Annotated in this window: 303 protein-coding genes, 7 tRNA genes and 6 pseudogenes (1 of these 316 only partly in view); 151 read left to right on the top strand and 165 right to left on the bottom strand. The window is 61.3% G+C overall.

The genetic code is table 11. The annotated features are described in order from the left end of the window. The 5 genes from FB481_RS12660 to FB481_RS12640 form a co-directional block, all read right to left on the bottom strand. On the bottom strand, positions 1-701 hold a 701-nt coding region (locus FB481_RS12660; protein ID WP_147176607.1), incomplete at its 3' end, for a TRAP transporter large permease. Then, positions 698-1,330 carry a TRAP transporter small permease gene (locus FB481_RS12655; protein ID WP_093507701.1) on the bottom strand — a complete coding sequence of 211 codons (633 nt, stop codon included), beginning with the start codon at positions 1,328-1,330 and terminating at the stop codon, positions 698-700. The genes FB481_RS12660 and FB481_RS12655, both read right to left, overlap by 4 nt. Before the next feature lie 236 nt (positions 1,331-1,566). Next, entirely contained in the window at positions 1,567-1,944 is a 378-nt protein-coding gene (locus FB481_RS12650; RefSeq protein ID WP_147176606.1) for a VOC family protein, read from the bottom strand. A 13-nt stretch (positions 1,945-1,957) separates the two neighbouring features. Further along, positions 1,958-2,962: a DctP family TRAP transporter solute-binding subunit gene (locus tag FB481_RS12645; RefSeq protein ID WP_147176605.1), complete on the bottom strand. Its 1,005-nt coding sequence runs from the start codon at positions 2,960-2,962 to the stop codon at positions 1,958-1,960. An 89-nt stretch (positions 2,963-3,051) separates the two neighbouring features. Next, complete coding sequence (locus FB481_RS12640) at positions 3,052-3,981, bottom strand: LysR family transcriptional regulator (RefSeq protein ID WP_147176604.1); 930 nt, start codon at positions 3,979-3,981, stop codon at positions 3,052-3,054. A 179-nt stretch (positions 3,982-4,160) separates the two neighbouring features. Between FB481_RS12640 and FB481_RS12635 the strand changes: the two genes are divergently transcribed. Both FB481_RS12635 and FB481_RS12630 read left to right on the top strand, forming a co-directional pair. Further along, the gene (locus tag FB481_RS12635) at positions 4,161-5,366 is read left to right on the top strand and encodes a CaiB/BaiF CoA-transferase family protein (RefSeq protein WP_256662746.1); all 1,206 of its coding nucleotides are present in this window, start codon (positions 4,161-4,163) and stop codon (positions 5,364-5,366) included. 80 nt (positions 5,367-5,446) lie between these two features. After that, on the top strand, positions 5,447-6,382 hold the full coding sequence (locus FB481_RS12630; RefSeq protein ID WP_147176603.1) for a hydroxymethylglutaryl-CoA lyase: 936 nt from the start codon (positions 5,447-5,449) through the stop codon (positions 6,380-6,382). Between the two features lie 46 nt (positions 6,383-6,428). Here the strand turns inward: FB481_RS12630 and cysC are convergent, their stop codons facing one another. From cysC to FB481_RS12610, 4 genes are all read right to left on the bottom strand, one after another. Continuing rightward, positions 6,429-7,028 (bottom strand): adenylyl-sulfate kinase, encoded by a 600-nt coding sequence (gene cysC / locus FB481_RS12625; protein WP_147176602.1) that lies wholly within the window; start codon positions 7,026-7,028, stop codon positions 6,429-6,431. Then, positions 7,012-8,511 (bottom strand): TolC family protein, encoded by a 1,500-nt coding sequence (locus FB481_RS12620; RefSeq protein ID WP_178109880.1) that lies wholly within the window; start codon positions 8,509-8,511, stop codon positions 7,012-7,014. The genes cysC and FB481_RS12620 overlap by 17 nt, the downstream gene beginning before the upstream one ends. 87 nt (positions 8,512-8,598) lie before the next feature. Continuing rightward, positions 8,599-14,865: an Ig-like domain-containing protein gene (locus tag FB481_RS12615; protein WP_147176624.1), complete on the bottom strand. Its 6,267-nt coding sequence runs from the start codon at positions 14,863-14,865 to the stop codon at positions 8,599-8,601. Positions 14,866-15,009: 144 nt separating this feature from the next. Further along, on the bottom strand, positions 15,010-15,846 hold the full coding sequence (locus FB481_RS12610; RefSeq protein WP_147176600.1) for a sulfotransferase: 837 nt from the start codon (positions 15,844-15,846) through the stop codon (positions 15,010-15,012). A gap of 411 nt (positions 15,847-16,257) precedes the next feature. On the opposite strand from FB481_RS12610, the gene FB481_RS12605 reads away from it, so the two are divergent. After that, the gene (locus tag FB481_RS12605) at positions 16,258-16,854 is read left to right on the top strand and encodes a phage tail protein (protein ID WP_147176599.1); all 597 of its coding nucleotides are present in this window, start codon (positions 16,258-16,260) and stop codon (positions 16,852-16,854) included. A gap of 48 nt (positions 16,855-16,902) precedes the next feature. Beyond that, complete coding sequence (locus FB481_RS12600) at positions 16,903-17,214, top strand: hypothetical protein (protein WP_147176598.1); 312 nt, start codon at positions 16,903-16,905, stop codon at positions 17,212-17,214. Here FB481_RS12600 and FB481_RS12595 read toward each other — a convergent pair whose 3' ends face one another. From FB481_RS12595 to FB481_RS12525, 15 genes are all read right to left on the bottom strand, one after another. After that, positions 17,215-17,712, bottom strand: coding sequence for a GNAT family N-acetyltransferase (locus FB481_RS12595; protein WP_147176623.1), 498 nt, complete (start codon positions 17,710-17,712; stop codon positions 17,215-17,217). A gap of 34 nt (positions 17,713-17,746) precedes the next feature. After that, on the bottom strand, positions 17,747-19,843 hold the full coding sequence (locus FB481_RS12590) for an HlyD family efflux transporter periplasmic adaptor subunit (RefSeq protein ID WP_147176597.1): 2,097 nt from the start codon (positions 19,841-19,843) through the stop codon (positions 17,747-17,749). Further along, positions 19,844-21,166 carry an efflux RND transporter periplasmic adaptor subunit gene (locus tag FB481_RS12585; RefSeq protein WP_147176596.1) on the bottom strand — a complete coding sequence of 441 codons (1,323 nt, stop codon included), beginning with the start codon at positions 21,164-21,166 and terminating at the stop codon, positions 19,844-19,846. Next, positions 21,163-21,945 carry an efflux RND transporter periplasmic adaptor subunit gene (locus FB481_RS12580; RefSeq protein ID WP_147176595.1) on the bottom strand — a complete coding sequence of 261 codons (783 nt, stop codon included), beginning with the start codon at positions 21,943-21,945 and terminating at the stop codon, positions 21,163-21,165. The genes FB481_RS12585 and FB481_RS12580 overlap by 4 nt, the downstream gene beginning before the upstream one ends. Before the next feature lie 179 nt (positions 21,946-22,124). Next, on the bottom strand, positions 22,125-23,654 hold the full coding sequence (locus FB481_RS12575; RefSeq protein ID WP_013791743.1) for a DHA2 family efflux MFS transporter permease subunit: 1,530 nt from the start codon (positions 23,652-23,654) through the stop codon (positions 22,125-22,127). Position 23,655: 1 nt separating this feature from the next. Next, positions 23,656-24,843 carry an efflux RND transporter periplasmic adaptor subunit gene (locus FB481_RS12570; RefSeq protein ID WP_147176594.1) on the bottom strand — a complete coding sequence of 396 codons (1,188 nt, stop codon included), beginning with the start codon at positions 24,841-24,843 and terminating at the stop codon, positions 23,656-23,658. Positions 24,844-24,852: 9 nt separating this feature from the next. Next, positions 24,853-26,298, bottom strand: a complete 1,446-nt coding sequence (locus FB481_RS12565) for an efflux transporter outer membrane subunit (RefSeq protein WP_178109875.1) — start codon at positions 26,296-26,298, stop codon at positions 24,853-24,855. Beyond that, entirely contained in the window at positions 26,298-26,765 is a 468-nt protein-coding gene (locus FB481_RS12560; protein WP_093501298.1) for a MarR family winged helix-turn-helix transcriptional regulator, read from the bottom strand. Before FB481_RS12560 ends, FB481_RS12565 begins: the two co-directional genes overlap by 1 nt. Before the next feature lie 287 nt (positions 26,766-27,052). After that, complete coding sequence (locus FB481_RS12555; protein WP_147176593.1) at positions 27,053-27,721, bottom strand: nitroreductase; 669 nt, start codon at positions 27,719-27,721, stop codon at positions 27,053-27,055. A gap of 89 nt (positions 27,722-27,810) precedes the next feature. Next, positions 27,811-28,812: a TRAP transporter substrate-binding protein gene (locus tag FB481_RS12550; RefSeq protein WP_147176592.1), complete on the bottom strand. Its 1,002-nt coding sequence runs from the start codon at positions 28,810-28,812 to the stop codon at positions 27,811-27,813. A 132-nt stretch (positions 28,813-28,944) separates the two neighbouring features. Further along, a complete protein-coding gene (locus tag FB481_RS12545) occupies positions 28,945-29,769 on the bottom strand; it encodes a CoA ester lyase (RefSeq protein WP_147176591.1) in 825 nt (274 codons plus the stop codon). Between the two features lie 221 nt (positions 29,770-29,990). Continuing rightward, the gene (locus FB481_RS12540; RefSeq protein WP_147176590.1) at positions 29,991-31,193 is read right to left on the bottom strand and encodes a CaiB/BaiF CoA-transferase family protein; all 1,203 of its coding nucleotides are present in this window, start codon (positions 31,191-31,193) and stop codon (positions 29,991-29,993) included. A gap of 14 nt (positions 31,194-31,207) precedes the next feature. Further along, positions 31,208-32,560 (bottom strand): MmgE/PrpD family protein, encoded by a 1,353-nt coding sequence (locus tag FB481_RS12535; protein WP_147176589.1) that lies wholly within the window; start codon positions 32,558-32,560, stop codon positions 31,208-31,210. A gap of 154 nt (positions 32,561-32,714) precedes the next feature. Beyond that, positions 32,715-33,878 (bottom strand): acyl-CoA dehydrogenase family protein, encoded by a 1,164-nt coding sequence (locus FB481_RS12530; protein ID WP_147176588.1) that lies wholly within the window; start codon positions 33,876-33,878, stop codon positions 32,715-32,717. Positions 33,879-33,952: 74 nt separating this feature from the next. Then, positions 33,953-34,780: a MaoC family dehydratase N-terminal domain-containing protein gene (locus FB481_RS12525; protein ID WP_147176587.1), complete on the bottom strand. Its 828-nt coding sequence runs from the start codon at positions 34,778-34,780 to the stop codon at positions 33,953-33,955. A 128-nt stretch (positions 34,781-34,908) separates the two neighbouring features. Here FB481_RS12525 and FB481_RS12520 point away from each other — a divergent pair, with 128 nt between their 5' ends. The 4 genes from FB481_RS12520 (at position 34,909) to FB481_RS12505 (ending at position 37,936) form a co-directional block, all read left to right on the top strand. Then, a complete protein-coding gene (locus FB481_RS12520) occupies positions 34,909-35,805 on the top strand; it encodes a LysR substrate-binding domain-containing protein (protein WP_147176586.1) in 897 nt (298 codons plus the stop codon). Between the two features lie 432 nt (positions 35,806-36,237). Next, positions 36,238-36,906 (top strand): CsgG/HfaB family protein, encoded by a 669-nt coding sequence (locus tag FB481_RS12515; protein ID WP_147176585.1) that lies wholly within the window; start codon positions 36,238-36,240, stop codon positions 36,904-36,906. A 14-nt stretch (positions 36,907-36,920) separates the two neighbouring features. Then, positions 36,921-37,268 carry a DUF4810 domain-containing protein gene (locus tag FB481_RS12510; protein ID WP_093501319.1) on the top strand — a complete coding sequence of 116 codons (348 nt, stop codon included), beginning with the start codon at positions 36,921-36,923 and terminating at the stop codon, positions 37,266-37,268. Between the two features lie 5 nt (positions 37,269-37,273). Further along, on the top strand, positions 37,274-37,936 hold the full coding sequence (locus FB481_RS12505) for a DUF799 domain-containing protein (RefSeq protein WP_093502488.1): 663 nt from the start codon (positions 37,274-37,276) through the stop codon (positions 37,934-37,936). Between the two features lie 39 nt (positions 37,937-37,975). Here the strand turns inward: FB481_RS12505 and FB481_RS12500 are convergent, their stop codons facing one another. Continuing rightward, a complete protein-coding gene (locus FB481_RS12500) occupies positions 37,976-39,529 on the bottom strand; it encodes a sigma-54-dependent transcriptional regulator (RefSeq protein WP_093501321.1) in 1,554 nt (517 codons plus the stop codon). Positions 39,530-39,722: 193 nt separating this feature from the next. Here FB481_RS12500 and phhA point away from each other — a divergent pair, with 193 nt between their 5' ends. The 5 genes from phhA to cobF all read left to right on the top strand — a co-directional run bounded on the left by phhA (position 39,723) and on the right by cobF (position 45,755). Next, positions 39,723-40,529 carry a phenylalanine 4-monooxygenase gene (phhA, locus tag FB481_RS12495; RefSeq protein ID WP_256662745.1) on the top strand — a complete coding sequence of 269 codons (807 nt, stop codon included), beginning with the start codon at positions 39,723-39,725 and terminating at the stop codon, positions 40,527-40,529. Positions 40,530-40,636: 107 nt separating this feature from the next. Next, a complete protein-coding gene (locus FB481_RS12490) occupies positions 40,637-40,993 on the top strand; it encodes a 4a-hydroxytetrahydrobiopterin dehydratase (protein ID WP_147176584.1) in 357 nt (118 codons plus the stop codon). Positions 40,994-41,184: 191 nt separating this feature from the next. Continuing rightward, positions 41,185-42,474 carry an MFS transporter gene (locus tag FB481_RS12485; protein ID WP_147176583.1) on the top strand — a complete coding sequence of 430 codons (1,290 nt, stop codon included), beginning with the start codon at positions 41,185-41,187 and terminating at the stop codon, positions 42,472-42,474. A gap of 88 nt (positions 42,475-42,562) precedes the next feature. Next, positions 42,563-44,830, top strand: coding sequence for a glucosylglycerol-phosphate synthase (gene ggpS / locus FB481_RS12480; protein ID WP_093501327.1), 2,268 nt, complete (start codon positions 42,563-42,565; stop codon positions 44,828-44,830). Positions 44,831-44,990: 160 nt separating this feature from the next. Continuing rightward, on the top strand, positions 44,991-45,755 hold the full coding sequence (gene cobF, locus FB481_RS12475) for a precorrin-6A synthase (deacetylating) (RefSeq protein ID WP_093501329.1): 765 nt from the start codon (positions 44,991-44,993) through the stop codon (positions 45,753-45,755). 229 nt (positions 45,756-45,984) lie between these two features. Here cobF and prmB read toward each other — a convergent pair whose 3' ends face one another. Together prmB and FB481_RS23195 are read right to left on the bottom strand one after the other, a co-directional pair. Beyond that, positions 45,985-46,890 carry a 50S ribosomal protein L3 N(5)-glutamine methyltransferase gene (gene prmB, locus FB481_RS12470; protein WP_147176621.1) on the bottom strand — a complete coding sequence of 302 codons (906 nt, stop codon included), beginning with the start codon at positions 46,888-46,890 and terminating at the stop codon, positions 45,985-45,987. A 108-nt stretch (positions 46,891-46,998) separates the two neighbouring features. Continuing rightward, positions 46,999-47,139, bottom strand: coding sequence for a hypothetical protein (locus tag FB481_RS23195; protein WP_178109874.1), 141 nt, complete (start codon positions 47,137-47,139; stop codon positions 46,999-47,001). On the opposite strand from FB481_RS23195, the gene FB481_RS12465 reads away from it, so the two are divergent. The 3 genes from FB481_RS12465 to FB481_RS12455 all read left to right on the top strand — a co-directional run bounded on the left by FB481_RS12465 (position 47,138) and on the right by FB481_RS12455 (position 48,740). Beyond that, positions 47,138-47,737, top strand: a complete 600-nt coding sequence (locus tag FB481_RS12465; RefSeq protein WP_073265086.1) for a cysteine hydrolase family protein — start codon at positions 47,138-47,140, stop codon at positions 47,735-47,737. The genes FB481_RS23195 and FB481_RS12465 overlap by 2 nt on opposite strands. A 78-nt stretch (positions 47,738-47,815) precedes the next feature. Then, positions 47,816-48,136, top strand: a complete 321-nt coding sequence (locus FB481_RS12460) for a hypothetical protein (RefSeq protein WP_027910554.1) — start codon at positions 47,816-47,818, stop codon at positions 48,134-48,136. Positions 48,137-48,182: 46 nt separating this feature from the next. Next, complete coding sequence (locus tag FB481_RS12455; RefSeq protein ID WP_147176582.1) at positions 48,183-48,740, top strand: Smr/MutS family protein; 558 nt, start codon at positions 48,183-48,185, stop codon at positions 48,738-48,740. Between the two features lie 89 nt (positions 48,741-48,829). Here the strand turns inward: FB481_RS12455 and efp are convergent, their stop codons facing one another. The 10 genes from efp to FB481_RS12405 form a co-directional block, all read right to left on the bottom strand. Further along, positions 48,830-49,402 (bottom strand): elongation factor P, encoded by a 573-nt coding sequence (gene efp, locus FB481_RS12450; RefSeq protein ID WP_013791768.1) that lies wholly within the window; start codon positions 49,400-49,402, stop codon positions 48,830-48,832. A 46-nt stretch (positions 49,403-49,448) separates the two neighbouring features. Beyond that, on the bottom strand, positions 49,449-50,573 hold the full coding sequence (gene earP, locus FB481_RS12445; protein WP_147176581.1) for an elongation factor P maturation arginine rhamnosyltransferase EarP: 1,125 nt from the start codon (positions 50,571-50,573) through the stop codon (positions 49,449-49,451). Between the two features lie 13 nt (positions 50,574-50,586). Continuing rightward, complete coding sequence (locus tag FB481_RS12440) at positions 50,587-51,933, bottom strand: MFS transporter (protein ID WP_147176580.1); 1,347 nt, start codon at positions 51,931-51,933, stop codon at positions 50,587-50,589. A 399-nt stretch (positions 51,934-52,332) separates the two neighbouring features. Further along, entirely contained in the window at positions 52,333-53,028 is a 696-nt protein-coding gene (locus tag FB481_RS12435) for a histidine phosphatase family protein (protein WP_147176579.1), read from the bottom strand. A 411-nt stretch (positions 53,029-53,439) separates the two neighbouring features. Continuing rightward, positions 53,440-54,513, bottom strand: coding sequence for a phosphoadenosine phosphosulfate reductase family protein (locus FB481_RS12430; protein WP_147176578.1), 1,074 nt, complete (start codon positions 54,511-54,513; stop codon positions 53,440-53,442). Next, on the bottom strand, positions 54,503-55,177 hold the full coding sequence (locus FB481_RS12425; RefSeq protein ID WP_147176577.1) for a hypothetical protein: 675 nt from the start codon (positions 55,175-55,177) through the stop codon (positions 54,503-54,505). The genes FB481_RS12430 and FB481_RS12425 overlap by 11 nt, the downstream gene beginning before the upstream one ends. 33 nt (positions 55,178-55,210) lie before the next feature. Further along, the gene (locus tag FB481_RS12420; RefSeq protein ID WP_147176576.1) at positions 55,211-55,960 is read right to left on the bottom strand and encodes a hypothetical protein; all 750 of its coding nucleotides are present in this window, start codon (positions 55,958-55,960) and stop codon (positions 55,211-55,213) included. Between the two features lie 43 nt (positions 55,961-56,003). Next, positions 56,004-58,157: a DEAD/DEAH box helicase gene (locus FB481_RS12415; protein ID WP_147176575.1), complete on the bottom strand. Its 2,154-nt coding sequence runs from the start codon at positions 58,155-58,157 to the stop codon at positions 56,004-56,006. Continuing rightward, complete coding sequence (locus FB481_RS12410; RefSeq protein WP_147176574.1) at positions 58,154-58,996, bottom strand: DUF1837 domain-containing protein; 843 nt, start codon at positions 58,994-58,996, stop codon at positions 58,154-58,156. Before FB481_RS12410 ends, FB481_RS12415 begins: the two co-directional genes overlap by 4 nt. A gap of 51 nt (positions 58,997-59,047) precedes the next feature. Next, positions 59,048-59,473 carry an Arc family DNA-binding protein gene (locus FB481_RS12405; RefSeq protein ID WP_147176573.1) on the bottom strand — a complete coding sequence of 142 codons (426 nt, stop codon included), beginning with the start codon at positions 59,471-59,473 and terminating at the stop codon, positions 59,048-59,050. A gap of 95 nt (positions 59,474-59,568) precedes the next feature. Here FB481_RS12405 and FB481_RS12400 point away from each other — a divergent pair, with 95 nt between their 5' ends. From FB481_RS12400 to FB481_RS12315, 15 genes are all read left to right on the top strand, one after another. After that, the gene (locus FB481_RS12400; RefSeq protein WP_147176572.1) at positions 59,569-59,784 is read left to right on the top strand and encodes a helix-turn-helix domain-containing protein; all 216 of its coding nucleotides are present in this window, start codon (positions 59,569-59,571) and stop codon (positions 59,782-59,784) included. After that, a complete protein-coding gene (locus FB481_RS12395; RefSeq protein WP_147176571.1) occupies positions 59,781-60,005 on the top strand; it encodes a hypothetical protein in 225 nt (74 codons plus the stop codon). The genes FB481_RS12400 and FB481_RS12395 overlap by 4 nt, the downstream gene beginning before the upstream one ends. A gap of 3 nt (positions 60,006-60,008) precedes the next feature. After that, the gene (locus FB481_RS12390; RefSeq protein ID WP_147176570.1) at positions 60,009-60,326 is read left to right on the top strand and encodes a DUF5447 family protein; all 318 of its coding nucleotides are present in this window, start codon (positions 60,009-60,011) and stop codon (positions 60,324-60,326) included. Between the two features lie 3 nt (positions 60,327-60,329). Further along, a complete protein-coding gene (locus FB481_RS12385; protein WP_147176569.1) occupies positions 60,330-60,524 on the top strand; it encodes a hypothetical protein in 195 nt (64 codons plus the stop codon). Continuing rightward, the gene (locus FB481_RS12380; protein ID WP_147176568.1) at positions 60,524-60,721 is read left to right on the top strand and encodes a hypothetical protein; all 198 of its coding nucleotides are present in this window, start codon (positions 60,524-60,526) and stop codon (positions 60,719-60,721) included. The genes FB481_RS12385 and FB481_RS12380 overlap by 1 nt, the downstream gene beginning before the upstream one ends. Before the next feature lie 511 nt (positions 60,722-61,232). Further along, the gene (locus FB481_RS12370; RefSeq protein WP_147176566.1) at positions 61,233-61,586 is read left to right on the top strand and encodes a hypothetical protein; all 354 of its coding nucleotides are present in this window, start codon (positions 61,233-61,235) and stop codon (positions 61,584-61,586) included. Positions 61,587-61,789: 203 nt separating this feature from the next. Beyond that, the gene (locus FB481_RS12360) at positions 61,790-61,993 is read left to right on the top strand and encodes a hypothetical protein (RefSeq protein WP_147176564.1); all 204 of its coding nucleotides are present in this window, start codon (positions 61,790-61,792) and stop codon (positions 61,991-61,993) included. Between the two features lie 11 nt (positions 61,994-62,004). Beyond that, complete coding sequence (locus FB481_RS12355) at positions 62,005-62,211, top strand: major capsid protein (RefSeq protein ID WP_147176563.1); 207 nt, start codon at positions 62,005-62,007, stop codon at positions 62,209-62,211. A 136-nt stretch (positions 62,212-62,347) separates the two neighbouring features. After that, positions 62,348-63,688 (top strand): virulence factor TspB C-terminal domain-related protein, encoded by a 1,341-nt coding sequence (locus tag FB481_RS23190; RefSeq protein WP_178109873.1) that lies wholly within the window; start codon positions 62,348-62,350, stop codon positions 63,686-63,688. 1 nt (position 63,689) lies between these two features. Beyond that, positions 63,690-64,007 carry a DUF2523 domain-containing protein gene (locus tag FB481_RS12340; RefSeq protein ID WP_147176561.1) on the top strand — a complete coding sequence of 106 codons (318 nt, stop codon included), beginning with the start codon at positions 63,690-63,692 and terminating at the stop codon, positions 64,005-64,007. Beyond that, positions 64,008-65,183, top strand: coding sequence for a zonular occludens toxin domain-containing protein (locus FB481_RS12335; protein ID WP_147176560.1), 1,176 nt, complete (start codon positions 64,008-64,010; stop codon positions 65,181-65,183). A 154-nt stretch (positions 65,184-65,337) separates the two neighbouring features. Further along, positions 65,338-66,615 carry a hypothetical protein gene (locus FB481_RS12330; RefSeq protein WP_147176620.1) on the top strand — a complete coding sequence of 426 codons (1,278 nt, stop codon included), beginning with the start codon at positions 65,338-65,340 and terminating at the stop codon, positions 66,613-66,615. Then, entirely contained in the window at positions 66,615-67,613 is a 999-nt protein-coding gene (locus FB481_RS12325) for a tyrosine-type recombinase/integrase (RefSeq protein WP_147176559.1), read from the top strand. The genes FB481_RS12330 and FB481_RS12325 overlap by 1 nt, the downstream gene beginning before the upstream one ends. A 47-nt stretch (positions 67,614-67,660) precedes the next feature. Further along, the gene (locus tag FB481_RS12320; RefSeq protein ID WP_147176558.1) at positions 67,661-67,903 is read left to right on the top strand and encodes a type II toxin-antitoxin system Phd/YefM family antitoxin; all 243 of its coding nucleotides are present in this window, start codon (positions 67,661-67,663) and stop codon (positions 67,901-67,903) included. After that, positions 67,900-68,163, top strand: a complete 264-nt coding sequence (locus FB481_RS12315) for a Txe/YoeB family addiction module toxin (protein WP_147176557.1) — start codon at positions 67,900-67,902, stop codon at positions 68,161-68,163. The genes FB481_RS12320 and FB481_RS12315 overlap by 4 nt, the downstream gene beginning before the upstream one ends. Positions 68,164-68,255: 92 nt before the next feature. Here FB481_RS12315 and FB481_RS12310 read toward each other — a convergent pair. Further along, positions 68,256-68,345, bottom strand: a tRNA-Ser gene (locus FB481_RS12310). 338 nt (positions 68,346-68,683) lie between these two features. Between FB481_RS12310 and FB481_RS12305 the strand changes: the two genes are divergently transcribed. Together FB481_RS12305 and FB481_RS12300 are read left to right on the top strand one after the other, a co-directional pair. Further along, the gene (locus FB481_RS12305; protein WP_147176556.1) at positions 68,684-69,373 is read left to right on the top strand and encodes a crotonase/enoyl-CoA hydratase family protein; all 690 of its coding nucleotides are present in this window, start codon (positions 68,684-68,686) and stop codon (positions 69,371-69,373) included. 89 nt (positions 69,374-69,462) lie between these two features. Continuing rightward, a complete protein-coding gene (locus FB481_RS12300; protein ID WP_147176555.1) occupies positions 69,463-70,434 on the top strand; it encodes a magnesium and cobalt transport protein CorA in 972 nt (323 codons plus the stop codon). 31 nt (positions 70,435-70,465) lie between these two features. Here the strand turns inward: FB481_RS12300 and FB481_RS12295 are convergent, their stop codons facing one another. The 3 genes from FB481_RS12295 to FB481_RS12285 form a co-directional block, all read right to left on the bottom strand. Further along, complete coding sequence (locus FB481_RS12295; protein ID WP_147176554.1) at positions 70,466-71,251, bottom strand: ABC transporter permease; 786 nt, start codon at positions 71,249-71,251, stop codon at positions 70,466-70,468. Further along, positions 71,251-72,183 (bottom strand): ABC transporter ATP-binding protein, encoded by a 933-nt coding sequence (locus FB481_RS12290; protein ID WP_147176553.1) that lies wholly within the window; start codon positions 72,181-72,183, stop codon positions 71,251-71,253. Before FB481_RS12290 ends, FB481_RS12295 begins: the two co-directional genes overlap by 1 nt. A 230-nt stretch (positions 72,184-72,413) precedes the next feature. Then, the gene (locus FB481_RS12285; RefSeq protein WP_147176552.1) at positions 72,414-73,034 is read right to left on the bottom strand and encodes a glutathione S-transferase family protein; all 621 of its coding nucleotides are present in this window, start codon (positions 73,032-73,034) and stop codon (positions 72,414-72,416) included. A gap of 332 nt (positions 73,035-73,366) precedes the next feature. Here FB481_RS12285 and FB481_RS12280 point away from each other — a divergent pair, with 332 nt between their 5' ends. Together FB481_RS12280 and FB481_RS12275 are read left to right on the top strand one after the other, a co-directional pair. Continuing rightward, positions 73,367-75,814: an acyl-CoA dehydrogenase gene (locus tag FB481_RS12280; RefSeq protein WP_147176551.1), complete on the top strand. Its 2,448-nt coding sequence runs from the start codon at positions 73,367-73,369 to the stop codon at positions 75,812-75,814. Between the two features lie 76 nt (positions 75,815-75,890). Beyond that, positions 75,891-76,301 carry a PA2817 family protein gene (locus FB481_RS12275; protein ID WP_147176550.1) on the top strand — a complete coding sequence of 137 codons (411 nt, stop codon included), beginning with the start codon at positions 75,891-75,893 and terminating at the stop codon, positions 76,299-76,301. A 100-nt stretch (positions 76,302-76,401) separates the two neighbouring features. Here FB481_RS12275 and FB481_RS12270 read toward each other — a convergent pair. The 4 genes from FB481_RS12270 to FB481_RS12255 form a co-directional block, all read right to left on the bottom strand. After that, positions 76,402-76,477: transfer RNA gene (locus FB481_RS12270), tRNA-Gly, on the bottom strand. A gap of 13 nt (positions 76,478-76,490) precedes the next feature. After that, positions 76,491-76,566 (bottom strand) — tRNA-Glu (locus tag FB481_RS12265). Positions 76,567-76,613: 47 nt separating this feature from the next. Continuing rightward, positions 76,614-76,689, bottom strand: a tRNA-Gly gene (locus tag FB481_RS12260). Positions 76,690-76,718: 29 nt separating this feature from the next. Further along, positions 76,719-76,794, bottom strand: a tRNA-Glu gene (locus FB481_RS12255). Positions 76,795-77,110: 316 nt separating this feature from the next. Here FB481_RS12255 and FB481_RS12250 point away from each other — a divergent pair. Beyond that, complete coding sequence (locus FB481_RS12250; protein ID WP_147176549.1) at positions 77,111-77,878, top strand: hypothetical protein; 768 nt, start codon at positions 77,111-77,113, stop codon at positions 77,876-77,878. A 32-nt stretch (positions 77,879-77,910) separates the two neighbouring features. Here FB481_RS12250 and FB481_RS12245 read toward each other — a convergent pair whose 3' ends face one another. Both FB481_RS12245 and FB481_RS12240 read right to left on the bottom strand, forming a co-directional pair. Next, positions 77,911-78,393 (bottom strand): GAF domain-containing protein, encoded by a 483-nt coding sequence (locus tag FB481_RS12245; RefSeq protein WP_147176548.1) that lies wholly within the window; start codon positions 78,391-78,393, stop codon positions 77,911-77,913. After that, positions 78,390-79,280 carry an ATP-binding protein gene (locus tag FB481_RS12240; RefSeq protein ID WP_147176547.1) on the bottom strand — a complete coding sequence of 297 codons (891 nt, stop codon included), beginning with the start codon at positions 79,278-79,280 and terminating at the stop codon, positions 78,390-78,392. Before FB481_RS12240 ends, FB481_RS12245 begins: the two co-directional genes overlap by 4 nt. Before the next feature lie 101 nt (positions 79,281-79,381). Between FB481_RS12240 and FB481_RS12235 the strand changes: the two genes are divergently transcribed. Next, positions 79,382-81,691: a response regulator gene (locus FB481_RS12235; protein ID WP_147176546.1), complete on the top strand. Its 2,310-nt coding sequence runs from the start codon at positions 79,382-79,384 to the stop codon at positions 81,689-81,691. A gap of 15 nt (positions 81,692-81,706) precedes the next feature. Here the strand turns inward: FB481_RS12235 and FB481_RS12230 are convergent, their stop codons facing one another. The 3 genes from FB481_RS12230 to msrB all read right to left on the bottom strand — a co-directional run bounded on the left by FB481_RS12230 (position 81,707) and on the right by msrB (position 83,157). After that, on the bottom strand, positions 81,707-82,159 hold the full coding sequence (locus FB481_RS12230) for a MarR family winged helix-turn-helix transcriptional regulator (RefSeq protein ID WP_093501361.1): 453 nt from the start codon (positions 82,157-82,159) through the stop codon (positions 81,707-81,709). Continuing rightward, positions 82,152-82,640 (bottom strand): glutathione peroxidase, encoded by a 489-nt coding sequence (locus FB481_RS12225; protein WP_147176545.1) that lies wholly within the window; start codon positions 82,638-82,640, stop codon positions 82,152-82,154. The genes FB481_RS12230 and FB481_RS12225 overlap by 8 nt, the downstream gene beginning before the upstream one ends. A gap of 118 nt (positions 82,641-82,758) precedes the next feature. Next, positions 82,759-83,157 carry a peptide-methionine (R)-S-oxide reductase MsrB gene (gene msrB, locus FB481_RS12220; RefSeq protein ID WP_093501365.1) on the bottom strand — a complete coding sequence of 133 codons (399 nt, stop codon included), beginning with the start codon at positions 83,155-83,157 and terminating at the stop codon, positions 82,759-82,761. A 147-nt stretch (positions 83,158-83,304) separates the two neighbouring features. Here msrB and FB481_RS12215 point away from each other — a divergent pair, with 147 nt between their 5' ends. The 3 genes from FB481_RS12215 (at position 83,305) to htpX (ending at position 86,111) form a co-directional block, all read left to right on the top strand. Further along, entirely contained in the window at positions 83,305-84,516 is a 1,212-nt protein-coding gene (locus FB481_RS12215) for a pyridoxal phosphate-dependent aminotransferase (protein ID WP_093501367.1), read from the top strand. A gap of 61 nt (positions 84,517-84,577) precedes the next feature. After that, positions 84,578-85,021: a hypothetical protein gene (locus tag FB481_RS12210; protein WP_147176544.1), complete on the top strand. Its 444-nt coding sequence runs from the start codon at positions 84,578-84,580 to the stop codon at positions 85,019-85,021. Positions 85,022-85,238: 217 nt separating this feature from the next. Beyond that, positions 85,239-86,111 (top strand): protease HtpX, encoded by an 873-nt coding sequence (htpX, locus tag FB481_RS12205; protein ID WP_013791788.1) that lies wholly within the window; start codon positions 85,239-85,241, stop codon positions 86,109-86,111. Between the two features lie 57 nt (positions 86,112-86,168). On the opposite strand, the gene FB481_RS12200 is transcribed toward htpX, so the two are convergent. After that, positions 86,169-86,819, bottom strand: a complete 651-nt coding sequence (locus FB481_RS12200) for a thiopurine S-methyltransferase (protein ID WP_147176543.1) — start codon at positions 86,817-86,819, stop codon at positions 86,169-86,171. Positions 86,820-86,924: 105 nt separating this feature from the next. Between FB481_RS12200 and FB481_RS12195 the strand changes: the two genes are divergently transcribed. Then, the gene (locus tag FB481_RS12195; RefSeq protein ID WP_147176542.1) at positions 86,925-87,692 is read left to right on the top strand and encodes a class III extradiol ring-cleavage dioxygenase; all 768 of its coding nucleotides are present in this window, start codon (positions 86,925-86,927) and stop codon (positions 87,690-87,692) included. Here FB481_RS12195 and pabB read toward each other — a convergent pair. The 4 genes from pabB to FB481_RS12175 all read right to left on the bottom strand — a co-directional run bounded on the left by pabB (position 87,677) and on the right by FB481_RS12175 (position 92,696). Continuing rightward, positions 87,677-89,041 (bottom strand): aminodeoxychorismate synthase component I, encoded by a 1,365-nt coding sequence (pabB, locus tag FB481_RS12190; protein WP_147176541.1) that lies wholly within the window; start codon positions 89,039-89,041, stop codon positions 87,677-87,679. The genes FB481_RS12195 and pabB overlap by 16 nt on opposite strands. A 138-nt stretch (positions 89,042-89,179) precedes the next feature. Beyond that, the gene (locus tag FB481_RS12185; RefSeq protein ID WP_178109872.1) at positions 89,180-90,886 is read right to left on the bottom strand and encodes a DEAD/DEAH box helicase; all 1,707 of its coding nucleotides are present in this window, start codon (positions 90,884-90,886) and stop codon (positions 89,180-89,182) included. 295 nt (positions 90,887-91,181) lie between these two features. Continuing rightward, positions 91,182-91,580 (bottom strand): ester cyclase, encoded by a 399-nt coding sequence (locus FB481_RS12180; protein WP_093501381.1) that lies wholly within the window; start codon positions 91,578-91,580, stop codon positions 91,182-91,184. Positions 91,581-91,922: 342 nt separating this feature from the next. Beyond that, on the bottom strand, positions 91,923-92,696 hold the full coding sequence (locus FB481_RS12175) for a spermidine synthase (RefSeq protein ID WP_372239565.1): 774 nt from the start codon (positions 92,694-92,696) through the stop codon (positions 91,923-91,925). A gap of 172 nt (positions 92,697-92,868) precedes the next feature. Here FB481_RS12175 and FB481_RS12170 point away from each other — a divergent pair, with 172 nt between their 5' ends. From FB481_RS12170 to FB481_RS12160, 3 genes are all read left to right on the top strand, one after another. Next, a complete protein-coding gene (locus FB481_RS12170) occupies positions 92,869-94,215 on the top strand; it encodes a class II 3-deoxy-7-phosphoheptulonate synthase (RefSeq protein ID WP_147176539.1) in 1,347 nt (448 codons plus the stop codon). Positions 94,216-94,318: 103 nt separating this feature from the next. Beyond that, entirely contained in the window at positions 94,319-94,486 is a 168-nt protein-coding gene (locus FB481_RS12165; RefSeq protein ID WP_093501385.1) for a DUF2897 family protein, read from the top strand. A 59-nt stretch (positions 94,487-94,545) separates the two neighbouring features. Further along, the gene (locus FB481_RS12160; RefSeq protein ID WP_147176538.1) at positions 94,546-95,301 is read left to right on the top strand and encodes a CPBP family intramembrane glutamic endopeptidase; all 756 of its coding nucleotides are present in this window, start codon (positions 94,546-94,548) and stop codon (positions 95,299-95,301) included. 14 nt (positions 95,302-95,315) lie between these two features. On the opposite strand, the gene FB481_RS12155 is transcribed toward FB481_RS12160, so the two are convergent. The 8 genes from FB481_RS12155 to FB481_RS12120 all read right to left on the bottom strand — a co-directional run bounded on the left by FB481_RS12155 (position 95,316) and on the right by FB481_RS12120 (position 102,413). After that, complete coding sequence (locus FB481_RS12155) at positions 95,316-95,843, bottom strand: hypothetical protein (protein WP_147176537.1); 528 nt, start codon at positions 95,841-95,843, stop codon at positions 95,316-95,318. A 110-nt stretch (positions 95,844-95,953) separates the two neighbouring features. Next, positions 95,954-96,502, bottom strand: coding sequence for a hypothetical protein (locus FB481_RS12150; RefSeq protein ID WP_147176536.1), 549 nt, complete (start codon positions 96,500-96,502; stop codon positions 95,954-95,956). Then, a complete protein-coding gene (locus tag FB481_RS12145) occupies positions 96,499-97,086 on the bottom strand; it encodes an RNA polymerase sigma factor (protein WP_093501396.1) in 588 nt (195 codons plus the stop codon). The genes FB481_RS12150 and FB481_RS12145 overlap by 4 nt, the downstream gene beginning before the upstream one ends. 2 nt (positions 97,087-97,088) lie before the next feature. Beyond that, a complete protein-coding gene (locus FB481_RS12140; RefSeq protein ID WP_147176535.1) occupies positions 97,089-98,747 on the bottom strand; it encodes a VWA domain-containing protein in 1,659 nt (552 codons plus the stop codon). Between the two features lie 83 nt (positions 98,748-98,830). Next, positions 98,831-100,261: a PLP-dependent aminotransferase family protein gene (locus FB481_RS12135; RefSeq protein WP_093501400.1), complete on the bottom strand. Its 1,431-nt coding sequence runs from the start codon at positions 100,259-100,261 to the stop codon at positions 98,831-98,833. A 152-nt stretch (positions 100,262-100,413) separates the two neighbouring features. Then, positions 100,414-101,223: an OmpA family protein gene (locus FB481_RS12130; RefSeq protein WP_147176534.1), complete on the bottom strand. Its 810-nt coding sequence runs from the start codon at positions 101,221-101,223 to the stop codon at positions 100,414-100,416. Then, positions 101,220-101,573 carry a DUF4398 domain-containing protein gene (locus FB481_RS12125; protein WP_093501404.1) on the bottom strand — a complete coding sequence of 118 codons (354 nt, stop codon included), beginning with the start codon at positions 101,571-101,573 and terminating at the stop codon, positions 101,220-101,222. The genes FB481_RS12130 and FB481_RS12125 overlap by 4 nt, the downstream gene beginning before the upstream one ends. Before the next feature lie 9 nt (positions 101,574-101,582). Then, positions 101,583-102,413 (bottom strand): ABC transporter substrate-binding protein, encoded by an 831-nt coding sequence (locus FB481_RS12120; RefSeq protein WP_147176533.1) that lies wholly within the window; start codon positions 102,411-102,413, stop codon positions 101,583-101,585. A gap of 97 nt (positions 102,414-102,510) precedes the next feature. Between FB481_RS12120 and FB481_RS12115 the strand changes: the two genes are divergently transcribed. Then, on the top strand, positions 102,511-103,476 hold the full coding sequence (locus FB481_RS12115) for an alpha/beta fold hydrolase (RefSeq protein ID WP_147176532.1): 966 nt from the start codon (positions 102,511-102,513) through the stop codon (positions 103,474-103,476). Positions 103,477-103,539: 63 nt separating this feature from the next. Here the strand turns inward: FB481_RS12115 and FB481_RS12110 are convergent, their stop codons facing one another. Next, positions 103,540-104,469, bottom strand: a complete 930-nt coding sequence (locus tag FB481_RS12110) for an electron transfer flavoprotein subunit alpha/FixB family protein (protein WP_147176531.1) — start codon at positions 104,467-104,469, stop codon at positions 103,540-103,542. Continuing rightward, positions 104,469-105,218: an electron transfer flavoprotein subunit beta/FixA family protein gene (locus FB481_RS12105; RefSeq protein WP_147176530.1), complete on the bottom strand. Its 750-nt coding sequence runs from the start codon at positions 105,216-105,218 to the stop codon at positions 104,469-104,471. Before FB481_RS12105 ends, FB481_RS12110 begins: the two co-directional genes overlap by 1 nt. Before the next feature lie 320 nt (positions 105,219-105,538). On the opposite strand from FB481_RS12105, the gene FB481_RS12100 reads away from it, so the two are divergent. Then, complete coding sequence (locus FB481_RS12100; RefSeq protein WP_147176529.1) at positions 105,539-107,203, top strand: electron transfer flavoprotein-ubiquinone oxidoreductase; 1,665 nt, start codon at positions 105,539-105,541, stop codon at positions 107,201-107,203. Between the two features lie 39 nt (positions 107,204-107,242). Here the strand turns inward: FB481_RS12100 and FB481_RS12095 are convergent, their stop codons facing one another. From FB481_RS12095 to FB481_RS12085, 3 genes are all read right to left on the bottom strand, one after another. Continuing rightward, a complete protein-coding gene (locus tag FB481_RS12095) occupies positions 107,243-107,809 on the bottom strand; it encodes a DUF1285 domain-containing protein (protein WP_075959502.1) in 567 nt (188 codons plus the stop codon). A gap of 12 nt (positions 107,810-107,821) precedes the next feature. After that, a complete protein-coding gene (locus FB481_RS12090) occupies positions 107,822-108,427 on the bottom strand; it encodes a DUF4823 domain-containing protein (RefSeq protein WP_093501416.1) in 606 nt (201 codons plus the stop codon). A 101-nt stretch (positions 108,428-108,528) separates the two neighbouring features. Continuing rightward, positions 108,529-109,167, bottom strand: a complete 639-nt coding sequence (locus FB481_RS12085) for a TetR/AcrR family transcriptional regulator (RefSeq protein WP_075959504.1) — start codon at positions 109,165-109,167, stop codon at positions 108,529-108,531. A 73-nt stretch (positions 109,168-109,240) separates the two neighbouring features. On the opposite strand from FB481_RS12085, the gene FB481_RS12080 reads away from it, so the two are divergent. Continuing rightward, a complete protein-coding gene (locus tag FB481_RS12080; RefSeq protein WP_147176528.1) occupies positions 109,241-110,374 on the top strand; it encodes an aminotransferase class V-fold PLP-dependent enzyme in 1,134 nt (377 codons plus the stop codon). A 233-nt stretch (positions 110,375-110,607) separates the two neighbouring features. Here the strand turns inward: FB481_RS12080 and FB481_RS12075 are convergent, their stop codons facing one another. The 13 genes from FB481_RS12075 to FB481_RS12015 all read right to left on the bottom strand — a co-directional run bounded on the left by FB481_RS12075 (position 110,608) and on the right by FB481_RS12015 (position 120,803). Beyond that, entirely contained in the window at positions 110,608-111,399 is a 792-nt protein-coding gene (locus tag FB481_RS12075; protein WP_147176527.1) for a TatD family hydrolase, read from the bottom strand. Positions 111,400-111,484: 85 nt separating this feature from the next. Further along, positions 111,485-111,841, bottom strand: coding sequence for a PilZ domain-containing protein (locus FB481_RS12070; protein ID WP_013791815.1), 357 nt, complete (start codon positions 111,839-111,841; stop codon positions 111,485-111,487). A 34-nt stretch (positions 111,842-111,875) separates the two neighbouring features. Beyond that, positions 111,876-112,862, bottom strand: a complete 987-nt coding sequence (locus tag FB481_RS12065) for a DNA polymerase III subunit delta' (RefSeq protein ID WP_093501423.1) — start codon at positions 112,860-112,862, stop codon at positions 111,876-111,878. Beyond that, entirely contained in the window at positions 112,855-113,487 is a 633-nt protein-coding gene (gene tmk / locus FB481_RS12060) for a dTMP kinase (protein ID WP_147176526.1), read from the bottom strand. The genes FB481_RS12065 and tmk overlap by 8 nt, the downstream gene beginning before the upstream one ends. Beyond that, the gene (gene mltG / locus FB481_RS12055; protein ID WP_147176525.1) at positions 113,484-114,548 is read right to left on the bottom strand and encodes an endolytic transglycosylase MltG; all 1,065 of its coding nucleotides are present in this window, start codon (positions 114,546-114,548) and stop codon (positions 113,484-113,486) included. Before mltG ends, tmk begins: the two co-directional genes overlap by 4 nt. Positions 114,549-114,551: 3 nt before the next feature. Continuing rightward, complete coding sequence (pabC, locus tag FB481_RS12050; RefSeq protein WP_147176524.1) at positions 114,552-115,364, bottom strand: aminodeoxychorismate lyase; 813 nt, start codon at positions 115,362-115,364, stop codon at positions 114,552-114,554. Next, positions 115,364-116,608: a beta-ketoacyl-ACP synthase II gene (gene fabF, locus FB481_RS12045; protein ID WP_147176523.1), complete on the bottom strand. Its 1,245-nt coding sequence runs from the start codon at positions 116,606-116,608 to the stop codon at positions 115,364-115,366. The genes pabC and fabF overlap by 1 nt, the downstream gene beginning before the upstream one ends. A 215-nt stretch (positions 116,609-116,823) precedes the next feature. Further along, on the bottom strand, positions 116,824-117,060 hold the full coding sequence (acpP, locus tag FB481_RS12040) for an acyl carrier protein (protein WP_003245177.1): 237 nt from the start codon (positions 117,058-117,060) through the stop codon (positions 116,824-116,826). 191 nt (positions 117,061-117,251) lie between these two features. Next, complete coding sequence (gene fabG / locus FB481_RS12035; protein WP_147176522.1) at positions 117,252-117,995, bottom strand: 3-oxoacyl-ACP reductase FabG; 744 nt, start codon at positions 117,993-117,995, stop codon at positions 117,252-117,254. Between the two features lie 15 nt (positions 117,996-118,010). Then, complete coding sequence (gene fabD, locus FB481_RS12030; RefSeq protein WP_147176521.1) at positions 118,011-118,961, bottom strand: ACP S-malonyltransferase; 951 nt, start codon at positions 118,959-118,961, stop codon at positions 118,011-118,013. Positions 118,962-119,060: 99 nt separating this feature from the next. Beyond that, positions 119,061-120,077, bottom strand: coding sequence for a phosphate acyltransferase PlsX (plsX, locus tag FB481_RS12025; RefSeq protein WP_147176520.1), 1,017 nt, complete (start codon positions 120,075-120,077; stop codon positions 119,061-119,063). Positions 120,078-120,080: 3 nt separating this feature from the next. Then, the gene (gene rpmF, locus FB481_RS12020) at positions 120,081-120,263 is read right to left on the bottom strand and encodes a 50S ribosomal protein L32 (protein ID WP_013791824.1); all 183 of its coding nucleotides are present in this window, start codon (positions 120,261-120,263) and stop codon (positions 120,081-120,083) included. Positions 120,264-120,275: 12 nt separating this feature from the next. Further along, positions 120,276-120,803 carry a YceD family protein gene (locus tag FB481_RS12015; protein WP_013791825.1) on the bottom strand — a complete coding sequence of 176 codons (528 nt, stop codon included), beginning with the start codon at positions 120,801-120,803 and terminating at the stop codon, positions 120,276-120,278. Positions 120,804-120,914: 111 nt separating this feature from the next. Between FB481_RS12015 and FB481_RS12010 the strand changes: the two genes are divergently transcribed. After that, positions 120,915-121,493 carry a nucleoside triphosphate pyrophosphatase gene (locus FB481_RS12010; protein ID WP_093501441.1) on the top strand — a complete coding sequence of 193 codons (579 nt, stop codon included), beginning with the start codon at positions 120,915-120,917 and terminating at the stop codon, positions 121,491-121,493. Between the two features lie 145 nt (positions 121,494-121,638). Here FB481_RS12010 and recD read toward each other — a convergent pair whose 3' ends face one another. The 4 genes from recD to FB481_RS11990 all read right to left on the bottom strand — a co-directional run bounded on the left by recD (position 121,639) and on the right by FB481_RS11990 (position 131,326). Beyond that, the gene (gene recD, locus FB481_RS12005) at positions 121,639-123,678 is read right to left on the bottom strand and encodes an exodeoxyribonuclease V subunit alpha (RefSeq protein ID WP_147176519.1); all 2,040 of its coding nucleotides are present in this window, start codon (positions 123,676-123,678) and stop codon (positions 121,639-121,641) included. Further along, positions 123,675-127,310, bottom strand: coding sequence for an exodeoxyribonuclease V subunit beta (recB, locus tag FB481_RS12000; protein WP_147176518.1), 3,636 nt, complete (start codon positions 127,308-127,310; stop codon positions 123,675-123,677). Before recB ends, recD begins: the two co-directional genes overlap by 4 nt. Next, entirely contained in the window at positions 127,307-130,759 is a 3,453-nt protein-coding gene (gene recC / locus FB481_RS11995) for an exodeoxyribonuclease V subunit gamma (protein WP_147176517.1), read from the bottom strand. Before recC ends, recB begins: the two co-directional genes overlap by 4 nt. A gap of 93 nt (positions 130,760-130,852) precedes the next feature. Continuing rightward, positions 130,853-131,326 carry a helix-turn-helix domain-containing protein gene (locus FB481_RS11990; RefSeq protein ID WP_147176516.1) on the bottom strand — a complete coding sequence of 158 codons (474 nt, stop codon included), beginning with the start codon at positions 131,324-131,326 and terminating at the stop codon, positions 130,853-130,855. A 230-nt stretch (positions 131,327-131,556) separates the two neighbouring features. Between FB481_RS11990 and FB481_RS11985 the strand changes: the two genes are divergently transcribed. After that, the gene (locus tag FB481_RS11985) at positions 131,557-132,762 is read left to right on the top strand and encodes an MFS transporter (protein ID WP_147176515.1); all 1,206 of its coding nucleotides are present in this window, start codon (positions 131,557-131,559) and stop codon (positions 132,760-132,762) included. Positions 132,763-132,774: 12 nt separating this feature from the next. Here FB481_RS11985 and FB481_RS11980 read toward each other — a convergent pair whose 3' ends face one another. From FB481_RS11980 to FB481_RS23590, 5 genes and pseudogenes are all read right to left on the bottom strand, one after another. Continuing rightward, complete coding sequence (locus FB481_RS11980; protein ID WP_093501453.1) at positions 132,775-133,551, bottom strand: hypothetical protein; 777 nt, start codon at positions 133,549-133,551, stop codon at positions 132,775-132,777. 325 nt (positions 133,552-133,876) lie between these two features. Next, complete coding sequence (locus FB481_RS11975; RefSeq protein ID WP_093501455.1) at positions 133,877-134,434, bottom strand: ankyrin repeat domain-containing protein; 558 nt, start codon at positions 134,432-134,434, stop codon at positions 133,877-133,879. An 80-nt stretch (positions 134,435-134,514) separates the two neighbouring features. Next, a complete protein-coding gene (locus FB481_RS11970; protein ID WP_372239569.1) occupies positions 134,515-136,014 on the bottom strand; it encodes a catalase in 1,500 nt (499 codons plus the stop codon). 224 nt (positions 136,015-136,238) lie between these two features. After that, complete coding sequence (locus FB481_RS23595; protein ID WP_372239568.1) at positions 136,239-136,943, bottom strand: methyl-accepting chemotaxis protein; 705 nt, start codon at positions 136,941-136,943, stop codon at positions 136,239-136,241. A gap of 198 nt (positions 136,944-137,141) precedes the next feature. Next, positions 137,142-138,026: pseudogene (locus FB481_RS23590) on the bottom strand (methyl-accepting chemotaxis protein); the annotation flags it as partial. Positions 138,027-138,524: 498 nt separating this feature from the next. Between FB481_RS23590 and FB481_RS11960 the strand changes: the two are divergent. After that, on the top strand, positions 138,525-139,217 hold the full coding sequence (locus FB481_RS11960) for a DUF421 domain-containing protein (protein ID WP_147176512.1): 693 nt from the start codon (positions 138,525-138,527) through the stop codon (positions 139,215-139,217). Between the two features lie 264 nt (positions 139,218-139,481). On the opposite strand, the gene FB481_RS11955 is transcribed toward FB481_RS11960, so the two are convergent. Then, a complete protein-coding gene (locus tag FB481_RS11955) occupies positions 139,482-140,429 on the bottom strand; it encodes an AraC family transcriptional regulator (protein ID WP_147176511.1) in 948 nt (315 codons plus the stop codon). Between the two features lie 114 nt (positions 140,430-140,543). Here FB481_RS11955 and FB481_RS11950 point away from each other — a divergent pair, with 114 nt between their 5' ends. Further along, a complete protein-coding gene (locus tag FB481_RS11950) occupies positions 140,544-141,455 on the top strand; it encodes an alpha/beta fold hydrolase (protein ID WP_147176510.1) in 912 nt (303 codons plus the stop codon). 73 nt (positions 141,456-141,528) lie between these two features. On the opposite strand, the gene FB481_RS11945 is transcribed toward FB481_RS11950, so the two are convergent. The 4 genes and pseudogenes from FB481_RS11945 to FB481_RS11930 all read right to left on the bottom strand — a co-directional run bounded on the left by FB481_RS11945 (position 141,529) and on the right by FB481_RS11930 (position 144,700). After that, on the bottom strand, positions 141,529-141,858 hold the full coding sequence (locus tag FB481_RS11945) for a hypothetical protein (protein ID WP_147176509.1): 330 nt from the start codon (positions 141,856-141,858) through the stop codon (positions 141,529-141,531). A gap of 198 nt (positions 141,859-142,056) precedes the next feature. Next, positions 142,057-143,411 (bottom strand): annotated as a pseudogene (locus FB481_RS11940) (APC family permease). Between the two features lie 234 nt (positions 143,412-143,645). Further along, the gene (locus tag FB481_RS11935) at positions 143,646-143,888 is read right to left on the bottom strand and encodes a hypothetical protein (protein WP_147176508.1); all 243 of its coding nucleotides are present in this window, start codon (positions 143,886-143,888) and stop codon (positions 143,646-143,648) included. Positions 143,889-144,499: 611 nt separating this feature from the next. Continuing rightward, positions 144,500-144,700, bottom strand: coding sequence for a hypothetical protein (locus FB481_RS11930; protein WP_218571904.1), 201 nt, complete (start codon positions 144,698-144,700; stop codon positions 144,500-144,502). A 20-nt stretch (positions 144,701-144,720) separates the two neighbouring features. Between FB481_RS11930 and FB481_RS11925 the strand changes: the two are divergent. The 4 genes and pseudogenes from FB481_RS11925 to FB481_RS11910 all read left to right on the top strand — a co-directional run. Next, a pseudogene (locus tag FB481_RS11925) lies at positions 144,721-144,915 on the top strand (UTRA domain-containing protein); the annotation flags it as partial. Between the two features lie 328 nt (positions 144,916-145,243). Next, positions 145,244-146,104 (top strand): RNA ligase family protein, encoded by an 861-nt coding sequence (locus FB481_RS11920; protein WP_147176507.1) that lies wholly within the window; start codon positions 145,244-145,246, stop codon positions 146,102-146,104. A gap of 14 nt (positions 146,105-146,118) precedes the next feature. Then, complete coding sequence (locus tag FB481_RS11915) at positions 146,119-147,249, top strand: AAA family ATPase (RefSeq protein ID WP_147176506.1); 1,131 nt, start codon at positions 146,119-146,121, stop codon at positions 147,247-147,249. 137 nt (positions 147,250-147,386) lie between these two features. Then, complete coding sequence (locus FB481_RS11910) at positions 147,387-147,941, top strand: hypothetical protein (protein ID WP_147176505.1); 555 nt, start codon at positions 147,387-147,389, stop codon at positions 147,939-147,941. 333 nt (positions 147,942-148,274) lie between these two features. Here FB481_RS11910 and FB481_RS11905 read toward each other — a convergent pair whose 3' ends face one another. Next, complete coding sequence (locus FB481_RS11905) at positions 148,275-150,194, bottom strand: ATP-binding protein (RefSeq protein WP_147176504.1); 1,920 nt, start codon at positions 150,192-150,194, stop codon at positions 148,275-148,277. 319 nt (positions 150,195-150,513) lie between these two features. Here FB481_RS11905 and FB481_RS11900 point away from each other — a divergent pair, with 319 nt between their 5' ends. Next, positions 150,514-152,232, top strand: coding sequence for a sensor domain-containing phosphodiesterase (locus FB481_RS11900; protein WP_256662744.1), 1,719 nt, complete (start codon positions 150,514-150,516; stop codon positions 152,230-152,232). Positions 152,233-152,572: 340 nt separating this feature from the next. Further along, entirely contained in the window at positions 152,573-153,889 is a 1,317-nt protein-coding gene (locus FB481_RS23430; protein ID WP_147176502.1) for a PAS domain-containing methyl-accepting chemotaxis protein, read from the top strand. Between the two features lie 569 nt (positions 153,890-154,458). On the opposite strand, the gene FB481_RS11890 is transcribed toward FB481_RS23430, so the two are convergent. Continuing rightward, on the bottom strand, positions 154,459-155,331 hold the full coding sequence (locus tag FB481_RS11890; RefSeq protein WP_147176501.1) for a WYL domain-containing protein: 873 nt from the start codon (positions 155,329-155,331) through the stop codon (positions 154,459-154,461). A 115-nt stretch (positions 155,332-155,446) separates the two neighbouring features. On the opposite strand from FB481_RS11890, the gene FB481_RS11885 reads away from it, so the two are divergent. The 15 genes from FB481_RS11885 (at position 155,447) to FB481_RS11815 (ending at position 177,559) form a co-directional block, all read left to right on the top strand. After that, positions 155,447-155,725 carry a hypothetical protein gene (locus FB481_RS11885; protein ID WP_147176500.1) on the top strand — a complete coding sequence of 93 codons (279 nt, stop codon included), beginning with the start codon at positions 155,447-155,449 and terminating at the stop codon, positions 155,723-155,725. 646 nt (positions 155,726-156,371) lie between these two features. Further along, positions 156,372-157,097, top strand: coding sequence for a VWA domain-containing protein (locus FB481_RS11880; RefSeq protein ID WP_256662743.1), 726 nt, complete (start codon positions 156,372-156,374; stop codon positions 157,095-157,097). Beyond that, positions 157,097-157,366, top strand: a complete 270-nt coding sequence (locus FB481_RS11875; protein ID WP_147176499.1) for a WXG100 family type VII secretion target — start codon at positions 157,097-157,099, stop codon at positions 157,364-157,366. The genes FB481_RS11880 and FB481_RS11875 overlap by 1 nt, the downstream gene beginning before the upstream one ends. A gap of 16 nt (positions 157,367-157,382) precedes the next feature. Beyond that, a complete protein-coding gene (locus FB481_RS11870) occupies positions 157,383-158,693 on the top strand; it encodes a hypothetical protein (RefSeq protein WP_147176498.1) in 1,311 nt (436 codons plus the stop codon). After that, the gene (locus tag FB481_RS11865) at positions 158,690-159,025 is read left to right on the top strand and encodes a hypothetical protein (protein ID WP_147176497.1); all 336 of its coding nucleotides are present in this window, start codon (positions 158,690-158,692) and stop codon (positions 159,023-159,025) included. Before FB481_RS11870 ends, FB481_RS11865 begins: the two co-directional genes overlap by 4 nt. Further along, entirely contained in the window at positions 159,018-159,248 is a 231-nt protein-coding gene (locus FB481_RS11860) for a hypothetical protein (protein ID WP_147176496.1), read from the top strand. Before FB481_RS11865 ends, FB481_RS11860 begins: the two co-directional genes overlap by 8 nt. Then, positions 159,245-162,010 (top strand): FtsK/SpoIIIE domain-containing protein, encoded by a 2,766-nt coding sequence (locus FB481_RS11855; RefSeq protein ID WP_147176495.1) that lies wholly within the window; start codon positions 159,245-159,247, stop codon positions 162,008-162,010. Before FB481_RS11860 ends, FB481_RS11855 begins: the two co-directional genes overlap by 4 nt. Continuing rightward, positions 162,007-163,791, top strand: a complete 1,785-nt coding sequence (locus FB481_RS11850; protein ID WP_147176494.1) for a Card1-like endonuclease domain-containing protein — start codon at positions 162,007-162,009, stop codon at positions 163,789-163,791. Before FB481_RS11855 ends, FB481_RS11850 begins: the two co-directional genes overlap by 4 nt. A gap of 119 nt (positions 163,792-163,910) precedes the next feature. Then, complete coding sequence (locus tag FB481_RS11845) at positions 163,911-164,255, top strand: hypothetical protein (protein WP_256662742.1); 345 nt, start codon at positions 163,911-163,913, stop codon at positions 164,253-164,255. Then, positions 164,252-164,968, top strand: a complete 717-nt coding sequence (locus FB481_RS11840) for a PP2C family serine/threonine-protein phosphatase (protein WP_147176492.1) — start codon at positions 164,252-164,254, stop codon at positions 164,966-164,968. The genes FB481_RS11845 and FB481_RS11840 overlap by 4 nt, the downstream gene beginning before the upstream one ends. Then, entirely contained in the window at positions 164,955-166,289 is a 1,335-nt protein-coding gene (locus FB481_RS11835; protein ID WP_147176491.1) for a serine/threonine protein kinase, read from the top strand. The genes FB481_RS11840 and FB481_RS11835 overlap by 14 nt, the downstream gene beginning before the upstream one ends. Further along, positions 166,286-169,729 (top strand): DEAD/DEAH box helicase, encoded by a 3,444-nt coding sequence (locus FB481_RS11830; RefSeq protein WP_147176490.1) that lies wholly within the window; start codon positions 166,286-166,288, stop codon positions 169,727-169,729. Before FB481_RS11835 ends, FB481_RS11830 begins: the two co-directional genes overlap by 4 nt. Then, a complete protein-coding gene (locus tag FB481_RS11825; RefSeq protein ID WP_178109871.1) occupies positions 169,723-171,663 on the top strand; it encodes a hypothetical protein in 1,941 nt (646 codons plus the stop codon). The genes FB481_RS11830 and FB481_RS11825 overlap by 7 nt, the downstream gene beginning before the upstream one ends. Positions 171,664-171,666: 3 nt before the next feature. Beyond that, positions 171,667-174,222, top strand: a complete 2,556-nt coding sequence (locus tag FB481_RS11820) for a chromosome partitioning protein ParA (protein WP_147176488.1) — start codon at positions 171,667-171,669, stop codon at positions 174,220-174,222. Continuing rightward, entirely contained in the window at positions 174,212-177,559 is a 3,348-nt protein-coding gene (locus FB481_RS11815; RefSeq protein WP_256662741.1) for a DNA-binding protein, read from the top strand. Before FB481_RS11820 ends, FB481_RS11815 begins: the two co-directional genes overlap by 11 nt. 349 nt (positions 177,560-177,908) lie before the next feature. On the opposite strand, the gene FB481_RS11810 is transcribed toward FB481_RS11815, so the two are convergent. Both FB481_RS11810 and dbpB (FB481_RS11805) read right to left on the bottom strand, forming a co-directional pair. Then, positions 177,909-178,346, bottom strand: coding sequence for a hypothetical protein (locus tag FB481_RS11810; protein WP_147176487.1), 438 nt, complete (start codon positions 178,344-178,346; stop codon positions 177,909-177,911). Between the two features lie 35 nt (positions 178,347-178,381). Further along, a complete protein-coding gene (dbpB, locus tag FB481_RS11805; RefSeq protein ID WP_147176486.1) occupies positions 178,382-179,428 on the bottom strand; it encodes a DGQHR domain-containing protein DpdB in 1,047 nt (348 codons plus the stop codon). Between the two features lie 168 nt (positions 179,429-179,596). Between dbpB (FB481_RS11805) and FB481_RS11800 the strand changes: the two genes are divergently transcribed. Genes FB481_RS11800 through FB481_RS11770 form a run of 7 tightly spaced genes read left to right on the top strand, consistent with a single transcriptional unit; the run spans position 179,597 to position 185,820 of the window. Further along, complete coding sequence (locus tag FB481_RS11800) at positions 179,597-180,535, top strand: hypothetical protein (RefSeq protein ID WP_147176485.1); 939 nt, start codon at positions 179,597-179,599, stop codon at positions 180,533-180,535. Next, positions 180,532-181,659 (top strand): DGQHR domain-containing protein DpdB, encoded by a 1,128-nt coding sequence (gene dbpB / locus FB481_RS11795; protein ID WP_147176484.1) that lies wholly within the window; start codon positions 180,532-180,534, stop codon positions 181,657-181,659. Before FB481_RS11800 ends, dbpB (FB481_RS11795) begins: the two co-directional genes overlap by 4 nt. Then, positions 181,656-182,966: a tRNA-guanine transglycosylase DpdA gene (gene dpdA, locus FB481_RS11790; protein ID WP_147176483.1), complete on the top strand. Its 1,311-nt coding sequence runs from the start codon at positions 181,656-181,658 to the stop codon at positions 182,964-182,966. The genes dbpB (FB481_RS11795) and dpdA overlap by 4 nt, the downstream gene beginning before the upstream one ends. Then, positions 182,941-184,023 (top strand): DGQHR domain-containing protein DpdB, encoded by a 1,083-nt coding sequence (gene dbpB / locus FB481_RS11785; RefSeq protein WP_256662740.1) that lies wholly within the window; start codon positions 182,941-182,943, stop codon positions 184,021-184,023. Before dpdA ends, dbpB (FB481_RS11785) begins: the two co-directional genes overlap by 26 nt. A gap of 11 nt (positions 184,024-184,034) precedes the next feature. After that, a complete protein-coding gene (gene queC, locus FB481_RS11780) occupies positions 184,035-184,739 on the top strand; it encodes a 7-cyano-7-deazaguanine synthase QueC (RefSeq protein WP_147176482.1) in 705 nt (234 codons plus the stop codon). Then, positions 184,736-185,368: a 7-carboxy-7-deazaguanine synthase gene (gene queE, locus FB481_RS11775; RefSeq protein ID WP_147176481.1), complete on the top strand. Its 633-nt coding sequence runs from the start codon at positions 184,736-184,738 to the stop codon at positions 185,366-185,368. Before queC ends, queE begins: the two co-directional genes overlap by 4 nt. Beyond that, positions 185,368-185,820 (top strand): 6-carboxytetrahydropterin synthase, encoded by a 453-nt coding sequence (locus FB481_RS11770; RefSeq protein ID WP_147176480.1) that lies wholly within the window; start codon positions 185,368-185,370, stop codon positions 185,818-185,820. Before queE ends, FB481_RS11770 begins: the two co-directional genes overlap by 1 nt. Here the strand turns inward: FB481_RS11770 and dpdD are convergent. Genes dpdD through dpdE form a run of 8 tightly spaced genes read right to left on the bottom strand, consistent with a single transcriptional unit; the run spans position 185,798 to position 203,834 of the window. Continuing rightward, positions 185,798-188,041 carry a protein DpdD gene (dpdD, locus tag FB481_RS11765; protein WP_147176479.1) on the bottom strand — a complete coding sequence of 748 codons (2,244 nt, stop codon included), beginning with the start codon at positions 188,039-188,041 and terminating at the stop codon, positions 185,798-185,800. The genes FB481_RS11770 and dpdD overlap by 23 nt on opposite strands. Next, positions 188,025-188,555 (bottom strand): phospholipase D-like domain-containing protein DpdK, encoded by a 531-nt coding sequence (gene dpdK, locus FB481_RS11760; protein ID WP_147176478.1) that lies wholly within the window; start codon positions 188,553-188,555, stop codon positions 188,025-188,027. Before dpdK ends, dpdD begins: the two co-directional genes overlap by 17 nt. Beyond that, positions 188,552-193,318 (bottom strand): protein DpdJ, encoded by a 4,767-nt coding sequence (dpdJ, locus tag FB481_RS11755; protein ID WP_147176477.1) that lies wholly within the window; start codon positions 193,316-193,318, stop codon positions 188,552-188,554. The genes dpdK and dpdJ overlap by 4 nt, the downstream gene beginning before the upstream one ends. Continuing rightward, complete coding sequence (locus FB481_RS11750; RefSeq protein WP_147176476.1) at positions 193,309-194,046, bottom strand: hypothetical protein; 738 nt, start codon at positions 194,044-194,046, stop codon at positions 193,309-193,311. Before FB481_RS11750 ends, dpdJ begins: the two co-directional genes overlap by 10 nt. Continuing rightward, positions 194,046-197,138 (bottom strand): protein DpdH, encoded by a 3,093-nt coding sequence (gene dpdH, locus FB481_RS11745; protein ID WP_147176475.1) that lies wholly within the window; start codon positions 197,136-197,138, stop codon positions 194,046-194,048. The genes FB481_RS11750 and dpdH overlap by 1 nt, the downstream gene beginning before the upstream one ends. Then, entirely contained in the window at positions 197,135-198,031 is an 897-nt protein-coding gene (gene dpdG, locus FB481_RS11740; protein WP_147176474.1) for a protein DpdG, read from the bottom strand. Before dpdG ends, dpdH begins: the two co-directional genes overlap by 4 nt. Further along, positions 198,028-200,598: a protein DpdF gene (dpdF, locus tag FB481_RS11735; protein WP_178109870.1), complete on the bottom strand. Its 2,571-nt coding sequence runs from the start codon at positions 200,596-200,598 to the stop codon at positions 198,028-198,030. The genes dpdG and dpdF overlap by 4 nt, the downstream gene beginning before the upstream one ends. 8 nt (positions 200,599-200,606) lie before the next feature. Further along, positions 200,607-203,834: a protein DpdE gene (gene dpdE, locus FB481_RS11730; protein ID WP_306109836.1), complete on the bottom strand. Its 3,228-nt coding sequence runs from the start codon at positions 203,832-203,834 to the stop codon at positions 200,607-200,609. A 609-nt stretch (positions 203,835-204,443) separates the two neighbouring features. Here dpdE and FB481_RS11725 point away from each other — a divergent pair. The 5 genes and pseudogenes from FB481_RS11725 (at position 204,444) to radC (ending at position 206,636) form a co-directional block, all read left to right on the top strand. After that, entirely contained in the window at positions 204,444-204,713 is a 270-nt protein-coding gene (locus tag FB481_RS11725; RefSeq protein ID WP_147176471.1) for a hypothetical protein, read from the top strand. Further along, on the top strand, positions 204,710-205,039 hold the full coding sequence (locus FB481_RS11720) for a LasR-specific antiactivator QslA (RefSeq protein WP_147176470.1): 330 nt from the start codon (positions 204,710-204,712) through the stop codon (positions 205,037-205,039). Before FB481_RS11725 ends, FB481_RS11720 begins: the two co-directional genes overlap by 4 nt. 258 nt (positions 205,040-205,297) lie before the next feature. Beyond that, positions 205,298-205,495: pseudogene (locus FB481_RS23585) on the top strand (DUF4124 domain-containing protein); the annotation flags it as partial. Positions 205,496-205,640: 145 nt separating this feature from the next. Beyond that, positions 205,641-205,862, top strand: a complete 222-nt coding sequence (locus tag FB481_RS11710; protein WP_256662739.1) for a hypothetical protein — start codon at positions 205,641-205,643, stop codon at positions 205,860-205,862. Positions 205,863-206,129: 267 nt separating this feature from the next. Beyond that, on the top strand, positions 206,130-206,636 hold the full coding sequence (gene radC, locus FB481_RS11705) for a DNA repair protein RadC (protein WP_147176467.1): 507 nt from the start codon (positions 206,130-206,132) through the stop codon (positions 206,634-206,636). A 36-nt stretch (positions 206,637-206,672) separates the two neighbouring features. On the opposite strand, the gene FB481_RS11700 is transcribed toward radC, so the two are convergent. Next, positions 206,673-207,485 (bottom strand): NYN domain-containing protein, encoded by an 813-nt coding sequence (locus tag FB481_RS11700; RefSeq protein ID WP_147176466.1) that lies wholly within the window; start codon positions 207,483-207,485, stop codon positions 206,673-206,675. Between the two features lie 225 nt (positions 207,486-207,710). Between FB481_RS11700 and FB481_RS11695 the strand changes: the two genes are divergently transcribed. From FB481_RS11695 to FB481_RS11660, 8 genes are all read left to right on the top strand, one after another. Next, entirely contained in the window at positions 207,711-208,982 is a 1,272-nt protein-coding gene (locus FB481_RS11695) for a PD-(D/E)XK nuclease family protein (RefSeq protein WP_147176465.1), read from the top strand. A gap of 259 nt (positions 208,983-209,241) precedes the next feature. Further along, positions 209,242-209,754, top strand: coding sequence for an antirestriction protein ArdA (locus tag FB481_RS11690; RefSeq protein WP_147176464.1), 513 nt, complete (start codon positions 209,242-209,244; stop codon positions 209,752-209,754). Positions 209,755-210,259: 505 nt separating this feature from the next. Then, on the top strand, positions 210,260-210,631 hold the full coding sequence (locus FB481_RS11685; RefSeq protein ID WP_147176463.1) for an AlpA family transcriptional regulator: 372 nt from the start codon (positions 210,260-210,262) through the stop codon (positions 210,629-210,631). An 11-nt stretch (positions 210,632-210,642) separates the two neighbouring features. Further along, entirely contained in the window at positions 210,643-211,470 is an 828-nt protein-coding gene (locus FB481_RS11680) for a replication initiator protein A (RefSeq protein WP_147176615.1), read from the top strand. A 244-nt stretch (positions 211,471-211,714) separates the two neighbouring features. Further along, a complete protein-coding gene (parA, locus tag FB481_RS11675; protein ID WP_147176462.1) occupies positions 211,715-212,353 on the top strand; it encodes a ParA family partition ATPase in 639 nt (212 codons plus the stop codon). Then, on the top strand, positions 212,350-212,592 hold the full coding sequence (locus FB481_RS11670; RefSeq protein ID WP_147176461.1) for a hypothetical protein: 243 nt from the start codon (positions 212,350-212,352) through the stop codon (positions 212,590-212,592). The genes parA and FB481_RS11670 overlap by 4 nt, the downstream gene beginning before the upstream one ends. After that, the gene (locus FB481_RS11665; RefSeq protein ID WP_147176460.1) at positions 212,589-213,116 is read left to right on the top strand and encodes a S26 family signal peptidase; all 528 of its coding nucleotides are present in this window, start codon (positions 212,589-212,591) and stop codon (positions 213,114-213,116) included. Before FB481_RS11670 ends, FB481_RS11665 begins: the two co-directional genes overlap by 4 nt. 349 nt (positions 213,117-213,465) lie before the next feature. Further along, positions 213,466-215,415, top strand: coding sequence for a relaxase/mobilization nuclease and DUF3363 domain-containing protein (locus FB481_RS11660; protein ID WP_147176459.1), 1,950 nt, complete (start codon positions 213,466-213,468; stop codon positions 215,413-215,415). A 17-nt stretch (positions 215,416-215,432) separates the two neighbouring features. On the opposite strand, the gene FB481_RS11655 is transcribed toward FB481_RS11660, so the two are convergent. Then, positions 215,433-216,287 carry a helix-turn-helix transcriptional regulator gene (locus tag FB481_RS11655; RefSeq protein ID WP_147176458.1) on the bottom strand — a complete coding sequence of 285 codons (855 nt, stop codon included), beginning with the start codon at positions 216,285-216,287 and terminating at the stop codon, positions 215,433-215,435. A gap of 156 nt (positions 216,288-216,443) precedes the next feature. On the opposite strand from FB481_RS11655, the gene hemA reads away from it, so the two are divergent. From hemA to FB481_RS11615, 8 genes are all read left to right on the top strand, one after another. After that, a complete protein-coding gene (hemA, locus tag FB481_RS11650) occupies positions 216,444-217,676 on the top strand; it encodes a 5-aminolevulinate synthase (RefSeq protein ID WP_147176457.1) in 1,233 nt (410 codons plus the stop codon). Between the two features lies 1 nt (position 217,677). Next, positions 217,678-218,181 carry a GNAT family N-acetyltransferase gene (locus FB481_RS11645; RefSeq protein WP_147176456.1) on the top strand — a complete coding sequence of 168 codons (504 nt, stop codon included), beginning with the start codon at positions 217,678-217,680 and terminating at the stop codon, positions 218,179-218,181. Then, the gene (locus FB481_RS11640) at positions 218,178-219,248 is read left to right on the top strand and encodes a Gfo/Idh/MocA family oxidoreductase (protein ID WP_147176455.1); all 1,071 of its coding nucleotides are present in this window, start codon (positions 218,178-218,180) and stop codon (positions 219,246-219,248) included. The genes FB481_RS11645 and FB481_RS11640 overlap by 4 nt, the downstream gene beginning before the upstream one ends. A 22-nt stretch (positions 219,249-219,270) precedes the next feature. Beyond that, complete coding sequence (gene asnB, locus FB481_RS11635; RefSeq protein WP_147176614.1) at positions 219,271-221,124, top strand: asparagine synthase (glutamine-hydrolyzing); 1,854 nt, start codon at positions 219,271-219,273, stop codon at positions 221,122-221,124. Between the two features lie 84 nt (positions 221,125-221,208). Next, positions 221,209-222,372, top strand: a complete 1,164-nt coding sequence (locus FB481_RS11630; protein WP_075932543.1) for an MFS transporter — start codon at positions 221,209-221,211, stop codon at positions 222,370-222,372. Between the two features lie 43 nt (positions 222,373-222,415). After that, positions 222,416-223,342, top strand: coding sequence for a LysR family transcriptional regulator (locus FB481_RS11625; protein ID WP_147176454.1), 927 nt, complete (start codon positions 222,416-222,418; stop codon positions 223,340-223,342). A gap of 160 nt (positions 223,343-223,502) precedes the next feature. After that, the gene (locus tag FB481_RS11620) at positions 223,503-223,847 is read left to right on the top strand and encodes a toxin (protein ID WP_147176453.1); all 345 of its coding nucleotides are present in this window, start codon (positions 223,503-223,505) and stop codon (positions 223,845-223,847) included. Continuing rightward, the gene (locus FB481_RS11615; protein WP_147176452.1) at positions 223,844-224,152 is read left to right on the top strand and encodes a DNA-binding transcriptional regulator; all 309 of its coding nucleotides are present in this window, start codon (positions 223,844-223,846) and stop codon (positions 224,150-224,152) included. Before FB481_RS11620 ends, FB481_RS11615 begins: the two co-directional genes overlap by 4 nt. A 566-nt stretch (positions 224,153-224,718) precedes the next feature. On the opposite strand, the gene FB481_RS11610 is transcribed toward FB481_RS11615, so the two are convergent. Together FB481_RS11610 and FB481_RS11605 are read right to left on the bottom strand one after the other, a co-directional pair. Then, entirely contained in the window at positions 224,719-225,129 is a 411-nt protein-coding gene (locus tag FB481_RS11610; RefSeq protein WP_147176451.1) for a VOC family protein, read from the bottom strand. 79 nt (positions 225,130-225,208) lie between these two features. Continuing rightward, complete coding sequence (locus tag FB481_RS11605) at positions 225,209-225,949, bottom strand: SDR family NAD(P)-dependent oxidoreductase (RefSeq protein WP_147176450.1); 741 nt, start codon at positions 225,947-225,949, stop codon at positions 225,209-225,211. Between the two features lie 159 nt (positions 225,950-226,108). On the opposite strand from FB481_RS11605, the gene FB481_RS11600 reads away from it, so the two are divergent. Next, positions 226,109-226,711, top strand: a complete 603-nt coding sequence (locus tag FB481_RS11600) for a TetR/AcrR family transcriptional regulator (RefSeq protein WP_147176449.1) — start codon at positions 226,109-226,111, stop codon at positions 226,709-226,711. A gap of 31 nt (positions 226,712-226,742) precedes the next feature. Here FB481_RS11600 and FB481_RS11595 read toward each other — a convergent pair whose 3' ends face one another. The 3 genes from FB481_RS11595 to FB481_RS11585 are packed head-to-tail and all read right to left on the bottom strand — an operon-like array spanning position 226,743 to position 228,880. Continuing rightward, positions 226,743-227,720: a trans-acting enoyl reductase family protein gene (locus FB481_RS11595; RefSeq protein ID WP_147176448.1), complete on the bottom strand. Its 978-nt coding sequence runs from the start codon at positions 227,718-227,720 to the stop codon at positions 226,743-226,745. Next, entirely contained in the window at positions 227,717-228,118 is a 402-nt protein-coding gene (locus FB481_RS11590; RefSeq protein WP_147176447.1) for a VOC family protein, read from the bottom strand. Before FB481_RS11590 ends, FB481_RS11595 begins: the two co-directional genes overlap by 4 nt. A gap of 18 nt (positions 228,119-228,136) precedes the next feature. Then, positions 228,137-228,880 carry an SDR family NAD(P)-dependent oxidoreductase gene (locus tag FB481_RS11585; RefSeq protein ID WP_147176446.1) on the bottom strand — a complete coding sequence of 248 codons (744 nt, stop codon included), beginning with the start codon at positions 228,878-228,880 and terminating at the stop codon, positions 228,137-228,139. A 138-nt stretch (positions 228,881-229,018) separates the two neighbouring features. Here FB481_RS11585 and FB481_RS11580 point away from each other — a divergent pair, with 138 nt between their 5' ends. The 16 genes from FB481_RS11580 (at position 229,019) to FB481_RS11505 (ending at position 242,672) form a co-directional block, all read left to right on the top strand. Further along, the gene (locus FB481_RS11580; RefSeq protein ID WP_147176445.1) at positions 229,019-229,906 is read left to right on the top strand and encodes an AraC family transcriptional regulator; all 888 of its coding nucleotides are present in this window, start codon (positions 229,019-229,021) and stop codon (positions 229,904-229,906) included. Between the two features lie 331 nt (positions 229,907-230,237). Continuing rightward, the gene (locus FB481_RS11575) at positions 230,238-232,229 is read left to right on the top strand and encodes a conjugal transfer protein TraG (protein ID WP_147176444.1); all 1,992 of its coding nucleotides are present in this window, start codon (positions 230,238-230,240) and stop codon (positions 232,227-232,229) included. Continuing rightward, positions 232,226-232,660 carry a CopG family transcriptional regulator gene (locus FB481_RS11570; RefSeq protein ID WP_147176443.1) on the top strand — a complete coding sequence of 145 codons (435 nt, stop codon included), beginning with the start codon at positions 232,226-232,228 and terminating at the stop codon, positions 232,658-232,660. Before FB481_RS11575 ends, FB481_RS11570 begins: the two co-directional genes overlap by 4 nt. Before the next feature lie 59 nt (positions 232,661-232,719). Beyond that, entirely contained in the window at positions 232,720-233,688 is a 969-nt protein-coding gene (gene trbB / locus FB481_RS11565; protein WP_178109879.1) for a P-type conjugative transfer ATPase TrbB, read from the top strand. After that, positions 233,660-234,001, top strand: a complete 342-nt coding sequence (locus FB481_RS11560; RefSeq protein WP_147176442.1) for a TrbC/VirB2 family protein — start codon at positions 233,660-233,662, stop codon at positions 233,999-234,001. The genes trbB and FB481_RS11560 overlap by 29 nt, the downstream gene beginning before the upstream one ends. Continuing rightward, positions 233,998-234,270 carry a VirB3 family type IV secretion system protein gene (locus FB481_RS11555; RefSeq protein ID WP_075932556.1) on the top strand — a complete coding sequence of 91 codons (273 nt, stop codon included), beginning with the start codon at positions 233,998-234,000 and terminating at the stop codon, positions 234,268-234,270. Before FB481_RS11560 ends, FB481_RS11555 begins: the two co-directional genes overlap by 4 nt. Before the next feature lie 10 nt (positions 234,271-234,280). Further along, positions 234,281-236,710 carry a conjugal transfer protein TrbE gene (gene trbE / locus FB481_RS11550; protein WP_147176441.1) on the top strand — a complete coding sequence of 810 codons (2,430 nt, stop codon included), beginning with the start codon at positions 234,281-234,283 and terminating at the stop codon, positions 236,708-236,710. Further along, positions 236,707-237,441 carry a P-type conjugative transfer protein TrbJ gene (gene trbJ, locus FB481_RS11545; protein ID WP_147176440.1) on the top strand — a complete coding sequence of 245 codons (735 nt, stop codon included), beginning with the start codon at positions 236,707-236,709 and terminating at the stop codon, positions 237,439-237,441. The genes trbE and trbJ overlap by 4 nt, the downstream gene beginning before the upstream one ends. Positions 237,442-237,453: 12 nt before the next feature. Then, a complete protein-coding gene (locus tag FB481_RS11540) occupies positions 237,454-237,639 on the top strand; it encodes a hypothetical protein (protein ID WP_147176439.1) in 186 nt (61 codons plus the stop codon). Then, the gene (trbL, locus tag FB481_RS11535) at positions 237,636-238,796 is read left to right on the top strand and encodes a P-type conjugative transfer protein TrbL (protein WP_147176438.1); all 1,161 of its coding nucleotides are present in this window, start codon (positions 237,636-237,638) and stop codon (positions 238,794-238,796) included. The genes FB481_RS11540 and trbL overlap by 4 nt, the downstream gene beginning before the upstream one ends. Positions 238,797-238,808: 12 nt before the next feature. Next, positions 238,809-239,516, top strand: coding sequence for a conjugal transfer protein TrbF (trbF, locus tag FB481_RS11530; RefSeq protein ID WP_147176437.1), 708 nt, complete (start codon positions 238,809-238,811; stop codon positions 239,514-239,516). Continuing rightward, positions 239,513-240,499 (top strand): P-type conjugative transfer protein TrbG, encoded by a 987-nt coding sequence (gene trbG / locus FB481_RS11525; protein ID WP_147176436.1) that lies wholly within the window; start codon positions 239,513-239,515, stop codon positions 240,497-240,499. The genes trbF and trbG overlap by 4 nt, the downstream gene beginning before the upstream one ends. Before the next feature lie 2 nt (positions 240,500-240,501). Next, positions 240,502-241,764 (top strand): TrbI/VirB10 family protein, encoded by a 1,263-nt coding sequence (locus tag FB481_RS11520; RefSeq protein WP_147176435.1) that lies wholly within the window; start codon positions 240,502-240,504, stop codon positions 241,762-241,764. After that, positions 241,761-241,994: a DUF2274 domain-containing protein gene (locus FB481_RS11515; RefSeq protein ID WP_147176434.1), complete on the top strand. Its 234-nt coding sequence runs from the start codon at positions 241,761-241,763 to the stop codon at positions 241,992-241,994. The genes FB481_RS11520 and FB481_RS11515 overlap by 4 nt, the downstream gene beginning before the upstream one ends. Before the next feature lie 94 nt (positions 241,995-242,088). Then, the gene (locus tag FB481_RS11510; protein ID WP_019339397.1) at positions 242,089-242,367 is read left to right on the top strand and encodes a type II toxin-antitoxin system RelE/ParE family toxin; all 279 of its coding nucleotides are present in this window, start codon (positions 242,089-242,091) and stop codon (positions 242,365-242,367) included. A gap of 17 nt (positions 242,368-242,384) precedes the next feature. Beyond that, positions 242,385-242,672, top strand: a complete 288-nt coding sequence (locus tag FB481_RS11505; protein ID WP_003108490.1) for a HigA family addiction module antitoxin — start codon at positions 242,385-242,387, stop codon at positions 242,670-242,672. 84 nt (positions 242,673-242,756) lie between these two features. Here FB481_RS11505 and FB481_RS11500 read toward each other — a convergent pair. Beyond that, positions 242,757-243,022: pseudogene (locus tag FB481_RS11500) on the bottom strand (hypothetical protein). Between FB481_RS11500 and FB481_RS11495 the strand changes: the two are divergent. After that, positions 242,997-243,182, top strand: coding sequence for a hypothetical protein (locus FB481_RS11495; protein WP_256662738.1), 186 nt, complete (start codon positions 242,997-242,999; stop codon positions 243,180-243,182). The pseudogene FB481_RS11500 and the gene FB481_RS11495 sit on opposite strands and share 26 nt — an antisense overlap. A 173-nt stretch (positions 243,183-243,355) precedes the next feature. Here the strand turns inward: FB481_RS11495 and FB481_RS11490 are convergent, their stop codons facing one another. Together FB481_RS11490 and FB481_RS23185 are read right to left on the bottom strand one after the other, a co-directional pair. Beyond that, the gene (locus tag FB481_RS11490; RefSeq protein WP_256662737.1) at positions 243,356-244,189 is read right to left on the bottom strand and encodes a hypothetical protein; all 834 of its coding nucleotides are present in this window, start codon (positions 244,187-244,189) and stop codon (positions 243,356-243,358) included. 664 nt (positions 244,190-244,853) lie between these two features. Beyond that, a complete protein-coding gene (locus FB481_RS23185) occupies positions 244,854-245,090 on the bottom strand; it encodes a hypothetical protein (protein ID WP_178109868.1) in 237 nt (78 codons plus the stop codon). Positions 245,091-245,125: 35 nt separating this feature from the next. On the opposite strand from FB481_RS23185, the gene FB481_RS11480 reads away from it, so the two are divergent. Continuing rightward, positions 245,126-246,325 carry a tyrosine-type recombinase/integrase gene (locus tag FB481_RS11480; protein ID WP_074879897.1) on the top strand — a complete coding sequence of 400 codons (1,200 nt, stop codon included), beginning with the start codon at positions 245,126-245,128 and terminating at the stop codon, positions 246,323-246,325. A gap of 73 nt (positions 246,326-246,398) precedes the next feature. Here the strand turns inward: FB481_RS11480 and FB481_RS11475 are convergent. From FB481_RS11475 to FB481_RS11415, 13 genes are all read right to left on the bottom strand, one after another. Further along, a tRNA-Pro gene (locus FB481_RS11475) sits at positions 246,399-246,475 on the bottom strand. Between the two features lie 88 nt (positions 246,476-246,563). Then, positions 246,564-246,920 carry a MerR family transcriptional regulator gene (locus FB481_RS11470; RefSeq protein WP_013791840.1) on the bottom strand — a complete coding sequence of 119 codons (357 nt, stop codon included), beginning with the start codon at positions 246,918-246,920 and terminating at the stop codon, positions 246,564-246,566. Next, positions 246,901-247,203, bottom strand: a complete 303-nt coding sequence (gene ihfA, locus FB481_RS11465) for an integration host factor subunit alpha (protein WP_013791841.1) — start codon at positions 247,201-247,203, stop codon at positions 246,901-246,903. The genes FB481_RS11470 and ihfA overlap by 20 nt, the downstream gene beginning before the upstream one ends. Before the next feature lie 3 nt (positions 247,204-247,206). After that, the gene (gene pheT / locus FB481_RS11460; RefSeq protein ID WP_147176430.1) at positions 247,207-249,582 is read right to left on the bottom strand and encodes a phenylalanine--tRNA ligase subunit beta; all 2,376 of its coding nucleotides are present in this window, start codon (positions 249,580-249,582) and stop codon (positions 247,207-247,209) included. Positions 249,583-249,627: 45 nt separating this feature from the next. Continuing rightward, positions 249,628-250,644 carry a phenylalanine--tRNA ligase subunit alpha gene (pheS, locus tag FB481_RS11455; protein WP_147176429.1) on the bottom strand — a complete coding sequence of 339 codons (1,017 nt, stop codon included), beginning with the start codon at positions 250,642-250,644 and terminating at the stop codon, positions 249,628-249,630. 129 nt (positions 250,645-250,773) lie between these two features. Further along, positions 250,774-251,130 (bottom strand): 50S ribosomal protein L20, encoded by a 357-nt coding sequence (gene rplT, locus FB481_RS11450; RefSeq protein ID WP_013791844.1) that lies wholly within the window; start codon positions 251,128-251,130, stop codon positions 250,774-250,776. Positions 251,131-251,157: 27 nt separating this feature from the next. Beyond that, positions 251,158-251,352, bottom strand: a complete 195-nt coding sequence (gene rpmI / locus FB481_RS11445; protein WP_013791845.1) for a 50S ribosomal protein L35 — start codon at positions 251,350-251,352, stop codon at positions 251,158-251,160. 59 nt (positions 251,353-251,411) lie between these two features. After that, a complete protein-coding gene (gene infC / locus FB481_RS11440; protein WP_170833973.1) occupies positions 251,412-251,963 on the bottom strand; it encodes a translation initiation factor IF-3 in 552 nt (183 codons plus the stop codon). Next, positions 251,963-253,885, bottom strand: coding sequence for a threonine--tRNA ligase (gene thrS / locus FB481_RS11435; protein ID WP_147176428.1), 1,923 nt, complete (start codon positions 253,883-253,885; stop codon positions 251,963-251,965). Before thrS ends, infC begins: the two co-directional genes overlap by 1 nt. Before the next feature lie 289 nt (positions 253,886-254,174). Then, a tRNA-Val gene (locus FB481_RS11430) sits at positions 254,175-254,251 on the bottom strand. A gap of 414 nt (positions 254,252-254,665) precedes the next feature. Then, positions 254,666-255,625 (bottom strand): PA2778 family cysteine peptidase, encoded by a 960-nt coding sequence (locus FB481_RS11425; RefSeq protein WP_256662736.1) that lies wholly within the window; start codon positions 255,623-255,625, stop codon positions 254,666-254,668. Then, positions 255,610-256,011, bottom strand: coding sequence for a PA2779 family protein (locus tag FB481_RS11420; RefSeq protein ID WP_093501503.1), 402 nt, complete (start codon positions 256,009-256,011; stop codon positions 255,610-255,612). The genes FB481_RS11425 and FB481_RS11420 overlap by 16 nt, the downstream gene beginning before the upstream one ends. Positions 256,012-256,161: 150 nt before the next feature. Next, the gene (locus tag FB481_RS11415) at positions 256,162-257,055 is read right to left on the bottom strand and encodes a LysR family transcriptional regulator (RefSeq protein ID WP_041706011.1); all 894 of its coding nucleotides are present in this window, start codon (positions 257,053-257,055) and stop codon (positions 256,162-256,164) included. Positions 257,056-257,206: 151 nt separating this feature from the next. On the opposite strand from FB481_RS11415, the gene dkgB reads away from it, so the two are divergent. Then, the gene (dkgB, locus tag FB481_RS11410; RefSeq protein ID WP_147176427.1) at positions 257,207-258,010 is read left to right on the top strand and encodes a 2,5-didehydrogluconate reductase DkgB; all 804 of its coding nucleotides are present in this window, start codon (positions 257,207-257,209) and stop codon (positions 258,008-258,010) included. Positions 258,011-258,398: 388 nt separating this feature from the next. Here dkgB and arfB read toward each other — a convergent pair whose 3' ends face one another. Beyond that, on the bottom strand, positions 258,399-258,812 hold the full coding sequence (gene arfB, locus FB481_RS11405; RefSeq protein WP_147176426.1) for an alternative ribosome rescue aminoacyl-tRNA hydrolase ArfB: 414 nt from the start codon (positions 258,810-258,812) through the stop codon (positions 258,399-258,401). 146 nt (positions 258,813-258,958) lie between these two features. Between arfB and FB481_RS11400 the strand changes: the two genes are divergently transcribed. Further along, complete coding sequence (locus FB481_RS11400; RefSeq protein ID WP_147176425.1) at positions 258,959-260,086, top strand: metal-dependent hydrolase; 1,128 nt, start codon at positions 258,959-258,961, stop codon at positions 260,084-260,086. A 143-nt stretch (positions 260,087-260,229) separates the two neighbouring features. Here FB481_RS11400 and FB481_RS23580 read toward each other — a convergent pair whose 3' ends face one another. The 7 genes and pseudogenes from FB481_RS23580 to hppD all read right to left on the bottom strand — a co-directional run bounded on the left by FB481_RS23580 (position 260,230) and on the right by hppD (position 268,040). Next, the gene (locus tag FB481_RS23580) at positions 260,230-260,943 is read right to left on the bottom strand and encodes a methyl-accepting chemotaxis protein (RefSeq protein ID WP_372239567.1); all 714 of its coding nucleotides are present in this window, start codon (positions 260,941-260,943) and stop codon (positions 260,230-260,232) included. A 141-nt stretch (positions 260,944-261,084) separates the two neighbouring features. Then, a pseudogene (locus FB481_RS23575) lies at positions 261,085-261,273 on the bottom strand (HAMP domain-containing protein); the annotation flags it as partial. A 1,180-nt stretch (positions 261,274-262,453) separates the two neighbouring features. After that, the gene (locus tag FB481_RS11390; protein ID WP_147176423.1) at positions 262,454-263,842 is read right to left on the bottom strand and encodes an amino acid permease; all 1,389 of its coding nucleotides are present in this window, start codon (positions 263,840-263,842) and stop codon (positions 262,454-262,456) included. Positions 263,843-263,925: 83 nt separating this feature from the next. Further along, positions 263,926-264,576 carry a maleylacetoacetate isomerase gene (maiA, locus tag FB481_RS11385; RefSeq protein ID WP_147176422.1) on the bottom strand — a complete coding sequence of 217 codons (651 nt, stop codon included), beginning with the start codon at positions 264,574-264,576 and terminating at the stop codon, positions 263,926-263,928. A gap of 251 nt (positions 264,577-264,827) precedes the next feature. Then, complete coding sequence (locus tag FB481_RS11380) at positions 264,828-265,814, bottom strand: fumarylacetoacetate hydrolase family protein (protein WP_147176421.1); 987 nt, start codon at positions 265,812-265,814, stop codon at positions 264,828-264,830. After that, positions 265,814-266,953, bottom strand: coding sequence for a homogentisate 1,2-dioxygenase (locus FB481_RS11375; RefSeq protein ID WP_147176420.1), 1,140 nt, complete (start codon positions 266,951-266,953; stop codon positions 265,814-265,816). The genes FB481_RS11380 and FB481_RS11375 overlap by 1 nt, the downstream gene beginning before the upstream one ends. 4 nt (positions 266,954-266,957) lie before the next feature. Beyond that, positions 266,958-268,040, bottom strand: coding sequence for a 4-hydroxyphenylpyruvate dioxygenase (gene hppD, locus FB481_RS11370; protein ID WP_147176419.1), 1,083 nt, complete (start codon positions 268,038-268,040; stop codon positions 266,958-266,960). Positions 268,041-268,335: 295 nt separating this feature from the next. Between hppD and FB481_RS11365 the strand changes: the two genes are divergently transcribed. After that, complete coding sequence (locus FB481_RS11365) at positions 268,336-268,941, top strand: hypothetical protein (protein WP_147176418.1); 606 nt, start codon at positions 268,336-268,338, stop codon at positions 268,939-268,941. A gap of 116 nt (positions 268,942-269,057) precedes the next feature. On the opposite strand, the gene FB481_RS11360 is transcribed toward FB481_RS11365, so the two are convergent. Genes FB481_RS11360 through FB481_RS11350 form a run of 3 tightly spaced genes read right to left on the bottom strand, consistent with a single transcriptional unit; the run spans position 269,058 to position 272,406 of the window. Beyond that, positions 269,058-270,836, bottom strand: coding sequence for an ABC transporter ATP-binding protein (locus tag FB481_RS11360; protein ID WP_147176417.1), 1,779 nt, complete (start codon positions 270,834-270,836; stop codon positions 269,058-269,060). Next, on the bottom strand, positions 270,829-271,461 hold the full coding sequence (locus FB481_RS11355; RefSeq protein ID WP_093501527.1) for a DsbA family protein: 633 nt from the start codon (positions 271,459-271,461) through the stop codon (positions 270,829-270,831). Before FB481_RS11355 ends, FB481_RS11360 begins: the two co-directional genes overlap by 8 nt. Before the next feature lie 3 nt (positions 271,462-271,464). Beyond that, positions 271,465-272,406: a rhodanese-related sulfurtransferase gene (locus FB481_RS11350; protein WP_013791863.1), complete on the bottom strand. Its 942-nt coding sequence runs from the start codon at positions 272,404-272,406 to the stop codon at positions 271,465-271,467. Between the two features lie 244 nt (positions 272,407-272,650). On the opposite strand from FB481_RS11350, the gene FB481_RS11345 reads away from it, so the two are divergent. Then, entirely contained in the window at positions 272,651-273,664 is a 1,014-nt protein-coding gene (locus FB481_RS11345; RefSeq protein ID WP_147176416.1) for an NAD(P)-dependent alcohol dehydrogenase, read from the top strand. Between the two features lie 100 nt (positions 273,665-273,764). Here FB481_RS11345 and FB481_RS11340 read toward each other — a convergent pair whose 3' ends face one another. Next, on the bottom strand, positions 273,765-274,070 hold the full coding sequence (locus FB481_RS11340) for a BolA family transcriptional regulator (protein WP_147176415.1): 306 nt from the start codon (positions 274,068-274,070) through the stop codon (positions 273,765-273,767). Positions 274,071-274,124: 54 nt separating this feature from the next. Further along, positions 274,125-274,625, bottom strand: a complete 501-nt coding sequence (locus FB481_RS11335; protein WP_093501535.1) for a DUF2059 domain-containing protein — start codon at positions 274,623-274,625, stop codon at positions 274,125-274,127. A gap of 248 nt (positions 274,626-274,873) precedes the next feature. Here FB481_RS11335 and FB481_RS11330 point away from each other — a divergent pair, with 248 nt between their 5' ends. Genes FB481_RS11330 through FB481_RS11320 form a run of 3 tightly spaced genes read left to right on the top strand, consistent with a single transcriptional unit; the run spans position 274,874 to position 277,952 of the window. Next, positions 274,874-275,884, top strand: a complete 1,011-nt coding sequence (locus FB481_RS11330; protein ID WP_147176414.1) for a DUF2804 domain-containing protein — start codon at positions 274,874-274,876, stop codon at positions 275,882-275,884. Between the two features lie 60 nt (positions 275,885-275,944). Then, entirely contained in the window at positions 275,945-277,339 is a 1,395-nt protein-coding gene (locus tag FB481_RS11325) for a class II fumarate hydratase (protein ID WP_147176413.1), read from the top strand. Continuing rightward, complete coding sequence (locus FB481_RS11320; RefSeq protein WP_147176412.1) at positions 277,332-277,952, top strand: NAD(P)H-dependent oxidoreductase; 621 nt, start codon at positions 277,332-277,334, stop codon at positions 277,950-277,952. Before FB481_RS11325 ends, FB481_RS11320 begins: the two co-directional genes overlap by 8 nt. A 327-nt stretch (positions 277,953-278,279) precedes the next feature. Here FB481_RS11320 and FB481_RS11315 read toward each other — a convergent pair whose 3' ends face one another. Genes FB481_RS11315 through pcaH form a run of 4 tightly spaced genes read right to left on the bottom strand, consistent with a single transcriptional unit; the run spans position 278,280 to position 281,678 of the window. Beyond that, positions 278,280-279,221 carry an AEC family transporter gene (locus tag FB481_RS11315; protein WP_147176411.1) on the bottom strand — a complete coding sequence of 314 codons (942 nt, stop codon included), beginning with the start codon at positions 279,219-279,221 and terminating at the stop codon, positions 278,280-278,282. A gap of 4 nt (positions 279,222-279,225) precedes the next feature. Further along, complete coding sequence (gene zapE, locus FB481_RS11310; protein ID WP_147176410.1) at positions 279,226-280,356, bottom strand: cell division protein ZapE; 1,131 nt, start codon at positions 280,354-280,356, stop codon at positions 279,226-279,228. Then, entirely contained in the window at positions 280,346-280,954 is a 609-nt protein-coding gene (gene pcaG, locus FB481_RS11305) for a protocatechuate 3,4-dioxygenase subunit alpha (RefSeq protein WP_147176409.1), read from the bottom strand. Before pcaG ends, zapE begins: the two co-directional genes overlap by 11 nt. 10 nt (positions 280,955-280,964) lie before the next feature. After that, entirely contained in the window at positions 280,965-281,678 is a 714-nt protein-coding gene (gene pcaH, locus FB481_RS11300) for a protocatechuate 3,4-dioxygenase subunit beta (RefSeq protein WP_093501547.1), read from the bottom strand. Between the two features lie 343 nt (positions 281,679-282,021). Here pcaH and FB481_RS11295 point away from each other — a divergent pair, with 343 nt between their 5' ends. Then, positions 282,022-283,347, top strand: a complete 1,326-nt coding sequence (locus FB481_RS11295; protein ID WP_147176408.1) for an alginate export family protein — start codon at positions 282,022-282,024, stop codon at positions 283,345-283,347. A gap of 100 nt (positions 283,348-283,447) precedes the next feature. On the opposite strand, the gene FB481_RS11290 is transcribed toward FB481_RS11295, so the two are convergent. From FB481_RS11290 to gstA, 3 genes are all read right to left on the bottom strand, one after another. Further along, positions 283,448-284,458, bottom strand: coding sequence for a hypothetical protein (locus tag FB481_RS11290; RefSeq protein WP_147176407.1), 1,011 nt, complete (start codon positions 284,456-284,458; stop codon positions 283,448-283,450). Between the two features lie 58 nt (positions 284,459-284,516). Further along, a complete protein-coding gene (locus FB481_RS11285) occupies positions 284,517-285,158 on the bottom strand; it encodes a DUF2625 domain-containing protein (RefSeq protein WP_147176406.1) in 642 nt (213 codons plus the stop codon). 89 nt (positions 285,159-285,247) lie between these two features. Beyond that, a complete protein-coding gene (gene gstA / locus FB481_RS11280; protein ID WP_093501555.1) occupies positions 285,248-285,865 on the bottom strand; it encodes a glutathione transferase GstA in 618 nt (205 codons plus the stop codon). Positions 285,866-285,973: 108 nt separating this feature from the next. Here gstA and FB481_RS11275 point away from each other — a divergent pair, with 108 nt between their 5' ends. Next, positions 285,974-286,345 carry a helix-turn-helix domain-containing protein gene (locus FB481_RS11275; RefSeq protein WP_147176405.1) on the top strand — a complete coding sequence of 124 codons (372 nt, stop codon included), beginning with the start codon at positions 285,974-285,976 and terminating at the stop codon, positions 286,343-286,345. A 60-nt stretch (positions 286,346-286,405) separates the two neighbouring features. On the opposite strand, the gene FB481_RS11270 is transcribed toward FB481_RS11275, so the two are convergent. Then, positions 286,406-287,203, bottom strand: coding sequence for an SDR family NAD(P)-dependent oxidoreductase (locus FB481_RS11270; RefSeq protein ID WP_147176404.1), 798 nt, complete (start codon positions 287,201-287,203; stop codon positions 286,406-286,408). After that, positions 287,203-287,979, bottom strand: a complete 777-nt coding sequence (locus FB481_RS11265) for an alpha/beta fold hydrolase (RefSeq protein ID WP_147176403.1) — start codon at positions 287,977-287,979, stop codon at positions 287,203-287,205. Before FB481_RS11265 ends, FB481_RS11270 begins: the two co-directional genes overlap by 1 nt. A 240-nt stretch (positions 287,980-288,219) precedes the next feature. Between FB481_RS11265 and FB481_RS11260 the strand changes: the two genes are divergently transcribed. After that, a complete protein-coding gene (locus FB481_RS11260; RefSeq protein WP_147176402.1) occupies positions 288,220-289,236 on the top strand; it encodes an NAD(P)-dependent alcohol dehydrogenase in 1,017 nt (338 codons plus the stop codon). 20 nt (positions 289,237-289,256) lie between these two features. Here the strand turns inward: FB481_RS11260 and pcaQ are convergent, their stop codons facing one another. After that, complete coding sequence (gene pcaQ / locus FB481_RS11255) at positions 289,257-290,201, bottom strand: pca operon transcription factor PcaQ (RefSeq protein ID WP_147176401.1); 945 nt, start codon at positions 290,199-290,201, stop codon at positions 289,257-289,259. A 703-nt stretch (positions 290,202-290,904) separates the two neighbouring features. Between pcaQ and glgA the strand changes: the two genes are divergently transcribed. The 15 genes from glgA (at position 290,905) to FB481_RS11180 (ending at position 309,101) form a co-directional block, all read left to right on the top strand. Further along, a complete protein-coding gene (glgA, locus tag FB481_RS11250; RefSeq protein ID WP_147176400.1) occupies positions 290,905-292,443 on the top strand; it encodes a glycogen synthase GlgA in 1,539 nt (512 codons plus the stop codon). Then, a complete protein-coding gene (gene treZ, locus FB481_RS11245; RefSeq protein WP_147176399.1) occupies positions 292,443-294,179 on the top strand; it encodes a malto-oligosyltrehalose trehalohydrolase in 1,737 nt (578 codons plus the stop codon). Before glgA ends, treZ begins: the two co-directional genes overlap by 1 nt. Then, positions 294,176-296,254, top strand: coding sequence for a 4-alpha-glucanotransferase (gene malQ / locus FB481_RS11240; RefSeq protein WP_147176398.1), 2,079 nt, complete (start codon positions 294,176-294,178; stop codon positions 296,252-296,254). The genes treZ and malQ overlap by 4 nt, the downstream gene beginning before the upstream one ends. Next, complete coding sequence (locus tag FB481_RS11235) at positions 296,247-299,042, top strand: malto-oligosyltrehalose synthase (RefSeq protein WP_147176397.1); 2,796 nt, start codon at positions 296,247-296,249, stop codon at positions 299,040-299,042. The genes malQ and FB481_RS11235 overlap by 8 nt, the downstream gene beginning before the upstream one ends. A gap of 5 nt (positions 299,043-299,047) precedes the next feature. Beyond that, on the top strand, positions 299,048-299,380 hold the full coding sequence (locus tag FB481_RS11230) for a DUF2934 domain-containing protein (RefSeq protein ID WP_093501576.1): 333 nt from the start codon (positions 299,048-299,050) through the stop codon (positions 299,378-299,380). Between the two features lie 18 nt (positions 299,381-299,398). Continuing rightward, a complete protein-coding gene (gene glgX / locus FB481_RS11225; RefSeq protein ID WP_147176396.1) occupies positions 299,399-301,531 on the top strand; it encodes a glycogen debranching protein GlgX in 2,133 nt (710 codons plus the stop codon). After that, positions 301,528-302,562, top strand: coding sequence for an acyl-CoA dehydrogenase family protein (locus FB481_RS11220; RefSeq protein WP_256662735.1), 1,035 nt, complete (start codon positions 301,528-301,530; stop codon positions 302,560-302,562). The genes glgX and FB481_RS11220 overlap by 4 nt, the downstream gene beginning before the upstream one ends. Next, entirely contained in the window at positions 302,559-303,317 is a 759-nt protein-coding gene (locus FB481_RS11215) for a PIG-L deacetylase family protein (RefSeq protein ID WP_147176395.1), read from the top strand. Before FB481_RS11220 ends, FB481_RS11215 begins: the two co-directional genes overlap by 4 nt. Beyond that, complete coding sequence (locus FB481_RS11210) at positions 303,314-303,937, top strand: class I SAM-dependent methyltransferase (protein ID WP_147176394.1); 624 nt, start codon at positions 303,314-303,316, stop codon at positions 303,935-303,937. Before FB481_RS11215 ends, FB481_RS11210 begins: the two co-directional genes overlap by 4 nt. Further along, positions 303,934-304,578, top strand: coding sequence for a glycosyltransferase family 2 protein (locus FB481_RS11205; protein WP_147176393.1), 645 nt, complete (start codon positions 303,934-303,936; stop codon positions 304,576-304,578). Before FB481_RS11210 ends, FB481_RS11205 begins: the two co-directional genes overlap by 4 nt. Before the next feature lie 130 nt (positions 304,579-304,708). Then, on the top strand, positions 304,709-305,122 hold the full coding sequence (locus tag FB481_RS11200) for a CBS domain-containing protein (RefSeq protein WP_147176392.1): 414 nt from the start codon (positions 304,709-304,711) through the stop codon (positions 305,120-305,122). 76 nt (positions 305,123-305,198) lie between these two features. Beyond that, a complete protein-coding gene (locus FB481_RS11195) occupies positions 305,199-306,110 on the top strand; it encodes a DUF72 domain-containing protein (protein ID WP_147176391.1) in 912 nt (303 codons plus the stop codon). Then, positions 306,107-306,886 carry an endonuclease/exonuclease/phosphatase family protein gene (locus tag FB481_RS11190; RefSeq protein WP_147176390.1) on the top strand — a complete coding sequence of 260 codons (780 nt, stop codon included), beginning with the start codon at positions 306,107-306,109 and terminating at the stop codon, positions 306,884-306,886. The genes FB481_RS11195 and FB481_RS11190 overlap by 4 nt, the downstream gene beginning before the upstream one ends. Continuing rightward, the gene (gene clsB, locus FB481_RS11185; protein ID WP_013791893.1) at positions 306,883-308,115 is read left to right on the top strand and encodes a cardiolipin synthase ClsB; all 1,233 of its coding nucleotides are present in this window, start codon (positions 306,883-306,885) and stop codon (positions 308,113-308,115) included. Before FB481_RS11190 ends, clsB begins: the two co-directional genes overlap by 4 nt. After that, positions 308,112-309,101, top strand: a complete 990-nt coding sequence (locus FB481_RS11180) for a lysylphosphatidylglycerol synthase domain-containing protein (protein WP_147176389.1) — start codon at positions 308,112-308,114, stop codon at positions 309,099-309,101. The genes clsB and FB481_RS11180 overlap by 4 nt, the downstream gene beginning before the upstream one ends. Before the next feature lie 15 nt (positions 309,102-309,116). Here FB481_RS11180 and FB481_RS11175 read toward each other — a convergent pair whose 3' ends face one another. Then, positions 309,117-310,589 (bottom strand): PLP-dependent aminotransferase family protein, encoded by a 1,473-nt coding sequence (locus FB481_RS11175; protein WP_147176388.1) that lies wholly within the window; start codon positions 310,587-310,589, stop codon positions 309,117-309,119. Between the two features lie 90 nt (positions 310,590-310,679). Between FB481_RS11175 and FB481_RS11170 the strand changes: the two genes are divergently transcribed. The 3 genes from FB481_RS11170 to FB481_RS11160 are packed head-to-tail and all read left to right on the top strand — an operon-like array spanning position 310,680 to position 312,470. After that, the gene (locus tag FB481_RS11170) at positions 310,680-311,306 is read left to right on the top strand and encodes an FMN-binding negative transcriptional regulator (protein WP_147176387.1); all 627 of its coding nucleotides are present in this window, start codon (positions 310,680-310,682) and stop codon (positions 311,304-311,306) included. A 29-nt stretch (positions 311,307-311,335) separates the two neighbouring features. Then, a complete protein-coding gene (locus tag FB481_RS11165; RefSeq protein WP_147176386.1) occupies positions 311,336-311,773 on the top strand; it encodes an N-acetyltransferase in 438 nt (145 codons plus the stop codon). A gap of 13 nt (positions 311,774-311,786) precedes the next feature. Further along, positions 311,787-312,470 (top strand): GNAT family N-acetyltransferase, encoded by a 684-nt coding sequence (locus FB481_RS11160; RefSeq protein WP_147176385.1) that lies wholly within the window; start codon positions 311,787-311,789, stop codon positions 312,468-312,470. Between the two features lie 182 nt (positions 312,471-312,652). On the opposite strand, the gene FB481_RS11155 is transcribed toward FB481_RS11160, so the two are convergent. The 3 genes from FB481_RS11155 to FB481_RS11145 form a co-directional block, all read right to left on the bottom strand. Next, positions 312,653-313,258 carry a LysE family translocator gene (locus FB481_RS11155; protein WP_147176384.1) on the bottom strand — a complete coding sequence of 202 codons (606 nt, stop codon included), beginning with the start codon at positions 313,256-313,258 and terminating at the stop codon, positions 312,653-312,655. A 46-nt stretch (positions 313,259-313,304) separates the two neighbouring features. Next, positions 313,305-314,144: an AraC family transcriptional regulator gene (locus tag FB481_RS11150; RefSeq protein WP_147176383.1), complete on the bottom strand. Its 840-nt coding sequence runs from the start codon at positions 314,142-314,144 to the stop codon at positions 313,305-313,307. 80 nt (positions 314,145-314,224) lie between these two features. Next, on the bottom strand, positions 314,225-315,313 hold the full coding sequence (locus FB481_RS11145) for a DUF1615 domain-containing protein (protein WP_147176382.1): 1,089 nt from the start codon (positions 315,311-315,313) through the stop codon (positions 314,225-314,227). Between the two features lie 225 nt (positions 315,314-315,538). Here FB481_RS11145 and FB481_RS11140 point away from each other — a divergent pair, with 225 nt between their 5' ends. After that, the gene (locus FB481_RS11140) at positions 315,539-315,823 is read left to right on the top strand and encodes a hypothetical protein (protein WP_093502500.1); all 285 of its coding nucleotides are present in this window, start codon (positions 315,539-315,541) and stop codon (positions 315,821-315,823) included. A gap of 78 nt (positions 315,824-315,901) precedes the next feature. Here FB481_RS11140 and glgB read toward each other — a convergent pair whose 3' ends face one another. From glgB to FB481_RS11105, 7 genes are all read right to left on the bottom strand, one after another. Next, entirely contained in the window at positions 315,902-318,106 is a 2,205-nt protein-coding gene (gene glgB, locus FB481_RS11135; RefSeq protein WP_147176381.1) for a 1,4-alpha-glucan branching protein GlgB, read from the bottom strand. Next, the gene (locus FB481_RS11130; protein ID WP_147176380.1) at positions 318,103-319,737 is read right to left on the bottom strand and encodes a putative maltokinase; all 1,635 of its coding nucleotides are present in this window, start codon (positions 319,735-319,737) and stop codon (positions 318,103-318,105) included. Before FB481_RS11130 ends, glgB begins: the two co-directional genes overlap by 4 nt. A 133-nt stretch (positions 319,738-319,870) precedes the next feature. Continuing rightward, complete coding sequence (locus FB481_RS11125) at positions 319,871-321,895, bottom strand: alpha-1,4-glucan--maltose-1-phosphate maltosyltransferase (RefSeq protein WP_256662734.1); 2,025 nt, start codon at positions 321,893-321,895, stop codon at positions 319,871-319,873. Positions 321,896-322,320: 425 nt separating this feature from the next. Beyond that, positions 322,321-324,879 (bottom strand): DNA ligase D, encoded by a 2,559-nt coding sequence (gene ligD, locus FB481_RS11120; RefSeq protein WP_147176379.1) that lies wholly within the window; start codon positions 324,877-324,879, stop codon positions 322,321-322,323. Between the two features lie 11 nt (positions 324,880-324,890). Beyond that, the gene (locus FB481_RS11115) at positions 324,891-325,715 is read right to left on the bottom strand and encodes a Ku protein (protein WP_147176378.1); all 825 of its coding nucleotides are present in this window, start codon (positions 325,713-325,715) and stop codon (positions 324,891-324,893) included. A 119-nt stretch (positions 325,716-325,834) separates the two neighbouring features. Beyond that, on the bottom strand, positions 325,835-326,077 hold the full coding sequence (locus tag FB481_RS11110; RefSeq protein WP_013791909.1) for a hypothetical protein: 243 nt from the start codon (positions 326,075-326,077) through the stop codon (positions 325,835-325,837). Between the two features lie 61 nt (positions 326,078-326,138). Next, positions 326,139-326,630 (bottom strand): MgtC/SapB family protein, encoded by a 492-nt coding sequence (locus tag FB481_RS11105; RefSeq protein ID WP_147176377.1) that lies wholly within the window; start codon positions 326,628-326,630, stop codon positions 326,139-326,141. Between the two features lie 211 nt (positions 326,631-326,841). Here FB481_RS11105 and FB481_RS11100 point away from each other — a divergent pair, with 211 nt between their 5' ends. The 3 genes from FB481_RS11100 to FB481_RS11090 are packed head-to-tail and all read left to right on the top strand — an operon-like array spanning position 326,842 to position 327,892. Continuing rightward, positions 326,842-327,060 (top strand): hypothetical protein, encoded by a 219-nt coding sequence (locus tag FB481_RS11100; protein ID WP_093501623.1) that lies wholly within the window; start codon positions 326,842-326,844, stop codon positions 327,058-327,060. Between the two features lie 8 nt (positions 327,061-327,068). Further along, positions 327,069-327,647, top strand: a complete 579-nt coding sequence (locus FB481_RS11095) for an NAD(P)H-binding protein (protein WP_093501625.1) — start codon at positions 327,069-327,071, stop codon at positions 327,645-327,647. After that, a complete protein-coding gene (locus FB481_RS11090; protein WP_147176376.1) occupies positions 327,644-327,892 on the top strand; it encodes a hypothetical protein in 249 nt (82 codons plus the stop codon). The genes FB481_RS11095 and FB481_RS11090 overlap by 4 nt, the downstream gene beginning before the upstream one ends. Before the next feature lie 200 nt (positions 327,893-328,092). Here FB481_RS11090 and katE read toward each other — a convergent pair whose 3' ends face one another. Continuing rightward, a protein-coding gene (gene katE, locus FB481_RS11085) for a catalase HPII (RefSeq protein WP_147176375.1) crosses the window boundary here: on the bottom strand, positions 328,093-330,029 show its 3' portion. The gene runs 202 nt beyond the window's last position; only the last 1,937 of its 2,139 coding nucleotides appear in the window; its start codon lies beyond the right edge, outside the window; its stop codon occupies positions 328,093-328,095.

The following is a 330,029-nucleotide window of genomic DNA, read 5'->3' as shown; positions in this document are numbered from 1 at the left end:
ATGCCCGAGTAGATGCCGCCGAGGATGATCACGATCAGCGCCAGGCCCCAGCCGGCCTTGCGCCCAGCCGTGAGGATCTCGGCCATCGAGGCGCGTGGCAGCGACGGCATGTTCTTGACCCGGGCGATGATGTAGATGGTGACCATCAGGAACACGCCCAGCAGCAGGCCTGGCACCACACCGGCCATGAACAGCTTGCCCACCGAGGTTTCGGTCGCGGTGGCGTAGACCACCATGACGATCGACGGCGGAATCAGGATGCCCAGGGTACCGGCGTTACAGACGATGCCGGCGGCGAACTCCTTCTTGTAGCCCGAGCGCACCATGCCGGCGATGACGATGGAGCCGACCGCCGCTACCGTGGCCGGCGACGAGCCGCTCAGCGCGGCGAACAGCATGCACGCCAGGATCGCGGCGATGGCCAGGCCGCCCTTGATGTGGCCGACGCAGGCGTTGGCGAAATCGATCAACCGACGGGCCACGCCGCCGCTGGTCATGAATGCGCCGGACAAGAGGAAGAACGGGATGGCCAGCAGCGTGTAGTGCTCGCTGGTCTCGAACAGCTTGATCGCCAGCGAACGCACCGAGTCGTTGCTAAAGAACAGGATGGTCATGGCCCCGGACAAGCCCAGGGAAATCGCCACCGGAATGCCGATGAACATCAGCGCGAACAGGGCGATGAACAGAAATGCGATGGTCATCGTTTAGCCTCCGTTTCTTCGGCGAGTTTGATGGCGTCTTCCACTTCGCCGTGACCACCAAAACCAATCTGCTTGTCCTGGATCACCCGTACCAGCACCTGGGCGAAACGCAGGAACATCAGGGTGAAGCCAATGGGCACGATCATCACGATGTGCCACTGCTGCACGCCAAAGCGGTCCAGATCCTCGGCGCCGGTGCCGAGCGTGAACAGCAGCGCGACCCACTGCTCGCTGGAGTAGGCCATCAGCGCGCAGTAACCGAGGCAGATGAGCAGCGCGACGATGGCCACGGCCTTCTGCAGGGCCGGCTGGAACATGCGCACCAGCAGGTCGACGCCGATGTGCGCACCGATGCGCACGCCCCAGGCCAGGCCGACGAAGATCAGCCAGCCGAACATGGCCTTGGTCAGGGCCACGCTCCAGGTCATTTCCTGGGCGACGAAGAGGATGCCGTCGCCAATGGCGAACAGGGCATCGCTGCCAAACGGCAGCACATCGCCCAGGGCGTAGAAAACACCGTAAAGGTTGTTGAATACCACGTACGAGAAAGTGACCAGGGTCATCGCCCCGAGCAGGAACGCCACAGCGGCTTCCTCGAGGTGATTCCATAGGCGCTGCAATGCATTCATCAGCGGTCTCCCAGGGAGGGTTGTTGTAATTGTTTTGGCCAGCCGACTCTAACCTCCGGCCTGGCGAGGCGAATATTCACGATTGGTAAACGCGGCCTTCGGCGTGGGCGAATAGCCTACCGAGGTAAAGAGCCATGCGATGAAAACCAGCGGTTAGAGGTGGTGCTAGCGAGCACTCCCACAATGGATAACTGAGCATCCGCTCTTGCCATGCCGCTGCCCGACAAGCCCCGTTATCAAACCAATTCGGAAATCTCGATCAGGTTCAGATCAGGATCGCGCAGGTACACCGAACGAATCGGCCCCGTGGCACCAGTGCGCCTCACTGGCCCCTCGATGATTGGCCAGCCAACCTGCTGTAGATGCGCGATCACCTGATCCAGCGGCTGGCTGGCGATAAAGCACAGATCCAGCGCCCCCGGCACCGGCAAGTGAGCCTTGGGCTCGAACTCCTGGCTACGCACGTGCAGGTTGATCTTCTGATTACCGAAGCAGAACGCCTTACGGCCTTTGCCGAAAGTCTCCAGGCGCATCCCCAGCACCTCGACATAGAAATGCGTGGTCGCGTCGGCGTCGGTAGCGGTCAGTACCAGATGATCCAGATGGTCGAGCATGGCGGCCTCCGTTCTAGTTGATGGCAGCATTGGCGGCCTGGGCCGCTTCGATCAGGTCGCTGCCGATCTTGTCTTCGTATTGCTTCCAGACCGGTTGCATCACCTCGCGCCATTGCTTGCGCTCTTCGTCCGTCAGCACGATCAGCTCGTGCTTGCCGCCGGCGAGGATCTGCTCCTTGTCCTTTTCGTTGAGCGCCAGGGCCTGGCGGTTAACCTCGGCGGTGACCTCGTCGATGATGGTCTTGAGTTCGCCGCGTACACCGTCGGGCAGGCCGTTCCAGAACTTGGCGTTGGTGATCAGCATGTAATTGCCGACCGCGTGGTTGGACTCGATCATGTACTGCTGCACCTCGAAGTGGCGCTGGCTGTAGATGTTCGACCAGGGATTGTCGGAGGCATTGATCACCCCGGTCTGCAGGCCCTGGTAGATCTCGGCGAAGGCCATCTTGCGTGGCACCGCGCGCAGTGCGCTGATCTGCGCGGCCTGCAGGTCGGAAGGTTGCACGCGGAACTTCAGGCCACGCGCATCACTCGGCAGGTGCAAGGGCTTGTTGGCGGTGAACTGGCGCATACCGTTGAGCCAGTAGGCCAGGCCGAGAATGCCGTTGTTCTCCAGGCTGTGCAGCAGCTCCTGGCCCTTTGGCGATTGCTCGAAACGCTGGGAAGCAGCGGCATTGTCGAACAGGAACATCAGGTCGAAGATCTGCACCCGCGGCTGGTACTTCTCCAGCTTCACCGGGGCCGGCGCCAGCAGTTGCACGTCGCCGAGCAGCAGCGCCTCCATCTCCTTGCCGTCACCGAACAGCGAAGAATTGGGGTAGACCTCCACCCGCGCCTTGCCGGTCAGGCGCTCCTTGACCAGCTTCTGCAGCATGCGCGCGCCCTGCCCCTTGGGCGTCTGGTCGGAGGCGACATGGGCGAACTTGATGACAATTTCCTCGGCCTGAACGGCGGCGCCGAAGGCCATGGCGGTGGAAAGCAGCACGCAGGACAGGCTGCGGCAGAACAAGCGGGACATGAGGCGATCTCCTGTTGTTATTGGTACGGGGGGCAGTGCCCACCGGATGCCTTTGTTCGCCACGAACTCTACTTGAGCCCCAAGGCCGACTAAATTCTTGATTGGCCAAGCCTGCCTTCGCCATTGCCGAAGGCAGAACCATTGGCCAGGTGATCGACCATCTGCCGGGCGATCAGCGACAGGCTGTCGTACTGGCGCACGCAGATGTTCAGCTCGCGCACCGCCCAGGCATCCTCGATTGCCACGGCGCGCACCGCCATGCTCGGCAGATAGGTACGCACCGCCTGCTCGGGCAGCACACCGATGCCCAGCCCGGTATGGATCATCCGGCAGATGGCCTCGAAGCTGCGCACCTGGATGCGCACCCGCAGATGCACGCCCGCCTGCTGCGCGGCCTCGCTGAGCAGGCTATGCAGCGAGGCTTCCTTCTGCAGGCCGATGAAGTCGTAGCCGACGGTTTCCGACAGCGTGACTCGCTCGCGGGCCGCCAGCGGATGCTCACTCGGCACCACCAGCACCAGGCGGTCATGACGGTAGGGAAACACCTGCACGCCAGCGGCCTGTACGTGGCCGGCGAAGATGCCGATATCGGTCAGCCCTTCGCGCACCGCGTGGATGATCTCGCTGCTGACGCGCTCTTCCAGGTCGATGCGAATCTGCGGGTGCTCGGCGCTGAAGGCTGCCAGGCCCTCGGGCAGAAAGGCGATCACCGCCGAGGTGTTGGCGTGGATGCGCACGTGGCCATTGATGCCCTCGCTGAACTCGCTGAGGTCGGCCTGCATGTGCTGGATGTTGTCCAGCAGGTTGCGCGCATGGTGCAGCAGCGCATCGCCGGCCGGCGTCAGCGCCACGCCCTTGGGCTGGCGATACAGCAAGGGGGTGCGCAGATGCGCTTCCAGGTCGCTGATGCGCTTGCTCACTGCCGCCAGCGCAAGGTGCTCACGCTCGGCGGCGCGGGTCAGGCTGCGCTCATCGGCGATGGCGACGAATAACTTGAGGGTGGTGAAATCCACGCGCATGGCGGGCTCCGCTTCGTGGCTGGCGAAAGAGGCTGGCCCGCGCCAAGGGCTGCGAACCGATGGTGGCACCATATGCCTTCGCGTTGCACGAAGCCAGACTTGACGATTGACTGATTGCGGCGAGCCGCGTGGTGGGCGATGCTCGGCGCCATCGAACCCAAGTCATCGGGAAGCCGCACATGCCTGCCAACACAACCGTTGCACCCATGGCCCTGGCCGGCCTCAAGGTCATCGAAATGGGCCAGCTCATCGCCGGCCCGTTCGCCAGCAAGCTGCTCGGCGAATTCGGCGCCGACGTGATCAAGATCGAGCCGCCTGGCGTCGGCGACCCACTGCGCAAGTGGCGCAAGATCAAGGACGGCACCTCGTTGTGGTGGCATGTGCAGTCGCGCAACAAGCGCTCGCTGACCCTCGACCTGAAGCAGGCCGAAGCCCAGGACATCGTCCGCCAGCTGGTGGCCGAGGCCGACATTCTGGTGGAGAATTTTCGCCCCGGCACGCTGGAAGGCTGGGGCCTGGGTTATGACGCGTTGAAGGCGATCAACCCGCGACTGATCATGCTGCGCATCTCCGGCTACGGACAAACCGGGCCCTACCGCGACCTGCCCGGTTTCGGGGTGATCGGCGAAGCCATGGGCGGCCTGCGCCATCTCTCCGGCTATGCCGGGCAAGCGCCGGTGCGCGTCGGGGTGAGCATCGGCGATTCGCTGTCCTCGCTGTATGGCGTGATCGGCGTGTTGCTGGCCCTGCAGGAGCGGGGCCGCAGCGGCGAAGGCCAGGAAATCGACGTGGCGCTGTACGAGTCGGTGTTCGCCATGATGGAAAGCCTGGTGCCCGAATACGACGCCTTCGGCTATATCCGTGAGCCAGCCGGCAGCGCCCTGCCCGGCATCACGCCGTCCAACTCCTACCCGTGCAACGATGGCAGCTACGTGCTGATCGCCGGCAATGGCGACAGTATCTACAAACGCCTGATGACCCTGATCGGCCGTGACGATCTGGGCAGCGACCCGCGCCTGGCGCAGAACGACGGGCGCAGCCAGCATGCCGAGCTGATCGACACCGCCATTGGCGAATGGACGGCCGGGCGTGGCCGCGAAGAGGTGATCGAAGCGCTCAAGGGCGCCCGCGTGCCGGCCGGCTACCCCTACACCGCCGCCGATATCGTGCAGGACCCCCACTACCTGGCACGCCAGATGATCGAGACGGTGCAGACGCCCGTCGGCCCGCTCAAGGTGCCAGGCGTACTACCCAAACTCAGCCGCACGCCGGGGCGCATTGGCGTTGGCGGCCCGCAGCTCGGCGAGCACAACGACGACATCCTCGCCGGGCTTGGCCTGAGCGAAGAACAGGTAAAGGGGCTGCGCGAGCGCGGCATCATCTAACAGCAGCTGCACGCTTCAAGCGGCAAGCAAGCTACTTGCAGCTTGAAGCTTGTGGCTTGCAGCGTCCCCGAGGACCTCCCATGACCAAACGCCTCTACATCCAGGACGTCGCCACCCGCGACGGCTTCCAGATCGAAGCGGCCTTCGTGCCGACCGACGCCAAGATCGCCCTGATCGACAAGCTGTCGCAAACCGGCCTGGCGAAGATCGAAGTCACCTCCTTCACCTCGCCCAAGGCCATCCCCAATCTGCGCGATGCCGAAGAAGTGATGCGCGGCATCCAGCGCATCGACGGCGTGGAATACACCGTGCTGGTGCCCAACGTTCGTGGCTGCGAGCGGGCGCTGTCTTGCGACGTGGACGAGATCAACCTGGTGATGTCGGCCAGCGACACCCATGGCCTGGCCAACCTGCGCATGACGCCGGAGCAGTCGCTCGCCCAGTTTCGCGAAATCATCGAGGTCACCCGCGGCAGCGGCGTGTTCATCAATGCGTCGCTGTCGACCACCTTCGGCTGCCCGTTCGAAGGCGAAGTGCCCGAGGCGCGCGTGCATGAGCTGACCGAGCGCCTGCTGAAAATCGGCGTGCAGGGCGTGACCCTGTGCGACACCACCGGCATGGCCGACCCGGCCCAGGTCGAACGCCTCTGCCGCAAGGCGCTGCAGCGCTGGCCCGAAGCGGTATTTACCGCGCATTTCCACAACACCCGCGGCATGGGCCTGGCCAATGCCCTGGCAGCCCTGAACGCCGGCATCGACCGCTTCGACGCCTCCCTCGGCGGCCTCGGCGGCTGCCCCTATGCGCCCGGCGCCAGCGGCAATATCTGCACCGAGGATCTGGTGCACATGTTCCAGCGCATGGGCCTGGAGACCGGCGTGAATCTGGATACGCTGCTGGCCGCGGCAGCCACCCTGCCCGAGCTGATCGGCCACGACGTGCCCGGTGCCATCCTCAAGGCCGGCAAGTCGGATCGACGCTATCCGAAACCGAAGTGGATGAGCGCGACCGAATCTTAACGGCTGCCGCCAGCTTCGCGCCCTAACTGGGAGGATAAACCCGTGATCAAACGATTATTTCGCAAGTGCGAAACCAGGTGAGCAATTGCACAGTGCAGTCGTTGACCGAGGCTCGGCCCGTATCAACGACTAATGCTGGATCGCGAGGTACTTCATAAGCCGCTGATACTCCGGTGAAACCAGGCAGTTGGCCGCAACGAGCACGAGCATAATGCCCCTTCGGATCACGCTGTTCGCAAATGTCCAGTGGTGCACTGCACCAGACCTCGTGATAGTCGCGTCCCAAACGCTGCGCGAACAGCGCTCTCTGATCGGCAAGGGGTGCAATCAGAGCCATGATCACTATCTGACCGCTGTCAATCAGCAACGCGGCAAGCTCGCTGGTGCGGCGAACATTCTCCCTTCGCTCGGTTTCGCTAAAACCAAGGTCCGCGTTCAAAGTGCTGCGCAGAGCATCACCGTCAAGAACGGTGCTCTGCATACCAAGCTTGAATAGCTCGGCATGCAGAGCCTGGGCCAGTGTCGACTTACCTGCTGCTGGCAACCCGGTCAGCAAAATAGCAGTTGCACGGTGACCATTAGCGGCTTCGCGCTGACCACGACTAACGCTGATCTGAGGCGCTTGAAGATTATTGAGCGTCAACACCGCTTACCACTGCGCGCCCGATATTACCCTGCTCCCACTGCAGTTCCCGGGCCTTCAGCTCCCCGGCAATGGCTCCGACCTGAGTCGATGATACTTCGGATGGCAATGGATCCAGGCCGGCACTGGCGAATACCTGCCCATAGGCATTACGTAAATCGGCATACGCCAAATCCCGGCGCAGGCTGGCTTGCAGATTATTGAGTTCGCCTTGAATCAGTTCCAACTCACCGATGCCGGCGGAGCTGAAACGATTACGCAATTGGCCCACGATTTCGCCATCGATATCCGACAACTGCTGGCTGGTCTTGAACTGACGCAGCGACTCGCGATAGTTGGCATTGGCAACATAAAGCTGCGCCAGCACAGCGATGGACATGGCCTGACGACGTGCGGCCGCTACCTCCTCGCCGGCCTTCGCCACATTGATCGAGGCTGGTGCAGAAATCACGTTGAACAGGTTCCAGGTGACCTTTACGCCCATGTCGGCCCATTTGTCGTTGACCAAAAAGGAGTTGCTGTCGTAATGACCGCCAGCAGAGAACTCCAGTCCCGGTAGCAAACGCAGCATTGCCTTGCGAGTTTCGGCAGAACTGATGCGGGTCAGATAATCCTGCTCGCGCAATTCAGGGCGAGTGGCCAGCGCTTCTTGTTCCAGCGTGGCCATGTCGACCCTCAACTCCGGGATCGAGTAATCGTCCGAAGTCGCCAGGGTCAGCTCACTGCCCAAAGGCAGGTTGATGAGGGTTGCCAGCTCGGTTTTCGCCAGCGATAACGCTTTGCGCTGTTCCTCAAGTTGGCGTGTAGCCTGAATCAATGAGCGCTGATAACCCAGTGCCTGAATCGGGTCGCCAACGCGCTGCGCGCTCATTGCCTGGCTGTTGCCCTGAGCCTGTTCGACGCGAGCCATCAAGCTGTCGATCTGGCTGAGCAAACGTTCGGCAGCCACTGCACGCCAATAGGCTGAGCGTACGTCCTGAACGATGGTGTTTACTACCTTTCTACGGCGCTCTTCAACGATCAGGCGCTGGTCGCCCTGTTGCTTGGCGCTGATATAACTGACGCCGAAATCGAGCACGTTCCAGACCATGGTGAGGTCGGCCACACGGCGACTACGATCCTGGGAAGTCGAAGGTTCCAGAGACTGGGTACCGGTCTCGACACTTTCACTGCTGGAAGCACTGACATTGCTTCGCCCGGCGTAGCCTGCAGACAAGGCCATTCGCGGCAGCATATCGAAACTGGCAAGGTCAAGTTGCCGCTTGGCAAGGGCCTCTTCCATGATTTTAAGACGCGCTTCGAGATTGTATTTGACCGCGCGCGCCATCGCTTCATGCAAAGTCAATGGCCCATTGAGAGGCTCTTGATCCTTGTACATCTGCTGCAAATCGCTTTGCGCCCGCTGCTCACTGAGGCCACGGTCAATGGGGTCACTGGTGACGGCACAACCACTCACCACCAGCGCCAGCAGGCTTACGCTGAACAGCTTTTGACTCTTTTTCATCCTTGTGACCGCCCTGGCTACTCATCTTATTTAAGCGCCAGCTTTACCAGCGCAGGATCCAAACTCTATTCAAGCCTGCACAGCACTAATACCGGCTGTCCCCAAAGCCCATGCTAGTTCATGCAGTTGTTTCTGCTCGCCTTCATTGAGCAATTGAAGTTGCTGCTCCAGAGTCAGCGCACCAAAGCTGCCGCGAATGCCTTGTGACGAATCGCCCAAACTACGACTGCTGCCACCGTCGAACGTACCTTGCGTCGAGGCGTCCGTAGAGGACTCGCGAGTGAAGAGCGTCGCCAATGTGCTATTGCCGAACACACCGCCTTCCCCATGACCCAAGCCCAGGAAACCGCCGCTGGACGCTGCATTACTGCCAAGGGCATCAGAGGCGAAGACCTGCGCGATGAAGCTCGGAGCCAGCGCGCCGTTGCTGATGAAGATATTGCCTACCGGTGGCAGGCTGCCGCCCGTTGTGCGTTGCTCGAACAGCGGCGCGAAACTCAGTGGCGAACCCAGGTTTCCGGTCGGCGGGCCAAACAGCGAAGGCTGCAATGGCAGGTTCGGCTGACTGGTCAGCGGCACAGAATCGGTAATACGGAACTGTGGATCGCCACCTTGGGAAAGGGTTGTGATCGAGTAGTTGCCAGAATTGGTGATACCCATGCCGGCATTGCCTGCCAGGTCCGTCACACCGCTGCTGTCCAGGGTGATGAAGTTGCTGGGATCTACTGTATTCGCTGCTGGGGTCAGGGTGGCAGTCCAGGTCTGACCGCCATCGCTGCTGGCCAGGTTGGACAGGGTACCGTTGGCTACGCTGAGGTCCGAAAGATCGAAGTTGGTGACACGCTCGCTGAAGGTGAAGGTCACCTGAGTGGTCTGACCCGTGGTCAGGTTCGGGTTGGCAATTACGATACTCGCAAGACTCGGAGCCTGACCGTCAATGACATAGTTGGCCGAGTTGATGACACCGGAGCCGGCATTGCCCGCCAGATCCGTGACATTACTGGTGTCCATGACGATGAAGTTGCTCGCATCACTGATATTCGCCGTTGGCGTAAGGGTTGCAGTCCAAGTAATGCCACCGTCGCTGCTGACCAGGTTCGACAGCGTACCGTTGGCTACGCTGAGGTCAGACAGGTCGAAGTTGGTGACCGCTTCACTGAAGGTGATGGTCACTGGCGAGGTCTGACCGATGCCCAGCGTGCTGTTAGCAACCACGATGCTCGCGGTAGGACGCGCTGTATCGATGGCGTAGTTGTTGGAGACGGTCGTGCCACTGCCGATGTTGCCGGAGGCATTGGCAATGCCGGTGTTATCCAGCGTGATCAGGTTGGTGGCGTCGCTCACGTTTGCGGTCGGCGTCAGGGTTGCGGTCCAGGTGATACCGCCATCGCTGCTGCTGACTGCACTCAAGGTGCCGTTGGCTACGGTCAGGTCGGCGTTGGTGAAGCCGGTCACCGCTTCGCTGAAGGTAATGGTCACCAGCGAGTTTTCACCGACTCGCAGCGCGTTGTCAGCCACCACGATGGCTGCAGTCGGACGCACCGTGTCGATGGTGTAGTTGTTGGAGTTGGTCGTACCGGTGCCCGTATTGCCAGCCAGATCTGTCACACCGGTGTTGTCCAGCGTGATCAGGTTGGTGGTATCGGCAATGTTGTTGGCCGGCATGAAAGTCGCTGTCCAGGTGATACCGCCGTCGCTGCTGCTGACAGTGCTCAAAGAACCATTGGCCACGCTCAAGTCACTATTGGTGAAACCACTCACCGCTTCACTGAAGGTGATAGTCACCAGTGAAGTTTCGCCAGCGGTCAGGGTACTGTCCGACACAACGATACTCGCAGTCGGGCGTGCAGAGTCGATGGCATAGTTGCCCGATGTCGTAACGCCAGTGCCCGCGTTACCTGCCTGGTCGGTCACACCCGCATTGTTCAGGGCGATGGCATTAGTGGCGCTGGTGATGTTGGCAGTCGGTGTCAGAGTAGCGGTCCAGGAGATACCGCCATCGTTACTGCTGACGGCGCTCAGGGTGCCGCTGGCAACGGTCAGGTCGGCATTTGTGAAACCGGTCACCGCCTCGCTGAAGGTAATAGTCACCAGCGAGGTTTCACCGATGGCCAGAGCGTTGTCGGCCACTACTATGGTCGCGGTCGGACGTTCTGTATCGATGGCGTAGTTGTTGGAGACGGTCGTACCGCTGCCCGAGTTGCCTGAGCCGTTGAAGAACCCGGTGTTATCCAGCGTGATCACGTTGCTGGCGTCGGTCAGGTCAGTGTTCGGCGTCAGGGTTGCCGTCCAGGTAATACCGCCATCGCTGCTGCTGACCGCGCTCAAGGTGCCATTGGCAACCGTCAGATCGGCATTGGTGAAGCCTGTTACCGCCTCACTGAACGTAATGGTGACCAGCGAAGTTTCACCGATTCTCAACGCAGTGTCCGATACCACAACGGTGGCAGTCGGTTGCCGGGTATCGATGGTGAAGTTTGGCGAGTTGGTCGAACCGCTCCCGGAGTTGCCAGCCAGATCCGCTACGCCAGAATTATCGAGCGTGATCAGGTTGGTGGTGTCGAAGACGTTGATATCGGGCGTATAGGTCGCCGTCCAGGTAATACCGCCATCACTGCTGCTGACTGTGCTCAAGGTGCCATTGGGGACCGTCAGGTCGGCATTGGTGAACCCGGTTACGGCCTCGCTGAACGTGATGGTGACCAATGAGGTTTCACCGACCGAAAGCACAGCATCTGCCATGGTAATGGCCGCAGTCGGGCGCAAAGTGTCGATCGCGTAGTTATTGGAGTCGGTGGTACCCGTGCCCGCGTTGCCTGCAGCATCGGACACACCGGTATTGGCAAGCGTGAGGACGTTAGTGCTATCGGTGATATTCGCCGCAGGCGTGAATAGCGCTGTCCAGGTCACACCGCCATCGCTGCTGCTGAGCGCATTGAGTGTACCGTTGCTCACGGTAATGTCCGCGAGGGTGAAACCGGTCACGGCTTCGCTGAAGGTAATGGTTACCAGCGAGGTTTCACCGATGGTCAGGGCGTTGTCGGCTACGACTATGGTCGCGGTCGGACGCTCGGTATCGATGGCGTAGTTGTTGGAAACAGTCGTGCCGCTGCCCGAGTTGCCTGAGCCGTTGAAGAACCCGGTGTTATCCAGCGTGATCAGGTTAGTGGCGTCAGTCAGGTTGGCCGTCGGGGTCAGGGTTGCGGTCCAGGTCACACCGCCATCGCTGCTGCTGACTGCGCTCAGGGTGCCATTGGCAACGTTGAGGTCGGCATTGGTGAAACCGGTGACCGCCTCGCTGAACGTGATGGTCACCAGCGAGGTTTCACCGATTCTCAATGCAGTGTCCGACACCACAATGGTAGCTGTCGGCTGGAGGGTATCGATGGTGAAGTTGAGTGAGTTGGTTATACCGGCCCCGGCGTTACCGGCCAGATCTGTCACCATGCTGTTATTCAGCGTGATTATGTTGGTGCTGTCGGAGACGTTGATATTGGGCGTATAGGTCGCCGTCCAGGTAACACCGCCGTCGCTGCTGCTGACAGCACTCAACGTGCCATTGGGGACCGTCAGGTCGGCATTGCTGAATCCGGTCACGGCCTCAGAGAACGTGATGGTGACCACTGAGGTTTCACCGACTGAGAGAGCAGTGTCCGACATGACAATAGAAGATGTCGGCCGCAAGGTGTCGATCGCATAGTTATTGGAGTTGGAGGTACCAGCCCCGAGATTGCCTGACGCATCGGTTACACCTGTGTTGTCCACACTGATGACGTTGGTGGCATCAGTAATGTTGGTAGTCGGCGTAAACGTGGCCGTCCAGACGATATTGTTGCTGGTGGTCGGAGTACTCAAGGTACCGTTCTGCACGGTAATGTCGGCAATGCCGAAACCGCTCACCGCTTCGTTGAACGTAAAGGTGACCTGCGCAGTTTCACCGATACTCAAGGACGTATCGGAGACCACGACAGTGGAAACCGGTCGGACAGTATCAATTGAATAGTTGTTCGATGAGGTCGTGCCACTACCCGAGTTGCCCGACAGATCCTGCACGCCGGTCATGCTGAGGTTTATCGCGTTGGTCGCACTGTTCGTACCGGAGTTCGGCGTCAGCGTCGCGGTCCAGGTCACACCACCGTCACTGCTGCTTACTGCGGTCAGGGTACCGTTGGCAACCGACAGATCAGCGTTGCTGAACCCGGTTACCGCTTCGCTGAACGTGATGGTGACCAGCGAGGTTTCGCCAAAGATCAGCGAATTGTCAGACACCACGATAGACGCTGTCGGAGCGACGGTATCACTGACCACATAGTTGTTGGACGTCCCGGTGCCCGTACCTATATTGCCCGCAGAGTCCTGGACGGTAGAACCGGCCAGGGTAATGGCGTTGCTCGCGTCCCCGACATTGCTGGCCGCCGTCAGCGTGGCAGTCCAGGTGATGTTGTTGGTGGTCGTGAGGTTAGTCAGCGTGCCGTTTGGAACGACAATCTCGGAAATATCCAGGCCGAACACCGGCTCACTGAAGGTGAACGTCACAGCAGATGTGCCACCCGAACCCATGGACGGGTTGGCAATCACGATGCTGGAGATGGTGGGTGCAGTAACGTCGGCGTTATAGGTGACGTTCAGCGTGCCACTGTCGTTGAAGATATTGTTGACGGCCGTTGGCGAAGTGCCGTTCGAGCCACCGCTGGTTGCCTGGCCGCCCGCACCGCTGGCGCCTATGTTACCCGTCATCGCCGCATTGTTGGCCGCGGTGATGTTGAGCGTGCCTCTGTTCCAGATGGCACCGACACCCCGGCCTCCGTTGCCGCCGATGGTGCCACCCCCGCCACCACCACCGCCTGCGGCGATGTTGCTGCTGATGGCCGAAGTACCGATGATCGTCAGGGTGCCGCTGGCGGCGTTGTAGATACCACCTGCCGCCGATCCGCCTCTACCGCCGTTTGCGTCAAAACCCGAGCCGCCGCCACCACCGCCGATGGTCCGCCCGCCGGAAGATGCCGTGCCACCGGCACCACCATTGGTGTAGCCATAAGGCGCGCCCAAGCCGCCAGCACCGCCACCACTTGCGTTACCACCACGCCCACCGAAATAGATGGTGCTGAAGGCCGCGCCATTACCGCCCGTATTGGCCGAAGGGGATGACGGACTATAGGAGCCGGCACCACCACCCGCAGCACCATTCTGGCCACCGATACCACCGCCACCACCACCACCGCCACCGACGTTCGGCGACAGCACACCACCGCCACCACCACCGCCTGCTGCCGTGTTTCCAGTGACGCTGACGTTACGCAGCGTGAGGTTACCGGCGTTGTTGATACCTGCGCCCAGCGCATCGTTTGCCGAGATAGTTGCGCCACTACTGGCACCTGCGGTGCTGGCCAGGCCTCGCGTGATGATCAGGCCGTCAAAGGTGGCCGTCGTGCCGGAAGTGACCCGGATCACGCTCGTTTTGTTCTGACCGTCCAGCGTGACGTCAGCCACGCCGTCGTTGTTCAGGTCGCCATCGAGGGTGATGTTCCGGTTGACCACCAGTTGGGAGTCGAGCGCGATTGTCATACTGCTGGAGAACGTCACGATATCGCCGTTCTGAGCAGCGGCAAGGGCTGCACGCAAGGTGCCTGCGCCGGTGTTGCTGTTGGAGGTGACGGTGAAAGTCGCTAGGCCCCACTCGTAAGAATTCATCGCCTGCTGGGACAGGGCACTGACACTTTCGATGCTGCCGGTCGCGATCTCCAGCGTCCAGTCACCGCCTACGCCTGTGCGGTTGGTCGATGCAGCGATGTCGCGCCCGGTGAGGCTTGCCAGTGAGTCGACGAAACTCAGGCCCAACTCGCCCTCGGCGGTATTACAGGCATAGATCAGGATATCGCCGCCTGCGACCATGTCATTGCCGATTTCGGCCAGCAAGGCGCTGCGCTGAGCGATGTTGTCAGCGGAAAGATAGCTGTTGCCCAACCACAGATCGCCCGAGTTACCGTGAGCGATGATCTGCACCGAACTCACACCCTGGTGGGAGTCCAGATAGTCGGCGATCTGTTGCAGGCCGTCCTTGGTGGCATCGAGCATGACCACCTGAGCCCCGGGCGCAACACCCGCGAGCAGGCTGTCGGCATCCTTGACCCGGGAATCGACGAAGACCACGGTATTGCCTGCCGCGGCAGCTGGCGTAGTGGTGATATCAGCCGTAGCAGCCGATTGCGCATGGCTGTCGCTGCTGCTGTCTTTGGCGCCAGCCTGATCGGTGGGTTTGGCAGCCTCGCTCGTCGCCTGGCTGTCGGACTGCGCAGCATCAGCAACCGTAGCGGCCACAGCGCCATCGAACAGCATCCGCGGTTCGAGGAACATTATCATCGGGGAAGCGGAAGATTTCACACCCGAAGGTGCCCGCTGTACAGTCGGCGACTTTTTCTTGCTCCACCACATGCTGCTCACCCGAGATCGAACGTTGTACACGGATAGGGGGGACTGCGATCAGCTGACCGCAGCGTCTGACTTCATACGAATGACGTTGGCGGCACTCGCCGAACCGTCGTTCCAGAACGACAACTTTGAGTACTGCTCGAACAGATCAGGCGGCAGGATCGTATGCCTGCTCTCGAAGGCAACCCTGGGTTTTACCTTGTGCAGACCGGAGACACCCAAAGCATCGTCGAACTGCGGCGCGTCATAGGACAGGTTGTTGAAATCGTGTGCAAACCAAGGCTCGCCAATGAATTCATACACCAGACGCATGACCCGCTCCGGTGCCTGGGAAAGCAGGTCGTAATCGATCAGCAGCAGCGAATCGGCATGCTCGCCGTAATAGGCCTCTTTCAGCGATGCCCAGGCAAAGCCCACTAGGCGATTGCGTTGCGCAAGGGTCTCGACCCGGCTGTAGACGGTGTTGCGCTCGGCATCATCGACAAACAGCTTGGTGTTCTCGAAGGGGTTATTGCGATACACACGCTCGATGCTGTCCATGATCCACGCCACATTGCGCACGCAGGCAATCACCTTGGATTCGGGGAACAGATCCATCAAAGCAGGTAGGCGCGAAGACCAGCCGCGGCTCGTATCGAAGACGATGGATTTGTCGGTCTTGTCGGCGTAATAGCTATCGAAGATCCCGCGCAGCAGGCGGCGGCGAGCATCGGTATCGATGACGGAGGCGAATTCGCTACCAGCACTACACTGGCCCAGCACACTGGAAAACAGCGATGCAACAGGGCTACTCATACCGGCATGAAAACGTGGGTTCTGCAAAAGAATAGCCGACAGCAGAGTGGAACCCGAGCGTGGCAGACCCGATATGAAATGGAAATCGTGCATCCTTTTTCCCCTGTCTGTTCCTGTCCCTGTGGAAACCGACTTCAGCCTAACGTAACAAAATGTAGACGCATAGTATTACTTCGACATTAGTTCCCTAAAATTTAGCCCCATCGTAATCAAACAAGCTCAATTCCATATAAAAGCCTTTATTTTCAGGGCTTTGCTGTTTTTTGAGTGAAAGCCATCAGACGAACGGTCGACAAAAAACGCTGAAAACTCTATTTGTAATTTTTCTGCAGGGGGCTGAAAAAGAACCATCGGAGTCGGCACATCACATCAAAATATTTCAATCACGACCTTCATGTGCAAAGCATGCAGCTCATGAAACAGCGTCTACGCTGTCGTATGTCACTGCTGGCCAACGCCTGAGTGACTCACGCATACCCCACGGCATACGAAGGACGGAAAAATATGGAAGTTTTCATGGGCTCGATCATGACGTTCGGCTTCCCGTTTGCACCCAATGGCTGGGCGCAATGTAACGGCCAGACGCTAAACATTAGCCAATACAACGCCTTGTACGCGTTGCTAGGCGTCATTTATGGCGGCAATGCATCACAGAACTTCATGCTGCCCAACCTTCAAGGCCGGGTGCCAATCAACCAGGGAACCGGCCTCAACCTGACCAACCGAGTGATCGGCACCGCGTCGGGCGTTGAAAAGGTCACGGTCGCCATCGCCAACATGCCGGCTCACGTACACCAGATGAGCGCCCTGACAGCGACAACCACCATCAATCTGGGCGCCAAGCCGAGCACCGCCGGCTCCATCGTGCCAACAACCACCAACTGCTATGTCGGAGGCACAACAGCCGGCCCGACTTCCGCCAACATGTTTGCACCAGACCTGGGAACCGACGCGCCTATCGTGCAGAAAGGTGTTTCGACCGCCATCACCGGTACCATGCAGCCAGTCGGTGGCAGCCAGCCTCTCGACAGCATGAACCCTTTTCTGGTCGTGAACTTCAGCATTGCCCTGCAGGGTCTTTTCCCTACAAGAAATGACTGATTCATCTTGAGCCCAGCAATGGGCTCTTCCCCTCCCCGGAGTCACTCCATGCTGCAAAACATTACCGTCGAACATTTTCGTTCGCTGCTGGGCAGCACATGCTCGCTTCAACTGGACGATGGCAGTCAGCTACCGATCGCCATCTCATCCATCGATGAAAAACCATTGGCGCGCCTGTCCAACAACCGGCGCTTACCCTTCAGCATCAGCCTCAATTCACTAGAGCCCAGCACCTTCGTCGATGGCCTGTGCGCCCTCGAACTGCCGGAACTGGGCAGACTGGAAGAGATCTTTGTTTCCCGCGTACCGCCCATGGGGCGCGATGCAAACCTGGCGTATTACTGCATCAGCTTCAACTGATCAGCCTACCTTGGCCTGGCCCGGATACCAGACCAGGCGCTCAGCCGCCACATCCCGTTCCTCGACCTGAAACCCCAGCGCCAGATAATGCTGGCGCGCGTGGAGGTTATTGGCCCAGACCACCGTCGCCACCGGGCAACAGACCTTTTCGGCGGCCTGCTGTACACCTTTCAGCACCGTGCGTCCGTAACCCTTGCCACGCGCTGCCGGTATGAACGCCAGATACAACACGCGGATTTCGTTGCGGCCGAAGTCCACCACCAGCGCGCCGATCAGGGTGCCAAGCTTTTCGATCACGTAATGCATTGCATTGGGAAACTCACCGCCCATGCCGACTTCCTGCACGCGAAACTGCTGGGCGATCACCTCCTCCACCAGATCACGCTCGCCATCGATCAGTTGCAAATCGGGCCTGGCCGAATGATAGAGCGACTGGATGAAAAGGCTGTCCGTATCACGTGAAGGCCTGACTTCAAGCCCGTCTGCACTGTTCAACATCAGTCTCGTCCTCTTTCCCTGGAAACCACTTTTTTCAGAAACCGCTTTCACGAATCCCCAGGGCCGCCAACCGGCGCCAGGTTGCCCCTAGCAACGATTCACTTCGACCCTGCAACACCGCAACCCCGCGCAATGGCTGGGTTGGCGCTTCAATATCATCCACCACCTTCAGGCGCACCCCGTATTGCGCCTGCACCGGCTCTGCACGCTGGTTTTCGTCACGGTGCACGGCAATCGGCCCATGGTGATCGGATGCCAGGGCTTCCTGATCCAGATAAGACACGCCGTTGGCATCCACATCCAGCAACTCGACCTGCAACGAAGGACGCATCGGGTCGTCAGCGATAAAACGTCCCTTGTCACCCGGCGTGATACGCCACAAAGCATCTTCGGCCAGATACCCGCGAATGCGCGTGCCACCTTCGACGATACGGGCCAGAGGTGTCTGGGTCGAAACCCAGCGGCCCGGAGCCAGTTGCGGCATGAGGTCGCGAACCTGACCGGCCTGGGGTGCACGTACCAGCAAACGCTCGCGCTGGGCTCCCAGACCTCGATATTCCGCCACGGCACTGGCCAGACGCTGCTCGATGATGCCGACATCGGCGACCGTCTCGCTGCGCCCAGCCTGACGCCGTATCTGCAATTGCAGGATTTCGATTTCCCGACGCACGATGGCCTGGCGCGACTCCACGTCCGGCGACTCCAGTTCCACCAGCACTGCGCCCTGCTCCACCGTCTGGCCGTCCTGCACGTTCACCTGCCTGACCCGTGCGGCGACAGGAGCATGCAGGGCAGTCACCCTGCCCGCCTCCAGCATGACCGGCAGTTCGACACTGCTTTGCCAAGGCACCACCAGCAGCAACACCAGCGCCAGAAGCCCGGCAGCACTGAGCAGCACACGCGGCATATGGGCCTGCTCGCGATTCCCCCACCAGTGACGCGCTTCCTTGAAGATCGGCAGAAAAATGAACCAGCCCAGCTCCACCAACATCAGGAAGATCCCCAGCAGCTTGAAGAACAGGTGATAGACCGCCAGCGCGATCCCGAAAAACAGCACCGCACGCCACAGCCAGGACAGATAACCCCACCACAGCAGACGCCGCTGCATGGCGGGCGTCCATGGCTCGGGCGCTGGCAGGCCGTAACCGAACAGCGCTTCGCGCAAGCGCCAGCGGCACAGGGCGAAGGCCCGCCCTTGAAGGTTATCCACTTGCCACAGGTCACTGATCAGGAAGTAACCATCGAAGCGCATGAACGGGTTGAGATTGACCAACACAGTGGTTATCCATGTTGCACTGGCCAGCATGAAAGCGGCCGTGCGTGCAGGCCCGTCGGGCAGCAATGACCAGGCCAGCAGCGCGATGCAGGCCAGCAGCATTTCCGCCAGCACACCGCCTGCGCCGATCAACAGGCGGGCGCGTCGGTCATTCACTCGCCAGGCATCGCTGACATCGGTATAGAACAACGGTAGCAGCACCATGAATGCGACACCCATGCTCTGCACGCGACACCCGGCCCGCTTGGCCATGAAGGCATGGCCAAACTCGTGACAGAGCTTGGCAAAAAACAGTGCCACGCCGAACGCCAGCGCACCGCCAAGGCTGAACAGGTGCGGAAAGGTGCCGATGAAACGCTGCCAATCCCGCGCCACCAGAAACACCCCGAGCATCAGCGTGGCAGGCAGGCCATAGCGCAGGATGCTGGGACCAAAACGCTTCATCCAGGGCCAGGCGCGGTTGAGGAATGCATCCGGACGCCACAGGGGAATACGGAAAAACAGGTATTGATGCAGCAACATCTTCCACAAGCCCTGACGCGAAGCCTGGGCCTTGTAGGCGTAGCTGGCGCGCTGATCCGGATCAGTCGAGGCGATAAGGTCATGGCTGCGCAGAAAGATCAGCAGTTCTTGCACTTGGTCATCGCCCAGCGGCAGACCGGGCTCACGATTGGCCGCCTGCAGCACCTGCTCAGGATCACCCAGCGACCAGTGCCGCAACAGCCGGATAGCCTGAGCACCAAGCTTGAAGTAACGGCCTTGTATGGGATCGGCCAGGGTCCAGCGCGGCGACCCGTCGAGTGCAGGGGCCGCAGAAGTAAGTTGCAGATCCGCCCGCAGGCTGGGCAGCGCCATTTACAGGCCTACGCTTTGACGCAGACCAGCCAGGGGCCTGCGCAACAGATACAACGCCAGAGGCGCACGTTCGCCAAAGACCTTGGCGGTGCCACGCAAACCGATACGCGGAGGCGGTGAATCCAGGAAAGTAGCGTCCAGACGATAAGCCAGCTGACCGCCAGGAGTCGGCTGTGCTTCATAGGCCGCACGCTCCAGACGTGCGGAATGACGATGCAAGGGGTCGCTGTCCAGAAACAGAGCAATTTCTGCATCCGGCTCAAGAGCAATGGCATCACCTACCGCCAGTTCGATACGCAGCTCGGCCTGGGACGGATCAGCGATTTCCAGCAGACGTTCGCCGGTCTGGACCGGTTTGCCTGTCCAGCGCTGGGCATCGGCGAAAACCGCAATTCCGTCACGCTCGGCATGGACTTCACTGCGCTTGAGCAGCTCACGAGCGTAATCGCGCTCTGCCCGCTTCTGCTCGACACGCGCGGCCAGCAAATCGACTTTGGAACTTGACTCGGCATCGGCAAAGGCCCGCTGCGAATTGGCTTTCAGCTCGGCCTCGGCAACCCCCAGGGTACGCTCTGCAACATCGGCCTGGGCCTTGAGCGTCGTGTTCTCGAAACGCACCAGCAGGTCGCCGGTCTTGACAGGCTGGTTAGGCTTTACCAGAAATTCGGCAATCACACCGTCCAGCGGCGCAGCCACCACACGACCGGCCAACGGCACGACTTCGGCGGGTGCCAGAACCGACTGGCGAACCGGGATCAACAAGCTCAGCAACGCAATAGCGACCAGCAGGGCCTGACGCTTGCGGCTCCAGCGCAGACGCCAGGGCTTGCGTGGCTGCAACGCTAGCCACGCATGGCTGTAGGTATCACCCAGTTGCGAAAGCAGAACCTGCTCGGGCGCAACCCAGGGTTTGTCGCGGGCCAGCCACAGGCCGCCGAACACGTCCCCCTTGTGATCCAGCAACGGTAGCCAGAACACATGGATTGCCGACAGGTTTTGCCAGTCTTCGCGCACAGAAGCGCTGAGCGAGTCCATGGCCACAACACTGGCCGGTTTGGCCTTCTGCTGCTTGAACAACTGCGCCACTGCATGCTCGACGAACGCGACGAAGGGCGCATTGGGATCGATCACACTGACACCGGTCACCGCTCGCACCTTGCCGGCAATCACCAGCGCGGCATGACGAAAACCAAACAGCGGCTGACCATCATTCACCAGGCTGTAAGCCAGTTGATCGGTCGAGCGGGCAGCGCGGGTCAGACGTTCGAGGTCAAGAAACTGGGCAAAGACCCGTTCCACCACGCCCGGTACGGAAGCGTTCACTTAAGCTCCGGGAAGTGTGCGGTCCCGCTCATACCGGCCAGTAGCTCATCACTTTTCGGTAAGCTGGCAACCAGTAGCAACGTCTGACTGCCCTCGTCGATGCGCGCGCCGAGGCGTTTGACTGTTGCCGTCAGCGATTTCGAGGTTTCATCGGGAACGAACGTAAATGTCTGTCCCGGCTTGAGCTTGCCCATCCAGCGCGATGGGACGAGTAGATGAATCTCCAGCGTACGGTTATCGACAATCTCCAATAATGGCGCACCCGCTGCCACGCTTTCATAACGCTGCACCTTGCGAGCTACCACCTGCCCATCATAGGGCGCGATTACGCTACAGCGCTTGGTCTGAACCTGATAAACCTGAGCCTGGGCCTGGGCTTCTGCAAGGCGCGCCTCGGCCCGAGCAACCTCGAATCGACCGACCGAATTGAGCGATGCCAACTGCCGATTGTGCGCCAACTCCTCATTGGCTCCACGGCTGGCCGCCTGAGCAGCGTTGAGTTGTGCCTGGTAGGCCGAACAATCGAAACGAGCCAGGCTGTCGCCCTTCTTGAAAGGTTCTCCTTCAGTGAAAGGCAACTCAATGATGCGTCCTGCCAACTCACTGGCAAGCACAGCCTGGTCACGCGCACGCAACACCCCTCGCGCCTGAACGACAGATGCACTTTCGTCCTCTAGCGAGTGGTTTTCCAGCAGTGGATCTGTATCGGTTGGGGACTGCGCATGTGCGCCTAAAACAGCCACACAGCATCCGAAGACAAGTGCTCGAGAAGACCACATAGAAAGATGACTCCCTGTCGAATACGGCGGAGTCTACGGCAGCCGGTGGCGCCGTCAAGCGCCGCTGATCCCGGCGCAGATGGAGCTTGGATAGGACATTAGGCCCGCATGCCGTTGATACTTGCGCACCAAGGGCTGCCCAGTGAAGCGGCGCTCGACACTAAGTAGATCAGTGCCCCTCAATGCCCACCACCCGACTCTGCCGCGCCCTTGGCCGAGAACGGTGGTTTGGCCAGGTAGATGATCAGGATCAGGCCGAAGAACAGCCAGCCCATTAGGGTGAAGTAGTCCACCGTGGAGAGCATGTAGGCCTGGCTTTCCACCACCCGGTCGATCTGCATGTAGGCCGATTGCGAGGCGCCGCCGAGCTGTTCCAGGTACTGGTGGGTGGCCGGGTCATAAGCCGTGACGTGCTCGGTCAGCTGGGCGTGATGGTAGATCTCCCGGCGGTGCCAGATCCAGGTGGTCAGCGACGAGGCGAAGCTGCCGCCCAGCACGCGCAGAAAGGTGGCCAGGCCCGAGCCGTCGGCGATGTCCTTGGGTGGCAGGCTGGAGAGCAGGATGCTGGTGGTCGGCATGAAGAACAGCGCGATCCCCAGGCCCATGAACACCTGCACCTCGGCGATGTGCCGATAATCCACCTCGGTGTTGAACGAGGCGCGCATGAAGCACGAGGCGCCGATCACCAAGAACGAGCCGCCGGCCAGCAGGCGCAGGTCGAACTTGTGGGCGTACTTGCCCACCAGTGGCGACAGGAACAGCGGCAGGATGCCGATCGGTGCCGCTGCCAGCCCGGCCCAGATCGGCGTGTAGCCCAGCTGGGTCTGCAGCCATTGGGGCAGCAGCAGGTTGATGCCGAAGAAGCCCGAGTAGCCGAGCACCAGGGCCAGGGTACCGAAGGTGAAGTTGCGGTACATGAACAGGCGCAGGTTGATGATCGGGTGCTTGTCGGTCAGCTCCCAGATCACCAGCGCGATCAGCGACACCACCGAAATCGCGGTGCCGATCTGGATGAAGGTCGACTCGAACCAGTCCAGGTCGTTGCCCTTGTCGAGCACCACCTGCAGCACGCCGACGCCGAGCACCAGCAGCATCAGCCCGACGTAGTCGATGGGCTGGTGCTCGGTGGTTTCCGGGCGGTTGCGCATCTGCGTCCAGACCACCAGGGTGGCGAGGATGCCGATCGGTACGTTGATGAAGAAGATCCACGGCCAGCTGTAGCTGTCGGTGATCCAGCCACCGGCGATCGGCCCGATGATCGGCGCCACCACCGTGACCATCGCCAGCAACGCCAGGGCCATGCCCCGTTTGGCGCTGGGAAAGATCGCCAGCAGCAACGTCTGCGCCATCGGGTACAGCGGCCCGGCGACCAGCCCCTGCAGGGCACGGAACACCACCAGCTCGGGCATCGAGCGGGCGATGCCGCACAGGAACGAGGTGATCACGAACAGCACCACCGCGGCGAGGAACAGTTTCACCTCGCCGAAGCGCCGCGCCAGCCAGCCGGTCAGTGGCAAGGCGATGGCGTTGCACACGGCGAACGAGGTGATCACCCAGGTGCCCTGCTCCGAGCTGACGCCCAGGTTGCCGGAAATGGTCGGCAGGGCGACGTTGGCGATGGTGGTGTCGAGCACCTGCATGAAGGTCGCCAGGGAGATGCCGATGGTGGCCAGCAACATGCTGGCCGGACGGAAATTGGCGTCGCTCATGTCAGCCCTGCTTCGCCGGAGCGGCGTTCTGCGGACCGTTGTCGTGGATGATGCGCTCGATCAGCGCGTCGGCTTGGCCCATTGGAGCGTCGTAAACGGCGGTGCTGAAGCGCGCCTCCTTGGGCATCTGGTTGGTCAGCTGGGCGCCGCTCTGGTCATGCAGGTCGACGGTCACCGTGGTGGACAGGCCGATGCGCAGCGGATGCTTCTCCAGCGCCTCGTCGTCCAGGCGGATGCGCACCGGCAGGCGCTGCACGATCTTGATCCAGTTGCCGCTGGCGTTCTGCGCCGGCAGCAGCGAGAAGGCGCTGCCGGTACCGACGCCAAGGCTTTCCACGTGGCCCTGGTAGGTCACGTCATCGCCGTACAGGTCGGCCTCGACGGTCACCGGCTGGCCGATGCGCATCTCGCGCAGCTGGGTTTCCTTGAAGTTGGCGTCGATCCACACCTCATGCAGGGGTACCACGGCCATCAGCGCGGTACCGGGCTGGATGCGTGCCCCCAGCTGCACGGAACGGCGCGCTACGTAGCCGCTGACCGGCGCCACCAGGGTGCTGCGGGCGTTGTTGAGGAACGCCTGACGCAGCTGCGCGGCGGCGCTCTTCACGTCCGGGTGTGAGGCGATCACGGTGTCGTCGACCAGTGCCTGGTTGGTGTCGAGTTGCTGCTGGGCCGAGGTCAGGGCGCTCTGTGCGCTGTTGAGAGTGTCCTGGGCATGGGCCAGCTCTTCACGGGAGATCGCGCCCTTGCCAGCCAGCGTCACGCGGCGCTGGTAGTCGGCCTTGGCACGCTGCACGTCGATCTTGCGAGAGGCCACCTGGGCCTTGTAGCTGTCGACGTTGCTGTACAACCCGCGCACCTGGCGCACGGTACGCGCCAGGTTGGCCTCGGCGCTCTGCTGGGCCACTTCAGTATCGGCCGGGTCGAGCCAGACCAGGGGCTGGCCGGCTTCGACATAGTCGCCGTCATCCACGGCGATACGGGTGACAGTGCCGGTGATCTGCGGGGTGATCTGCACCTGGTTGCCACCGACGTAGGCGTCGTCGGTTTCTTCATAGAAGCGCCCGTACAGCTCGTGGTAGGCGAAGATGGCCGCGCTGACCAGAACAACGATAAGGCCCAGGCCCAGCAACAGGCGTTTGCGCTTGCCCGAATTCGGGTTGGCGGAGGTGGCTTGAGAGTCGGTCATGGCGAGTACTCAGCGTGCGGAAGTGGATGATTGAGCAGGCGCTTCGAAGCCGCCGCCCAGGGCCTGCATCAGCAGCACCGAGGCGTCGATACGCTCGGCACGCAGGCTGGCCAGTTGTCGTTCGTTCTGCAGCAGCTGTTGCTCGACGCTCAGCGCGTCGAGGTAATTGCCGATGCCATCGGCGTAGCGCTGCATGGCGATGTCGTAAGAGCTGCGGGCGATGTCACGGGCCCGTTGCTGCTGGGCGATCTGCTGCTCCAGAGAGCGAATGCGGTTGATGCCGTCAGCGATATCGCCCAGCGCACCGACCAGGGTCTGGTTGTACTGGGCCACGGCTACGTCGTAGTCGGCGTTACGCCCGGCAAGCGCGGCGCGGCGGGCGCCACCGTCGAAGATTGGCAGGCTAAGCGCCGGGCCAATATTGAAGAAACGGCTAGCGCCACCGAAAACGGCATCCCCTAGCAGTGACTTGCTGCCGGCCGCCACACTCAGGTTGAGGTTGGGATAGAAGTCGGCTTTGCTGGCGGCGATGTCCTTGGTGGCCGCTTCGACGCGCCAGCGCGCGGCGACCAGATCTGGGCGACGGCCGAGCAGTTCGGCGGGCACGTTGGCCGGCAGGCTCATGGCATCCGGGGCAATCAGCTGCGGACGCGGTAGCGTGTCCCCACAATCCGGGCCCTGGCCAAGCATCACTGCCAGACGAATGCGCGCGCTGTCGACCGTTTGATTGGCGGCGGTCAGGCTGGCTTCGGCGGCGGCTTCCAGGCTCTGAGTCTGCTGCAGTTGGTATTCGCTATCCAGGCCCGCATCGACCCGACTGCGCGCCAGATCGAGCATGTCGCGGCTGCGTTTGAGGTCCTGCTCGGCCAGATCACGGGTGGCGTAGGCCAGACCGAGGTCGTTGTAGGCGCGGGTCACTTCGGCGGCCAAGGTCAGGCGCGCGCCCTGCTGGTCCACCTCGCCGGCACGGGCACGGCCCAGGGCCGCTTCCCAGGCGGCACGATCACCGCCCCACAAGTCGAAGTGATAGCCACCTTCCAGCGACAGGCTACGCAAGGTGCTATAGCGCCGCCCCTGCCCGCTGGGGTCGTCGACCCGTGCCAGGCGCGAGCGGGTGACGCCGGCATTGGCATCCAAGGTCGGCTGGCGTTGCGCATCGGCGGCCAGCACGGCGGCATTGGCCTGGCGCGCACGGGCATCGGCGACCTGCAGGTCCGGGTTGCTGCGCAGGGCTTCATCGATCAGCGCGTTGAGCTGCGGATCGCCCAGGCGGTTCCACCAGTCGCTTGCCGGCCAGGCCGCCGTCGACAGGTTGCCCGTGAAGGTATGTCCTTGCAGACTGGCGGCGTCGAGGGTGTGGCCTTCGGTGTGCAGGCCGTCCTGAGAGGCACAGGCAGCCAGCAACAGGGCGCTGAAAAGCAGGGATAAAGGCGTACGCAACGGCATGGTGTTCATCATTCTCCTGGCAGCTCTGGCAAAGCGTCGGCGGCCATCAGCATCTTTTTCATCAGGCGTTGGAATTCGTCGAGTTCGGCGCGGGTCAGGCAGCCGGTCAGCTCGTTGGTGGCGTCGGCGGCGATCTGCGGCACTCGCACGCCCAGGGCTTCGCCGACTTCAGTCAACGTGAGGCGAACTTGGCGGCGGTCTTCATGGCTGCGCTCGCGGGTGAGCAGACCTTTCTGCTCCAGGCGGTCGAGCATGCGGGTCATCGCCCCGCTGTCGAGGCTGAGCAGCCTCACCAGATCGGCGGGCGTGCTGACCCGACTTTGGCTGATCAACAGCACCACCTTGAATTGCGCGGCGGTTACGCCGTGATCCACCAGGTGGCGTTCCAGCAGGCGATCCTTGAGCTGATTGGTCAGCGCAATCAGGTGGCCGGGTGAGTGCTGCAGCGAAAAATGTTCGCGGTCGAAATGCGGCATCGGCAATTACCTGCCCAGGCAGTGAATGCCATGCAGGTTACTGCCCAGGCAGCGATCAGCCCAATTACATTTTGTAATACTCGACATCAACGACAGACATACTTTGAAATAATCAGCGATAGGAGACTGACTCTCGGGTGTGGGGCGGGTTCAGGGGATTTATGTAGCCGAGGGTTGAGCGCGAGATCGTTCCCGGGTTTCGCAGGCTCAACCAGACTATGGTCGGTAACCTGGCGTCGAGCGAAGCGACACCCGGGGTTACTTCAGTTCTGGTCGCTCTTCCCTGCTCACTCCAGAAAAGTGCAGAACGCTTCCAGCGGCAGCCGTTCGCTGACCAGTCGATTGACCGGCGCTTCGGTGTCGGCATAGCCCACGGCAATGGCGCAGTGCAGCATGCGTTCGGCCGGGAGCTGCAGAAACTCTTCGACGCTGCGGTGATAACGCGCCCAGCAGGCCTGCGGGCAGCTGTCCAGGCCGTGCTCCTTGAGCAGCAGCATCAGGCTCTGCTGGTACATGCCCAGATCGGCCCACTGCCCTGGCCCCATGCAACGGTCGACCGAGAAGAACAACGCACAGGGCGCTTCGAAAAAACGGAAGTTGCGGGCGAACCAGGCCAGGCGTGCGGGTTTGTCTTCGCAGCCGATGCCCAACAGCCCATACATCTGCTCGCCCACCTCAAATCGCGAGGTGCGATAAGGCTCCTGCAGGGGCTGCGGGTAAACCTGATAATCCGCCGGATCGGGCTCCGGATCGCTCGTCAGCCGCTCGGCGATATGTGCGACGAAACGCTTCAGCGCATCGCCCTGCAGCATATGAATGCGCCAGGGCTGCAGGTTGCCACTGGAGGGAGCCCGCGCCGCCAGCTCCAGCAGCTCGCGCAGCAAGGCCGGCGGCACTGGCCGGTCGAGAAAGGCGCGAACACTACGACGCTCACGCAAAGCCTGGCTGACCTTCATTGGCGCTCCTCGCTCTCAATCGATGCCCATCAAAACAAAGGCCGCCTCCCGAGGGAAGCGGCCCGTGTTTCGACCGATTCAGCCTTTCATCACTGCGCCTGATTGGACGCCTCGGCCGCCTTGATCAGGTCGGCGCCGATCTCGCCCTCGAACTTCTTCCAGACCGGGCGCATGGCTTCGCGCCACTTCTCGCGCTGCTCGGGGGTCAGCTCGATGATCTCGCTGGTGCCGGCCTTGACGATGGCCGCGCGGGCTTCCTTGTTCAGATCATCGGCCTGGCGGTTCACCTCGGCGGTAACCTCGACCATGATCTTGTCCAGCTCGCTGCGCACGTCTTCCGGCAGGCCGTTCCAGAACTTGGTGTTGGTGATCACCATGTAGTCGATCAGGCCGTGGTTGGATTCGGTGAAGAACGGCTGCACCTCATGGACCTTCTGGCTGAAGTAGTTGGACCAGGTGTTCTCGGTACCATTGACCACACCGGTCTGCAGGCCCTGATAGACCTCGGCGAAGCTCATCTTGCGCGGCGCGGCGCGCAGCACCTTGAACTGCTCGTCAAGCACCGCCGAGGCCTGCACCCGGAACTTCAGGCCGCGGGCATCCTTGGGCTCGTGCATCGCCCTGTTCGAGGAAAGCTGCTTGAGGCCGTTGTGCCAGTAGGCCAGGCCGGTGATGCCCTTGCCTTCCATGCTGGTCAGCAGCGCCTTGCCCTGCTCACTGGCCTGGAAGCGGTCGACCGCCTCCATGTTGTCGAACAGGAACGGCAGGTCATAGATCTGGATCGGCTTGGCGTAATGCTCGAACTTGGCCAACGATGGTGCCAGTAACTGCACGTCACCGAGCAGCAGCGCCTCCATCTCCTTGCCATCGCCGAACAGCGACGAGTTCGGGTAGACCTCGACCTTGACGCGTCCCGGCAGGCGCTCTTCGGCCAGCTTCTTGAACATCAGCGCGCCCTGCCCCTTGGGCGTGTGTTCGGCGACCACGTGGGCGAACTTGATGCTGATGGGCGCCGAGTCGGCGGCGTGCGCCCCCCCGGCTATGGAGACGGCGACAGCGCAGACCAGCGCCTTGAGAGAAAGCTTGAGCATGGGTGTACCTCATCTTGTTTTTGTAAGTAGGTAGTGAACGTGCCTGTTGCCTGTTTACAACGCGCCGCGGTCGGCGCGGAATTCGTGATTGTGCAAAGCCGCGTTCGGCAGTGCCGAACGCGGCCCGAGGGATCAACCCGCGCCGCCGGCCCGCGCGACGATGCGCCGGGCGCGCCCGAGCACTGGCGCGTCGACCATCTGACCGTCGACCACGAACACCCCGTCGCCACCCTCTCCGGCCTGCAGCACCCGGCGCGCCCAATCCAGCTCTTCGGCCGAGGGCGCCAGGGCCTGGTGCACCACAGCGACCTGGCTGGGGTGGATGCACAGCAGGCCGCCGAAGCCCATGTCGCGGGCGTCCCGGCTGGCGCGGTCGAGGCCGGCCTGATCCTGAATCGCCGGAAACACGCTATCGAGCGGCGCCGCCAGATTGGCCAGGCGGCTGTGCAGCAAGATCGCGTAGCGGGCCTGGTCGAGCACGCGCTCGGCCGCCGCCGTGCCGCTGTTCAGGCCAAGATCCAGGCCCAGATCCAGGCCGCCGAAGGACAAGCGTTCGACGCCCGATGCCGCGGCGATGGCCGGCAGTTCGTGCAGGCCGCGGGCGCTTTCGATAATCGGCCAGACCGGCTTGCCGACCGCGGCGACGCGCGCCACTTGCGCGGCACTTTCCACCTTGGGCAGCAACACGCCGATCACCCCGCCATGGCGTTGGCACAGCGCGATATCGGCGGCGTGGCCGGGGTGTTCGGGGGAATTGATGCGCACCAGCAGGCGCGCTTCCGGGTTGCCGGTCAGAAAGCGCTCGAGGTTGTCCCGCGCTTCGACCTTGAGGCTTTCCTGCACCGCATCTTCGAGGTCGACGATGACCACGTCGGCGCCAGCGCCCAGGGCTTTGGGGATGCGCTCGGGTCGTGAAGCCGGAACGAACAGCGCGGTACGAATGATTTGTGTGGTCATGGAAGCGGACCCCTGACGTGAATGTGAATGAACAAAGGGGAATGCTGGGCTATGGATGGCGGTAGAAACGCGGAACGAACATCGCTGTTTTACCCGTGGGACCGGGCGTGGACGCCTAGTCCATGCCCGTGTTTTTTCCGCGGGCATGGCCCGCTCCCACAGATAATCAACAGCCGATCCTACGGGAACGAACTGCCGCTCCCGCCGCACAACGACCAACCTCAAACCACCCCACTCACCTTCAATCCTGCTATCTGCGCCTCGCCATAACCCAGCTCGGCGAGTAGGGCATCGGTGTGCTCGCCGAGCGCGGGCACGGGGTCCATGCGGGGGGTGAAGGCGCTGTTGCTGCCCGGCGGCAGCAGCGCGGGCAAGCTGCCGGCGGGGCTGTCGATCTGGCGCCAGCGGTCGCGGGCCTTGAGCTGCGGATGAGCCCAGACGCCGGCCATGTCATTGACGTGGGCGTTGGCGATCTGCGCCTGTTCCAGCCGTTCGATGACTTTCTCGGCACTCAGCGCCGCGAAGGTCTCGACGATGATGCCGCGCAGCACCTCACGATTGGCCGAGCGTTTGAAATTGGCCGAGAAACGCTCGTCGCCTGCCAGTTCGGGCTGCAGCAATACCCGCTCGCAGAACGCCTGCCATTCGCGCTCGTTCTGCAGGCCGAGCATGACCGTGCCGCCATCACCAGCAGGGAACGGACCGTAGGGATAGATGGTCGAGTGGGCGGCCCCGGCACGCGGCGGCGGCGTGGCACCGTCGTATGCGTAATACAGGGGATAACCCATCCACTCGACTAGGCTCTCGAGCATGCTCACGTCAATGCGGCTGCCCACGCCGGTCTTGCCGCGCAGCAGCAGGGCCGAAAGAATGTTGCTGTAGGCATACATGCCCGCGGCGATATCGGCGATGGAGCAACCGGCCTTGGCCAACTGGTCGTCACCCGCGCCGCCGGTCACCGACAGGAAGCCGCCCTCGCTCTGGATCAGCAGGTCATAGGCCTTTTTCTTCTCGTAGCTGCCGCCCTCGCCGTAGCCGGAGATGTCACAGACGATCAACTTCGGAAACCGCGCGTGCAGCTTGTCGAACGACAGCCCCATGCGTGCCGCGGCGCCCGGCGCGAGGTTCTGCACCAGCACATCGGCCTTGGCCAGCAGGCTGTCGAGCACGTCGCTGGCATCGTCCTGCTTGAGGTCCAGGGTCAGGCTTTCCTTGGAGCGGTTGGTCCATACGAAGTGGGAGGCCAGGCCGTTGACGCGTTCGTCGTAGCCGCGGGCGAAGTCGCCGCTGCCCGGCCGCTCGACCTTGATCACCCGAGCGCCCATGTCGGCGAGTTGGCGGGTGCAGAACGGCGCGGCGATGGCATGTTCCAGGCTGACCACGGTGATGCCGTCCAGTGGCCGGGGTTGTTGTGCGTTGTTCATATGCGCGTCCTCGGTCAGGCCAGGTTGCTCAGGTCGTCGGTCTCGCGCAGGCGCCAGACCCTGGCGATCAGCTCGCCCGCCTCATCGCTGCCACGTTTGCCGGCAAAGGCCAGCAGGCGGCGGAACTTGTCTTCCAGCTCGGTGCGGCTGAGGGTGTTGCCCGGATCGCCCTTGGGCTCGTCGATGGCGCCATGCAGGGTGCGACCATCGGTGGTGACCACCTCGACGCGCCCCAGCCAGCGCGCCGGATAGGCGCCGTCCACTTCGGGGTCGAGACGCATGCTGACCTTGTCGCGAAACGCGGCGACGTCCGCATCGCTCAGCGCCAAGTTGGCGAACTCGGTGAGCTGCGCCTTGCCATGCACGGCGATCAGGCCGAGCACGGTGCCCATGGAGAACTTGGCCTGGTGCACGGTCTGCGGCACCACCACACGCCCGAGCACGTCGATGGCGCCCTGATGCACATGGGTGATGACCTTGGCGATATCGCCATGGCGCAGGCCTTCGCGCTGCATGAGATCGAGCAGCGCATCGGCGGCCGGATGGGTATGCCGGCAGGAGGCGTGGAACTTGAATGAGGTCTCGACCAGCGCCCAGCGGCTGCCGAGGCGATCCGACAGCTTGCCAGGCTTGGCATCACTGGACATGCCGGCGGCCATGCCCTGCTCGCCCTCGAGAATGTTCTGCGCACCGGTCAGGCCCTGGGCGGTGAAGTACGCGGCCAGCAGGCCATCGGCGGCGGCCTTGGCGGTGTGCAGTTGCTTGGAGTCGGCGGCGTCGCGCAGGAACTCCCACAGCCCGGCGGCCTGGGTGGCGGCATTGCCGAGCAGATGCACGAACTGCTTCTGGTCGAAGTTCAGCAACTTGCCCACGGCCACGGCGGCGGCCAGGGTGCCGACCGTCGCCGTGGTGTGGAAGATGCGGTAATGCGAGCGGCCAAGGAATTCGCCGATGCGGATGCCCGCCTCGTAGCCGGCCACCGAGGCCAGCAGCAGCTCGCGGCCGGATTTGCCGAGATCCTGCGCTGCCGCCAGGGCCGCCGGAAAGACCACGGTGGCCGGGTGCAGCACCGAGCTGTTGTGCAGGTCGTCCTGCTCCACCAGGTGCGACGACGCACCGTTGACCAGGGCGGCGAAGTACGCCGAGGTGCCGCGCCCGTTGACCAGAATGCGCGCCGGGCCATCGGCCGGGCCCATCTTATGCGCATAGGCTTCGAACAGCGGAATCGGCCGCGCGCCTTCGCTGGCCAGGGCCGAGCCAAGCCAGTCGAGGAACAGGTCTTCGGTGCGATCCAGTACGTAGTCAGGTAGATCGCCGTAACGCAGCTCGGCGAGGAATTTGGCGAGCTGTTGAGTATTAGTGCTCATAAGCCGCTCCCAGGAGTCTGCTTATGAGCTCGCGAGCTAGAGCCAGGCAAGGCGTAAGCGGGCGAGGAAGCGGAGTTTACGAGTTGTAAATGAGCATTCCGAGCCCGGTTACAACGCGGCATGGCCGACGCGCAGCAGTTCATAAGTAGGCTCCTCAAAAGCTGCGCGGCAGTTTGAGCAGATGCTCGGCCACGTAGGACATGATCAGGTTGGTGGAGATCGGCGCCACCTGGTACAGGCGGGTCTCGCGGAACTTGCGCTCGACGTCGTATTCGTTGGCGAAGCCGAAGCCGCCGTGGGTCTGCAGGCAGGCGTTGGCCGCCGCCCAGGAGGCTTCCGCCGCCAGGTACTTGGCCATGTTGGCGCTGGCCCCGGCGTTCTCGCCGCGGTCGTATTGCTCGCAGGCGCGCCAGCGCATCAGGTCGGCGGCCTCCACTTCGATGTGGGCCTTGGCGATGGGAAATTGCACGCCCTGGTTCTGACCGATCGGGCGGCCGAACACCACGCGATCACGGGCATAGGCACTGGCCTTCTCGATGAACCAGCGACCATCGCCGATGCATTCGGCAGCGATCAGCGTACGCTCGGCGTTGAGGCCATCGAGGATGTAGCGAAAGCCCTTGCCCTCTTCGCCGATCAGGCTGCTGGCGGGAATTTCCAGGTTGTCGAAGAACAGCTCGTTGGTTTCGTGGTTGACCATGTTGGCGATCGGCTGCACGGTCAGGCCGCGGCCGATGGCCTCGCGCAGGTCGACCAGGAAGATCGACATGCCCTCGGATTTCTTCTTCACCTCGGCCAGCGGCGTGGTGCGCGCCAGCAGGATCATCAGGTCGGAGTGCTGGATGCGCGAGATCCACACCTTCTGGCCGTTGATCACGTACTTGTCGCCCTGGCGCACGGCGGTGGTCTTGATCTTGGTGGTGTCGGTGCCGGTAGTGGGCTCGGTCACGCCCATGGACTGCAGGCGCAGCTCGCCGCTGGCCAGCTTGGGCAGGTAGTAGCTTTTCTGCGCGTCGCTGCCGTTACGCAGCAGGGTGAACATGTTGTACATCTGCCCGTGGATGGTGCCGGAGTTGCCGCCGCAGCGGTTCACTTCCTCGAGGATTACCGACGCCTCGGCCAGGCCCAGGCCGGAGCCGCCGTATTCTTCCGGGATCATCGCCGACAGCCAGCCGGCTTCGGTCATGGCGCTGACGAAGGCCTCGGGAAAGCCCTTCTCCTCGTCGATCTTGCGCCAGTATTCGGCCGGGAATTCGGCGCACAGGCCACGTACGCCTTCACGGATGAAATTCAGCTCTTCGCTCTGTTCCGGGGTCATCTCGATTCCTCGATTCTTTTGTTTTCGCGGCCGATAGCGGTGGATCGGTGAAGCGTGATCCACCCTCGGCTCAATCATTCGAATTGCACTTCGGCCTGCTGGGCCATGCCCGCGGCATTACCCGCCCACAACTGCGCCCTGCCCGGCTCATCGATTCGCCCGGCCACCTCGAAGGGTTCGGGCGCAACCAGCGGGCGCAGGCCGCGGTAGGCGAAACGGCGCAGCCGCGCCTGGGGCTGGGCGCGGCAGAACGCGCGCAGGTTGAGGGTGGCGATCAGCGGGCCATGCACCACCAGGCCGGCGTAACCTTCGGTTTCGGTGACATAGGGCCAGTCGTAATGGATGCGATGGCCGTTGAAGGTCACCGCGCTGTAGCGAAACAGCAGCGTCGGGCTCGGCACCACGCCCTCTCGCCAGTCACCGGCTGGCAGCGCTTCGCCAGCGCCGCCCTTGGGTGGGCTCGGCTCGCGGTAGACGATGTCCTGCTCCTCGCGGATCGCCAGTTCGCCGTCCTGCAGGTAGTCGTGCTGCACGGTGACGAACAGCAGCGCGCCGGTGCGCCCGTGCTTTTCCTCGATGTGCTTGATGGTCGAGACCCGGGTGGCCTCGCCGCCGACCCGCAGGGGCGCGATGAACTCGACGCGCCCACCGGCCCACATGCGATTGCGGTTGTCAGCCGGTGGCAGGAAGCCGCCGCGTGCCGGGTGCCCGTCGCCGCCCAGGCCGCCCTCGGCGATGGGCTCCTGGAAGAATGCCCAATGCCAGAGCGGCGGCAGCGCCTCGCCATGGGCGGGGGTGTTCTCGCCCAAGGTCGCGGCGATGCGCTTGACCAGGTTGCGGCTCAGTTGATCGTGGGCTTCTTCGGTGCGGCCGATCCAGGCGGCGAAGGCAGAGTCACTCATGGTCAATCCCGGCTTGTTCTTGGAGTGCAGGCAGCATGCAATCCGATGAACGTTCCGAGAATCCGCATTTATTTAAGCCGGCGTTCGGCTATGCTGAACGCCATTTTCCAACTTGCCTCAGAGCCGCCATGCACTTCGACCTGCCGGATTTGCGCCTCTTCATCCATATCGCCGAATCGCCAAGCCTGACCCAGGGCGCACGCCGTGCTTCCCTGTCGCCAGCGGCGGCCAGCGCGCGCATCAAGGCGCTGGAAGGCCAGCTGGATACTCGCCTGCTGTACCGCGACAGCCGCGGCGTGGAGCTGACGCCAGCCGGCCAGCGCCTGCTGCAGCACGCGCGACTGATCATGCGCCAGGTCGATTACCTGAAAAGCGAGTTCACCGAATACGGCAGTGATTCGGCCGGGCATATCCGCATCTTCGCAAACACCACAGCGGTGACCGAATTCCTGCCCGAAGTGCTGGCTGGCTTCCTTGCCGAGCGCCCCGGCGTGACGGTGGACCTGCAGGAGCGCCTGAGCCGCGATATCGTGCGTGGCGTGCTCGATGGTGGCGCCGACCTGGGCATCATCGCCGGCCCGGTGGAAGCGGCCGGCCTGCAGGTGCTGCACTTCAGCACCGACCGCCTGGTGCTGGTGGTGCCGGACGGCCACCCGCTGGCCGGCCGCGAACGCGTCAGCCTGCGCGATACCCTGCAGTACCAACACATCGGCCTGCACGACGGCAGCACCCTGCTGACCTTTTTGCGCGAGCATGTCGAGACCCTGGGCGGCACCCTGTCGCTGCGCATCCAGATGTCCAGCTTCGAAGCCATCTGCCGCATGGTCGAAGCCAACGTCGGCATCGGCATCATCCCCGAGTCCGCCGCTAGCCGACATCGTCGCACCATGAAACTGCACACCATCGAACTCGACGAGCCCTGGGCCGTGCGCGAACGCAGCATGCTGGTACGCGACCTCGAAGCTCTGCCGGGCAGCGTGCGGGCGTTGATCGCCACCTTGCTGCCGGAAAACGCGGCCAGTTGATCGCGCTAAGCGTTCACGATCTTTATGCCGGGCTTTAACTATTTGACTGCAACGCGGCGATAATGGCCGGTGAGCAGAGCTTTTGTGGGAGAGGCTTTAGTCTCGATTTGCCTGTCCTAGGCGTAAAAGAGCTCGCGGCTAAAGCCACTCCCACAAGGTCACTGGATGTCCAGTTGCCCATACCCTTGCCAAGAAAGATCGTGAACAGGCGCTAAGAAGCACCACGAAGCGAAGCGCATCACACCGGCGAACCGCATTGCTGGCAAAACGCCTTGGCGATCATTAGAATCCTCGCCGCAGGAAGCACCCCGCACCCGTCCAGGGTCAGCGTCTGCCCGCGCTAAGCCACCCCATGCGTCATACCTCGTGAAAGTGCCCGGCTGATTCCTGCCCGCTCAGGCTCGCCCTGCCCACTTTGCAAACGAGATTCGTATGAAAAAGATCATTACCGCTGGCCTCGCAGGCATGCTCGTACTGCTCGCCGGCTGCGCCACCGAAAGCTCGCGCACGCTGGAAGTCGCCAAGGTCAACACCGCCAGCAGCCAGTACAACGGCCCGCGCAGCCCGATCGCCGTCGGCAAGTTCGACAACCGCTCCAGCTACCTGCGCGGCATTTTCAGCGACAGCGTCGACCGCCTTGGCGGGCAGGCCAAGACCATCCTGATCACCCACCTGCAGCAGTCCAACCGCTTCAACGTGCTCGATCGCGACAACCTCAGCGAGCTGCAGCAGGAGTCGGGCTTCTCCAAGCAGGCTCAGCAGATCAAGGGCGCCAACTTCGTGGTCACCGGTGACGTGACCGAGTTCGGCCGCAAGGAAGTCGGCGACCACCAGCTGTTCGGCATCCTCGGCCGCGGTAAACAGCAGATCGCCTACGCCAAGGTGAACCTCAACATCGTCGATGTCGCCACCTCCGAAGTGGTGTACTCCAGCCAGGGCGCCGGCGAATACGCACTGTCGAACCGCGAGATCATCGGCTTCGGCGGCACCGCCAGCTACGACTCCACGCTCAACGGCAAGGTCCTCGACCTGGCGATTCGCGAGGCCGTCAACAAACTGGTCAGCGGCGTCGACAGCGGCGCCTGGCGCCCGGTCAAGTGAGCGAGGAGCGAACGATGAAATCCGCACTTCTGCTTACCACCGTACTGGCCACCGCCCTGCTGGGCGGCTGCGCGCAACAACCCAAATCGCTCTACTACTGGGAGGGCTACCAACAGCAGGTCTACCAGCGCTTCGAGAACACCACCGGCACCGAGGAGCAGATCGCCGCACTGGAAGCCAGCGCCCAGAAGGCGCGCGCCGCCGACCGCACCCTGCCGCCGGGCTTTCACGCCCACCTCGGCATGCTGTACGCGGAGATCGGCAAGCCCGATCAGGTGCGCCAGCAATTCGAAACCGAGAAAGCCCTGTTCCCCGAGTCCGCGCAGTACATGGACTTTCTGATGCGCAATATGGCCAAGTGACCGACATGCCTCTACTGACCTCTCTCAGAACACTTGCGGCCCTGGCCGCCATCGCCCTGCTGGCCGGTTGCGCCACCCAGCAGCCCTACGACTACAGCGCCTTCAAGGAAAGCAGCCCGGCGTCGATCCTGGTGCTGCCGCCGGTCAACAAATCGCCGGACATCAAGGCCACCTACAGCCTGTATTCGCTGATCACCGCACCCCTGAGCGAAGCCGGCTATTACGTGCTGCCGGTGGCGGTGGTCAACGAGACCTTCAAGCAGAACGGCATGGCCAACGCCGAGGAAATCCGCGAAGTCCCGCCGCAGAAGCTCTACGAGATCTTCGGTGCCGACACCGTGCTGTACATCGACGTGACCGAGTACGGCAGCAGCTACAAGGTGATCAGCAGCGAGGTGGCGGTGGCCGCCAGCGCCACTCTGGTCGACCTGCGAACCGGCAAGGAACTGTGGAAAGGCGTGGCCCGGGCCAGCACGGCAGAGCAACAGCAGAACAGCGGCGGCGGCCTGGCGGGGATCCTGATCACCGCCCTGGTCAATCAGGTGATGAACAGCCTGAACGATCGCGGCCATGAGATCGCCGGCATCACCAGCTCGCGCCTGCTGAGCAGCAATGCGGTCAACGGCATTCTGCCCGGCCCCCGTGCGCGGCCCGTCAGCGCTCGCTGAAGCCCGCCACAAGAGCCCGGCCCCCGGGCTCGTTTCTTTCTACTCCTTGCCCACCCTATGTTCGCGCAGCTTGTTGGCGATGGTGGTGTGGGACACGCCCAGACGCTTGCCGAGCAGGCGGCTGCTCGGGAATTCGCCGTGCAGGCGTTCCAGCACGGCTTTCTCGAAACGCCCGACGATGGCGTCCAGCCCGCCTTCCAGCGAGAAGTCGCCCAGCGGCTGCGCCGCGCCGTAGCCCGGCAGGCGAACGTGCTCGGGCTTCACCACCGCGCCGTCGCACAGCGACACCGCCTGGAACAGCACGTTCTCCAGCTGCCTGACATTGCCCGGCCAATGGTAACGACCGAGCTTGTCCAGCGCGGCGGGCGCCAGGCCCGGTAGCGGGCAGCCGATCTGTCGGCTGGCACGGTCGAGAAAATGCTCGGCCAGGGGCTGCAGGCCATCCAGGCATTCACGCAGCGGCGGGATGTGCAGGCTCAATACATTGAGACGGTGGTAAAGGTCTTCGCGGAATTCGCCGCGAGCGCACAGCTCGGAAAGGTCGACCTGGGTGGCGCAGGTCACCCGCACATCCAGGTACACCTCCTCGTCACTGCCGACCCGCCGAAAGCAGCCATCCTGCAAAAAGCGCAGCAGCTTGGCCTGCAGGCGCGGACTCATCTCGCCGACGCCATCGAGAAACAGCGTGCCGCCTGCGGTCAGCTCCAGCAGACCCAGCTTGCCTTCGGCGCGGGCGCCCTCGAAGGCGCCAGGGCCGTAGCCGAACAGCTCGGTCTCGGCCATCGACTCCGGCAAGCCCGCGCAATTCAGGGCCATAAATGGCGACTGGCCGCGGGGGCTGGCCAGGTGGCAGGCCCGGGCCAGCAGCTCCTTGCCGGTGCCGGTTTCACCTTCGATCAGCAGCGGTGCGTCCAGCGGCGCCATGCGTCGCGCCTCGCGCACCACGGCGGCCATCACCCTGGAGCTCTGGAAGATGCTGTCGAAGCCGCGCAGCTCCTGCTTGCGCACCTGATAGATTCGCTCGCCAACGCGGTCGGCACGGTGCAGGGTCAACACCGCGCCGGCCATGGCTTCGCTGTCGTCGTGTTCGCTCTGCAACGGCGCGATGTCGGCGAGAAACACATCGCCGCAGACTTTCACCCGCAGCCCGTTGATGCGCGAGCGATTGGCACGCACCAGCTCCGGCAAATCGAAATCCTCGACGTAGCGCGACAGCGCGATGCCCGGCACTTCGTCCACCCGCACGCCGAGCAGCGCTGCCGCGGCCCGGTTGGCGGCGACGATGCTGCCGCCCATGTCGATGGACAGCACCGGAAATTCCAGGGCGCCGAGCAGAGCATTGAGTTCCAGGTGCCTGCGCTCGCTGGGCATCAGCCCCACGCGCTTGACGCCGAACACGCCGGTGATGGCCTCGAACTTGGCGCGCAGGGCCTGGAATTGCAGGTTGATCAGGTTGGGGCAATGCAGGTAGATGGCGTTGCCCTGCTCGCCACCGACCTCACCACGGGCGACGTTGATGCCGTAGTCGACCAGCAGTTCGAGGATGTCGCGCAGGATGCCCACACGGTTCTGGCAATGGATCTTGATACGCATGACGGCCGCTCTTGTTATTTTCGTCAAGGTTTCTTGCCAGTCTAGAGGAAGCCACCGAGCCAGGAACAGGCTTTCCCGCGTGACGTAATGCTTTCTTTACGAAAACCGCCATCCGCCCTCACTCGTCGGTCGCGCGCAGCCGCGCAAGGCGCGCGTGCATGGGGCATGCTCAGGCCAGCCACGATCAGAACGGATGTGCAGGGAGATCGCCAAGATGAAAGCCAGCCAGTACGTTGCCAGGCAGCCTGACGCGAACGGCTTCATTGACTACAGCGAGGTCGAGCACCGCACCTGGCAGACGCTCATCGAGCGCCAACTCAAGGTGATCAAGCCCAGCGCCTGCCAGGATTACCTGGACGGCATCGACAAGCTCGCCCTGCCCCATGACCGGATTCCTCAATTGCCGGACATCAACCGCGTGCTGCAGGCCGCCACCGGCTGGCAGGTCGCCCAGGTGCCGGCGCTGATTCCCTTTCAGCGCTTCTTCGAGCTGCTCGCCAACAAGCAGTTTCCGGTGGCCACCTTCATCCGCACCGAGGCTGATCTGGACTACCTGCAGGAGCCGGACATCTTTCACGAGATCTTCGGCCACTGCCCGCTGCTGACCAACTCCTGGTTCGCCGAGTTCACCCATACCTATGGCCGCCTGGGGCTGGCCGCCAGCCCGCAGGAACGGGTATTCCTGGCACGCCTGTACTGGATGACCATCGAGTTCGGCCTGGTCGATACCCCGGCCGGCCGACGCATCTACGGCGGCGGCATTCTCTCCTCGCCCAGAGAAGCGGTGTATTGTCTATCCGACGAGCCCGAGCATCAGCCGTTCGACCCCGTGGAGGCGATGCGCACCCCCTATCGTATCGACATCCTGCAACCGCTGTACTTCGTGCTGCCGGACCTGCAACGGCTGTTCGCCCTGGCGCAACAGGACATCATGAGCCTGGTGCACCAGGCCATGGCATTGGGCCTGCACGCACCGAAATTTCCGCCCAAGGCGGCCTGATAACCTGCTCACGATCTGCTGCGCGTCGGCACTTCTGCGCCAGCCAAGCCCGGGCGAGGCGCCGCCGCCAGAAGCTCATCTACCACCTGTGAATTCGAGGAAACCCCATGACCGCACTGTCCAAAGCCACCTGCGAAGCCTGCAGCGCCGATGCGCCCAAAGTCAGCGAGGCCGAACTGGCACAGCTGATCAAGGAAATCCCGGACTGGAACATCGAGGTTCGCGACGGCGTGATGCAGCTCGAACGCGCCTACGCCTTTCGCACCTTCAAGCATGCGCTGGCCTTCACCAACGCAGTGGGCGAGATCGCCGAGCGCGAGAACCATCACCCGTCGCTGCTCACCGAATGGGGCAAGGTCACCGTCACCTGGTGGAGCCATTCGATCAAGGGCCTGCACCGCAACGATTTCGTCATGGCAGCACGCACCGACGAACTGGCAAAAGTGGCCGATGGGCGCAAGTGAGGTGCCCCGCAAACGGGAAAAATTCGCTCGCGTACGCACCGGGCTGGTGCCTTTCACTGCTCCGAAAAATCGGAAGACCGTTCGTCGGTAAAAATAAACCTTAAATATCATATAGATAGAAAACAACCTCAGAGATCACTGGCGCGCTTCCTGCTTGCCATCACCGGCATAGTTCCCTAGGGTTGTTCGCCATGTGGTCCTTGATTGCCCCTATCAGCTCGTTGCTGGGTGGGGTCGCGTTACTCCTCCTCGGCAACGGCCTGCTCAACACCCTACTGACTCTGCGTGGCGTCGCCGAAGGCTACTCCACCGGGATGCTCGGCCTGATCATGTCCGGGTACTTCGTCGGTTTCCTGCTCGGCACCTGGCTGGCGATTCCGCTGGTGCGTCGCGTTGGGCATATCCGTGCCTTCTCGTTCTGCGCCGCCCTGGCCGCCATCACCGCCCTGCTCCACGTGCTGATCGTCGACCCCTGGGTCTGGCTCGGCTTGCGGGTGCTCTACGGCCTGGCGTTGGTCAGCCTGTACATGGTCATTGAGAGCTGGCTCAACGCCCAGGTTCCCAACGACAAGCGCGGGCAGATGTTCGCCGTGTACATGGCGGTCAACCTCGGCGCCCTGGCGGCCGCCCAGCAATTGCTGAACCTGGCCGATCCGGCTGACTTCCTGCTGTTCGCCCTGGCGGCGATGCTGATCAGCGCGGCCCTGATGCCCATCACCCTGACCCGCCAGGCGCAACCCAACGTGCCCGATACCCTGCACACCAACCTGCGCGCCATCGTCGGCATCGCGCCGCTGTCGATCGCCGCGGCCGGCCTTTCCGGCCTGGCACTGGGTGCGTTCTGGGGGATGGCGCCGGTGTATGCCAGCCTCAACGGCTTCGACGCCGCCGGGGTCGGCCTGATGATGAGCGCGACCATTCTCGGTGGCGCGCTGCTGCAATGGCCGATCGGGCGCTTCTCCGATACCCACGACCGGCGCTGGGTGCTGTTCTGGGTGGTCAGCGCAGCGGTCATCGTCGCGTTGGTGATGAGCCTGCTGCCCGCTGGCCGCCCGTTGCTGGGATTGATGTTCCTGTTCGGCGGGCTGTCGTTCGCCATCTACCCCATCGCCGTGGCGCAGTTGATCGACCAATTGCACAGCGACGAAATCCTTTCCGGCTCCAGCAGCCTGCTGATGGTCAACGGCATCGGCTCGGTATGTGGCCCGCTGCTCGCCGGCCTGCTCATGCAATACAGCGGCGCGGCGGCATTGCCGCTTTACTTCGCCACCACCCTGGGCTTGCTGGCGGCCTACACCTTCTATCGCCTACGTCATGTCAGCGACCTGGTCGCCGGTGAACAGGCGCACTTCGTGCCGATGCTGCGCACCAGCCACACCGTGCTGGAGCTGATGCCCGCTGCCCCGCCGTCTGCGGATGACATCGATTCGGACAACGATCACACCGGTGACGAGCGGGAGCCCGTCACCACTTCGTCGTAGGCACACGCACGCCTACATAACAGAGGCGCCACCAAGGTGCCCGTTTTGCTCGCCGGTCGATGCCGGCGTTTTGACAGGGAGACAGCCCATGCTACTTGCTACCGATCTCGATGGAACCTTTCTCGCCGGTGATCCCGAGGATCGCCTGAGCCTCTACCAGACCATCGCCGCCCACCCGGAAATCCAGCTGGCCTACGTCACCGGGCGCAGCCTCGAAGCGGTCCTGCCGCTGCTCGCCGACCCCACCCTGCCGCAACCGGACTTCATCATCGCCGACGTCGGCGCCACCTTCGTGCATGGCGACAGCCTGCAACCGATCCAGCAGCTACAGGGCCAGGTCGACGCCCGCTGGCCCGGCGAAAGCCAGGTCGCCCAGGCACTGGAGGGCTTCGGCCTGGAACGCCAGGACGTGCCTCAGGCGCGCCGCTGCTCGTACTTCTGCACGCCCGAACAGGCCGCCGATCCAGCCCTGGCCCAGGTCGCAGAAACCCTAGGTTGCGATCTGCTGTATTCCGCGGATCGCTACCTCGACTTTCTGCCCAAGGGCGTCAACAAGGGCACCAGCCTCAAGGCGCTGGTCGAGTGGCTGGGGCTCGATGACGGCGAGGTGCTGGCCTGCGGCGACACCCTGAATGACCTGAACATGCTCGACGGCACCTACAAGGGCGTTTGCGTGGGCGAATCCGAGCCCAACCTGATCAAGGCCACCGAGCATCAGTCGTGGATCCTGCAGGCGGACCGTCCGGGCTGCGGCGGCATTCTGCAGGCCTTCGTGCATTTCGGCTTTCTTGGCGAGCACGGCATCGCCGCGGAAAAACGCACCGCCACCAAGCCGGGTCGCGCCGAGCTGGTGATGGTCTATCACCGTCTGCCCTACGAGGAGCACCGCGGCGCGGACGGCAAGGTGCAGCGCCGTCGCCCCACGTCCCCCAACGGCATCATCCCGACCCTGATGAGTTTCTTCGGCGACTCTCGCCCGGGTTCATGGGTCGCCTGGGCCGTCGACGAAGGCGGCGACGAGCCGTTCGAAACCCACACCACCGTGGATGCCGAGCGCTACCCGAAGCTCACCGCTGCCCGGGTGGCGCTGAGCAAGCAGGAGGTCGACATCTTCTACAAGCGCTTCTCCAAGGAAGCCTTCTGGCCGACGCTGCACACCTTCTGGGAGCGGGCACGCTTCGACGAGGACGACTGGCAGGTATTTCTCAAGGTCAACCGCGCCTTCGCCGAGCGTACCGCCAAGGAAGCCGCGGAAGGCGCCGTGGTGTGGCTGCACGACTACAACCTGTGGATGGTGCCCGGCTACCTGCGCGAGCTTCGCCCGGACCTGCGCATCGCCTTCTTTCACCACACCTACTTCCCTTCGGCCGACGTGTTCAACGTGCTGCCGTGGCGCCGGCAGATCATCGGCAGCCTGCTGCAGTGCGACTACATCGGTTTTCATATCCCGCGCCAGGTGGAGAACTTCGTCGACGTGGCTCGTGGCGTCACGCCGCTGCAGACCGTCAGCCGGCAGAACTGCGCGCCGCGCTTCGTCACCTATGGTTGCGCCGTTGGTTTGGAGCGCATGACCACCGCGGTGGACACCGGCAGCCGGGTGGTCAAGCTCGGCGCCCATCCGGTCGGCCTGGATATCGAACGGGTGCGCAACGCCCTGGCCCAGGACAAGACCCGCGAGCAGATGGCCAACCTGCGCGAGGAGCTGAGCGGCATCAAGCTGATCCTGTCGGTCGAGCGCCTGGATTACACCAAGGGCATTCTGGAGAAGCTGCAGGCCTACGAGCGCCTGCTGGCCGACAATCCGGAGCTGCACAAGAAGATCACCCTGGTCAGCATCTGCGTACCGGCAGCGCGCGAGATGACCATCTACGACGAACTGCAATCGCAGATCGAACAGGCGGTTGGGCGCATCAACGGCCGCTTCGCACGGGTCGGCTGGACGCCCGTGCAGTTCTTCTTCCGCAGTTTCCCGTTCGACGAGGTGGTGGCCTGGTACGCCATGGCCGACGTGATGTGGATCACCCCGCTGCGCGACGGCCTCAACCTGGTGGCCAAGGAATTCATCGCCACTCAGGGGCTGACCGACGGCCAGGGCGTGCTGGCGCTATCGGAATTCGCCGGTGCCGCCGCCGAACTCAAGGGCGCCCTGCTGACCAACCCTCACGACACCGCCGACCTGGCGCAAACCTGCTACCTGGCGCTGAACATGCCCAAGGCCGAAGCCCGGGCTCGGCTGCGCGAGCTGTTCGATATCGTCAGCTACAACGACATCCGCCGTTGGGGCGATGAGTTCCTGGCTGGTGTCGCCGAGCCGGAGGAAGAGGCGGAAAATGTCCTGCGCCTGGCGGCTGGCTAACCATCAGTAGTCTGGCGTTGAGCGAAGCGATATCCAGGTCAGGGATGTGCAGCCTGCCGAGACACCGCCCCTGCGCATCGCTTCGCTCAGCAGCAGGCTACGGTCTGTCGTGATGACGAACTGATATGCTGCGCGCCATCGCAAGAACGAGACGTGCAGCATGAACGACATCCTGATCATCGGTATCGGCGCCGGTGACCCTGACTATCTGACCACCCAGGCGATCAAGGCCCTCAACCGCGCCGACGTGTTCTTCATCCTCGATAAGGGCGAGGCCAAGGACAAGCTGATCGCCCTGCGCCGCCTGATCCTCGATCGCTATATCGCGCCGGGCCGCCAGTACCGCGTTCTGGAGGCCACCAACCCGGAGCGCGAGCGAGACGTGTCAAACTATGACGCCAGCATCGACAGCCTCAACCGCGACAAGCAGGTGGTGTTCGAGCAGTTGCTCGGCCAGCTGCAAGAGGGCGAAACCGGCGCCTTTCTGGTCTGGGGCGATCCGTCGCTGTACGACAGCACCATCCGCATTCTCGATGGCGTGATCGCTGGCGGCCGGCCCCTCGCCTACGAAGTGATCCCCGGCATTACCAGCGTGCAGGCCCTCACCGCACGCCACCGCATTCCCCTCAACCAAATCGGCCGCGCCGTGCAGATCACCACTGGGCGTCGACTGCGCGAGGGCTGGCCCCAAGGCGTGGACAGCGTGGTGGTGATGCTCGACGCCCAGGACAGCTATCGCCAGGTAATCGACGAAGACCTGCACATCTACTGGGGCGCCTACGTCGGCACGCCGGACGAGATCCTGATCGCCGGCAAGCTGGTGGAAGTGGCCGAGCAGATCGCCACGACCCGCGCAGCAGCACGCGAAGCCAACGGCTGGATCATGGACAGTTATTTGCTGCGCCGCGGCGGGCGTGAGGCCTGATAGCAGACTTGTGGGTAGCGCCCGCCCGCAGCCTGTCGCCTGGCTGTTTGATCGCGGCAATGGCATAAGTGGACGCTGAGCAGGGCTTTGTGGGAGAGGCTTTAGCCTCGATTTTGCCAGCTAGGTGTTAAGAGCTTGGGGCTAAAGCCCCTCCCACGAAATCGCAAAGGCCAGTATTCAGCGTCCGGCCAGGCGACTTTTTTCAAGCTGGCCGATCGAGAGCATCGCCTCAACAGCGTTCGCGAAACAGCGCCTGGTGCTCGCGGCACTGCTCGGCCGAGAGCATGAACACGCCGTGGCCGCCGCGGGCGAAGTCCAGCCAGGCGAAATCCACTTCCGGGTAAAGTGCTTCGACGTGCACCTGGCTGTTGCCCACCTCGACGATCAGCAAGCCTTTTTCGGTCAGGTGATCGGCAGCCTCGGCGAGCATCCGCCGCACCAGGTCCAGGCCATCGTCGCCGCAGGCCAGGCCCATTTCCGGCTCGTGCTGATATTCGGCCGGCATGTCGGCGAAATCCTCGGCATCGACATACGGCGGGTTGGAGACGATCAGGTCGAAGCGCTGCCCAGGCAGCCCGGCGAAGCCATCGCCTTGCACGGTATAGACGCGCTCCTCGAGACCATGACGCTCGATATTGCGATTGGCCACTTCCAGCGCCTCGAAGGACAGATCACCAAGCACCACTTCGGCTTCGAGGAATTCGTAGGCGCAAGCGATACCGATGCACCCGGAGCCGGTGCACAGATCGAGAATCCGCGCGGGTTCGCCGGCCAGCCAGGGGCTGAAGCGCTGCTCGATCAGCTCACCAATCGGTGAACGCGGCACCAGCACGCGCTCGTCGACGATGAACGGCAAACCGCAGAACCACGCTTCGCCCAGCAGATAGGCGGTGGGCACGCGATCTTCGATGCGGCGCTTGAGCAGGGTCTGCAAATGCAGATGCTCGTCGTCCTCGAGGCGGCAGTCCAGGTAACCGTCGGCGATTTCCCAGGGTAGGTGCAGCGCGCCGAGCACCAGCTGACGGGCTTCGTCCCACGCATTGTCGGTGCCGTGCCCGAAGAACAGCTCTTCGGCCTGAAAACGGCTCACCGCCCAGCGGATGTAGTCGCGCAGGGTGCGCAGGCGGGTTTTCAGGGCTGGGTGGGCATCGGTCACGACAGGGCTCCGGGCAAAAGCCGTTAGTCTAGCAGGCCAGCCCCAGCATTCCAGCGCCCTGCAAAGGATTGGCAGCCCGCTGGGCGTTCAAAAGTGCCGGCTTGCTGAAACGATTCTGCTGCCAGCGCTGCGCTGCCAGGCAGCAATACAGCCAACAGAGAGGTTCACAGCGGCGTCATAGAGGCGGACAATATGCACCGTTAACCGCGCCAGCAAGGAGTCGTACATGTCGTCCCACCCGCAAACGTTCTATCAGCTCACCGGCCGTGGCCACGCCCCCGCCAACCTGAGCAATGCGACCCTGCTGGTCATCGATGCTCAGGAGGAATATCGCAGCGGCGTGGTGCAACTGCCCGGCCTCGATGCCGCGCTGGTCGAGATCGCCAAGCTGCTCGACGCCGTACGTGCTCAGGGCGGCGCAATCGTGCACATCAAGCACCTGGGCATACCCGGTGGTCTGCTCGACCCGCGCGGCCCTCGGGGTGATCACCTGCCGGAAGTGGCGCCGCTGCCAGGCGAGATCGTCGTCGAAAAGCGCATGCCGAACGCCTTTTCCGGCACCGAACTGCACGAGAAGCTGCAGTCCCTCGGCCACCTGGACCTGATCGTCTGCGGTTTCATGACTCACTCGAGCATCAGCACCACCATCCGCGCCACCAAGGATTACGGTTATCGCTGCACCGTGGTCGACGCCGCCTGTGCGACCCGCGACTTGCCCACGCCAGATGGCAAGGTGATCAGCGCCGCCGAGATGCACCGTGTGGAGATGATCGCCCTGGCCGACAACTTTGCCGCCTGGGTGCCGGACGCCAACGCTTTACTCTGAGCATTCAGGTGCTTTATCGGTTGGAACCCGCTACTACACTGCCAGTCATAGCGAGAAGATCCCTCAAGGAATCAGCGCATGAAGCAAACAGACGGTTTCAGTGCCAGCCTCCGCCCGCGACGCTCGTTCAGCTGGCGACTGCGTTTTGCCGCTGCGCTGACGGCGCTGTTTGCGGTATTGGGCATTCTGCTGCTGATGGCGGGCGCGTCGACCCTGCTGGGTCGCCCGCCGGCTCTGGGCAACCTCAATGACTCGACCACCGACGCCAGCGTACTGCTGGTGCTCGGAGTGGTGCTTCTCTGGGGTGGCGTACTGGGCTGGCGCAAAGCCCGACGCCGCATGCGCCAGCGCAGGGCTGACCTGGCCATGTCACCCCACCTGATGAAGAAACGCGACTGACCCACCCTGCGCCGCTTGGTAAACTGGGCGCCCCTGCGGAGGCCCCATGCAAGACGACGACCTTTCCCTGTTCAAAGCCCAGCTGCAAGACGTGAAGCCGATCAAGCACGACCGTGCAGACACCGGCAAACCGAAGAGCGACCGCGCGCGACTGGCCACCTTGCGCCAGGCTGCCACCCAGCGTACCGACACCATCAAGGTCGACGGCCTGTCCGATCAGTTCGTCATCGACGTCGGCGCCGAAGACGCGCTGTTCTGGGCCGGAAACGGCGTACAGGACGGCCAGATGCGCAAGCTCAAGCTGGGCCAGATTCCCTTCGACGGCAGCCTCGACCTGCACGGCATGAGCGTGGAAAAGGCCCGCGACACACTCTGGGAGTTTCTCGCCGAAGCCACCAAGCTGGAAATCCGCTGTGTGCGGGTGACCCACGGCAAGGCAGTACGCACCGATGGCCGCAAGCCGATGATCAAAAGCCACGTGAACACCTGGCTGCGCCAGCATCCGCAGGTACTGGGCTTTGCCTCCTGTGTGGCCAAGCACGGGGGCACGGGGGCCGTCTATGTGATGCTCAAACGCACCATGATGGATGGCCGTGACGAGTAATCGCTTGATCCCCTCCCCTACAAAGCGCTGATCGCAGCGCATAAAAAACCCGGCGCCAGGCCGGGTTTTCTGTACAGCGCAGCGCTGAATCAGGCCGGCGCTTTGGCGCGGGACTTGTACTCGCCGGTGCGGGTATCGATTTCGATCCAGTCGCCGATTTCGCAGAAGTCGGCAACCTTCACTTCGGTACCGTTGTTCAACTTGGCAGGCTTCATCACCTTGCCGGAGGTGTCGCCACGGGCGGAGCCTTCGGTGTAGGCCAGCTGACGCACGATAGTGGTCGGCAGGTCGACGGAGATAACCTTGCCTTCGAAGAACACGGCTTCGCAGACGTCGTTCATGCCTTCTTCGATGAACGGCAGAACGCTTTCCAGGTCCTCGGCGCGCAGCTCGTAGGAGTTGTACTCCGGATCCATGAACACGTAGTCGTCGCCGCTGATGTAGGACAGGTTCACTTCCTTGCGCTCAAGGATCACCGGCTCCATCTTGTCATCGGCTTTGTAGACAGTTTCGGTCTTGGAGCCGTTGATCAGGTTCTTCAGCTTCATCTTGACGATAGCGCTGTTACGACCGGACTTGGTGAACTCGGCCTTCTGGATCAGCCATGGCTGGCCGTCGATCAGGGCCACGCTGTTAGGCTTCATTTCTTGTGCGGTTTTCATACGAATATCCGGATCTGAATGGATTTACAAAATTCGAGGCCGCGTATCATAGCCAATTTCGATAAAACTGCACCAGCGCCGCGGCAAGATCTGCATATACCGCCTGGCGCCTGGCCCAGACTTGGGCATGGGCGGCCAACTCATCGGCGCGCTCCAGCCAGGCAGCCCAGGCCGGCGCCATGCCTTCGCCCGCATTCCACGCCCGCCATACGAGGCGCAGGGCGGCCTCGGCCTCGCTCGAAAGCCCCTGGCAATACAGTGCCATGAAGGCCTCGAGCTTTTCCCAGTGCGCCTCTTCCTGCTGTGGGTAGATATGCCAGACCAGCGGTCGGCCCGCCCATTGCGCACGCACGAAAGAATCCTCGCCGCGCACTAGGTTGAGGTCGCAGCACCAGAGCAGCGCGTCATACTGATCCTGCTGCATGAAGGGCAGCAGCTGCATGCTCAAGGCGCCACGCTGCATGACCTCGCCAAACATGAGCGGCGAACCGGCCCAGCGCTGCAAATCGCCGAGGATGCGTCCTTCCGGAACCAGCAGATGGGTCGGTGTGTCAGCGCCAGCCAGGGCATCCAGCCAACCGGCCAGGGCACTATTCTCATAGGCGAACAGGGAAACCAGGCGCGCGTCGGTGAGCGGGCTGATACCCAATGACGCGAGAAAATCAGTGCGGGCTCTGGCGTCACTCTGCAGCCGGTCGCGAGCGGCGAGCAGCCCGCTTTCGCGCAGCACCCCACCCGTGCCGGCGCTGAAGCCTGGAAAGAAGAAGAACTTCTGCAGCCCATTACCCTGCATCGACGGCAGGCCGTGGCAACCTTCGACCCAGCTCTCGGCGCTCAGGTACTCCAGGTTCAACCAGAGTACGGGCGCCTTGCGCGCCGCCATCGCCGCCACATACTCGGCGGGCAGCTCGCAGGCGAAGGCTTCGATCACCACATCCGCCGGCTCCACCGCCTGCCAGGCCTGCGCCCAATGGCACACCTCGACGCTGCTCAATAGCTGACAATCGGAATCGGCATCGGCCTGCGGGCAGATACGCGCCAGCGCCGCCAGATCATCGACCCAGAGGCGCACCGCAGCGCCCTGCTCGGCCACCAGCTGCCGGGCCAGGCGCCAGGTCACGCCGATATCGCCGTAGTTGTCGACGACACGGCAGAAAATATCCCACCTCATAACGCCCTTCCCTTCAGGCCTGCAGCCCGCCCTCACACTGCCGCGTGTTCATGCTGGCATCGACCAGCGGCTCGGCCACTTCGACGCCGGGCACCACATCGGAAAGATCTTCCTGGCGCTCGTGCTCCAGCGCGCCCTGAACCAGATCCTCGGTCACCCGCAGCTCTGCCCCCACCATCGAGGCGGGCGTCGCCGGCTCGAATGGTGCCACAGGCTGAGGCGCCGGGCGCAGCTTGCGGCGCCAGAAGAACAACAGCACCAGGCAGCCATTGAGCAGACTGAAGGCCAGGAACAAGCCGGCGTCGCCATCATGCTCCATCAGCGGCGAGATCATCAGCGGGCTGATCGCCGAGCCCAGAGAGTTGATCAGCAGCAGCCCCTGCACCATACGCACCAGCGCGCCAGCAGGCGCCCGGTCAGCGGCGTGGCTGACTGCCACCGGGTAAACGGCGAACACGCCACCACCGAGCAGGAACAGCAGCACCATGAGCAGCAGCGGCGAAGACGGCAGAATCATGATCGCTAGGGAAATCAGCAGGCAGAACAGGCTCAGTACGATCAGCACACTCTGCCGATCATGCTGATCGGACCAACGCCCCACCGGGTACTGCAGCAGCATGGCGCCGAGAATCACGCTGGCCATAATCTGCCCGACCTCGCTGACGCTCATGCCGACGCGCTGCAGGTACAGCGGCAGCAGCGAATAGACCGCAGCGATGGCGATACCGGACCCGAAGCAGCCAATCACCCCGGTCGGCGTCATACGGATCAACTGCTGCGGCAGCAGCGGCTCGACCTTCTCCACCAAGGGCGTAACCCGCGGAATGATGCCCATGGGCAGCACCGACAACGACGCCAGCAGCCCGGCCACCATGAACGGCGCGGTGTCGCCCCAGGCATCGATGGCGCCGAGCTGCAACTGGCCGAGCATGCCGGAGCCGTAGAGCGCCATCATGTACAACGCCAGCAGGCGACCACGCACCTTCTGGTCACCCGCCAGAAGCATCCAGCTTTCGACGACGAGAAACACACCGAGAATCGACCAGCCGGCGATCAGCCGGAAGACGAACCAGGCCCAGGGGTCGAAGAACAGCCCCTGCAGCAGTACGCTCACCGCCGTCAGCGAGGCGAAACTGCTGTAGGCGCGGATATGGCCGATGCGCAGGATCAGCCGGTCATTGAACAGCGCTCCCAGGGTCAGGCCGATGAAATAGGAAGCCGACACGATACCGATCACCGTCGCCGACACGCCTGCCGCATCCAAGCGCAGTGTGGTCAGCGACGAAATGAAGCCGTTGCCGATACTGATGATGAACAAACCGAGCAAGGGCCCCAGCGCCATGCCAAGCAATTGCGACATAAAAACCTCGAAGCGATGCCGCCCCTTGAGCGCATCGGAAAAAAGAATGCTGTGACCGTTACAGGCTGCGCACACCACGCCGCTCGACGACAAGCGATGGTTGGCCGAGTGGGGAAATGTTTCAGGGAAAGACGCCGCACGTAAACACGGACGCCAACACCCAAAAACCTCGAAAGCCGGGGCGGCTCTGGTTTTTGATTTTGTAAGGCGAGGGAGCTGAAACGGTGAAACCTGAGGGGCGCAGGCCGCCCATCAAAGGCCGCGGACGATACACGAGCAGAGGGGCTCGAACAATCGGCTCAGCCACGCAGTCGTGATCGATTGCCCATTAACCGCAACAGCAAAATACGACGAGGCCGTCGCCTGCCATGCAAGCGACGGCCTCACTGCTCTGAGGGCTTAGCCTCGCTGGCGCTGAGCCTGATCATTCAATGCACTCTTCCAGTCATCGGCGTCGAGAAAACCGATTACCTGCAGCGAGTCGGAATCCTCGGATTTGCTGAAGAAAAGTGCAGTCCCGTATTCCGGCATGTCGCTGTCATAGCCCAGAGAGTTCTCAAACGCGGAGATGCAGCTGCTGTGGGTGACCAGAACCATATTCTTGCCCGGCACCTTGTGCTGCAGCGCATTGTCGAGCATCGATTCTCGACATTTATAAAGCCAGTCCTCGTCGACACCGAGGTCATTGAAGACGAGTTCCTCGGTCTGAGCTGTACGGGTAAGCGGACTGTTGTAAACGTCGGTTCTGGTCAGGCCCAGCTGCCCGAAGCCATCAGCCAGCCAGCCACCAACAGGGAGTGATCGGGAGGTAATGCCCTCTGTTCCTTCCAGGCAGGGATAATCTTCCTTGTCGCAACGCTCCAGATGGCGCAGCAGAACGATGATATCGCCCTCCTGCCACTGGGCCAGGAGACTGGGCAGCTCCCCACTGCGTTCTTCGGAAAGGTCTTCGATCTCGGGCGGCTGTAGCACGAACACGCCGAGGGAGGTCACGACGGACGCAGCCATACAGGCGGCCAATGCACCGCGGCGTTGACGAGCGCTCAACTTGCCATACAAGCGCCGAACCGGGCTTAGAAACAGGGATTGCAACATCGGAACTCCAGCTGGATCGCCCTCATAAGGATTTATAGGCGCGGTCTGAACTGAGTCCCTCATCCACGAATAGTTCGCGAACGGGCTAAGTGATTGGTTACCAGAAGTTCCCAGGAGCACTTAATGGCGGATCGGCTTTAGTGCCGGCGGTACGCGGCGCAGAATGCAAAGCGCGCGTTCCCCCCTAAAAATGGTCCAAAAATCCGAACACCAGAAACACAAAACCCCCGCTTCGCTAGGAATGACGGGAGTTTGCGCTGAATCGAAAGTGGCGGTGAAGAAGGGATTCGAACCCGTTTTTGAGCGGTTTCAGTGCGTCACAGTGCGTGCCAATGTGTGATTTTGCGTTACCTCAGCGTGTCGATTCGTCGCTGTGCGGCACAGTGTTTTCGACACTTTTTCGACACCACCCTACGTAAGCCCTCCCACATCCTCTTTGTAGTTAGTACTCTCCTCGTCTAATAACCACAACTTATTTATTTCATTAACCTCTTCAGGAGAAATTAGCTTAAAACCACTTTGCGCCTCTGCGGCAAGCAGCTTGGTGTATAGCTCTTTTCTAGCGCTCAATCTGAACGGACCTAATCCGGGCATTCCATTTCTTCTTATCGTACATCTAAACTTAACATCATCTCGTATACCTACCATCCAATTCCTGAACTCAAGCAAGGGTGCTAGTTGAACGTACCCACTGGCAATAAGATTGGTAGTGGCCTTGTCTTGCCTGATAACAGTACATGTCCAGCAACCAAACCTACCCTTGCTGCATGGATTGGTGTTTGGCAGGCGAATGATCGGGCACTCGCCAGATATCGACTTGTAAAGATTCGATATGACCGACAAATCTATACACTCGATATCAGAGCCTTCAGCAAGGCCTAGCCAAACATCATCGGTGTCAAACTCAGATATAGGGCAAAAAAGCGTTGTAGCGTCGCGACCAGACTGTTTAAACAGATGCGGTCTACCTTTTGAGTTTCTACTCAGAATTCTATCTCTCTCAATGCTCTCATTATACCGAGCACCAAGCACAACTATCGATTCGCCCGTAGCAACTACTTTCCTCAAAGCATTTTGAATGGGATCTATGCGTAGCCTATCAGTACACCATCGAAATTTATTGCTAGGAGGTGGATAGCCTCTGCCCAATACTTTCACAAAGTATCTGTCTTTCAATAGTGGCCTTATAGCATCCACTGAAATATCAAGCCCTATTCTAATGCCTTCAGACTTGACTTCTCTTAACGTCTTTTTTATATAACCGTCTAAAACAGGTATTTCTACCCCTGTATCACAATAAAACACATGTATGGGCTTTTTATAAATACGGGGCAAATCCTTTAAAGCGGAAAAAATCAGCTTTATTACTAAAGACGAATCTTTGCCTCCACTAAACCCTACAATCCAGGGAATTTCGTTTTCGCAAAAATAATCACGAATTGCCTCAATAGCATTATCATATTTTCTTCTAAAGTCAGATTCCATTTTTATCAAACAACTCCACTACCTTATCCCTGTGTAGCTTTTCTATTACATTTAACTGCTCATTGCTTAGCCGTAGATGCTCACTATGAACCTTGGGAAAAACCAATACACTTGTAAACAGTGAAATAAAACCTATCAACAGCCCTGAAACAGCCATCGCAGAAAGCCTATCAGGATACCAATTTGACGCTATGACACTTAACACGAAATATAGCCAACTAAAAATCAAACCTAATAAAACTATATCAGCGCATGTTGACCAAACGATACCATTATCACGCACTAACTTACCCTTTTCCTTCAAGCTCTCATCGCCATCAATGATATTGTAAAACATAATCATCATTAATTTTCGGCGAGCTTCATCATCAACAATGTTAGAGGGGGGATTACCACCTCGCCCAATGCGATATAGCCTGACAATTATATTCTTATCAATTTTCGCATGTGAGCCGCGAATAAATAATGATCTAAAATTATAGCTACACAGAAGTGTCCCTAAAATAAAAGCAATCACGGCCCCATAGCTTTCCAAAGGAAATTCCAATGCTTCGCTATAAGGAATTACCTCGCCTATCGCCGCCTGATAAATAGGCACACTAAAAAATACAAAAACAGTCCCTGGAACAACTTTCCTCATCACCTTTAGGGTTGATAAGTCCATACTCGCCGCCTGTATATCTTCTATGCTATGGTCTCACATGGGGCTAAAACTACTAGAAGCAACGCAATATCGGTCTCGTAGCTTGTCGCTTCTGTATTCCCGGTCATTATTATACCTAGCACGCCATGCTCTGCACTCTTCATGATAATGTTGTTTGGCAGCTTTGCGGCATTCGCGGTAGTCGATTGAACCGCGCTTGTGGTTAGCACATACGGTAGTGCCGTCGATGTGGTTGTTAACGGATATCCACTCGGCCAGATAGTTGGTGCCGCCATTCCAGCTTTTGATCCATCTGGAAGTACGCTCACGCTGCACGGTGCGTTGCTGTTGTCTTGGCTGCTCAACTGATGCGATCTGTTGAATTGGTGCAGGTGCCGGCTTGTAGGTGTTTACAGGCTGCTTAGGCGTGTAGTTATTATCGTTGAACACCGTTTGTCGTTCGTGTGTTTCCTGGGCGCGTTGGCGTGACCATTCTTCAAGCTCGCGGTTGGCTTGGATGGTCTGTTGGGCTTGGCTGGATCTGATCCAGTCTTGATCATTGCCTTGTAGCGCTTCGGCTGGTGGCTGCTGAGGCTGTGCAGCCTGTTGGCTGAATATGGGCTCACCGCCAAAGCGGATAGCCTGTTTGAGCTGTGCTACGTCGATCACGATGGGTTTCGCAAATATTGTGACCAAGCCCCAAAAGATTGCAGAGCCAATACCCAGGATTGCCAGCGCCCGCCATGGGCCTTGTTTCTTGCGTGGCCTTATATAATCAGGAGCATCGTCCTTATCAACTCTCATCACTGCTCCTTGTGCTCATAATGAATCTGTCCCTTTTCCGACTCTAACCTAATTGCAACTGTACGCCGCCTCCTTTGGAGCCGGCAATCGCAGTCTTCAAAAGGTACTTATCAATAGCACCTAGATCCGGGATTTTCTTCAAGTTGAGCTTAGATATCTGCAAAATAGCATCATCTGAAGATATTGGACTATCAAGATAGCGCGCCATCTTTTCCGACAACGGCAGTGGAACTCCAATTTCGTCTAGCTGCTTCATCCAGGCAGGCCTAAACCAACTTTCTAATGCTGCCGCATAAAAACTATAATCAAGTTTAGCAGTCGGAACCAGACTTTTTACTATAGACTCAATAGCCATTACTTTTTGAGGAAACTTAAACTCGCACGCCTGAAGAAACTGGAACACTCGATCAATAGAAGAGTCTATCTCCTCCGAGCGACCTAGTTTATTTGTAAACCAATAAAGAAAACCTGAGGTTTTTTTATAATAGAACAACTGCGACCACGCCCACGAGACCTGCTTAAATGACAACCTACCAAAACCTTCATTTTTTTGTTTAGCCGCAAAAACAACCAGCTCCGCTAATACTCTTCTCTGTGAATTACTTGGCTTTCCGCTCCACATTAGGCTCTTGGGGTTTTTCAACAAAACATCTTGAATCTTTTCTCTCAGTAAGACGAGTACATTAACCCCAAGCCCACCATGGTTTTTCAGAACATCTTCTGCCAATCCCGTTTTCTCTGGCAACTCCTCCTGCCTCTGACGCCCCTCATATGAGAGCGAATCATAATCTACATTCATCAAAATATATTCTGTAGATGCCCCGGGATCTAAGAGCACAGGAACGGTAACGCTAGTTTCTATTTCCTCGGGAGGCTCATGATATAAATAAGCATTACCGACGAAATGTCGCATCATCCTACCAACTCGGCCTCTAATATTTGCAAATGAGAAAAAATCGAAATCTGTTCTATTGATTTTTTTGTCATAAACAAAAACATTAGCTGCGGAAGTATTTACCCCCTCGATAAGAGTCGAAGTGCAAAAAAGTATCGTAATCAGGCCTTTATCAAACAGACTTATAAATAGCTGCCCTAGTGATCTTGGTAGCCTGCCATGATGAATAGCAATTCCACGCCTTACTCCAGCAGCCAAAGGCCACTCAGAGTGATAATTAGCAGCCAACCAATCGCTTAAATTTCTCCTAAGAGCAGACTCAGATCCAATATCATTATTCACAGCTATATCAAGAAGGCTTTGCGCAGAGCCAGGTGAAGATGTAAATATGAGTGACGACTCAGTTCTAACCTCACGCAAATCAGCCAAGAAAACTTTTAGTTTGTCATCGCAACCTGATCTATCCACAACATTTACAGAAACCGTATTATAGCTGGTATGGAGAAAAGTAAAATTCTTAACCCACTCAACTCCGACCTCGATATGGCTTATGTTCGGACCAGCCATAAAAGATTGTCTTGCAATTTTTAACGCTTTATACAAGGCAATATTTAGGGTTTCAAATCGTCCGTCCTTCCTATCTGGATCCAACTTATAAAACTCATCAACGAACAAAAAGTCTATGGACTGTATATCCTCCCTCAATATAAAGCGTTCCTGAGTAAGAATAAAAATTGTCGGACGAGATGAATTATAAGCAATTGTCGCGGAAGTTATAAAATCATAATAATCTTGAAATGTAGCCTTTAATCGTCTACGAGTCTCGTCAATCAAAGCAATCGTGGGAAGTACAATTACAACAGTGCGCGGTCTTTTTAAGGATATATAGGCATCTACAAGTATACTTTTACCGAAGCTAGTGGGTGCACTAAGTATGAGATTCTCCCCACCTAAAAGCTTTAATAGAGCCTGCATTTGCATAGCATGCAAATGGCACTTCCTATCCAGCGTCACTGAGTGAGCCTCAATGACTGACTGAGTTATTAGATTAAAATTTTCCTTTGCTATGTACTGGTAAAAACCACACTCTTCAGCTAAATACTCGACTGCTCTGAAGCAGCCTAAGGGGACTTGCCCTTTATCTTTTGCAGACAAAAGGCGTATAGCCACTTCCAGTGCGTCAGCTGACTCACGGCCGTAGCAACTTATTATCGTACCTGCAAACGAAATAGCATCAAAAATTTCATCTGCATTTAGAGATTCACTTGGCTGTATATTTCGGAGTCTTTCCAAGACCGTCATACAAAAGACTCCAAACGCTTATCAAAGTGCGCTATAACATCCTGCTTATTGTGAATCGGGACAAATATTAGCTGAAACTTTAATGGAATATTTTTTGCACATTCAAAAAAATACTTTCTCAGTTCAATCGTTTCTTCCTCAACCCTCACTCGATATTCATCGCAAAGCCTGTCGAAAGAAGAAACGCTCTTACTTTCATAAGCTATCAGGATCGGAAAAACTGCAATTTCGAAAAGTCTGTCAAGTGATGTTTGCTTTCTAAACAGTTCGAGAACTTCATCTCTGCGAGGCACGCCCTCACCGACATGGCCCACCACCATAGCTTTTTCAGTATTCATGAATGCTGGCACAATGTGGTCTTTAATCGATGTCACTGCTTCTCGTATTGCAGCCTTAGGGTCGCCGTAAAACTTAGACTCTCCTAGCCAAAGCTCTATACCGCTTTCTTTAGCTAAAACATGAATCCCATCAAAACCTTTAACCGTATCATTTGAAGAGGTTTTTAATATCAACTTACACAGTATGGGAAATGTATTGAAATTAGTTACACAAGCCAAATGAAGCAATATTTCGCCCAATTCACCTCTTGAGCTGGATTTTTTTGTTTTGTATATATGCGCCGCAGCTCTCTCGATCATCTCAAGGAAGTTATGAGCGCCTAAAGAAAGTTGGCTTTCTTGATCTAAAGCGACAAATGGTATCCACTGAAATATGTGATCTGCTAGAGCCTTTGATCGCCAACTTCCAGCTTCATATCCGGCACACAGTGATATTAAGGCGGGAGCATCCAGAAAGCATGATCTTATTTCAAGAAGAGGGTCTGGATATTTAATTATCATTAGTTAATTCCGTTTAACCTTAAAACATCCTACAGAGTTAAGTGTTTCAGCCTAGAACTTTACCCACATCCAGCTCGCTCCATCTAACTCGACTTCATATCCCGCACTGATCAACTCTGCTGTTAACTCCTTGAAGATCCCCTCTAGCTCTCGCTCGTCTAAACCACCCTCATCAAGCCGCAAATCCTTAAGGTCAATATTGGCAGAGCTATGTCCGAGAGAAACAGCTCTGTTAATTCCCATTAATGTGCGACGTCTAACTTCTTCGGGAATACCTGCTCGCGATAAAGCAGCAAGCTCTTTCGCTTTAGCAGCAGGAATCAATTTTTCTGGAGGGGCAATAGAAAGAAAACTGGTTTCGAGTCGAGCAACCAGCTCTGCGTTTAACGAGCGTCCAGAGGCATTTGCAGCCGATTCTGCTCTAGCACGCAGTTCTAGCGGCATTCTTAATTTGAATTGGGGGTCATCTCTGCTCATGTCTGGATCATGGATCACCGTGGTCTTGACAGCAATGGTACCACCGTGATCCCATTGCAATGAACCACGGTGATCCCGAGCATGAGGGAGTAAAAATGGACATGGAAGGATTGGACATCAACAAGCTGATAGGCCCGCAACAGGACGTTGAAACCGTCGAATCGTGGGCGGATCGCAATGGGCTGACCTACGACACAGCCCGCGCCTGGGCAATGCGCGGTGTGATTCCCACCGTAAAGCTCGGCAAACGTCGCATGGTCAACAGCGCCATGCTCCGCCACTGGCTGCTTGAACAGGAGTGGACGGCATGAAAGCGCGTTACCTGCTCTCTACACAGCAGTTCAAAGACCTCTGCATCTGGCTCTTTTGGCTCTCGGCCTACGCCGCCTTCTGCGTGCTGTTCACCCATCTGCTCAAGCAGCTTGGTGCTTTGCTTCTGCATTCCACGTTTGAAGCGGCTTTCTCAATGCTCGCGGCCTTCGTTGCCTTTCTTGGCATCGGTATTCGGATCGTTACGGAGAAATGGCGGTGATGAATGCAAAAGTACCTGCACCGTCCGCACGCACCGGACTGCGACTGCTCTGTCTGCTATGTCAAAAGACTGGGGCCTATCAGCCTGTCGCCACGCTGCACCCAATGCCGCCCCGCTCGCTGTTTTCCGGTCGTTGGCCAAATGCGGCTGGTGAACGGGCACTGGCTGCACGTGAGCAATACGTATCGCTGGGTCTCGGGCTTTACCTGTCCCCAGCACTCACCAACCCCGCGCCCCCCTCGGTACTGGTACGTGGTGGAAAACATCGGCAAGCCAACACCCTACGTCCCGCGCTGGGATCTGTTCGAGCTGGAGAACTGAGCCATGCACGCTAATCGCATTCGCCGTGCTCGTGTCATCGCCCGCCTTATTGATAGCTGGTGCATTCCCGTTTTTATCGGCATCGCCCTTGGTACGGGCTTGAGCGTCTGGCAGCTAGGCGAAGTAGCTCAAATGATCGGCCAACAGTTCTCTGACGCATTAGACCTTGTTGTTCAGTCCTGCGGAGTCACAGAGTAATGCCCGGCATCGTCCTGACCGTCGCCCAAGCCGCTGAGCTGTTGCCCTTGGCCAGCCAGCAGTTGGGCCGCACCCAGCACCAGCAGGACGTCGCGAACGAGAAAGGCATCCCGGAAAACTGGGGTGTAGATGAATGGCAGGAAATCGTGCAGGCCCTACAAGGCCCTGTTGTTCAAGGGGTGGTTTATGTGGCCTGAAGCGTGCGGCTTTATTACCGGGTTACTACTTGCCCAAGTTACGTGGTTTGTTCTCAAGGTTTATTACCACTTCCGCCCGGTCAATAGCCGCGCCCCCGGCTTGTCCGAACACGCTTTACCGTTCGGTCAAACGGAGGCACGGGCGAAGCGCACTATTGAACGCAACCCGAATAAATCAGCCTCCGCTCATGAGTGTGGGGCAGCTTCTCCGCCCCGCGCTCCTGAGCCCTCGGCGGCAAGAGTGGGATGACAAGGGCAAAGCCCTTGGTGTTATAGGCAGAACTAATTACCAAAACAATCAAGAGTGTCATTGCATGCCAATTAGTGCCACTGCGAAAAGCAAGCAAGAATAATGCAATGAGACTTTCAAGCTTTATTTAGCGACAATAGTTTCACCCCGCAGACCGATTAATACCAAGCAATGAAACTTAACAGTTCATTCGCGGGACTCGCTCGGCCTGCAAAAAGGTAAACCGCGCAATAACGCGCAATTGAAAAGAGGAAACACCTAATGGCACGTTCGACTATGGAAGTTGCATTCCTGGGCACTCAGATGACTCAGGTAGAAGAAACCAAATACGCCAAGGTCTTCTACGGCGATGAGCCGGACGGCAAGACCGAACACGGCCTGTCCATCATCGGCATGGCCATCGCTGAAGACGCCGCCGACGAAGTGTTTATGGCCGGCGCTCAGTTCGAGCCCCTGCAACTGGTGCGCATCACCTTCGACGTGGCCCGCGGCGGCCAGAACAAGGGCAAGAACCTCGCCCTGCATATCGAAGCCGTCGATACCAAGCCTCGCACCGCTGCCAGCCCTGCCCCTGCGGCCAATCCCGGCAAACCCGCCGACCCGGCCAAGTCGTAATCGGAGGGCGCTGCCGTGCTGATCGTTGATCGTGTGCTGTGTGACGGCTGTGGTTGTGCCATGGGCCAGCTCTTTGGCCAGCCTGCCGCACAGCCTGACCTGCTCCCCGATCTGCGCACAGCGCCCGAATTCACTTTCTGCCCCGACTGCTCCCGCCAGCCTGCCGCCATCGGCCACGGCTCGGCAGAGCAGCAGGAGGCGCCATGAATTTCATTGTGTGCGATGGCGTATGGGAAAGCGCCGGCCAAACCCCGGTTTGCGTCGGCACGCTCTCGACCATCGCCCTCAGTGAAATCAGCCCATCCGGGCTAACTGCCGAGGATCACGCACAGATCCGGGAACACGCCCTGGTGCTGTTCGCCATCGTCTTCGGCGCTCTCGTCCTGAAAAAGGCACTCAAACTGTAGGAGAAACACCCATGCAAACCTTCAAGACCCTGCGTCGTTCCCTCGGCGCTACCGCTGCCCTCGGTCTGCTGACCGTTCAACAAGCCAACGCGGCTCTGCCGTCTGGTGTCTCCGAAGCCCTGGAAGCGGCCAAGACCGATGGCGTCGAGGTGGCCGGCATCGTCCTCGGCGTGATCATCGCCATCGCCGCCTTCAAGTTCATCCGCCGCGCCCTGTAAGGCGCACCCCAGCAATACAAAGCCCGATAGAGACCTATCGGGCTTTTTCACATGAGGCCAGCCATGGACGCCAACATGCTCACTACCGTCATCATTCTCGCCGCGTTCTGGGCGCTGCTGTTCGGGCGGGTTTGATATGCGCCTGATCAGTGGTGTGCGGCTGTTGGTGGCGCTGGTTGTTGTGGGGTGGGTGCAGGTTGGGTTTGCCGAGGATTACTACTGGGTTTTCTCTGGACAGGAAGAGCGCTACCCGTCTGCTCAATCCGCCTGTTCTTCGCCTCAATTTGGAAATGATTACCGTCCATTGTCGACTACATTTTCAAGCGATGTGGTTGCTATCTGTCGCTATTCACATTCATTAGATTCAAGCGTTGTTGTCACAAAATCAGTCCAGCGATATGGCGATTCTTGCCCTCCTGGTTCTGAGCTCGATCCTGTTACTCGCAAATGTGAGCCGCCACCACCCGATTGCAGCACTGCAAGCCCAGGCATCTTCAAAAGCCCGCCTGCAGGCGTCATCAACTCCAACGGCGCCAACTACGTGGCGACCAGTTCGCCCGGCACCGTTTGCTACAACCAATGCAGCTACCTGACCAGTGACCGCGCCTCGTCGTGCTTCCTCACACCCGGTTCCAAAACCGAGGGTTACTGCAACTACATCGGCAACGCCACCGGCGAGAACTGCAAAGAGCCTGATTACACGCTCGGTGCGCCTGGTGATCCGCTAAACCCGCCGGACACTCCCGACGTTCCTCCGTCCGATCCCAACGACCCTGGCTGCCCGCCTGGCTACGGCTGGTCAGGCACTACCTGCGTCAAGAATCCCACCGATGACGGGGGCAATGGTCCGGGTGACGGTGACGGCGATGGAGACGGCGATTCCGGCGGCGGTGGCTCCGGTGGTGGTGACGGCAACGGGGGCGATGGTGGCGACGGCGGTGATGGCGGCTCCGGAAACGGCGGTGACGGAGATGGTAACGGCACCGGTGGTGATGGCGACGGCAATGGCGGCGGAGACGGCAATGGGGACGGTGACGGCGAAGGCCAGTGCGACCCGGCCAAGGATCCGAACAAGTGCGGCCAGTCCAGCGTTGGCGGTGAGGCCTGCAATGTTGACCTCAAGTGCGAGGGCGATGCCATTCAGTGCGCGATCCTGCGCAAGAACAAAGAGCAGGTCTGCCAGTGGACGTACGACGCCAACGTCAAGAAGCAGATCGCCGATGAAATGGCCGGTGAAGCCTACCAGCTCAAAGAATCTTCCATCCCGGTCAGCGGCCTGTTCACCGAAGCGCTGAACAAAGGCCGTTGGCTGCCGCAGTCCTGCCCGCCGCCGCAGTCCGTCAGCGTCATGGGGCGCACCTACTCCATCAGCTGGGAACCGCTCTGCCGGTTCGCTACCGCCATGGGGCCGATCGTGGTCGCCCTGGCGTCGATCTTCTTTGCCGTCTTCATTGGTCGCGGACTCAAGGGGTCTTGATATGCCATTACTGCCACTGCTTGCCACCTTCCTCGGCTCGATTGTCTCGGGCCTCGTCTTCCGGGCGCTGGCCTCGCTGGGGTTTGCCTACGTCAGCTATGTGGGCATTGGCCGGCTGATCGATCAGGTCGACGGTTACGTCAAAGGCCTGTTCGGCTCGGTGCCGCCCCAGGCTGCCGCCATCCTGGGCATGGCCAAGATCGATGTGGCCATCAACATCATGTTGGCCGCGGTGATTGCCCGCCTGCTGCTGGCCGGCATGGATAAGGTGACCGGCACCATCACCGGCCTCGCCCTGCTAAACAAGGCGGGCGGCTAAATGTTCGTCCTGCGTACCGGCCTGCAGGGCAACGGCAAGACCCTGAACACCATCAAGGAAGTCGATATCAAGGCGGCCAAGGAAGGCCGCGAAGTCTTCTATCACAACATCACCGGCTTCAAGCCTGACCATGAGGCGCTGCAAGCTGTCTGGACGCAGTTCGACAACCCGCACGAATGGTACGAACTGCCACAGAACGCGATCATCGTCATCGACGAAGCCCAAGAGTTTTTCCGGGTGCGCCCTGCAGGCTCTGCCGTGCCCAGGTACGCCAGCGCCCTTGAGGTGATGCGCAAGAAGGGCCACGAGCTGCACTGCATCACCCAAAACCCCGGGCTGATCGATACCCACTTCCGCAAGCTCTGCAATTCGCACATCTACTACGTCCGGGGCCACAAGGGCCAAGTGATCAAGCGCTGGGAGTTCGAGCGCGTGAACATGGATGTAGAGAAGAAGAACGACTTCGCCGAAGGCCAATCGACCCGCATCCTGATCGACAAGAAGTACTTCGGTGTTTATGAGTCCATCGCCCCCGGCTCCGAACATCACTTCAAGTTCAAGCCGCCCCGCGCTCTGTTCGTGCTGATCGCCTGCGTCCTGGGCATCGGCTATTTCGGTTACGGCGTATACGAGCGGCGCATCGCGCAGACCAAGCCTGAACCCGAAGCCGTCGCGCAGGCTCAGGCCGTTGAAACAGGCGCCGCCGTGCCGGCTCAGCAACCTGCGCAATCAACGCGCGCGCCCGTGAGCGAAGCCGACTACCTGGCCCTGCGAACGCCCAGGCTGCCCGATGTGCCCAGCTCGGCGCCGATCTATGACGACGTTACCCGGCCCGTGACCTATCCAAAGCTCTCCTGCATGCACACCGCCGATACCGAGCTGATCGAACGTAACCACCAGCGGTTCGTCGTGGGCTTTCGTGAGGGCAAGCTTTACGGCTGCCGGTGCAATACCCAGCAGGGCACGCGAGCGGTGGTTTCCTTCGATGGCTGCATGGCCTACGTCAACGAAGGCGCGTTCGATCCGGCCAAGCCTGACCGGCTGCCCGCCAACGAGCTGTTGCCGCCGCCAGAACACCAGACCGCCTCAACCTCAACCGTCACCCCGCAAGCCCCACAAAAGGCCGCTGGCAATCCTGCCTGGCCGTCAGTGGCTGGTTATGAGGGTTCGCTATGAGTCGGGTACGCGTCCACGCCACGCGCGGCGGTGTGGTTGCGTGCGAGGAACGAGCGCGCGGATGCGCCGCCGCGCGGGCGCTGACGTCCCTGTAACACGTCAGAAAGATGCAAATACACAGTGTCAATTCGTGTCAATTTGGAGCAAACAAACAATGGCAGTTAAAGACCTTCTCAGAGTTAACCGGGAATTCAAGGAAACGCCGGATGGCCGTGTCTTTTTCGATTCCCATACCGCCGTCATCACCGATCTGACTAACGTTCGCCTGCTGCGCTGTGGCGTCGATACCGTGCGCCAGTTGTATCGCGGTCTGATCCGCCCTGAGATCATGTGCCTGTTTGAGAAACCTGGGGCCATGGTCGAGTTCGCTGGCCAGATCTGGCACTCGGGCCGTGTCAGCAAAGACTCTGGTTACCAGTACAAGCTCCAGAACGCTGACCTGGGCATCATCCTGTTGGTGAAGAACTTCAATGCCAAGATCGACGCCATCGGCGCCCACCTGAAAATCGAAGTATCGCCCCATGCCATCGACGCCCTGTCGCCTGAGCGCCTGCAAGACCGCATGGACTACTACGCCTCGGCAGTGCTGACCCATCGTGAAATCAACCAATGCGCCGTCCACCTCGCACTAGACCTGCAGGGCTGGAAACCGCCCGTAGATCTGGTCGCCCGTATGCACTGCCGTGCACGCACCCAACGCGACATTTCCGGCATCAATGAAATCAACTGGACCACCAAGTCCAGCACCTACGGTCGTGGCGAAACCTTCATGTTCGGTTCGGCCAGCGGTGTGCAACTGGCGATCTACAACAAGACCGAGCAAGCCCGGGCCACTGACAAGCTCGACTACTGGGAAAGCGTCTGGAAGCGCCGCGACAGCTTCGACCCGCAAGACCCGGACAACTATGATCCCGACGCTGACGTGTGGCGTGTAGAGCTGCGCTATCACCACTCTGTCATCCAGCAATTCGCCAGTGGCTCAATCGACCTTAAGTCCGGGGCGCTGATCGATACCAGCTCCTTTGCCGCCTTCGCGGGGCATCTCGACGGTCTGTGGCGCTATGGCCTGCGCCAATTCAAGCTGCTCTGCCGCCCTGGCTATTTTGAACCGATCTGGACGCTGATCCGTGAAGACGTGCGCGTTGATCTGCCGGTGGACTCGCTGCTCGATGACACCGAATACAAACGCTACTACAAGACCTCGCGTGGCTTCTCCGGCAAGAACGTGGAGCTGTTCCTGGGAAACTTTGTAAGCCTGCTGGCAAGGGAAAAGGTGGGCGCAAAAAAGGCGTTTAAGACCCTGCAGCAATGGGACTGCTGGCCGGTCATCCGCGATCACTACGCCGCCAAGGAAATGACCCAGGACGATCTTTATAAACACATCAAGGATCTGCTGACGGAGCGGCATGTTCGGTGGGGGCGTGCCGTCTGATGGCAATCGAAAAGCTCCCTGACGGCCGCTGGAAAGTCGATGTAGAGCCCATAAAGGGCAGGCGTTTTCGGAAGACGTTCAAGACCAAGGCAGAGGCAACTCAGTTTGAAGCGACCTGTCGTTCCAAGTGTGCAGAGTCTCCATCTTGGACGGTTAAGCCCAAGGATCGTCGCAAGCTCTCCGATCTGTGTCGCCGCTACTACGACCTGCACGGCCACACCCTTGCTGACGGCCCCGCTCTGCTTCGCACTCTTGAGAAGCTGGTCAAAGACCTTGGCAATCCCGTTGCCGTCACCTTCACCGGCAACGCCTTCTGTGAGACGCGGCGCCTGCTATTGGAAGAAGGCATTCAGGGCAAAACGCTGAATAATCGGCTGGGCTATCTGAAAGCCGTATTCAACGAGCTGCGCCGCCTTGGTGATATCGACTACCCGAACCCGTTGATCAACGTCCGCCCATTGCGTCTGCAGGAACGCCCGCTGTCGTTTCTCTCGTCTCACCAGATCAAACAAGTGCTCGATGCTCTTGATCAGCGCACCACAAGCCCTGCCCTTGGTTTGATCGCTCGTGTGTGCCTCTCGACAGGTGCCCGCTGGGGTGAAGCACAGGCTCTTACGCCCGAACGCGTACGCAACCGTATGGTGACCTTTGCGAACACCAAATCACGTCGTACACGGTCGATTCCGATCAGTAGCGATCTTGAGGCCGCCCTGCACGCTCACTTCAAGCGGTACGGCCTGTTCACCAACTGCATGCTCAGCTTCAGCCGCGTTCTCGACACGACGTCGATCAGCCTCCCGGCCGGTCAGGCTACCCACGTGCTGCGGCATACGTTCGCCAGCCACTTCGTGATGCGCGGCGGCAACATCCTCACGCTGCAGAAGATCCTGGGCCATACCTCGCTAGCGATGACCATGCGCTACGCGCATCTGTCCCCTGATCACCTGCAGGACGCTTTGCGGCTGAACCCACTGAACGACGAAGAGCCATTAACATGACGTACGACTTAGCGTACGATGCGAGCATCCCCAAGAGGCCAAGCATCATGCAAATACTCACCGCAAGCGAAGCACGCACCAATCTGTATCGCCTGATGGATCAGTCCGCGGAATCTCATCAGCCGATTATGATCTCGGGCAAGCGCACCAACTCCGTCCTGGTCTCGGCTGAAGACTGGGAAGCCATCCAGGAAACGCTATACCTGCTGTCCGTTCCGGGCATGCGCGAATCCATCAAAGAAGGCATGGAAGAGCCGGTAGACGACTGCGCTAAGGAACTGGACTGGTGACTTGGCAGCTCGCATTCACAAAACAGGCTCAGAAAGACGCCAAGAAGCTTGCTGCGGCAGGCTTGAAGGACAAGGCCAAGGCCTTACTGGATGTGGTACAGGTGAACCCCTTCCAGAACCCGCCACCTTACGAAAAGCTGGTGGGCGACCTGTCCGGTGCCTACTCGCGGCGTATCAACATTCAGCACCGGCTCGTTTATCAGGTGCTGCATGATGAGCACGTGGTCAAGGTGCTGCGGCTCTGGACCCACTACGAATAAGCGCTTTCGACACTTTTTCGACAGCTACCTGGCCGGAAATGCAAAAAGCCCCGAAAACAGTAACGTTTTCAGGGCTTTAGGTATTGCGAAAGTGGCGGTGAAGAAGGGATTCGAACCCTTGATACGGTTTCCCGTATACACACTTTCCAGGCGTGCTCCTTCAACCGCTCGGACACTTCACCGGATCTCGCCAAACGCGCTGTCTGTCGAGGCGCGCTAATGTAATCGAAGGTTCTTCCAAACGCAAAACTTTTTTCAAAAGATTCATGCGCTTAAGCCATTGAGAGATGTCGGGGCGACGTACGCGCCATCGCTATGGTGCGAGCAAGCGCGCATAGCGCTGGCAGGCGAGGCCCGAGGAAAGCCGACAGTGGTGATCAGTCTACTCCATCACCGGCATGACCACCCCGCCCTGCACCTACATCGTCCAGCCACCCTGACTCTACAGTCACCCTTCGTGCTTTACCGGATCACGGCGGATGGGTAACGTCAGCCGCACTTTCACAACAAGGAGTCGACCATGAGCGACCTGATCAGCTACCAACTCGATGACGGCATCGCCACGCTGACGCTCAACAACGGCAAGGTCAACGCGATCTCGCCGGCGCTGATAGAGGCCTTCAACGCGGCCCTGGACCGCGCGACCCAGGACAAGGCCATCGTTATCCTCACCGGCCAGCCGGGTATTCTCTCCGGCGGCTACGACCTCAAGGTGATGACCTCCGGCCCGCAAAACGCAATCGATCTGGTCGCTGCCGGCTCGACGCTGACCAGGCGCATGCTCGCCCATCCTTATCCCATCATCGCCGCCTGCCCCGGCCACGCAGTGGCCAAAGGCGCCTTCCTGCTGCTTTCCAGCGATTACCGCATCGGCGTCGAAGGAGCCTTCACTATCGGCCTCAACGAAGTGCAGATCGGCATGACAATGCACCACGTCGGCATCGAACTGGCGCGCGATCGTCTGCGCAAGTCCGCCTTCCATCGCTCGGTGATCAACGGCGAGATGTTTGACCCGCAAAGCGCCGTCGATGCCGGCTTCCTCGACAAGGTGGTACCGGCCGAGCAATTAATGGCTACCGCCCAGGCCGCGGCGGCGCAGTTCAAGAAGATCAACATGAACGCTCACCGCAAGACCAAGCTCAAGGTACGTGCCGCGCTGCTGGAAACTCTCGACAAAGCAATCGAGCTGGACAAGCAGCATTCGCTGTAACGCCAGCCGTGAAAGAGCCGCTCAGCGGCTACTGAGCACATCGAGATAAGCAGGTAAGCTGCGACCACTAATCTGGCACGGGGTACACCATGGGCGATGTGGTCGCAGCAGCGGTTTACAGCAAGGGTCGCAAAGTCAGCGACATTCACCTCGACGAAGGTCGGGAATGGGCCGCCAAGCCCGAACACTTCGTGTGGATCGGCCTGCACGACCCCGGCAACCAGGAACTCGGCAACCTGCAACAACAGTTCAATCTGCATGAGCTGGCTCTAGAAGATGCGCTGCAGCGGCACACACGCCCCAAGCTGGAAATCTTCGGCGATGCGCTGTTTCTGGTGCTCTACTCGCCCGTACATATCGCTAATGAACTGACTTTTGTGGAAACCCAGCTATTCGCCGGCAAGGGTTACGTAATCAGCGCCCGCTACGGCGACTCCGCGTCTTACACCAAGGTACGTCAGCGCTGCGAGGCGCGGCCGCTGCTGCTCGAGCACGGCGAAGACTTCGTACTCTATGCCTTGATCAGTTTCATCATCGAGAACTACCGGCCGCTGATGGACACCTATTACACCGAGTTGGAGCAACTCGAGCAAACCGTGCTCGAATGCGCCATGACCCACGGCGAGGTGGTACGTATCCAGAAGTTGCGCCGAGATCTCCTGCGCCTGCGCCGCAATATCGGCCCGCTGGCAGAGATCTGCCAGGAGCTGCAGCACCTGGACTTCCCCTTCATAGACAAGAACATGCGACCGTACTTTCGCGACGTGGCCATTCACGTCAATCGGCTGCTCGAGGACCTGACCAATCTGCGGGAGATGGCCGACCATGCCATCGAAGTCGGCCTTCTGCTCGAGTCATCCCGGCAGAGCGTGGTGCAGCGCAAGTTCGCCGCCTGGGCGGCGATACTGGCCTTTCCCACCGCGGTGGCCGGCATCTACGGCATGAACTTTCACAACATGCCGGAGCTGAACTGGCACTACGGCTACTTCGTCGTACTCGGCGTGATTGGCGCCGGCTGCGTAGGGCTGTACGCCAGCTTCCGCCATTACGGCTGGCTGTAGGGTTCGCCCACAGCCTGCTGCGACACACTGCTTACTGACGCATCCCGCGACCACTGACCAGCAGACGCACGCACAGCACATAGAGCACCGCCGTGGCGACCAGCATGAAGCCGATGGCGGTGCCGATGCGGATATCCGACACGCCGAGGATGCCGTAACGGAAGGCGTTGACCATGTGCAGCACCGGGTTGGCCATCGATACCGTCTGCCAGAACGGCGGCAGCAGGCTGATCGAATAGAACACCCCACCCAGGTAGGTCAGCGGCGTCAGCACGAAGGTCGGGATGATCGAGATATCGTCGAAGTTGCGCGCGAACACCGCGTTGACGAAACCACCGAGGGAGAAGATCGTCGCCGTCAGCAACACCACCAGTACTGTCAGCCCAAGGTGATGCACCTGCAAGTGGGTGAAGAACAGCGACAGGATGGTGACGATGACGCCCACCGCCAGGCCGCGCAGCACGCCACCGGTGACGTAACCGATCAGGATGGTATGCGGCGAGACCGGCGAGACCATCAATTCTTCGACCGAGCGCTGAAACTTGCTGCCGAAGAAGCTCGACACCACGTTGCCGTAGCTGTTTGTGATCACCGACATCATGATCAGCCCCGGCACGATGTATTCCATGTAGGTGAAGCCACCCATGTCGCCGATCTGCCGGCCGATCAAATTGCCGAAGATCACGAAGTACAGAACCATGGTGATCGCCGGCGGCAGCAGGGTCTGCGGCCAGATGCGCATGAAGCGGCGCACTTCGCGATAGACGATGGTGCGCAAGGCCACCAGATTGGCGCTGAACTCGGACTGCTCGTGCATCATACGGCCACCTTCGACAGGTTCTTCTCGACCAGGGACACGAACAGCTCCTCCAGGCGGTTGCTCTTGTTACGCAGGCTCAGCACCTCGATGCCGTGCGCCGACAACTGACGGAACAGGTCGGTGACGCCCTGGCTCTTGTCGACCTGCACTTCGAGGGTGTGATGGTCGACCAGCTTGACCGGATAACCGGCAAGGGCCGGCACGGCAGTCAGATCGTGCTTGAGATCGAGCAGGAAGGTCTCGACGTGCAGCTTGCCCAGCAGCGCCTTCATGCTGGTGTTCTCGACGATCCGCCCGTGGTCGATGATGCCGATGTTGCGGCACAGCTGCTCGGCCTCTTCCAGGTAATGGGTGGTGAGAATGATGGTAATGCCTTGCTTATTGAGGTCGGTGAGAAAGCTCCACATCGACCGGCGCAGCTCGATGTCGACACCCGCGGTCGGCTCGTCGAGGATCAGCAGACGCGGTTCATGCACCAGCGCGCGGGCGATCATCAGCCGGCGCTTCATGCCACCGGAGAGCTCTCGTGACGCCACGCCGCGCTTTTCCCACAGCCCCAGCTGGGTGAGGTATCGCTCGGCGCGCTCCTTGGCCAGGCGCGCCGTAATGCCGTAATAGCCGGCCTGGGTCACGACGATGTCGAAGACCTTTTCGAACTGGTTGAAGTTGAATTCCTGGGGCACCACGCCGATGCAGCGCTTGAGCGCGGCGGGCTGGGCGTCCAGATCGTGGCCGAATACGTTGACCGTACCGCTGGACTTGTTCACCAGGGTGGAAAGAATTCCGATGGTGGTGGATTTGCCGGCGCCGTTGGGGCCCAGCAAGGCGAAGAAGTCGCCCTCGGCGACGTCGAGGTCCAGGCCATGCAGGGCGGTGAAGCCGTTGCCGTAGGTCTTGGTCAGCTGTCGGATCGACAGAGCAGTACTCATAAAGGATATGCACCCATTAAAAAGACAGGGTTTAGAGGGGCATGCCGCGCAAACATTGCAACGCAATTGCCCACTCAGGGCGCCTCTATAAACGTAGGTGAGGCAGTCATCGCAAGGCCTAGGTGACCCCGCAAAAACAGGCGAAAAGCGGAGTTTACAGCTTGTAAATGAGCATTTTTAGCCTGTTTTCAACGCTGCGATGACAACGCAGGTAGTTTTTAGAGGTGCCCTCAGGTCAGATCGGTCATCACCGCGCGCCGATAGGCCGGCCGCTTGCACAAGCGCGCGTACCAGGCCTGAAGGTTGGGCTGCGACGGCCGCTCGATGGGCATTTCAAACCAGGCATAGATGAAACTGCCCAGCGGGATATCGCCCATGGCGAAGTGTTCGCCGGACAGATAAGGCTGCTCGTCCAAAGCCTTTTCGGGCAGCGCCAGCAGGTCGATGCAGCGTTGCCGGGCCGCTTCGATCAGCGCGTCGTTACGCTGCTCGACCGGAGTACGCAAGGTGCCCCAGAACAGATCGCGAAACTCGCCGGCGAAGCTGGAGGTCGTCCAGTCCATCCACTTGTCGCCGCATGCGCGGCTGGCAGGATCTTCAGGGTAAAGGGTGCCCGGCGCATAGGCCGCGGCCAGGTAACGCACGATGGCGTTGGATTCCCACAACACCAGATCGCCGTCTTCGATCATCGGCACGCGGCCGTTGGGATTGCGCGCCAGGTATTCGGGCTGGTCGACCACGCCGAAGGCACCACCGGCCTCGAGCCGCTCGTAGGCGACGCCGGCCTCTTCAGCGCACCACAGCGCTTTGCGTACGTTGCTGGAATTCTTGCGACCCCATATTTTCAGCATCACCCATCATCCTTATCAGAGTCCTGCCTGCCAGGAGGCTGACAACCCTACCACTGTGCCGCCAAGAAGGAAGGCGGCAGCAATAATGTTGGTTATCGACCGGGTTCATAGCGCAGGCAGTCGGCACCATTGGGCACCTGACCAACAGGTCATCCGCGCAGACAATTTGTTATCCGAACTCGCCTGCCTGGCTCGGGGTCACTATCGGAACGTGACCGGCCGCATTTGCTCGACAAGCGCCCTGTTGCGCCCCTGTCGGCAACTTCCACCCAAGCCGACTACGATTATGGCGGCGCTTGCCGTTCTGCTGTCGCCATCACGGAGGATTCTGCATGCTCGCTGTCTGGTTGCTCGTCCTGGTTCTCGGTACGGCCTATCTGGCCCACCGCCGCACGGCTCCCCTGCCCGCCCTGGCCATCGTTGCCGCCTACCTGCTGATCATGGGCGCCTATAGCCATGCCCCTGGCTGGCTGATGGTGATCTTCTGGCTGCTGTGGCTGGCCGTCGCCCTGCCACTGGCGCTTCCGGAGCTGCGCCGCAAGCATTTCACCAAGCCGCTGTTCGCCTGGTTCCAGAAGGTGCTGCCGCCGATGTCCAAAACCGAGAAGGATGCCATCGAAGCCGGCACCGTCTGGTGGGACGGCGAGCTGTTCAGCGGCCGCCCCGACTGGGACAAGCTGCTGGCCTACCCGAAAGCCCGGCTGACCGAGGAAGAACAGGCCTTTATCGACGGACCGACCGAAGAGCTGTGCGCCATGGTCAGCGAATGGCAGATCGGCCAACGCATGGATCTGCCGCCCGAAGCCTGGGATCACATTAAACAGCACGGTTTCTTCGCCCTGATCATTCCCAAGGAATACGGCGGCAAGGGATTCTCGGCCTACGCCCACTCCCAGGTGGCGATGAAGCTGGCCACCCGCAGCGGCGACCTGGCCTCCACCGTGATGGTGCCCAACTCCCTGGGCCCAGCCGAGCTGCTGCTGCATTACGGCACCGAAGAACAGCGCAATCATTACCTGCCGCGCCTGGCTCGCGGTGAAGACATTCCCTGCTTTGCCCTGACCGGTCCGCTAGCCGGCTCCGACGCCGGCGCCATGCCGGACAGCGGAGTGATCTGCAAAGGCCAGTGGAACGGCGAGGAAGTCGTCGGCCTGCGCCTGAACTGGGAAAAGCGCTATATCACCCTTGGCCCGGTGGCGACCCTGCTGGGCGTGGCCTTCAAGGCCTATGACCCGGAGCACCTGCTTGGCGACAAGGAAGAGCTCGGCATCAGCCTGGCGCTGATTCCTACCGACACCCCCGGCGTGAACATCGGTCGTCGCCACGTGCCGCTGGGCGCCGCCTTCATGAACGGCCCGAACTCCGGCAAGGATGTATTCATCCCCCTCGACTACCTGATCGGTGGGCCGGACTACCTCGGCAAGGGCTGGATGATGCTGATGAACTGCCTGTCGGTCGGCCGTTCGATTTCCCTTCCGGCTGTAGGCACCGGCGCCGCCAAGTTCACCAGCCTGGTCACCGGCCAGTACAGCCAGGTGCGCGAGCAATTCAACGTACCGCTGTCCGCCTTCGAAGGTATCCAGGAAGCCCTTGCGCGTATCGGCGGCAATGCCTGGCTGATGGACAGCGCGCGCATCCTAACCGCCAACGCAGTGGATCTGGGCGAGAAACCGTCGGTGCTTTCGGCGATCCTCAAATACCACCTGACCGAACGCGGCCGTGAATGCATCATCCACGCCATGGACGTGCACGGCGGCAAAGGCATCATCATGGGCCCGAGCAACTACCTGGGCCGTTCCTGGCAAGGTGCGCCGATATTCATCACCGTCGAGGGCGCCAACATCCTCTCGCGCAACCTGATGATCTTCGGTCAGGGCGCCATCCGCTGCCATCCCTACGTACTCAAGGAAATGGCCCTGGCCGGCCGCGAGGACCGCGACCAGGCGCTGCTGGAGTTCGACGATTTGCTGATGCAGCACATCGGCTTCGCCGTCAGCAATGCCGCCAGCACGCTGATCCTGAGCCTCAGCCTGGGCCTGCTCGGCAAGGTGCCGGGGGACCGCATCAGCCGCCCCTACTTCCGCGCTCTCAACCGCCTGAGCGCCGCGTTCGCCATGCTGGCGGACCTGAGCATGATGCTGCTGGGTGGTGAGCTGAAGCGCCGTGAGCGTCTGTCGGCCCGCCTGGGCGACGTACTCAGCCATCTGTATCTGGCCTCGGCGGCGCTCAAGCGCTATCACGACCAGGATTACCCGGAGCACGTGCGCCCGCTGCTGCACTGGGCATTGGAAGAAAGCCTGGGCAAGGCCGAAAACGCCATCGACGAGCTGCTTAGCAACTTCCCAAACCGCCTGCTCGGCAGCGCCCTGCGCGTGCTGGTGTTCCCGTTCGGCCGCCGTCACCAGGGTCCGGACGATCACCTCGATGCGCAAGTCGCCGCGATCATTGGTCAAAATGCCGGTGACCCAGCGCTCGAGGCCGTGCTCGAAGGTTGCTTCCGCCCCACCTCGACCGAGGATCCGGTTGGCGCTCTACAACACGCCTTCAATCTACTGCAGGAAGCTGCGCCACTGCAGAAGAAACTACATAAGGCCGTCAAAGCCGGGCAAGTGCGTGAAACGCCTGGGCAGAATGAGATAGAAACGGCGGTCGCCGCCGGCGTGCTCAGCGCCGAGGAAGGCCAGCAACTGCAGCGCGCCGAGCAGGCCCGCCGCGTGGTGATCGACGTCGACGACTTCAGCAAGGAGGACCTGCTGCCCAGCGAAGGCAAGGTGAGGTAATCGCAAGGCAGGGACGACAGCGGGCGCCATGGACCTTATACTCCGGCGCCCGTTTTACTTTCAGGATCACCCGGACATGGCCAATCCCCATCTCGACCATCACATCGTCCTGCTCAACCACCTGCGCACCATCCTCGTTGCCCTGGGTGAAGCCGAGCAGATCCTCGATGCCAGCCATGCCAACTTTCTCGAGCGCTATGACGAACTTCTGGCCGAGCTGCCAGTGGACTTCGAACGCAGCCAGTACCTGGGCCAGGAGCTGATCAGCCAGATCTTCCAGCGCTACCCACAGATCGCCCACCTGGTGCCGCGCGACCTGCTGTGGTTCTTCGGCGGCGACTGCCTTCACTTCATGCCGGACGAAGAGATCGAGTTGTACCAGCAGCTCGACGAACGTCGTTTCTACGCCGAAGAGAACGACGAGCCGTTCGACTGGAACCAGGAAAAGCAGCTGCTGGCCATGCCGGCACCGACAAGCCGCCACTGACGAAAAAGCCCGCCAGCAGTAGTGATGCTGGAGGGCTTTTTCTTAGCGCCGAAACGCAGATACGAAAACGCCGCTCGATTGAGCGGCGTTTTCGTTTATTTGGAGCGGGAAACGAGACTCGAACTCGCGACCCCGACCTTGGCAAGGTCGTGCTCTACCAACTGAGCTATTCCCGCATTTACAACAAATTGGCGTCCCCTAGGGGACTCGAACCCCTGTTACCGCCGTGAAAGGGCGGTGTCCTAGGCCACTAGACGAAGGGGACCTGGAACTTCTTAACGCAATTCGGCTGCCACGCCGAACCTGAAAATCTGGAGCGGGAAACGAGACTCGAACTCGCGACCCCGACCTTGGCAAGGTCGTGCTCTACCAACTGAGCTATTCCCGCAATCTTTGCTACTCCACTTCTTCTGGAAGTGGCGTCCCCTAGGGGACTCGAACCCCTGTTACCGCCGTGAAAGGGCGGTGTCCTAGGCCACTAGACGAAGGGGACATTGCCCGGAATTTCCGGCTTCCCCGTTGTGCTTTTCAGCATTACCGTGGAAGTGGCGCGCATTCTATGGAGCCTTTCAACACTCGTCAACAGCTCATATAAAAATTTTTAAAATCAACGACTTCAATCTGATTCCAGGACCATCGGCAGAGTGCTTGCCGAGCATGCCTGCTTTAATGCGACAAGCGAAACGCGCAGGCTTCGCGCAAACCGCGCAATGATGGCAGAACGCGAGTAAGATGACTGACACCGACAGGCAGCCACCGCCTCGCGGATCGCTGCGCCCTGCCCCGACAGCTTTAAAGAGGTTAAGACGATGTCCTCGCTCGTTATCACTATGGCGATAATCGGCGGTATCACGCTGTTGGTGCTGCTGGCCTACCTGAATCAATTGGCTGAGAACAACAAACGCAAGAAGGCCCGACTCAAGGCTGACCTGGCTGAGCGTTACCGGCGCATCGCCGACCTCAACGAGCAGTTCGTCGGCCAGTTCATGAGCCCTGAACTCAAATTGCTGCTGTGCCGCCTGCAGCTGCAGTTCGCCGAACGCATTCTGGAAGTCGACAAGCAGGACACGGTCTACGCGACCATGGCCGAAGAGCTGCGCAAGCTGATCGCCATGGGCCAAGACATCCCCGTTCGCAATGCGCCTTACGCCATCACCGACGATGCCAAGGCTACCCAGGTCCGCGCCCAGCTGGAGGCACTGCATGGCCAAGTTGGCAAATTAGCCCAGAACGGCCAGCTGCCGGTGGACGAAGCGAAAAAGTGGGCAAAGGATATTCGCCACATGCTGGTGCAGCTATACATTGACCTTTACGGTAACCAAGCCAAGCAGGCGTTGCAGCAGCAACAGAACGGGCATGCCCGCCTGGCTCTGGAGCGTGGTGTGCAGTTCCTGCAGAAGCAGCCAGACACTGCGCGTTATCAGGCGACCCTGGCGCAGTTCCAGAAGCAGCTGGAGCGGGTCAATGCGATGCTGGTCAGCGCCCAAGCGCCAACCGGCGACGCCGACAGCGAGCTGACCGAGGGACTCAAGTCGATGGAAGACGACGGCTGGAAGAAAAAGGCGCTGTACGACTGAGAGGCCTGCGCCTCTCAGCCCTCACTTCTCTTTTAGCAATCACTGGCGCGCAGCAGCACAGCGGCCAGCCCTTCGATACCGCGCTGATCCACCTCGCTGAAACGCCCCACTCTTGGGCTGTCCAGATCCAATACGCCGATTAGCCGGCCATCCTTGACCAAAGGCACCACCAGCTCGCTGTTGGATGCGCTGTCGCAGGCGATATGCCCGGGGAAGGCATGCACATCCTCGATGCGCTGGGTTTGCCGCGATGCCACCGCAGCGCCGCACACGCCGCGTCCGAAGGCGATCCGCACGCAGGCCACCTTGCCCTGGAACGGGCCGAGCACCAGCTCATCGTCCTTCACCAAGTAGAAGCCGGCCCAGTTCAGGCCTTCCAGCTCGTGATAAATGAAGGCGCTGAACTGCGCAGCATTGGCGATGAAGTCCCGCTCACCGGACAAAAGTGCTTCCAGCTGGGCAGTCATCAAGGCGTAACCATCCAGCCCCGAACCGGTCTGACTCAAATCGATCATTGCGAAGTCTCCAGTAACTGCAGCCCGACCCAGTGGCGGGCAAACTGATAGGCGCACCTTCCATTGCGGTTGCCGCGTCCGGTGGCCCAGCGCACGGCGAGCTTTTCCAGCTCCTCGCTCCACCGCCATTGCAGGCCGGCCTGCGCCGCCTGGACCTCGACCCAGTGACGCACCACATCCAGGTAATGCTCCTGGGTGAACGGATAGAAGGAAAGCCACAGGCCGAAGCGGTCCGACAGTGCGATCTTGTCCTCGACGGCCTCGTTCGGGTGCAGCTCGCCGTCGACCATTTTGGTGTTGGCGTTGTCGCTCTCGCGTTCCGGCACCAGGTGCCGACGGTTGGACGTGGCGTACAGCAGCACGTTCTCCGGCGAGCGCTCCAGCGAGCCATCGAGCACGCTCTTGAGTACCCGGTAATCACCCTCGCCCGCCTCGAATGACAAATCGTCGCAGAACAGGATGAAACGCTGCGGGAGCCTCATCAGTTGCTCGACCACCCGCGGCAAATCGGCCAAGTGGTCACGCTCGATCTCGATCAAACGTAGCCCGGCGCTGGCATGCTCGGCCAACAGCGCGCGAACCAGCGACGATTTGCCTGTGCCACGCGCGCCCCAAAGCAGCGCGTGGTTGGCCGGCATGCCCTGCACGAACTGGCGGGTATTACGCGCCAGTTGCTCGCGCTGGGCATCGACGCCAATCAGGTCGGACAGATTCATGTCCAGACTGACCTTGAGCGCCTGCAGATAGCCCGAGCGCCCCTCACGCTGCCAGCGCGCGGCGAGGGTATGACGCCAGTCCAGCGGTTCGCGCTCGGCCGGCAATAGCGGCTCCAGGCGCGTCAGCACGCTCTCGGCGCGCTGTAGAAAATCGGTAATGCGCGAATCCACGTAGCAGCTCCTCGGATATTCAGTCTGTGAGTCGGGCGTGCCGAAAAATAGGCCAGATCGACTATGCTTGGGCAGCGAACGGAACGAGACAGCGCCCCAATATGGAAATACCACTCAGACAGCGACTGTCATTCAAGCAGGCAGGCCTCACCGTTCTGGTCACCTTCATTCTCGGCGCGCTGCTCAGTCTGGTGCAGATCGGCGTCGATTATGCCAGTGAAGACGCTGCCATCAACCGCGAGATTCGTGCACTGATGGAGATCAGCCACGATCCCGCCGCCCGAATCGCCTACAACATCGATGCCGAACTCGCCCAGGAGCTGGTCGTCGGCCTGCGCCGCTCCCCCGCGGTAATCACCGCACGCATCGTCGACAGCAATGGCGAAGAGTTGGCCAGCGCCACGCAGCCATCCATGCAGAGCCGCTACCGGCTGTTCAGCGATTTCCTGTTCGGCGCCACACGTCACTTCCAGACCACACTTTCGGTCGGTCACGCACCGGATGAGCCGCTCGGCATGCTGCAGCTGGACATCGATACCTACGCGTTCGGCAGCAATTTTCTCAAACGCTCGATGCTGACCATGATCAATGGTTTCACCCGCAGCCTGTTGCTTTCGGCGATCCTCCTGGTGCTGTTCTACTTCATGCTGACCAAGCCATTTAACCAGGTTATCCAGTCACTGGCCGAGCGCGACCTGCGTACTCCGGATCGCACGCCACTGCCCTGCCCCCCCGGTCACGAGCGCGATGAACTTGGCGTACTGGTGAAAGTCGCCAATCGACAATTTGCCAGCATCGCCACCGAGATCGAGCAGCGGCGCAGTGCCGAAGACCGGCTTACCGACTATCTGGGCGAACTGGAAGCCATCGTCTCGGCCCGCACAGTCGAGTTGAAGGCCGCCAACAGCCGCCTCAGCCGCTCCAATGAAGAGCTGGAGCAGGCCCGCCGTGACGCCCTGGCCATGGCCCAGGCGCGCTCGATTTTCCTGGCCAACATGAGTCACGAGATCCGTACGCCACTGAACGGCTTACTGGGCATGCTCGCCCTGTCACTCGAAGGCCCGCTGAGCAGCGAACAACGCCAGCAGCTGTCCATCGCCCACGACTCGGGCAAGGTGCTGGTCGACCTGCTCAACGACATTCTCGATTTGTCCAAATTCGAGGCCGGCCAGCTGGAACTGGAGCGTATCGCCTTCGACCTCGGCGCGCTGGTGGAAGGCACTGCCAGCCTGCTCTCGCAAAATGCCCAGGCCGGCGTGGAGCTGACCTGCCTGATCGATCCCCGGCTGCCCGCACAGGTGCTCGGCGACCCGACCCGTGTCCGGCAGATCGTCAGCAACCTGCTGTCCAACGCCCTGAAATTCACCCGCGAAGGACGCGTCGACATTCGCATCGGCGCCGAGGGCGAACGTATCCGTATCGAGGTGTGCGACACCGGTATCGGCATCGCCGAAGATGCCCAGGCGCGTATCTTCCAGCCGTTCACTCAGGCCGGCGCCAACATCACCCGGCAGTTCGGTGGTACCGGGCTCGGCCTGGCGCTGACTCGCCGCCTGTGCGAGGCGATGCAGGGCAAACTGGAGCTGCAATCCACACCTGGCAGCGGCAGCCGTTTCAGCGCCATCCTGCCATTGCAGGGCCTGGAGGTACCGTCCGCGGCGCCAAAGCTGGGTGGGCGCGTACTGGCGATTTGCGGCGCCGATACCGGGCTTGCCGAGCTGCTGCCGGTGCTGATCGGCAATTGGGGCCTGAGTTACCGCCGCCTAGACAGCGCCCGGGACGTCGAAGATATCGAGGCAGACGTAATCATCAGCGACTGCCCCGGCTGCATGAAAAAGCTGCGCGGGCAAACCGCGGTGCCGATTATCCTGGTCACTGCATACGGTAGCTTTCTGGATGCCGAACAGGCTGCCGCACTGGCTCCACTGGAACAGGTCGCAAGACCCCTGACACGCCAGCATCTGCTGCAGGCACTCAGCCATGCGCTGAAAAATTCGCCGGAAGAATCGACCAGCGCTCCTGCCCCGACTGTGAGCGACCGCAAGCCGGCCCGCGTGCTGCTGGTCGAGGACAACCCGGTCAACCAGCTGGTCGCCAAGGGCATGCTGGCCAAACAGGGGCTCGAAGTGGTGCTGGCCAATAATGGCCAGCAGGCGCTGGAGCGGCTGCAGGAAAACACCTTCGAACTGGTGCTGATGGACTGCAACATGCCGATCATGGACGGCTACGAAGCCAGCCGCCGCATCCGCGAAAACCCGGCTTGGCGGCACCTGCCAGTCATCGCCCTGACCGCCAACGCGCTGTCGGACGAGCGCGAGCGCTGCCTGGCCGCGGGCATGAACGACTACCTGGCCAAGCCGTTTCGCCGTGAAGAGCTGCTCGTCCTGCTCGACCAGTGGCTGCCCGCCTGAGCGGCAGCCCATCGGCTAATCAGAAATTTGCCCGGCGATGCGCTGCAACAGCACATCCAATTGCGCGCGCAAGGGCGCCAGCTGCTCGCTGTCGACGCCCTGCTCGCAGAGCAGCTGACGCTTGAGAGCCGGCACGCGGTTGCGAAGCTCACGGCCCTGCTCGCTGAGGCATAGATGCATCTCGCGCTCGTCCGCATTGCTGCGCCGGCGGTCGATCAGCCCGGCCGCCTGCAGACGCTTGAGCAGCGGTGTCAGGGTGCCCGAGTCAAGCAGCAGGCGCTCACCGAGGGCCTTGACCGTCGGCTGTGGCGGCGCCTGCTCATCCCACTCCCAGAGCACCAGCATCACCAGGTACTGTGGGTAGGTCAGTTGCAGCGCTTCGAGCATCGGCTTGTAGGCTCGCACCACCTGTCGGGACGCGGCGTACAGCTTGAAGCACAGCTGCCGGTCGAGTTTCAACTCATCCATCGATGAGCGCTTCGATGGCCGCCTGCAGCGCATGCGGCTTGGTGGCCGTGGCGAAGCGCGTGACCTGACGGCCATCGCCACTGATCAGGAACTTGGTGAAGTTCCACTTGATGCGCTGGGTACCGAGCAAACCCGGCGCGCGGCGCTTAAGCTCCACGAACAGCGGATGGGCGCCCGAGCCATTGACCTCCACCTTGCGAAACAGCAGAAAGCTCACGCCGAAATTCAGCTCGCAGAAACTGGCGATGGCTTGCTCGTCACCCGGCTCCTGCTTGCCGAACTGGTTGCAGGGAAAGCCCAGCACCACCAGCCCCTTGTCACGGTACTGCTTCCACAGCGTTTCCAGCCCTTGATACTGCGGCGTGTAGCCACACTGGCTGGCGGTGTTGACCACCAAAATGGCCTTGGCGCCGAAATCGGCCAGGCACTTCTGCTCGCCGGCGATAGTAGTGCAGGGAATTGTCAGCAGATCCTGGCTCATTAGATGACGCTCTTTTGATGGATAGAGCGTAAAGAATAGTAAGCAATTAAATTGTATACAACTTAATTAATTAAAAATCAGGCCCGCCATCAGCGGGCCTGATAACAGCGTGTGGTACCTACGTCTCGCGTGGCACGTGCTTGAGCGACACCGAGTTGATGCAGTAGCGCTGCCCAGTAGGCCGCGGGCCATCGGGAAACACATGACCCAGGTGAGCGTCGCAATTGCTGCAGCGCACTTCGATGCGGTGCATGCCGTGGCTGAAGTCGTCCAGCTCGGTGATCACCTGGTCGTTGAGCGGCTGGAAATAACTTGGCCAGCCACAGCCGGAATCGAACTTGGCGTCCGAGTCGAACAGCGGCGTGCCGCAGCACACGCACTGGTAGATGCCCGGCACCTTGCTGTCGTGGTACTCACCGGTGAACGGCCGTTCGGTGCCGCCCAGGCGGCAGACGTTGAACTGCGCGTCGGTCAGCTCATCGCGCCAGGTTTCCAGTGGTTTTTCGAGCTTGCTCACAGGCCGTCCTCCTCAGGATAAAAAAGCCCTATCTGTATCTTTGCCCGACTCAGGCTGACACGTATGATTCGACACCTCAACCCGCCACGGCGCGCAGCCGCCTCGGCCCATTAGAGGCCGCCTTTCTTCGATTCGGGATTCTTCACCATGCAGGTCAGCAAATCCAACAAGCTCGCCAACGTCTGCTACGACATTCGCGGCCCGGTGCTCAAACACGCCAAGCGTCTGGAAGAGGAAGGCCAGCGCATCCTCAAGCTGAACATCGGCAACCCCGCGCCATTCGGTTTCGAAGCCCCCGAAGAAATCCTCCAGGACGTGATTCGCAACCTGCCCACGGCGCAAGGCTACAGCGACTCCAAGGGCCTGTTCAGCGCGCGCAAGGCGGTGATGCAGTACTGCCAGCAGAAGCAGATCGAAGGCGTTGGCATCGAGGACATCTACCTGGGCAACGGCGTGTCCGAGCTGATCGTCATGGCCATGCAGGCGCTGCTCAACAACGGTGACGAAGTGCTGATCCCGGCACCCGACTACCCGCTGTGGACCGCCGCCGTGGCGCTCTCCGGCGGCAAGCCGGTGCATTACCTGTGCGACGAGCAGGCCGGCTGGTTCCCGGATATCGCCGACATGCGCGCCAAGATCACCCCGAACACCAAGGCGCTGGTGCTGATCAACCCGAACAACCCCACGGGCGCCGTGTACTCGCGCGAAGTGCTGCTGGATATCGTCGAACTGGCCCGCCAGCACAACCTGGTGATCTTCTCCGACGAGATCTACGACAAGATTCTTTATGACGAAGCCCAGCACATCTCCACCGCCTCCCTGGCGCCGGACGTGCTGTGCCTGACCTTCAACGGCCTGTCCAAATCCTACCGCGTGGCCGGTTTCCGCTCCGGCTGGGTGATCATTTCCGGCCCCAAGCACAACGCGAAAAGCTACATCGAGGGTCTCGATATCCTGGCCAACATGCGCCTGTGCGCCAACGTGCCCAGCCAGCATGCGATTCAGACAGCCCTGGGCGGCTACCAGAGCATCAATGATCTGGTACTGCCCAACGGTCGCCTGCTGGAACAGCGCAACCGCACCTGGGAGCTGCTCAACGACATTCCCGGCGTCAGCTGCGTCAAACCCATGGGCGCGCTTTATGCCTTCCCGAAGATCGACCCCAAGGTCTGCCCGATCCACAACGACGAGAAGTTCGTCCTCGACCTGCTGCTCTCCGAGAAGCTGCTGATCGTCCAGGGCACCGCCTTCAACTGGCCGTGGCCGGATCACTTCCGCGTGGTCACCCTGCCCCGCGTCGACGATCTGGAGCAGGCCATCGGCCGCATCGGCAACTTCCTCAAGACCTACCGCCAGTAACTCCAGCCTGTGCGGATGCCAGACCGGGTATCCGCCTCCTTCGCCGCCAGAGCACGAGCCCATGGACCTGCAGATAGACGACTTCTACAAGGACGCCGCCAGCGGCTTGCTGATGCTCTACCAGGCCTTTCCGCGCAAAGCCTCGCTGTACGTGGAAGACCTGATCGGTCGCGAAGAACCGGATGAATTCGGTTTGCCGAGCAAACGCCACCAGGCCTGCCTGGGCGCGCTGCTGTGGCTGGCCGAAGAAGGCTACCTGCGCTACGAATCCACCATCGGTTATGACGCGCTGGATCAGGCGGTGCTGACCGAAAAAGGCTTTCTGCGTCTGTCGCGCGGCATTCCCCGGGCGATCAGCGAGGGGGAAGCCTTGCCGCCGGCGGTGGGTCGAGTGCAGGCGACCCTGGCCTTTCAGTTGCGCGAAGCGCTCGCCCAGCAACATGGTGAACGGATTGCGCGCCTGACCCGCCAGTTGTTCGAACAGCGCCCTGCTACCCCTTACTGACTGCACTCGGCACAGCGAAAGCAGCGGTTTTTCTTGGCCTCGATTGAAATAAACGCGAAAAAGCCCATCTAAGCTTTGCCGCCCGCGTGAGGCTGCTTGCAGCCGCTGAGCCAGGCGACACAGTTTGAAATAGTGACTCGGTTGAATCGCTACAGGGCGCGCCCTTATATAGCCGCCGTATCGAGCCTGTCTTTCCCTTGAGGAGTCGTTTCACACCATGATGCGCATTATGTTGTTCCTGGCTACCAACTTGGCGGTACTGGTTATCGCCAGCATCACCCTCAAACTGCTGGGGGTTGATCGCTTCACCGGCCAGAACCACGGCAGCCTGCTGATCTTCTGCGCCGTCTTTGGTTTTGCCGGCTCGCTGGTCTCGCTCTTCCTGTCCAAGTGGATGGCGAAGATGAGCACCGGGACCGAAATCATCACCCAGCCGCGCACCCGCCACGAACAGTGGCTGCTGCAGACCGTCGAAGAGCTGTCGCGCGATGCCGGCATCAAGATGCCGGAAGTGGGTATCTTCCCGGCTTATGAATCCAACGCCTTCGCCACCGGCTGGAACAAGAACGACGCGCTGGTTGCCGTCAGCCAAGGCCTGCTCGAGCGCTTCTCGCCTGATGAGGTGAAAGCCGTATTGGCACACGAAATCGGCCACGTGGCCAATGGCGACATGGTGACGCTTGCGCTGATCCAGGGCGTGGTGAACACCTTCGTGATGTTCTTCGCACGTATCTTCGGCAACTTCGTCGACAAGGCGATCCTGAAGAACGAAGACGGCCACGGCATTGGCTACTTCGTGGCGACCATCTTCGCCGAGTTGGTGCTGGGTATCCTGGCCAGCATCATCGTCATGTGGTTCTCGCGCAAACGCGAGTACAAGGCCGACGAAGCCGGCGCACGATTGGCCGGCAAGGGTGCGATGATCGCCGCCCTGCAGCGCCTGCGTGCCGAACAGGGCGTGCCGGTGCAGATGCCCGACAGCCTGACCGCCTTCGGCATCAACGGCGGCCTTAAGAACGGCCTGGCGGGCCTGCTGATGACTCACCCGCCGCTGGAGGAGCGTATCGAAGCCCTGCGTCGTCTGGGCTGATCGAAACGCAAAGAAAAGGCGACCTGAGGGTCGCCTTTTTCATACTCATGATTCGCCCTAGAGCAGGCGCAGGTGGTAGGCCCGCTCATCCATACGCGTGAGGCCTCGAGCCCTGAAACGATCCTCCAGGGCATCCTGGCTTTCCAGCAATTCGCTTTCCCAGATAGCGCCGTTCCAGTTGCGCACCTCGGCGTCAGTTACCGAGAACGGTGGCCCTTCCATCAGCGCCTGGTCGTAATCCAGGGTCACCAGCAGGCCGTGGCTTTCCGGCAGCAGGATCTGCCGCAGGTGACGCACGTAGCGCTCACGCATCTCGGCAGGCAGCGCAATCAGCGCCGCGCGATCGTAGAACAACGCGCAACCCGGCATATGGCGGGCTTCGAAGGCAAAGAAGTCGCCGCAGAATAGTTCTACTCGGCCGTGACGATACACCTTGAAGGCGCCTTCCTGGGTGATCACCGGCTCGACGCCCTGCTCGGCGAAGAATGCCGCGACCGCCACTTCGGCCAGTTCCACGCCCACCACGCGATGCCCCTGCGCCGCCAGCCAGGCAACATCCAGACTTTTGCCACACAAGGGCACCAGCACGGTCGCGTCGCTCGCACCGGCCACCGTCGCCCAGTGCCGTTGCAACTGGCCGTTGACTTGGCGGGCATGAAAGCCGATCTGATTGGCGTGCCAGCGTTGCAGCCAGAATGATTCCTGCATGTTTTGCTCCAAAGCCATCAAGAAAACAGATAACACCGAGCAGACTTTACCTGTTGTTAGGCCAACTTAGCTGATGGATCATGCCTGCAATATCAGGAGAACACCATGCAACCTAGCCTGTTCATTTCCCACGGTTCGCCCATGCTCGCCCTGCAACCCGGCGCCAGCGGCCCTGCCCTGGCGCGTATCGCCGCTAATCTGCAGCGGCCAGACGCGATCGTGGTGGTCTCGGCACATTGGGAAAGCGAGACGCTGCGAGTGATGAGCAACCCGCAGCCGCAAACCTGGCACGACTTCGGTGGTTTTCCGGCCGAACTCTACCAGGTGCAATACCCGGCGCCCGGCAGCCCGCAATTGGCCGAAGACATCGTACAGCGCCTGCACGCCGCCGGCCTCGCCGCCGCCACCGATGACCGCCGCCCGTTCGACCATGGCAGCTGGGTGCCGCTGTCGCTGCTCTACCTCAACGCCGATATCCCGGTGGTGCAGGTCTCACTGCCCAGCCGCCAGGGCCCGGGCCTGCAAGTACGGGTAGGCGAAGCACTGGCCGCACTGCGCAAGCAGAACGTACTACTGATCGGCTCCGGCAGCATCACCCACAACCTGGGCGAGCTCGACTGGCGCTCCACCGGCGATGAAGCCGCGCCCTGGGCACTGGAGTTTCGCGACTGGATGGTCGAGCGGCTGCAGGAGGACGACCTCACCGCGTTAATCGATTACCGCCGCCAGGCCCCACACGCACAGCGCAACCACCCGAGCGAAGAACACCTTCTACCATTGTTCTTCGCCCGCGGCGCCGGCGATACCTTCGCCATCGAGCACCAGGGGTTCACCCTGGGCGCCCTGGGCATGGACATCTACCGCTTCGACTGACAAAAGCTTTCCAAGGTGCTGAGCAGCACCTGCACCTTGGTGATGGATTCCTGATACTCGGCCTGCCAGGCCGAGTCGGCGACGATACCGCCACCGCCCCAGCAACTGATCACACCGTCTTTGGCCAGCAGGCTGCGGATGGCGATGGAGCTGTCCATCTCCCCGCGTACGTCCAGGTACAAGAGCGACCCGCAGTAGGGGCCACGGCGCGTCGGCTCCAGCTCGTCGATGATCTGCATGGCGCGGATCTTCGGCGCGCCGGTGATCGAGCCACCGGGAAAAGCGCCCAGCAGCAGGTCCAGCGCATCCTTGTCGGCCGCCAGCTCCCCGGTCACTGCACTGACCAAGTGGTGCACGTTAGGGTAACTCTCCAGGGCGAACAGCTCGGGCACGCGCACCGAGCCGATGCGGCAGCTGCGCCCCAGATCGTTGCGCAGCAGATCGACGATCATCAGGTTCTCGGCGCGGTCCTTGGCGCTGGAAAGCAGCACTTGGGCGTTGCGTGCATCTTCCTGCTCGTCACGCCCACGCGGCTGGGTGCCCTTGATCGGCCGCGTTTCTACCTGCCCGCTACTGACGCGGATAAAGCGCTCGGGCGACAGACTCAGCAAGGCGCCGCCACCGGGCAGAGTCAGGAAACCGGCAAACGGCGTCGGGCAAGCACCGCGCAACGCGCCATAGGCCTGCCAAGGATCGCCCTGATAGCGGGCCTGGAAGCGCTGCGCATAGTTGACCTGGTAGCAGTCCCCGGATGCGATATAGGCCTGAATCCGGCCGATGGCCTCGGCGTAGCGCTGCGGTTCGATATCCGCCTTGAAGGTCGCCAGCAAGGCGAACGACACCTGCCCTGCTTCGCCTGTCAAAGGTTGCTCGAACAGCGCCCGCAAGCGCGTCTGCTCGGCTGCCGGCAAGGCAGGATGGAACACCAGTTGGCTGGTCTGCGCCTGGTGATCGGTAATCAATGCCCAGGCGTAAAGGCCGAAAACGGCGTCGCCCAGCCCCAGATCGTCCCGAGCCTGCTCAGGCAACGCTTCGATACGGCGCCCAAAGTCGTAGGCCAGATAGCCCAGCAGGCCGCCGGCGAACGGCAGCTCGACGCCGGCGGGCAAATCGGCAGGCCCGAGTGCAGTGAGCTGCTCACGCAGGCGCGCGAAGAATGCGGCGCCCGATTCCTTCTGCAATGGCGTCAGCTCGGCCATCGGCCAGGCGCTGAGCAGGTCATAACGCCCACGGCTTGCCGCCGGCCTGCCGGCATCCAGCAACACCGCCCCAGGCGCCTGGCGCACCACCTGAAAATACACGGCAGGATCAGCCTGATACGGCAGGCGGTGAACGAGACAGATAGGCATTCGAGGCATCACGAAAACGAGGACGGCCGATTGTAGAGCCGCCGGCCGGATCGTCCTAGAGCTGACACGCGACGGTTCAGGTTCCAGAAACGACTCGGGGGAGCCCTTGGCTCCCCCGATTCAGTGCTGCATTGCGGATCAGTCTTCGCGGTAGCGACGCAGCTTCAGCGGCTTGCCGGCAACGCGGGTGTCCTTGAGCTTGCCGAGCAAGCGTTCCAAGCCCTCCTCCGGCAGCTCCACCAGGCTGAAGCTCTCGCGGATCTGGATACGGCCGATGGCTTCACGAGCCAGGCCGCCTTCGTTGAGAATAGCACCGAGCAGGTTCTTGGCAGCGATGCCATCACGGGCACCCAGGGCGGTGCGGCAGCGCGCACGACCTTCGGCCAGCGGCATCGGTGCACGACGTTCACGCGGCTCACCGCTGCGCTCGCCATCGCGCTCACGGCGCTCGCGGGGTGCACCACCGACGCCCGGCACCAGCGGCTGCTCGCGCTCGACGCTGGCCAGATCAAGAGCCTGGCCATTGGTGGCCTTCTTCAGCAGCGCAGCGGCCAGGGCACGCGGGCTGCAACCGATGTCGGCGGTCAGGCGGTCGAGCAGATCGCCATGACTGGCTTCGGCATCGGCCACCAGCGGGGCCAGGCTGTTGGTGAGCTTCTTGATGCGCGCATCCAGCACCTGCTGGGCATTGGGCAGCTTGACCTCGCCAACCTTCTGGCCGGTCACGCGCTCGATCACCTGCAGCATGCGGCGCTCGCGCGGGGTCACCAGCAGCAGCGCACGGCCATCGCGACCGGCACGGCCGGTACGACCGATACGGTGCACGTAGGACTCGGGGTCGTACGGCATGTCGACGTTGAACACGTGGGTGATGCGCGGCACGTCGATACCACGAGCGGCGACGTCAGTAGCCACGACGATGTCCAGACGGCCATCCTTGAGCGACTCGATGACGCGCTCACGCTGGTTCTGGGCGATGTCGCCGTTCAGCGCAGCGGCCTTGAAACCCTTGGCCTCCAGCGCCGCGGCCAGATCCAGAGTGGCCTGCTTGGTACGTACGAAGGCGATCAGCGCGTCGAATTCCTCGACTTCCAGCAGACGCAGCACGGCATTGGTCTTCTGATCGGCGTGGATCATCAAGTGCGCCTGCTCGATGCGCGAGACGGTCTGGGTCTTGGCAGCGATCTTGATGTGTTGCGGCTCGCGCAGGTGCTTCTCGGCGATGGCACGGATCGAGTGCGGCAGGGTCGCGGAGAACAATACGCTCTGGCGGCTTTCCGGCATGGCCTCGAAGATCACCTCGAGGTCATCCATGAAGCCCAGCTTGAGCATTTCGTCGGCTTCGTCGAGTACCAGATACTGGATGGTCGACAGCACTTTCTCGTCGCGACGCAGGTGATCGACCAGACGGCCCGGCGTAGCGACGATGACCTGTGCGCCCTGGCGAATGGCCTTGAGCTGCGGGCCCATCGGCGCGCCGCCGTAGACAGCGACCACGTTCAGGCCAGGCATCTGCTTGGAGTAGGTTTCGAAGGCGGTGGCAACCTGCAGGGCCAGCTCGCGAGTCGGGGCGAGAATCAGCGCCTGAGGCTCACGCTTGGCCGGGTCGATCTTCGACAGGATCGGCAGCGCGAAGGCGGCGGTCTTGCCGGTACCCGTCTGTGCCTGGCCGATCATGTCCTGACCGGAAAGAATTACCGGGATGGCTTGCGACTGAATGGGAGAAGGCTCTTCGTAGCCGACTGCGGTCAGGGCGGAGAGAATATTGGCGTGAAGGCCGAGTGCGGCGAAGCCGCCGGTTTCCTGGGTCATGGGTCTGCCTCTCGTGCATCCGCAAAGACCCATGTTCCAAAGCTGCACATGCCATGTAGGACCTTGTGGGTCACCCTGGCAGCAATGTAGGCGAGAATTTGCGAAGACTGTGGTGGTAATGAATCGTCAAGATAGCCCGCTTGGCGGACTGGCTGCCGGAAAGCTTCCGGGCGAGTTGCACTACTTGAACGGGGCCATGAATTGGCCGGCGCGTACTATACCGGAATTCATATAGACGTGTGCGCTTTTTCACACAATAAATAGGACAAAAGCAGGCGGCGGCCCCATTGCGACGCTATGCCGCAGCCGCCCGCCCCTGATCGATCAGTCAGGCTCTGCTAACCAGCTGCGCTTCGATCGCCACCTTGTCGACCACCGACCAGACCTCGGCGATTCTGTCGTCCCGGAAGGCGTAGAACACGTTCTCGCTGAAGGCCACCTTGCGGCCATGGACCGGCACATCGAGAAAGCGGCCTTTCGGGGTGCAGTGGAAATCCAGGCGGCTGGCAATCATCGAATCCTCGCAAGTCAGCAGGCGGATGTTGAACTGCAGATCGGGAATTTCCTGGAAGTCACGCTCGAGCATCTCGCGATAGCCGCTCAGCCCCAGACGCCGACCGTTGTGCACCACGTCATCGTGAACAAACTGCCCCAGGCTGGCCCAGTCCTGCCGGTTGAGGCAATCGATATAGGCGCGATACACCGAAGGTAGATCTTGATCGGTCATGACAGAGCTCCGTCGCAGTGGGCTTGAGAGTTCGCAGGCTCAGGTGATGCGCTGAGCCCTGCAAGGCTCTAAAAGGACAGCGTCGGTGGCAGTTAATTCCTGGCGAGGCTGAGGCGCCCTTGGAACCTATTCATAATCTTTCAGCCCAGGCTCCCCGATTCTGGCAGCCAAGTTTGGCAAAAGCAGACGGTAAATGCGTGATTTTGTGGGAGGGGCTTTAGCCCCGAGCTCTTTACTTACATTAATGAAAACTCGCGGCTAAAGCCGCTCCCACGCGATCGCTGGGCGGCCGCCTCTGCCTTGTAATTGCCGCTTCACGAGCATGGAGATCGTGAACAGCCCCTAGCTCGCCATGCGCACGGCATCGATCAACGGCTGCAGCGAATAGCCGAGCTGCGGCTGCAAGGCCTTAGCGCGCTGACTCACCGCCTCGCGGTCGAAATGCTGATCCAGATCAGCTGGCACCAACACCACCACATTGCCCTCCACCACCGGGCATTCCCAATAATGGCGGTGATAGAGACCGCGCAACAGTGCGGCGCCCAGCGGCTTGCCGTCATCGCCGGCCCACTGGTTGATAATCAGCCAGCCGCCGGGGTTGAGCTTGGCCCGGCAATCGTCGAGAAAGCGCCAGGCCAGGTGGCCGACACCGGGGCCGGTGTCGGTGTAGAGGTCGACGAAGATCAGATCCGCTGTTTCCGCGGTAGGCAGCAACTGCATGGCATCGCCAACGCGCACGGTCAGGCGCTCGTCGTCTTCCAGCCCCAGGTACTCCATGGCCAAACGCGGCACGTCAGAGCGCAGCTCGATGGTCTCGACATCGTCCAGCGGCAAAAAGCGCAGACAGGCCTGGGTCAGCGTGCCGGCGCCAAGGCCAAGAAACAGCGCACTTTCCGGCGCCTGGTGGCACAGCGCCCCGACGAACATGGCGCGGGTGTAGTCGTACTCCAGCCAGCTCGGATCAGCGGTGAACACGCAACTCTGTTCGATCGCCTCGCCGAATTCGAGAAAGCGGTATTCACCGACCTCGACCACACGGATCACCCCGAAGGCGTCGCGCACCTCGGCCAGCACCACTTCGTCCTTCATATCCTCCACCGGAGGCAAGCCAGGCATACGCAGATTCTCCACCATCGCGTTACCCGGCTGCCGCCGGGCTGGGCGCTGATTGTCGGCCATGGAGCACGCCGAGGTCACGTGCTAAATGCCCTGGGCACGAGCCGGGCGGCATGCTTGGTGTTGCGCAGTGATCGGTTACCATGGCCAATCGCCAACAAGAGATGTCGCCATGAGTCAGCCCTGGAGCCCCGATAGCTGGAGAAGCCGCCCCATCCAGCAACAACCTCAGTACCCGGACGCCGCGAAACTAGCCCAGGTCGAGCAGACCCTGGCGAGCTTTCCGCCCCTGGTGTTCGCCGGTGAGGCGCGCGAGCTGCGCAAGCAGTTCGCCGAGGTCACCCAGGGCCGCGCATTCCTGCTGCAGGGCGGCGACTGCGCCGAGAGCTTCGCCGAGTTCAGCGCCGCGAAGATCCGCGACACTTTCAAGGTGCTGCTGCAGATGGCCATCGTCATGACCTTCGCCGCCGGCTGCCCGGTGGTGAAGGTTGGCCGCATGGCCGGCCAGTTCGCCAAACCGCGCTCGGCCAATGACGAGACCCTCGACGGCGTCACCCTGCCTGCTTACCGCGGCGATATCGTCAACGGTATCGGCTTCGACGCGGCCAGCCGTGCGCCGGACCCGCAGCGCCTGCTGCAGGCCTACCACCAGTCCACCGCTTCGCTGAACCTGCTGCGCGCCTTCGCACAGGGCGGCTTCGCCGACCTGCATCAGGTGCATCAGTGGAACCTGGACTTCATCGCCAACTCGGCACTGGCCCAGAAGTACCACCAACTGGCCGACCGCATCGACGAAACCTTGGCCTTCATGCGTGCCTGCGGCATGGACAGCGCGGCCCAGGTGCGCGAGACCAGTTTCTTCACCGCCCACGAAGCCCTGCTGCTCAACTACGAAGAAGCCTTCGTACGCCGCGACAGCCTGACCGGCGACTTCTACGACTGCTCGGCGCACATGCTGTGGATCGGCGACCGCACCCGCCAGGTGGACGGCGCCCATGTGGAATTCCTGCGCGGCGTGGGCAACCCGATCGGCGTCAAGGTCGGCCCGAGCATGACCGACGAGGACCTGATCCGCCTGATCGACATCCTCAACCCGGATAACGACCCGGGTCGCCTCAACCTGATCGTGCGCATGGGCGCCGACAAGGTCGAGGCCGGCTTGCCACGGCTGATCCGCACCGTGCAACGCGAGGGTCGTCAGGTGCTGTGGGGCAGCGACCCGATGCACGGCAACACCATCAAGGCCTCGAGTGGCTACAAGACCCGGGATTTCGCGCAGATCCTCGCCGAGGTCAGGCAGTTCTTTGCCGTGCACCACGCCGAGGGCAGCTACGCCGGCGGCATCCATATCGAGATGACCGGCCAGGACGTGACCGAATGCATCGGCGGTGCCAAACCAATCACCGAGGCCGGCCTGTCGGATCGTTATCACACCCACTGCGATCCACGGATGAACGCCGACCAATCCTTGGAACTGGCATTTATGATCGCCGAAACCCTCAAGCAGGTGCGCCGCTGAGCGGCGCGTTAACCTGAACCAAGCGGTTCGGCCAAAGGTCTTCAGAACAGGGTTTCGAGAGAAGAAAACGGCGAAGCCCATCACCCGACAGAAGGAGTCGCACATGCCCTGGTATGCCTGGTTGATCCTGATTGTGGCGATCGGCTCCATCGTTGGTGGCCTGCTGATGCTGCGAGACAGTGCCAAGAAGTTGCCGCTCAGTGAGGAGCAGCTCAAACGCATTCACGAACGCGAAATCGAACAGAACGCCAAGGACGCACAAGATCGCTGATCACACCGCGCAAGCTGACCCTGCCGCGCTGTAAACTGCGCCTCCAGCCAGGAGGCGCAATGCCGCTAATTCCCCGCCTGTTACTACCCTGCTTCCCGCTTCTGGCGGGTGTTCTCATGGGCCATATCCAGCCCATCGGCCTGTTGCTCGCCTGCCTGTTCATCGCCCTGGTGCTGGCGCCAATGCGCCTGCCACAGTGGCTATGGAGCCTGCTGGTGATAGTCGCCAGCGTTCTGCTGGCGGCGCACCTGCTACCTGGCTTTGCACCATGGCAACTCGCCGAGCCGCAGCGCATAAGCGCCGATGCGCTGCCTTACCTGCTGAGACTGTCATGGGACAAGCTGCTGGTGGGTTGTACGCTGCTTGCCTGGTGGCTGGGCTTGCCGTCGAAACCGGCGCAACGGCCAACACTCTTGGCACCGATCTTTATCCTCACTCTGCTGGCGGTGCCGGGCCTGGCGCTGCTGTCGGGCGTGGTCGCCTGGCAGCCGAAATGGCCTGACATGCTCGGCGCCTGGCTGGCGGTCAACCTTGCCGTTGCCGTGCTGGCCGAGGAACTGCTGTTTCGTGGCATCTTGCAACCGCGCCTGATCGGCTGGCTGGGCATGTGGCCGGGACTGCTGGTGACGGCGCTGCTGTTCGGCGCCGTGCATATCCCCTTCAGCCCGACCTTTGCAGTCGTGGCCGCGGTTGCGGGTTTGGGTTATGGCTTGGCCATGCAGGTCAGTGGCAGGCTCAGCATGGCGATCGCCCTGCACGGGCAGGTCAACCTGCTGCACTTCACGCTGCTGAGCTATCCATTGCGGATCGACTGATACCCGGCACGCGGTTAGCGTCGGAACTCGAATTGCAGCTGAGCGCCCTCCACGCTGTCCCAGGTCTGGGAACCCAGCTCGCCGGTGAGCAGCTTGCCGCTGACCTGAAAGGGGTTGATCGAAGGCTTACGCTCCTCGAAAAACGCCGGAAGGATGGGTGCCACACCATCACTGGCAGCCTTGTCTTCAGCGTCCAGTGCGGCAGCAAGTTCGGGTGGCAGGCTCAGGTCCAACTTGGTCTTGGGTGCTTCATGGGCCATTTTTTGCGCTGGCTTGCTCTGCGCCTTGGCGCGCTGAGCGGTCTTTTTCGGCCCGGCAGGCGCCGGCTTCTGTGCCGCCTCGGTTTGCGGCTCGGCAGCCTGGGCTGGTGCGGCCTGTGGTGCTGGCGCGAGGCTCTGTTCGGCGGGTTTCGCAGGAGCCTTGGCGGGCTCGGCGGCTACTGCTGGCTCGGCGTTCTTGCGCGGCACATCCTTGCCCTGCTTATCGGAACCACAGGCACTCAGCAGCACGGCAAGACAAAGCGGCAGCAACAGATAACGCATCGAACTCCTCACCCCTGATTGATCACTCGGTAGCCCTTCATTCTAAAACGACTGTGCAATAACGCCAGCCAGTCTGCCGAATGGCAACACCGCCCGTCGTACAAACGCCCTCAGCGCTCGGGCAAACGCTGGAGCTCGGCCTCGATATCCAGCCCGGGATGTTCGGCCTGCAACTGCGCCTTGCGCCGCTCGGCCTCCTCACCCTCTCCAGCAGCGCGCAGCTCGGCAATTTCGCGCAGTTTCGCCAACACCTCGTCAGCTGGCGGTGCTGCCTTGGCGGCCATGCGCGCCATCAACCGTGGCGCCTCTGTCATCTCGGCCATCGGTGCCGGGCTCGGCGGTGCCTGCAGGGCCATGGGCGCCTGACGTTGCATCGCGGCGGCTGGTGCATCGTAGCGAGGCGGTGCCTGTTCCAACGTGCGCAAGCTCAGGCCAAGTCCCACGCCCAGCAGCGCCAGACACCCGAAGGCCGCCGACCAGCGCCCGCGCGTGGAGGCGCCACTCAGCGAGTGTCGTAGCCGCTGCCAGAAGCCCTGCGGCTGGCGTCGCTTGGCCGCATCGGCAGCAGCTGCCAGGATATGCGCATCCAACGCCGGCCTCGGCTCTGCGCGACTGTGCTCACTCACATGGCGTAGCAAGGCCTCGTCGTGATCGTTCATGGTGCTACCTCTTCAGCCGCGCTGAGCAAGCGGCGCATTTTCTGCAACGCATAACGCAGGCGACTTTTTACCGTTTCTGCCGGTGTGCGGGTCAACTCGGCAATCTCATGCAGTTCCAGGTCGCCATGGGCACGCAACAAGAACACTTCACGCTGTTCGGCCGGCAGGTCGGCGAGCGCTGCCTGGATGCGCGCCTGGTCCTGGCTGAGGCTGAGTTGCCGCTCGGGATCCGGCTCGTCGATGGCCTGGTCGTGCAGTTGCTCGTCGAACACCTCTTCGCGCTGCAGGCGTTTGCCCTGCTTGCGCCAGTGATCGATCAGGCGATTACGGGCGATCTGATACAACCAGGTCTTGAACAGCACCGCCGCTTCTCGCTGCACCGATTCGCTGCGAATCAGGCTCATCCAGGTTTCTTGGAACACTTCCTCGGCGACCGCCTGATCGCCGCACAAGCCCATCAGAAAGCGAAACAGCCCCAGGCGATGGCGCTCGTAGAGTTGCGTGAATGCTGCAGCGTCGCCGGCCCGGTAGCGACGCAACAGGTCGGCGTCGCCGGGCTCGGCATTGGAGGGATGGACAGTCACACTCACTCGGCTCCGGGGGTGCGGGAGTCGCCAGTTTGCAGGCTTTGCGCCAGTTCCACCAGTTGCACGAACTCGCTGCGCAGGCCGAACGGGTCTTCGCCACGACTGCCCCGCGCCAGCGCCGCGGTAGCCCCCCAATCGAAGCGACCGGTGTAACGACCACCGCTCAGTTGCTGGGCGAACGCGGCGACAGCGGCAGCGAAACGCAGATCCTCGCTGGCCTTGGCGATTGGCGTAATGGACGCGGGTGCTTCGATGGCGGTCTCCAGCAGTTGGCTGTCATTGCGCTCCGGTGCCTTGTAGCGAATACGCAACCAGGCCAGCTCACCTGAGCCCGTTGTAGACGATGGCGCCTGGCGGTAGCGCAGCGGCTCCAGCCAGCCCGGGTTACCGACCGGCACGATTTCGTAAAGCGCCGTGACACTGTGTCCGGCGCCGATATCGCCAGCATCGACCTTGTCGTTGGCGAAATCCTCACGATTCAGGGCACGGTTCTCATAACCGAGCAGGCGGTACTCGCTGACCTGGGCCGGGTTGAATTCGACCTGAATCTTCACATCCCGCGCCACCGTGGCCAGGGTCGAACTGAGCTGCTCGACCAGCACCTTGCGCGCCTCGCGCAGGTTGTCGATATAGGCATAGTTGCCGTCACCGGCGTCGGCCAGCTGCTCCATCAGTAGCTCGTTGTAGTTGCTCGTGCCGAAGCCCAGGGTAGTCAACGAGATGCCGGTCTTGCGCTTGTCGGCCGCCAGCGCCTTGAGGCTTTCGAAATCGCTGATGCCGACATTGAAGTCGCCATCGGTGGCCAGCAGGATGCGGTTGATGCCGCCCTTGATAAAGCCCTGCTGCGCCTGCTGATAAGCCAGCTGGATACCCGATTCCCCCGCCGTCGAACCACCCGCGCGCAATTGCTCGATCGCCGCGCGGATCTGCGCTTTTTGCGAACCTGCCGTCGGCTCCAGCACCACACTGGAATCGCCGGCGTAGATCACCAGCGAAACACGGTCCTGTGTACGCAACTGGTCCACCAACAGCTTCAGGGTGCTCTGCACCAGCGGCAGGCCGTCGGGGCGATCCATCGAGCCGGACACATCGACCAGAAACACCAGATTGGCGGCCGGCAGTTGGGCAGCCTGCATGTCGGAGGCCTTTATGGCGATGCGCAGCAGGCGGCTCTGGGAATTCCAGGGCGTGACCGCCAGCTCGGTGCCGACACCGAACGGCGTGCTGCCGGTGGGCAACGGATAAGCGTAGGGGAAGTAATTGACCAGTTCCTCCAAGCGCACCGCCTCGGCAGGTGGCAGGCGGCCTTCGTTGAGGAAGCGGCGCACGTTGGCGTAACTGCCGGTATCGACATCGATGCTGAAGGTCGACACCGGCGCCTCGGCAGCCGACTGCACGGGGTTGGCAGCCAAACGCTGATACTGTTCGCGGCTGGCTTCTGGTTGCGGCATGTACGCGTACTCGCGCGCTGCCGGTGCGGCCATGCGGGTCGTCATCGGCGCCGGGGCAATGGCTGGCGCAATGCGAGGCGCTTCAACGGTCTGTGCTGGCTTGGCTGCTGAGTCTTGCGAAGGATTCTGCCCGGCACTGCAAGCAACCAGCGACAGTACGATGCTGCCGGCGAGACTGTACGACACGAATTGGCAAAGGCTGCCCATGATGTTTCTCCTGGATCGAAAGAGCGCTTCTATCCAGTAGACGCAGGCCGCCGCCGATTCGGGTTAATGCGGCGCGAGCTGCCTCAGCTCGCCTCGTGGCACAGCTGGGTGGCCAGCATGCCCAGGGTCATAACGGCGCGCTCGGCCTCGCGGTTCCACGGGATGCCGCAGTTGATGCGTACACAGTGGTTGAACTGCTCGGTATTGCTGAAGATTAGCCCCGGCGCGATGCTGATGCCCTGCTGCAGCGCATTGATGTGAAGATCCTTGGTGTTGACCCGCGCCGGTAGGCTTACCCACAGAATAAATCCGCCGTTGGGCCGAGTGATCTGCGTGCCTTCGGGGAAGTACTGCTGGATGGCCAGCTGGAAGGCGCTGAGGTTCTTGCGGTACTCCTGACGGATATGTCGCAAATGGCGGTCGTAGCCGCCGTTCTCCAGGTAGGCAGCCACCGCCATCTGGGTGACGCTGCACGCAGAATGGGTGGTGAACATCTGCAGACGCTGCACTTCGTCGTGGTACTTGCCGGCGATGATCCAGCCGATGCGCACGCCGGGCGACAGGGTTTTCGAGAAACTCGAGCAGTACACCACGCGGCCTTCCAGATCGCTGGCCTTGAGCGCCTTGGTGCGGCCCTGCTCGAACATCAGCTCGCCATAGATGTCGTCCTCGACGATCTGGATGTCGAAGTCGCTGGCCAGGCGCAGCAACTGTTTCTGCCGGGCCTCGGGAATGGTGCCGCCCAGGGGATTGCTCAGCCGCGCGGTCAGCACCAGCGCCTTGATCGGCCACTGGCTGGCCGCCAGTTGCAGGGCCTCGACGCTGATCCCGGTGGTCGGGTCGCTGGGAATCTCGATGACCTTGAGGCCCAGCAGATCGGCCAGCTGCAGCAAGCCATAGTAGGTCGGCGACTCGGTGGCGATCAGGTCGCCGGGACGCGTCAGCACCCGCAGGCTCATCTGCAGGGCATCGACGCAACCGTGGGTGATCACTACCTCGGAAGGATCAACCAACACGCCGGCATCGCGCATGCGAATCGCCACCTGGCGGCGCAGCGGCTCGAAACCCGGGCTGAACATGTAGCTGAAGGCGCGCGGGCTCTGGAAACGGGTGACCTTGGCCAGTTGCTGGTGCAGTGCGCGTACCGGCAAATACTCCACGTGAGGCACTGCCGCGCCGAGCGGGAACACACCCTCGCGACGGGCCTCGCCGAGCACCTGGTTGATGATGCTGCTGCGCGTAACCAGACCGGGCCGCTCGACCCGGGCGATCTCCGGGGTTTCGGCTGTCAGCGCCGGCGTCTGGTGCACGTAGAAACCGGATTGCGGACGAGCGCGAATCAGCCCGAGGTCTTCAAGATTGGCGTAGGCCTGCAATACCGTGGCGTGGCTGACGCTGAGCTGGGCGCTCATCTTGCGCACCGAAGGTACGCGCTCGCCGGGCTGATAGACGCCGCGGCGGATGTCATCCGCCAGTTGCTGGGCAATTCGCTGGTAAAGCAACAGATTGGTCATGGCCGTGTGATCCCGCTACTGAACCATAACAGTACTCCATGAAATTGTTTCTGTACCGGTACAGCCCTGAAATATCTCGACGATACACTCATCTCAGAGGCAATAAAAAACCCCGCTCTGTTATTCAGTGGCGGGGTTTTTCGACAACTGACTCAGCGTGTGGCGCCCAGACGCCCCTGCTCGTCGGAGAACAGGATTTCTACGCGGCGGTTCTGCGCACGGCCCTTGGCCGAGGCGTTTTCGGCGACCGGGAAACTCTCACCGAAACCCTGAACTTCGATACGCTTGGCATCGACCCCCAAGTCGATCAATGCATCGGCAACGGTCTGCGCCCGCGCCCTGGAGAGTTCCAAGTTTTCCTCACGCTTGCCACTGCTGTCGCTGTAACCCTCGATACGCAAGGTGCGCCGCGGGTTGAGCTGGAGAAACTGCACCAGCTTGAGCACGGTGCGATTGGCGCTGCTCTTGAGGCGCGCCTCGCCGGCATCGAACAGCACGTCACCGAGGGTCATCACCAGGCCACGGTCGGTTTGCGCCGTGGCCAGGTTAATGATCTGCTCTTCCAACCAGGCATTCTGCTCCTGCACGCTGAGCAGCTTGGCCTCACGCAAGGCCAACTGCAGGCGCTGACGATCCAGTTCCAAACGCGCCGCGCGCTCCTGATCCAGAGCGAGCTTGGCGTGCTCGCGAGCGATCTCGCTGTAGCGTTGGCTCAGGTAGGCATAATGGGCCACGTCATCGGCGCTACCCCAGTAGTCAGCCAGGCGCTCGGCACGGCCCAGGGATTCGCCAGCGCGAATCACATCCTTGGGCGCGCTGCGCAGCACTTGTGGATCTTCCTTCACGGACTGAAAGCTGGTGCGGGCAGCCTCAAGCTCAGCCTGTTGTTTGTCTCCGAGCCCGGCACAACCGGCCAGGGTCAGGCCCATCAGCGCCAGCACGCCACCACGCAGCAGGCTCATGGCATGGCTCCCAGCTGGTCACGTAAGCGCCCGATACGGCGATTGAGTTCAGTCAGTTCGGCCTGGCTGCGCAGCGTCAGCACACGGGCCTCGGCCAGTCGCGCATCCAGCTCGGCCTGTTCGGCCTGCACACGGGCCGTGCGATAGGCGCCCGCAGCCATGGCGCCCTGGGCCTTGGCGAGCTTTTCTTCGGCCAGGCTCAGCTCGGCGACGGCGTCACCGGCAGCCACAGTACGTGCCTGCTCGACTTCCTGTTCGGTCAAACGCATCTGCTCGGTCGGCGCGGGATCGCTGGCACAACCCTGGAGCAACAGCAACGCCAAAGCGGCACTGGTATATCGATAGATCACGGGTACGTCCTACTGATTCGGAACACTGGCGGCCGGTGCGGGCTGTTGCTCCTTCCAGCGCTGCAAGTTGCGCTGCAGAAGGGTTTGCGGCATGCCGGCGGAAGTGAATTCTGTCATTTTTTTGGCCAGCTGTCCGCGCAGCCAGGCGTCGTTGCAGGCCGAGTTGTGCGACAGCGCCAGATGCAGGCCTTCGCTGGAGACCGGCGGGTCAAGCACCTGCAGATCGTCCTGCAGCCCCAGGGTCGAGGCCAGTGCCTGGCCGGGGTAGCGCTCGTAGATCACGTAATCGGTACGTTCGAGCATCAGCTTCTGGAACGCCTGGGTGAGGCTGGAAACGCCTTCCAGAGTCAGGTTGTCACGGGCATAGGCATCGAAGGCCTGGCCAAAGCTGTTATTGACCAGCGTATCGCCGGTGCGGCCTTGCAGATCGGCCCAGCTGGCATAGGGAAACTCATGGCCCTTGCGCACCCACACCACGCTTGGCGTGGAGAGAAAGGCCGGGTGCACAAAGTCCATGGTTTCCAGACGCGGTACGGTCACAAAGGCGCCAGCGAGCATGTCGACACGCCCGGCGCGTACTTCTTCCTGGGCTCGCGACCAGGGCCCGGCATAGATCACGTCAATGCCGACGCCAAGATCGGTGGCGACCGCCTTGAGCAGATCGACCGTCGCACCGATCAGCTTGTCCGGGTTCTGCGGATCACGCCACAAGTAAGGTGGATACTCTGGGTTGCCCGTGGCGACCAGTCGCTCACACTTGCCGGCGGCCTGCGCACCACCGGCCAGCAACATGGCGGCGCACGCCCAAAGCACAACCCTGCTAAAGCCTCGCTCACCCATTGGCATACTCTCGATTGCGATACGACCGGCGACCACCGGCCATAGATTCGTGACATGCTAGCTCATACGATCTCGATAATCAGCGATAAGACGCCGCATGAAGAAATTGATCCTTGCCGTATTGGTTCTCCTGACTGCCGCTGGCACCGCTCTGTACCTTTCACCAGCGGCGCAGCTGGCGGTCTATCAGGGCGTCGAGCAGTGGCGCGCCGGGCTGCACGCGCGCAGCATCAGCGTGAACGACCTCAAGGTCAGCTATTACGAAGGCGGCCCCCAGGGCGCCGAAACCGTACTGCTCGTTCACGGCTTCGGTGCCGACAAGAGCACCTGGCTGTGGTTCGCCCGGGACCTGACCGAGCGCTACCACGTCATCGCTGTGGACCTGCCCGGTTTCGGCGACAGCGACCGCCCCAACGGCAGCTATGACGTCGGCACCCAGACCGAACGCCTCGCCGCATTCGTCGACGCCCTGGGTATCCGCCGCCTGCACCTCGCCGGCCATTCCATGGGCGGGCATATCGCAGCGCTCTACGCAGCCCGCTATCCCGAACAGGTGACCAGCCTGGCGCTGATCGCCAACGCCGGGGTCACCGCGCCGCGGCGCAGCCCGTTCTTCCAGCGCCTCGAGGAACAGGGCGACAATCCGTTGCTGGTGGACAGTGAACCGCAATTCGACGAGCTGCTCGACTGGCTGTTCGTCGCCCCGCCACAGTTGCCCGAGCGCCTGCATCAGTACCTGGCGCAACGCGCCGTGGCGGACAGCGCGCACCAGCGCGAGGTCTTCGAGCACCTGCGCGACCGTTATGTGCCGCTGGAGCCGGAGCTGCCGAGAATCCAGGCTCCGACGCTGCTGCTGTGGGGCGATCAGGACCGCATCCTCGACGTGTCCAGCATCGAGGCCATGCAGCCGCTGCTCAAAGACGCCAGCGTGGTGATCATCAAGGGCTGCGGTCATGCGCCAATTCTCGAGCGCCCGCAGGAAAGCGCCGCCGACTACCTCAAGTTCATCGATCAGGCGAGCCTGCAGGCAGCCGAGGCCCGCAGGACGGCGCCAAGGCAATAGCGCGCTGCCAGCCAATAAAAAACCCGCTCGATGAGCGGGTTTTTCGTTGCGGGAAAAAGCAGGTCAGACCAGCTTTTCCAGCTCCGGTACGGCTTCGAACAGGTCAGCCACCAGGCCGTAGTCGGCGACTTGGAAGATCGGTGCCTCTTCATCCTTGTTGATCGCGACGATCACCTTGGAGTCCTTCATGCCCGCCAGGTGCTGGATGGCGCCGCTGATGCCGACCGCGATGTACAGCTGCGGCGCGACGATCTTGCCGGTCTGACCGACCTGCATGTCGTTGGGCACGAAGCCGGCGTCGACGGCTGCACGGGAAGCACCCACTGCCGCACCGAGCTTGTCGGCCAGGGTGTACAGATGCTTGAAGTTGTCGCCGTTCTGCATGCCACGACCGCCGGAAACGACGATCTTGGCGGCGGTCAGCTCCGGACGGTCGGACTTGGCGAGTTCTTCACCAACGAATGCCGACTTGCCGGCGTCGCCACCTGCCGAAACGTTCTCGATGGCAGCGGAGCCGCCTTCGGCCGCCACGGCGTCGAAGCCAGTAGCACGCACGGTGATGACTTTCAGGGCAGCCGACGACTGTACGGTCGCGATGGCGTTACCGGCATAGATCGGGCGCTTGAAGGTGTCCGGGCTTTCCACGGAAACGATCTCGGAGATCTGGTCGACGTCCAACTGCGCAGCGACACGCGGCAGGATGTTCTTGCCGTTGCTGGTAGCAGCAGCCAGCACGTGGCTGTAGCTCTTACCGAGCTCGGCAACCAGCGGCGCAACGTTTTCCGGCAGCTGATGAGCGAACGCAGCGTTGTCGGCAACCAGCACCTTGGCCACGCCAGCGATCTTGGCAGCGGCTTCGGCAACGGCGCCAACGCCCTGGCCGGCAACCAGCACATGGATGTCGCCACCGATCTTCTGGGCAGCGGCAACGGTGTTCAGCGTGGCAGGTGCCAGCACGGAATTGGTGTTTTCAGCGATTACCAGGATAGTCATCAGATCACCTTCGCTTCGGTTTTCAGTTTCTCGACCAGTTCGGCGACCGACTTGACCTTGATGCCAGCGCCACGTGCCGCAGGCGCTTCGACCTTGACGGTCTTAACGGTGGACGCGGTGGAAACGCCCAGCGCGTCAGGCGTCAGGGTTTCCAGCGGCTTCTTCTTGGCCTTCATGATGTTCGGCAGCGAGGCGTAGCGCGGCTCGTTCAGGCGCAGGTCGGTGGTGATGATGGCCGGCAGATTCAGAGCAACGGTCTGCAGACCGCCATCGATCTCACGGGTCACGTTGGCCTTGTCGCTATTGATCTCGACCTTGGAGGCGAAAGTGCCCTGGGCGTAGCCGGTCAGCGCGGCGAGCATCTGCCCGGTCTGGTTGTTGTCGCTGTCGATAGCCTGCTTGCCGAGAATGACCAGCTGCGGCTGCTCCTTATCGACTACGGCCTTGAGCAGCTTGGCGACAGCCAGGGAGTTCAGCTCGTCGGCGCACTCGACCAGGATGGCGCGATCAGCACCCAGCGCCAGAGCGGTACGCAGTTGCTCCTGGGCCTGGGTCGGGCCGATGGAAACCACCACGATCTCGCTGGCGACGCCCTTTTCTTTCAGGCGCACGGCTTCTTCAACGGCGATTTCACAGAAAGGGTTCATCGACATCTTGACGTTGGCAAGATCGACGCCACTATTGTCCGGTTTGACGCGAACCTTGACGTTGTAATCGACCACTCGTTTGACAGCTACAAGAACCTTCATGGATTCCTCGTTACTCTCCGGTGAATAGGAATGTCGCCAGAAGCGAGCATGCGGGTGATGCAGACAAGCAGGACGCGAGCGACCTTCAGCCCAGACGGCGAGCGCAAAACCGCCCGTATCTTGACCGTACGACCTAGCTCGGTCAATACGACTGGCTGCGAGCCATTCGTGTTGTAGCCGGATTCTAGCAGGCCTACAGAAAATTCAAACAAACGTTTGTATTGGCCCTGATCGGGGCTCGCTATATACTGCGCGAGCGTGCCTCGGGAAGGATGCCGGCCCGCCATGAAAATTAGAGAGCCTTGATGAGGAGATAGCCCGTGGAACGCGAATTTATGGAGTTCGACGTCGTCATCGTCGGCGCCGGCCCTGCCGGTCTGTCCGCCGCTTGTCGCCTGAAGCAGAAGGCCGCCGAGGCTGGCCAGGAAATCAGCGTCTGCGTGGTCGAGAAAGGCTCCGAAGTCGGTGCCCACATCCTCTCCGGCGCGGTATTCGAACCGCGTGCCCTGAACGAGCTGTTCCCCGATTGGAAAGAGCTGGGCGCCCCGCTCAACACCCCGGTCAAGGGTGATGACATCTATGTGCTCAAGGATGCCGAAAGCGCCACCAAGGTGCCGGGTTTCTTTGTGCCCAAGACCATGCACAACAAAGGCAACTATATCATCTCGCTGGGCAACCTGTGCCGCTGGCTGGCCCAGCAGGCCGAGAACCTCGGTGTGGAAATCTACCCAGGCTTCGCCGCTCAGGAAGCGCTGATCGACGAAAACGGCGTGGTGCGTGGCATCGTCACCGGTGACCTGGGCGTCGACCGCGAAGGCAACCCGAAAGAAGGCTACTATACCCCCGGCATGGAACTGCGCGGCAAGTACACGCTGTTCGCGGAGGGTTGCCGCGGCCACATCGGCAAGCAGCTGATCAAGAAGTACAACCTGGACAGCGAAGCCGACGCCCAGCATTACGGCATTGGCATCAAGGAAATCTGGGACATCGACCCGAGCAAGCACCAGCAGGGCCTGGTGGTTCACACCGCCGGCTGGCCGATGGACATCATGGGCACCGATAACACTGGCGGCTCCTTCCTCTATCACCTGGAGAACAACCAGGTGGTGGTCGGCTTGATCGTCGACCTGTCCTACGCCAACCCGCACCTGTCGCCGTTCGACGAGTTCCAGCGCCTCAAGCACCACCCGGTGCTCAAGCAGTACCTGGAAGGCGGCAAGCGTGTCGCCTACGGCGCTCGCGCCATCGCCAAGGGCGGCCTCAACTCGCTGCCGAAGATGGTCTTCCCGGGCGGCGCGCTGATCGGCTGCGACCTAGGCACCCTGAACTTTGCCAAGATCAAGGGCAGCCACACTGCCATGAAGTCCGGCATGCTCGCCGCCGAAGCCATCGCCGAAGCTCTGGCCAGCGGTAGTGAAGGCGGCGACGAGCTGGGCAGCTATGTAGACGGCTTCAAGGCCAGCTGGCTTTACGACGAATTGTTCCGCAGCCGCAACTTCGGCGCGGCGATCCACAAGTACGGCGCAGTGATCGGCGGCGGCATCAACTGGGTCGACCAGAACCTGTTCGGCGGCAAGCTGCCCTTCACGCTGCACGACAACAAGCCGGACTACGCCTGCCTGAAGCCTGCAGCCGACTGCAAGAAGGTCGAGTACCCAAAACCGGATGGCAAGCTCAGCTTCGACAAGCTCAGCTCGGTGTTCCTGTCCAACACCAACCACGAAGAAGAACAGCCTTGTCACCTGAAGCTCACCGACCCGAGCATCCCGATCGACAAGAACCTGCCGCTATACGATGAGCCGGCGCAGCGCTATTGCCCGGCCGGCGTATACGAAGTGGTGGCCAACGACGATGGCAGCAAGCGCTTCCAGATCAACGCGCAGAACTGCGTGCACTGCAAGACCTGCGACATCAAGGATCCGGCCCAGAACATCACCTGGGTGGCGCCGGAAGGGACTGGCGGCCCCAACTACCCCAACATGTAAGTGCGAAAAAGGCTCCTTCGGGAGCCTTTTTATTGGGTGCTACTCCAGCGGGCCGATAGGAAAGAACACTCCGCCGCTCCACACGCCCAGCCAGGGTTGGCCATCGATTTCGCGAGTCTGGGCCAGCTCCACCAGTTGATAGAACACGTTGCGGTGAATCAGTGCTTCCAGGTTGGCGCGCACGTGCACGTAGGGCGAAGGCTCCTGGGTTTGCGGGTCGAGTTCTACCCGCAGCGGATGCTCGGCACCTGCCTCGACCTCGTCGCCGACGTTGGTGACGAACTTCAGCACCTGGGTTTCGCCCTGCCCGCTCGCCTGCAGCGACACCGCCACGAAGGGCGCGTCATCGACGGTGATGCCGACTTTCTCCACCGGCGTGACCAGGAAGTAATCATCGCCATCGCGGCGAATGATGGTCGAGAACAGCCGCACCATCGCCGGCCGCCCGATCGGCGTGCCCATGTAGAACCAGGTGCCGTCCCTGGCGATGCGCATGTCGATATCGCCACAGAAATCAGGGTTCCACAGGTGCACCGGCGGCATGCCCTTGCTGCCTGCCGGCGGGATTTGCGCCAGCAAGTTGCCGGCCTTGTCGCCCTCGCTCATGAACACTCCGGGTTACTGACTGAAACCCAGGAGTGTACGCGCATAATCCTCGAGCGGCGCCCGGATCAGGTCTTCGGGTTTGGCGTCGTAGAAAGTCAGGAATCCGCCGCGGCTGCGAATGCGCGCGGTGTCCACTAGAAAACGAGTGTTGGTTTCAATCAGCATCAGTTGCAGCACGCTGCGGTCGGTGCCCAGGCGATCGAACTCCTCCTGATCCTCCCACTCCTCCATCGTACCGATGCGATCGTCTGCATAGGCGAACCGGGTGTAGAGCAGATAGTGGGCGCCGGCGGCACGAGCCTCGCCCAGCGCCTCATCCAGGCCGACCGGCGCGCGGGCGCGGCGAACCATGGGGAAGTACTCCACGAAACCGCGGAACGCCTCCTCGGCCACCACATTGGGCCGCGGATAGGCATGCTTGCCGCTGGGGGTGAATGGCCCCTGGGCGATGTAGATGAACGAATCGGGCTGCAGGCGCCAGGAAGCCGAGCGGCGGATCTTGCTGTAGTCCAGCACGCCGGCATCGCGCAGGTGGTAGGTGGCGCCATCGGCCATGTCGCTGACGTTCATGCAGCCGGTCAGGCTCAGCACGAAAGCCAGGGCGAACAGGTTACGCATATGTAATCTCCCGACACCGGCGACGGAAAACCGGCGAATGACTGCTCCAAGCAGGTTTCGCGCCAGGAGACGCGCGCGACTGCGCCAGGTCGCGCCATGACTCAGGCGGGAGGCGTTTCGCTGTCGCGCTTGCGCTTGTTGCCCATGCGCACGCCGATGTCCATCAGGAACTGGAAGAAGCCTTCCTGATCCTCGAGCACGTTGCTCCAGAACGGCGAGTGATAGAGCGCCACTGCGCCGTGCACCAGCGCCCAGGCCGCGCAGTAGTGGAAGTACGGCGGCACGTCTTCGAGCTTGCCTTCGGCGATGCGCCCCTTGATCAACTGGGTCAGCCGCTCGAAGTTCGAGGCGCGGATGGCGTGCAACTGCTCGACCAGTTCCGGCACCTGATTGCCCTTGACCACCTTCTCTTCCAGACGATCAAACAGACGGTAGCGCTGCGGGTCGCGCATGCGGAACTCGAAATAGGCCCGCGACAACGCTTCCTTGTCACGGTCGATATCGGACGAGTGCAGCAGCTCGTTCAGATCCCGCTCGTAGTCGAGCATCAGGCGCAGGTAGATTTCCGCCTTCGACTTGAAGTGCTTGTAGATGGTGCCTTTGCCGATGCCCACGGCATCGGCAATCATCTCCACGGTCACGCTGTCCTCACCCTGCTCGAGGAAGAGTTTCAGAGCGATGTCGAGGATCTCCTGCTCGCGGCGGCGAAACTCACGGATCTTGCGGGGTTCTTTCTGCATAGGGAAATGACAAGGTCGGAATTCGAGTCCGCTATTATGCCCAACTAACGCCAAATTGCACGGATCATGCGACATGAATGCCATCATTGACGAGTTTCCCCAGCCGGCCGATCTCTACTACCTGAACCACGCCGCCGTCGCCCCCTGGCCGGCACGCAGCGCACGGGCTGTGGAGCGCTTCGCCCGGGAGAATATCGCCACTGGCGCCCGCGACTACGCGCAATGGCTGGTCACCGAGCGCACCCTGCGCGAACGCCTGGCGCGCCTGCTAAATGCGGCCTCACGCGCCGATATCGCGCTGGTGAAGAACACCTCTGAAGCTCTTTCCTTTGTGGCCTTCGGCTTGGATTGGCGCGAAGGCGACCAGGTGATCATCAGCACAGAGGAGTTCCCCTCCAACCGTATCGTCTGGGAGGCGCTGCGCCCGCGTGGTGTGGAAGTGGTGCAGGTCGATCTGCAGGGTGGCGATGCCGAAGGCGCCCTGCTCGCCGCCTGCACGCCGCGCACTCGCCTGATGGCCATCAGCGCCGTGCAATACGCCAGCGGCCTGCGTCTGGACCTCGAACGCCTGGGCCTGGGCTGCGAGCAACGCAGCGTGCTCTTGTGCGTCGATGCCATCCAGCAACTTGGCGCCCTGGCCATGGACGTGCAACGCAGCCGCTGCGCCTTCGCCATGGCCGACGGCCACAAATGGATGCTCGGCCCGGAAGGCCTGGGCGTGTTCTATTGCCGCCAGGATCTGCGTGAGCGCCTGGCCCTGCACGAATACGGCTGGCACATGCTGGAAAACGCAGGCGACTATGACCGCGACGACTGGGCGCCAGCGCGCAGCGCCCGCCGCTTCGAGTGCGGCAGCCCGAACATGCTCGGTGCCATGGCCCTGGAAGCCAGCCTGTCGCTGCTCGAGGAAGTGGCCATGCCTCAGGTCGAACGTGCGCTGCATGAGCGGGTGCAATGGTTGCTCGATGGCCTGAACACGATGCCGGGCGTACGCTTGCTCAGCGCCCAGCAACGCGACCGGCGCGCCGGCATCGTCACCTTCACGGCGCACGGCTGGGACAATCGTGAGCTGCACGAACGTCTCAAGGCCGAGCAGATCATCTGCGCCCAGCGCGGCGGCGGCATCCGCCTGTCACCGCACTTCTACACAGAAGCGCGGGTGATCGAGCATAGCCTGCGGCGCGTGCGGGCAATCCTCAGCGAATAGGCACTCAGACGCGGCAGGAGTATTCCAAATCCGTTTAAAGCCGGCGTGGACGATGGCTGCGGATGACCAATACTCAATCGTACCGGTGCGGCATATTCCCCCAAGTGTCGCAGCGGCCGAAGTGCCGAGGACCGCGCACTTCGTTTGACTCCTAATGGTCTTGACCCGGATTCCGTCCCGAAGCCGGGTTTTTTTTGCCCCCCACTCCTGGTCAGCACTCTGGCACGAGAGCCTCAGGCGCCGCTGGCCACGCGTGCCAGAGGGAACAGGCGGCGGAAGTTCTCGCCAGTCTGCTGCGCCAGGGTTTCGTAGCTGACGCCGCGCAGGGCTGCCAGATACTCGGCGACATCGCGCACGTACTCCGGCAGGTTCGGCTTGCCACGGTGCGGCACGGGCGCAAGATAGGGTGAATCCGTTTCTACCAGCAGCCGGTCGGCCGGCACCTGGCGGGCGACTTCGCGCAGCGCCTCGGCATTGCGGAACGTAACGATGCCGGACAGCGAAATGTAGAAGCCGATATCCAGCGCCGCCTTGGCCATCTCCCAATCTTCGGTGAAACAGTGCAGCACGCCACCCTGGGGCAACGCCGCTTCGCCCAGCAACTTCAGGGTATCGGCGCGGGCTTCACGGGTATGCACGATGACCGGCTTGCCGGTGATCTGCGCGGCCCGCAGGTGCAGGCGAAACGCCTCCTGCTGCAGCTCGGCTGCTTCGGGCTCGTAGTGATAATCCAGGCCGGTCTCGCCGATGGCCACCACGCCAGGATGGTCCAACTCGGCGAGCAGCCAGTCCAGCGCCGGCGCACTGCCGGGCTCGAGGTCCAGCGGGTGGATGCCGACGGAGCAGTCGACATCGGCGTAGCGACCCGCCAGCTCACGCACGGCAGCAGCGTTGTCGGCGCTTACGCCGATGCACAGGAAGTGGCCGACGCCACGGGCGCGGGCAGCAGCCAGCGCGTCGTCCAGGGAACCGCCATGGGCGGCCAGGTCGAGACGGTCGAGGTGGCAGTGGGAATCGATGAGCATAAATCAGAACCTTGAGCGGCAGGCGGGATGCGCAAGTGGAGCGGCAGGCCAAGAGGCCCACCAGCGTTGCGCGAATGGGCCGCTGTTACATCGTATGGGTGGGGCGATCGGACTTGAGGGCACCAGCCAGGTAGGTCTCGATCTTGTTGCGGGCGGTGTTGTCGCCTTCGTTGAACTGCACACCTACACCAGCGGCGCGGTTGCCCTGGGCTCCTTTCGGGGTGATCCACACCACCTTGCCGGCCACCGGGATCTTCTCCGGCTCGTCCATCAGGTTGAGCAGCATGAACACTTCATCACCGAGCTTGTAGCTCTTGTTGGTGGGAATGAACAGGCCGCCATTCTTGATGAAGGGCATGTAGGCGGCATACAGCACGGACTTGTCCTTGATGGTCAGGGACAGGATGCCGTTACGGGGTCCCAGATTAGGTGGCAAGTTCATGCGTGATTCCTGAAGTCATGACGTAAGCCCGATTCTAGCCCGGTCCAGGCAGGCTTGCCCACTGCACCAGCAAGGCTTCGAGAAGCAGCACACGGTTGAGGTTGGCTTTGCCCAGCACTTTCTGGCGCTGCTGCAGCAACCATTCCTGGATGGCCAACACTTTGGCCTGGGAAGCTTTCTGCGCCAGGTACTGAACCACCTTGGCCATATCCGCGGGGCCAAGGCCCTGTTCGTCCTGGGTGAGCTGATAGCGCAGGGTAAGGTGTGCCCAGTCGCAGAACCAATCGAACAACAGCGTCAGCGGCACGTCCTTCCAGCCTTCGGCCAGTTGGCTGGCGGATACCTGCTGCTTGTGCAGCTTCTTCACGCCGTCGACCACCAGTGCGCGCTGCTCGCGCACGCCCTGCTCCTGCAGCCTGGCAGCCGCCAGCGGCGAGCCCGCCGCCAGGTACAGCAGTTCGCGGATTTCCTGCTCGCTGCAAGCGGGCAGGGTTTCGCTCAACCATTGTAGGCTCATCGCTTCGCTGGGCAGCGGGCAAGCCTGCTGCACACAACGGCTCTTGATGGTCGGCAGCAGGCGGCTCGGCTGGTGGCTGATCAGCAGCAGCACAGTATCGCCCGAGGGCTCCTCCAGGCTTTTCAGCAGCGCGTTGGCCGCGTTGAGGTTCATCGCTTCGGTGGGTTCGAGCAGCACCACCTTGCGCCCGCCGAGCTGCGCGGTCTGCACCACGAAGTTGACCAGCGCACGTACCTGGTCGACCTTGATCGGCTTGTCGGCCTCTTCCGGCTCCAGCACGTAGTTGTCCGGATGACTGCCGGCAGCCAGCAGATGGCACGACTTGCACTGCTCGCACGGCTGCAGGTCCACCGGCGACTTGCACAGCAGCAAGGCCATCAGGCGCTCGGCCAGCGCACGTTTACCAATACCGGCCGGGCCATGCAGCAGATAGGCGTGGGCATGCTGCGTGCGGCCAGCCAATTGCTGCCAGAGCTCGGTCTGCCAGGGGTACACGTCAGCCACGCTGCAGCTCCATCAGTTGCGGCAGCAACGCATCCAGGTCACGCTGAACTGCCTCCAAAGACTGCGACGCATCGAGAATGCGATAACGTGCAGGCGCCGCCTTGGCACGCTGCAGGTAGGTGGCACGCACCGCTTCGAAGAAGCTGCGGCCCTCCTGCTCGAAACGGTCCAGGCGACCACGGGCGGCGGCGCGCGACAGACCTACTTCAACCGGCAGGTCGAACACCAGGGTCAGGTCCGGGCGCAGCGCGCCCTGCACGAATTCTTCCAACTGAGCGATGCGCGCGACATCCAGGCCGCGGCCGCCGCCCTGGTAGGCATAGGTGGCATCGGTGAAGCGATCGCAAAGCACCACCGCGCCGCGTTCGAGGGCTGGAACGATGACCTGGGCCAGGTGCTGGGCACGGGCGGCGAACACCAGCAGCAGTTCGGTATCGCTGGCCATGGGCTCGTCACTGGGCGCCAGCAGCAGCTCGCGCACCCGCTCGGCCAGTGGCGTGCCGCCGGGCTCGCGGGTCAGCAGCACATCGATCCCCTGCTCGCGCAGACGCGCCGCCAGGTACTCCCGATTGGTGCTCTTGCCGGCGCCCTCGGGGCCTTCCAGGGTGATAAACAAGCCGCTCACTGGGTGTCCTTTTCGCTGGTCTGGGGAATGGGCGCCGGGCTGGACCGATAGTCCGCACGGCGCTTCAACTGGTACTCGCGCACGGCGCGGTTGTGCTCGTCGAGGGTTTCCGAGAACACATGACTGCCGTCGCCGCGCGCCACGAAATACAGAGTCTTGCCATCCACCGGATGCAAGGCTGCATGAATCGCCTCACGACCGACCAGGGCGATCGGCGTCGGCGGCATGCCGTCGATGGTGTAGGTGTTGTAAGGCGTGGGTTCGCGCAGGTGAGCACGGGTGATGCGCCCTTGATAGCGCTCGCCGAGGCCGAAGATCACCGTCGGGTCCGTCTGCAGGCGCATACCGGTAGCCAGGCGCCGTACGAACACACCTGCGATCTCGCCACGCTCTTCGGGTACGCCGGTTTCCTTCTCGATCATCGAGGCCATGATCAGCGCCTCGTAGGGATCCTTGTACGGCAGCCCGTCGGCGCGTTTCTCCCACTCTTCGTCGAGCACCACCTGCAGGCGCTTGTGGGCCTGCTTGAGCAGGTCCAGATCGCTCATGCCGCGCACATAGCGATAAGTGTCCGGGAAAAAGCGCCCTTCTGGGTTCTGATCAGGCTTGCCGAGCTTGGCCATGATCTCAGCGTCGCTGAGCTCGCTCAGGGTCAGCTGCAGCTTGTCCTGCTTCGCCAACGCGGCGCGCACCTGGCGGAAGGTCCAGCCTTCGACCAGGGTGAGGCTGTACTGCACCACCTCACCGCGGCGCCACAGGTCGAGCATGTCGCGTACCCGCAGGTCGGGGGTCAGGCGGTACTCGCCGCTGTGCAACGGCTGGCCCTGCAGGTTGAAGCGCCAGTACAGGCGCAGCCAGAAGGCGCCATCGATCACCCCGTCGGCCTCCAGACGATTGAGCACGCCACCAGGCGTGGCGCCGGCCGGTACTTCGATCAGACGCTCTTCGCTGAGGGTCAGCGGCTGCTCCAGCGCACGATGCTGCTGCCAGGCGACCAGACCAAGGGTAAGGCCGGCCAGCACCACGACGATTTCGAGCATCAACAGTAATTTGCGAATCACGAATCAGCGGTCCAGTAGATGACGGGCAAGGGCCTGCAGTTTACGGGTGAGCGGCCCGACCGACCAGTGACGCGCTTGCAGCTGCCGCACCGGCCACACGCCGTACAGGCTGTTGCAGAGAAAGACTTCATCGGCGCCCAGCAGTTCGTCCAGCTCGATGTCGCGAACCTGGCACTCGATACCCAGCGCACGGGCCTGCTCGAGCAGCTCGGCACGCATCACCCCGGCCACGCCGCAGCGCTGCAGATCGGCGGTGAGCAGCGCACCACCTGCGACCAGAAACAGGTTGCTGAACACGCCTTCGATCACCCGCCCGGAAACATCACGCATCAGTCCTTCGGCGTGCTCGGCGTCCTGCCACTCGGCACGGGCCAGCACCTGCTCCAGGCGATTGAGGTGCTTGAGGCCGGCGAGCAGCGGCTGCTCAGCCAGTCTTGTGGTACATGAATAAAGGCACACGCCCTGCTCGGCGTGCTGGGCGGGATAGGCCGGCATGGCGGCGGATTGCAGGATATGCCGCGGCGCACCGTTCGAGGGTGCGTAGCCGCGCTGGCCATCACCGCGGGTGACGATCAGCTTGGCGACGCCCTGCCCCAGCTCGGCACAGAAGGCCGTTACTTCGTTGCGCAGTCGTTCGGCATCCAACCCGATGCGCAAACGTTCGCAACCGGCAGTCACCCGCGCCAGATGCCGCTCCAGCAGCACCGGCCGGCCGCCGCGCACGGCCATGGTCTCGAACAGGCCGTCACCGTAGGCCAGGCCGCGGTCCACCAGCGGCAGCGACGCCGCTGGCTGACCGTCGACCCAGTGCGGCATCAGTCGGCGTACCGACGAAATACCAGCGAGCCGTTGGTGCCACCGAACCCGAAGGAGTTGGACAGCACCACATCCATCGGCATCTTGCGCGCCTCGTGAGGCACGAAGTCCAGGTCGCAGCCTTCGTCCGGCTGGTCCAGGTTGATGGTCGGCGGCGCGATCTGGTCGCGCAGCGCCAGCACGCTGAAGATCGCCTCGACCGCACCAGCGGCGCCCAGCAGGTGACCGGTCATGGACTTGGTCGAACTGACCGCCAGCTTGTGCGCGTGCTCGCCAAACACGGTCTTGATCGCCGCCACTTCCGCCTTGTCGCCTGCGGAGGTCGAGGTGCCGTGGGCGTTGATGTACTGCACCGCGGACGGTTCGATACCGGCATCGCGCAGGGCGTTGGCCATGCAGCGGGCGGCACCGGCGCCATCTTCGGGTGGCGAGGTCATGTGGAAGGCGTCGCCGCTCATGCCGAAGCCGATCAGCTCGGCATAGATGGTCGCCCCGCGGGCCTTGGCATGCTCGAGCTCTTCGAGCACCAGAGCGCCGGCGCCGTCGGAGAGCACGAAGCCGTCACGGTCCTTGTCCCACGGACGGCTTGCCTTGGTCGGCTCGTCGTTACGGGTGGACATCGCACGCGCTGCGCCGAAGCCGCCCAGGCCCAGGCCACAGGCGGCCATCTCGGCGCCACCGGCGATCATCACGTCCGCCTCGCCATAGGCGATGTTGCGCGCGGCCATGCCGATGCAGTGGGTACCGGTGGTGCACGCTGTGGAGATGGCATAGTTGGGGCCCTGCAGACCCAGATGGATCGACAGGAAACCGGAAATCATGTTGATGATCGAGCCAGGCACGAAGAACGGCGAAATGCGCCGCGGCCCCTGCTCATGCAACGACTTGCAGTTGTTCTCGATGTTGGTCAGGCCGCCGATGCCGGAGCCCATGGCCACACCGATACGGTCACGGTTGGCGTCCGTGACTTCCAGGCCGGAATCGCGGGCGGCCTGGAAGCAGGCGGCCAGGCCGTACTGGATGAACAGGTCGAGCTTGCGTGCCTCTTTGGGCGACAGATAGGGCTCGACATCGAAATTCTTTACCGAGCCGCCGATGCGAGTCGAAAAAGCGGAAAGATCCATGTGTTCGATCAGGCCGATACCACTGCGGCCGGCCAGAATGCCCTGCCAGCTGCTCGGCACATCGTTACCCAGCGGCGACAACATGCCCATACCGGTAACCACGACGCGTCTACGCGACACAGCAATCTCCTCTTATCAGGTTTTTCGACGCCGCGATGCACCTGGCAAACCGTTGCCCAGGCCGTCGATCATCCGGCGATTGGCTCAGGGTAGTCGGTACCCGAGCGGGAAGACGCCCAAAGGCGCTCTTGAAAACTTTTACAGCGAGCCTTCAAAGAAAAGCCGCACGCCTTTGCAGACGTGCGGCTTTTCCGATTCGGGAAGCGACGAACTGCTTACTGAGCGTGAGCAGTAACGTAGTCGATGGCTTCCTGAACAGTGGTGATCTTCTCGGCTTGTTCGTCCGGGATCTCGGTCTCGAATTCTTCTTCGAGAGCCATCACCAGCTCAACGGTGTCAAGCGAGTCGGCACCCAGGTCTTCAACGAAGGAAGCGCTGTTGGTTACTTCTTCTTCCTTCACGCCCAGTTGCTCGGCAACGATTTTCTTGACGCGTTCTTCGATGGTGCTCACGTGTTATCACTCCTATTGGACAAATCCAGCCAGCTGGTTGTGCCGGCAAGTGTATAGAAAGGGTTTTCAGCTTTTCAAGCTGAAAGCCGGTGGCGCCCACGGAAATACGCCAACGATTCGATCTGCAAACTGACTGCTTTACCACCAGGTTCGCATCGAATCGTCGACGTTCGCCGACGACGCGCCTTTATTCAGCTCATGTACATCCCGCCGTTCACAGGGATAGTAGCCCCTGTGACGTAAGCTGCACCATCGGAGGCAAGGAAAGAAACCACGTTGGCGATCTCTTGCGCCTGCCCCAGACGGCCCAGCGGAATTTGTGTCAGCAGCGCTTCACGCTGTGCTTCAGGCAGCTCACGGGTCATGTCGGTATCGATGAAACCCGGTGCCACGGCGTTGACCGTGATCGAGCGCGAGCCCACTTCACGGGCCATTGCACGGCCAAAGCCTTCCAGCCCGGCCTTGGCAGCTGCGTAGTTCACCTGCCCGGCGTTGCCCATGGCACCCACCACCGAACCGATGTTGATGATACGCCCGAAACGGGCCTTGGTCATGCCGCGCAGGACGGCTTTCGACAGACGATAGAGGCTGTTGAGGTTGGTATCGATCACGTCGTACCACTCTTCGTCCTTCATGCGCAGCATCAGGTTGTCGCGGGTGATACCGGCATTGTTGACCAGCACCAGCACCTGACCGAAGTCCTTCTGGATCTTCTCCAGGGTCGCAGCGACGGACTCGTCGTTGCTGACGTTGAGCATCAGGCCGGTGCCTTCGATGCCGTTTTCCTTGAGGGTTGCCGCAATGCGCTCGGCACCCGCCTCGGACGTGGCGGTACCGATGACCACGGCACCCTGACGACCCAATTCCAGGGCGATGGCCTGGCCAATACCACGGCTGGCACCAGTGACCAGTGCAACCTTACCTTGCAGACTCATAGCATTCTCCCTTGTTCAGGACTGTACGGCGGCCAGTGCGGCGCGCGCAGCGGCAAAGCTTTCGGGGGTGTCGAGGTTGTGCGTATTGACGCCCTTGACACAACGCTTGTTCAGGCCCGACAGCACTTTGCCCGGACCACATTCGACCAGATCGGTAACGCCCTGCTCGCCCAGACGAACGATGGACTCGACCCAACGCACCGGGCTGTACAGCTGAGCCAGCAGGTCGCGTTTGAGGGTATCCAGGTCGGCTACCACGGCAGCGCTGACGTTCTGCACCAGCGGGATCTGCGGCGCCTGCCAGGCGATGGCGCTGACCGCCTCGGCAAAACGCTCGGCGGCTGGACGCATCAGCTCGCAGTGCGACGGCACGCTGACCGGCAGCGGCAGTGCACGCTTGGCACCACGGGTCTTGCAGGCCTCGACGGCGCGAGCAACGGCAGCAGCGGAGCCGGCGATGACCACCTGCCCAGGCGCGTTGTAGTTCACCGCGCTGACCACATCGCCCTGGGCCGCTTCGGCGCAGGCAGCCTGCACGTCGGCATCTTCCAGACCAATGATCGCCGCCATGCCGCCCTGCCCGGCCGGCACGGCCTGCTGCATCAGTTGGCCACGCAGCTCGACCAGCTTGACCGCTTCGGCAAAGCCGACGGCGCCGGAGGCGACCAGCGCGCTGTATTCACCCAGGCTGTGCCCGGCGACGAATGCCGGACGCGCGCCACCTTCGGCCAGCCACAGGCGCCACAGGGCAATGGAGGCGGCGAGGATCGCGGGCTGAGTCTTGTCGGTCTGGTTGAGCTGCTCTTCCGGGCCCTGCTGGGTCAGTGCCCACAGGTCATAACCCAGGGCGCTCGAAGCTTCGCCGAAGGTATCGAGGATCAGCGCGTGCTCTGCGCCGTGTCTGGCCAACATGGTCAGCGCTTGCGAGCCCTGACCGGGAAAGACGAATGCGAGGGATGCAGACATGGAACGGTTCCCTTAGTGATCTTCTCGTCGAAAAATTTACGCTCGCCTCGGGCAAGCGTTGAAAAACTGACACCTTGGATGGCTGAGCATCCCGAGCGGTCACATATTACGGATCAAGTGCTCGATTCGACCACCCAGTCGCGCCGGTAAATTCTCCTGCACATCGGTCATGGCCCGGCGAATGGCGCTCTTTATACCATCCGGCCCGGCACTGCCGTGGCTCTTCACCACGATGCCCTGCAAGCCCAGAAAACTCGCGCCGTTATGACGCGCCGGCGCCAGCTCGCCACGTAAGCGGCGCAGCAGCGGCAAGGCCAGAAGCCCGGCGACCCGGCCCAGCAAGCTGCCGCGAAACAACGCCTCAAGCCGCGCCACAATCATGGTCACCAGCCCTTCGCTGGACTTGAGCAACGCATTGCCGACGAAACCATCGCACACCAGCACGTCAGCCTCGCCGCCATACAGGCCATCGCCTTCGACGAAGCCGACATAGTTGAGGCCGTCGACACCTTCGAGCAGCGCCGCAGCCTGCTTGACCTGCTGATTGCCCTTGGTCTCCTCACTGCCCACGTTCAGCAAGCCGACGCGCGGCGCCCTGGCGCCCTGCACCTCGGCCGCCACCGCGCCCATAATCGCGAACTGGCACAACTGCTCAGCCGTGCAGTCGACGTTGGCCCCCAGATCCAGCAACAGGCACACGCCCTTGCGATTGGGAATGGCAGCGATCATCGCCGGCCGGTCGATGCCCGGCAGGGTTTTCAACACGTGCCGCGAAAGCGCCATCAACGCACCGGTATTGCCAGCGCTCACGCAGGCATGGGCCCGCCCGTCACGCACTGCCTCAAGCGCCAAGCGCATGGAAGACTCTGGTTTGCCGCGCAGGGCCTGACTGGGGCGCTCGCCCATCTCGATGCTTTCGGCCGCATGCTCGACGCGCAGGCGCGCACGATCCACACCGGGAATACCAGCGAGCAGTTCTTCGATCAGAGGAGCTTGGCCAACAAGGACCAGGTGCAGCGAGGGGAATTCGGCCAGACAGGCGACGCTGGCTGGAACAATGCAGTGGGGACCGAAGTCCCCACCCATTGCATCAATCGCGATGATCGGAGCGGACAAGATTTACTCGTCAGCGCCCTTGTCGATCACTTTGCGACCACGGTAAACGCCTTCCGGCGATACGTGGTGGCGCAGGTGAACTTCACCGGTGCTCTTCTCAACGGACAGAGCGTTAGCCTCGAGGGCGTCGTGCGAACGACGCATGTCACGGGCGGAACGGGATTTTTTGTTCTGCTGAACAGCCATACTAGTAAACTCCTAAACGTTTGGGTCACGCTTTAACTGTGCCAATACACTGAACGGGTTGGACCGCGTCACCTCGTCCTCGCTCGGTTCGGGCTCATCGAGGCCCGCCGGCTGCTGGCAATCTTTCGGGTCATGCATTGGCACGATGGGCAAGGCGAGCAACAGCTCATCCTCGATCAAGGCCAACAGATCCAGAGGATCTTCACCCATTTCCAGTACGTCATAGCCTTGCGGCACGGACTGGGTATTCGCGCCTTCCTTCACCACAGCGTAATCACACTCGCTGAGGATCGGTAAGGTGACCTGATCCAGACACCGCTGGCAAACCATCTTGACTTCGACCTCAAGCTGGCTGTGGATGACCACAGCGTGGCGCTCGTCACGCTCGAAGCTCAGCTTCGCGCGCACGTTGCCGCCATTATCGGCGAGAGGATCGCAGAGCCTCGACAAATCAGCTAACGGCAATTCACCCTGAAGGGTGGCGCCGCGGTCAGCGAGTTTGCGTGGATCAACGTGAGGTGGAATCGGGCCATTTGACATAGGCGCCGCATTCTATGGATGCAACCGTGCGCTGTCAAAGGAAATTCCGCCTGTCCAGGCCCTTTGCCGACGACTAGAATCGGCGCTCCGTTTCGCACGAGGTCGATGCCCATGTTGCCCCTGGTTCTCGCTTCCAGCTCCCCCTATCGCCGCGAGCTGCTGAGCCGCCTGCGCCAGCCCTTCGAATGGGCCGCGCCAAGTATCGACGAGTCGCGCCGGGATGGCGAGCCCGCCGAAGAGCTGGTGCGCCGCCTGGCCCGGGAAAAGGCCGCGGCATTGGCCGGGCGATTCCCCTGTCACCTGATCATCGGCTCCGACCAGGTGGCCGTGCTCGACGGCCAGGTGCTCGGCAAGCCCCACGGCTTCGAGCGCGCCCATGCCCAGCTCAGCGCCGCCAGCGGCAAGAGCGTGACCTTTCTCACCGGCCTGGCGTTGCTGGACAGCCAGAGTGGTACCTGCCAGGTCGACTGCATTCCTTATACGGTGCATTTCCGCACCCTGGATGCCGAGCAGATCACCCGCTATCTGAATGCCGAAGAGCCTTACGACTGCGCCGGCAGCTTCAAGGCCGAAGGTCTGGGCATCAGCCTGTTTCGCCGAACCGAAGGCAGCGACGTCAACAGCCTGATCGGCCTGCCGCTGATTCGTCTGGTGGAAATGCTCGATGAGGTTGGGGTGAAGGTGCCCTGAATTGATAGCTGCTGGTTGATGGGCTGCCGCCCATCCTACGACCTGACTCATCTATTTAGTTGTGGGAGCGGGCCATGCCCGAGAATCGGGCGCATGGCGCCCTCCCACATTTGATAAATCCGCAGGATGGATCGGAGCCAACTCATCAATCAATATATGCATCCCCAACCAACCGCTCCCACAGCCCACTGCGCCTTTCGACTCGCCGCCCGATAGCCGCTTCGAAAATACCGGCACGGCTCTCGATCAGGCTGAAGCAATCCCGGGCGCGGGTGATGCCGGTGTACACCAGCTCCTTGGTCAGCACCGGGTTGAGGGTATCCGGCAGCACCAGGGCGCAATGGGCGAATTCAGAGCCCTGGGATTTGTGCACGGTCATGGCGAACACGGTTTCCACCGCGCCCAGGCGGCTGGGCAGGATCGAGCGCAGCTCGCCCGAACCATCGTTGCGTGGGAACACCACGCGCAGCGCTGAGCGCAATGGGCCACCCGCCTCCAGCGCCGGCTCGGGCAAACGCAGGGCGATGCCGATGTCGCCGTTCATCAGGCCCAGGCCATAATCGTTACGGGTGACCAGCACCGGCCGCCCTTCGTACCAGCCATGCTCCTGCTCGATCAGGCCACGCTGCAGCAACGCACGGGCGATACGCCCGTTGAGCGCCTCGACGCCCCAGGGCCCCTTGCGCACCGCACAGAGCAACTGGAAGCGATCGAAGGCCGCCAGCACCGCGGCAGTCCAGCCGCTCCAGCGCTCGTCGCCGTCGGTCAAGCCTGGGCGCTGCTCATGCAGCACGTTCAAGTAATCCGCATAGCCCACTGCCCGCCCCTCACCGCCGGGCAAGCCATCGAGCAGCAGGCGTTCGAAGGCACGATCCTGCTCGCCGGCAAGGCGCAACTGGTGCAGGTCCGCCCCGCCACCTGCCAGCACCTCACGGGCCTCCAGGGCTGCACCGCGATTCACCGCCAGGGCCAGGCGGCCGATACCCGAGCCCCCGGCAAAGCGCCGGGAATGGCGGAGCATCACGATGTGCTGCGACAACGCCTGCTCGCCCGGCTGCAGCCCTGCTCCCTCGATACGTTCGCCGGTCTGCTGCGCCAACCAGGCGCGGGTGGCCTCGCTGTAGCTGCCGGCTTCAGCGTCGCGGCACAGATCACCAAGTACCGCCCCCGCCTCCACCGAGGCCAGCTGATCCTTGTCGCCGAGCAGGATCAACCGCGCATGCATCGGCAGCGCGTCGAGCAGGTTGGCCATCATTTCCAGGTCGATCATCGAGGCTTCGTCGACCACCAGCACATCCAGCGGCAGCGGGTTGGCCGCATGGTGACGGAAATGACGGCTGTCCGGACGACTGCCCAGCAGGCGGTGCAGCGTGGTGACGGTATTGGGAATCTGCTCGCGCACCTGCTCGCTGACCGGCAGGGTCGCCACCTGGGCGCCGATGGACTCGGTCAGCCGCGCCGCCGCCTTGCCGGTAGGCGCGGCCAGGCTCAGGCGCAGCGGCGCACCGCGATCCAGCGCGGCGGCCTGCAGCAGCGCCAGAAGGCGCACCACGGTGGTGGTCTTGCCGGTACCAGGGCCGCCGGTGATCAGCGTGAAGCGCCCCCGCGCCGCCAGGGCGCAGGCCAGTTTCTGCCAGTCGGTGAGGCGCTGGCCATCGAGCTGCAATGGCTCGGGGAACAACACGGCCAGGCGCTGAGCGAGACCGGCCGGCGCATCGCCCGCCGCCTGCAGGCGCTCGCCAATATCCTCGGCGACGCTGCGCTCGTAATCCCAGTAGCGGCGCAGGTACAGGCAGGTGCCGCGCAGCACCAGCGGCGCGACCTCATCCTCGGCATCGCGCAGCAAGGCGCTGCCGGCACAGGCTGCCAGCCAGGTGCTCGCACTCAGGCCGGCCAGCACCTCGGAAGGCAGCAGGCTGACGCCCTCGGCGTCCTCGCCTTCCGGCGGCAGCGACAGCGCCGAATCCGGATCGGCCAGGGTGGTCTGCAAATCGAGGCACACATGGCCCTGGCCCAGCTGGTGGCTGGCCAGCGCCGCGGCGAGCAACAGCAACGGCGGTGCCTGGGGGTCCAGCTCGGCGAAGAAATGCGCCAGGGTTCGGTCCAGTTCGCGCAGCCAGCCGCGCTCGCTCCAGGCGGCGAGCAGCTCGAACAGCGCGTCGCGGTTTTCCAACATCGGCGTCATGCCAGCTCCTCCACCAGCTCGCCGAGAAACAGCGCGTCCAGCCTTTCGATCAGCGCCCGCTGCGGGCGCGCCAGATACTGCCCTGCGCCAGGCGCACGCAGGAACAGGTACAGCGCGCCGCCCATATGGGTGTCGTAGTCATAGTCGGTCAGGCGCAGCCGCAGGTGGCGATGCAGGGCCAGCACATAAAGTACGTACTGCAGATCGTAGCGGTGACTGGCCACGGCGGCGTTCATCGCCTCGGAGGTATAAGCCTGTTCGTCAGCGCCGAGCCAGTTGGACTTGTAGTCGACCACGTAGTAACGCCCCTCATGTTCGAACACCAGGTCGATAAAGCCTTTGAACATGCCATTGAGGGTGTCCGGGCTGAGCACGGGTCGCGCCACGGTCGGCATCTCGAAATGGCGCACCAGCGCATCCAGGCGCAGCACGTCGACCCGGCGGGCCTCGAACCAGAACTCCAGCTCAGCCTGGTATTCGCTCAACTGCGCCAGGCTCACCGCGCTTTCATTGCCGAGCGACAGGGGCTGCACCAGCAGGCCCTGCAGCCACAGCCACAGCGGCTCGATCCAGGTTTCCAGGCCACGCCGCTGGCAGCGCCGCGCCAGGTGTTCGCGCAGCACATCCGGCGCCGCGGCCATGGCCGCGAAGCCTTCGGCAGCGGCGATCTCCAGCAGGCCATGAAGGAAGGTGCCGGGGTTGGGCCCGCGGGGAAAGCGATGCAGCCCCTGGGCTGAGACGGGAATCTGCTCCAGCGCCAGAGCCGGGTTCTCGTCGTCGCCGGCGATCTGCACGGCCGAGCTGTCCGGCGATACGTCCTCGTGACGTTGCACCACACTGACTTCGCCCTCCTCCATGCGCAAGGCGCTGTAGGAGGCGATCCACCAGTGTTCAGCGGCGCGCCGTGCTGGCGTGCGCCAATGGGGCTCGAAAGCGTCGGCGTCCTGGGCACGGTACATCTGGTCGCTGGCTTCGGGTGCAGGCAACGCCACGCAGCGCGGCGGATCGGCCAGCGGGCTGAGCCAGTCGGTCAGTTGCGCGCTCTGGGCCAAGGGCTGGCCAGCGCCGAGCAGGTAGCCCAGGGCGCTCTGGTGCAGGCGCGAGGTCTTGGCGGTACCGATCTTCAGGTCGGCGATACCCAGCCAGCAGGCGTGCCGCGCCCGGGTCAGCGCCACGTAGAGCAGGCGCAGGTCTTCGCCGAGGCGCTCGCGCTCGGCCTTTTCCAGGCTTTCTTCATCGGGTTTGAGCAGCAAACGGCGGCGTTCGCCATCGTGCACCTGCACCGGCTTCTTATCGTCCAGCGGGCGGAACGAACAGATGAAGGGCAGGAACACCAGCGGGTATTCCAGGCCCTTGGATTTGTGGATGGTCACCACGCGCACCAGGGCATCGTCGCTTTCCAGGCGCAGCACCTGTTCCTCGGCCGCCTGACCGCGCCCGGCCAGGCAGTCGCCCAGATGACGGATCAGCGCCAGTTCGCCGTCCAGCTCGGCGGCGGCCAACTGAAGCAATTCGGCCAGGTGCAGTAGATTGGTCAGCACCCGCTCGCCATCGGCGCGGCTCATCAGCCGTTGCGGCAGGCCGAAATCCTGCAGCAACTGGCGCAGCATCGGCAGCACGCCCTGGCGCTGCCAGCGCTGGCGGTAACCGCGGAACTGCATGACCCGCGCTTCCCAGAAGCGCTCGTCGAGGTTCAGCTGCTCCAGCTCGGAGAGGCTCAGGCCCAGGGTCGAACTGGCCAGCGCCGCGCGCAGCGGGCGATCCTGATCGGGCTCGGCACAGGCACGCAGCCACAGCAGCAGATCGTGGGCCTCGACCGTGGCGTACACCGAATCCTTGTCGGACAGGTACACGCTGCGCACCCCGCGGGCCGCCAGCTGACCGCGAATCGCCTGGGCTTCCTTGAAATCACGCACCAGCACGGCGATATCGCTGGGGCGCAGAGCCGTCAGTTCGTCGCCCTTGAGAAAGCCGGCGCGCTGCTGCTGGCCGAGCACCAGCAGGCGGACGATTTCGCTCGCCGCGCTGGCGGCCAGAGCGTCCAGATAACGCCCCTTGGCGACCGCTTCCTCGCTGGGCAGGTGCCAGAGATTGAGCGCCGGCTGCACCTGGCCCTCCACCGTCCAGACTTCCTTGCGGCCCTGGGCACCGACCGCGATGAACGGCAGGTCGTCACGCAGCAGAAAGGCGCCCTGCCCGCCTTCACGGGCCTCGGCCCGCTCGAACAAGCCGTTGACCGCCGCGACCATGGCCTCGCTGGAGCGGAAGTTGGTGTCCAGGTTGTAGTGCCGTCCGGTCGTGCCCCGGCGAGCGCGCAGATAGGTGTGGATGTCCGCGCCGCGGAACGAGTAGATGGCCTGCTTGGGGTCGCCGATCATGAACAGGCCGCAGTCGTCGCGGTTGGCCTCGACCTGATACAGGGTGTCGAAGATGCGGTATTGCAGCGGGTCGGTGTCCTGGAACTCGTCGATCAGCGCCACCGGGAACTGCTGGCGAATCACCTCGGCCAGACGCGGGCCGCTGTCGCCCTGCAGGGCGTCGTCCAGGCGGGTGAGCATGTCGTCGAAGCCCATCTCGGCACGCTGGCGTTTCTCGCGATCGAAGCGCTGGCGAATCCACGCGGCGGCGTGGCGCAGTGCGGCCTCGCCCGGTGCCGGCAAGGCGTCGAGGTCGCGCTTGAGCGTGGCCATGGCCTCCAGCGCCGGATGCGCGGGCGGCGAGCCGACCTTCCAGGCCTCGGCCAGGCCGTCCGGGGTCAGGCGGGTGAAGCCGGTGCCGATATCCAGCACCTCGTCGTCGCCATCGGCCCAGGCGCGCAGCTTGTCGAGCCAGGGGTTGTAATAGCGCGCCTGCAACTTGCGGGCATCGACCTGTTTCTCCGCAGCGGCTTGCTCGAGCAGGCCCTGCAAGGCATCGGCCCAGGCGCTCCAGGGTTCCTTGAGTGCCTGCAGTGCGCGCTGGCGGTCACGCAGGGTGCCGTCGAGCAGATCGCCCAACGCCAGGGCTGCGCCGTCGTCCTGTTCGCCCAGCAGCGGGCGGATACGTTGCCCCAGCGTATCCGGCGCGCCCCAGTTCTCCGCTACCCAGTCCAGGGCCAGGCCCTGCAGCGGATAGCAATGCTGACGCCAGTAGTCGCGCACCACTTCGGCGAGCAGCTCACTGTGGTCGGTTTCCAGGGTCTGGCTAAACAGGCTGCCGCTGTCGAAGGCGTGCTCGCGCAACATGCGCTGGCACCAGCCGTGTATGGTCGACACCGCTGCCTCGTCCATCCACTGCGCGGCCAGTTCGAGACGCCGGGCGCATTCGGGCCATTCGGCCGAGGCGAAGTCGGCCTTGAGGGTGGCCAACAGGGCGTCCCCTTCGCCATCACCGCGAAACACCGTGGCCGCTTCCACCAGGCGCGCGCGGATGCGGTCGCGCAGCTCGCGAGTGGCGGCATCGGTGAAGGTCACCACGAGGATCTGCGGCGGCAGCAGCGGCTCGCGAAAGGCCGCGTCGCCGCCGTGACGCAGGATCAGGCGCAGATAGAGCGCCGAAATGGTGTAGGTCTTGCCGGTGCCGGCACTGGCCTCGATCAGGCGGCTGCCGTGCAGCGGAAAACTGAGCGCCAAGGGGCGTGCTGGCTGGCTCATGGCTGATCATCCTTGAGTTCGCTGATCGCCGCCTCGAATAGCGACTGATAGAGCACCGCGCCCCACTGGGCGAACTGACCGTCGACCAGCAAGGCGTCGAAATCCGGGTACTGGCGGGCCAGGCTGGCGCTCTGCTGCACTTCGCCGGTGGTGGTGTGGCCGTCGCCTTCGTAGACCTTGCGCGCAGCCTCCGCGGCCTTGTCTTCATCCTCGCTCTTGTCGAGCTGGGCGAACCAGGCCGCAACCGTTCTGATCGCCACCGGCAGCGGCGCCTGCATGCCAGCGGCGTAGGCGTCCAGCCACTGGCGCAGCAGGTGGTCGGCATCGGCCTGGCTCAGCGGCGCGAAGGCCAGGCGCACATCTTCGGCGACCAGCAGCGTGGTCAGCGGATGACCACAGGCAGCGGCCGCCACATGGCAAACCCAAGGCCTGAGCAGGCGGTGCCACTTGTAGGAACGGTCCTTACGCTTCAGCCCGCCAGGCTGCAGCTCCAGCCGTTCCAGGGCGTCGCCGGCCGCGTACAGATCGCCGAGCCAGTCCTCCAGCGCGAGGCCACCATGGGCGAAGCTCAGGCGCAGCGGCGATGGCAAGCGTTCGGGCCAGCGCGCCAGCAGTGCGGCATAGCCTTGCAACTGTGCCGGCAGTGGTTCGAGCAACTGCGCGCGCAGGCGCTCACCGAAACCGGCCACCGGCAACAGGCCACTGCGCTGAATGCGCCGCGCGGCCCGCTCGAGTGCCACATCGACAGGCTGGTTTTCCTGCAGGGCCAGCGCGGCAGCCTGCAGCAGCGCCTGCTGGATCTGGTGGCGCTGCAGGCCATCGAGGGCAAAGGGTTCGGCATCCAGCTCGGCCTGCTCGGCTTCGTCCAGGTGCACCTTGAGGCGCGCGGTGAAGAACTGCTTCACCGGGTCACGCAGGAAGCGTTGCAGGGTTTCCAGATTCAGCGCGTCGTCCACGACGTAAGCGCCCAGCGGCTGCTCGCCGGCCTGGGCCAGCGGCGCGCGGTGGGAGGCGGCCCATTCGTGCACGTAACTGAACAGCGGCCCGTCGGCGGAAAAATAGCGGCGGCTGAAGGGTTGCAGCGGGTGCTCGGTGGTCAGGGCATGTAGCAGGTCGCCGCCGCCCACCAGGCGCCAGGCGCTGGCCAGGTGATCACGCAGTTGGCCGATCAGCACCGACGGCGGTCGCTCGGTATTGTCGCGGATGCTTCGCCCGACCCAGCTGATATAAAGGCGCTCGCGTACCGCCAGCAGCGCCTCGAGCAGCAGATAGCGGTCGTCCTCGCGGCGAGAGCGGTCGCCGGGGCGGTAGTCGCCGCCCATCAGGTCGAAGTCCAGCGGCGCCTGGCTGCGCGGGTAGTCACCATCGTTCATGCCCAGCAGACAAAGATGACGGAACGGAATGGCGCGCATCGGCATCAGCGTGCAGACGTTCACCGCGCCGGCCAAAAAGCGTTGGCTGAGCCCGCCTTGATCCAACCCACCGAGCCAGGCTTCACGGACCACGGCCAGCGGCAGGGCTTCCTCCAGGCTGGCCGCGTCGCACAGCTCCAGCCAACTCTCCAAAGCATCCTGGGCCTGGTTGCGTAGTACTTCGTCGCGTTCGTCCTGGGGCAGGAAGAAGTCGTCCAGCAGTGCCCGCAGGCGCTCGCCCCAGGTCACCGGCAGCAGGGTTTCGGCGAGGCTGTCGCCATGCAGCTCCAGCGCATCCAGCAGCCGGGTCAGGGGGCCGATCAGCGCTGCATCCAGCCCACCGATCTCATCGAAAGGCTCGATGCCCGCCCGTGCGCCGGCACCGCCTACGGCATAGCCGAGCAGCATGCGGCGCAAACCGAAGCGCCAGCTGTTCTGCTCCAGCCCGGCGCCCAGGCCGAGGCCTTCGCGCTGTTCGGCATCCAGCCCCCAGCGCACACCGGCGCCTTCCAGCCAGCGGCGCAGCAGCGGCAGTTGGTCATCAGCGATGGCGAAGCGCGCGCGCACGGCGGCCACATCGAGCAGATCGAGAATCTCACTGACGCTGAAGCGGCTGTCCGGCAGGCGCAGCAAGTGCTCCAGGGCGATCACCAGCGGCTCCTTGCCGCGCAGGCCCTGGTCGGCCAGGGTGAAGGGAATGAAGCGCGGATCGTCGCTGCCGAATTGGCCGAATACCGCGCGGATATGCGCGGCATAGGTGTTGACGTCCGGCACCATGACGATGATGTCACGCGGGCGCAGCGTCGGGTCTGCGCTGAACGCCGCCAATAGCTGATCGTGCAGCACCTCCACTTCGCGCTGGGCGCTGTGGGCGACGTGAAAACGCAGCGAGTGATCCTTCTCCAGATCGACCGCAGGCCAGTGGGTGCGACTTTCATCGACCGGGCGCAGGTCGAGAATGTCGTTGTGCAGCTGGCCCAGCAGCGTGTCTTCGCTCATCGCGCTGAACAGGTCAATGCGCTCGAACTGCTCGCGGTAGCGCTGCGGTTCGTCGTACTGGTCGAGCAGGTTGATGTAGTCGCGGCCCTGCTTGCCCCAGGAGGCCAGCAGCGGCTGACCATGCTGATGCAGTTCCTCGGCCTCGAACAGCCCTAGCTGGCCGACCTGCCCCGACTGGCCGCCGGCCTTGCGTTTTTGCCGACGGTATTCGTGGCGCAGCAGGTCCTTGTCTTCGACGATATCGCCCCAGTGGTGCTGGGACGGATTGTGCACGTAGAGCATCACCTGGCTGAAACGCGCCATGGCCGCCAGCGCCTCGAGCATCTGCGCCGGCAGCGAGGAAATGCCGAACACCGTGACCCGCCGCGGCAGGCCGCGGGGCGGCGCATCCAGCTCGGCCAGCCTGGCGACGAAGCGCGGATGCACCCCGGCGCGGCTCTGGGACAGATGCTCCTCACCGACATCGGCCAGCAGCGTGCGCCACAGCAGCGGCTGCCACAGCGCGGTGTCATCGAGGCGCTTCACGCCGCCGCGGGCGTTGCGCAATTGATCGTGCCCACCGGCCCAGTCCGCCAGCCAGTCGGCGCGGTACACCTGGTACTGGTCGAACAGGTCGGCCAGGCGCTCGGCCAACTGGTGACGCTTGCGCAGGTCGGCGTCGTCGGCCAGGAAGCGGCGCAGTGGCGCGAAACAGGGCTCGTCGAGCAGGCTCGGCAACAGGCGCATCAGACGCCAGGTCAGCGGCGCCTTGTCCAGCGGCGACTGCTGGGGAATCGCCTCGCTACCCAGCACCGTGCGGTAGGCCTGCCACAGAAAGCGCGCCGGCAGGCTCACATCGGTGGCCGCTGCGATGCCGCAGCCGTCCTGCTCGGCCAGCGCCAGCTTGAGCCACTGGGCGATGCCGTTGCTCTGCACCAGCAGCACCTCGTTCTCCAGCGGGCGCAGGGGGTACCGACGCATCCATTCCACCGCCAGGGCGCGCAGCTCCTCGAGGCGGTTGCCATGGATGACGATCAGACCGGGGTTAAGCGCCGACATGCAGAATTCCTGAACGCAGAATCAGACGGCGAATGATGACAGAGCATGGCGACGAGGTGTGTCGCGAATACTCGCTCTCCTTGCCAGTCCTCCTCATTGTTTGCTTGGCGATGCGGCGGATGCGGGCAGCTTGATCACGCAGGTATCCGCGGCAGCCAGTGGCTCGCCGTCACCCCGGGTCGGCAACAGCCTGGCAACCGGCTTGCCAGAGCTGCGCTCGACCAGCGTGGAGTGGGCCTCGCCCTTCGCGAACAGCTGCTCCTCGCCCCACTGCCGCATGGCCACCAGCAGCGGAAACAGCGACTCGCCCCGCGGGGTCAGCACATAGTCCTGGTAGGCGGAACCGTCCGATGCCGGTACGGCTTCGAGAATACCGGCCTGCTCCAGCGTCCGCAGGCGATCGGCCAGAATGTTGCGCGCAATCCCCAGGCTGGCCTGGAAAGCGCCGAAGCGCCGTACGCCATCGAAGGCATCGCGGATGATCAGCAGGCACCAGCGGTCGCCCACCAGATCGACGGCGCGCGCCACCGGGCACGGTGAGTCATCGAGGCGTTTGCGTTTTGCCATGTGCATCTGTCCTTCAAACTTGCCGGCAGAAAGTTCGGCAATCGTCTGGTTGCACTTTAAAACGTCTTTGCAACGGATTGAAGCGCGCTCATGCCCTGTCGCCCATTTGCATTGAGAAACGGTACGGATGAACACCACCAGCCAGCCCACATCCAGCACCTAGTTGCAAATTAAAACCTCAAGACCTAGCCTGACATGGTTTCAAAATAAAACCAGATAGGAACTCTCGTATGTCACTGCCTACAGCCGCGCCCGCCGCTTCTACTGCGAGCCTGCCGCGCGCCCTGGTCATGCTGCTCGCCTGCGCGGCCGGTCTCAGCGTTGCCAACGTGTACTACGCGCAGCCATTGCTCGATGCACTGGCCCGCGATTTCGCAATCAGCCAGGCCGCCGTGGGAGGTGTCATCACCGCAACGCAGATCGGCTGCGCAATTGCGCTGCTGCTCCTGGTGCCGCTCGGCGACCGAGTGGAAAGACGCCGTCTGATGCTGGCGCAACTGGCCGCACTCATTGCAGCGCTTCTGTGGGTCGCGGCGGCGCCAACGCCCGCCCTGCTGCTGGTCGGCATGCTCGCAGTCGGGCTGGTCGGTACGGCCATGACCCAGGGGCTGATCGCCTACGCCGCAGCGGCCACCAGCGATAGCGAGCGCGGCCGGGTGGTCGGCACGACACAGGGTGGTGTGCTCGTCGGCCTGCTACTCGCTCGGGTCATGGCCGGCGGGGTTGCCGACCTGGCAGGCTGGCGCAGCGTTTACCTGACTTCGGCAGCAGTGATGGGCGGCCTGGCACTGGCCCTCTGGCGATACCTGCCGGCTCAGCCGCTTTCATCTGAGGCACCTCGTTACGGGCAACTGCTTCTATCGTTACTGACCCTCCTCGCCCGTCAGCGCACGCTGCAGGTACGCGGCGTGCTGGCACTGCTGATGTTCGCCGTGTTCAACGTGTTCTGGACGGCCATCGTGCTGCTCTTGAGCGCACCGCCGCACAATCTTTCGCAAACCGCCATCGGCGCACTGGGGCTGGTCGGCCTGCTCGGCGCGCTGGCGGCGGCGCGGGCCGGACACTGGGCGGACAAAGGCCTGGGCCAGCGCACCACCGGCTATGCCCTGCTCCTGTTGCTGGCCTCATGGCTGCCGCTGTGGTTCGCGCCGGCATCGTTCGGCGCGCTGCTGCTGGGCATCCTGCTGCTGGATATGGCCGGCCAGGCCATTCACGTCACCAACCAGAGCCTGATTTTCGCCACACAGCCGGCAGCTCACTCACGGCTGGTCAGCGGCTACATGCTCTTCTATGCGGTGGGCAGCGGCTTGGGTGCGATCAGCTCTACTTCGGTGTATGCCGTGTTTGGCTGGAACGGGGTCTGCGTGCTGGGTGCAACGCTGAGCCTGGCCGGCCTCTGGTTCTGGCAGAAGACGCTACGCCTGGCAGCGGCCTGACGACGCGTACAGCTAGCCGACATCCTTGCGCGTGGTGCGCTCGTTGCTGATCCGCGCGCGGCGGAAATTCCAGCCCAGAAGCAGCCGCGAGGCCAGGTTGTCGCGGCTGTGGGGTTCGCCGTAGTGCAAAAGCACCGTGGAGCGCAGCGCCTTCGGGTCGCAGGGCTCGTTGGCGTGCAGCGAGCGGTAGCCCCAGAAGAAATAGGCGTTGCCGGGCACGATCTTGATGGTGATCGGTTTCAGCCAGCCGCGCTTGACCGCGAAGGTGACCAGCTTCTGGGTCAGAGTGTTCTGCATCAGGGCCTTCTCCAGAATGTTGAAGTACAGATTGGAGCGGATGTTGCGCAGGTTGGGGAAGAAGATGAAGTCGCCGCAGCAACGGCCCTCGGTGGGCGTGACCAGCGGGATCAACGCCGTCAGCGCCGCGGCGTCGTAGTGAAAGTAGTAGGACTCGCGCTTGCCAGTCAGCCCCTGCAGGCAGCGCAGCGCCGGAAAGATATCCGGCGAGCGCGGCGGCTGGCCGATGCCGCCCTGATAGATCCGCCGGAACAGATCCTTGACCTGGGGCGAGACGCTCATCTGCTCGAAGATGCTGCCCTTCACGGCGTCCAGCCCCTGCAGCGCGAAGTACTCGTGCTCGTGGCGCGCCACTTCGTGGTAGACGTGGGCGCGTGCGACCTGCAGCTGCTCGTCAGTGAGAAATCCTTCGATAACGGCATACCCCTGTCGCTCCATGTCGTGGAGCAAGCGCGGTACCACCTGCGGGTCGGCTTTGGCGAAGTCGGGCATCGGGCGGCGTCCTCAGAGCCTGTTCAAAGTCTCGCGAGCTAGAGCAATGCAAGGCGAAAACAGGCGAGGACGCGGAGTTTACGAGCTGTAAATGAGCAGTCCGAGCCTGTTTTTAACGCTGCAGTGCCGACGCGCAGCAGACTTTGAACGGGTTCTTAGCTGATGGTGGCAGTCAGGCTAATGGCAGGCTCACGCAGAACCTTTTTTTGGAGTTACCTATAGTTGCTACAGGTTCTCGCTTTGTAGCCTTTTGAATGCCGCTCACCGGCTTTGGCGCGCACTTCTGACGAATGGGTACTGGCCAGAAGATGGCCAGGCCCGTGAGTCAGGGCTGTTTGGCCGACCACTGTGTGCGGATATCGCCCTTCTCCAGATTACTCGCAGTATTTCCGAAAGCGTCTTCAGCCTTGAGGTCGGCCCCCTTACCCGCCAGCGCATTAAGCATCTCGGTACGTTTGAACAGCGCTGCATACATGGCGGCCGTCTGTCCATTGCCGTTACGCTGGTCCGGGCTGCAATCAGCGTCGAGCAGGCGCCGGGCGATACGCACTTCGCCCTTGAAGATCGCCCCCATCAACGCCGTGTTGCCGCGCTGATCCTGAGCACAGGCATCGGCGCCTGCAGCCAGCAAACGCTCCACCGCGTCGCGATGACCGTGGTAGGCCGTCAGGATCAGCGCGGTGTAGCCGTTCTCGTCCGCGGTATTGAGGTTGTAGCCGGCAGCGATGAACTCATCGAGCATCGCCACATTGCCCTCGCGGGCCGCCTGGAAGTAGTAATCGCGCAATTGCGCCTGGACGCGCTCGGCATCCGGCACAGAAGTGTCGGCGAGCAGCGGCGCAGCAATGCCCAGCGCCAGAACGAAACAGAAATTACGCAGCATGCAATCCTCCCCAGCGGCCTTGCGCCGCGTTTGGTGGTGACGTGCGGCTCGCCTGAGCCGCACGCCATGCAGTGGCAGGCTCAGTCCTGCAGTTTGGCGGCCAGCGCCTTGACCCGCGCCAGGTCGCCACCGGCTACCTTGGTCAGGCCTTCGCCATACTGCGCATCGGCCTTGTAGAAGAACGACAGCATGATGTGCTTGCTCTCGTCTTCGGCTTCGGCCAGGGCGCCGCCCAGGCTGGCGATCAGATCGCCCTGCATCTTCTTGTCATAGGAGCGGTACAGCTCGCCGGCCTGCTTGAAGTTCTGCTCACGCTGGATCTTCTTCTGCTCGGTGGTGCCGCTCAGCGGCAGGTTGCTGTAGCGCGCATGCTCGGTGGCAGGCCGCGGGTTGATGCGGCTGGGCTCGTAGTTCACCTCGGTGGTGGTGTGGCCGATGTTCGCTGCGCCATCCTGGTTGCCGTTGTTGACCGGCACCTTGGCCTGGTTGATCGGCAGGAAGGCATGGTTGGCGCCCAGGCGGTACATCTGTGTGTCGGCATAGGAGAACAGCCGGCCCTGCAGCAGACGATCCTCGGACGGCTCGATGCCCGGCACCAGGTTGGACGGCGCCATGGCCACCTGTTCGGTTTCCTGGAACACGTTGTCCGGGTTCTTGTTCAAGACCATCTGGCCGATCTTCTTGTAGGGCACGTCCGGCCAGATCTTGGTGGCATCCAGCGGATCGAAGTCGTACTTGGCCAGGTCAGCCGGTTCGAGCACCTGGATGTACAGGTCCCACTTGGGGTAGTCGCCAGCGTTGATCGTGGTGATCAGGTCACGGCTCATGTGGTTGAAATCCTTTCCCTGGATCTGCTCGGTCTGCTGCGGATCGTTGTTCTTCACGCCCTGCAGGCTGCGCCACTGAAACTTGACGTAGCGGTACTCGTTTTTGGCGTTGACCAACTTGTAGGCGTGCACGCTGTTGCCGTTCATTTGCCGGTAGTTGGCCGGCGTGCCCTCATTGGAATAAAGCAGGGTCAGGGTGCGGGTGGCTTCAGGCACGTGACTGAAGAAGTCGAACTGGGTACGGTTACTGCCGTAATTGGTGTTCGGGTCGGGCTTGAAGGCATGCACCATGTCCGGGAACTTGATGGCATCGCGGATGAAGAAGGTCGGGAAGTTGTTGCCGACCAGGTCCCAGTTGCCTTCGCTGGTGTAGAACTTGGTGGCGAAACCGCGCGGGTCACGCAGGGTTTCCGGCGAATGGTTGCCGTGCACCACACTGGAAAAACGCACGAAAACCGGTGTGGTGGTGCCCTTGCTGAAGACCTTGGCGCGGGTCAGGTCGGAGATGTCCGCCGTGGCGGTGAACTCGCCATGGGCGCCGGTACCGCGGGCATGCACCACGCGCTCGGGGATGCGCTCGCGGTCGAAGCGCTGCAGCTTCTGGATCAGCTGCACGTCCTGCAGTAGGGTCGGGCCGGTGTCGCCTGCGGTCTGTGAATTCTGGTTATCGCCTACCGGTGCGCCATTGTCGCGAGTCAGCGGCGCAGCTTGGGCAGACAGACCAAAGAGCGAAGCGGACAAGGCCGCGGTCATCAAACCAAGGGCGGGCGCCCATGAGGTGGTGGGTTTCATCGGTGAATCCTCGTCGTTTTTATGAGTACGCGCGTCATGCGCTCGCACCAAATTACGAGAGGCCCGCCGCCTGGCTAAATTGGAAAAAACCAAAGCCTTGATAGGTAATGCTTATTACCTGATAGAGCGCAGGCGTGGTAAGCGAAGCGGCGATCAAGCCGCCGCTTCTGCTCTTTCACCAGCCCTCAGACCCGGAAGTGGCTGACCATCAGCTGCAGCTCATTGCCCAGGCGCGCGAGTTCGACGCTCGAAGCGGCCGTCTCTTCGCTGGCCTCGGCGGTCTGCTCGGAAATGTCGCGCACGTTGACCACGCTGCGGCTGATCTCCTCGGCCACCGCGCCCTGCTGCTCGGCAGCGGCGGCGATCTGCTGGTTCATCGCCTGGATGCTCGATACCTTGCTGGTGATCGCGCCTAGCGCATCGCCGGCGCGGCGGGCCAGCGCCACGCTGCTGTCGGTCAGCTCGCGGCTACCCTGCATGATGGTCGCCACCTGCTGAGTACCCTGCTGCAGGCCGGCGATCAGCCCTTCGATTTCCTCGGTGGACTTCTGGGTGCGCTGCGCCAGGCCGCGTACCTCATCCGCCACCACGGCGAACCCCCGTCCGGCCTCCCCGGCCCGCGCCGCCTCGATGGCGGCGTTGAGGGCCAGCAGGTTGGTCTGCTCGGCCACGGCCTTGATCACGTCCATCACCCCGCCGATCTTCTTGCTCTCGCTCTGCAGCTCGCCCATGGCGTCGCTGGAGCGGCTGACCTCAGTCGCTAGCCTGTCGATCTGCGCGATGGCCTCGGCCACCACGCGATCGCCTTGGGCAGCCTCGATATCAGCATCGGACGCCGCTTGCGAGGCATCGGCCGCGCTGCGCGCCACTTCCTGCACGGTGGCGGACATTTCCTGCATGGCGGTAGCCACCTGATCGGTTTCCACCTTCTGGCTGTTCACGCCGGCGCTGGTCTGTTCGGTAACGGCCGACAACTGCTCAGCGGCGCTGGCGATCTGGGTGACACCATCACGAATACCGCCGATCAGGTCGCGCAAGGTGCTGCCCATGCGGGCGATGCCCTGTTGCACTACGCCCAGTTCGTCGCGGCGGGTGACCTGCAGCGTCTGGGTCAGGTCGCCACTGGTGATGCGCTCGACCGCCTCCAGAGTCTCTTGCAACGGGCGGGTGATCTGCCGGGTGATCAGCCAGGCTGCGAGGATGCCGACCAGCAGCGCCAGCAGTGTGGCGGCGGTCATCATCCGGGTAGCGAAGGAAGTATCGCTGTCGCGCAGTTTGATCTGCATGGCCAGCAGCGCATCGCTGCCCTTGACGATCTGCAGCACCTGCTCGGTCATGGCATCGCGCAGCTGGACGCGCTCGGCGATTGCCGTGCGATAGGTATCCAGCAGGGCACGGTAACTGCCTACAGCGCTTTCCAGTTGCTGGATCAGGTCGCGGTAGTCACCGCTGAACGTCGAGGTCAAATTATCCAACCCCTGGTCGGTACCCTCGATTTGCTGGTTCAACGCCCGCTCGGTCTGCTCGTTGGTGTCGGCGGTGTAACTCAGCATGCGGTAACGCAGGGTCTGCAGGTCGTCCTTGGTGCGAGCGACGGCCTGGTAGCGCGCCAAACCCGCCGCATCGGCAGCGGCGCCGCGCAGCACCTCCTCCCGGACCTTGTCGACCAGCTCAAGTGCCAGATCGGCCAGTTGGACCATCTCGGCCCGGGACTTGTTGGCGCTGGCGTAAGCCGCATTGATATTGTCGTAGGCCTTCTGGTACTGCTCGATCAGCTCGATTTGCTCATTTATCAACCGCACGTTTTCCGGGCTGCGAAACTTGGGCTTAATGGCCTGCTGCTGCTGCGAAAGCGCGCGGATATGCTGCTGCACCTTGTCGGCTTCAACGACGTTGCCGTTGGAGAGCAGGTATTGCAAACGTGCCACCCGCAGATCGGTCAGGGTATGGGTGAGCTGATTGACATCGGTCATACGCTCGGTACGCTCCACCACCTTGCCGAGGCTGGTCCAGCCCACGAAGGCCAGGGCCATGGTCAGGAGCAGCACAAGGCCGAAGCCGAGAGCCAATTTCAGGGTCACGCTGATGTTGCCAAACCACGTATTCATCGATTGCTCCAACTGCACATTCAAGTAATCAAAACTGGGCGCTTTTCTTTTTGGCCAGCCGCACTCCCAGCGCGGTTCGGGACGACCTCCCAGTCGTCATCCTGAAATTTTGCTTGGCTCGAGACACCGCGAAACACGCAGCCCGAAACAGCAATATCAAAGTGATATCGCATTGACGTACGCCGCTTCGCTTGGTTCAGCGTTTTTTTGTATGAAGGTGGTTAAGGGCAGGCGTCAGGAGGTAGCGCAACGGGCCGAAGCCCCGGCAGAAGCTGGGTGGCCACGAATCGCCGCTGAACGTTTTTCGACCCAATCCCTCGCCCGGCGGTCTGAGCCAGAACAGGCCACCGTGTGGAGCGACCGATGAGCGCATTCGATTGGCAGCGCATGCTGCTGGGAGATTTCCCCTGGCTGTTTCTGGGCGAAGTGGCGTTTCGCGCGCTGTTCGCCTTCGTGGTGGTGTTCGTGTTTCTCAAGGTCAGCGGCCGGCGCGGCATTCGCCAGCTGTCGCTGTTCGAGCTGGTGGTCATCCTCACCCTCGGCTCGGCGGCCGGTGACGTGTCGTTCTACGACGACGTGCCGCTGCTACCGGTGGCCATGGTGTTCGTCACCCTGCTGGTGCTGTACCGCGCCACCGTGACGATGATGCGCCGCAGCGAGCGCTTTTCCGACTGGATGGAAGGCAAGCCCGTAACCATCATCAAGGACGGGCTCTACGAGCTGAACAGCCTGGATCACCTGAACATTTCGTCCGACGAATTCTTCATGGAGCTGCGCCAGCAAGGCGTCGAGCATCTGGGCCAAGTGCGCCTCGGCATTCTGGAAACCGACGGCGACATGAGCCTGTACTTCTTCGCCGCCGATGCGGTAAAGCCCGGCCTTAGCGTGTTGCCGGCCGAGCACCGCCCGGAGTACCAAGAAGTGCCGCAGAACGGCGTTTATGCCTGCATACGCTGCGGTCATATCCAGCCTATGGTCGCAGGGCAACAGGCCAGTTGCCCGCGCTGCACCCAGCGTACCTGGTCGCCGGCACTCAGCTACCAACGGCAGCACTGATCAAGGCAACAGCGCCTTGAGAAAAATCACCTGAACGGATTCGCAGCGCAGCGCCTCTACCTTTTTATCGCGCCGGGAACGAGGCGCTCCAAGAAGAAAAGGTCCGCACCATGACTACATTCCTGATCGGCTCGGCAGTGGTACTCCTGACTCTGTTCGTGATTGGCCTGTACTCCGGCGTCACCATCCTGCACGAGCTCGAATGACCCGCAACAATGCCTTGGCAGCTTCGCCTGCCGGGGCTTTTGTCGGGGTGCGACATGCCTAAACCTGCCGCTCTTGCCCTGCCCGCGCAGGCAGCCCGGCACCGCGCTTCACCGCCCCCGGCGACACGCCAACCGACCGTTTGAACGCACGGCTGAACGCCGCCAGCGAGCCATAGCCAAGCGCCTCGGCTACCCGCTCGACCGATGCCGGCTCATCACTCAGGTGCTGCATGGCCAGGCGCATCCTCAAGTCGGTCAAGTAGCGCAACGGCGCCAAACCCAGGGCGCGTAGAAACCGCTGCGCGAACACGGAACGCGACTGCCCTGCCTCGTTCGCCAGCGACGCCACCGTCCATGGTCGCTCCGGGTGCCGGTGCATCGCCAGCAGCGCTTTGCTCAAGCGCGGATCATGCAGCGCACCGAGCCACCCGCCCGCCTCGCCAACACTGCCGGTAACCCAGCCCCGCACGATCAGCGCCGCCACCACCTCGGCCAACCGCGCCAGGATGCCGCCATGGCCAACCAGCAACAGCAGGGATTCGCGCTCCATCGCCTCGAGCAGCGGGCGAATCTCCGGCGAGCAGTCGAGCAGCGTGTCAACGCGCATTACCGCCGGCATGGCCGCCACCAGCGGCTGCATGCCGCCCAACTGCAGTTGCATGCAGCAACTGAAGAGGATCACTGCCTGTGGGTCGGCGGGCTGGTCGTCAGCCGGCAGGTTCAGGTCGAATGCCTGGATGGCATCGCTGCCGACCTTCGGTGCCGCCAACATCGCATGCTGCCCGCCGCGCGGCAGCAGCACCGCATCACCGCTCTCCAGGCAATGCACGTCGCCGCCTGGGCCATGCAGCCAGACTGGTCCGCGCGCCACGAAGTGAAACTGCCCGCGCCCCAGCTCGTTGGTAAACGCGATGCCCCCGCCAGCCCGCACCCTGAGGCGACGAAACTGCACACCACACAAGCGCATGCCGCTCAGCAGCTCGCTGATCAGGTCACTCGCAGCCATGCATGCACCTCCAAAATTCAGGACGAATGATCAACAATAAAAAACGATACGTCATGGATCGTCCCAGATCAGCGCCCTAGACTCAACGCCATTCGTTCAGACTCAGGAGCCCCCATGCATCCCTCAAGCCTTTTCAGAACCCTGCGCCATCTCTGGCTCGCGTTCTTGCTCGCCGCACTTTCCAGCGCCGCCTTCGCCGCCGAAAAACACTACCGCGTAACCACGCCCGATGGCCTGCAACTGGCCGTGCAGGAAGCGGGCAACCCCGATGGCCCGGCCATCGTGTTCATCCATGGCCTGCTGGGCAGCCGGCTGAACTGGCAGCGGCAGGTGAACAGCCCGCTGCTGCAAGACTATCGGCTGATCACCTACGACATGCGCGGCCACGGCCTTTCCGACAAGCCGGCCGATAGCGATGCCTACAACGATGGCCGCCGCTACGCCGACGACCTGGCAGCCGTGCTGGCCGCATCGGGTGCCAAGCGGCCCGTGCTGGTGGGCTGGTCCCTGGGCGGGCTGGTGATATCCGATTACCTGGCCGCCCATGGCGATGCTGCGATCGGCGGTGCGGTCTATGTCAATGCCGTCATCGAATTGACCCAAGCGCTGATCACACCACACCCCGAGGTCTACGCCGGCCTGGCCTCGGATGACCTGAAAACCCACCTCGACGCCCTACGCGCCTTTGTGCGCCTGTGCTTCCACACCCAGCCAGACACAGCCAGCATGGAGGTACTGCTGACCAACGCAGCGATGGCCTCCTGGCCGATGACCCGTTCCATCCCAGGCATGCGCAGCGCGGCCGCCGAGGGATTGCCCAAAGCGCAGGTTCCGCTGCTGTTGCTCTACGGCGCCAGGGACCAGCTCGTGCAGGTGCAACCGAGCATCGCCCGCGCCCAGGCGCTCAACCCGCGTGCGCAGGCGAAACGTTATGCGCAGTCCGGGCACGCACCCTTTTTCGAAGAAGCCGAGCGCTTCAACGAGGACCTCGCGGCTTTCATGAAGACGGCCTCAGCCGGGAGATAGACGTGAAAAAGCCCGGCCATCCCTGGCCGGGCTTTCACACTGGGGCTCTGGATTCGGGCCATTGGCCCTGGGCTTACTGGCCGAACGGCGCGGGTCGGCCACTGCCCTTGTTCTGGCAATAGGCGGAAGGCTGCATCAGGCCGAAGCTGGCGACGGCGAAGGAGGCACCGCTGGCGCCGCTGGGCACGGTGCAGTTGTAGTCACCCGAACTCGTGCGCGCGACGAAGTAGGTCTGCATGGAGTCGCTGCGCACGTTGCCAACGCTGCTTACCGGCTCGCCCAGGTTGGTCTCGGCCAGCGACTTGAGCTTGTCTTCGGAGGGTTTGATATTGCTGCAACCAGCTAGGCCGATGAACAGGGCGCCAAGCAGCGCAAAGGAGGTGACCGGGGAACGCAGTTTCATGGTGTGCTTCCTTGAAATTGTAGTGATGCTCCACAACGAACGGTTGCCTCGCCGCGATTGCGCAAGGGCTTGAAAACGTTGGAGATACCATCGAACCATAACCCCGCATCACAGCCCGGTCATTAGCACAGGCGTGCTAATGGCACAGTGAAACTGACCACCACGCCGCTGTGCTTCACCCCTTCCCTGTCACCACATTCAACCGTCCATCACCTTGTAGTCCTCGGCCTTCAGCGGCTTCACCCCGCCGGCCCGGCTGATGCCGTACAGCACCACGCCGACCAGCAATAGCGCGCCGGCCCGTAGCCAGGTTTGCGCATCCTGCTGGGTCATCAGCAGCAGGCACGAAGCGACGCCGAGCACCGGCACCCAGGTCGGCACGCGGAAGTGATCCGCCGCTACCTTGTCACGGCGCAGCACCAGTACCGCCAGGTTGGTGCTGATGAACACGAACAGCAACAACAGCAGCACGGTCTGCGCCAGGGTGGCCAGCGAGCCGGTCAGCGTCAGCACGATGGCCACCAGCGTGGCCGCCACGATTGCCGCCGCCGGTGTGCGCCGCTCGGGCAGCACACCGCCCAGCAAACGCGGCAACAAGCCCTGATGGGCCATGCCATAGGCCAGGCGGCTGGCCATGATCATCGTCAGCAAGGCGCCGTTGGCCACGGCGATCAACGCGATAAAGGCGAACAGCTGCGCCGGGATGCCCAGGCCCGAGGCCTTCACCACCTCCAGCAGTGGCGCCGTGGAATGGGCCAACTGTTCCACGGGCATCACCACCGCCGCACCGATGGCCACCGCCATGTAGATCGCCCCGGCTAGCAGCAGCGCACCGAAAAGCGCCCGCGGGTAGGTCTTGCGCACGTCACGAATCTCCTCGGCGAGATTGGCCGAGGTCTCGAAACCCACGAAGGAATAGAACGCCAGCAGCGCAGCACCCAGCACTGCATAGGCCGGGTTGACCCCCGCCTTGAACTCCACCACCCGGCCGAAATTCCCCTCGCAGCCGCGCAGGAACCACGCTGCGGCGACGATCACCAGCAGCAGGCCAGAGAGCTCGATGGTGGTCATCACCAGGTTGGCCGACAGCGACTCCCTGATGCCCCGCGCATTGAGCGCGCATTGAGCAGGCCGATCACCACCAGAAAAACCAGCGCCGCCACATGGGCGGGCATGTCGACAACCGCCGCCAGGTAGTCCCCGGCGAACGCCAGAGACAGCCCCGCCGCGCTGGTAACCGCCGCCGCCAGCATGCAAAAGCCCACCAGAAACGACACCAGCGGCGACTGGTACGCCCTGGCCGCAAACACGGCGGAAGCACCAGCATGGGGGTACTTGGTAACCAGCTCGGCGTACGAACCCGCTGTAAGCAACGCAAAGCCCAGCGCCACCAGCAAAGCCACCCAGACCGCGCCGCCCACCTCTCCAACGATCACTCCTGCCAACGCATACACCCCGGCGCCCAGCACATCGCCGAGAATGAACAATGTCAGCATCGAGCCGGTGATGGCGCGCTTCAACGTGGGAGTTGGCGGCGTATTTGCGGCGGGCATTGTTCACGTCCTGTTTGTCTGTGCAGCCAAGCCAAAGCCAGATGCAGTGCGCCCTTGTAGTCCACTAACAACCGCAAGGCAGAATCACAATTAGAGGGAATCAGCGAAGGTGTGGGAGCGGGCCATGCCCGCGAAAAATCCCAGACACAACCAACCCCCATTCCAAAGAATGGCATCACGCTCGGCCACACCTATCAAGGAAAAAGCAACCAACTCAGCGCCTAGGAAAGATGACTAACGCTCATCCGTCCGCGCCGTACCATTCTCACGCTCTTTCAGCGCATCCTGATCCGAACCCGGATTGCCCGCTGGCGGCGTCCAGTCCACACGATTTTTCTTGGCCTCGGCCTCGTTGCTGCCCTGCTTGGGCTCTGACTTGGCCTTCTCCAACCCCGAGCCATGCCCTGCCCCGGTATCCACCTGCTTGTCGCTGGAAGACTCGAAAGCGGATTCCGATTCGTTATGTTCGACTGCCATGACCACACTCCCGTAACGACGCAGGACATCTGCGCATACAGGTCTGAAAGGGGTAGATAGAGGGAGTGCAACGATTGCGACGAGCGGCATCAGCTAACTTAGCACTGGGCAAATTAGAACCTGTTCGCCGAATAGTTAGCTAATACAAATACACGCGGCATTTGGCGTACTGCTTTAGTGTCCGAAGCCGCTAATATTGCGAAATATTAATCCTACGAAATTGTGGCCTGGTCACTAGTACTCGTTTTCAATTGACACTTATATCCAAACGAATAACAGCGAGGTGTAACAGGCACGCACTAAAGCCAGCAGATATGGGCTATTGCGCTTTGCACGGCACACCGACTTACCCGTGAGTGCCGCTGCTCTCGTCTGTGCAGACTGTTTTTTGGGCCAGCGGAGTGCCGGCCGCTTTTATCTTGCCCTCCACCTATTTTGCGCATTCTGGGCCGCTGGGTTGAATGGCTAATTAGAAAAAGTGGGGGCTCCACCCTCACCGGACAGTGGTGAGCCCCCCAACGAACCCGAGTTAGGCATGGCGTACTACATCTACATCCGCAATTTGGACCGCGCCAGGCGCGCTAGCAGAAACATGTGTTTCGATCCTGCTGCTAAGCTGAGCGCTGTATCAACAAGCCTCGCAGCAGCAGATCCAGAGCGCTGATTACTCGTTTCAATCGCTTGGAACTCTCTCGCTCGGCAATCCAGAACGCCGCCTCGAACAAACTGCCATATATCAGCGATGCCAACGCCCCGGCGTCCGCTTCAGCAACAACACCCTGCTCAATCAGATTTTCGATCAGGCGCTGCATGGACTCGATGTAATGCTGCTTACGAATTCATCGAGAAGACCTTGCAGCTGCAAATCAGCTACTTGCAACGCACCATCGAGGCCGTCCCCCGCGGCGCGGACGACCTCAAGCACCTCGATCTGGACGAGCAGAGTCACGTGATTGTCGTCAGCAACCAGACCCAGTCAGGGCATACGCTAGATAAGTTTTACTTTTCCGATGTCGCGCGCAGGTAGAACTCCTGGAGGCCATGGAGCCCGCACGAGTCGTGCTGCCTCGCCGTGACACCACCCTTCTCAAGCGGAAGGCGCACCACTTGCATCTCATCGACATCAACGACCAGATAAGTATTGACTTCTTATTTTTTTGGCTGTTGAATTCGCGCCCTTATTTCAACCTCCCTTCTCAAGTGGTGAACGAAGTGCCCTGCTCCAGCCAACAAGCCTGATACCGACGACGGTCCATCGTGCCTGATGGCTGCCTGCGCACTTGCGTGGCCGCTTCCCACATTTTGCCCGCCTGAACCCTTGTCGTCGGTTTTCCCAATTGCAATGGAGAAAACCCATGAACATGGATTTCCGCGCCTATGCGCAAAACCTCGAGCTACACAAATACCCACGCACGCCCCACCTGGAGAGCTCTCGCCTGCAGCCGGGCGATACCGATAGCGATCAAGTCTGTTATGCCTCGCTGAGCGGGCAGTGGCTGGTCGTCGAGGAAAAACTGGACGGCGCCAATGCCGGCATCAGTTTCTCCGCGGCCGGTGAACTCCTGCTGCAATCGCGTGGCCACTACCTGACCGGTGGCGGTCGGGAGCGTCAGTTCAACCTGTTCAAGCAGTGGGCCGTGGCCCACGAGGACTGGTTGCTGAGCCGCCTTGAAGACCGCTACGTGCTGTTCGGCGAATGGATGCACAAGAAGCATTCGGTGTTCTATGACCGCCTGCCGCACTTCTTCTGCGAGTTCGATATCTGGGATCGGGCCCATGGCCTGTTCCTGTCGACCGCCGCCCGCCGCCAGTTGCTGCGCGACGGCCCGGTGCTGTCGGTGCCGGTGCTTCATGAAGGGCTAGCACCAGCGCGGCTCAAGGATCTGCTCGAGCTGCTCGGCGATTCCCAGGCCAAGTCGCCGGCATGGCGCAGCGCCTTCGAAGCCATAGTGCAGCGCGAAGGCCTGGACATGGAACGGGCCTGGCGACAGTGCGACAAATCGACGGTGATGGAAGGCCTATACCTGAAGCTCGAAGACGAGAAACAAACCAACGGACGCCTCAAGTGGGTTCGCCAGGACTTCGTCCAGGCGATCCTCGATGCGGACCAGCATCATGCGAACCAGCCGTTCATTCCCAATCTGCTGGCCGACGGGGTAGACCTCTACGCCCCTCGCCTGTCGATGGACTGGAATGGCCAGCGGTCTGGTTACTGAAGGAGAACAACAAAATGGATATTCAACAACTGCAGGGCCTGGTTCCAGAACCGGGCCAGCGCTTCGACGCGCAGGCATGCCTGGAGGCGATTCCGGGCCTGCAACGTTTGGCCAGCACGCCCCAGGACCCGCACTACCATGCCGAGGGCGACGTATGGGTTCATACCTGCATGGTGGTCGAGGCCTTGCTCGCGCAACCGCGCTATCAGCAGGCTACCGAGGAGCAGCGCTTGGTGCTGTTCCTGGCCGCGCTATTGCACGACATCTCGAAGCCGGACACCACGGTGATCGATAGCGAAACCGGGCGCATCGGCCAGCCAGGGCACTCGCGACGCGGCGCCGTGGATGCACGCCTGCTGCTGTGGCGGACTGGCCTGCCCTTCGAGTTGCGCGAGCAGGTCTGCCGGATCATTTCGGTGCACCAATTGCCGTTCTTCGCGCTGTCGGGCAACCGCAGCGGGCAGAGCCCGGAGTTCATCCTGCACAAGCTGTCGTGGGAGCTGCCGGTATGGATGCTCTGCGCGGTCGCGGAAGCGGACATGCAGGGGCGCACCTACGTGGGCAAGCAGGCCGTGCTCGACGAGATCGAGCTGTTTCGCGAGCTGGCCGCCGAGGAAGGCTGCCTGCACGGGCCACGGGCGTTCGTCGATGACTACACCCGGATCCAGTACTTCCGCGGTGCCCGGGTGCATCCCGACTACCCGCTGCATGAGCCGGAAGGCTCGCAGGTCATCATGCTGTCCGGCATGCCGGCCAGTGGCAAGAACACCTGGGTGGCCAAACACCACCCGGATCTGCCGGTGATCTCCTTCGACGACGCCCGCGAGGCCCTGGGCCTGCGCCATGGCGAGAACGAAGGCGCCGCCGCGCACTTCGCCATCGACCGGGCCAAGTCGCTGCTGCGCGAGAAACAGCCCTTTGTCTGGAACTCCACGCACCTGTCGGCGCAGATGCGCAAGAAGACCCTCGACCTGCTGTACGCCTACCAGGCCAAGGTGCAGATCCAGTATCTGGAAATGCCAGAGAAGGAGATTTACCGACGCAACAGCCGGCGCGACACCAGCCTGCGTAACGAGGATATTCGCCGCATGCTGTTCAAGTGGGAAGTGCCCCTGCCAAGCGAGGCGCACCAGGTTCACTACTGAAACTGACGTGAGCAGAGATGAGATAAGAGCTCTCAATATCGCTCACAAATTTATAGCAATGTATCCAGCTGCTTAGGGTCGACTTCCATAGCGAGCGCTCAATGGGTGGGCGCCCAATACCAGGATCAGTTTTTCCCATGCGATACGCAGTACTTCGTCCGCTCAGTTTGCTCAACCGGATCAATCGCAAAGCGTGCATCACCCTCACCGCTATAGCCGGTTTTACGATTTTATCGGGCTGCGTAGCCAATGATGAAAGCGGGAGCGACGCTTTATCTAACGGCTCTCAGATGGTCTCAACCAGCACCAAACTTTCGCCCCTTAACGAAAGCGATATCACGGGAAATCCGGTTAAGGGAGAGCTTGTATGCACTTTCTCCGCCGGGCGCAGCACGTTCTTGTACGGTGCCGGAAACGTGGCAACCAAGGGTGACTCAGAGGGGATTCTGAAGTTCGGCGACCAGGTGATAAAGGTCCACGCCCCGGGTGGGTTCGACTCCATGCAACATGGCACCCTATTCAAGGGCGAGCGTGTGGTGGCCGAAGTGAAGCTGAAGGAGAAGGAGAAAGCCGATCAGCCTGAGAAAGCTGGAACTGACGGAGCGGCCTCCTTCCCTGCCGCAACCCTCACCTACATCCGAAATGACAGTTCGATGCGTGCCATTGAGGGCAACTGGGAGTGCGGACCTTGATTCGGTCCTGCCTTGCACCACTTCTCCTGAGACTTCAGCACTTGCCCCCCAGCGCTCTGCACCGCTGAAAAGATATGAGCAAGCGCAATAAAGCCCGCTGATGCGGGCTTTCTTTCTTGTTAATCCTGGCTGGAAGCGCGTGCCGCACGCGTGACAAAGCTACGTACGGCGCCATTCTTCCAGCTTGGTCAAAGGTTAGGCAGCAGCAAAAATGTGCCAGGCTGGCGACGTTAGGCCATTAAAAATGACCCGGTGATGATATTGACGCCCTTGAGGCCGCCCCATGAGTGAAGCATCAGGCGCTTGCAGATCAGCGGCAGTAGCTGAGCGGCCTCAGCCCTGGGTCAGAAGACGCTGAACCATGCCCTTCAGCTCCTTTGCCGCGAAGGGCTTCAGCAGTAGTTCGGTCTGTCCGCTTTTCAGCGCGATCGCCGGGACGGCATTTTCCACGAAGCCTGAAATAAACAGCACTTTGAGCGTCGGGCACCTGTCGAGCGCGGTCACAGCCAATTCGTCACCACTCATGCCACCGGGCAAGCCGATGTCCGTGATAAGTAACACTGCATCGGATTCACCCGCCAACTCCAGTAACGCTTGTGCAGCGGTTCCGACCTTTGTGACTCGATAGCCCACCTCCTCCAACGTCTCGGCGATGAGGTCACGAATGGCAATCTCATCGTCGACCACAAGCACTCTGGCGTTATCCACCGGGAAATCGTACTCATCAGTGGTAGACACGCCGGCATCGACGCTTGAGTTCTGACTGTGATGCAGTGGCAGCAGAAGACTTACCGAAGTGCCCTTTCCCACTACCGATTCGATCCAAGCATCACCCGATGATTGCTGAGCAAAGCCATACACCATTGAAAGACCGAGGCCTGTACCAGAGCCTAGGGGTTTGGTGGTAAAGAATGGATCAAACGCCCGTTCAAGCACGCTTTGTGGCATCCCCATACCTGTATCCGTTACTCGAAAAAGTGCGTATTGCCCAGCGTTCAGAGTTGCAGTGCGCTGGGAAGTATCTATACGGGTCTGTCGGATTTCGATCTGCAGCCGGCCTCCGTGAGGCATGGCATCGCGCGCGTTGATGCACAGGTTCAGTATCGCGTTTTCCAGCTGATGGGCATCACAAAAGCACAGCAAGGCGTTTTCCGGTGCGAGTATCTCCAGTTCTATCCGCGGTGTGAGGGTTCTGCTGATCAGCTCTCTCATATCCTGAGCCAGCATCGCGAGGTCCACGACTGAACTGGCCAAGGGCTGACGCCTTGCATAGGCCAGCAGTCGGTGCGTCAGCGAGGCAGCACGACCGGACGCAGTACGGGCGAGTCCGAGGTATCGAGGCAGCTCCTCTTGATTTCCCTGGGCGATACGCTGCTCCAACATATCCAGGCTGCCAGTGATCACAGTGAGCAGGTTATTGAAGTCGTGAGCCAGTCCTCCTGTTAGCTGGCCCACAGCTTCCATCTTTTGGCTTTGCTGCAACTGCGAGCTTACTTTTTCGAGCGCTTCCTGACGTTCCTTGTTCAAGGTGATGTCCCGTGCGACCGCGAAGTACAGCCCCTGTCGACGTGTAATTCTCCAATTCAGGTGGAGCGGTTTGCCATTGGTGCGGAACCCTTGGGTATCAAGCTCTGCAATCCCCCCTTTGCCAAGCGTGCGCAGCGCATCCGACAGTTGTGATGGGGAGATGAAGCTGAAAAACGCACCGTTCTTGAGCGCCTGCTCAGAATGCCCAGTTTCACTTTGCCAGGTCGGATTCATCGCCACCACGTCGCCACCCTCGGACAGCGTACAGATCAGGTCAGGGGACACATTCCAGATGCCATCGCGCTCCAGAGTACGACGCTCGACCTCCTGTTCCAGACGGTCATTGACACCGGAGAGCGTGTTCAGGGTTCTTCGGAACAAGGCGCAGACAATGGCCATACCGAACGTGACCAAGGCGAAACTCGCGCTGCTGAGCCAGGCGGTCAAGCCATCGTTGAGGCCGATTTCGCCAATGAAAAAGTAGTGGGCTGTGAGCACTGCCAGAACGCAGCCCAGAAGAGACGGGACCACACCGAAGCAGAAACCAACGAGCATCAGACCAGGAATGAAAAACAGGTACGGTAGCGCCGTGAAGGGAAGCTGAGTGCGCACGATTCCACAAAGAGCTATGACCACGACAGTGCCCACATAGCGAATCGGCGTGCTTGGTTGAATCCGCGCCAGTCGGCGTACCAGCTCAAGGCTGCGAGAGAGGAAATTAATCAAATGTGGCTCCGTTAGGGCCGGGTGGAAAGATCGAATGCTAGTGGTGAACAGCCGATACGGCGAAGATTTGTCATCGCCGGGATTTATCGGCAATCAGTGCTTCAGCTTTAAGCAATTCACAGTCAAAGCCTATAGTTTCTAACTAAGAGCGTGATGGCTAACTACAATTGTGGATGTATGGCGAGGTGATAAGCTCAAGGCACTCCATGAACACCTAAGCAAGGTGTTCCCAGCATCCCTGTACCCCGTAGTAGCCAACATGACCACGTGCAACTTATCACCTGAAGAAGAACGAGCACGCCTAGTCGACGTAGATCGCTTGACCTCGGATCTGGAGAGTGGCTCGGACCCTGTGCTCAATGGCATCGTTGCAATGGTTTCCAGCTATTTTAGTGTGCCCACTTCTTTGGTCAGCATCATCGAACGCGAGTATCAGGTTTTCAAAGCGCGTGTGGGCATGGAGCCTGAACGGACGTCGCGGGAAATGTCTTTCTGCGTGCACGACCTCGATAAAGGGGCAGTACTGGAAATATGCAATCCTGCCACCGACCCGCGTTTCTCGGACAACCCCCTCGTGACGGGCGCGCCGTTCATACGCTATTACGCGGGTACCCCACTGACCATCCAATCAGGGCGCAATCTGGGCAGGCTCTGCGTGATCGACCATGAGGCCCGCGCGCCAATGGACGAGCAAGGCCGAACTCTGCTACGTAACGCGGCCAAGGTTGTGGTGGCGCGACTGGAATCCATACATCGCTCGCACTACATCGACCCAATGACAGGTTTACCCAACCGCCAGCGGTTTGAAGCGGACATTTTGCAGGCAGCTGAGCAGGATGACCGAGTCGCTATCCTTATCGAGCCGCTATCCGCAATAGCGCTGGACCGTTTGGCAAAGTCCCTTGGGAGAGAGTTTTTCACCAATTTCATGCTGGCGGTCAAAGAACTGCTACTGGAGTTGCTGCCCACTGGAGCACGCTTGTACCGCTCCGGCACCTTGGGCTTTGTCGTACTCTTGAGCCGTCGGACACTGTCGATATCCAACCTAGTCGACAGCGTGGTGCACGCTTTCCAACGGCCTATGTACTGCGCGGACATTCCCGTTTTTTCCGACGTAGGGATCTGCGTACTGCAGCTTGAACGCGAAACCGGCGCATCCAAAGACGTCCTGCGTTTGATGTCCAGCATTACCGATACTGCGCGTCGGAGTGAGCGACGTTGGCTCGATTATGATCCTGTGATCGATTCAGGTCTGCGTCGCAGCACGGCAGTGCTCAATGACATCGAAGCGGCCCTTGCCGCCTCAGATCAGTTTCGACTGGTCTATCAGCCTCGTATCGACCTGGGCAGCAACCGATGCGTTGCCGTCGAGGCGCTGCTACGGTGGTCGCACCCTACGCTGGGTGAGATAAGCCCCGCTGAATTCATCCCGCTGGCCGAAACCACGGCCTCTATTCGTCACATCACTAGCTGGGTAGTGCGACGCGTCTGCAAGCAGTTGTCGGATTGGCATGCTCAGGGCCTGGAAATGACTGCCTCCTTGAACGTATCTGCCCTGGATTTGACCGACGGGCATCTGTTCGATCAGCTGGTCGAAGCACTGGAAGCGTTCGGGGTAGCCCCAAGGTTGATCGAGCTCGAATTCACCGAGAGTGTCCTGGTAACCGATTTTGAGACCGTGCGAGTTCAGCTGCAGCGTTTTCGTGATCTGGGCGTGGGCATTGGGATCGACGACTTTGGCAGTGGTTACAGCAACTGGGCCTACTTGCGCCAGATCCCGGCAACCAGCGTCAAGCTCGATCGCTCACTGCTGGCTGATCTCCAACCGGGTAACAGCGAATGGCACATCATCCGGGGCCTGATCAGCTTGGTGCGGGACCTTAGCCTGATCGTCGTGGCTGAAGGGGTTGAAACAGATTTGCATTACCACCTGCTGCGCGGCTGGGGCTGTCAGCAGGGTCAGGGCTATTACTTCGCCAAGCCATTGTCACCGGTCGACCTCATTGACTGGCTTAAAAAAGGTGGCGGGCTCTCATAGCACCATTGCTGAGGTACTTACTTTTTCCCTAAAAGGCTGGAAGGAATTCACGCCGCGTCAAACAACACCAACTTGAAGTTGATCAATTTTTGGGAATTGAGGTCAGAAGAAATCCCTCTTCTTCCTGACGCAGAGCTGTCAGAGCTCTAAAGTAATCGAAGCCAAAGGTACGGCGGATTGCTGCCCCGGTATAAAAGCAGCTAACAGCCATCGAGCCAAAGGCTAGGTGGGTTGCATTCAGATGATAATTTTATACGTGGATCCGCATCTTCAACGACCTCTAACGATATTTCGCAAGAAGAATTCTCCACCCACCCTTAGCCGTTGCATTGAGGTCATCATGTTCGGTTCACAGCTTCGCAATGAGTTGCAAGCCTACAAAAATCGCTTTGAAAACGTTGATCAGAAAATGGCGGCGATTCGCAGCAGTATGGCGATGATTGTGTTCACTCCGACTGGAGAGATCGTGGACGCAAATCAGGCATTTCTGAACGTAGTGGGTTATCACCTCGAGGAAGTGGTAGGTCAGCACCACCGAATTTTTTGCCCTGTAAGCTTGGTGAATAGCCCGGAATATCGCCAATTCTGGAGCCGACTCTCCAAGGGTGAAAGTTTCAGCAGCCGCTTTATGCGGCTGACCAAAGATGGCAGCGAGATCTGGCTTGAAGCGACCTATATGCCGGTGCACAACGGCGCGGGTCAGGTGGTGAGCGTTATCAAAATCGCAGCCGATATCACCAGGCAGATACAGGCAGACAACAAACAAACCAGCCTGCTTAGCGCCATTGATCGCTCAATGGCCGTAATTGAATTCAATCTGAACGGTGAGGTACTCGAAGCAAACGAAAACTTCCTGAAGACCATGGGTTACCGTTTGGACGAGATTCGTGGCAAGCACCACCGCCTGTTTTGCGAACCTGCGGAGGTTAACAGCGATGACTATCGCCGTTTTTGGCAGCGTTTGAATCAGGGCGACTACATACACGAAGTTTTCAAGCGCGTTGCCAAAAATGGCCGTGTTGTATGGCTTAGAGCGACTTACAATCCTCTTTATGATGTTGCCGGAAAACTCTATGGAGTTGTTAAGTTCGCGAGTGATATCACCGCGCAGGTAGAACGCCGAAACGCTGAGTCGGAAGCCGCGCAATTGGCCTATGAGATAGCCCGGGAAACGGATGAGAGCTCGGTAAAGGGGGCTGCCACTGTAGATGAGACGATGCAGGTAGTTCGCGGAATTTCCGAAGAGCTCGATAAGGCATCTGAGCAAATCAGCGCACTCAGTATTCAATCGGAACGCATCAACAGTATTGTTCAGGTCATCAAGGGCATCGCCGATCAGACCAATTTACTCGCACTCAATGCAGCGATTGAGGCTGCCAGAGCGGGCGAACTTGGGCGGGGCTTCGCCGTGGTGGCAGATGAAGTTCGTAACCTGGCGTCTCGAACCAGCCAAGCTACCGTGGAAATCAACGAAGTTGTTCAACTGAACCAGAACCTGACGCAGAGCGCTGTAGCGAGCATGCTAGGTAGCCAGGAGAAAGTGAAGAAAGGTGTTGCCCTAGCAGGCCAGGCCGGAGACGTCATGCTTGAAATCCGCGCAGAGGCAAAGCGGGTAGTAAGCGCCGTCGGGCAACTGCGGCAGACCGTTCAAGAATAGGCCAGAGACCACAACAGACGCCACAAGAAGGCCGAGGATCGCTGGATAGTTTTGCGCAGCTTTTGCGCCAGTGTTGCGCAAGCCCTGAAATGAAAAAATCCAAGCACCGCTAAGTGCTTGGATTCTAGGGTATTTTGGTCGGGACGGAGTGATTCGAACACTCGACCCCTTGCACCCCATGCCGGAGGTCGACCTTATAAACCATTGATTTTAATTGGATAATTTTGAGCGCTCGCTGCAGCCAATGCTCTACTCTATCCGACGGTATTCAACAATTCCCCGCAAAAGTCCCTGGCCGAGTTTCGGTATTCTGACTACGAACACGCAAATGGCCACTACAGACATATCTTTCATTCAGGACTCACCACCCATACAACTGGCAACACATCTAAAGGAGCCCGCTAAGCCATCCAAACCCGACTCAGATACCCAGAACCCAGATACTTAGGACACCGACTACAGCAACCTCTCGCAGAACCAACCTACGCTCGCGTGTAACGCCCCCTCCAATCAATGTGAGCTTACTCGAGAGCTTCCTTCCTAAAACGGTAGAACCTAACATTGGTCCGTCATTGATAAATCCACCGCTGAAGATCCTCCAGGTTCGCTACCACAATCTGCTGAGCAGCAGCCTTAGCCTGAATCTTATTCGGGTCTATCTGGTATCGCTGCAGCACGTACTGCACCAGAGCACCACGACTTGGAATTAGTAACTGCTCCCGTTGCATGCCGTAATCCTGAGCGACAATAGCCTTCTGCTCAGGCTTTAGCCGAGGATCGGGCTCTATTATCACCGTCACCTCAGTGCACCAACCTGCATCCTGTTCTCGCTCGTGCTCGGAGACGTCGAGTACATCTGGCTCTCCACGGAAGCGACTAAGGACAAAGTCTCGATAGTCCCGATTTTTCTCGCAGAAGGCTCGAGCATGCCAACGCATCCCGGTATAGATGAGGGTATGCGGCGCGATGAGGCGTGTCTCCGGCACCGGGTTGGCGAGTGAAACGTATTCACACTCCAACCGCAGTCCTTCGCGGCAGGCCTTCAGCAGGGGACGGAGCACTTCAGGCCGCACGGAGCGATCCGGCACCTTCAGCACTTCGGTATGCGCATAAGCCAGGGCAAGCCCATCGATGTGTGGTGCCCGTTCCTTGTTCTCACTCAGCAGGTGCAGGTAAGCACTGGCACTATTCTCGATAAATTTCGGCGCGAACTTGAGATTGGGGACATAGCCTTTCAAATGCCTGTCATATGTCAGGTTTTTAGGCGCATGCTCGGTGATGTACGTGTTGATGTCCTTAGATGCTTGCTGTCGGCTGATACCGAAGCTCTGCATCAGGTGCCCCGTGGTTAGCCTCCCTTCCCACCAGGCGACAGTCTCGATCAGCCGATAACGCAGTGCCAGATCCCAACGGATAGATGTGATCGACTGCTTCCGCTTCATTGTGTCCCCTTGTGCTCGAAAACTTTACCTGTACAGGTAAACATCATAGATATGTCGTTAAAAGCTACATACCCTTGCTCCGTCATTCAATGACTTTGGCAAGGAGCGTACTCAAATGGAACTGAAGGCAGCGCTGGTGATTATGCTGGTACCGGTCGCACTCATCATGTTGCTGATTTGGGGCGCATGGAAATTGGAACAGCCCGTTCAACTGCGACAGAAACTCGAAGCGCAGTTCGAGGGTGTGCTGAGTGCACATAACGCGCTGGTAATGCATAACCGCGAGTTGAGTGCCGCCTTGCGCGCCGAACGGGCTCACGCGCAGCAGTTGCAGCGCCAGATGATGCTTATCAACTCGATTGAAGATCTCAAAGGAGTGGAAGATGAATCATGAGATACCCAACAACAACACCGCTCGCAGAGATGAGGGCCGACTGGGGTACTTGCTACGGCTTGAGTGACAATGAACGTTTTTGAACCTGGAGGGGCACATGAAGAATCTTTTTGCGGTTATCGGTTTCATTGTTGTCGTCAAGAGGGGCTACGAACTGTACCGCGAGTACAGCGAATTGAAGCGAGAGCGGGAGGAGCGGACAGCAGGTTAGAAGCGCCAGTCAGGGTGGGTATTGGGACAGACCAGTAAACCGTCACGGTACTGACGCTTAGAGCTCCATTAATGCCTAGCGTCAGACCTTCATCGACGCATGAACCAGGCAGGGCCAGCCCCAACAAACGGATAGCACATCGCTACCCAGTTGAGTAACATCGGCCTTCTCGGCGTCGAGCAGCTGTTTACCAGTTGACGAATCAGAACAAGGAAGTCTCATGCAACAAGGGACAATATCCTGCCAGATCAGGATACGCGCACTCAGCCAGGCCACTGTTTCCCACACATCAGTGGTAGCGCCATACGCAAGCAGACTGAGGTACCTCCATAGAGGATCCTCTGCAACGCATATCTCTATATTTCAAACCTCCGACGCAATCATCGCGATATGCAACGCGCCCTATCCATCCTTATTGATTAAGGAGTATTGCCTTTGAACACTCCCTTTGACCCCTCAAAATTTACAACGCCCAAAGCCAAACCACTACCGGTCATTCTCTTGCTCGATGTCAGCGGTAGCATGAGCGGTGAAAAGATTCAAAACCTCAATGACGCGGTGCGCGACATGCTCAACGTGTTCCGTGGCAACGAGACCAGCGAGACTGAAATTTGGGTCTCGATCATCACGTTCGGCTCGAAGGTAACGCTGCATCAACCCCTGGCCAGTACCAACGACATTCAGTGGGAGGCACTTGCAGCCGGCGGCATGACCCCACTGGGTGTCGCGCTTGAAATGGCTAAGGCAATGATCGAAGACAAGGACGTCGTACCCTCGCGCGCTTATCGTCCGACCGTGGTGCTGGTCTCGGATGGACAACCCGACAAGGGCTGGCAAGGCGCGTTGCGCGAGTTCGTCAACGACGGCCGCTCCGCAAAATGCGACCGCATGGCCATGGCCATCGGTGCCGACGCCGACAAGGCCGTGCTCGGTGCATTCATCGAGGGCACGCAGCACCCGCTCTTCTTCGCAGAGAATGCCCGGCAACTGAAGGACTTCTTCAAGTTCGTGACCATGTCGGTAACCCTCCGCGCCAAGTCGCAGACACCCAACGTCATACCTCCGGCGAGTTCGATCGATGTCCAGCCAGCAACCATCGGCGCCCGGCAGGAAGCAACGGTATTGACCACACCCGAAGCAGACGACGGAGGCTACTGGTAATGGCACAGGCAATCGGGGATCCGGAAGAACTGGAGCGCTTCGCGCAGGCGTTGCAGCGATTCACCGACTCGCTCAACGACAATGTTGGCGCCCTGGACGGCGCCTTCCAGTCGCTCGGTGACACCTGGCAGGACGAGAAACGTTACCAGTTCGAGGAAGAGTTCAACATGCTCGTCCAGCAACTCCATCAGTTCAATGCGAACGCGACAGAACAGGTGCCCTACTTGATCGCCCTGGCGTCGCGCCTGCGCGACTACCTTCAAAGCTGAGGACCTAGCAAGGGCAATGGCACTCGTATCCATAGGGCAAGTGAAAAATCTCGAAGACCTCGTGCGCGACCTGCAGGCCGTTCATGAGAGCCTGGAGGCATCCTGCCGTGCACAGGTTGCCCTGGCAGAGCACAAGTACGAAGACGCTCAAAACGCCTCCCGGCACAGCGAGAGCTTGCTGGACGACGCCATGCAGCAGGAACTGGACGCCACCCAGGTGTCCGAGGACGCCCAGCAGGCCGTGGACACCGCATACGCCAGTCTCGACGCCGCCGAGAGTTCGCTGTCCAGTTGTATCGCCCAACCGCTCGACGAAGACGGGTCGAGTCCTGATTGCTCCTGGGAGCACGACTGCGCTGAACAGGCCAGGGCCGAGGTGGACCAGGCTTGCAACGCGCTGGAGCAGGCACGGGCCGACCTCGAACGGGCCATGAAGAACCGAATGGCCATGGAACGTCGTCTGGAAATGACCAGGCAGGCGGCCTCGATGGCTGCGCAGGCACTGGCGCAAGCGCAGCAGGAGTGCAATGCACGGCTTCTCTGCGTCGGCCAGGCCATCGATCTCGGTGTTGCACGCCTTTCAGCTGCCCAGCAAGCGCTGGAGGCCTACCTCGCGACCCATCCCGTCGCTGCGGACTTCCGTTCCTGGCTGAAGTGGGACCCGGTGAAACAGGGTGGTGTCGTCACACCGGATGTACTGCGGGATCGAATGAACCTGTCGGCGGAGCATCGGCAGATGCTCCAGGAATACCTGTACGAACGAAATCCCGAGTATCGGGCGAAGGTCGACAGGTTCCGCGAGCAATGGGTTGCCGCGAAAGGCGATGTCGAGCGCAACGGGGTCGTGCGCAAGATCCGCATAGAGCTGTGCGGCGAATTCGGTGAGCAATTGGCTCGCCACGCCCTGGCGCCACTGGGTGGTCGCATCGAGACACAAGGGCGGACGTTCGTTGGCGACAACGGCCGGTACACCAAGACCGACCTGCTGATAACTGACCTGCGCGTCCCGGTCGTACTGGGGCGTGGTCCGGGCATGGGGGCACCGGTGGGCGGTTCGCTGGCGTTGGAGGTGAAGTGCGGCAAGGCCCAGTACCTCTACGCGCAAAAGGACCACATGGTGTTCCAGGCCGAAGGACACAAGCAAGCGGATGCGCAATGCACGCTCTGCTCGCGGGACATCAAGGACCTTTCGCCCGAGAAAGAGAAAGAACTGCGCAATGCCTTGCGCGAGGCGGGCTCGCCTCTGATAGGCATGCTGCCGAGCAAGAACGAGATAGACCTGTCCTGTCTTGATTTCATCCGCCAGAGCCAGGAGGAACAGCCATGAAAGTGCGATTTGCCGTAGTGGAGCCTGCCATCCTTGAACAGGTCCGGGCAGGAGTGGAGCAGTTGCAGCGCGCGGTCGATACCGGCGACATGGATGACGTGGACGAGGCCACGGCGCAATTGCTGGAGTTGACTGCAGGCTGCCGCTCGATCGACGTGTCCGAGGAGCGGTGGCAGAGGTTCCTGAGCGAAATCAGGCGCGAGGATCCGGACTTCGAATCCCGTTACCTGCTGCCGGGCGAGCGTTGTGCTTCGTTGCTTCCAGGAATCGCCAGCGATGCGCATGTCCTGGAACTCCCCATGGACGATGAGTCGGGAGATGCCGATGTTTGACGATGTCATGGGACTGATGGCGGCCTGCGCAAACAGGTTCAACGCTGGGGTGCGGGATGGATTCGGCACCTCCATCGCCAGCGAAGTGCTCTTCCCGATCCAAGAGAACATCGCCTACCTGCGCAGTTTCAGCGAAGACTACCAGCGTCAGGTCACGGCCATCGACGGTCTCCTCGAGGAAGCGCAAGGGGTCGGCGCACTGCAAGGGGAGCGTGACGCATGAAGGGATCGCCCGAGCATCCGGACCCGATTGTCTCACGGGCCATGCAAGCCATCGCCGACTATCAGGAAGGCCTCGCCCGCATCGACCGCGAATTCGATGCGGCCGCGACCCGGAGAAAGCAAACCCTTCAGGGGCTGCGCAAAGATGTGCAAACCGCCCTGGCCGCCTCGACGGAAGAGGCCCTACGGCGGCTCGCTGATGAAGAAAGACAGACAACCGCCAGCCGCGCCCAGCGGACAACGGCTTGGCGATCAGCCTTCGTTCGGCAATGGGAGGGAATCGCCACCGACGCGCTGCGTGCGAGCGGGCGGCTTCGCCGCGAACAGCCAGCGTTGACGGATCTGGTCCCTACAACGCCATGGGCGGTCACGGAAATGCCTGCGCGCCTGTATCTCGGCTCCCGGCAACTGGGCTTCGAGGATCTCTGCTGTTCGACGCCAAACGCCATCCCCTTCCCGTTCTCCAGCGCCCTGGCGTTTTCCCAAGGCAACACGGGCCACACGCAGTGGGTATCCGGCCTGCTGCTGCGCTTGCTCTCTGCCCTGCCCCCGGCGCAGCTGGAGCTGACGTTCATCGATCCGCTGCGACTGGGACAATCGGTCGAGCCGTTCCTGCCCCTGCTCAAGGTCGAGCAACTGGTTCCGGCACAACGGGTGCTGACGCGCGCGGACGAGATCGAGTCTGCGCTCGGCCGGCTGACGGATGACATTGAGGAACTGCTCCAGCATCGCTTCAATGACGAGTCCGCCAACTGGTCTGCGTACAACGCGAAGAACCCCGACTGCCGTCTTGCGTACAAGGTGCTGATGCTGTTCGATGCGCCGGAGCAACTGTCCGAAAAAAGCCTGTGGTTCCTCCAACGATTGTGCGAGAACGGCCCGCGCTGCGGCGTCCTGCCGATCATCGCGATCGACGAGTACCGCTTGCAGGACCAGCGCTACGAGAAATTCCGCGCAACCGCAGCACAGGCGGTCGCAGCGTTTGACGCCCTGTTCGCGACCTCGTCCGGCGCGCGCAACGGCCTTTCATCGAGCTGCACGTCTGAGCAATGGCCCAGTCAAGAACAGCTTGGCCCCTACCTTTCGGCGCTCGCCGAAGAGTGCGCCCGGCAGGCGCGCTTCAGCCGGTCCATGGAGGATCTTTGGTCCGGTTTCTCCAAGAGCGCCACGACCTGCGCAGGCTTCGACATCCCGATCGGCTGGACGGCCGCCGGCGCGCCCGCTTCCTTCGTCCTCGGTGCCACGACGTCCGAACACCATGCACTGCTCGCAGGCAAGACCGGGTCAGGCAAGTCGAACCTGCTGCACGTCCTGATCCACTCCCTGTGCCAGCGCTATTCGCCGGCGGAAGTCGACCTTTACCTGCTGGATTACAAGGAATCGACGGAATTCAACATCTATGCTGACCCGCCCCTTCCCCATGCCCGGCTGGTCGCCACGGAAAGCGATCCCGAATACGGAGTCACGGTCCTTCGCCACCTGGTGGGTGAACTGCAGAGGCGCGGACACGTATTCAAGGAAAACAAGGTCTCCGACTTCGCCAAATTCCGCGCCAGCTCCGGTGAGCAGCTACCCAGGATCCTCCTGGTCATCGACGAGTTCCAGGTGCTCTTCGCCGGCACACGCCCGGTAGCGGAGGCGGCAGAACAATTCCTGTCGCAACTGTTGAAGCAGGGGCGCTCATTTGGCATTCATGTCCTGCTCGCCACGCAGACCCTCAAGGGCATAAACGCCATGTCTCTGGGCAGCATCATCACCCAGCTGGGCTGCCGCATTGCCCTGGCCTGCGGCCAGGAAGACTCGGCGATGATCCTGGGCGCGAACAACTGGGCCGCGTCGGAGCTGCAGAGCCCGCCCGAAGGCATCATCAACAATTCCAACGGAGCCAGGTCCGGCAACGTCAAGTTCCTGATACCCCTGGCAGACAGCGACATCTGCCGCGAACACATCAGCACGCTGGCGCAGCATGCCGCGCGCCAGGGCATGGCGGACAAGACCAAGATCTTCAATGGCGCCAGCCTGCCTGAGTCGCCTTGCGCCACTACCTACCAGAAGGTCTGCGCACCAGACGGCGCCCTGCTCCTCGGGCAACAGCTGACGTTCGACGCCGAGATGCTCACGGTTCCGCTCATCCAGCGCCCGGCCTTCAATGTCCTGTTCAGCGGCTACAACGATGCCATCCACGACGGCCTGCTCAACGCAACGCTGTCCAGTCTGGTCGAATCCAACCGTTTCGACGAGATCATTTACTTCAACGCTCGTGGGGTCACCGCGATCGGCGGGTTCACCTCAGCCACGCGCGCGCCGGGCAGTCCCGTACAGGTATTCGATGACATCGCGGCACTCCCGTTGCAGGCGGTCGCCGACGCCATTGGCAGTCGCCGCGTCGCCTTGATCATCGACGGTCTCGATTCGGAAAAGCTGCTGCATCCACAGACCGCCTTCAGGGCCCCAAAGCCGGGTGAGCCGCCCTCCCCCGGCGATCTGCTCAAGCGCATTGCCGAGGATGGCCCGCGCCAGGGGGTGTTCGTATTCGCCTTCGTCGAGCGCTGGCAGCGCTGCGCATCGACCTGCAAGGACCTTCTTTCGTGCTTCGAACTGCGCCTGGGGTATTGCATGAGCGAAGACGACGCCGGCTCGCTGGTCTCCGCCGGCATCGGCAAGTTCAAAGGTCTCGAAAAGCCCAACCGGGCCGTTCTGGTGAACCGAATGACCAGTGAAACGACCTGGTTCCGCCCCTACGTCGCCAAGAGTTCCCTATGAAGAAGTTTCTACTCACCTGGTATGGCATCACGGACTTTCGCGCGTCGCTGGGATTCGAAAGCACGGAAGGTCCGATTGCCGCAGCGCTGGCGGCAGAGGACTATAGCGAAATCGTCATTCTTGGCTACACGCGAAACGACCTCCAGGATCACGTGTCGACACCCACCTGCGCGGACCTGGCGACACGGCTGGCGGCGATCCATGCTGCCAACCAGCAACAGGATCGCGGCGTTACCAACGACTTCGTCTCCACTTTCGCCAATACGCCTGCCGCCCACGCGCACTTCACCCGTTGGCTGGAGGCGCAACTCCCAAGGTTCGGCAGGCAGGCGCGCATTTCGCTGAAGAGCGAAACGCTCCGCGAGCTGAACGACTCCGAAGGCATCTACGCCTGTGCCATGCGCGCCCTGGATTTCGTCGCCAAGGCCGCTGGCGAGAAACTCGTGACGCTGTACCTGAGCCCTGGCACGCCGGTCATGGCGTTCATGTGGGCACTGGCGGCCCTGGCCCATCCTCACCTGAAGAAACGCCTCATCGTCTCGCCCATTGTCGGCAAACCGCCGGAAGCCATTGCCCTGCCCGCCGAATGGCTGGAGCGCCACGGCGCCAGCCAGGCGGCGATCGGCAATGCCCACGAAGGGTTCGCCGTGACCTATCACCTGTTCGGCGAGCAACGCATGCCATCGCTGCTGGGCATCCGCCAGTTCGCCTCGGACCGGCATGTGTTCGTGAACTCCCAGGACTTCCCGGCGACCTGCATGGGCGCGTTCATCCAGGAAGCGGACTTCGACGAACTCCCGGTCGACCCGTGGGACGCCAAGGACGTGCAGGAAAGGATCATCGCCCACGCCAGGACCTTGCCGCCTGGCGCGCGTATCGGTGTGAACCTTACCGGCGGCACCAAGCTGATGTTCGCGGGCGCGCTCTCCGCAGCCCGAGCACTGGGTGCCGTGCCCTTCTACTTCGACAGCCGCAACCAGCGCGTGACCTATGTCGATAGCCTGCGTCGGGAGACCATCCGGCCCATCGACTCGATTGAAACCTTCCTGCTGCTCAATGGCGATGGCCTGAAAGTGTCGACCGTCGAGCCCCAGGACGAGTTATCGCCGGACCGACGCCGCCTGACCAAGACACTGTGGAAATACCGGAGCAAAGTCGCTGACGCCTACCCCGAATTGTGCAGGTACAACAACGAACACGAAAGAAGCCTGCAAAGAGGTGAGCCACTGATACCGTTTCGCATCGAATGCCACGGGTTCGTATTCGCCTTCACTCGGGAAGCCGAGGCATCAGTTGTCGGCAACGGCCTAAACCTGCACTTCAAGCATTGGGCGGACTTCGCCAAATACATGTCCGGTGGCTGGTTCGAAGAGTTCGTCTATCTGCAGTGTAAAACCTACGAGGAGCGCGGCGTCATCCGGGACCTGCGAATCAACCTCACCCTGCAACTTAACCAGGACGGTTCATTCCATCGCGACGTGCAACACAACGAGTTCGACGTCACCTTTACCGACGGGCATTCGCTCTACATCGTCGAGTGCAAGGCGGGCAAGGTCACGCAGGAGCAAGTGATGAAACTGCAGAACCTCGTCCGCTTTTATGGTGGGGTCGAAGGTCGCGGCATCGTCGCCTGCTGCTTCCCTCCAAGGTCGGACTCAGTGCGCAAGAAAATCAGCGACGCGAAGCTGGCACTTTGTTGCGGCGGCTCCTTCCTGGAACAGCTCGATAGCTTGATGAGCGGGATCGCCGCACGCGCCAGGCTGGCCAGGGAGGCGGTATGACGCTCTTTCTGGTGTGCGACACCTCCGGCAGTATGAGCGAGGGAGGCAAGCCATTCATCACGAGGACGGTGGTCACGACTATAGCCCAGTGGATGCTTCTGGCGGGTAGAAAGGAACAGATGAGGTTGTGTGCCTGGGGGACCGAAGCGGCCTTCAACGACTGGACCATGACCGACGACTACCCGGAACACATGCTGGTGTGCCGCGGCACCTCCAGTGCGACCGCCCTGACCCGTCTGCTGGGTGATTCACCGAGCAGAAAAATACTGCTGCTGACCGACGGTTTCTGGTCCAGCACCGATGCCCGACACCTGAAACAGTGGCGGTCGCGGCTTCCCGATGACTCGGTACGCGTCATCAAGATCGGTGCGGACGCCAATCCGCAGCTCAAGGGTCCGGACGTTTTCCTTGCCGAGGACCTGCTCGCTGCGCTGGACGAGTGGCTGGAAGCGCCCTCGGCATGACGCTGTGGAAGAGCTTCGGTGCCAGCGTTCCAGGCCCCGCGCACATGGCTGCCGGCCTCCCCAACCAGGACGCATGGGCAGCCTTCCACCGGGACGAGGGAGACGGCATCGTGGTTTCCGACGGCCTCGGTTCGAAGCCGTTTTCCAGTTTCGGCAGCAATGCAGCCTGCCAGGCTGTAGCACAGGCTTTCCGCTCCCGCACCGAAGCCGACCCGGCGCCCCTGCTACAACGCATTACGTCGAACTGGCTGTCTCTCGTCGCACCACTCGAACCCCGTGATTGCGCCGCCACGTGCCTGTTCGCCTTCCGGGCGGGAAACGGCGTGATCCACCTGGGAATGCTGGGCGATGGCCTGGTCGCCGCAATCAGGTCGGATGGTTCGGTGATGTCCCTGGCGGACGACAAGTCGCAAGGCTTTTCCAACATCACGGCAGCACTTTCCCAGCGTGTGTCCGAACGGGACTGGCAGGTCGCCTCGCTGCCGGAGCGGGATTGCCTGGCCATCCTGCTCTGCTCCGACGGCGTGGCGGACGACCTGGAGGACATTCCCGGCTTCGTGACCGGCTTGATCGATGCGCACCGTTCGCTGGCCGCGGTCACCGCCAGCCGGCATCTTCAAGCGATGCTCGAAAAATGGCCCACCCCAAAGCACAGCGACGACAAGACCATCGCCTGTCTCTGTCGCGAGGAGATTCACCATGGACAAGACTGAAGGAACACCGCCGCTGTGCGACGAATACGGTAATCACCATACGCTTGCCGATGAGCTCGCCAGGGGTGGTCAAGGCGTCGTGTTCCGCACCAAGGACGCGGACCTGGCCATCAAGCAACCGCTCAATCCCCAAGGTGAGCCGGACACCAGCAGCGACCTGCTTCAACGCTTCAAGAATATCCGCCTGCTGCCCCTGCCGCCGCGCATTCCACTGTCGTTACCGCTGGCCATCCTGCGGGATCAGCCAGGTTACGTGATGCGCCTGCTAAACGACATGACGCCCTTCAGCGTCTTCGATCTCGACGGCAAGACGAAAAAGGTCCTCGAAGAACAGCAACTCATTCTTCCTGAATGGCTGGCGAAGGTCCCTGACAGGGACTTGGCATTGCATCTCGTCCATTACGCTCGCACGGGCTCGACCCGGCGCCGCTTGTTCGCGCTGTCGGAATGCGCCGCCATCCTCGCCCGCCTGCATTGTGCGGGCATCGTCTATGGCGACATCTCCAGCAACAACGCCTTCATCGGTGCGCAATCGAACGATGTCTGGCTCATCGATGCCGACAACCTGCGATTTGAATTGGCCAGCGGAGGTATCTCGGTCTACACGCCGGCTTACGGTGCACCGGAAGTGGTGCGGGGCATCGATACCGCGCGCCCACGCTCGGATTGCTGGGCATTTGCCGTCATGGCCTTCAAGATCCTTGCACTCTGCCATCCGTTCATCGGCAAGGCAGTGCTCGAGCCCGAGGAAGGTAACGGTGGCTGGGACTCCGAGCCAGATGAAGACGGCCAGACCGCCGACCTGGATGAACAGGCGTACGCGGGGTATCTGCCCTTCATCGATGACGCGAAGGATGATTCCAACTCTGGGGTTGGCGGGCTGCCGCGTGCGCTGGTGACTACGCATGGGCTTCGCCGGCTCTTCCAGGAAACATTCGGGGCAGGGCGACTACAGCCGCATCGCCGCCCCACCATGGCGCTCTGGGCGATGGAGCTGAAAAAGGCGTTCGACCGCTCGCTGCACTGCAATGCCTGCACGATGAGCTACCTGTTTGACGAACACAACAACTGCCCTTATTGCGGTGCACCCCGTGCGCCGTTTGCCCGCGCCCAGACATCGCGGGGCGAGATCGTGATTCCCTCCACCACCCGGCATTTCGCCCTGCCGCACCGACTTTTCCATCCGTTTTCATTCGAGCATAACGAGACGCAGGCGTACGAGGTCGACCTTGACTTCGCCGCCAGGACGGCACGTCCTGTCCGAGGCACCCCAGCTTTCCCCGATAGCTTGACCTTCACCTTCGAGGCGGGCGTGCAATGAAGTTCCAGGACATACCAGCCGATATCCTTACCATCCGCGTCCGACCGGTTGGCCACGGCTCGGCAGATTGGCGCGACCAGGCCGTCTATTCGATAGAGAACGATCTCTCGCGCCCCGATGAGTTCGACTTGCGTCTAAAGGACTCAATGATCGCGGTGCAGACCGTCACATCTATCGATAACCGGCGGCTGAACGCCGAACTCGCCATTGGCCGCGCACTGCTCGCGCAACTGGCCAATCGTGCTGCCGACGGCAGCATGGAACTGCAGATCGCCTTTTTTTCCGGCCCGTGCCTGGAGATGGGTGAACTGGAAATCGGCGTGGACGACTATGCCGAACGAGCAATTGCAGACATCGAGCGCCGCAGAAACGGTCCTAAGGGTGAACAACTCTACAAGCTGCTGGAGCGCCATTTCTGCTTTCGACAAGGCGACAGCGACTTCTTTTTCCTGACCGCAGGTCCGGCCATCGACGAGATGCTCAAGCCCGACCCCGTCCAGGAAAAGGAAGCAGCAGACGCTAACAACCTGGTGCCGGATCCGGAATCGCAAGCTAGCCAGGACGCAGCGCCCAGCGCCGTACAGCCCGCTCGAAGCCAGCAACCAAACCGCAGCAACTCGTTCTGCATCAGCGGGAATGGATTGCGCTTCGTAGCGACAGAGACGCCGTTACCCCAGGGCAAATCGATTTTCCTCACCACACGCTTGACCAAAGCCCGCAAGCATCCGGACCGTGCACTACGCCTGGTCAAGGGCAAGCTTCACTTCGCAGACTGGAGCCGGACCGGACATATCCGTCTCCTTGCCAAAGCCCAGATGACAGCCCTGACGCAGGACCACGTCAGTTACTTGAGGAAATGGGATGAGTTCGGCGATCTCGAAGGTGAACTGCTGCTGAACAAGGCGCGCCTGGTGGGGGTATTGCACGTCGCCGGCAGCGTCGAGAACAGGGACGGAACCGTGGCCGTACGCGTGACCCAAGCCTCCGAGGCCGCACTCAAGGCCCTGGAAAAGGGCCAGGTCGGCGAACTCCGGTGGGTAGAGGAGCTTCCGGACTATCTGCTGGATCCTGCCCTGCGCTTCAAGGATTTCGCCAGCGGCATCGAGCACACGGCGGAACGGGAACCCGCGCCCCCCCAGGAAGAAACACAGGTCAGAAATAGGCATTACGGGGTGAGCGAGTTCGACAAGGCGTCGAACACTCTCAAGCTCAAGACTGAAAGGCTGCCGGAAAAGTCGGGCATGCTCATCCTCTCCCTAGCAGGCGAGGTTGCCCAGATCAAGCGCCGCCTGGTGGCGCGCCGGATGATTCTCGAAGGCCGGGCCGCCAATCCCCAGGTCGGCCTGCTGATAGAGGAAAAAGGCGTCATTACCCAGACACGCAGGCCGTCACCTGTCAAGCCGCTGACGGCGTTCGTCCTGAACAAGGTCTTCAAGAACACGCCCACGCCAAAACAGTTGGATGCCATCAGCTGTGCCTTGGAAACCCCAGACATCGCCCTTATCCAGGGACCTCCCGGAACCGGCAAGACTACGGTCATCGCGGCCATTCTCGAGCGTTTGAACGAAATGGCGGACAAGCGTGGCATCGCCATCAAGGGCCAGGTGCTGCTGACAGGGTTTCAGCACGACGCGGTCGAGAACATGATCGAGCGCCTGTCGCTCAACAGCCTTCCCGTTCCGAAATTCGGCAAGCGCTCCAATGCAGCCACGGATGACGCCAGCCTATTCGAGGAGCGGCTCGGTGAGTGGTGTGGGAAGCTCGCCGCCGAATTGCGTGACCGCAACCCGCAGATCGCCGAAATCGAACAGGAAACGGAGATCAGGCACATGTACCTGCAATACCTCCAGACGCCGACACGGGTACTCGGCGCCCGCCTTGCCTCCCGAATCGCAGCGCTCGGCATTGCGGTCCTGGGCGAGGAGCGGGTACGTCAGGCCGAGAGCCTGCAAAAGAAAATGGGCCTGGAAGAAAAGCTCAATGACACCAAACACCAATGGCTCGACGTTGTGCGTCGCCTTCGTTGCCGGCCGGAAAGCTTTGCTGACGACGGTCCCGAACGCGCCACCGACGCGCTGGCCGATCTCGGCGAGGTGCTGGACAGCGAGGACCTTGCGTTGCTCGACGATGCCAGCCTGTGGCGTAACGAAAATGGTCTTCCGCCGTTCCTGCAGCGGTTGGCGACACTGAAGAGGACGCTGCTCACCCGCTTCAGCGCCCCCCCGTTTTTTCGCATCGAGAAAGCCAACGACGAGATCGTCGTCCTGGCAGACGTAGCAATCGAGCAGATCAAACTCAAGGGACACTCGGGCCGGGACAGGAAGTCCGCCGCGCTGGCGGAGTTCCTGTCCCAGCTCGACAACAATCCGCGCGCCATGCTGGAGGCTGTATCCGACTACAGCTTTGCCTTCGCCGCGACGTGTCAGCAAAGTGTCAACCGCAGGATGCAATTCCAGAAAGGCATCAAGGGGGGTGACACCAACCTGAACCAGCAGCGCCTGGAATACGAGTACGTGATCGTCGACGAAGCCGCTCGCGTCTCGCCACGTGACCTAATGGTGCCGATGGCACAGGGCAGGCGCATCATCCTGGTCGGCGACCACCGCCAGCTGCCACATATTATCGATGACGAGGTCGCACGCCAGATGGAAGACGGCGAAAACGGCCCGTCGGAAACCGACTGGCTGAAGAAATCGATGTTCCACTACCTGTTCTCGGAACGCCTGAAAACCCTGGAGGAAGGCGACAACATCACTCGCCGGGTCACGCTGGACAGGCAGTACCGCATGCATGAGCTGCTGGGCGACTTCATCAGCCGCAACTTCTACGAGCGCTTCGACCCCTCCGAGAAGTTCAGCTCAGGAAGGCCAACAGTCAATTTTGCCCACGCCCTTCCCGATACCGGCGGAAAACCCGCCGCGTGGTTGAAGGTATCCGTGGAAAAAGGCAAGCACCGACGCAGTGGGACCAGCTGGATTCGCCCGATCGAGGCCACGGTGATCGCGCAACAACTGCTCGCATGGATGAATTGCGAGGCAGGCAAAGACCTGACTTTCGGGGTGATTTCCTTCTACAAGGCGCAGGCCGAGTACATCAGGCAGCAACTCGGCACGCTCGGCGACGATGACAAGCGACTGCGTATCGGTACGGTTGACTCGTTCCAGGGCATGGAGTTCGACGTGGTCTTCCTGTCGACGGTGAGGACCGTGCCGCAGTCGTGGAAACCCTCTACCGATGATCGCGAAAAACAAGCGCAATCACTGTTCGGTCACCTTTGCCTCTACAACCGTCTGAATGTCTCGATGAGCCGCCAAAAAAAACTGCTGGTGGTGGTCGGCGACCCGAGCCTGCTGGAAGGCGATCTTGCAGCCGAGTTCATTCCCGGGCTCGTTGATTTCCATAAGCTCTGCCGCGAACAAGGAGTCGTGCTGGAATGTTGAAACTTCTAGATTACGGCACCCCTGATCCCTTCGGGGCAATTATCGGCCGACGCCGCAATCTGTCCTGGCCCGTCGATGCCTACCGGATCACCCTGCCCAGACCTGACGAAGACGGCCTGAGCCTCAACCCGTTCGAGCAGGTCATCCTCAGTCTGCTCTCCCTTGGGAGGATGACCTCACATGCACTGGCCGAGGACACGTGCATTCCGCGCGACCTGGTCGAAAGCATTCTGTTGCGCCTTCGGGACAGAGGGTTGATCGACGATCTCAACAGCGTCCTCGAAGCGTCCGATAGCAACACAGCAAGTGAGACCAACAACCCGGCATTTGTGACCGCACTGCTGTTTCGCGAACGGGTCAGCGGGCAGGTCCTGCCCTTCATGCAACTGCTGGAGAACCAGCCATTGTGCAAGCAGGAACAGAAGCAGGCCGCCTACAGGATTCGATCCATCAGTACCGGATCCGCACCGCTCACCCAGCGCGATGTGATCAAGGTGGCGCGAGCAATGCAGCGTAGATCCGCAGTTTTCGGGAAGGGGCAGCAATTGCCCGCACTGCACAAGATCGTGATCATGGAGAAGCCGGAACAGTACTACCTGGACTGCCCTATCGCCATTCAGAGACGCGACGGCGAGTTCCGCATCGCAGACCCATTCGGCAACGGGTTTTCACTGATACTTGAACGGGCATTCGAACAGTTGCTAGAGCAGGACGAACGTACGGCGGACTGGCTGGGCAAGTGGAAGGTAGCGCTGCGTCAGCCACGCTCGCCATCCCCCGATCAGCGTGCAAAAGAACCCTTCGACACTCCTTCCAACCAGTTGCGCTACCCCAAGCTCCTCAGCAACTTGCGGCTGCTGCCGAACGCCGCGTTCCGCTCGATCGCCCAGCTCTATGCCGCAGTGGAGTGGTCGTTGTTCCATGCCTGTGCCAGGCGCCCCTTCGAAAATGATATTCAGCGCTTGAAACTCACCCCGCAGGCGGAGCACGCACAACTGCTTGGCCTCGCGGCCAGCGAGGTTGGACTGCTACCACCTGGAGCCGGTTTCAGGCCTGTTCGGGAGGGCAAGCTACGGGACTTTCAGGAGGGAAAGGCAGAGCTGGAAACGCTGCTCGCCCTGAGCATCCTTCGCGCGCAGGACGATGATTCTCATCCTTTGCGGCATCTGGCCGCGCGCGATCCCGCACTGATCAGCCACCTGCTCGAAATCAAGAAGGCACGCGACGAGAAGGGGCATGGGAAAGGCAGTGCCGACGCCCCGGAATCGGAGTTGCTGGCAGAACCGCTGGTGCGCGAGATCATCGAGACCATGGTGCCGGAGGTGGCCTTTTCCCGCGAGCCGACCGCCAGCAGCAACCCTGACGCCTATGCGGACGTGTTGCTGGATGCCCGTGCTGGCATCCAGGACGAGTTTGGCTTCGGCGCATTCAATCGCCTCGGGACGAACGTGAAGGAGCGGCTCGTCCATGCGGAACGGGTCTTTCTCTCTTGGCAGGAGGGAGACGATGCCCTGGCGTTCGCCCGCGACCTCTATGCGGCTGTGCAGTCCGTCCTCGAGCTGTCACTGAACCATTGGCTGCCACCGGACATGGCAGATGCGCTGCTGATCGAGGTAGCGCAAGACAAGGCCAACGCGGCCGGCCTGTGCCATCGACTGCCGTCAAGCCTGCACACCGTGAGGGCTTCGGTTGTACGCCAGACGCTGCAAGGCAGCGGCCAGTCGCTCGGGGCCTGCATGATCGCCTTCCTGCTGATGGCCGACGAGCAGACCCTAAAGTCGATCGCGGCGACCCAACCGACCTTTGTCGACGATGTAGCCGCGCTCATCGCCAGACGCGGGCACGGTAATGAACCACTGCCACTGGCAAGCACGGATGTCGCGAAGCTGCGCGAGGCATCGTACAAAATCATCAAAACATTGATCGAGGTATAGGAAATGGAGCACTCCGAGAGCAGGGAAGACGTCGCGAAGCAGGATGCCGCCGCGCACTTGCTGCGTGACGCCGAAATCGCGCTCCGCGAAGCAGCTATTGCCAAGGGCCAGCAAATCCTGGAGGAAAAAGAGCAGCAGCTGGCTTCCCAGCAAGAGGCCCTCGCCAGAAAAGCCGCCGAACTCAGCAAGCGGGTAGAACAGCTCAAGGTCGTCGAACAGCAACGCGCAGCGAGCCATGACGAAGAGCGCGTAGCTTTGAATACGGAATTGCGCCAGAAGCGCGCCGAAGGCGAGCGCCGGATATCGGAAATCCGCGAGCAGCAGCTATCGGCGCTGGAAGAGGAACTTGCCAATCTCCGGGGCAAACGCTTGTCGGAAGTGTCGGCCGCCGGCGACGCCGAGCGCGAGCGCATCCGAGAAGAGCTCAGCAGGCAGCGTGAGGCCTGGACCAGGCAACAGGACGAGGCCCGCGCGCGACTGGATGCAGAAGTGTCCGAACTGGCAAGGCAGAAGGGTGCATTGACCGCCCTGCAGGGCGAAGTGCACGGGCGAGCGATGGAGCTGGAAGCCGCCGAGCGCAACCTGGAACGCAAGGAACAGCGGCTCGAGGAGCACGCCAGGCGGCGTAGTGAAAAATTCGCGGACGAACTCGAGAGCAATCTGGAGGAAGAGCGCCGGTCGCTGGAAATGCAGAAGCAGTCCTGCATCGAGGACAACCGGCGCCTACGTGAAACCGTTGCCAAACAGGCCGACCTGCTGGGCGTTTTCGAGCTCCTGAAACGCCAGCTTGGGGACACGGACCCGTCCGAGATCCTGCGAAACCTGAACAGCCAGACCGATGAACTGAAGCGCCTGCGCGAAGAGCTCGCCAACCGGCCCACCGAGGAGATGCGCGACAGAGCCCGCGCGCTTGAAAGCGAAACCAAGGCCCACAAGGCCCGGGCGGATGAGCTTGAGCGACAGGTCGCGATCAGGGAAGCGGAGTATGAACAGGTCGGTCAGCTACGCCGGAAGAACTCCGAGCTCACTGCGGAAAACCAGTCATTGATGCAAAAGGCTTCGATCTTCGAAGGCGCGGCAAACGAAGCGCAAGTCGAGCTCGACCGGCTGCGGGCCGCCTATGAACGCCCTGCCGAGGTCGAGGCGCGGCACAAGGAAATCGAACGGCCACATTTTGCCGTGGACCGAGCCAGGCTGCCGGTGAAGGCGCAGATCGACGAGCTGACCTGGCTCAGAGGTATCGGCAATGCGTGCAGCCACTACGGCCTGAGTTTCAACCCACGAATCCTCAACGCCTTCCACACGGCCCTGAAGACCGCAGAGTGGTCGCCCCTGACCGTGCTCTCGGGCGTCTCCGGTACCGGCAAGTCCGAACTGCCGCGCCTGTACGCCCACTTCGGCGGCATTTTCTTCGAGCCGCTGTCGGTGCAGCCAAACTGGGACTCGCAGGAGTCCATGCTCGGCTTCTTCAACTCAATCGACAACAAATTCGACGCCCAACCGGTGCTGAGCTTCCTCGCACAGAGCCAGAAGCCCTGGAGCGAGGACTACCCCGGCCTGTCCGAGGCCATGTGCCTGGTCCTGCTCGACGAGATGAACCTTGCCCACCCGGAGCTGTACTTTGCCGAATTCCTAAGCAAGCTCGAACTGCGCCGTGGCAGGAAGGGCAGCGACGTGCCCTGGCTGCCGGTGAAGGTCGGCGCAGGCATGCCAGCCTACAAACTACCACTGGGCCGGAATGTGTTGTGGACTGGAACGATGAACCAGGATGAAACCACCAAGTCTCTTTCCGACAAGGTGCTGGACCGCTCCATCATCGTCAATTTCCCGCGGCCGACCGAATTGAAACGCCGCCTGAAATTGCTGCCGCTCGATGAGTGCAATCGCGGCCCGGCGCTGCACAAATCCGTCTGGCAAAGCTGGCTGGCAGAGGGCAGCAGCTTCTCGGAAGAAGAAGTAAAGCCGTACATGGCCTTCATCGAGGCGTTGAATGGAGCACTATCCGTATCTGGTCGGGCACTTGGCCATCGGGTATGGCAATCCATCGAGTACTACATGGCCAACTACCCGGAGGTCCGGGCGGCCAAGAATGACAAGTCCCCATCCCGACTTGCCGACGCGATGCATACTGCATTCGAAGACCAGTTGGTACAGAAGGTCATGCCCAAGCTGCGTGGCATCGACACTCGCGGCAAGAGCAAGACGGAGTGCCTCGACAAGATCCGCAACCAACTGGTCAATGGCATCGGTGGCCGTCCCTTCAACCTCACCGAGGACTTCGATATAGCCTGCGAGCTGGGCTACGGCCAGTTCATCTGGCAATCGGCGAACTATCTCAGCGCATCTGATTCGCCAACGGTGCTGGAAAACGACGCTCACCCCGCCATTCCGACCTCAAACACCCTGGAAGAACCGCCGTCCCTGTTCAACACAGGCTTGACGGATCCGGACGAGCGCCGCAGGGTCTGGAACCTGAAGCCCCCGGAGAAACGAAACGAATTGCGCAGGACGCTGGAGGAAAACGCCAGGAAAGGGAGAATCACCGGCCATGACCAGTGAACGCCTGTCGAGCTTTGACTCCGTACGCCGCAACGTGGCGCAAGACAGCGCCGCCATCAGCGAGGTTCTCGCGCAGTCGGACTGGTTCTGCCATGCCGTCGACTTCGACCCCAGGAGCGGGCAGGCGCTGCCGCAATCACTGTCAGTATTTCTGGCCAGGATCGCCGGATACTCACCGCCCGAGGCAGAATCCCCGTGCCGCGACCGCCTCTGGCGCATTACCGAACATTGCCGCGTGGCGGTAGATCGGCTTGTCCGCGGCCTCAACGAGGCACCTCGCCGGGAGCAAGCGTTACTGCCCGCCCATGCGGTGCGCGAACTCGATGCCACTAGTTTTATCAAGCTGAGCAATCGCCCCGGACGCAACCTGCGAGAAAAGCTCGCAGGCAACCCCTATCTGCAAGGTGTTCGGCGGTTCCAGTCCGTCGACCTGCCGGAGAACCGCCTGTTCAAGGCATGCATGGTGCGTCTCGCGCAACACTTGGAGCTGTGCGGCGAGCGCCATGATCGACAGGACGACCTGCTGTTGACGATCCTCTCCTGGCTGCGCTCCGGAGAAGCGCGGGACATCGGGAACTGGGAGAACCTGCCGCCCAACAACAGGCTTTTGTCACATCGCGATTACCGACGGGTATGGGACGCCTGGCGTTGGCTGCAGACCCTGGAGGATGACACCGCTCGCGACCTGTCCGAGGTCCACGCGCGTCGCCAGACCCGGCATCGCTGGATCACCTACAGCCGGATATGGAGCGAGGGCCGTCACTGCCTGGCGGACATGCCGGTTTTCTTCGACTTCGATACCTTCGGGATCCGCCCCTGGTTCAACAGCGTCGCGATGCAGTCGGTACCGGAAAAGATCAAGCGCGACGCCAGGATCGAAATCCATGAACCGGTTTGCGTCGATCTGGCGACCTCCCCCCCTCGCTATGCCGCAGGGAAAACGGCCAGGCACCTGCCAGGTTCTTTTGCATGGCAACAATGGCAAGGCGAAGATACCGAGGTAGCACTCGACCTGTTTACCTCAGACGCGATCTATCGGCATCCACAGGTGACGACCCTGTTCCCGTCGGATCTCTTCTTCTCCCAGGCCGCGTCCGAGCACCTGGAGCGTGCTGCACGCGCCTTCACCGGCAGGCTGCATGAGTTGTTTAGGCACGACATGCTGATCTGGCTTGTGCCCGATGTCCTCAATGATTTCGAAATTGATGTCGCCCGCCGTAATCTCAATGCTCGCTTCCGGAACGCGGTGCCCCTGCCCCGCAGTATTGCTGCCGCTATTCAACGCGTGGACTACTCGAAAGTAAGCGCTGGCTTTCCGATAATAGTGATCGACAACGTCGGCGGCACGACCTGCGTCACGAGACTGGTCGCCAGACTCGATCCGACGCTTAAGGACAAGCTCCCCGAAACGAGAGGTTTTTACTGGGAGCGGCATCCTCCGGTAATCCTTTCGGCCTCGCCTGGGCAGGAGTCGGAACCCGGCTGTGCCATCGCCTCAATCGACGACCAGGAGCAATGGCACCCACCGGCCAGCCAGGCAAGGCCAGACGCCCTCGATACTTCGCTGCTGAAACAGGATCCACGCATCGGCGGCTTCGCATTCACCATAACCGTGACGGACAGCCCGGTATCCGGAGGCCTTCATTTCCATGCGCTGCAACAGCGTGCAGGAGAGATTCCGCTTTGGCGCGACCAGATACCTGAATTGTCGATCAAGGCACTCAAGGAAGGACGTCAGCAGCGCTTCCAGCTTGTATCCCGCGGCACAACGGTCACTCCGACCCGTGGCAGACCGGTCAGGATCGAGGTTAAGGAAGACTTCACCCTCCCGGCGAAGAGGCCGTTCTACCAGTTCCCGCTCTTCCTTGGCGACAGCAACGAAGACCTCGGCTACTCGGCCCGCCTGGATTCGTACGCGTTTCCATTGGAGGAAAGTGTCGACTGTGTACTCCACCTAACCTTCGAATACGGGGCCGACGATCCCTATCAACTGACGTTCATCCCACGCAATGGCGCCTTCGCGCACGTGCGAGCTACCTGGCAGCGTACCAAGATCACCGACGCCCCGGCTCCAGAGTATCCTGCTCCGATGGCCTGGGCCGATCTGCGCCATGTGCCCAAAACTGGCAGCAGTGAAACCAACGACCTGCTCGACTGGATAACCCGCGCGATCGCGCGGTTAGACCAGGATATCAACATCCGCCCCAGAGCCAGGACAAAGGGCGTAATCAGCATGGAATGGCGCCCTGACAAGAACGGAGGCTATTTCACTTTCGCCACCACCACCACCACCACCACCACCACTCAAGAAAGAGTGTTTGTTCATCAAAAAAATCTCCTGAACGGATATGAATACACGGACTTCAGCGTCGGCGACAACATTTCATTCGAACGCGACGAACAGGACGGTAAGTACTCTTGCCGAAGAGTCGCAGGCAAACATCACGAGGAAATGGAACCACTGGAGCGGTTCGACGAAACGACCAGCAGGAACCTCATTACCCAAATCCGCAAAACCCTGTACTACCCCATCATCCAGACATGGCGCGACGGTCGCTCCATCGACGATATAGACTGCCCCTGCGTGTTTACCGAAGCAGTTCGCATCCATATTGACTATCTGGTATCGCTGCTGGAGGAGAACTACCTTCCGGCATCGGTAAAAAACGCAATTCTCGTGTTGATGTGTTGCATGCACAAAGACGTCCCACGTGCCTTCATCCAGCGCCTAGCCGGAGAACTCGAGAAGGGCAGCATTCGCAATCCGCAAGCTATTGGCTTCGCACTGGGACGCCTGGATGAACCCTGGCAGCGATCCCTTTTCTCGGGCCTCATGGGGGACATCACGGAAAGCGTCCTCCGTACCTTTGCCTGCGCGATATGGAGAGACCGGCACTTCGTTGAACAGTTCGATTCTGCGCAAATGACAATGGTTCTGACGTCCCTCAACTTGGTGTTGAGTCAAATCAGTCCATGCCCTGGGAGGAAAAGTGCTAATGACGACAGAGCTGCTGTCAACTGGATGCGCGAGACCACCGAACTGCTTGAACTCCTACTGGGTGTGCTTCGCACGCGTGAAGCCGCGGATGCGCAACTGAGGATGCTGCTCCAGCCTCATCAAAAGATAACCAGGGCCTTGGCCCGTAGCGTCGAACGAGTGAGTGAACTCGTTGCAAAATCAACTGCCACTTTGTCTTGCAGGGTGCAGATCAATATCGAAAAGCCCGACGGTGACCATACACCGGACCTACTTTTTGCCCTGCGCCTGTATCTGACCGGTGACGATGGCGCGAACGCAATCCACATCAGTCGAATTTCTGATAGTCAGGACGAGTGATCTGCGGATGCCTTAGCTCAGTGCATGTCCGGTATCCAAATGGTCTTCGATGGCCGGGCCAGAATCCCTCCTCGAGCAACGGTAGCGAACACGAAAAACGGAGGGCACTGCGATTGAGCGCGCCCAAATTTTCGGCTCAGTTGGCTAGCGGGCAGGCAGGCAGGCAGGCAGGCAGGCAGGCAGGCAGGCAGGCAGAAATAAACAACCATATCCAAGCCATAAGAAAACTGAAGAGTCATTAAAATCTAGAGCGCTCCCCACATACGCCAAACATGCGACTGCCATCTTAAAAACACAGCAAGGCTGATAGATATTATTAATTCACGAACCTACTTTGCTGATCACCGAACTAGCAAGGCAACGCCTCCCACTCAGCCACATCATGGCGAAGTGTATTAAACAGAAAGTTTACAATTTCGGCCCTGCCCTCACCTAGAGACACTGTAAACGTTGCCACGGACAAAATCATCGAGTTTGCGACTTTCAGGCTATCAATCACGCGAGCAACCTTAGAAACTCTATCAAATACCGACAGCAGTTCCTCCTGAGAAAAATCCAAAGAGTTTACAACGTGATTGCTTGAGTCGTTCATCAGAATATAAGCACGGGTGCGTAACCCGTACACCTCCATCAAAACACCATACCCACTGCCCGCAAACGCCTTGTCCGCAATGGAAATATTCTGAAGCTCTGCGTGAAAAACACCAACCAATTCTAGAAGCCGAGAAGAAAACTCTTCAACCAATAACCGATCTGACAAGGCGCGCGAGGCAAGTTGCTGTGACATAACACCACCATCGTAATTACTTGTAAAATTAGACTCTAAAAAGATTTCCTTCTGACGATCCTAGCCAGATAATCAGAAAGAGCATTTATATCACTGTGTAAATTTTGGATAGAATTCCACGACCGAACACCACTCCTAAACTTCCACTCCCCAGAGCCTTCAGTCCAAGCCGTATGTCCCACTAATTTTTGAAGACCAATTTTAAACATCGGAGCGCAGGGCGCCCCCTTCTCGCAAATTGCCTCCATCACGAATCCCATTGATATTATTCCAGCACTATGGACAAGCCTAGAAGTTCTCGGAATATGCCCATACCAGGATGCTCCAAAAACATCTTGCACCGCCTCAAAGAACTCGCTTATCGCAAGAAAGCATCTATCTTCCCCATCCGACAGTTCAATAGTCTCTCGACAGTATCCGTCCGACAGCGAATTCATAACTAGCCTTTGAACAGCGTTATCGCTAATAACGCCCCCGGGATTCGTATGCTGCTTGATCTGCCCTAGCAATGATGAGCGAGAGTCAAAATTAAGTAATTCAACCACTCGTGCCGCTCGCGCACGATCCGTCATTCGCTTTGGGAGACCGTCAACTGCAGGTAGTAACTCGTAAATAAGTGACTTAGGTAAGGGACTCGTATTATTAACAAGAATGAACTGCCTTCTTAGTTCCTCCGTTGTTTCACAAATAAGGGCTGATACCAAAAATTGGAAGTCACGCCCTTGTAGGCCTGAGAGCGCAGATAGCCTCTGCTGGCCATCAACTACATAACCAATTGGGCCCCGCGAAAGGTCAATCTCAATTTCTACGCAAGCACCGCTGCTGCTGGTTAAACGGACTCCACTGGTGAACGCCAGTACGATCGCATTTGGCATCACAGAATCGGGTCTCTGTAGATAATCACGTATCTCTTTGATGTGCCTAGACACCAGCGGACGCTGAAACCCTGTTAGATGTCCATACTCATCTCGCTTCACTCGATCTATGGATGCGATTGCCTTGATTTGATCAGCAGTCGCCGCAAACGAAAGAACTTGATGGCTCAAGCTTTGCTGGGCCCGAATGGCGGTAAAACGGAGCACAAAATATTCCTCATTTCATCAGCGCAAGATCTACCAAGACAGGCCACATCGAAGGGATGCTCAGCCTCGCAGACAGACCAAGAGAGGTTACTCGCGCAGTTATTTGGTGGTAGGATTGCACACCCAGAAATAACTGCAACCCTTCAGACCAGAGATGCAGCAGTTTCCATGAGCACTGTGATCATCACCAACTGCACAAACCGCAAGCGGCTTGGGGGGCATTCCCCGCTGGAGCTCTGCGCCTCACAAGATCTATCGTTAGCAGCGTTGGCAACTGCATGGGCACGGCAGCTCAGCAACCCAAAAGCGATTCTACCAGCGGCATCGCTCTACGCAGGCCGCAGCGTGCAGGATGCAAAATGGGTGGCGAAGAAGCTTAACGCTGAACTGATGTTTGCTTCAGCAGGACTGGGACTGATCGAGAGTGAGCATCCTTGCCCTCCATACAACCTGACTATCGCAGCAGTGCCTGGCTCGATCCGCCCTCGACTAGAAAGAATGGGACTCAGCGCATCAGATTGGTGGGAGGCTATTAATCGGATTTGGCATCGCCCGAGTCCGATTTCCGAACTGGCCCACTGCCCAAAGACCGAGCGGATACTGATTGCCTTATCGGCGAACTACATAGATCTGATCGCCAACGATCTAAAGCAGATCACCATTTCCTTCCAACACAAGATACGTTTATTTACCTCACGTCCAGGCATCGCACGATTGCCTTCGGAATTACGCCCCTTCGCTATGCCCTATGACGAACGCCTCGAGAGTTGTTCGAGCTTTGCCGGAACTCAATCTGACTTCCCACAAAGGGCTATGCGGCACTTCGTAGAACACATCAAAGCCCCGACTGATTGCGCAGACGCCGATTACCGAGCAGTTCTTACGGCAATGGATGCGCTTATCCCTGTAGGCGTAGTAAAGCGACGCAAAGCTTCAGATGAAGAAGTACAAATGCTGATGACTCAGGCATGGGAAGTACATAAAGGAAGTTCTAGTCGTTTACTGCGTTATCTGCGCGATGAGGCCTTAGTTTCCTGCGAGCAATCTCGATTCAGGGGGCTGTGGCTAGAGCTAAAAACCCGCAACATGCTACGGAGCAAAGTATGAGCGGCAAAGATCAGGAAATTGTTGTACGTGCGCTACGCACTATGCAAGGCGACAACAAAGATGTCTACGCACTTTTCATTCGTGGGTCTGACTTGGTACGCATTGCTGATATTAGCCGTATATCGAGAGACGATAGCGATACTCTTAAAGGTTTTCAGCGCCCAGAGATACGCAGTCACGTTAAAGGTATAGTTGACTACCTTAACCAGGGAAACGTACTTTTCCCGAATGCAATTATTTTAGCTCTTTCCCCCGATATAAAATTCATGGCATCTCGAGGCAGCAAACCGACAGGCGACGAAGGAATTGCGCAAGCCGGAACGCTGAGAATCCCTCTTCATACCGAAGGCCTACGCTCAGCATGGATTGTTGATGGCCAACAAAGATCACTTGCACTAGCCAAAGCGAATAACTCGGACTTACCAGTGCCAGTTGTAGGTTTTGTGTCCGACAACCTGACGACACAGCGCGAACAATTTATCCTTGTCAACAAAGCTAAACCGCTACCAACTCGATTGATTAATGAGTTGCTTCCAGAAACCGGAACAATAATATTACCTCGAGAACTAAGTGCCCGAAAGGCTCCTGCCGAGTTGTGTGGATTACTAAATAGAGACCCACGATCCCCCTTCTACCAACTAATAAAATTATCTTCCGACAAAAATACATCTCAGGCGGTAGTCGCTGATACTGCAATTATTAAGATGATTCGCAACAGCATGACTAACTCACTCGGCGCGTTGTACCCTTATAAGTCAAGCAACGAAGAAACCACAAACGTTGAAGCGATGTACCAACTACTAGTTTTGTTCTGGCGCGCAGTGAAACAATGCTTCCCTAAAGACTGGGCGGCCGACCCAAAAGATAGTCGACTCATGCACTCGGCTGGAATCGCGGCAATGGGTTACATAATGGATCGTGTCTACGCCAAGATCAGCGGCCATGAAGAAAACTATGGACTCATATTTAAAGAAATAGAAAAAATTGCGCCTCACTGCGCATGGTCATCGGGCAAATGGCCATATCTCAACGCTTCATGGAACGAAGTACAGAGCACGCCACAAGATATAAAAAATCTGCAAGACACTCTATTACGAATTTACATGAATAACTCGCGACCATGAAGTTTTTATACGCTGACACCCAAGACTATGTCGACCCCGAGTATGATTTTATTAATGATCGAAATGCACCGGGTAGGAAAAGGTACTGGGATGATCAATACGCTCATGAAATGATGACGCCCGCCCCCTATGATGGGTTACTCGTCTCCATGAGCGCGGTGCGCCCAGCGATTGGAGTCTCGAACTCTAAAGTCCGCTACTCAACGGCAGAGCAGCACCGTTTTTTAAGAGAAGGAGCACGAAAATTTTTGCGCCTAGACGAGCAGACATTTAAAAACACCATGGTAATGGGAGACTGTGGCGCATTTGCCTATGTCGACCACCCCACTCCAGCCTATACACCAGGCGATGTAGTCGATTTTTACACTGATGGTGGATTTACTCATGGATGCTCTCCAGACCACATCATTTTTAACTGTGACTCAAGTAATCCACCCGCTGAAAGCCAACCTGAAGACACTATTTATCGCTACAACATAACACTTGAAAATGCTCGCGAATTCCTACGTCTAACAAATGAAGCCGGGCGAACCTTTGAGCCACTCGGCGCGGTTCAAGGCTGGTCCCCCAAAAGCATGGCAGCATCTGCAAAGTCACTCGAAGATATGGGCTATCGCTATCTTGCCATTGGTGGACTGGTTCCTCTTAAGGTCGAGCAAATACACGAAGTCCTGAGAGAGATTAGGAAAGCCATTAAAGCGGAAACAAATATCCATCTACTCGGCTTTGCGAAAGCTGAGAAAATTCATGAATTCACAAATTACGGCATCACTAGTTTCGACTCTACCTCACCGCTAATCCGGGCATTCAAAGATGCGAAAGCTAATTACTACCTTGAGAACAGCACTAACAAACTAGATTATTATACTGCCATTAGAATCCCCCAGGCGATCGAAAACTCAAGATTAATGCAGGGAATAAAGCGCGGAACGCTTAACACTGAAGAACTTCAAAGAAGCGAAGCAATAGCTCTTAAAACATTGCGCAACTACGACAAAGGCTTGGCTGACTACGATACAACAATTAATGCACTTACAGACTACCTACGACTAACTCTTTCAGGCTCCACTATGTCGAGCGCAGAGCTAGATAAAGAGGTAGCAAAATGCATTCGACTGATTACACCCACCCTCATCGACAAGCCTTGGAAGAAGTGTAAGTGCTCTATATGTCAGTCTGCAGGGGTAGAGACAATAATCTTTAGAGCAAGCAATCGCAATAAGCGTCGCGGCTTTCATAATCTAGGTGTGTATCATCGCCATCTCCAACGAACTTTGGAAAATGCAAGAAATGATCTATCGATTTAAAGGCGTCCGAGCAAAACAAGCGCCCAATCACGACGTCTTTACATTCGCAGCGACGCCGAAGGAAATTCTTTCGTTCTCAGAAATCGAGCGGATTGGCCGAAACGAGGAAGGGCATCTACGCGGTTTCCAACGACACCAAGTGGCTTCTCATATTAAAGAGATACGTGATTACCTCGGCCGAGAGGATGCGCTTCTACCTAATGCAGTGATCCTTGCTTTTCTAGATGGAGTTACGACCCGGGATCTGGGCGATGATATCGTTGAGATCGTAATAGACAGCACAGTCCAAAAGCCAGGCTTTGTAGTAGATGGGCAGCAGCGATTGAGTGCGCTGGCCACTATGGAAAAAGGTGACTTTCAGGTCTTTGTGTCTGGACTGGTCTGCAAAGATTACAATGAACTTCGACAGCAATTTGTGTTAATTAATAATTCCCGCCCCCTACCCAAGTCATTGATATATGAACTACTCCCTTCGGTTGAAGGCCTGCCGGAGCGCTTTACAAAACGAAAATTTGCATCTCGCATCATCGACCTATTAAACTCGACGACGGGCTCTTCGCTTTATTGCGAAATAAAACAACACACTAACCCACGCGGCGTCTTAAGCGATACCGCCATGCAAAAGTTTGTAATGAACTCTGCTAGTAATGGTGCCATCCAAACATTCATGCAATACGACGACTTTGAAGGTCGCTCGATCGATCTCATAAATAATTTTTTTCATGCTGTCAGAACGGTATTCCGGCCTGAGTGGGATAACCTCTCCCCTAGACATTCGCGACTAAGGCATGGTGCAGGAATAGTTTCTCTTGGATTCGTAATGGACGAAATCTTCGCTAAACAAGAGACATCCAAAAAAGAAGACTTTATCGAAGGACTGCAGACGCTAAAAGAGCACACTGCCTGGACGAGTGGGCAATGGAAGTTCTCTGAAAGTGACATCCGCCCCTGGAATGGCGTTCAGAACACCCCAAGCGATATCGAACTACTTTCAAATTTCTTAATACAGAAAATCAGAAAAAAATACCGGCAGAAACAGAACGAAATAAAGGTTTAATGGAGGCCGATATGCACAAGAATGCACTAGTTCTTTTTTCCGGCGGTCAAGACTCCACGACCTGCCTTGCATGGGCACTAGATCGATACGATCGTGTTGAAACTATAGGCTTTGATTACGGGCAACGCCACAATGTAGAACTTGAGTGCAGGCGTCAGGTTCTTCAGCGCCTTTGCACTGACTACCCTCAGTGGGGGGAAAAATTAGGGGACGATCACTTCCTTGACCTGAAACTTCTTGGCCAGATCAGCGATACCGCGATGACATCTGAAAAGGAAATCGAGTTCAAGGAGAACGGCCTGCCCAACACCTTTGTTCCTGGACGTAATCTGCTGTTCTTCACCTTTGCTGCCGCCATTGCCTATCGAAGAGGGCTTAGCGTGCTTGTGGGCGGCATGTGTGAGACAGACTACTCAGGCTATCCTGATTGTCGAGACAACACCCTGAAATCGTTGCAGGTCTCTCTCGGCCTTGGCATGGATATGCCGTTGGTTATTGAGGCCCCTCTGATGTGGCTGGATAAAAAAGAGACCTGGGAGTTAGCCAAAAACCTTGGCGGAACCGGCTTTGTCGAACTTGTTCAAGAAGAGACCCATACCTGCTACCTAGGAGACCGTCAACACAGACACGACTGGGGATATGGCTGCAACGAATGCCCTGCTTGCGAGTTGCGCCGCACCGGGTTCGAAGCATTCAAGCGAGACAATGACACATGACCTACAGCGTCAAAGAAATCTTCTACACCCTGCAAGGTGAAGGGCTTCGGGCTGGCAGGCCAGCTGTGTTCTGTCGATTTGCAGGTTGTAATCTCTGGAGTGGTCGGGAAATTGACCGCTCTAAGGCCATTTGTCAGTTCTGTGACACCGATTTCGTAGGCACCAACGGAACCTTGGGGGGCAAGTACTTGAGCGCAGATTCCTTGGCAGAGCGAATTTCCTCACTATGGCCTGTTGCCCAGGAACATCGCTATGTTGTGCTCACAGGAGGCGAACCGTTAATGCAGGTCGATGAAACCCTGATTGCAGCATTGCATGACCAGGGATTCGAAATCGCTGTCGAGACCAATGGGACCATTCCGGCACCGTCGGGGATCGATTGGATTTGTGTCAGCCCTAAAGCTGGGGCCGACTGGTTGCAGCGTAGTGGCCACGAATTAAAACTCGTCTATCCGCAGCCTGGTCTACTCCCAGATGCCATCTCTGATAGCGACTTTCAGTACTACCTACTGCAACCTATGGATGGGCCAATGCAGAAACAAAATACCCGCTCTGCCATTGCCTATTGCCAGGCCAATACTAAATGGCGACTTTCTGTACAAACACACAAGATACTGGAGATCCGCTGATGTCTTCGCTAGCAACTGCGCCCAGAGATTGTCTGCCTGAGGTTGCTGAATGCGTGACCGTGTACGAACTGTCCCAGCGTTTTTTCTTCGAGGCGGCTCACACCTTGAATCGCAGTATCGAGACCGAGGGCAGTCTACGTATCCACGGGCATACCTACGAAGCAGAGGTCACCGTCGCTGGTCAACCGGATCCCACCTCCGGGATGCTTATAGATCTTGGCTATCTGCGCAGTGAAATTGCCAGAGTAAAAGAAATGCTAGATCACCGATTCCTTGATGAGGTTCAAGGTCTAGGATCTGCCACTATCGAGCATCTCTGTGCTTTTATTCGCTCACAGATGGAAGATTCGGTACCAGGCCTATGCGCCGTTATGATCGAGCGCCGAGCCAGCGGCGATCGCTGCGTTTTGCGCTGGACAAGGCGACGTCTCAAGACATCTGACTCTTATTAATCACACAATCTACGATGCGCGTCGTACCGGTACCCTCGACTTGAAGTAACGCCGCATCGGGCCGTAACGCAGCCTTGATGCAAAAAAAAGCCTGATGGGTAGCGACGCCTGAAACAAACACCACCCAGTCCGCATTACGAGTTCCTGCCTTCAAGCGTGAACTACAGACCTCATCGGAGTTGGTCTCAACTTTGGCCAATGGAAGCGCCTCTTCGAGTATTAGTGCTGCACGTCGAATGGCTTGGGTGTCCAAGCTGTAAAGGAAGATACGGATCCTGATGTCTGTTCGAGCTTTTTCAGCTTCATCCACTTCATCGTCGAGTCGCTTGGGAAGTTCAAGATCAAACTCTTGCGCAAGCAGTTTTAGCAGGCAGCGCTCTGCAAGAGACAGTCTGACCCAGCATTGGGTCGCAGCCTGAACTGCCCTAGTCGTCCACCGCAGGCGCGCCTCCTCGTCACGACATGGATGCATAACCAACAAATCTGTCACATCCAATGCCCATGCGGCTTCGCGTGGCGACAGCGGGCTGGACAATACAGTAGCAAGCCTTTCAATAAGCCCTGTGTACTCAGCCGACGTCAATCCGGCAATCAGACTATGTCGAAGAGCCAGCCTGATCATCTCTCGCTCACTATCTCCAAGGCGGTCTCGCACGTTCAGGGCTTCAATGAACCCCAGATAGAGTTGAGTAAGCACGCTCGAGGGTGGAGTTTGGACGATGAGCCAGTCAAACCAAATAGGAAATAGGGATTCGAACAAGGGTGACGAGTCTAGAGCAGAGTCCTCTACGCTCGACAACAACGACTGGATGAAACTGGGCTGGGCCAACAGAGTACTAGCCTCGGGCGACTGAACCAGTTCCCGCCAATAGACTATGACGTCATCAACAGCCATCGGCGTATGCGTAGCCTGCAGCTGCTCTTGAAGCGATTCGCACACTTCCTCAGCGGCCAACTTCTCTACATCGGAGAGCAACCGAGCCCGAGCAATGCGAACCTTGGCGGCAATATCGGGGGCACTCAAGGACAGCCGATCGAGCACCTCACGAGCGTGACCAGGGTCACCTACTTCCTTGGCACAACGCAATTGGGCTTGGAACACTTCGACCGAATCTGCCAGTGGTAAAAGCAAAGCAAGCGCCTGTTCATAGCGCTCCAACTCCATTTCATGGAGCGCCTGCTCAATCCCGGACTTGATCCGCGAGCTCTGCGCCATAGCCATGATGGCGTCAGAAGCGGGCCCAAAAGCATTTGGTCCGAGGTCATTGAGCAGGGTCACGCAGAGTTCGGCGGAAGGCTGCTCCAAAGACAACTCATGAAGCAAAAAGCCCTTAAGGGCTGCGGGGCGACGGCTGCGCCCGCGGCTTTTGAGCAGAGGAGCGGCCATAATCCGAACCCGCTCTGCGAAAGCTTCCACCAACTGAGTGGCGGCGCCCTGCGCTTCGACTTGGGCTAAGAACGTCTCGTAGAGCGCGTCCCAGATGTCACCGTAGGTCTCCGGCGGCAAGCGAACCTTGAGAAGGTCATCCCATTGGGGATGATTCAGAATTCGGTCCCATCGGCCAAAGGCTGAATGTAAACGTATTTCCAAGAAGGTCCGGTTTTCAGCGCTAAGACCATGCTGGTCTCGTAGCGCCGCCATCGCTGCCATCGCTGCATTTTCATTGCGAGCCACCAAGGCGCGGTCAAACAACGCTCGCAACTGGTGAAACGTGCGCAGTTCCTGCCTGGGCCTAGGCGGGCGTTGATCCAAGAGTTGCCAGTAGCGTTGCCAGCTTTTGACTACGCGCGGCTCAAACTTCGGCGTGATCGCAAAAAAGGCAATCGCGTTCAGACCGGCCTGCGCCAATACAGCTTTCGCGCTCGTTTGTGCAATAGAGAGCACCGCCCCGTCAATCTCAAAGTCACCAAAACTCGGCCCAATGAAAGCGCGCATTTCATCGTGCAACTCACGCGAACTTAGTTCATCGTGCGAACAGGCCAGCCAACAGGTTCGCTCACCGGTAACCTCAAAAAATGGCAAGAGCAGCGGTCGGTCCTTGAAGCCTTTCGCATAACGGGCAATAGCTGGAACCAATGCATCAGGTACAGTCTGACCAGCGAGGGTTTTAACAGTGGCTAGAGGACTCACATAACTGTTGAGACCTGAAAAGAACTGACTGAGTAAGGCCTGAGAGACTGCCGCAGCGGGGTCTACCGTTTGGCTAGAGGCTGATGCCATGGTTCGCAAACTCCAGGCGGATGCTAGATACCATCTGCGGGTTGAAATCAACAACGAGTGATTCAGCGTTCAGACCAATGCCGCGTTCAGTGAGGTTCATCGATCCGCCAATCCAGACTCGATCGGTGAGCAATCCCTTCGTGTGAAAATCAGGAATCTCGGACCATTGCAACGAATCTTGCAGACCGGCATCTATCAGCGCTGCATGCAAGCGCTTACCGAAAGGCTTATTGTGAAGTTCAGGTCGTACGCGGATATCTAACTGCGTATTGTTAGATGCGATAGCCACCAATACATCAATCAAGCGAATCTCACGACGGCTCCACTCCGGATTTAGCCCCTCAAAACTGCCCGTTGAGTTGTCGAAAATAACAATGTTACTAACCCATGGAGCGGCTAAATAGAGTGTCCTGCTGGGAAGCAGGATCTCCTCGGCCAAAACCATGGCTATAACATCACGAGCGGCTTGAGGCGAAGTCGTTGCCGACTTGAAAATGTGGCGTACGTTTGTCATAGAGCGTCCGGTATCGAAAACGTCCACTCGATGTGATCACCGAGGCGCTTGACCTCATAGAGATGGGCGAAGACGTTTAGATAGTCAAATTGAATTGGCTCTGTCGCCAATGCTGCGATCACCTTGGGCAACAGTGTTCCTGCATCGGCGGCCGGTACCGACACAACCGCACGCGAAGTGGCAAGTAAGCATTTTCGCAACTGCTCCTGCCAGTCCAGTGCTGTCGGATCGATCGGTTGAGAACGAGGTGTCAACCACTGCTCCACCAGAAGCCGTTCGGTATCTATAGCGAACTGCGAGAAGCGATTGGACCATGGCATGGCAACAGCGCGCAGCGCATGCCCTTGAGGCCACAATATCCCCATTAGCACCCCGAAGCGCCATGCCATACGATTGCCGAAAGGAAGGACCTGCCCCGCGCTTGCAAATGCCCGATCAAGATAATCACCTGCACTGAATAATGCGCAGAGGACCCTAACGTCAATCTCGACACCATGTAACGCCTCCAACGCATCCCAGCGTTCATGGATCTGAGCCAGCAGACAATCCAACTCGTCTGGGGTGTTCGGTCGCAACAATCGCATGCTCAGAGCCACGCTGTAGCCGTGGAATATCGATTGGCCCCGAGTTACTAGCCTGAACCGTAGAGCGGCTAAATGCTTGGCAGCATCGGCAGAACCCATGGCTTGTCGAACCTGCGTTACCGCCTCAGTAATAGCGGAGTCTGGCTTTGATCCACCAAGCCACTGGACTACCTGGCGCAACTGAGAATTTGTCCATTCAAAGTCACGCGGGCTTAAGGCAGCCTCGATATGACGGTAAAGGCTATCGGGACGAGTCGCTAACAATTCCGCAACGCTCTCAATCAGACCATTGCCACCAGGATTGACCTCCGAAATCCAGATTTCGAACCTGGGATGGGGGTGGAGGTCACCGTCATCACTACGCACGTCGATGTCCACAATCAACCCATCGGGATCAATCTGGGGGCAGGCTTGCTGTATTGCTTCCAGGCAAGCTGCACCGAGCGTGGCGCGGATCGACAGGGCAAGCCAGTCGTTCCACTCCTCATCAATGGGTTCGACTAGTACACGAGATGCGTAACGCACAGCTTTACGCACTGCATCTGCCTTTAGCGCCTCATCTAGCTTTTGACGAAGCTTGTCCGCCCCCTCCTCACTACTTTCGATCTCCGGAACCTGGAACACCGCCTGCAGGACGTTGAGTAGCGTATCCATCCTGGCGCCGTCAGCAACATAGTCCAGCGAGTCGCGCAGCGAGACTTCCTCAGCCATTGCGACTTGGAGGGCCGCAATTTGGAAAATCTGTGCGATCCATCCGCGCAGGAATGGATTCGGTACTGCAATGCAGAATTCGGGGCTCTGGCGTGCCTCCCAGTTGTAGCGAGCTGCACGAGCTGCACGCAAACGTCGCGGATCACGCCAATCGATGGCGCCACTGAGATCATGTGGCAAATCCAACTCCAATACCAACGCATCGACATCAATGTCGAAGCCCACACCGCAGGGATGGCCTGAATGCATGAACTGCCAGTCGACTGTGACGCGCTCGCTCTTACTTCCAGATCGCAGTCGAAGCTCTGCGCGCGAACTTACGGCATAGCGGCGCACAGAAGCATTGGATTGTTCAGCGTGGGTGTGAACAACCACTCTCTTGATCAACTGGCTGATGCCAATGTGCGTCGGACTGGTCAGTGGTACGCCCTGATAGGGTGTCTGAAGGACGGATTTCCATTGCAGCTGAGCGTTGGATGTGTCACTTAGCTCGGGGATTCCATTGCCCCCCCGAGCCACTGGAGACAGGCGGGCTGCCGCTGGACGAAACGCTTTGAAAGTCACTCGAGCCGAGTCGTCCTGGACAACAAAATTTCTTTGAGGCTCAAGGTCGTACCATGTGGATAGCTCCACATCCTCAGACACTTCGGTGCTACCGCAAGCGAAGATTCGAGCCAGCGCAGGTCCATCAACGCCCAACCAAAGAGCATCATCGTAACGACGCGAGACCCTACCGGGTGCGAACTCAGCTAAACCCTGTTGAACAGGCAGATAGTGCTCTTCAACGCTGCCATCGCGCGCAAGCCATTCAATGCGCATTTCCGGCAGACTTAGATCGGCAAAAAGGCTGGAGGGAATGAAGTCCGGTAATGGATGGCCCGCTTGGTAGTCTTTCCCCTGTTCACCATTTGCACGCCAGTTCGATGCCAGTCGACGAACAACTGTAGGAATCGCGCCAAGCATTAGCGGGCGTGGATGGCTCCACATGAGCAAATTCATATCGTCGGTCGTCAACGCCAATCGATCAGCTAGGCTGCGAGCAAGACGTTCGACTTTCGCTGGGCTCTCCTGAAGATCACCCAGCAGTTTGACAACACGTTGGTGTTGCAACCGCTTTGCCAACCAATTGGCTCCTGCAAACTTAACAGCAGACTCCCCATTGGGACCGAGGTTGCACGCTTGATTCCTGAGCGCCTTCCACTCCTGCACAGAAAGCGGGAATGTCACACCTTCCGCTAGGCGCTTAACTGAAACAAACGCATTCGGGTGCCACCCATGCGGTGTGGCCTCAATATTTGGTGAAGCCAAGTCGCGCCAAACCGACAGAGGTGGTTGGTCACGGCAGGTCAAATCTCCTAACTCGTCGAGCAACGCGTAAACCGCTTGCATTCGCTGGACGTAGCGATTGGCCAAAGGCAGTTGGCGAGCTGGAAGATCAGGATCGAACAGCTGATCGTAGGCTTGATAGGCCAGCCGGTCGCGACCGTAATCCGTGAGCACAACGACAGTCCACGGTCGCATGTGACGCGTTCGACCCGCTCGCCCCTTGCGCTGCAAGAACGATGCGATGTCTCTTGGCGCCTTGTGCTGAACTACAACGCCTACTGCCGGGTCATCGAAGCCTACTTCTAGAGCAGACGTGGCAACTACAACTTCTGTATGAGTACAAACCCCACTATCTAATGCAGTCGTACGCCCGATCCCGAGGCGACGAGTGAGATCGTGTCCAATGCTTTGTGGAACACTCCAGTCTTGCCCAGCGAAGTAGCGCGGGGTGCCCATGATGGGGGTAGATCCATTACGCAGCAGTGCCAACCCGCCATCAGGATGCTTGATCAAGTTCGCGTTACCACTGGGATGATATCGTCCCTCAGCATCGAGCAAGTCCTTGAAGAGCCGATTCGTTGCGTCCAACTGATCAGTAAAAGCAAATGCCCGCCAACCAAAAAACGGCATTGCTTTTCTATCAAAAGTCCCAGGCGGATCGAGTAAACGAGCACTCAGCATCAGCGTCTGGATAGTGGTAGACAGCAGGGCTGTCTGCGAAACCGGATCACCGCGCAGAGCGAGCATGTACTCGCCCCCTTCCTCCTCAATCTCTTCCTCTAGCGGTTTGACCTCCTCAACAACCGTTGGACTCAGTCCTGTTAGGTGGGAAAAAAAGGTTTGGCCCTCCGCGATGGTAGCGGACAACCCCACAAAACTAGAGCGCCGCCCGCTGGCGGCCCACCAACGACGTAACAAGTAGGCCACCTGCGCCCCATAGCTGCCAGCATACAAGTGAACTTCGTCCAGCAAGATGAGGTCAGGGGCTCGTTCGGCCTTAGGACCCACGCCAAAGACATGGCGCAAGTCGCTACTAGGTAAATGCCGGTTCAGCATTTCCACCGTTGTGAAAAGAATGTCCGGCGGGTCAGATTGAATTGTGTCGCGGGTGAATACCAGAGTACGTCCATCTACGACTGCGCTGCACTGCGAGCAGACTATGCGCTCCAGGCCCTTTTCCGCATCACTTTTGCGCAGCACCATTTCCCCGTGCTGACTGTCGTTAGGACAATTGAAGAACGGTACGCGTTTGCCCAGGGAGTGCTTGAGCCATTTGGCCTTGGCGACCTTCGTAGGTGTGTCCCCAAAAAGAACACCTACGCGCAGAGGTCGCCCTCCCAGACGTCCGATCCAGCTATCGAACTTGCGGCACTGGTCATAGACTTCGGCGAGTTGATCCTTCAGCAATTCATTACGAGGATAAAGAGATAACACCCTTACCCCACCGGCAGTCATTGGCGGCACTCGTTGGGATGCCAGCCATGACAACGCAGGCAGATAGAATGCCAGGGTCTTGCCGCTGCCAGTTCCAGCGGAGACCAAGGTGCCCTGACAACTCCCCTCCTCCAAGCCAGTCAAAATACGTTCAGCCGATTTCACCTGGAATTGCGAGAGACCACCGCTCGGATCCATATGATCTAGCCAGGTCTTGAGGGCCTCCAGCAATAGCGGCGATTTCACCAAGTTATTTAACTTGGCATAAACGCTAGCGCCATCCACGTCTCTAAGGGGGTAACGGCGGGGGCGTCTAAGGAAGCGATAGTCCGCTACCAGTGTGGCGGCTTCAGCCCACCTGTCCGTACCATGCTTGGGAAATAGTTGGCGAAGTTGGGCAATCAACCGCACCCCTTCGGCCATCCTCGTACGCCAGCGCACTTCCTGATCAGCCACAAATGGCACTTGGAACAACATTTTGCGCTCAATCAGCAAGTCCCACAGATCCTTCGCCGTGTGAATACAGCAATTCGGATTATTCTGGGCGGCCTGGGCCTTTGGCGCATCGAGGGCCCGTTGAAGAGCCTCCATTACTTCATCGCGACTGAGAGCATTGTCAATCAGGCCCCAGATCAGACAGCGCGCCTCCAGAGCTTCGAGTTCGTCAAGCGCGAACTCGGCCAATTGCAAGTCCGGGACTAACGCCATGACACATTGGTCCTCGACTTCACTACGAACCGGGAGGGCTCATCATTTGCCTGGAGCCATTGCATCACTTCAGGGGTAATCAAATCCATTGAAGCCCCTCCACTCTCCACAGCCTTGAGAAATAATCGAACTGCCTCTGGTGCCGTCCCCTTAAGTTGTTGCTGTACGTCCTGCAGTGTGCTAACTACTCTGATCAACTCATCCGGAGTCGATGTGCTGGCTGGTAAGTCGGCGCGCGCAATCGCGGAGTACTTTGGGTAATGCTCCTTGTAGGTCTGCAGAAGATCCTCATTGGCAGGGGTTTTGAGCATTTGCTCGTCTAGGTATGTAGGCGTGTCGACGCGTCCCAGACTCTCAACAAACTGGCGCCATTGGTCGCGGGCAGCGCTGCGGACCTTGTCATTAGCCGATTCGGCCGCCGCAATTAGTCGGGTCCACAGATTATCGGCTGCCAAATCCTGCAAATTACCACCTGCAAGGAGTAGCGTTTTCGCTTGCTGCGCCAACCCTTTTACAGTGCAATCAGCTTGGACAATATCCTCGCGCACGAGTAAAGAGGGTTCGACAATGCGGACCTTTTCCACCAGTGCGCGTCGTGCGTTCGCGTGTTTTGTCCACTCACGCAAGCGCTGCTGAAGCGCAGAGATTTCTTGCTTAGTCTGGTTGGCTACCTTCACCGTCTGCAGGTCAGAGAGCAATTTTTTGCATGTACCGACTAGGCTAGACATCAGCTTTCCCACTCCAAACTCTTAATCAACTCTTCTCGTTGCTCGATGGCCTGACTCAACTCAACTGATCGAGTCTGACTGTCGATCAACTTCCCGAGACGATCGAAAAAGCCATTGAGCTCGTCAACATCGCAAGCTAACTGGCTCAACCTTGGTAGCGGTACAGCACATAATGCAGCGAGCCGCACAGGAACCAGTTCGTCATCGGGAGGTATGCTCATTTTGCGCATCCGTTGGATGACGGACTCGATGCCATCTTGTGACAGTCGGTCAATGACCGCTCGAATCTCCGACTCGGAAACGCCAGACGGCCAGACCGATAATTGCAGGACCTCTTGCACCAGCAAACGCATCTCATCGCGAGAGGCGACACGTGCGTGATCGGACTCAAAAGCGGCGCTTACTATGGGCAAGAGAGATTGCACCGCGCCCTGCAAGTTATTGACCAAGGCAGGTAGTTTCTCGGTAGAAACGCGTTCAAGTACATCTAGCACCTCTACACTCAAACCACCACTGCTGCTCAACCCAGGTACCCACCGCTGGGGCAATTCGGTTTTCCAAGCCCGTTTGAGGCGGTCAATGTCGATTCCCATCAACTTGTTTCCGGCACCCTGGAAGCATCCGATCAGTTGCCTCATCCGATCCTGAATTTCTGTGCGACAAATGATTGCTTTGCTTCGGATCTCCAAAGATCGAACAATCGATGGGGTAACAGTTGAGGCCAGCCACATAGACTCGTCAGGACTGGGAGCGAACAACTCTTTGAAGCTTGGATTATCTGGCTGGCCACGAGTGCTCAGACCCAACAACAGGCTTTGAATATGTAGGGTACGCCCCATCATGCCCGCATCACGTTCAGCTTCAACGGCGAGAGCTTTTAGGACTTGACGCTCCAGACTATCCAGCAAGGCGTCAGCCGCTGCATAGTCGGTTTCTGCGTTCGCGTAGCACCAAGACTTCGCGTTTTTTTCCCAGCGGGCCAGAGCTTTAAGCCCTGCCAGAACGCCTGGAGGAATGGGCTCATCCGGGAGGGCAACCTGAATTACAAGGCCTTTGTTCGGGTTGTTCGCCGTAGTCATTGGAGGCAACCAGAACCAGCGATAGTCAATCTTTTGACCTTTTAAGCACAAATTTCCCAGATCCAATCGACTTTCCAGCGCGGTCTGTATTAGGCCACGGGTGTCCCTAGCATGCGTATTTGGTAACCGATTGGTAGGCGTCCACGCCTCCAGCGCTTCTGCATAAGCTGAGATATCCGGCGCGACTGGAGTTGGGTCAACAGCAGAAGTCAGCGACGCCAAGTCAACTGGAGCGGTGGAAGGCTCGGCGTTTATGGGCGGTTTGATCTGAATTGGCGGCGCCGCCGACGGTTGTAGTGGAGAGTTGGCAGCAGCAAATGGCCAGGGCAGAGAGAAAGCCTCGAACACTGGCTTGGGCACTGCGGTCCCTGACGCCAGACTGATCGGGCTACCGGCCCAAAAATGCAGAGCCACTTCCAGTTTCTGGGACAGCACCGGTGAGTAGCCCTTGCGCTGCAAGTCCGTACGTACCTCGGCGACCAATCGTGGAGACTTAAATCCGGGCGGAGGGAAGGCTCCGTCGAGGAACGCGGGACGCTCAGCGAGTGTTTTGCGCAAGACCTGATTGATGAAGGCTCGTGGGTTATAAGTCCAAACACTGCCTAGCTTTAGCGCTGTTTCAGCAAGGCCACGGATAGCAAACTCGTTGAAAGGAAACAAGGGATAGCCTTGCTGACTACGCCCAAATGCATCCAGTCGCTCTGCAGCATCAGTATCTAAAGGTTCTTCGAATCTCGGCACCCAGGCGTATAGGTCAGCGCCATGCCGAGCCCCCCTGGCGAACTCCTGCTGCAGGTACTCAACTCCCCAGCGCGCTGCATTGAGATAACGTCCCGTCAACTCCACTAACTTGCTGACAATCGCGCTTTCAGAAAGGCCTTCGCTCGGAACCACCCACTGCTCCGAGGCACGAGTCAACACAGTCTGGCGGCCAGCAAGAAAACCGTCGGTAACGGCTACCGCGGTGCGAATAGGCGCTCGGACCCTCCTCCCGTGTTCGTTACTCTCGATAACCATAATGTCCAACAGTGGCTGTTGGATTCCCGACAGGACAGACAAGTCCTCGATAAGGAGCACAAGTTCTTTGTTTTCCTTGAGGAGTTGTCGTCGAATATCGTCAATCACTTCCGGGATTGACTTCTGTTGCAGAGCCTCCGTGATCCGTAATACGGTGCGCAGTGCGCTATCGAGTACCTCCTGCAAAATATTGGCGGCGGTACTGCGATATCGGCCATTGGCGTTACCCAGAAACGCCAGCGCCGCCTGCACTCGATGTGGCAGTTCATGACCTACTGCCTCCTGGGGTGGCTCAAGATCCTCCGCGCAAAACTGTCGATCCGATGGATTGGTCGTACCATCCAAACTTGCTCCGACAATTCGAAGTAGCACCTTGCCTAGCCACAACTCACGCGCCTCAGGAGCTAGAATCAAATTCCGAGCATGCTCAGCAACAGCCACATGTGGCCGAAGCGCAACGTTTTCCGCTGATGAGCCCTTTGCCAGTTCAACAGTACGTTCACGATACTCCTTCAGGCCCTCTCCCAAAGCTGCTGCGAGCAGTTCAGCAGCAACAGAAGGTGTCAACGCCTCAGAAGCTCGCGCCAACTCGCGCTTTAGTACCTCGTATTCAGCGCTGACAAGCGGTTTTAGGATCAACTCCACGACCCCCCGTAGGCTCACGCCCTTAGGGATCGAGACAACCACCAGATCGTCACGACGTGGGTGACGTTCCAACTGTGCGCCCAGCCAACGCACCATATGGGACTTACCGACACCCGAGGCGCCCGTTATGGCGACCACGACCGCACTACCATCGGTTACGGGGCGCATCAACTCGTTCAATAGAGCAACTTCGTCAGCAGATTCCTCTAGCCCAGACTGGGCAGCCCGACGCAGTAACAAAGTTGGCGCGTGGACTGCCAGGAGCAATGCATCATCGACAGTTTCAGCCTCAGTAGGCAGGCACTCGGTCGCATGTGCTCTTGTCGGCCAGTAACGTTCCAGAGCGCTCATTCCTTGTCACCTCGTACCGGGCGAGTAATCCACTGGAAGGTTAGATCGCTGCGTGCCCCACCAGCACCAGTTAACGTAATCGAACTCCCGAGGTCAGCCTTTGACTGCAATAGCAACTCACCACCCTCCCAAAGATTGAGCAACGCCCGACTCAGTGCCGTGGAAACCTGACCGGGCTGACGCAATGGCAGTGTCAGGGGATCTACATACTCCAGAACCTCCCGCTGCCAGCGACCGCCATCCAATACAGGCAGCACAGTGCTCAGACGCTCCACAAACTGCGGAGCAGGCATGCTGTCACCGGGTGCGAGAACCTCAGTCAAAGCGTCACGTACCGCCACAGTCGGATCAATGGCGGCAAAGGGGTGGCGGCTGAACCCAAGAAATGGCGCCCAAAACTGAAGACCCGAGCGCCGTGTCGAATTGCGCATCAACAACCGTTCCGGGTCGAGGATCTGTTGCGACTCTTGCTTCTCGAACTGATCGAAGGATGCACGATAGATATCCTGGGCAAGCATCCATGCCAACGACCGTGTTAAATCAGCAGCCCGTGCGCCTTGACTAGCCCATAGATCCTGATTGTTCTCTTCCGCTAACGCTTGGCGGCAGGCCATCCGGCGTGTGAACGGCAGGACTTCCAACATGGAGGAATGTCGCGAAGGCAGCCTGTCTTTGACGGAAATAAGTCCCTCCTCTCGTACAAATAATCCAAGCTCCACCCATCGGTTTAGGGTGTTACGCGCCATTTGCCCTTCATCTTCAACGAGCGCAGGCGGAGCTACAGCCTCTAATAGTTCGGTTTCGAGAATCGGATTGGCCGCACGCAACACGGCCCCGTGTAGTGCAACAAGGATATTTGGCAATCCATCATTGGTAATGTTTAAAAGGCTCATGCAATCAACTTCCGCAATACCGTGTCCTCATCTGCATGGGCAATTACGGAAACCCAAGATCGTTCTGGCCGGTACGGGTCCGGCAACTGGCTGTCGATAAAGACGACAGTCATCGCACTAGGGGAATTACGCAATGCAGTAGCCACCTGAGTCGTGATCTTCGAGTCTGCCCACAAAATAAATCGGACTTCGTCGACTGCCCCATGCAGGGCGATGGAGTCAATAGGGTCGAAGCGATCAACAAAGGTATCGCTGCGCGTTATTGTCATTTGGTCGATCAGCCCTTCGACCAGGACATTGCTGGTCGACTGCGGCACTAGCAAGGAGTGGGGGCGTACTTTCTGCAGCATCAACGCAAAGCACGAGCGGCTATCAGCGCAAGTACGTATCAAATCGGGAACCGCAACGAATACCAAGTTTGGCTGATCCTGCGGTAAACTTTTAAGTGCCGGCCACTGGTCGGTGCGGTGTGAAAACTGGGCAATTCTCGCTACGAAAGGGCGCAACTGGCGCACAGGCATGCGATTGTCAGCCCAATGCTGATTACAGCCTCCGCAGTAAGCCGTTACCGGCCCCCACTGGTTGGGTAATGCCAAACCGTACAATTGAACCAGTGCATTCGATATCTCGACTTGAGACGTGGCAGTCCGCACCATTAGGCTGAATGCCTTATTCGCAGCCAGAAGCAGTCCGTCTCGAGCTGAGTTCATTTGCTCCTCGAAGACCTGGCGATTACGGTGATTCGGATGGCGAATACGCACTGCTGCATAAGTCACTTGGGAGTCGCTGTACTCTATATCCTCGCTAATACTGTCACTGCCTGGCGGCAAGGCACTTAAAGCGATAATTTCAATGAGCCCAGCGGATGCCATCAGGTTGAGCGTTCGCAGATTCCATATGCGGTTACTTTTCCCCTGTGCCGTCAATCCGGCGCGTAGCCGATTGAGGTCGACCCAAACCTCGCCGTCTGGCGTAACCGGGCGAGTTGGATCATCAAGCATAGCCTCCCATCGGTCATAGCCTAACTCATTACCAATTAGTGTTGGACCAGACATACCTTTTGCCTGCTCAACATCCTGCTGCGTGTAAAGCAACAAACTTGCGGAGGCTTTGCCATCACGTCCACTTCGCCCGACTTCCTGATAAAAACGGTCGAGTGACTCCGGCAATGTGGCGTGAATTACTGTCCGAACGTCGTTCTTGTCCACGCCAAGGCCAAATGCCGAAGTTGCTACCATGCCATCGAGTTTATTGGTATCCCAATCCGACATTAGAAGTTGACGCTGCTGCGGAGGCGTTTCTCCGGTAAAGGCGGCTATCCGGCCCAGGCCATTCTCAGTCAGTAAACGAGTCCATGCCTCAGCCTCGTCAGGTCTAGTTACATACAGGATGAAGGGGCGTGGCGACTTCATCACTGCCTCGAGAATACGATTCACCTGTTCCACCGGAGAGACCATCGCCTTCATCGCGTAGCGCGGCTCGGGCCGTAGGTAGATCCCGGAAACAACACAACTGCCATTTACTCCGGCAAACAACGCTTGCAAGCTCGTGACAGTGTGCGGAGTAAGGGTGGCTGAGGCTAGTGCAATACGTATGGCCTGCGGCGACTCAAGATTGCGCGCATGACGAAGACTGGCGATGAAGGCCGGCAGCAGCTGGAACGCGGGACGAAATCCGCTACCCCAAGTGACCACCAGGTGTGCTTCATCGATCACAACGTGCGAGATACGCCCCTCATACGCACAGTCGATCAAGATGCTGCGCAATGAGCCGGTGGCGGCCTCTGGAGAGGTGAAAAGGACTTGCTGCTCGCCACTGCGTATAGCATGAAAGATGGAAGTCCTTTGTTCCACCGACAAGCCACTATGGAAGGACAGGGGATGCTCTGTCCAATTGGGGTCACGAGTCTTAAGGAGTTCTGCCATTCGACGTCCTTGATCGATGGCTAACGCCACTGTGGGTACGATCACCAAGGTCAAATTGCCTTGACTGCCCAATAGCGGGGGAATCTGGGCCAGCAACGACTTGCCACTACCAGTCGGTAGATTGGCAATCAGCGTCGTGCCTGCAGGTAGGTGCATCAGTGCCCGAATCGCCTCACGTTGACCTGGACCGGTGTACGCAGGCTTCCCCAACAGAGACCGAAGCGGTGGGTCCGCTGGCACCCAGGTGTGAAGGCGCGCCATGATGCCATCGAACGCGTCATCAAATAAATCTTGCTGCTCATCTAGCCACTCTAATCGGGGATAGGCGGGGCGTATCTGCGCAGACGTGCCAATCACCGCCACTTCAAAGCCTTGCTCGTGCCAGACTTCGCTGGCGGGCCAAGGTGCAGCAAGGGGCACTTGCAACCAAACTCGAGTCCCGCCCTTGGATTGGGCTAGCAGCCAATGTCGCAACAGTGCGATCAGATCAATAAACGTGGCCGTTCCACTCTGATCCAACAACTCTCGCAGGCATTGCTGAACTCGGTCCAAAAGGCTGTCAGTGGCGGTCGTGGCGTCTAGGTAGGCATGACTGTCTGGCCAATGGGTCAGGGCTTCACGCAGGTCAAACTCAGAGAACATAGTGAAGGTCATTCGTTAAAGGGCGAAATAGAAGACAAGAAAACTGCACCGACCACATCCAAGTCGAGACGAGGACTAGCTATGGCTGCCTCTAGCGCCGCATACATTTCTTCAGCTTGGAGCAGTTCGTCTAGCTCTTGTTGGCGGGCCAGTCCTTGTAGGCGACTAGCCCTCGCCTCCCCTTGTGATCGGCGCAACCGACGCTCCTGAGTACAGACCTTCAGCGCGCTCTGTATATGCTCGATATACACGGGTGCGCTCCGTACCGCGGCTGTGGCGATGTCCCGCTGGCTCCGACACAATCCACCCCAGTTGCGTAACCAGGTCGACTTGATGTCCGTTGGTAGTCTGCGCCAGCGTTTAGCGTTCAGATTAAAATCACATCGAGCGCCCTTCAACGTCGGAGCATACTTACTGGTCAAGAACTCGCTGGGTTCAGCTTCAACCCTTCCATTGCCGTGCACCCAAATGCGGATGGCCAGGGGAGGTAGCAAGGTGCCTGCCTTGCGAGCGAGTGCTTGCTGCTTCAGGGGCGAAGTATCTTCACCCTCCTCGTTGAGGGCGGGGCGCACCATAAAGTCAAAACGGAAGTACAGATCGGCACCACTAGGATCGTTGACTTCGTACTGCCGATTGGCCCGCCAAACTGCAAAAGCACGCCCCCGGTCATCAGTTGCACAAAATTGCTCAAGCGAGGCCACAAGAGGATCTCCGATGCGAAGTAGCCGTAGCCCTTGCGCCAACCCCCTACGACTCGTGACGGTGTTTCGCTTGAACGCATATTGGTGACTCAGCGGAAAGCGGGCGCTTCCGCCGATGGCTCTCTGGTCGACTGTCGCTAAAAAATGCTTGAGGAAACCTGCTAGGGGTAACAGCGTTGCTTTCCCACCGCCGTGGTAGGCATACCCCACTCGAAACGGGGTATCCGTAGTTTGTTCACCTAATTCGTTCTCGCTACGCCAGCTGAATTGCAGCGAGTCAACCGCCAGCACTTTGAAAGCAGCACGCCATTTAACCCAATCACTATCTGCATCCTCCAGTGCGTCCATGCCGGGAATTTCTCGGTTAGCTAGAGCATCCAGACTATCTTGGTGATTCAATTGCCGTACTTCGCGTTGAACCCAGCCGTCTGATCCACCGAGTTGATCCGCGTGTACTTGGAGAGCGGCGGTGCCCTGCTCAGACCATTCGTATGCCAGCGGCTCGGAGGTCGACTCGATCAGATACTGTAGGCTTGCCACAGATTGGCGAAATACACCCCAGCCACTGTCTAGAACTTGAGCCCAAGCAGCTTCGTCAGGATTTTCCTCATCAAGCAATACATAGGACACGATTGGATCGCCGGTTCCGTAACGGTCCAATCTCCCCAAACGCTGTTCAATGCGATTCGGAGAGGACGGCAGATCATAATGGACGGCTACTTTGCGCCCGCCATGCAGATTAACGCCTTCTTCCGCGCGCGCATCACACACTAGTACACGCACCTGGTTAGGCGAGTTGAGGAACTGCTCCCACTCCGGAGCAGCCACCTCCGTATCTTCGTCTACCTCTACCGGTTCGTGACGCACAACGCCATGACCTATCTCGCGAGCCAAAACGTCAGTAACCAAATCGGCATCCTGTGGCCGATCGCAAAAGACGACTATCTGGGTCGCAGGTACTTCCAGGATCGTGCGGATCTCACCGCACAATGCCTTCACCCGTGCAGGGTCAGAAAGTAGGCGCTCAGCGGCATGATCAACAGCTCTCGCTTGAGCGAGTAAGTCAGGTTCATCCAGCCCAGCAAGGGTCAAGGCCCGCAGTAGCGATTGTCCTGAATGGGAGTGAACAGCCGCCCGAAGCAGCGATTGGTGGACGTGGGAAAAAGATCCATAGGCTGCCAACGCTAATCGCAAATCTTCCAACCGATCTCGCCACGTAGCAGTAGCCTCGCCGCTAAAGACGATTGTCCGCATACCTGCTCGCCGAGGCGTTGCCCATGGCACTGCTGTGCGACGGTTGCGCAGGAGCCTACGGTGCAATCGGTAGCTTTCCACCAAGTGGATCTTGAGGTCTTCCAAAGCGACTAAGAACTGAGAATTTTCCTCGTCAGGAAAGGTATCTAATACCTTTTGTAGGGCATCAACCTTCTCCACTAGCAGAGGATCGTCAGGATAGCTCTCTAGCAATCGATCAAGGTCCGGGCCAAGACCCCAGACGTTTTCAGGTAGGAGAGTCGAAACCACTTCTGCGATGACTTGGCGGGATGCAATGCGACGCTTGAACCCGTCGAGGTCATCAAGGGGGAAAACCACCGGGTCCAACAGGTGCAGAACCCGAAGGAACTCCTCCGCATTGCCTAAGACCGGAGTCGCCGACAGCAACAGCAACCTCGGCAAAGACGGGGCATGTGATCGCAGTTGTTCATACAGTTCGCGCTGTTCAGCGGTAGATTGCCTGGACAGATGGTGAGCCTCATCGACCACCAACATGCCAGCGTTAGCAATCACTTGAGACAATCGATTCAAGTCGTCATGCGCGATGACATGCAACATGTCATCCAGTTCGGCACCTAGACCGAATCGGACTGTCAACTCACGACGCCACTGGTACACCAAGGCAGGCGGGACGATCAGTACCGCCCTTGCAGCAGGATCGTCGATAAAGTACTGCCGCAAGATGATCGCTGCCTCGATCGTCTTACCCAACCCCACCTCATCTGCTAACAAATACCGCTGAATAGGATCCGAGAGGACTTGGCGCACTACATCGAATTGGTAGTCGACGAGATCGATCGAGGAACAAAGCGCGGCAGAAACACCTGCAACCGCATGATGCTGACCAGCCACAGCACGGACGAAATCTGCCCTCGCATCAGCTAGGAAAGGTGTCTCGGTGGCTTGAACAGCCAACAAAGGTAGTGGATCGTTAAGTGGCCGACTCCACCGAACCTGCAACTGTTCAGCTGGGAAATTCTCCATTTCCCCATTAGGAAACTGCACAAAAATGATCGCGCCATCATCCTCGAGCACACGACCAACCTGCCAATACAGGTCGGTTTTCTGACGATAGACACGAGTTTGTGCAGGTAAATTCGCCTGTACCAATTGAGAAAATGGCACTTCAACCAGGTCAGGCAACAGAGCGCCCGGTGCATCAAAGTACTGGACCCTGGCGACACCTTGAGTTACCCCACACAGTTTCCCAACACCCCAGTTCCTGTATTGGGGGGACGATATCCGAACAAAAGCGCCCATACGCAGGGGAGATTTTCTCTCCATCATCAAGCCGCCCCTTTAGCTAGCGCTAGCCAAGGATACTTAGCTTGAAAAATTACGGAGCGCGGAGCAGCCCCCCAAATCGCTCGCAAACGCGACAAATTAACCGTCCTCATGGGGCTATATGACTTCCTTGATGCGACGTAACCACAATATCCACTCACAATGTGTAGGTAAAGCCTTGGAGCAGGCGAATTGCCATCCCATACTTGCAAGCATCCTCACCACAGTATGTTGCCCTCCCAAAACCCACGGGCTAGACTGCGGCCGTCGTGGTAAATCCCATGGCCGGGCGTCAGAACCCGAAAAATCGAGGGCGCGGTAAGCCATAGCCGATCAGCGGGCACGCAAGTGTTTGTTGTCGCTTTTCTATGGCAGGCCGTGTGGGGCAGGCTTTTGCCTGGCCGGTTCCCTCGGTTACCGGTTTCTGACCCCCGTACGGTCTGCCACCATACTGCGTCAGAACGGATGGTGGCAGCTCCTTAATTCAACCGAGGAGCATAAGGAAAATGCGCTATCCCTTTTTTACCCAAGAGCTCCGCCCTTGGCCTATGGTCTTGCTGTCTGCCTCTGATCTGGAGGTGCGCCATGGCTGAGTTCGAATCCTGCGTTGTACCTTTCCCACTGCAGCGTAGCCCGCTGCATGAATCTGAACGTTCCCCCCTACCCTCTGAAGCTGCTGCAGAAACGCGTGCGGTCATGCTTGGTCATTTGCTTGATCAACTGGCTGAGCCCGAAGGTGTGCCACCTGATGACATGCGCGTGCGTATCGCCGCCTACTCCGCGCTGGATCTGCTCGATGAGATGGTGGTGCTCTATCGCCGTGCGCTCTCCGAAGTGCGAGGAGGTTCCGCATGAGCAAAGAAGTCGAGACATGCCTGCCCTCCTACGATGGTCAACCAGGTTTTGAAATCACCTGGTCAGCGGACTGCAAGGAGGCATTCAACCGAGGCGTGAAACTGGCTCAATTCTGGCTCGACAGTGTCTGTAGCGGATGGCTCTGGGCAGTCATGATCGCCGAGCGTGATCTGCTGCCGCGGGCCATCGACAGGCGCGCCTTCGAGGTAGGCTTCCTGGGCCGTGTGCACCAGCGGTTGTGTTCGTATCAGGCCGGTAATCAGATGTCGGTAGGTGCTGCTCAGCCGGACCGTCGACTGCCACCCGAAACGGCTTGCCGCTGCTGATCTGAGTCACCTTCCTGGCCTGCTAGCGGGCTGGGAAGGCGTTTGCATCGAAATGCCTCTCTTCTTGCTTCAGCTGAGCTGAGCGCAGGCTCACGCGCGGCTGTTGCGTACTCCGAACGGCGCCAGCACAATCACTCCGGCCAGATATCAAGACGCCGCCGAAAGCGCCGCGGCTCGATTGCCGCAGTTGGGGCAGTCACCGCCCTAGGCCCATGGATAGACTCCTCCACCATCGCGACCCCATCAAAAGGATGCTTGATGCGCTCCCCCCCCCTCAGCCTCGACGCTACCCTGCTCGCCTGCGCCCTGCTCCTCGCACCGCTGGCCCCGGCTTCCGCCGCCATCTTCAAATGCAAGGCCGCCGATGGCGCCACACAGTTCTCCGATCGCCCCTGCGGCACCACTAAGAACCAGGAAGAGATCGCCCAAGAGTCACCAACCGCGGCGGCGGCCCCTGCTAGCGAGCCGCAACCTGGCAAGGCCTCGCACCGAGGCGAGCTACGCAGACGCCGAGAAGGCCAACCCGCCTCTGCTGACCCTGGCCGACCTGCAAGGCACTTGGTCGGATCTGGACTTCGCCTCGCCCCTGCGTGGCTATTGGGTGTTCGGCCCCACCACTCTGCGCATGGACCGCAAGGGCATGGAGGCGCGCAACCGCGTCCAGGCCACTCTGCGCTTCAAGCTCAAGGGCAACCTGCTGACCCTGACCCATGAGCCGGACGCGTTTAGTAATAAGCGCTGGGATGAGAAGCTGGTGATCGAGCGCTACGAGCCAGGTCGCCTGATCGACCTCGGCTCCCTGGTGCTCTACCGCGTCAAATAACGCGCGCCCCGGTTACGCTGTTGTTGGCGGCTGCAGCCGCCGCTTCCCCTTGTTGAAGCCTGCGCGCTTCGCTTGCTGGTGGCGCCTGTGAGATCGGTGGAATGACGGTCTTGCTGTTTCCTCTGACCCTATCACGGCGTTCTCGCCGTCAAGGGCTGCATGCGCTTCGCGCATTTGCGGCGGGGCCGGCTATCGCCCCCTGACTGCCGCGCTGCGCCGTGCTGGGCCGGTTCCGGGCAATTCCGCCCGAGCAACTGGAGCATGATCATGTCTCAGCTTTCTATCGCCTTTGACTCTTCCCTGCTGATTCGCGACGAGCAAGGTCGCTATGCGCCAGCCACTGCCGAGCAGATCCTGGCAGCGGCTCGACAGGTCATCGATCAGAAGGTACAGCGTGGTGCTGCGTTTACTTCGCCGGATCTGGTCAAGGAATACCTGATCACCAAGCTGGCGGGCTTCGAACACGAGGTCTTTGCGGCTCTGTTCCTGGATGCCAAGCATCGCCTGATCCAGTACATCGAGATGTTCCGAGGCACCATCGATTGTGCTTCGGTCTACCCGCGGGAAGTGGTTAAGGAGGCACTGCGCCTGAATGCGGCAGCAGTGATCTACGCGCACAACCACCCCAGCGGCAACCCAGAGCCAAGTCAGGCCGATCGGTCGCTCACACAGCGGCTGAAAGAAGCCTTGTCGCTTGTCGAGGTTCGATCTCTGGACCACATCATAGTGGCTGGCCAGCGCACCGTATCTCTCGCTGAGCTTGGGTTGCTATGAACCAAGGGGGCTGAGCCCCCTTTTTGCTGCGCCCGTTCACGCGTGTGCAGCATGTTCAACCGGTTCATCTTCCTTGGCTGCTAGCCCCACCGTCCAGTGGCCACCGTTTTCTTGGATCAAATGCAGCAGGTCGTAGGTTCTGATCATGTCGAGCAAACCAGAGTGGCCGTAGGCGTTTGGCGAAAATGCCGGATCGGTACGTTTGAGGTACTGCCCAAGGGCGCTCAGGGTGACCTTGCCTTCGCTGGTTCCGCCTGCAAGCAGGGATACGGCATCCACCACGAACCTTGGTCGCCGCTTGACGACCGGCTTGCTGGGTTGAGGCTTAGTGGTTTCCTGCTTGCAGTTCGACTCAGCCTTGGCCGCAGGTTTCTCGGCATGCTCCGCAACAGGTTCTTGGAAATGCTCCTCGCGGCGCCACTCAAAGAACTGGTCACTGGCGTTGCGCAGCGCATCGGGAGTCTTGGGTTCACCGACGATGCAGACAGTAGCGCCACGTTCTCTGAGCTTGCGGCACAGGTAGGCGAAATCGGAATCGCTGGTTACCAGGCAGAACGTATCCGCACGGTGATCGAAGAGCGCTTCCATTGCATCAAGAGCCAAGGCGATGTCGGACGTGTTCTTACCGGCCGCATACTGGTATTGCAGGCATGGTGTGAAGGCCAGCCGAACCAGTGCCTCCTGCCATTTGTTAGCCAACGTGCCATGGTTGCCGTAGCCCCTTCTCAGGACAACGCGCCCAAACTGGGCGACCACACGCAGCGCGTGTTCCAGAATTTCAGGCGATACGTTATCGCAATCGACAAGCACCGCTACGCGCGTTTCTACAGCTGGAGTAAAAACTCCCATCCTTGCTCCTATCGAATGATCCCAGTTGATCCAATAGCACCACGTCCACTAAAGGCACAGCAATCACCCATCGCATCTGTGTCGAAATCCTGACAAGTATTGTAGTCAGCGACGACGGCCGTCATCATTTTGCCAGCACACTCTATTAACGCTACGATCGCTTACTGATACCTAGCTCGTCGCCCACACCGCGCCTCCTTCCCCTTTTGCAATGAGTATGACCGCATGGATGCAACAACCGAAGCCGTAGAAGAGTTCCTCTGTGATCCGAAGCTATCTGAACTCTGTGAAATCCTTAAAATCAGCGATGATATCTTCGACGTTATAAAACTCAGCGAAAATCAGCACTCGGATTTCCTAGCTTGGCTATTCGACCCACGTGAGGGGCATGGGCAAGGCGATCAGATTGTGCGCGACCTGCTGATCAGCGCAACCCAAGCAGCAGCAGAGAGTGGCCTGGATGGCCGGAGCACGACGTCTCGCTTTTTTGCTGAATGGCCTCCCTCCAAAATTCGGACGACTAGCTTCGGCAGCATTTTCACTGCTCGAGAGCTCGGACTTAAAGCTTCAGAGCGCGTTGACCTATTCGTAATTGACCCCAACAACAAATTCGTATTGCTGATAGAGAACAAGGCTGGCACTACGCATAGTCAGCAGCAACTGGACGGATACCGTACTAGTTGGCAGGAAGCAGTAGCTAACAGCGCCCATCTGAAAGACTACAGAAGTGTCCACATCGCTCTAGACCGAGACTTTGCAGGGGGGGACTGGTCGGAGCGCCCATCTACCGGTTATTGGTTGCACCTAGGGTATGACTGGTTAAAAGCTTCAGCCGACCGCGCGTTGATGCATGTAGAGCGCGGCAATGCAGCGGCTAAATTGGTGGTGAGCTATTGCAATCGACAAACCGATTGGGAAAGCCCTATAAGTCAGCGAGCAGTAACGTTGGCTGCAGAACTACACCAAGCCCATGGTCCTGCAGTCAGGCACATGTTGGAAAGCAATACTGGGCGACTCGAGAAATGCTGGCTTCAGGAGGGCAGCTCCACGCACATGAGTTTCATGCTGCAAAATAAAGCAGCGTTTGACCTTCTTCGCGACACTCAGGGCATGGCATCGATAAAAGAGACTTTATTGGTCAAGATTCCTGGATTTAAAAGGGAGAATGTCTACCACGCTCGGGCCTGGCTATCCGCATGCCCTCCAAACTGGGAACAATTTATGGGGGAAAATAGTTGGCCTGTTTATTTTCGGGTGAGATATGCAGACAGCACCAAGACGAAATACGATATTGCGTTAGTTTTCGATTCTGCATCAGCCAATTCTGAGACTGAAGGAAAGCAGTTACGGGAACGCCTTAAGTTGTTTGATAACCGCTTCGGCAAGCGGCAGGGCACATCGTTACGCAAGGTTGTGCTCAACAGAGGACTTGGACTTGCTGATCTTATTCGAAAACTTGAAGAGCATTCTAACCGATTGAAAACGGTTTGCGTTTAGAGCCAAGGCCACATCTGGCCTTGGCTCCATAAAAAAGCAAAACTAGGTTGCCATCGGAGGTAACAACGTCCCCAATACAAGAGCAGGGGTTCTTGCCCCCTCAAAATCAAGAAAAATAGACGGTTTCCACCCGGCCGCTGCGCTGGGTGGAGCCTCCGCGATTTTTCCTGATTTTTTCACGACCGCCTTAGTCGCCCTAGTCGGCAGGGGTTCATGCGCAGCGCAAGCGCAGAACCCTGAAGATGAAGGAGCGAAAGCCATGAGCGAAGAAATCAGGATCTACGTTGCCGACCTAGCCGCCTACAACGCGGGTCACCTGCATGGCGTCTGGATCGATGCCACCCTGGAGCTGAACGACATCCAGGAACAGGTCGACGCCATGCTCGCGGCCTCGCCGGTCGAGGGTGCGGAGGAGTACGCCATCCATGACTTAGAGGGCTTCGACGGCTACCGCCTCGGTGAGTACCAAAGCCTCGAGAGCGCCCATGAGATTGCGTGCTTTATCGAGGAATACCCCGAGTTCGGCGGCGCGCTGCTCGCGCATTTCAACGACCTGGAGCAGGCGCGCAAGGCGGCCGAGGAAGACTATTGCGGCTGCTACAGCTCGCTGGCCGACTACGCCCAGGAGTTGACCGAGGAAACCACCAGCATTCCGACCCACCTGGCGATGTATATCGATTACCGCGCCATGGCCCGTGACATGGAATACAGCGGCGACGTGTTCACTTTGGAGACCGGCTTCGAGCAGGTGCATGTGTTCTGGAATCGCTAGGCTAGCGGAAGGCACCAGGGAGACCCGGTGCCTTGTTTTTTGCGCCCCTGTCCTACCGGCCACCCGCGCGCCCCGCCCGGAAGGCTGATGCACGGGGACGCGCCCCCGGCGATCAGCCTGGAGCAACCACGTTATGCTGCCAGTTGATTGAGACCGTTACGGTCTTACGGTTTTGCCCAAATCCGTCGATCCGTAACCACGGATTTACGGATTTGTGGGGAAGCGGATTTACGTTTTTACGGATTTACAGAAATCCGCCGTTGCGGTTTTCCAGTTTTGTGGAAAGCCGCAGATCGCATATCCGTGGGGCTACGCGTGCGGAGCTTGGCGTGCTTGGGCACCATGGCCGCTGACGCGCGTAGATGGTCGTACTTGGTAAGCGTCCAGACCGTCCCGGTATCAATCCTCTCCCCTCCTGCCTGCGTATTCGCCCAGACCCAACCCGGCATGATCGAGCGCGATTGCTGCCGCACGGTGCACCTCCCACGTCAACGGAGGACACACCATGTCGCATTCAATCGATCTTTCCAGCCAGCCGCGTCGCATCGATCTCGATGCCCCGCTGCACCGCAAGGCCGGGCCAACGGCGCATGCCATGCGGCCTGTAGAGGGCGCCGACGAGGCCCAAGCACCACAGACCTGCCCTGCCCCTCGCTACCTCACCAACAACGAAGCAGCGGCCTTCCTGCGGCTGTCTCCGCGCACGCTGGAAAAGCAGCGGGTGATAGGCGGCGGACCGCGCTTTCACAAGTTTGGCCGGCGGGTGATGTACGCCCTCGCCGATCTCGAGTTCTGGGCCGGTGAGCGCAGCTTCGAGACCACCTTCGATCCCGAATACATCGACCGCCACCCGGGAGCGCAGCGTGATGATCAGTGAAACCTTCGCTTATGAATTGTCGGCATCTCGATTTGACTTCGCAGAGCGAGCAACTGGATCTGTTCCACGCCCTGCCGGGGGATATGGCGCCACGCGACGCCCAAGATCTGATGGCGCATCCGTTCTTCTCGCTGGCCAAGTCGCGGCGCACGGTGCCGATCGACTTTCGTTCGGGCGGAGTGACAGTACGTGTAGAGGGTACTCAAGCACATGGTATCGCCACGATCTGGGATGCCGACATTCTCATCTGGGCCGCCAGCCAGATTGTCGAGGCTCGGGACTCGGGCATTCCGACTTCGAGGCTCATGCGCGCAAGGCCATACCAGATACTCAGGTTCATCGGCCGTGGCACTTCCACCCGGGATTACACGCGACTCAAGGCCGCCCTCGACCGGTTGCAATCGACCAGCGTGGCCACGTCCATTCGCGAGACCACGGGCAGGCGCCTGCACCGCTTTTCCTGGATCAACGAGTGGAAGGAGCTGGCAGCGCCCGACGGACGACCGGAGGGTATCGAGTTGATCCTTGCAGACTGGTTCTACTGCGGGGTGCTGGAGCAGTCCCTGGTGCTGACCATCGACCCGGCTTACTTCCGCCTCACCGGCGGCCTGGAGCGCTGGCTGTATCGTCTCATCCGCAAACACGGCGGCAGGCAGAAAGATGGCTGGCAGTTCGACCTGCGTCACCTGTACCGCAAATCCGGAAGCATGGCGCGTTATTCGGATTTCGCCGGCGATCTGAGGGCATTGGTTTCTCGGCAGTCGATGCCCGGCTATCACCTGGAGCTCGTCCGTTTCTCGCCATCAACGGAGCTGCTCGCATTCAGGCCGGTGCCGTAGACGGCACGTGGATATTTTCTGGAAAAGCTGTGAGTTCTGTCGTGCTATCAGGCGCAACCGGGCTCGTGCTATCAGGCGCAAGACTATCGTGCTATCAGGCGCATCTTCACCTCTGCAGGCCACGCAGGACGAGGCCTAGCGCCCGCCTTAACTTAACTAACTTAAAAGCTCTAACTTGTTATTGGGGCCCCGGACATCTGTGGACAGACGCTGATCGCGAGGAGTCTGCGGGAGGCGTCTGGTCATGATCATCGCTCTGCTCAATCAGAAAGGTGGGGTGGGAAAAACCACCCTAGCCACCCACATCGCCGGAGAGCTGGCTGTACGCGGACGCAACGTCGTCCTGCTTGATGCCGATCCACAAGGCTCGGCATTGGACTGGACGCAGCGCCGCAGTCAACAGGGCTTACCGAGACTCTTCAGCGCGGTTGGCCTTGCGCGTGAAACGCTGCATCAGGAAGCACCGGAGCTCGCCCTTCATGCCGACCACGTCATCATCGATGGGCCACCCCGCATCGCCGCCCTTGCCCGTTCTGCATTGCTCGCTGCCGACCGTGTATTGATCCCTGTTCAACCGAGCCCCTACGACCTATGGGCCAGTTCGGAAATGGTCAGCCTGATCCGCGAAGCACAGGTGTTCAAACCATCAATGCGAGCGGCGTTTGCAATCAACCGGCGGGTCAGCACCACGATCATCGGCCGCGAGGCGCGCACTGCGTTGGCTGACCAGCCTGTGCCGGCTCTGCTTAGTGAAGTGCGTCAGCGAATCGTATTTGCCGAGAGCGTAGCTGCCGGTCGCCTGGCACGGGAGCTGGCTCCCGACAGCGCTGCAGCACGCGAGGTCAGCAACCTGGTCGATGAGCTCCTGAGGTGGTCTTCATGAGCAGCAAGCGCGTAGGAATTGGGGCACGCCCAATGGCCGATCCGCGAGCCGAAGCCTGGATACAGCAGCGCGTTGAAGCAGGACCCCAAGAAGGTGATCGCCATACCGCACGTATGACTCTGGACGTGACGCCAGCACTGCGCACGCGCATCAAGCTAGCCGCCATCGAGCGCGGTCTGACAATGGCTCAGATGCTGCGCGAAGTGCTTGAACGAGAGTTCCCGGAGGTCTCGTCATGACAGCTACCGCGCACCGTCGTCGACGACCATTGGCCCTGATAGCAGGCAGCTTGTTTGCACTGGCTTGGACGGCCAATTACACGCCAATCCCGCGGCTGGTTTACAACGCCTCGGACAGCCTACCCATAGGCTGGTACCACATCGAGGCCACCCGCTCATTGCGCCCGGGCGACACAGTGCTGATCAACTTGCCTCACGAGGCGAGGACGTTCGCGGCGCAACGCGGCTACCTGCCTGCGACCGTTCCGTTGCTGAAGACCGTGGCAGCAATCGCTCCCCAGCATGTATGCGTGCTGAGCGGCTTGATCGTCGTCGACAGTGAACCTGTTGCGATTCGCTTGCGTGTTGATCGGAAAGGCCTCGCTCTGCCTCAGTGGAGTGGCTGCCGACAGCTGGATGACGGCGAGCTGTTTCTACTGAGCACCGGCAATCCGGAGTCATTCGACAGTCGCTACTTCGGCCCTGTGCCTGTCGACTCGGTGATAGGTCGGGCGCGGCCATTGTGGGTGGAGGCACGCCCATGACCAGACCATCGCGCTGTCAGATCAGCTACAGAACGGCTGCATTCAGCAGCTATTGTCGCGGGCCACCTGTTGCTGTCTCCACTGCCCTCACTTGCGACACGCAACTGGCTCGCCCGTAGCGAACCCACACTCTGTTTACCCATCACTGAACGCAAAAGGCACGGAGAAAACTGAGGGCAAGATAAAAGGGGGCGGCACTTCGTTGGCCCGGAAAGCAGTCTGCACAGGGGTTGGCGGCGACACGGCGCCGGGCATAGCCAGGTGCCGAAACTGTGTTCGCCCCGCAGTTGTGCTGGCTAGGAAGCGTGCCTGATACGGCGTACCACGATCAACCAGGAGGAGTCTAAGCATGAGCAAAGGAAGTCGTCATGACGACGAACTGCGCTTTCGCCCGCAGCCTGGTAAGCCGCAACAACGCGGCCAAGCCTTCGTCAACCAGGTGCTGCGTCAGACCAACAAGGCCGGCACCGTCAAGCCGCGCAAGGCGGGACACCAGCCCGGTGCCCGTCTCGGCCGCGGACATGTCGCTGCTCGATTCAGCGCGCAGAAACTGCCGTCCAACGCCCGCCGCGTCGCCATCAAGACGCGCCTGGTAAACCTGCGCCAGGCTGGCAAGCGCTCGACGCTCAGCCACCTTCGCTACATCGAACGCGACGGCGTCAGCCGCGAGGGTGATCCGGGCCAGGCCTATGGGCCGCTGACCGACCAGGCCGACCTTAATGCGTTCGAGGAGCGCGGTCGGGACGATCGCCACCAGTTTCGCTTCATCGTCTCACCCGAGGATGCCGAGCAGCTCGATGACCTGCGCACCTATACCCGCCACCTGATGAGCCGGATGGAGGCCGACCTCGGCACCCGCCTCGACTGGGTGGCGGTCGACCACTGGAACACCGACAACCCGCACACCCACATCATCCTGCGCGGCAAGGACGACACCGGCAAGGACCTGGTGATCGCTCGTGACTACATCGCCGAAGGCATGCGAAACCGTGCCTCGGAGCTGGCCACCGAATGGCTCGGCCCGCGTACTGAATTGGAGATCCAGCAGAGTCTGCAGCGCGAGGTGCAGCAGGAGCGTTTCACCACTCTGGATCGCACCTTGTTGCGCGAACGCAAAGCTAGCGTGCTCAGCCTGAAATTGCTCGCCAACCATCCGCGCCGGCAGTTGCTGATCGGCCGCCTGCAGCAATTGCAAAAGCTTGAACTCGCACACGAAGTTCGGCCAGGACAATGGATCCTGCGTGACGACGCCGAGGCCACTCTGCGTGCCATGGGTGAACGCGGCGATATCGTGCGCACGATGCAGCGGGCCATGGGCGGCACGCAGCGAGAGCTGGCGGTATTCGAACCGGGCAAGGATGGTTCTGTTGTGGTTGGTAGGATCGCAGCCAAAGGCCTAGCCGACGAGCTCAACGACCGCGGTTATCTGGTGGTCGACGGACTCGATGGCAAAGCCCACTACCTGAGACTGCCTTCCCACACGAACCTGGCCGACTATCCCATTGGTGGCCTGGTGGAAACACGCAGCCTGAGCGAGCCGCGCGCGGTGGATCGCTCGATTGCGGCGTTGGCGGTGGAAGGCCTCTATCGCACCGATCATCACGCGGCCTTTGCAAGGTCACAGGCAGTCGAAGGACAGGATCCCGAGGCATTGGTCGAGCGCCACGTTCGGCGTCTGGAAGCCCTCCGCCGGGCCAGTATCGTCGAGCGGCTGGCCGAGGGCGTCTGGCGGGTGCCGGCAGATCTGCCCGAGCAAGGTCGACAACATGATGCTCGCCGCCTTGGCGATGTCTCCGTCGAGCTGCGCACGCCGCTGCCCCTAGAACAGCAGGTGCGTGCCGTCGGCGCGACCTGGCTTGACCAACAGTTGATCGGCGGCAACCGCGAGTTGGTCGATAAGGGCTTCGGCAAAGAGGTGCGCGAGGCGTTGCGACAACGTGCCGACTATCTGGTGGAACAGGGCCTGGCCCAACACAAGGGCCAATGCGTGTTGCTTGCACGTAACCTGCTGGCTACCTTGCGCGGGCGAGAGCTGAACGCTGCAGCACGTGAGATTTCCGCACAGACAGGCATGAATTACCGCCCGGTGGTAGAGGGCCAGCGAGTCAGCGGAATCTACCGGCGCAGCATCCAACTGGCGAGCGGCCGTTATGCTCTGCTCGCCGACGATATCGGCTTCAGTCTGGTGCCGTGGAAGCCGGTGATCGAGCAAAAACTCGGGCAGAGCGTATCGGCAGTGATTCAAGGCAACAGCGTCTCGTGGCAACTAGGCCGCCAGCGTGGGCCTTCGATTGGTTGAGCAATCGGCACCGGCCGTTAAACCGGTGCCGGTTCTTGCTGCAGCCACTGTTCGAAGGCTTGGCTCTGCGGTAAGCCTTCCTTGGCCGCGTAGTAGACCAAGCGCAGATGGCGATCCTCATCGATGGTTAACGTGGTGTGTTCGAACACCACGTGTCCCACCGCCTCGACCTCAAAGTGGCGAATTCCCTGGCAAGGCCCATGAATGTCCTGCTGCCGCCACCATTTTCTGAAATCGGGCGACGCCTTTTCCAGATCCTTCACCAGAGCAGCGATATCAGGATCCTGGGTAGCACGCACAAAGTCACGTCGGAAGCTGGAAAGGATCTGCAGCGCCTGCTCACTCCAAGGATTGAACAGCTCTCGCATAGCGGGGCTTGTGAAGAGCATCCAGAGCATGTTGCGGCGATCCGCCGGCAATGCGGAGAAGCCGAAAACCCGATCCGCTGCGGCGTTCCAAGCGAGCACATCCCAACGCAGGTTGAGCACGTAGGCGGGCCTCAACGGCAGGTCGCCCATCAACCGGTGAATCAGCGCCGGCACCGTGCACCAGGTTTTCCCCGGCTCAGGCGGCAGACGCTGGTGAGCGAGCAGGAAAAGGTGTCGTCGCTCGGTGGCATCAAGCTTGAGCGTGCGTGAAAGGTTGTCTAGGAAGTTCGCCGAGACACTGATGTCCCGACCTTGCTCAAGCCAGGTGTACCAGGACAACCCCACCCCGGCCAATGCCGCGACCTCCTCGCGGCGCAGCCCAGGCGTGCGCCGCCGATTACCGGCGGGCAGGCCCACCTCCTCCGGCGAAATACGTTCACGGCGACTACGCAGGAATTCGGCCAGATCTATTCGAGTGCGTTCAGCTGTGCGAGGCGCGCTCATCCGGTTACCTCCAGTAATAGGATAAACAGTCAAATTGTAACCCCCATAAATCCCGCTAAGAATAGCCCGGCCTGGATGGAATTACCCCTACCAGGCTCTTGCTTGATGAGGAAAGCACACAGAGACGTGTCATCAACTTGCTAAGGAGATAAACGGATGTATCAAGCACTTCTTCGAGAACAACTGGAGACATTGAAGTCCTCCAACCAGTACCGCACCTTCACTACCCTGAGCCGCATGTGTGGCCAATATCCTCTGGCCAAATTGGATGGTCGCAAAGAGAACCCGGTGGTGGTCTGGTGCAGCAATGACTACCTCGGTATGTCGCAACATCCCGCGGTGCGTCAGCGAATGCACGAGGCGTTGGATGCCTACGGTGCGGGCTCCGGCGGCTCGCGCAATATCGGTGGATCACACGAGGTATACGCAGAGCTGGAAGTCTCTCTTGCCGAATGGCACGGCAAGGAAGCGGCGTTGGTATTTCCCACTGGTTTTGGTTCCAACGATGCCACCCTTCAGTGCCTGCTGCGACGCATCCCCGATTGCGTAGTAATCAGCGATGAGATGAACCATGCCTCCATCGTGAACGGCATTCGCTCGACGCCCAACGAGCGCAAGATCTTCCGCCACAACGACATGGAAGATCTGGAGCAGATCCTAGCCAGCTATCCGCTTGGCCAACCCAAGATCGTGGTCTTCGAGTCGATCTACTCAATGGATGGCGATATCGCGCCTATCGCTGAAATTGTTGCTGTCGCCAAGCGCTATAGCGCCCTCACCTATCTGGACGAAGTGCATGCAGTGGGCATGTACGGCCCCCGCGGCGCTGGTATCGCCGCAGACCTGGGCGTCGCCGATCAGGTAGATATCATCCAGGGCACCATGGCCAAGGCCATCGGCGTTATCGGGGGCTACATCGCCTCAACTCAGGTAATCGTTGATGCGGTGCGCTCCTTTGCCACCGGTTTCATCTTCACGACCTCGCTGCCACCGGCAGTCACTGCCGGATGCCTGGCCAGCGTCGAACACCTCAAGGCGCACGACCAAGAGCGTAATAGTCTGCATCGCCAGACGGGCAAGCTGCGCGAGCGCCTTAAGCATCACGACGTACCGGTGATGCCCTGCTCACAAACCCATGTGCTACCGGTACTGGTTGGGGAAGCTAAGCGCTGCAAGGCAGCGGCAGATCGGCTGCTCCACCACCATGGTGTGTACCTGCAGCCAATCAACTATCCATCCGTGCCGGTAGGGACAGAGCGCTTCCGCGTCAACGCCACGCCGAACCACAACGATGCGCAGATCGAACATCTGGCGGTGTCGCTGCGCGAGACCTTCGACTATTTCAGCATCCCACTGGCATCCGAGGTGTTTGCTGCGGAGGTGGCCTGAGATGGAACAGTCCTTCTTCACGGTACGTCCGGCCACCCAGGCCGACCTGGTCAGTTTGGTGGAACTGCGCGCGTATCTGCTGGACGGCACCAACGCCAGCTATTCGAGCAAGACGCCGGAGGACGCGGCGCGCTGGCGGGCGGCCTACCGTACCTGGCTGAGCAGCCGCCTGAACGACAGTGACTGCGTGCGGATCCTCGCCGCCGAGCACAAGGAATCCGGTCAGGTGCTGGGCTGTGCGACCGCCATTATCGACCAGCGTGCGCCGGCACCGGGCTGCCTCAATGGCCTGTCCGGCTGGGTGCAGTCGGTGGTGGTGGAGCCACAGTGGCGCGGTCGCGGCATCGCTCGGCAGTTGATGCAACACCTGCTGCGCTGGTTCGACAACCGCGGCGTCGGCTGCGTGGTGCTGCAGAGCACCGCGGATGCCGGCATGCTGTACCAGGCCCTCGGCTTCGCCGTCAGCGACGAGCGCCTGCTGATCCGTCAGGAGGCCTCGGCATGAAGATCCTGATCATCGGTCTGGGTTACGCCGGCAACCGTTTCCGCCGCGCCTTCGAGCATATCGCCACGAGCACCGGAATGCCGCTGTCGCTGTCCTATGTCGGGCGCCGGCAGAAGACGACCGAACTGCCCTACTTCGACAGCGTCGAGCAGGCGCTACAAGTATTCGCGCCGGACATCGTGGTGGTAAGCGTCAACGACCACAACCATGCGCCTGTGCTCAAGGAGCTGGCCGGCTACCGGGGCTTCGTGCTCTGCGAAAAGCCCCTGGTCACCCCCGGTGACGACTTGAAGGAGCTGCTCGGCGCACTGGGGCAAGTCAGTGGCTTTGCCCTGAATCTGGTGGAGCGCTACTCGGACGCAACCCGGCAGTTGCGCGAGTGGGTCGAACGTCACGACTGGCAACTGGTGCGCGCCAGCTTCCACTGGGGCAAGGACCGCATCAACGACTATCGCCCCACCTGCGGCGTGACCAGCGAGGTGATCCATGCATTAGATCTGGTCGGCTGGATCTGCCCGCGCGCTGACCAGCTCCAACTCGATGGTGTGCTCGGTGTGCGCTCGGACTTCTCCATCTCCGGCGCTGAGGTACTCGACACCGTGCAACTCGCCGCCAGCCTGGGCGAGGCTCGGGTCACCGGTTACGCCAGCTTCGTCAACATCGTGCGCCAGCGCACCGTGGATTTCAGCTTCGTCGACCGCGATGCCCGGCTGGTCCATGCGCGCCTGGTATTCGATACGCCGCGCTGGGATCACGACCAACTGCGCATCTGGACGCGCGGTACCAACGGCAGGGAGGAGCTGCTCCACGAGTTCGCCACGGCCCCAGACGAGCCAGGCCTGGACACCGTGCACAAGCTGTCTCGTCTGTGCCGGCAGGTGGTGCGCGCTGTGGCTCTTAGAGAATCGCCACCCCAGCCATTCGCCGGGCTCGATACCGCTGTGGCCTTGCAGCGCCTGCTCAACGACCTGGAAACCCATGCCCAAACCCCAGCTCCGGCGCGCTACGTCCATGGCGAGACGCGCGTACTGCTGGCCGAGGACAGTGATCTGGAAAGCCTCGGGTAACTCAATCACAAGGAGAAGGACTATGTGTGGAATCGCTGGATGGCTGTCCTACAGCCGGAACCTGGAAGCGCAACGCGAAACTCTGCAGCGCATGACCGACACGATGGCACTGCGAGGCCCCGACGCAGGCGGTCTGTGGATTGATGGCCCCGTTGGCTTGGGCCATCGGCGTCTGTCGATCATCGACCTCGAGGGAGGTCGCCAACCGATGATCGCAAAACATGGTGGGCCACTCGAGCTTGCCGCCATCACCTATAGCGGGGAGGTCTACAACTTCCGCGAGCTGCACGCCGAATTGCAAGCACTCGGCCACCGCTTCGAAACCCGCAGCGACACCGAAGTGGTGTTGCGCGCTTATATCGAATGGGGTGAAGCCTTCGTGGAGCGGCTCAACGGCATGTATGCCTTCGCCATCTGGGACCTGCGCTCCCAAGAGCTTCTGCTGATTCGCGATCGCATGGGCGTAAAACCGCTGTACTACTACCCCACGACTGATGGCGTAGTTTTCGGGTCCGAACCCAAAGCGCTGTTGGCTAACACGCTGGTGCCACGCAAAGTGCGCGCCGATGGCCTGCGCGAAATTCTTGAGATGGTGAAGACGCCCGGACATGCCGTTTTTGAAGGCATGCGCGAGGTCATGCCGGGCGAGATTGTGCGTATCAACCGCCGGGGTTTGGGACGCCGCCACTACTGGAAATTGGAGGCGCGTGAGCACGAACACACGCTGGACGAGACAATCCGCCATACCCGTGACCTGCTGGAAGATATCGTCGACAGCCAGATCGTCGCTGACGTACCGTTGTGCAGCCTGCTCTCCGGCGGACTGGATTCCTCGATCATTACCGCGCTGGCCTCGAAGAAATTGCTGGCCGCTGGCAAGGAGAACATCCGCTCCTTTTCTGTCGACTTCGTCGACCACGGTAGCGGCTTCACCGGCGATGCCGTGCGCGGTACTCCAGATGCCCCTTTCGTACGAGATCTGGTGGAGAAAATTCGCTCCAGTCATCAGGAGATCGTCCTCGATAGCCGTGAGCTTGCTGATCCTGTCCTGCGGGCGCAGATCGTGCGTGCACTGGATCTGCCACCGGCCTTCTGGGGCGACATGTGGCCATCGCTCTACCGGCTGTTCCAGGAAGTGCGCAAGCACTCGACAGTAGCGCTCTCTGGTGAAAGCGCAGACGAGGTATTTGGTGGCTACCGCTGGTTCCACGACCCTGAAGCCATTCAGGCCAATACCTTCCCCTGGCTGACCTCGGTGACAGGCAAGTACTTCGACGGCAAGACCCTGTTCGACCCTGGCCTGCTAGCCCAACTCGACATGCAGACCTTCTTGCGTGACAGCTATGCCCAGGCCATTAGCGAAGCACCGGTGCTGCCCGGTGAGAGCGCCGTCGACCAGCGTATGCGGCAGATGAGCTACGTCAACCTGACACGCTTCGTCCAAACCCTGCTCGATCGCAAGGACCGAATGAGCATGGCGGTTGGCCTAGAGGTACGGGTGCCCTTCTGCGATCACCGGCTAGTTGAGTACGCCTTCAACATTCCTTGGGCGATGAAGGCCTTTGATGGCCGGGAGAAAAGCATTCTCCGCGCGGCGACCCGCGACCTGCTACCCGAATCGATCAGCGAGCGGGTCAAGAGCCCCTACCCCTCGACGCAGGATCCGGCCTACGAGCAGGCACTGCGTGATGCGCTGACCGCCATTCAGGCGGATCGCAATGCGCCGGTGACGCCTCTGCTCGACAGCGGCCGTATCCATCAAACCCTGGCTAAGCCGCTCGGCAGCGTCTCGCCCATGTACGAACGCGGGGGCATGGAACTGGCGGTCGGCCTCAACACCTGGCTGAGCGAGTACGACGTCAGTCTCGAGCTGTAGCCCAAACCGGGAGTGGCCCCGGTGCGGGTCACTCCTATTCGCTGTACCACTCAAGCGCTCCAAGGAGCACAAGCGAGTCCGAGAATGCACACATCCAACCAATCTCCTATCTACCTCATAGCGCTGGGGGCGTTCGCCCTTGGTATGGCCTCCTATGTCACCGCAGGCCTGATCCCGATGATCGAGGCCTCGTTTGCCGTGTCCGTCGCGGTGGCGGCGCAACTCGTCACCGCATTCACCCTGGCCTACGGCCTGGGTTCACCGATTTTCGTCGCCCTGACTCCAGCGCATCGCCAGCGCGCCGGCCTATTGCTGGCCCTGGGCCTGTTCGTCATCGCCAACGCCGCCAGCGCGCTGGCCGAGAGTTTTACCGCGCTGATGGCCTGGCGTGCCATCGCTGGCATCGGCGCAGGCGTCTACTTAGCAATGGGCATCGGTGCTTCTGCCGCTGTTTCGAGCCCGGAGCGCCGTGGCAAGGCCATTGCCATCATCATGGGAGGCATGGCAAGTGGCGTGGTGCTGGGCGTTCCGCTCAGCCTGCTGATCGCCGAACAGCTCGGCTGGCAGGCCGCCCTCTGGCTGGTCACCCTGCTCGGCCTGGCGGCCTTCTTCGGGCTGCTGCTGAAGCTCCCTTCCCTGCCCGCTGCCACCGCCACCACGCTGGGCCAGAAACTGGCGATCCTCAGCGACAGCCATGTGCTGGTAATCCTGCTGGTGTCGCTGCTGGCCGCCATTGCCAGCCTGGGCATGTACACCTTCATCGCTCCGCTGCTGGCTGATCCGGCCTACGGCGGGGTGCGCTCGGTCACCCCCTACTTGTGGGTCTGGGGCATCGGCGGGGTGCTGGGCAGCTTCCTGATCGGCCCGCTGGTGGATCGCATCAAGGGCCCGGTGCTGACCTTCGCCATCATGATCATCCTTGCCGTGTCGCTGTTCTTGCTGCCGCTGGCGGCTGCCCTCAGCACCTGGCTGGTAATGCTGCCCATTGCCCTGTGGGGAGCCGTCGGCTGGGCGTTGCAGGTACCACAGAACAACGAGCTGATCCTGGCGCGCCAGGCCCAGGGTGACGGCAACCTGGCCATCGCATTGAACGAGTCCGCGCTCTACCTGGGCAGCGCTATCGGTGCCGCGGCCGGCGGTTTCGTGCTGCTGTTGCAAATGCCTACCTGGACACTGGCTGCCAGCGCAGGGGGTGTGGCCGCCTTGGGTGCTCTCCTGCAAATCATCAATCTGCGTCGCCGGGCCTAACATCGACGCTTAAATTCAACATCTAACTGATGGAGGAAAGGCCGTGGAACTGCGCCACCTTCGCTGTTTCATTGCCGTTGCAGAAGAACTGCATTTCGCGCGTGCTGCCGCGCGCCTGCATATCGAACAGTCGCCCCTGTCGAGGATCATCAAGGAACTGGAGTACCGCTTGGGCGTGCAACTGTTCGAGCGCACCACGCGGCGCACGCGCCTGACCTGGGCCGGCAAGGTGCTCTTGGAAGAGGCGCGTCGGGTACTGGCTGTGGTCGATCAGGCCAAGGCCAGCGTCAAGAGCGCAGCGGCCGGCTACCGTGGACGCATTCGCGTCGCGCTGTCCGACGGTATACCTCAGGCACGCTTGGCCGCCCTGCTCGCCCAATGCCGCGAGGAAGAACCAGAGGTCGAGATCTGTCTGTCGGAGGTCACCTTCAGCGAACAGGTCAGAGGGCTGAACGATGACCTGTACGACATCGGGCTCGCTCAATCGGACGAGGCCGGCGAAGGGCTGGTGGCCGAGCCGGTCTGGTTCGATCCACTGGTTGTGGCGGTGCCTGCTCGCCACCCGCTACTTAGCTACCGGCGCGTACCGCTCGATGAGGTGGTGCGCTACCCACTGGTGCTCTGCGATCCGCAGGTCTGCCAAGGATTCTGGCAACAATTACAGCGGGTATTGGGCGCCGTAGATACGCGACTGACCATTGCCGACCGCGTTCCCACCCTGGATCTGATGATGGCGCTGGTCGCCGCGGGTTACGGTCTGGGCTTCTCCAGTCTGGCGCGCATCAACGAACTCAACAATCCGGACGTCGTGGCCCGGCCGCTAGACGGCTGCGCATCGATGCTAACCACCTACATGGTAAGGCGAGAAGGCGAGCCGGCCGAGCAACTGGCGCGATTTATTGGGCGGGTGAGCCCGGCGGAAACCCAGGTGTTGCTGCCGGATCACACTTCACGGAAGGAAATCGCCTGATCTCGCCCCAGGCACTAGATCTCCCCGTCGCGGCGAGCCCTCTCAGGAGAGCGTCTTAGCGGCAGCCCAGCCAGCCTGCCGCATTTTTTGTATCTGGCCAACAAGCCCCTTTCTTGACAAGAAGACACTCATCATTAACATACGCAAATAGCGCACATATATGAAAGCATTGTTCGTTGAACTATCACCCTTTGAGCGCAACCGAAAAGCCCACCTAGATGACGGTGAATACTCGCTATTCCAGCAGATGCTCTTGGCTAATCCAGAGGCAGGCGCAGTCATCACCAACAGCGGTGGTCTGAGGAAGGTCCGTTTCGGATCAGTCAGGCGCAGCAAGGGAAAGCGAGGTGGCGTTCGGGTGATTTATTACTACTGGCACAGCGGTCTGCAGTTCTGGCTCTTCACCCTTTATGACAAAGACGAACTCGATGACCTGAGCAGTGATCAGCGTAGGCAGTTGAAAGCGCTCCTTGAGCGCGAAGTGAAAGCGAGGCAAGCATCATGACCAAACGCGATATTTTTTCCGAGCTGATCGAAGGCTTCGACGAATTGGCCGCAGCACGTGAAGGCAAGCGTACGCTGCGTACTCACAAGGCCGAATACAAGCCAATCGAACCCGCGACGGGCGCGGAAATCGTCGCTCTGCGCGAAAAGCTGCAGATGTCCCAGGGTGTATTTGCGCAGGCCATTCACGCCAAGCCTGCGACCTTAAAGAACTGGGAGCAGAACCGCTCAAAGCCCAATGACCAGGCCACCGTCTTGATCCGTGTCCTGAGCAAGCACCCGGAACTCATACGCGAACTGGCGTAGATCACCAGAGCGCAGATGGTCCCTGTAACAACAGCAAACGGGCAGAATCACTCGCCGGGTACTCAAATAGATTGGGAAGCGATATGAGGCGAGCCGCATGCACAGCCCTTCACCACAACTCGTTCGCCTCCCGACAGCGTCTGCTGGACAATGATGAGTCTGCGCGCTGTCACCTTGATCATCCAGCCTACCCATCTCGATGATGATCTGGAGTGGAAAGCAATCAGAGTCAACCAGATTACAACGTCGCTAGCCGAATAGTTCCCAGCGCTGAGTGAACCCTACAATCAGGTAAGGAGCGACCTCCGGCCACGGACTGCCGATCACAACCGGCAGAAATCGGCGGCGGAAGCGGACACTCACGCGCGGCATATGTCGACCCGAAACGGCCGGTAGCCATATGAGCGTTCGACCCAAAATGGTCTTAGGCGCGTTATGAAATTCACTACTACGGTTTCTCAATCTGTCCCTGCCTTTCTGCTTGTCCCAAGTGAAACAAGGGGCCGGCATGTTGATCACGGGTCCGTCCTAGGAGTGACTCGATTGAAACTAGTGGAGGTTCAGCGCTAAGCCGTTCGCTGGCAAACCGCTTCCAGATTCACTCCTTCAGGGCCTAGTACATACGCCGCGTAATAATCGGCGTGGTAATGGGGCCTGATGCCGGGCGCTCCGTTGTCTTGTCCGCCAGCTGCAATGGCGGCCGCGTAGAACGCATCGACCGCCTCACGGCTCTGCGCGATCAGAGCTATGTGCGCCCCGTGACTGGGGACAGACACAGCATGCAACCATAAAAAAGGCTTTCCCTCAGAGCCGAACCCCAGTCGTAGAGGTCTGGAACCTGGCGGATCGGCCTCAATGCTCATCAGCAACTCAATCCCGAGTGGCTTGAGCGCGGGTTCGTAGAAGGCTTGAGCATCCGAAATGTCCGAAACACCGAGACCTACATGGTCGATTGCCGACCCAGCGAAATTGCTCATCAGGTATCTCCATAAAATGCCGAGTATTGGCAATTGGCAGAGCGCGTCGTTGACAGCGCGTGGTCGCTCCGTGCCCGTTTTAAATCTGAGATGCACCACCGTCGGCGAACAGCTCAGCCCCATTGACATAGCTCGATGCTTCGCTCGCTAGGAAGAGCGCGGCCTGGCCGATCTCGTGTGCCTGGCCGATCCGACCGAGGGTGCTCTTCTCGCCGAGTGCATCGATTACCTCCTGCGCGTTCTCACCAAGCACATTGCGCAGCGACGGGGTGTCCACGGGACCGGGGCTGAGCAGGTTGATACGCACGCCGGAACCTTTGATGTCCAGAATCCAGCTGCGCACCAGCGAACGGAGCGCGGCCTTGGTGGCTCCGTAGACACTCAGGCCGGGGCCGGGGTTGATCGAGGCGGTCGAGCCGATGACGACGACGCTGGTCCCCTTACCCATCAACGGCAGCGCACCTTGCACGGTGAAGGTCGTGCCTTTGACATTGGTCGTGAAGAGCCGATCGAAGCCTGCTTCGGTGATCGCCCCCAAGGGCTCGATTTCACCCGTCCCGGCATTGGCGATCAATACGTCGATACGGCCATGCACCCCGCTGATGTGACTGAACAGTCGGGTCAGGTCGGCAGGGTTCGAAATGTCCGCGCAGACGGCAGAGGCGTTCTCGCCGAGGCTCTTAACGGCTTCGTCGAGCTGAGGCTGGCGGCGCCCGGTGATGACCAGCTTGGCGCCCTGGCTGGCGAAGGCTTCAGCGATGGCGAAACCCAGGCCCGAAGAGCCACCAGTTACCAGAACAACCTTGTTTTCAAACAACATGGGAAATACCTTTAAGGGTGAATATGTAGTGAACACTACATAGGTAAATACATAGGCGCAACATATTTAGTGACCGCTATATAAATCTGACTGCCGATTCGTGATTGAAACCTCTTGTAGTGATCGCTACATTAGTCAAATCAACAGGAACGAGATCGCATGAACGAAAAAAACCGGCAGCGACGCCCCGCCTTCGACCGTGAGCACGGGATAGCCATCGCACAGGCGCTATTTCATCAGCGTGGCTTCGACGCGGTCAGCCTGACCGACCTGACCGAGGCCATGAACATCAAGCCGCCGAGCTTTTACGCCGCATATGGCAGCAAGGCCGAGCTGTTCGAACGTGCGATGCATCGCTACGCCGTTGAAAACGCGCTGCCTATGGACAAGCTGCTGAGGCCGGATCGACCACCCGCAGAAGCGCTGACCGCACTGCTGGTTGCCGCTGCTCAGCAGTACGGACGAGACCGGGCTTTACGTGGCTGCCTGATCACCGAGGGCATGCGCGCTGACGATCCGACTGCCCGCGAAATGGCCGAAAAGCTGGGCGATACCGGGATTCAGGCCGTCCGCCGTTACCTTGATCAGGTCCGTCCGGACGCCGCTCAGGTCCTGGCTGACTATGTGCTCATCACCCTGCGGGGGCTGTCAGCGGCGGCGTGCAGCGGCATGTCGCTCAAGCGACTGGTGGAAGTGGCGCAGCTTGCCGGCAAACTGATCTCCATTGAATTTGAAGCGAGCGACAGCGCTATGAATCCCTGAGCAAAGCCGCATAGTCGCTAGCCAGACGGAGTCAGCGATCAGTGATGGTTGTTCCGGCAATGCTCTCGGCAAACCCACCGCCGAAAATGCGCGCAGGCGTTGCAAAACCAGGCTTTCGCTCACCGTTCAACACGCGGCGCGCAGCTTCAATGGCGGCAAGCGGCGTGTAGGAGTATCCGTTCACCGTTTCGATCATGGATCTTGCAACGCTGCCATCCGATGCTGTCACTTCCGCCACCGCTCGAGCCCGATGGGCATCCCGCTCATCAGCACTGGGGCCATCAGGCAGTTGCGACAAGTCGCCCTCGGGAAAGGCGTCGCCCGAGATATGCACGAACATCGCGATGTTGGGGATGCCCGTCGAATGCCACCCCGTCACCAGATCACCGAAAGACAACGGCTGGCAGGTCACCGGCCCGTCGCCGAAATCAAACTGCCGCGGCTGCGCATCAGGCGTTGCCACGAGCTCACCGTTGACCCGTGCGAGCAGGCCTGCGCCAATGATTTCACTGACGCTCATCGCCGAACCGCGCGACATGGACCCAGGCACCTGTAGTGCAATGCTCAGCGCACGAGGTTTCGCGACCCGCTGAGCGACATGCATGGCCAGGCAGTCTGTAGGGACAACGTCCCAGCCGACGCCAGGTAAGAGCATCACGCCCGCCTCGGCTGCTTGAGCACCCAGCCGTTCCGCGAGCCGGTAGGCATTGATCTCGGCCGTGATGTCCAGGTAGTCAACGTCAGCCTGCATGCACGCCCGCATCAGAGCCTCGGCTGTTTGCGCGAAAGGTCCTGCGAAGTTCAACAGTACGTCTACGCCATCCAGCGCCTCTGCCGCCTGAGCAGCTGCTCCGAACACGCGGTAAGGAACATCCACTTGCGCAGCAAGATCTTCCAGCCGATCAACCGTACGTCCCGCTATTTCGAAAGTTAGACCCAGTGCTTTCGCTCGCTCAGCGGCCATGCGCCCGGTGTAACCCGTCGCGCCGTAAATCAGTAATGTCTTCATCGTGCGTGCTGCCAGTTCTTGTAGACAAATTCCACACTGTAGCCATCCGGGTCTAGCACGTTCGCGGCGTAGTAATTCGGGTCGTAATGCAGCCTGGCACCAGGCGCGCCATTATCAACGGCCCCCTGGCTCATCGCGGCGGCATAGGCAGCCTCGACCTCGGCCTTGCTGCTCGCGACAAACCCGACGTGAGCAGCCTGTCCCTCGACCACACCCTCGCGCAGCCAGAAGAACACCCGGCCATTGGCGCCGAAGCCTTTGAGATCCGGATGACCTGGCGGGCCGTTCTTGCCGTCGTAGTCCAGACGTGCAGTGATGCCAAGCGGCGACAGTGCCGCTTCGTAAAAACGGATGGAGCGCTCGATGTCGCTAACCGATAGAAAAACATGATCCAGCATGTCGCAGCCCTCGCTTGTTCAGATGTTGTAGCCGCCTGCGACTTCGATGGTCTGGGCATTGATCCACGCGCCGTCTTCGGACAACAGCATGGCAATGACGCGCGCCACATCTTCAGGCTCGCCCACCCTGCCCAGCGCGGTTTGCCCAGCCAGCATCGCCTCGAACTCGTCGTTGAGCCCGCCTCCCAACTCAGTTCGAATCGCTCCAGGTGAAACCGCATTGGCCCGTATACGCCGATCACCGAACTCCTTGGCCATATAGCGTGTGAGCACCTCCAGCCCACCTTTAAACGCCGCATAAGGCGCCACCCCGGCCGTGGCGACGCGGGTGGTGGCGCTGGTCAGGTTGATGATGCTGGCGTTTTCTTCCAGCAATGGGAGAAGTGCCTGGGTCAGGAAGAATGGACCTTTCAGGTGAACGTTGAACAAACCGTCGAACTGCGCTTCGCTGACCGTCTGCAACGGGTTGAACAGGCCATACCCCGCATTGTTGACCAAGCCAGCTAGCGTGCTGATGCCCCAGACGTCCCTCAAGGTCATCACGACCGCTTCTCGAAACGCTTCGAAACTGCCCGCGTTGCCAACATCGAGTTTGAGCGCAACGGCTTTACCGCCGGCCTGCTCGATACTGCCTACGACCTCCGCCGCTGCTTGGGGATTGTTGTTATAAGTCAGGATGACACCCGTGCCACGCTGGGCAATGTGCCGTGCCGTGCTGGCACCGATACCACGGCTTCCGCCGGTGATGACGATAACGCTCATGTGGTGCTCCGCTGTAGATGAAATGAGTCACCACAGTAGCGACGCACCGCTTCGCCGACGCAGCCGTTTCTACTTCAGACTTGCCTGTTTCTGCTTTTCCCTTGTGAAGCCCATCGGTTAACGGTCAACATTCCCATCATGAAAAATCAACTTAATGAACTGCGCGCCTTAACCGCCAAGGCCGAAAATCGCCGCACCGAGACGGGCATTCCGCGAGTCGCCATGGTTCAGGGCGAGATCCCCGAGCACATGCTCGCTGCCGTCTACGACCCGATGATCAATCTGATCCTGCAAGGCAGCAAAACGATGACGGTGGGCAACCGCACCCTTCGGTATGACCCTGCGACGTATTTCGTGATGTCCATCGACCTGCCGGCGGTAGGGGCTGTCCACGCCGCAGAAACCGGCGAGCCCTACCTAGCCGTTAGCCTGACCCTCGACCCGACAGTGCTCGCTACATTGCTGGCTGACCTTCCGAAACCTATGGGGCTGTATGAAAACGACCCCGGCTTTTCGGTTGCTGCCATCACGCCAGAATTGATGGATGCCTGGGTGCGCATGCTTCGACTCATGGGCAACCCAGATGCTATTGCCGCGCTCGCTCCAGCGTACGAGCGCGAGATACTGTTTCGCGTTCTACAAGGCCCGCATGGCTGGATGTTGCGCGAGATCGCCGCACCAGACACCGCCATGGCCCGCGTGAGCCTGGCCATTCAGCGGATTCGGCGAGACTTTGCTGAACCCATCAGAGTAGAAAGCCTGGCGCAGAAAGCGGCCATGAGCGTCTCGGCGTTTCACCGGCATTTCAAAGCCGTCACTACGCTAAGCCCACTGCAGTACCAGAAACGCGTTCGCCTGCTCCAGGCCCGAATGCTCATGGTCGCCAGCGCCAAAAGCGTCACGGCCGCCGCGTTCGAGGTGGGCTATGAAAGCGCCACGCAGTTCACGCGGGATTATGCGCGGGTCTTCGGCCTGCCCCCTGCGAGGGATGCCGCAAGAATCCTGAGCGAAACGAGAGCCGATTAGTTACGTTGGCGAGATCCGACACTGGTCAGCGTGCCGGAGACAGCAGCGGTCTGGGGCGGAATCGACCTTCCCCTTGAGCCTCGATTAAATCACTTGCGTGTGACTGCTTCTGGCCGGTTTCTGCCTGTGGCCAGGCGCAGCTTCGGATAGACATCTACCTCGTGTACACACCCTGCTGAGTTTTTCCACCGACCGCCCCAGCCTGCTGTGTCGCCCCTAACTTCTTAGTCCTCGCCAAAACGGTCTTTGACCCCTCCCCTCCCAATGCCGAACCTCTCGCCCGCGGCACATTCGCGTGCCGTGAGTTTTGCCTGGGAGGTTGGGTTCAGGGATGCATGCAACGACGGTGCTGTACGGCCATGTACTGGTGGTATTGGCCATTACCCTGTCCGGGGTATGGGGTGCCACGCAGTGGACGGCAGCCACGCTTGGCTACCAGGCACGCCTCGGCGCGCCATGGTTCGAACTAATGGGCACGCCGGTCTACCACCCCTGGCGTCTGTTCGAGTGGTGGTTCGTCTTCGATGCCTATGCGCCGGACGTCTTCAACGTCGGCGGCAGCATCGCCGCCTGCAGCAGTCTGCTGGCATTGGTGGTGGCCATCAGCATGGCTATCTGGCGGGCGCGCCAGGCACAGCGGGTCTCCACCTACGGCTCGGCGCGCTGGGCCGATGCGGATGAGGTGGGCAAGGCAGGCCTGACCCAGCCTGCGGGCGTATTCCTCGGGCAGTTCGGCGATCAGTATCTGCGCCACGAAGGCCCCGAGCATGTGCTGACCTTCGCGCCGACGCGCTCGGGCAAGGGCGTCGGCCTGGTGGTACCCACCCTGCTCTCCTGGCCGGCCTCGGCGGTCATCCACGACATCAAGGGCGAGAACTGGAGCCTTACCGCAGGATGGCGATCACGCTTCTCCCACTGCCTGCTGTTCAACCCCACCGACCTGGCCTCGGCCGCCTACAACCCGCTGCTGGAAGTGCGTCGCGGTGCCCACGAGGTGCGCGACGTGCAGAACATCGCCGATATCCTAGTCGACCCAGAAGGCGCGCTGGAGCGGCGCAACCACTGGGAGAAGACCAGCCATGCGCTGCTGGTCGGTGCCATCCTGCACGTGCTCTACGCTGGCCAGGACAAGACCCTACGCGGCGTTGCCAACTTCCTCTCCGATCCGGCCTGCACCTTCGAGCTGACCCTGCACCGGATGATGACCACGCTGCACCTGGGCGATGCGCCGCATCCGGTGGTGGCTTCTGCGGCGCGGGAGGTGCTGAATAAGAGCGACAACGAGCGCTCGGGCGTGCTCTCCACGGCCATGTCCTTCCTCGGCCTGTACCGGGACCCGACGGTGGCCGAGGTCACCTCGCGATGCGACTGGCGCATTGCCGATCTGATCTCGGCAGAGCATCCAGTGTCGTTGTACCTGGTGGTACCGCCCTCGGATATCAGCCGCACCAAGCCGCTGATCCGCCTGATCCTCAATCAGGTCGGCAGGCGCCTGACCGAATCGCTCGACGGTTCCGACGGCATCGAACGCCGGCACAAGCTGCTGCTGATGCTCGATGAGTTTCCTGCGTTGGGGCGACTGGATTTCTTCGAGACAGCCCTGGCCTTCATGGCCGGCTACGGGCTGCGCGCCTTCCTGATCTCGCAGTCCCTGAACCAGATCGACAAGGCCTATGGCCAGAACCACTCGATCCTCGACAACTGCCACGTGCGGGTCACTTTCGCGACCAACGACGAACGTACCGCCAAGCGCATCTCCGAGACCCTGGGCACTGCCACCGAACTGCGCGCGCAGCGCAATTACGCCGGCCACCGCCTGGCGCCCTGGCTCGGCCACCTGATGGTCTCGCGCCAGGAAATCGCCCGCCCGCTGCTGACCCCGGGAGAGGTGATGCAACTGCCCAGCGACGAGGCCGTGGTGATGCTCTCAGGCCTGGCGCCGATTCGTGCGAAGAAGCTGCGCTACTTCACCGACGCCAACTTCCAGAGCCGGGTGCTGCCCGCCCCGCGCTTGCAGCCGGGCCGCTATGCCGACGCACCGGCACCACGCCCAGACGACTGGAGCGACCTTACCGTGCCTGCGTCCGTTGCTATGTCGCCGGCCGACCTGAGCGATGACGAGACCGTCGAGGACGGCGGCCCACGCCGTCAGCCGGAGCTGACGGATCTCGCCCAGTTGCCGGATCACGACGAGTTGACCAGTGACCTGCTGTTGCTCGACGAGGATGACATTCCCACGCCCTTCCCCACCCAGCCGGATCCACGCCTGCAGCGCGCGGCGCGGCTGGCCGCCCTCGACCCTGACGATGGAATAGCCCTATGAGCCGAGCCCGCCTCAACCTGTTTATCCAACCCGAGCATGCCAAGCGCCTGAACGAATTGGCGATCACCAAAGGCGTTTCGAAGTCTTCGATCATCGCCGCGGCGCTCGCCTCCTGGCTCTCTCCCGATTCCGGCGAGCAGCGCGAGGTGGCCATGGCCAAACGCCTGGATCGCCTATCACGTCAGTTCGAGCGCCTGGAGCGCGACCAGCACATCCTGATCGAGACCGTGGCACTCTATGTGCGCTACTACTTCACGGTCAGCACGCCTGTACCCGAAGCTCACCAAGAAGCAGCACGCGCGCAGGGCAAGCTGCGCTTCAGCCAGTTCGTCGAACAACTGGGGCGCCACCTGCAGCGCGGACGCAGCCTGGTCAGAGACGTGCACGAAGAGGTTCAGGCAGAGGCTCAGGTCTCGGGAGAGCGTCCATGACTGTCGCCTCCTCCCCAATGCCGAGCGCTACGGCAACCTCTCTGGATCGGCGCACGCGCATGTTGCGCACGGCGATGGGCCCGCTGATAGCTGCCGCCCTGGATAACCCGGACGTGGTCGAGGTGATGCTCAACCCCGATGGCGTGCTTTGGCTGGATCGCCTGTCAGTCGGCCGCGCCCGGTTGGGCACGCTGGCAGCTGGCGACGGCGAGCGGATCATCCGCCTGGTGGCAGCGCATGTCGGCCAGGAGGTACATCGCAACAAGCCGCTGCTGAGTGCCGAACTGCCAGAGACTGGTGAGCGCTTCGAAGGTGTACTGCCGCCCGTAGTAGCCGGGCCGACCTTCGCCCTACGCAAACGCGCAGCCGGCGTCATCCCGCTGCAGCAGTACGTGGCCGACGGCATCCTCAGCGCGGCGCAAGCCGAGCACCTGCGCATGGCCGTGCGCGAGCGGCAAAACATCCTAGTGGCAGGCGGCACCAGCAGCGGGAAGACCACTCTGGCAAACGCGCTGCTGGCCGAGGTGGCCGGCAGCGGCGACCGTGTGCTGGTGCTGGAGGACACGGTCGAACTGCAGTGTCTGGCCCTCGATAACGTCGCTCTGCGCACCAAGCCCGGCGTGGTCTCCATGGCTGATCTGGTGCGCAGCACGCTGCGTCTGCGCCCCGATCGCGTGGTGGTCGGCGAGGTGCGCGGCGGCGAGGCGCTGGATCTGGTCAAGGCCTGGGGCACCGGCCATCCCGGCGGTATCGCCACCATCCATGCCGGCTCTGCGCAGGGCGCACTGCTTCGCCTGGAGCAACTGATTCTGGAAGTCGCCCTGACCGCGCCGCGGGCGCTGATCGCCGAGGCGGTCAATCTGGTGGTGTTTCTCGCCGGGCGTGGCAGCACGCGCTATGTCCAGCAGATCGCCCGCGTCACCGGCTATGACGAGCGGGGCTATCAACTCACTTCCAGCGCCCCCGTATTCATTCCTTCGCTGCCTCAGGAAAACAGCCATGACTGCCTGCCATCCTCGCGTTGCTAATCGTCGCCGCTTCGCCGGCGCCTTGATGCTCGGTGCCCTTTACCTGGGCGCCTCCCTGCCGGTGCTCGCCGCTGGCTCCGGAATGCCCTGGGAAGGGCCGCTGCAATCGATCCTTGATTCGGTACAGGGACCGGTGGCGCGCATTATCGCGGTGATCATCATCATTACCACAGGCCTGACGCTGGCCTTCGGCGATACCAGCGGCGGCTTTCGCAAGCTGATCCAGATCGTCTTTGGCCTGTCGATTGCCTTCGCCGCGTCGTCATTCTTCCTCAGCTTTTTCAGCTTTGCCGGCGGGGCGGTGATCGCATGAACGGCGAGCGCGAACTCATCCCCGGTTTCGAGGTGCCCCTGCACCGCTCGCTAGCCGAGCCGATCTTGCTCGGCGGCGCGCCGCGCAACGTGGCGATTCTCAACGGCACTCTTGCGGCAGTGGTAGGCCTGGGCCTGCAGCTGTGGCTGCCGGGCTTGGTGCTCTGGCTGGTAGGCCACTCGCTGGCGGTGTGGGGTGCCCGTCTGGACCCGCAGTTTCTGCAGGTGTTTGCCCGGCACATCAAGCAGCCGTCGCTGCTGGATGTGTGAGGAGGCCGCCATGCTGAACCTCACCGAATACCAACGTCGCCCTGCCCAGCTCTCCGACTGGCTGCCCTGGGCTGGCCTGGTCGCCCCCGGCGTGGTGTTGAACAAGGACGGTTCACTCCAACGCAGCCTGCGCTTTCGCGGGCCAGACCTGGATAGCGCCACCCAGGGCGAGCTGGTGGCAACCTCGGCGCGCCTGAACAATGCCCTGCGTCGCCTTGGCTCGGGCTGGGCGCTGTTTATCGAGGCCGAGCGCCTAGCGGCAGCCAACTACCCTGACAACGACTTTCCTGAACCCTTGTCCTGGCTGGTGGACGAGGAGCGCCGTGCCGCCTTCGAGGAGCACGGAAGCCACTTCGAGAGCAGTTATCACCTGACGCTGCTCTACCTGCCGCCGGAGGAATCGCGCTCGCGCGCCGCCGGCCTGCTCTACGAGCACCGGCCACAGCGCGGCGTCGACTGGCGCGAACGGCTGACTGCCTTTGTTGCTGAGACAGATCGTTTCTTCGATCTGATGGACGGAGTGATGCCAGAGCTCGCCTGGCTCGATGACAGCCAGACGCTGACTTACCTGCATGCCACGATTTCGACCCATCGCCAGCGTGTGGCTGTACCCGAGGTCCCCTTCCACCTCGATGCCCTGCTGGCCGATAGCTCCCTGACCACGGGCCTGGCGCCACGCCTCGGCGAACAGCACCTGCGCACGCTGTCGATACGTGGCTTCCCCACCTCGACGTGGCCAGGCGTGCTGGACGACCTCAACCGTCTGGGCTTCGCCTATCGCTGGTCGACCCGCTTTATATGCCTGGATAAGGACGAGGCCGAGAAGGAACTGGTGCGCCTACGCCGGCAGTGGTTCGCGAAACGAAAGGGCGTCCTGGCACTACTGCGCGAAGCAATCTTCCAGCAGGAAAGCCCGCTGCTCGACAGCGATGCGGCGAACAAGGCCAGCGACGCAGACGCGGCGCTGCAGGAACTTGGCGCCGACCAGATCGCCTTCGGCTATGTAACGGCCACGGTGACGATAAGCGATGCCGACGCCCAGGTCGCCGACGAGAAGCTGCGCCGGATCGAGCGTGTGATCCAGGGCCGCGGTTTCGTCACCATCGCCGAGAGTCTCAACGCGGTGGAGGCCTGGTTATCGTCGATCCCCGGAAACGCCTACGCCAATGTCCGCCAACCGCTGATCTCCACGCTCAATCTGGCACACCTGATGCCGGTCTCGGCAGTCTGGGCCGGCCCGGCAGGCAACGAACATCTGGATGGCCCGCCATTGGTGATCACCCGCACCGATGGGGCGACGCCGTTTCGCCTAGTCACCCACGTGGGCGATGTCGGACACACCCTGGTGGCCGGTCCTACCGGTATGGGTAAGTCGGTGCTGCTGGCGACCTTGGCCCTGCAGTTTCGCCGCTACCCAGGCTCGCGACTGTTTCTCTTCGACATAGGGCGCTCGCTGCGCGCAACGGTGCTGGGCCTGGGTGGCGAGCACTACGACCTCGGAGGCGACGGCGACCTGGCCTTCCAGCCTCTGGCGCGCATCGATCAGCCGGGATACCGAGCCTGGGCCGCCGAGTGGCTGGAGGCGCGCCTGCTGCAGGAAGGTGTGGCCGTCGACCCCGAGCAGAAAGCCGCGCTGTGGACGGCGCTGGACAGTCTGGCCGGCGCGCCCGAAGCGCAGCGCACACTGACCGGCTTGTCCGTGCTGCTGCAGGACAATGCCCTGCGCCAGGCTCTGCAGCCCTACGTGCTGGGCGGCGCGCATGGCGCATTGCTGGATGCCGACCAGGATCGTCTGGGCAACGCCGACGTGCAGTGTTTCGAGATGGAGGAACTGATGTACAGCAAGTCGGCGGTGGCTGCCGTGCTGAGCTACCTGTTCGCCCGTTTCGAGGAGCGCTTTGACGGCGCGCCGACACTGCTGATCCTCGACGAGGCCTGGCTGTTTCTCGACGATCCGCTATTCGCCGCGCGCATCCGCCAGTGGCTCAAGACCCTACGCAAGAAGAACGTCAGCGTCATCTTCGCCACCCAGTCGCTGGCCGACATCAAGGACTCCAGCATCGCTGCGGCGATCATCGAGAGCTGCGCCAGCCGCATCTTCCTGCCCAACCCGCAGGCGAGCGAGCCGCAGATCCGCGGCATCTACCAAGGCTTCGGACTGAACGACCGGCAGATCGAGATCATCGCCCAGGCCACGCCCAAGCGTGATTACTACTACCAGTCGCGCCTGGGCAACCGCCTGTTCGACCTCGACCTCGGGCCGGTGGCGCTGGCCTTCGCTGCCTCGGCCAGCCCGGCCGAGCAGCGCGAGATCGACCGCATTTTTCAGACGTCCGGCGCCGCCGATTTTGCCCCTGCCTGGTTGCATCACCGCGGCCTGGATTGGGCCGCCGACCTGCTCACCGCTTATCCCTCGTCACGCAAGGAGTGCCTGCCATGAGATCCCCTGTTCACCGTTTCCCCTGCGCCACGCTGCTGGTACTGGGTCTGCTGGCCGTGAAGCCGGCCAGCGCTTTCACCGTGATCGATCCGACCAACTTGGTGCAGAACACGCTGACTGCAGTACGCACCCTGGAGATGGCGAACAATCAGGTCCGCCAGTTACAGAACGAGACCCAGATGCTGCTGAACCAGGCCCGTCACCTGCAGCGCTTGGACTACAACGTGGTCAACCAGCTGCGCGCGAGCCTGGCCAATACCGAGCGGCTGCTCGCCGAAGCACGAGGACTGGCCTACGAAGTGCAACGCCTGGATCAGGAATTCAGCCGACTCTACCCGAACGAGTACACCGGCGAAGTCAGCAGCCAACGCCTGGCAGAAGAAGCGCGGGAGCGCTGGCAGCAGGGCCTTGATGGGCTGCATACGGCGCTGCGCGTGCAGGCTCAGGTAACACAGAGCCTGGCCGAGGATGAAAGCGCCTTGGCCGCGCTGGTGCAGCAGAGCCAGTCGGCGGGTGGTGCCTTGCAGGCTGCTCAGGCCACCAACCAGTTGCTGGCCCTGCAGGCCAAGCAGTCGATCCAGGCGCAGCAGTTGCAGATCACCCAGAACCGTGCCGTCGCCCTGGAGCTTGCCCGTCAGTCTGCAGCAGCCGAGGAGGCACGCGAACGGCGGCGACGCTTTATGGGCAGCGGCACGCCCTACACCCCCTACCCCGTGCAGTTCTATCGGTAGGGAGGCGCCCTCATGAGATTCCTGACACTGCTGCCGCTACTGGTACTGGTCGCCTGCGGACACGACGACAACGGGGTCATGGCTCGGCAAGAAGATGCGACTGAGCGCTTTTACTCCGGCTGCGCCCGGCCCGGCGAGTTTCTGCGGCCTACCGACTTGCCCGCGATCCCGCCAAGCTTCGACGAGGACGTGCAATGAACGACGTCAGCGTGATCGACCGATTCCTCGAGGTGTTCGGGCTGTATATCGACACCGGCTTCGGCCTGCTCGGCGGTGAGGTGGCCTTTCTCACCATGACCCTGGTGGTGATCGACATGACCCTGGCCGGACTGTTCTGGGCCATGGGCGGTGAGGACGTCAGCGCCAAGCTGATCCGCAAGACCCTCTATGTCGGTGCCTTCGCCTTCATCATCGGCAACTTCAATGCCCTGGCCAAGATCGTCTTCAACTCCTTCGCTGAGTTGGGTCTGCTGGCCTCAGGTTCCGGGTTGAGTCATGCGGAGTTTCTGCAGCCAGGGCGATTGGCCGCGATTGGCGTTGATGCCGGAGGGCCGCTGCTTGAGCAAATCAGCAGCCTCAGCGGTTTTCCCGAAGTCTTCAGCAACCTGCACAGCATCCTGGTGCTGTTCCTGGCCTGGCTGGTGGTGATCGTCAGCTTCTTTTTCCTGGCCATTCAGCTGTTCGTGACCTTGGTCGAGTTCAAGCTGACCACCCTCGCCGGCTTCGTGCTGGTGCCCTTCGCGCTGTGGAACAAGACTGCCTTTCTCGCCGAGAAGGTGCTGGGCAACGTGGTCGCGTCCGGCATCAAGGTGCTGGCGCTGGCGGTGATCGTCGGCATTGGCAGCGGGCTGTTCGCCGAGTTCCAGGCTATGCCGGACGAGCCCTCCATCGACCATGCACTGGTGGTCATGCTCGCCTCGCTGGCCTTGCTCGGCCTGGGCATCTTCGGGCCAGGTATTGCCACCGGCCTGGTCTCCGGTGCACCGCAACTGGGTGCTGGTGCAGCAGCCGGTACCGCGTTAGGCGCGGCAGGTATGGCAGCGGGTGCTGCGGCAGTCACCACAGGTGTCGGGGGCGCGGTATTGGCCGGCGCACGTATGGCACCTGGTGCAGCACGCTGGGCAATGGGCGGCGCTCGCTCTCTGGCAGGAGCTTCGCCCAGCGCTGCAGCAAGTGGTGCCCAAGCTGCCTCCGATCCTGTAACTGCCCCTACCAAACAGCCCGACTGGGCCAGGCGCCTGCAGCGCAGGCAACAACTATCACAGGCCACCAGTACGGTCGCCCACACCCTTCGTGGTGGCGATGGCGGTGGTTCATCACCTGGGCCGCAGATCCGCGACCCATCGAATTCGTAAAGGAGGACGAAGATGCGATTCAGACGTCCACGGGTGCGCTACAGCGACACTCCCCAACCTGTCACCCCTTACCAGGCCGCGGCACAGGCCTGGGACCTGCGCATGGGCAGCAGCCTGGCGCAGGCACGCAACTGGCGACTGATGGCCTTCGGTTGCCTGGGCCTGGCGCTGCTGATGGCTGGCGGACTGGTCTGGCGTTCGGCGCAGTCGACGGTGACGCCCTACGTGGTGGAAGTCGACAACCTCGGCCAGGTGCGCGCCGTCGGCGAAGCCGCCAGTCCCTACCAGCCCCAGGATGCACAAATTGCTCACCACCTGGCGCGCTTTATCGATCTGGTGCGTTCGCTCTCGATCGATCCGGTGGTGGTGCGACAGAACTGGCTGGAGGCCTATCACTACACCACCGACCGAGGCGCAGCCCCCCTCAACGACTATGCCCGCGCCAACGATCCCTTCAGCCGGGTCGGCAAGGAGTCGGTATCGGTCGAGGTCACCAGCGTGGTGCGTGCCAGCGACAGTTCGTTCCAGGTGCGCTGGATCGAACGTCGTTTCGTGAATGGTTCGGCCGCCGGCCTGGAGCGCTGGACGGCGGTGATCTCGCTGGTACTACAGCCTCCACGCACTGAGGAAAAGCTGCGCCGCAACCCGCTCGGCATCTACGTCAACGGCCTGTCCTGGAGCCGTGAGCTGGACACTACGGAAGGAGCCAAGAAACCATGAAAACCTCCCAGAACCTCTGTATCTACCCTTTGCTGCTGAGCCTGCTGGCCGGCTGCGCCAGCCAGGAATCGCCAGTGATCGCGCTGGATGAACCGGTAGAAGCGCAGCGCCTGCCGGAGCCGCCCAAATCCATCGAGGTAGTGGAAGTGCCCAAGCCCCTCGCCCTACCCGCCCAGCTCAAGCCACTGCCGGAAACTCAGCGCAGCACGCCGGCCAAGGAGCCGGCTAACGAGCGCGTACGGGTCTCGCGCGCCAATCGCGAGGCCCGGGTTGCACCGAGCCGGGAAGGCTATATCAACGCCATTCAGGTGTGGCCCTACTCCGATGGCGCGCTGTATCAGGTGTACGCCAGCCCAGGACGGGTGACCGCAATCAACCTGCAGCCCGGCGAGGAACTTGTCACCGTAGCCGCTGGCGACACCGTGCGCTGGATCGTCGGTGACACCACCAGCGGCAGCGGCGATGAGCTACGCACCAGCGTGCTGATCAAGCCGACGCGGGTCGACCTCAAGACCAACCTGATGATCACCACCACACGCCGCACCTACCTGATCGAACTGAGTTCCACCGAGCAGGCCTGGATGGCTTCGGTGTCCTGGGACTATCCGAAGGACCGCATGCTCGCCCTGCAACGCCGCGCCAGCATCGCCCAGGCCACTGCGCCGGTGGACGTTGGCCTGACGCTAGAGAAGCTGCGCTTTCGTTATGCAATCAGCGGCAGCAATCCGCCCTGGAAGCCGCTGCGTGCCTTCGACGACGGCCGAAAGGTGTATATCCAGTTCCCCGCCGGTATCGCCCAAGGCGAGCTGCCACCGCTGTTCGTAATTGGCCCCGAAGGTGATGGACAGCTGGTCAACTATCGCTTCCGCTCGCCTTACTACATCGTCGACCGCCTGTTCGGTGCGGCCGAGCTGCGTCTGGGCGCCGACAAGGGTGACGTGGTGCGGATCGAGCGCACCGATGGCGTCGCACGGAGGCGCTGAGCATGACGGCCAAGAACGACAACCAAACCGCCGCAACCTCGCTACCGCCGAAGGAAGCGCCGGAGTCGCTGGAGCTGCGCGCCAAGCCGCGCCCGGTCACCCGCCTCAACCCACGCATGCTGGCGGTAGTGGTCGGCGGCCTATCGGCTGCGGTACTCGGAGCCATGCTGTGGTCGCTGCAACCGCAGCAGCGCCGCCAAGGCGCCGAGCCGAACGAGCGGTACAACGTCGACCGCGTGGCACGATCTGAGGGGCTGGAGCAATTGCCGACAGACTACTCGCAGCTGCCGCCTCCCCCTGCACCCGAGGTGCCGCAACTGGGGCCGCCGCTGCCCGGCGATCTGGGCGGGCCAATCCTCAGGGCGGAGCAGCAGGCGCAAGGTTATGGACATGGGCCAGATGCCGTCGAAGCAGAGCGCCTGGCCCTGCTCAAGGAAGCTGAGGAAGCAGCGCAGTCCTCGGTGTTTTTCCAGACCAGCAGCGCGCGGAAATCGAACGTCGCATCTGTTAGTGGCGCTCAACTCGATTCCCCGGCTCTGGGTATGGCTTCGTCAGGCGCAGTAGCCGCCGCAGGAACACCAACGCAGCAGGAGCGGAACGAGGCGTTTCTCAGTAGATCCGTAAACGCACAAATCCGTAATTCCGGATTGCTGCAGATGCCTGAATCGCCTTACCAGGTGATGGCCGGCACCGTCATCGCGGCAGCACTGGTAACTGGCATCAAGTCGGATCTACCCGGCGACGTGATCGCCACAGTGACCGAGCCGGTCTATGACAGCGCCACCGGTGAACACGTGCTGATCCCCCAAGGTGCCCGCCTGCTCGGTCGCTACAACAGCCAGGTGAACTACGGGCAGAGCCGCGTGCAGGTGGTGTGGCAGCGGGTGATCTTGCCGGACACCTCGTCTTTCCAGCTCGACAACCTGGTCGGTACGGACGCCGCCGGCTATGCCGGTCTCGAGGATGGCGTCGACTGGCACTGGGATCGGATCGTCGCCGGCGCGGCCATGACCAGCCTGCTGGGTATCGGTGCCGAGTTGGCCGCACCGGCCAGTCGCACCGACGGCGACCGCATCATCATCGCCGGGCGCGACAGCCTGCAGGACACAGTGAATCAGGTCGGCCAGGAGGTCACCCGCCGCAACCTCGACATCCAGCCCACGCTGACCCAGCGCCCTGGGCTGCCCCTGCGCGTGATCGTCAACCGCGATCTGGTGCTGCGTCCCTATCAGCCTTTCTCCACTCAACAGAGGAACCCGCAATGAGCATGACCAAGCTGCGCCTCGGCCCACTGCCGAGAACCGAGAACCTGAAGCTGACCTTCACCTGCCCGGCCAGCCTGAAGGCCGACCTCGAGCGCTACGCGGCACTGCATTCGCATACCTATGGCGAAGAGGTCGACGCCCTGACGCTCATCCCGCACATGCTGGAAGCTTTTATGGCGAGGGATCGGGTGTTCAGGAGAACAAATACACAATCTTGCACCGGCAACTGATAAGCCTGCATCCCCCTCCCAGCTGCTGTGATTGCAACGGCAGAAAATCCACACACGGTTGAAAACCGTGACCTGATACATCACACTAATCACTATGATCGTAAGCTTCCGGCACAAAGGTCTACGCATTTTCTTTGAATCTGGCTCAACCAAAGGCATTCGGGCCGACCACGCAAAGCGCCTGGGCCGAATGCTGAGTTTTATGGATAGAGCCAATGAACCCGCCGACCTCGACATCCCCGGTTGGCGGCTACATCCCCTCAAGGGGGAACTGGAAGAGTTCTGGTCACTCACCGTCAATGGAAACTGGCGAGTGATATTTCGATTTGTGGGTAGCGACATCGAACTCGTCGACTACCTTGACTACCACTAAACATGAGGGGGTTATCCATGACCATGTTCAACCCACCGCATCCTGGTGAAACCCTGCTTGAGGACGTGCTCCCCGAACTGGGCATCAGCATTGCCGAACTTGCCCGCCGCCTTGGTTTTGCGCGGGAATCCCTGTCTCGCATCTTGCACGGCCATGCGCCGGTCAGTCCGGATTTGGCTGTTCGCCTAGAGTTGGCCGGCATCGGCAAAGCTCGTACCTGGCTTGGAGTGCAGGCCGACTACGACCTTTGGCAAGCCAGGCATCGCGAACAGCCGCACATCGAGCGCTTTGCTGCGATTGCTTAGTTCCGTAGCCTCTGAGTCTTGGCGTCCTCGAGGTAGCGGAACAGGTAGTCAGTGCCACTGGTGAGCATCCTCCCACAGGCACCTTCAGGCGCTGCAACCTCCAGCACGGCAGTCATCAGTCGAATACTTCATGGATATTTCGTCCAAAGTGGGTATGGCTGCCGGTATCACATTGAGTTCAGAGTCGAGGGCGGCCAGTACTCGCGCATAGGCAATCATCCACACCGAGAGGTCGTCCTTCTCGATGGCGTAACCTTCTGACCGGTGATACTCGCAAGGGAAGCGCGACTCGCACAGAACCTCTCCCGCAAGTCCTTGGCGAAGATGGCGGGTATTTCCGAATCGACCATTAAGCGGTTCGAGCCCAATGGTCAGATCACCCTTGATGCTCTGATCCTCATCGCTACAGCGCTTAGTGCCACACGCCAAATCGCTGAGCTGTTCAAGCATGAACAACCTGTCTCGTTTAAAGAGATCAAGCAAACAGGACGTATCCGGGGGCGCCGATAAAATCCATCAATACTTGTAGGTATTGCTCGCAGCCACACCGGTCGGCGTCACGGACGTTGAACAAGGACTAACGGGCAGGCGCATACCTCCAGGTCGACAGGTTTATACAACCCATAAAACGCTCACCATCAGTGGGCATTTTCTGAATTTCTTAACCCCAGACCGAATCAGTCTCAGCGCTCCCGGGGGCCCTTCCATTCCAGCAACGCCTTTAACGGATCCAGTTCGCCAACAAGCTCACGCGCTTGGGCGAGCTTGTCCATAGCAATGCATCGCGCAGCTTCGGGCAGATTCGATACGGAGTTCTCCGCATCACTGAAAAAGGCCTGGATCCGCTTTATGTCATCCCAATGCTTGATGGCACTCAACAAATCAGTTTTCGCCTGCTCCTTTGCCTCGTTTTGCAGTCGAATTCGCTCTCTCTCCTCACGCCGGCGGATCTGCTCCATCCCCTCCTGCTGCCGAATTCTGGCCTGCTCCTCGGCCTCCTCTACCAATCGGGCAATTACAGGCGCGGCGTCGGTGAGTTGCTGGACGATCTCATCCAGCTGACCACGTAGCGAGCCTTGCTTAGACTCCTTCCAACTCTGAGACCAATCAGTCCAAGGATATGGCGAGAACGCCCTTATACATAGACGGCCGGTCGCAAAATCCATGCGCGTCGACCAGTTCCAGGTTGGGCTTAAGCGGCGCATTTGCTGCGACGGTATCTTGGAGGTGGGGACGTACTTGCCATCGATGTAGCGGGCCTCCAGATCCTCAGTCATCTCAAACAACGTCATCCCAATGGCAACCGTCCCGACGAAGACCACTGTGGGCTTGGAGGGTGACCACAACGCCGGATACCGGGGCCTTGGCTTCTTAGATGGGTGCTCATGTTCATCAAAGGAGGCCCGGGCATAGGTTCGGTCACTCGGTGCAAACATCACGCGATGGCCGGCAGCCTCCAGCTTGAGAAACAGCTCATTCGCCAGTTTCAGGGCAGGCTCAAGCTGAGGCTTGGTCACAACGACATCCACCAGGCGCTGTCTCCCGGGTTTGAGGAACCCTTGATCGATGACGCGTCCCTGCTCAAAGACCTCATACGCCCCTACGACAACAGGATGCCGCCTTGATCGCGATATACGGAGCTGTTCGGGTTTGATTTTGCGCGGTACAGGTGCCTTCGGCACCGGTCGAGAAACAGCACCAAGAGCATCTCCCCTACGCCAAACCCGCAGGTCACCTGGACCAGCCTCAGGCAGGGGTGGCTGAGGACTGGGTATTTCATTCGCCAGCTTTACCCAGTGCCCACGCGGCGGCCGCGGAACATTCATGCGGGTGCACACGCGCGCCAAGAAGCTGGAGGAAACACGGTGGTGATCCGCGATTTTGGTCATGGGAAGCCGCCATACCTCTGCGTACATTTCCTCACGACTGACTGGGCCACCAGGACTGGAACTAGGTTGCAGGGATACGTCTTCGGAAGACACTCATCAATCCTTAAGCCTGATATCACCGCAACAGCCAACGGCAGGCCATACGCCACGATCCATCAGGTCAAGCCGAGTCAAAACGGTTGTTGTACCAAACCCTCCGCAGCCCCCTCCACCACGTTGTTCGTCCAGCGAGCAGTGGACAGCATCTGCAGCACGGATCAGGGCCGATAAGGAGGCGACATTCATGCCCGCATCATCTGAACAGATAGCTGCACGCTTGATCACCTGCCCACCCCGAATCCTGCGAGCCAGTGCGGCCCCAGCCTACCTCGGCATGTGCCGCACAGAATTCAACAGAACCGTCCGGCCTTACGTGCGGGAATTCCGCATTGGGGTGCAAGGCATCGGCTTTGATCGCCAAGAGCTGGATGCCTGGGCAGACGCCTACATCGACCGGGCCATCATTGAAAAGGAAGGTGCCAAGGGACATGATCACTCCCGCAGCGAGCGCCAAGGAGAAAAGCCATGGCGCGAAAAACCATTAGCGGCCTCTACCAAAGGAACGGGATCTGGCACATCGACAAGGTCTTCAGAGGTCAGCGAATTCAGGAAAGCACTGGATCAAGCGATAGGAAGGAGGCAGAGCAATACCTGATACACAAGTTGGAAAAGCTCCGGGAACAGAAGATCTATGGCGTCCGCACCATCAGAACCTGGCGGGAAGCCGCTACGCGTTACCTGATCGAGTACAAGGATCAGCCGTCGATAGGCCTCACGGCCATCTATCTGGAGCAGTTGGACCCGTATATTGGCGACCAGCCTCTGACTCATGTCGACGATGAGACCCTGGCTCCCTACATAAGGGATCGACTCAAGAGCAGCAGAACCAGCGATGGCAAGTTGAAACCTGGAGTTTCACACCGCACGGTGAACATTGCCCTGGAACGCGTCATACGCATCTTGAATCTATGCGCCCGAAAATGGCGTGATGAGCAGAAGCGTCCCTGGCTCGACGTAGTACCGATGATCACCAAGCTGGAAGAGAAGAAAACCAGACGCATGCCCTACCCGATGTCCTGGGAAGAGCAGTCGATTCTCTTCGCCGAACTGCCTGACCATTTGCGCCGCATGGCCCTGTACAAGGTCAACAGCGGTTCACGAGAGCAGGAAGTTGTGAAGCTTCGCTGGGATTGGGAGATACCGATTCCTGAACTCAACACCAGCGTGTTTCTCATACCGGCGGATTTTGGTGGCCGACATGAGAGCTCTGGGGTCAAGAACGGCGACGAGCGCCTCGTTGTGCTCAACAACGTAGCCAAGTCGGTCATCGAGGGACAGCGTGGGCTTGATCCGGTTTGGGTATTTCCTTACGGACAACCCGATCGAAACGGCAAGGCCACTCCAGTTCACCGGATGAACGATTCGGCATGGAAGAAAGCCCGGGTCAGAGCGGCGAAGAAGTTCCAAGAGCGTTTTCTGCGCCCTGCCCCAGCTGGATTTGCTTCGATCCGCGTTCACGATCTGAAGCACACCTTCGGTCGAAGACTTCGGGCAGCAGGGGTAACGGAGGAGGACAGGAAGGCTCTGCTGGGCCACAAGAACGGCAGCATCACCAGTCACTACTCGGCCGCCGAGCTGGGCAAACTGATCGATGAAGCCAACAGGATTTCGGCTACCGACTCGCGCGGGCCGGCCCTGACAATTTTGAGGAGGATGGCAGGATGAAAAAAGTCCCGCAAAAGTCCCTGACACAAAAAAGCCTGGTCATCACTGACCAGGCTCTAATGTAGGGATTTGTTGGTCGGGACGGAGTGATTCGAACACTCGACCCCTTGCACCCCATGCAAGTGCGCTACCGGGCTGCGCTACGCCCCGACGGGTGTTACTGGTGCCTTTGGCGTTAGCCGAAAGCGGGAGAGACTATAAACTAAGCATCTGAATTGTGGAAGGTTTTTCTACAAATTCATTTGCGCAGGACGTGGAGTACATCTTCCAGCTCGGCGATCATCTGCTTGATGAGCTGCTTGTACTGGGTGGTATCGTCCTTGGCTTCTTCTCCGGTCAGGCGCAGGCGTGCGCCACCGATGGTGAAGCCCTGGTCGTACAGCAAAGCGCGGATCTGGCGGATCATCAGCACATCCTGGCGCTGGTAATACCGACGGTTGCCGCGGCGCTTGACCGGGTTGAGCTGTGGAAACTCCTGCTCCCAATAACGAAGCACGTGCGGTTTGACCGCACAGAGTTCACTGACCTCGCCGATGGTGAAGTACCGCTTGCCGGGTATGACAGGCAGTTCGTCGTTATGACTTGGTTCCAGCATAGGCTTCAACCCTGGCTTTGAGCTTCTGGCCGGGGCGGAAGGTCACGACACGGCGGGCCGTGATCGGGATCTCCTCCCCTGTTTTTGGATTACGACCGGGGCGCTGACGCTTATCGCGCAGATCGAAGTTACCGAAGCCTGAGAGCTTCACCTGCTCATTGAGTTCCAGTGCCTGGCGGATTTCTTCGAAGAAGAGCTCCACCAGTTCCTTGGCTTCTCGCTTGTTCAGGCCCAGCTCATCGTACAGACGTTCGGCCATCTCAGCTTTCGTCAGTGCCCCCATACGCTAGTTCCTTAACGTGGCGTTGAACCTTTGTTCCAGGGAGGTGAGGATGTTTTGCGTGGTGGTGCTCACCTCATCGTCATTTAGAGTGCGCGATGGATGCTGCCAGGTCAAGCCGACCGCCAGGCTTTTTCTAAGCGGATCAATACCTTTACCCTGATAAACATCAAACAACCTGAGGTCGGTGAGCCACTCACCGGCCTGCTCGCGAATGTCGGCCAACAGGTTCTGGGCCGGCACGTCACGGTCGACCAGCAACGCCAGGTCGCGGCGCACTTCCGGGAAGCGCGACAGCTCCTTGAATGCCGGCATGCGGCCCGCGGTGATTTCGCTCAGCAGCAGCTCGAACAGGAACAGCGGCTGATCCAGGCCGAGGGTCTTGGCCAGTTCCGGGTGGATGGCACCCAGGTAGCCGACCAGGCGCCCTTCGCGCTCGATGCGGGCGGTCTGGCCCGGGTGCAGCGCACTGTGCTCGCCCGGCACGAAGGCGAAGCTGGCGGCGTCGCCTGCAGCGGCCAGCAGGGCTTCCACGTCCGCCTTGGCGTCGAAGAAGTCGACGCTGTCACGGCCATGAGCCCAGCTTTCCGGCAGGCGGCTGCCGGTGATCACACCAGCGAGCATCGGCTCCTGCTTGAGCTCGTCCAACTGACCGACGAAGCGCAGGCCGCTTTCGAACAGGCGCACGCGCGACTGCTGGCGGTTGAGGTTGTGCTCCACCGCCTTGACCAGGCCCGGCCACAGCGAGGCGCGCATGGCGGCCATGTCGGCGGAGATCGGGTTGGCCAGGGTCAGCGGCTTGACGCCCGGGCTGAACAGCTCGAACAGCTTGGGATCGATGAAGCTGTAGGTGATCGCTTCCTGATAACCACGGGCCACCAGTAGGCGGCGCAGCACCGGCAGGTCGGCGACGGCCTCAGCCTTGGTCTGCGGCGCCAGACGCGCTTGCGGGTAACGCACCGGCAAGCGGTTGTAGCCGTAAAGGCGGGCCAGCTCTTCGATCAGGTCGACTTCCAGGCTGATGTCGAAGCGGTGGCTCGGCACCTTGACCTGCCACTGCCCTGCTCCACCTTCGATGCCCAGACCCAAGGCGCCCAGCAGCTTGACGATCAGCTCGTCGTCGAGCTTGAGGCCGAGCATCTGCTCGACACGCTCGGCACGCAGGCTGATCGGCGCGACGTTCGGCAGTTGTGCCGGGTCGACCACCTCGATGATCGGGCCAGCTTCGCCGCCAACGATTTCCAGCAGCAGCGCCGTGGCGCGCTCCATGGCTTCGCGGGCCAGTTGCGAGTCCACGCCACGCTCGAAGCGGTGCGAAGAATCGGTGTGCAGGCCGTAGGAACGAGCCTTGCCGGCCACGGCGATGGTGTCGAAAAAGGCACTTTCCAGGAACAGATCACGGGTGGTGTCGCTGACGCCGCTATGCTCGCCGCCCATCACGCCGGCGATGGCCAAGGCGCGCTGGTGGTCGGCGATTACCAGGGTGTCGGCACGCAGGGTGACTTCCTGGCCGTCGAGCAGCACCAGCTTCTCGCCCTCTTCGGCCATGCGCACGCGAATGCCGCCCTGGATCACGTCCAGGTCGAAGGCGTGCATCGGCTGGCCGAGTTCGAGCATCACGTAGTTGGTGACGTCGACTGCGGCATCGATGCTGCGCACGTCGGCGCGGCGAAGGCGCTCGACCATCCAGCGCGGGGTCGGCTTGGACAGGTCGACGTTGCGCACCACGCGGCCCAGGTAACGGGGGCAGGCCTGCGGGGCCAGCACTTCGACCGGGCGCACTTCATCGTGGGCCGGGACGACCGCAGCGATTTGCGGACGGGTGACCGGTGCGTCGTACAGGGCGCCGACTTCACGGGCGAGACCCGCCAGGGACAGGCAGTCGCCGCGGTTGGGGGTCAGATCGACCTCGATGCTGACGTCGTTGAGTTCGAAGTACTCGCGGATGTCCTGGCCAACCGGCGCATCGGCCGGCAGTTCCAGCAAGCCGTCGTTGTCTTCGCTGATCTGCAGCTCGGAGGCCGAGCAGAGCATGCCGTTGGACTCGACGCCGCGCAGCTTGGCCTTCTTGATCTTGAAGTCGCCGGGCAGTTCGGCGCCGATGGTGGCGAACGGAATCTTCAGGCCGGGGCGCACGTTGGGCGCGCCGCACACCACCTGGAAGGTTTCGCTGCCGTTGCTGACCTGGCACACGCGCAGTTTGTCGGCATCGGGATGCTGCTCGGTGCTCAGCACTTCACCGACGATCACGCCGCTAAAAGCACCGGCCACGGGGCTGACGCTGTCAACTTCCAGGCCGGCCATGGACAGGCGCGCGACCAGCTCGTCACGGCTAGCCTGGGGGCTCACCCAGCTGCGCAGCCACTGTTCACTGAATTTCATGTTGTCTGTTCTCCTGATCGAATTCGATTACGAAACTGCTGGGGGCTAGCGAAATTGCGCCAGGAACCGCAGGTCGTTATCGAAGAACAGCCGTAAATCGTTGACGCCGTAGCGCAGCATGGCCAGGCGCTCGACGCCCATGCCGAAGGCAAAGCCGGAATATTTTTCCGGATCGATGCCGCTCATGCGCAGCACGTTGGGGTGCACCATGCCGCAGCCCATCACTTCCAGCCAGCCGGTCTGCTTGCACACGCGGCAGCCTTTGCCGCTGCACATCACGCACTGCATGTCGACTTCGGCCGACGGCTCGGTGAACGGGAAGAAGGAAGGACGGAAACGCACGCCCAGGGGCTTCTCGAAGAACACGCGGAGGAATTCCTCGATGGTGCCCTTGAGGTCGGCGAAGCTCACGCCTTCGTCCACGAACAGGCCTTCGACCTGGTGGAACATCGGCGAGTGGGTGATATCGGAATCGCAACGGTACACGCGGCCCGGGCAGACGATACGGATCGGCGGCTGCTGGGCTTCCATGGTGCGAACCTGTACCGGCGAGGTATGGGTGCGCAGCAGCATGTTGGCGTTGAAATAGAAGGTGTCGTGCATGGCACGCGCCGGGTGGTGGCCCGGAATGTTGAGCGCCTCGAAGTTGTGGTAGTCGTTCTCCACTTCGGGGCCTTCGGCGATGCCGTAACCAATGCGGGTAAAGAACTGCTCTACGCGCTCCAGGGTACGGGTAACCGGATGCAAGCCACCGGACGCCTGGCCGCGGCCCGGCAGGGTGACATCGATACGTTCGGCAGCGAGCTTGGCACTCAGGGCCGCCGACTCGAGAATCTCTTTACGGCTGTTGAGGGCGTTCTGGACGCGCTCCTTGGCCGAGTTGATCAGCGCGCCCGTCTTGGGGCGTTCTTCGGCAGACAGGTTGCCCAGAGTCTTCATGACCTGGGTCAGCTCGCCTTTCTTGCCCAGATAGTGAACCCGCAGTTGTTCCAGGGCGTTCACATCGTCGGTGTGACTGACAGCCTCGAGCGCTTGCGAGACCAGCACATCCAGATTTTCCATTTACAGACTCCAGATACGAAACAGGGGAAGAGCTTGAAGGCTCTTCCCCTGTCGATGACGTTTAGAGTCGACCTGCGGGTTACGCCTGTCGCCTCTAGTGCACCGGGAAACCCGGTGATTGTCGGGGACTTAAGCCAGTACGGCTTTCGCTTTCTCGACAATCGCAGCAAACGCCGCTTTTTCGTTCACTGCCAGATCAGCCAGAACCTTGCGGTCGATTTCTATCGACGCTTTTTTCAGGCCAGCGATCAGACGGCTATAGGACAGACCGTTGATGCGAGCACCAGCGTTGATACGAGCGATCCACAGAGCGCGGAACTGACGTTTCTTCTGGCGACGGTCACGGTAGGCGTATTGACCCGCCTTGATGACAGCCTGCTTGGCAACACGGAATACACGCGAACGTGCGCCGTAGTAGCCTTTAGCCAGTTTCAGGATTTTTTTGTGACGAGCACGAGCGATAACGCCACGCTTAACACGAGCCATGAGTAATTTCCTCTATCTTGACCGAGATTAACGAACGCGCAGCATGCGCTCGACTTTTGCCTTGTCCGACGGATGCATCAGTTCGCTACCGCGAAGTTGACGCTTACGCTTGGTGGACATCTTGGTCAGGATGTGGCTCTTGAAAGCATGCTTGTGCTTGAAGCCCGCAGCCGTTTTGAGAAAGCGCTTGGCAGCGCCGCTCTTGGTTTTCATCTTTGGCATGTTCGTAACTCCGCATTCAGTTGATATAGATAACCATAAGGCCTGCCGTGCCCTGGAGGTTATTTCTTGCGTTTGGGAGCGATGACCATCATTAGCTGGCGTCCTTCCATCTTAGGATGCTGTTCGACGGTACCGTGTTCGGCGAGGTCGGCTTCGACCCGCTTCAACAGTTCCATACCCAGCTCCTGGTGGGCCATCTCACGACCACGGAATCTCAGAGAGATCTTGGCCTTGTCCCCTTCCATCAGGAAACGTACCAGGTTGCGTAGTTTTACCTGGTAATCCCCTTCTTCCGTCCCTGGACGAAACTTGATTTCCTTGATCTGCTGCTGGTGCTGGTTCTTCTTGGCAATGGCAGCTTGCTTCTTCTTCTCGAAGAGGTGCTTGCCGTAGTCCATGATCCTGCACACAGGCGGCTGGGCGTCGGCAGAGATTTCTACCAGGTCCAGCTTGGCCTCTTCAGCGATCCTAAGCGCTTCATCAATAGAGACGATGCCAATTTGCTCACCGTCAGCGCCAATTAACCGAACCTCGCGTGCCGAGATATTCTCGTTGATCGGAGCCTTCGGGGCGCCTCGTTTATCTTGTCTCATATCACGCTTAATAATGATTACTCCAATTCTTGGCGACCACGCCGGGAAACCGCTTGCGCGAGCAATTCAGTGAATTGAGCGACGGGCATGGAGCCCAGATCGGCACCCTCACGAGTGCGCACAGCGACAGTTCTTGTCTCGACTTCCCGATCGCCGATCACCAGCAGATAGGGAACCTTGAGCAAAGTATGCTCGCGGATTTTAAAGCCAATCTTCTCGTTCCTCAAGTCCGACTTGGCACGAAATCCGTTTTGATTCAACGTTTTTTCGACTTCGAGGGCGAAATCGGCCTGCTTGTCGGTGATGTTCATGATCACCGCCTGGGTCGGCGCCAGCCACGCCGGGAACACGCCGGCATAGTGCTCGATCAGCATGCCGATGAAGCGCTCGAACGAACCGAGGATGGCACGATGCAGCATGACCGGGCGCACACGGCTGTTGTCTTCGGCGATGTAGCTGGCGTCGAGGCGCTCCGGCAGGTTCGGGTCGTACTGCAGGGTACCGCACTGCCAGTTACGGCCGAGGCAGTCGCGCAGGGTGAACTCGATCTTCGGGCCGTAGAACGCGCCCTCGCCTGGCTGGTATTCCCACTCCAGACCGGATTCGTTCAGCGCATCGGCCAGGGCGCCTTCGGCGCGATCCCACAATTCTTCGGAACCCACGCGCTTGACCGGGCGAGTCGACAGCTTCATGGCGATGTCGGTGAAGCCGAAGTCCTTGTAGACGTCCAGGGTCAGCTTGATGAAATCGGCCGCTTCCTTCTTCACCTGTTCTTCGGTGCAGAAAATGTGCGCATCGTCCTGCACGAAGCCACGCACGCGCATGATGCCGTGCAGCGCGCCGGACGGCTCGTTGCGGTGGCAGGCACCGAACTCGGCCAGGCGCAGCGGCAGGTCACGGTAGGACTTCAAGCCCTGGTTGAACACCTGCACGTGGCACGGGCAGTTCATCGGTTTCACCGCGTAGTCGCGGCTTTCCGACGAGGTGGTGAACATGTTCTCGGCGTAGTTGGACCAGTGGCCGGAGCGCTCCCAGAGGATGCGATCGACGACCTGCGGGGTCTTGATTTCCGAGTAACCGTTCTCGCGCTGCACCTGGCGCATGTACTGCTCGAGCACCTGGTAGACGGTCCAGCCATTGGCGTGCCAGAACACCATGCCCGGCGCTTCTTCCTGCAGGTGGAACAGGTCGAGCTGCTTGCCGATCTTGCGGTGATCACGCTTCTCGGCTTCTTCGATGCGCTGGATGTAGGCCGCCAGCTGCTTCTTGTCCGCCCAAGCGGTGCCGTAGACGCGCTGCAGCTGCTCGTTCTTGGCGTCGCCACGCCAGTAGGCGCCGGACAGCTTGGTCAGCTTGAACGCCTTGAGGAAGCGGGTGTTGGGCACATGCGGGCCGCGGCACATGTCCACGTACTCTTCGTGGTAGTACAGGCCCATGGCCTGTTCGTCCGGCATGTCGTCGACCAGGCGCAGCTTGTAGTCTTCGCCACGGGACTTGAACACGTCGATGACTTCGGCACGCGGCGTCACTTTCTTGATGACGTCGTAGTCCTTGTCGATCAGCTCTTTCATGCGCGCTTCGATGGCGGTCACGTCTTCAGGCGTGAAGGGGCGCTCGTAGGCGATGTCGTAATAGAAGCCATCGTCGATGACCGGACCGATGACCATGCGCGCAGTCGGGTAAAGCTGCTTGACCGCGTGACCGACCAGGTGGGCGCAGGAGTGGCGGATGATCTCGACACCCTCCTGATCCTTCGGCGTAATGATCTGCAGGGTCGCGTCGTTTTCGATCAGATCGCAGGCGTCGACCAGACGGCCGTCGACCTTGCCGGCAACGGTGGCCTTGGCCAGGCCGGCGCCAATGGATTGCGCCACCTCGAGTACGGATACCGGGTGATCGAACGAACGCTGACTGCCATCGGGAAGAGTAATGGTGGGCATGGCGCCTCCTCTCCTAGTGGTGACCTCTACCAAAGGCCACATGGGTTGGGATGAGCCAGTAAGCGATCCGGTGGCGTATCTGCCATACAGAGGCAGGGGCCGTGAGGCCAACCGAGAACGAACCGCAGTCACTGGAGGATGTGAAACGGTGGATGCTTTCAGAATCGCGCGGGCCTGACAAGGCAAACCGGCCATCTTCGAAAATTCCGAAGCGCCGAGCGAGCCTGCGACGACTACGCAAAAACAACGAGCAAAAAAAATGGCCGCCGAAGCGACCATTTAAAGAATTTGGTAGGCACAATTGGATTCGAACCAACGACCCCCACCATGTCAAGGTGGTGCTCTAACCAACTGAGCTATGTGCCTGCTGTGGGTGCGCATTCTACGGAGCAGCGAAAAAGAGTCAACACCTTTTTTCGCTAACTGACTAAAAAAACTGAGTTTTTTTGATTTGGTGGGTTGGATGCCCTGCCCCCGTGGAGCGAGGCTGCCAGAATTCCTGGGTATCGCTTCGCTCGACCCAGGCTACGACTCAGGGCTTAGGTGGAGGGCGGGCCATGGTTAAGCCTCGTATCTCGATGCATCTATCGATGGGCTGCGCCCATCCTACAGTCAATAACGGGGAGCGGTGATCTTCCGTGGGAGCGGGCGGGACGCCTAGCTCATGCCCGCTACCACGGGTAACCCGCTTCCGACTATATGTGGGAGTCGCCTTAAGCTATTTCGACACATACAAAAAACGGCGCTCGATAAGCGCCGTTTGTTTACCCTCATCCACCGTTACTGAACCGGACAGGCCACCGGTGCCGCGCACTGCTCACTGGCATTGCCCTGCTTGCCGATAACAGTGAAACGCTTGTCTTCCGGTTTCAGGCGTTGGGCGCACTGGCGGGCGCTGGCGGCTTCGGTTTTGCAACCGCGCTCGTCGAGCACCTGTGAGAGGTTGAACCAGCCCGGCGCGAAATCTGCCTGACGGCTGACACTCTCGCGAAACGCCGCTTCAGCGCCGCGCAGGTCGCCACCGGCGTAACGGCTGTTAGCCAGGGCGAACCAGCCTACTGCTTGCTCCGGCCAGCGCTTGGTAGCGGTTCGATAGGCAGACTGGGCGACATCCTTGCGGCCTACCTCTTCCAGATCAGCCGCGGCTTTCAACCACACGGTCGGCTCGGCAGTGGCCGGCAGATCTTCCGGGTGCATGGTCAGCACTGCCCAGCGCTGGCCGCGTGCCCAGGTTTTGTCGAAGGCTGCAAAACTGGTGACCCAGCGACTGGTGGTGCCGGAACGCAGGGTCAGGGTCTTCTCGCGCTGGTCATAACCGACCAGTACCGCGAAGTGCCACTGCGGGTACCAGTCGAAGCCAAGATTCTGCAGTACCAGCACCGGGTTGCCGGCAGCCACTTCGGTCAGCAGCGAATCGAGCTTCGGCTTGAGGGGATAGACGAGCAGATCATGGGCTCGCGCCGCGGCGACCATCTCGACCTGCAGACTGCCTTCACGACCTGGAATGTAGACCTGCTCCTGCAGATAGCCCGGCGTGGTCAGCACACCACGCTGGTTGAGCATGGTCGCCAGAGCGGCCGGCCCACACTGATAAGCAGTCTGCGGATAGAAGGGGACGCTGGTGAGTTCGACCCGCTCGGGCAGGCGCTGGGCCTCCGGTGACAGTACCGGAGACCTGGCGCATGCGCCGAGCAGGACGATCAGCAGTGAAGCGGAAAGCAGTCTTAGCGATTTATGCATTTCACGAAACTGAAGATGTCGGTGGCGCAGAGCATATCGGTGATGATGAAGATCACCAAGAACAACACGATGATGCCCACGACACCGGCACCTGCCGGTGCCTCGGACAGCTGCTGGTTGAATTGCGCGAGTTCGGCGCTGGTCAGGTTGTTGATGCGGTTCTCTACCTGATCACGCTCCACACCCATGGCGAGCAGTTTGTCCTTGACCTGCTGATCATCGAGCATCGACAGCAGCTGCTGACGGTCGACCTGCTGTTGTTGCTGGGTCAGCACTTCACCCGTGCCGATCATCGCGGCATTGGCGAGTGGAACCTGGGCGATCATCAGGGCATGGAACACTGCCAGCATGGCAGCCAGACGACGAAAGAACGGGGATTTGGTCATTTTGGTATCTCCTTATCAACCATCATCCTAGACCCATGTGGCACACAGCCAGTTCCGCCTATATCTGCAACGTCTTTGCCCTTCCTTCCAGGCCAATAATCACGGGGTCTCAAGGCGTATGGAGCGCCTTGCTTGCAAGGCCGTACTTCATCACCCCATCGTGCTCAATTCACTGCTCAGGTAATCGAGAAAACAGGTGATACGCGAGGTCAGCGCCGTGTTGCGGTAGTACACGGCGTGGATCGGTTGGCGCACCTCCAGCGTGTGCTCGGCGAGGATCTCCACCAGGCTGCCACGGCTAAGGTCCAGATGGGTCATGAAGTCCGACAGGCAGACGATGCCCACGCCCTCCAGCGCCAGCTGCCGAAGCGTCTCGCCGCTGGACGCATTGAGGCTGGGCACGATGGTGAAACTGTCGCCCTGTGCATGGCGCAGCGGCCACTGGTTGAGGCTTTCCGGCTGAGTGAAGCCGAGCAGGCTGTGCTGATGCAACGCCTCGACGCTTTCCGGCACACCGTGCTCTGCCAGGTAGGCCGGGCTGGCCAGCACGCGACGGCGACTACTGCCCAGTGGCCGCGCGTGCAGGGTCGAATCGCGCAGAGGGCCAATACGGATGGCCACGTCGGTGCGCTGCTCGATCAGATCGATGATCTGGTCGCTGCTGTGCAATTCCAGCTCGATGTTCGGGTAACGCTCGCGAAAGCCTTTGATCAGCGGCACCACCGCATGCAGCACGAATGGCGCCGCGGCGTTGACGCGCAGCCTTCCGGCTGGCGTTTGCCTACGCATGCTCATCTGCTCTTCGGCCTCCTCGACGCTGGCGATGATGCGCCGTGCCTGAAGCAGAAACGCCTGCCCTTCTTCGGTCAGTTCCAGGCGCCGGGTGGTGCGCTGCAGCAGGGTGACTTCGAGCTTTTCCTCCAGCCGACTGAGGGCGCGGCTGATGCCCGAGGCAGTCTGCCCGAGCTGCTGCGCCGCCGCGCTAATCGAGCCGGCGGCGACCACGGTGCTGAAGGCAAGTAGCTCGTCGAGGGAAGTTTTCATGTAGGCATTCGTGACCAGCAAGCAAATATGTTTGCCATGAAACGCGGTTTTTCCGCACAAGTCCATGGCCCAGACTGCACACAGAAACGCGAAACCACCCACGCGGATCGCGGTCAGCTACAGACAGTCACCCATTAGACAGGAGCGACATATGCAACAGATTCCCGCCCTCGGCCTCGGCACCTACCGCCTCAAGGAACAGCAGGTCATCGACTCGGTCCGCAACGGCCTGGAACTCGGCTACCGGCATATCGATACCGCGCAGATTTATGGCAATGAAGCCGAGGTCGGTCAGGCCATCGCTGCCGCCGGCGTGCCGCGCAGCGAGCTGTTCGTCACCACCAAGATCTGGATCGACAGCCTGAGCGCCGACAAGCTGATCCCCAGCCTGAAGGAAAGTCTACGCAAGCTGCAGATGGAGCAGGTCGACCTGACGCTAATCCACTGGCCCTCGCCGAACGATGAAATCCAGGTCGCCGAGTACATGGCCGCCCTTATGGAAGCCAAGGCAGCCGGCCTGACGGCGCAGCTGGGCGTGTCGAACTTCACCAACGCGCATCTGCAGCAGGCCATGGAAGTGGTCGGCGCCGACCAGATCGCCACCAACCAGGTGGAGATCCATCCCTTCCTGCAGAACCGCAAGGTGATCGACTTCGCCCGCGAGCACGGCATCCACCTGACGGCCTATATGCCGCTGGCCTACGGCAAGGTAATGACTGACCCGGTGATCCAGGAAATTGCCAGCAAGCATGCCGCCAACCCGGCGCAGGTCGCCCTGGCCTGGGCATTGCAACAGGGCTTCGCGGTAATCCCTTCGTCGACCAAACGCAGCAACTTGGAGAGCAACCTGGGCGCCTTGAAGCTCACCCTCAGCGAACAAGACATGGCCGCTATCGCCAAGCTGGAGCGCGGCGAACGCCTGGCTAATCCGGATTTCGCGCCGCAGTGGGATTGAGCATACGGTTCAGAGCCTGTTCTAGATCTTTATATGCCTGAAGTGGCAACTACAAGGCAGAAGCGGCCACTCAACTGATCGTTCCTCACGCTCTTCTGGGGAATGCCTCCGAGGCCGCTCTGCGTCCGCTGTTGTATGCCGTGTGCAGTCGGAGCAGGCGCAGAGCGCCGCGGCCTGAGCTACCACGCTGGAGCGTGGGAGCCATCGTAAAAGGAGCCGTTCGCGTAACGCGTAGGAGGGGCTTTAGCCCCGAGCTTTTTATCAAGGCAAACAAAGAGCTCGCGGCTAAAGCCGCTCCTACAAAAGTGTTCTTCTCACCGGCAGCTCCCCGCCCCTTAGCTGCCAAAATCTGCAGACCGGGCTGAAAGATTATGACCAGACAAGGCTCTTAGAAGTCGACCTTGCCCCTACCTGCCTTGATCGCTCCGCGCTTGGACTTGCCTTCCAGTCGGCGTTTCTTGGAGCCGAGGGTCGGTTTGGTCAGGCGCCGGGCCTTTTCGGTCTTGCCGGCAGAGCGAATCAGCTCAGCCAGGCGCTCCAGGGCATCGGCACGGTTCTGTTCCTGAGTGCGGTATTGCTGGGCCTTGATGATCACCACGCCATCGGCGGTGATACGGCTGTCACGCAGGGCCAGCAGCCGCTCCTTGTAGAACGGCGGCAGTGAGGATGCTTGGCTGTCGAAGCGCAGGTGCATCGCGCTGGACACCTTGTTGACGTTCTGCCCACCCGCGCCCTGAGCGCGAATGGCGGTGAGCTCGATTTCATCGTCAGGCAGATGAACGCTGTTGGAGATGACCAGCATGGGGCGCCTTGTTTCGGGTGGGCGTGCAGGATAGCCCAAGGTAGACGCCAGCATGGCTGAAACCTTTGCTTGAAATTTGCTTCTATGCCCTTTGCAGCGCTCAAGTAAGTTAAGCCACCCGCCTCCACCGCCTGCGAGAACACCCCATGGATTCGATCACCCAAGCCGTACTTGGCGCCAGCATTCAGGGCGCACTGCTGGGCCGCTGGCAAGGGCGCAAGGCGCTGCTATATGGCGCTGTGCTGGGCACGCTGCCCGATATGGACGTGATGATCGACTACGGCGATGCGGTAGCGGCCATGACCTACCATCGCGGCTTCAGCCATTCGCTGTTCGTGCTGACCGGCCTCGCCCTGCTGTTGACCTGGTTCTTGCGCCGATGGCGACCCAATCCGGGGTATTCATCACGCCGACTGTTCCTGGCCATCTGGCTGGTGCTGATCACCCATCCCCTTCTCGACGCCTTCACCAGCTACGGCACACAACTGCTCTGGCCATTCGCACCAACGCCGGCGGCCTGGTCGAGCATCTTCATCATTGACCCGATCTACAGCCTGCCGCTGCTGGGCGCGGTGATCTACGGGCTGATCGCCGGCCTGAAGGACAAGGCCAACTCGGTAGCCAACTGGGCGCTGGCGTTCTCAACTGTCTATCTCGCCTCGACCCTGGGCAGCAAGTACATGGCCGAGCACCGCGTGGAGCAGGAACTGGCGCACCAGGGCATCGAGGCAGAAGCCATCTTCAGCTCGCCAACGCCGTTCAACACATTGCTGTGGCGCGTAGTGACCATCGAAGGCGAGGATTATCACGAAGCGCTGGTCGGCTGGTTCGACAACGCGCCGCCAGTGCTGGAGCGCATGCCCCGCGGGGCGGCGCTGGGCCAGGCCCTGGAGGATTCGCCCGCCCATCAGCGGCTGAAGTGGTTCACCAATGACGTACTGCGTTACGACCACATCGGCGATCACCTGGTAGTCACCGACATTCGCCTGGGCATGACCGGCTTTCACCCTTTCCGCTTCGACTTCGCCCATTGGCAGAACGGCACGTGGCAGGTGCAGCCCTATATCGAGCGCTGGCCGTCGGAGCGTGGCGATATGCAGCGCCTGGCCCTGCTCTGGCAGCGCATCTGGAAGCCCGCGACGCCTGTGCCGTTGGCATTGTGGGCCGGCGAGCTGAGTCGTGTTCCGCAAGGTGGTGGTGCGGCCAATAATGTCCTGAAACCGGGCCGCAAAGCTGCAAGCTCCGCGAGTGAGACAAGCGACCCAGCGCTGTAACGGCACCGCTATTAAACACAGAAATCTACCCAGGTATCGCAAGCTCAACCCGGGCTAGGAATCAGACCATGCCAAGGCCCCGAACCGTAGCCTGGGTGGAGCGAAGCGATACCCGGGAAGCCCTCTCCTGGGCATTCGCGATCTCAGGTCCTGAACTGCCGCACCAAGCCCTGCAGCTCGACGCCCAGACGCGCCAGTTCGGCGCTGGAGGCCGCGGTCTGTTGGCTGGCACTGGCGCTCTGCTCGCCGATATCGCGCACCCGGGTGACGCTTTCGCTGATGGTTTCCGCCACGGCGCTCTGCTCTTCCGCGGCGGCGGCGATCTGCTGATTCATCTGCTCGATGGTGCTGACCGCCTGGGTGATACGGCCCAGGGCATCGCCCGCCTCGCCGGCCAAACCCACGGTACGCTGGGTCAGCGCGCGGCTGCCTTCCATCTGCGTGACCGCACCATCTGCCAGGCGCTGCAGGTTGGCGATCAGGCTCTCGATTTCCTGCGTAGAGTCATGGGTGCGGCGCGCCAGGGCGCGCACTTCATCGGCGACCACCGCAAAACCGCGGCCCTGGTCACCGGCACGGGCAGCCTCGATGGCGGCGTTGAGCGCCAGCAGGTTGGTCTGCTCGGCCACCGCCCGAATTACTTCCAGCACACCGCCGATGCGACCGCTTTCCTTGTTGAGCGCCTGCATGGCTTCGGCCGATTGCTCCACCTCATCCGCCAGCTTGCCGACCTGGCTGATCGCCTGCTGTACCACCTGATTGCCCTGCTGCGCCTCGCGGTCGGCGTCGGCCGCAGCCAACGAAGCCTGTTCGGCGTTCTGCGCCACCTCCTGCACCGTGGCGGCCATCTGGTGCATGGCGGTGGCAGTCTGTTCGGTTTCCTCTTTCTGGGTCTGCACGCCGGCACTGGTCTGGGCAGTGATGGCTGACAACTGCTCGGCAGCGGCAGCGATCTGCCCGACACCGGTGCCGATGCGGCCGACCAGGTCACGCAGGCTGCGGGTCATGCCCTGCATGGCTTCGAGCAGTTGGCCGAGTTCGTCGTTGCGGTTCTGCGGTAGATCCTGACTCAGGTCACCGCCGGCAATGCGCCGCGCGAATTCCACGGTCTGGCGCAGCGGCGCGACGATGGAACGGCTGATGGTGAAGGCGGCGAACAGGCCAATCACTACCGCCGCGATGCCCATGCTGCCGAGCAGCAGGATGGCGTTGCGGCTGTCATCGCCCATGGCCTGTTCTTCGGCACTCTTGGCCTGCTCGGCCAACGCCAGCACCTGATCGGCCTGTTTGAGCATGGCAGCGTCGCTGGCCAGGCTCTGCTCATGCACCTGCTGGAAGTTGGTGAACGCCTGCTGGTAGCTCGTCAACGCCGCCAGGGCAGCCTCGATGGCGCGCTTCTGATCGTCGCTCAGCCAGACCATTAGGCCATTGGCCGAGGATTGCAGGTCGTAGATGACAAAATTCCAGTCTTCCAGCGCGGATGGTGAGCCATCGATGATGAACTGGCTTTCGTGGCTGCGCAGCTCGAGCATGCGCTTGCTGAGATTGGAAGCGGTTTCCGCCAGGGTCAGCGGGTCGCTGCCACGCAGCTTATCGCCGGCAAGGCGCAGTTCGCGCACGGCGTCGTACATGCCCAACTCGATCATCTCGAACTGGCTACGCGCCTCTTGGGCAGCCTCGTCCATCTGCTTGCGCGCTTCGTTGGCGCGCGCCTGCTGCTGCACGCTGGCGTCGAACTGCTGAAGATAGTCGGCAGTGGCCGCGTCCATGGCCTGCAAGCGCTCGCGCTCGCTGGGCGTAGCCGTGGCCATTTGTTCGACAAGACCGGCACGGACCTTGGCGAGCTGCTCACGCATGCGTTGGGCGTCGGCCTCACTGTGGCTGATCGCGTAGTCGCGCTCCAGGCGCCGGGCGCCGAGGATCTGGGCGTCGATGCTCGACAGCGACACCGACTGGGCATGTCCCTGCATCACAGCCTTTACGGCCACGAAACCGGAAGCGGTCACGGCGACGGTCAACAGCAATACCAGGCCAAAACCGACCAGAAGTTTCTTGCCTACGGAGAGGTCGACGAACAGTCGAGTGGCAGAATGCAACATCCAAGCGGCTCCATTTGTTTTTGTATGAGTGCGGTACGCAGGCGCCTTGTGAGCGCGCGACCCTGGCTTCAGGACCCTAATCGGCCGCAAGCGGAAAATCCTGAGGGAAAAAGCAAATCACTGGCGCCATCAAGTCGCCACTATACCGGCGTACGTGGAGTCGCCGTCCGCACCTGAGACAAACAGTTACAGAACTGTCGACGCGGTCAGGAATCTGGCACAAATGCCGCCCGCAGCATTGCACTGCGGGCGGGAGAGATACTGACCGTTAATTGACCAGATGGCGCTGGCGGATCTGGAAGCAGCCCCAGATAAACAGCAGCCAGAACGGAATGGCGAATACCGACATACGAATGCCCGGGATGAACAGCATCACGCCGAGGATGAACACCACGAAGGCCAGACACAGGTAGTTGGCGAACGGGAACCAGAAGGCCTTGAAGGACGGTTCGACGCCCTTGGCCTGCATGGTCTTGCGGAACTTGATGTGGGCCAGGCTGATCATCGCCCAGTTGATCACCAGGGCAGCGACCACCAGCGACATCAGCAGCTCCAGCGCGCTCTTGGGCACCAGGTAGTTGACCACCACGCAGATCAGCGTGAACAACGCCGATACAGCGATGGCCAGCACTGGCACGCCACGCTTGTCGACCTTGAGCAGGCGTTTGGGTGCGTTGCCCTGCTCGGCCAGGCCGTAGAGCATGCGGCTGTTGCAGTACACGCCGCTGTTGTAGACCGACAGCGCCGCGGTGAGCACCACGAAGTTGAGCAGGTGCGCAGCGGTGTCGCTGCCGATCAGCGAAAAGATCTGCACGAAGGGGCTGCTGCCATAGGAGTCGCCGCCGGCGGTCAGGGTCGCGACCAGGTCATCCCAGGGGTGCAGCGAGAGCAGCACGGTCAGCGCGCCGATGTAGAAGATCAGGATGCGGTAGACCACCTGGTTAATGGCCTTGGGAATCACCGTCTTCGGCTGGTCGGCTTCGGCGGCGGTGATGCCCACCAGCTCCAGGCCACCAAAGGAGAACATGATGATGGCCATCATCATCACCAGCCCGGAAATCCCGTTGGGAAAGAAGCCGCCGTGGCTCCACAGGTTGCTGATCGACGCCTGCTCACCACCCGCGCCGCTGAACAGCAGGTAGCAGCCGAGCAGGATCATGCCCACGATCGCCGCCACCTTGATGATCGAGAACCAGAACTCGGCCTCGCCGAACACCCGCACGTTGGTCAGGTTGATGGCGTTGATCAGCACGAAGAACGCCGCTGCGGTCGCCCAGGTGGGGATCTCCGGCCACCAGTACTGCACGTACTTGCCCACCGCCGTGAGCTCGGCCATGCCCACCAGCACGTAGAGCACCCAGTAGTTCCAGCCGGACAGGAAACCAGCGAACGGGCCCCAATAGGCGTGAGCGAAGTGACTGAACGAGCCGGCAACCGGCTCCTCGACGATCATCTCGCCAAGCTGGCGCATGATCAGAAAGGCGATGAAACCGCCGATCGCGTAGCCGAGAATCATCGATGGGCCGGCCGAAGCCATGACGCCGGCAGAACCCAGAAACAGGCCGGTACCGATGGCACCGCCCAGGGCGATCAACTGAATGTGGCGGTTCTTCAGGCCGCGCTTGAGCGGGCCGGTCTGGAGCATTTCGCTTGGCATCTGTCACCTGTGGGTGATCGACCGTGACGGGATCGAACCCGCCCGGCTCGTGGCCTGGCGGAATGGCTTGGATTACTGGCGGCCTACTGCGCGTCGGGCTGAGCCTCCGGCGCGGCATGCCGGAATGCATCAAGGGCCTCACAACGGGCGGTGAGCGCGAGGATGCGTGGATACGCATCGAGGTCACAGTCGAAACGGCGCGCATTGTACACCTGTGGAATCAAACAGGCTTCCAGATAGCCGGGCCGCGTGCCGAAGAAGAATCCATCGCCGTAGATCGCCAGCCCCTGCTCCACCGCTGCCAGGCCTTCGGCCACCCAATGGCGGTACCAGGCGGTCTTCGCAGCGTCGTCCACGCACAGCTCACGGCTCAGGTACTGCAGCACCCGCAGATTGTTGAGTGGATGCACGTCACAGGCGAGATGCAGCGCCAGGGCGCGCACCTGAGCACGGGCGACGGGATCGGCCGGCAGGATCGCCGGCACCGGGAAGATTTCCTCTAGGTATTCGATGATCGCCAGGGACTGGGCGATGCGCACATCGCCGTTCTCCTCTTCCACCAGCAGCGGCACCAGGCCCTGGGGATTCAAGGCTTGATACGCCTGGCCATGCTGCTCACCGCCATCGCGAACCAGATGCACCGGTACCTGCTGGTAAGCCAGGCCCTTAAGGTTGAGCGCGATGCGCACCCGATAGGCGGCGCTGGAGCGCCAGTAGCCGTAGAGCTTCAACATTGCGGATTCCTAAACATGACTTCGTGGGAGCGGCTTGGGCAGCGATCAGGCTCGAAGGCGCCCAGAGCTCGCGGCTGAAGCCGCTCCTAAGCAGCAGCGGCTGCCTTAGCATTTCACCTGATCAATGCGCACCCTTTTCGCAGAGTCCAAGTCACGATGGGGCTTCCTTCGAAACACGACTGTGGGAGCGGCTTCAGCCGCGATCAATATCAAAGGCGCTGAAACCTCGCAGCTAAAACCGCTCCCACGGATCAATGGGCGTCGTAGCGTTCCACCTGCTGGTCGATGGCACCGAAGATGCTCGCCCCGGCGGCATCGAACATCTCGATGCGCACCCGGTCGCCGAACTTGAGAAATGGCGTCTTCGCCTCGCCGTGTTCGATCACTTCGAGCATGCGTTTTTCGGCCAGGCAGCTGGAGCCGGCGCTGCGGTCGTAGTTGGAGACGGTGCCAGAGCCGATGATGGTGCCGCTGCCCAGAGGCCGTGTACGTGCGGCGTGGGCGATCAGGGTCGGGAAGTCGAAGGTCATGTCGGTGCCGGCATCCGGCTGGCCGAACAGCGCGCCGTTGATGTGCGATACCAGCGGCCGATGCACGCGGCCATCGCGCCAGCTGTCGCCCAGCTCATCCGGGGTGACCGCCACCGGCGAGAAGCTCGACGACGGCTTGCTCTGGTAGAAGCCGAAACCCTTGCCCAGCTCGCCGGGAATCAGATTGCGCAAGGACACGTCGTTGACCAGCATCAGCAGCTGGATATGCCCGGCCGCCTGGGCTGGCGTAGCGCCCATGGGCACATCATCGGTTATCACCGCTAGCTCGGCCTCCTGGTCGATGCCCCAGGCTTCGTCGCCCATACGGATCGGCGCGTGGGGTGCGATGAAGGTGTCCGAGCCGCCCTGATACATCAGCGGGTCGTGCCAGAAGGACTCCGGCATCTCGGCGCCCCGCGCCTTGCGCACCAGCTCGACGTGATTGACATAGGCACTGCCATCGGCCCAGTGATAAGCACGCGGCAGCGGGCTGTGGCAGGCGCGCTGATCAAAATCGAAGGCTTGCGCCTCCAGCCCGTCGTTGAGGCGCTGGTACACCGCTTCGAGCTGCGGGCGTTTGCTCGCCCAGTCGTCCAGCGCGGCCTGCAGCGTCGGGGCGATCTGCGCCACGCGCACGGCGCGACTCAAGTCGCGGGAAACCACCACCAGAGCGCCGTCGCGGCCCTGGTTCAGCGATGCCAGTTTCATCAGGACTCCTTGCCTGGCGCGCGCCAGGAATTCACGTATTCGGCGACATCCACCGCGGCAGCGGCGTCGGTCACTTCCAGGCCATGGCGGGTGTCGATCATCACCGCCACTTCCTCGGCGAAGGTGGCCGGGTCGGTCTGCGCCTTTTTCAACGCCTTGGGATGTGGGCCGTGGGGGAAGCCGCACGGGTGCAGGGTGACCATGCCGGCCTCAATGTTGTCGCGGCTGAAGAAGTTACCGCGGTGGTAGAACAGCACCTCGTCGTAATCGTCGTTGTTGTGGAAGAACGGCACCTTGAGCGCGCCGGGGTCGGATTCCACCGGCCGCGGCGTAAAGGTGCAGACCACGAAGCCCTTGGCCACGAAGGTAGTGTGTACCGAGGGCGGCAAGTGGTAGCGATGGCTCATCAGCGGGCGGATGTCGCGCCAGTTGACCCGCACCACGGTGTTATCGCCGTGCCAGCCCACCGCATCGAGCGGGTTGTAAGGATAGGTCACGGTGCTGATCTGGTTACGCCGCTTGATGCGAATCTGCCAGGTGCTTTCGTCCTGCTGGGCCTTGAAGGCGTCGTCGATATGCGGGTGATCGAGCACCGCCGGGTCGAAGATCGCCTGGCCGCCGAGCAGGCCTTTTTCCGGTAGCTGATAGGCACCGTCGGTGTTCTCGACCAGCAGGAAATGACTAGGCGCAGTCGGCTCGATACGCCATGCAGTGCCGCGGGGAATCACCAGGTAGTCGCCATCACGGTATTCCAGATGGCCGAAATCGCAATGGAAGTGGCCGGCGCCATCGTGTACGAACAGCAGCTCGTCGCCATCGCTGTTGCGCACCAAGTGGCGCATGGCGCTGGCGGTCTTCCATACGCGCAGGCGAATGTCGGCGTTGTGCAGGGTCAGCGGCGCCTCGAACGGACAATCCTGCTCGCTGGGAATCCTGTTGAAGTTGAAGGCGTGGGGACGCAGTGGCCCCTGCCAGTCGATCCAGCCGGTGGGCGGATGCTTGTGGTGCAGGTGCGTCACCGGGCCGAAGAAGCCCTCGCGGCCCATTTCCCGCTCGTAGGTGTCGGCGGGAAAATCGCAATGAGCCTGGCGCGAGTGCTCGCCTTCACGCAGGGGAAAGCTGATCCATTTACGGCTCATGGCCTCACTCCTCGCTGATCACACCGCGACGCAGCTGGTCTTCTTCGATGGACTCGAACAGCGCCTTGAAATTGCCCTCGCCAAAGCCCTGGTTGCCCTTGCGCTGGATTATCTCGAAGAAGATCGGGCCGATCACCGTGTTGGTAAAGATCTGCAGCAGGATGCCGTCGTCTTGCGGCGCGCCATCGATCAGCAGGTTCAGCTCGCGCAGCACGTCAAGCGGCTCGCCGTGGCCGGCTACGCGCTGGTCGACTTTTTCGTAATAGGTGGCCGGGGTGCTCATGAACGACACGCCGTTGGCCTGCAACTGGCGCACCGTGGCGTAGATGTCGTCAGTGGCGAGGGCGATGTGCTGGATGCCCTCGCCGTGGTACTCGCGGATGAATTCCTCGATCTGCGACTTGTCGTCCGCCGATTCGTTGATCGGGATGCGGATCTTGCCGCACGGCGCGGTCATCGCCCGGGACAGCAGGCCGGTGAGCTTGCCTTCGATATCGAAGTAGCGAATCTCACGGAAGCCGGCGATGCGCTCGTAAAAGCCGGACCAGACGTCCATCTGCCCGCGTTTGACGTTGTGAGTCAGGTGGTCGATGCATTGCAAACCGACGGCGTTGTCATTGGCCGAGCGGCCTTCGATGAACTCGAAGTCGACGTCATAGATGCTGTGCTCGCCGTAGCGATCCACCAGATACAACAAGGAGCCGCCGATGCCTTCGACGCAGGGAATGTTCAACTCGCCGAAGTTGGCATGACTGCCGACCAGCGTAGCGCCCTGCTCTTTCACGTAGGCCGCGGCCTGGGCAGCATTCTTGACCCGGAACGCCATGGCACAGGCGCTTGGTCCGTGCTTTTGCGCGAAGGCATGCACGTGGCCGGTCGGGCTGCCGTTGAGCACGAAGTTCACGTCGTGCTGCTGGAACAGCCACACCTGCTTGCTGCGATGCTTGGCGGTTTCGGTGAAGCCCATGGCGGTAAACAGCTGGCGCAACTGCTCGATACCTTCAGCCGTCGGCGCGGTGAATTCGACGAATTCGAAACCGTCGGTGCCGATGGGGTTGTGCTGCTCGATTCTGGACACGGCGTTCATGGGGTTACCCTCGTTGTCGTTATGGCTTCATGACAATCGAGGCGCCGCAGGCGAACAAGGCCACGCAGCGATCCCAAGCCGGGTGCTACGCCTACCGCTGGAAAGGCTTCGCTACATGCCCAAGTAAACAGCCGGCAATTGTGGCGTCCAGACGTGTTGAACGGCTAATCACGTAAACCTTTCTTTACAGGGCGGTCGATTAACCTGCCGACAGGATGCTGGCGATGCGCAGGCAGATCGTCTAAAACGCTGCCAGAATGACAGCATCCATCAGCGCCATAACAACGAGGCCGCCATGAGCAGTGAAACGCCTAAAGAAGCTGAAAGCCCCGCCGCCCTCGATCTGGCGCCTCCCAGCGACGAGGAGCGCCTGGCCAAGCTGGAAAAGGCCAACCGCCTCAACCGCATCCTGATCTTCGCCCTGGCCATGCTGCTGTTCATCATTCTCTCCAGCCTGGCGACCTCGGCGGTGGTGAAGATGCTGGCCGACGAGCCGCCGCCCTTCGACCCGGAAGCCTTCGCCGCCCTGCAGCATCGTGCCGAGCAACTGGAGACGGAGTTGAATATGCTCAAGGAAGACCAGAAGCGCCAAGACGCCCTGCTGAAACTGGCCGCCACGCCTCCGCCTCCAGCGCCCGCTGCAGCGGCCCCGGCGGCGGCGGCGCCATCCCAGGACATCGCGGCGCTGAAGCTGATGGGCCGTACCTTGCTCGGCCAGGAGCAGAGCTACCAGCAAAGCCTGGCGGCGCTGAAGAGCGGCATGCGCGACCTGGCGGACATGGTGCCCGGCTCGCGCAGCTGGCTGGACGACTACAACCAGGAGATCGACAAGGCGGTCAACGCCAGCCAGCAGCGCGTCAAGGCGATCCAGCAATGGGGCAGCAAGCTGCCGCAGGAGTAGTTTTTTGGTAGTCCACCGATTCGCGCCGGGGGCGGCGCTCCTACGCGATTGGTTGTGATGCCAGGTTTCTTTGTAGGAGCCGCGCCCCGCAGCGAATCTTTAGGGGGCGCGGCTGATCAGTGCTGCAGATTGCCGTAGAGCTTGGCGTACAGTCCGCCCTCGGCGATCAGTTGGCGGTGGTCGCCATCTTCGGCGACGCTGCCGCCATCGAACACCAGCACCCGATCAGCCTGCTTCACCGCGCTCAGGCGGTGGGCGATGATCAGCGTGGTGCGGCCATTGAGGAACTGCGCCAGCGCTTGGTGCAGGGCGTATTCGGTGGCGGCGTCGAGGGCCGAAGTGGCCTCGTCGAGAATCACCACCCGCGGGTCGGCCAGTACCATACGGGCTATGGCCAGGCGCTGGCGCTGGCCGCCGGATAGCCGCACACCGGAGCGTCCGACCACGGTATCCAGCCCTTGCGGCAGCTGGTGCACTGTCTGCGCCAGCTGGGCGATGGTCAGCGCCTGCCAGCAGGCCTCGTCGCTACGCTCGCGGCCCATGCGCAGGTTGGCACGCACCGTGTCGTTGAAGAGCGCCGGGTGCTGCAGCACCACCGCTACATGCTCGCGAATGGTCGACAGACCAATTTCTTCCTGACTCTTGCCGCCAAAGCGAATCACCCCAGCCTGGGGCGTATAGAGGCCCAGCAGCAGCTGCACCAGGGTGCTTTTGCCACCGCCACTGGCACCGACGATGGCGACCTTCTCGCCTGGCGCGATGGACAGGTTGAGCCCGCTCAGCACCGGCTCCTCGCCATAGGCAAAGCTCAGGTCGCGAATCTCGATGCCGACGGTCTCGCGGCCGGCGAACGGGTCGGCGCCGCCCACATAGTCCGGCTCATCGCGGCGGCCGAGCAGCTCGTTGATGCGAGTCAGCGCGCCACCAGCGGCGTAGAAGGCGTACTGCAGATTGAGCAGCTGCTCGACCGGGCCGATCATGAACCACAGGTAGCTGAATACCGCGAGCATCTGGCCGATGGACAGGTCCGAGAACAGCACGGTAAGCATCGCCGCGGCGCGGAAGATGTCGATGCCGAACTGGAACAACAGACCGCTGGCGCGGTTCGAGGCGTCGGTCTTCCATTGCGAGGCCACGGCGTAATCGCGCACTTCCCTGGCGCGTCCACCGAGGCGACCGAGGAAGTAGCCCTGGCGATTGCCAGCGCGCACTTCCTGGATCGAATCGAGGGTTTCGGTCAGCGCCTGGGTGAAGCGCGAGGTGCTGTCGTTCTCCAGCTTCTTCAGGTGTTTGACGCGCTTGCCCAGCTGCACCGTGGCATAGATCACCAACGGGTTGAACAGCAGGATCAACAGCGCCAGCTTCCAGTGCATCCACACCAGAATCGCCGAAGTGCCGGCCAGGGTCAGCACGCCGACCAGAAAACGGCTGAGGGTTTCGCCGATGAATTTGTCCAGGGTGTCGAGATCGGTGACCAGGTGGGTGGTCACGGTACCGCCGCCCAGGCTTTCGTACTCAGCCAGGGAAATGCGCTTGAGCCGCTCGATCAGGCGGATGCGGATGCGATAGACGATGTCCTTGGCGAGCCGGGCGAACAGCCGCGCCTGCACCACGTTGAAGATCAGCGCGCCGCCACGCAGCAGGAAGGTCAGCCCCAGCATCAGCAGGATGTAGCCGACCGCCCCCTGCCAGGCCGCCGGCAGCAACAGATCCATGATGCGCAGTGCCCTGTTACCGTCGCCCAGCAGCACTTCGTCGACCAGCAATGGCAGCAGCAAAGGAATCGGCACACTGCACAGTGTCGCCAGGACAGCGACCAGGTTGGCAAGGATCAGCGCACGCTTGTGGCGCAGGGCCAGGCGACGGATTTCCGCCCAACTCAGGCGATCAACCATCGACGGCATGCTCCAGCCAGCGCGCGAGCAGTGGCGATAGGGCGTCGAGCGGCTGATAGCCGTTGGTGAGCAGCGCCAGACGCCCGCCCTTCTCGGCCAGCAAGGTCGGGAAGCCGGCAATGCCGAGATCCTGCACCCAGGTGAAGTCGGCGGCGGTGGCGCGGTGCTGGACCTCGCTGTCGAAGGCCTCGGCGAATTCGATCCGCGGGATGCCGACCTCCTCGGCCAGTTGCACCAGGGTCGCGGCCAGGGTCACGTCGGCGCCCTGCTGATAGAACGCCTGCTGGATGCGTTGCGCCATCGGCCAGGCGCTTTGCGGGTCGAGATCACGCACGGTGACCACCGCGCGGCACGCCGCCTCGGTGTCGTAACGCATGCCCAGGGGTATCCCGGCGTCGAAGTTGAATAGTTGGCCGGTGCTGGCGTTGACTGCCTGCCAGTAGCCCAGGTAGCGCACCCGCGCCGCCGCGTCGATAGCCACTTGATCGCGGCGCAAGCCGCCGAGCACCAGTTGCATGGGCACGCCCTGCTCCGCGGCCTGGGCGGCCAGCGCCTCGACCACCGGCGCGAAGCCCCAACACCAGGAACACATTGGGTCCATCACGTAGAGCAGGCGCGCATCCATGGCTCAGGCCTCGTTTTTCTGGCGGGGATTGTTACCCAGAGGATGGGGCTGATTACGCGCTTTCGCCAGTTCGATCTGGCGTTGACGCTCGCGGGCGCCCTCGCGGGTCTTCTCCGGCAGCGAGTCCCAGCAATGCGGGCAGCTGACGCCGGGGCTGAAGAATTCCGATGCGCGATCCTCGACCGAAACCGGCGTGCGGCAAGCGTGGCACTGGTCGTAATCGCCTTCGCTGAGGTCGTGGCGCACGGTCACCCGGTTGTCGAACACGAAGCAGTCGCCCTGCCACTTGGTCTCCTCCTGCGGCACTTCCTCCAGGTATTTGAGAATGCCGCCCTTGAGGTGATAAACCTCTTCGAAGCCCTCGGTGAGCATGTAGCTGGAGGCCTTCTCGCAGCGGATGCCGCCGGTGCAGAACATCGCCACCTTCTTGTGTTTGCTGGGGTCGAAGTGCTCGCGGATGTAGTCCGGAAATTCACGGAAGGACTTGGTCTTGGGATCGATGGCGCCCTCGAAGGTGCCGATCGACACTTCGTAGTCGTTACGCGTGTCGATCAGCAGCACCTCGGGGTCGCTGATCAGCGCGTTCCAGTCCTTCGGCTCCACGTAGGTGCCCACGCGCTGGTTGGGATCGACGCCCGGTACGCCCAGGGTGACGATCTCCTTCTTGAGCTTGACCTTGGTGCGGTAGAACGGCTGCTCGGCGCAGTAGGATTCCTTGTGGTCGACGTCGGCCAGGCGCGGGTCGAGGGCGAACCAGGCGAACAACGCGTCGATGCCTTCGCGGCTACCGGAAACCGTGCCGTTGATGCCCTCTTCGGCGAGCAGCAGCGTGCCCTTGATGCCATTGGCAACCAGGGTGTCGAGCAAGGGTTGGCGCAGCGCTTCGTAGTCCGGCAGGGACACGAACTTGTAGAGCGCCGCGACGACGATGGAATTGTCGGTCATTGCAGATTTCCTTCAGTAGTCGCCCTCGCAAAGGGCGGACTGTGGACAAAAACAATACCGCCGCATGCCGCTGGTAATGCCAGAGCACGGACAGGTGAATGTGGGCCGCGCAGTTTACTGGTGTTAGCCGCCCAGGTGTAGTGCACGCCGCCGGAACGCCCGGTGATTAGCAGGGTCGAGAAAGAGTGGCGGCCTTGCGCGCCGTCAATGATCAACTCTATTGGCAGCCAGAGGAGAAACCGACATGAAAGCCGTCGTCGTGCGAGCACCCGCAGGCCTGAACAACATCGAAGTGACCGATATCGACGACCCCGGCCAGCCCGGACCCGGCGAGATTCGCGTCGCCCTGCACGCCAGCTCGCTGAATTTCCACGACCTGCTGGTGGCCAATGGCAGCATCCCGACGGCCGATGGTCGGGTGCTGATGTCCGACGGCGCCGGCGTGGTCGAGGCCGTGGGTGAAGGCGTGAGCGAATTCAAGGTCGGCGATCACGTGGTGTCCGGGTTCTTCCCGCAGTGGCCCGACGGTGACGTGGGCGCGCCGGTCAGCAATTTTGCTGGTACCCCCGGCGATGGCATCGACGGCTTCGCTGTCCAGCATGCGGTGCGTGCTGCCAGCGCCTTTACTCATGCACCAAAAGGCTGGAGCCATGCCGAGGCAGCGACCATCACCACCGCTGGGCTGACCGCTTGGCGGGCGCTGGTGGTCGATGGAGGGCTCAAAGCCGGCGACAGCGTGCTGGTGCTGGGCAGCGGCGGCGTGTCCATCGCAGCCCTGCAGATCGCCAGGATGATGGGCGCCACGGTGATCGCCACCTCCTCGTCCGACGAGAAGCTTGAGCGCCTGCGCCAACTGGGCGCCGATCACACCATCAACTACCGGCAGACGCCGGACTGGGGCAAACGGGTAATGGAGCTGACCGATGGCCGCGGCGTGGATCAGGTGGTCGAGGTGGGCGGCCCGGGCACCCTGGCGCAATCGATCACCGCAGTACGGGTAGGCGGCCATATCGCCCTGATCGGCGTGCTGACCGGGCGCCAGGGCGACGTGCCGACTGCAGTACTGATGGCCAAGCAGGTACGCCTGCAGGGGTTGATCGTCGGCAGCCGTCGTCACCAGCAGGACTACATCCGCGCGCTGGAGCAGTCCGGTGTACGCCCGATCCTCGACCAGAGCTTCGCGCTGGAAAACCTGGCCGACGCCTTCCGCCTGCAGGAAAGCGGCAGCCATTTCGGCAAGATCGTGGTCGAGTGGTAAATGCACGTAGCCCGGGTTGAGCGAAGCGATACCCGGGACTTGCCTGACTAGGGACGTTTACAGATGAGTGCCCCTGCGCAGAAGGCGGGGCACGCAGAAATCAATGGTCGTGCTTGCTGCCACCGCGGCAGGTTGGCGAATCCGGGGCCACCCCCTGCTGCGCCCACTCTTGCGGCGTGTAGGTGTGCAGGGCCAGCGCATGCACCTGGCTCATCAGCTCGCCCAGCACACCATAGACCTTCTGATGGCGTTTGACGGCATTCAGGCCATCGAACTGCGGACTGACGATTACCGCCTTGTAATGGGTTTCCAGGCCACGGCTGTGCATATGGCTTTCGTCCAGCACCTCGAGGTGCTCGGGTTGCAGGGCGGCGAAGGCAGTACGCAGCAGGTCGATCTTGGGCATTGCGAGCTCCGGGGGGTAAGGCGATGACCGGCATAACGCCGGCCATCTCGGGTATCAGGGCTTCTTGGCGCCCAGTTCGTTGCCCATGTCACTGAGCAGCTTGTTGACCGCCGGCACGGCGCTTTCCAGCTTGGCTTGGGTGATCTGTGCGGACTGGGCGGTGAGCGCCGGCATCTGCTTGAGCACCTTCTGGCCGAGCGGCGACTGGTAGAAGGCGATCAGGTCCTTGAGCTCCTGCTCACTGAAGTTGCTGGTGTACAGCTTGACCATGTCGGGCTTGAGCTTGTCCCAGCCGACTGCTTTGTCCAGCTCAGCGTTGGCTTTGGCCTGGTAGCTTTCCAGCACGGCCTTCTTGCTCTCCGGCGCCTTGGCCTCGGCGAAACGCTGGGCGAACATCTGCTGTACTTGGGCGTAGACCGGCACCGCCAGCTTGTCGGCGTTGGCGAGCTGCAGGAAGCGCTCGGCATCGGCGGCATGGCTGCGGGCATCGGCCAGTACCTGGGTGCTACCGACGGCCATCAGAGCGGCAATGCAGAACGCGGGGATACGGGACATCGGGGTACTCCTGAACACAAGGGTGAAGTGCTTTGACCGACAGCGGTGCATTTTGTGCCCCGGCGCCTTGGCTCTCAAGCCTTTTTGAATGTCGCACGCTGCGATGTGGCTACCACCAATGGCAGTCGAGTAGCACCAAATGTCTACTGGCGCATCTTTACGTCGAGGCTCACACTGCCAGCACTTGCCCGCAGCCATAGACAGCTGCATGCTCCGCGACTCTTTGCCTGCACACATGGACGTGTCCGATGAACAGCCCCTTCATTGCACCACCGCCGATCCCCCTGTGCGATGCCCATGGGCGGCTCAATCCTGATGCAGTCGGCTGGTCGGCGCAGCCTCGGGTCGATTGCTCCCTGCCTGGCAACCTGGGCCGCCGCAAACGTTGGAATCATTGGAATATCTGCACGCCTGACTGGACACTGTCGCTGATCCAGGCTGACCTCGACTACGTCGGCTACGGCGCCGTGTATTTTCTCGACCTGAACAGCGGCCAGCACGTGACGCTCAACCAACTGAGCCTGCTGGCTCGCGGCTGCAACCTGCCGGATACGCCGCTGGGCAGCCATGCCTTCGATCACTCGCGCGTGCAGTTGCACTTCAACGAATTTCCCGGCCGCGTTCGGCTGACCGCCACCTCACCGAACATCGGCGGGCAGCCTCTGCACCTTGCTCTGGACATCCAGCGCCCCCTTCACCTGGAGTCGGTAAATCTGGTGGTACCCTTCGGCGACAAGGGCTTTCATGCCACCTGCCGTCAGGTAGGCCTGCCGGTTACAGGTAGCGTGCACCTGGGCGACAAGGCCTATGAATGCGCCAGCGGCCACAGCTTCGCCTCCATGGATTTCGGCCGTGGCGTATGGCCGTTCTACAGCCAGTGGACCCGGGCGGTGTTCGCGGCGCCCGGCGGCATCGGCGGCAACTTCGGCAGCGGCTGGGCAGAACACAGCGGCCTGACGGAAAACGCCCTGTGGTTCGGCGGCGCCCTGCTGCACCTCGAACAACCGATGCAGATCCAGAAGACGCGCAACGACCCGCTGGCGCCCTGGCAACTGGCCACCGAGGATGGCCAGGTCGACCTCACCTTCACCCCGCGCCAGGCCCATGTCGCCAAACCGCGCCTCGGCTTCGGCCTGCTGTATGCCGACACCTACGAGTGGTTCGGCCAGTACGATGGCCTGTTACGCAACGCCCTCGGCGAACGCGTACCGGTGCGCGCGGCCCAGGGCTGGATGGGTGACACACGCACGCGCTGGTAGTTGGAACGTGTGGTCATCGGTGCAGCCTAACGAGCTTGACCAGCGACGAGGAGTCCCGCCATGAGCCGTACCGAAACCGACAGCATCGGCCCCATCGAAGTACCCGAGGAGGCCTACTGGGGCGCCCAGACCCAGCGTTCACGGATCAATTTCGCCATCGGCGATGAGCGCATGCCACTGGCGGTGGTGCATTCCCTGGCGCTGATCAAGAAAGCCTCCGCACGTATCAATGACCGCATCGGCGACCTGCCACACGATATCGCCCGACTGATCGAGCAGGCCGCTGACGAGGTGATCGCCGGCCAGCACGACAATCAGTTCCCGCTGGTAGTCTGGCAAACCGGCAGCGGCACCCAGAGCAACATGAACGTCAACGAGGTGATCGCCGGGCGTGCCAACGAACTGGCCGGCAACCCGCGTGGCGGCAAGAGCCCGGTGCACCCCAACGATCACGTCAACCGGGCGCAAAGCTCCAACGACTGCTTCCCTACCGCCATGCACATCGCGGCAGCAGGGGCGGTCAAGAATGACCTACTGCCCGCCATCGGCGAACTCGCCGAAGCCCTGGCCGATCAGGCCGCACGCCACAACCGCCTGGTGAAGACCGGTCGTACTCACATGATGGACGCCACGCCGATCACCTTTGGCCAGGAGCTATCGGCGTTCGTCGCGCAACTGGAGATGGCCCAGCAGGCGATTCGCGCCACCCTGCCGGCGGTCTGTGAACTGGCCCAAGGTGGCACCGCGGTGGGCACCGGCCTGAACTCGCCACCTGGTTTCGGCGAAGCGATTGCCGCGGAGTTGGCAGCCCTGAGTGGCCTGCCGCTGAAGAGCGCGCCGAACAAGTTCGCCGCTTTGGCCGGCCACGAGCCGCTGACGGCGCTGTCCGGTGCCCTGAAAACCCTGGCCGTGGCACTGATGAAGATCGCCAACGACCTGCGCCTGCTCGGCTCCGGCCCGCGCGGTGGCCTTGCCGAGGTGCGCCTACCGGCCAACGAGCCGGGCAGCTCGATCATGCCCGGCAAGGTCAACCCGACCCAGTGCGAGGCGCTGTCGATGCTGGCCTGCCAGGTGATGGGCAACGACGTGACTATCGGCTTCGCGGCCAGCCAGGGGCACCTGCAGCTCAACGTCTACAAGCCGGTGATCATCCATAACGTGCTGCAGTCGATTCGCCTGCTGGCCGATGGCTGCCGAAACTTCCGCGAGCATTGCGTGCTCGGCATGGAGCCCGACGCCCCGCGCATGGCCGAGCACCTGGAGCGCGGCCTGATGCTGGTCACCGCACTGAACCCGCACATCGGCTACGACAAGGCCGCGGAAATCGCCAAGAAGGCCTACAGCGAAGGCACCACCCTGCGCGAGGCGGCCCTGGCGCTGGGGCACCTTACCGAGGAGCAGTTCGACGCCTGGGTGCGCCCGGAAACCATGCTGGAGGCCGGCAAACATGACTGACGGCGCCAAGAGTGGCGCCACTCCACTGGAGGGTGATGGCAAGCGGATCCTGATGATCATCGGCTCGCCGAAAAGCGACAGCCTCTGCCACTCCCTGGCCGAGGCCTACGCCCAGGGCGCGCGCACCGAAGGCCATGTGGTGCGGCAGATCCGCCTGGGCGAGCTGAGCTTCGACCCGGTGCTGCACGAGGGCTACAGCCAAAGCCAGGCCCTGGAGCCGGACCTGCTCGAAGCACAGCGCCAGATCCACTGGGCCCAACACTTGGTGTTCGTTTATCCAGTCTGGTGGGGCGGCCTGCCCGCCCAGCTCAAAGGCTTCTTCGACCGCGTGCTGCTGCCCGGCTTCGCCTTCAAGTACCGCGGCAATTCGCAGCGATGGGACAAGCTGCTCAGTGGGCGCACCGCCGATCTGCTGGTCACTCTCGACACGCCGCGCTGGTACTTTCACTGGATCTACGGCGCGCCGGCCCATCGACAGATGAAGCGCACCATACTCGGCTTCTGCGGCATCAAGACGCGGCGGCTGGAGACGTTCTCGCCAGTGCGTCCGTCCTCGGAGAATCAGCGGCAGAACTGGATACGGCGAGCGGAGTTGCTGGGTAGTCGGGTTTGATAGTTGGACTCTGCTTGCGATCTTTCTAGGCGACGTTGAAACGCTGAAGAGGCTGCTATAAGGCAGGAGCAGACACTCAAACCAACCTGTGGGAGCCCCGACCTCGGGGCGAAACGATTGCAGCCTGACTGCCTATTTCGGCGGTGCCTGAGCGATTCGCCGCGAGGTCGCGGCTCCCACAATGGATCGGATAACGGCCGCTCCCGCCACATTGCAGTCAACACGCCGAAGCCGAGCCGAAGGATCGTGAACGGGCTCCTGAAGCGATCAGGCGGCCTCGAAAGGTTTCACCTATACGACCCGCCCCATCTAGGAAATAAATCGCTCTTACGAAGATCCCGCGCCGATAAACACCAGCGCCACACTGATGGTGACGAACGACATCACCGTCGCCACCAGCAGGGTCGCGCTGCAGCGGTCCTCCAGGCCGAAGCGCTGGCCGAGGATCGGGAAGATGCTCATCATCGGTGAGCAGGCGAACAGCACGCCCACCGCCTTCATCACCGGGTCGACGTCCGGCACCAGCATGAACGCGCACAGCACCACCAGTGGGTGAAGGATCAGCTTGCCGCCGGAAATCCACGCGGCATCCACCCACACGCCGCGGGCCTTCATGCCGAACAACCCGGCACCGATCACGAACAGCGCCAGCGGCGCCGATACCCCGGCCAGCATGTCGATGGGTTTGAACAGCAGCGGCGGAATCTCGATGCCCAGCAGCGAGACGCACAGGCCGATGATGATGCCGATGATCACCGGGTTCTTCAGCAGCCGCCCGAAGGTCATGCTCAACACCTTGAGGCCGCCGCCGCCCTGCTGCTTGCCCGCCTCGGCCAGCACCAGCGCCAGGGGAATCATCAGCAGGTTCTCGACCAGCATGCCCATCGCCATGCCCAGCACCGCCGGCGAGCCGATGGCGGCCGCCACCAGCGGGTAGCCGACGAAACCGCTGTTGGAAACCGACATGCCCATGGCGTTGATGGCCGAGCCCGACAGGTTGTCGCCACGCACCCAACGCGACACGCCGAACGCCAGGGTAAAGGCCACCAGGGAGCCGAACGCATAGGCAATCAGGTAGCCGGGCACCATGGTTTGCTGGATCGGCGAGGTGCCCAGGGTCTTGATCAGCAGCGCCGGCATGGCGAAGGTGATCACGAAGGCGCCGATGCCGCGCACCTGCTCACGATTGAGCAGGCCGCCCATGGCCGCGAGGTAGCCGAGGCCGATCAGCAGGAAGATCGGTGCGGTGATCTGGAGGATTTGCAGCACGGGTTCAGGATTCCTTGTCGCAGGTGGCGCGGGCCTCTAGGCCGGTGTCTTCGGTCGTCGCGAGTTCTCGTTTGCTCAATTGACCAAGACGGCTGCGGGTTCGCACGAAATCCTGATGGGCGGAGCCGCGGCACAGGCGCTCGAGACTGAATTCGCTGCACAACAGCAGCGTGGCGCCGGCATCGTACGCGATATCAACCAAGTTGATGAACCGCTGGCAGGCATCGGTGGGCTGGGAATCCAGGGTCGGCACGCCGGTCAGGGCCAGGCGCGGATAGCGCTGCAACAGCCAGAGAAAGTCCGCCGTGGAGTGGGCGTTGCCGCAAAGCTCGGCGAACTCCAGCCAGGCACGACCGGGCGCCAGGGCGCGCACCGACAAGGGATGATGATTGACGGTCAGCAGCTGATCGCGCTGGGCCTGCTCATCCAGCGCCAACCAGTTTTCCAGATAGGCCTGGCCGCCCGCCGATTGCGGCCAGAGGTACTCGCCCCACTGCTGAGCGTTGCCCGGCAGCTCGCGGTAATCGGTGCCGGCATCCAGGCTCATCACCGTGAACCGCTTCTCGAGCATCTCGATGGCCGGCGTGAAGCGCTCGCGGTACAGCGGATTGGGGCACAGCCCGGCCGGCGGATAGTTGGAAGTCATGACCAGGCCGACGCCCTCCTCGACCAGCACGTCGAGCAAACGGCGCAGCAGCATGGCATCGCCGATGTCATGCACGTGAAATTCATCGAAGCACAGCAGGCGGATGTCCTGGGCCAGCGCGCGGATCGCAAGCACCAGCGGGTCAGGCTGACCGGCAAAGGCCTGCATGCGCTGCTGCAACTCCTGCAGAAAGGCATGGAAATGCACGCGGCGTTTGGCACGCAATGGCGCCGCCGCGAAGAAGGCGTCCATCACGAAACTCTTGCCGCGCCCCACGCCACCCCACAGGTAGACGCCGGCAGCCGGCTTGCGCAACCAGCCACGCCGCCCGGTGCACCAGCCTTGCAGCCACTGCCCCAGGGTATCGATCGCGCGCTGCTGCTCGGTATCGGCGTGGAAACCACGGGCCTCGAGGGCCGCGGTGAAACCTTGGTGGATGCGCGCGTCGATCTGCTCGGCGGGCACATCCAGGTCGCTATCAGAAATCAAAAAACACCGTTTCGCCGTCCCCCTGAATGCGGATATCAAATCGGTAGGCCGGCTTGCCGTCAACCTCGCAGCGCTTGGCGATCAGGGTTTCACGGCGCGACGGTTGTTCGATCAGGTTGAGCACCGGGTCCTTGGCGTTGGCCTCGGCTTCGTCCTCGAAATACAGGCGCGTGTGCAGGTGGATGTTGATACCGCGAGCGAACAGCGCGATGTTCACGTGCGGCGCCATCGTTACACCGGCGGCGTTGTTGACCACACCGGGCTTGACGGTCTGCACCGTCCACTCGCTGCCGGCATCGAAGGTGGTGGCGGTACGACCAAAGCCGTTGAAGGGTTTGTCCAGGTCGTACTCGACGTCGTAACGGCCCTGGTGATCGGCTTGCCAGAGCTCCAGAAAGGCGTCGCGCACCAGGTGGCCATTGCCGTCATAAACGTGGCCGATCAGGGTGATGTGCTCGCCCGGCGCACCGGGTTTGGCCATCTGGTTCCAGATTTCCTGGTCACGGGTCGGGTTGCCGGCAGCGGCCAGGGCCAGGCCGATATGTACGTAGGGGCCGGCGGTTTGCGAAGCGGTTTCGGGCAAGAGTTCGACAGGCATGGCGGGCTCCTCAGCAGTTCTCGAAGTGGGTCTTGCGCTGGCCGCGCAGCACGATGTCGAAACGGTAGGCCAGGCAGTCCATGGGGTTGGCCATACTCATGTCGAGCTTGGCGATCAGCGTCTGTACCGCGTCCGGGTTGGCGATGGACTTGACGATCGGGCACAGCGGGATCAGCGGATCCCCTTCGAAATACAGCTGGGTGATCAGTTTGGTGGAAATCGACGGACCACTGATGGAGAAGTGAATGTGCGCCGGGCGCCAGTCATTCGGGCCGTTGCGCCACGGGTATGGGCCCGGCTTGACGGTACGGAAGCTGTAATTGCCCTCGCTGTCGGTCAGCGCGCGGCCGACGCCGCCGAAGTTCGGATCCAGCGGCGCCAGGTAGCGATCGTTCTTGTGACGGTAGCGGCCGCCGGCATTGGCCTGCCACATCTCCACGAAGGTATGGGGAATCGGCTTGCCGTACTGATCCATTACCCGACCACACACCAGAATGCGCTCACCGATGGGCAGACCACCATTATTGAAATTGAGCAGCAGGTCGTTGTCGTGCTTGCCCATCTTCAGATGGGTGAAATCCGGCCCGGTGGTTTCCGAAACCGATTGCGGAATGCTCACCAGCGCTTGGCGTGGCGAACGGGCGATGGAGGTTTTGTAATCGGGGGTGAAGGCTTTGGGGTGCCAATTGCGATCACGGATGATGAAACGGCTGTCCTCGGACATGGGACGCTCCTGTTTATTGAATTTGTGGAGTCGCCGGTCATATGGGCGCCGAGGCGCCAATGCAGGCTCTGCGGGCCATGATCAGCCAGGAAGAACGAGCCGACTAATGAAAAAGAACGGCACATACATAACCTGATGGTTATCCAATAAATTATTTTGAAGCACCCGTACGTCATGCAGCCGGCTCTCCAGGTTCGAGTTCAGCGGGAGCGTTTGGAGAAAGCTGATCTAGTGTTGGCAAGGAAAGACAAATGAATGGCAAGGACGCTCAAGGGCTGTCTTGGGCAAACACCTAGTATCGACTCACCCTTCGCCCCATAAGAAAAACCCAGGGAAGCCAACCATGCCCAAGTCCTTCGTGCTGCAACGCTCCGCCCTCGCCCTCTTGATCGCCGCGGCCTCCCAGGCAGGCGCGTACGAGCTCTACGGCGACGATGACACCCATGTGAATGCCAACCTCGAAGCCGTGTTCGGCATCTTCCACAGCCAGGAGCGCTATGCCACCACGGGCGCTACACGCGCCGGTTCGGCGTCGTGGCGCGAGGGCTACCTCAAGTATGGCGTCAGCGCCGACCAGGGGCTTGGCGGCGCCGGCACGGCTTATGGCGCGTTCGGTTTCCTCTCTTCGGGCACCTGGGGCGACGGCGATGCAGCCAGCTTCACCGATGGCTCGGAGCGCACCACCAAGATCGAAGATGCCTATATGGGCTGGCGCTCGGCTGACCTGTTTCCGGTGCTGGGTGAGGACGGCGTGGATCTGTCCTTCGGCCGCCAGAACATCGTGGTCGGCGATGGCTTCCTGATCAATGGCGACGCCCTGAACCTCGGCAAGGGCGTGTCCGACGGCGAATTCAATCGCGGCGGCGGCTACTATCTTGCCGCCCGCAAGAACTTCGACCAGACCGCCGTGCTGCGCCTGGGCGGTAAGGAAGGCTGGCGCAGTGACCTGATGTGGATCAAATCCGACAACCGCGCCCAGGCGCGCTCGGAAATGTACGTCGGCACGCTGGAGCATGTTGCCGAAGCCGGCACCGTAGGCCTGACCTATATCGACGTCAAAGACGTGGACGATAAATCCGCCAACGCTACGCAACTGAACCGCGACGGCATGAAGACCTACAGCCTGCGTGCCCAGGGCAATGCCGGCGTGAAGGATTTGTTCCTGTCCGGCGAATACGCCTGGCAGGACAAACGCAAGGTGGATAACGAAGACGCCTGGTATCTGGAAGCCGGCTGGACCTTCTCCGATGTCGCCTGGTCACCGAAGGTCAACTATCGCTACAGCCGATTCTCGGAAGGCTACGACACCCTGTTCTACGGCCTCAACCGCGGCTTCGGCACTTGGTTCCAGGGCGAGGTGGCCGGCAACTACGCAGGCCCCTTCAACAGCAATACCCGCATTCACCACGTAGGCGCCAGCGTCACGCCGCTGGAGAACCTGACCGTAGGCGCACTGTGGTTCAACTACGACACCATCAAGAACGACCTCGGCAACCTCTCCGGCCGTGAGTTCGATGTGTATGCCCAGTGGGGCCTTACGGAAAATCTGGCGGTCATTCCCTTGGTCGGCCTCTACCAGCCGAAGAAAAGCGCGGATAACGGCGGCACCCAGTTGGGTAGTAATGACCGTAACGTCTACACCCAGCTGATGTTCGCCCTCTCCTTCTGATCCGAATGCCAGGCGTTATAAGGGGGCAGCCACCCTGAATGGCTGCCCCTTTTCGTTTTGGGAACGTGTAGCGATCCTGGGCAATAGCTCGCCCAGTGCATCAACCAGCAGCGACACCAAGTTCGAAACACCCTAATAGTGCACTCAGCTCTGTCTGGTCATCGGCTGCCTGCATCGCCCACACCAGTCCCAGCTCAGGGCATATCTGCTTTACCTCGAAGCCTTCGGGAACGCGGCCCCTGGCGATGCAGCGGTAATCGGCCGTATCGAAGCAGGCCACCTGATTCTGCCGATAGCGCGTTTCGCCTTCGTGCTCGAAGCTCGATACGCCGATCACCCACAGCACGCGACCATCGCGCGAAACCTCAAGCTGCCAGAATGGCAGGCCCAGATCCTGTTCGACGCAAACCTCATAGGGTGACACCGACACGGCCAGCAGGGTTGTCGGCGCCGCCCAGCTCACCCCATTGCCGTCGGCTTGGCGACCGGCGCCCAGCGACAGCCACAAGCGCCCCGACTCGTCGGCGGCCGTGACGCAGTGCGCGGGCAGGCTGGCCAGGCATTTGGGCGTTTTTACCAGGCCCTTGGTGAGCTGCCAGACACTGCCGTCGACACAGGCCAGCAGCGCGTCGCCGGCAATGCCATGCAAGCGCCCTGCTGCCGGCAACGCACGACGTTTGACCGCACCGCTCGCCAGATCGATGGCAGAAACGGAGCTGGCCGCCGCGTTCATGGCCAGCATGAAGCCATCCTGGCAGAGCAGCTGGTCACTGTATTTGGGAATACGCGAGGTCCACTTGGCCAACGGCTGCAGGCTATCCGCAGCCAGACGAAACAGCTTCTGATCGGTAGCGGCCAGCCAGTTGCCCTCGGCCTCCCGGGTCAATGCGCGAGCGGCATTGCCCAGGCGCACACTGGCCCGTTCGTGCCCGTCCTGCAGATCGAGGCTGCGCAGGCGCAGTGCGCCAAAGGCAACGCCCCAGCCATCGGCAACCAATAGTTGCCCGCCCACTGGATCGGCCCACAGGCGCTGGGCCTGTAAACCGGGGATGCGGGTCGACCAGCGCATCGGCAGCGCGATGGGTGAAGGTAGGCCGGTTACGCCAGACAAGGCACGCTCCTACAACGGGCGGTCATTGCGTTATCGATATGCATAGCGGCGCAGATTCTCAGGTCGCACTATCAGCGAGTTCGCATTTGAGGGCGAACTGCTCTTCGACGCTCACCACCTTGCGCGAGCTGCCATCCGGCGAGCCTTCGCGGGTCCAGAGAAACGGGAAGAACGACACGCACTGGTCGGCATTCATGGTGCGTACGTCGGTTTGCCAGGACGCCCAGCGCAAGCCCTCATAGAACAGCTGGGATTGCTCGCTCAGCGCCCAGCCGAGAAAGTCGCCGTAGCCGATTTCCAGCGCCTCCCAGGTCAGGCTGTCAGGGGACCAGTAATAGAGCGCGCCGACATCACTGCCCAGCCCGCCGCCATTGAGGGCGAAGAAACCGCCGGCGGCATCGTCGGCTATCAGCAGATAGCCGCGACTGGCATCGGCATTCCAGTCCTTGAGGTTGCGCGACAGCCGCGCGTGCCCGGAGCCGAGAATGCGCAGCCAGCCGTGATCGATCACGATGCCGCCGGTTTCGTAGGCCACCGTGCCCAGCAACGAACGCGTGGTGACCTGCAGATGCAGGAGCACATCGTCGTTCAGTAGCGAAGGCGGCAACAGCTCGCAAGGCCGCTCGGCCTCGCTCAGCATCGCCTGTAATTCCGGGAGACCGGGATCCTGGATGTCGATCAGGGTTTGCAGCGTCTTCATATCGTCTCGCTAGGATGTCGTGCGCAGGATGGCTGCTTCATGGACTGCACTGCCGACGGGGAGTTCGTAGCACCTGCGCCACCCGTGGTTCAAACCACTTGCTCAGACTCGGCTTCCGCCCTCATTGCCGTAACCACGCAGGGTCTCTGCGCGATGCTGCGACGGAAGCGTTCGGTGGTCGGGAAAGACGTCAGATCGATGCGCAGGTGCTCGGTCCAACCCAGTACCGTGAACAGATAGGCGTCGGCAATGGTGAAATGATCGCCATAGACGTAGCCGCTCTCGGCCAGCACCTGCTCCATGTACCCAAGGCGACGAGTCAGGCGCTGGCGCAGCAGCACTTTCGCGTCTTCGGCGATGGCGTCATTGAACAAGGGGCTCATCCCCGCATGCAGTTCGCTGCCGATGAAACTCAACTGAGCCTGCAGTTGGGTGCGTTGCAGCGTGCCGTTCGCGGGGGCCAGCCCGGCCTCGGGGCGCAGGTCGGCGAGGTACTGTAGAATCGCCGCGCCCTCGGTCAGCACCGTGCCGTCCGCCAATTCCAGCGCCGCGACGTAGCCCTTCGGGTTGATCTGATAGAAGTCGCGCCCATCGGCGGTGCGCTTGGTCTGGTTGTTGACCCTGATCAGCGAGAACGGCAGCCCCAGCTCGCGCAGCACGATATGGGGCGCCAGCGAGCAGGCATGGGGAGCGAAGTAGAGCTTCATGGAGAGCGTCCTGGTAGAGAAGGAAGGCCAGTATTCTTTAATTCGCCCCAGCGCGTAAGAGCGCACTTTTTGGTGAGTGGGGCACAAATTGGTTACCTGGAAAGCGCCGTGAAGAAGAACGTTTCGGGCTGTTCGATTGAAGAAGCCATGCGCCTGATCGGCGGGCGATGGCGGCTGCTGCTGGTGTCGTATCTGCTCGACGGCAGCAAACGCTTCAACCAGCTGCGCCGCGATATGCCGCAGATTTCGCAACGGGTACTGACCCTGGAATTGCGCGCACTGGAACAGGCCGGCCTGATCCGGCGAACCGTCTACCCGGAGATACCTCCTCGGGTGGAGTACTGCCTCAGCGCCGAAGGCGAGCGGCTGCGACCGGTGGTCGAGGTGGTGAAGACCTTTGGCTTGTGGCTGAAAGCCAGGCCAGCGCCTCAAGCCCAGATGGCGGAGGATGGTGAGAACGCGCTGTCGGTCAGTCCTTGAGATTGAAAGCGCGTTAGTTGGCTAGCGCAATGCTCACGCTCGCGAGCATTGCGACATCCTTCAGTTCTGCACGCTCTGCACCGACCCACCGTCGACGCGCAAGTTGCTGCCGTTGATGAAAGACGCACGCTCCGATACCAGCAGCGCGATGGCCGCTGCCACTTCTTCGGGCTGGCCACGACGCTGCTGAACGATTCCGGGGCGTTCTTCCTTCAGGAAGCTCTGCACCGCTTCCTCGAAGCTCACGCCCAGTTCTTCGGCCCGTTTTTCCATCATGCCGTCGGTCATGCCGGTTTCGATGAACGCGGGCGATACCGTGTTGCACAGCACGCCGTGGGCCGCTTCCTTGTAAGACAGGTTCTTGATGAAGGCGGCCAGCGCAGCCTTGGCCACGTTGTACACGGCCTCTTCCCAGTACGGCTGCACGGCGTTTTCCGAGGTGATGCACACCAGCCGGCCCCAGCCGCGCTTGCGCATGGCCGGCAAGGTTGCCCGGGCGATGCGCACAGCGGTGAAGAAGTCGGTGTCCCAGGCTTCCTGGTAGTCGGCGTCCGAGAGTTCCAGGGGGTCGCCCTTGGCGCCGGTCACGCCGGCGGTATGCACGACGATATCGATCTGGCCGAAGCGCGCCTCGCCCTGGCGGACCAGGTCATCGACCTCGGCTTGCCGGGTCATGTCCGCGGCGATCAGCAGGGGCTCACCAGGCAGGTCTTCGGCAGCCTTCTGCAACGCATCCTGTTCGCGGTCGGTCAGCACCAGCTGCACGCCCTCCTCTGCCAGCAAGCGCGCGGTCGCCAGACCGATCCCGCCCGCCGCACCACTGATCAGTGCCACACGATTTTTCAAGCCCAAGTCCATCAACCTTCTCCTTCAGTGATACGAGTCGCGATCAAATGAGCGAATGCGAGCATCTGCTCGGCCAGTGCGCGGGGTGTCTGCAGCGGCATCAAGTGCCCCGCGCCGGATAGCGTCAGTACGGCGCTGTGGGGAAAGTGCGCCAGGGTGGTACGCCCCTGCTCTTCGGCATCCGGCACCTGGCGGTCGTCGGCGCCGCAGATCAGTAGCGCCGGATATGGCAGGCTGCCGATGCGGCCTTGCCAATCCTCGCGGCTGCCGTGGTCGACCCAGGCGCGCCACGCTTCGAGGTTCACGCTCTGGGCGTCGGCAATGGCGACCTCACGCAGGTCATCCGGCAAACGGTGGAAACTGGATTCATCGACGAAGGCTTCGGCCTGCTCTCGCGAAGCATCAAAGGCGCGCTGGCGGTCGCGGTCGGCCTCGCGCATCGGCTGCGGGCCGGGTGGCGACGGAGCCACCAGCACCAGGCCATGGAGATAAGACGGCTGCCGCGATGCCAGGACCGTCGCGACCTTACCGGTCATCGAATGGCCGACCAGGATGCAGCGATAGAGCCCGAGCTCGCGAATGCTCTGGTCGACCTGATCGGCCATCTCGCTGACCGTATAACCGGTTACCGCATTGGCATCACCGAAGCCCGGCGTATCGAGCGCTACACAGCGATATTGGCGATCCAGATAGGGAATGGTCGGCCCCCAGGTCCGGTGCGAGCCGCCGAGAAAGTGCATCAGTACGAAGGTGATCGGGCCTTGGCCCTGCTGGCTATGTGGGAGCATCGCGTGCCTGCCTCATGGGTGTTCAAAGTGGAAAGCGAGGCGGCGTCGGGAGTTCAGATAATCGCTGGGGGGCTCGGGCGGATAAGGCTGGGCTGTCAGGCCGCCAGAGAGATCGAATGGCGTCGATCCCTCCTGTTTGGCCAGGCCTTGACGGCGCCGACGGGCCATCTGGCACCATGTGCCCCGATTAACGCCTGGGCCATGAAAAGCCCCACATTCTCCGACGCAAGGATCATCCGCATGAAAGCCTTCCAAATCGGTAACCAGCAAGGTCTGGACAGCCTGACCGCCGTCACTCGCCCTGACCCCGTCGCTGGCCCTGGCCAAGTGCTGGTCGCACCGCACCTGGTCGGTCTGATCAGCCGTGATGTGCAGCTGCTGCGCGGCGTTTACGGTGCCCGCCAGGCGCCCGAGCGTACCCCGACCTCCGAAGGTGTCGGCAAGGTCATCGCTGTCGGTGCAGGTGTCGAGAACGTCAAGCCGGGTGATCGCGTGGTCTGCGGACACTTCCCGAGCTGGCTGGACGGTGACTTCCGCCCCGAGGTGTTCGCCCATGACATCGGCATCTCCCATGACGGCTGGCTGGCCGAACGGGTCGTGCTGCCCGCCGCGGCGGTCATACAGGTGCCGGCTTCCCTCGCCGACAGGGATGTTGCCGGCCTTGCCTCAGCCGGCCTCACCGCCTGGAATGCGCTGGTCGAAGTCAGCAAGGTCAAGCCGGGCGAACTGGTGCTTTGTCTGGGCACCGGCGGCGTGTCTCTGGCAGCACTGAAACTCGCCAAACTGCGCGGCGCGCGGGTGGCCATCACCTCGTCCAGCGACGAGAAACTGCAAATCGTCCGCGAGCTGGGCGCCGATATCACCATCAACTACCGCCAGCATGCGGACTGGGCCGCCCAACTCATGGCCCTCACCGATAATGTCGGCGCCGACGTGATCATCGAAACCGGCGGCCAGGACACCCTAGGCCAATCCATCGCGGCCGCCGCCGCCAACGCACGCATCGTCGTGATTGGCGTAACCCCCGGCCAGCAATCGCCGATTCCGAACTACCTCTCGCTGATCCTCAAAAACGTGACCATCCGCGGTATCGCCAACGGCAGCCGCAAGATGTTCACGGAGCTGCTACGCGCCACCGAAGCCAACCGCATCGAAACGGTGATCAGCAAAACCTTCAAGTTCGAAGACACCCCGGCCGCCTATGCCTACTTCGCGGCGCAGAAGCAGGTGGGCAAGGTGCTGATCGAGTTCAACTGATCTGGATTGGGCGAGGCCAGCTACGCAAGCGAGCCTGGCAGGGAACGCTCTCGGTACTCGCCCGCCAACTCCCGCAACGTCTCGCAGCACCACTGCGCCGCCAGCGACAACGGCAGCGCGGCGTTGCTGCAGATGCCCACCGAGCCGCCGGGCTCGCGAATACCCAGGGCCAGCTCGGCCAGCTCGCCACTCTGCAGATCGAGACGCACGGCATCCAGCGGTGCGACCCATACGGCATCGCTCTGCTGCACGTAGCGGCGGCTGAGCGCCGGCGACAGGGTTTCCAGGCGCTGGCGCGGCAGGGCCACGCCGCATTGCACGAACAGGCTGTCGGCGTAGCGGCGGATGGTGGTGCCGGCCAACGGCAGCACCACCGGGTAGTTGCCCAACTGGCTGAGGCCGGCATCGCCCAGAGCCAGCAGCGGATGCTCAGTACGCACCACAAGGCTCATCGACTCGCTGTACAGGTGTTCGAAGGTCAGCCCCTGTATCTCCGGGCTGTCGGTCATGCGCCCCACCACCAGATCCAGCTCGCCGACGCGCAGTTGCGCCAGCAGATAGGCGCTCGGGCCGGTAGCGACGCTGACCACGAGTGCCGCGTGGCGCATGTGCAGGCGCCGCACCACCTCGGGAATCAGCAGGCTCTCTACCGTCGACAGCACACCGACGCGCACCTGCCCCGCGTCATGCTCGCCGCTACGCAAGCTGTTCACGCCGTCGCGTAGCGCCTGCACGCAGGGACCGGCGTAACGCATGAAGGCCAGCCCAGCCGAGGTCAGGCTGACGCCCGCCTTGCCGCGCTCGAACAATGAGGCCTCGAGGATTTCCTCCAACTCCCGAATGGTTTTCGAGATGGCCGGCTGGCTGACCGCCAGGGCGTCGGCCGCCTTGGCGAAGCTGCGCTGCCGGGCAATTTCCAGAAAGCAGGTCAGGTGACGGAATTTGATGCGGTTGTCGAGGTTCATGGCCGGCTGCACTGATTGAGGCCCGGCAACATTATCAGAACCGGATGGCACCGTTGCCGTTCATGATCTGCAACAGCGTACCTTCCCTCACCGATGCATTCAGCGCACGGCAGATCCCTCATTCGTAATGCTTTGAAAGCATCAGCACTCGTGCTGGCCAGTACTGGCACTTAAACCTTTGACATGAAATATCGAACGGCTTGTAGAACAACAAAAACAGTGAACTTAGTTAGTTGTTCGGTCGTTCAAAATAAATCCAACTTCCGCTCACTTAGTTGCGCTGCAAGTTGTAAAGGAACTGTCAAGGTTTTGTACAACTAAGCCCGTTCTGGCAAAACATGACCGCTCGTCGCCTAGCGACCGCATAAACGTCGAAAAGCCCCTCGCAGAGGGCTGGAATGACAGCGTAAAGCCTGCCATTAAACCGTCTATCGCAGGTGAAAACCCGCAACTTCACTGGTAGTGGCAGCGAAAACCTGCTGTTACGCATAAGTTCCCCGATACCCCGGCAGGCTCCTGAAAATAGTCGAAACTTCTTATTCGCGAGCTGGGTCATCAACTAGGTGGGAATTAATCACCAGCAAGCAGCTTTTCCTCCTGCCCCGACACGGCAATCAACTGGAAAGACAGGCGGCCTATTCCCGTCGGCGTGCAAGCGAACGAATTATTTACGAGTCAAGGACAGAATCGAGCGGAGGATGGTATGGGAAACGCTGTTGCGGTAACACGGTTCGATCAAGCGGTATCGGTAGAAACATCCCTCAAGCCACATAACACCATTACCAACCTGCACGCGGCCAAGAAGAAGATTCTCTTCGTCAGCCCCGAACTGGCCGACCTGATCAAGGTGGGCGGCCTGGGCGACGTTTCCGCGTCGCTGCCACGGGCGATGAACGCCGATCACGACGTGCGCGTGCTGATCCCCGGCTATCGCCAGGTAATGCAAAGCGGCCACGCGATCCGCGATGTCGGCAGCGTACCGGGCCACGCGGCCCTGCCGCCAGCCCGTATCGGCTGCATGACGCTGCCCGACGGGCTGATCGTCTATGTGCTCATTTGCCCCGAACTGTACGACCGCGATGGCACGCCCTATGGCGACGCCCAAGGGCGCGACTGGCAGGACAACCACATCCGTTTCGCCAGCCTCGGCCTCGCCGCCGCCGAGATCGCCGCCGGCACCGCCTGCCTGAGCTGGTGCCCGGAAGTGGTTCACGCCAACGACTGGCCCGCCGCCCTGGCGCCCGCCTACATGAGCTGGCGCGGCCTGCAGACGCCGACCGTGTTCACCATCCACAACCTCGCCTACCAGGGCCTGTGCAGCCTGGAATGCAGCCCGGAACTGGGCCTGCCCTCCTCGGCCTGCGGCCACCAGGGCATGGAATTCTATGGTCGCCTGTCGTTCCTCAAGGCCGGCCTGGTGTACTCGGATCACGTCACCACGGTGAGCGAGAACTACGCCCGCGAGATCACCACCCCGGAATTTGGCTGCGGCCTGGAAGGCATGCTGCAGTTCAAGGTGCAGCTCAATCAGCTCAGCGGCATCCCCAACGGCATCGACGACAGCTGGGATTCGGTCAACGACCCGCACCTGGTGCAGGGCTTTGATGCCCACGACTGGGAAGGCAAGCGCGCCAATAAACGCCACGTCGAGCAGATGTTCGGTCTGGAGCAAAATGAAGGCCCGCTGTTCGCCGTGGTTTCGCGCCTGGTACAGCAGAAAGGCATCGACATGACCCTGGAGATCGCCGACACCATCGTTGCCGAAGGCGGTCGTATCGCGATCATCGGCCGTGGCGAGGAGCACCTTGAGGAAGCCGTCCGAGAGCTGGCCCGTCGTCATCCAGGCAAGGTCGGCGCCAACGTCGGTTTCAACGAAGCGGATGCGCGCTGCATGTTCGCCGGCAGCGACTTCCTCCTGATGCCGTCGCGTTTCGAACCTTGCGGCCTCAGCCAGATGTACGCCCAGCGCTTCGGCTCGCTGCCGATCGCCCGCGCCACCGGCGGCCTGGCCGACACCATCGAAGACGGCGTCAACGGCTTCCTGTTCAAGGAGCCGAGCAGCGACAGCTACCTGACTGCCGTGCGCCGCGCTATGGCCATCCACCGCAACCCGGAACTGCTCAACGCCATGCGTGCCCATGCCATGGCCGCGCCACTGTACTGGAAGCAGTCGGTGGAGCCCTATGCCGCGCTATACCGCAAGCTGGTAGCAGCGAAAACATCGGGTGGGAAACTGGTCTGATGCCTGAAGCGAAACAGAGACACGGCGCCTGGCCGGATGAAACCGGCCACACTCACTTTGCCTTGTGGGCGCCGGACGCCAAAAGCGTCGCGGTAAAGCTGCAAGACGACACCCAACATGCGATGACGGCCAGCGACAACGGCTGGTACGCCGCCACCCTCCCGGTGGCGGCAGGCACCGACTATCACTACCTGATCGACGAGCACCTGCTGGTGCCCGACCCCGCTTCGCGCTGGCAGGCCAACGATGTGCACGGCCCCAGCCGGGTCGCCGATCCATCCCGCTATCAATGGCGCAATGCTGGCTGGCAGGGGCGCCCCTGGCAGGAAACGGTGCTTTACGAAGTTCACGTCGGCACCCTGGGCGGTTACCAGAGCGCGCAGGCGCGCTTGCAGGAACTGGCCGACCTGGGCGTTACCGCCATCGAACTGATGCCCCTGGGTGAATTCCCGGGCGGTCGCAACTGGGGTTACGACGGCGTGCTGCCCTTCGCCCCGGATTCGTCCTACGGCACCCCGGACCAGTTGCGCGCACTGATCGACCACGCCCACGAACTGGGCCTGATGGTGTTCATCGACGTGGTGTACAACCACTTTGGCCCGGACGGCAATTACCTGGGCCAATACGCCAGCGATTTCTTCCGCGAAGACGTGCACACGCCCTGGGGCCCGGCCATCGATTTTCGTCGTCGCCAGGTGCGCGACTACTTCATCGACAACGCTCTGATGTGGGTGCACGACTACCGGGTCGACGGCTTGCGCTTCGACGCCGTGCACGCCATCGGCGAGCGCGACTTCCTTATCGAAATGGCCGAACGGCTGCACGCCTCGATTCCCGCCTCGCGTCATCTGCACCTGGTGCTGGAAAACGAGCACAACGACGCCGAGCTGCTGCAGCAAGGCTTCGTCGCCCAGTGGAACGACGACGGCCACAACGTGCTGCATCACCTGCTGACCGGCGAGCACGAAGGCTACTACGCCGACTTCGCCATCGATGCCACGCACAAGCTCGCCCGCTGCCTGCGCGAAGGGTTCATCTACCAGGGTGAAACCACCCGCCACGGCACCGCTCGTGGCAGCAGCAGCGGCCACCTGCCGCCGAGTGCCTTCGTGCTGTTCCTGCAGAACCATGATCAGGTCGGCAACCGTGCCGTCGGTGAGCGTATGCGTACGCTGGCCGAGGATGACGCCCTGAAGAGCGCCACCGCCCTGCTGCTACTCAGCCCGATGATTCCGTTGCTGTTCATGGGCGAGGAATGGGGCAGCGAGCAGCCGTTCCAGTTCTTCACCTCGCACAACGATGAGCTCGGTGAAGCGGTGCGCAAGGGCCGCCAGAACGAATTCAAGGATTTCTCCAAGTTCTCCGGCCAGGCCATCCCAGCCCCCAACGACGCCAGCACCTTCGAGACCTCCAAGCCCGACTACCACAGCCGCGACACGGCGGATGGCAAAGCCTGGCAGGCGTTCTATCGCGAGCTGCTGAGCCTGCGCCACCAACACATCGTGCCGCGCCTGGCCGGCAGCCAGGCCCTGGAAAGTCGGGTACTCGGCAACACCGCTGTGGCTGCCAGCTGGCAGCTTGGCGACGGCCAGGTACTGCATATCGCCTTGAACCTGGGCAGCGAGCCGGTAGAGGCAGCAATGCCGCAGGGCGCTCGCCAGCTGTTCGGCTACCGCGCCAACGACGACCACCTTCCAGCACATAGCGTGCGCGTTCTGCTGGAGGGCGCCCCATGAGCGATGCACGCCTGGCAGAACTGAGCAAGGCCGCAGGCCTGAGCGTCGACTGGATCGACGCCGACGGCAACGCCCAATCGGTCAAACCCGAACACCAGCGTCGCCTGCTCGAAGCCCTTGGTTACCCCGCGGCTGACGACGAGCAGATCGAAGCCAGCCTGGCGCAGCTGAAGCAGCGTGAGGACAACCTGGCACTCGGCCCACTGGTCACCCTCGATCAGCAGCAGGCCCTGGATCTGACCCGATACTTTCCGCCGGGCACGCCATTCGAGATTCAGCTGGAACAGGGCGAACGCCTGGACGGCCGACTGGACGACAGCGGTCGCCTGCCGGTGATCGGCACCATCGGTTATCACCAGTTGCGCATCACCGGTGGCGAAGTGACCCTCGCCGTAGCGCCCGCCGCCTGCCCGAGCGTTGCCGAACTGGCCGGTCGCAGCGACGCGAAGATCTGGGGCCTCAGCGCCCAGCTGTATTCGCTGCGTCGCCCGGGTGACGGCGGCCTGGGCGACACCCAGGCGCTGGAATCTCTGGTGCGCAGCGCGGCGGCCCGCGGCGCCGATGCCGTGGCGATCAGCCCGATGCACGCAATGTTCAGCGCCAACCTGCACACTTACAGCCCCTACTCGCCCTCCAGCCGCCTGTTCTTCAACGTGCTGCATGCTGCACCGGCCAGTGTGCTCGGCGAAGCAGCGGTTCAGCAGGCCACCCGCACCTGCGGGCTGGCCGATGAACTAGCGCGCCTGGAAGGCCTGGAGCTGATCGACTGGCCGGGCGTCGCCAGTGCGCGCATGCAGATATTGCGGCAGCTGCATGCCGATTTCGCCGTCAGCATTCATCCGCTGCAGGCCGACTTCGAGGCCTTTCGCCAGGCCGGCGGCGAGGCCCTGCGCCAGCACTGTCGCTTCGAGGCGCTGCGCGGTTTCATGGACCTCAACGGCCTGCCGGTCGACTGGCGGGCTTGGCCCGAGCAGTACCGCGACCCTGCTAGCGCGGCGGTCGAGCAGTTCTGCGAAGGCCATCAGCACGAGATCGAATTCCACGCCTTCGCCCAATGGCTGGTCGCCCGCTGCCTGCACGGCGCGCAGGCGGCAGCCCGTGAAGCCGGCATGGCGGTCGGCCTGATCGCCGACCTGGCCGTCGGCGCCGATGCCGCCGGCAGCCAGGCCTGGGGCCGCCAGGCCGAACTGCTGCAGTCGGTCAGCGTCGGCGCACCGCCGGACATCCTCAACCGCTCGGGGCAGAACTGGGGCGTGTCGGCGTTTTCGCCCCAGGGCCTGCAACAGAACGGCTTTCGCGCCTACATCGAAATGCTGCGCGCCAACCTGGCTCACGCCGGTGGTATGCGCATCGACCACGTGATGACCCTGCGCCGTCTGTGGGTGATTCCCGAGGGCGAGGATTCTTCCGCCGGCGCCTACCTCAACTATCCGTCCCATGATCTGCTGCGTCTGCTGTGCCTGGAGGCCGAGCGCCACCGCGCGCTGATCATCGGCGAAGACCTGGGCACGGTGCCCGACGGCCTGCGTGAAGAACTGGCGGCGCGCAACATTCTCGGCATGCGCGTGCTGCTGTTCGAGCAAAGCAACGGCCACTTCCACGCCCCCGCCCATTGGCCGCGTGACGCCCTGGCCACCACCACCACCCATGATCTGCCGAGCATTCGCGGCTGGCTCGCCTCCCGCGACATTCATTGGCGCCAGGCTGCGGGCCACCGCAGCGACGACTACACCAGACAGGATCACCAATTGCGCGCCCAGGAAACCCGAGCACTGCACCAGGCCTTGCACGATCACGGCCACGCCACCGCCGAACAGATGGATGACGGCCAGCAACTGGACGCCAGCATCGCCTTCATCGGCAGCACCCCAGCGCCGCTGGTGCTGCTGCCGCTGGAAGATGCCATGGCTGCCACCGAACAGCCCAACCTGCCAGGCCCGGGCGACGAACACCCGAACTGGCGCCGCCGCTGGGCCGAACCTGCCGAGGGCATGCTCGACGCCCCGGCAGTCGCGCACCGCCTCCAGCGCCTGCAGTGGGCCCGCAACCTGGCCGAGGGCCTCGGCCATGACTGAGTTGCGCGCCAGTGTTCGCCTGCAGTTTCACAAGGGCTTCATCCTCGATGATGCCGTGCCCTTGGTCGACTATTTCGCACGCCTGGGCATCAGCCATATCTACGCCTCGCCGCTGCTCACCGCACGACCTGGCTCCATGCACGGCTACGACGTGGTCGATCCGACTCGCGTCAACCCCGAGCTGGGCGGCGAGGCGGCCCTGGAGCGGCTGGTCTCGGCCCTGCGCAGCAAAGGCATGGGGCTGATCCTGGATATCGTCTCCAACCACATGGCGGTGGGCGGCAATGCCAACCCATGGTGGCTTGATGTGCTCGAATGGGGCGCCAACAGCGCCTATGCGAAATTCTTCGACATCCACTGGCAATCCCACGACCCGCTGCTGCGCGGCCAGTTGCTGGTGCCGTTCCTGCGTAGCGACTACGGCGAGGTGCTGGCAGCCGGCGAGATCGAATTGCACTTCGATGCCAAGCGCGGCCTGTTCTACGCCAAGCACTACGACCACCGCTTCCCGATCAATCCGCCGACCTATGGCGACATCCTGCAGCGCAGCGGCCATTCCGAGCTGCAGGCCCTGGGCCGACGTTTTGCGGCCCTGGACGACAGCGCCGACGGCCAGCGCCAGGCGAGCGTGCTATTTCGCGAACTGGTCGCCCTGGCCAGCAAGGCCGGGCATGCCATCGAGCGTGCCCTGGCCAGCCTGCGGCCTGCCGAGGGGCAGAACTTCGAAGCCCTTCATCAGCTGCTCGAACGCCAGCATTACCGTCTGGCCAGCTGGCGCACTGCGGCGGATGACATCAACTGGCGGCGCTTTTTCGACATCAACGAACTGGGCGGCCTCAAGGTCGAGCGCCACGACGTGTTCGAAGCGACCCACGAGAAGATTTTCGAGCTGATCGAAAAAGGCCTGGTCGACGGCCTGCGTATCGACCATGTCGACGGCCTGGCCAACCCACGTGCTTACTGCCGCAAGCTGCGCCGCCGCGTCGAGCGGCTGCTGCCGAAACGACCAACGAATCTGCAGGGTGGCCGTTTTCCGATCTATGTCGAGAAGATCCTCGGCGAAGGCGAACAGCTACCCCGCGACTGGGGCGTGGATGGCACCACCGGTTACGAATTCATGAACCAGGTATCGCTGCTGCAACACGCGCCGGATGGCGAACCGGTACTGGCGAAACTGTGGAGCGAAACCAGTGGCCGTGATGCCGACTTCATGGCCGAGGTACGCGAGGCACGCCAGCTGGTGCTGACCACTTCCCTGGCCGGCGACCTGGAAGCGCTGGCCCAGGGCCTGTTGCTGGTCGCCCGTGACGACATCGCCACCCGCGACCTGACCCTGGGCGCTATCCGCCGCGCGCTACTGGAGCTGATCACCCATTTCTCAGTGTACCGCACCTACGTGTCGGCCGCTGGGCGCAGCGCCAACGACCAGGCGGTGTTCGACCATGCCCTGGAAGGCGCCCGCACGACGCTGGCCGAAGGCGACTGGCCGCTGCTCGAACACCTCGACAGCTGGCTCGGCGGCCAGGCCCTGTCGCAACTGCCGCCGAGCCCCCAGCGCAAGCGCCGGGCGAAGATGATCGAGCGCTTCCAGCAACTCACCTCACCAGCCGCCGCCAAGGCCGTGGAAGACACCGCCTGTTATCGCAGTGCAGTGCTGCTGTCGCGTAACGACGTGGGCTTCGACCCGCAGCAATTCAGCGCGCCGGTGCAGGCCTTCCATGACGGTTGCGTCGAGCGGGCCCGGCATTTCCCGGCCAACCTGCTGACCACCGCGACCCACGACCACAAACGCGGCGAAGACACCCGCGCGCGCCTGACCGTTCTGAGCGAACGCGCCGAGTGGTTCGCCGAGCGTTGCCAGCACTGGCGCGAACTGGCTGCGCCGCTGCGCGATGAATTGGACGACGGCCTGGCGCCCTCGCCCGGTGACGAGCTGATGCTGCTGCAGATCCTGCTTGCCTGCTGGCCGCTGGATCTGCGCGCCGACGATGCCGAAGGCCTGCAGAGCCTCACCGAGCGCCTCACCGCCTGGCAGGAAAAGGCCGTGCGCGAGGCCAAGTTGCGCAGCACCTGGAGCAACCCTAACGAGCGTTACGAGCAGGCCTGCAGAAACTATCTGCACGCCCTGCTCAGCAGCGATCAGGCCACCGAGTTGCGCGGCGAGGTCTGCCGCGCCGCCGCAGAAATCGCGCCTGCCGGCGCCCTCAACAGCCTCGTTCAAAGCCTGCTGCGCATGAGCGTGCCAGGGGTGCCCGATCTGTATCAGGGCTGCGAATTCTGGGACTTCTCCCTGGTCGACCCGGACAACCGCCGCCCGGTGGATTTCGCCGCTCGCCGCCAGGCCCTGGCTGACGGCCAACCGCTTGCCCAGGCCCTCGAACACTGGCATGACGGCCACGTGAAGCAGGCGCTGATCGCCGCCACCCTGCAGGCTCGCCAGCAACACGCGCAACTGTTTGCCAAAGGCGATTACCAGCCACTGCAGGTCGAGGGTGAGCATGCCGAGCGGGTCGTCGCATTCCTGCGCAGCCACGGCGAGCAGCACGCCATCATCGTGGTGCCGCGCTTGAGCGCCAAATTGCTGGGCGACAGCGCCATGCCGCTGATCGCCGCCGACCAATGGGGCGACACCCGTATCGCCCTGCCCGCTGCGCTCGCCGACAAGCCCCTGCGCAGCGCGTTCGACCCTGCCAACCCAATGCCCAACAACGGTCACCTCGCGTTGTGCAAGGTGCTGCGCGATGTCCCCGTCAATCTGCTGATCGCCCCTAGCCAATCTCAGGAGTAACACCCATGAGCGCAAAAGAAGACCGCATCCGTGAGTTCGCCTACCAGATCTGGGAATCCGAAGGGAAACCCCACGGCCAGGCCAAACGCCACTGGGAAATGGCCACCAAGCTGGTCGAAGCCGAGCAGACGCCCGGCAAGGCCACGCCCAAGCGCGTAAGCAAGCCCAAGGCCGCTGCTGAAGGCGCCGCCCCTGCGGCACCTATCAAACCTCGCGCCAGCAAGGCAACGCCCAAGGCCGACACCGAAAAACCTGCTCTGCTCAAACCGGCCAAGGCACCCTCCAAGGCCAAACCCAGCACCACCCCCAAGCCTGCCGCCAAGAAGCCCAAGGCCTGATACCAGGAGCCACCCAGAATGAGTCAACCACGCTCGCGTATAACCGAAGGTCAACCCTTTCCGTTGGGGTCGACCTGGGATGGTTTGGGCGTCAACTTCGCGCTCTTCTCGGCTCACGCCACCAAGGTCGAACTGTGCATTTTCGACCCTGATGGCCTGGAAGAAATCGAGCGCATCGAATTGCCGGAGTACACCGACGAAATCTGGCACGGCTACCTGCCCGACGCCCACCCGGGGCTGATTTACGGCTACCGCGTGTACGGCCCCTACGAGCCGGAAGCCGGTCATCGCTTCAACCCCAACAAGCTGCTGATCGACCCGTATGCCAAGCAACTGGTTGGCGAGCTGAAGTGGTCCGAAGCGCTGTTCGGCTACGAGATCGGCCACCCGGACGGCGACCTCAGCTTTGACGAGCGTGACAGTGCACCCTTCGTGCCCAAGTGCAAGGTCATCGACCCGGCCTATACCTGGGGCAAGCATCGTAATCATCGCGTGGCCTGGGACAAGACGGTGTTCTACGAAGCGCACCTGCGCGGCCTGACCATGCGTCATCCGTCGGTGGCCGAAGACAAGCGTGGCACCTTCGCCGGGCTGATGAACGCCGACGTGATCAAGCACATGCGCAAGCTCGGCGTTTCGTCGGTCGAACTGCTGCCCATCCATGCCTTCGTCAACGACCAGCATCTGCTGGAAAAGGGCATGAACAACTACTGGGGCTACAACAGCATTGGTTTCTTCGCCCCGCACCCGCGTTACCTGGCCAGCGGCCACATCAACGAATTCAAGGAAATGGCCGCGCACCTGCACGATGCCGGCCTGGAGTTGATTCTCGACGTGGTCTACAACCACACCGCCGAAGGCAACGAGCTGGGCCCTACCCTGTCCATGCGCGGCATCGACAACGCCAGCTACTACCGGCTGATGCCCGATGACAAACGCTACTACATCAACGATTCGGGCACCGGCAACACCCTGGACCTGAGCCACCCATGCGTGTTGCAGATGGTCACCGACTCGCTGCGCTACTGGGCCACCGAGATGGGTGTGGACGGCTTCCGCTTCGACCTGGCGACCATTCTCGCCCGCCACCACGACGGCTACGACGAACGCCACAGCTTCCTGGTCGCCTGTCGTCAGGACCCGGTGCTGAGCAAGGTCAAGCTGATCGCCGAGCCATGGGACTGCGGCCCCGGCGGTTATCAGGTCGGTGGTTTTCCGCCGGGCTGGGCGGAGTGGAACGACAAGTTCCGCGACAACGTGCGCAGCTTCTGGAAAGGCGACGAAGGCCAGCTGGCCGAACTGGCCAGCCGTCTGACCGCTTCGGGCGACCTGTACAACCAGCGTGGTCGCCGGCCGTTCTCGTCGGTGAACTTCATCACCGCCCACGATGGTTTCACCCTCAATGACCTTGTCTCCTACAACGACAAGCACAACGAGGACAACGACGAGAACAACCAGGACGGCAGCAACAACAACATGTCCTGGAACCACGGCGTCGAAGGCCCGACCGACGACGAGGCCATCAACGACCTGCGCTTCCGCCAGATGCGCAACTTCATGGCCACGCTGATCCTCGCCCAGGGCACGCCGATGCTGGTGGCCGGCGACGAGTTCGCGCGCACCCAGCACGGCAACAACAACGCCTACTGCCAGGACAGTGAGATCGGCTGGATCAACTGGGATCTGGGCGAGCGCGGCAAGCAGTTGCAGGAGTTCGTCACCCGGGTGATCAAGCTGCGCATGAATTACCCGATCCTGCGTCGTGGCCGCTTCTTCGTCGGCGCCTTCAACGAAGAGCTCGGCGTCAAGGATGTCACCTGGCTGGCGCCCAGTGGCGAGGAGATGAACGAGGACAACTGGCACGCCCCCCATGCGCGCTGCATGGGCATGCTGCTCGATGGTCGCGCCCAGCCGACTGGTATCCGCCGCAGCGGCGCCGACGCGACCCTGCTGATGGTGGTCAACTCGCACCACGACGTGGTCAATTTCCGCCTGCCGGAAGTTGCCCAGGGCAGCCACTGGACGTGCATGCTCGATACCAACCGCATCGACGAGCCGGAAGACGACGAAGTGTTCCAGTTCGGTGACGAATTCACCGTCACCCATCGCTCGCTGGTGCTGTTCGAGCTGCAAAAGGAAAAATTGGCATGACCGGGGGCGGCACCCGTTTGGTGGAACGCCTCGGCGCCCTGCTGAACGAGTGGCCGCACCCACTCCCGCATCATCCCGAGGCCCTGCTGCGCAGCCTGCAAAGGTTGTGTGATGCGGGCCTCGACCAATTACCCAAACCCGGCGGTGGCCAGACCCTGCAACGTTGGCAGGCGCTGGCCACGGTCGCCGCACAGGACCTGAGCCTGTGCAAACTCTACGAAGGCCATACCGACGCCCTGGCGATCCTCGAGCATTTCGGCGCTGATGTAGCGGCTCGTGCCACCTGGGGCATGTGGGCTGCCGAACCGCCCCAGGCGCGCGTCACCCTAGGCGCCGAGCAGCAAGACGGCAGCGTGCGCCTGCACGGTCGCAAGGCCTGGTGCTCGGGCGCCACGGTGCTCAGCCACGGTCTGCTCACCGCCTGGAATGAACAAGGCGAACAGCAGCTGGTGGCGGTTGCCCTCGAGCAGCCTGGCGTGCGGGTGACCGAAGACGGCTGGCAGGCCGTGGGCATGGCCGCCACCCAGAGCGTGGATATTTTCTTCGACGATGCCCGCGGCCAGCTGGTTGGCCCGCCTGGCGGCTACCTCGCCCGGCTCGGCTTCTGGCAAGGCGGCGCCGGCATCGCTGCCTGCTGGCATGGCGCGGCCAGCCGCCTGGGCGAAGCGCTGCGCCGGCACTGCGCCGAACGCGACGAACCCCATGCCCTCGCCCACCTCGGCCAGGTGGACTGCGCCCTGACGGCAGCCGCCAGCGCCCTGCGCGAATGCGCCGCCTGGATCGACGCCAACCCAGAGGCCAACGCCGAACTGCCGGTGCGCCGCGTGCGCGCCCTGGTCGAGCACAGCGCCAGCACAGTGATTGAGCACGTCGGCCGCGCCCTGGGCGCTGCGCCCTATTGCCGTGACGGCGCGCTGGCGCGGCTGCTGGCCGATTTGCCGGTGTTCCTGCGCCAGAGCCACGCCGAACGCGATCTGGCGGCTCTGGGCAAGCTCGCCGCGCCTCAACCACAAGAGAGCTGGATGCCATGAACGCCAACCCGATCCAGGGCCAGGGCACCTCGCCACAAGCCTGGAAAGCCTCAAGGCGTCTGGCCCAGGTGCCCGATATCGACTGCACGCACCTGGTGCCCGAAGGCTGCCGCGCAGTGATCGTCGCGCCGCATCCGGATGATGAAATCCTTGGCAGTGGCGGCCTGCTGCAGCTGCTGGCCCAGGCGCAGCGGCAGATATTGCTGATCTCCGTCACCGATGGCGCGGCCAGCCACCCTGGCTCGACCTACTGGACGCCGCAGCGCTTGCGCATCGTGCGCCCCCAGGAAAGCGCCGATGCCCTCAAACGCCTCGGCCTGCCGATCACCCAGGTGCAATGGGTGCATGGCGGCTTTTCCGATACCGGCGTAACCGCCGCCGAAGGTGAGTTGCGCGAATTTCTCAAGACCTACCTGCAGCCCAGCGACGTGGTGTTCACCACCTGGCGCGAGGACGGCCACGCCGACCATGAAGCGGTGGGCCGCGCGGCGCTGACCGCGGCCTTCGAATGCGGCGCCCGTGCTCACGAGATTCCAATCTGGGCCTGGCACTGGGCAAGCCCCGAGGACCCGCGCATTCCCTGGGAACGCGCCCGCAAGCTGCAGCTCGACAAATGGGTGCAGGCGCGCAAGCGCCACGCCATCCAGGCCTTTGCCAGCCAACTCTACGACGACCCCGACAGCGGTCACCCGCCAGTGCTTTCAGGCACGGCGGTGGAACGCCTGCAGCAACCCTTCGAGGTGGTGTTTCTATGAGCGTGGCCGACAATTACTTCGAGAAGCTCTACAAGGGCAGCGAAGATCCCTGGTCATTTCGCGAACGCTGGTACGAGCAACGCAAGCGCAACCTGACCCTCGCCGCCCTGCCGCGCAGCCACTACGGCAGCATCTTCGAGCCGGGCTGCGCCAACGGCGAACTCAGCGCACGCCTGGCAGAGCGCTGTACCCAACTGCTGTGCAGCGACACCTCTGCTCTCGCCCTGGAGCTGGCGCACAATCGCCTCGCTCACCGTAGCAATGTGCGCCTGCTGCAGACCCGTCTGCCGGAGCAATGGCCGGCCGGGCGCTTCGACCTGATCGTACTCAGCGAGCTGTGCTACTACCTCGACGCACAGGATCTGGATCGCCTGATCGACTGCGCCCGGGCCGCCCTCAACATCGGCGGCAACCTGCTGGCCTGCCACTGGCGCTGGCCCATCGCCGAGTGCCCGCTGAGCGGCGATGAGGTTCACCGCCGCCTGCACGAACGCCTCGGCCTACCGCGCCTGTTGCGCCATGAAGATGCCGACCTGCTGCTCGAGGTCTGGGGTACCGAAAGCACCTCCGTCGCCCAGCGCGAAGGCCTGGTGCCGGAAGCCCAGGAGCGTCCGGTTTGATCGGCATCGTGATTCCCGCTCACAACGAAGAACAGAGCCTGGACGCCTGCCTGACTGCCCTGCTCGAAGCGGCTGCCCATCCCGATCTGGACGTGCCCGTGCGCATTCTGGTGGTGCTCGACAGCTGCACCGACGGCTCGGCCAGCGTGGTCGCCAACTACCCGGTCGAAAGCCTGACGCTGCAGGCGCGCAACGTCGGCCAGGCGCGGGCCGCCGGTGTGGCCTGGCAACTGCAGCGCGGCGCCAGCTGGATCGCCTGCTCCGACGCCGATAGCCGTGTGGCGCCGGACTGGCTGGTGCGCCAGCACGAGCTGCAGGCCGATATGGTCTGCGGCACCGTGGAAGTCGCCGAATGGGGCGAACTGGATGACGGCGTACAGAGCCGCTACCTGAGCGCCTACGAAGATCGCGACGGGCACCGCCACATCCACGGCGCCAACCTGTCGTTCAGTGCCGCGGCCTATCGCCGTGCCGGGGGCTTCCAGAGCATCGTGGTCGACGAAGACGTACAACTGGTCGCCGCCTTCCAGCGCATCGGCGCACGCATCGCCTGGAGCGCACTGCCGCGGGTATACACCAGCGCCCGCCTGGATTGCCGCGCCCGCGGCGGTTTCGGCGACTACCTGCGCTCGCTGCTCTAAACCCGCCGCGCGGCGGGCAAAAACCTTGAACCGCCTCTTGGCCGGCCCAGTCGGAAATTTAACGACGCCCGCGTGCCTGCTGCGCGCGAGCCCCTCGCTGAACCACCGCGACCATCGCCAGGAGTACAGCATGAAAGTCAGCGACATAATGACCCGCGGCGTGCAGACCATCACGCCCAGCCAGACCATCCACGAAGCCGCCGCCATGATGGCGCGCATCGATTGCGGCGCCCTGCTCGTCAACCAGGACGACCGCCTGATCGGCATGATCACCGACCGCGACATCACCGTACGCGCCGTGGCCACCGGCATGCCAGGCGAAACGCCGATTTCCGAGGTAATGAGCGGCGAGATCCGTTACTGCTTCGACGACGAAGACGTGCTGCACGTAGCCCGCAACATGGGCGACAACCAGCTGCGTAGCCTGCCGGTGCTCAACCGCGACAAGCGCCTGGTGGGCGTGGTGTCGCTGGGCAACCTGGCCCTGAGCGACGACCCGCAGGCCAGCGCCGAGCTGCTGCGCCGCGTCACCGGCGCCCACTGAGCATGAGCAGACCGACGCGGAGAATCGGCGCCTGCGGGCATCTGCGCGTTGGTCTGCCGCAAGCGGGTGAGCCGCGGTGAAGCGCATCCATATCGGCATTTCCGGCTGGCGCTATGCGCCCTGGCGCGGCGACTTCTACCCAGACAGGCTGAAGCAGCGCGAGGAACTGGCGTTCGCCTCCCGGGCGGTGAGCAGTATCGAGATCAACGGCTCGTTCTATGCCCTGCAAACGCCCGAGCGTTATGCCGGTTGGGCCGCTGAGACACCGGACGGCTTCTGCTTCGCAGTCAAGGCGCCGCGCTATATCACCCATATCCGCCGCCTCGATGACGTGGCCACGCCCATCGCCAATTTCTTCGCTTCGGGGCCGTTGCAACTCGGCAATAAGCTGGGGCCGATCCTCTGGCAATTTCCACCGAGCATGGCGTTCGATGAACAGCGCTTTGCCGACTTCCTCGCCCTGCTGCCGCAGGACACCGAGCAGGCCCTGCGTAGCGCGAAGAAAGCCGATCGCCTGCAGGACGGCAGCCTGGATGCGCCCCACCAGCAGAAGCTGCGCCACGCCGTGGAAATCCGTCACCCGAGTTTTTGCGACCCGGCCTTTATCAAGTTGCTGCGCAAACACAACGTTGCACTGGTGTTCGCCGACAGCGCCGGCAAGTGGCCGTACGCCGAGGATCTGACTGCCGACTTCGTGTACCTGCGCCTGCACGGTAACAAGAAGCTCTACGAAAGCGGTTACGACGAAGACGCCATCGACCACTGGCACCAGCGCATCGCCACCTGGAGCCGCGGCCAGCAGCCCGGCGACGCGCAGCTGATCGACAGCCACAAGCCGCGCGCCCGAAAGTCGCGCGATGTGTACTGCTATTTCGACAACGACCTCAAGGTCCGCGCGCCCTACGACGCCCACGCGCTGTTAGAGAAGTTCGACCTGGCCCCGGAGCTGCCCAACGCCCCCGGCCAGTCGCCAGGAGTAAGCCCATGACTACCCACCAACCGGCACCCACGGAACTGGCCAGCGCGGTTCATACGCTGAAGATTCTCACGGTCAACACCCACAAGGGGTTCACCGCGCTGAACCGGCGCTTCATTCTTCCCGAGCTGCGCGATGCGGTGCGCACGCTGTCGGCCGACATGGTGTTTTTGCAGGAAGTGCACGGCACCCACGAGCACCACGCCAAGCGCTACGAGAACTGGCCGCCTACACCGCAGTACGAGTTTCTCGCTGACAGCATGTGGCCGCAGTTCGCCTATGGCCGCAACGCCGTGTATCCCCATGGAGACCACGGCAACGCCCTGCTCTCCAAATTTCCGATCCTGCGCCACGAGAACCTCGACATCTCCATCGGCACCCAGGAGCAGCGCGGCCTGCTGCACTCGGTGCTCGACGTGCCGGGGCACGCTGAAGTGCATGCCATCTGCGTGCACCTGGGCCTACGCGAGGTCCATCGCAAGCAGCAGCTGGGCCTCTTGTGCAAGGTGCTCGACCGTCTGCCCAGCGACGCGCCGGTGATCGTCGCCGGTGATTTCAACGACTGGCGCCAGCGCGCCGATGGCCTGCTGGCCGCCAGCGGCCTTAAGGAGGCATTCGTCAGCGAGCATGGCAAACCGGCCAAAAGCTTCCCCGCGCGCTGGCCGCTGCTGTGCCTGGATCGCATCTACGTGCGCAACGCGACCACTCACAACCCGCAGGTGCTGTCGACCCGCCCCTGGTCGCACCTGTCCGATCATGCACCGTTGGCTGTGGAGATACGGCTATGAAGTACGAATGGCGTGATGGCAACCAGATCGATCTGTTGATCAACGGCGAGGACTTCTTTCCCGCCGTGTTCGAGAGCATCCGCAATGCCCGCCAGCAAGTGCTGCTGGAAACCTTCATCATCTTCGAAGACAAGATCGGCATGGAGCTGCAGCAGGCGCTGATCGCCGCTGCCCGCAACGGCGCCGAGGTGGAGATCACCGTGGACGGTTACGGCACCGCGGACCTCTCCACCGAGTACGTCGCAGCGTTGGTGGCCGCCGGTGTGCGGGTTCACATGTTCGACCCGGGCAAGCGCCTGCTGGGCATGCGTACCAATCTGTTCCGCCGCCTGCACCGCAAGATCGTGGTGGTCGATAACGAGGTCGCCTACATCGGCGGCATCAACTACGGCGAGGACCATATCGCCGATTACGGGCCGATGGCCAAGCAGGATTATGCCGTGCGTGTGCGTGGCCCCATCGTCGCAGACCTGCACACCGCCGCCGTGCGCCTGCTCGACGCCCGCGATGACCGCCCGGCGACGCCGCACCGAGGCAGCCAGCCCGGCCAGCACCGCCACGCCGGCAACAGCCGCCTGCTGATGACCATCCGCGACAATGGCGACGACACCAACACCATCGAGCAGCACTACCTGGACGCCATTCGCAACGCCCAGCATCGGCTGATCATCGCCAACGCCTACTTCTTCCCCGGTTATCGGCTGCTACGCGAGCTGCGCAATGCGGCGCGGCGCGGTGTGAAAGTGACGCTGATCCTCCAAGGCATGCCGGATATGCCGCTGGTGCGCCTGTGCTCGCGGCTCACCTACAACTACCTGCTGCGCGATGGCGTGACCATCTATGAATACTGCCAGCGCCCGCTGCACGGCAAGGTGGCGCTGGCCGACCATGAGTGGTGCACCATCGGCTCGAGCAACCTCGACCCGCTAAGCCTGTCGCTCAACCTGGAAGCCAACGTGATCGTGCGAGACGCGGCGCTCAACCGCCGCCTGCATGAACACCTTTCCGAGCTGGCCGAATCGAGCTGTAAATCCGTGCCACTCAAGCGGGTTATGCGCGGTTACTGGTGGCGCGCACCGCTGATCTTCCTGTGCTTTCACTTCCTGCGCCATTTCCCGGCCATCGCTGGCTGGTTCCCGGCCCACTCGCCGCGCATCAAGTTGCTCAAACCCGAAATCGAAGCGCCGCAGTGCGGCACCTTACAGGTCGACCAGGAGAAAGTCTCGTGAGCAAACCCGACGACAAGCAGGGCAAGCCGGCGTGGCGCTGGGCCAAGCGCCTGCTGACCCTGTGCTTTTTCATTCTGGTGCCGGCGCTGCTGTTCATGCTGGTCAAGAACCTCGACTGGCAGGAAGTCAGCCAGGCGCTGCGCGGCTTTAGCCCGACCATCCTGCTCGCCGCAGTCGGCGTGACGGCGCTGAGCTACGGGGTGTATTCGAGCTTCGACCTGATCGGCCGCGCCTACACCCAGCACGGCCTACCGACCCGCCAGGTGCTGCCGCTGACCTTTGTGTGCTACGCCTTCACCCTCAACCTGAGTTCCTGGGTCGGCGGTGTGGCGCTGCGTTATCGCCTGTATTCGCGCCTGGGTCTGAAGGTTTCGACCATCACCCGGGTGCTGAGCATGAGCCTGATCACCAACTGGCTGGGCTACATCCTGCTGGCCGGCGTGCTATTCACCTTTGGCCTGCTCAAGCTGCCAGAAGGCTGGGCCATCGGTGCCACGGGCCTGCGCATAATCGGCTTGGCGCTGCTCGCCGTGGGCATCGGTTATCTCCTGGCCTGCCAGTTCTCCAAGCGCCGCAGCTGGACGATCCGCGGCCACGAGCTGAACCTACCGTCGCTGCCCATGGCCCTGCTGCAGGCCGGCCTCGGTGCGCTGAACTGGTCGCTGATGGCGCTGATCATTTACCTGCTGCTGCCCAAGGAAGCCTTCTACCCGACGATTCTCGGCATCCTGATGATCAGCAGCATCGCCGGGGTGATCACCCATATCCCCGCTGGCCTGGGAGTGATCGAGGCGGTATTTATCGCCATGCTGCAGCACGAGATGTCCAAGGGCAGCATCGTCGCCGCACTGATCGGCTATCGGGCCATCTACTTCCTGCTGCCATTGGCGGTTGCCTGCGTGGTCTACCTGGTGCTGGAAAAACGCGCCAAGAAGCTGCGCCAGAACGCTGGCCAGGAAAACACTGAAGAGCCGCGCCCTGCCTGACAGGACGGGGCGCGACTAGGCCTGCAGGCCCCACGCCCGGCGCAAGGCGTGCAGCGCCTCGAAGATGTCTCGCTCCGGTACCGCCGCAAAACCCATCACCAACCCTGCACGCTGATCCGGCGGTGTGCGCCCTTCTGGCAGCCACTGCACGCTCAGCGGGTTGATTTCCACACCAACGTTGGCAGCCGCCGCGATCAGTTCACGCTCGCGTGCCAGACTCTCGCAGCGCACGCTCAGGTGCAGACCGGCATGGACCTCGGGCAGCGCTGAGCAGCCAGGCAACTGATCCGGCCAACCGGCCAGCAAAGCGTCGCGCCGTGACCGAGCGGCATTGCGCATGCGGCGGATATGCCGCTGAAAATGCCCAGCGGCGATGAACTCGGCCATCACCGCCTGGGTGCCGATATCGGAGTGGCGCATGTCCACCCCGCGACGGCGGGCGAAGGCCTGGGCCAGGCGCGGCGGCACCACCAGATAACCCAGGCGCAGCGCCGGGAAGACGATCTTGCTGAAGGTGCCGACGTACAGCACGCGCTGGCCGCGATCCAGTGCCGCCAGCGGGGCCAGCGGTGTGCCGCTGTAGCGGTACTCGCCGTCGTAGTCGTCTTCGATGATCCAGGCATCGTTGCGCTCGGCCCAGTCGAGCAGTGCCAGACGCCTGGGCAACGACAGCGTCACCCCGGTCGGGTACTGGTGCGATGGCGTGACATAGGCCAGCCGACAGGGCCCGGCCCGCTCTAGGGCGGCGACATCCAGGCCCTCGCTGTCGATACCGATGCCTTCGAGCCGAGCCCCGGCGACGCTGAACGCGTGGGCCGCGGCGCGGTAGCCGGGATCCTCCAGAGCGACCCGGTCGCCGGGCTCGAGCAGCAACTGGGTGCACAGGCTGATGGCCTGCTGAGCACCGCAGGTGATGACGATCTGTCCCGGGTCGCACTGCAGGCCGCGACTGCTGCGCAGGTAGGCGGCGATCAACTCGCGCAGCTGCGCATCGCCCGCCGGGTCGCCGTAGCCCAGCAGCGCTGGCGCCGGTCGCCGCCAGAAACGCGCAGCCAGGCGCGCCCAGGTTTCATAGGGAAACAGGTCGAAGGCCGGCACCCCGACGCGAAATGCCCGTGGCGGCCCCGGCAGGTGCGGCGGCAGGTGAAAGTTCTGCAGCCGCTGCAAGGCACTGCTGCGGACCTCGCTCGACAGGATCGCCGCAGGCAGCGGCGCGCCGGCGGCGAGATCGGCCACATAGGTGCCGTCGCCGACCCGCGCCTGCACGTAGCCCTCGGCATACAGCTGATCCAGGGCGCGGCTGACGGTGTTGCGTGACACGCCCAGCAGCTCGGCCAATTGACGGCTGGCCGGCAGACGCGTGCCACCCGGCAGGCGCCCGTCGAGCATGCGCTCGCGCAGCGCCTGGTACAGCTGACGCGCCAGGCCCGCGCCGGGCTGCAGGCACAGGCCTGTGAGGTCGACGGGAAGCGGAGCTGAAGCGGCCATCGATTGGCTCCATGAAAGTCACTGAAAATGGATCTTACAACAGACCAATCACAAATCTAGGATGACGTCATTCCCTTCAGGAAACGGCCCATGTACACACCCTCCGCCTTTCGTCAGAACGACCTCGCCACCCTGCACCGGGAGATCCAGGCCTGCCGCCTGGCCACCCTGATCAGCCATGGCGAAAACGGCCTGCAGGCCAGCCATCTGCCGCTACTGTTGCGCCCAGAAGAAGGCGAGTACGGCACGCTGTATGGCCACCTGGCGCGAGCCAACCCGCACGCGCGCTTGCTGGCCGAAGGCGGCGAAGCCCTGGTGGTGTTCAGCAGCGCCGAGGCCTATGTCAGCCCGTCCTGGTACCCGGCCAAGGCCGAGCACGGCAAGGTGGTGCCGACCTGGAATTACATCGCCGTGCACGCCTATGGCCGCGCCGAAGTGTTCGACGACGCCGAACGCCTGCGGAACCTCCTCGGCGAGCTCACCGACCGCCACGAAAGCCTGCGCCCCCAACCCTGGGCCATCGATGACGCACCGCGCGATTACATCGACGGCATGCTGCGCGCCATCGTCGGCTTCGCCCTGCCCATCGAGCGCCTGGAAGGTAAATGGAAGCTCGGCCAAAACCGCAGCGAAGCCGACCAGCACGGCGTACACGACGGCCTCGCCGCCAGCCTCGATTCCCGCGACCGCGCCCTGGCGCAGCGCATGGCTGACTGAATCACTCGATAAACACAGGAGACCCGAGCATGGAAATACTCGCCGTTGCCGCTGACGATCACGACGCCTGGCTGCACCTCTGGCAGGGCTACCAACGCTTCTACGCCACCGAAATTCCCGAGGCCACCACTGCGCTGACCTGGCAGCGGTTCCTTGCCGCCGATGAGCCGATGCACGCGGCCCTGGCCTGGCAGGACGGCCGCGCCATCGGCATGGTGCACTGGATCTTCCATCGCTCCTGCTGGACGGAGGGCGATTACTGCTACCTGCAGGATCTGTTCGTCGACGAGCAGGTACGCGGCGGCGGCACTGGCCGCGGGCTGATCGAGCACGTATACGCCCAGGCCCTCCAGGCCGGGGCCTCGCGGGTGCATTGGCTGACCCACGAGAGCAACACCACAGCCATGCAACTGTACGACCGCATCGCCGAGCGCCCCGGCTTCGTGCAGTACCGCAAGAAATTGTGATCAGGAGCCGACCATGACCGACGATACCCTGCTCGACTGGAAACCCGTCCCACCACCGCCCCGTGCCCAACTGCACGGCCGCTTCGTGCATCTGGAGCCGCTCGACGCCCAGTGCCACGGAGAAGATCTATGGCTAGCCCTGCAAGGCCCGGACAGTGACCCCGATTTGTGGGCTTACCTGCCCTACGGCCCGTTCGCCGAACGCAGTGCCTTCGACGCCTGGCTCGCGGGCAAGCAGGTGAGCGACGATCCCCTGTTTTTCACGGTGATCGAGGCCGCGTCGAAACGTGCAGTAGGGCTGCTCAGCTTCCTGCGTATCGCCCCAGCCGACGGCTGCATCGAGATCGGCCATATTGCCTTTGGCCGCGCCATGCAGCGCTCCCCCGCCTCCACCGAAGCGATCTGGCTGCTGATGAGCCTGGCCATGGACGAGCTCGGCAATCGCCGCCTGGAGTGGAAGTGCAATTCGCGCAATGCGCGGTCGATGCGTGCTGCCGAGCGCCTGGGCTTCACCCAGGAAGGCCTGTTCCGCCAGCATGCGGTGATCAAGGGCCAGAACCGCGATACCGCCTGGTTCTCGATCATCGATGGCGATTGGCCGCCGATTCGCGAGGCCTTTGTACGCTGGTTGGCCGCGGACAATTTCGATGAACTGGGGCAACAGCGTCGGCGCTTGGAAGAATTTCGTGAGTCTTGACTTGGGCGCGGCGTTGCCGCTATTTCGCGCGCATGGCGCGCTCCCACATGAATTCATTTGCTACATGTAGGATGGGTGAAACCCATCTAGCGTTGATGGGTTTCACCCATCCTACGAAGCTACAAGCTTCAGCCAATAGACCTTGCGCCATTCGCCCCCGCCACGTCGAGGAACGTGAACGATTACAACGGCGCACCCAGCCAGGCCGAGACCAACAGCAGCACGGCCATGATCTGGTTGAAACGGGTCATGGCGCGGGCCGACGTGAACAAGCGTGCGGCGCCGCGCCCCAGTAGCGCCCAGCAGCCCAGGCACGGCAGGGAGATGGCCAGGAAGATCGCTGCTAGTAACGCCACACGCAGCGCCTGGCCGGGCCCCGGCGTGGCGAACACGCTGACCACCGCCAGGGCCATCATCCAGGTCTTGGGGTTGACCAGCTGCAGCGCAGCACCGGCGAACAGCCCGAGGCGCTTCTCGTCCGCCGTCACCGCCGAGCCATCCAGCGCCGCCGCAGGGCTGCTGAAGATGCGCCAGGCCAGGTAGCTCAACCACAGCACACCGAACCAGGCCATCGCCCATTGCAGACGCGGGTGCTGTTGCAGCAATTCCCCCAGGCCAAGCCCCACCGCCACCACGATGGCCGCCGCGCCCACACAGGCGCCGATCACCAGCGGCAGGGTCTTGGCCACGCCATGGCGGGCGCTGCTGCCCAGCACCAGCACGTTGGTGGGCCCCGGGGTGATGGAGGCAACGAAGGCGAACAGCATGAAGGGCAACAACTGGGTCATGACGGGCTCCTGTACGATCCGAGCCCTGATTATCGACGCTGGCGCCTCAGCGGTCTGGAAGGTTTGAGCAGCGCCGTTGGTAGTTCGCCGGGGTGATGCCGTAGGCGCGACGGAACCAGCGGCCCAGGTGGCTCTGGTCGGCAAAGCCGAGAACCGCCGCCACCTGCACCGGCGGCTCGCCACGGGCCAGCAGGTGCCGCGCACGAGCCAGGCGCAGTTGCACCAGGTACGCATGGGGCGCGAGGCCAAAGGTAGCCTTGAAGGCGCGGCTCAGCCGAAAGCGGTCCACGCCGCAGGCGGCGGCCAGGTCATCCAGGCCGATATCGCGGGTGTGCTGGTCATGCAGGAAGTCCCGCGCACGCTGGGCCACCAGCGGCAGGCGCGGGTCGACCTCCAGGCGGCGGCGCCAATGCAGGCGCTCGGTGAGACGCGCCAGAAGATTATCGAGGGCGGACTGCCTGACCATGCGCAGATCCCGACCATGCAGGGCGCCGAACGCTTCGACCACCGCAGCGAGCAGGCGCGGGTCACTGGCCAGGGTGGCGCCAAAGGCTGGTAGACAGTCGGCCGGTGCCTGCTCGAACAGGCTGCGCAGTTCACGCTCCAACCACTGGGTATCCAGGTACAGCATCGAGTAGGTGAAGCCTTCCGGCTCCGGCGCGTGGCCGTCGTGCAACTCGCCAGGCTCGAGCATGAACACCTGGCCGGCCAGGCTGCTGTTCAACTGCTTGCGGCAATTGAACTGCTGCACGCCCTGCTCGGTGAAGCCGACCAGGTAGGCGTCGTGCCAGTGGGGATCGTAGGCATGGCCGCGAAAATGCGCGCGAATGGTCTCGATACCGGTTTCTGTGTCCTGGGCCAGGTCGACCCAACTCTGCGCCCTCATGCCTGCTCCAGCGCCACGGGATGTGAGCGGGTCATGCTAACCGACCTGCTGCTCCCATTCTGGAACTTTTGAGCAGCCGTTCATCGGGCCCGCGCCATGCAGCGCTGGTGGCGCGCATCCACGCGTTCAGCGAACCAGGCGGTGGTCAGGCGGCGGCTAATCTTCGGGCTTTCCAGCACGATGCCCGGCAACAACTCGCGCTGCACCCGCTTGCCCTCGGCCTCGTCGGCCAGGGCGAAAACCCGCTCGTACAGGCGGCTGTCCTCGAACTCCAGGCTGCTGCCCTGCTCCAGATCCCGGCGAATCGCCCGGTCACTGAGATTCAGCCGCTTGCCAAGGGAGCGCACTGCCAGCTCGGTGGCGCTGACCTTGCTGCTGCCGTGAATGATCAGGTCGCCATCCAGCGCCAGGGGAATGCCCGACGCACTGCTGACTGCATTCTGAAACGCCGCATTGCGGCTGGCGTACCAGCCGGCGTTGAAGTCGGCAAAACGGTACAGCGGTTTCGGGTAGTTGACCGGGTAGCCCAACAGATGAGCGATACCGAAGTACATGCCGCCACGACGGCTGAATACCTCGCGGCGGATCGAGCCGTCTGGCGGATAGGGATAGCTCTCGGCATGGGCCTGGGCAAAGGCAACACTCACCTGCATCGGCCCGCCGGTGTGCACCGGATTGAGCCCGCCGAACAGCTGGCGCCCCAGCGGCACCATGCCGGTGAAGTCATCGAAGATCTCGCTCAGCTGCCTTTCGGTGCGCACGCTGTCCAGGCGCTGCTGGTAGGTCTTGCCGGTCGGCGACTGGATGCGCAGCGCCGCGTTCACCAGCAGCCGGGGCACGTGCAGACTGGCTGCGCGTCGATCGATTTCCGCCCGGGCGACCTTGGCTAGCCCCGGCACCGGCGGGTCGGCGTTGAAGGTCGATTCCTGTTCGGTCACCGCCAGCACGGCGCAGATGTTCTCGGTGGTCGGCGCGATCTCCTGAGCGGCGAAGGCAGCGTAGATATCCGCGGCCCATCCTTCCCGATCCGGCGTGTTCATCGGCATCAGCCGCACGATCTGCGCGCGCACTTCGGCCGGTTTGGGCACCGGCTCACGTGGCTGGGACGCGCAACCAGCCAGCAACACGGCCAATAGCGCAGCAGATGAACGCAGGAAATGGGGCGTCACCGATGACTCCTCGCAATGGAAAGCTCGAAGCTCTGACAACGGCAACGCTGCGGTGTCCGCGATTATTTGCCGGGCATACCCGTCCGTAACGCCCTCTGGGCTGGGCAAAACAATCAGAACCCATTCACAAGCGAAGCGGTCTACCCCTCACGAAGGCCCGTAACGCCTGGCCTGCGGACGCGGAGCGAGTTGCGCTCCAGGATCGATATGAGCAAGGAGATCCACATGGTTACCCATTACAAGATCGACGGTCATCTCGCCTGCGGCACCCACGGCGAAAAGCTGGCCTCCAGCAAGGAACTCAACCAGGTGAAATGCCGCAACTGCCGCAACACCGAGGTGTACAAGCAGGCGCGCCGTGATGCCCGCAATGCCTCGCGACGCGCCGCCCGCAAGGCCAAGGTCGCACAGCCGCGTACCGACTGGCGCACTTCCTGGCAGCAGCACCTGACCGACCTGCCCGGCCGCAATCGCCTGCCGCGTGGCTTCGCCGCACAAGCTTACGTGTGACGGCTATAGGGGCCTGAACAAGTCCCGCGCTTGAAAGCAGAAAGGGTGGGCCGAGCAATCGGTCCACCTTTTCTCGTTTCATTGCGGCTTGATCACCAGAGTGCCAAGTGGCGGCAGATCCAGGCTCAGCGATTGGGGCTGGCCATGGCTGGCCAGTGCCTCGCTGAACAGCCCGCCCTGGCTGCCCGCATTGGAGCCGGCGTAACGCTCGGCATCGCTGTTGAGCAGCACATGCCAGGCGCCCTCTTTCGGCACGCCGATGCGGTAGCCGTTGCGCGGCTCGGGCGTGAAGTTGTGCACCACCAGCAGCGGCGCGCCGTCCTTGTCGTGGCGCAACCAGGCGAACACGCTGTTGCTGGCGTCGTCGCCGATCAGCCAGGCGAAGCCTTCGGCGCTGCCATCGAGCTGGTGCAGCGCCGGCTCGTGGCGGTACAGCCCGTTGAGATCGCTGACCAGTTGCTGCACGCCCTTGTGCTCGCCGTAGCGCAGCAGATACCAGTCCAGCTCGTGGTCGTGGTTCCACTCGCGCCACTGGCCGAACTCGCAGCCCATGAACAGCAGCTTCTTGCCCGGATGGCTCCACATGAAGCTCAGGTACAGGCGCAGGTTGGCGAACTTCTGCCAGCGATCGCCGGGCATCTTGTCGAGCAGCGAGCGCTTGCCGTGCACCACTTCGTCGTGGGAGATGGGCAGCACGAAATGTTCGGAGAAGGCGTACAGCAAGCCGAACGTCAGCTGATGGTGATGATGGCGACGGTGCAGCGGATCCTCGGCGGCATACTTGAGGCTATCGTGCATCCAACCCATGTTCCATTTGTAGGAGAAACCCAGGCCGCCTTCCTGGGTCGGTCGGCTGACGCCGGGCCAGGCGGTCGATTCCTCGGCGATCACCAAGGCACCGGGCACTTCCTGGGCGACCACGTCGTTGAGGTGGCGCAGGAAGTCGATGCTTTCCAGGTTCTCGCGCCCGCCGAAGCGGTTGGGGATCCACTCGCCGTCCTTGCGCGAATAGTCGCGGTAGAGCATCGAGGCCACGGCATCCACACGCAGGCCGTCGATGTGGTAGGTGCGCAGCCAGTGTAGCGCCGAAGCCAGCATGAAGCCGTGCACCTCGGTACGCCCCAGGTTGTAGATGTAGGTATCCCAATCCTGGTGGAAGCCTTCGAAGGGATGGGCGTACTCATACAGCGCGGTGCCGTCGAACTGGCCGAGGCCATGGGCGTCGGTGGGGAAATGCGCGGGCACCCAGTCGAGGATCACGCCGATGCCGGCCTGGTGGCAGGCGTCGACGAAGGCGGCGAAATCCGCCGGGCTGCCGTAACGGGCGGTCGGCGCGAATTGCGACAGCAGCTGGTACCCCCAGGAGCCGCCGAACGGGTGCTCCATGATCGGCATCAGCTCGATATGGGTGAAGCCCAACTGCTGCACGTAGGGAATCAGCTGTTCGCTCAGCTCGCGCCAGCTCAGCAGGCGGCCATTCTCGCCGCCCTCGCGGCGCCAAGAGCCGGCGTGCAATTCATAGATCGACATCGGCGCCTGGTAGCCCTGTCGGGCCTGGCGCTGCTCGAGCCAATGCGCGTCGTGCCAGTCGAACTGCAGCGGCGCGGAAACCACCGAACCAGTGGCCGGCGGCAACTCGCTGGCCAGCGCCATGGGGTCGGCCTTGAGCGGCAGCAGGCCGTCACGACCGAGAATCTCGTATTTGTAGACTTCGCCCGGCGCCAGGCGTGGGATGAACAGTTCCCACACGCCGCTGGGCTGGCGCAGGCGCATCGGATGTCGGCGGCCATCCCAGCCGTTGAAGTGGCCGACCACCGACACCCGCCGGGCGTTGGGCGCCCACACCGAAAAGCGCACGCCCTGCACGCCTTCGTGGGTGGTGAACTGGGCGCCCAGGCTCTTGCCCAGTTCGCGGTGATTGCCCTCGGCGAACAGGTACAGATCCATCTCGCCGAGCAGTTGACCGAAGGCGTAAGGGTCTTCGGTTTCCTGTACGCCGGTGCCCCATTGGATGCGATAGCGATACGGCACCTGCTGCTCGATGCGAATGCTGAACAGCCCCGGCACGCTGGACTGTTCCAGGGTGCCGAGCACCTCGCCACTCACCGCGTGGATCAGCTCGACACCAAGGGCGCCGGGCAGGTATGCGCGAATGGTCAGCCCGTGGGCGAACGCGTGGGGGCCCAGAATCGAAAACGGATCGCCATGCTCGCCCCGTATCAGGGCCTCGACGGCGGCGCGCTCGATACCCGCCACCTGGCGCTCGGTTTCTCCATTGCTCATCGTTTACCGCTCCCCAAGAGATAGTTGCTCAGCTCTATCAACCCTTGCACCGGAACTTCCAGCCAATCAGGACGATAGCGCGCTTCATACAGAATTTCGTAAGCCGCCTTCTCGATGCAGAACAGCGCCAGGGCTGCCACTTCACCTTCGCGGTCGTGCCAGGCGTGGGGCAGATCGGATGCCGCCAGCCGGTAGGCTTCATTGAATGCGGTTCTGGCCTGGCTGCGATACAGCCCGGCGATATGCTGGCGGGCCTGCTCGGCCTCGGCCGTGGCGTCGGCGCTCTGTGCGCTGCGCATGGCCATGGCGGCCGCATAGTCGAAGGAGCGCAACATGCCGGCGACATCCTTGAGCGGGCTGTAGAAAGCGCGGCGCTCTTCCAGAGTGCGGGTCGGTTCACCTTCGAAATCGATCAGGTAGGCGTCGCCCTGCACCACCAGCACCTGGCCCAGGTGCAGGTCGCCATGCACGCGCATGCGGATGCCACCCGCCGAACGCCGCGCCAGGTCTTCGACCCGTTCGAGAATCTGCTCATGGCGGGCGGCCAGCCAGTCTGCCTGGTTGGCGGCTTCACCCGGCAAGTGCCCGCGCCCCTTGGCGATTACCTTCAGCGCCTCACGTACTTGCGCGGTGATGTTCTGCGACCACTCGGCCACTTCGGCGTCGCCGGTCTCGTGGTAGCCGAAGTCCGGGTTGTCGCTGGCCTGGCCGAGGGCGACATGCATCTCACCCAGGCGCTTGCCCAACAGGCCGGCGAAGGTTTCCAGCTCGGCCAGGGCGCCATGCCGGTTCTGCGTTTCGACATGCCCGCCGGCCAGTTCTTCGCGAACCGCGCGCTCCAGATGGTTCAGCGTCCACTGCCAGGCATCGCCCTGATTGTGCAGATAACCCTGCAGGATCATCAGCGTGTGGGGCACGCCCTGCTCGTCCACGCGGCGCACTTCGCCCAACAGCGGTGCGATATGCTCGAAGCCGGCCGCCGTCAGGTAGCCGCCGATCTCCGCCTCCGGGTGGATGCCCGGCAGCACCCGACGTACCAGCTTGAGCACGGCTTGCTCATCGATGATCGCCGAGCTGTTGGACTGCTCCGCGGAGATCAGCTTGACCTTGGCATTGCTCAGGTCGCCCAGCTCCTGCAGGCGCGCGGTGGGCACGAACTGGATCTCGCTGCCCTGCCAGCCCAGCACGCTGCGCTCGCCCAATTGGCCCATCACATGGCGCACGAAACCCGGCAGCGTATAGCCGTCGGTGAGCAGCCCCAGCTGACTACCGCGACGCAGCCGGGCCAGGGCCAGTTGTTGCGGCAGGCCGCTGCCGGCATCCTGCTCGCCTACGTAGCCGAGCGGCACCTGATAGTGCTCGATACTGCCGCACTGGCGCACCACCTCCACCTCACTGAGCACATAAGGTTGATCCGCGCTGCCGAACGGGACGGCATACAGCAGCTTCACCTGCCTGACGTCCTCGGCCCCGCAGGAGAACCAGCGGCGCTTGGGCAGGTAGGCCGGCAGCGACTGCTGCTCCAGGATCGCGCGAGCCGGCAGTTGCAGCAGCTCGCCGAGTTGGTCGCTGATCACCAGGGTGGTCAGCTCCGGCATGGGGTCGACCGATGTTGAATACGAGCTGGTCATTTGCGCCTCCTCGGCGAGCACAAGCCAGTAGATGCCAGAGGACGACCGAGTGCACAAGCCATCGAGTGGCCCGGTCCGCAGCGGTCATCGGTAAAGGTGCAGCACCAAGCTCGGCGCGCCATTGACCGGCTCCTCAGCTCGCCACGCGGATGCGCCAGATGCCGAACGGCTGATGCCAGGGCTCGATGCGCATCCACTGCGTCTTGCCGTGCCAGTGCCAGGTGTGGCCGGTCATCAGGTCTTCACCGTGGGTAGTAGCGTGGTCATCCAGGCCCAGCTCCCACAGCGGCAACTCGAAGTGCGCCTCCTGGGCGTTGTGCGGGTCTAGGCTGACGGCCACCAGGATAAAGTTCTCGCGATCGGCGGTGCGCTTGCCGAAATACAGGATGTTGTCGTTCCAGCAGGTGTAAGCCTGAAACCCCAGGTGGGTCTGCAACGCAGGGTTCTGCCGGCGGATGCGATTGAGCTGGGCGATTTCGGCGACGATGTTGCCCGGCGCCTGGTAGTCGCGCACACGAATTTCGTATTTCTCCGAATCCAGGTATTCCTCTTTGCCCGGCACCGGCAGGGATTCGCAGATCTCGAAGCCCGAATACATGCCCCACAGCCCCGAGCCCATGGTCGCCAGCGCGGCGCGGATCAGAAAGCCGGCACGGCCGCTGTGGTGCAGGAAGTACGGGTTGATGTCCGGCGTGTTGACGAAGAAGTTGGGGCGATAGCAATCGCGCCAGGGTGCTTCGTTGAGCTGGGTCAGATAGCTTTCCAGCTCGGCCTTGGTGTTGCGCCAGGTGAAATAGGTGTAGCTCTGGGTAAAGCCCACCTTGCCCAGACGCGCCATCATCGCCGGGCGGGTGAAGGCTTCGGCGAGGAACATCACCTGCGGATGGGTCTTGCGGATATCGGCGATCAGCCATTCCCAGAACGGCAGCGGCTTGGTGTGCGGGTTGTCGACCCGGAACTGGTACACGCCCAGCTCCACCCAGCCGCGCACCACATCGCGCAGCGCCAGCCACAGGTCGGGCACCGCATCCCTGGCGTAGAAGTCGACGTTGACGATGTCCTCGTATTTCTTCGGCGGGTTTTCCGCATGACGGATGGTGCCGTCCGGGCGCCAGCTGAACCAGCCGGGGTGCTGCTTGAGCCATGGGTGATCGGGCGAGCACTGGATGGCGAAATCCAGGGCGATTTCCAGGTCATGCTCGCGCGCCGCTTCGACCAGCGCGACGAAGTCCTCGCGGGTGCCGAGCTGCGGGTGAATGGCCTCGTGGCCGCCGTCCGGACTGCCGATGGCGTAGGGGCTGCCGGGATCGTCCGGACCCGCGCTCAGCGAGTTGTTGCGGCCCTTGCGATGGGTAGTGCCAATGGGATGAATCGGCGGGAAATACAGCACGTCGAACCCCATCGCCTGGATGGCCGGCAAGCGCTTGATCACGTCACGCAAAGTGCCATGGCGCTCGGGGTCGTCGGTTTCCGAACGGGGAAACAGCTCGTACCAGCTGGCAAAGCGCGCCAGCGGGCGTTCCACGTCGAGCAGATAGGTAGCGCTGCGGGTGCGATGCGGATGGCCTTCGGCGCGGCGCACCAGGGCAACGGTTTCGGGCGCCAGCAGCAGCGCTACGCGCTCGTCCAGGCTCTGCAATTCCTGCAACTCGTCGCACAGCGCCTGCAGGCTGGTGGCCAGATCGCCCTCGGCCCTGTCAGCGGCCTCGCGCAGCAAGGCCTGGCCTTCCTGCAGTTCGAGGTTGATGGTCACCCCGGCGCCGAATTTCTTCGACAGTTCGTAGCAGTAACTGGCGTAGATGTCCCACCAGGCCTCGATAAGGAACTCCACCTCGCCGACCCGCTGCGGAGCGATCTCGGCCTGCCAGCGCTCGAGGCCGACATCCACCAGCGGTTCGTGGTGCCAGTCCGACGCGCCCACGTCGCGCCACAGCACCTCACCGGCCAGCTTGTCGTGGCCATCGGCGAAGATCAGCGCGCTGACCGTGACCCGATCCCCGGCGATGGCCTTGGCAGCGAAGCGCCCCTGTTCGACCTGCGGCTCGACCTCCTCGATGGCCAGGCGCGGCAACTGCAACGCACGCTCCAGCGACAATTCGCTGTGATTCAAACGGACCGGTTCCTGCAGAAAGTCGGCTTGCGAATAAGCAGATGGCATCGAAACGGGCTCCTCACGCCTGGCAGGCGTATAAGCTGTTGCGCCGTGGCGCGCCACGGGCTGCAGGCGACAGTGCCTGGCTGAATGCGGTGTACCGTCGGCACCCGTCGTCCTTCTCTGGCGAAAGGGTTCCCGGGTGCCGCGACCTGTCTATCTCCGAACCTGGCGGCTTTGGCAAAGTTCATAGTTTCCGAGGCGAGGCAGCTGTATCTCAGAACCTGCACACGACCGTTAAGGCGGCATTGAATAAGGTTCTAAAAAGCAGAAGCGGTCGTTCACTCGTGGGAGAGGCTTTAGCCTCGAGCTCTTTATTTGCCTTTATAAAAAACTCGCGGCTAAAGCCGCTCCTACAAGATCGCGATGGGTCAATCCACCACTTTGCAATCAAAGCGCTGAAGTCGAGCCCCAAGATCGTAAAAAGGATCTCAGGGCGCCTCGGCACCGAGCTTCCTCCACATGGCCTTGGTGATGCGTTGGCGAGTGGCATAACCGGTCCAAGGATCCTCATCGAGCTTGGCCAACCGCTGTTGCAGGTTGCCGATATGCCACTGTTTCGAGTCGCGCAACTGCCCCAGTTCTTCGCGGCTGATCGGCACCGATACCGGCAGGCCGGGCCGCGCGCGCACCGAATAGGCAGCCACGGTGCTGGCGCCGCGGCCGTTGCGCAGATAATCCAGGTAAACCTTGCCGACGCGATTCTTGGGGCCCATACGAGCGCTGAAGCGATCCGGCAACTCGCTGGCCATGAACTGCGAAATCGCCTTGCCGAAGGCCTTCAGCGTGTCCCAGTCGACATGCCGGGCCAACGGCACCACGAGATGCATGCCAGCACCGCCGCTGGTTTTCACGAAGGTTTCCAGACCCAGTTCGTCGAGCACCGAGAGGCTCAGGCGCGTGGCCTCCAGCACGGTGCGCCAGGGCAGCGCCGGGTCCGGGTCGAGGTCGAGGATCAGCCGGTCCGGCCGCTCGATGCTGGCGTAGGCAGCATTCCAGGTATGCAATTCGATGGTGCCCATCTGCACGGCGCCGACCAGGGCCGGTACGCTGTCGATGGCCATCAGCCGGTCGTGACCGGGGTCGAGGTCGGCATCCAGATGACGGATATTGGGAATCGCCAAGCGCTCGGCATGCTTCTGGAAGAACTGCTCGCCGCCGACGCCGCCCGGCGCGCGTAACAGCGAGACCGGCCGGTTGCGTAAATCGGGCAGCAGCCAGTCGGCAATCTCGGCGTAGAAGCGTGCGAGCTGCGCCTTGCTGGTGCCGCTCTGCTCGTCGATGACACGCTCTGGATGACTGACCGACACCTCGCCGATCTGCTCACGCCCCTTGCGCGGCGAAACCTTGCCGGGCTCTTCGTTTCCTGACGCGCCCTCTTCCACGACCTTGGCTGACGCCGGCTGTTCCTCGACGATCTGCTCGACCGGCTTGTCGCTGCGCTCGCCGACGAAGGCGCCCTGGCGCACCAGGCCCTCGCCGGTCCAGCCGGCGAAGGCCACCTCGACCACCAGTTGCGGCTCGATCCACTGCACGCCACGGCGCTGGGCCGCGCCTGGCTGCTTGTGCAGCGGCGAGTCATCCCGCGCCAGCGCTTTCATGCGTTTGTGCAGATTGGCGAGCAGCGCCTCGTTGAAGCCGGTGCCGACCCGCCCAGCGTAGCGCAGGCCCTTCGCCTCGTTGACCGCCAGCAGCAGCGCACCGAAACCCGAGCGGCTGCCCTGGGGCTTGGTGAAACCGACCACCACGAACTCCTGGCGCTGCCGGCACTTGAGCTTGATCCAGTCGGCGCTGCGCGAGGATCGATAGGGGCTGCCGGCACGCTTGCCGATCACCCCTTCCAGACCCAGGGCACAGGCGCTACCCAGCACGCTCTGATGATCGACCTCGAAGGCCTCGGAGAAGCGCAGCGGGCCTTTGCGTTTAGGCAGCTTCTGCTGCAACGCTTCGCGGCGTTGCTCGACCGGCAATTCGCGCTGGTCGACGCCATCGAGCCAGGGCGCGTCGAACAGGAAATACAGGATGTCGCCGCTGCGCGCGTCATCGAAGGCGTTCTGCAGGGCCTGGAAATCCGGCATGCCCTGTTTGTCGAGCACCACCGCCTCGCCGTCCAGCCAGCTGTCGCCAAGCCTCAGTTTCTCCAGCGCCTTGGCCTGGGGCGCCATGCGCGCCGTCCAGTCGTGGCCGTTGCGGCTGAACAGCGTCACTTCGCCGCCTTTGACGCGGGCCATAATCCGGTAACCGTCGTACTTGATCTCGTAGAGCCAGTCGCCGGCCGGCGGCGACTCAACCAGGGTGGCCAGCTCGGGCGACAGGCTATCCGGCATGGCAATCTTGGCGGCTTTCTTGCGGCTCGCCTTGGCCGGTGCCTTGCTGCGCGATTGGCTCTCGCGCGCCTGGTTGGCGGCGGGCTTTTCCATGCCACCCACCAGCTCGCCGCTGATCACGCTGGCCGGCAGCTCGCTGACGATGTCGTACTCGTCGGCGGGCCGGGCCACGTCATCCTGCTCCTTGATCAACAGCCACTGCTGCTTGTCGCCGCTGCCTTTCAGGCGGGTGCGCACCAGGGTCCAGGCACCACTGAGCTTCTCGCCGATCAGGGTGAACTTGAGCTTGCCGGCCTCATACGCCGCGACGGGATCGCCCTCGGGCTGCCAGATACCCTGATCCCAGACGATCACATCGCCTGCGCCATAGTTGCCCTCGGCAATGCTGCCCTCGAAGCTGGCGTAAGCCAGCGGATGATCCTCGACATGCACAGCCAGGCGCTTCTGCTTAGGGTCCAGGCTCGGCCCCTTGGGCACGGCCCAGCTTTTCAGGGTGCCTTCCAGCTCCAGGCGAAAGTCGTAGTGCAGGTTTCGGGCATCGTGCTTCTGCACCACGAACGTCAATGCACCCGCCTTGGCCCGGCTGCGCCGCGCAGGTTCGCGGGGCTCGCTGGTGGAGTCGAAATTGCGCTTGCGGTTGTATGCACTGGTTGCCTTGGCCATGGCCGCTTACCTCACTTGGCCGAGCGTTTGCGCGCCGGTTTGCTGGAATTGCCCTCGAGGCTGCGCTTGAGCAGATCGGTAAGGTCGATGACGTCGGCGCTCTTGCTCGGCGGCTTGCGCTCACCACTTTCCACGTCTTCGATCTTGCCGGCTTTGGCCTTCTTCTCGACCAGTTTCATGATCTTGTCGCGGAAGGTGTCCTGATACTCATCGGGCGACCACTCGACGCTCATGTCACGCACCAGGCGCTTGGCCATATCGCGCTCGCCCTTGCTGAGCTTGGCGCCGGTCACCGCCGCACTCAGCTCCAGGGTATCCAGGCCACGCACTTCATCGGGCCAGCGCAGCATTACCAGCAGCAGCGCATCGCCGTCGACCATCACCGCCGCCAGGTGCTGCTTGACGTGCAGTACCACGTTGGCGAGCGCCACCTTGCTGGAGCTCTTGAGGGTCTGCTGCAGCAGCGCATAGACCTTTTCGCCGCGCTTGTCCGGCGCCAGGTAATAGGGGCGCTCGATGTTCTGCAGGGGAATGTTCTCGGCATCGAGAAAACCGAAGATGTCGATGGTCTGGGTGGACTCGGGGTGAGCAGCGCGAATCTCGTCTTCGCTGATGATCACGTAGCGGCCCTTTTCCACCTGCACGCCCTTGGCGATGTGCTCCTTGTCGACTTCCTTGCCGGTGGCCTTGTTGACCCGCTTGTAGCCAACCGGCTCCATGCTGCGCGCATCCAGCCAGTCGAAGTCGATGCCCTTGGATTCGGTGGCCGAAACCAGCGACACGGGAATGTGAACCAGCCCGAAACTGATCGCCCCTTTCCAGATTGCACGCGCCATGTGGCGATCTCCCGTAATGTTGGCCTTTACGGGTGACTGGCCGGTAAAAACAAAAGTTTCAGTGATCCGCCGGAGGGCCCGGCGGCAACGGCGCGGGCTCGCGCCGGGAGGGAATGGGGCTATAGCGCGACGCCGTCGCGGTAGATCACGTCGCCGTCGATGGTGATGTCGCGGATCTGGCGCAGCATGTTGTCGGCGGCGGTTTCCGCCTCGCTCTCGCACACCGAGCCCAGTGCTGGCACCCAGAGCAACTGCACGGCAGCGCCGGCGCATTTGGGTTGGTACTCGATCAGGCCAACGTAGTGTTGGCCGTCCTTCATGGCGTCCGTCCAGGCAATGCATCCCTTGAAATTACGGAACATACCCAGCTCCCATCTTCACGAGGTACTCCATAAGAGCGCTGCCAGCTCGCAGACGTTCCCGTCATCTACGCGCGCGCTTCTCCAGCCAGGCGATCAGGTGCGGCACGGTGTTGAAGATGAACAGAGCCATCAGCGTGGCCAGCACCGCCGTGGCCTCGCGCCCCATGCCGATGGTGATGCCGATGGCCGCGGTCAGCCAGATGCCGGCGGCGGTGGTGAGGCCCTTCACCTCGGTCATCGAGTCGCCCTTGATGATGGTGCCGGCGCACAGGAAGCCGATACCGGCGACCAGGCCCTGGATGACCCGACTCATGGCATCGTGCTCGGCGCCCATCTGCGCCGGCACCAGCACGAACATCGCCGAGCCGATGGCCACCAGCATATGGGTGCGCACGCCGGCCGCCTTGCCGCTGGTTTCTCGCTCGAAGCCCAGCAAGCCGCCTAGCAGCGCCGCCAGCAGCAGCCGCAGGGTGACCTGGGTGAACTGCTCGGGGGTACTCAGATCGGAAAATTCGCTGGCCAGCGTGGCCAGTACCGCGTCCCAGAAACTCAAGTCTGTTGCTCCAGCCTGCTCGCTCAGGAAGTCCAGCGCTGCGCTCGCCCGCGCCTGTGCAATCGACCCGTGCCTCGACCAGAGGTTTGCCTTTTTTGCCAGCTTACCGCTGGGCGAAAAACCTGAACGCCATGCAACGCTGGCTTCTCTATTGTCCTGACAGGCGAGCACGCCGCCTCGCGTCCGAGGCGCACGACGAAAGGAGGTTCGGATGTCCAGAAATCACTACTTTCTCGTCAGCTACCGGCTTGGCAAGCAGAAGAAATCCACGGAAGTGCAGGCTGCAGCCTCGGTGCTAACGCCCGAACAGGCCCGTTACCACATCGAATCGCTGCACAGCAGCGAGCTGCCCAGCGAGATCACCGATATCGAAGTGAAGCCGATGGGTGATGCGGCCGACCAGGAACCCGGCCAGCAGCGACAGACTTGAGCACGATCATGAGCAACCTTGGCCCCATCGAGAAAATCGCCCTCTACGGCGCACCGGATCGCGTCAACGACGCGTTGCAGGACGTCGCGCTGGAGCGCGGTCTGCAGGTCGTGGTGATCGTCGATGACCCGACCGATATCGCTGCACGCCCAGGTCTGGCGGCCAAAAGCGGCACGCCGTTCGACGCTGACAGCGTGGCGCGAAGCGTGGCCGGCACGGATGCGGTGATCATGGTGCTGAACAGCCGTTCGCTGCATATCGGGGGGTTCGAACGCACCTACGACGCCATCATCGCCTTGCTCGAAGGGCTGCCGACGGCGCGGGTCGAACGCCTGATGCTGATCGGTGAGCACGGTTGGCTGGATCGCGATGACGGGCTACCGACCGAGAAACTCGAACACCTGCAACACAGCCTGCATAAATCGCCACTGGCGTGGACGCTCGTCGATGCCCCCGTTAAAGAGCCAAATGCATTCATGACGCTGCAACAATACGCCTGCAGCGTGATAGACCAATGCCTGCAGGGGACGAGCGTCAAACAGCGTTTGCACGTCGACTCTCGCCCGCAGGCCGAGGAGGCCCCATGAGTCCTGAAAGCTATATTCTGTTGATGATTTCCGGTTGGTTACTGGTATCGGCGGCCATGTTGTGGGGCATGTTGCGCCTGCTCAACCGTTACCAGCTTGAAGCCCAGTTGGCCGAAGAATTCCCGCCCCTGCCCGCCTCACCCAGCGATCCGGTATGGCGTCGCCAGCATGCACCGCGTCGCGCGAAATTGCGCGCCCGGGCCCAGCGTACCTGTCAGCAGCATGCCCATGTGCTGATGAGCTAGAATCAGTTGACGATTTTTAGGCAACGTTAAAGAGGCAGCTATAAGACAGGAGTGGCCGCTACCGATCCACGGTGAGCGCGCATAGGGGTGCGTAGTCCATGCGCGCCAAAAATCGCGGGCATGGCCCGCTCCCACAAATAATCAGCAGTGCTCCAATCAGCAGAGAGCCCCTGCACCATAAGGCGCAGGGGCTTTTCACATCAGGCTGGAATCGCCTTGGTCAGCGGCTCGCGGGCCCACACGCGGTGCTTGGCGATGGCCGCGGTGAATGGCTCAACCAACCCGCTGCCCGCCTTCCCGGTGAGCAGCCCTTCGTCTTCCTTGAGTCTCAGCAGCTTGAGCAGGTCCGCCGATTCGCCGCACAGGCCGATGGCCTTGAGGTGCTTGTAGGCTTCGAGCAGGTAATGCAGCGCCACGCCATCGCCCTCCAGGGCCTTGGCGAAGCTCGCGCCGCCCGGCACCCATACCGCATCGAAGGCCACCGAAGGCAGGCCCTGCATGGAGTCGTTGGGCACCAGCTGCTTGCCGGCATCGCTCTTCACCGGCGCGGCGCTCGGCGCCAGCAGCTTGAACTGCGCGCCCTCCTTGTCCAGTTCGGCGGTAAGGGCATCAATATCGGCCTGCTTGACGCCGTCGCCGATCAGGATCGCCACCTTGCGCGACTTGATGTTGCCCGGCAGCAGGTTCATCTGGCTGAGGGCCGGCGACGCCTTGAGGGAGATTTCCGGCACTTGCACGGTCGGCCCGCTCGGCGCGTCGACACCGACGTTGGCTGCTACCTGCTTGGCCAGATCCAGGTCGATGTTGGCGAGAATCTCGTGCACCTGGCGCTCACGGATGTACAGGCGCTCGACCTTGCCGAGTTCGAAGCTGTAAGCCGCGACGATGTGCGCTTTTTCGGCGTCGCTCATGCTGTTGAAGAACAGCCGCGCCTGGGAGAAGTGGTCGCCGAACGACTCGGCGCGCTTGCGGATCTTCGGCCCGGACACTTCCTCGGGATAGCTGACGTAGCCGCCGCCCTTCGGGGCTTCGGGAGTTTCCTTCGGCCAGCCGCCATCGATGGAATTCGGCTCGTAGGAAGCGCGGCCCTTGTTGATGGTCTGGCGGTGGAAGGAGTCGCGGTTGTTGTTGTGGAACGGGCAGACCGGACGGTTGATCGGAATCTCGTTGAAGTTGGGGCCACCCAGGCGCAGCAGCTGGGTGTCGGTGTAGGAGAACAGCCGGCCCTGCAGCAGCGGGTCGTTGGTGAAGTCGATACCGGGCACGATGTTGGCCATCTGAAAAGCCACCTGCTCGGTCTCTGCAAAGAAGTTGTCCGGGTTGCGGTTCAGCACCATTTTGCCGACCACGCGCACCGGCACCTGCTCTTCGGGCACCAGCTTGGTGGCATCGAGCAGGTCGAAGTCGAACTTGTGCTCGTCCTCCTCGGGAATCACCTGCAGGCCCAGTTCCCACTCCAGCGGGTCGCCGTTTTCGATGTCGTCCCACAGGGTACGACGATGGAAATCCGGATCCTTGCCGGCGAGCTTCTGCGCCTCGTCCCAGACCAGGGAGAACACGCCGGCCACCGGGCGCCAGTGGAATTTCACGAAATGCGCGCGGCCTTCGGCGTTGACCAGTCGATAGGTGTGCACGCCAAAGCCCTGCATGCCGCGAAAGCCCACCGGAATGGCGCGGTCGGACATGGTCCAGAGCACCATGTGGGCCGACTCAGGGGTCAGCGACACGAAGTCCCAGAAGGTGTCGTGGGCGGATGCGCCGGTGGGGATCTCGTTATGGGGCTCGGGCTTCACCGCATGCACGAAGTCGGGAAACTTGATGGCGTCCTGGATGAAGAACACCGGCATGTTATTGCCGATCAGGTCGAAGTTGCCTTCGTCGGTATAGAACTTGGTGGCGAAACCGCGCACGTCGCGCACGGTATCGGCCGAGCCGCGCGGCCCCTGCACGGTGGAGAAGCGCACGAACACCGGGGTCTTCTTGCTCGGGTCGGTAAGAAAGTCCGCCTTGGTCAGCTCGCTCAGGTCTTCGTAGACTTGGAAGTAACCGTGGGCCGCTGCGCCGCGGGCATGCACCACGCGCTCGGGAATACGCTCGTGGTCGAAGTGGGTGAGCTTCTCGCGCAGAAACACGTCTT

Origin of the sequence: Pseudomonas sp. AG1028, assembly GCF_007993955.1 — a bacterium.
In the GTDB taxonomy this organism is placed as follows: domain Bacteria; phylum Pseudomonadota; class Gammaproteobacteria; order Pseudomonadales; family Pseudomonadaceae; genus Aquipseudomonas; species Aquipseudomonas straminea.
Note: the sequence above shows the minus strand (reverse complement) of the source record. Positions and strands in the feature narration are given on the sequence as shown.

Coding starts and splice junctions, on each gene's coding strand:
- FB481_RS12655 (WP_093507701.1), bottom strand. CDS start 1,330: ATGAATGCATTGCAGCGCCTATGGAATCACCTCGAGGAAGCCGCTGTG.
- FB481_RS12650 (WP_147176606.1), bottom strand. CDS start 1,944: ATGCTCGACCATCTGGATCATCTGGTACTGACCGCTACCGACGCCGAC.
- FB481_RS12645 (WP_147176605.1), bottom strand. CDS start 2,962: ATGTCCCGCTTGTTCTGCCGCAGCCTGTCCTGCGTGCTGCTTTCCACC.
- FB481_RS12640 (WP_147176604.1), bottom strand. CDS start 3,981: ATGCGCGTGGATTTCACCACCCTCAAGTTATTCGTCGCCATCGCCGAT.
- FB481_RS12635 (WP_256662746.1), top strand. CDS start 4,161: ATGCCTGCCAACACAACCGTTGCACCCATGGCCCTGGCCGGCCTCAAG.
- FB481_RS12630 (WP_147176603.1), top strand. CDS start 5,447: ATGACCAAACGCCTCTACATCCAGGACGTCGCCACCCGCGACGGCTTC.
- FB481_RS12615 (WP_147176624.1), bottom strand. CDS start 14,865: ATGCTGTTCGATGGCGCTGTGGCCGCTACGGTTGCTGATGCTGCGCAG.
- FB481_RS12610 (WP_147176600.1), bottom strand. CDS start 15,846: ATGCACGATTTCCATTTCATATCGGGTCTGCCACGCTCGGGTTCCACT.
- FB481_RS12605 (WP_147176599.1), top strand. CDS start 16,258: ATGGAAGTTTTCATGGGCTCGATCATGACGTTCGGCTTCCCGTTTGCA.
- FB481_RS12600 (WP_147176598.1), top strand. CDS start 16,903: ATGCTGCAAAACATTACCGTCGAACATTTTCGTTCGCTGCTGGGCAGC.
- FB481_RS12595 (WP_147176623.1), bottom strand. CDS start 17,712: ATGTTGAACAGTGCAGACGGGCTTGAAGTCAGGCCTTCACGTGATACG.
- FB481_RS12590 (WP_147176597.1), bottom strand. CDS start 19,843: ATGGCGCTGCCCAGCCTGCGGGCGGATCTGCAACTTACTTCTGCGGCC.
- FB481_RS12580 (WP_147176595.1), bottom strand. CDS start 21,945: ATGTGGTCTTCTCGAGCACTTGTCTTCGGATGCTGTGTGGCTGTTTTA.
- FB481_RS12575 (WP_013791743.1), bottom strand. CDS start 23,654: ATGAGCGACGCCAATTTCCGTCCGGCCAGCATGTTGCTGGCCACCATC.
- FB481_RS12570 (WP_147176594.1), bottom strand. CDS start 24,843: ATGACCGACTCTCAAGCCACCTCCGCCAACCCGAATTCGGGCAAGCGC.
- FB481_RS12565 (WP_178109875.1), bottom strand. CDS start 26,298: ATGAACACCATGCCGTTGCGTACGCCTTTATCCCTGCTTTTCAGCGCC.
- FB481_RS12560 (WP_093501298.1), bottom strand. CDS start 26,765: ATGCCGCATTTCGACCGCGAACATTTTTCGCTGCAGCACTCACCCGGC.
- FB481_RS12555 (WP_147176593.1), bottom strand. CDS start 27,721: ATGAAGGTCAGCCAGGCTTTGCGTGAGCGTCGTAGTGTTCGCGCCTTT.
- FB481_RS12550 (WP_147176592.1), bottom strand. CDS start 28,812: ATGCTCAAGCTTTCTCTCAAGGCGCTGGTCTGCGCTGTCGCCGTCTCC.
- FB481_RS12545 (WP_147176591.1), bottom strand. CDS start 29,769: ATGACCACACAAATCATTCGTACCGCGCTGTTCGTTCCGGCTTCACGA.
- FB481_RS12540 (WP_147176590.1), bottom strand. CDS start 31,193: ATGAACAACGCACAACAACCCCGGCCACTGGACGGCATCACCGTGGTC.
- FB481_RS12535 (WP_147176589.1), bottom strand. CDS start 32,560: ATGAGCACTAATACTCAACAGCTCGCCAAATTCCTCGCCGAGCTGCGT.
- FB481_RS12530 (WP_147176588.1), bottom strand. CDS start 33,878: ATGACCCCGGAACAGAGCGAAGAGCTGAATTTCATCCGTGAAGGCGTA.
- FB481_RS12525 (WP_147176587.1), bottom strand. CDS start 34,780: ATGAGTGACTCTGCCTTCGCCGCCTGGATCGGCCGCACCGAAGAAGCC.
- FB481_RS12520 (WP_147176586.1), top strand. CDS start 34,909: ATGCACTTCGACCTGCCGGATTTGCGCCTCTTCATCCATATCGCCGAA.
- FB481_RS12515 (WP_147176585.1), top strand. CDS start 36,238: ATGAAAAAGATCATTACCGCTGGCCTCGCAGGCATGCTCGTACTGCTC.
- FB481_RS12510 (WP_093501319.1), top strand. CDS start 36,921: ATGAAATCCGCACTTCTGCTTACCACCGTACTGGCCACCGCCCTGCTG.
- FB481_RS12505 (WP_093502488.1), top strand. CDS start 37,274: ATGCCTCTACTGACCTCTCTCAGAACACTTGCGGCCCTGGCCGCCATC.
- FB481_RS12500 (WP_093501321.1), bottom strand. CDS start 39,529: ATGCGTATCAAGATCCATTGCCAGAACCGTGTGGGCATCCTGCGCGAC.
- phhA (WP_256662745.1), top strand. CDS start 39,723: ATGTGCAGGGAGATCGCCAAGATGAAAGCCAGCCAGTACGTTGCCAGG.
- FB481_RS12490 (WP_147176584.1), top strand. CDS start 40,637: ATGACCGCACTGTCCAAAGCCACCTGCGAAGCCTGCAGCGCCGATGCG.
- FB481_RS12485 (WP_147176583.1), top strand. CDS start 41,185: ATGTGGTCCTTGATTGCCCCTATCAGCTCGTTGCTGGGTGGGGTCGCG.
- ggpS (WP_093501327.1), top strand. CDS start 42,563: ATGCTACTTGCTACCGATCTCGATGGAACCTTTCTCGCCGGTGATCCC.
- cobF (WP_093501329.1), top strand. CDS start 44,991: ATGAACGACATCCTGATCATCGGTATCGGCGCCGGTGACCCTGACTAT.
- FB481_RS12465 (WP_073265086.1), top strand. CDS start 47,138: ATGTCGTCCCACCCGCAAACGTTCTATCAGCTCACCGGCCGTGGCCAC.
- FB481_RS23195 (WP_178109874.1), bottom strand. CDS start 47,139: ATGTACGACTCCTTGCTGGCGCGGTTAACGGTGCATATTGTCCGCCTC.
- FB481_RS12460 (WP_027910554.1), top strand. CDS start 47,816: ATGAAGCAAACAGACGGTTTCAGTGCCAGCCTCCGCCCGCGACGCTCG.
- FB481_RS12455 (WP_147176582.1), top strand. CDS start 48,183: ATGCAAGACGACGACCTTTCCCTGTTCAAAGCCCAGCTGCAAGACGTG.
- efp (WP_013791768.1), bottom strand. CDS start 49,402: ATGAAAACCGCACAAGAAATGAAGCCTAACAGCGTGGCCCTGATCGAC.
- earP (WP_147176581.1), bottom strand. CDS start 50,573: ATGAGGTGGGATATTTTCTGCCGTGTCGTCGACAACTACGGCGATATC.
- FB481_RS12440 (WP_147176580.1), bottom strand. CDS start 51,933: ATGTCGCAATTGCTTGGCATGGCGCTGGGGCCCTTGCTCGGTTTGTTC.
- FB481_RS12435 (WP_147176579.1), bottom strand. CDS start 53,028: ATGTTGCAATCCCTGTTTCTAAGCCCGGTTCGGCGCTTGTATGGCAAG.
- FB481_RS12430 (WP_147176578.1), bottom strand. CDS start 54,513: ATGGAATCTGACTTTAGAAGAAAATATGATAATGCTATTGAGGCAATT.
- FB481_RS12425 (WP_147176577.1), bottom strand. CDS start 55,177: ATGGACTTATCAACCCTAAAGGTGATGAGGAAAGTTGTTCCAGGGACT.
- FB481_RS12420 (WP_147176576.1), bottom strand. CDS start 55,960: ATGAGAGTTGATAAGGACGATGCTCCTGATTATATAAGGCCACGCAAG.
- FB481_RS12415 (WP_147176575.1), bottom strand. CDS start 58,157: ATGACGGTCTTGGAAAGACTCCGAAATATACAGCCAAGTGAATCTCTA.
- FB481_RS12410 (WP_147176574.1), bottom strand. CDS start 58,996: ATGATAATTAAATATCCAGACCCTCTTCTTGAAATAAGATCATGCTTT.
- FB481_RS12405 (WP_147176573.1), bottom strand. CDS start 59,473: ATGAGCAGAGATGACCCCCAATTCAAATTAAGAATGCCGCTAGAACTG.
- FB481_RS12400 (WP_147176572.1), top strand. CDS start 59,569: ATGGACATGGAAGGATTGGACATCAACAAGCTGATAGGCCCGCAACAG.
- FB481_RS12395 (WP_147176571.1), top strand. CDS start 59,781: ATGAAAGCGCGTTACCTGCTCTCTACACAGCAGTTCAAAGACCTCTGC.
- FB481_RS12390 (WP_147176570.1), top strand. CDS start 60,009: ATGCAAAAGTACCTGCACCGTCCGCACGCACCGGACTGCGACTGCTCT.
- FB481_RS12385 (WP_147176569.1), top strand. CDS start 60,330: ATGCACGCTAATCGCATTCGCCGTGCTCGTGTCATCGCCCGCCTTATT.
- FB481_RS12380 (WP_147176568.1), top strand. CDS start 60,524: ATGCCCGGCATCGTCCTGACCGTCGCCCAAGCCGCTGAGCTGTTGCCC.
- FB481_RS12370 (WP_147176566.1), top strand. CDS start 61,233: ATGGCACGTTCGACTATGGAAGTTGCATTCCTGGGCACTCAGATGACT.
- FB481_RS12360 (WP_147176564.1), top strand. CDS start 61,790: ATGAATTTCATTGTGTGCGATGGCGTATGGGAAAGCGCCGGCCAAACC.
- FB481_RS12355 (WP_147176563.1), top strand. CDS start 62,005: ATGCAAACCTTCAAGACCCTGCGTCGTTCCCTCGGCGCTACCGCTGCC.
- FB481_RS23190 (WP_178109873.1), top strand. CDS start 62,348: ATGCGCCTGATCAGTGGTGTGCGGCTGTTGGTGGCGCTGGTTGTTGTG.
- FB481_RS12340 (WP_147176561.1), top strand. CDS start 63,690: ATGCCATTACTGCCACTGCTTGCCACCTTCCTCGGCTCGATTGTCTCG.
- FB481_RS12335 (WP_147176560.1), top strand. CDS start 64,008: ATGTTCGTCCTGCGTACCGGCCTGCAGGGCAACGGCAAGACCCTGAAC.
- FB481_RS12330 (WP_147176620.1), top strand. CDS start 65,338: ATGGCAGTTAAAGACCTTCTCAGAGTTAACCGGGAATTCAAGGAAACG.
- FB481_RS12325 (WP_147176559.1), top strand. CDS start 66,615: ATGGCAATCGAAAAGCTCCCTGACGGCCGCTGGAAAGTCGATGTAGAG.
- FB481_RS12320 (WP_147176558.1), top strand. CDS start 67,661: ATGCAAATACTCACCGCAAGCGAAGCACGCACCAATCTGTATCGCCTG.
- FB481_RS12305 (WP_147176556.1), top strand. CDS start 68,684: ATGAGCGACCTGATCAGCTACCAACTCGATGACGGCATCGCCACGCTG.
- FB481_RS12300 (WP_147176555.1), top strand. CDS start 69,463: ATGGGCGATGTGGTCGCAGCAGCGGTTTACAGCAAGGGTCGCAAAGTC.
- FB481_RS12295 (WP_147176554.1), bottom strand. CDS start 71,251: ATGCACGAGCAGTCCGAGTTCAGCGCCAATCTGGTGGCCTTGCGCACC.
- FB481_RS12290 (WP_147176553.1), bottom strand. CDS start 72,183: ATGAGTACTGCTCTGTCGATCCGACAGCTGACCAAGACCTACGGCAAC.
- FB481_RS12285 (WP_147176552.1), bottom strand. CDS start 73,034: ATGCTGAAAATATGGGGTCGCAAGAATTCCAGCAACGTACGCAAAGCG.
- FB481_RS12280 (WP_147176551.1), top strand. CDS start 73,367: ATGCTCGCTGTCTGGTTGCTCGTCCTGGTTCTCGGTACGGCCTATCTG.
- FB481_RS12275 (WP_147176550.1), top strand. CDS start 75,891: ATGGCCAATCCCCATCTCGACCATCACATCGTCCTGCTCAACCACCTG.
- FB481_RS12250 (WP_147176549.1), top strand. CDS start 77,111: ATGTCCTCGCTCGTTATCACTATGGCGATAATCGGCGGTATCACGCTG.
- FB481_RS12245 (WP_147176548.1), bottom strand. CDS start 78,393: ATGATCGATTTGAGTCAGACCGGTTCGGGGCTGGATGGTTACGCCTTG.
- FB481_RS12235 (WP_147176546.1), top strand. CDS start 79,382: ATGGAAATACCACTCAGACAGCGACTGTCATTCAAGCAGGCAGGCCTC.
- FB481_RS12230 (WP_093501361.1), bottom strand. CDS start 82,159: ATGGATGAGTTGAAACTCGACCGGCAGCTGTGCTTCAAGCTGTACGCC.
- FB481_RS12225 (WP_147176545.1), bottom strand. CDS start 82,640: ATGAGCCAGGATCTGCTGACAATTCCCTGCACTACTATCGCCGGCGAG.
- FB481_RS12215 (WP_093501367.1), top strand. CDS start 83,305: ATGCAGGTCAGCAAATCCAACAAGCTCGCCAACGTCTGCTACGACATT.
- FB481_RS12210 (WP_147176544.1), top strand. CDS start 84,578: ATGGACCTGCAGATAGACGACTTCTACAAGGACGCCGCCAGCGGCTTG.
- htpX (WP_013791788.1), top strand. CDS start 85,239: ATGATGCGCATTATGTTGTTCCTGGCTACCAACTTGGCGGTACTGGTT.
- FB481_RS12200 (WP_147176543.1), bottom strand. CDS start 86,819: ATGCAGGAATCATTCTGGCTGCAACGCTGGCACGCCAATCAGATCGGC.
- FB481_RS12195 (WP_147176542.1), top strand. CDS start 86,925: ATGCAACCTAGCCTGTTCATTTCCCACGGTTCGCCCATGCTCGCCCTG.
- pabB (WP_147176541.1), bottom strand. CDS start 89,041: ATGCCTATCTGTCTCGTTCACCGCCTGCCGTATCAGGCTGATCCTGCC.
- FB481_RS12185 (WP_178109872.1), bottom strand. CDS start 90,886: ATGGGTCTTTGCGGATGCACGAGAGGCAGACCCATGACCCAGGAAACC.
- FB481_RS12180 (WP_093501381.1), bottom strand. CDS start 91,580: ATGACCGATCAAGATCTACCTTCGGTGTATCGCGCCTATATCGATTGC.
- FB481_RS12175 (WP_372239565.1), bottom strand. CDS start 92,696: ATGCCTGGCTTGCCTCCGGTGGAGGATATGAAGGACGAAGTGGTGCTG.
- FB481_RS12170 (WP_147176539.1), top strand. CDS start 92,869: ATGAGTCAGCCCTGGAGCCCCGATAGCTGGAGAAGCCGCCCCATCCAG.
- FB481_RS12165 (WP_093501385.1), top strand. CDS start 94,319: ATGCCCTGGTATGCCTGGTTGATCCTGATTGTGGCGATCGGCTCCATC.
- FB481_RS12160 (WP_147176538.1), top strand. CDS start 94,546: ATGCCGCTAATTCCCCGCCTGTTACTACCCTGCTTCCCGCTTCTGGCG.
- FB481_RS12155 (WP_147176537.1), bottom strand. CDS start 95,843: ATGCGTTATCTGTTGCTGCCGCTTTGTCTTGCCGTGCTGCTGAGTGCC.
- FB481_RS12150 (WP_147176536.1), bottom strand. CDS start 96,502: ATGAACGATCACGACGAGGCCTTGCTACGCCATGTGAGTGAGCACAGT.
- FB481_RS12140 (WP_147176535.1), bottom strand. CDS start 98,747: ATGGGCAGCCTTTGCCAATTCGTGTCGTACAGTCTCGCCGGCAGCATC.
- FB481_RS12135 (WP_093501400.1), bottom strand. CDS start 100,261: ATGACCAATCTGTTGCTTTACCAGCGAATTGCCCAGCAACTGGCGGAT.
- FB481_RS12130 (WP_147176534.1), bottom strand. CDS start 101,223: ATGAGCCTGCTGCGTGGTGGCGTGCTGGCGCTGATGGGCCTGACCCTG.
- FB481_RS12120 (WP_147176533.1), bottom strand. CDS start 102,413: ATGGGTGAGCGAGGCTTTAGCAGGGTTGTGCTTTGGGCGTGCGCCGCC.
- FB481_RS12115 (WP_147176532.1), top strand. CDS start 102,511: ATGAAGAAATTGATCCTTGCCGTATTGGTTCTCCTGACTGCCGCTGGC.
- FB481_RS12110 (WP_147176531.1), bottom strand. CDS start 104,469: ATGACTATCCTGGTAATCGCTGAAAACACCAATTCCGTGCTGGCACCT.
- FB481_RS12105 (WP_147176530.1), bottom strand. CDS start 105,218: ATGAAGGTTCTTGTAGCTGTCAAACGAGTGGTCGATTACAACGTCAAG.
- FB481_RS12095 (WP_075959502.1), bottom strand. CDS start 107,809: ATGAGCGAGGGCGACAAGGCCGGCAACTTGCTGGCGCAAATCCCGCCG.
- FB481_RS12090 (WP_093501416.1), bottom strand. CDS start 108,427: ATGCGTAACCTGTTCGCCCTGGCTTTCGTGCTGAGCCTGACCGGCTGC.
- FB481_RS12085 (WP_075959504.1), bottom strand. CDS start 109,167: ATGCAGAAAGAACCCCGCAAGATCCGTGAGTTTCGCCGCCGCGAGCAG.
- FB481_RS12080 (WP_147176528.1), top strand. CDS start 109,241: ATGAATGCCATCATTGACGAGTTTCCCCAGCCGGCCGATCTCTACTAC.
- FB481_RS12075 (WP_147176527.1), bottom strand. CDS start 111,399: ATGCTCATCGATTCCCACTGCCACCTCGACCGTCTCGACCTGGCCGCC.
- FB481_RS12070 (WP_013791815.1), bottom strand. CDS start 111,841: ATGAACTTGCCACCTAATCTGGGACCCCGTAACGGCATCCTGTCCCTG.
- pabC (WP_147176524.1), bottom strand. CDS start 115,364: ATGCCGCACTGGGTCGACGGTCAGCCAGCGGCGTCGCTGCCGCTGGTG.
- fabG (WP_147176522.1), bottom strand. CDS start 117,995: ATGAGTCTGCAAGGTAAGGTTGCACTGGTCACTGGTGCCAGCCGTGGT.
- fabD (WP_147176521.1), bottom strand. CDS start 118,961: ATGTCTGCATCCCTCGCATTCGTCTTTCCCGGTCAGGGCTCGCAAGCG.
- rpmF (WP_013791824.1), bottom strand. CDS start 120,263: ATGGCTGTTCAGCAGAACAAAAAATCCCGTTCCGCCCGTGACATGCGT.
- FB481_RS12015 (WP_013791825.1), bottom strand. CDS start 120,803: ATGTCAAATGGCCCGATTCCACCTCACGTTGATCCACGCAAACTCGCT.
- FB481_RS12010 (WP_093501441.1), top strand. CDS start 120,915: ATGTTGCCCCTGGTTCTCGCTTCCAGCTCCCCCTATCGCCGCGAGCTG.
- recD (WP_147176519.1), bottom strand. CDS start 123,678: ATGACGCCGATGTTGGAAAACCGCGACGCGCTGTTCGAGCTGCTCGCC.
- recB (WP_147176518.1), bottom strand. CDS start 127,310: ATGAGCCAGCCAGCACGCCCCTTGGCGCTCAGTTTTCCGCTGCACGGC.
- recC (WP_147176517.1), bottom strand. CDS start 130,759: ATGTCGGCGCTTAACCCCGGTCTGATCGTCATCCATGGCAACCGCCTC.
- FB481_RS11990 (WP_147176516.1), bottom strand. CDS start 131,326: ATGGCAAAACGCAAACGCCTCGATGACTCACCGTGCCCGGTGGCGCGC.
- FB481_RS11985 (WP_147176515.1), top strand. CDS start 131,557: ATGTCACTGCCTACAGCCGCGCCCGCCGCTTCTACTGCGAGCCTGCCG.
- FB481_RS11980 (WP_093501453.1), bottom strand. CDS start 133,551: ATGCCCGACTTCGCCAAAGCCGACCCGCAGGTGGTACCGCGCTTGCTC.
- FB481_RS11975 (WP_093501455.1), bottom strand. CDS start 134,434: ATGCTGCGTAATTTCTGTTTCGTTCTGGCGCTGGGCATTGCTGCGCCG.
- FB481_RS11970 (WP_372239569.1), bottom strand. CDS start 136,014: ATGACCGCGGCCTTGTCCGCTTCGCTCTTTGGTCTGTCTGCCCAAGCT.
- FB481_RS23595 (WP_372239568.1), bottom strand. CDS start 136,943: ATGTCCGCCACCGTGCAGGAAGTGGCGCGCAGCGCGGCCGATGCCTCG.
- FB481_RS11960 (WP_147176512.1), top strand. CDS start 138,525: ATGAGCGCATTCGATTGGCAGCGCATGCTGCTGGGAGATTTCCCCTGG.
- FB481_RS11955 (WP_147176511.1), bottom strand. CDS start 140,429: ATGGCTGCGAGTGACCTGATCAGCGAGCTGCTGAGCGGCATGCGCTTG.
- FB481_RS11950 (WP_147176510.1), top strand. CDS start 140,544: ATGCATCCCTCAAGCCTTTTCAGAACCCTGCGCCATCTCTGGCTCGCG.
- FB481_RS11945 (WP_147176509.1), bottom strand. CDS start 141,858: ATGAAACTGCGTTCCCCGGTCACCTCCTTTGCGCTGCTTGGCGCCCTG.
- FB481_RS11935 (WP_147176508.1), bottom strand. CDS start 143,888: ATGGCAGTCGAACATAACGAATCGGAATCCGCTTTCGAGTCTTCCAGC.
- FB481_RS11930 (WP_218571904.1), bottom strand. CDS start 144,700: ATGCAGCGCCTGATCGAAAATCTGATTGAGCAGGGTGTTGTTGCTGAA.
- FB481_RS11920 (WP_147176507.1), top strand. CDS start 145,244: ATGAACATGGATTTCCGCGCCTATGCGCAAAACCTCGAGCTACACAAA.
- FB481_RS11915 (WP_147176506.1), top strand. CDS start 146,119: ATGGATATTCAACAACTGCAGGGCCTGGTTCCAGAACCGGGCCAGCGC.
- FB481_RS11910 (WP_147176505.1), top strand. CDS start 147,387: ATGCGATACGCAGTACTTCGTCCGCTCAGTTTGCTCAACCGGATCAAT.
- FB481_RS23430 (WP_147176502.1), top strand. CDS start 152,573: ATGTTCGGTTCACAGCTTCGCAATGAGTTGCAAGCCTACAAAAATCGC.
- FB481_RS11890 (WP_147176501.1), bottom strand. CDS start 155,331: ATGAAGCGGAAGCAGTCGATCACATCTATCCGTTGGGATCTGGCACTG.
- FB481_RS11885 (WP_147176500.1), top strand. CDS start 155,447: ATGGAACTGAAGGCAGCGCTGGTGATTATGCTGGTACCGGTCGCACTC.
- FB481_RS11875 (WP_147176499.1), top strand. CDS start 157,097: ATGGCACAGGCAATCGGGGATCCGGAAGAACTGGAGCGCTTCGCGCAG.
- FB481_RS11870 (WP_147176498.1), top strand. CDS start 157,383: ATGGCACTCGTATCCATAGGGCAAGTGAAAAATCTCGAAGACCTCGTG.
- FB481_RS11865 (WP_147176497.1), top strand. CDS start 158,690: ATGAAAGTGCGATTTGCCGTAGTGGAGCCTGCCATCCTTGAACAGGTC.
- FB481_RS11860 (WP_147176496.1), top strand. CDS start 159,018: ATGTTTGACGATGTCATGGGACTGATGGCGGCCTGCGCAAACAGGTTC.
- FB481_RS11855 (WP_147176495.1), top strand. CDS start 159,245: ATGAAGGGATCGCCCGAGCATCCGGACCCGATTGTCTCACGGGCCATG.
- FB481_RS11850 (WP_147176494.1), top strand. CDS start 162,007: ATGAAGAAGTTTCTACTCACCTGGTATGGCATCACGGACTTTCGCGCG.
- FB481_RS11845 (WP_256662742.1), top strand. CDS start 163,911: ATGAGGTTGTGTGCCTGGGGGACCGAAGCGGCCTTCAACGACTGGACC.
- FB481_RS11840 (WP_147176492.1), top strand. CDS start 164,252: ATGACGCTGTGGAAGAGCTTCGGTGCCAGCGTTCCAGGCCCCGCGCAC.
- FB481_RS11835 (WP_147176491.1), top strand. CDS start 164,955: ATGGACAAGACTGAAGGAACACCGCCGCTGTGCGACGAATACGGTAAT.
- FB481_RS11830 (WP_147176490.1), top strand. CDS start 166,286: ATGAAGTTCCAGGACATACCAGCCGATATCCTTACCATCCGCGTCCGA.
- FB481_RS11825 (WP_178109871.1), top strand. CDS start 169,723: ATGTTGAAACTTCTAGATTACGGCACCCCTGATCCCTTCGGGGCAATT.
- FB481_RS11820 (WP_147176488.1), top strand. CDS start 171,667: ATGGAGCACTCCGAGAGCAGGGAAGACGTCGCGAAGCAGGATGCCGCC.
- FB481_RS11815 (WP_256662741.1), top strand. CDS start 174,212: ATGACCAGTGAACGCCTGTCGAGCTTTGACTCCGTACGCCGCAACGTG.
- FB481_RS11810 (WP_147176487.1), bottom strand. CDS start 178,346: ATGTCACAGCAACTTGCCTCGCGCGCCTTGTCAGATCGGTTATTGGTT.
- FB481_RS11800 (WP_147176485.1), top strand. CDS start 179,597: ATGAGCACTGTGATCATCACCAACTGCACAAACCGCAAGCGGCTTGGG.
- dbpB (WP_147176484.1), top strand. CDS start 180,532: ATGAGCGGCAAAGATCAGGAAATTGTTGTACGTGCGCTACGCACTATG.
- dpdA (WP_147176483.1), top strand. CDS start 181,656: ATGAAGTTTTTATACGCTGACACCCAAGACTATGTCGACCCCGAGTAT.
- dbpB (WP_256662740.1), top strand. CDS start 182,941: ATGCAAGAAATGATCTATCGATTTAAAGGCGTCCGAGCAAAACAAGCG.
- queC (WP_147176482.1), top strand. CDS start 184,035: ATGCACAAGAATGCACTAGTTCTTTTTTCCGGCGGTCAAGACTCCACG.
- queE (WP_147176481.1), top strand. CDS start 184,736: ATGACCTACAGCGTCAAAGAAATCTTCTACACCCTGCAAGGTGAAGGG.
- FB481_RS11770 (WP_147176480.1), top strand. CDS start 185,368: ATGTCTTCGCTAGCAACTGCGCCCAGAGATTGTCTGCCTGAGGTTGCT.
- dpdD (WP_147176479.1), bottom strand. CDS start 188,041: ATGGCATCAGCCTCTAGCCAAACGGTAGACCCCGCTGCGGCAGTCTCT.
- dpdK (WP_147176478.1), bottom strand. CDS start 188,555: ATGACAAACGTACGCCACATTTTCAAGTCGGCAACGACTTCGCCTCAA.
- dpdJ (WP_147176477.1), bottom strand. CDS start 193,318: ATGGCGTTAGTCCCGGACTTGCAATTGGCCGAGTTCGCGCTTGACGAA.
- FB481_RS11750 (WP_147176476.1), bottom strand. CDS start 194,046: ATGTCTAGCCTAGTCGGTACATGCAAAAAATTGCTCTCTGACCTGCAG.
- dpdH (WP_147176475.1), bottom strand. CDS start 197,138: ATGAGCGCTCTGGAACGTTACTGGCCGACAAGAGCACATGCGACCGAG.
- dpdG (WP_147176474.1), bottom strand. CDS start 198,031: ATGAGCCTTTTAAACATTACCAATGATGGATTGCCAAATATCCTTGTT.
- dpdF (WP_178109870.1), bottom strand. CDS start 200,598: ATGTTCTCTGAGTTTGACCTGCGTGAAGCCCTGACCCATTGGCCAGAC.
- dpdE (WP_306109836.1), bottom strand. CDS start 203,834: ATGGGCGCTTTTGTTCGGATATCGTCCCCCCAATACAGGAACTGGGGT.
- FB481_RS11725 (WP_147176471.1), top strand. CDS start 204,444: ATGGCTGAGTTCGAATCCTGCGTTGTACCTTTCCCACTGCAGCGTAGC.
- FB481_RS11720 (WP_147176470.1), top strand. CDS start 204,710: ATGAGCAAAGAAGTCGAGACATGCCTGCCCTCCTACGATGGTCAACCA.
- radC (WP_147176467.1), top strand. CDS start 206,130: ATGTCTCAGCTTTCTATCGCCTTTGACTCTTCCCTGCTGATTCGCGAC.
- FB481_RS11700 (WP_147176466.1), bottom strand. CDS start 207,485: ATGGGAGTTTTTACTCCAGCTGTAGAAACGCGCGTAGCGGTGCTTGTC.
- FB481_RS11695 (WP_147176465.1), top strand. CDS start 207,711: ATGGATGCAACAACCGAAGCCGTAGAAGAGTTCCTCTGTGATCCGAAG.
- FB481_RS11690 (WP_147176464.1), top strand. CDS start 209,242: ATGAGCGAAGAAATCAGGATCTACGTTGCCGACCTAGCCGCCTACAAC.
- FB481_RS11685 (WP_147176463.1), top strand. CDS start 210,260: ATGTCGCATTCAATCGATCTTTCCAGCCAGCCGCGTCGCATCGATCTC.
- FB481_RS11680 (WP_147176615.1), top strand. CDS start 210,643: ATGAATTGTCGGCATCTCGATTTGACTTCGCAGAGCGAGCAACTGGAT.
- parA (WP_147176462.1), top strand. CDS start 211,715: ATGATCATCGCTCTGCTCAATCAGAAAGGTGGGGTGGGAAAAACCACC.
- FB481_RS11670 (WP_147176461.1), top strand. CDS start 212,350: ATGAGCAGCAAGCGCGTAGGAATTGGGGCACGCCCAATGGCCGATCCG.
- FB481_RS11665 (WP_147176460.1), top strand. CDS start 212,589: ATGACAGCTACCGCGCACCGTCGTCGACGACCATTGGCCCTGATAGCA.
- FB481_RS11660 (WP_147176459.1), top strand. CDS start 213,466: ATGAGCAAAGGAAGTCGTCATGACGACGAACTGCGCTTTCGCCCGCAG.
- FB481_RS11655 (WP_147176458.1), bottom strand. CDS start 216,287: ATGAGCGCGCCTCGCACAGCTGAACGCACTCGAATAGATCTGGCCGAA.
- hemA (WP_147176457.1), top strand. CDS start 216,444: ATGTATCAAGCACTTCTTCGAGAACAACTGGAGACATTGAAGTCCTCC.
- FB481_RS11645 (WP_147176456.1), top strand. CDS start 217,678: ATGGAACAGTCCTTCTTCACGGTACGTCCGGCCACCCAGGCCGACCTG.
- FB481_RS11640 (WP_147176455.1), top strand. CDS start 218,178: ATGAAGATCCTGATCATCGGTCTGGGTTACGCCGGCAACCGTTTCCGC.
- asnB (WP_147176614.1), top strand. CDS start 219,271: ATGTGTGGAATCGCTGGATGGCTGTCCTACAGCCGGAACCTGGAAGCG.
- FB481_RS11630 (WP_075932543.1), top strand. CDS start 221,209: ATGCACACATCCAACCAATCTCCTATCTACCTCATAGCGCTGGGGGCG.
- FB481_RS11620 (WP_147176453.1), top strand. CDS start 223,503: ATGAAAGCATTGTTCGTTGAACTATCACCCTTTGAGCGCAACCGAAAA.
- FB481_RS11615 (WP_147176452.1), top strand. CDS start 223,844: ATGACCAAACGCGATATTTTTTCCGAGCTGATCGAAGGCTTCGACGAA.
- FB481_RS11610 (WP_147176451.1), bottom strand. CDS start 225,129: ATGAGCAATTTCGCTGGGTCGGCAATCGACCATGTAGGTCTCGGTGTT.
- FB481_RS11605 (WP_147176450.1), bottom strand. CDS start 225,949: ATGTTGTTTGAAAACAAGGTTGTTCTGGTAACTGGTGGCTCTTCGGGC.
- FB481_RS11600 (WP_147176449.1), top strand. CDS start 226,109: ATGAACGAAAAAAACCGGCAGCGACGCCCCGCCTTCGACCGTGAGCAC.
- FB481_RS11595 (WP_147176448.1), bottom strand. CDS start 227,720: ATGAAGACATTACTGATTTACGGCGCGACGGGTTACACCGGGCGCATG.
- FB481_RS11590 (WP_147176447.1), bottom strand. CDS start 228,118: ATGCTGGATCATGTTTTTCTATCGGTTAGCGACATCGAGCGCTCCATC.
- FB481_RS11585 (WP_147176446.1), bottom strand. CDS start 228,880: ATGAGCGTTATCGTCATCACCGGCGGAAGCCGTGGTATCGGTGCCAGC.
- FB481_RS11580 (WP_147176445.1), top strand. CDS start 229,019: ATGAAAAATCAACTTAATGAACTGCGCGCCTTAACCGCCAAGGCCGAA.
- FB481_RS11575 (WP_147176444.1), top strand. CDS start 230,238: ATGCATGCAACGACGGTGCTGTACGGCCATGTACTGGTGGTATTGGCC.
- FB481_RS11570 (WP_147176443.1), top strand. CDS start 232,226: ATGAGCCGAGCCCGCCTCAACCTGTTTATCCAACCCGAGCATGCCAAG.
- trbB (WP_178109879.1), top strand. CDS start 232,720: ATGTTGCGCACGGCGATGGGCCCGCTGATAGCTGCCGCCCTGGATAAC.
- FB481_RS11560 (WP_147176442.1), top strand. CDS start 233,660: ATGACTGCCTGCCATCCTCGCGTTGCTAATCGTCGCCGCTTCGCCGGC.
- FB481_RS11555 (WP_075932556.1), top strand. CDS start 233,998: ATGAACGGCGAGCGCGAACTCATCCCCGGTTTCGAGGTGCCCCTGCAC.
- trbE (WP_147176441.1), top strand. CDS start 234,281: ATGCTGAACCTCACCGAATACCAACGTCGCCCTGCCCAGCTCTCCGAC.
- trbJ (WP_147176440.1), top strand. CDS start 236,707: ATGAGATCCCCTGTTCACCGTTTCCCCTGCGCCACGCTGCTGGTACTG.
- FB481_RS11540 (WP_147176439.1), top strand. CDS start 237,454: ATGAGATTCCTGACACTGCTGCCGCTACTGGTACTGGTCGCCTGCGGA.
- trbL (WP_147176438.1), top strand. CDS start 237,636: ATGAACGACGTCAGCGTGATCGACCGATTCCTCGAGGTGTTCGGGCTG.
- trbF (WP_147176437.1), top strand. CDS start 238,809: ATGCGATTCAGACGTCCACGGGTGCGCTACAGCGACACTCCCCAACCT.
- trbG (WP_147176436.1), top strand. CDS start 239,513: ATGAAAACCTCCCAGAACCTCTGTATCTACCCTTTGCTGCTGAGCCTG.
- FB481_RS11520 (WP_147176435.1), top strand. CDS start 240,502: ATGACGGCCAAGAACGACAACCAAACCGCCGCAACCTCGCTACCGCCG.
- FB481_RS11515 (WP_147176434.1), top strand. CDS start 241,761: ATGAGCATGACCAAGCTGCGCCTCGGCCCACTGCCGAGAACCGAGAAC.
- FB481_RS11510 (WP_019339397.1), top strand. CDS start 242,089: ATGATCGTAAGCTTCCGGCACAAAGGTCTACGCATTTTCTTTGAATCT.
- FB481_RS11505 (WP_003108490.1), top strand. CDS start 242,385: ATGACCATGTTCAACCCACCGCATCCTGGTGAAACCCTGCTTGAGGAC.
- FB481_RS11495 (WP_256662738.1), top strand. CDS start 242,997: ATGGCGGGTATTTCCGAATCGACCATTAAGCGGTTCGAGCCCAATGGT.
- FB481_RS23185 (WP_178109868.1), bottom strand. CDS start 245,090: ATGTCCCTTGGCACCTTCCTTTTCAATGATGGCCCGGTCGATGTAGGC.
- FB481_RS11480 (WP_074879897.1), top strand. CDS start 245,126: ATGGCGCGAAAAACCATTAGCGGCCTCTACCAAAGGAACGGGATCTGG.
- FB481_RS11470 (WP_013791840.1), bottom strand. CDS start 246,920: ATGCTGGAACCAAGTCATAACGACGAACTGCCTGTCATACCCGGCAAG.
- ihfA (WP_013791841.1), bottom strand. CDS start 247,203: ATGGGGGCACTGACGAAAGCTGAGATGGCCGAACGTCTGTACGATGAG.
- pheT (WP_147176430.1), bottom strand. CDS start 249,582: ATGAAATTCAGTGAACAGTGGCTGCGCAGCTGGGTGAGCCCCCAGGCT.
- pheS (WP_147176429.1), bottom strand. CDS start 250,644: ATGGAAAATCTGGATGTGCTGGTCTCGCAAGCGCTCGAGGCTGTCAGT.
- rplT (WP_013791844.1), bottom strand. CDS start 251,130: ATGGCTCGTGTTAAGCGTGGCGTTATCGCTCGTGCTCGTCACAAAAAA.
- rpmI (WP_013791845.1), bottom strand. CDS start 251,352: ATGCCAAAGATGAAAACCAAGAGCGGCGCTGCCAAGCGCTTTCTCAAA.
- thrS (WP_147176428.1), bottom strand. CDS start 253,885: ATGCCCACCATTACTCTTCCCGATGGCAGTCAGCGTTCGTTCGATCAC.
- FB481_RS11425 (WP_256662736.1), bottom strand. CDS start 255,625: ATGCATAAATCGCTAAGACTGCTTTCCGCTTCACTGCTGATCGTCCTG.
- FB481_RS11420 (WP_093501503.1), bottom strand. CDS start 256,011: ATGACCAAATCCCCGTTCTTTCGTCGTCTGGCTGCCATGCTGGCAGTG.
- FB481_RS11415 (WP_041706011.1), bottom strand. CDS start 257,055: ATGAAAACTTCCCTCGACGAGCTACTTGCCTTCAGCACCGTGGTCGCC.
- dkgB (WP_147176427.1), top strand. CDS start 257,207: ATGCAACAGATTCCCGCCCTCGGCCTCGGCACCTACCGCCTCAAGGAA.
- arfB (WP_147176426.1), bottom strand. CDS start 258,812: ATGCTGGTCATCTCCAACAGCGTTCATCTGCCTGACGATGAAATCGAG.
- FB481_RS11400 (WP_147176425.1), top strand. CDS start 258,959: ATGGATTCGATCACCCAAGCCGTACTTGGCGCCAGCATTCAGGGCGCA.
- FB481_RS23580 (WP_372239567.1), bottom strand. CDS start 260,943: ATGCACCAGATGGCCGCCACGGTGCAGGAGGTGGCGCAGAACGCCGAA.
- FB481_RS11390 (WP_147176423.1), bottom strand. CDS start 263,842: ATGCCAAGCGAAATGCTCCAGACCGGCCCGCTCAAGCGCGGCCTGAAG.
- maiA (WP_147176422.1), bottom strand. CDS start 264,576: ATGTTGAAGCTCTACGGCTACTGGCGCTCCAGCGCCGCCTATCGGGTG.
- FB481_RS11380 (WP_147176421.1), bottom strand. CDS start 265,814: ATGAAACTGGCATCGCTGAACCAGGGCCGCGACGGCGCTCTGGTGGTG.
- FB481_RS11375 (WP_147176420.1), bottom strand. CDS start 266,953: ATGAGCCGTAAATGGATCAGCTTTCCCCTGCGTGAAGGCGAGCACTCG.
- hppD (WP_147176419.1), bottom strand. CDS start 268,040: ATGAACGCCGTGTCCAGAATCGAGCAGCACAACCCCATCGGCACCGAC.
- FB481_RS11365 (WP_147176418.1), top strand. CDS start 268,336: ATGAGCAGTGAAACGCCTAAAGAAGCTGAAAGCCCCGCCGCCCTCGAT.
- FB481_RS11360 (WP_147176417.1), bottom strand. CDS start 270,836: ATGGTTGATCGCCTGAGTTGGGCGGAAATCCGTCGCCTGGCCCTGCGC.
- FB481_RS11355 (WP_093501527.1), bottom strand. CDS start 271,461: ATGGATGCGCGCCTGCTCTACGTGATGGACCCAATGTGTTCCTGGTGT.
- FB481_RS11350 (WP_013791863.1), bottom strand. CDS start 272,406: ATGACCGACAATTCCATCGTCGTCGCGGCGCTCTACAAGTTCGTGTCC.
- FB481_RS11345 (WP_147176416.1), top strand. CDS start 272,651: ATGAAAGCCGTCGTCGTGCGAGCACCCGCAGGCCTGAACAACATCGAA.
- FB481_RS11340 (WP_147176415.1), bottom strand. CDS start 274,070: ATGCCCAAGATCGACCTGCTGCGTACTGCCTTCGCCGCCCTGCAACCC.
- FB481_RS11335 (WP_093501535.1), bottom strand. CDS start 274,625: ATGTCCCGTATCCCCGCGTTCTGCATTGCCGCTCTGATGGCCGTCGGT.
- FB481_RS11330 (WP_147176414.1), top strand. CDS start 274,874: ATGAACAGCCCCTTCATTGCACCACCGCCGATCCCCCTGTGCGATGCC.
- FB481_RS11325 (WP_147176413.1), top strand. CDS start 275,945: ATGAGCCGTACCGAAACCGACAGCATCGGCCCCATCGAAGTACCCGAG.
- FB481_RS11320 (WP_147176412.1), top strand. CDS start 277,332: ATGACTGACGGCGCCAAGAGTGGCGCCACTCCACTGGAGGGTGATGGC.
- pcaG (WP_147176409.1), bottom strand. CDS start 280,954: ATGCCTGTCGAACTCTTGCCCGAAACCGCTTCGCAAACCGCCGGCCCC.
- pcaH (WP_093501547.1), bottom strand. CDS start 281,678: ATGTCCGAGGACAGCCGTTTCATCATCCGTGATCGCAATTGGCACCCC.
- FB481_RS11295 (WP_147176408.1), top strand. CDS start 282,022: ATGCCCAAGTCCTTCGTGCTGCAACGCTCCGCCCTCGCCCTCTTGATC.
- FB481_RS11285 (WP_147176406.1), bottom strand. CDS start 285,158: ATGAAGACGCTGCAAACCCTGATCGACATCCAGGATCCCGGTCTCCCG.
- gstA (WP_093501555.1), bottom strand. CDS start 285,865: ATGAAGCTCTACTTCGCTCCCCATGCCTGCTCGCTGGCGCCCCATATC.
- FB481_RS11270 (WP_147176404.1), bottom strand. CDS start 287,203: ATGGACTTGGGCTTGAAAAATCGTGTGGCACTGATCAGTGGTGCGGCG.
- FB481_RS11265 (WP_147176403.1), bottom strand. CDS start 287,979: ATGCTCCCACATAGCCAGCAGGGCCAAGGCCCGATCACCTTCGTACTG.
- FB481_RS11260 (WP_147176402.1), top strand. CDS start 288,220: ATGAAAGCCTTCCAAATCGGTAACCAGCAAGGTCTGGACAGCCTGACC.
- pcaQ (WP_147176401.1), bottom strand. CDS start 290,201: ATGAACCTCGACAACCGCATCAAATTCCGTCACCTGACCTGCTTTCTG.
- glgA (WP_147176400.1), top strand. CDS start 290,905: ATGGGAAACGCTGTTGCGGTAACACGGTTCGATCAAGCGGTATCGGTA.
- treZ (WP_147176399.1), top strand. CDS start 292,443: ATGCCTGAAGCGAAACAGAGACACGGCGCCTGGCCGGATGAAACCGGC.
- malQ (WP_147176398.1), top strand. CDS start 294,176: ATGAGCGATGCACGCCTGGCAGAACTGAGCAAGGCCGCAGGCCTGAGC.
- FB481_RS11235 (WP_147176397.1), top strand. CDS start 296,247: ATGACTGAGTTGCGCGCCAGTGTTCGCCTGCAGTTTCACAAGGGCTTC.
- FB481_RS11230 (WP_093501576.1), top strand. CDS start 299,048: ATGAGCGCAAAAGAAGACCGCATCCGTGAGTTCGCCTACCAGATCTGG.
- glgX (WP_147176396.1), top strand. CDS start 299,399: ATGAGTCAACCACGCTCGCGTATAACCGAAGGTCAACCCTTTCCGTTG.
- FB481_RS11220 (WP_256662735.1), top strand. CDS start 301,528: ATGACCGGGGGCGGCACCCGTTTGGTGGAACGCCTCGGCGCCCTGCTG.
- FB481_RS11215 (WP_147176395.1), top strand. CDS start 302,559: ATGAACGCCAACCCGATCCAGGGCCAGGGCACCTCGCCACAAGCCTGG.
- FB481_RS11210 (WP_147176394.1), top strand. CDS start 303,314: ATGAGCGTGGCCGACAATTACTTCGAGAAGCTCTACAAGGGCAGCGAA.
- FB481_RS11200 (WP_147176392.1), top strand. CDS start 304,709: ATGAAAGTCAGCGACATAATGACCCGCGGCGTGCAGACCATCACGCCC.
- FB481_RS11190 (WP_147176390.1), top strand. CDS start 306,107: ATGACTACCCACCAACCGGCACCCACGGAACTGGCCAGCGCGGTTCAT.
- clsB (WP_013791893.1), top strand. CDS start 306,883: ATGAAGTACGAATGGCGTGATGGCAACCAGATCGATCTGTTGATCAAC.
- FB481_RS11175 (WP_147176388.1), bottom strand. CDS start 310,589: ATGGCCGCTTCAGCTCCGCTTCCCGTCGACCTCACAGGCCTGTGCCTG.
- FB481_RS11170 (WP_147176387.1), top strand. CDS start 310,680: ATGTACACACCCTCCGCCTTTCGTCAGAACGACCTCGCCACCCTGCAC.
- FB481_RS11165 (WP_147176386.1), top strand. CDS start 311,336: ATGGAAATACTCGCCGTTGCCGCTGACGATCACGACGCCTGGCTGCAC.
- FB481_RS11160 (WP_147176385.1), top strand. CDS start 311,787: ATGACCGACGATACCCTGCTCGACTGGAAACCCGTCCCACCACCGCCC.
- FB481_RS11155 (WP_147176384.1), bottom strand. CDS start 313,258: ATGACCCAGTTGTTGCCCTTCATGCTGTTCGCCTTCGTTGCCTCCATC.
- FB481_RS11150 (WP_147176383.1), bottom strand. CDS start 314,144: ATGAGGGCGCAGAGTTGGGTCGACCTGGCCCAGGACACAGAAACCGGT.
- FB481_RS11140 (WP_093502500.1), top strand. CDS start 315,539: ATGGTTACCCATTACAAGATCGACGGTCATCTCGCCTGCGGCACCCAC.
- glgB (WP_147176381.1), bottom strand. CDS start 318,106: ATGAGCAATGGAGAAACCGAGCGCCAGGTGGCGGGTATCGAGCGCGCC.
- FB481_RS11130 (WP_147176380.1), bottom strand. CDS start 319,737: ATGACCAGCTCGTATTCAACATCGGTCGACCCCATGCCGGAGCTGACC.
- FB481_RS11125 (WP_256662734.1), bottom strand. CDS start 321,895: ATGCCATCTGCTTATTCGCAAGCCGACTTTCTGCAGGAACCGGTCCGT.
- ligD (WP_147176379.1), bottom strand. CDS start 324,879: ATGGCCAAGGCAACCAGTGCATACAACCGCAAGCGCAATTTCGACTCC.
- FB481_RS11115 (WP_147176378.1), bottom strand. CDS start 325,715: ATGGCGCGTGCAATCTGGAAAGGGGCGATCAGTTTCGGGCTGGTTCAC.
- FB481_RS11110 (WP_013791909.1), bottom strand. CDS start 326,077: ATGTTCCGTAATTTCAAGGGATGCATTGCCTGGACGGACGCCATGAAG.
- FB481_RS11100 (WP_093501623.1), top strand. CDS start 326,842: ATGTCCAGAAATCACTACTTTCTCGTCAGCTACCGGCTTGGCAAGCAG.
- FB481_RS11095 (WP_093501625.1), top strand. CDS start 327,069: ATGAGCAACCTTGGCCCCATCGAGAAAATCGCCCTCTACGGCGCACCG.
- FB481_RS11090 (WP_147176376.1), top strand. CDS start 327,644: ATGAGTCCTGAAAGCTATATTCTGTTGATGATTTCCGGTTGGTTACTG.